The sequence below is a fragment of the Bradyrhizobium sp. AZCC 1610 genome (genome assembly GCF_036924515.1).
Taxonomy (GTDB): domain Bacteria; phylum Pseudomonadota; class Alphaproteobacteria; order Rhizobiales; family Xanthobacteraceae; genus Bradyrhizobium.
Genome location: NZ_JAZHRR010000001.1, coordinates 7,224,759 through 7,686,131, shown reverse-complemented (window position 1 = coordinate 7,686,131; position 461,373 = coordinate 7,224,759). Strand labels below are relative to the sequence as shown.

At 62.8% G+C, this 461,373-nt stretch carries 400 protein-coding genes, 4 tRNA genes and 11 pseudogenes (1 of these 415 cut by a window edge); 216 read left to right on the top strand and 199 right to left on the bottom strand.

Annotated elements, in window-relative coordinates:
- Positions 1-867 precede the first annotated feature (867 nt).
- The gene (locus V1279_RS37455; RefSeq protein WP_334446006.1) at positions 868-2,253 is read left to right on the top strand and encodes a hypothetical protein; all 1,386 of its coding nucleotides are present in this window, start codon (positions 868-870) and stop codon (positions 2,251-2,253) included.
- A gap of 411 nt (positions 2,254-2,664) precedes the next feature.
- Here V1279_RS37455 and V1279_RS37450 read toward each other — a convergent pair whose 3' ends face one another.
- Both V1279_RS37450 and V1279_RS37445 read right to left on the bottom strand, forming a co-directional pair.
- The gene (locus tag V1279_RS37450) at positions 2,665-2,871 is read right to left on the bottom strand and encodes a hypothetical protein (protein ID WP_057834369.1); all 207 of its coding nucleotides are present in this window, start codon (positions 2,869-2,871) and stop codon (positions 2,665-2,667) included.
- Positions 2,872-3,148: 277 nt separating this feature from the next.
- The gene (locus V1279_RS37445) at positions 3,149-3,631 is read right to left on the bottom strand and encodes a hypothetical protein (protein WP_247838526.1); all 483 of its coding nucleotides are present in this window, start codon (positions 3,629-3,631) and stop codon (positions 3,149-3,151) included.
- Between the two features lie 266 nt (positions 3,632-3,897).
- Here V1279_RS37445 and V1279_RS37440 point away from each other — a divergent pair.
- The 6 genes and pseudogenes from V1279_RS37440 to istB form a co-directional block, all read left to right on the top strand.
- Positions 3,898-4,212 (top strand): annotated as a pseudogene (locus tag V1279_RS37440) (IS481 family transposase); the annotation flags it as partial.
- A gap of 923 nt (positions 4,213-5,135) precedes the next feature.
- Positions 5,136-6,572 (top strand): hypothetical protein, encoded by a 1,437-nt coding sequence (locus tag V1279_RS37435; protein WP_334446004.1) that lies wholly within the window; start codon positions 5,136-5,138, stop codon positions 6,570-6,572.
- A pseudogene (locus V1279_RS37430) lies at positions 6,569-7,237 on the top strand (caspase family protein); the annotation flags it as partial. The gene V1279_RS37435 and the pseudogene V1279_RS37430, both read left to right, overlap by 4 nt.
- Positions 7,238-8,875: 1,638 nt before the next feature.
- A pseudogene (locus V1279_RS37425) lies at positions 8,876-9,988 on the top strand (30S ribosomal protein S1); the annotation flags it as partial.
- Between the two features lie 83 nt (positions 9,989-10,071).
- Positions 10,072-11,572 (top strand): annotated as a pseudogene (istA, locus tag V1279_RS37420) (IS21 family transposase).
- The gene (gene istB, locus V1279_RS37415) at positions 11,572-12,435 is read left to right on the top strand and encodes an IS21-like element helper ATPase IstB (RefSeq protein WP_334446002.1); all 864 of its coding nucleotides are present in this window, start codon (positions 11,572-11,574) and stop codon (positions 12,433-12,435) included. Before istA ends, istB begins: the two are co-directional and overlap by 1 nt.
- A 3-nt stretch (positions 12,436-12,438) precedes the next feature.
- Here istB and V1279_RS37410 read toward each other — a convergent pair whose 3' ends face one another.
- Together V1279_RS37410 and V1279_RS38070 are read right to left on the bottom strand one after the other, a co-directional pair.
- On the bottom strand, positions 12,439-12,582 hold the full coding sequence (locus V1279_RS37410) for a hypothetical protein (RefSeq protein WP_334446000.1): 144 nt from the start codon (positions 12,580-12,582) through the stop codon (positions 12,439-12,441).
- A gap of 435 nt (positions 12,583-13,017) precedes the next feature.
- Positions 13,018-13,389: an HNH endonuclease gene (locus V1279_RS38070; protein WP_442894864.1), complete on the bottom strand. Its 372-nt coding sequence runs from the start codon at positions 13,387-13,389 to the stop codon at positions 13,018-13,020.
- Positions 13,390-13,592: 203 nt separating this feature from the next.
- Here V1279_RS38070 and V1279_RS37405 point away from each other — a divergent pair, with 203 nt between their 5' ends.
- The 3 genes from V1279_RS37405 to V1279_RS37395 all read left to right on the top strand — a co-directional run bounded on the left by V1279_RS37405 (position 13,593) and on the right by V1279_RS37395 (position 15,977).
- Positions 13,593-14,798 (top strand): tyrosine-type recombinase/integrase, encoded by a 1,206-nt coding sequence (locus V1279_RS37405; RefSeq protein WP_334445998.1) that lies wholly within the window; start codon positions 13,593-13,595, stop codon positions 14,796-14,798.
- Positions 14,799-14,920: 122 nt separating this feature from the next.
- Positions 14,921-15,148, top strand: a complete 228-nt coding sequence (locus tag V1279_RS37400; protein ID WP_334445996.1) for a helix-turn-helix domain-containing protein — start codon at positions 14,921-14,923, stop codon at positions 15,146-15,148.
- A 496-nt stretch (positions 15,149-15,644) separates the two neighbouring features.
- Positions 15,645-15,977, top strand: a complete 333-nt coding sequence (locus V1279_RS37395) for a hypothetical protein (protein ID WP_334445994.1) — start codon at positions 15,645-15,647, stop codon at positions 15,975-15,977.
- Between the two features lie 390 nt (positions 15,978-16,367).
- On the opposite strand, the gene V1279_RS37390 is transcribed toward V1279_RS37395, so the two are convergent.
- Complete coding sequence (locus V1279_RS37390; protein WP_334445993.1) at positions 16,368-17,669, bottom strand: hypothetical protein; 1,302 nt, start codon at positions 17,667-17,669, stop codon at positions 16,368-16,370.
- Positions 17,670-17,817: 148 nt separating this feature from the next.
- The gene (locus tag V1279_RS37385) at positions 17,818-18,513 is read right to left on the bottom strand and encodes a hypothetical protein (protein ID WP_334445992.1); all 696 of its coding nucleotides are present in this window, start codon (positions 18,511-18,513) and stop codon (positions 17,818-17,820) included.
- A gap of 1,081 nt (positions 18,514-19,594) precedes the next feature.
- Here V1279_RS37385 and V1279_RS37380 point away from each other — a divergent pair.
- The 5 genes and pseudogenes from V1279_RS37380 to V1279_RS38065 all read left to right on the top strand — a co-directional run bounded on the left by V1279_RS37380 (position 19,595) and on the right by V1279_RS38065 (position 23,641).
- Positions 19,595-20,770, top strand: a complete 1,176-nt coding sequence (locus V1279_RS37380; protein WP_334445991.1) for a PGN_0703 family putative restriction endonuclease — start codon at positions 19,595-19,597, stop codon at positions 20,768-20,770.
- Positions 20,767-21,108 (top strand): DUF2958 domain-containing protein, encoded by a 342-nt coding sequence (locus V1279_RS37375; RefSeq protein ID WP_334445990.1) that lies wholly within the window; start codon positions 20,767-20,769, stop codon positions 21,106-21,108. Before V1279_RS37380 ends, V1279_RS37375 begins: the two co-directional genes overlap by 4 nt.
- 303 nt (positions 21,109-21,411) lie before the next feature.
- Positions 21,412-22,134 carry a hypothetical protein gene (locus V1279_RS37370; protein ID WP_334445989.1) on the top strand — a complete coding sequence of 241 codons (723 nt, stop codon included), beginning with the start codon at positions 21,412-21,414 and terminating at the stop codon, positions 22,132-22,134.
- A gap of 32 nt (positions 22,135-22,166) precedes the next feature.
- The gene (locus V1279_RS37365; RefSeq protein ID WP_334445988.1) at positions 22,167-23,192 is read left to right on the top strand and encodes a sigma-54 dependent transcriptional regulator; all 1,026 of its coding nucleotides are present in this window, start codon (positions 22,167-22,169) and stop codon (positions 23,190-23,192) included.
- Between the two features lie 165 nt (positions 23,193-23,357).
- Positions 23,358-23,641 (top strand): annotated as a pseudogene (locus V1279_RS38065) (sigma 54-interacting transcriptional regulator).
- Positions 23,642-23,806: 165 nt separating this feature from the next.
- On the opposite strand, the gene V1279_RS37355 reads toward V1279_RS38065, so the two are convergent.
- The 24 genes from V1279_RS37355 to V1279_RS37240 all read right to left on the bottom strand — a co-directional run bounded on the left by V1279_RS37355 (position 23,807) and on the right by V1279_RS37240 (position 57,927).
- Positions 23,807-25,405: a hypothetical protein gene (locus V1279_RS37355; protein WP_334445986.1), complete on the bottom strand. Its 1,599-nt coding sequence runs from the start codon at positions 25,403-25,405 to the stop codon at positions 23,807-23,809.
- 15 nt (positions 25,406-25,420) lie between these two features.
- A complete protein-coding gene (locus V1279_RS37350) occupies positions 25,421-26,218 on the bottom strand; it encodes a hypothetical protein (protein WP_334445984.1) in 798 nt (265 codons plus the stop codon).
- A gap of 10 nt (positions 26,219-26,228) precedes the next feature.
- Positions 26,229-33,254, bottom strand: coding sequence for a hypothetical protein (locus V1279_RS37345; RefSeq protein ID WP_334445982.1), 7,026 nt, complete (start codon positions 33,252-33,254; stop codon positions 26,229-26,231).
- Positions 33,255-33,730: 476 nt separating this feature from the next.
- A complete protein-coding gene (locus V1279_RS37340; RefSeq protein WP_334446753.1) occupies positions 33,731-34,891 on the bottom strand; it encodes an ATP-binding protein in 1,161 nt (386 codons plus the stop codon).
- Entirely contained in the window at positions 34,872-35,867 is a 996-nt protein-coding gene (locus V1279_RS37335; RefSeq protein ID WP_334445980.1) for a hypothetical protein, read from the bottom strand. The genes V1279_RS37340 and V1279_RS37335 overlap by 20 nt, the downstream gene beginning before the upstream one ends.
- Complete coding sequence (locus tag V1279_RS37330) at positions 35,868-37,778, bottom strand: hypothetical protein (RefSeq protein ID WP_334445978.1); 1,911 nt, start codon at positions 37,776-37,778, stop codon at positions 35,868-35,870.
- Positions 37,778-38,419, bottom strand: a complete 642-nt coding sequence (locus tag V1279_RS37325; protein WP_334445976.1) for a hypothetical protein — start codon at positions 38,417-38,419, stop codon at positions 37,778-37,780. The genes V1279_RS37330 and V1279_RS37325 overlap by 1 nt, the downstream gene beginning before the upstream one ends.
- Before the next feature lie 9 nt (positions 38,420-38,428).
- Positions 38,429-39,556 (bottom strand): hypothetical protein, encoded by a 1,128-nt coding sequence (locus V1279_RS37320; RefSeq protein WP_334445974.1) that lies wholly within the window; start codon positions 39,554-39,556, stop codon positions 38,429-38,431.
- Positions 39,553-41,085, bottom strand: a complete 1,533-nt coding sequence (locus V1279_RS37315) for a hypothetical protein (RefSeq protein WP_334445972.1) — start codon at positions 41,083-41,085, stop codon at positions 39,553-39,555. The genes V1279_RS37320 and V1279_RS37315 overlap by 4 nt, the downstream gene beginning before the upstream one ends.
- 3 nt (positions 41,086-41,088) lie before the next feature.
- On the bottom strand, positions 41,089-42,534 hold the full coding sequence (locus V1279_RS37310; RefSeq protein ID WP_334445970.1) for an ABC transporter C-terminal domain-containing protein: 1,446 nt from the start codon (positions 42,532-42,534) through the stop codon (positions 41,089-41,091).
- A 3-nt stretch (positions 42,535-42,537) separates the two neighbouring features.
- Entirely contained in the window at positions 42,538-44,556 is a 2,019-nt protein-coding gene (locus tag V1279_RS37305; RefSeq protein ID WP_334445969.1) for a phage tail protein, read from the bottom strand.
- Positions 44,553-46,580 carry a putative baseplate assembly protein gene (locus tag V1279_RS37300; RefSeq protein ID WP_334445967.1) on the bottom strand — a complete coding sequence of 676 codons (2,028 nt, stop codon included), beginning with the start codon at positions 46,578-46,580 and terminating at the stop codon, positions 44,553-44,555. Before V1279_RS37300 ends, V1279_RS37305 begins: the two co-directional genes overlap by 4 nt.
- A complete protein-coding gene (locus tag V1279_RS37295) occupies positions 46,577-48,577 on the bottom strand; it encodes a baseplate J/gp47 family protein (RefSeq protein ID WP_334445965.1) in 2,001 nt (666 codons plus the stop codon). Before V1279_RS37295 ends, V1279_RS37300 begins: the two co-directional genes overlap by 4 nt.
- Entirely contained in the window at positions 48,574-48,978 is a 405-nt protein-coding gene (locus V1279_RS37290; protein ID WP_334445963.1) for a GPW/gp25 family protein, read from the bottom strand. The genes V1279_RS37295 and V1279_RS37290 overlap by 4 nt, the downstream gene beginning before the upstream one ends.
- Positions 48,979-48,986: 8 nt before the next feature.
- Positions 48,987-49,751, bottom strand: coding sequence for a phage baseplate assembly protein V (locus V1279_RS37285; protein WP_334445961.1), 765 nt, complete (start codon positions 49,749-49,751; stop codon positions 48,987-48,989).
- Between the two features lies 1 nt (position 49,752).
- Positions 49,753-50,913, bottom strand: coding sequence for a phage late control D family protein (locus V1279_RS37280; protein ID WP_334445959.1), 1,161 nt, complete (start codon positions 50,911-50,913; stop codon positions 49,753-49,755).
- A gap of 8 nt (positions 50,914-50,921) precedes the next feature.
- The gene (locus V1279_RS37275; RefSeq protein WP_334445958.1) at positions 50,922-51,584 is read right to left on the bottom strand and encodes a CIS tube protein; all 663 of its coding nucleotides are present in this window, start codon (positions 51,582-51,584) and stop codon (positions 50,922-50,924) included.
- The gene (locus V1279_RS37270; RefSeq protein WP_334445956.1) at positions 51,581-51,769 is read right to left on the bottom strand and encodes a putative phage tail protein; all 189 of its coding nucleotides are present in this window, start codon (positions 51,767-51,769) and stop codon (positions 51,581-51,583) included. Before V1279_RS37270 ends, V1279_RS37275 begins: the two co-directional genes overlap by 4 nt.
- Complete coding sequence (locus V1279_RS37265; RefSeq protein ID WP_334445955.1) at positions 51,766-52,263, bottom strand: phage tail protein; 498 nt, start codon at positions 52,261-52,263, stop codon at positions 51,766-51,768. Before V1279_RS37265 ends, V1279_RS37270 begins: the two co-directional genes overlap by 4 nt.
- Positions 52,260-53,870 (bottom strand): hypothetical protein, encoded by a 1,611-nt coding sequence (locus tag V1279_RS37260; protein ID WP_334445954.1) that lies wholly within the window; start codon positions 53,868-53,870, stop codon positions 52,260-52,262. The genes V1279_RS37265 and V1279_RS37260 overlap by 4 nt, the downstream gene beginning before the upstream one ends.
- Positions 53,867-54,334 (bottom strand): phage tail protein, encoded by a 468-nt coding sequence (locus V1279_RS37255; RefSeq protein ID WP_334445952.1) that lies wholly within the window; start codon positions 54,332-54,334, stop codon positions 53,867-53,869. The genes V1279_RS37260 and V1279_RS37255 overlap by 4 nt, the downstream gene beginning before the upstream one ends.
- Before the next feature lie 12 nt (positions 54,335-54,346).
- The gene (locus tag V1279_RS37250; RefSeq protein ID WP_334445950.1) at positions 54,347-56,671 is read right to left on the bottom strand and encodes a phage tail sheath family protein; all 2,325 of its coding nucleotides are present in this window, start codon (positions 56,669-56,671) and stop codon (positions 54,347-54,349) included.
- Positions 56,672-56,680: 9 nt separating this feature from the next.
- The gene (locus V1279_RS37245; RefSeq protein WP_334445948.1) at positions 56,681-57,346 is read right to left on the bottom strand and encodes a hypothetical protein; all 666 of its coding nucleotides are present in this window, start codon (positions 57,344-57,346) and stop codon (positions 56,681-56,683) included.
- On the bottom strand, positions 57,343-57,927 hold the full coding sequence (locus V1279_RS37240; RefSeq protein WP_334445947.1) for a DUF4255 domain-containing protein: 585 nt from the start codon (positions 57,925-57,927) through the stop codon (positions 57,343-57,345). The genes V1279_RS37245 and V1279_RS37240 overlap by 4 nt, the downstream gene beginning before the upstream one ends.
- Before the next feature lie 270 nt (positions 57,928-58,197).
- Here V1279_RS37240 and V1279_RS37235 point away from each other — a divergent pair, with 270 nt between their 5' ends.
- From V1279_RS37235 to V1279_RS37215, 5 genes are all read left to right on the top strand, one after another.
- Positions 58,198-58,545, top strand: a complete 348-nt coding sequence (locus V1279_RS37235) for a hypothetical protein (RefSeq protein WP_334445945.1) — start codon at positions 58,198-58,200, stop codon at positions 58,543-58,545.
- A 335-nt stretch (positions 58,546-58,880) separates the two neighbouring features.
- On the top strand, positions 58,881-59,972 hold the full coding sequence (locus V1279_RS37230; RefSeq protein ID WP_334445943.1) for a hypothetical protein: 1,092 nt from the start codon (positions 58,881-58,883) through the stop codon (positions 59,970-59,972).
- A complete protein-coding gene (locus tag V1279_RS37225) occupies positions 59,972-60,976 on the top strand; it encodes an OmpA family protein (RefSeq protein ID WP_334445942.1) in 1,005 nt (334 codons plus the stop codon). The genes V1279_RS37230 and V1279_RS37225 overlap by 1 nt, the downstream gene beginning before the upstream one ends.
- Before the next feature lie 716 nt (positions 60,977-61,692).
- On the top strand, positions 61,693-62,397 hold the full coding sequence (locus V1279_RS37220; protein WP_334445941.1) for a recombinase family protein: 705 nt from the start codon (positions 61,693-61,695) through the stop codon (positions 62,395-62,397).
- A 112-nt stretch (positions 62,398-62,509) separates the two neighbouring features.
- The gene (locus V1279_RS37215) at positions 62,510-62,923 is read left to right on the top strand and encodes a hypothetical protein (RefSeq protein WP_334445939.1); all 414 of its coding nucleotides are present in this window, start codon (positions 62,510-62,512) and stop codon (positions 62,921-62,923) included.
- A gap of 166 nt (positions 62,924-63,089) precedes the next feature.
- On the opposite strand, the gene V1279_RS37210 is transcribed toward V1279_RS37215, so the two are convergent.
- From V1279_RS37210 to V1279_RS37160, 11 genes are all read right to left on the bottom strand, one after another.
- Positions 63,090-63,977: a hypothetical protein gene (locus tag V1279_RS37210; RefSeq protein WP_334445938.1), complete on the bottom strand. Its 888-nt coding sequence runs from the start codon at positions 63,975-63,977 to the stop codon at positions 63,090-63,092.
- A gap of 7 nt (positions 63,978-63,984) precedes the next feature.
- Positions 63,985-65,289: a hypothetical protein gene (locus V1279_RS37205; RefSeq protein ID WP_334445936.1), complete on the bottom strand. Its 1,305-nt coding sequence runs from the start codon at positions 65,287-65,289 to the stop codon at positions 63,985-63,987.
- Positions 65,290-66,033: 744 nt separating this feature from the next.
- Positions 66,034-68,961 carry a DEAD/DEAH box helicase gene (locus V1279_RS37200; protein WP_334445934.1) on the bottom strand — a complete coding sequence of 976 codons (2,928 nt, stop codon included), beginning with the start codon at positions 68,959-68,961 and terminating at the stop codon, positions 66,034-66,036.
- 86 nt (positions 68,962-69,047) lie between these two features.
- A complete protein-coding gene (locus V1279_RS37195) occupies positions 69,048-70,352 on the bottom strand; it encodes an EH signature domain-containing protein (protein WP_334445932.1) in 1,305 nt (434 codons plus the stop codon).
- Positions 70,349-71,251 carry an OmpA/MotB family protein gene (locus V1279_RS37190; RefSeq protein ID WP_334445931.1) on the bottom strand — a complete coding sequence of 301 codons (903 nt, stop codon included), beginning with the start codon at positions 71,249-71,251 and terminating at the stop codon, positions 70,349-70,351. Before V1279_RS37190 ends, V1279_RS37195 begins: the two co-directional genes overlap by 4 nt.
- Before the next feature lie 3 nt (positions 71,252-71,254).
- Positions 71,255-73,219: a hypothetical protein gene (locus V1279_RS37185; RefSeq protein ID WP_334445929.1), complete on the bottom strand. Its 1,965-nt coding sequence runs from the start codon at positions 73,217-73,219 to the stop codon at positions 71,255-71,257.
- 472 nt (positions 73,220-73,691) lie between these two features.
- Positions 73,692-74,072, bottom strand: coding sequence for a hypothetical protein (locus tag V1279_RS37180; RefSeq protein ID WP_334445927.1), 381 nt, complete (start codon positions 74,070-74,072; stop codon positions 73,692-73,694).
- 128 nt (positions 74,073-74,200) lie between these two features.
- A complete protein-coding gene (locus tag V1279_RS37175) occupies positions 74,201-75,379 on the bottom strand; it encodes a hypothetical protein (RefSeq protein ID WP_334445926.1) in 1,179 nt (392 codons plus the stop codon).
- 155 nt (positions 75,380-75,534) lie between these two features.
- Positions 75,535-76,056 (bottom strand): hypothetical protein, encoded by a 522-nt coding sequence (locus V1279_RS37170; RefSeq protein WP_334445924.1) that lies wholly within the window; start codon positions 76,054-76,056, stop codon positions 75,535-75,537.
- Entirely contained in the window at positions 76,004-76,501 is a 498-nt protein-coding gene (locus V1279_RS37165) for a DUF7665 family protein (RefSeq protein ID WP_334445923.1), read from the bottom strand. Before V1279_RS37165 ends, V1279_RS37170 begins: the two co-directional genes overlap by 53 nt.
- A complete protein-coding gene (locus V1279_RS37160) occupies positions 76,494-77,036 on the bottom strand; it encodes a hypothetical protein (protein ID WP_334445921.1) in 543 nt (180 codons plus the stop codon). Before V1279_RS37160 ends, V1279_RS37165 begins: the two co-directional genes overlap by 8 nt.
- 160 nt (positions 77,037-77,196) lie before the next feature.
- Here V1279_RS37160 and V1279_RS37155 point away from each other — a divergent pair, with 160 nt between their 5' ends.
- From V1279_RS37155 to V1279_RS37130, 6 genes are read left to right on the top strand one after another with little or no spacing between them, the layout of a single operon-like run.
- Complete coding sequence (locus tag V1279_RS37155) at positions 77,197-77,583, top strand: antitoxin Xre/MbcA/ParS toxin-binding domain-containing protein (RefSeq protein WP_334445919.1); 387 nt, start codon at positions 77,197-77,199, stop codon at positions 77,581-77,583.
- 5 nt (positions 77,584-77,588) lie between these two features.
- Positions 77,589-78,296: an RES family NAD+ phosphorylase gene (locus tag V1279_RS37150; RefSeq protein ID WP_334445917.1), complete on the top strand. Its 708-nt coding sequence runs from the start codon at positions 77,589-77,591 to the stop codon at positions 78,294-78,296.
- A 23-nt stretch (positions 78,297-78,319) separates the two neighbouring features.
- Positions 78,320-81,697, top strand: coding sequence for a TM0106 family RecB-like putative nuclease (locus V1279_RS37145; protein WP_334445915.1), 3,378 nt, complete (start codon positions 78,320-78,322; stop codon positions 81,695-81,697).
- A 5-nt stretch (positions 81,698-81,702) separates the two neighbouring features.
- Positions 81,703-82,152, top strand: coding sequence for a hypothetical protein (locus V1279_RS37140; RefSeq protein WP_334445914.1), 450 nt, complete (start codon positions 81,703-81,705; stop codon positions 82,150-82,152).
- Positions 82,153-82,186: 34 nt separating this feature from the next.
- The gene (locus V1279_RS37135; RefSeq protein ID WP_334445913.1) at positions 82,187-83,788 is read left to right on the top strand and encodes a hypothetical protein; all 1,602 of its coding nucleotides are present in this window, start codon (positions 82,187-82,189) and stop codon (positions 83,786-83,788) included.
- Positions 83,785-86,373 carry a hypothetical protein gene (locus tag V1279_RS37130; RefSeq protein WP_334445911.1) on the top strand — a complete coding sequence of 863 codons (2,589 nt, stop codon included), beginning with the start codon at positions 83,785-83,787 and terminating at the stop codon, positions 86,371-86,373. The genes V1279_RS37135 and V1279_RS37130 overlap by 4 nt, the downstream gene beginning before the upstream one ends.
- 244 nt (positions 86,374-86,617) lie before the next feature.
- Here the strand turns inward: V1279_RS37130 and V1279_RS37125 are convergent.
- Positions 86,618-86,707: transfer RNA gene (locus tag V1279_RS37125), tRNA-Ser, on the bottom strand.
- A gap of 197 nt (positions 86,708-86,904) precedes the next feature.
- Between V1279_RS37125 and V1279_RS37120 the strand changes: the two genes are divergently transcribed.
- Positions 86,905-87,252, top strand: coding sequence for a hypothetical protein (locus V1279_RS37120; protein ID WP_334445909.1), 348 nt, complete (start codon positions 86,905-86,907; stop codon positions 87,250-87,252).
- On the opposite strand, the gene V1279_RS37115 is transcribed toward V1279_RS37120, so the two are convergent.
- The 3 genes from V1279_RS37115 to V1279_RS37105 form a co-directional block, all read right to left on the bottom strand.
- On the bottom strand, positions 87,249-88,709 hold the full coding sequence (locus V1279_RS37115; protein ID WP_334445907.1) for a trehalose-6-phosphate synthase: 1,461 nt from the start codon (positions 88,707-88,709) through the stop codon (positions 87,249-87,251). The genes V1279_RS37120 and V1279_RS37115 overlap by 4 nt on opposite strands.
- A 196-nt stretch (positions 88,710-88,905) precedes the next feature.
- On the bottom strand, positions 88,906-89,721 hold the full coding sequence (gene otsB, locus V1279_RS37110) for a trehalose-phosphatase (protein WP_442894931.1): 816 nt from the start codon (positions 89,719-89,721) through the stop codon (positions 88,906-88,908).
- Between the two features lie 27 nt (positions 89,722-89,748).
- Positions 89,749-91,218, bottom strand: a complete 1,470-nt coding sequence (locus V1279_RS37105) for an MFS transporter (RefSeq protein ID WP_334445903.1) — start codon at positions 91,216-91,218, stop codon at positions 89,749-89,751.
- Positions 91,219-91,633: 415 nt separating this feature from the next.
- On the opposite strand from V1279_RS37105, the gene V1279_RS37100 reads away from it, so the two are divergent.
- Positions 91,634-91,987, top strand: coding sequence for a DUF3175 domain-containing protein (locus V1279_RS37100; protein WP_334445901.1), 354 nt, complete (start codon positions 91,634-91,636; stop codon positions 91,985-91,987).
- Positions 91,988-92,177: 190 nt separating this feature from the next.
- Here V1279_RS37100 and V1279_RS37095 read toward each other — a convergent pair.
- Positions 92,178-94,149 (bottom strand): annotated as a pseudogene (locus V1279_RS37095) (methyl-accepting chemotaxis protein).
- 552 nt (positions 94,150-94,701) lie between these two features.
- Between V1279_RS37095 and V1279_RS37090 the strand changes: the two are divergent.
- From V1279_RS37090 to V1279_RS37075, 4 genes are all read left to right on the top strand, one after another.
- Positions 94,702-95,187 carry a (2Fe-2S)-binding protein gene (locus V1279_RS37090; RefSeq protein ID WP_247833235.1) on the top strand — a complete coding sequence of 162 codons (486 nt, stop codon included), beginning with the start codon at positions 94,702-94,704 and terminating at the stop codon, positions 95,185-95,187.
- Between the two features lie 86 nt (positions 95,188-95,273).
- On the top strand, positions 95,274-97,619 hold the full coding sequence (locus V1279_RS37085; RefSeq protein WP_334445898.1) for a xanthine dehydrogenase family protein molybdopterin-binding subunit: 2,346 nt from the start codon (positions 95,274-95,276) through the stop codon (positions 97,617-97,619).
- A 14-nt stretch (positions 97,620-97,633) separates the two neighbouring features.
- Positions 97,634-98,434, top strand: coding sequence for an FAD binding domain-containing protein (locus V1279_RS37080; RefSeq protein ID WP_334445896.1), 801 nt, complete (start codon positions 97,634-97,636; stop codon positions 98,432-98,434).
- Positions 98,435-98,595: 161 nt separating this feature from the next.
- The gene (locus tag V1279_RS37075) at positions 98,596-99,708 is read left to right on the top strand and encodes a CaiB/BaiF CoA transferase family protein (protein ID WP_334445894.1); all 1,113 of its coding nucleotides are present in this window, start codon (positions 98,596-98,598) and stop codon (positions 99,706-99,708) included.
- 128 nt (positions 99,709-99,836) lie between these two features.
- Here V1279_RS37075 and hppD read toward each other — a convergent pair whose 3' ends face one another.
- A complete protein-coding gene (gene hppD / locus V1279_RS37070; RefSeq protein WP_334445892.1) occupies positions 99,837-100,955 on the bottom strand; it encodes a 4-hydroxyphenylpyruvate dioxygenase in 1,119 nt (372 codons plus the stop codon).
- 123 nt (positions 100,956-101,078) lie between these two features.
- Here hppD and V1279_RS37065 point away from each other — a divergent pair, with 123 nt between their 5' ends.
- Both V1279_RS37065 and V1279_RS37060 read left to right on the top strand, forming a co-directional pair.
- Positions 101,079-101,546 carry an Lrp/AsnC family transcriptional regulator gene (locus tag V1279_RS37065; RefSeq protein ID WP_334445890.1) on the top strand — a complete coding sequence of 156 codons (468 nt, stop codon included), beginning with the start codon at positions 101,079-101,081 and terminating at the stop codon, positions 101,544-101,546.
- Between the two features lie 85 nt (positions 101,547-101,631).
- Positions 101,632-101,943, top strand: a complete 312-nt coding sequence (locus tag V1279_RS37060; RefSeq protein ID WP_334445888.1) for a DUF1272 domain-containing protein — start codon at positions 101,632-101,634, stop codon at positions 101,941-101,943.
- A gap of 97 nt (positions 101,944-102,040) precedes the next feature.
- Here V1279_RS37060 and fahA read toward each other — a convergent pair whose 3' ends face one another.
- From fahA to V1279_RS37035, 5 genes are all read right to left on the bottom strand, one after another.
- Complete coding sequence (gene fahA / locus V1279_RS37055) at positions 102,041-103,312, bottom strand: fumarylacetoacetase (RefSeq protein WP_334445886.1); 1,272 nt, start codon at positions 103,310-103,312, stop codon at positions 102,041-102,043.
- Positions 103,313-103,419: 107 nt separating this feature from the next.
- The gene (gene hmgA, locus V1279_RS37050) at positions 103,420-104,766 is read right to left on the bottom strand and encodes a homogentisate 1,2-dioxygenase (RefSeq protein WP_334445884.1); all 1,347 of its coding nucleotides are present in this window, start codon (positions 104,764-104,766) and stop codon (positions 103,420-103,422) included.
- Positions 104,767-104,768: 2 nt separating this feature from the next.
- Entirely contained in the window at positions 104,769-105,725 is a 957-nt protein-coding gene (locus V1279_RS37045; RefSeq protein WP_334445882.1) for an MBL fold metallo-hydrolase, read from the bottom strand.
- 33 nt (positions 105,726-105,758) lie between these two features.
- Complete coding sequence (locus tag V1279_RS37040; RefSeq protein ID WP_334445880.1) at positions 105,759-105,983, bottom strand: DUF2783 domain-containing protein; 225 nt, start codon at positions 105,981-105,983, stop codon at positions 105,759-105,761.
- A gap of 9 nt (positions 105,984-105,992) precedes the next feature.
- A complete protein-coding gene (locus V1279_RS37035) occupies positions 105,993-107,606 on the bottom strand; it encodes an FAD-dependent oxidoreductase (protein WP_334445878.1) in 1,614 nt (537 codons plus the stop codon).
- A 238-nt stretch (positions 107,607-107,844) separates the two neighbouring features.
- Between V1279_RS37035 and V1279_RS37030 the strand changes: the two genes are divergently transcribed.
- On the top strand, positions 107,845-108,360 hold the full coding sequence (locus tag V1279_RS37030; RefSeq protein ID WP_334446752.1) for a MarR family winged helix-turn-helix transcriptional regulator: 516 nt from the start codon (positions 107,845-107,847) through the stop codon (positions 108,358-108,360).
- A 5-nt stretch (positions 108,361-108,365) separates the two neighbouring features.
- On the opposite strand, the gene V1279_RS37025 is transcribed toward V1279_RS37030, so the two are convergent.
- The 3 genes from V1279_RS37025 to V1279_RS37015 form a co-directional block, all read right to left on the bottom strand.
- Positions 108,366-108,605, bottom strand: a complete 240-nt coding sequence (locus tag V1279_RS37025) for a RidA family protein (protein WP_334445876.1) — start codon at positions 108,603-108,605, stop codon at positions 108,366-108,368.
- Between the two features lie 128 nt (positions 108,606-108,733).
- Positions 108,734-109,624, bottom strand: coding sequence for an NAD(P)-dependent oxidoreductase (locus V1279_RS37020; protein ID WP_334445874.1), 891 nt, complete (start codon positions 109,622-109,624; stop codon positions 108,734-108,736).
- Between the two features lie 14 nt (positions 109,625-109,638).
- The gene (locus V1279_RS37015; RefSeq protein ID WP_334445872.1) at positions 109,639-110,445 is read right to left on the bottom strand and encodes an N-acyl homoserine lactonase family protein; all 807 of its coding nucleotides are present in this window, start codon (positions 110,443-110,445) and stop codon (positions 109,639-109,641) included.
- Between the two features lie 534 nt (positions 110,446-110,979).
- On the opposite strand from V1279_RS37015, the gene V1279_RS37010 reads away from it, so the two are divergent.
- The 4 genes from V1279_RS37010 to V1279_RS36995 all read left to right on the top strand — a co-directional run bounded on the left by V1279_RS37010 (position 110,980) and on the right by V1279_RS36995 (position 117,512).
- Complete coding sequence (locus V1279_RS37010; RefSeq protein ID WP_334445870.1) at positions 110,980-112,434, top strand: caspase family protein; 1,455 nt, start codon at positions 110,980-110,982, stop codon at positions 112,432-112,434.
- Between the two features lie 153 nt (positions 112,435-112,587).
- Positions 112,588-113,265 carry an OmpA family protein gene (locus V1279_RS37005; protein ID WP_334445869.1) on the top strand — a complete coding sequence of 226 codons (678 nt, stop codon included), beginning with the start codon at positions 112,588-112,590 and terminating at the stop codon, positions 113,263-113,265.
- Between the two features lie 174 nt (positions 113,266-113,439).
- Complete coding sequence (locus tag V1279_RS37000; protein ID WP_334445867.1) at positions 113,440-114,363, top strand: efflux RND transporter periplasmic adaptor subunit; 924 nt, start codon at positions 113,440-113,442, stop codon at positions 114,361-114,363.
- A complete protein-coding gene (locus tag V1279_RS36995; protein WP_334445866.1) occupies positions 114,363-117,512 on the top strand; it encodes an efflux RND transporter permease subunit in 3,150 nt (1,049 codons plus the stop codon). The genes V1279_RS37000 and V1279_RS36995 overlap by 1 nt, the downstream gene beginning before the upstream one ends.
- A gap of 100 nt (positions 117,513-117,612) precedes the next feature.
- Here the strand turns inward: V1279_RS36995 and V1279_RS36990 are convergent, their stop codons facing one another.
- Positions 117,613-118,287, bottom strand: a complete 675-nt coding sequence (locus tag V1279_RS36990) for a Crp/Fnr family transcriptional regulator (RefSeq protein WP_334445865.1) — start codon at positions 118,285-118,287, stop codon at positions 117,613-117,615.
- Positions 118,288-118,505: 218 nt separating this feature from the next.
- Here V1279_RS36990 and V1279_RS36985 point away from each other — a divergent pair, with 218 nt between their 5' ends.
- From V1279_RS36985 to V1279_RS36975, 3 genes are all read left to right on the top strand, one after another.
- Positions 118,506-120,599 carry an AsmA family protein gene (locus V1279_RS36985; protein WP_334445863.1) on the top strand — a complete coding sequence of 698 codons (2,094 nt, stop codon included), beginning with the start codon at positions 118,506-118,508 and terminating at the stop codon, positions 120,597-120,599.
- A 282-nt stretch (positions 120,600-120,881) separates the two neighbouring features.
- Positions 120,882-123,332: an adenylate/guanylate cyclase domain-containing protein gene (locus tag V1279_RS36980; RefSeq protein ID WP_334445861.1), complete on the top strand. Its 2,451-nt coding sequence runs from the start codon at positions 120,882-120,884 to the stop codon at positions 123,330-123,332.
- Between the two features lie 967 nt (positions 123,333-124,299).
- Positions 124,300-127,845 (top strand): DUF3427 domain-containing protein, encoded by a 3,546-nt coding sequence (locus tag V1279_RS36975; protein ID WP_334445859.1) that lies wholly within the window; start codon positions 124,300-124,302, stop codon positions 127,843-127,845.
- A 113-nt stretch (positions 127,846-127,958) separates the two neighbouring features.
- Here the strand turns inward: V1279_RS36975 and V1279_RS36970 are convergent, their stop codons facing one another.
- A complete protein-coding gene (locus V1279_RS36970; RefSeq protein WP_334445857.1) occupies positions 127,959-129,539 on the bottom strand; it encodes a winged helix-turn-helix domain-containing protein in 1,581 nt (526 codons plus the stop codon).
- A gap of 239 nt (positions 129,540-129,778) precedes the next feature.
- On the opposite strand from V1279_RS36970, the gene V1279_RS36965 reads away from it, so the two are divergent.
- The 3 genes from V1279_RS36965 (at position 129,779) to V1279_RS36955 (ending at position 132,580) form a co-directional block, all read left to right on the top strand.
- Entirely contained in the window at positions 129,779-130,639 is an 861-nt protein-coding gene (locus V1279_RS36965; RefSeq protein WP_334445855.1) for a class I SAM-dependent methyltransferase, read from the top strand.
- 94 nt (positions 130,640-130,733) lie between these two features.
- Positions 130,734-131,606: an alpha/beta fold hydrolase gene (locus V1279_RS36960; protein WP_334445854.1), complete on the top strand. Its 873-nt coding sequence runs from the start codon at positions 130,734-130,736 to the stop codon at positions 131,604-131,606.
- 71 nt (positions 131,607-131,677) lie between these two features.
- Entirely contained in the window at positions 131,678-132,580 is a 903-nt protein-coding gene (locus V1279_RS36955; protein ID WP_334445852.1) for an efflux RND transporter periplasmic adaptor subunit, read from the top strand.
- 82 nt (positions 132,581-132,662) lie between these two features.
- Here the strand turns inward: V1279_RS36955 and V1279_RS36950 are convergent, their stop codons facing one another.
- On the bottom strand, positions 132,663-133,502 hold the full coding sequence (locus tag V1279_RS36950) for a caspase family protein (RefSeq protein ID WP_334445850.1): 840 nt from the start codon (positions 133,500-133,502) through the stop codon (positions 132,663-132,665).
- Between the two features lie 374 nt (positions 133,503-133,876).
- Here V1279_RS36950 and V1279_RS36945 point away from each other — a divergent pair.
- The 8 genes and pseudogenes from V1279_RS36945 to V1279_RS36910 form a co-directional block, all read left to right on the top strand.
- Positions 133,877-135,601: pseudogene (locus tag V1279_RS36945) on the top strand (hypothetical protein); the annotation flags it as partial.
- 204 nt (positions 135,602-135,805) lie between these two features.
- Positions 135,806-136,537, top strand: a complete 732-nt coding sequence (locus V1279_RS36940) for a thermonuclease family protein (RefSeq protein ID WP_334446750.1) — start codon at positions 135,806-135,808, stop codon at positions 136,535-136,537.
- 55 nt (positions 136,538-136,592) lie between these two features.
- On the top strand, positions 136,593-137,429 hold the full coding sequence (locus V1279_RS36935) for an LssY C-terminal domain-containing protein (RefSeq protein ID WP_442894863.1): 837 nt from the start codon (positions 136,593-136,595) through the stop codon (positions 137,427-137,429).
- 167 nt (positions 137,430-137,596) lie between these two features.
- Positions 137,597-138,781, top strand: coding sequence for a pyridoxal-phosphate-dependent aminotransferase family protein (locus tag V1279_RS36930; protein ID WP_334445848.1), 1,185 nt, complete (start codon positions 137,597-137,599; stop codon positions 138,779-138,781).
- 269 nt (positions 138,782-139,050) lie between these two features.
- Entirely contained in the window at positions 139,051-140,112 is a 1,062-nt protein-coding gene (locus tag V1279_RS36925) for an ABC transporter ATP-binding protein (protein ID WP_334445846.1), read from the top strand.
- Positions 140,113-140,136: 24 nt separating this feature from the next.
- Positions 140,137-141,204: an ABC transporter substrate-binding protein gene (locus tag V1279_RS36920; RefSeq protein ID WP_334445844.1), complete on the top strand. Its 1,068-nt coding sequence runs from the start codon at positions 140,137-140,139 to the stop codon at positions 141,202-141,204.
- Positions 141,205-141,286: 82 nt separating this feature from the next.
- Positions 141,287-142,996: an ABC transporter permease gene (locus V1279_RS36915; protein ID WP_334445843.1), complete on the top strand. Its 1,710-nt coding sequence runs from the start codon at positions 141,287-141,289 to the stop codon at positions 142,994-142,996.
- A 183-nt stretch (positions 142,997-143,179) separates the two neighbouring features.
- Positions 143,180-145,303, top strand: a complete 2,124-nt coding sequence (locus V1279_RS36910; RefSeq protein ID WP_334445842.1) for a S9 family peptidase — start codon at positions 143,180-143,182, stop codon at positions 145,301-145,303.
- Positions 145,304-145,648: 345 nt separating this feature from the next.
- On the opposite strand, the gene V1279_RS36905 is transcribed toward V1279_RS36910, so the two are convergent.
- The 6 genes from V1279_RS36905 to V1279_RS36880 form a co-directional block, all read right to left on the bottom strand.
- Positions 145,649-146,368 (bottom strand): ribonuclease activity regulator RraA, encoded by a 720-nt coding sequence (locus V1279_RS36905; protein WP_334445840.1) that lies wholly within the window; start codon positions 146,366-146,368, stop codon positions 145,649-145,651.
- Between the two features lie 68 nt (positions 146,369-146,436).
- Complete coding sequence (locus tag V1279_RS36900) at positions 146,437-147,528, bottom strand: SMP-30/gluconolactonase/LRE family protein (RefSeq protein ID WP_334445838.1); 1,092 nt, start codon at positions 147,526-147,528, stop codon at positions 146,437-146,439.
- A 187-nt stretch (positions 147,529-147,715) separates the two neighbouring features.
- Positions 147,716-149,452 (bottom strand): L-arabinonate dehydratase, encoded by a 1,737-nt coding sequence (araD, locus tag V1279_RS36895; RefSeq protein WP_334445836.1) that lies wholly within the window; start codon positions 149,450-149,452, stop codon positions 147,716-147,718.
- Positions 149,449-150,312: an ABC transporter permease gene (locus tag V1279_RS36890; protein WP_334445835.1), complete on the bottom strand. Its 864-nt coding sequence runs from the start codon at positions 150,310-150,312 to the stop codon at positions 149,449-149,451. The genes araD and V1279_RS36890 overlap by 4 nt, the downstream gene beginning before the upstream one ends.
- Positions 150,313-150,324: 12 nt before the next feature.
- Positions 150,325-151,089 carry an ABC transporter ATP-binding protein gene (locus V1279_RS36885; protein ID WP_334445833.1) on the bottom strand — a complete coding sequence of 255 codons (765 nt, stop codon included), beginning with the start codon at positions 151,087-151,089 and terminating at the stop codon, positions 150,325-150,327.
- Between the two features lie 5 nt (positions 151,090-151,094).
- Complete coding sequence (locus tag V1279_RS36880; protein WP_334446746.1) at positions 151,095-152,069, bottom strand: ABC transporter substrate-binding protein; 975 nt, start codon at positions 152,067-152,069, stop codon at positions 151,095-151,097.
- Between the two features lie 141 nt (positions 152,070-152,210).
- Here V1279_RS36880 and V1279_RS36875 point away from each other — a divergent pair, with 141 nt between their 5' ends.
- The 3 genes from V1279_RS36875 to V1279_RS36865 all read left to right on the top strand — a co-directional run bounded on the left by V1279_RS36875 (position 152,211) and on the right by V1279_RS36865 (position 157,156).
- A complete protein-coding gene (locus V1279_RS36875; protein WP_334445832.1) occupies positions 152,211-152,927 on the top strand; it encodes a GntR family transcriptional regulator in 717 nt (238 codons plus the stop codon).
- 224 nt (positions 152,928-153,151) lie between these two features.
- Positions 153,152-153,583, top strand: a complete 432-nt coding sequence (locus tag V1279_RS36870) for a response regulator (protein WP_334445830.1) — start codon at positions 153,152-153,154, stop codon at positions 153,581-153,583.
- A gap of 66 nt (positions 153,584-153,649) precedes the next feature.
- A complete protein-coding gene (locus V1279_RS36865; RefSeq protein ID WP_334445829.1) occupies positions 153,650-157,156 on the top strand; it encodes a PAS domain S-box protein in 3,507 nt (1,168 codons plus the stop codon).
- A gap of 60 nt (positions 157,157-157,216) precedes the next feature.
- Here the strand turns inward: V1279_RS36865 and V1279_RS36860 are convergent, their stop codons facing one another.
- Entirely contained in the window at positions 157,217-157,858 is a 642-nt protein-coding gene (locus V1279_RS36860; protein WP_334445827.1) for a response regulator transcription factor, read from the bottom strand.
- A 142-nt stretch (positions 157,859-158,000) separates the two neighbouring features.
- On the opposite strand from V1279_RS36860, the gene V1279_RS36855 reads away from it, so the two are divergent.
- Positions 158,001-158,291, top strand: a complete 291-nt coding sequence (locus V1279_RS36855; protein ID WP_334445826.1) for a hypothetical protein — start codon at positions 158,001-158,003, stop codon at positions 158,289-158,291.
- Between the two features lie 153 nt (positions 158,292-158,444).
- Complete coding sequence (locus tag V1279_RS36850) at positions 158,445-158,942, top strand: PAS-domain containing protein (RefSeq protein WP_334445824.1); 498 nt, start codon at positions 158,445-158,447, stop codon at positions 158,940-158,942.
- Between the two features lie 118 nt (positions 158,943-159,060).
- On the opposite strand, the gene V1279_RS36845 is transcribed toward V1279_RS36850, so the two are convergent.
- From V1279_RS36845 to V1279_RS36810, 8 genes are all read right to left on the bottom strand, one after another.
- Positions 159,061-159,384, bottom strand: a complete 324-nt coding sequence (locus tag V1279_RS36845) for a PilZ domain-containing protein (protein ID WP_334445823.1) — start codon at positions 159,382-159,384, stop codon at positions 159,061-159,063.
- A 3-nt stretch (positions 159,385-159,387) separates the two neighbouring features.
- Entirely contained in the window at positions 159,388-160,260 is an 873-nt protein-coding gene (locus tag V1279_RS36840) for a CheR family methyltransferase (RefSeq protein WP_334445821.1), read from the bottom strand.
- 31 nt (positions 160,261-160,291) lie between these two features.
- Complete coding sequence (locus tag V1279_RS36835) at positions 160,292-160,681, bottom strand: response regulator (protein WP_334445819.1); 390 nt, start codon at positions 160,679-160,681, stop codon at positions 160,292-160,294.
- A 28-nt stretch (positions 160,682-160,709) separates the two neighbouring features.
- Complete coding sequence (locus V1279_RS36830; RefSeq protein ID WP_334445817.1) at positions 160,710-161,183, bottom strand: chemotaxis protein CheW; 474 nt, start codon at positions 161,181-161,183, stop codon at positions 160,710-160,712.
- A 35-nt stretch (positions 161,184-161,218) separates the two neighbouring features.
- Positions 161,219-163,975: a hybrid sensor histidine kinase/response regulator gene (locus tag V1279_RS36825; RefSeq protein WP_334445815.1), complete on the bottom strand. Its 2,757-nt coding sequence runs from the start codon at positions 163,973-163,975 to the stop codon at positions 161,219-161,221.
- Between the two features lie 367 nt (positions 163,976-164,342).
- Entirely contained in the window at positions 164,343-164,723 is a 381-nt protein-coding gene (gene flbT, locus V1279_RS36820; RefSeq protein ID WP_334445813.1) for a flagellar biosynthesis repressor FlbT, read from the bottom strand.
- A 171-nt stretch (positions 164,724-164,894) separates the two neighbouring features.
- A complete protein-coding gene (locus V1279_RS36815) occupies positions 164,895-167,141 on the bottom strand; it encodes a DUF1522 domain-containing protein (protein WP_334445811.1) in 2,247 nt (748 codons plus the stop codon).
- 277 nt (positions 167,142-167,418) lie between these two features.
- Entirely contained in the window at positions 167,419-167,835 is a 417-nt protein-coding gene (locus tag V1279_RS36810) for a response regulator (RefSeq protein ID WP_334445809.1), read from the bottom strand.
- 807 nt (positions 167,836-168,642) lie between these two features.
- Here V1279_RS36810 and V1279_RS36805 point away from each other — a divergent pair.
- The 3 genes from V1279_RS36805 to V1279_RS36795 all read left to right on the top strand — a co-directional run bounded on the left by V1279_RS36805 (position 168,643) and on the right by V1279_RS36795 (position 170,530).
- Positions 168,643-169,368 (top strand): Crp/Fnr family transcriptional regulator, encoded by a 726-nt coding sequence (locus tag V1279_RS36805; protein WP_334445807.1) that lies wholly within the window; start codon positions 168,643-168,645, stop codon positions 169,366-169,368.
- A 284-nt stretch (positions 169,369-169,652) separates the two neighbouring features.
- Positions 169,653-170,036 carry a response regulator gene (locus V1279_RS36800; RefSeq protein WP_334445804.1) on the top strand — a complete coding sequence of 128 codons (384 nt, stop codon included), beginning with the start codon at positions 169,653-169,655 and terminating at the stop codon, positions 170,034-170,036.
- 233 nt (positions 170,037-170,269) lie between these two features.
- Positions 170,270-170,530 (top strand): hypothetical protein, encoded by a 261-nt coding sequence (locus V1279_RS36795; protein WP_442894862.1) that lies wholly within the window; start codon positions 170,270-170,272, stop codon positions 170,528-170,530.
- 45 nt (positions 170,531-170,575) lie between these two features.
- On the opposite strand, the gene V1279_RS36790 is transcribed toward V1279_RS36795, so the two are convergent.
- Positions 170,576-171,148, bottom strand: coding sequence for a helix-turn-helix transcriptional regulator (locus V1279_RS36790; protein ID WP_334446744.1), 573 nt, complete (start codon positions 171,146-171,148; stop codon positions 170,576-170,578).
- Positions 171,149-171,833: 685 nt separating this feature from the next.
- Between V1279_RS36790 and V1279_RS36785 the strand changes: the two genes are divergently transcribed.
- A complete protein-coding gene (locus V1279_RS36785; RefSeq protein WP_334445802.1) occupies positions 171,834-172,271 on the top strand; it encodes a hypothetical protein in 438 nt (145 codons plus the stop codon).
- Positions 172,272-172,310: 39 nt separating this feature from the next.
- Here the strand turns inward: V1279_RS36785 and V1279_RS36780 are convergent, their stop codons facing one another.
- Complete coding sequence (locus tag V1279_RS36780) at positions 172,311-172,517, bottom strand: hypothetical protein (RefSeq protein WP_247518766.1); 207 nt, start codon at positions 172,515-172,517, stop codon at positions 172,311-172,313.
- A 100-nt stretch (positions 172,518-172,617) separates the two neighbouring features.
- A complete protein-coding gene (locus V1279_RS36775; RefSeq protein ID WP_334445799.1) occupies positions 172,618-173,622 on the bottom strand; it encodes a glycoside hydrolase family 3 N-terminal domain-containing protein in 1,005 nt (334 codons plus the stop codon).
- Between the two features lie 213 nt (positions 173,623-173,835).
- Between V1279_RS36775 and V1279_RS36770 the strand changes: the two genes are divergently transcribed.
- The 6 genes from V1279_RS36770 to V1279_RS36745 all read left to right on the top strand — a co-directional run bounded on the left by V1279_RS36770 (position 173,836) and on the right by V1279_RS36745 (position 179,271).
- Complete coding sequence (locus V1279_RS36770; RefSeq protein WP_334445798.1) at positions 173,836-174,096, top strand: hypothetical protein; 261 nt, start codon at positions 173,836-173,838, stop codon at positions 174,094-174,096.
- A gap of 433 nt (positions 174,097-174,529) precedes the next feature.
- Positions 174,530-175,264, top strand: a complete 735-nt coding sequence (locus V1279_RS36765) for a tetratricopeptide repeat protein (protein WP_334445796.1) — start codon at positions 174,530-174,532, stop codon at positions 175,262-175,264.
- 15 nt (positions 175,265-175,279) lie between these two features.
- Positions 175,280-176,485 carry an efflux RND transporter periplasmic adaptor subunit gene (locus V1279_RS36760; RefSeq protein WP_334445795.1) on the top strand — a complete coding sequence of 402 codons (1,206 nt, stop codon included), beginning with the start codon at positions 175,280-175,282 and terminating at the stop codon, positions 176,483-176,485.
- 5 nt (positions 176,486-176,490) lie between these two features.
- Positions 176,491-177,729, top strand: coding sequence for an ABC transporter permease (locus tag V1279_RS36755; protein ID WP_334445793.1), 1,239 nt, complete (start codon positions 176,491-176,493; stop codon positions 177,727-177,729).
- Positions 177,726-178,445, top strand: coding sequence for an ABC transporter ATP-binding protein (locus tag V1279_RS36750; RefSeq protein ID WP_334445791.1), 720 nt, complete (start codon positions 177,726-177,728; stop codon positions 178,443-178,445). Before V1279_RS36755 ends, V1279_RS36750 begins: the two co-directional genes overlap by 4 nt.
- A gap of 340 nt (positions 178,446-178,785) precedes the next feature.
- Complete coding sequence (locus V1279_RS36745) at positions 178,786-179,271, top strand: hypothetical protein (protein ID WP_334445789.1); 486 nt, start codon at positions 178,786-178,788, stop codon at positions 179,269-179,271.
- Between the two features lie 83 nt (positions 179,272-179,354).
- Here the strand turns inward: V1279_RS36745 and V1279_RS36740 are convergent, their stop codons facing one another.
- Together V1279_RS36740 and V1279_RS36735 are read right to left on the bottom strand one after the other, a co-directional pair.
- On the bottom strand, positions 179,355-179,786 hold the full coding sequence (locus V1279_RS36740) for a hypothetical protein (protein WP_334445787.1): 432 nt from the start codon (positions 179,784-179,786) through the stop codon (positions 179,355-179,357).
- Between the two features lie 250 nt (positions 179,787-180,036).
- On the bottom strand, positions 180,037-180,396 hold the full coding sequence (locus tag V1279_RS36735) for a hypothetical protein (RefSeq protein ID WP_334445786.1): 360 nt from the start codon (positions 180,394-180,396) through the stop codon (positions 180,037-180,039).
- Between the two features lie 634 nt (positions 180,397-181,030).
- Here V1279_RS36735 and V1279_RS36730 point away from each other — a divergent pair.
- The 5 genes from V1279_RS36730 (at position 181,031) to V1279_RS36710 (ending at position 184,668) form a co-directional block, all read left to right on the top strand.
- Complete coding sequence (locus V1279_RS36730; RefSeq protein ID WP_334445785.1) at positions 181,031-181,291, top strand: DUF1127 domain-containing protein; 261 nt, start codon at positions 181,031-181,033, stop codon at positions 181,289-181,291.
- A 153-nt stretch (positions 181,292-181,444) separates the two neighbouring features.
- A complete protein-coding gene (locus V1279_RS36725; protein ID WP_334445783.1) occupies positions 181,445-181,681 on the top strand; it encodes a hypothetical protein in 237 nt (78 codons plus the stop codon).
- Entirely contained in the window at positions 181,678-182,856 is a 1,179-nt protein-coding gene (gene pobA, locus V1279_RS36720; protein ID WP_334445782.1) for a 4-hydroxybenzoate 3-monooxygenase, read from the top strand. Before V1279_RS36725 ends, pobA begins: the two co-directional genes overlap by 4 nt.
- A gap of 146 nt (positions 182,857-183,002) precedes the next feature.
- Entirely contained in the window at positions 183,003-184,085 is a 1,083-nt protein-coding gene (locus tag V1279_RS36715) for a methyltransferase (RefSeq protein WP_334445781.1), read from the top strand.
- A gap of 55 nt (positions 184,086-184,140) precedes the next feature.
- On the top strand, positions 184,141-184,668 hold the full coding sequence (locus V1279_RS36710) for a cytochrome c (protein ID WP_334445780.1): 528 nt from the start codon (positions 184,141-184,143) through the stop codon (positions 184,666-184,668).
- Positions 184,669-185,269: 601 nt separating this feature from the next.
- Here V1279_RS36710 and V1279_RS36705 read toward each other — a convergent pair.
- Entirely contained in the window at positions 185,270-186,475 is a 1,206-nt protein-coding gene (locus V1279_RS36705; protein WP_334445778.1) for an FAD-dependent monooxygenase, read from the bottom strand.
- Positions 186,476-186,597: 122 nt separating this feature from the next.
- The gene (locus tag V1279_RS36700; RefSeq protein ID WP_334445776.1) at positions 186,598-187,530 is read right to left on the bottom strand and encodes a Bug family tripartite tricarboxylate transporter substrate binding protein; all 933 of its coding nucleotides are present in this window, start codon (positions 187,528-187,530) and stop codon (positions 186,598-186,600) included.
- Positions 187,531-187,792: 262 nt separating this feature from the next.
- Here V1279_RS36700 and V1279_RS36695 point away from each other — a divergent pair, with 262 nt between their 5' ends.
- The 9 genes from V1279_RS36695 to V1279_RS36655 all read left to right on the top strand — a co-directional run bounded on the left by V1279_RS36695 (position 187,793) and on the right by V1279_RS36655 (position 204,109).
- Positions 187,793-188,563 (top strand): IclR family transcriptional regulator, encoded by a 771-nt coding sequence (locus V1279_RS36695; protein ID WP_334445775.1) that lies wholly within the window; start codon positions 187,793-187,795, stop codon positions 188,561-188,563.
- 110 nt (positions 188,564-188,673) lie between these two features.
- Complete coding sequence (locus V1279_RS36690; RefSeq protein WP_334445774.1) at positions 188,674-190,275, top strand: FAD-dependent monooxygenase; 1,602 nt, start codon at positions 188,674-188,676, stop codon at positions 190,273-190,275.
- 74 nt (positions 190,276-190,349) lie between these two features.
- Positions 190,350-192,083 carry a thiamine pyrophosphate-requiring protein gene (locus tag V1279_RS36685; RefSeq protein ID WP_334445773.1) on the top strand — a complete coding sequence of 578 codons (1,734 nt, stop codon included), beginning with the start codon at positions 190,350-190,352 and terminating at the stop codon, positions 192,081-192,083.
- A gap of 33 nt (positions 192,084-192,116) precedes the next feature.
- Positions 192,117-193,088, top strand: a complete 972-nt coding sequence (locus tag V1279_RS36680) for a Bug family tripartite tricarboxylate transporter substrate binding protein (RefSeq protein ID WP_334445771.1) — start codon at positions 192,117-192,119, stop codon at positions 193,086-193,088.
- 25 nt (positions 193,089-193,113) lie between these two features.
- Positions 193,114-194,772, top strand: a complete 1,659-nt coding sequence (locus V1279_RS36675; RefSeq protein ID WP_334445769.1) for an FAD-dependent oxidoreductase — start codon at positions 193,114-193,116, stop codon at positions 194,770-194,772.
- A gap of 1,733 nt (positions 194,773-196,505) precedes the next feature.
- Positions 196,506-197,033: an MbcA/ParS/Xre antitoxin family protein gene (locus tag V1279_RS36670; protein ID WP_334432888.1), complete on the top strand. Its 528-nt coding sequence runs from the start codon at positions 196,506-196,508 to the stop codon at positions 197,031-197,033.
- Positions 197,030-197,701 (top strand): RES family NAD+ phosphorylase, encoded by a 672-nt coding sequence (locus V1279_RS36665; protein ID WP_334432885.1) that lies wholly within the window; start codon positions 197,030-197,032, stop codon positions 197,699-197,701. The genes V1279_RS36670 and V1279_RS36665 overlap by 4 nt, the downstream gene beginning before the upstream one ends.
- 496 nt (positions 197,702-198,197) lie before the next feature.
- Positions 198,198-198,452: a class I SAM-dependent methyltransferase gene (locus V1279_RS36660; RefSeq protein ID WP_334432882.1), complete on the top strand. Its 255-nt coding sequence runs from the start codon at positions 198,198-198,200 to the stop codon at positions 198,450-198,452.
- 827 nt (positions 198,453-199,279) lie between these two features.
- Positions 199,280-204,109, top strand: coding sequence for an NAD-glutamate dehydrogenase (locus V1279_RS36655; protein WP_334445767.1), 4,830 nt, complete (start codon positions 199,280-199,282; stop codon positions 204,107-204,109).
- A gap of 159 nt (positions 204,110-204,268) precedes the next feature.
- On the opposite strand, the gene V1279_RS36650 is transcribed toward V1279_RS36655, so the two are convergent.
- Together V1279_RS36650 and V1279_RS36645 are read right to left on the bottom strand one after the other, a co-directional pair.
- Positions 204,269-204,358: transfer RNA gene (locus tag V1279_RS36650), tRNA-Ser, on the bottom strand.
- A 306-nt stretch (positions 204,359-204,664) separates the two neighbouring features.
- Positions 204,665-205,765: an ROK family protein gene (locus V1279_RS36645; protein WP_334445765.1), complete on the bottom strand. Its 1,101-nt coding sequence runs from the start codon at positions 205,763-205,765 to the stop codon at positions 204,665-204,667.
- A gap of 385 nt (positions 205,766-206,150) precedes the next feature.
- On the opposite strand from V1279_RS36645, the gene rplU reads away from it, so the two are divergent.
- From rplU to V1279_RS36630, 3 genes are all read left to right on the top strand, one after another.
- Positions 206,151-206,615: a 50S ribosomal protein L21 gene (rplU, locus tag V1279_RS36640; RefSeq protein WP_334445763.1), complete on the top strand. Its 465-nt coding sequence runs from the start codon at positions 206,151-206,153 to the stop codon at positions 206,613-206,615.
- A gap of 105 nt (positions 206,616-206,720) precedes the next feature.
- A complete protein-coding gene (gene rpmA, locus V1279_RS36635) occupies positions 206,721-206,990 on the top strand; it encodes a 50S ribosomal protein L27 (RefSeq protein WP_334445761.1) in 270 nt (89 codons plus the stop codon).
- A gap of 124 nt (positions 206,991-207,114) precedes the next feature.
- Positions 207,115-207,711: a GNAT family N-acetyltransferase gene (locus V1279_RS36630; RefSeq protein WP_334445759.1), complete on the top strand. Its 597-nt coding sequence runs from the start codon at positions 207,115-207,117 to the stop codon at positions 207,709-207,711.
- Positions 207,712-207,770: 59 nt separating this feature from the next.
- On the opposite strand, the gene V1279_RS36625 is transcribed toward V1279_RS36630, so the two are convergent.
- Entirely contained in the window at positions 207,771-208,685 is a 915-nt protein-coding gene (locus tag V1279_RS36625) for a DMT family transporter (RefSeq protein WP_334445757.1), read from the bottom strand.
- 189 nt (positions 208,686-208,874) lie between these two features.
- On the opposite strand from V1279_RS36625, the gene V1279_RS36620 reads away from it, so the two are divergent.
- The gene (locus tag V1279_RS36620; protein ID WP_334445756.1) at positions 208,875-209,354 is read left to right on the top strand and encodes a MaoC family dehydratase; all 480 of its coding nucleotides are present in this window, start codon (positions 208,875-208,877) and stop codon (positions 209,352-209,354) included.
- Positions 209,355-209,626: 272 nt separating this feature from the next.
- Entirely contained in the window at positions 209,627-212,986 is a 3,360-nt protein-coding gene (locus V1279_RS36615) for an AAA family ATPase (RefSeq protein ID WP_334445751.1), read from the top strand.
- Here V1279_RS36615 and V1279_RS36610 read toward each other — a convergent pair.
- The 4 genes from V1279_RS36610 to V1279_RS36595 all read right to left on the bottom strand — a co-directional run bounded on the left by V1279_RS36610 (position 212,983) and on the right by V1279_RS36595 (position 216,217).
- Positions 212,983-213,213, bottom strand: a complete 231-nt coding sequence (locus tag V1279_RS36610) for a hypothetical protein (RefSeq protein ID WP_334445749.1) — start codon at positions 213,211-213,213, stop codon at positions 212,983-212,985. The two genes, V1279_RS36615 and V1279_RS36610, sit on opposite strands and share 4 nt — an antisense overlap.
- Positions 213,210-213,443 carry a hypothetical protein gene (locus V1279_RS36605; protein WP_334445747.1) on the bottom strand — a complete coding sequence of 78 codons (234 nt, stop codon included), beginning with the start codon at positions 213,441-213,443 and terminating at the stop codon, positions 213,210-213,212. Before V1279_RS36605 ends, V1279_RS36610 begins: the two co-directional genes overlap by 4 nt.
- A gap of 113 nt (positions 213,444-213,556) precedes the next feature.
- Entirely contained in the window at positions 213,557-214,621 is a 1,065-nt protein-coding gene (locus tag V1279_RS36600) for a hypothetical protein (protein ID WP_334445745.1), read from the bottom strand.
- A 72-nt stretch (positions 214,622-214,693) separates the two neighbouring features.
- Entirely contained in the window at positions 214,694-216,217 is a 1,524-nt protein-coding gene (locus tag V1279_RS36595; protein WP_334445743.1) for a serine hydrolase domain-containing protein, read from the bottom strand.
- Positions 216,218-216,546: 329 nt separating this feature from the next.
- On the opposite strand from V1279_RS36595, the gene obgE reads away from it, so the two are divergent.
- From obgE to V1279_RS36515, 16 genes and pseudogenes are all read left to right on the top strand, one after another.
- Positions 216,547-217,599: a GTPase ObgE gene (gene obgE / locus V1279_RS36590; RefSeq protein ID WP_334445741.1), complete on the top strand. Its 1,053-nt coding sequence runs from the start codon at positions 216,547-216,549 to the stop codon at positions 217,597-217,599.
- Between the two features lie 93 nt (positions 217,600-217,692).
- Positions 217,693-218,835, top strand: a complete 1,143-nt coding sequence (gene proB, locus V1279_RS36585) for a glutamate 5-kinase (protein WP_334445739.1) — start codon at positions 217,693-217,695, stop codon at positions 218,833-218,835.
- A 115-nt stretch (positions 218,836-218,950) separates the two neighbouring features.
- Positions 218,951-220,243, top strand: coding sequence for a glutamate-5-semialdehyde dehydrogenase (locus V1279_RS36580; RefSeq protein ID WP_334445737.1), 1,293 nt, complete (start codon positions 218,951-218,953; stop codon positions 220,241-220,243).
- Positions 220,244-220,274: 31 nt separating this feature from the next.
- On the top strand, positions 220,275-220,904 hold the full coding sequence (locus V1279_RS36575) for a nicotinate-nucleotide adenylyltransferase (protein ID WP_334445736.1): 630 nt from the start codon (positions 220,275-220,277) through the stop codon (positions 220,902-220,904).
- A 218-nt stretch (positions 220,905-221,122) separates the two neighbouring features.
- Positions 221,123-221,476 (top strand): ribosome silencing factor, encoded by a 354-nt coding sequence (gene rsfS, locus V1279_RS36570; RefSeq protein ID WP_334391453.1) that lies wholly within the window; start codon positions 221,123-221,125, stop codon positions 221,474-221,476.
- 106 nt (positions 221,477-221,582) lie between these two features.
- Positions 221,583-222,065: a 23S rRNA (pseudouridine(1915)-N(3))-methyltransferase RlmH gene (gene rlmH / locus V1279_RS36565; RefSeq protein ID WP_334445734.1), complete on the top strand. Its 483-nt coding sequence runs from the start codon at positions 221,583-221,585 to the stop codon at positions 222,063-222,065.
- A gap of 40 nt (positions 222,066-222,105) precedes the next feature.
- On the top strand, positions 222,106-223,488 hold the full coding sequence (locus V1279_RS36560; RefSeq protein WP_334445733.1) for a murein hydrolase activator EnvC family protein: 1,383 nt from the start codon (positions 222,106-222,108) through the stop codon (positions 223,486-223,488).
- Positions 223,485-224,831 carry a S41 family peptidase gene (locus tag V1279_RS36555; protein WP_334445732.1) on the top strand — a complete coding sequence of 449 codons (1,347 nt, stop codon included), beginning with the start codon at positions 223,485-223,487 and terminating at the stop codon, positions 224,829-224,831. Before V1279_RS36560 ends, V1279_RS36555 begins: the two co-directional genes overlap by 4 nt.
- Positions 224,832-225,014: 183 nt before the next feature.
- Positions 225,015-226,214, top strand: coding sequence for a divergent polysaccharide deacetylase family protein (locus V1279_RS36550; protein WP_334445731.1), 1,200 nt, complete (start codon positions 225,015-225,017; stop codon positions 226,212-226,214).
- A 96-nt stretch (positions 226,215-226,310) separates the two neighbouring features.
- Positions 226,311-226,814, top strand: coding sequence for an RNA pyrophosphohydrolase (locus V1279_RS36545; RefSeq protein ID WP_212422681.1), 504 nt, complete (start codon positions 226,311-226,313; stop codon positions 226,812-226,814).
- A gap of 59 nt (positions 226,815-226,873) precedes the next feature.
- Positions 226,874-227,371, top strand: coding sequence for an RNA pyrophosphohydrolase (locus tag V1279_RS36540; protein WP_334445729.1), 498 nt, complete (start codon positions 226,874-226,876; stop codon positions 227,369-227,371).
- Positions 227,372-227,606: 235 nt separating this feature from the next.
- Positions 227,607-227,828 carry a hypothetical protein gene (locus V1279_RS36535; protein ID WP_334445727.1) on the top strand — a complete coding sequence of 74 codons (222 nt, stop codon included), beginning with the start codon at positions 227,607-227,609 and terminating at the stop codon, positions 227,826-227,828.
- Between the two features lie 191 nt (positions 227,829-228,019).
- A pseudogene (locus V1279_RS36530) lies at positions 228,020-228,184 on the top strand (heat-shock protein); the annotation flags it as partial.
- A gap of 156 nt (positions 228,185-228,340) precedes the next feature.
- A complete protein-coding gene (locus tag V1279_RS36525; RefSeq protein WP_334445726.1) occupies positions 228,341-228,841 on the top strand; it encodes an Hsp20/alpha crystallin family protein in 501 nt (166 codons plus the stop codon).
- Positions 228,842-228,924: 83 nt separating this feature from the next.
- Positions 228,925-229,254: a hypothetical protein gene (locus V1279_RS36520; protein ID WP_334445724.1), complete on the top strand. Its 330-nt coding sequence runs from the start codon at positions 228,925-228,927 to the stop codon at positions 229,252-229,254.
- A gap of 3 nt (positions 229,255-229,257) precedes the next feature.
- Complete coding sequence (locus tag V1279_RS36515) at positions 229,258-229,635, top strand: PDZ domain-containing protein (RefSeq protein WP_334446743.1); 378 nt, start codon at positions 229,258-229,260, stop codon at positions 229,633-229,635.
- 192 nt (positions 229,636-229,827) lie between these two features.
- Here V1279_RS36515 and V1279_RS36510 read toward each other — a convergent pair whose 3' ends face one another.
- From V1279_RS36510 to V1279_RS36490, 5 genes are all read right to left on the bottom strand, one after another.
- Positions 229,828-230,235 (bottom strand): F0F1 ATP synthase subunit epsilon, encoded by a 408-nt coding sequence (locus tag V1279_RS36510; RefSeq protein WP_334445722.1) that lies wholly within the window; start codon positions 230,233-230,235, stop codon positions 229,828-229,830.
- A 134-nt stretch (positions 230,236-230,369) separates the two neighbouring features.
- The gene (gene atpD / locus V1279_RS36505) at positions 230,370-231,812 is read right to left on the bottom strand and encodes a F0F1 ATP synthase subunit beta (protein WP_334445720.1); all 1,443 of its coding nucleotides are present in this window, start codon (positions 231,810-231,812) and stop codon (positions 230,370-230,372) included.
- Between the two features lie 61 nt (positions 231,813-231,873).
- A complete protein-coding gene (locus tag V1279_RS36500) occupies positions 231,874-232,752 on the bottom strand; it encodes a F0F1 ATP synthase subunit gamma (protein ID WP_334445718.1) in 879 nt (292 codons plus the stop codon).
- Between the two features lie 123 nt (positions 232,753-232,875).
- On the bottom strand, positions 232,876-234,405 hold the full coding sequence (gene atpA / locus V1279_RS36495; RefSeq protein WP_334445717.1) for a F0F1 ATP synthase subunit alpha: 1,530 nt from the start codon (positions 234,403-234,405) through the stop codon (positions 232,876-232,878).
- Entirely contained in the window at positions 234,405-234,965 is a 561-nt protein-coding gene (locus tag V1279_RS36490) for a F0F1 ATP synthase subunit delta (protein WP_334445716.1), read from the bottom strand. The genes atpA and V1279_RS36490 overlap by 1 nt, the downstream gene beginning before the upstream one ends.
- 652 nt (positions 234,966-235,617) lie before the next feature.
- On the opposite strand from V1279_RS36490, the gene V1279_RS36485 reads away from it, so the two are divergent.
- Complete coding sequence (locus V1279_RS36485; RefSeq protein ID WP_334445715.1) at positions 235,618-236,106, top strand: septal ring lytic transglycosylase RlpA family protein; 489 nt, start codon at positions 235,618-235,620, stop codon at positions 236,104-236,106.
- Positions 236,107-236,333: 227 nt separating this feature from the next.
- The gene (locus tag V1279_RS36480; protein ID WP_334445714.1) at positions 236,334-236,957 is read left to right on the top strand and encodes an MSMEG_1061 family FMN-dependent PPOX-type flavoprotein; all 624 of its coding nucleotides are present in this window, start codon (positions 236,334-236,336) and stop codon (positions 236,955-236,957) included.
- A 31-nt stretch (positions 236,958-236,988) separates the two neighbouring features.
- Here V1279_RS36480 and V1279_RS36475 read toward each other — a convergent pair whose 3' ends face one another.
- A complete protein-coding gene (locus tag V1279_RS36475; RefSeq protein WP_334445712.1) occupies positions 236,989-239,199 on the bottom strand; it encodes a primosomal protein N' in 2,211 nt (736 codons plus the stop codon).
- A 117-nt stretch (positions 239,200-239,316) separates the two neighbouring features.
- Here V1279_RS36475 and V1279_RS36470 point away from each other — a divergent pair, with 117 nt between their 5' ends.
- Together V1279_RS36470 and V1279_RS36465 are read left to right on the top strand one after the other, a co-directional pair.
- Positions 239,317-240,288 (top strand): tyrosine recombinase XerC, encoded by a 972-nt coding sequence (locus V1279_RS36470; RefSeq protein ID WP_334446741.1) that lies wholly within the window; start codon positions 239,317-239,319, stop codon positions 240,286-240,288.
- Between the two features lie 115 nt (positions 240,289-240,403).
- The gene (locus V1279_RS36465) at positions 240,404-240,994 is read left to right on the top strand and encodes a DUF4337 domain-containing protein (protein WP_334445710.1); all 591 of its coding nucleotides are present in this window, start codon (positions 240,404-240,406) and stop codon (positions 240,992-240,994) included.
- 151 nt (positions 240,995-241,145) lie between these two features.
- Here the strand turns inward: V1279_RS36465 and V1279_RS36460 are convergent, their stop codons facing one another.
- The 12 genes and pseudogenes from V1279_RS36460 to V1279_RS36405 all read right to left on the bottom strand — a co-directional run bounded on the left by V1279_RS36460 (position 241,146) and on the right by V1279_RS36405 (position 255,100).
- The gene (locus V1279_RS36460) at positions 241,146-241,676 is read right to left on the bottom strand and encodes a hypothetical protein (protein ID WP_334445709.1); all 531 of its coding nucleotides are present in this window, start codon (positions 241,674-241,676) and stop codon (positions 241,146-241,148) included.
- A 137-nt stretch (positions 241,677-241,813) separates the two neighbouring features.
- Positions 241,814-243,215: pseudogene (gene lpdA, locus V1279_RS36455) on the bottom strand (dihydrolipoyl dehydrogenase).
- Positions 243,216-243,249: 34 nt separating this feature from the next.
- Positions 243,250-243,996 carry an SDR family oxidoreductase gene (locus V1279_RS36450; protein WP_334445707.1) on the bottom strand — a complete coding sequence of 249 codons (747 nt, stop codon included), beginning with the start codon at positions 243,994-243,996 and terminating at the stop codon, positions 243,250-243,252.
- An 82-nt stretch (positions 243,997-244,078) separates the two neighbouring features.
- Positions 244,079-245,317 carry a 2-oxoglutarate dehydrogenase complex dihydrolipoyllysine-residue succinyltransferase gene (odhB, locus tag V1279_RS36445; RefSeq protein ID WP_334445706.1) on the bottom strand — a complete coding sequence of 413 codons (1,239 nt, stop codon included), beginning with the start codon at positions 245,315-245,317 and terminating at the stop codon, positions 244,079-244,081.
- Positions 245,318-245,476: 159 nt separating this feature from the next.
- Positions 245,477-248,434, bottom strand: a complete 2,958-nt coding sequence (locus V1279_RS36440; protein ID WP_334445705.1) for a 2-oxoglutarate dehydrogenase E1 component — start codon at positions 248,432-248,434, stop codon at positions 245,477-245,479.
- A 134-nt stretch (positions 248,435-248,568) separates the two neighbouring features.
- Positions 248,569-249,453: a succinate--CoA ligase subunit alpha gene (sucD, locus tag V1279_RS36435; protein WP_334445704.1), complete on the bottom strand. Its 885-nt coding sequence runs from the start codon at positions 249,451-249,453 to the stop codon at positions 248,569-248,571.
- Positions 249,454-249,490: 37 nt separating this feature from the next.
- Complete coding sequence (locus V1279_RS36430) at positions 249,491-249,967, bottom strand: DUF1579 family protein (protein ID WP_334445702.1); 477 nt, start codon at positions 249,965-249,967, stop codon at positions 249,491-249,493.
- A gap of 2 nt (positions 249,968-249,969) precedes the next feature.
- The gene (gene sucC / locus V1279_RS36425; RefSeq protein WP_334445701.1) at positions 249,970-251,166 is read right to left on the bottom strand and encodes an ADP-forming succinate--CoA ligase subunit beta; all 1,197 of its coding nucleotides are present in this window, start codon (positions 251,164-251,166) and stop codon (positions 249,970-249,972) included.
- A gap of 132 nt (positions 251,167-251,298) precedes the next feature.
- On the bottom strand, positions 251,299-252,267 hold the full coding sequence (gene mdh / locus V1279_RS36420; RefSeq protein ID WP_334445699.1) for a malate dehydrogenase: 969 nt from the start codon (positions 252,265-252,267) through the stop codon (positions 251,299-251,301).
- A 144-nt stretch (positions 252,268-252,411) separates the two neighbouring features.
- On the bottom strand, positions 252,412-253,596 hold the full coding sequence (gene zapE, locus V1279_RS36415; RefSeq protein ID WP_334445697.1) for a cell division protein ZapE: 1,185 nt from the start codon (positions 253,594-253,596) through the stop codon (positions 252,412-252,414).
- Positions 253,597-253,681: 85 nt separating this feature from the next.
- Positions 253,682-254,218 (bottom strand): RNA 2',3'-cyclic phosphodiesterase, encoded by a 537-nt coding sequence (gene thpR / locus V1279_RS36410; protein WP_247833799.1) that lies wholly within the window; start codon positions 254,216-254,218, stop codon positions 253,682-253,684.
- A gap of 177 nt (positions 254,219-254,395) precedes the next feature.
- Positions 254,396-255,100 carry an arylesterase gene (locus tag V1279_RS36405; RefSeq protein ID WP_442894930.1) on the bottom strand — a complete coding sequence of 235 codons (705 nt, stop codon included), beginning with the start codon at positions 255,098-255,100 and terminating at the stop codon, positions 254,396-254,398.
- Between V1279_RS36405 and V1279_RS36400 the strand changes: the two genes are divergently transcribed.
- The 4 genes from V1279_RS36400 to V1279_RS36385 all read left to right on the top strand — a co-directional run bounded on the left by V1279_RS36400 (position 255,099) and on the right by V1279_RS36385 (position 260,026).
- Entirely contained in the window at positions 255,099-255,812 is a 714-nt protein-coding gene (locus V1279_RS36400) for an ABC transporter ATP-binding protein (protein WP_334445695.1), read from the top strand. The genes V1279_RS36405 and V1279_RS36400 overlap by 2 nt on opposite strands.
- Positions 255,809-258,379, top strand: a complete 2,571-nt coding sequence (locus V1279_RS36395) for an ABC transporter permease (protein WP_334445693.1) — start codon at positions 255,809-255,811, stop codon at positions 258,377-258,379. Before V1279_RS36400 ends, V1279_RS36395 begins: the two co-directional genes overlap by 4 nt.
- A 241-nt stretch (positions 258,380-258,620) precedes the next feature.
- Positions 258,621-259,412 carry a Bax inhibitor-1/YccA family protein gene (locus V1279_RS36390; protein WP_334445691.1) on the top strand — a complete coding sequence of 264 codons (792 nt, stop codon included), beginning with the start codon at positions 258,621-258,623 and terminating at the stop codon, positions 259,410-259,412.
- Positions 259,413-259,495: 83 nt separating this feature from the next.
- On the top strand, positions 259,496-260,026 hold the full coding sequence (locus V1279_RS36385; protein WP_334445689.1) for a GNAT family N-acetyltransferase: 531 nt from the start codon (positions 259,496-259,498) through the stop codon (positions 260,024-260,026).
- A gap of 167 nt (positions 260,027-260,193) precedes the next feature.
- On the opposite strand, the gene V1279_RS36380 is transcribed toward V1279_RS36385, so the two are convergent.
- The 3 genes from V1279_RS36380 to acnA form a co-directional block, all read right to left on the bottom strand.
- A complete protein-coding gene (locus tag V1279_RS36380) occupies positions 260,194-260,568 on the bottom strand; it encodes a DUF2794 domain-containing protein (protein WP_334445687.1) in 375 nt (124 codons plus the stop codon).
- Between the two features lie 596 nt (positions 260,569-261,164).
- On the bottom strand, positions 261,165-261,926 hold the full coding sequence (locus V1279_RS36375; protein WP_334445685.1) for a DUF1223 domain-containing protein: 762 nt from the start codon (positions 261,924-261,926) through the stop codon (positions 261,165-261,167).
- A gap of 174 nt (positions 261,927-262,100) precedes the next feature.
- Complete coding sequence (gene acnA / locus V1279_RS36370) at positions 262,101-264,821, bottom strand: aconitate hydratase AcnA (protein ID WP_334445684.1); 2,721 nt, start codon at positions 264,819-264,821, stop codon at positions 262,101-262,103.
- Between the two features lie 226 nt (positions 264,822-265,047).
- Between acnA and ccmA the strand changes: the two genes are divergently transcribed.
- The 6 genes from ccmA (at position 265,048) to V1279_RS36340 (ending at position 268,375) form a co-directional block, all read left to right on the top strand.
- Complete coding sequence (gene ccmA, locus V1279_RS36365) at positions 265,048-265,650, top strand: heme ABC exporter ATP-binding protein CcmA (protein WP_334445683.1); 603 nt, start codon at positions 265,048-265,050, stop codon at positions 265,648-265,650.
- Positions 265,647-266,315 (top strand): heme exporter protein CcmB, encoded by a 669-nt coding sequence (ccmB, locus tag V1279_RS36360; protein ID WP_334445681.1) that lies wholly within the window; start codon positions 265,647-265,649, stop codon positions 266,313-266,315. Before ccmA ends, ccmB begins: the two co-directional genes overlap by 4 nt.
- Positions 266,316-266,407: 92 nt before the next feature.
- Positions 266,408-267,139, top strand: a complete 732-nt coding sequence (locus V1279_RS36355) for a heme ABC transporter permease (protein WP_334445679.1) — start codon at positions 266,408-266,410, stop codon at positions 267,137-267,139.
- 1 nt (position 267,140) lies between these two features.
- A complete protein-coding gene (gene ccmD, locus V1279_RS36350; protein ID WP_334445677.1) occupies positions 267,141-267,323 on the top strand; it encodes a heme exporter protein CcmD in 183 nt (60 codons plus the stop codon).
- Positions 267,320-267,913 carry a DsbE family thiol:disulfide interchange protein gene (locus V1279_RS36345; protein WP_334445675.1) on the top strand — a complete coding sequence of 198 codons (594 nt, stop codon included), beginning with the start codon at positions 267,320-267,322 and terminating at the stop codon, positions 267,911-267,913. Before ccmD ends, V1279_RS36345 begins: the two co-directional genes overlap by 4 nt.
- 102 nt (positions 267,914-268,015) lie before the next feature.
- Positions 268,016-268,375 (top strand): ComEA family DNA-binding protein, encoded by a 360-nt coding sequence (locus V1279_RS36340; RefSeq protein ID WP_334445674.1) that lies wholly within the window; start codon positions 268,016-268,018, stop codon positions 268,373-268,375.
- Positions 268,376-268,508: 133 nt separating this feature from the next.
- On the opposite strand, the gene V1279_RS36335 is transcribed toward V1279_RS36340, so the two are convergent.
- Complete coding sequence (locus V1279_RS36335; protein WP_334445672.1) at positions 268,509-269,111, bottom strand: septation protein A; 603 nt, start codon at positions 269,109-269,111, stop codon at positions 268,509-268,511.
- Between the two features lie 69 nt (positions 269,112-269,180).
- Entirely contained in the window at positions 269,181-270,125 is a 945-nt protein-coding gene (ftsY, locus tag V1279_RS36330) for a signal recognition particle-docking protein FtsY (protein ID WP_334445670.1), read from the bottom strand.
- Between the two features lie 157 nt (positions 270,126-270,282).
- Between ftsY and V1279_RS36325 the strand changes: the two genes are divergently transcribed.
- Together V1279_RS36325 and V1279_RS36320 are read left to right on the top strand one after the other, a co-directional pair.
- Positions 270,283-270,918, top strand: a complete 636-nt coding sequence (locus tag V1279_RS36325; RefSeq protein ID WP_334445669.1) for an RluA family pseudouridine synthase — start codon at positions 270,283-270,285, stop codon at positions 270,916-270,918.
- Between the two features lie 192 nt (positions 270,919-271,110).
- Complete coding sequence (locus tag V1279_RS36320) at positions 271,111-272,499, top strand: IS30 family transposase (RefSeq protein WP_334445668.1); 1,389 nt, start codon at positions 271,111-271,113, stop codon at positions 272,497-272,499.
- Positions 272,500-272,583: 84 nt separating this feature from the next.
- On the opposite strand, the gene mtaB is transcribed toward V1279_RS36320, so the two are convergent.
- Both mtaB and dapF read right to left on the bottom strand, forming a co-directional pair.
- Positions 272,584-273,849, bottom strand: a complete 1,266-nt coding sequence (gene mtaB, locus V1279_RS36315; protein ID WP_334445667.1) for a tRNA (N(6)-L-threonylcarbamoyladenosine(37)-C(2))-methylthiotransferase MtaB — start codon at positions 273,847-273,849, stop codon at positions 272,584-272,586.
- Positions 273,850-273,854: 5 nt separating this feature from the next.
- Entirely contained in the window at positions 273,855-274,739 is an 885-nt protein-coding gene (gene dapF / locus V1279_RS36310) for a diaminopimelate epimerase (protein WP_334445666.1), read from the bottom strand.
- Between the two features lie 193 nt (positions 274,740-274,932).
- On the opposite strand from dapF, the gene V1279_RS36305 reads away from it, so the two are divergent.
- The 3 genes from V1279_RS36305 to V1279_RS36295 all read left to right on the top strand — a co-directional run bounded on the left by V1279_RS36305 (position 274,933) and on the right by V1279_RS36295 (position 277,849).
- Positions 274,933-275,643 carry a GyrI-like domain-containing protein gene (locus V1279_RS36305; RefSeq protein ID WP_334445665.1) on the top strand — a complete coding sequence of 237 codons (711 nt, stop codon included), beginning with the start codon at positions 274,933-274,935 and terminating at the stop codon, positions 275,641-275,643.
- Positions 275,644-275,648: 5 nt separating this feature from the next.
- Positions 275,649-276,350, top strand: a complete 702-nt coding sequence (locus V1279_RS36300; RefSeq protein ID WP_334445663.1) for an SIMPL domain-containing protein — start codon at positions 275,649-275,651, stop codon at positions 276,348-276,350.
- 221 nt (positions 276,351-276,571) lie between these two features.
- Positions 276,572-277,849, top strand: coding sequence for an IS4 family transposase (locus tag V1279_RS36295; protein WP_334444809.1), 1,278 nt, complete (start codon positions 276,572-276,574; stop codon positions 277,847-277,849).
- 32 nt (positions 277,850-277,881) lie between these two features.
- On the opposite strand, the gene V1279_RS36290 is transcribed toward V1279_RS36295, so the two are convergent.
- Positions 277,882-278,946, bottom strand: coding sequence for an MBL fold metallo-hydrolase (locus V1279_RS36290; protein ID WP_334445662.1), 1,065 nt, complete (start codon positions 278,944-278,946; stop codon positions 277,882-277,884).
- 524 nt (positions 278,947-279,470) lie between these two features.
- On the opposite strand from V1279_RS36290, the gene ffh reads away from it, so the two are divergent.
- From ffh to V1279_RS36250, 8 genes are all read left to right on the top strand, one after another.
- On the top strand, positions 279,471-281,018 hold the full coding sequence (ffh, locus tag V1279_RS36285; protein ID WP_334445660.1) for a signal recognition particle protein: 1,548 nt from the start codon (positions 279,471-279,473) through the stop codon (positions 281,016-281,018).
- A gap of 179 nt (positions 281,019-281,197) precedes the next feature.
- Positions 281,198-281,530, top strand: coding sequence for a 30S ribosomal protein S16 (gene rpsP / locus V1279_RS36280; protein WP_212417378.1), 333 nt, complete (start codon positions 281,198-281,200; stop codon positions 281,528-281,530).
- Positions 281,531-281,549: 19 nt separating this feature from the next.
- The gene (gene rimM / locus V1279_RS36275) at positions 281,550-282,071 is read left to right on the top strand and encodes a ribosome maturation factor RimM (protein ID WP_334445657.1); all 522 of its coding nucleotides are present in this window, start codon (positions 281,550-281,552) and stop codon (positions 282,069-282,071) included.
- 104 nt (positions 282,072-282,175) lie between these two features.
- Complete coding sequence (trmD, locus tag V1279_RS36270) at positions 282,176-282,895, top strand: tRNA (guanosine(37)-N1)-methyltransferase TrmD (RefSeq protein WP_334445655.1); 720 nt, start codon at positions 282,176-282,178, stop codon at positions 282,893-282,895.
- A gap of 113 nt (positions 282,896-283,008) precedes the next feature.
- Positions 283,009-283,389 carry a 50S ribosomal protein L19 gene (rplS, locus tag V1279_RS36265; RefSeq protein ID WP_334445653.1) on the top strand — a complete coding sequence of 127 codons (381 nt, stop codon included), beginning with the start codon at positions 283,009-283,011 and terminating at the stop codon, positions 283,387-283,389.
- 444 nt (positions 283,390-283,833) lie between these two features.
- A complete protein-coding gene (gene leuC / locus V1279_RS36260; RefSeq protein WP_334445651.1) occupies positions 283,834-285,240 on the top strand; it encodes a 3-isopropylmalate dehydratase large subunit in 1,407 nt (468 codons plus the stop codon).
- A 99-nt stretch (positions 285,241-285,339) separates the two neighbouring features.
- Positions 285,340-285,546 carry a hypothetical protein gene (locus V1279_RS36255; RefSeq protein ID WP_334445650.1) on the top strand — a complete coding sequence of 69 codons (207 nt, stop codon included), beginning with the start codon at positions 285,340-285,342 and terminating at the stop codon, positions 285,544-285,546.
- Positions 285,547-285,763: 217 nt separating this feature from the next.
- Positions 285,764-286,162: a hypothetical protein gene (locus V1279_RS36250; protein ID WP_334445648.1), complete on the top strand. Its 399-nt coding sequence runs from the start codon at positions 285,764-285,766 to the stop codon at positions 286,160-286,162.
- A 329-nt stretch (positions 286,163-286,491) separates the two neighbouring features.
- Here V1279_RS36250 and V1279_RS36245 read toward each other — a convergent pair whose 3' ends face one another.
- The 3 genes from V1279_RS36245 to V1279_RS36235 all read right to left on the bottom strand — a co-directional run bounded on the left by V1279_RS36245 (position 286,492) and on the right by V1279_RS36235 (position 287,780).
- The gene (locus V1279_RS36245) at positions 286,492-286,785 is read right to left on the bottom strand and encodes a hypothetical protein (protein WP_334445647.1); all 294 of its coding nucleotides are present in this window, start codon (positions 286,783-286,785) and stop codon (positions 286,492-286,494) included.
- Between the two features lie 135 nt (positions 286,786-286,920).
- Positions 286,921-287,175, bottom strand: coding sequence for a hypothetical protein (locus V1279_RS36240; RefSeq protein WP_334445645.1), 255 nt, complete (start codon positions 287,173-287,175; stop codon positions 286,921-286,923).
- A 266-nt stretch (positions 287,176-287,441) separates the two neighbouring features.
- The gene (locus V1279_RS36235; RefSeq protein ID WP_442894861.1) at positions 287,442-287,780 is read right to left on the bottom strand and encodes a hypothetical protein; all 339 of its coding nucleotides are present in this window, start codon (positions 287,778-287,780) and stop codon (positions 287,442-287,444) included.
- 96 nt (positions 287,781-287,876) lie between these two features.
- Between V1279_RS36235 and V1279_RS36230 the strand changes: the two genes are divergently transcribed.
- The 3 genes from V1279_RS36230 to V1279_RS36220 all read left to right on the top strand — a co-directional run bounded on the left by V1279_RS36230 (position 287,877) and on the right by V1279_RS36220 (position 289,824).
- Complete coding sequence (locus V1279_RS36230) at positions 287,877-288,275, top strand: metallopeptidase family protein (protein ID WP_334445644.1); 399 nt, start codon at positions 287,877-287,879, stop codon at positions 288,273-288,275.
- An 83-nt stretch (positions 288,276-288,358) separates the two neighbouring features.
- Positions 288,359-288,964, top strand: coding sequence for a 3-isopropylmalate dehydratase small subunit (gene leuD, locus V1279_RS36225; protein ID WP_108520706.1), 606 nt, complete (start codon positions 288,359-288,361; stop codon positions 288,962-288,964).
- A gap of 71 nt (positions 288,965-289,035) precedes the next feature.
- Positions 289,036-289,824 (top strand): hypothetical protein, encoded by a 789-nt coding sequence (locus tag V1279_RS36220; RefSeq protein WP_334445642.1) that lies wholly within the window; start codon positions 289,036-289,038, stop codon positions 289,822-289,824.
- 9 nt (positions 289,825-289,833) lie between these two features.
- Here V1279_RS36220 and V1279_RS36215 read toward each other — a convergent pair whose 3' ends face one another.
- Complete coding sequence (locus tag V1279_RS36215; RefSeq protein WP_334445639.1) at positions 289,834-290,712, bottom strand: HpcH/HpaI aldolase/citrate lyase family protein; 879 nt, start codon at positions 290,710-290,712, stop codon at positions 289,834-289,836.
- A gap of 115 nt (positions 290,713-290,827) precedes the next feature.
- Here V1279_RS36215 and V1279_RS36210 point away from each other — a divergent pair, with 115 nt between their 5' ends.
- A complete protein-coding gene (locus tag V1279_RS36210; RefSeq protein WP_334445637.1) occupies positions 290,828-291,472 on the top strand; it encodes a carbonic anhydrase in 645 nt (214 codons plus the stop codon).
- Positions 291,473-291,521: 49 nt separating this feature from the next.
- Here the strand turns inward: V1279_RS36210 and V1279_RS36205 are convergent, their stop codons facing one another.
- Complete coding sequence (locus tag V1279_RS36205; RefSeq protein WP_334445634.1) at positions 291,522-292,556, bottom strand: aspartate-semialdehyde dehydrogenase; 1,035 nt, start codon at positions 292,554-292,556, stop codon at positions 291,522-291,524.
- A gap of 117 nt (positions 292,557-292,673) precedes the next feature.
- On the opposite strand from V1279_RS36205, the gene V1279_RS36200 reads away from it, so the two are divergent.
- From V1279_RS36200 to trxA, 5 genes are all read left to right on the top strand, one after another.
- Positions 292,674-293,477 carry a hypothetical protein gene (locus V1279_RS36200; protein WP_334445633.1) on the top strand — a complete coding sequence of 268 codons (804 nt, stop codon included), beginning with the start codon at positions 292,674-292,676 and terminating at the stop codon, positions 293,475-293,477.
- A 220-nt stretch (positions 293,478-293,697) separates the two neighbouring features.
- A complete protein-coding gene (locus V1279_RS36195) occupies positions 293,698-294,078 on the top strand; it encodes a hypothetical protein (protein ID WP_334445632.1) in 381 nt (126 codons plus the stop codon).
- 286 nt (positions 294,079-294,364) lie between these two features.
- Positions 294,365-297,511, top strand: coding sequence for a double-strand break repair protein AddB (addB, locus tag V1279_RS36190; protein ID WP_334445630.1), 3,147 nt, complete (start codon positions 294,365-294,367; stop codon positions 297,509-297,511).
- A complete protein-coding gene (addA, locus tag V1279_RS36185; protein ID WP_334445629.1) occupies positions 297,505-301,002 on the top strand; it encodes a double-strand break repair helicase AddA in 3,498 nt (1,165 codons plus the stop codon). Before addB ends, addA begins: the two co-directional genes overlap by 7 nt.
- A 105-nt stretch (positions 301,003-301,107) precedes the next feature.
- Positions 301,108-301,428: a thioredoxin gene (gene trxA / locus V1279_RS36180; RefSeq protein WP_016847387.1), complete on the top strand. Its 321-nt coding sequence runs from the start codon at positions 301,108-301,110 to the stop codon at positions 301,426-301,428.
- A 176-nt stretch (positions 301,429-301,604) separates the two neighbouring features.
- Here the strand turns inward: trxA and V1279_RS36175 are convergent, their stop codons facing one another.
- From V1279_RS36175 to aroA, 13 genes and pseudogenes are all read right to left on the bottom strand, one after another.
- A complete protein-coding gene (locus V1279_RS36175; protein ID WP_334445628.1) occupies positions 301,605-302,345 on the bottom strand; it encodes a metallophosphoesterase family protein in 741 nt (246 codons plus the stop codon).
- A gap of 269 nt (positions 302,346-302,614) precedes the next feature.
- A complete protein-coding gene (locus tag V1279_RS36170) occupies positions 302,615-303,955 on the bottom strand; it encodes a bifunctional folylpolyglutamate synthase/dihydrofolate synthase (RefSeq protein ID WP_334445626.1) in 1,341 nt (446 codons plus the stop codon).
- A complete protein-coding gene (accD, locus tag V1279_RS36165; RefSeq protein WP_334445624.1) occupies positions 303,952-304,893 on the bottom strand; it encodes an acetyl-CoA carboxylase, carboxyltransferase subunit beta in 942 nt (313 codons plus the stop codon). The genes V1279_RS36170 and accD overlap by 4 nt, the downstream gene beginning before the upstream one ends.
- Before the next feature lie 100 nt (positions 304,894-304,993).
- The gene (trpA, locus tag V1279_RS36160; RefSeq protein ID WP_334445622.1) at positions 304,994-305,830 is read right to left on the bottom strand and encodes a tryptophan synthase subunit alpha; all 837 of its coding nucleotides are present in this window, start codon (positions 305,828-305,830) and stop codon (positions 304,994-304,996) included.
- The gene (gene trpB / locus V1279_RS36155) at positions 305,827-307,044 is read right to left on the bottom strand and encodes a tryptophan synthase subunit beta (protein ID WP_334445620.1); all 1,218 of its coding nucleotides are present in this window, start codon (positions 307,042-307,044) and stop codon (positions 305,827-305,829) included. Before trpB ends, trpA begins: the two co-directional genes overlap by 4 nt.
- The gene (locus tag V1279_RS36150; RefSeq protein WP_334445618.1) at positions 307,041-307,700 is read right to left on the bottom strand and encodes a phosphoribosylanthranilate isomerase; all 660 of its coding nucleotides are present in this window, start codon (positions 307,698-307,700) and stop codon (positions 307,041-307,043) included. Before V1279_RS36150 ends, trpB begins: the two co-directional genes overlap by 4 nt.
- Positions 307,701-307,764: 64 nt before the next feature.
- Complete coding sequence (locus V1279_RS36145) at positions 307,765-308,157, bottom strand: LapA family protein (protein ID WP_334445616.1); 393 nt, start codon at positions 308,155-308,157, stop codon at positions 307,765-307,767.
- A gap of 79 nt (positions 308,158-308,236) precedes the next feature.
- Positions 308,237-308,542 carry an integration host factor subunit beta gene (locus tag V1279_RS36140; RefSeq protein WP_212417154.1) on the bottom strand — a complete coding sequence of 102 codons (306 nt, stop codon included), beginning with the start codon at positions 308,540-308,542 and terminating at the stop codon, positions 308,237-308,239.
- Between the two features lie 171 nt (positions 308,543-308,713).
- Positions 308,714-309,694 carry a signal peptide peptidase SppA gene (gene sppA / locus V1279_RS36135; protein ID WP_334445613.1) on the bottom strand — a complete coding sequence of 327 codons (981 nt, stop codon included), beginning with the start codon at positions 309,692-309,694 and terminating at the stop codon, positions 308,714-308,716.
- Between the two features lie 278 nt (positions 309,695-309,972).
- Positions 309,973-311,674, bottom strand: a pseudogene (rpsA, locus tag V1279_RS36130) (30S ribosomal protein S1).
- A 369-nt stretch (positions 311,675-312,043) separates the two neighbouring features.
- Complete coding sequence (gene cmk, locus V1279_RS36125; RefSeq protein ID WP_334445612.1) at positions 312,044-312,676, bottom strand: (d)CMP kinase; 633 nt, start codon at positions 312,674-312,676, stop codon at positions 312,044-312,046.
- Positions 312,677-312,682: 6 nt separating this feature from the next.
- Positions 312,683-313,081, bottom strand: coding sequence for a hypothetical protein (locus V1279_RS36120; RefSeq protein ID WP_334445611.1), 399 nt, complete (start codon positions 313,079-313,081; stop codon positions 312,683-312,685).
- Positions 313,082-313,117: 36 nt separating this feature from the next.
- Positions 313,118-314,455: a 3-phosphoshikimate 1-carboxyvinyltransferase gene (gene aroA / locus V1279_RS36115; protein ID WP_334445610.1), complete on the bottom strand. Its 1,338-nt coding sequence runs from the start codon at positions 314,453-314,455 to the stop codon at positions 313,118-313,120.
- 143 nt (positions 314,456-314,598) lie between these two features.
- On the opposite strand from aroA, the gene V1279_RS36110 reads away from it, so the two are divergent.
- From V1279_RS36110 to V1279_RS36100, 3 genes are all read left to right on the top strand, one after another.
- Positions 314,599-315,021 (top strand): TIGR02300 family protein, encoded by a 423-nt coding sequence (locus V1279_RS36110; protein ID WP_334445609.1) that lies wholly within the window; start codon positions 314,599-314,601, stop codon positions 315,019-315,021.
- A gap of 64 nt (positions 315,022-315,085) precedes the next feature.
- Positions 315,086-315,161 (top strand) — tRNA-Ala (locus V1279_RS36105).
- 190 nt (positions 315,162-315,351) lie between these two features.
- On the top strand, positions 315,352-315,588 hold the full coding sequence (locus V1279_RS36100) for a GIY-YIG nuclease family protein (RefSeq protein ID WP_334445607.1): 237 nt from the start codon (positions 315,352-315,354) through the stop codon (positions 315,586-315,588).
- 96 nt (positions 315,589-315,684) lie between these two features.
- Here the strand turns inward: V1279_RS36100 and V1279_RS36095 are convergent, their stop codons facing one another.
- Complete coding sequence (locus V1279_RS36095) at positions 315,685-316,143, bottom strand: MarR family winged helix-turn-helix transcriptional regulator (protein ID WP_334445605.1); 459 nt, start codon at positions 316,141-316,143, stop codon at positions 315,685-315,687.
- Between the two features lie 166 nt (positions 316,144-316,309).
- Between V1279_RS36095 and V1279_RS36090 the strand changes: the two genes are divergently transcribed.
- From V1279_RS36090 to V1279_RS36055, 8 genes are all read left to right on the top strand, one after another.
- The gene (locus V1279_RS36090; protein ID WP_334445603.1) at positions 316,310-316,735 is read left to right on the top strand and encodes an organic hydroperoxide resistance protein; all 426 of its coding nucleotides are present in this window, start codon (positions 316,310-316,312) and stop codon (positions 316,733-316,735) included.
- 177 nt (positions 316,736-316,912) lie between these two features.
- Positions 316,913-318,115, top strand: coding sequence for a CaiB/BaiF CoA transferase family protein (locus V1279_RS36085; RefSeq protein ID WP_334445601.1), 1,203 nt, complete (start codon positions 316,913-316,915; stop codon positions 318,113-318,115).
- Positions 318,116-318,306: 191 nt separating this feature from the next.
- Positions 318,307-319,620, top strand: coding sequence for a sn-glycerol-3-phosphate ABC transporter substrate-binding protein UgpB (gene ugpB, locus V1279_RS36080; protein WP_334445599.1), 1,314 nt, complete (start codon positions 318,307-318,309; stop codon positions 319,618-319,620).
- Between the two features lie 79 nt (positions 319,621-319,699).
- Positions 319,700-320,581, top strand: a complete 882-nt coding sequence (gene ugpA, locus V1279_RS36075) for a sn-glycerol-3-phosphate ABC transporter permease UgpA (RefSeq protein WP_334445597.1) — start codon at positions 319,700-319,702, stop codon at positions 320,579-320,581.
- Positions 320,581-321,429 carry a sn-glycerol-3-phosphate ABC transporter permease UgpE gene (ugpE, locus tag V1279_RS36070; protein WP_334445595.1) on the top strand — a complete coding sequence of 283 codons (849 nt, stop codon included), beginning with the start codon at positions 320,581-320,583 and terminating at the stop codon, positions 321,427-321,429. The genes ugpA and ugpE overlap by 1 nt, the downstream gene beginning before the upstream one ends.
- A 7-nt stretch (positions 321,430-321,436) precedes the next feature.
- Positions 321,437-322,528, top strand: coding sequence for a sn-glycerol-3-phosphate import ATP-binding protein UgpC (locus tag V1279_RS36065; RefSeq protein ID WP_334445593.1), 1,092 nt, complete (start codon positions 321,437-321,439; stop codon positions 322,526-322,528).
- A gap of 196 nt (positions 322,529-322,724) precedes the next feature.
- Complete coding sequence (locus tag V1279_RS36060) at positions 322,725-323,150, top strand: Hsp20 family protein (RefSeq protein ID WP_027538067.1); 426 nt, start codon at positions 322,725-322,727, stop codon at positions 323,148-323,150.
- A 49-nt stretch (positions 323,151-323,199) separates the two neighbouring features.
- The gene (locus V1279_RS36055; protein ID WP_057850486.1) at positions 323,200-323,466 is read left to right on the top strand and encodes a DUF1150 family protein; all 267 of its coding nucleotides are present in this window, start codon (positions 323,200-323,202) and stop codon (positions 323,464-323,466) included.
- A gap of 154 nt (positions 323,467-323,620) precedes the next feature.
- On the opposite strand, the gene V1279_RS36050 is transcribed toward V1279_RS36055, so the two are convergent.
- The 8 genes from V1279_RS36050 to V1279_RS36015 form a co-directional block, all read right to left on the bottom strand.
- Positions 323,621-325,309: a methyl-accepting chemotaxis protein gene (locus V1279_RS36050; protein ID WP_334445590.1), complete on the bottom strand. Its 1,689-nt coding sequence runs from the start codon at positions 325,307-325,309 to the stop codon at positions 323,621-323,623.
- 117 nt (positions 325,310-325,426) lie between these two features.
- Positions 325,427-325,888 carry a PTS IIA-like nitrogen regulatory protein PtsN gene (gene ptsN / locus V1279_RS36045; protein WP_212417171.1) on the bottom strand — a complete coding sequence of 154 codons (462 nt, stop codon included), beginning with the start codon at positions 325,886-325,888 and terminating at the stop codon, positions 325,427-325,429.
- Between the two features lie 235 nt (positions 325,889-326,123).
- A complete protein-coding gene (hpf, locus tag V1279_RS36040) occupies positions 326,124-326,726 on the bottom strand; it encodes a ribosome hibernation-promoting factor, HPF/YfiA family (RefSeq protein ID WP_334445587.1) in 603 nt (200 codons plus the stop codon).
- 130 nt (positions 326,727-326,856) lie between these two features.
- Positions 326,857-328,515 carry an RNA polymerase factor sigma-54 gene (gene rpoN / locus V1279_RS36035; protein ID WP_334445585.1) on the bottom strand — a complete coding sequence of 553 codons (1,659 nt, stop codon included), beginning with the start codon at positions 328,513-328,515 and terminating at the stop codon, positions 326,857-326,859.
- A 94-nt stretch (positions 328,516-328,609) separates the two neighbouring features.
- Positions 328,610-329,617: an LPS export ABC transporter ATP-binding protein gene (gene lptB / locus V1279_RS36030; RefSeq protein ID WP_334445583.1), complete on the bottom strand. Its 1,008-nt coding sequence runs from the start codon at positions 329,615-329,617 to the stop codon at positions 328,610-328,612.
- A gap of 195 nt (positions 329,618-329,812) precedes the next feature.
- On the bottom strand, positions 329,813-330,496 hold the full coding sequence (locus tag V1279_RS36025) for an LptA/OstA family protein (protein WP_442894860.1): 684 nt from the start codon (positions 330,494-330,496) through the stop codon (positions 329,813-329,815).
- 5 nt (positions 330,497-330,501) lie between these two features.
- Positions 330,502-331,233, bottom strand: coding sequence for an LPS export ABC transporter periplasmic protein LptC (gene lptC / locus V1279_RS36020; protein ID WP_334445581.1), 732 nt, complete (start codon positions 331,231-331,233; stop codon positions 330,502-330,504).
- Between the two features lie 266 nt (positions 331,234-331,499).
- Positions 331,500-332,114: a ribonuclease D gene (locus V1279_RS36015; protein WP_247782213.1), complete on the bottom strand. Its 615-nt coding sequence runs from the start codon at positions 332,112-332,114 to the stop codon at positions 331,500-331,502.
- On the opposite strand from V1279_RS36015, the gene V1279_RS36010 reads away from it, so the two are divergent.
- On the top strand, positions 332,113-332,283 hold the full coding sequence (locus V1279_RS36010; protein WP_334445577.1) for a hypothetical protein: 171 nt from the start codon (positions 332,113-332,115) through the stop codon (positions 332,281-332,283). The genes V1279_RS36015 and V1279_RS36010 overlap by 2 nt on opposite strands.
- A gap of 30 nt (positions 332,284-332,313) precedes the next feature.
- Here the strand turns inward: V1279_RS36010 and V1279_RS36005 are convergent, their stop codons facing one another.
- The 3 genes from V1279_RS36005 to V1279_RS35995 form a co-directional block, all read right to left on the bottom strand.
- A complete protein-coding gene (locus V1279_RS36005) occupies positions 332,314-332,472 on the bottom strand; it encodes a hypothetical protein (RefSeq protein ID WP_334445576.1) in 159 nt (52 codons plus the stop codon).
- Positions 332,473-332,677: 205 nt separating this feature from the next.
- Positions 332,678-334,429 carry a GNAT family N-acetyltransferase gene (locus tag V1279_RS36000; protein WP_334445575.1) on the bottom strand — a complete coding sequence of 584 codons (1,752 nt, stop codon included), beginning with the start codon at positions 334,427-334,429 and terminating at the stop codon, positions 332,678-332,680.
- A gap of 108 nt (positions 334,430-334,537) precedes the next feature.
- On the bottom strand, positions 334,538-335,755 hold the full coding sequence (locus V1279_RS35995) for a DUF2332 domain-containing protein (protein ID WP_334445574.1): 1,218 nt from the start codon (positions 335,753-335,755) through the stop codon (positions 334,538-334,540).
- Between the two features lie 22 nt (positions 335,756-335,777).
- Between V1279_RS35995 and V1279_RS35990 the strand changes: the two genes are divergently transcribed.
- Both V1279_RS35990 and V1279_RS35985 read left to right on the top strand, forming a co-directional pair.
- Positions 335,778-336,671 carry an alpha/beta hydrolase family protein gene (locus tag V1279_RS35990; RefSeq protein ID WP_334445573.1) on the top strand — a complete coding sequence of 298 codons (894 nt, stop codon included), beginning with the start codon at positions 335,778-335,780 and terminating at the stop codon, positions 336,669-336,671.
- Between the two features lie 274 nt (positions 336,672-336,945).
- Entirely contained in the window at positions 336,946-338,001 is a 1,056-nt protein-coding gene (locus V1279_RS35985; protein WP_334445572.1) for a hypothetical protein, read from the top strand.
- 1,112 nt (positions 338,002-339,113) lie between these two features.
- Here the strand turns inward: V1279_RS35985 and V1279_RS35975 are convergent.
- A complete protein-coding gene (locus V1279_RS35975; RefSeq protein ID WP_334445571.1) occupies positions 339,114-339,797 on the bottom strand; it encodes a TetR/AcrR family transcriptional regulator in 684 nt (227 codons plus the stop codon).
- 115 nt (positions 339,798-339,912) lie between these two features.
- Here V1279_RS35975 and V1279_RS35970 point away from each other — a divergent pair, with 115 nt between their 5' ends.
- The 7 genes and pseudogenes from V1279_RS35970 to V1279_RS35940 all read left to right on the top strand — a co-directional run bounded on the left by V1279_RS35970 (position 339,913) and on the right by V1279_RS35940 (position 347,682).
- Entirely contained in the window at positions 339,913-340,809 is an 897-nt protein-coding gene (locus V1279_RS35970; RefSeq protein WP_334445570.1) for an NAD(P)/FAD-dependent oxidoreductase, read from the top strand.
- A gap of 21 nt (positions 340,810-340,830) precedes the next feature.
- On the top strand, positions 340,831-341,304 hold the full coding sequence (locus V1279_RS35965; protein WP_334445569.1) for a methyltransferase family protein: 474 nt from the start codon (positions 340,831-340,833) through the stop codon (positions 341,302-341,304).
- A 144-nt stretch (positions 341,305-341,448) separates the two neighbouring features.
- Positions 341,449-341,907 (top strand): nuclear transport factor 2 family protein, encoded by a 459-nt coding sequence (locus tag V1279_RS35960; RefSeq protein WP_334445568.1) that lies wholly within the window; start codon positions 341,449-341,451, stop codon positions 341,905-341,907.
- A gap of 44 nt (positions 341,908-341,951) precedes the next feature.
- Positions 341,952-342,815 (top strand): class I SAM-dependent methyltransferase, encoded by an 864-nt coding sequence (locus tag V1279_RS35955; RefSeq protein WP_334445567.1) that lies wholly within the window; start codon positions 341,952-341,954, stop codon positions 342,813-342,815.
- Between the two features lie 137 nt (positions 342,816-342,952).
- Positions 342,953-344,155 carry a multidrug effflux MFS transporter gene (locus tag V1279_RS35950; protein WP_334445566.1) on the top strand — a complete coding sequence of 401 codons (1,203 nt, stop codon included), beginning with the start codon at positions 342,953-342,955 and terminating at the stop codon, positions 344,153-344,155.
- 41 nt (positions 344,156-344,196) lie between these two features.
- Positions 344,197-344,379, top strand: a pseudogene (locus V1279_RS35945) (efflux RND transporter periplasmic adaptor subunit); the annotation flags it as partial.
- A gap of 177 nt (positions 344,380-344,556) precedes the next feature.
- Complete coding sequence (locus V1279_RS35940; RefSeq protein ID WP_334445565.1) at positions 344,557-347,682, top strand: efflux RND transporter permease subunit; 3,126 nt, start codon at positions 344,557-344,559, stop codon at positions 347,680-347,682.
- Positions 347,683-348,041: 359 nt separating this feature from the next.
- On the opposite strand, the gene V1279_RS35930 is transcribed toward V1279_RS35940, so the two are convergent.
- Positions 348,042-348,128: transfer RNA gene (locus tag V1279_RS35930), tRNA-Leu, on the bottom strand.
- 148 nt (positions 348,129-348,276) lie between these two features.
- Between V1279_RS35930 and V1279_RS35925 the strand changes: the two genes are divergently transcribed.
- Positions 348,277-349,257, top strand: a complete 981-nt coding sequence (locus V1279_RS35925) for a complex I NDUFA9 subunit family protein (protein WP_334445564.1) — start codon at positions 348,277-348,279, stop codon at positions 349,255-349,257.
- Between the two features lie 16 nt (positions 349,258-349,273).
- Here the strand turns inward: V1279_RS35925 and V1279_RS35920 are convergent, their stop codons facing one another.
- Positions 349,274-350,080 carry an undecaprenyl-diphosphate phosphatase gene (locus V1279_RS35920; RefSeq protein ID WP_334445562.1) on the bottom strand — a complete coding sequence of 269 codons (807 nt, stop codon included), beginning with the start codon at positions 350,078-350,080 and terminating at the stop codon, positions 349,274-349,276.
- Positions 350,081-350,255: 175 nt separating this feature from the next.
- On the opposite strand from V1279_RS35920, the gene V1279_RS35915 reads away from it, so the two are divergent.
- The 3 genes from V1279_RS35915 to V1279_RS35905 all read left to right on the top strand — a co-directional run bounded on the left by V1279_RS35915 (position 350,256) and on the right by V1279_RS35905 (position 352,974).
- Complete coding sequence (locus tag V1279_RS35915) at positions 350,256-350,948, top strand: glutathione S-transferase family protein (RefSeq protein WP_334446735.1); 693 nt, start codon at positions 350,256-350,258, stop codon at positions 350,946-350,948.
- Positions 350,897-352,084, top strand: coding sequence for a tRNA epoxyqueuosine(34) reductase QueG (queG, locus tag V1279_RS35910; protein ID WP_334445561.1), 1,188 nt, complete (start codon positions 350,897-350,899; stop codon positions 352,082-352,084). Before V1279_RS35915 ends, queG begins: the two co-directional genes overlap by 52 nt.
- Before the next feature lie 83 nt (positions 352,085-352,167).
- Complete coding sequence (locus tag V1279_RS35905; RefSeq protein ID WP_334445559.1) at positions 352,168-352,974, top strand: acyl-CoA thioesterase domain-containing protein; 807 nt, start codon at positions 352,168-352,170, stop codon at positions 352,972-352,974.
- A gap of 146 nt (positions 352,975-353,120) precedes the next feature.
- Here V1279_RS35905 and V1279_RS35900 read toward each other — a convergent pair whose 3' ends face one another.
- The gene (locus tag V1279_RS35900; RefSeq protein WP_334445557.1) at positions 353,121-353,588 is read right to left on the bottom strand and encodes a nuclear transport factor 2 family protein; all 468 of its coding nucleotides are present in this window, start codon (positions 353,586-353,588) and stop codon (positions 353,121-353,123) included.
- Positions 353,589-353,658: 70 nt separating this feature from the next.
- Complete coding sequence (locus tag V1279_RS35895; protein ID WP_334445555.1) at positions 353,659-354,453, bottom strand: alpha/beta hydrolase; 795 nt, start codon at positions 354,451-354,453, stop codon at positions 353,659-353,661.
- Between the two features lie 222 nt (positions 354,454-354,675).
- On the opposite strand from V1279_RS35895, the gene infC reads away from it, so the two are divergent.
- Positions 354,676-355,215, top strand: coding sequence for a translation initiation factor IF-3 (infC, locus tag V1279_RS35890; protein WP_334446733.1), 540 nt, complete (start codon positions 354,676-354,678; stop codon positions 355,213-355,215).
- Positions 355,216-355,373: 158 nt separating this feature from the next.
- On the opposite strand, the gene V1279_RS35885 is transcribed toward infC, so the two are convergent.
- Positions 355,374-355,799 (bottom strand): hypothetical protein, encoded by a 426-nt coding sequence (locus tag V1279_RS35885; protein WP_334445554.1) that lies wholly within the window; start codon positions 355,797-355,799, stop codon positions 355,374-355,376.
- A gap of 264 nt (positions 355,800-356,063) precedes the next feature.
- Here V1279_RS35885 and rpmI point away from each other — a divergent pair, with 264 nt between their 5' ends.
- From rpmI to V1279_RS35860, 5 genes are all read left to right on the top strand, one after another.
- A complete protein-coding gene (gene rpmI, locus V1279_RS35880) occupies positions 356,064-356,264 on the top strand; it encodes a 50S ribosomal protein L35 (RefSeq protein WP_008539890.1) in 201 nt (66 codons plus the stop codon).
- A 77-nt stretch (positions 356,265-356,341) separates the two neighbouring features.
- Complete coding sequence (gene rplT, locus V1279_RS35875) at positions 356,342-356,701, top strand: 50S ribosomal protein L20 (protein ID WP_334445552.1); 360 nt, start codon at positions 356,342-356,344, stop codon at positions 356,699-356,701.
- Positions 356,702-356,900: 199 nt separating this feature from the next.
- The gene (gene pheS, locus V1279_RS35870) at positions 356,901-357,983 is read left to right on the top strand and encodes a phenylalanine--tRNA ligase subunit alpha (protein WP_334445551.1); all 1,083 of its coding nucleotides are present in this window, start codon (positions 356,901-356,903) and stop codon (positions 357,981-357,983) included.
- A gap of 103 nt (positions 357,984-358,086) precedes the next feature.
- On the top strand, positions 358,087-360,495 hold the full coding sequence (gene pheT / locus V1279_RS35865) for a phenylalanine--tRNA ligase subunit beta (RefSeq protein WP_334445549.1): 2,409 nt from the start codon (positions 358,087-358,089) through the stop codon (positions 360,493-360,495).
- Positions 360,496-360,501: 6 nt separating this feature from the next.
- A complete protein-coding gene (locus tag V1279_RS35860; RefSeq protein ID WP_334445548.1) occupies positions 360,502-361,272 on the top strand; it encodes a sulfite exporter TauE/SafE family protein in 771 nt (256 codons plus the stop codon).
- Here V1279_RS35860 and V1279_RS35855 read toward each other — a convergent pair.
- Both V1279_RS35855 and V1279_RS35850 read right to left on the bottom strand, forming a co-directional pair.
- Entirely contained in the window at positions 361,269-361,937 is a 669-nt protein-coding gene (locus V1279_RS35855; protein ID WP_334445547.1) for an ATP-binding protein, read from the bottom strand. The two genes, V1279_RS35860 and V1279_RS35855, sit on opposite strands and share 4 nt — an antisense overlap.
- Positions 361,937-363,337, bottom strand: coding sequence for a flavin monoamine oxidase family protein (locus tag V1279_RS35850; RefSeq protein WP_334445545.1), 1,401 nt, complete (start codon positions 363,335-363,337; stop codon positions 361,937-361,939). The genes V1279_RS35855 and V1279_RS35850 overlap by 1 nt, the downstream gene beginning before the upstream one ends.
- 189 nt (positions 363,338-363,526) lie before the next feature.
- On the opposite strand from V1279_RS35850, the gene V1279_RS35845 reads away from it, so the two are divergent.
- Positions 363,527-364,546, top strand: a complete 1,020-nt coding sequence (locus V1279_RS35845) for a YiiX/YebB-like N1pC/P60 family cysteine hydrolase (protein WP_334445544.1) — start codon at positions 363,527-363,529, stop codon at positions 364,544-364,546.
- Positions 364,547-364,752: 206 nt separating this feature from the next.
- Here V1279_RS35845 and V1279_RS35840 read toward each other — a convergent pair whose 3' ends face one another.
- Together V1279_RS35840 and V1279_RS35835 are read right to left on the bottom strand one after the other, a co-directional pair.
- Entirely contained in the window at positions 364,753-365,727 is a 975-nt protein-coding gene (locus V1279_RS35840; protein WP_334431405.1) for an IS110 family transposase, read from the bottom strand.
- A gap of 304 nt (positions 365,728-366,031) precedes the next feature.
- Positions 366,032-368,182, bottom strand: coding sequence for a TonB-dependent receptor (locus V1279_RS35835; RefSeq protein ID WP_334445542.1), 2,151 nt, complete (start codon positions 368,180-368,182; stop codon positions 366,032-366,034).
- 183 nt (positions 368,183-368,365) lie between these two features.
- Between V1279_RS35835 and nikR the strand changes: the two genes are divergently transcribed.
- Positions 368,366-368,812 carry a nickel-responsive transcriptional regulator NikR gene (nikR, locus tag V1279_RS35830; RefSeq protein WP_334445540.1) on the top strand — a complete coding sequence of 149 codons (447 nt, stop codon included), beginning with the start codon at positions 368,366-368,368 and terminating at the stop codon, positions 368,810-368,812.
- Between the two features lie 17 nt (positions 368,813-368,829).
- Here the strand turns inward: nikR and V1279_RS35825 are convergent, their stop codons facing one another.
- Entirely contained in the window at positions 368,830-369,105 is a 276-nt protein-coding gene (locus V1279_RS35825; RefSeq protein ID WP_334445538.1) for a metal-sensitive transcriptional regulator, read from the bottom strand.
- Between the two features lie 50 nt (positions 369,106-369,155).
- On the opposite strand from V1279_RS35825, the gene V1279_RS35820 reads away from it, so the two are divergent.
- The gene (locus V1279_RS35820) at positions 369,156-371,567 is read left to right on the top strand and encodes a heavy metal translocating P-type ATPase (protein WP_334445537.1); all 2,412 of its coding nucleotides are present in this window, start codon (positions 369,156-369,158) and stop codon (positions 371,565-371,567) included.
- A 196-nt stretch (positions 371,568-371,763) separates the two neighbouring features.
- On the opposite strand, the gene V1279_RS35815 is transcribed toward V1279_RS35820, so the two are convergent.
- Complete coding sequence (locus V1279_RS35815) at positions 371,764-372,711, bottom strand: hydroxymethylglutaryl-CoA lyase (protein ID WP_334445536.1); 948 nt, start codon at positions 372,709-372,711, stop codon at positions 371,764-371,766.
- A 116-nt stretch (positions 372,712-372,827) separates the two neighbouring features.
- Here V1279_RS35815 and V1279_RS35810 point away from each other — a divergent pair, with 116 nt between their 5' ends.
- Positions 372,828-373,580 carry a sulfate transporter family protein gene (locus V1279_RS35810; RefSeq protein WP_334445534.1) on the top strand — a complete coding sequence of 251 codons (753 nt, stop codon included), beginning with the start codon at positions 372,828-372,830 and terminating at the stop codon, positions 373,578-373,580.
- A 165-nt stretch (positions 373,581-373,745) separates the two neighbouring features.
- On the opposite strand, the gene nth is transcribed toward V1279_RS35810, so the two are convergent.
- Positions 373,746-374,534 (bottom strand): endonuclease III, encoded by a 789-nt coding sequence (nth, locus tag V1279_RS35805; RefSeq protein ID WP_334446732.1) that lies wholly within the window; start codon positions 374,532-374,534, stop codon positions 373,746-373,748.
- 22 nt (positions 374,535-374,556) lie between these two features.
- Between nth and V1279_RS35800 the strand changes: the two genes are divergently transcribed.
- The 3 genes from V1279_RS35800 (at position 374,557) to gpmI (ending at position 377,844) form a co-directional block, all read left to right on the top strand.
- Positions 374,557-375,078 carry a DUF2244 domain-containing protein gene (locus tag V1279_RS35800; protein ID WP_334445532.1) on the top strand — a complete coding sequence of 174 codons (522 nt, stop codon included), beginning with the start codon at positions 374,557-374,559 and terminating at the stop codon, positions 375,076-375,078.
- Between the two features lie 114 nt (positions 375,079-375,192).
- Positions 375,193-376,089, top strand: coding sequence for a bifunctional helix-turn-helix domain-containing protein/methylated-DNA--[protein]-cysteine S-methyltransferase (locus tag V1279_RS35795; RefSeq protein ID WP_334446730.1), 897 nt, complete (start codon positions 375,193-375,195; stop codon positions 376,087-376,089).
- A 222-nt stretch (positions 376,090-376,311) separates the two neighbouring features.
- Positions 376,312-377,844, top strand: a complete 1,533-nt coding sequence (gene gpmI, locus V1279_RS35790; protein WP_334445531.1) for a 2,3-bisphosphoglycerate-independent phosphoglycerate mutase — start codon at positions 376,312-376,314, stop codon at positions 377,842-377,844.
- A gap of 1 nt (position 377,845) precedes the next feature.
- Here the strand turns inward: gpmI and dapB are convergent, their stop codons facing one another.
- From dapB to dnaK, 13 genes are all read right to left on the bottom strand, one after another.
- Positions 377,846-378,661, bottom strand: a complete 816-nt coding sequence (gene dapB / locus V1279_RS35785; RefSeq protein ID WP_334445530.1) for a 4-hydroxy-tetrahydrodipicolinate reductase — start codon at positions 378,659-378,661, stop codon at positions 377,846-377,848.
- 173 nt (positions 378,662-378,834) lie between these two features.
- Entirely contained in the window at positions 378,835-379,863 is a 1,029-nt protein-coding gene (locus V1279_RS35780; RefSeq protein ID WP_334445528.1) for a M23 family metallopeptidase, read from the bottom strand.
- Complete coding sequence (locus V1279_RS35775) at positions 379,863-381,095, bottom strand: helix-turn-helix transcriptional regulator (protein ID WP_334445526.1); 1,233 nt, start codon at positions 381,093-381,095, stop codon at positions 379,863-379,865. Before V1279_RS35775 ends, V1279_RS35780 begins: the two co-directional genes overlap by 1 nt.
- 44 nt (positions 381,096-381,139) lie before the next feature.
- Positions 381,140-382,081: an HlyD family type I secretion periplasmic adaptor subunit gene (locus V1279_RS35770; RefSeq protein ID WP_334445525.1), complete on the bottom strand. Its 942-nt coding sequence runs from the start codon at positions 382,079-382,081 to the stop codon at positions 381,140-381,142.
- Positions 382,063-382,416, bottom strand: a complete 354-nt coding sequence (locus tag V1279_RS35765) for a biotin/lipoyl-binding protein (protein ID WP_334445524.1) — start codon at positions 382,414-382,416, stop codon at positions 382,063-382,065. Before V1279_RS35765 ends, V1279_RS35770 begins: the two co-directional genes overlap by 19 nt.
- Before the next feature lie 41 nt (positions 382,417-382,457).
- Positions 382,458-384,158, bottom strand: a complete 1,701-nt coding sequence (locus V1279_RS35760) for a type I secretion system permease/ATPase (protein WP_334445523.1) — start codon at positions 384,156-384,158, stop codon at positions 382,458-382,460.
- 158 nt (positions 384,159-384,316) lie between these two features.
- Complete coding sequence (locus V1279_RS35755; RefSeq protein ID WP_334445521.1) at positions 384,317-385,621, bottom strand: calcium-binding protein; 1,305 nt, start codon at positions 385,619-385,621, stop codon at positions 384,317-384,319.
- 399 nt (positions 385,622-386,020) lie between these two features.
- Positions 386,021-386,323, bottom strand: a complete 303-nt coding sequence (locus tag V1279_RS35750; protein WP_334445519.1) for a DUF1330 domain-containing protein — start codon at positions 386,321-386,323, stop codon at positions 386,021-386,023.
- A gap of 19 nt (positions 386,324-386,342) precedes the next feature.
- Positions 386,343-387,053 carry an orotidine-5'-phosphate decarboxylase gene (gene pyrF, locus V1279_RS35745; RefSeq protein ID WP_334445518.1) on the bottom strand — a complete coding sequence of 237 codons (711 nt, stop codon included), beginning with the start codon at positions 387,051-387,053 and terminating at the stop codon, positions 386,343-386,345.
- A gap of 6 nt (positions 387,054-387,059) precedes the next feature.
- Entirely contained in the window at positions 387,060-387,638 is a 579-nt protein-coding gene (locus tag V1279_RS35740) for an NADPH-dependent FMN reductase (protein ID WP_334445516.1), read from the bottom strand.
- Positions 387,639-387,773: 135 nt separating this feature from the next.
- Positions 387,774-388,373, bottom strand: coding sequence for a class I SAM-dependent methyltransferase (locus tag V1279_RS35735; protein ID WP_057862206.1), 600 nt, complete (start codon positions 388,371-388,373; stop codon positions 387,774-387,776).
- 210 nt (positions 388,374-388,583) lie between these two features.
- Entirely contained in the window at positions 388,584-389,714 is a 1,131-nt protein-coding gene (gene dnaJ, locus V1279_RS35730) for a molecular chaperone DnaJ (RefSeq protein ID WP_334445513.1), read from the bottom strand.
- Positions 389,715-389,847: 133 nt separating this feature from the next.
- Positions 389,848-391,749 carry a molecular chaperone DnaK gene (gene dnaK, locus V1279_RS35725; RefSeq protein ID WP_334445511.1) on the bottom strand — a complete coding sequence of 634 codons (1,902 nt, stop codon included), beginning with the start codon at positions 391,747-391,749 and terminating at the stop codon, positions 389,848-389,850.
- 584 nt (positions 391,750-392,333) lie between these two features.
- Between dnaK and V1279_RS35720 the strand changes: the two genes are divergently transcribed.
- The 4 genes from V1279_RS35720 (at position 392,334) to V1279_RS35705 (ending at position 395,472) form a co-directional block, all read left to right on the top strand.
- Positions 392,334-393,284: a hypothetical protein gene (locus V1279_RS35720; RefSeq protein ID WP_334445509.1), complete on the top strand. Its 951-nt coding sequence runs from the start codon at positions 392,334-392,336 to the stop codon at positions 393,282-393,284.
- Between the two features lie 154 nt (positions 393,285-393,438).
- The gene (gene pncA / locus V1279_RS35715) at positions 393,439-394,098 is read left to right on the top strand and encodes a bifunctional nicotinamidase/pyrazinamidase (protein WP_442894859.1); all 660 of its coding nucleotides are present in this window, start codon (positions 393,439-393,441) and stop codon (positions 394,096-394,098) included.
- Positions 394,099-394,125: 27 nt separating this feature from the next.
- Entirely contained in the window at positions 394,126-394,977 is an 852-nt protein-coding gene (locus V1279_RS35710) for a helix-turn-helix domain-containing protein (RefSeq protein WP_334445505.1), read from the top strand.
- Between the two features lie 114 nt (positions 394,978-395,091).
- On the top strand, positions 395,092-395,472 hold the full coding sequence (locus tag V1279_RS35705; protein WP_334446728.1) for a VOC family protein: 381 nt from the start codon (positions 395,092-395,094) through the stop codon (positions 395,470-395,472).
- A gap of 18 nt (positions 395,473-395,490) precedes the next feature.
- On the opposite strand, the gene grpE is transcribed toward V1279_RS35705, so the two are convergent.
- On the bottom strand, positions 395,491-396,096 hold the full coding sequence (gene grpE, locus V1279_RS35700; protein ID WP_334445504.1) for a nucleotide exchange factor GrpE: 606 nt from the start codon (positions 396,094-396,096) through the stop codon (positions 395,491-395,493).
- A gap of 178 nt (positions 396,097-396,274) precedes the next feature.
- Complete coding sequence (hrcA, locus tag V1279_RS35695) at positions 396,275-397,363, bottom strand: heat-inducible transcriptional repressor HrcA (protein WP_334445503.1); 1,089 nt, start codon at positions 397,361-397,363, stop codon at positions 396,275-396,277.
- Positions 397,364-397,521: 158 nt separating this feature from the next.
- Here hrcA and rph point away from each other — a divergent pair, with 158 nt between their 5' ends.
- The 3 genes from rph to hemW are packed head-to-tail and all read left to right on the top strand — an operon-like array spanning position 397,522 to position 400,041.
- Complete coding sequence (gene rph / locus V1279_RS35690) at positions 397,522-398,235, top strand: ribonuclease PH (protein ID WP_334445502.1); 714 nt, start codon at positions 397,522-397,524, stop codon at positions 398,233-398,235.
- An 11-nt stretch (positions 398,236-398,246) separates the two neighbouring features.
- Entirely contained in the window at positions 398,247-398,876 is a 630-nt protein-coding gene (rdgB, locus tag V1279_RS35685) for an RdgB/HAM1 family non-canonical purine NTP pyrophosphatase (protein ID WP_334445500.1), read from the top strand.
- Positions 398,869-400,041, top strand: coding sequence for a radical SAM family heme chaperone HemW (gene hemW, locus V1279_RS35680; protein WP_334445498.1), 1,173 nt, complete (start codon positions 398,869-398,871; stop codon positions 400,039-400,041). The genes rdgB and hemW overlap by 8 nt, the downstream gene beginning before the upstream one ends.
- A 106-nt stretch (positions 400,042-400,147) precedes the next feature.
- On the opposite strand, the gene V1279_RS35675 is transcribed toward hemW, so the two are convergent.
- Positions 400,148-401,359, bottom strand: coding sequence for a penicillin-binding protein activator (locus V1279_RS35675; RefSeq protein ID WP_334445497.1), 1,212 nt, complete (start codon positions 401,357-401,359; stop codon positions 400,148-400,150).
- A 234-nt stretch (positions 401,360-401,593) separates the two neighbouring features.
- Between V1279_RS35675 and rsmI the strand changes: the two genes are divergently transcribed.
- The 4 genes from rsmI to V1279_RS35655 all read left to right on the top strand — a co-directional run bounded on the left by rsmI (position 401,594) and on the right by V1279_RS35655 (position 405,119).
- A complete protein-coding gene (gene rsmI / locus V1279_RS35670) occupies positions 401,594-402,559 on the top strand; it encodes a 16S rRNA (cytidine(1402)-2'-O)-methyltransferase (protein WP_334445495.1) in 966 nt (321 codons plus the stop codon).
- On the top strand, positions 402,546-402,959 hold the full coding sequence (locus V1279_RS35665) for a YraN family protein (protein ID WP_334445494.1): 414 nt from the start codon (positions 402,546-402,548) through the stop codon (positions 402,957-402,959). The genes rsmI and V1279_RS35665 overlap by 14 nt, the downstream gene beginning before the upstream one ends.
- 29 nt (positions 402,960-402,988) lie before the next feature.
- On the top strand, positions 402,989-403,936 hold the full coding sequence (gene gshB, locus V1279_RS35660) for a glutathione synthase (protein ID WP_334445492.1): 948 nt from the start codon (positions 402,989-402,991) through the stop codon (positions 403,934-403,936).
- A 331-nt stretch (positions 403,937-404,267) separates the two neighbouring features.
- Positions 404,268-405,119, top strand: coding sequence for a hypothetical protein (locus V1279_RS35655; RefSeq protein WP_334445491.1), 852 nt, complete (start codon positions 404,268-404,270; stop codon positions 405,117-405,119).
- A 60-nt stretch (positions 405,120-405,179) separates the two neighbouring features.
- On the opposite strand, the gene V1279_RS35650 is transcribed toward V1279_RS35655, so the two are convergent.
- Positions 405,180-406,655 (bottom strand): AMP nucleosidase, encoded by a 1,476-nt coding sequence (locus tag V1279_RS35650; protein ID WP_334446726.1) that lies wholly within the window; start codon positions 406,653-406,655, stop codon positions 405,180-405,182.
- A gap of 272 nt (positions 406,656-406,927) precedes the next feature.
- On the opposite strand from V1279_RS35650, the gene V1279_RS35645 reads away from it, so the two are divergent.
- From V1279_RS35645 to V1279_RS35600, 11 genes are all read left to right on the top strand, one after another.
- Positions 406,928-407,911, top strand: a complete 984-nt coding sequence (locus tag V1279_RS35645; protein ID WP_334445489.1) for an MBL fold metallo-hydrolase — start codon at positions 406,928-406,930, stop codon at positions 407,909-407,911.
- A gap of 128 nt (positions 407,912-408,039) precedes the next feature.
- On the top strand, positions 408,040-408,351 hold the full coding sequence (locus tag V1279_RS35640) for a hypothetical protein (RefSeq protein ID WP_334445487.1): 312 nt from the start codon (positions 408,040-408,042) through the stop codon (positions 408,349-408,351).
- 77 nt (positions 408,352-408,428) lie between these two features.
- Positions 408,429-409,967 carry a YifB family Mg chelatase-like AAA ATPase gene (locus tag V1279_RS35635; protein WP_334445486.1) on the top strand — a complete coding sequence of 513 codons (1,539 nt, stop codon included), beginning with the start codon at positions 408,429-408,431 and terminating at the stop codon, positions 409,965-409,967.
- Between the two features lie 243 nt (positions 409,968-410,210).
- The gene (gene napE / locus V1279_RS35630) at positions 410,211-410,408 is read left to right on the top strand and encodes a periplasmic nitrate reductase, NapE protein (protein WP_334446724.1); all 198 of its coding nucleotides are present in this window, start codon (positions 410,211-410,213) and stop codon (positions 410,406-410,408) included.
- A 7-nt stretch (positions 410,409-410,415) separates the two neighbouring features.
- Positions 410,416-410,697 carry a 4Fe-4S binding protein gene (locus V1279_RS38060; protein WP_442894858.1) on the top strand — a complete coding sequence of 94 codons (282 nt, stop codon included), beginning with the start codon at positions 410,416-410,418 and terminating at the stop codon, positions 410,695-410,697.
- Positions 410,694-410,957, top strand: coding sequence for a chaperone NapD (locus V1279_RS35625; RefSeq protein ID WP_334445484.1), 264 nt, complete (start codon positions 410,694-410,696; stop codon positions 410,955-410,957). Before V1279_RS38060 ends, V1279_RS35625 begins: the two co-directional genes overlap by 4 nt.
- Before the next feature lie 3 nt (positions 410,958-410,960).
- Positions 410,961-413,456, top strand: coding sequence for a periplasmic nitrate reductase subunit alpha (napA, locus tag V1279_RS35620; RefSeq protein ID WP_334445482.1), 2,496 nt, complete (start codon positions 410,961-410,963; stop codon positions 413,454-413,456).
- Positions 413,429-413,926, top strand: coding sequence for a nitrate reductase cytochrome c-type subunit (locus V1279_RS35615; RefSeq protein WP_334445480.1), 498 nt, complete (start codon positions 413,429-413,431; stop codon positions 413,924-413,926). The genes napA and V1279_RS35615 overlap by 28 nt, the downstream gene beginning before the upstream one ends.
- A 9-nt stretch (positions 413,927-413,935) precedes the next feature.
- Positions 413,936-414,628: a cytochrome c3 family protein gene (locus tag V1279_RS35610; protein ID WP_334445479.1), complete on the top strand. Its 693-nt coding sequence runs from the start codon at positions 413,936-413,938 to the stop codon at positions 414,626-414,628.
- A gap of 907 nt (positions 414,629-415,535) precedes the next feature.
- Positions 415,536-416,003 (top strand): hypothetical protein, encoded by a 468-nt coding sequence (locus V1279_RS35605; protein WP_334445477.1) that lies wholly within the window; start codon positions 415,536-415,538, stop codon positions 416,001-416,003.
- A gap of 141 nt (positions 416,004-416,144) precedes the next feature.
- Positions 416,145-418,379, top strand: coding sequence for a PAS domain-containing hybrid sensor histidine kinase/response regulator (locus V1279_RS35600; RefSeq protein ID WP_334445475.1), 2,235 nt, complete (start codon positions 416,145-416,147; stop codon positions 418,377-418,379).
- A 66-nt stretch (positions 418,380-418,445) separates the two neighbouring features.
- Here the strand turns inward: V1279_RS35600 and coaA are convergent, their stop codons facing one another.
- The 7 genes from coaA to hisB all read right to left on the bottom strand — a co-directional run bounded on the left by coaA (position 418,446) and on the right by hisB (position 423,158).
- A complete protein-coding gene (gene coaA, locus V1279_RS35595) occupies positions 418,446-419,402 on the bottom strand; it encodes a type I pantothenate kinase (protein ID WP_334445474.1) in 957 nt (318 codons plus the stop codon).
- 15 nt (positions 419,403-419,417) lie between these two features.
- On the bottom strand, positions 419,418-419,741 hold the full coding sequence (locus V1279_RS35590; RefSeq protein WP_214488182.1) for a phosphoribosyl-ATP diphosphatase: 324 nt from the start codon (positions 419,739-419,741) through the stop codon (positions 419,418-419,420).
- Between the two features lie 83 nt (positions 419,742-419,824).
- Positions 419,825-420,598 carry an imidazole glycerol phosphate synthase subunit HisF gene (gene hisF, locus V1279_RS35585; protein WP_334445472.1) on the bottom strand — a complete coding sequence of 258 codons (774 nt, stop codon included), beginning with the start codon at positions 420,596-420,598 and terminating at the stop codon, positions 419,825-419,827.
- A 10-nt stretch (positions 420,599-420,608) separates the two neighbouring features.
- Complete coding sequence (hisA, locus tag V1279_RS35580) at positions 420,609-421,358, bottom strand: 1-(5-phosphoribosyl)-5-[(5-phosphoribosylamino)methylideneamino]imidazole-4-carboxamide isomerase (RefSeq protein WP_334445471.1); 750 nt, start codon at positions 421,356-421,358, stop codon at positions 420,609-420,611.
- A complete protein-coding gene (gene hisH, locus V1279_RS35575) occupies positions 421,346-421,996 on the bottom strand; it encodes an imidazole glycerol phosphate synthase subunit HisH (RefSeq protein ID WP_334445469.1) in 651 nt (216 codons plus the stop codon). The genes hisA and hisH overlap by 13 nt, the downstream gene beginning before the upstream one ends.
- A complete protein-coding gene (locus tag V1279_RS35570) occupies positions 421,993-422,526 on the bottom strand; it encodes a DUF2628 domain-containing protein (RefSeq protein WP_334445467.1) in 534 nt (177 codons plus the stop codon). The genes hisH and V1279_RS35570 overlap by 4 nt, the downstream gene beginning before the upstream one ends.
- A gap of 38 nt (positions 422,527-422,564) precedes the next feature.
- Positions 422,565-423,158 (bottom strand): imidazoleglycerol-phosphate dehydratase HisB, encoded by a 594-nt coding sequence (gene hisB / locus V1279_RS35565; protein WP_334445465.1) that lies wholly within the window; start codon positions 423,156-423,158, stop codon positions 422,565-422,567.
- A 193-nt stretch (positions 423,159-423,351) separates the two neighbouring features.
- Here hisB and hslV point away from each other — a divergent pair, with 193 nt between their 5' ends.
- The 6 genes from hslV to V1279_RS35535 all read left to right on the top strand — a co-directional run bounded on the left by hslV (position 423,352) and on the right by V1279_RS35535 (position 428,755).
- Complete coding sequence (hslV, locus tag V1279_RS35560; protein ID WP_334445464.1) at positions 423,352-423,903, top strand: ATP-dependent protease subunit HslV; 552 nt, start codon at positions 423,352-423,354, stop codon at positions 423,901-423,903.
- 15 nt (positions 423,904-423,918) lie between these two features.
- Positions 423,919-424,404: a GNAT family N-acetyltransferase gene (locus tag V1279_RS35555; protein ID WP_334445462.1), complete on the top strand. Its 486-nt coding sequence runs from the start codon at positions 423,919-423,921 to the stop codon at positions 424,402-424,404.
- Positions 424,401-425,009, top strand: coding sequence for a DUF2585 domain-containing protein (locus V1279_RS35550; RefSeq protein ID WP_334445460.1), 609 nt, complete (start codon positions 424,401-424,403; stop codon positions 425,007-425,009). Before V1279_RS35555 ends, V1279_RS35550 begins: the two co-directional genes overlap by 4 nt.
- A 67-nt stretch (positions 425,010-425,076) precedes the next feature.
- Positions 425,077-426,153 (top strand): hypothetical protein, encoded by a 1,077-nt coding sequence (locus tag V1279_RS35545; RefSeq protein ID WP_334446722.1) that lies wholly within the window; start codon positions 425,077-425,079, stop codon positions 426,151-426,153.
- Positions 426,154-426,161: 8 nt separating this feature from the next.
- Positions 426,162-427,463 (top strand): ATP-dependent protease ATPase subunit HslU, encoded by a 1,302-nt coding sequence (hslU, locus tag V1279_RS35540; RefSeq protein ID WP_334445459.1) that lies wholly within the window; start codon positions 426,162-426,164, stop codon positions 427,461-427,463.
- Positions 427,464-427,630: 167 nt separating this feature from the next.
- Positions 427,631-428,755 carry a hypothetical protein gene (locus tag V1279_RS35535; RefSeq protein ID WP_334445458.1) on the top strand — a complete coding sequence of 375 codons (1,125 nt, stop codon included), beginning with the start codon at positions 427,631-427,633 and terminating at the stop codon, positions 428,753-428,755.
- On the opposite strand, the gene V1279_RS35530 is transcribed toward V1279_RS35535, so the two are convergent.
- Genes V1279_RS35530 through V1279_RS35520 form a run of 3 tightly spaced genes read right to left on the bottom strand, consistent with a single transcriptional unit; the run spans position 428,752 to position 431,634 of the window.
- The gene (locus V1279_RS35530; RefSeq protein WP_334445456.1) at positions 428,752-429,348 is read right to left on the bottom strand and encodes a Smr/MutS family protein; all 597 of its coding nucleotides are present in this window, start codon (positions 429,346-429,348) and stop codon (positions 428,752-428,754) included. The genes V1279_RS35535 and V1279_RS35530 overlap by 4 nt on opposite strands.
- Positions 429,345-431,006 carry a murein transglycosylase A gene (gene mltA / locus V1279_RS35525; RefSeq protein WP_334445454.1) on the bottom strand — a complete coding sequence of 554 codons (1,662 nt, stop codon included), beginning with the start codon at positions 431,004-431,006 and terminating at the stop codon, positions 429,345-429,347. Before mltA ends, V1279_RS35530 begins: the two co-directional genes overlap by 4 nt.
- On the bottom strand, positions 430,930-431,634 hold the full coding sequence (locus V1279_RS35520) for a Tim44/TimA family putative adaptor protein (protein ID WP_334445452.1): 705 nt from the start codon (positions 431,632-431,634) through the stop codon (positions 430,930-430,932). The genes mltA and V1279_RS35520 overlap by 77 nt, the downstream gene beginning before the upstream one ends.
- Positions 431,635-432,089: 455 nt before the next feature.
- On the opposite strand from V1279_RS35520, the gene secB reads away from it, so the two are divergent.
- On the top strand, positions 432,090-432,578 hold the full coding sequence (gene secB / locus V1279_RS35515; protein ID WP_057853768.1) for a protein-export chaperone SecB: 489 nt from the start codon (positions 432,090-432,092) through the stop codon (positions 432,576-432,578).
- Positions 432,579-432,600: 22 nt separating this feature from the next.
- On the opposite strand, the gene dnaQ is transcribed toward secB, so the two are convergent.
- From dnaQ to V1279_RS35495, 4 genes are read right to left on the bottom strand one after another with little or no spacing between them, the layout of a single operon-like run.
- Positions 432,601-433,296, bottom strand: coding sequence for a DNA polymerase III subunit epsilon (dnaQ, locus tag V1279_RS35510; protein WP_334445450.1), 696 nt, complete (start codon positions 433,294-433,296; stop codon positions 432,601-432,603).
- Between the two features lie 29 nt (positions 433,297-433,325).
- The gene (coaE, locus tag V1279_RS35505) at positions 433,326-433,925 is read right to left on the bottom strand and encodes a dephospho-CoA kinase (RefSeq protein ID WP_334445448.1); all 600 of its coding nucleotides are present in this window, start codon (positions 433,923-433,925) and stop codon (positions 433,326-433,328) included.
- A gap of 25 nt (positions 433,926-433,950) precedes the next feature.
- On the bottom strand, positions 433,951-434,559 hold the full coding sequence (locus tag V1279_RS35500; RefSeq protein ID WP_334445446.1) for a Maf family protein: 609 nt from the start codon (positions 434,557-434,559) through the stop codon (positions 433,951-433,953).
- Between the two features lie 10 nt (positions 434,560-434,569).
- Positions 434,570-435,409 (bottom strand): pyruvate, water dikinase regulatory protein, encoded by an 840-nt coding sequence (locus V1279_RS35495; RefSeq protein WP_334445444.1) that lies wholly within the window; start codon positions 435,407-435,409, stop codon positions 434,570-434,572.
- 453 nt (positions 435,410-435,862) lie between these two features.
- On the opposite strand from V1279_RS35495, the gene hemJ reads away from it, so the two are divergent.
- The 7 genes from hemJ to V1279_RS35460 all read left to right on the top strand — a co-directional run bounded on the left by hemJ (position 435,863) and on the right by V1279_RS35460 (position 444,189).
- A complete protein-coding gene (gene hemJ, locus V1279_RS35490) occupies positions 435,863-436,309 on the top strand; it encodes a protoporphyrinogen oxidase HemJ (protein WP_334445442.1) in 447 nt (148 codons plus the stop codon).
- 259 nt (positions 436,310-436,568) lie between these two features.
- Positions 436,569-437,834 carry a transcription termination factor Rho gene (gene rho, locus V1279_RS35485; protein WP_108520089.1) on the top strand — a complete coding sequence of 422 codons (1,266 nt, stop codon included), beginning with the start codon at positions 436,569-436,571 and terminating at the stop codon, positions 437,832-437,834.
- A gap of 295 nt (positions 437,835-438,129) precedes the next feature.
- On the top strand, positions 438,130-439,467 hold the full coding sequence (mnmE, locus tag V1279_RS35480; RefSeq protein ID WP_334445440.1) for a tRNA uridine-5-carboxymethylaminomethyl(34) synthesis GTPase MnmE: 1,338 nt from the start codon (positions 438,130-438,132) through the stop codon (positions 439,465-439,467).
- Between the two features lie 130 nt (positions 439,468-439,597).
- The gene (gene mnmG, locus V1279_RS35475) at positions 439,598-441,484 is read left to right on the top strand and encodes a tRNA uridine-5-carboxymethylaminomethyl(34) synthesis enzyme MnmG (RefSeq protein ID WP_334445438.1); all 1,887 of its coding nucleotides are present in this window, start codon (positions 439,598-439,600) and stop codon (positions 441,482-441,484) included.
- Positions 441,485-441,623: 139 nt separating this feature from the next.
- Entirely contained in the window at positions 441,624-442,310 is a 687-nt protein-coding gene (rsmG, locus tag V1279_RS35470) for a 16S rRNA (guanine(527)-N(7))-methyltransferase RsmG (protein WP_334445436.1), read from the top strand.
- Positions 442,307-443,158 (top strand): ParA family protein, encoded by an 852-nt coding sequence (locus V1279_RS35465; protein WP_334445434.1) that lies wholly within the window; start codon positions 442,307-442,309, stop codon positions 443,156-443,158. Before rsmG ends, V1279_RS35465 begins: the two co-directional genes overlap by 4 nt.
- Positions 443,159-443,304: 146 nt before the next feature.
- Positions 443,305-444,189, top strand: a complete 885-nt coding sequence (locus tag V1279_RS35460; RefSeq protein WP_334445432.1) for a ParB/RepB/Spo0J family partition protein — start codon at positions 443,305-443,307, stop codon at positions 444,187-444,189.
- 157 nt (positions 444,190-444,346) lie between these two features.
- Here V1279_RS35460 and holA read toward each other — a convergent pair whose 3' ends face one another.
- From holA to V1279_RS35440, 4 genes are all read right to left on the bottom strand, one after another.
- On the bottom strand, positions 444,347-445,375 hold the full coding sequence (gene holA, locus V1279_RS35455; protein WP_334445430.1) for a DNA polymerase III subunit delta: 1,029 nt from the start codon (positions 445,373-445,375) through the stop codon (positions 444,347-444,349).
- Positions 445,376-445,380: 5 nt separating this feature from the next.
- Positions 445,381-445,932 carry an LPS assembly lipoprotein LptE gene (lptE, locus tag V1279_RS35450; protein WP_334445428.1) on the bottom strand — a complete coding sequence of 184 codons (552 nt, stop codon included), beginning with the start codon at positions 445,930-445,932 and terminating at the stop codon, positions 445,381-445,383.
- Complete coding sequence (gene leuS / locus V1279_RS35445; protein WP_334445426.1) at positions 445,919-448,543, bottom strand: leucine--tRNA ligase; 2,625 nt, start codon at positions 448,541-448,543, stop codon at positions 445,919-445,921. Before leuS ends, lptE begins: the two co-directional genes overlap by 14 nt.
- Before the next feature lie 131 nt (positions 448,544-448,674).
- Positions 448,675-450,366, bottom strand: coding sequence for a sensor domain-containing diguanylate cyclase (locus tag V1279_RS35440; protein WP_334445424.1), 1,692 nt, complete (start codon positions 450,364-450,366; stop codon positions 448,675-448,677).
- Positions 450,367-450,483: 117 nt separating this feature from the next.
- Here V1279_RS35440 and V1279_RS35435 point away from each other — a divergent pair, with 117 nt between their 5' ends.
- Positions 450,484-451,161 (top strand): YggS family pyridoxal phosphate-dependent enzyme, encoded by a 678-nt coding sequence (locus V1279_RS35435; RefSeq protein WP_334445422.1) that lies wholly within the window; start codon positions 450,484-450,486, stop codon positions 451,159-451,161.
- A gap of 44 nt (positions 451,162-451,205) precedes the next feature.
- On the opposite strand, the gene V1279_RS35430 is transcribed toward V1279_RS35435, so the two are convergent.
- Together V1279_RS35430 and V1279_RS35425 are read right to left on the bottom strand one after the other, a co-directional pair.
- Positions 451,206-451,991 (bottom strand): 2-keto-4-pentenoate hydratase, encoded by a 786-nt coding sequence (locus tag V1279_RS35430; RefSeq protein WP_334445420.1) that lies wholly within the window; start codon positions 451,989-451,991, stop codon positions 451,206-451,208.
- 15 nt (positions 451,992-452,006) lie between these two features.
- Complete coding sequence (locus V1279_RS35425) at positions 452,007-452,576, bottom strand: L,D-transpeptidase family protein (RefSeq protein ID WP_334446721.1); 570 nt, start codon at positions 452,574-452,576, stop codon at positions 452,007-452,009.
- Positions 452,577-452,845: 269 nt separating this feature from the next.
- On the opposite strand from V1279_RS35425, the gene V1279_RS35420 reads away from it, so the two are divergent.
- Positions 452,846-453,532 carry a response regulator transcription factor gene (locus V1279_RS35420; protein WP_028348340.1) on the top strand — a complete coding sequence of 229 codons (687 nt, stop codon included), beginning with the start codon at positions 452,846-452,848 and terminating at the stop codon, positions 453,530-453,532.
- A 51-nt stretch (positions 453,533-453,583) separates the two neighbouring features.
- Positions 453,584-454,024 carry a cyclic nucleotide-binding domain-containing protein gene (locus V1279_RS35415; RefSeq protein ID WP_334445418.1) on the top strand — a complete coding sequence of 147 codons (441 nt, stop codon included), beginning with the start codon at positions 453,584-453,586 and terminating at the stop codon, positions 454,022-454,024.
- Positions 454,025-454,027: 3 nt separating this feature from the next.
- Here the strand turns inward: V1279_RS35415 and V1279_RS35410 are convergent, their stop codons facing one another.
- The 6 genes from V1279_RS35410 to V1279_RS35385 form a co-directional block, all read right to left on the bottom strand.
- Positions 454,028-454,843 carry an exodeoxyribonuclease III gene (locus V1279_RS35410; protein ID WP_334445416.1) on the bottom strand — a complete coding sequence of 272 codons (816 nt, stop codon included), beginning with the start codon at positions 454,841-454,843 and terminating at the stop codon, positions 454,028-454,030.
- Positions 454,844-454,917: 74 nt separating this feature from the next.
- Complete coding sequence (locus V1279_RS35405) at positions 454,918-455,727, bottom strand: outer membrane lipoprotein carrier protein LolA (protein ID WP_334445414.1); 810 nt, start codon at positions 455,725-455,727, stop codon at positions 454,918-454,920.
- Positions 455,728-455,862: 135 nt separating this feature from the next.
- Positions 455,863-458,304: a DNA translocase FtsK gene (locus V1279_RS35400; protein ID WP_334445412.1), complete on the bottom strand. Its 2,442-nt coding sequence runs from the start codon at positions 458,302-458,304 to the stop codon at positions 455,863-455,865.
- A gap of 13 nt (positions 458,305-458,317) precedes the next feature.
- Positions 458,318-459,541: an aminotransferase class I/II-fold pyridoxal phosphate-dependent enzyme gene (locus V1279_RS35395; RefSeq protein WP_334445410.1), complete on the bottom strand. Its 1,224-nt coding sequence runs from the start codon at positions 459,539-459,541 to the stop codon at positions 458,318-458,320.
- A 173-nt stretch (positions 459,542-459,714) separates the two neighbouring features.
- Positions 459,715-460,122: a GFA family protein gene (locus V1279_RS35390; protein ID WP_334445408.1), complete on the bottom strand. Its 408-nt coding sequence runs from the start codon at positions 460,120-460,122 to the stop codon at positions 459,715-459,717.
- Between the two features lie 184 nt (positions 460,123-460,306).
- Positions 460,307-461,373: the 3' portion of an ammonium transporter gene (locus V1279_RS35385; protein ID WP_334445406.1), read on the bottom strand. Its footprint extends 376 nt past the window's final position; the window shows 1,067 of its 1,443 coding nt (coding positions 377-1,443); its start codon lies beyond the right edge, outside the window; it ends in the stop codon at positions 460,307-460,309.

The window sequence follows — 461,373 nt, the reverse complement described above, 5'->3', positions numbered from 1 at the left end:
GGAGCGCGCAGCGCGCAATTGACGCCGCTCCCGTGCCATTTCGCGGGCTGTCGAAGGCGTCCCGTCCAGCCACTTCCCGGAGCAGATGATGCAAAGACAAGGGTGAGTGCTAATACCCTAGCAAGCAAAAACCGGCCACGGGGCCGGTTGCGGGTATTACCGCTTGGATTTGCCCGTTTCGTCGGGATCGTTCTGGCCTGCTTTTCCCGCCTCACGCGGGGCCTTGGCCAAGCCTTTTACCGTTGCGTTGAAGCGTTCTTCTGAATTGTCCGTATCGGCCTCTTTGGCCGCTTCACGGAACTTCTCGATCTGGCATTACGGTGACAGTGCACTAAACCGGCGCTGCCAGCGGCCAATTAGTGCACTGTCACCGTAATAACGATTGAAGGCGCGACGATTGACGACGATATCGGGTCGTCACGCATAGTGTGGCACGAGCGGATTCAGGTGACTGCCGACGAAGCACTGACTCAGGGAGACGTGAAGAGCACTGTTAGGATACGGCGACCAAATTCCTTTCGAGCGCGCTGGCTGATGGGCCGGCCCTGGTATCTGAACTGAAGGAACGTGCGACGGATAAATTAATTTCGTGGCGCATCGTCGAACGGGCCAAGGAGTTTCTCGGTGTACAGCCGCAGAAGTTGGATTTCGGCCGAGGCTGGCAGTGGCGGACATGCGACATCGCGGAAGAATTGAATTTTGGCTAGCCGGACGTTCGGCTCACTTCTTCGGGGTTTTTAGACGTAGTGCGTACTTACTTTGCATGAAGCGAACTGTAGAATACACGCTATAATTGCTTTTAATAAGTCCTTTGGTTTTTTCCTAAGCTGTGGATTTCACGTTCATCGATTCTGCTGGAGGGCGCACATGCGCAAACCTGAAGGCAACAAAAGCGATTCAACGGAGCACGTTGTTGGCCGGACCCCTTCGGACGTCGTTTCCCAGTCATTACGTTTGCTGGGATCACTAGGTCCTTTGATTATTCTCGCCAGCTTGGGTTTCTACGCGATCTTAACATTTCAAGACAGTCTGCACCGGATGCACGTGGCCAACGAGGACCGATTCGCAAAACAATTCGAGGCGCACATCAAGTCTTATGACACAATGGGGAAAGTTAGTTCGTCCCAAGTTGATCAGCTATCTAAATTGTTTGACTTAACTGGCAAGGCCTCCGCTGAAGCTCGTGAGGCGGACAAAAAGGCGCAGGAACAGGTTGCTAAAGCTACTATCGCCGAAGCGCAGCAAAAGGTCGTCCAGAATGCGCTAGAAAAGGCGAAAGCTGAACTCGGTACAGCGGAGGCCGATTTGGTTAAAAGCCAAATACGATTGGCCGAACAGAACAAGGAGCTCGAAGGCATCAAAATTAATGTCTCAGAGATAGCAAAGCTCGTCTACGAGGAGAGCTGGGATAAGGTCATTGCAAAGCTCAATGACCTTCTAAAAAAGACGGGATCGTCAATCAACCTTCAGTTCGATTCGGAAGCTCTGTCGAGGCTGAAGGAGTTAAAGACGGAACGGGAATCGTCAGTAACTTTAGTGCCTGATGAAGAGCGGGAAACACTTACAGAGCAGATTCGCAAGTACGTCAGTGACAATTCGAAAAACCAAGCGGCAGCGAAGGCTTGGCTGACCAAGAACCGCGTTGATATGCCGATTGCAATCTTCCTGGAGTCGCCAAATGGCGCACTCAAACAAAGGATGGTTCGTGAGCTAAAAATTCCCCCTCTCCCGCGCATTACGCAAAGGGTAGACCCGCCCGAGCGTAGTTATGCCGCTCTCTTTGATCCCTATGTCCCAAGCAGGCACACCAATACGTACGTCATCCAGCTGCAGACCGCGCTCTGTGTGCCGGATAGTGAGATCAGACAGAGAGGCGCGCTCACCAACACGAAGGCTCTGATCCAGATCTACAAGAGGGCGGAGAGACAGGCTGGCGACAAACTGAGCGATGACGACGCCACGAGGATTCGCGAACAAGGGGGATGCAGGGCTGGGGGTGGCCAGAATTACTTCGAAAAAAGAACTTTTGATGATCCAAGCAATGGTGCTGCCGCGCTCAGGGAATTGATCGCGGGCCTTCGGAAGACGCAGGCCGGGGCAACTCTGTCTCCCGAGACGTCACTGGATGGCACTCGCACTACTGTTCAGGTGGTGAGAAATAGCGCGCCTCCGAGCGCCAAGTTAATGGCGTTGCCTCCCGCTCTGTCAGGTCAGGTTACGCCAGACTTCTGGTCAATGCTGCGGAGGCTGTAGCTGCGCCCCACCCCCAACCTACTCCTGTCCCGGATTTGGCATTACGGTGACAGTGCACTAAACCGGCGCTGCCAGCGGCCAATTAGTGCACTGTCACCGTAATCGCCGATGGGGGCGAGCACGGCAGCAAGAACAAGCGCTAGGACTGGGTGCTGCGCACCTATTATCGGACGCTGCATCGTGACAGCTTCAATGCATTGACACGATCATGTTCCGCTTAGGTACACCGTTGATGGCAAGCCGCCGACGTGATTCGGAAGCGATGACCAAGAAGGGAAAACTTTCGACGTGAAGCATGCTTCATCCATCCTGGCTCCGGAGGGGGAAAAATTTCGTCGATATGGTCACCCTGCGGATCAACTACAGCTTCGGGGGGGCGCGACCCGACTGAAACCAGCGCAGGGAAACTAGTCAGTCGATTGGCACGAGCCGTTCGTCCCACTGCGCCGCAAGGTTCTTGATCTGCTCGAAATTCAGGATCGCCGGTTCACCCTCGCGGACGATTGTTGTCCGCTTGCGTTCCTTGGGCAGCAACGTCATCGCGCGCAATACGGCCGCGCGCAGTTTCATCGAGCCGTGATCTGTCAGGGTGACGAACTCTTCGGGGTCAAGGGCCATGGGTCCATGCCTACACTACCGGCTGGCCCGCAAGCCAGCACACGCGCCCCGAATGCCCAACTCTCCAGATAATCCAACTTGGTTAATAGTCAGTTATCGTTCGGCTCTGTCATTTTGAATTGGCGCGCGCGGTACGCCTTGAAACCTCGACCCATGCGCCGCCCGATTTCAATGGTTGGCCTAAAGGAGCGGGCTGCCGTCAAGCTCACAGCAGGGGTGTTCGCTCGTGCCGCACCTGCCACGGTAGCACCCAGTAAGCCATGGCAGTCGCAATGGATCAGGCTACCGCCGCCAACCTGCCATCAGCATCCGGGTTTGCGCAAAGCAGACGCTTGCGAATGGCCTCTTCAACGAGCGCGAGCGCCTCCTTGGCTTGTCGTGCTTCGGCTTCAGCAACTTCGGCACGAAACTCTGCGGCCGTCAACTTATCCTTCTGAGCTTCAATACAGGACCGAGCTTGTTCCAGCGCTCGGCACGCATGTTGCAACTTACGTTCGGCGGTGACGATGAGTTCACGTTGTGCCCGTTCGGCGGCCTCCGCTCGCATTTCGGCAAGCCGCAATCCTTCTAAGGCGTTCGTGCAAAGTGACTGGGCACGGGCTTCCGTCTCGCGGGCATGCTTCTCCATACCGCGGAAAACATCGGCCGCTTGATTTACCAGATCGAGGGCTGTTGCTCCCTTGTCTGGTGCCAGCGGGGAGGGAAAGCTCAGGGCGTCCTCATCCCCTACAACTGACGCTCTGGAATTACGCTGCGCCATGTAGTTCAAGCTCGTCACGAACACACACGAGCAGCATCATGAATAGCTATGGTTAACGGATGGTTAAACAGTTGTATGCTGGAGGCGTCGCGACGGCGCCCGGCGGGGCAGTGGCACGCGAAGTCTATCAGCAACGTCGTCGAACGCACTTTGCGGACAGCCCCTCTGGAGGGGGAAAAAACTTCGACGTGAAGCATGCTTCTTGCGCTGCTCATCCGAGAAGGAATGGCGCCAACTCGCGAAGCCCAATCTGAAGGAATAGGGCCGAGGCCTTCGAGATGAAGTGCCCTGCCGAGCTCTATGCCACCTCAGCGCGTTGCTATGCCGGCCTGCCGGAGCTGACCTATCCGTTCCACGATCGGGAGGTGCTTGTTACCGCCTGCGGACGCCTCTGCCTGCATCGCAAGCGCATCAATGTCTCAACCGTGCTGGCTGGTCAGAAGCTCGGCATCAAGGAGGTCGACGACGGCATTTGGCTCACAAGCTTCATGCATTATGATCTGGGATACTTCGACCTGGAGCAGAAAACCCTGCAACCCCTCGACAACCCGTTCGGCACGAGGTTGTCACCCATGTCTTAGGTACAATCTGTTACCGATGTGTCCGGGCCGGACAAACAATGAGCTGGCGGAGAGAGTGTCAGAGTTACCGTAGATCGCCCGCCTTCGCAAACGTTCGCCGCCATTCAAGAAATGCCCGCGCCAAAGGCGCAAGGTGTGCGTCGCCCCTCACATACGTTCGCCCCCATTCGTGTGCGATTTTCGCGCAAGTATGGGCCGGAGTATGGGCGAAAACGTTCGACGGAAGATTGGGCTTGGTTGGAGATAGCTAGCGCGAACGACTAACGCAACGCGCTCTCCAACCTTGCCTTTCGATCCTCCCAGTCCGGCATCACGGTACTAAGAAGAGTGCGCCACTCCTTACTCTGATCAGGATAAAGGCGCGCGTCAGTTCATGACAGATGAGCTGCCACCCGTTCTTGGAACACCCGGCCGGCGTACCCGAAACCAAGCCTTTGCACCTTTTAGTTGTCTTCGCGTTAGGCCTCACGTTCTCGGCGCGCCCGATCGAGGCATTCCGCCCGGAACTTTCGAAGGATTTGAACGCAATCCGTCGGTTTGCCGCGCTGGTCGAGGTCGAGCGTAACGCCGCGCGTGTTTGCCCATAGGTCGCGATCGCGGGAGAGAACGCGCTTCCTGGTTGGCCCGGATCGACGCCGGAAATTCGACCTCGCCATACACTTAGCAACTCGACCTCATCTGGAGCCAAAAAGCTGTACCGCGGCACGACTGCCGGCGCTGCTTTGCCCTGTCGATCTGGTTACGACGAAGTTCACGGCCCAAACTTCGTTTGAGCAAGACGCCGCGCAGCGGCCTTCTCTCAGCCTCGCCTCCTACCGCTTGGAGACTTTGCCCCTGTATTTATCCCCGCAACTACTTGGTGTACAAACCTCCTGACGCTGTTTTGGCGCTATGACAATTCTCAGGCAGGAAACGGAGAGATCATGGCATCGCAATGTTGGATCAATCTTGGCGCCGACGGCACTTTCGCATCGAGCGGCAAGTTGTCGAGTACAGCCGCAGATGTCGACTATCTGCTAGGCGATGCCTTGAGCGGCGCATCACGACTGGTGCTCTTCTTCCACGGGGGCTTGGTTAACGAAGCGTCCGGTTTGTCCAGCGCGGAACGGATGGCTGGCAATTACGGAACGACCGCTGCCTCGATTGGCATCATCTGGGAAGCCGGGCTCCGCGAGACCTTTCGTGACAATCTTTTGGCGATCACGGACACTAAGATATTCAAGAAGGCCCTTTCGTGGGTGCTGGCGAAGGCGGGCGTGGGCGATGACAATGGTGCCAGGGGCCCGGGCGGGGGACCGCTCGATGCCGCCAAAATTGAAGCTATGCTTGAAACACCGACGGGTGCAGCAGAGCTTGATGGAGTCCTTTCGGCTCAGGCCAATGCGGCAGAATCCACCGCAAGTGCAAAAAGCAGCGGCCTGGACGATCGTGACCCTGAGGCCATCGCCCGTGATCTTGAGTATGATTTTGCGGAAGATTCCTCGCTGCCGGACCTCATTGACGCAGGGGCGCCGGGGGCCGGGCCAATCAAACGGAAGATCGACCTTGAGGAGGGAGCTAGAGGTCTGACAATTACAGGAGTCGCGCTGTTCATTGGCAAGGTCGTTTTTGCGGTGACCCGCCGCTATCGCAGCGGCACGGCGCATGACCCTCTCCCAACTGCGGTGGAGGAACTGCTGCGCGCCGCATACCTCGCCGATGTTGGTAAGTTTGCGTGGGACGCGATGAAGACCAAGGCCCAACGGATGTGGACCGATGATGGGACGGCGCCCGGCGTTACCGGCCACGGCGGAGGGTATATCCTGCGGCGGCTCGAAGCGCTGCAGGCAGCAAGGCCTGACATGATTATCGACGTCGTCGGCCACAGCGCCGGATCGATCGCGATCTGTGAAATGCTGGCTGCGATCGAAGCGGACCGGCGCAGGATCCGCCTGCGCAACGTTATCTTCCTCGCGCCCGCCGCCCGGCTCGATTTGTTCGCCCGCTGGATTCCGCGCGGCCCGCAGATATTTAAGCGATTCAGAATGTTCACGATGACCGATGCCTACGAAAAGATGGATCGCGTCGGCGGGCCGGTCTATCCCAGGTCGTTGCTCTACCTAGTATCTGGTTGCTTCGAGGATCGACCCGACGCGGCCATTGTCGGCATGGACCGATTTTTAAGACAAGCAGAGACCTCAGCCGGACGCGATTATGACGACGTGCGACGCTGGCTGCGGGAGGATACCCGTCTCGTTCATTCCCCCAGCGACGCCGGTGCGGTGCAGGGCCTTCGAACGAGCGCGCGTCACCACGGCGACTTTGACGATAACTCGGAAACCTTGGCGAGCCTTTTATACATGGCAGGAGCGATTCCATGACCCACGCTCCGGACGACTATGCCTTGGTCATTGGCGTCAACGACTATCCGAAGTGGAACAAGGGAGCCAAGTCGCTCAAGGGATCGGTCCAGGATGCGCAGGATTTTCGCAATTGGCTTGTCGACAAAAACGGTGGGGGGCTATCGCCCGAAAATGTAAAGCTCCTGGTGTCGACCGACAACCCGCCGGGTCCGCGGCAACATGTCATCGACGATGCTTTCCGCGAAATCCGCGAGCAGTCCGAGGGAAAAACACGTCGGCGCTTCTATTTCTATTTCTCGGGCCACGGCCATAGTCGTGCCGGTTCGTGGCAGCAGCAGTCGCTCTGTCTCGCCAATTGGTCACCCATCGACGCCGGCGCCGCTCTTCATCTGGAAAGCTACATTAAAGCCTCGGTCGGCTGTCTCAAATTCTCCGAAGGCGTCTTCTTCCTCGATTGTTGTCGCGTCCGCGCCGTCGTGCCGCTGGGGCAGGGAAGTGAGTTGGAATGCGGAGATCCGGACGTAAGGAACCGCCATACGGCCATTTTCTTTGGAAGCGATCAGTATGAGCCCACCTTTGAGGGGGAGGTCAACGAGGAGATTCGCGGCTATTTCACCGCCGGACTGCTAACGGTGCTCAAACAGGGGAGGATCGAACTTGGAGATCTTCTCGAGCGATTGAGGATCATCGTCCCGAACATAGCGAAACCCAAGGACCAGACGGTTCGCGCTGTGCCCGCGGACAAAAAAATCTATCTTGGCGCTCCCAATGGTAAGCCGCCGCCGGAGAATTATGCGGAAGCAGGAATAACGTCCGGCACGAGCGTTACAATCTCCCTAACAAGCAACCTGACCGGCCGCAATGCCTCTGATGACACTGCGCCCACGCCGCGGCCCGGCGACATCAGCGTCCTTCGCAACGATTTACTCGTTGCTCGCGGCATGGGTTTCGTCAGCAGGCAGCTTCCCCCCGGCCGTTATCAGATCCGTGTCGATCATGCGGAGGCATCGGCGACACACGAGATCGATGTCGGCGCCGAGCCTTTGGAGCGCGTGTTCGAACTTCCCCGACGTTCATCCGCAACATTACTTTCTAGCACGATCGGCAAACGCGAATGGCTGACCGACCCGGTGGTCGCTGCAAGTAAATACGATGCATCACGACACGGGGACCACGCTGCCTTTGTTTCGTTGCGCCCGCGGCAGCTGGACGAAGCATCCAAACCCGCGGGGCAGCTGTATTTGATCGACCGCCATGAGCAGCGCTACATCCATGAGTCGAATTCGCTGCATTTTCTGAATCCTGGAACGTGCGCATTGCGTTACTTTGATCCGGATGGAGGCACGTCAACCCTGCCTATTCCGATCGTCGAAGGTTGGGACACGCACATTTTTATCCTCACCGTCGAGGGCCGCGCGCAACTCGCTACTGCGTCAGTGTCGATGCGACCTGCCGGGGAGGGCTTCGATCCATCCGATGCGCTGATCGATGCCTACGAACGCGGTATAGCAGACCTGGTGACGGGCGGTCGTGGTCCCGACCAAACAACGCTCGATGATCTGCTCTGGGGCAAATTCCGGAACCCCTTGTTCGGTTTGCTAGGAGCGCATTTCCTGATCCGTAAGCTTCGGCGCGACTCCGAACCAGACCCCATCGAGCTCGGACGGCTGGCAATCGTGGCCAAAAATCTGGGAGCTCTGCTTGGTGTGAACGCCCCGGACGTCGTTGCCTTGCGGCTATGGAGACAGCTGATTTCTAGGGAGGAGCCGACGGAGCGCTTTGCTGGCGACCTGCCGCTCTTCAACGTGGGCTTCCAGGCATTTGTCGAGGCGACCGCCTTGTCCGGCGCCGCGAGGACCAACCTGCTGGACGAGATCGCGCTCGGCCTTCATGCCAATTCCCCATGGACGCTATGGAGGTCCGACCGGACGAAAAGCATTTCTTCAGGTTGGAGCCTCTATCCAACGCCGCATTCAACGTTCGAAGTGGAAAGCGAATCGATCGCTAGGCTAACGATAATAGAGAACGCCTGGCGTGAGGAAGGCTTTGCTGTCGAGTCGATGCAGGCTGGCAAACTTCGCAAGCTACGCGCGACGCGCAACGTTGATCACGGGCCCGGTATTTACGATGCCGCCGATCGGGCTGAAACGATTCTCCGCGTTCCCGATTGGTTGGTAAGTTACCTGCGTGATGCAATCGGCCAGAGCGAACGAAGGGACGAGCCTCTGGACCTCGTGCGGCTAGTTCGGCGCACCATGTTGCCGATGAACGTCCTTCGCGCGGCGATGGTCCTGGCGGGGCACGTTAGTAATGGGGCAAGTGAGGTGCTGGAAGACACCCGCGCCGAGCAGCGCCAGGAGCTGGTGCAGAACCTTGATGAGGGTCAGGTGATCGACGGCGTGGTCAAGATCATCACCGATTACGGTGCGTTCGTTGATCTCGGCGGCATCGACGGCCTGCTTCACGTCACCGATATCGCCTGGCGCCGGGTCAATCACCCGACCGAGGTGCTCACCATCGGCCAGACCGTGAAGGTCAAGATCATCAAGATCAACCACGAGACCCACCGCATTTCGCTCGGCATGAAGCAGCTGCTGGACGATCCGTGGCAGGGCATCGAGGCCAAGTATCCGCTGAACGCGCGCTTCACCGGCCGCGTCACCAACATCACCGACTACGGCGCGTTCGTCGAACTGGAGCCGGGCATCGAAGGCCTGATCCACGTCTCGGAAATGTCGTGGACCAAGAAGAACATGCACCCCGGCAAGATCGTTTCGACCTCGCAGGAAGTCGAAGTGCAGGTCCTGGAAGTCGATTCGGTCAAGCGCCGCATCTCGCTCGGTCTCAAGCAGACCATGCGCAATCCCTGGGAAGTCTTCGTCGAGAAGTTCCCGGTCGGCTCGACCGTCGAAGGCGAAGTCAAGAACAAGACCGAGTTCGGTCTGTTCCTCGGCCTCGACGGCGACGTCGACGGCATGGTGCATCTGTCCGACCTCGACTGGAAGCTTCCGGGCGAGCAGGTCATCGACAACTTCAAGAAGGGCGACATGGTCAAGGCCGTGGTGCTCGACGTCGATGTCGAAAAGGAGCGCATCTCGCTCGGCGTCAAGCAGCTCGAAGGCGATCCCTTCGCCGAGCCTGGCGACGTCAAGAAGGGCGCGGTCGTGACCTGCGAAGTGCTCGAGGTGAAGGAAGCCGGCATCGAGGTGAAGATCTCGGGCACCGACTTCACCACCTTCATCAAGCGCTCCGCACTCGCCCGTGACCGCAACGATCAGCGCGCCGAGCGGTTCGCCGTCGGCGAGAAGGTCGATGCGCGCGTGATCCAGTTCGACAAGAAGACCCGCAAGGTGCAGGTCTCGATCAAGGCGCTGGAAGTCGCCGAAGAGAAGGAGGCCATCGTGTCATTCGGCATGCAAAAATTGAGCCCCTAAGCCGGGGGATCGGCGTCCAAAATTGACCCCCCATAGGTTGGGCTGTTGCGCTGCCTGCTTTGGAACGAAGCAGGTGGTGGGGGATGCTGGTCGTGGAGACGATTGCGCGGATACGGCGCGAACACTTCATCAAGGGCAAGACGATCAAGGAGATTGCCCGTGACCTGAAGGTGTCGCGGAACACGGTTCGGAAGGTGCTGAGGTCGGGAGAGACCTCCTTTGAGTACGAGCGGTTGGTGCAGCCGCGGCCAAAGCTGGGGCGATGGGCATCGGAGCTCGACGGGTTGCTGGCGGCGAATGCGGGTAAATCGGCTCGTGAACAGCTGACGTTGATCCGGATCTTCGAAGAACTGCGCGGCCGCGGCTATGACGGCGGTTACGATGCCGTGCGTCGTTACGCCAGGCGGTGGAGCAAGGAGCGCGGGCAACTTGCGGCCGCAGCCTACGTCCCGCTGAGCTTTGCGCCGGGAGAAGCCTACCAGTTCGACTGGAGCCACGAGGTGGTCCTGTTGAGCGGGACCACGGTGATCGTGAAGGTCGCCCACGTCCGGCTCTGCCACAGCCGCATGCTGTTCGTGCGGGCCTATCCGCGCGAGACGCAGGAGATGGTGTTCGATGCCCACGACCGGGCGTTCGCCCTGTTCAAGGGCACCTGCAGCCGCGGCATCTACGACAACATGAAGACGGCGGTGGAGACGATCTTTGTCGGCAAGGATCGCCGCTACAATCGCCGCTTCATGCAGATGTGCAGCCACTACCTGGTCGACCCGGTTTGCCTGTACGCCGGCCTCGGGCTGGGAGAAGGGCCAGGTCGAGAACTAGGTTGGGCTGGTCCGAGAACGCTTCTTCACGCCACGGCTGCGCTTCAAAAACCTGGACGAGTTAAACGCCTGGCTGCTGGATAAGTGCATTGCCTACGCCAAGGCGCATCGCCATCCGGAGCTGTCCGAGCAGACGGTCTGGGAGGTGTTCGAAGCCGAACGCCCCAAGCTCGTCCCCTATGCCGGCCGCTTTGACGGCTTCCATGCGGTGCCGGCGTCGGTCTCGAAGACCTGTCTGGTGCGCTTCGACAACAACAAGTACTCCGTCGCAGCCAGCGCGGTCGGGCGCCCCGTCGAGGTCCAGGCCTATGCCGATCGCATCGTGATCCGTCAGGATGGCAGGATCGTTGCCGAGCATCCACGATCCTTCGGACGCGGCGAGACGACCTACGATCCCTGGCACTATGTGCCGGTGCTGGCTCGCAAACCCGGCGCCTTGCGCAATGGCGCTCCCTTCAAGGACTGGGTGCTGCCGGCCGCGATCGAGCGGATCCGGCGCAAGCTCGCCAGCACCGACGATGGCAACCGGCAGATGGTCGACATCCTCAACGCGGTGTTGACCGACGGTCTGCCGGCCGTCGAGGCGGCCTGCGCCGAAGCGGTCGGTCACGGTGTCCATTCTGCCGATGTCGTTCTCAACATCCTGGCCCGCCAGCGTGACCCGACGCCACCAGCCAACATCCTCACCCCGGCTGCGCTGATCTTACGTCATGCGCCGATCGCCGACTGTGCCCGTTACGACAACCTCAGGAGAACCAACTAATGGAGCGCACCCAACTGTTCGATCTCATGGGCGAACTCAAGCTCTACGGCATGAAGGCTGCCTTCGACGAGATCATGGCGACTGCCGTCAAGCGTCAGCACGAGCCCCAGCGCATTGTCGGCGACCTGCTCAACGCCGAGATCAACGAGAAGCAGGCCCGTTCGATCAAGTACCAGCTCACCATCGCCAAGCTGCCGTTGGCTAAGGACCTTGAGGACTTCCAGTTCGAAGGTACGCCCATCAACCGGACGCTGGTCAATGACCTTGCCGGCGGCGGCTTCATCGCCCAGCAACGCAACGTCGTGCTGGTCGGCGGCACCGGCACCGGCAAGACCCATCTGGCCATCGCAATCGCCAGGAGCTGCATCCGATCCGGTGCTCGTGGGCGCTTCTACAACGTGGTCGACCTCGTCAACCGGCTCGAGATCGAGACCCGCAACGGACGGCAGGGGCGGCTCGCCGAGCATTTGACCCGGATGGACTTCATCGTTCTGGACGAACTCGGATATCTGCCCTTTGCTCAGTCCGGCGGCCAGCTTCTGTTCCATCTCGTCAGCCGTCTCTACGAGCGCGCCTCCGTTATCGTCACCACCAACCTCGCCTTCGGAGAATGGCCCAGCGTGTTCGGCGACGCCAAGATGACCACCGCATTGCTCGACCGGTTGACCCATCACTGCGACATCGTCGAGACCGGCAATGACAGCTGGCGATTCAAAAGCCGCGACGACGATCACGCAACCCGCGCTCGTCTCGTCTCCGCAATCCCGGCCAGCTCCGACGAGACGAGCGCTACCGCCAAACCCCGCCGCTCAAAGGGGTCAAAATTGGAAGCCGATGAGGGGTCAAATTTGAACGCCGATTGACATTCAGCGTCGTAGCCCGAGGGTTTCGAGGGCGCGGCGCTCGAGATTCACAAGTTTCTCCTGCCGGTCCAAACCCTGCGTTACGAGGCGCATCAGCTTGTTGTTAGCCAGCGCCTGCGGAATGCGGATAACGGTCAATAGCCGCAAGCGAGCGCGCTCCTAAATTGGCGCCGCAGCGAGCGGCTTGCGGTCGGCAAAACCCAGACAGTCGCTGTCTGTCATGCCGCTGCCCTCGTGATCGTACGCGCCCGAGAGGTCTCGCCGCGGACAGGATCGCCCAGACAATCCGCGCCTCCTAGTTTGCGAGCGCCACCGAGACCAGGCGTCGCCGGTCGAAGCTTGAAAACGGACTTGCCTCGGTGGGCCAGGCTGGACAACCTGCCCGAAGTTGACCGTCAGCTTCCGAAGATTTCACCGCGCCAGTTGCCCGGCTTTACAACAGGCAGTTTCAACGATGGTTTCTTCTTCGGGTAAGACGGCATCGCCATTTTCCTCTAGTCAGCAAGGAGACAACGCTACGGCGAGATAGAGCGTATTGACCGACCTCCCCCGAAGCTGGAGGGGACAGCTTCGGTTGGCGTCTCAGCGTATGAGACCATATTTGCGACCTAGGTTCTCTGTGTCGAGCCCGACCCTTACCCTCCACTCCCAATGTTCGGGAAGCGTTTTGTTGTGTTTTTCCTTGTTGCACTGGGCATGTGCAATAAGGAGATTTGCTCTTTCGTCACGACCGCCCCTCTCGAGTGGGACGACATGATCTACCTCACCACTTTCAGGACTGTCGATCGGCTTGAAGCAGCACGCACAATGCCCATTCTGTTCACGGAACAAATCCTGCTTGGTCTTCGCGTCAAAGCCACGGCGAATTCCGCCAGCCGCTCTTGCCCGCTTTGCGTCGCGCTCGCGTCGAGCGTCCTTGTTGGTGGCTTCGTATACGGCAGAAGCCTTGTTCATACAGCTACGACAGTAACCACGCAGGCCGCCCGATGGCGTTGATCCGAAGAATTCTCGCGTCGCGGGCTTCTCCTCACCACAGCGGGTGCACTTTCTTCCGGACATCCAATCGCTTTCCTGAGGCCGCTCGGATGTGAAATATCTGCGCCTGCCAACTGAATCCAGCTTCTATATGGACTCGGACACGACGCGGAAGTTCTGGAATGGCTCGCATACGAGTGCTTACCGCACTTAAGGTCAAGCAAAATCTAAAATCGGGAATGTATGCTGATGGGCTTGGGCTTTACCTGAAAGTCCGCGACGGCAACTCCAAGAGTTGGATTTTCCGGTATCGCATCGGCGGCAAGTTGCGGGATATGGGCCTTGGCCCATTTCATACCGTGTCGCTCGCCGAGGCCCGTGAGAAGGCAGAGGTCTGCCGAGTCATGCGCCTCAAAGGCCTCGACCCGTTGGAGGAGCGCCTTAAGGAGCAGCAAACCAAGAAGGTCGAAGCGGCGGAGGCCATCACCTTCGAAAAGTGTGCTGAGACTTATATCGCCACCCACAAGGACGGCTGGAAGAACAGCAAGCATGCCGACCAGTGGACGACGACCCTCCAGACGTACGTCTATCCCATCTTCAAGGACCGGCCAGTCACCGCTGTCGATCACGACCTGGTTCTGAAGGTTTTGCAGCCGATCTGGAAGGAAAAGACCGAGACGGCTTCCCGCATCCGAGGCCGGATCGAACGCATTCTCGATTGGGCGCGCGTCATGAAGTACCGCACAGGTGACAACCCCGCGCGGTGGAAGGGTCATCTCGATCATCTTCTGGCGAAGCGCTCACGAGTGGCAACCGTTGTACATCACGCCGCCCTGCCGATCGACGAAACCCCTGGCTTCATCCAGGTTCTGCAGCGGGAAAAAGCCGTCGTCGCGCGTGCCTTCGAATTCTGCATCCTGAACGCTACGCGCACCAGCGAAACGCTCCGCATGCGCTGGGACGAGTATGACGAGAAGGCTCAGCACTGGACCGTGCCCGGCGCCCGCATGAAGGCGGGCCGCGATCACCGCATCCCGCTAGCTAAACGTTCGCAGCTAATTCTTGCCGAAATGCAGGAAATCCGCACCAACGACTTCGTCTTTCCCGGTGGCGTAAAAGAACGCCCCCTCAGTTCGATGGCCTTCCTGATGTTGTTGCGGCGCCTCGAACGCCGCGACATCACGGCCCATGGTTTCCGGTCTACCTTCCGCGACTGGGCGGCGGAACGAACTGACTTCCCGAACGAAGTCGTTGAAATGGCGCTGGCTCACAGCATCAGCAACAAGGTGGAAGCCGCCTACCGTCGCGGCGATCTGTTCGACAAACGCCGGCAACTTGCCGAGGCATGGGCCGCTTTTTGCGCGGGCCCGGCGACCTGCGAGTCCTGACCGTCAATCGCACCTAACGCTCTGACTTCCATGCACCAAAGTAGTGCGCAGGCGTCCGCTCCCGTCCGCCTCAAATCTATATCCGCTTGGAAGTTGAGACGCTTCCCAGACAGGAGAAACACATGTTGATACAACTTGAGAAACCCAAGGGCGCGATGTCGGTGAACGACTTCGCAAACTGGGCAGGCATTGGACGCACCACCGCTTGGAAGGAAATCCGAGAGGGCCATCTTCGCGCGGTCAAGGTCAGCGCCAGAACGATCATTCGCTTCGCAGACGCCGAGAAATGGCTCGCCACCCGACCGCAACTTGAAGTTCGCGGCCACGCCGAGCGATCGAACGTTCTATAGCGCGAATGCCGCTGACTGGCGCTTGGAGTGTCCGTGGCTAACAAGAGCATGCTCAACGCTCATTGAGCCAAAAAGCTATCGTTGGTAGATAGTCAATCCCTCTCATCACATAGCCAGCCCCCCATGGGCTCCGGCCTCACAGCTATCCAAGCGGGTGGGGAAAACCGGACTACGTCGAAGGGCATCGATAAAAGCTGACAGTCTGATGACTGACAGCAGGAGTGGGCTCCGGTGACTCCCGACCCACAGCAGCCGCGCGGTCGACGGATATGCCGCATGGTAGCCCCGCCAGTGAAGCGGCGCGTAAAGGCCGACCGGCTGACCCCGGCCTACCCGTTATAGGGTGCGCTTATCCGAAAGACTGACCGACGGCGTGGCTCCGTTTTCGAGCACTGCCTCACTCAGCAGCTTCGCTCTTGCAGGCGAAGCTGTGCCCTTACGGTCCCAGAAACATCCCTCCGACGTTCACCTATTTTCGAGACGACACGGATAAAGAATGAAATCGAAGAATTCTTCGCCTACAGATCTATCGTCCCGGTCCAAGGTGAGCAGTTATCAATATCAGCCTCTGGCCGGGCATGAAAAATCTGCAAGACGATCAATTCTCGTTGGCCAAGACTTTGACCAAGTGGAACAGCGCATTACCGACGCCCTTTGCAGTGGAAGCCTTCGTTTGAGGGAAGCGGAATTCCTACAACAAATCTCCCGCAAGATCGGGATTTACCGGGAGCGCACCCTGCTGAGCCATAGGCAAGCCGGCTGGTTATTCACCATCCTTACGAGCTTCGAGGATGGGTCGAGAAATCGTCGAACTGTTGAAGAAGCTTAAACATAATTGGCAACCAACTGCCCATCGCATGCGGCCCCCCCGAAGACTTTGGCCGCTTACCTGGTCCCGCTCAGGGGTAAATTCGTCAGAACAAAAGCCGTCGCCACTACACCAAATTTATCAATCATATCAGTCAGATATTCATTCCGCGAGATGCGCCATTTCGATTTTGGACCTTCTCGTATTTCGATTTAGGTGCTCTCTAGCCGTGCCCGAGCTTACGTGATCACCAGAGCGACCTCCAAGCCTGCCCCTGACTACGAGCGATATGATCGTTATGTCGGGCCTCAGCGTCGTAGCTCCACCCCCGCCCCGCTAATTAGTACGGAGGTGGGGTGCGGGTCGTGCCGATCGGCGGTCACATTCTTAGAAGTGCGATTTACTTCGCAGTCAGATCTGCAGGGTTTTCTGTAACTCTTCCCACGATGACGCTTGAGGATTGGCAGCCTGGCGCAAGTAGCGTTCGTAGTCCCACCAGGTGATCCAATCTCGACGCCATTGGCGCACGTCCTCGGCAAACCAGGCTTTTGCTTTCTTCTCTCGTAACTGGCTGAGAAGTTGCTTTTCAACTCCGATATGGTCCTGGGCTGACACCGAACCTTCGCCGCGATGCTGATCGATCCATTGAGCTGCTTCATCAGGGTCGAGCGGCCCTTGTATCTTCTGATATTCCGCCCGCCGACGAGTCCGCGCGTCGTACTCTTTGGCCTCCCAACCGAGCCAGTTCGAATCCAGCTTGAGATGAGACCAGGCCTTGTCCCCAAATGCCGACAGCTTGGGCATGCCTTCTTCTGCGGCCTTAGCTTGGGCCGTATGCCGAATCAGCTTTGACGCGTTAACACGGAGCTTGAAGGGAATAACGCCGCCCGCGCGACGGTAGTTAGGCCGCTGGCCAATAAGATCGAAGACAGACTTCATCTGACCCGACACTGGATCGCGCTCGATCAAGTTAGGATCTAGTCCCTTCGTCACGTACTGAATTCGATCCCATTGCCAACCCGCAGCTGACTCCGGCGTTCGGGGACGTTTGATCTGAATGTCAATCGCCTCCTTCGAGGCCACGCGACAGTGACGCCAGAAGAACGACCGATGAGAATCGCGGCACCAATCTACAAATGGCTTTTTGAGCTGTGGGGGAATGTAAGCCAAAATGTGAGTGTGCAGGCCTCGCTCCTCACTATTCTCATGCACATAAACGTAGTGCCACTCCTCGAAGCCCCATCGCTTCATTTGCTCGCCCGCCTCGTCTAAAAACGACGTCAATCGGCTCGTCATCAACCGTTCTTCATCGATGAGCAATGCCTTGTAAGCGATGGTAATAAAGGCGTTGAAGAAAAGGTTATATTCCTGCGTCAGAAACGACGCCGCGTCGTAAACCTCTCGCGCCTGATCCCGGCTCATAAGATGACGAGTTTCCGCCGCCCGCTTTTTCTCGACCTCCTTACGTCGAATGATTTCGATAGCATCATCTTTGACCAGCGCGTGCATGATTTGCTGTTCTTCCGTATGGCCCATGATCGCCTTGTTCAACTGGCTATGATAGCCGTTGCCAGCAATGTCTCGCGGGCACCGATGTCCAGAGTCGCCATACTCCAGCAGGCAGAACTCACGGCGAAACCGTTCTCGCTCATCCGGATCATCAATTTCTTTCAGGAAATCGAACACGTTCATTTCTTCTTTCGACTTACGCATTGATCTTTCCTCCGCTATTAGGTCTTCACGCCCACACGAATGGCAATCGGCCAATTGAGTTCTCGCCGCGTGCGCGGTGAGCCCCATGTGTTCTTGAGGGTATTGATGAAATTCCAAACGTCGATTTGAAAAATGGAGCCGCTGACTGTCAGTTGCCGCACCACGGGCCAGGTTTCAATAAACCGAACCAAGGTGAATAGATCCCATGAGCTTGCATAAACATCCGCGAGCGATAATCCTCGTTGGGATTTCCCATGGCGATTTCATCGAATGGAAAGTCGAGGCACCGATAAGCGTTCAACAGGTGGCGCTCGTCAGACGTAACAAGCGGGCACAGCGAGTGTTCGAATCCGTGCTCTAGCGCTCCGTTTACAATATTCGAAGTCGCTTTTTCGTTGACCGAATTTTTGCGTGAGACCACTTTCAGCGGAAGGTAACCCAACAGAACGATCAATCCACGCTTGCGCAGAACTCGTTTTGCTTCAGCTATAGCGGAGACCATTCCAAATTCGTGCCCTTGCTCGATGATCACCTTATCAAACGTTTCGGCCATAAACGATGTTTGCGGCAGTTCGGCCCATCGATAGTCGATGCCAGGGCGAATAACATTCTCCCGGAGAATTCGAGGATCTCGGTCCGAATTGGCGATATGGTTTGCGATCGATGCCTTGCTGCCCAGTACTCGCGCCTTCATCGCTTCAACCGCAATGGGTTCGTGATGGATCACCACTACATCGCGAAGATATTCAGCGAGCTGAACGGTGAACGCGCCGCCTCCGCCGGAAAGAAGCAAGGTCGTACCACCACCGCTCGCGGTCTTGAGGGAGCGAATGTGATCGAGCAACTCATCTGTGGCAGCAGGACCTGTGAGCCGGCTACTAAGCTCGCGCTCCCGGAGTTCCTCAGGGGAGAGGGCACCGCCGTCGGCCTGCCTTCGCTTGGGCGGGCGGGGCTACTGGCCGTATGCGGGACAACAAATCAGACCAGGCAGTTTGCGGATTGAACAGAGCTGACATCGGCGTTCTCCTCTAAAGTGAATGCAGAGGACGCCACCGCGATCGCAGCGCTTCTTGAGACGGACGGTACCGATCTCTGCGCCTATATATTCAGGTTAGTAGGCATGGAACTTGCGGGCAAAATGCACATGCGACAACTCGCCGCATTAGGTCCGGAATTAATACAATTAATTCAATTACTTAGCTCCAGCTGTTCCTGACAGACCGCGCTTCTAGTTTCGACAAAGCCGCCGTCGCCGACCAGCGCACCTACTACTAATAGAGGTCATTTTCGCCTACGACCATTCTGGCGTTCCCTGTTACGCAAGGGCCTTGAGGCGAACGGCGGACCTCTGCCGCCCTGCGACAGGAGCCTCCGGATGCCAGATCGCGTTCAACCGCTCGCGAATAACCGCGCGACTGCACGTTGGGTCGGCGGTCATCGAACTTGAGAGGTTCATGTTGCGGAAAATGTAGTCTCCGCAGGGATCGGGCGAAAAAGTGCAACTCCCGTTACGAGCAACGAGCAATTCATTGCAGCGAGAGATTCGAGGTTAGGTGGCGACGTCAACTTGCTGGTCGAGCGAGTTCCGAAACGCTCTGCCTCTCACGCTAAAATAGCGGCCCTGCAGATGTCCGTTTGCTGGTGAATGAGCAATATTCTTCATAGCCCCCTTGTTAACTGATGACTTCCAGCAACCTCTCTCTCTCTCTCTCTCTCTCTCTCTCTCTCTCTCTCTCTCTCTCTCTCTCTCTCTCTCTCTCTCTCTCTCTCTCTCTCTCTCTCTCTCTCTCTCTCTCTCTCTGCTTACCAGTTTACCTCTCGACCTGATTGAGTGCTCTCAAGCCAAGACTCGAAAGTCAGTCGAGCCGGTAAACATCGGTGCCCATCATTCGAATCTCGCGTGTCATCATCACTGCGAGATTTTCATGCAAACGTCGCCCATTGCCTTCACCAGCGCCGCGCACCTCCCGCGCGTACCGCTTGTTCCCGACGAACTACTTCGCCGCAACAACGTCTTCTTCGAAATCGACACGCGTTTCCGCCGCGCCGCTCGCCTTCTTCAATGCTTGTGGTTGAAAGATCGAGGTATCCCCACCGGCCACCACGTTCGCGGCGATGGCGACGACGCTATCACCATGGAGCTCCATTCATACCTCAGCCCCGACGCGGCCCGGGCCGGTCTCAATTTTCTTTCCCCCGAAATCCATGCCTTCGTTCGTCGCGAGCTGCTAATGCGCGAGGAAGGCGCCGCCATCGACGAAGACCGTCTCTTTGGTAACGCCCTCAGCTCCATGCCGCTGGTCTTCAATCTGTTCGGACCCATGGCCCTCGACCTCAACCTCGCCACGGCCGCCCTGCGTCAGCTGCTGCCGGGCTTCGTCCATCAGGTGACCGGTTTCATCTTCGAGCACTCACCGGGCCGCCGCCAGGACCGCTTTCTCAATGACGGCACCGCCTTCGACCTCGCCATCCGCGTCATTACCACTGATGGCGAGGAAGGAACGATCTTCGTAGAACAAAAATACTCCGAAGACATGACTGGGCCCGCGGCCAGGCTACGGGATCGCTACGACGAAGCGTCACGCGCCGCTGGCCTCTTCGCCGACCCCGATAGCCCCATGCTCCGTTCGCTGGCGCTGGAGCAGCTCTGGCGTGAACATATGCTGGCCCAGCTCGCCGTCGATCAAGGCCTCACTCCACGGGCCATGTTCATCGCAATCGGCCCTCGCCTCAATCGCCGGGTCATGGCCGCCTTTCGTGTTTACGAGAATGAACTGATTAGTGCCGACGACCAAGACGCCAACCGTGTTCCATTCCAGGCCTTTACGCTGGAGGCCTTCATCGATGCTCTTGCCGAGGCCGGCGCCGAAGGCATTGCCCGCGAGTTGTGGGGACGCTACGCGGATTTCGAACGCGTCTATCACCTCTCGTTGGGCGAGTACCTCGAAGCCCCGCCAAGCCCCGCCGTCATAGCACCGCTCGCAACGGCCTCCGCCAGAAACACGACGGCGTTGGTTCGAGGAACCACAACAAGAACGACGGCGGCTAAGCGCACGACAGAAAGCAAGCTGCAGAAGGTCCAGGAAGGAGTGTCCGAATGAAGGAAGACACTCTCTTGACGACAGCCGACCGCGTCGAACTTCTGGTGAACGGGCTTAATTCGGGCATCGACCATCGGCCCGTGGTCAAGCTATTCACGCCTGATGGCGCAGCGACTTGGCTTCTCACCGAATGCGATCCGGATGAACCGGATCGCCTTTTCGGACTATGCGACCTGGGCCTCGGCTGCCCCGAGCTTGGCTATGTCAGTCTCACTGAACTCACCGAACTGCGAGGCAAGTTAGGCTTGCCGGTCGAGCGCGACCGGCACTTCTCAGCGGACAGACCGCTATCCGCTTATGCCGCAGAGGCCAGAGCAGCGGGCCGTATCACCACTTAACGGGGACACGGCGGCATGAGCGTCATACCTGGCGCCAAGCCTGAGCAAGTCCCTCGTATCAATGCAAGGTGATGATGGAACGTGTCTTCGTCGCAAGGCGCATCGATGCGGCCCATGGGCGGGACTCTGCCGACGATAAGGTCCTGCCAACCTCAGAGCTTGCACTGTTCGCATTGATGTCCGCGGTTGCAGTCGGCTAATGGGCCTTGACATCTCCCGGTTGCATCTGACAGACTTAAGGCATCATGCGCACAGTCCGCTGCTTGACGCCCAGTAGATTTCGAGGGTCAAGGAGGCGTGATCATGAACGCGAAATCATTCGTAGTGATCGCCTTCGTCGGAACCGGCATCATTCTTGCGCGACTGGTGTTTGCCCAGACAGACAAACCGCTCGGTAAGGCATATATCGATACCTCGTGCAATCCCGAGACGCAGGAACTGTTCAACCGCACAATTCTGTACCAATGCTCGTTCTGGTATCGGGCGTCGCAAAAGACGTTCGAGCAGGTGCTGAAGAAGGATCCCGAGTGCGGCTTCGCCTACGGGGGCATCGCGCTTAGCCTGCGCGGGAACCAACATGTCCTGCCGCCTGGCAAGAATCTGGCTGATGGCGCGGCTGTCTTGACGAAGGAGAGGAGCGTCGGCGCCAAGACCCAGCGCAAGCGTGACTGCATGGATGCGCATTGGTTGATGTATGGGGACTACGACAAAATCGACCATCGCACGCGCAATCAAGCCTACGCCAAGCCGATGAAGCAACTTGCTCAGCGATTTTCCGAGGACGAGGAATCGCAGATTCGCTATGCATTTGTTCTCAACACCCTCGCTTTGCCTTCAGAAAATGCGTGCGCGAACCAGCGCAAGGGCGGCGCGTTGCGTGTTAAGCTGCCAGGGACTGGCGTCGCAGTTTGCCGCAGATCAACGAGAACCGCGCCGGGCGGCGTAGCCGGTACGAAGTCGATGCCGTTGCCAATCGCCTATGTTCCGGGCGGCGCATCAACTCACAATAGGAATTTCAGCGGATAGCATAGCGTTGGGAGTAAACCGGGGCAGAGCGCATGGTTCGACTCATCGGCCAAAGTCGACCGCACCTTGAGACACTTGACAAGCTGTCGCGGGTTGCCGGTACTGACGCTGAGGTGCTGATTAGCGGTCCAACCGGCGTCGGCAAGGAACTCTACGCCCTGTATGTTCATGAGAGGAGCAGGCGCGCGAGCTTTTCCTTCGTGCCGGTGAACTGTGGCGCGATTCCGCTGGAACTACTGGAGAATGAGTTGTTTGGACATAGAGGCGGGGCCTACACCAGCGCAGGCGCCAGCCAGGAAGGCTTGGTCGCTGAGGCAGAGAATGGCACGCTGTTCTTGGATGAGGTTGACACGTTGTCGCTGCCCAGCCAGGTAAAGTTGCTGCGGTTCATTCAGCAGAAGGAATATCGCCGCCTTGGGGATTCGCGCATACGCACAGCCAACGTTCGTTTTATTGCTGCAACAAACGCAGATCTTCCTTTATTGGTGGAGCAAGGACGCTTTCGCAGCGATTTGTACTATCGTCTTTGCGTCTTCCCTGTCGACGTACTTCCTCTCACGAGCCGGAAGGACGACGTGCCATTCTTGATTGACGAATATTCCGGCCAGTACTCGGAGCAATACCACCTACCGAAGATCGTGCTGTCAACGGGTGCCTTCCAGGCGATGCTCGACTACCCTTGGCCAGGCAACGTACGCGAGCTCGAGAACTGCGTGAAATACCTCACCTGCCTGCAGCTCGCGCGTCCGGTGGACAAATATGACCTGCCAATGCTCGCGAAATCGATCCCTGCGAGCGTAATGATCGATGACGAGTTACTTGGCAAACCGTTCACGAGCGCACGGAAGCATCTCGTCTCTCAGTTTGAGAAGCGCTATGTTTCAGAGGCCCTGCGCAGAACGAACGGCAACATCACACGCGCCGCGAGCGAGTGCGGCGAGTACCCGAAAAAGATTTCGCGGCTCATCAAGAAACACGGCCTCAGCAGGGAAGGTACGCCGGATCAATCAAGCGCAACCGATTGCCTACCCTGGGACGGCGAGAACCCCTCGTTGTAAGCGAGATCGCGCCCGCCATCGGCAGCCGCGTATTGCGCCGCTTGAGCTTGTGCTCCAGGCACAATGCCGGCGTGACCACGTCCTTCTTAGGCACGATGGCGGTTACGATAGCGTAGACGAGAAGGTTGAGCCAAACTCGACCGTGTCGGCTGCACCGACGCCGAAATCCTCGTCAGCGGCCCCACCGCGGGGGTCGGCAAGGAACTCTTTGCCCGCCATGCCCGTGACGTGAGCCGGTGCAGCAGCCGCTGCCTTCGTGCCCGGCAACTGCCGCGCCAACCCCCGATGTTCGAAAACGAGCTGTTCGGCCATCGCGACGCCGCTTACACCGGCGCGAGCGCCGTGCATGAGGGCACGCGGCCGAAGCGGAGGGAGGCACGCTATTTCTCGACGAGTTCGACGCGCTGTCGCTCGCCGGTCAGGTCAAGTTGCTGCGCTTCATCCAGTAAAAAGGAAAAAGGAATAACCGTCGCCTTCGGCGATTCACGCATCCGCTGGACGTCGATTCGTGGCGACCCGGACTTGGTTCGGCTGTTATAAAACGAGTCGACCGGTGCGGTACGCGTAAGCGCCGTTGGTGTCCCTCACGAAGTCATCCTGTTGAAGCAATGGCTCTAGCTGCCCACAAGCAGGACCACCGGACGAATGGCACAACGAACGCTAGCATTCTCGGTAGGAACTGTCGCCCGAAAGGCACACCGCGAATCATCTTTGCCGCCATAGGCAATGTGCTCGACCATTTCGGCCTCGGTTTTGGTCCACTCACTTTCCCTTACCAGCGCGATGTCGAGACCCCAAGGCGACGCAAGCCGAGAACGGCCGCTTTCAAGGCCGTTCCCCCATGGGTAACGTCTGCCGTCGGTACCGCGACCCGCCATTTCCCGCTGGTCCGTTTCGGGTAAATCGATGCGCGCACCTTCGAATTGGCCGAGCACTTCGCAAAGGCGCGCGGCCTCTCCATGATTGCATAGATACGACTCGTCATCTGCCGTTGCCCCAACCTGGGCCGCGAAAACGGGGGACACGAGGCTTCGTGCCTGCGAGCCGCTGAGCGGACGGCGGGCGATGAAGAACCCTGTGGAGGGGGCGACGCGGCGAATGGGGTTGCGCGCGGTCAAGTCGGGGTCGTCGGCTCCAAGCCAGTGCGGCAGCGCGGCCACCCAGCACACCTCGATCCCGGTGCGGCGCAACCTATAGCGCCCGTCCTCTTCGACGACGCAGTCGAGCGCGGGCGGCGCGTCGTATTCAATGTCGAGCGGCTCGCTGAGAGCGTTGATGAGGAGGAAGACGCGGTCGAGTCTTTCGGCCGGGAGGCCTGCTACGCAGCGCCAGAGATGCCGCGACATGATCGCGCGCAGTTCGTGCCGGCCGTCGCCGTGGTCGGGCGCGGCCGTGCGCTCCGGCCCGGGCTCGCCCGCGAGCTGGGCCAGGACGACCTTGCGCGCGGCGTAGAGAATGCTGCGGTCGGTCTCGTCAGGCCCTTCGCGGCTCGTGCGCGGAAGCTCGAGGCGCTCCACATCTTTTCCGAGCGCGCGCACGCCCAGGCGAGCTGCTGCCAGCATCGCCGTCGCGCGCACCTCCCAGTCCTTGTCGACGAGGCCCGAGCGCAGTACGGCCTCGATATGTTCGTTGGATTCCTTGCGGTCGCGGATCAGCCAGCGCAGCGTCTGCCGCCGCAGGTGCGCGTCGCCCAGCCGCGGGAAGAGGACAGAGCGGTCGGGGCGTTGTCTCTTGTCTTCGCGCAGGCGCTCCGCGGCGACCTCGACGGCTAACTGGACAAGCTCCGCATGCGCTTTCTGGGCGGCGCGCGCGACCGTCGCTTCGCGGTGGCTGCGCAGCGGTCCGAGCCGCTCGGTCAGCGCGAGAGCCCTGAGCTCGCGCAACGCGAGCACGCCCAGCAGGAGCTGGCGCGGATCGGTGGACTGCAGCAACGCTTCGAGCTCGGGGATGCCGAGCGCCGGCAGGGAGCTCTCGACCTCGGTCTTGAGCGCGCCGGCGCGGGCGCCGTAGAACACGAGCACGCGCAGCCTTACCACGGGGTTGAACGTATAGGAGATGCTTTCGTCATCATGGCGCGACCACGAAGCGAACTCGGGCTCGCCGGGGACGAGCGAGGGCGCGGCGGAAGTGTCGGGCGCGCGCTCCCAGCCGAGCTTCGAGAGCGCCCGGTCGAGCCGCGAAAAAGAAACCTCAGGTCCCAGCACCATGTTCAACGCAGGACTGCTCCTCTACAACCCCAGTGCTTCGCGCGGCACGCCCAGCGCGTCGGCGATTTCCGCGGGCGTTTTCTTGCCGCTGACCGCGTCGAGTCGCGGGGTGAGGCCATCGCCGGGACCGGGAGTGACGGGGTATTCGAACAAACCTGCATTCTGCCCGTCGCGCACAACCCAAGCGGAGAACCGACCGGGCAAAGGTCCCGTATTGAGCTTGTACACGTCGCGCCGTGGGAACGCTTCACTCAGGCGGTAGGCCGTCATCGTCAGGTCTCCGCCTGTTGGCCGGTACAGCACGACGCCCGTAGGTCCGTCGGTCAGCCGGATCGGGCTCTGCTGCTTCGACCGGTCTATCTTGAGCGCGCGCGCCGCGTCATCTGCCGACGCGCCTGCCACGACGATAGCGCTCTTGATCGTACCCTCAGGCTTGGCCGGCTTAGGCTCGCCCGGTAGCGGGCAGCCGAGCTTGCGCGCGAAGCCGTAAGGATCGCCCGCGAGGTTCTCCTTGTGCTGTCCGCGTTCATAGACTTCGATGACCTCCAGGCCGCCGTACGCCTTGTCGAGGTAGAGGACATAGACAGGGAGCGCGAGCTCGCTTGAGAGCAGCTCGGCAAAAGGCACTTCGAGCGTACGTTCACTTCCGGGGTTGCGGCTAAACACAGCCGAGTACTGGCCCTGGCAATTCTGTACTTCCCATTTCGGAAGGTATTTCTCGCCGGCGCCGAGACGGTCGCGGCGCAGGGCGGCCGCGCGCTCCTCAAGCTGGGCCGCGGGGGCCGGCGCAAGCAGCACCCAAACCAATGAATATGCCATGCCTGACCTCTCAAAAAGGCAGATCGAGGAGAATCTTCATCTCCTTCGTCAACTTCGTCACCGCATCATCACTCATAAAGATAATCCTTTCCAGACCAGTCCGCGACTTGATGAGTTGCTCGATGGCATTCCCGCGCCTCAGCTTCTTGAGCGTGTCCCCCACGACCAGGATGGGCGCGTGCCCGCTGGCGGCGGCCTTCTCGAGCTGTTCCATCAGATGCTCGAGAGCGGCGACCGCCTGCTTCTGTTCTTTCTTGAGGAGCAACTCTGCCTCCTTCCTAGTCAGCCCCTGGATTTGCGTGAGGTTTTCCAGCTCGTCGAGTCCCTTGAGCATGTTCCGCCAGAAGGTCTCGCTGAACGACTTCACCTCCAGGCCGCGGATCGCCTTGTCGCCCATCTCGACCAGAAAATCACTGATGGTGCCGGTTACCCACCGCTGCCTCTTGAACGATCTCACCCCGAGCATGACCAGTTCGTCCATCGCGTCGGCCTGGATGATCCTCGCCTCGACGATCATCTCTCCGGCTGCGCCCTTGAGGCTGCGCCACGCCTCCATCAGCTTGTTGCGCAGCTTGCCGTCTCTGAAGATTTCCTTGATCGTCTTGCCCTTGATTGCCGAAGCGTCCTTAAATGTGGCCCATTTGGTCGAATCGTCCAGAGCGAGGAAGTTTAGTATCTTGTTCGAGCGGGCCGAGTTGTCCGTGAACAGCCGGGTTTGCGCCAGCCAATCCAGGTCGAGCGTGCCGGCTCCGGCTTTCTTCGCGAGGATCTCGACGGCTTCATCGTCCAGGGCACCGGCGAAACGGCGCGCATTCAAGTCCTTGACAAACGATACGTAGCGGCCGGGATCGGCCGCCTTCGTCGAAGCCGCCAGAAACCCGTCGAGCTGCTTGAGATCGGCGGGCGCGCTTTTGAAGAGGTCGTGGATCGAATCGAAGTACGTGCCTGCCTTGTCGGGATCGAGTTTTCCGACGGTCTCGCCGATCTCGCGCAAGGTGCCGGCCTCGAACTCGATCTTCTTCAGTGTCTCGGAGAAGTCCTTGAGCTTGGCGACGAACGGTCCGGGTTCCTCCAGGCGAGCCGCCGCGATCATGAAGCCCGAAAGATCCGCGGCCTTCTTCGGGTATGTTTCAGCGACTTTCGCAAGCGAGGCGACGAAGCGGTGGCCCGCCTCCGGATGAAGGCTGGAAACTTTTTCCACGACCGTCTCCAAGGCTTCCGCCGAAATGCGCTCGGCGGCCTTGCCTTCCCCGGCCAGCTTGGCGGCGGCCGAGAGGAAAGCGCCCGGATCCCGCATTTTCGTCGAGGCCGTGACGAGGTCGAGCGCGGCTTTGGGAGCGTGCTCGCATGCGTCCATCGCTTTCCCTACGGTATCGAGGAAGGCTTTCGCCTCGGTAGGCGGCAGCTTGCCCGCATGATCTGCTACGGCGTCGAACGCGGCGGGCAATCCCTTGATATCCGCCTCTTTGCGCAGCTTCTCGAGCACGCGCTTGGCTTCTTCCGCGTCGAGCTCAGCCGCCTTGAGCGCTGCGACGAGCTTCTGCTTGACCTCTAGGCGCGGCATTTCCGGCGCTTTGGAGAACAATCGCGCCGGCTGCTGCAGATAATCGGGCTTCGGCACCCTGCCCCTCGCGATGTCCAGGCGACGCTGCGGCGTAATGTCCGCGACGTCGTCCAGACGCCGCGACAGGTTGTCGAGGGTGCGCTCGGCGTTCTCGATTTGCCCGAGGATCTGCTTGCGCGCGGCTGCGTCATCTCCGGCGGCGGCGAGCGCCTCGTTCAGGTTCTTCAGGAGGCGCTGCTGGCCGTCGATCTCGAGGTCGAGCTTCTTGCCGTAGAGGCTGAGTTGCTCGTCGAGCGGAAGGTCGTCCCATTTCGAAAGCACGCTCTCGTCAAGCTGGCGGAAGAGGTGAGCCTTCTCCGGATCGGCGCTCTGGAGGAGATGGATGCCCTCCTCGCGCAAGACCCTCGGATCGGCGCTCTCGCGCAGCAGTACCCGCGGCTTCCCATCCTCGATGACCACGACGGCCTGTCCCTTGGCGCTGCGCGTGAAGCCCTCGAACTCGGCGTCGCTCACCACGTGTATGGGCACGTCCTTGAACTGGCCGCGCTGAGCGTGCGGTATGTCCGTGAACAGCTCTTCGCGCATCTTCTTCTGTGCCTGGCGGACGGCTTCCTCGTCCGCCTGGCGCGCGAGGATGCCGGCGTCGAGATCGGCGAGGAACTCCTTGTATGACTTGCCGGGATTCGCCTCCTGGAAGAGTCGCCACCCCGCGAGCCGCTCGGTCGGAGTGCCACGGCGTGCCAGGATATCCGCGGTCTCAGCGATCTGGCCCGCCGCTTTCGCGGCCGGCTTCTTCAGGCCGCCTACCATCCCGAGACCGCCGCCAAGGGCCGCACCCATCGCTCCGGCCGTGAAGATCTCGGAGAAGTTGAGACCGTCGCGCTTCTTGTCCATCATCTGGGCGGCGATCGCCGACGGAACGGCGGAGATGAAGTTCTCGGCGCCCTCGGCCAGCCCGTGTGCGAGAAGCCGCGGGGCGAGCTTTGCGCTCTGGGCGAGCTTGGCGAGAGGCCGCAGCTTCAGGAGCTTGCCTCCCAGGCCCGCAGTCGCAGCCGAGACCGCCGCGTCGACGACGCCGACCACTATGTCGGTCATCAATTCGTCGGTCTCGTAGTAGGCCGAGCCCTTGAGGGCGATCTTGGTCGCGATCGAGGCTGCCGCTCCGGCGAGCGCCGCGGCGGCCGCGACGACCGGGGCCGCGGCGCCCAGTGTCGCGACGATGACGATGCCCGTGACGATGATGCCGACAATCATCGCGGCCCGGTCCGTCTCGAAGTCGATGGCGTCGCGGTAGTTCGTGGCCGCCTGGTCGACCGAGCCTGCATGAAGCTGGTAGCGCGTGTGGGCGACCTCGTACGCCTCGGTGCCGGGCGTGAGGGTCTCCATATGAGCTACCTGTTTCTCAAGAAGCGCGACCTCCTCCTCCATGTTCCTGAGCTCGATGTCGGTATCGCTTTCCTCGAAATCGGGAAACTGCTCCTTCATCCGTTTCAATTGCTCGGGAGACCGCCCCGCGGCCCAGCCATAGGCCCTCTTCTCGTATTCAAGCTTCTTGCGTTTCTGCGCCAGCATCTCTTGCGGGGTCTGCGGTTCGCCCTCGAGCGCGATCGCGATGTCGTTCTTCTCGCGCCCGCCGAACTCGCTGACGACGTAATCGTTGAAGGTCTTGCCCTTGTGGGCGGCCAGCCAGGCCTGTCCGTCTTTCGTTTTGGCCCAGGCTGCGGCCATCTTGTCGATGTCGGCTTTCTTCTTGCCGGCGAGAACGCTCTTGACGGCGTCCGCGTCCTCGTCCTCGACGGCGTAGTGCATCGCCTGCTCGGGCTCGAGGATCCCGCCGTGCGCGATCATGTCGCGCGCCTTTTCCCTGTGCGTTCCGGTCAGGTTCCGGTCGAGCATGGCGTCGAGACTGCCGATGCCGTTCTTCTCCTCGTATCCCGCCTTCAACGCGGACGTGTACGTTTGCGCGCGCTCTTTGGTCTTGATTTCGATCTGTTCCTTGACCTTGTCCCGCTCCGCCTTCCAATCCCATGTGCCGAAAGCCTCTATCTCTTCCCTGCTGCGGCCTCGCAGCATGGCCATCTCCTGCCGCAGCGCGAACGCCTTGTAGCGGTCCGTGAGCTCGACGCTCAGGTCCCTCTCGGTCTCGCGGCGGGCACGCTCGGCCTGCGACTTCAGGATCCCCTCTATCGCCTTGCGGTCGCCGCCGACGTAGCGTGGAGCACCCGTGATCGGGTCGTACATCAGGACGGCCTTGTCCTGCAGCTTGAGACGGGCGACGTCGGCGGCCTCTTGCTTGTTGTCGTGCAGGGCCAGGGCGAGGTCGAGCGATGCGCCCGAGAAGCTCTCCTTCAGGTCGTCCTGGTAGGTCCGCTCGGCCTTGCCTTCCTTGACGCGCCTCTCGTTGTAGATCCTCTCGACCTCGTCGCCGCGTTTCTTGACCTCGGCCTCGACCTGCTCGGTCTTCCAGTCGGCCTTCGCATCGCGCTCCACGTCCGCGCGGATCTGGGCGTACACCGCCTCGACTCCCTTGCGATCCTCCCCCGCCACCGATTTTTCCAGGGTGATGGCGTAAGCCGTCGTCGTCTGGCCGGCCACGAAGGCCTTCGCGCGCTCGAGGTCTTTTCCCTTCAGGGTGAGTTCCAGATATTTGTCGAGGTCGCCGTAGCCCGCGCTCTTGAAACCCTCCCGCAGATCCTTCGCTGGCGTCGTGCTGAGGACCTGCATGACGGTGTCAACATCGCCGCCGTATGCGCCTGGAAAGACCGCGAGGCGGATGGCGGACGCGCCGGCGAGCCCCTGGTTGCCTTCGATCAGGCCCTTGGCGCGCTTGTACTCCGCGCCGCTCAGCTCGTCGTCGAGCCTTGCGTCAAGATCCCCGTAACCCTTGTGGCGGTAGCACATGCGAGCGGCGAGCGTGAGCAGCGGAGTCAGAACGGCAAGGGCCCGGTAGATCCTGTCTTCGTCCGTGCCCGCGCCCTTCGCCGCCTTGTAGACTTCCGACGCGATCCAGTCGGCTCGCGGAAGGCCCGGGCGCTGTGCCAGCGCGACGCCTTCGACGTCGTGCCAGCGTGCGTCATCGTCGAGATGGTTCAGCTTGTAGTCGAACTGCTGGATCAACTCAGGCCGCCGTTCGACCGACAGACGCTCGCGCAGCCTGTTCGCCACCGTAAGGATTGAATCGCCCTTCGCCTCCCCCGCGTAGTAGGCGCCAATGACAGAGTTCTGTTGTTCTGTCAGCGCAGTGCCGCCGAAGGCGTGCCGCTGGTCGATCTTCCCCGCCTGGAGGTCCTTCAGATCTCTCAGGGTGTCGAGGTCGCGCACGACGGCGTCGCGCGCCTCGGACGTGCGCGCCGCCTCCCAGGCCGCCGCCGACTCCTGCGCCTCGATCTCCCAGTCGATGTCGCGCTCCCCCTGCTCGAACCATCCCCTCTCGCGCACGGCGCCCATCGCTTCGGCCCAGGTACCGATCATGTCGATCGCGCGGCCGCGCGCGCCTTTGACTCCTGCGTCGTAGGACGAAGCGATCGTCTTCGCATCCGACTTCATCTGCTCGACGATGCGGGCTAACTCGTCGAGCTTGACCTTCAGCCAATCGAACGTCGGCGTCGAGAGCAGCTCGGCTTCGGCCTTGGCGTCGGCCTCGGCCTTGGCCTTCGCCTCGGTCCTGGCCTTCGCGTCCGCGCCGGCTTTCGCCTCGGGCTTGTGCGTCTTCCTGGCTTCCCTGAGATAGTTCGCCTCCTCCTGGCGCGCCGCCTTCATGTAGGCCTCGCGCATGGCGGCGCCCGCATCGGTAAGGACCTTGCCCCGCCGGTCCCCGGCCTGGATGTAGCCGATCGAGAGCTGCGCCGTCTTGCGGGCGACCGCACGCACGAGCTTCTCGCGCAGCTGAAAGATCGGGGCGGGGTCGCCGTAGATATGCATGGCGGCCGCCTGCTCCTTGGCATACTGGTCCGCGGACCGGCGCTGACCGGCAGCTTGATCCGCATTTTTCTGCCATTCGGCCTTGAGCTTCGCCTTCTCTTCCTCAGTGATACCTATCAGCGAACCCGTGGATTTGAGGAAGTCATCCGCTAGCTGCGCTCTCCGCTCCGCAACGAAGCGATCGAGATCCTTCTGCTCGAATCCAACCGCTTTGCCGATCGCGTTGATCTTTCCGTAGAGGAATTTTTCAACCTCCGGCCGGACGCCGGTGCCGAAATCGTCGTACTGAGAATTGGTCAGTACTTTTTGAGGGTAAGCGTCGCGACGCGCGGCATCGACAATCTCCTGTGCACCGGGCTCGACCATCAGCGAGAGCGCGGCCAGCACATGGCCGACCTCGGTCTGCGTCTGCTTCGTCACAGGTGCGGGAGGAGGAGGCTCCGCGGTCTCGCCCCTGACCACCAGGGGCTCCGCGAGACCTTCGCGCCATTGGGCCTTGAACTTCTTCTGCCTCGCCTCCCGGCTCTTCCTGATTCGCCGGAGCTCCTTTTGGTTCCCGGCGGCGGTGGCCGCCGCTTCCTGCGCCTGCAGCTCCATTTCTGCGGCGGTCTCGACCTTCGTCCCGTATTCGGCAGAGACGGGCTTCACGGGCTCCGGCATGATCTTGCCTGGCGTCATGACCAGAGCGGGCAGGACCTGGTCCGGGAGCTTCCTGCCGGCGGTAGCGCGGACGAGATTCGAGGCAGCAGGAACGGGATCCTGCTCCGGAGGCAACAGGGGATCGGGAGCTTGCGGCGGAGGCGGAACGATCGTCATCGCCTCCTTGTCCGCCTTGCTCCTGGACCCGGTGGCGCGGCGCCTGGCGGAAGTCCCCGCCGCACGCACGACTCGCGAGCCCTCGACAGCCACGGGCTGCGTGCGAGGCGCGCTGATCGCGTGCGTGGCGCTCGTGGCCTTTTCTTCCCATTCTGCGAGTTCGGGCGCAGCTTCAGCGCCTGCGGGCGCTCCACCTTCAGCAGCCGCGGGCCCTTCGACGAGCGGTTCGGTCACTGCTGCACCGCTCGCTGCGCTGGCTGGTGATTTCGCCGTGGCGTCGGCTTTTCCTCCCTCCACCTCCGCTTTCGCCGACTGCTTCACGTCTTCAGCGCTTGCCGTCGCCGGCCGCATCGCCTCTTCCTTATTCGCCGCAGCTTCCATCAGTTTCCCGGCAACTTCCGACGGCGGCTCTGCTGCGGGCGCTTCGGCGCCGGGTGCCTCCTCTTTCAATTCGACCGGCTGCGGTGCGACGGCTTCGGCAGACGGCTCCTCGATCGGTCCGGGTTGTGGCGCCTCGTAGAAACCCAGGTCGGGCGGTTCTCCGGCCGCCTCTTCTTCATGCTCTCCTCTGACAAGCATCTCGGCAGGGACTGCCTGCGCTGCTCCGGCTTGCGAAGGAACTGCAGTGCGGGCGTCGACGTATCCCGTGGTCTGCGCCGCGGCGGCGAAGGCCATGACGCCATTGCCGAACCGCGCATGCAGATTGGAAATATCCCCGGATACTTCGGCCGCCATGAGGTCTCCGGATCCGCTGGCAGCGGCAGCGGCGAGGGCTGCGTTTCCGGCACCTGCCTGCAGCGCCGCCAAAGCAATGGACGGTTGCGGGGTGGCCACGGGTTGCGGTGCGGGACGCCGTAGCGGCGCGAGTTCCTGCGGCTCGCCCCTGAGTAGCTCAGCCTTGGCAGGTGAAGGGCTCATCAGGCCTCACGAAGAAAGCCCGCGTACCGGCCGAGCTCGGACGGCATCAGCACGCGCGCCTCGCGCCGCTACTGGCGTGCGATGGCACGAACCAACTTCTTGCTTCTTGATCGAGATTCCGAACGTAGACCAAACGTATCGCGTATACGCTTTTGAATCGGCTGTCCGCGACCCGACCATCGCTGCCATGCGGGTGCCCGGACTCGTCGCCGGCGTGGACCGCAGCCGGACTTCCAGGCCGATTGCTGGTAGATAGACCTTGCTGCCGGGTGCTCTGCGTGCTCATATTTTTGTCAGTGCCACGAGGCCGCGGCCGCCGCGCGCGGCTGAATCTCCGAGTCGAGCAGCATGCGCGCTTCGTTTCGATACTGCCGCTGCACGCCGGTGACAATGTGCGGAACGCCGATCTCGCTCGCGTCGGTCGACGCCGCCAGCAGCGCCGCCGTCCGCGCGGCGGCGACTATCGACGCACCCGTCATGTCGAGCCGCGCGAAGCCGTCGAGATCAACGTCAGGAGCGAGCCGTACATCCGGCGGCAGCGCCAGTCGCCAAATTTTGCGCCGGTCCAGTTCCGAGGGTCGCTGAAAGTGTAGCACGAACTGGAAGCGACGCATGAAAGCCTGGTCGATGTTGTCCTTGAGGTTGGTCGCAAACAGCACGAGCCCCGAGAAATTCGGATCTTCGAGCTTCTGGAGCAGGTAGCTCACTTCCATGTTGGCGTAACGGTCCACGCCGCTGTCGACTTCGCCCCGCTTGCCGAACAGCGCATCGGCCTCATCGAAGAACAGCACGGCGCGCATGTCGTGTGCCTCGCGGAACACGCAATCGAGCTGTTGCTCGGTCACGCCCACCCACTTGGAAACGACTTGGCTGAGCTCGACCTTCATGAGCGGCGCGTCGAGGCGCGATGCGATGACCTCCGCAGCGAGCGTCTTGCCGGTGCCCGAATCGCCGCTGAAGAGCGACTTGACGCCACCTCCGGTTGCCAGCTGCTCGAGTTTCCACTCTTCTCGCACGCGCGGCCACGCGCGATAGAAATCCGCGATCTGCAATACCTCGCGGTGCGCGGGCTCCGGAAGGACCAGATCGGACGGCTGTCGACGCGGTCGGATCACCGTCGCAAATGAGCTCGAACCGCGATGTGTCACCAGAGCAGCGGCGCGTGCAGCGGCTGTTGCGCTCCCGCCGTTGGCGCTTTCGGGATCTGACTTCAACAGGCTTGCGAATGCGGCGACCTCACCTGGCCCGAGGCGATAACGTCCCGCGAGATCCTCGGCGACGTTTTCGATTCCATCGATCTGCAAGTCAGAGAGCAGCGCGCGACGCGCGCTGAAATCGAGCTCGGCCAATTCGAGCTCCGCGTAACGGTGCGACTGCAACACCGCCAGAGGACGCCACGGATGGGCCGCCGTGATTGCCAGCGGAGTCCGCACCTCATTCGCTTCCGTGTCCATGGCGTCTTGCAACTCCGCCAGCAACGGCCCCTCCAAACCCTCGAGATCGAGCCAAAGCACGGCGTTTACTGCCGCGGAGCGCTCGATCGCACCCGCGAGCTCGACGCGCATTGTCGTCTGCATGGAGGCGACCGGCCGAAAGCGGCGCAAGCCGCGATCGGTTCTCTTCCCTAACAACTGCAGGGCGGCATGAAGTCCCCGGGCGCGGGGCCCCCCAAATCGAAATGCAATCGAGACCGCCCTGCCGCATCCGATCCGCGATTCGCTCGAGCCTGGAGCGCGTCTCCCCCGGCGGCAGAACTTGCAGCCCAGGCCAGCGGACTTCTTCCGGATCACGCAGGCTCTCGACAAACGCGGCATTTGAGCCGAGCAGGAACTCGACCAGAGCGGGCGAGCATTGCAATTGTTGACGAAGCGTGGTGGGCGCCTCGCCGTGGCATTTAACCAGCCCAAGCCTGCGCAGGCGGCTATTGGCGCCAATGAGCGAATGCAATTTCATGCGCATCAACCAATGGTTGGCACAAAGCTGGGTCAAGAGCTCCACACACGCATAGCGACGATTGAGATCGTCGAGCACATACGCGTAGATGCGTTCGTAGGCCCGGTCGATTTCCGGCGCAACGCACACCAGCAGCATGCGCATCTCGTGCTCCCTGAGATCGGCGCGCTCGCGCAGCAATTCGAGCGGCAGTCGCGTATTGAGCGATTCGGCTGCCGCGCGAAGCTCGTGCTCCGCGACACGCTCGGCATCACTCAATACCCACTCATCGGCGGAAGGCTCGACCTGCACGGAACCCTGGATCTCCGACAGCAGTTGCGTCACCTGCTCGTCCGTCACACACAGCGGCGTAGCGTCGGGGCGCAGCAACTTGCCAGCGAGCTGCGCCTGGCGTCCTACCGCCCGCTGCAGCACACGTGCCAGTGGTTGCATGCGCAGCGCGAGATGGCGGATTGCAAGCTCCGATGGAGTTAACATTCATCCCACTCCGAAAATGACCGTGCGCGCGCCGAGCCAAGGCACCTCGCGCACGTCGGCTAACAAGCCGTGGTCGCGCAGATCCCAGGCGCGGCGGCCCATGGGCAACCTCACGTGCACGCGATCCGGTGTCACACGTACACGTGCGTCGAGATCGGCGAAGTGTTCGATGGTGGCGAGCGCGGTGGTGCGCGATCGATGTCGCCACAAGGTCCACGCAATCGCGCTCAGCGCGAAACTCGCCGCCAGGGAAAGGCTGTTCTCGAAGCCGGGATCGACGCCGGGACGATGCGCCGGCCGCTCGTCCTGCACGGCGCTCCAGTTGGCGAGCGCTGTCTCGCACAGATCTGCACCGCGTTCGGCGAGCGCGCGTGCGCGACCCCGTTGCGAGCCGTGGATCGAAGTCCATAAGCGCGCGCCGTCCAGCGCGATGAAGCTCGCGGCGCTGGGGCGCGTCGCGAGGTTGACGTCGGTGGCATAGGGAATCTGCAATTCATCGAGCGTATCGAAGTGCTCGTTGCTGGCGGCTTTCGCGGGCAGGAACAGAACACCACCCGAAGGTGCCAGACGCATGGCCAGCAACTGGAGCGAACCAGTCGCAGTGGGTACGAGGCCATCCTCGTCGAACAGCATGAGTGCGCCCGAAGGGCCGCGAGCTAGCAACCATGCTGCCTCGGCGCGATGCTCGCGCAGCAGCTGGTCGGTCACGCAGGCGTCCAGCAGCACGAGCTGTGGCCGCAACGCGCGACCGGCGTTCAGAATGAGTTCGTTGTCGCAGCTCTGACGCCCTGCGAAAGCCGCCGCGGCCGCGAGCGCGCCGGGTTCACGCAACCAGCCACGCTGCGGCGCCGCCAGGCACTTGCGTGCCAATCCGATCGCCACACCGCCTGCGAAACTTCCCGCCTTGGCAGCTTCGAGAGCCGCCGCAAGCGTCGCCAAGTATCCGGAACGCGCCAATGGAGTGAGCAGCAAAAAGGGCAAGGCGCACGGTACATCTACTTCGAACACCGCGTCCGCGGGCGGGTCGGTGTGAGCGACGATCGACGCTGTCGCACTAGTTAGTGCGGTATCTGCAGCGGTCGCGGTTTCCGCATTTCCGCGCGCCTCCGCGGGCGACGCAGCTGCCGGTGGCGTCTCCACCAAAGAAGTGGCATCGTCAGAGCAGTACGTCGCGAGCAGCTCGTGGCTGTGCGTGCTGCTGGGCGCCCACCGCGTCTTGAGCTCTAGCGTGAAGATGATTCGGCGAGCGAGCCACCGCGCGGCACCGGAGGGCATGAGCAGCGGCAGCGCACATACGTCGCGCCACAACTCGGCCACCACCGCATCATCGATCGTGGAGGGCGCACTGGCCGCACCAGGGGCCACTTCAATCAGGCGGTCGAGCCACATCCTCAGCACGACCTCATTGAATGCAGCGAGCTGCGCGAGCAGCTTTCTTTCCGCGCGCCACTGGCACAACAGCTTCCACAGAGTCGAGGGCTGAGATCGTGCCGTCGCCAACGCGACCGAAGATGTGACGCGTGCCTCACCATCATGCGCCAAGGGCGAATCGGCTGCGGGCGAGACGGCATCGCGGGCGGGCCCCATTCGCGCTTCCGGCAGTGCCTGGGTCATTGCCGCATCGATGGCGGCTTCGAGGCGCGCACGCATTTGCTCGCCCGGCTCGCCGCTGCCGATCAGCTCGGCCCATTCCTGGCCTCGCAGCGCCGCGCGCAGGCACAGTGGCTGCACGATTTCCAGGTCATCGGGCAGAGTGTCCACGAGTTCGCCAAGTCGACGCTCAAGTAACGCAGGCAATCGCTCGATGGCTCTGCGCGTGAGTGTCTGAGCATCGGCACCCCACGACCAGCCACCCTGGCGCGTCACGTGCAGCGTGCAACGGCGGATCGTGATGTCGCGCGCGGGTTTCATCAGGGATTCGGGTCTCTGGTCAGCGAGAGCGCATGGCCCGCCACGGCGGCCATGACGTATACCGGCACGCCCTTGGGAATTGGATTCAGCGTGGGATTGCTTCCGGGCACGAGCGTGATCTGCACGTCGACGGCCTGGTTCTGGTTTGCGTCGATCTTGCCCTCGGTGATGCATCGGAATGGCGGCTGGTCGGGCGGTGGGTCTATCTGCTGAATCACCACGCTGAACGGCAGCCCCTGGCTGCCCGCATTGCTGGGGATGGTGATGGTGAACTTGGGCACCACGCTGCCGGTTGCCGTGAGCGCCACCGTTGCCACGGGCGCGCCCGAGGCAAGCGGCGCGGCTGAGCCATCGTCCGCGACCACGCAATTCAGTGGATCCGAGAAAACCTGGCGGCGCTGGGCGACAGTCGAGTTCTTCACGACGACGGCGTTGAGCAGCGAGACCGGCACCTGCATCTCGACCGGCGGACTGGGCGGAAAGACGTCGCTGGCGAATACGCGGCGACCGCGCACGGTTAGAAATTCGGGAGCGAGCAACGCAATATCGCCGCCGCCGTCCGAATCCGCATCCCGCGACAGCACGCCGAGAACGTGGTGGGTCTGCTTGAGCTCGATCGCGACGAAAGGCAAAGCGTTCATGCGCCACTCCTACTCTTGCTTGACGCTCGCGGTGATCAGATAAGAAAACGTCGCCGACCGGTCGACGATTGAGCCAGCGCCTGTGGGAGTCGAGAGGCGCAGCCAGCGCACGCGGCAATGCGCCTGCCGGTCTTCGTCGACCCGGCATTCGAGTACGAATCCCGCCCAGGTGTTAGCGGTGTCCGGTGCGTCGTTCTGATCGATCTGCGGCGACAACAGCACGCAGATCTGCACCTTCTTGTCGTCAACTTGCTTCTGTGTGACGCCAGCCGGCAGCGGGATCGTGACGCCATCGCTTACCACACCCGACTCGGTGACCACTGAGCCTCCCGCTAGGGTGCCCTTGAGCTTACCGGTGACTTCCAGATCCCCGCTGTCATTGAGGGTGAGCAGCGGCTCGATTTTTCCGTTCGGCTTGAGTTTGCCCACCTGGAACTGCCACGGGTCGTCCTGCAGCAGCATCGCTGGCTTGCCGGCCTCGATGGCAACGCGCGTACGCATGCTCAGTGACCCGCCGCGCGCCACGACGCTGTCGGCGTAGACACCGGCATATCGCGGCCGATGCTGGGCATCGGGCTCGGTCTTCGCATCCTTGAACTTGAGATCCGTGCGGCTCCACTGAACGAAACCGACAACTACGGGCCAGGCCTCCACTCCGGCCGCGCCGCTCGGCGTGGAATCCACCCTGGGCGGGGGGCGCTCGACAGCCTCCATCCCAGGGCGGCCGAAGGTCACCTCCCAGGATTCGTCCACCCGCGAAGTAGACAGGGTGTTGCACTGCTCGCGGCGGAACGGCGACGGACGCTGCGGCGTGTCGACGCCGGAGACGAACACCGGATACCAGGTGTCTTCCCGATCGCTTTGCGAGACCACGCCGAAGTTCTGGAATTCTTCGGCCGTGCGTATCGCGCCCTGGGGGAGCACCACCTGTCGCCCCGTACCGTCGACCAGCATTCCGGCCGCGACTACCAGCGCTTCGTTGGCGATGCTCACCTCGAGCCCGTACACCACGCCGTAGCTGTGCTGATGACGTTCGTGGCGCGCGAGTGCCGCGCGCGCGTATTGCAGCTGCGCCTCGAGATCGGCGGCGCCGAGAATCTGCGTCTCGTAGAAGGTGGGACGAACGATGACGTTCATTTGTTGCCTCCTCTCCTGCGCGACACCTTGCCCTTGGTCATCGTCGCGAGCTCGGCCTTGACCTTGGCAAGCTCGTTTCGCAGATCGGCGATTTCTTTGTGCAGCGTTTCGTCACGCACTGTCGCCTCGACCGACGCGCGAGTGACTTGCGCGCCGAAGGCCCTGGCCAGTTCGGGCAGCAGTGTAAAACGGGATTCCGGTGCGTCCGCATCGTCGATGCGCGCGAGACGCTCGGTGAGGAAATTTTCGAGGTCCTTGATCGACATCTCCGCGGGTGCTGCGCCCGGGGGACAGCAGGCCTTCGTGAGCAGGCAACGCCAGACATTGGTGAGGCCGAGCTGCGTGAAGTACGCCGGAGAAGGAACAGGCAGCCTTCGATGGACACACAGATTGCTCACTTTGCAGTCTTCGAAATCAAAGCAGGCGATGAGCACGCCGTCCTCGTCGCAGGGGGGACAGTCGGCCAGAAAAGAGTCGCAGTCGCCCTTGCGCAGCCAGCCGATGAGCAACCACGCCACGATTGAGTTGAAACGCGCCTGCCCATCGGGGTTGAGGTCGAGACCACGAGCCTCCGCTGCCAACTTCATGTTCTCGGACTGATATGGGTCAAACGACTCCGCCATGTCCTGCATGAGCAGGTCGAGCGTTTCCTTGCGACTCTGCAAGCTCACTTCCTTGTCAGCCTTTCTGAGCAGTTGGAACACGCGCCGCGCCTTTAGCGTGTTGCTGCCATAGAAGCCACGGCTGGGTTCGATGAGTTTGCGCGGCTCACACCCCGACGGCGTCCCGCATCGCAGCTCGAAGCGATAACCCTCGCGCACACGCGTGTGACGGCACTCGCCGCTGCCGCAGGTGTCCGCGCCGTCGTACGGCGCCACGGGATCCGCGGGCTGCTCGCAATACACTACGTACAGGCAATACGAGTTGCTCTTCTGGTCCGGCCGTTGCGTGTAGGGATCGCTGGGTCGCACCGGATCGACGACGACCGCCGCTCCGGTGGCGGCCGGCGCCGAGCCCGTTGCAGCCTCTGCCGGCTCGATGCCAGGCACTCGCTGGGGCGTTTGCCTTTCTGGGCAGTCGTATTCGTCGCGTTTGCGGCAGGGATCTCCGCAATCCTTGCCCAGCATCCTGGTGCGCAGGTCCCTCACCAATTGCACGACGTCAAGCCGCGCCTCGCATGGCACGACGATGTCGTTGCCGCAACAATCGATGGCGTAGCCGGGGCGCACGACGAGATGTCGCTCGGGCTCGCACACATCGACGTTCACGCGCAGTCCGCAGACCACGCCCTCGCCAAACAACATGCGGTTGTGCAGCCGGTTCTTCGCGACGGTGTAGTCCGCCAACGATTGCAGATCGTCCTCGGTGAGCAGCTGGCCGCTGAAGAATTGGGGCCGCGAATAGGCCTCGGGGGGCGATTCGCAGATACTACAACCCTTCCCGCCGCAGCCGCAAAATCCGCGCTTGCTCGCGCCGCCACCGCAACCACAGCCCGAACTCTCCTTACTGGTCATGGCGTTGGTTTGCATGACTCACTCTCCCTTGGGCAGGCCGTATTCGTCGTAGTGCGAGGGCGCGTGTCCACTCTCGCCGCGTCGCCGAACGTAGAACCAACTCTCGAAGCTGCCACCAGGCACGCCAATGCCAGAGCGCGGCGGTCCGTAGGGATCGCGGTCGCAGACTGGCGGTAGCATGTCCTTGTGAAATCGCCGGAACCTTTCGTCGGGCAATATCGGCACGAATCCGCCGACGTTCACGCCGTCGAGCGGCTGGCAGCAGCGATCGAGGATGAACGCGCCGCGCACCATGATGATCACGCGATCACCGTTGTCGAGTTTCTCGTCGCTCAGCGAACGTACTCGGAAGCGGCGCACGAAACCTTCCGCATCGGGGTTCACCGGGATGATCTTGGTGTCGAGGTTGTAGATCTCCGAGCGCGCGCCGCGGCCGCCACGGATCACCCAGACATCGACCACGCCGCGCCGCAGGGTGCGCGCATTGACCTTGTGCGACATCTGGAACACCAGGCCGCCGTCCTTCTCGTGGCCGGAGAATTCTCCGCCTAACAAGTCATCTACTTCTTCGATCTCGTAGGTAGCGCCGTGCGTCCAGTTGATACCCTCGATCCGTGTGGAGTCGTAGAGGTCGAAGCGACGGCGCACGTCGTTGTCGACCTGCTCCGGCTCGAGGTTGCCGGTCGCACCCGTGCAGTCGATGCGCGCCAGCAGGAGGCAGCAATCCTCGCAGCAGCTGCAGCAGTATTCGCAACGCCGGTCGCGCTCGGGCTGCGTCAACGACACCCGGAAGCGGTAGGAATCCTGAAGCTTGCCGTACACGCAGTCGGATCTTGGTTCGCAGGAATCTTCCTGCACGGGGCGCACCGGCGACACCGGCTTCTCGCAGAAGCAGATACTTACGTACACCTCGTGGTGGCCCTGTTCGAGTTGCACGCGCTCTTCGCGGCTTAGCCGCTCCCACAGGTCGAGCGTCTCGGTGCGCCGCACGATAATCTCGTTGCCCTGGCAATCGAGCGCGACGCCGCACTCCACCAGCACGCGCGGGCGAACCGGCGGCAGGGGACAGTGCTTTGGTAAGTGCTCGAGTTCCTGTTTCAGCTCTTCGATGCGCTTACTGGCGTCGTCCTTCTTGTCCTGCGGCCAGTTCTCACCCTCCTTCAGTTCCTTCTCGATGCGCGCGATTTCCGCTTCGAGCTTGGCGTGCACTTCGTCCTGCTCGCTCTTGCAGGGCTTTTCCGGCGGCGCCGGCTTCACCAGCAGACCGCACACCGTGCCGTATCCATGTAAGCAACGGTTGTGTAGCTTGTGTTTTTCGCGAAAGTAGTTCTGCTCGCTGCGGAAGTCGTCGACACCGAGCATCTGCCCGAAGAAGTAGTTCAGGCGCCGCATATCCGGCACCGGCGCGCAGGGCTTCGCTGTGTCCACCCCGGGTTCGTGACGTTGTTTGCTGTGCTGAGCCATGTGTCACTCCAGATGTGAATTGATGCCAACGCGCAAGTTTGAAGCCGTGGCGCCGCCTGGTCGCGCGGGCCTCGAACCCGCAGCAAGAATGGAATTGCGCCGCAAGCGGATGTTTCCGCCGCGGCCGAGCACCGGTTTCGGTATGCCGGTGAACGCGGTATCGACTCCGATGCTCGATCCCGTGCCGACCACCCATCCGGTGCGGCGGGTGCGTAGTGTCTCGACGGTGTGCGCTGGTTTCTGCGCGCTGACCAGTTCCGCGAGCCGGCGTTTGAGCGGCTCCGAACCGCCCATCGACGGTGACACCAGCACGCGAAAACGGAACGCATCCGCCGACAGCGCGTCCCGATCAGGGTTGCCGAAACTGCGCAGCTGCGCCCTGCCGAGCGCGGAGGTATCAAGCCGCATGCGCGCGGAGGCGCGGCCGAACACACGTAGCGAACCGAGGCGAGCACCGAACGCAAGCGCCGCGTAGGCGCGTTGCGGTCCGAGCTCTTCGATTTCGCAGTTCGCGCCGAACACGAGCTCGATGGCGCGGCGCAGTCCCTGGCGCGTACCGCGCTGCGCGTACAACGCGGGAATGGAATGCAGAACACGTCGGCGCACGCGCGCGCTCCAGCGCGGGTCGTACGCCACGTCGAGCAGCGTACCGATCCAGGGCAGCACTTCGTCCGGCGTGTTGTCGAGATCGAACAACGCCGGGAAGGATTCGATGGATGAATCGATGTCCGCCAGGATGGAATCAAATAGCGCGAGCAGGCGCTCGGTGAAATCTTCGGCTCTTCCGCTTTCGCGGAATACCGGCGGCAGATGCTCGATGCTGGTAGCCCGCGGAAATTCCAGGCGGACCCTGCGCAAGCGCGGTGTGACATTGCCGTCGCCGGCAAATTCGAACAGCAGGTGCAGAAATCTCCCTGGGGTCACCATCACGAGAAAATCGTTGGCGTCCGGATTGGCGGCTCTCGTCCACGTCAAACCACCGGCGGGTACCTTGCCGTCGGCCGTGGTCGCGAGGCTCACGCGGATCGACGCTCTCGGCGGCAGTTCGGCATCCAGCACCACGCGGTGCCAGCGGCATTCCTCGATGCCGCTGTCCAGCGCCTCGGCGAAGTATTTGCCGTCGGTGACGAAGCGCGGAGCGCACGACGGCAGGGCCCTCTCCAGATCGTCGCGTTCCGCGCAACGGCCGTACCAGGTGAAGCAGCTCACGCGTGGCGCCTCGTTGCGGCGCCCGCGCTCGATGCAGAATCCATCCGCTGTCACCAGCGCAATGGGCAGCGGTGACAGGCGGCGCACAAGCTCACGCGAAGTTGCCGTCGTGGCCGCGCCGCTCGTGACGTCGATGCGCAGCAGACGGAATTCCTGTGCGTCGTGCGCTGCCGGCGCACGCTCGATGGGAAGTTGCCGGTACAGCAGCCAAGCTTCATTGCCGAGCATGCGCATGCCCACCAGCCGGGATCCCGACGGCAGCGAAACAGCGAACACCCGTTCGACGCGCAGCCGCCGATCGATCACCGCGATTCGCACCGTGCCGTCAGGCTCGTCGCAGCACACCACTAGCTGGCCGTGCATTCCATAGGACAGCAGGCGCGGCGCCGACAGCCCGGTCGTGCCCAGGAACATCGCGCCGCGGCGAGCAAAGTGCAGCACCGCGCCGCGCGCGTGATCCGCGACCGCGAAGTGACCGTCGTACGCCGCGATGGCGTCCAGCGCGGAGCCTTCGAAGGGCTCGCAACGCGCGCTCCACATCGGCTGCCAGTCGCAGTCGCAGGGACCGAGCTTAATGACGCGCGAGGGCGCCGGGGTGACCAGCAGCCACTCGCAGCGGCACGCGTCCCAGGCGAGGCGCGGCGGCGGAATGCGCCTTTCATGCCCGCGGCATTCGATCGCGCCCGTGCCGGACAGGCACAGGCCACCGGGCGAGTTGAAGCCGGTGACGCCCTGGACCAGCGGCGTGAGCTCGAACCAGCCCGAGTCCATGTCGAGCAGGCGGTAGATAGTCCTGTCGGGGACGCAACTCATGCGCTGTTCCTCGCGTCAATCACCTGGAAGCCCGTGGCGCGCAGCAGGCTGTGCGGCTCGATGGCGAAGTTGCTGCATCCCACGACGGCGCGGCCGTCGACGCGATAGTCCAGCGTGCGCAGGCTGCGCACCGCCGGGCGGCCATCCACCTGCGCCGCCATGACCACGCGCACCAGGCCGTCGTAACGGATCTCGCCACCAAACGGCCAGCCCTGCCCATCCACTCCGCCGCGCAGCGGATGCAGGTAGTCGTCGAGCACGCGCACCACCGCGCGCACCGCGCGCGTGGAGTCCACGTCCGGATTCAAGTCGACCGCGACGCGCAGCGCGATCTGCTGGAAGCGCGGCACGGCGGCCGTCACCACCACTCCCGCGGGCGCGACATGGGCGGAGAGCTCGGTGGCCACGCTGCGCAGCGTCTCCGCATCGGCATCCGGCACCACGCCACCACGCTCCGGCGGCAGCACGAACACGCTCACTACTCCCGGTATACGTGCGCCGGGGAATTGCGCGTGATAGGCGGCAACCGCGTGCGCGCGCGCCACCTCGGCGCCGCGCACCTGCTTCGCGTACAGCGCGTAGTCGGCCACCGTGACCGCGCGCCCGCGCGCACGGATCTCCGCGGGTCCGCGCCGCAGGGCGGTCGACTGTAATTCGGGATCCGTGCCGCCGCTCGCTTCCTGCGCGTTGTTGACGCTGGTGACGCCGGGCGCAGCGCTGATCAGCGCGCTGATGTCTTTCGCGGCAAGATGCTCGGCCGCGCTGCCGCCCACGCGGTATTTCACGGCGCGCACATTGCCGAACCCTTCCGGCACGCTGCGGCCGTGGACGTCGTCGCCGAAGGAGACGATGCCGTTGATGGGGTCCAGCGCGAACACGCGGTCGTAGGATCCGGCGGCCGTGAGGTCGTCGACCTGCCGCCAGGCGCGGAAACGCCGGCCTTCACTGTCGGCCGCGATATCGTCCGCGGGCCCCTCTTCCACCTCGATGCTCAGCGAGCCCGCCAGCACCGGCACCTGCGAGAGCGTGAAGCGGCGGCGCTGCGAGCCGGGCACGGCCACGAGGTTTTCGCCGAACACCGTGCGGCCGGACGTGGCGCGTGCGGCGTTGATGGACACCTGTGCCAGGCGCGGCGCGCGCGAGTAAATACCGTCCATGAGACGCACGCGCAGCCAGCGCAATGGCTGGTCACGGCGAACGCCGGCGGGATCGCCAGCGCGCCAGCGCGCCGGCGCGCGCAGCTCGACCAGCCCGGTGACGCCGAGCGCCGCGGTTTCATCGCGCACCGGCTCGACGGTGACGAAGCTGCCGCTGTCGAGCACCGACCATTCCAGCGCGGGCACCGGCAGCAAGCGTTCCGGATCCGTGCCGCCCGCGCTCAGCGGCGCGGGCGCTTCGTCCACAGTGGAGACCTGGAACGAGAGCGTCAACGATTCGCGTACGGTGGCCGTGCCGGAAAATCCGATGAACAGCGCCGCGCCCGCCGCGGGCCGCGCACCGAAGGGTTCGAATGCCTTGCCGGGATCGGCGGGCGACTTGATCGACGAGAGATTGCCATCCACCAGCGTGGCCATCGCCTCGATGCGCAGCGGCACCGCGTAGAGCGTGTCGTGGGTTTCGAAGTACACTGTGTCGCCGTTGGCTCCCGTGCCGCCCACCTGAAAGCCGGCCGGGATCGCCACGGACTCGGTGAGGTTGTCGAGCACCTCGAAGCTCACCAGCGCGGACGCCGACCGGCCCGGCAGGGCCGACACGCCGGCGATGTCGAGGAATTCGGTAGTGGCCTTCTCGGGCAGGCGATTGACGCGCGTGATCAACGCGTCCTGCAACTCGAGCACCAGCTCGCGCAGCGCGATGCCGGCGTCGCGCGGGTCCTCGCGCGTCCACTCGGGCGTGTAGTTTGGCCGGCGGCGGCGCAGCCGCGCACGCAGTGCCTCGCGGCGCTCGACGATGGCCGGCTCGGCGTCCACGCCGCGCGCGGGCGGCGGCGCATGTCCTCCACGTTGCAGCCACCAGACGCTCATCGCAGCCCTCCGCTGAACGTTGCGGGCGTGAGCGTCGCGGTGAGCGAGCGCAGCCACGGCAGCGCGTGCGGACTCGGCGACACGTCGCCGCAGTCTTCCTCGTCCGCGCCGTCGAGCGAGATTGCTATGCGCGTGACGGTGAGCCCGGGAGCCAGCGCTTGCTGAGCGCGACGCAGCAGCATCGAAGGGCGCAGCGGCGCGCCGAATTCCCAGCCCGCGGCCGGATCGCCGTCGCCGCCGGTCAGGGGATCGAGGAACTCGCGCAGCGCCTCGAACAGCGCGGCTCGCACGGCAGCCGCCTCGCTGCGCTCGCCGGAAACATCGACGTGCAGGTCGACCGCACGATACCAGGCCGCGCGCACAAACACCTGCGTGCCGAGCAGACGCGCCCGCCCGAGGCGCTTGCGAACCGCGGCCAGCATGCCGACGTCGGCCACCGGCGTCGCCACGAATTCGTCCGTGGGAAGCAGCTCACCACGCGGCGCCCAGGGCACGATGAAGACCGACACGGCATCGGCCACCGGGCAGGCGTGCCGCGGATGCACGCCTACCGCGGCGTGCGCGCGCGCCACGTCCACGCCCGGGGTGGCGCGGGCCAGTTCCTCGAAGTCCGCCGCGGTCACCGCGCGGGTCACGCGGCGTGTCCAGGCACGCGCGCGGGTGCGCGCGGCATCGATGCTCTCGGCGTCGGCGCCGCCGATGCCGGGCACGACGTTTCGCGCGGTGGCACAGGGACGGGCCGGAGCCGCGGAGTCCACGGTCCACGTGCGGCCGGTGCCGACGTTGCCGCGTGTGCCCCCACCCATCCAGAAGCGCCATTGCACGTTGTCACCGGCTGCGAGCGCCGGTACGCGACCCTGGTAGCCGTTGCCGAATTCCAGCAGTTGCCGCTCGCGATCGATCACGAAGACCCGCGCATCGGAGCGGTGAAAGGTGAAGTCGTCGGTAGCCCGCCAGAGGCGCCAGCTGCCGTCGCGCTCGCGCAGGCGCAGCCGGGATTGTTTGCCGAGCGGACCGTCGCCGTCGTGATTGCCCCGCGCGTCCAGCAGCAGCGGCAGTTCGCGGGACGGCAGCGGCAGGAGCCCGGCGTTCATGGGGCCGCACGTCACGGGCCGGCGATGCTCGGCGACTACCACGTTCGGGACCACGCGCAGCAGGCGCGGCGAGTAGACGAAGGCGCAGCTCTCGACCGTCGCCCACAGCGAGTAGATGGAGCTGCCCGCCTCGCGCTCCGCCCAGCGAGGCGCGGCCGGCGGCCGGAAGCGCAGCAGCCCGGGCCGGCGCAGGCCCAGCGTGTCGTCGACGAGCTGGCCAGCATCGAGTTCGCGCCGGCCCGCCGCGGTGCTGTACCACCAGCGCAGCCGCTGGGGCGGCGGCGCGCTGCGCGCTTCGGAGGGATGCCAGGCCGGATGAATGCCCGGTGCCACGTCGAGATCCAGCAATACACCGAATGGCGCCGAGAAATTCGCGGGCGGCGCGGCGCGCAGGTGGAGGTCGAAGCGCACTTCGGCGGGCGCGCCGTCGGTGCCGAACAGCGGCAGCGCGCGCGTCGAGTCCAGCTGGCGCATGCGGCTGTGATGCAGCGTGGACACCGCGACGTCGTCGTCGACAGCCAGTCCCTGGGCGGCGTGCATCGTGGTGAAGCGTATGTCGGGACGCGACTCATCGAGCAGGAACTCGCTGTGCCGCGGAACGAGGAAGGCGCCGGGTGCGATGCCCGGCAGGCGGACACGCAGCAGCGTGCGCGCCGGCCGCGCGCCTTGCTGCCGCACGCCTAACAAACGCAGCGAGGCGCGAACCATGGAGTCCGGCACCTGGTCGACCCAGAAGATGCGCTGCTCGATGAGCCAGGCGTAGAGCTCGAGCAATGTAACGCCGGGGTCCACCGGCGAGTGCAGCGTCCAGTCGCCCGACGACGCCGCCGGAACGCGGCGGCGGATGCCGTCGACCATCGCGCGCCAGTCAAGATCGTCGAGCTTGACGGGTGCCAGACTCATTGCGGCGCTCCCGAATCACGCAGGTAGAACGGGAACACCAGGTTCTCGCGCGTATTGGAAGCGCGGATGCGGTAGTCGATGGCCACCAGCGCGATGGTCTCGTCGCGCGGGCTCAACTCGGCGCGTACGTCGTCGAGCTCCACGCGCGGTTCCCAGTCGCGCACGGCCTCGCGCACCGCGCGCTCGAGCTCACGCAGGAAGTGCTCACTGCCCGGCGCGAACACTAGGCGGCCCGCGGTGCAGCCGAAGTCCGGGCGCATCACGCGCTGACCGCGATCGGTCTGCAGGAGGATGCGCAGCGACTGCTCGATGTTCTGTTCCCCGCCGACATAGCCCAGGCCGCCGGACGCATCGGGCTCGATGGGGAAGCGCCAGCCGTTGCCGATGATGTCGCTGCCCATGTGCGCTCCTATGCCTGCACCGTGACGGTCTTGGACAGCACCGTGGCCAGCGCCGGATTCGGCATCGGCGGAGTGGTCGGGATCTGCCCGACCTGGTGCGTGTGCGTCGAGAACAGCTGCAGGAACGCGGTGCCCAGCACGGCGGGCTGGATCGCCGAGGAGCCGATCTCCACCTGCGCCGCATCGAGCTTGACCTTCATCTTGCCGGAAAGCGTGATGGTGCCGCTGCCGTCGAGCTTCACCTGTTGGCCGCCGCTGGTGCTGATGATGATCGCGCCGCCGTCTTTCTCCATCGTGATGCTCTGGCCGCCGCCGGTGTCGATCACGATCTTCTTGCCCTGGTCGTCGAGCGTGAGCGACTGGCCGTCGCTGGACTTCAGCGCTATCTTTTTCTTGTCCGGCGTGTCATCGAGCAGCACCTGGTGTTTGCCCTTGGTGCGGATCAGCTTCTGGTCGAGGCCGGGCGGCTTCTCGCGCTTGCTCGCGGGCTTGTCCTTGCCGTTGTACAGGCCACCGAGCACGATGACCTCGTTGAGATCGCCGTGCACGCAGGCCACCAGCACTTCGTCGTGCTCCTCGGGCACGAAGAACGAGCCATAGCCATTACCAGCGTACAACTGGCACACGCGGCACCACTCGGTCTCCATGCTCTGGTTGAGCCAGGGATAGCTGAGACGCACCCGGCCCTCGCCTAGCGGATCCTTGTTGTCGACCACCAGCGCCTGCATGACGCCGTAGTAGTACTGATCTGCCTGGTGTGCCGCGCTGTCCATTTCAACTCCCGCTGTACATGGTCTCGACGTCGAAGGTCGTGGTGTAACCGCCGTCGCCGATGGAATGCGTCACCTTGCGGACGCGATACGAGCCGCTGAAGCGATCGCCCACACCCTTGAGATCGATGTTGTCGTCGGGCTGCAGCTCCGGAATGCCGATGGTCGAGCCGTTGCCGGTGCCGAAACGCGTGGCGCGTTCGCGCAGGATGCTCACCGCCAGGTCGCGCGCCTCGCGCTCGCTGGCCACCGGCCGATCGACGACGAGGTTTTCGCGATCGGCGAATTTCTTGCTGGCGAGCTCCGGGCCGCTGGTGCTGTCCTTCTTTGTGGACGGCGGCAGATCCTTGTCCGTCGCCACGCCCACAATGGCCTTCTTCTCGCGCGGATCCCAGCCGCGCACCGTGACCTTGGACACCTGCCGGTCGCTCGACAAGGTCGGCGAAAAGCTCCGCAGGCTGCGGCCCCACTCCAGCTCGTAGGTGCGCGCGGTCTTGCCGTCGCGCCCGTCGCGCGGCGGCTGGAAGTACAGCGTGTTGCGCCCGGCCTTCGATCCCACCAACACGAAGCATTCGAAGTCGATGCGGCGCGCGCGCTGCAGCAAGAACTGCGCGTCGTCGAGGTTCTTCTGGTACACCACGTCGTGCGTGATCGGCGATTTCTCGCCGACGAAATCGAGGTGATTGCGGCGCGCGATGTCCTGCGCGATTTCCGTGTCCGTCTTCTTGACCCACTTCACGGTCTCGCCGGACTTGGGCTTGCGCGCCTTGAGGAACTCCAGGCTGTCCTTGCCGCTGATGCTCACGGTCAGCGCGCCGTTCTCGCTGAAGCGCGGACTGACGCTGGTGATGGGACCATGAATCACTTGGCGCGTGCGGTTCACGTAGCCTAGCTCGATGCGCACCATGTTGCCGATCATCAGCTCCGCGGAGTCGCTGTACTTGAACCTGAGGTGCTCGTCGTCCCAGTTGTTGAGCGTGACGTCGAAGCCGCCGAGCTCATCGGCGGCGAGATTCACCTTGAGGTCGATGACGTCGCCATGGGTGCTCGGCGAGAGTTGTTTGCCCTCCACCTCGATGCGGAAGTCCGGCACGTAGTAGTCTACGTTGAGGTCGCCACCGCCGCCGGGGGGCATGCCGAGCTGCTGTACTGCGCCGCCTGCCATGGCGCACCTCAGCGCAGCCGCGGCACGAGCAATTGCGTGCCGGGCTCAAGTGAACGGGGATCCTGGATGTCATTGGCCAGCGCCAGTGCCCGCCATTGCGCCGGATCGCGGTAGATCTGCGCCGCGATGCTCCACAGCTCGTCGCCGCGACGGACGGTGAAGCTCTTCTCGACGTCCGGGGAGTTGCGCGGACGCTCGGAGAACTGCACGTTCACTGGCCGGTATTCGCGCAGCGTGGTGGACAGCTTGGCGCGCAGCGGCACACCGGTGGAGCTAAACAGCGTGTACGTGACGTTGAGGCTCTCGAGCACGCCCTTGAAGATCTCGCGATCCCACTCGAAGGCCACCAGCGGCGGCGCGTGCAATTCGGTGTTGATGTTGAGCAGTCCGCGCACTGCATCGACGTACTTCTTGCGCACGTCTTCGAGCGTGTCCGAAGTATCGACGATGAGTTCCAGCGTTAGCTTTTCGGAGGCGCCGCGAACATACTGGATCGGCGGCGTCTCGAGCCCGGGGATGGAGATCTCCGCGAAATTGTTCTGCTTCTGCAGCTGATACTCGGTGGGATTGAAACGCAGTGGGATCACATCGGGCGTGACCTTGGGCGTGATGATGCGCAGTCGGGCCGGCACCGTGGCTTCGCGCACCGCGTCGACGGGGATGAGGCTCATGACTTGTTTCCGTACAGGTTGGGAACGATGGCGCGCTCATCGTCGAGTTTCTTCGCGTGCTGCTCGAGCTGTTTGGCGATCTCCTGCCAGCGCCGCATGTTCTTCTGGAACATGCGCGCGAACACGGCCTCGTCGCCCTCGCCCTCGACTTCGAACCGCACTTCTAGATTCTGGATGGTGATCATGATGTCAGCGGTGGTGATAGATAGATCTGTTGCAGGCCCTCGTGGGCGATCTCAAGCGTCTCGATAGCCACAGCGCTTTGTCCCGCGTTGAGCTCCGGCCCGGTCCATTTCGCGGCCAGTCCGCCGAAGAAACACCACGCCACGGCCGGCGTGCCGGCCGGGGTTAGCAGGATGATGGCGCCGTCGCGGCGCGCGCCCAGTGAGTTCGACAGACCCTGCTGGTACCACCACCAGAGCCCCATCTCGCGTACCACGCCGCGCTTGAGCGAGATGCGCGACCAGGTGTGCCGCAGCGGCAGCTGGTGCGCGTAGCTGTTGGCGCCACCCTCGGGATAGGCGGCGATCTCGAGATCCGCGCCGAGACCGCGCGCCTCCTGGAACGAGCCGTTCGGCACCAGCGGCAGCAACGCCGCCTGGGCCGGCGGCAGGTGCGCGTCCGCCGGATCCAGCGTGACGATGAAGCGATACGACGGCAGCGGATCTTCGATCATCATGATTCGAAGACCTCCAACCGGCCGTCACCTCCGAACGACAGACGCAGCAGGATGTATTCCATCGGCGCCGCGGGCGCGACCTCGATCTCGCACAACACCTGGCCGAGATCGATGACGTCGGGTGTGTTGAGCGTTGCGTCGCAGCGGATCTGGTATGCCTCCTCCGGGCGGCTGCCCTTGAGCGCGCCGTGCTGGAAGGCTTCGAACAACACGCTGTTGACACCGCGGTAGATAGTCAACCAGAGCTCCGGACCGTTGTTGTCGAAGACCAGCGGCTCGGCGACGCGGCGGATGGCGCGCACTAGTCGGTTGATGAGCCGGCGATGCGCGACGAAGCGGTTCTCGCGCTCGTCCGCCGTGCTGGAACGCGCCAGCGTCCCGCCGCCCCACACCATGAGTCCCGACCCGGGCGCGCAACGGATCATGTTGATCCCGAGGCGGTTGAATTCGATCTCCACGGGTTCAGCGAAGCTGCGCGACAGGTCGACCGCGTCGTACACGGGCAGGTTCGCGGGTGTGTACGAGGCGCCGCGCTCGCGATCCGAGCGGCTGACGATTCCCGCCACGTGGCCGCAGGGCGGCACGTCGCGCAGCGGCGTGACGACACCACCGAGCGGATCGCTCACACGCAGCCAGGGATGATAAAAGGCCGCGGAACGTGCGCCTCCCGGCAGGTCCTCATTGCGAAGCGCGTGCGACCATTGCACGGTCGCATCGAAATCCAGGGGCGGATGGCGGAACTCATCGCCATCCGCGGGCATCTCGGTGAGGACCATCCGGTCCTTGAGTTCCTCGCAGCGCAAGATGGCTTCGCGCAGGATGTCCGCGCGCTCCTGATCGCCCGCGATGTCGAGCCCGAGGTCGGGGAATGCGAGCAGCGCGGGCTCCACCTGGTCGCACAGCGCCGTCAGAGCGTCTAGGTACAGGGGCTGCGCGGCCTCACCGTCGACACCGCCGCCGAGTTCGACGTCCCAGTCGGTGCGCGGCTGTTGCGCCGCGCGCGTCTGCATGTCCTTGAGCGTGGTTTCGACGCGTATTCGATCGGAGCGGTTTGTGATGGCGCGTACCAATGGATCCAACTCCGAGTCGCCGGGCTCTTCGGCGAGCGCGCGGGCGTCGAGCTTGATCGGCCCGATGAACTCGTCGGGCTCATCATCCGTTTCCACGCGGATGGCGAGTCGCGGCACGCCCACTCCGGCACGCTTCAGCGAGAAGACTACGCGCGCGCGATTCGCCCAGGCTCCGGGGCTTGCGGCGAATACATTCACGGTGATGGCGCCCAGCATTATCGAGCGGCGCGCGCACACGAATGGCCGCGGCAATGCGCGGTCATCAGCATCGGCCACTCGGCCGACACGCAGTACATAGGCCACCTGGCCGCCATTCTCGAAGTAGCCCCGCACCGCATAAGAAAGATGTGTCGCCGTCCCGAGCCCGCCAAACACCCGCTCGAATTCCCGCCAACCTTCGATTCGCACGGGCACTCCCACCGGTCCCCGCCGCGCGCGGCCGGCGAACGCCGCGATATCCGAGCGCAGCGGCGCGAGCACTGGCGGTGCCGGCGTTCGCTCCACGTACAACCCGGGTCGGCGCGCTTCCAGCATCATGGCGCCTCACCGTCGATGTGCAACCCTTCGTGGCAGATCTCGAGCGTCTCCATCGCTACTTCGTTGTTCTTCGCGTTCATGCCCGGCCCGGTCCACTTGCAGGGCCAGCCGCGCACGAAGTTCCAGCGCATCACTTCCTTCTGGCCGGTCTCGTCCATGAGCACGACTGAGCCGTCGGCGCGCTGCACCTTCCCCTTTTGGCCCTCTAGGATCCAATTCCAGAACCCGAGGTCGCCGATGAGGCCGCGCTTGAGCGTGATGTTGGTGAATTTCTTGAGGCCCGGGAGCTTGCGCGCGCGAATGTCTTCGCTGCCATTGCGGTAGTCGATGGGATCGACGGCCACTTCCAGTCCCGCGACCTCAGAGAATGAGCCCTTCACCGCGGCGCCGTCGGCGCTCACGCCCGTCACCTCGATGCGAAAGCAGTAACTCGGGTAGGGATCGTCTCGATAAACAGCCGGCATGGTGCTCTCCTATCAATTCGTGTTGGCATCGAGCGTCTTCTGCTGAATGCGGAAGATGACGAACTCGGCGGGTTTCACGGGCGCAATGCCAATGACACAGATGAGCCGGCCGTTGTCGATGTCGTCCTGGGTCATCGTCGTGCGGTCGCACTTGACGAAGAACGCCTCGTTCGCAGCCGTGCCCTGCAGCGCGCCGTTGCGCCACTGGGTTGTCAGGAAGTTGGTGATGCTTAGCCGCACGCGCGCCCAGGTAGGCTCGTCATTGGGCTCGAACACCACCCACTGCGTGCCTTCGTCGATAGATTCTTCGATCATGATGAACAGGCGCCGCACGTTGATGTATTTCCACGCCGCGTCCGAGGTGACGCAGCGCGCGCCCCACACGCGGTTGCCGCGGCCGGGGAAGAAACGCAGCACGTTGATGTTGCGCGGGTTGAGCATGTCCTGCTCGCGCTTGGTCACGTCGGCGGCGATGCGCGTGATGCCGCGAATGACTTCGTTGGCGGGCGCCTTGTGTACGCCGCGGTCGACGTCGACGCGCGCGTAGATGCCCGCCATGTGCGCGGACGGCGCCATTTCGATCTCCCGGCGCAGCGATGGATCGCGCACTTCCAGCCACGGGTAGTAGAGCGCCGCGTACTTGGTGTCGATCGGCTCGCGGAAGGTGCGAACCCCCTCGATGTCGATACCCCCCGGCGGATCGAGGATGGCGAAGCGATCCTTGAGAGTTTCGCAGTGACTGATCAGCGCGTCGTGCACCCCCGTGGAGTGAATGCCCGGCACAAGGCAGATAGACACTTCGTCGATGTCCTCGAGCGACTGGATGCCGGTGCGATTGCCGCTGCCGCCGTCGACGCCGATGAAATCCTCCGGTGCCAACGTGTTCAGGTTGTCGCGGCCGCCGATGAGATCCACCCACAGCCGCTCCGGCGCCGGTGCCACTGCCGCCGGCACGCTCGGGAAGGTCGCGAGAGAACTCGGGGTCACAAAGGCCGCGCCAACCGTCAGCGTCGCGAGCACGGAGCGGTCGTTGACGGCGCGCGCAAAGTAGTTTGGCGTGCCGTCGTCGATGAAACGCAGGTTGGAGAAGGTCTCGGTCTGTTCGACCGCGAACCGGTTGCGGTAGCGCACCAGCACTTCCGCCTCGATGATGCGGATGCGATGGGCTTCGGTGTACCGGCCGTTGAGATTAGCGCCCACCGTGACCTGGTTGCCGTTGATGGCCGTGACGACCTGGATTTCCTTGGCCTGGCCATCGTCGAATTCGAGCAGCGCGCCCACGTAGGCCGACCCGGGACTGGACACGTTGAACGTCGTCGCGGTGTTGAGCGGCCCGGCGCGCGTGATCACAGCGTTCGCAGCGACCGGCGTGGGGGTGCCATTCCCATTCACGGTGATGGTCGCCGGTGGACCCGGCGCCACCGCGGCAACCGTGAACTGCTGCCCGCCGATCTCGACGATGTCGTTGGCGGCGAAGGTTCCGAGCGCCGCTACCTGGATGGCGGTCTGTCCGGCCGCGGCGATGTTAGCCGGAGCCGCGGCGGTCGTGGTAACCGGTACGCCCGGCGAGAAGCGCAGGCTGGCTCCAACCATCGGCCGGATCTGCGCACTCACGCCGGAGCCGGCGAGGATGCCGGTTTCCGGCGGGAGCGCGGTTTCATCGCCGCCCCAGGCGCCTTCCGATTTCGCCTGCACACGCAGACGCGGATCGGGGGTGGCGGCAGCCGGCGCGGCCGTGCGCACGGAAACCACTATCCAGTCTCGCCCTGCCACGAGGTCCTGGCCGACGGGCGCGGTAAGAGTCACGGTGCCGGAGCCGGCATAGGACTGCACAGTCACGGGAGCGGCAGCAGCCACGCCGTTGATGACCAACGTCAGATTGGTGCCGTTGTCGATGCCGATCAGGTGCCGCAAGCGCAGCGTCGTGTCGGCCGCGACGGCGTTCTGGACCAGTTCGCTGACCACGCCGGTGCCGAGCGTCGTCTCGGCACGCACCGCGTTTCCACTGACGACCCGCTTGACGTAAATGCGCTGGCCGCCGTTGTCGAAGAAGGCCTTGACGGCCAGCGGGAATTTCCACCAGTCGCCGAGCGTCGCCGTGGCTGTCGCCATGTTCGCGGCCGAAGGTTCGGGCAGATAACCACCGAACTTGCGGGTGAACTCCGCAAAGGAGGTGACCAGCTCGGGCTTGCCGCTGTACGGGCCTTGCCGGCCCTGCGTCGGGCCACGCATCGTCACGCCCACGGCGCCCGCCGTCGAGGTGCTCACTCCTTCGATCGGTTTGGGACCTGCGTCGATTTCTTCTACGTAGACTCCGGGACTCAGGTATTCGGCCATAGAGCTCTCCTAGACGAGCGTGAGGATTTGATTGGCCTGCAGCGCCGCGGGGAGCTGCAGGGTGAAACTTTGCGAACGCGCGCTGCGGTCGTGATGCACGTCAAGCACGATCGGTCCGCTCGCGGGCGCGCGGCGCAGGCCGAACGCGAACTCGCCGCGCTCGTCGGTCATGGCACGGTCGAGTCCCTGGAACTCGACCACGGCGTCGCGCACCGGCGAACGGTTGGTCTCGCGGACGCGCCCGTGGACGACCCGCACCGGGCCCCCGTAGGGGTAGTTTGGGGACGGATGCAGCGCGAGGATGCGTATGTTGGCATTCGGAATCGCCGGCGGATTGAGATCGTCGTACGGTGGCACCAGGAACCCGAAGCCGTCGGTGGTGCGCCGGTAGTCGGCGATGTATTCGGCGGATTCGATGCGCAGCCGATAGCGCTGCTGTGCGGAGTTGACCGTGGGATTGGCACGGCGCCCGAGTCCGGGAAGCGTCAGCATGCCGGACGGTGTGTGCGTGGGCCGCAGCAGTGTTTCTAGCCACGCCGTGCCCACCTGCACGTCCACGCGCGCACGGAATGGCGCGAGTGGCGCGGCGTTCGTGAACGAATCGATCACCTGCAGGCCGATGGGGCTGCAGAGCAGCGAATGCTCGGGGCTGCGCAAGGCCTGCAGCGGATTCACGGCGACACCTCTTCGACGCGCGTGCCTATGTGGCGGTGGTACTCGCGCACGGGCGGTCGCGTTTCGCGCCGGCTCGAGTCGAGATTGACCACGCGCACTTCGTATGCGGAAGAGAGCCGATAGGTCCGCTGCACCGCGAACCAGACCTTGGTGCGCTCATCCATCGACAGCGGCGTGATAGTGATCTTGAGCGTGTCGTTGGTGTTGGCTAGACTGCCCTGCAGCTGCGTGCCCTCTAGCACGGCGTTGTCGTACAGCACCTGCATCGCGCGGCCAAGAATTCGATGGTCCGTGGCGGCGTCACCACTCCACGGTGTGATGAGGTACTTGAGCAGCAATGCCATCGGCGCTCGCTCGAATTCGAATGCATTTGGCCCGATGAGTCGGCGTCTGTCTGGTCGGTTGCGCGAGGCGGCGTCTTCGATCACCTCATACAGGAAGATCGTGAGCATCGCCGGATTCGTCGGTACCGGCGTGCCGAGGTCGTGCAGTCGTGCCGAAACCCCTAGAGGAGTGAGCGCTGTATCTAGGAGGCGTTGTAACGTTGCAGACACATCTGCGATGACTGAAAAGCTGGCCATGGTTGGGCGATCGCCTTGTTCTCAGCTGCATGCAGTGCAATCGCGATGCCACAAGTCCAGAAAAAGTACGAGCCTCCACAAATCAACGACATAGGTGAGCTTGGTGCATGCGCTCAGGATCCAGCTCGGACATAGATGTCCCGGTCGGATTCGAGGAAGTGGACAGATTTGTCCGGAGACACTCAAGGCACGTGTGAACGTGTGGGTCGTTGAGCAGAATGCTGGACAAGAGTCGCCGCGCCGTTCGGCCCGGTTTGGCCCGGACCGGCAATGCGCCGCATCAGCTACGACACAAACTCGCGCTTGCGCGAAAGCCTCGGCACTACGCGCCGATCGACGTCAAGATCGAGGATGGTGCAATGGATGTCGCCGCGCTGGATCTCGGCGACCGAGGTCGCCGGACCTGCGACTCGATATCCGCTTATGCCGCAGAGGCCAGAGCAGCGGGCCGTATCACCGCTTAACGTGGTCGGCGACGACGACGTCACCGATTTTGTTGCCTTTTTCGAAGATGCTAGCTCAGTAGAAACCACCCACCTGAATCGCGCGTATCACATTGATCTGTCTAGCACTGATCTCCTTCCAAAAAGCGGTTATTGCGCCGCCACAAAACTCTGATGCTTGGAGCTTCGACCGCAAGAGCGGGTCTTTTGGGTGAGTCGAAAGGAATTCAGCCGTTTCTTTCTCAACAAATGCGCCTGACATAAATTCGGCAGCGTAAGCGTCGCGCAATGTCCACTTCGCTCCGAAAGAGGCGAAATGCTGCGGCGCCCGAAAATGACGTGATGGGCTAAGAGCCGCCGTCGCAGCTCCTTTCGGACTTGCGTGTCTATGGCCTACCCTAATCAACGGTAGGGGGACAAATCCGGCTCGCCCGCGGCACAGGCTTCTGCTATAGTTCAACCCCGGATTGTCGAGCGGTATCTTAGTCTTCGATGGGAGGGATCCCCGCGATGGCAACGGATGATCGCAGTGCGAGACAACGGCAGCGGACGGCTGCCGCGCACGAGAAAGCATTGGCCGAGATCGAGCGGCTGAGGGCGGAGATCGCCCAGCTGGACATGGAAGCATTGGCCGAGATCGAGCGGCTGAGGGAGCAGATCGCCTTGCTGGCGCAAGAGGTCACGTACTTGCGCGAGCGGCGGCAGGTCGAGGAAGAGAAACAGGATGCTGTCGGCGATGAGCAGGATCGAAAGATAGAGGATCGTGTAGTCGCGCGAGCTACGGATGATCGCAGTGAGAGCGATATCGCGCTAGCTCACGAACTTGGCGACAAGTACGGACCTCGGCTCCAGTATCCGCTGCAGTTCGAACGGGTTCGTGCCACCGGCCATTATACCTTCGCGCACGAGCTCCTGGCTGATCTCGTTTCCGATGTCAGCGACCAGCTCTACGCCGACGGGCGGCTCTCAAGACTGCCGGCTCTGGATGTATCTGCCCGCATTAAGCTTACCGCCGACCTCGAAGACGCGCTGCGGGTCTTGGCCTTTGGACGCGAGGCCAAGCTTGGCGGCGTGCTGGTGTCAGTCGCCGATGGCAAGGACGCACTACAAAACGGACTCGGAGTTGCCCCGTTATTCGACATTTTCAATCCGCGCGCTCGCTGGATGCTCGGACAAATGGACGCCCATGCTCCGAACGCCGATCTCGACGACTTTGCCAAGCTGCGTACTTGGGTAATGGGGGCGGTTAATACCGTTGGCGGCGTAGCGCTTGTGCCACAGCGGCAGGCCACCAAAGGATTCATGACACTGTTCGCAGATAGCGTACACTCCGTCCTGAACTGGTTCCAAAACTCCAACACGTCGTATGTGGACTACACATTCAACTCGCGCTCCCCCGGCGGTCTCCAGGTGCAATACCATCCACAACACTACACCTCACCGGAAGTATTCGGAACGACGCTGTCGACGCCGGCCACACAACGTGTGCGGATCGGTCACTACCATTTTCTTGGGAAGCCGCGGGAGGGCCCGGTAATCCGCGATCCTGCGGTGTTTTTTGCTTCTCCCAACACCAGCGTCGGCAATACATTGGCATTCTGATGGACTTGTTCAAAGAACTTTTCCAGGTCAGCGACGAAATCCGCCGCAACATGCTCGACAGTCTTGGGCCGTTGGCGCCGATGGTTACCGCTGGCGGTCAGATCCTCATGGCGGCTATCGCGTTCATTGCGCTTGCCTCCGGTTGGAGCTTCTGGGCGCCGCCCACCGAACTGAGGAATTATCCAGTGCGCATGGCTGGATTGATCGCCGGAGTCGGCCTGGTCGCGCTCTATGTCTGGAGCAAGAACGAGGGCACACCTATAGATTTCCTGCTGGTCGCGGGGGTAGCGATTATCATCGGAGCAATCGCAGGGACGGTTTACTTTTACCGCTGGACCTCGCTGTCATTCAAATGTGAGGACGATCCCGCGCGTTATGTGAGAGGGCTGCAGCTGACCGAAAATGCCAGCAAGGTTCTCGCCGGCAACATTAAAGACGTCCCGTCCGACTACATCTCCATTGGAGAAAGTCGACCGACTAACGAACGGGATTATTTCTGCAGATCCGGTAAAGTATCCGATCGTATATGGGAGCACGAATCACACGTCCGCGCTCAGATGCGGCTCGTCACCAGCTACGTGATTTTCATGGTGCCAATCGTTATTGGTCTTGCCAGCGCGGGAATTGCGTTGTCGCAGCCGGAAATCAAAGTCGGGGACAGGATCTTGTCTCTGCCTGGCGATGTCTTGTTCGACCTCGACAAGTATGACTTACGGCCCGGAGCTGTCGTCACGCTGGAAGAAGTGGCTAAGATTATGCGCAAGCGAAAGGTAACGGCCGCCCGGATTGAGGGGCACACTGACTCCACAGGCAAGGACGCCTACAATAAAGACCTATCGAAGCGCCGCGCGGAGGCTGTCAAGGATTGGCTCGCCCGGCAAGACGGGCTCAGCAACGTCAAGTTCACCACCGACGGTCGCGGTGCGACGCAACCGGTCGAGTCCAATGACACCCCGGAGGGTCGGGCCAAAAACCGCCGTGTCACAATTGTCCTGGATAAGTAACGCACCCGCCGTGAGGGCCGGTGGGCCCGGCCCGCGGACTGGCGTTGGACGGCACTGCCGTTCGGCAGCGTGTTCGTCATCGCTGCGGTGATCGCCACTTGCGCATCGGGGACCCGCTTTGCGGCGATGGCGGCGCAAGCGATTCAGTCGTTTTGGCTGCCGGTTCATATCCGCCTCGTCCCAAAAAGCGGACCTTAAACGGAGGACGAAAAGCATAACGCGTTGAGTTGGCCAGATGCATATGATTCCAATTCCCGTTCACGTAGGGCCGCACTGTTTGGACGTTTGATCGCGCACCCTCCCACATCGATCGATGTCATGTTGATGGAATAGTCGAACTTTGGTCGCCTCGGCGCGGATCACATCTTTCAACCGAGGCAGAAGTCGGACAGCGCTTCGTTGAGTTCTTTGAAAGCTCGGAGGGCCTGGGCTAGTCGCCGCTTCGGCCCAGAACATCGATCGGATGGTCAGCCTCTACCGCTCCTATAAGCGCACGGGCCGGACACTGATCATTCGCCTCAAAGCGCCTACGCGGAGTTCAGCCTTCCCTCAAGATTAGAGCGATCGGCAACCCCGTTCAGCATGAGATTTCTTCTGATAGGCCGCAGAAAGTAGCTTGAGAGTGGCACGCGATCTTTCTTCTCCCGCAATTTCTCGAGCCCTCATCTGAAGCTTAAGGGAGTGGATCAGCCGCTACGTGTCTTTTGGAATGAACGATGGATGTTATTGTCTATTACCGCACACGGCCGAGCGAACCTTCCCATTCAAATCAGGCTCTTGAGGAGCAGCGGGCTGCCGTCCACACCTGGCTGACCAGCCGTCCCGCCATCATCAAAGCTGAATACATCGAGCCGGAGACAGACGGCTTCTTTCGTCCGCACCTGCGTGACGCGATCGAAGCGTGCAAGCAGACTGGCGCCACGCTGCTCGTGGCCCGAACTGAAGCTGTCGGCCGCGGTGCACCGTTCTCGCCGCGCATCACAAGCGTTCCTACCGCATTCGCGCCGGAGACTCCGCGCGACAAAGGCTACGTTATCCCGGCCCCTGAGAACGCTCCTGCCGGACTGACGCTGTATTTTCCGGACCGCGGTAGCTGGCACATCATGCCAGTCTATCTGTGCAATAGGACCGACCAGGTGATGCGCGACATCAAAGCCAGTACGGTCGGGATCACCACCCATGTGTCCATGAGCACGCCAAGCGGGAGCGCTCCTTTCTCGACGACGCCTACCTCGCTGACTATCGAACAGCTTGCGTCAAATACCGCAGTCCTGATCGATCGCTATGACCCCATGATCGATGAGGACTTCATCACGTTCTACGACGTCGCATTCATAGATCAACAGGATCAAAAGCAACTCATCCGCACTGCGATCGGCCCAGGCGGTCCCTCCGCCAAGTTCGTCGCGGTGGTAACTTAGTAGACCACCTTTCCCTCACCCATCAATCGTATGCCAGTCGTCTGTCCACCCGGCACGGACCGGCCACGCATTGATCCAATTCAATACCTCACATTGCGCGAGACCAAGTACTATGAACACCACACGCTCGATAGCGCCTGTCGTTCTTCTGGCCTCTCTGCTTGCGGGCTGTGGTGAGCCAGCGGTCTGCAGCAAGCCGGACGTGCTGGCGACCGTCAGACAACTGTTCGAGGAACGGGAGTTCGGAAAATTCTTCCAGATGCCGGCCGGGGTAATTCTCCTCCAGGGGAAGACCGCAACCTACCTATCCTCGGACAAGCAGACCAATGCCGCCCGGTGCTCGGTCATCGTGACGGTAGACTTGCTTCAAATGATCAAAGCGACGCAACCGCTATCAGACGAGCAAGTCGCCCGGATCAAAGAGAACGCGGTCAAGACTGGACAGGAGACATCCAAGAATGATCTCGTCAATTATATGGTCCAGACTCTTGCATCGGGCGAGAGCTACATCACGATGCTGCCTTGAACGAGTAGTCATCGCCTCTCCGTTAGAGTGGTCTTCAGCAACGACGGACGCCGGGCCTATGGGCGGAGCGCAGCAGCGGTGGTCTCGTGTCTAGTTCCGCTGACGAGACGGAACACACCACCCCACACTGTCCAGGCATCGCGCAGTGAAAATGAAACGATATCCGTTATGCCCGGCTCCCTGCAGGAGCGGGAGTGTCGTCGATCGAAGGCGAATGAACAGACATTTTGTGTTGCGATCCGACTGGTACTGCGGAAGTCGCTAGAGTTCTTACGCTTGCTTCGATCGACACAAGCAGGAAGAGGAACATGATGAAGATGAAGTACAAAAAAGCTCCGCCGGCGACCGATAGCGCGAATGGAGTCGTCGCCCGAAGCGCGAAGCGCTGATTCCGCTCTTCTTGAAATTCCTGGGCGATAACGCGCAGTTCGCCCTGCAGCTTGTCGTAAAACCAGACGAGAAAGTATGGGGCTCGGGACGGGGGTGTAGCTGCGGTGAGCGCGTCCAGAGCGTTGCTATAGGGCTTCACCTTGCTCACTGCCTTCACCGCAGGAGCGCGGAACGCAAGCCTTTTCGCATAGTCGTACAGCAGGGACTTCGACAGCAGTTCGATATTGCTGTCATCCAGCCTTGCTTTGTTGTCGATCGCAGTTGGCCATCGGAACGGAATCGCGTCATTCCCATTCAACCAACTGGAAAATTGAGCCGCATTGTCAAAGCTAGCACCGAGCGCAAGATCGAGGAACTTGTTGAATTCCTGAAATGCGTCGCTCTCTGAGCGCCTTCCAATCTCGTATGGGATGCCGTCGGGTGTCGTCGTATCCTTGACGACGCTGGATTCCGGCGGAAACAGTTCCTTGAAGAGCTCGACCGGATCTGTCGCCTTCCTGAGACGCGCGATTTGACCGGGCACATTCGGAACTGGGTCAGGCGCATACCAGGCATAGCCTGCATAAAGCAGCGCCAACAGCGTGATCAGGAACGACACGGAGGCGGTAGCGATCACCGTTCCGCGGAGAAGACGGATAAAGAAATTTTCGACAGTCGAGAGCATCTAGTTCTTACCGGTGATTCAGGCGGATGCCCGATTTGCTGAGCTTGGCCTGGTTAGCCTTGAATTCTTCGTAGCTGTCCGTCGAATCGAAGCCCTGGCTCTTTGCTTCGGCCAGACGCGATAACTTCTCGGAATCGTAGGTCTGGTTGAGCTTCGTGAGGGCAGATCTCAACGAAACGACGTTCCCGCTGGACTGAGCGGCCTTCACCGCTTCGACGGAAGCTTTTATCTCCTGGATGAGTGGCGCGTCGAAAGACAGCTTCGAAAGCGCCGCTTCCACTGACTCCATCTTTCGCGAGGCGACAGCGGTCACTTCCCTGAAGTCCGTGGCCTCGTTGAACACCGTGAGCGCCGCGTCGCAGTCGCGCAGGAAGCCGCGGAGCGTCGCGATCTCCATCTTATCGCTGGCGGTCGCAAGTCGGGAGGCTATGTCGTCGAGGCGGGTCTTAAGCTGCGGGTTCGGCAGACTATCCCTCTGCTCGGCAATCCGTCTGAGGGTCTCCCTGATGCGCTGCATTATAGCCGACGTTTCCGTGACCTTCGGGGGTTCGGGCGGGGCCTGAGCAGGCGTGCTTTCGGGGACTGGCTTCGGGGTGGGATCGGTCGCTACCACGGGCGCCGACGCAGGAGCCTGCTCCGAGGGAACCTGACGGTCGATAGTTCCGGAGGCAGCGGCTAGCGCTGCGGCGTCGGTCGTCAGGAAGCGGAGCGTGCCCACTCCATTGGCGTTCCAGCTTGCCGCCCAGACGTACCCGGCGTCACCACCGATACGGTAGATAGGCAAGCCACGCTGAGCCGATCGCCGGAAATTGCCTATGTGGTCAATAAGTAGGCCGGCGCGAACGTCCTGACCAGCCGCGAGCTGGCTCACGGTGCTTCCGTCGAGCGGCTCAAGCACGATGTTGCCCCACACCGCGATTACTCCATTGGGAATGTCAGGCTGCCTGGGCATGGAAATGATACGTGCAGTTCCGAACTTCAGGGAAAGCCTGTTGATATCGTCGTTCGCTTCGCTTCCGGCGAAGAACGCCGGCTCCAGATATCTGTTGACGTAGAAAGCCGTGCCGTCAGCGGAGTGCAAGATAGAATTCGATGACGAATATTGTCCGCGCGGAGATGATTCCGTCTTCCGGCGCTGGCACCAGGTGAAGCCGGCGAACTGTTCGCTCGGACCGCACCGATACTCGTTGTAGTTCCCGCTTTCGAAGGCGACTTTCCCGCCCAGAGCCAATCCGTCCACCATGAAGACCGTCTTGGCGGGCAACGCGTTGCCGATCCTGGTCTCCGGTATCGCGACCGGAGCGCCGCGCAACTGATACTCCCGGATTGCGTTTCGCTGGGCCTGCCTTACGCAACCCAGGTTAGCTCCGCAGGATTGGCGTGCCTGCAGAAGAGGTGCGCCAACAGCCCTCGCAGTCTGCTCTCCGTATTTTCCTCTGACATATGCATAGCCGGACGCCATGGCGTTATCGAGCTGTGACGACTCATCGTCCGAGCAGATGGCGCGCTCATCGGGCATCGAGGCCCGCGCACAGTCGAAGCTTGGAGCCCGCCTGCCGGTGGCGACAGTGTCGCGACATTCTGAGCGGGCATCAAAGACACTCGGGTCGGTAGGGGCGACCCCCTGTTGAACGACCGCGGTTATTGAGGAGCCCTTCCGGACAAGATACCGGTTGACGCAAGCTATTTCGGAGGGGGGCAGCTTCTCCCAGGCCGCTCGCGTAGCTAATCCAACGCCCGATCTGATCAGCGAGCCGAATAGATCGATCATATCGGTCTGGCTGCGCGCCGGCGCGGTTCCGGCTGCGGTTAAGCAGACGAACAGCACCACTCCTACGATTGCTCGCATTCCGTGTTTTCTCCCCAGCAACACGTCTATATTCGATGGGAAATAGGGACGCAATTTCTGAAAGACGCGTTTGTTAGGAAAGAAGCCAATCCGCGGTACGGCGCCTGCCATCGAGGGCGCTACAGCTCGAGGGAGCCGTCCGGTTTCAAGGCCGGCATGGCCAATCCATCCCGTGCGAACATTGCCTCCATGGCGCCTTTCACGGGTTCATCGGACCTGACCGTCGAAGCGGCTCCTTCGGCTACCATGCGCTGAAGCTCCGCGGCATCGCCATCCGCTGTCTCCCATCGGCCACAGTGCGGACTCAGCCAACTTCCGCTTCCGCTGCATGAGGCTGTGCAGCAGGCAATCGAATGAATGCTCGCGATACGCCGGGTGCACAGCCATAGGAATGTGCACCGTGACTGGGTTAGTCTGCCCTATGCGGTGAACCCGATCGTTACATTGCTCTTCAACGGCTGGATTCCACCAGCGGGACAGGTGGAGGACATGGGTAGCCGCAGTCAACGTTAGTCCGGTCCCCGCTGCCTTGGGCCCAAGAACAAGCAGATCGAATCCCTGGATGTTTTGCTGCTGTTGGAACCGGTTGACGATCTCCTGTCGTTTATTGATCGGCGTATCGCCATTGATTAGCTCGACCCTCCCGAGGCCAAACTCCGCCTTCGCCAACTCGATGAAGCGGTATTGCATCCTGCGGTGCTCGATGAATACAAGCGCGCGCTCCCCTTTGTTTGCGATCGTCCTTAGCACATCAAAAGCGGCCTGGAGCCGCGCGGACGCGGAGATGAAATCGGCGTCCGGAAGCACCTCTTCCAGCAGGGGATGCACCGAGACGGTGCGGATGTGATGAAGCATCTTTAAAGCTGCGCCGGCTCCGCGTTGCGCCAGCTTTAGTTTCGCATCCTCATACGCCAGTGACTGGTGCTGCGGCATCGGTCTGGGATGTAACCGGCGAGATTTTTCGGGGAGGTCACTCACCACTGCCGATTTGAGCCTGCGGATGGCAAGCGCCGGAACAGAACCGCGTGGCTTGAACACGATCCGATGAAGGTCCGCCATGTTTTCCGTGGTCGGCGTGCCATAGCAGCGCTTGAACGCCTCCAACGAATCCAGGCTGCCCGGCGCGATCTGATCCATGATGGCCCATAGATCCGTAGCGCTGTTCTCGATCGGCGTTCCTGTCAAACCAATACGAAAGTTTGCCTTTACGCTCCGGGCCGCTTCGGCGCGCATGCTGAAGGGGTTTTTAAGAGCTTGAATTTCATCAAACACTGCGGCCGCGAACGGCACTTTGGCGAGGGAGTGCTGGTAGTTTACGAGTGTGGTGTATGTAGTCAGGACCCAGAAGCGGTGCGCGCGCTTTTCCCGAACGGCTTCATGCAAGAACTCGAGGTCCAGTTTGGCCTCGCCACCATCGATGTCGCGTCCTTGCCTGCCGGTCAGCTTGCGGGTGCCAGTCGCGCTTCCATACAACCTGATCAGGTGACCGAGCCCAGGCTCTTTCAGATGCCGTGCCACCTCTTGTTCCCAGTTTACCAGCAGTGAGGTCGGCGCAACGACCAGCAGAGGACCACGGTTCTCGCTTCTCCGGTCCATGTGCGCCTGCAGCCAGGAGAGAAAGGCGATCGTCTGCAGGGTTTTGCCGAGTCCTTGCTCGTCCGCATTGAGGACGCCCGGCAATCCCGCAACCCAGGCCGCAATCTGCCAGTCTAGACTTTCCGTTTGATGATGCTTGAGCACCGTCCGGATGGTGTCGGGACGGTCCGTTGATGCGGCTCCATCTCGCGGCTTCAAACTCGCTATCCAACGGAGCTCTGCCTCATTCGTCACCGTTTCAAGGACGATGGGACGCGTGGGTTTCTCCGGCCCGTCGGCGTCGTCGGACGCGACTTCACCGGCAGCAGCAATCCTGAGATCAATCGTTTTGAGCGCTTCAGGCCGAGCAGGAATCTCCAGGCCATCGACCACAATGGAAGGTTCCCTGGATTCAATTGCGTCCGACACCCGATCTCGGAGTGATTGCAGTTCTTGGCGTGATTGGCCGACCAGCAGCTCGGCAAAGCGTTTGCCGAAATCCTCCGGCAGCCAGGTTGTTGAACTGTTGCCTGTCGGACCCGTCTCCTGCTTCTGATAAGTCCTCACCCCGATGACGCGGTCTGAAAACTCTTGTGTTTCAACCAACACGGGGCCGGCGACCCTCTCAACCGCATCTTCCACGCCGACCTGGTCTAAACCGACTAGCTGGCCTCGATGGCGTAGTGCTTCTTCTACCGCCTGGCTGATTTTCGGTCGCGGGTTCCGGATAAACTCGGCGCGTTCTTCGGTTGAAGCATGCTGCATGGAGGCCATAACCTTCAAGGCAGACAGCGCTGCGCGCTCTACCACCACATAGTTGCCCGGGCCGATCCGGTATGCCGACAAGGCACCCCGCTCCCGCACACGTTGTTGGAAGACTTTCAGACTTGCGCCTTCTAGCTCCCCATGGCTCTCCCGGACGTTTCCATCCTCCGCCGCCAGCCCCTCTCTGGATATCCGCTCGGCGGAAAATGGCACAACCTCGAAGTCGGTCCCCTGCGAGTTCGGAGAGAGCGAAAAGCTGTCTGCCAGACGAACCTCGAGGCCGGAGAGGAAGTCGGTCATCGAGATGCGGGCGGCCGTATTCTCCAAACTCATATGGACGCCGGGCTCAAGTGCCTGCCTAAACTTAGCAAGTGCTTCCCATTGTTCTGCGTCATCTGACTCGGGCCTCAGCCGTTCCGAGATCTCGATAGCGTTCAACAAAAATTCCGGCAAACGGCGCGGGCCGTCCACAGTTTCAAGGATTGCACCAATGCGACGGGGGTACTGCCGCTGCCCATTCTTGGCCCACTCATACCGAAGCTTGAAGGATTTGGAGCCCAAGATCCCTTCTGCGTCGGTGCGGAACGTCAGGTCGGCAACGGGAGGAAGTCCAAGAACGCGCGCCGCTTCGCTATCCAGTCTGGCAGCAAGTCGATGCGACAGCCGGATCTCGTCAGCTGAGATTGTCAGCTCCTCCGGGACGTCGTCACTCACGCCCTTCAGGTCTCCGATCGCACAGAGCAGTTCCGAGTCTGCCAGGGAGAGTTTGGTGAGGTCTTTTGTTTGGTTCGACATCAAACGACCCAAAAGCCCGCCTTTACCCCGTGGTACCTTGAGGCTGATCACGGCCTCTGAATATGAACATTGCAAGTTCATCGGGCCTAGATCCTCTCGAGCACCCATCCCTCCCAATGGCCAAGATGCATCTTGGCCTGGGCGCCGGATATCCTGCGAATGACGTCGCAGTCGTAAGAATGTTGATAGAGCTTGGGAGCTCGCGGATTTCTCTCGTCGAAGATATGGATCTTGTAGTTGCTCGATCCCTCGACGACGATCTTTCCTCCGATCTTGAGGATGAGAAGGCACGTGCCTGAACGATTGCCGCCTGCAGTTTGGCGGCCAAATGGGATGGTCCTGTTGCCCGCCTTTCTTCGCGCCAGGGCGGCGCCGGCGTCGCTGAACGCTACCCACGCCGCATCGACCCGCTTCTGGTTGTATAGGGTAAGCCAGAATTTTTCGCGGGGAGCCCACATGTGACTGTCCTCGACCGCCGACACGACCTCAAGGAAGAACCTGATATTCGCACCAGTCAGCCATCGCAGGAGGATAGTAAGGAGTTCGTCGGATACCGAGGACCAGGCGCCCGCATGTCCTCTTACGCGTGGATCACCATAATAGCCAACGATCCTGGTGATGAGATCGTGCTGCAGATGCGGAGACGGGTCTCGATCCCGCCAGGGCATGAGTAGTGCCTCGATCGCCTCACCCGCACCTGAGGCCCGTGGCTCGTGTCCATCGGGCTTCAACCAGCGCAGCAGTCGGTCAATCTCGGCCGGCTGGTCGAGCCTAGGAGCCAAACGGTCGACGAAGGCAATGTGTGCGAAATCCATGATTCCAGGTGCTTGGGGGCTGAGAAGGTGTAGATCTCGCAAGCCCTGCCACGGATCATCCATCTGGCTCATCAGCGACCCGAGTGCCGCCGCTCCTTTGTGCGGGTCCAGCACCTCGGGCACCTCATCGACCAATAATCGCGATCGCGTATCCAGCCGCTGCCGAACCTTGGCAAGCGATCGCGCCAAAGCGACCGTGTGTGTCGCTCCCGGGTCGTAGCTTCCGAGATAGACCGACATCATTGCTGCAAGAAATGTCCGACTGTCGCTTGCCTCTATCTCCCCACAGTAAAACCGTCGCAGTGGTTCGAGAGCGGGTCGAGATCGCCGCTCTGCATCGAACAGAGCACGTGCGGCCGAAGTCACAAACGACATCCGGGCACCTTTCCAATCTCCAGTCGAGAGTCTGCGCAGCATCTCCATGACCAGGCGCTCGCGATCGTGCTCCGGAGGATCGGCAACGACATCAGGCCAGCGCGACAAGATGCGACGCGCTGCTGCGGCCAACCTGGTCGGAGCAGGAAGGCTGGGCGGCTGATAGAGGACGGGCTGGCTCAGCTTTGCGAAAAGACTCATCGCCCCTCGATGATCAGACCGGAGCGCAAAGCTTTCCGGATGTTGTCGATCTCTTCGGAACGGCTGGGCGTGTACATGATGATGCGCAAGTCGATGCGACGGTTCGTGGCCCGTCCTGCAGACGTATCGTTGCCGGCAACCGGCCGCATCTTCCCATAGCCGGCTACTGAAAGAACGGGCTGCCCCCTGAAGTTTAGGTGTGCGACCAACCCCGGCTCGCGCGCCGTCATGGCGACGAAGGTGGAATTGGCCCTTTCCGTCGAAAGACGAAGGTTGCTGATATCATCCCCGGTCGAGTCCGTATGTCCCTCTATCTGCACCGCCTCGATGATTGCGGCTCCATTGTTGCAGCCGTTGGACCACCTCGACTTGCTACCGAGCGCGTAGCAGGGCAGGATCGCCTCTAGCCTCTCGGCAATAGATTCGACAATCGCTCTTCGCTCCGGGCGCAGAATGCTCTGGGAGCTCTGGAACAAGCCGTCGCCCTGAAAACGAAGAGCGTCATTCTCTTCACTGATGACGACCTGGAGATCGGGAAAATCGACCTTGAGCTGATCACGCAAGCGCTGCAAGATTTGCCGGCGCTCGTTCGCCGTCTTTGTCAGGTATTCTTCGAGCGGATTCTTCTCCTGAAGCTTCGCCAGTAGGCGCTTTATCTCCGCCTCGAGTGAAGTAACTTTGGCATTTGCCGCGGCCAGCGCGACGGCCAAGTCGTCCCGTTCCCGGACGACATGATCATACTGCGCCTTTGGTACGCTTTCCTTCGGATTAAATCGGCTGGCAAAAAACGCCAAGAGGATCATGACGACGAATAGAAAGCTCACCGTCATGTCGGTCATCGACACGAAGGCAGATTCTTCCTCCTCCTCCCGTTGGCGCCGGCGGAATGCCCCACGCATCAGCTAACTCACAGACTGCGGAGCGAACTGCTCGGCCTGATCGACAATGATCTGCAGTGTGTCTAACGCTGGAGCGAGTCTTTCCTGCAACTCCTGGACATGGTGCCGCATACCGTCCACCGCACCGGCAACTTGCCTTGTATAGGCATCGAACGCCTTGCCGAGCTTCACATCAATGTCGTCGATCCGATCGCCTTGCCCTCTAAGGCGATCGAGCATGACGGAGACCCCGTCCAGGGTGGCATCGACTGCCGTTGCCTTACTCGCTAAGACAACCTGGGCGGCCGCAAGGGCGTCCGCAGCGCTTCTAGCCGTAACTTCCGCGGATTTCGTTATCGTACCTGCCACATTTCGGGTTACATCCGCCAACTGACGTAGGGAGCCTTCCATTCGCTCCGCCGTGCCCCGCACAGGCGATGAGGCGTCGACCAAATCCCGGGATGCCGACCGAAACGCTCCGGCTGCCTCGACCGTCGCGTCGGCTCCAGATCGAACCCCATCTGACAATATCCGGAGATCGGCGCTTGCTGCGGCGACCTGGTTTGCAACCTCTTGCATCTGGGCCGCAATTTCTCCAAGCGGAGACATCAGCTGCTGGCCGGCCTTTGATGTCAGTTCGTCGGTCAATCTGGCTATCCGGGCCCCCGTTGCTTCGATGCTTGCGCGGGCTACATTGCCGCCATCGCGGGCTGCCTCATCCATCTGCTGACGGAATGCCTCTCCCGCCTGCTTGAGATCGGCGGCGGCCGAGCTGAGTGCCTGGGCCCCGACCGACGTATTGTCCTGAATGCTTTCAAGCGTGCGGTTCATGACCGTCAACAGCTTCTCGGCCCCGTCGCTGAATACGCTGCCTGTACTTTCCGCCGACTGAGTCAGAGTGCTCTGGATAGCTTCCATCGACCTCGCGATTCGCGATACCGCGCCATCAAGCTCCTGCCCTACGCGAGTCGAGCTGCTGTCCATCCGTTCCGAGAGTTGGGAGATGCGGTCGCCAGCCTCCGAAAGGCGGTCACTCGCCGAGCTGAGGGCTCGGCTGACGTCGCTCGTGAAGCGTGAGGAAAGATCCTGTACCAGCGCCCCGACTCCCTCGGTGCCCGCCTTGCCTACTTGTGCAAGTAACGGCGCCATGGCCGTTTCGATGCCGCTCGCAATGGCGCGAGGAATATCCTCACGCAGCGGGCGGCCGAGTTCGGCAACCAACTCCATACCGATGCGACGAAAATGCTCACGCTGCTCGCGGACGGCGGACAACTGCTCGATTGCCAAGTATTCCAAGCTGATGAACGAGAGACGGCCTTCGATCTCGTTTGCGACCTGGTGGGATGCCGTCTCAGCCCGGGCAATGCCGATCCGCAGCACTAAAGTGAACAAGATCGAACAGAGCAGTCCCGTCAGGGACATGATGAACTTCGCCGATGCAACGGTAAGCAGGGTGCTGAGCTGGTCGCTGCCGATGACCTCGCCCCTGGCGGGCACGATTGATTCGAGGGCGGAGACGAGCCCCATGAACGTCAGTAACAATCCTACGGAAACGAACAGGCTCGGCACGTAACGCCAGAAGCCCGCGGAGAACCCCAAGTCTTCGATATTGAAGAAAGCGGAAGGCCGCACGGAGTTTCGCAGGATCACCTGCCCGGCCTCTTCGTGGGGAACCAGAGTTTCTCGGAATTCGCGCCAGGCGGCGGCAACCCGCCCTTTAGCTCCAGACGTCCCGAAGTGCGCAATATTCCTGTCCACATCTGTAATACGAGCGCTTAGCTCCGCCGCAGTTCTGTGACTTGTGATCTCTTTGGCGACGCGATTCAGCGCAACCACGCGGTTCCGCATGCCGACAGCAAACCGAAAGATGCAGAAGACAAGTACGAGCACCAGAGCAAGACTGACAAGTCCCGGCACGAATTCCTGGCGCAGCAAGCTTGCAGCAGCCAGCACGACATCCCGGACAGAAGTTCCGGTACCAACGACCAAGTCCAAATTCGCCCCCGTGGATACACGCCGAGTTTTTTGTGTCGTCCAAAATCGATCACACAACAGGATATGCGCCGCGTATATCAATCCCGTAGTAATACCGAGCCATCACGGCTCACGGCAACCTTCGTAAAGCAAGCAGCGGCGAGCCACTATTAAACGAACGACGAACCCGATCGCTCCTATATTGAAGTTCGGCCAGATCAACTGCTCAAGCCCGATCTGTTAGCGGGCGTGCCCGCAGCACCGGGCGTTTCTCGGGGCTATCTATCGTTGCGAAGGAAATCGCAGCGCAAATGCATTAAACACATAAAATCAGAGGCTTATTATTCACCCGCATAGGATGTGTGCACCCATATTGTGCCCAAGAGTTGGGGCGATATCGCCGCCGGCGCACACGTCCATGTGTCGCAGTCGGGGCACTTCCTTACGATCTACCTCATCCTGCAAAGTGTACCGCATGAACGCCGGACTAGATTCTGAATAGCCAGAAAGGCTTGTCCATTGCCTGGCCAAGCACGGTCTTGGCGCCACGCCGATAGGTTGCCTTGGCTCCGACAAAGTCCACGGGACCGAACTGTGAGAACCAGTTCCGTAGCCGTTTGCGCTGCGCGATGGGAACGCCTTCAAGCAACCGATCAACCATCCTGACATCGTTATGCTTGCCGATGTGGATTAGCACAGAGCATGCTGCGTGATGTATCAGGATATTCTCAGCGGTAGCCCCCGCAGGTCGCTTCTTGGCCACTGCGGAGAGTTTCGGTTTCGTCGTTGTTGCTGCCGCCGCTGCGCGCTGGCGCTTAATCTCGTCTATCAGCTTGAGGACCGGCCGCGTATGGTCCATCTTTGCCATGAAGTGCACCTGTTGGAACCCGAGATGGGCGGGGCCTTCCCCACTCCCCTTATTGGACAGCGAGATGTACCCGCATCCTGCTGACAATGAAGACGAGCGCGCGGCCGGACAGAAGCAAAACGTCGCCCTTATAGCCTCAACGCAACGCCGCCAAGATTGATCTCTGGCGTCGGCACGAACTCGGCCACGGACACCATCTCGGGTGCGCCCAACTGCATTTGTAGAAACCGCGCCGTGGCATTTAAGGATGCCAGACGGATCGCCTGTGCGATCACCAAGGCGCCGGCTGCGGCGCCGACGAAGGGCACAGATGTGCTCGCTTCCGCGAAGCTGACAATCCCGCATTGCCCGATGTGGGTTTCGAGATCCTTGTAAGCTGCACTTGATTGTCGACGTGACAGCGCGTCTTCAGGAACAGGATCGGGCGCATTCCACAAATCATCGTGTGATTTGCCTTTGGCAATCACACGCAGCTGAATGCCGTCAAAGTCGTGCGGACCATGGCCTAAGCCCGCATCGATCATGTAGTCGAAGCCGTGCTTGGCCATCGCGAGCCGCGGTTGGACACGATCAAGGCCGCTCAGGAGGTAGGGCGGGTCGTCGGGCAAAAGGGGAATGTCGCCGTGGTGACGCCGTTCGAGGATGCTCTCGGTCCAGCCCGCGGCGCCTAGCCACCGCGCAGCGATGCGCGTTTTTCTTTCCCCGACGTCGCCGTTCAACACCAGAAGGCTGGTCGCTTCGTTTTCTTCGCCGATGATCTGATCATCCTGCACGACGGCGCGGCCGCCACGGGCGCCAAGGAGACACAGATTCCAAATGAAACCCTGGCCGAGATGGCCGAGGCCGAGAAACCAGAGATGATCCGGCACATCGAAGCTCTCGGGCCCGGTCGTGTTGCGGTCGGCGGCCTCCCAGGGCGCCCATAACGAAACCGTGGCGTCCCGGGCCCGCAGCGTCTTACCGGCCAGCACGCAGGTGAAGATTTGGCGTATCGCAAGGGCCGCGGCAAACACCCCGGCCAGAGCCAGCCCGGCATCGCCCATGATTTCGTCGCGCACGCGCGTTCCCGAAAGCCAGCGGTCCCACCAGCAGCGGATGATCCATGGGGCGTCGCATCGTGCCTCGCCGATCATGATCGCATGCGTTGTCCGTGCCGATGGCGTTCGCGCGATCCATGCACCCAGTCGGCGCGCGGCAGCGTGCAACGACGGCCCCGCGGGCAGCCTTGCAATCAACGGCGCGTCGGCGTCGCTGACGAGCGTGACGCGCCCGAAGCATTTGCAGGCCGTGGCCACGGCGGTCAGCACCGCCGCCTGACCGGCGGAAGTTACGCACTGGTCGGCTGCAACGACGACCGCGACACGAACGGCATCGAGGCGCGCTTCCGCCTCCTGGAAAGAACCGGCGCGCGCGGCATCAGTCAGCGCCTTTGTGATGCGGGAACGCTTCCAGTGTTTTGTCATCACGACCAGCCGAGCTTAAGAAATCGCGTTCCGCTGCGGCTGTGGTCGTGCCACCGGCCTTCTCCCAGAAACTCATACATGCCGATGGCGCCGGGCTTAGGCGTGCCGCGGGCGAAGTTCGGCAGGATAAATGCGATGTGACCGGCGCGCGGCATGACGGGGCCCGCGCGATCGGACGCACTCTGACCGTAACCGCCGGGATGCACGTGCACGTCGGCGACAACGCCGTACCCGCGCGCGCGGCAAATCTCCCAGAGGCGCGGCAGCGCGGTTTCCCGGATGGTTACGATACCGGTGGCCAGCGCTTTGGGATCGACATCATCGTAAAACACGAACTCAAGAATGTCGTGCGTGCCGTTCTGCCGCCTACGGCCGAGGAGATAGGCGCCGCTTTCGCGCGTTCCATTGCGCGTACGCCTTGCAAGCTCATGGACGCCTGTCTGCCAGACACGCCGCGCACAGGTAATTCTAGGCGGCGCGAGCCCGACCCAGCCAAGCAGCGTGCTCAGAAACGAGTTCATACAAGCGCTCCATGATAAAGGTGATGTGGCGATCGCGCCGCCATACGAGATCGGGACGTTTGGCTGCCCAGCCGTTATGCAGCGCCGCAAGGCGCTGCCAGGGACGATAGATGCCGCCATACGTTCCCGGCCGGTCGGTCCATTCCTTCAGCGCATCGACAACGCTGGGTGAACTCTCGCTCAGCGGCGCGGGGCGTTTGCCGGTGGCGTGATCCCAGTGCTGGATAAAGGGACCCGCGGCCGGGAAATTGTCGCACACCAGTTGAAAGCCCATCGTTGCGGCATGGGCCGCGGGCGGATCGAAGCCGGTGACGCTGATCTCCAGCTTCGGAAAGGCGTAGCGCTCGATCCGCCAGCGCCCCAGTTCGACGCCGGCCAGAAAGCGCACCGAGCGAAGATGCGCTTCCAGCGTCTTTTGCGCGGCGGAAAGCGCGTCGTCAGCCATTGCTGAAATCCTTCAGCGTCAGGTCGACGACGAGCGTGCAATGACCGTGCTTGACGAATTTGCCGAGCGCGGCCTCGCGGGGCAGCGGTGCGTCGGCGCCGGGCAGGATCAGGTTGGCCTTGGCTGCCGCCACCGGATCGAGGTTGAAGCCCTTCTTGCCGACCGCCCATTGCAAGGCCTTGAACACCGTCTCCGAAGGAGCGAAGCGATGCTCGATCGTGCGATGCTCGTAGCGAACCTCCAGCATCACCACCGGGCAGCGGTGGCCCACCAGGCGAATGGCCTTGCGTCCATGCGGCGGGCAGGAAAGCGGCTGGTCGTGGCCGTGCTCGAAGAGATGCATCTCCTCGCTCACGCCGATGCGGGCGCGCAAGGTTTCATGAAAGCGCTCGTCGACAACCACCGAAAAGCCCATCAGCTCTTCGCGGTCCTCGATTTCCAGGTCGATCTCGACCACCTCAAGGACCGCGACGGTCGAATCAGGAGGCTTACCTTCCGTGCGCTTGGGATTCTCGGGATAATTGCTATGGTCCATGACATCGTCCTTTGGCTGTGGCCTTAGCCCCAGATCGGACGCTAGAGGGCCGGTTTAGTTCGGAAACAGACAAAATGTGCTATTTAGTTCGTTCTTGGACTATCTGTAATCGAACGAATATGCTACGTCAAGTTCGAATTTGGACTGTGATGGAGCCCACATGACGACCGCCGCGAAAAACGCCCCGATCCCCACACCCCCGTCCCCGCATCGAGCGCTGGATGTGTTTTTCAAAATCGCCGACGCCTGGAAGCTGACGATCGAGCAGCAGATCACGTTGCTCGGCGCGCCGGCGCGGTCCACGTTTTATAAATGGAAGAAGGAGGGCGGCCTGTTATCCGCCGATACCGAAGAGCGAATCTCGCACCTCGCCGCCATTTATAAAGCGCTGCAGATTGTCGTTCCCGATCCTCATGCCGCCGACGCGTGGATCGAGCGGCCTAACAAGTATTTTGGCGGCCGGTCGGCGCTCGACGTCATGCTCGATGGCAAGCTGACCGACATCTACGCGGTCCGCGTTTATCTGGATGCCCAGCGCGGAGGCTGACGGCGATGTATTCCAAGCGTTCGTTCGATCAGGATTGCTACCAGCTTATCCCCTCGCGGTTTCCCACCATCGAGGTCTATGAACGGCTGGGCGATGCCGAGCTTCAGGCCGCCGCCAAGGCGCTCGAAGCACGCACCAACCCGCGCCTGGCCGCCATCAATCAACTACCGAGCCTGCCCAAGCCGAACGACAAGGCGGCGAGCCAGTATCAAAACTGGAATCACGCGCCGTTCGCCTACAAGGACCCGCGCGGATCGTTTTTTCTCGGACCCACCCACGGCTGCCTCGAATTGGCCGGTGACATGGACACGGCCCTAGCGCTGGCGCTCCTGCGCCGCGAGGAATTTCTCGGCAGCACGAACGAAGCCGCCATGGGCCTCGACATGCGCGTGTTCAGCCGCCGCATCACCGGGTCTTTTCATGATTTGACGAAGCTTGATCCCGATCTTCCGAGCGCGGACCGCCGGAAGATCGGGCGCCAGCTTTATGAAAGCGGTTCATCCGGCGTTCTCTTCTGCCGGCCGGGCTTCGCCGAACACCGCTTCGTCGCCATCTTCGACGGCTCGTTGCTGCCGCGGGCCATCCAGGGTGCGCATTACCGCTTCGTCTGGGACGGTCAAAAGATCAAAAGCATCTACGATTTTTCCGACGGCAAGGAAATCCTGCGCGGGGCGCTGCTGGCGCCCGATATCGGCAGGGATGCCGCCGAATAAAAACCACGACACCCGGGGGAAGCATGAGGGAGGAAGATGGAAAGCGCTTTTATTCGGCAACCGATCTCGTCAACTACCTCGGCTGTTCGCACGCCACCGTCATGGACGTCCGGCAGCTTGTGCAGCCCGTAGCGCTGCCCGCCGACAATGAGCAGGCCAAGCTGCTTCAGGAAAAGGGTATCGAGCACGAAAAAGCCTATCTCGCGCGTTTGCGCAAGGAAGGCCGCACCGTCGCCGAAATCTCGAATCAGGGATCGCTCGATGGGCGGGTCGTCGCGACGCGCAAAGCGATGAAGGACGGCGCCGATGTCGTGTATCAGGGCGCACTCTACAATCCACCGTGGCACGGGTTCTCCGATTTTCTCCTGCGCGTGGACGGAATCGCCTCCGGGCTCGGTGACTACGCCTACGACGTAGCTGACACGAAATTGGCGCGCACCGCCAAGCCGAAACACGTGATCCAGCTTTGCGTTTACGCCGACCTGCTTGGTGCGGCGCAGGGCATCGAGCCGCCGCAGATGCACGTCGTCTTGGGCGACGGTAACCGCGTGTCGCTCCGCACCTCCGACGTGCGTCACTATTACGGCGTGGCGCGGGGGCGCTTCGAAGCCTTTGTCGTCGCGCCTGACGCAGCTTCAGCGGCGGAGCCCTGCGGCCATTGCACCTTCTGCCGCTGGGCAGAAACCTGCGCGGCCGAATGGGAGACCAGCGACCATCTCAGCCTAGTCGCGAATATCAATCGCAGCCAGATCGACAAGCTTCGGACCGGCGGATTCGAAACCGTGCGCCAGCTTGCGGCGATGCCCGCGGCAACGCGCATTCCAAACCTGCAGGCTAGGGTATTGGCGCGCTTGCGCGCCCAGGCCGCTTTGCAAGTGTCGCGCCGCGATACCGGGAAGAACCAGCACGAGATGCTTCCGTCCTCGCCGGGCCGGGGATTTGCACGGCTTGCCAGGCCCGACCCCGGCGATCTCTTTTTCGATATGGAAGGCGATCCGCTTTACGACATGGGGCTCGAATATCTCTTCGGCATTATTTATGCCGAAAAAGGCCAGGAACGGTTTGCGGTCTATTGGGCCCATAACCGCGCAGATGAAAAGAAGGCTTTCGAGGACACCATCGATTTCATGACGGCGCGGCTCGCCACGTACCCCGGCGCGCATATCTATCATTATGCGAGCTATGAAGAGTCGGCCCTGAAACGCCTGGCCATGTTTCACGGCACGCGGGAGACCGAAGTCGACAACATCCTGCGCCGTCACAAGCTCATCGACCTCTACAAGGTCGTGCGCGAAGCCGTGCGAATTTCGGAGCCGCGTTACTCCATCAAGAACGTCGAGGCCTTTTACCTTGACAGCGCGCGATCGGGCGCGGTGACGACGGCCGGTGACAGCATCATCATCTATGAGAGGTTCCGGCGTCTTGGCGACAATGCCTTGCTCGATGAAATCGAGGCCTACAACAAGCTCGACTGTCAATCGCTTGCCCAATGCCGCGATTGGCTCATCACGCTGCGACCCGCTGACCTCGCATGGCCCACCGTGATCGCGCCGGAGAATGCCGATCCCGTGCGCGAGCAGAAACGCATCGAGGCGGAGCAGCGCACCGCCGCGCATATCCAGGCACTCACCGGCGGCTGCCCGGCGGAAGAACTGCCGTGGCGGACGTTGCTCGCCTATCTGCTTGAATTTCACCGCCGCGAAGCCAAGCCGAAATACTGGGCGATGTTCACACGCCAAGACATGAGCGACGAGGAATTCATCGATGACGCCGAATGCCTCGGCGTCTTGAGCCCCGATCCCGCGAAGCCGCCCCGCGCGGAAAAAAGATCGACGGTGTATTCGTTCACTTTTCCGCCGCAGGACTTCAAGATGCGGGTCGGCGAGAACGTGTTGCGTTCGGGCACCCGCGAGGAGGCCGGCGAGATCGTCGCGCTCGACGAAGATGCGCGCACCATTTCGTTGAAAATGGGGCCGAGCCGTTCACGCCTCGCGGATGGCGCGTCGATCTTTCCCGAAGGCCCGCTCGACGACAAGATATTGCGCGGCGCCATTCTGCGCTACGCCGAAACCGTCGTCAGTGGTGACCGGAGCCGCTATCGCACATTGACCGATATCATGAAGAAGTCCGTGCCGCGCCTTGCAAACCAGAAGGCCGGTGCCCCCATCATCGAGCCCGGGCTCGACCTGCTCGCGGGCTCGGTTGCCGCGCTGAAGCGGCTCGATCAGAGCTACATGCTCATTCAAGGGCCGCCCGGCGCGGGCAAAACCTACACATCGTCACATGCCATCGTCGATCTTCTCGCCGACAAAAAGCGTATCGGCGTGGCCTCCAACTCGCATAAGGCCATCAACAATCTACTGAAGGACGTGGAGGCGGTGGCGAAGGAAAAAGGCGTTCGCTTCACCGGCATCAAGGGATCGAGCAAGGAAGACCAGTATTTCCAGGGGACGATGATCGTTAACGCGGACAACAACGGCGCGGCGGCGGCCCAGGCCAATCATCAGCTCATTGCCGGAACCGCGTGGCTGTTCGCGCGGCCCGATTTCGACCAGGCGCTGGACTACCTCTTCGTCGATGAAGCCGGGCAGGTTAGCCTCGCCAATGTCATCGCCATGGGCGTGTCGGCGAAAAACATTGTGCTGGTCGGCGACCAGATGCAATTGTCGCAGCCCATCCAGGGCGCGCATCCGGGCGGCTCCGGTATTTCTGGTCTCGATCACCTGCTGGCCGGACTGGCGACCGTTCCGCCGGATCGTGGAATCTTCCTTGCGACCACGTTCCGCATGAATCCGGATATCTGCCGCTTCATATCGGAGGCCGTTTACGACGGGCGCCTCGTTTCCGATCCATCCGCGCATCAACAACGCATCGATATCGGCACCAGCACGGACGAAGCCTTGGCGCCGACCGGATTACGCTTCGTCGCGGTGGACCATGCCGGTTACGCGCAACGCTGCCCGCCGGAAGCCGAGCGCCTCAAACAAACCTACGAGACGCTGCTTGGCAAGACCTGGATCGACCGCAAGGGCGCGAAGAAAGCGATCGGTACCGGGGATATTCTGGTCATCACGCCCTACAACATGCAGGTCAACCATTTGCGCGATGTCCTTCCCGCAGATGCCCGCGTCGGAACCGTGGACAAGCTGCAAGGGCAGGAAGCGGCGGTGGTGCTGATCTCCATGGCCACGTCTTCGGGGGATGACATGCCGCGGAATATCGAATTTCTTTACAGCCGCAACCGGCTCAATGTCGCCATCAGCCGCGCACGATGTCTCTCCGTCATCTTCGCGAGCCCCCGTCTCCTCGAAATTCCCTGCCACACCATCGAGCAGATGCAACTCGTCAATACCTTGTGCTGGGCCAAGCACTATTCCGGGCAGATCGGTGAGGTTGGATAGCGCGTATGGACACCAGTAATTTCCAGCGCATCGGCGCGGTCAGCAACACGCATGCCGGAAACGATTTCGAGGGAGCGGCGCGCGCGTTCTTTGCGAAACAGGGCATCACGCTGACGAAGAACTTCTCCGTTCTCGTCGGCGTCGGCGAGGCCAAGAAGCCGCATCGGTTCGATCTTGGCAGCGAAACCCCGCTGGTTCTCGTCGAATGCAAATCGCACACCTGGACGCAAGGCGGCAATATGCCGAGCGCAAAGATGACGGTGTGGAACGAGGCCATGTATTATTTTCAAGTCGCGCCGGCCGCCTATCGCAAAATCTTTTTCGTGTTGAAGCATTTCCGTAGGGAGCAGAGCCTCGCGGCTTATTACCTGAAAACGCACGGCCACCTCGTGCCGGCAGGTGTCGAACTTTGGGAATACGACCTGGAATCGTCCAGCGCGGAGAGGTTGCGATAGACCGGAGCGGCTTTGCGCGCTGCGGGGGGCAGGAATGGGCGTATCGGTACCCGATTGGGTTTCTTTCGAAGCCGACAAGACGGCGGGCCTCGATCTGCTGGGTCTTCGCGCGCCCGTGCAAGCGCTCGGCAACGCGTTGCTCGACGGCGTCACCACCGTCACGCCGAAGCTGCGTTACATGTCCGTGATTTCCTGGATCGTCTGGCGCTACGCCCTGGCGCGGCGTCCCGAAAAGCGATCCGATTTCTTCGAATTCGCGGCGGCACAAGAGTCGGCCTTCGTCATGGCCAATCGCCTGAACGGCCGGATCGTGACCCAGCTCGTCGGCGTCGAGGGCGCGGACGCCGCGCTCGATTCCGGCAAGAACACGCTGCCCCTGAAGCGGCTGACCAAGAATATCGCGTTCAACGCCTATGTCGCATCGAGCCGGCAATTGAATCTCACCAGGCCCATGGACAGCGGGCTCAACAAGCTGAGCGAAGAGCGCGGCGAGGCGCTCGCCAGGGAGTTCGACAAGGTCGTGCGCGATAGCGCTTACGGCGCGCGCCTAGCAAAAAATCCAGCCACGGCGAACATCTCGCGCAAGGAGCTCGACGAACTGGCGGGACCCTTGTCGATCGTTTCGATCCCACGCGGCGAGCGCGATATCCTGATCGAGGCGATCATCCCGTCGAGGCCCATCGATGCGGCGGAACGGCGGCGCTTGCGGAACTACACGCTGCTCTTGTGGCTGGCGCAGACGAACGAGCGCTTCATCGACGAAGCCGATGTCTTCGGCGTGGCACAGCATCCGCCCGAGAAACTGCCCGGTTGCCTGACGGCGACGGTCGATGGCTGGCTGGCCTACGTCGCGCGCGATTGTTTGGCTGTTTGCCATGAAGCCGTATTCGGCGCGGTGATGCGTCAGGTCGATCGCGATCACGCGGCCCGGAACGCGCCTGCCCTTGCGAACGGCGTCATTGCTGCTCTGGTCGCCGCTGCACCCGAGAAGGACGAAGCCTTGCGGGCATTCCGCATTCTGAAGAAAGGCGAGACTGCCGAGACTCTTTCGTTTCGTGCAGCCTTCGAGCGCGTCAACAACCTCTGCCGCAAGGGGCGGTCGGTAACCCCCGGTCTGGCGCGCTGGGAAGGCGGCTTGTCCGAGAGCGAGCTGTACGATCATGCCGGCTCCTCGGACGATGCAGCCGTCGCTTTGCTTCCTGTCGCGTGGTGCCTTGTCTCGGAGCGTGCGCCGCAGGAAAGCGCCGGCCAAACCGGAGGGTACGATTTGCCCGGCGCGGGCGGGATTTTTCAGGTGGGCATCGGCGCGGTCATCCGTCCCAAGATCGAGGAATTCCTTCAGCAGGATCGCAGCTATCGCGATGTCATGGCCGAGCTCGTTATGCGAAGCGTTCAGCAGCATCTTCGCGTGGCATGGAAGCGCTTTTCGGCGCCGCGCGGCAAGGACGTTTCCGTGCTCATCGCCGACACGGAAGCTTGGTCCCGCAACAACGGCTTCAGGCCGGGCCGCACGGCATCGCGCCTTTCGGTCGCGATCGATTGGCTCGCCCAGCTTCGTCTCACATCGGAGAACGGTTTGACGAAGGCCGGCGAGCAGACGCTTAAGCGCGCGCTCCAGGTGCTGGAGCGGTCATGATCAGCGCGCGGAAGTTCTGCCAGGAGCCGGGCTATCCGGTCACGATCTTCCTGACCTATTCATTCGATCCGCTGTTCTTCGAGCGCGTTCCGCTCGACGATTTGAGCGTAGGCGGTACCCGCCGCATCCTGATCCTCGCCGATGCCGGTGAAATCGGGGAAGCCATGAAGCGGTGCATCGGGCAGGTTTTTCATCTTGGCCGCAAATACACGCTGGCCGAAGCCAAGGCCTCGAATCTCTTTCATCCGAAAATGATCGTCCGCCTTTCTCCCGACGGCGGAAGGGTCTGGATCGGCTCCGGCAATCTCACCTATACCGGCTGGGGCGGAAACCACGAACTGGCGACGACCTGGTCGATCGGCCCGGGCACGGATGACGCTGGTGGATGGCTCCTGGAGATCTTGCGCTCGGTTGCGACCGTCACGAGCTCCGAGGCGTTTCGCGCCCAAATCGAGACTGTTCGTTCATCCATCCCGTGGCTCGGGGCGCCGGGTGGCGAGGCCGCGCCGAGCCCGGTCCTTCTCGGTATGCCCAATCGCCCGCTCGCACCGCAACTGGCGCGCCGCTGGGAGGGAAGGCGGTTCACGACCGTGAAGATTTACACCGGGTCGACCGACGTGGATGGCGCTTTCCTGCTATGGACCCACAAAACCTTCGGCGTGAAAACGGCGACGGTCTGTCTCACGCCATCATTTGCGTCGTTCGAAGCCAGGCAGTTGGCGAAGCTTCCCATGGAAGTGCGGTTCGTCGAACGCGATCCAAAACGCCGGGTGCATGCGAAGCTTTATTGGTTCTCAGGTCCCGATGGCCATGCCGCCATCATGGGCTCGGCCAATTGCTCGGCGGCGGCGTGGCTCGCGAACCACGACAACGGAAATGTCGAGCTGATCACCGTCTACGACACCGCGGAACGCGCGGACTTCGCGCCGATTCTCAGTGATTTCGATGGCGACGAGATGCTGGCGAAAGATGTCCTGGTCGCGCCGGTCAAGCCGATGGAGCAGCCCAGCAGCGAGAGCGCCGGTCCGGCCTATCGCATCACCAGCATACGGCTCAGAGCCTCGGGACGCACCATCGAAGCGCTGGTCGAGCCTGAACCCGGGCAGGAAGCCACTCTGGTGATTGAAACGAAAAAGCATGTGTTGCGCGTCCCTATGACGTTATCCGGTGCGCGCCTGGTTGGTCGCCTTTCGGAAGAGATGGCGTTGGCGGTCGAGCCCGTCTTCGCCACTATAGAGATTCCGTCAGACGCGGGTCTCGTTGTGACGCCGCCTCGTTGGATCGACAACGAGCGCGCAATTGAAAACGCCGCACGCGACCGTCATGTCGATCCGAACCACGAAGTGTTCTCAGGACGAGGGTTCGGCGGCGCGAGCGAGCAACGGATCATGGAGGCGATTTACGCCATCTCGTCGAGCCTCCTGAATTTCGAGACGCCGGACCTCTCATCCCTGCCAAAGGAACGTAGCGGCCAGAACAAATCCGAAACCGCCGACGAATCCGGTGATGCGCAGGTACGTCCGGTCGATCCCTCGACCTTAACCTACCGTTTGAACGAACAGGGCGGCACAAGCGGGGCGCACACGCCGGATCAGTTCGGCGCGCACGGCGTATCCTTGCAGGGCATCATGAGGATGCTGTTCGCCACCGAGGACGAACCGGAAATCGATCTTTCGCAAGAGCGCTGGAGCGCCGATGAGCCCGAGAAATACGCGCCAGACGATGAACCCGGCGGTGATCGCGGCAATTCGCCCCAACCGCCTGCACCGAGAAGCGATGCCGAAGCCCTCGCGGCCTTGCGCGAGCAGATCGATTACTTTCTTTCCGAGTTGGCCAAGCCCAGTTTTGCGGAAAGATGCCCGGCTTCGACGCTGGCGCAGGCGCTGGTCTTTCCCATTTTGCTCGGCGTCAAGGGAAACGACGAGGGATGGCTGCCGGACGACGTGCTGGCGTCGGTCGCATGCCGCGTTGTCCACGTCATGTTGGTCAAACGTTATGGCCGCGATAAACCGAAGGGGCTGTTCCGGCAGGTGCAGACCCGCTACGCCGCCGCCGGCAAGCGCGCCGAATTCTTGAAAGCGATCGGTGACGGGGCGCTGTACACGGTGCTGCTCGCGGCGCTCGCGAAGCCGGAGGCGCATTCCATCGCAAGTCTCGTCCAGCAGGCGGATGCGACCTATCATGTGATGAATTGCCCTGATCTCGTCGCCGTATCCCATCCCGATCAGCGCGCCACGCTCGCGCAGAATGTCATCATCCGGGACGCAGCCTTTGCCGTAGGCGAGCGATCTTTGGGACTTGCGGCAGCGATGAAGAAGCTGACCGCCTGCCTGCAGGAATGGGATCGCGTCAACCCAGAGCGGGCGGACCGGAGTAGCCTTCAGCGCGCAGGCTCGGTCCTGTGGTCGGCGGAGGGATGGGAAGTGGCGCCGCGAACGCCCGCGGAGACGTATCGCGGCGGTGTGAAGCTCGACACCGTTATGACGGACAATACCGACATCCAGTTTGCGATCGACGAGCTCTGGCGGGCGATGCGGGAGGGGAGAGCATCTCGCGACGCCACGCCGGTGGAAACAAAAGCGTGAAAATAGGCCAAGTGTGGGTGCGTGGTGCAGCTGGGTCGTATGGGGCTTTAACAATCCCTGACCCCGCGCATCGCTAAAGGCCTCTGCCTCTGGCGCCCGCGAGGGCGTGCCCTAGCGGGTTTTGGCTCTTCTCGTCCGCTCCGCTCCCAGTACCCCAAAAAAAGTCGGAAGTATGGGCCAGGATATGGGCTGCCAAATAGCTACCTTCACGAAGGGCTGAAAAGTAATGACTTTTCGGCCTCTATGGCGGAGAGAGTGGGATTCGAACCCACGGTACGGTTTCCCGCACACACGCTTTCCAAGCGTGCGCCTTAAGCCACTCGGCCATCTCTCCGGAGGCCCTCTCTTGAAGGGGCAGGACTGATTTTGCAAGGGACGCCGGGCGCGGCCGCCAAAATTTCCCCAATTCATTGAATTTATTTGGTAATTTTGGCCCACCCCACGTCAGATGATTGGCGCTTTATCGGGCCTTGAACCGAAATCCGGCCACGATCGACGACGATAAGTGGCAACCCATCGATGGAGGACGGCATGATGATCACGCGGGCGCTTCAATTCTCCATCCTGGTATCGGCGCTTGCGCTAGGCGCCGCCGGCCCGGCGATGGCGCAGTCCTGCACCCGCCAAGGGGTGGACGTCAGCTGCGACGACGGCAGGCGCGGGATTTTCGCCGGCGAATCCATCATCTGGGCGGACGGCTCGCGATCGAACCTGGTCTCACCGCATCCGAGCGTCATCATCGGCAACAAGTCGTCGGTCGTGATCGGCCCCGGCGTATTCGCCGGCACAGGCAAGGGCGGCATGGTGCCGATGGAAAATCCGAGCGCGCCAAACAAGGCGCGCTGCCCGGTGCTGGATGGCGTGTCGTATTGCTACTAGTGATACCGCGCGCCGCCATTGGTGGCGGAGCGAACCGGCCATAGCGCGGGCTCGGCGATCACAGGCGCCAATGCTTCCCGGTCGAGCTGGCATTCGCGCAACGCGTCGGTGAAGTCGGCGAACCATTGCTGGATCGTATGGCCGCGCAGCTTCGCCATCATCGCTTCCCAGCGCATCCGCCGTTCGGTCAGCGGCATCGACAGCGCAATCGCGATGGTGCGCGCCATGCTGTCAATATCGTGCGGATTGACCAGCAGCGCGGTGTCGAGTTCGTTGGCGGCGCCGGCGAATTTCGACAGCACGAGCACGCCGGGATCGACCGGGTTTTGCGCGGCGACATATTCCTTGGCGACGAGATTCATCCCGTCCTGCAACGGCGTCACCACGCCGACCTGCGCGGTGCGATAGAGCCCTGCGAGCACGGCCTGGCCGTAGCCCTTGTTGAGATAGCGGATCGGGGTCCAGTCGACCTCGCCATGAATGCCGTTGACGTCGCTGACGAGCCTGGCGACCTCGCTCTGCAGATTGCCGTAGGCCTCGATCGCGCCGCGCGACGGCGTTGCGATCTGCAGCAGCGATGCCGTGCGCGCCAGCGACGGATGCAGGGTCCACATCCGGTCGAAAGCCTTGATGCGGTTGATCAGGCCCTTGGAATAATCCAGCCGGTCGACGCCGATCGCGAGCTTCTCGCCGTTCAGGCTGCGCCGCAGCCGCGAGACATCCGGATGGGTCGACGCCTTCGTCGCCAACTGTGCGAATTGCTGAGGATCGATGCCGATCGGAAATACCGCGGCGCGCGTCCGGCCGTAGCGCGAAATGATGACGCCGTCATGCACGACGAGGCCGAGGTCGGACTGCGCGTAAGACAGGAAGTTCTCGCAATCTTCCTCGGTCTGAAAACCGATCAGGTCATAGGCCAGCATCGCCTCGATCAGCTCGCGATGATGCGGCACGCCTGATATCACCGAACGCGCCGGCCACGGCGTATGCAGGAAGAAGCCGATCGGCTCGGTGACGCCGAGATCGCGCAGTTCGGCGCCGAGCGCGAGGAAATGGTAGTCCTGAATCCAGAACGCGGAATCCGCTTTTCGGAATCGCAACAGCGCGCGCGCCATGAAGGCGTTCACTTCGCGATAGCTGAGATAGTCCTCTTGCGTGGCGCGGATCAGATCGGCGCGCGAATGCAGCGCCGGCCACAACGCGGAATTCGCAAACCCCTCGTAATAGCCGCCGTAATGCGCAGCCGGCAAGTCCAGCATCGCCAGCGCGCCGGCGCCAAGGGCCTCGATTTCGGCAAATGGTTCCTTCAAGTTCCCGTCGCGGACCCGTCCGCTGGAACCGACCCAGATTGCACCCGACTTCTCGACGATCGGCAGTAGCGCCGCGGCGAGGCCCCCCGTCATGGGTTCGTTGGGCTTTCCGCGGGAAACGCGGTTAGAAACGACGACGAGGTTCAAAGGTCCCCTCCCGTTGGTACGCTCGCGTTAACAACCGTTCATCAATATGGTTCCTGATCACCCTTTCAACGAATTGAAACCAAATTCGGGCTGCGGCGTGCCGGAACTCACCGGAACTCACGAAAAATAAAATTTGTCGCGAACCTCGGCATCAAGCGCGAGAATCTATGTTCGAAAGCCGGCGACACGAAAACATTTATGGCAGTGATGCGTCCATTTCGTCATCAAGCAGGTGCGCGAGAAATTCACGCACGTCGCTCGGCGCATCGAAGTGCCCGGCCACCCCCTTGGCGCGGCGACCGACCGAGAAGGCGAGGCCATCGAGATCAGGCATGATTGCAAACACGGTCTCGTCGGTGACGTCGTCGCCGATGAAGAACGGACGGCGGCCCTTGAAAGGTTCGCGTGTCATCAACTCGTGCACGCCACTCGCCTTGGTGAAGCCGGAATGCTTGATCTCGCAGACGCATTTGCCGGGCAGCACCTCGATCGGCGCGTTGGGAAGATCGGCCCTGATCAGCGACACCGCGGCATAGATCGCCTTCTCGGCGTGCGGCGCGAGGCGGTAATGCAGCGCCAGCGAATAGCCCTTGTCTTCCAGCAATATTCCCGGGCTGAGCTTTGCGATCGCGGCCAGCCGGCGCTTCAATTCCTTGTCCAGTGGCGGCGCATGGGCGTCTACCGACTCGCTGTCCGGCTCGATCCGCATCTCGGCGCCATGGCCGCCGACGGCCGGGAATTGATCCGGCGCGAAAATCAGGTCGATGTCGTTGAGCGAGCGGCCGCTGACCAGCGCCAGCGCGCCGTTGGTTCGCACCAGCAGACGATTCAGGGTCTTCACCAGGCCCGGCGGCACCCAGACTTCACGCGGCGTCGGCATCAGGTCGAGCAGCGTACCGTCGATGTCGAGCAGGATGGCGGTTTCGCTCAAGTGCGGCACCAGCGAGCGCGGTACCGGCACGGTCTCCGCCACGGCCTCTTCTTCACGGACGATATCATCTTCCAATGGCATTTCCAGCAGATCCTCATTCATCTCATCCTACTCCACAAATGCAAGCGGCCGTGCGACAGATTCGAGCGACTTGCGCTCGGCCGCGATGGCATATTTCCAGGCCACGACAGCGGCCACGATCATCAATGCGGACCCGAACAGGTAGCCGGCGAAGACGCTGTTGCGCGATCCGGTATCGATCAGGGCGCCGAACAGCGCCGGTCCCGCCACGCCGCCAATGCCCGTTCCGATCGCGTAGAACAATGCAATCGCGAGCGCGCGCACCTCCAGCGGAAACGTTTCGCTGACAGTAAGGTAGGCCGCACTCGCCGCCGGCGAGGCAAAGAAGAAGATCACCATCCAGGCGATGGTCTGGGTCTGCGCCGTCAGAACGCCGATCGAGAACAGATAGCCCGACAGTGCGAGCAGGACACCCGACACGCCATAGGTGGTCGCGATCATCGTGCGCCGGCCGAGGGTATCGAACAACCGTCCGAGCAGCAGCGGTCCGAGGAAATTGCCCGCCGCAAAGGGCAGGATGTACCAGCCGACGTCATTTGACGGGATGCCGAAGAAGTCGGTCAGCACCAGCGCGAAGGTGAAGAAGATGGCGTTGTAGAAAAACGCCTGCGACGCCATCAGCACCAAGCCCACCAGCGAACGCCGCCGGTACCTCGTGAACAATGTATGCGCCACTTCTCCCAGCGGCGTGTGGCTGCGCATCCTCAGCCTGATCTTCGGGAAGACCTCATCGGCCGGATGATCCGAATGTCTCGTCGACGCCCTCTCGATATCGTCGACGATTGCGTGCGCCTCCTCGGGGCGGCCATGGACCATCAGCCAGCGCGGGCTTTCCGGAATCCACATCCGCATCACGAAGACGATCAGGCCGAGCGCGGCGCCGATGAAATAGGCCAGCCGCCAGCCGATATCCGGAGCCAGCAGCTTGGGATCGAGCAGCACGATGGCGGCAACCGCGCCGACCGCAGCCCCGATCCAGAAGCTGCCGTTGATCACCAGGTCGGTCCAGCCGCGATAGCGCGCCGGCACCAGTTCCTGGATCGTCGAATTGATCGCAGTATATTCGCCGCCGATGCCCGCCCCGGTCAGGAAGCGAAACAGCGCGTAACTCGCCACGTTCCACGACAGCGCGGTGGCCGCGGTCGCGGAGAGATAAACGGCGAGTGTAATGAAGAACAGTTTCTTTCGCCCGATCCGGTCCGTCAGCCAACCGAAACCCAGCGCGCCCAGCACGGCACCCGCGAGATAGGCGCTGTTGGCGAGACCAACATCGAAATTCGAGAATTGAAGCGTCGGGCTTTCCTTCAGCGCACCCGACAGGGCGCCGGCCAGCGTCACTTCCAGCCCATCCAGAATCCAGGTGATACCGAGCGCGGCCACGACGCGGGTATGAAAGCCGCCCCACCGCAGGCAATCGAGCCGCGCAGGAATGCTGGTTTCGACAATCCCGTCGCTATCCTGCCTCAGCGGAGCGGAAGTGGAAGCACTCTCACCCACTGCCGCACCCTGCCGTATCACTTTCACAACCATCCGATTGGACCAATGAAAAAACACCCCGGAACGCCCCAGCCCCAGGGTTTTCACGTCAAATTGCGGCAAACATGATGCCCGACACCAAGATAACACCCTCGGAGGACTGGGGTTCCGGGAGTATTTGGGTGGCGAAATTGCATAGCTGTTGTCATGATCTGCGCATGTGTGGGAGTCACCGAGCATTCCCTCGCGTCATTGCGAGCGCGGCGAAGCAATCCATCGTGCGGCAAGTGGAGGCATGGATTGCTTCGCGGAGCCTGTCATCGGGCGCGCATTCGCGAGCGCAGCGGCTAAATGCACTGTTGCCGTCGTTCGAAGAACGGCAAGGAACAGAACGACCGAGCGACCGTTTTCGGCAAAACAGCAGATGGAGCTGAACATGGCCGAACGACGGAAGACCACACGCCCACGGAAGACCGCGGCCCGGAAAAGCAGCCGCATGATAACCGCGAAGAAATCATCACCGAAGCGATGGTCGCAACGGGTGACGCGGGAAAGCGATGCGCTCGATCTGAAACGCGGTGTCTTCAAGCTGACGAGTGCGAAGAAAATCGCGGCGTCGCTGAAGCGTTCCGCCGAGCATAGTTCGCGCCGCAAGGCCGGCGCCTATCGCTCGGCGCTATCGATGCTAACTTTCTATATCAACCGGGCTGGAAAGACCTTGCCGAAAACCCAGCGCACAAGGCTGGAGCGAGCGAAGGTCGAGCTGAAGCATCAGTTCGGAAGAGAGTAGTTTGATGTCGTCCCGGCCAAGGCCGTGACCCAAACGCCGCGGCCATTGCAGAGGACCGCGGATAATCCCTCAGTTCGTAGCCCGGATGGAGCGAAGCGAAATCCGGGAGCGGTGTCGCGGATGTACTGACCCCGGATTGCGCTTCGCTCCATCCGGGCTACGAGCGGGCGACGGTGAGAGCGGGCCGTCCTCACGCCGCCCTGATGTTCGCCATGAAGCGATCGAGCTCTTCGCGCAGGCGGGTGCTTTCGCTCGACAGCGTGCGTGCGGAATTGAGCACTTCCTCGGAAGCCGAGCCGGTTTCGGTGGCGCCGCGATTGACGTGCATGACGTTGGCGGCGGCCTCCTGCGTGCCTTGCGCGACGTTCTGGACGCTGCGCGCGATCTCCTGCGTCGCCGAGCTTTGCTGCTCGACGGCGCTCGCGATCGTCGCCGCGATGTCGGAGATTTTTCCGATGGTGCCGCCGATCTCCTTGATCGCGGCGACCGATTCCTGCGTCGCACCCTGCATGCCCGAGATGTGACTGGAAATCTCGTCGGTCGCTTTCGCGGTCTGGCTGGCGAGCGATTTGACTTCGGACGCAACTACGGCAAAGCCGCGGCCGGCATCGCCGGCGGCGGGCGGCCTCGATGGTGGCGTTCAGCGCCAGCAAATTGGTCTGCTCGGCAATCGCGGTGATCAGCTTGACGACGTCGCCGATCTCCTGCGCGGCACGCGACAGCTTGCCGATCCGGCCATCGGTCTGTTCGGCCTGACGGACGGCGGCTTCCGCAATCTGGCTGGATTCCTTGACGCGCCGCCCGATCTCGTCGACGGAGGCCGACAATTCCTCGGTCGCCGATGCCACCGACTGCATGTTGGTGGAGGCTTCTTCCGAGGCGCCGGCGACCTGGCTGGACAGGCTTTGAGTGGTCTCCGCGGTCCGCGTGAGTGTGCCTGCCGCCGTCTCGAGCTGCACGGCTGACGAGGACACGTTGGCAACGATCGCACCGACCGCAGCCTCGAATTCATCGGCGAAGCGAATGAGTTCGGCGCGTCGCGCGGCGCTCGCCGCCTTGTTCTGCGCTTCCTGGGTGGCAGCGTCATGCTCGGCCCGGGCGATGGCCTGGACCTTGAACTCCTCGACCGCACCCGCCATCTCGCCGAGCTCGTCCTTGCGGCCGAGGCCGGGCAGCACGACTTCGAAATTGCCGGCGGCGAGTTTGCGCATCGCGTTGCACATCGCCGTCATCGGCCTGGAAATACCCTTACCCAACAGGAACGCCCAGGCGCAGCCGAGCAGGAAGCCGCCGGCGGCGAGGATCAGGATCAGCCGCTCGGTCTCGCCGATGGTCGCATCCGATTCGGCTTCGAGCCGCTTCTGATCGGCGAGCAGGTCCGACTTCATCGCGCCTGAGCCCTTGTTGATGGCGGCGGCCGATTCCGTCATTTCCAGCGTCAGCTCATCGATCTCCTTGGCATTATCGACCAGCTTGGTGAGCGACTGCCGGTATTCCTCCAGCATTCCCCCGACTTCCTTGATCCCCTCGAGGATCTTTTCGTTGGTCGACGAAATCGCCTTCAGCGAGTTCTCGACGAATTTCAGGCGCGCCAGTGCACTGGTTGCAACCGCCTTGTCCGAATTGACGACGAACGTGTTGGCGAGCGCCGTCACCGCCTGAAACTGCTCGGTCACCTTCTTCGCCCCGAGCGTGATCACCGGCATCTCGTCATCCTCGGCATTGCTCGGCAGATCGTCGAGCTTGTAACGCAGCGAGTTGCCGGTGCGCGTGAGCTGGTTTTGCGCGATGCGCGCGCTCTCGTCCTTGACCTTGAGGATGTCGGCGAAAATCTTGGTGAAGGCGCGGAACTCCCGTTCCAGTTTCGCGACCTGCTCGAGCCGCGTCGAGTTGGTGGTTGCCTTCATCGAGGCAATGATGGCGTCCTTCAGGCCGGCTTCGGCCGCCAGCGCCGCCTTACCGTCCTCTTCCTTTCCCGTCGCCACGAAATAGCGGGCGAGCGAGCGATAGGAGATCAGTTCGCGATCGATGTCGCGCGACAGGTCGGCCTCCTGCACGCTGCGCCGGTAGGAGTCCACGCCGGCCGAAACACGCTCGAATCCGAGATAGGCAAAGCCCATGCTGGCGGCCGAAATCGCCAGCACGACCGCAAAGCCGAGCATGATCTTGGCGCGGAACCGCAGGGTTGGGAGCCTGAAAGACGAGCCGCTACGTTTCAAAAATCGCACGTCACACCCCGTTTTCGTTCTGAAAAACAGGCATCGGGAGGCCGAGCCCCCAATCCGGTGCGCAAAGTTAAGGCAGAATGGATAAGGGTGCGTAAATCCGGGCAAAATTAGCAAGGGTTGGAGGCGGCCCGCCCCGGCCCCGTCCGAGGGGCCGCCTATGCGCGAGGAAACTCGCGCCGGCGAGCAAAGCGGCAGGACGGGTGAGGCCGCAGCGCGGCCGATGCTCTCTCATGTCGGGCAGTGTCCTGGTTGAGTTATCCGGCATCTGGGTCGAGAGATCGGCCGCCCGCCACGCATCTCGCTGTCGTGACGACACCTCCGGAAGGAGTCCCTAAGGGAGCATGAAGAAAAGTAATTCTCCCGAAGAATCTGGGGCGCGTTCCTCGAATGTCATCACAATGACAGGCCCACCCAAAATCCTAGTTGCAAGTTCCCTCTCCCGTGTTTCTAATTGGAATAATTATAAAACATCGGGAGGTACCACGCGTGTCTACAGTCAAGCTGACGGTAAACGGCAAGGCCGTCTCGGCCGAGGTCGAGGACCGGACCCTTCTCGTCCATCTCCTGCGCGACCATTTGAACCTGACCGGCACCCATGTCGGCTGCGACACCAGCCAGTGCGGCGCCTGCGTCGTCCATATCGACGGCCGGGCGGTAAAATCCTGCACCGTGCTGGCCGGCCAGGCGGCGGGCTCGAACGTCACCACCATCGAAGGCATCGCAAAGGGCGACGAACTGCACCCCATGCAGGCGGCGTTCCGCGATAATCACGGCCTGCAGTGCGGGTACTGCACCCCGGGCATGATCATGTCGGCGATCGATATTGTGCACCGCCACAGCGGCCAGCTCGACGAGGCGACCGTCCGGCACGAGCTGGAAGGCAACATCTGCCGCTGCACCGGTTACCACAACATCGTCAAGGCGGTGCTCGACGCGGCCGGGCGCATGAAGGTCGCGCAGGCGGCAGAATAGCTGCCGCAGGCCAGCATTTTTCGAATTCAAGACCGCGTTTCCTTGGGAAACAGCGGAAACAATAATTCCGGTCGGGAGGACAGGACATGGGCGTTGAAGGCATTGGCGCAAGCGTGGTGCGCAAGGAAGACCGCCGTTTCATTACCGGCAAAGGCCGCTACGTCGACGATATCAAGCTGCTGGGCATGACCCACGCACACTTCATCCGCAGCCCGCACGCGCATGCAAAAATCAAGAGCATCGACACGTCAGAGGCGATGAAGATGCCCGGCGTGGTCGGCGTGCTGACCGGCCAGCAACTCGTGGACGACAAGATCGGTAACCTGATCTGCGGCTGGGCCATTACCTCCAAGGACGGCACGGGCATGAAGATGGGCGCATGGCCGGCGATGGCGCCGGAAACCGTGCGCTTCGTCGGCCAGGCCGTCGCGGTCGTGGTCGCCGAGACCAAGAACCAGGCCAAGGACGCGGCCGAGGCCGTGGTCGTCAATTACGAAGAGTTGCCCGCCGTTCCGGACATTCGCGCCGCGATCAAGCCGGGCGCGCCGCAATTGCACCCGGAGGCCCCGGGCAACGTGATCTACGACTGGACCATCGGCGACGAGGGCGCCACCGATGCCGCTTTCAAGGCGGCGGCCAATGTCATCTCCCTCGACATCACCAACAACCGCCTGGTTCCGAACGCGATGGAGCCGCGCGCGGCGATCGCCGAATACAACGAGCCGGAAGAGCATTTCACGCTCTACACGACCTCGCAGAATCCGCATGTCGCCCGCCTCGTGCTGTCGGCGTTCTACAACATCGCGCAAGAGCACAAGCTGCGGGTGGTGGCCCCCGACGTCGGCGGCGGCTTCGGCTCAAAAATCTTCATTTACCCTGAGGAGATGGTGGCGCTGTGGGCTTCCAAGAAGGTGGGACGTCCGGTGAAATGGACCGGCGACCGCAGCGAAGCCTTTTTGACCGATGCCCATGGCCGCGATCACCTCACCAAGGCGGAGATGGCGTTCGACAAGGACAACAAGGTCACCGGGCTGCGCGTCAAGACCTACGCCAATCTCGGCGCATACATGTCGCTGTTCTCCTCCTCGGTGCCGACTTATCTCTATGCGACGCTGCTGTCGGGCCAGTACAACATCCCGAACATCTTCGCCGAAGTGATCAGCGTCTACACCAACACCGTGCCGGTCGATGCCTATCGCGGCGCGGGCCGCCCCGAAGCCAGCTTCGTGGTGGAGCGGCTGATGGAGACGGCGGCGCGGCAGTTGAAGGTCGATCCGGCAGAGTTGCGCCGCAAGAACTTCATCACGCAATTCCCGCATCAGACACCGGTCATCATGGCCTATGACATCGGCGATTTCGGCGCCTCCCTCGACTCGGCGATGAAGGCGATCGATTATACGGGCTTCCCCGCGCGCAAGGCGAAAGCCAAATCCGAAGGCAAGCTCCGCGGCATCGGCGTCTCCTGCTACATCGAGGCCTGCGGCATCGCGCCCTCGAAAGCCGTCGGCAGTCTCGGCGCCGGCGTGGGTCTATGGGAATCCGCCGAAGTCCGCGTCAACCCGGTCGGTACGATCGAAGTCCTGACGGGATCGCACAGCCACGGCCAGGGTCATGAGACGACCTTCTGCCAGCTCATCGCCGAACGCCTGGGCATTCCGATCAGCCAGGTGCAGATCGTCCATGGCGATACCGACAAGGTGCAGTTCGGCATGGGCACCTATGGCTCGCGCTCGGCAGCCGTCGGCCTCACCGCCATCCTGAAGGCGATGGAGAAAGTCGAAGCCAAGGCCAAGAAAATCGCAGCCCATCAGCTCGAGGCATCCGAAAACGACATCGTCATCGAGAACGGCGAGTTCAAGGTCACCGGCACCGACAAGTCCATCGCGTTGCCGATGGTCGCGCTCGCCGCCTACACCGCGCATAACCTGCCTGACGGCATGGAGCCGGGCCTGAAGGAAGGCGCGTTCTACGACCCGACCAACTTCACCTTCCCGGCCGGCGCCTATATCTGCGAAATGGAAGTCGATGCCGGCACCGGCAAGACTTCCTTCGTCAACTTCGTGGCGGCGGATGATTTCGGGCGGCTGATCAACCCGATGATCGTCGAAGGCCAGGTGCACGGCGGTCTCGCCCAGGGCATCGGGCAGGCGCTGCTGGAAGGTGTGGTGTACGACGCTTCCGGCCAGCTCGTAACCGCGTCGTTCATGGATTACACCATGCCGCGCGCGGACGATCTGCCGTCGTTCAAGCTGTCGCACACCACGACGCTGTGTCCGGGCAATCCGCTCGGCGTCAAGGGCTGCGGCGAAGCCGGCGCGATCGGTGCATCGGCCGCCGTGATCAACGCCATCACGGATGCGATCGGCAACAACAATCTGGAAATGCCGGCGACGCCCGATCGCGTCTGGCATGCGATCCACGGCAACGCGTAAGAGGGAGCACAGTCATGTACCAGACAACCTATCATCGCCCCTCTTCGGTCGACGAAGCAACAAGCCTGTTCGCCAAGGGCTCGGACGCGAAATATCTGGCCGGCGGCCACACGCTGATCCCGGTCATGAAGCAGCGGCTGGCCTCGCCGTCCGACGTGATCGATCTCGGCAAGATCAAGGAACTGGTTGGCATCGAGCCGACCGGTGACGGCATCATGATCAAGGCGGCGACGACCCATCACGACGTCGCATCGAGCGATACTGTGAAGAAGGCCATCCCGGCGCTGGCCTACCTCGCCTCGCTGATCGGCGATCCGGCCGTGCGGCATCGCGGCACTATCGGCGGCTCGCTCGCCAACAACGATCCCGCGGCCGACTATCCGGCGGCGGTGCTGGCGCTCGGCGCCACCGTGAAAACCAACAAGCGTTCGATATCGGCAGATGATTTCTTCAAGGGCCTGTTCACGACGGCGCTTGAGGACGGCGAAATCATCACCGCCGTGTCGTTCCCGGTTCAAGCCAAGGCGGGATATTCCAAGTTCAACCATCCCGCGTCGCGCTTCGCCCTGACCGGCGTGTTCGTCGCCAAGACCCCGGCAGGTGACGTCCGCGTCGCAGCCACCGGCGCATCGCAAGACGGCGTGATGCGGGTGCCCGCGATCGAGGCCGTGCTGAAAGCCAACTGGTCGGCAGGTGCGATCGACGGCGTCAAGATTTCCGCCGACGGCCTGATGAGCGACATTCACGGCACGTCGGACTACCGCGCCAACCTGATCAAGGTGATGGCGCAGCGCGCGGTGACCGCCGCGGGCTGATAGCGCCTCACTATAACTTTCACGGCGAGCGGCGCGCAGCGATGCGCGCCGCTCTGTTTTTGACCAGATTTTCGGCAAAAGAAGCTTGCCACGCTCTCGCTTCGGCGGGACAATTTAGCTAATCAACTAATTAAGACGTTTGCCTTGGGAGAGAAAACAAAGTGCTCGACAAACCAGCCACCCAATCCGCCACCCGCACCTCCGGCCCCCTCGCCGGCTTCCGCATCGTCGAATTCGCCGGCATCGGCCCGGGCCCGTTCGCCTGCATGATGCTGGCCGACATGGGCGCCGAAGTCGTCACGCTCGATCGCGTCGGCGCGAAGAAGAATTTGAAATCGGTGGCGGGGCGCGGCCGGAAGGTGGTCGAGCTCGACCTCAAGGACAAGGCCGCGGTCGCGCAGGTGCTGGACCTGCTCGCCAATGCGGACGCGCTGATCGAAGGCTTTCGCCCCGGCGTGATGGAGCGGCTTGGCCTCGGACCCGACGTGGTGATGGCGCGCAATCCGCGCCTCGTATTCGGCCGCATGACCGGCTGGGGCCAGGAAGGCCCGCTGGCGCAGGCAGCCGGCCATGACATCAACTACATCTCGGTCACCGGGGCGCTTGCGGCGATCGGCACGAAGGAGAAGCCGGTGCCGCCGCTCAACCTCGTCGGCGATTTCGGCGGCGGCGCGCTCTACCTCGTGGTCGGCGTGCTGGCGGCGCTGCTGGAGGCATCGAAATCCGGCAAGGGTCAGGTGGTCGACGCCGCGATGTGCGACGGGGCGGCCTCGCTGATGTCGATGTTCTTCGACATGACCGCGATCGGCCGCTGGGTCGAAGGCCGCGAGCAAAATTTCCTCGACGGCGGCGCGCATTTCTACGGCGTCTATGAATGTTCCTGCGGCAACTTCATTTCGATCGGCTCGATCGAGCCGCAGTTCTATGCGCTGTTGCGCCAGCATGCCGGCCTCACTGAGGCCGATTTCGACGCGCAGATGGACCGCAAGGCTTGGCCCGCGCTGAAGGAAAAGCTGACAAAAGTGTTCAAGAGCAAGACCCGCGAGGACTGGTGCAAGGTCATGGAAGGCACCGACATCTGCTTCGCGCCGATCCTGACCATGACCGAAGCGCCGAAGCACCCGCACATGGCCGCGCGAAACATTTTTGTCGAGCGCCACGGCGTGACGCAGCCCGCGCCGGCGCCGCGATTCTCGCGCACCCCATCGGCGATCAGGGATGCGGAGACGGCGGAGCTCGCTGAATTAACCGATGCGTGGAAGGCGGGACGTTAAAGGTCTCGTGCCCCGGACGCAGTGCAGCGCGAAGCGATGCACTGCAGAGCCGGGGCCCACAGCCGCTGGGGTCCCGGCTCTGCGCAGCAGCGTTACACGCTGCAGCGCGTCCGGGACACGAGAGTTCGCTACGCCGCGTTCCCCACCTTCAGCACACCCCTGCGAATCTGATCCTCCTCGATCGATTCGAACAGCGCCTTGAAATTGCCTTCGCCAAAACCGTCGTCGCCCTTGCGCTGGATGAACTCGAAGAAAATCGGCCCGATCGCGTTCGCCGAGAAAATCTGCAGCAGCACCTTGGTGTGGCCGCCGTCGACCACGCCCTCGCCGTCAATGAGAATGCCATCGCGCCGCAGGCGAGCAACGTCTTCGCCATGCCGCGGCAGGCGCGCGTCGATCTTCTCGAAATAGGTCTCCGGCGGCGACGGCATGAACGGCAAACCATCTGCGCGCAACGTCTCGACGGTAGCGTAGATGTCCCGCGCGCCGCAGGCGATGTGCTGAATGCCCTCGCCGCGATAGATGTTAAGATACTCCTCGATCTGCCCGGAATCGCCGGCGTCCTCGTTGATCGGGATCCGGATCTTGCCGTCCGGGCTGGTCAGTGCACGGGAGAACAGGCCGGACGCGCGGCCCTCGATGTCGAAGAAGCGGATCTGGCGGAAGTTGAACAGCTTTTCGTAGAAGCCGGTCCAGACGTCCATGCGGCCGCGATGAACGTTGTGGGTGAGGTGATCGATGTAATAGAGCCCGGCACCTGCGGGCTGCGGATCCTGCGCGCCAAGCCATTCGAACTCGATGTCATAGGCTGAGCCCTTGGCGCCATAGCGGTCGACGAAATAGAGCAGGCTGCCGCCGATGCCCTTGATGGCGGGAACGTCGAGCGTCTTCTGCGCGGAAGGAATATCCGCGGCCTCCGCGCCCAGCGACAGTGCCCGCTCATAGGCCTGCTTCGCATCAACCACGCGGAACGCCATCGACGGCGCGCAGGGTCCATGCGCTGCGACGAAGCCATGACCGTGAGTGCCCGGCTCCTCGTTGACGAGATAATTGATGTCGCCCTGGCGATAGACCGTGATCTTCCTGGTCCTGTGGCGGGCAACCGGCGCATAGCCCATCAGCTTGAACAGCGCGTGCAGTTCCTCAGGGTTCGGGTGCGCGTATTCGACGAACTCAAAGCCGTCGGTGCCCATCGGGTTATCGGCGCTGATGGTGGCGGCAGGCGCGTCATGCGGAAACGGACCCATGGCGGAATCTCCTGAAAATTGATCTGGATCAATATCGATCGAAACGGGTGCAAAGTGTATGCAAACGGGCTCGTGTTCGGCTATTGTGATGCACAATCTATGCATTAGAATGGCAATTTGCGCATGATATCCGTAGACGCCTTCGACCTCAAAATGCTGGCCGCGTTGCAGGACGACGGCCGGCTGACCAACCAGCAGCTCGCCGACCTTGTCGGCCTGTCGGCCTCGCAATGCTCGCGACGGCGGATGCGGCTGGAGGAAGAGAAGGTGATCGCGGGCTACCACGCCGACCTCGCCGGCGAAGCGCTCGGCTTCAACCTGATCGCCTTCATCCACATCACCCTGGCGACGCATTCGCCCGACAACGCCAAGAAATTCCGTGCGCTGGTCAACCGCGTCGACGATATCCAGGAGGCCTATTCGCTGACCGGCGATGCCGATTATGTCTTGAAGGTGGTGCTACGCGACCTCAAAGACCTCTCCGGCCTCGTCAACGACGTGCTGATGCCGCACCAGAGCGTGGCGCATGTGCGCTCGTCGATCGTGCTGGACCGGCTCAAGGAAAGTGCGAGGCTGCCGCTGCGGTCGTAGCATGGCTCAAATCGAGGGAAATCTGTCATTCGCTTTCGCAGATCGATTTGCAATGATCGCTTTGGAAGCACATCACGAGACCACCATGGCACTGCAACTCCGCCCGAACTGCGAATATTGCGACAAGGACCTGCCTCCGAGCGCAACCGACGCGCGGATCTGTTCCTACGAATGCACGTTCTGCGCGGCTTGCGTGGACAACAAGCTGCATAATGTCTGCCCGAACTGCGGTGGCGGTTTTGCGCCGCGGCCGATCCGCCCCGCCACCGAGCGACGGCCCGGCGTGTGCGTGGCGAAGCATCCGCCGTCGGACAAGCGGGTGCATTTGAAATACAGCGTCGAGGATGTCGCCGCGCATTCAGCGCGGCTTCGGGATATTCCGCCGCGGGAGCGGTGACCCATCCGCGTCATTGCGAGCGAAGCGAAGCAATCCATATTTCCGCTTGCGGCGCCATGGATTGCTTCGCTTCGCTCGCAATGACGGGGAGAGAGCGTCACCCCGCCGCCAAAATCGTCCCCTCGACCTCGCCAAAGCCGACGCGATAGCCGTCGCCCTGGCACCAGCCGCGCATGACGAGCGAATCGCCGTCTTCCAGGAACGCGCGCTTCACGCCGGGAGCCAGCTCCACGGGCTCGGTGCCGTTCCAGCTTATTTCGAGCAGGCTGCCGCGCTGGTCCTTCTCCGGACCGGAGATGGTGCCGCTCCCCAAGAGATCGCCGACATTCATGGCGCAGCCGGAAGACGCATGGTGCACGAGCTGCTGCACCGACGACCAGTACATGTACTTGAAGTTCGTCCGGCTGATATTGACGGGCGCGTTCATTGGCGCCGCGCGCAGGCCGACCTCGAGCGCCATGTCGTAATTGTTCGGCTGCACTTGCTGCAGATAGGACAGCGGCTTCGGATCCTGCGCGGGGCCGTGAAGGCGAAATGGCTCCAACGCCTCGCGCGTCACCACCCACGGGCTGATCGAGGTCGCGAACACCTTGGCCTGGAACGGCCCGAGCGGCACGTACTCCCACTGCTGGATGTCACGCGCGCTCCAGTCGTTCAGGATCACGAAGCCGAAGATCATTTCTTCGGCCTGCTTCTCGGTGAGCATTTCGCCCATCACGGATGGCTGCCCGACTACCACACCCATTTCGAGCTCGAAATCGAGCCGCTTGCAGGGACCAAAGCTCGGCACCTCAGCGGTCGGCGGCTTCAACTGCCCGCGTGGCCGCCTAACCTTCGTGCCGCTGACCACGACGGTCGAAGCCCGGCCGTTGTAGCCGATCGGCATATGCAGCCAATTCGGTTGAAGCGCATTGTCCTTGCCCCGGAACATCACGCCGACATTGGTGGCGTGCTCCTTCGACGAATAGAAATCGGTGTAGCCGGAAACCGCGAACGGCAGATGCAGCTTGACGTCAGCCATCGGCACCAGCGCGCGCTTGCGCAGTTTTTCATTGTCGCGCAACTCGGGATGGTCATGCCGCAGAAGCTCGCTGATCCGCACCCGCGTGCTCGACCAGACTGTTGGCCCCAGCGCCATGAACGGATTGAGCTGCGATGCGGCGAACACCGCCGGCTCGACGACATCGAACCGGCAGTCCTGCGCGAGCTGCCAGAGATCGAGCACATAGTCGCCGATCGCAACGCCGACGCGCGGGGCAAGCCCGTCCTTGGCGGAGAACACGCCGTAGGGGAGATTCTGGATCGGGAAATGGGAATCAGGCGCGACGTCGATGAAGGAGCGGAGAGAGGGATCGTTGGGGTGGGCCACGTGATTCTCCAATCGGGAAACCGTCATGCCCGGGCTTGACCCGGGCATCCATCTACTCACAAGGGTGATGGATCGCCGGGTCAAGCCCGGCGATGACGAGTTGAGTGCTACGGCTTATTCGGATCGAACCGCTTCTCCAGGCCCTTCCAGCAATCGGCGTAGTCATCTTGCAAGGCCGCGGTCGTAGCCGCGTGCTGGGTCACACGCTGCGGGAAACGCGTTTCGAACATGAAGGCCATGGTGCCGGTCAGCTTCACCGGCTTCAACTCGCTATTGCTGGCGTGGTCGAAGGCCTCGCGGTCGGGACCGTGCGGCAGCATCATGTTGTGCAGCGAGATGCCGCCTGGGACAAACCCCTGCGGCTTGGCGTCGTAGACGCCGTAGATCAGTCCCATGAACTCCGACATGATGTTCATGTGATACCAGGGCGGACGGAAGGTGTTTTCAGCGACCGCCCAGCGCTCCGGGAAAATGACGAAGTCGATGTTCGCGGTACCCGCGGTCTCCGACGGCGAAGTCAGCACCGTGAAGATCGAGGGATCGGGATGGTCGAAGCCGATGGCGCCGACCGGCGAGAAGGTGCGCAGATCGTATTTGTACGGCGCGTAATTGCCGTGCCACGCCACCACGTCGATCGGCGAATGCGGCAGCGTGGTCTTGAACAGCGAGCCGCCCCATTTCACGAACAATTCGGTCGGCGTGTCCTTGTCCTCATAGCTGGCTACGGGGGTAAGGAAGTCGCGCGAATTGGCCAGGCAGTTGGCGCCGATCGGCCCGCGCTCCGGCAGCGTGAAGGCGCCGCCGTAATTTTCGCAGAGGTAGCCGCGCGCAGGGTCGCCCGGGATCTCGGCGCGGAATTTCACGCCGCGCGGGATCACGGCGATCTCGCCCGGCTCGATATCGATACGGCCGAACTCGGTGACGAGGCGCAGATTGCCCTGCTGGGCCACGAACATCATCTCGCCGTCGGCATTATAGAAATGCTGATCGACCATTGACTTGGTGATGAGATAGACGTGCGCGGCCATGCCGGCCTGGGTATTAGCGTCGCCCGCCGTGGTCATGGTCTGCACGCCCTGCAGGAACGTCATGTCCTCCTTCGGGATCGGCGCCGGATCCCAGCGCAGTTGCGCGATCGGCAGTTCATATTCGTGGCACGGCGCGGTGCGCCACAGCCCGGCATCGGCCTTGGCAAACCGGCCGGAATGCTTCACCGACGGACGGATGCGATAGAGCCAGGATCGCTCGTTGCTGCCGCGCGGCGCGGTGAAGGGCGAGCCGGAAAGCTGTTCGGCATAGAGCCCGTAGGCGCAGCGCTGCGGCGAATTGCGCCCCATCGGCAGCGCGCCGGGCAACGCCTCGGTCTCAAAACTGTTGCCGAAGCCGGACATGTAGCCCGGTGTCAATTGCGCGGTGCTGCGAACGATCTGATCGGGCGAGGTGTTGATATTCATGGTCATCCTCCTCCTTGCAGGGCGGCCCACATTTCCTGGTCGCGCTTGTCGGTCCAGATCACGGGATCGTCGATCCCGGATGCCTCGTCGAACGCGCGCGAGACGTTGAACGGCAGGCAGTGCTCGTAGATGGCGAAGCTGGAGAATTTCGGATCCATCACCTCGCGCGTCGCAGCCATGGTTTCCTTCAGCGTACGACCCTTGGCGACCGAGCTTTCTGCCGCACCATAAAGCGAGGTGACGAAGTCGCGCGTCATCGCAATCGCGTCGCGCCCGGTCGAAAGACCCTTCAGCGCATCGCCGCGCCCCGGCGCGATCGCCTTCGGATTGAAGGCGCGAATTTCGTTCAGCGTCATCGGCCATTCGCGTAAGTGCGCGTCGCCGCAATAGCAGGCCGAGTGATACTCGATCAGGTCGCCGGAGAACATCACCTCGGCATCCGGCACCCAGGCCACGATGTCGCCCGACGTATGCCCGGCGCCGAGCTGCATCAGCCGCACCTCGCGTTTTCCCAGGTAGATCGACATTTCGCCCTCGAAGGTCAGCGTCGGCCAGGTCAGGCCAGGAATGCTCTGCGCATCCTGGAACAGGCGCGGGAAACGGCCATATTCGGAATCCCAATCCTGCTGGCCGCGTTCCTCGATCAGCCGGTGGGTTTCGGCCGACGCCACGATGCCCTGCGCCTTGTAGGCGGAAGCGCCCAGCACGCGCACGGCGTGGTAATGCGACAGCACGACGTACTTGATCGGCTTGTCGGTGACCGTGCGCACGCGTTCGATCACTTTATTCGCCATCGCCGGTGTCGACTGCGCGTCGAACACCAGGCAGCCGTCGTCACCGACGATGATCGCGGAGTTCGGATCGCCCTCGGCGGTGAAAGCGTAGAGATCGGTGCCGATTTCGGAGAAGGTGATTTTCTTCTCCGCCAGATCGGTCGTGGACGCGAAACCCTTGGCCATCAATTCGATTCCTGACTTCGTTCGAGACGTGAATTATTGCTGCTGTTGTTGTTGCTGGCTCGCATCGAGCATCCGCCGCTTGGCGAGCGCGATGGCCTCGTGCAAAACGGCGATATCGCCAATATGGTTGGCGAGCACGAGAACCAGCGCCGCGTCGAGATCGGCGCTTTGCTCATCGCTTAACCCGCGATGCGCCTCGACGATGGCGCGGAACGCGTCGTCGGGCTTGGCAAAATTCGAAGCGGTCGATAGCGCCATGACGAAACCTCAGTTGTGGCCTGTGGCACGCGCCAGCGCGCCGTCGAGCCCCTCGCGGGTCGGATGCCGGAACCGCGCCGCAACATAACCGTCGGGGCGAAGCAGATAGGCGGTGCCCGGCTCGGCGTCGTAGCGTGCGGCGGCAAGACCCGTGGAATCGATCAGGCCGCTTTTCCCGCCTATCCGGATTGCGCCCAGCCCTTCGGGCGTTTCCGCCGTCGCGCCATTGCTAAACTCCAGCAGTGTGAACCGCGTTCCGGCCGAGATGAAGGTATCTGTCAGGAACGTCGGCTCGCCGCCTGGACCTGCAACCGGCGCATCCAGCATCGACGCGCCGGGACGCGGGCCGCCGCGCCACGCGTCGCCATCGGCGGTCGAGAGCGGCGTCGCATAGACCGACGGCGTCGAGAGACGCCCCGCATTCACCATGCGCTTGCCGAATTCGGTTTCCTTCGCGAGCGACAGCACCGCCTTGCGCAGCCGCGCCTCCTGGTGGGAGTTGGGCGCCATGAAGTCGGTCGAGCGGGTGGATTCGCGGATGTTCTCGTCGGCCGCGGCGCTTCGCTCGATGTGGTAGCTCTCCAGCAGCGCCTCGGGCGACGTTCCCCGCAGCACGCGATCGAGCTTCCACGCGATATTCTCGGCGTCCTCGAGCCCGGAATTGGCGCCGCGGGCGCCGAACGGCGAGACCTGATGCGCGGCGTCGCCGGCAAAGATCACCCGGCCATGGATGAACTTGTTCATCCGGCGGCACTGGAACTTGTACAGCGAGATCCACTCGAAATCGAACTTGTCATGGCCGAGCATGCGCGCGATCCGGGGCCGCACGTTCTCCGGCAGCTTTTCGATCGCCGGATCGGCAAAGCGATTGAGCTGCAGGTCGATCCGCCAGATGTCGTCGGGCTGCTTGTGCAACAGCGCGGAGCGTCCGGCATGGAATGGCGGATCGAACCAGAACCAGCGCTCGGTCGGAAACGCCGCCGTCATCTTGACGTCGGCGATCAGGAACTGATCCTCGAACACCTGCCCTGCGAATTCCGCACCCACCATTTGCCGCAGCGAGGATCGGGCGCCGTCGCAGGCGATGACATACTGCGCATTCAGCCGATACGGACCATCCGGCGTCTGGATCGTCAGCAGCACATAATCGTTGCGCGGCTCGAGCCCCGTCACCTTGTTGCGCCAGCGCAGGTCGATTGCGGGAAGCTCGCCGACGCGGTCGACCAGATAGGCCTCGGCATAGAATTGCTGCAGGTTGATGAAAGCCGGCCGCTTGTGCCCCGGCTCCGGCAGCAGATTGAACTGGTAGAGTTGCTGCTCGCCGTGAAAAATCTTGCCGACGCTCCACACCACGCCCTTGTCGACCATGCGCTGGCCGATGCCGAGCCGGTCCCAGAATTCGAGCGAGCGTTTGGAGAAGCAGATCGCCCGCGAGCCCTCGCCGATCCGGTCGGCGTCGTCGAGCAGCACCACCGATTGGCCGCGCTGTGCCAGATCGATCGCCAGCGACAACCCCACCGGGCCTGCACCGACCACGACGATCGCGTGTTCGGCCAGGTTCGCGCCTGCCCGATCCTGATCGGGATGGCGGCGATAGCCGAACTGGGTTTTAGTCTGCGCCATGCGGGCTCAACCCCGTGACTAGAGCTTATCGGCTCTGATTGAATCAGAACCGATAAGCTCAGATTCCTGTTTTGACGCGTTTTCTTGACGCGAACCGGTATCCACTTCGCTCGAAAACGCTAGCTAGTGGCGTGCGCCCCTGCTAAATTAGTCGCATCTGCAACTATCTTAAACCCCGGGCCTGCCCCGGCGTCAACTCAAATCGAGGCTACCTTTGCCGAAAGCATCTTCAAGCGAAGTGGCCGCCGATTCGCGCGATGAAGGCGCATCGAGGAAAGACGCCAGGCTGGATCTCTTCGGCTTCGTTCCGTTCCGCCTGAACCGGCTGGCCGCCGAGGTCAGTTCGGCACTTTCGGTGGAATATGCCGCCCGCTACGGGCTCGACATTCCGGAATGGCGCGTGCTGGCGACGCTCGGCTTCCGCCACGATGCCTGCAGCGCGCAATACATCGCCCACTGCACCCGCACCCACAAATCCACCATCAGCCGCGCCGTCACGTCGCTGATGAAGCGGCAGATCATCGAGCGCGTCGAAAATGAGGACGACCGCCGCGAATTCCGGCTGCGCCTGACGCGCAAGGGCGCAACGCTCTACGAGGAACTGATCCCGCGCCTGTTGCGCAAGGAGCAGGAAATCCTCTCATGCCTCTCCGCGCAGGAGCGGCGCGATTTCGCGCGGCTGCTCGGCAAGATCGAGGCGAGCCTCGAACTGGTGCAGACCAGCGAAGAGGCCGATGCGAAGGAAGCTTACTGACCGGCTCACTTCACTGCCGTCACCACGATCTCCACGATGTGCGGCGGTTCGAGATCGACGCCGATGCAGGCGCGCATCGGCGGATTTTTGGTATCGACCCATTCGTCCCAGGCGCGGTTCATCTCGGCCTTGCGCTTGATGTCGGTGATATAGACGATTGCCGAGAGGATCTTGCTCTTGTCCGTGCCACACAGCGCGAGGCTTTCGTCGATGCGGGCGAGCGCCTTTGCGCTCTGCTCATACATCCAATCGAGGGACTGACCGGATCGGGCGCGACCGCCACCGTGAAAACCAGATCGTTGTAAGCGACGGCGCGGCTGCGGGTAGGCGTGAGCCCGGCAAAGCGATGGATCATGGTTGTCTCCGGTTGGATCTAGGCTCCATTGCGATCACCAACATACTTCGCGATCACAGGAAAATAATTATTCCCCGAACCGGCATCGATGGCTTCCTGCAACACCTTGGCCATCAGCTCCGCGCCGCGAATTCTGATGCCGGCGTCGGACGCCAGCTCCAGCGCGTAAGACAAATCCTTCAGCGCATATTCGGTCGAGAACGCGCGTTCCGGAAAATTGCCCGGCACGATCGCCTTCATGCCGTGATTGCGTAGCGCAAAACTGTCGGCCGAGCCCTTTGAAAGCGTATCGAGCAGCAGTTTTGGATCGACGCCATTATGTTTGGCGACCGCGACCGCCTCCGCCAGCGCATTGACGGTCTCGAACAGCACCATGTTGTTGAGGATCTTGGTGACCTGTCCCGCGCCGACCTCGCCGCAATGGGTGACATCGGTCGCAAAGCAGCGGATCAGCGGCTCGATGTCGGCGTAAAGCGCAGGCGTCGCGCCAACCATCACGCTGAGCGTGCCGTCCTGCGCTGCCTGTCGCGTGCGCGCGATCGGCGCATCGGCCCAGGCGGCACCCTTGGCCTGCAACTGCCTGGCAAAATCGCGGGTCTGGCTGACCGAGGACGTGCCGAGATCGACGATGACCTGCCCGCTCCTGATGTTCTTGAGGATACCGTCGCCTTCGAAAACCGCGCGCACATGCTTGGCGCTGGGCAGGCACAGGAACTGTAAATCGCTTTGCTTGATCACGTCGGCAACGGAGCCCGCAATCTCGGCGCCCTCGGTACGCAGCCGCGCCAACGGCTCCGGCGACAGATCAAAGGCAAGGACACGCCTGCCGCTCTTCTTCACCAGATTGCGGCAGATCGGCTCGCCCATCACGCCGAGGCCGATGAACCCGATGGTCCTGTATTCCGACATCGCCCTTCTTGAACCTATTTCACGAACGATCGCGATGGCGCCAGGTGCAGCGCGAACGCATCGACCTTGTCGCTGGCGCGCGGATAGATCTCGCTCACGATCGGATCGTGGCCGGGGATGAACCGGTCGGGATGGCCGGCCAGCCGCTCGACGATTTCCCAGCCCTGCGCCATGTCGCCGACATTATAGACGATCGGAAACGGGCTGCGCTTGTGCAGATTGGCGTAGTAATGCGAAGCGTCCGACGCCAGCACCACCGGCCCGCGCGCGGTTTCCACGCGCACCACCTGCAACCCATCGGAATGGCCGCCGACGCGATGCACCGTCACGCCAGGCGCGACCTCGCCATCGCCGGAATGAAAGGTGACACGCTCGCCATAGACATGGCGCACCATCGTCGTGACGTGCTCGACCGAAAACGGATGTCGCAGCATACCATTGCACATGCAGCGCCCGGTCGCGTAGCTCATCTCGCGGTCCTGCAGATGAAACCGCGCGTTCGGGAAGCGATCGAGGTTGCCGGCGTGGTCGTAATGCAGATGGGTGACGATCACGTCGCGAATCGTGTCGGCGGCAACGCCGAAATCCGCCAGCGCGTCGACCGGATTGAGCGTGAGCTTGCGCGAGCGCGCCTTCGCCTCTTCGGCATTGAAGCCGGTATCGACCAGGATGTCGCGGCCGGCCCCACGGATCAGCCAGACGAAATAATCCAGGTCCTGCGCCGTGGTCTCGTGCGGGTCGGGGATCAGAAAATTCAAATGGGGGGTGCGCGGCGACATCGTCGCATAGCGCAGCGCGTAGATTTCGTAGGCATTTCCCATCGGTGTCACTTTTTTCTTGGATGTTTGGATTGGCCGATGCCGGCAACAAGCCATTGTCATCCGCAAAGGTCAAACCCCGGAAGGCCATGGCAGCCGCGTGACAGTGCAGAACGCTATGTGAGACGGATCACATTGCCGCCGGGGTGGAGCCGCCGGCGAAAACAGGTGACGAGCGGCAGCGATAGAGCTGACGGGCCGTAGCGCGCCGGATAGCCTGTTTTCGCTGGCCGTGACGGTCGTGCCGGGACGTGAAGCCGGATACATGCGCGAAGGATCGTCGGCCTGATCGGGAACCGCCGGCACCGACCAAAATCGCGCGCCGCGGTCGTGCCATGACGGACGCTTTTATTTTATTCCCTTCATCCGCCCAAGCCCTGTCGCGGTCAATTGTCGCAATTAGTGACGACATCGCAAGCCGTTGACTGACCGCGGGCGCGGTTTGATAATGCCGATAGCGTAGAGTAAGGTCGCCGCGGCGCGAGCTGGCATCGGCGCTATTTTGGCTGGACTGCCGTGATCTGGACTGCCGTCATTATGAAAATCCGCCTCGCATTGCTCCTCACATTGTTTTTTTCAGTCGCGTCGGTAGCCCCGTCGTTCGCCGCCGGTGAGCGCTATGCGCTGGTCATCGGCAACGCGAAATATCCGGACGCCGAGGCGCCGCTGAAGGAGCCGATCAACGATGCGCGCGACATCGCCGAAGAGCTCAAGCGCGACGGCTTCAATGTCGATATCGGCGAGAACCTGACCGGCGAGCAGATGCGCCGCGCCTTCGAGCGCCTGTATGGCAAGATCAAGCCGGGCTCCGTCGCGCTGATATTCTTCTCCGGCTTTGGCGTGCAATCGAGCCGCCAGAGCTACATGATCCCCGTCGATGCCCAGATCTGGACCGAGCCCGACGTCCGCCGTGACGGTTTCAGCCTCGAGACCGTGCTGGGGGAGATCAACAGCCGCGGCGCCGGCGTCAAGATCGCGCTGATCGATGCCAGCAGGCGCAATCCGTTCGAGCGCCGGTTCCGCAGCTTTTCCGCCGGCCTTGCGCCGGTGATTGCGCCGAACGGCACACTGGTGATGTATTCGGCCGCGCTCTCGTCCGTCGTTTCCGACAATGGCAGCGACCGCAGCCTGTTCGTAAAAGAGCTGCTGAAGGAAATCCGCACCCCCGATTTGATGGCGGAGGAAACGCTGAATCGCACCCGTGTCGGCGTGACCCGCGTCTCGCGCCAGGAACAGGTGCCGTGGATTTCGTCGTCGCTCGCCGAGGATTTCTCCTTCATCCCCAGCGGCTCAGGCCCGCGGCCAGCAACCCCACCAGTGGCCACGGCGCCTGCGGCGCCTCCTGCTCCAGCGCCAGCGCCCGCACCCCCATCGGTGGCCGCACCGGCACCACCGCCGCCGCCCGCTTCGCCAAAGCCGGTTGAAGCTGCGATTCCTCCGCCGCCACCGCCGGCCAAGCCGGCCGAGAGCCCCAGCCCGACCGTGGTCGCGCTTGCCGACGACCCGACCATCAAGAGCCTGACCACCAAGCTCAACGACAATCCGGACGATGCAGCCGCGCTGTACCGGCGCGGGCAGGTCTATGCGAGCAAAGGCGCCTACGAACTCGCCATCAAGGACTTCAACAATTCGCTTCGGCTGAACCCGAAGGATGTGGAAGCCTTCAACAACCGCTGCTGGGCGCGCACGGTGATCGGCGACCTGCAGGCGGCCTTGAAGGATTGCAATGAGGCGCTGCGGCTGCGACCGAATTTCGTCGACGCGCTCGACAGCCGCGGCCTCGTCAACCTGAAGAGCGGCCAGAACAAGAATGCAATTGCTGATTTCGATGCCGCCCTCAAGATCAACCCGAGATTGACGTCGTCGCTGTATGGTCGGGGTCTTGCCAAGAAACGCAACGGCTCGATTTCGGAAGGCGACCTGGATATTAACAACGCGAAGGCGATGGACCCCAATATCGTCAAGGAATTCGCTGATTACGGGGTGCAGTGACGAATTTTTTTGGATGAAGGCTGGCGGCCTCTCGAACCCTGTGGCGGGGCGCCCAGACTAAAGCAAAGCAGCCGGCCGCGATCCAAGGGTCCGGCAGCCCATTTTGAATGACGTTGGAACCGCGCGGGAAGCCCGCGCAGGAGGGGACTGGCAATGGCAACTATCTCGGCAGCGAAAACCTTTACCGCAATCGTCTCGGTTGCGGCGCTCGGCGCCGCAATTTCCTTCAGTACGGGAACCGCCCTCGCCCAGGAAAAGAACGTCACCGAGGATCAGATCGTCCGCGCGCTGGCGCCGGAAAAGAAGCCGCTGACCCGCGGCCTTTCTACCGGTCCGCAGACCGTCGTCGACCCGGCAGTAACCGCCGCCGAGGGCAAGTTCGTCCAGAAGATCCGCGGCCGCTCTACGCGTTCGCTTTCGATCGCCGAACGCGAAGAGATCGCCGCCATCGTCAAGGACAAGCCGAAGATCGATCTGGAGATCAACTTCGACTACAACTCGGCCGATATCAGCGCGAAGTCGCTGCCGTCGGTTCAGGCGCTCGGCCGCGCGCTCACCAACAATGATCTCAAAGGCTCGACCTTCGTGGTCGCAGGCCATACCGACGCGGCCGGCGGCGAAACCTATAACCAGGACCTCTCTGAGCGCCGCGCCGACGCGATCAAGCGCTATCTCGTCGACAAATATGGCATCAACGGCACCGATCTCGTCACCGTCGGATACGGCAAGAGCAAGCTCAAGGATCCGGGTCAGCCGATGGCGGAAGTGAACCGCCGCGTACAGGTCGTGAACATGGAAAACAAATCCACGGCGTCGAACGCATCCAAATAAGGCCTTGCAAATAAGGCGTTGCAAGTTAAGGGCGTGGCGCCGACCAATAGTTTCCGGCTACAATACGTCCCGCAGCACCCGTGCGGGACGTATTCGTTTTGGGCTCCATTGCAGGCCTTCGGCCGGCCAAATGCGCCCTGTTTGATTTGACTTCCAGTCTGGATCGATCCGGCGATGAAATTCTCCGAATATCTCAAACCTGCGCTCGGAGTGGCTTTCGTTGCCGCTCTCGCCGTCGGCTATTACTGGTTCGAGCACCGTCCGCGCGCGGAAGAAAAAGACGCGCCGGGCCAGGCGCTGGTGATCGTGACCAAGTCTACCAATGCCTGCTTCTCCGACATGGTGCGGGTCACCGGCTTTATCGTGCCGCGCCGCGAAGCGCAGGTCGGCGTCGATCAGGAGGGCTCCCGCGTCACCGACCTGTTCGTCAAGGAAGGCGACACGGTCACCGAAAATCAGGAACTGGCGCGCCTCACCGCGCCGCCGCAGCAGCCCGGAGCTCCCGGCGGCCGACAGGGGCCGATCTCGCTGCGCGCGCCCGCTGCCGGCCTCGTCACCGAAGCCAGGACCGCGGTCGGCGCGCCGGCCTCGCCACAGGCAGGCCCGATGTTCCGTATTTCAGTGAACAATGAAATCGAGCTCGAGGCCGAAGTGCCGAGCGTTCATCTGCTCAAGCTCAATCCGGGTGCTACGGTGCGCATCAGCCGTGACGACGCGCCCGATGTCGTCGGCAAGGTCCGGCAGATCTCGCCGCAGATCGACCGCACCACCCAGCTCGGCAAGGTCCGGATTTCGCTGAACAACAATCCGTCGCTCAAGGTCGGCATGTTTGCCCGCGCCAATATCGACGCCAAGCGCTCCTGCGGCGTCGCCGTCCCGCGTACCGCCATCGACCGCCTGACGCTACAGGTCGTGAAAGGCAACACCATCGAGACGCGACGAGTACGCGTCGGCCTGACCTCCGAAACCTCCACCGAAATTCTTGAAGGCCTCGACGTCGGCGAAACCGTCGTGGCCGATGCTGGCACCTCTTTGCATGACGGCGACCAGGTCAAGACCATGTTCGCCGATGAACTCGAGCGCACGCGGGCACGCTAATGGCTTTGAATATCTCGGCATGGTCGATCCGGAACCCGCTGCCTTCGATCGTCTTCTCGATCATTCTGCTGGTGCTGGGCTGGGTCAGCTTCACCAAGCTCGCGGTGACGCGGCTGCCGAGCGCCGACATCCCCGTGATTTCGGTCGCGGTCGCGCAATTCGGCGCCGCTCCCGCCGAGCTGGAATCGCAGGTCACCAAGACCATCGAGGACGGCGTATCCGGCGTCGAAGGCGTGCGGCATATTTCGTCGTCGATCACCGACGGCCTGTCGGTGACCACGATCCAGTTCGCGCTGGAGACCAACACCGACCGCGCTCTCAATGACGTCAAGGACGCCGTCACCCGCGTCCGCTCCAACCTGCCGCAAAACGTCAACGAGCCGCTGATCCAGCGCGTCGACGTGATCGGCCTGCCGATCGTCACCTATGCCGCGATCTCGCCCGGCAAGACGCCGGAGCAGCTTTCCTATTTCGTCGACGACGTCGTCAAGCGCGCGCTGCAGGGCGTGCGCGGCGTGGCGCAAGTCGAGCGCATCGGCGGCGTCGAGCGCGAAATTCTCGTCTCGCTCGATCCCGACCGGCTGCAGGCCGCCGGCCTCACCGCCGTCAATGTCAGCCAGATTCTGCGCGGCACCAATGTCGACGTCGCTGGCGGCCGCGCCCAAATAGGCAAGAACGACCAGGCGATCCGTACGCTGGCCGGTGCCAAGACGCTGAACGAGCTCGCCGGCACCATGATCCCGCTGTTCGGCGGCGGGGAAATGCGGCTCGACGATCTCGGCACCGTCACCGATACCATCGCCGATCGCAGCACCTTTGCCCGCTTCAACGGCGAGCCGGTGGTGGCGCTCGGCATCAAGCGCTCCAAGGGCGCCAGCGACGTCGTGGTTGCCGCCGCCGTGCAGAAGCGCATCGATGCGCTGAAAGTCGCCTATCCCGATGTCGATCTGAAGCTGATCGATACCTCGGTCGACTTCACCAAGGGCAATTACGATGCGGCGATCTCGACCTTGTTCGAGGGCGCAATCCTTGCGGTGATCGTCGTGCTGCTGTTCCTGCGCGATATCAGAGCCACCATCATCGCCGCGATCTCGCTGCCGCTGTCGATCTTCCCGGCGTTCTGGGCGATGGATCTTCTCGGCTTCTCGCTGAACCTGGTCTCTTTCCTCGCCATCACGCTGTCGACGGGTATTCTGGTCGACGACGCCATCGTCGAGATCGAGAACATCGTGCGCCATATGCGCATGGGCAAATCGCCCTATCGCGCGGCACTCGAAGCCGCCGACGAAATCGGCCTCGCGGTGATCGCGATCTCGCTGACGATCATCGCGATCTTCGCGCCCGCCAGCTTCATGTCCGGTATTGCCGGGCAGTTCTTCAAGCAGTTCGGCATCACCGTATCGGTGCAGGTGTTCTTCTCGCTGCTTGCCGCGCGCTTCGTCACGCCGGTGCTCGCGGCTTACTTCCTCAAGGATCACCCGCACGAGGATCCGCCGCCCGGACGTATCCTGCAGGTTTACACCCGGCTCGTGACCTGGTCGGTGAAGCACTATTTCATCACCGTCTTGATCGGCTTCGGCGTCTTCGCGGCTTCGATCTGGAGCATTACGCTGCTGCCGCAAGGCTTCCTGCCCGCGCAGGACACCGCGCGCTCGCTGCTGGCGATGGAGCTGCCGCCCGGCTCGCAGCTCGCCTATACCGAGAAGGTGACGGAGGAAATCGTCGCCCGCCTGCGCAAGCGCCCCGAGGTGAAGAGCATCTTCGTCGATGGCGGCCGCGTGCCGCCGGGAACGCAGGAAGTGCGCCGCGCTGCGCTGATCATCAATTACACGCCGAAGGCCGATCGCAAGATCACCCAGCGGCAACTCGAACTCGAGATCGGCCAGGAACTGGAGAACGTTCCGGACATCCGCTTCTGGTTCCTCGACGAGAATGGCCTGCGCGCGATTTCGCTCGTCGTGACCGGCGTCGACAGCAACATCGTCAACAACGTCGCCAGCGAGCTGGCGACGCAGATGAAGCGGATTCCGATTATCGCCAACGTGATTTCGGAAACCTCCCTCGACCGGCCCGAACTGCGTATCCGGCCGCGGGCCGAACTGGCGGCGCGGCTCGGCGTCTCCACCGAGAGCCTGTCGCAGACAATTCGTGTGGCGACCATTGGCGACGTCGGGCCGGCGCTGGCAAAATTCGATGCTGGCGACCGTCAGGTGCCGATCCGGGTCCAGCTCGAGGACAGTGCGCGCAGCGACCTGCAGATGCTGCAGCAATTGCGGGTGCCGCTCGGCCAGCGCGGCGAGCGCGGCGGCGTGCCGCTGTCGGTTGTCGCCGACATCCAGCTCGACCAGGGCCCGACCAGCATCAACCGCTACGACCGCGAACGGCAGGCGACCGTCGCGGCCGACCTCGTCGGCAACGCAGCGCTCGGCGACGCCACCAGGATGATCTACGACCTTCCGGTCATGAAGAGCCTGCCCAAGGGCGTGAAGGTCAGCCCGTCGGGCGACGCCGAGAGCCTCAACGAATTGTCGGAAGGCTTTGCCACCGCCATCACCGCCGGCCTGATGATGGTCTATGCTGTGCTGGTGCTGTTGTTCGGCACCTTCCTGCAGCCGATCACCATCCTGTTCTCGCTGCCGCTCTCGATCGGCGGCGCGATCGCAGCCTTGCTGCTGACCGGCAAGCAACTCACCACGCCGGTCTGGATCGGCATCCTGATGTTGATGGGCATCGTCACCAAGAACGCCATCATGCTGGTCGAATTCGCGACTACGGCGATCCGCGAAGGCAAGAAGCGCGACGAGGCGATCATCGACGCCGGCATGAAGCGGGCACGCCCGATCGTGATGACGACGATCGCGATGGCCGCGGGCATGATGCCGTCAGCGCTGGCGTTTGGCGCCGGCGGCGAATTCCGCTCGCCGATGGCGCTCGCCGTGATCGGCGGTCTCATATTCTCCACCATCCTGTCGCTGGTGTTCGTGCCGGCGATGTTCATGGTGATGGACGATATCGGCGCGCTGTGCTGGCGGCTGGGCAAGAAGCTGCTGGTGTCAAGCGGCGAGACGGAGGAAGCAGGCCACGGATCGGATCGTCACAACGATCCATCAGCCAAGGGCCCACCGGCGATGTCGCCTGCGGCGGAGTGAGAATGCAATGTAGCCCGGATAAGCGAAGCGAAATCCGGGAATGCACGAGTATCGGCCCCGGATTTCGCTGCGCTCCATCCGGGCTACGAAACTGCGCGCCCTACTCGTTCCGCGCCACCGCCGTCAGCTTGGTCATGTTCTGCAGCAATATCCGTCCGCGCTGCAGGTCGAGAATGCCGTCCTTGCGCCAGAGCTGGAGTTGACGGTTGACGCTTTCGCGGGCAGCCCCGACGAAAACGCCGAGCTGTTCCTGCGAGATGTGAACTTCCGAACCGAAATCGGAGGCAAGCGCAACGAGCCGTCGCGCCAGGCGAACCGGCAGCGGCTGCAGCACCGATTCCTCCATCCGCTCGCTCTGCCAACGGATGCGCTGGCACAACAGCATCATGATCTTGATCGCGACCTTGGGCTCGCGTTCCAGGAAGGCGAGGAAATCCTCGCGCCGCAGCACGAACAGTTCCGACGGCTCGCCGGCGGTGGCGTCCGCGGTGCGGCTCTCGCCATCAAGGACAGCGACCTCGCCGAACAGATCGCCGGGACCCATGAAATTTAGCGTCAGGCGGCTGCCGTCGGAGGCGCCGGTCTCGATCCGGATCTGGCCGCGTCGCACGCCATACAGCGCGTCGCCGGCATCGCCCTTCTGGAACAGCATTTGCCCGAGGCCGAGTTGCTCGGTGTGGCAAAGGCCGGAGATGCGCTGCAATTCATCGGCGCCCAAATCCGCAAACATCGGGTTCATTTTCAAAATGACCGCAAATTCGGCCTGTTTGCTCATTGTATTGCCTTCCAGATTGGTCCCGGCCACCCCACAGAGCCGTTAGCAAGATTCCCCGCCCCATGAGTGTGTCATAAGTCACATAACTTTGCAGTAGCCCCGGAATATTTTTGGCTTCTTTGGGCCCCACCCCTTTCCGGGGTAAGCTCATCTGACCGGTTGCGCCCGCGTCTTGCACCACCGAAATAAGTGCCGCTTGCGCGGTCTGGAATGTCGATATGAAAGCACTGAAAATTGCCGGCGCCGCCATTGGCGCCGTGGTCGTCGTCATCGCGCTGCTGCTGGTGATCGGCATCCCGTCAGGCTTCCTGACGGCGCAGATCCAGGAGCGGGTCGAGCGCGAGACCGGCTACAAGCTCGCCATCAATGGCGGCGCCAGGATCGGCCTGTGGCCATCGCTCAACATCACGCTGAACGATGTCACGCTGCAGGATCCGAAGGACCGCGACATCAACCATCGCTTCACGGCCTCAAGCATCGAGGCGGACGTGACGCTCGCGAGCCTGTGGGCCGGCAAGCCGCATATCACCGAGCTCGTCGTCATCCGCCCGGTGGTGAACTTGCCGCTGCGGCGCGAACGCGTGAGGGACGCCAGTTCGCCCTCGAAGCCCGCGGCCGGCAAGGCGGCTGATGCCTTTTCGATCGAGCATATCAGCGTCACCAGCGGCACCATCGTGTTCTCCAACCTGCGCGACCGCGTCGAGAACAGGATCGAGACCGTCAACGCCGACATATCAATCGATTCCGACCGCAAGGTCGTGCTGTCAGGCAGTGCCCGCAGCAGCGGCGGCCATCCGGTGAAATTCGAGATCAAGGCGGCGCCGCCCGCAGCCCCGATCGAGCGGCAGAATATCCCGGCCGAGATCAGGATCGACGCGCCCGGCCTGTTGCGCGCCCCGCTCACGGCCAAGGCGGAAGCCCGCCTCAACGGCTCGGTCGTGATGATCAACGGCGTCACCGGTGCGCTCGGCGACGGCGCGTTCAACGGCTGGGCCTCGTTCGATCTGTCGAGCAAGCCGCTGGTGAAGCTCGACCTCGATTTCCAGAAGCTCGCGGTCGCGATGACGCGCAGCACCGACAGTTCCGCAGGCCAGCCCTCCTCAGGCCAGCCCTGGAGCAGTGCTACGATCGACGTCAACGGCCTCAATTATATCGACCTGCAGGCGCGCATTTCCGCGGCCGAGCTCAAGATCGGCGACGCGCGTTTCACTCCCGCCGCGATCGACGCCACGCTCGCAAGCGGCGTCCTGAAGGCGCAGGTTTCCAACCTCGGCGCCTATGACGGCAACGCCAATGGCGATCTGACCGTCGACGTCTCCACCGCCAATCCCAGCTACACGATGCGGGCCGATCTCACCGGCGTGCGCGCGCTTCCACTGCTGCAGGGCCTCGCCGATTTCGACAGGATCGACGGCAAGATGCAGGCGAAGGTCAGCGTGCGCTCCTCCGGCACCAGCCAGCGCGCGATCATGTCGAACATGGCCGGCACCGCCTTCGTCGTATTCCAGGACGGCGCGATCAAGGGGCTCAACGTCGCGCAGATGATCCGCTCGCTGACGGCGAGCACCCTGTCCGGCTGGCAGGAGAGCGAGGAGAAGGCGACGGATCTCTCGCAATTGTCGGCATCGTTCAAGATCGACAAAGGCCAGGCGCAGACCACCGATCTCAATCTGGTCGGCCCGCTGGTCAAGATGACCGGTGCAGGCACCATCGACCTCGGCACCAAGCAGATCGGGTTCCGCGTCGAGCCGAAGCTCGTGATGACCACCGAAGGCCAGGGCCGCGCCGGCGATCCGGTCGGGCTCGGTATTCCCGTGATGATCGCGGGCCCGTGGGGAAGCCCACGGATCTATCCGGAGATGCAGGGTATCCTCGACAATCCCGACGCCGCCTATGCCAAGCTGAAGGAAATGGGCAAGGGCCTGTTCGGCCAGAACGGCGCGGGCCTCGGGGCTGCGCTCGGCAATCTGCTCGGCGGACAGCCGGGGGCGGCCGGCGGACAACAGGGCGGTGCCGGCGGACAGGGCGCGGCTGGCAGCCAGCAGCCGGCTGGTCCGCTCGGCGGCCAGCTCGGCGAGACCATCGGCAATCTCTTGCAGCAGGGCCTGGGCGGATTGAATCAGGGCGGTGGGCGGCCGAGCGGCCAACGCAGCATCCCGAGCCCCGCCTCGCCCGCACAGGCGCCGGCCGAGGCCGCGCCGACCGAGACCGGCCCGGCTGAGCCCGCTCCCCCCGCGGTGCCGAGCGATACGACCGCCCAGCAGGACAGTCAGCCAATGAACGAGGTCTTGCGGCAGTTGTTCAACCGGTGAACCGACCATCCAGAATTCGCTGACGCCGTCATGGCCGGCTTGTCCCGGCCATCCACGTTCTTGCCGTCAGCCAGCTCGAAGGACGTGGATGCCCGGGACAAGCCCGGGCACGACGGATCCCTCGCGATTCCTGCCTAATATCGGGGCTAACCATGTCGGCGGGCTCACAGCTCCGCCCTCCAATTCGTGCTAGACAGACCCTCATGCCGGGGCTGCCGAGACAGGCCGGCGCCAGTGACAAACCGATGCGCGCGCCCAGCGTGGGCCGGCACGAGGGTCCGGATGAACGAGGTCAAGGACAGAGCAGGGTTCCTGCGCGAAGGCCTGTTCGCCAAATACGTCGTCGCGCTGGTCGGCCTTGTCGTGTTCGTGCTGGCGGTCAACGGCGCGATGGAAATCTGGATCACCTATCGCGGCATCAAGAGCTCGCTGAACGACGGCATGAGCGAGAAGGCGGAAGCGACCGCCAAGCGAATCCAGCAATCCCTGTCCGACCTCGATCGGCAGATTTCCTGGGTGACGCGCGCCTCCTCCAACACCACCGACTTGCGCCGCGCCGACTACACCCAATTGCTGCGGCAGGTGCCGCAGGTCAGCCAGCTCTCGCTGCTCAATGCCCAGGGCCGCGAACAGCTCCGCATGACGCGCCAGACCGTCACGCTCGGCAGCAACGCCGATTTCTCCCGCGACGTGAGGCTGACCGAAACCGTCTCGCGCGGCACCAGCTTTGCGCCGGCCTACTTCCGCGGTGAGCGGCCGTTCATGTCGATCGCACTGTCGCATGCCGATGGCAGCATCACCGTCGCCGAGGTCGACCTTGATTTCCTGTCGGAGTTTTTGATCGATGCCCAGGTTGGCAAGGTGGCGTTTGCCTATGTCACCGATTCCAGGGGCGACGTGCTGGCCGCCTCCTCAACCGGGCCCGAGGTCGGCAAGAATCTGTCGGCGCTGCCGCAGGTCGCCGCCGTCAGCAAGCCCGGCGGCGTGGCGCCGGCGTCGGGCACCGATGCCAGGGGCAACGCCGTGCTGACCACATCGAGCGTGGTGCCGAAGCTCGGCTGGCACGTGTTCTTCGAACAGGAGACCGCGCAGGCGCTGACGCCGATCCGCGATCAACTGGCGCGGATCGCACTGCTGATCGCGCTCGGCCTCGTGGTCGCGATCATCGCCGGCACCATCATGGCGCGGCGCATGCTGGTGCCGATCACGGCGCTGCAGGCCGGCGCCAGGCGTCTCGGCGCCGGCGATTTCGGCCACCGCATCGAGGTGAAGACGTCGGACGAGCTGGAAGAGCTGGCGAACCAGTTCAACGGCATGGCCGGGCAGCTGGCCGCGACCTATTCCGGCCTCGAAGAGAAGGTGAAGGAACGGACGCGGGATCTGGCGCAATCGATCAACGAGCTCAAGGTGCTCGAGGAAGTCGGCCGCGCGGTCGCCTCCTCGCTCGACCTCAACGCCGTGCTGCCCACCGTCGCCGCGCGTGCGCTGGAAATCACCCATGCCGACGCCGTGCTGATCTACGGCTATGACGCCGGCAACCACCAGTTCAGCCTCGCCGAATCCATCGGCATCGACAAGGCGGCCGAAGGCAGCCACCGCGCCATCGACGCCGACAACTCCCCGCTCGGCGAAGCCGCCACCGCGGGCGAGCCGATCGCGATACCCCAGCTCGGCACGATGCCCGAGCATCCCTTGCGCGATGTCGCGATCGAAGCCGGCTTCAACTCGGTGCTGGTGGTGCCGCTGGTCGACCAGACCGGCATTCTGGGCTCGCTGGTGGTGCTGCGGCAGAACGCCGGTGAATTTTCCGCCAACCTGATCGGGCTGATGAAGACCTTTGCGCACCAGGCGGTGCTGGCGATGCGCAATGCGCGGCTGTTCACCGAGGTCGACCACAAGAGCCGCGAGCTGCTGGCCGCCAACGACATCGTGCGCGAGCAGGCCGACAAGCTGCAGGAACAGACCGACCAGCTCAGGGACTGGAATCGCTCGCTGGAGGAACGCGTCGAGACGCAGCTCGGCGAGATCGAACGTATCCGCCGGCTGGAGCGTTTCCTGGCGCCGCAGGTGGCGCAACTGATCGCCTCCTCCGACGGTCATGAGGGCCTGCTCGACAGCCACCGCCGCGAAGTCACCGTGGTGTTCTGCGATCTGCGCGGTTTTACGAGTTTCACCGAGACGACCGAGCCGGAAGAGGCGATGAACGTGCTGCGCGAATATCACGCAGCGCTCGGCGAACTTATTTTCAAGTATGAAGGCACGCTCGACCGCTATGCCGGCGACGGCGTGATGATCCTGTTCAACGCGCCGATCCAGTTCGACGACCATACCGCGCGCGCCGTTCGCATGGCTGTCGAGATGCGCGACACCATCGGGCAACTCACCGAGAAGTGGCGCAACCGCGGCCACAATCTCGGCTTCGGCATCGGCATCGCGCTGGGCTATGCGACGCTCGGCCAGATCGGTTTCGAGCAGCGGCTGGAATACGCCGCAATCGGCAGCGTCACCAATCTGGCGTCGCGGCTGTGCGACGAAGCCAAGGCCAACCAGATCGTGGTGTCCAGGCGCGTCTACGGCATGGTCGAGCCGTGGGTGGAAGGGCGGCCGATCGACGATTTGAATCTGAAGGGGTTCAATCATCCGATTCTTGCGGCGGAGATCATGAGCTGGCGCGAGGAAGTCGACAACGTCGTCGATGCGGCGGCGGCGGCAAGGCGGATGAAAAATTCGTAGGCAGTTTGTAGGGTGAGCAAAGCGCAGCGTGCCCGCCATGCAGCGCAGAACTGTAGGATGGGTGGAGCGAAGCGATACCCATCATCCGTGATGGATGGCACGCTCGATGGGTTTCGCTTCGCTCTACCCATCCTACTGGACTGCCCTTGATATCAAACAGCAGCAACCATCCCGCGGCGCCATGCGCCCGAGGATTTGCAATTTCGTTTCGCCCTCGAAAACTCAGAGGGCGCAGGGAAAGCCGGGTGCCCTCAGCACCCGCGATCGTGCGCAAAAATGCACACGGGTGACCGCAAGGTGCGCCGGAACACCCGGCCTTCCCTGCGCAATGGTTTTACGGCTTATAGCGCGCTCTCCCCGGCGACGAATTCCTCTTGCCACCGTCGCTGACGGATTGGCGACCAGCCGAAGCCCGGTTGGGCCCGACAAATCTCCATCAGCTTGACACCAGCCACGGGTGCCAGGACCACACGCCTTTGCCGTACGCAGCTTCCTCACGCCATACCTTCGACCGGCTCATGTGCTGCCGACCGAAATTCTGGCGAAGGCGTTTAAGCGCCGGTCGTCTGCGCGCCGGATGGTCGCTCACGGAAATCCGCCCTGCAACCCCTCGCACGCCCGACGCTGCCGCGTCCATCGCATCCCGCACCCAACGTCCGTGACGATCGCGATACGCCCCTCTTGATGGGACGGGATGGCCGGAGTTGTACGGGTGATTTGGGTCAATCACGACGCGAATTATTTTCGCACGAGCGGATTGACAGACTTTTGGTGATTTGCCCGACAAGCAAGTTGAGTGGGCAATCTGATCTTCCTAGTCTGCAGCGAGTGCTTCCAGCCGAACCTCCCTCTGACTAACCGTTGCCGACATCTTGCCAATCAGCTAAGTGACGCTTGTTTCATCTGGGCTCGATTTTGAAGCCGGACTCGTCGATTGCCGGGAACGCATTGTGGAGACAGACTGGCAATGCCAGCAAACGTTTTAAGCTTACCAAGTTGCCCGTTTTGTTCGATTGATCCAAGTCGCATCGCTTTCTCAAACGACCTCGTGACCGCAATCTGGGATGGTTTTCCCGCGAGTCCGGGTCACCTTCTCATCATTACCCGACGTCATGTGGCAACTTGGCCGGATCTAACCTCAGCCGAGAGGGCTGCCATTTGGTTAGCGATCGATCAGGGTCAGGGGATCATCTCTGAGCGATTCCGCCCAGATGGTTTCAACGTCGGCTTCAATCAAGCCACGGCCGCCGGTCAAACGGTCTTCCATTTTCATTTGCACATTATCCCGCGCTATGCCGGCGATGTAGCCGACCCTCGCGGTGGGGTGCGGCATGTGATTCCGGACAAAGCTAATTACCTTGCTGTCCACGAAACTCGTTCTGGAATTGCCATCTCCCAAAAGCTCGTGAAAGGCGGCACCGACCCTTTGTTGCCGCATCTACTACTCCACCTCGATGGGTCAACTATCTGCGATATTGCCGTCGCCTTTCTGCTCGACAGCGGCGCACGGATGATCGTCGCGCATCTTCGAGACTTTTTGGCGCGGGGAGGCAAAGCGCGGATTCTCGTCGGAGACTACCTCAACGTCACAGAGCCCGCGGCGCTAAGACGTCTCAACGACCTTACTGGTGACTTCACAGTCAGGGTCTTCGAAGCGCGGGATCGAGGTTTCCACCTAAAAACCTATATATTTCAGACCGACGTCGAAGGCATCGCCTTTGTCGGAAGCTCAAACATATCAGCCCCGGCGCTAACCGATTCCATCGAATGGAACTACCAGGTGGTCTCTCGCGATGAGCGAGCCGGATTCTCGGAAATCACAGCCGGATTCGAAAGTATCTTCAATTCGTATTCGGCCGTCTCTGCCAATGAAGCTTGGATACGCCGATACGAAGCGCAACGGACGTCTCCAGATTGGCGCGGAGCAGGAATTACTGAAGAAGCGCCCGCTCCTATGGCGATCCCGCACGCTATCCAGCAAGACGCGCTTAAGGCACTCGAAGACACTCGCCAAGAGGGCTTCTCCGCAGGGCTCGTTGTTTTGGCGACGGGGCTGGGGAAGACTTGGCTTTCCGCTTTCGACAGCGACAGGTCAGAGTTCCACCGCGTTCTTTTCGTCGCTCATCGAGAAGAGATCCTGAATCAGGCGATCGACAATTTTCGGCGCGTCAGGCCGAATGCGTCCATAGGAAGAATGATTGCATCGCAGAGAGAGGCCAGCGCGGATCTGCTTTTTGCCTCAGTGCAGACGCTAGGCCGCATAGAAAACCTAAGTGAATTCGCGCCTACGTCTTTTGACTATATCGTCATCGACGAGTTTCATCACGCCGCAGCCACGACCTATCGGCGGATAATTGATTATTTCCAACCAAAATTCTTACTCGGACTGACAGCGACGCCAGAGCGGATGGACGGTGGTGACCTGCTAGCACTGTGCCAAGAGAATGTCGTGTTTGAGGCCTCAGTACCCGATGGCGTTTCTGCTGGCCTACTCTGCGCTTTCCAGTATTTTGGCGTACCGGATGTGGTCGATTACGCCAATATTCCGTGGCGGAACGCGCGCTTTGACCCAACGGAGCTTACAGCGGCAGTTGCCACCGAGGCGCGCGCTCAAAACGCTCTTGAGCAATTGCGCAAGCACGGCGCGAAGCGGTGCATTGCGTTCTGTTGCTCGCAACGGCATGCCAACTTCATGGCGGAGTTCTTCAACGCTCGTGGCGTGCGCTCGGTTGCTGTTCATGCCGGCAATGAGAGTGCCCCCAGAACTACCTCGCTTCAGCAACTAGCAGGCGGCGAGATTGATGTTATCTTCTCAGTGGACATTTTTAACGAAGGGGTCGACGTTCCAAATATCGATACCGTTCTGATGCTGCGCCCCACCGAATCCACGGTGATCTGGATGCAGCAATTTGGCCGAGGTCTACGCAGAGCACCCGATAAGTCAGTTCTGAAAGTTATCGACTACATAGGAAATCACCGCTCCTTTCTCATGAAATTGCGTTCGGTTGCGGCTCTAGCTAACCGAAATGCAAACAGCCTCGGCGCCCTTAGGAGCATTCTCGATGAGATCGTTTCAGAAAAGTTGGATCTGCCGGAGGGATGTTCCGTTACTTACGAACTTGAAAGTATAGAGATTCTCGAAAGGCTATTGAAGCCAGCTCGGCCCGAAGCTGCACTCGAAGCGTTCTACAGAGACTTCGTCGAGCGTCACGGCGTCCGCCCAACCGCCGTTGAGGCTTTTCACGAAGGCTATAATCCGCGCAGCAACAGCGAACGTTCTTGGCTCGGATTCGTCTCTCGCATGAATGGGCTTGGCGAGGCCGAATCTACCGCCTTGTCCAAATCCCGCGCTTTTCTGGAGAGCATTGAGAAGACTGAGGTCTCACGTAGCTACAAGATCGTTTTGTTGCTTGCCATGATTTCAGGAGAGAAAATACCTGGCGACATTGGAATTGACGACCTAGTAGAAGGAGTTGCCAAGCTAGCCGGTCGATACCTGAAAATCCGAGACGACTTCTCTGTCGACATAGACGATGCGAAAGTCTTGGGCCGCTTACTCATTGAAAATCCGATCCGTGCTTTTGTGGATGGACACGGAACAGACAACGTCTCTTTCTTCCGCTTCGAAGGGAATCGCTTGTCCACCACCTTCGAGACTGGGGAGGCCGAGCTTTTTCGAGACCTTCTACGTGAGGTCTTAGACTGGCGGCTTGCGCAGTATCTGAGTCGACAAGTCTCAGGCAACACAACTGGCGATATTGTCTGCCGAGTATCCCGTGCTGGCGATGGTCCGACCTTGCTCTTTCAGGCTGCCGCTGCGGCTCTTCACCTGGAGCAAGGACGCGCTCCTATCCAAATAGACGAAGAAGCATACGAGGCCTTGATCGCAAAGAAAGGTATCGACGTCGTCCGAAAGCTGGATGATGAGACGAACCGGTTGCCGGATATTCTCCATCGTTGGTTTGGGGATGACGCTGGACTGCCAGGACGAGGCGAACGAGTAAGATTGAGGCGCGGCCCATCGGGCCTTGAAATGGAAGCGCTACGAATCCCGGTTTCTCAAAGACTGCAGGTTTGGGAACGTTATTCACGCGAAGCTATAGCGCCGGCATTTGGTCTCGCCTTTAGTCCAGCGATTTGGAACGCTGGTTTCGTCGTCCAAGACCCGGAGATCTTCCTTCTGGTCACCCTTGCCAAAGAAGACATGAACGAAAGTCATCGATACGTCGACCATTTTGTATCCGACCGAGAGTTCGCCTGGCAAAGTCAGAATCGGACAAAGCAAGACTCGAAGCATGGGCAGCTTCTCCGTAATCACGGTGTGCGGGGACAGCGAATTCATCTTTTCGTTCGACCAACCAAGAAGACGGGCTCAAAGCCAACGCCCTTCGTTTATTGCGGAGAGGTCGATTTCATCTCATGGGAAGGTGAGGCGCCAATCTCCATAAGATGGCAATTGCGGACACCCGTACCGGCCAACCTTCAAGGTGTGCTTAGCGTACCATCATCGTGAGAGACACCTGGGAAAATTGGAATACTCGATGGCTCGGGCCTGTGGCAGATGCTGCGGCCCGAAGACCGCTGACTTTCAGGCGCATACTGCTCGACCAGACCCGGCTTATTCCCCTATCCCAACCCCGCCCGTCTAAACCCCTCCACGTAATGCGCCTTGTCCGCCTCGTGCTCGAACGGCAGTTCGCTGGCCAGCCAGGCGAGCGTGATGTTGGGCTGGGCGCGGCGGAGTTCCTCCAGCGCGGCTTTGGCGGCGTCAGTGCCGCAGGCCATGCCCAATGAGGCCGTCAGCACGCGGTGGGCGCCGACAAAGTCGGTGCGCTGCCGCAGCGCCTCGCGCGACAGGCGGATCGCCTCCGCGTAATTGCGGCCGACATACTGGCAATAGGCGGCGACGCCGCAATAGATCGCGGCAAAGGGATCGCGGGGTGAGAATTTCAGCGCCTCGCGCGCGGCGCGATCGCCCTCCTCCCAGCGCCCGCGATAGGACAGCGCAACGCCATAGAGGCCGCGCGCGGGCGAGAAATTGGGATTGAGCCGCAGCGCCAGCTCGAATTCGGCGATGCAATCATCGAACCGCCGGTGGAACAGATAGACGCTGGCGAGCGCATAGTGCGCCCACGCGTCCTCACTGTCGGCCCGGATTGCCGCCAGCGCCGCACGTTCCGCCACCGGAACGGCCCTGGACATTTCCTGCCAGCCCATATGGGCGCTGAACGTATGGCATGAAGCCAGCAGGCTGAGCGCCTGGCCGTAAGCAGGATCGACACTGATCGCCTTTTCCAAAAGCGCCTGCGCGACCAGATTGTCCTGCCGCGTCACGCGCCAGTAATGCGATAGCGCGCGCATCACCAGGTCCCACGCGTCCATGTTGTCAGGCGTTTTGCGCCGGGCCCGGAAATCCTCGGCGGCGTAAAGTTGCGGCTCGATCGCCGCGACGACGGCCTGGGTGATTTCGTCCTGCACGGCGAACACGTCGGCGAGATTGCGGTCGTAGCGCTCCGCCCAGAGGTGACTGCCGGTCGCCACGTCGACGAGCTGGGCCGTGATGCGCACGTGGTCGCCGTCCTTGCGCACGCTGCCTTCGACGACGTAGCCGACGCCGAGCTCCTCGCCGATCTGCTGGTGGTGGACGGATTTTTGCTTGTAGATGAACGAGGAATTCCGCGCGATCACATAGAACCAGCGCAGCTTCGACAGCGCGGTGATGATGTCCTCGCTGATGCCTTCCGAAAAATACTCCTGCTCCGGCTCGCCAGAGAGATTGGCAAAGGGCAGCACGGCGATCGCGGTGCGATCGAGCGCCGGGAATTGCCGGTGCAGCGGTTCGGCGGCGGGGTGGCGGCGCAGGGGCGCATCGGTGCGCGCTTCGCCACCATGCGCGGCCTTCGGCTGCACGTCGCCGACGAAGCGAAAGCCTTTTCGCGGCAGGGTGCGGATCATGATTTGATCCTTGCCGCTGTCGCCGACCGCCTTGCGCGCGGCGTTGATCCGGCTCGTCAACGTGGATTCGGAGACGATGCGGCCATCCCACACTGTCTCGATCAGATCGTCCTTGGTGACGACGTGGTCGCGGTTTTCGACCAGGTGAACCAGCAGATCGAACACCTGCGGCTCGACCGCCACAGTCTCGCCGCCACGGGTCAGCTCGCGAAGGTCGACATCAAGCACATGGTTGGAAAAGTGAAATTGCACGGCTTCATCCCGGTTAAGTCATCATAGATCACTTCGTCCCGCACGCGGTCTGAGATAGAGCGAATTTCCCGGCGGGAACATGTGAGAAATCTCACAGAAAGAGACATCTCACTGAAAAATCAGGGTGGTCTCAAGGTAAAATCAGCCCGGCATCACAGTCTTTAGGTCCTGATAGGGCCATGTTTGGTTCATCGCGGCCCCCTCCCGTGGCCGCATGATCCCGATAAAAGGAGACACCGATGGCCGCTCAGAGCGCGATCGCAGCAACGCAAACTCAAGCCGATTCCGCCCCACCTGCCCCCGACCTTGCAGCCCTCAAGACGCGTCAACAGGCCGCATGGTCGTCAGGCAATTATGCCATTGTCGGCTCGACGCTGCAGATCGTCGGCGAAGAGCTCTGCGAGGCGCTCGATCTCAAGGCGGGCTCAAAGGTACTCGATGTCGCCGCCGGCAACGGCATGGCGAGCCTCGCCGCGGCACGGCGGTGGTGCGACGTCACCTCCACCGACTACGTGCCGGCGTTGCTGGAGCGCGGCCAGGCGCGCGCGGCGGCGGAAGGCATGGCAATCGAATTCAGGGAAGCCGACGCGGAAAACCTGCCGTTCGACGATAACAGTTTTGACACGGTGCTCTCCACCTTCGGCGTCATGTTCACGCCGAACCAGGACCGCGCGGCGGCCGAGCTGATGCGGGTCTGCAAGCCCAAGGGCCAGATCGGCCTGGCGAACTGGACGCCGGAAGGCTTTATCGGACAGGTCTTCAAGACGCTCGGCAAATACCTGCCGCCTCCTGCCGGCGCCAAATCGCCGGCGCTGTGGGGCACGCGCGCGCGGCTGACCGAAATGTTCGACGCCGAGGCGCGCTCGATCAAAGCGGAATCACGCCTGTTCAAGTTTCGCTATCGCTCGCCGGCGCACTTCCTCGACATCTTCAAGACCTATTACGGCCCGGTGCTGAAGGCGTTCGCCGCCCTCGAGCCGGCGAAACAGGAAGAGCTGCATAACGATCTGCATGCCCTGATCGTTCGCATGAACCGCTCCGGCGACAGCACCATGGTTGTGCCCAGCGAATATCTCGAGGTCGTCATCACCAAGCGGTGAAACGTCCGCTCCCGCAAGACCTCAGCGGAGCCATCGGCGTGGCTCCGCTGGTGGCGCCTCCATAAAAATCAGGAGCATTTCCAGGAGCATTTCAATGACCAATGTGATTCCAATCTCGCGTGCAGAGCGCGAAAAGGCTTGCGTCGTGGCGCTGCATTGCTCGCTGGGCTCCGGCCGCCAATGGAAGACGCTCGCCGATGAACTCGGGCGCGAGCATCCATTCTTCGCCCCTGACATCTCGGGCTATGGCACCAATAGCTGCTGCGCGGCGGATCTGCCGCTGACGCTCGCGGAGGAAGTTCGATGCCTGAGCGGCCAGCTCAACGACGCGGAGGGCCCGATCCATCTCGTCGGCCATTCCTACGGCGGCGCGATTGCGTTCAAGATTGCGACCTGCTCGGCGTTCGCGCACCGTGTGCGCAGCCTGACGCTGATCGAGCCGGTGCTGCCGACGCTGCTGTGCGAGAGCGATGCGGACCGGCGGCTTTACACGCGTTTCGCGCAGGTCGCACGTGACGTTTCCGAGGACCTCTGGAACGGATCGGCGCTCGAGGCGATCGACATGTTCGTCGAATTCTGGAACGGATCCGGTCCGCAGGATCCGCTGCCGGCCAGCGCACGCCTGCGCATGATCGAGTGCGCTGACAAGCTTGCGTTCGATTTCACGGCGGCGTTCGCCGAAGAGAGTGTCGCGATCGCGGCGGCCTCACTTCGCGTTCCGACGCTGCTGTTTTCAGGCGGGCTGTCGCCCTATCTCACCCAACGCATCGTGCAGCGGCTCGGCGCGATCATGGACGGCGCGGAAATCCGGCATTTGCCGGCCGCCGGCCATATGCTCCCGCTCACCCATGCCTCGTCAGTCAATCCCGCGATCGTGCGGCACATCGCCCGCGCGGACGAACTGGCCGGCGTTCCGCTGGCGGGAGAGGCAGCGCCGGCAGAGGCCGTCAGCATGGCGGAGGGGTGAGATTCTTGGCGCTTGGCTCCGCTATCGGCCTTCTGGTATCGGTTAAGACCGAAACCGGGAACGAAATGCCGATGACCATCCTCCGCGCGCGCGACCTTACGCCGAAACTCACTGCCTTGATTGCCGCGGGCCTGCTCTGCCTTTCCACCTCCGCCACGCTCGCCGCCGAGGACCCCGACTCCGCCGCCCCAAAGGGCGCCGCCGTCACCGTTCTCAAAGCCGCGAAATTCTGTTTCGCCAATATCGTCGAGGTGTCCGGCAACATCATTGCGCGCGAGGAGACGCAAGTCCGGCCCGAGCGGATGGGGCTGAAGGTCGCCGAGGTGATGGTGGATGCGGGCGACAGCGTTACCGCGGGGCAGGTGCTGGCGCGGCTGACCCTGCCCGAAGGCGGGCAGATCACGGTGCAGGCGCCGGTGGCAGGCGTCATCTCGGCCTCGACGGCTTCCGTCGGCGCGATGGCTTCGGCTAAGGGCGAAGCGCTGTTCTCGATCATCGCGCGCAGCGAGTTCGACCTGGTCGGCATGGTGCCGACGCGCGATATCCAAAAGCTTCAGGTCAACCAGACCGCGCGGATCAAGGTGATCGGCGCCGGCGAGGTCGACGGGCGGGTGCGGCGGCTGTCGACCACCGTCGAGCCGAACAGCCAGCTCGCGCAGGTGTTCATCGGCGTCACCACCAACCGCCGCCTGCTCGTCAATTCGTCCGGCCGCGCGCAGATCAGGACCGGGCAGAGCTGCGGCGTCTCGGTGCCGCTCACCGCCATCCTCTATGGCACCGCCGGCACCGTGGTGCAGGTGGTGCGGCGCGCGCGCGTCGAAACGCGGCGGGTGGAGACGGGATTGATGTCGGCCGGCCAGGTCGAGATCACCTCGGGGATCCAGGAGGGCGACATCGTGGTGGCGCGCGCAGGCGCGCTGCTCCGCGAAGGCGATCCGGTGCGGGCGGTGACGGCGAGCGCGGATACGAAGTAGGCGTTGGCTACAATTCCGCTGTCGCCCCTGCGAACGCAGTCCCTGCGTTCCGCAGGGGACGACGGTGGGGAAAGGTCTCGCCCTACCCGCCGATACGGACATCTTCCAGCAGCGACGACGACACCTGCGGCACCTGCTCGCCGTCGGAGGCGCGGGAGATGGAGATGCGGGTCTTGTTGAAGGCGCTTGCCGCGCCGGACTGCGAATTCAAATTGTTCAAGAGCTCGGTCACCAGCACGCTGTACTGACCCTTGCCGTCATCGGCCACCTTGCCCGGCGTCGCCGAGGTCAGGATCAGCGCGTTTTCCGGCGCGGAGATCGGGGCCAGCCCATGGGAATAGGAGCGGAAGCGGCGCTCATAGGGATTGCGGCGGGAGGCGTCGACGACGACGAGCTTGGCCTTGGCGCCCTTCTCGGTCATCGCGTCCAGCACTTGCTCAATGCTGACGCCGTCGCGGCGGACGTCGGCTTCCTTCCAGATCGCGGCATCGACCGGGATCATGAAACTCTCGCGGCCGACCTGGACGCCATAGCCGCCGAAGAACAGCATCGCCACGGTGTCCGGCTTGATCTTGGCCTTCAGGCGGACAATGGCGCGAGCCATGTCGTCCTTGGTGGCGTCCTCGACCACGTCGACGTCAAAACCCTTGGCGCGCAGGGCTGCGGTGAGGCCGCGGGCATCGTTGATGGGCTGGGCGAGCGGCGCCGACGCATCCGGGTAATGGCCGTTGCCGATCACGAGCGCAACGCGGCTGGCTGACGTGCCGATCGAGCCGGTCTGCTCGGTTCCGATCGCCTTGGCGGCATCGAGCGAGCGCTTGTTCAACGCCGCATGGGCGCCGATCGCCAGCGACACCAGGCCTACGAAGGCAACGGCAATGGTGAGGCTGCGGCGGGAGATGCGGAGCTGACCGAGGTTCATTGCGTTACCATTCCCAAGTTTGTCCAAAGGGCACCAAACAAGACCGCGCCAGTTAGTCGCGTGAGGACCGTTCAGGTTTGAAGGGGTTGCAGGGTGTGTGCCGTCCAATTGCGCGCAATTTGCGGCACCGCAACAACCGGGCTTTTAGCCTGCCAGGCCCTCCCGAACAACCTCATTTGGCGCATGGAGCCAGATGCCGGACATACTGGCGGAAGGTTAATTCCAGTTAAGTGATCTACATCACATTGTGTTTTTTACGGATTTGTATAGTTTTCAAGGGCTTGCAGGCCCGATCCGGCCGGCGGTGGCCGCCTTAAGCAATATGCCATGCTTAATGCGGCCCTCCCTTCACCGTTCCGGCGGAAAGAAACTGCATGGGCCTCCACACCATCGCCGGCGCCGCATTTCGGGCGCTGACCGCGCGGAAAGACGGCCCGTCGCTGTACGACGTCTGCGATCCCGTGCTGCTGAGATACCGCGGCGGCGACCCCCATCTCGGCAAGTTCTATCGGACCGCGCTCGGCAATCCGGCGTTGCGGCCGCTGCTGCGGCGGACCGGGCTGCCCGCGCTGCGGGACGAGAAGCGGCTCGGCGCCTTGCAGGAGGCGCTCCGGCAGGCGCGCGACGAGGCCGAGCCGGACTGGGCCGCGGTCGGCGCCCCGATCGCCGAGCTGATGGCCGATATCGACCTGCACCATCCCTCCCCGCAGCCGGTGGCGGCGGCGGGCCCGGCGCCCGGCCTCGCCGAGATCGATCGGGTCATCCGCCGCTGCGGCGCCCATCTCTTGGGCTCGTTTGCCAAAAACGGCTTCATCCCGACCTATGCGGCCTTCAACCTGATCGGCGACCCCGACATGGGCGGGCGCGAAATGCTGATGGCGCTGACGGGGCTGAACTCGCGTGGCTACAAGAACTCGACACTGCTGTTCAGCCTGGCGCGGATCTTCATCGCGCATTCGCCGGCCCGCGCACTGATCAACCCGCCCTGGACGGGGATCGCCGAGCCGATGTGGGAGCCGATGCAGATCCGCCACCGCTCGGCCTATTACGACGCCTTCTTCACCGAGGCGCTGCTGAGCTATGTCGAGACCGGGCTGGCGTCTGCGGACGAGGCCGCGGCGTCGCGGCGCGCCATTTCGGAGATGGTGGATTTCTGCCTGAAGACCTCAGCCGAGGAAGTGTCCTCGCATGACGGCTCGACGGTGCGCGTGATTACCGCGCTGGCACCGCTGCCGCATCCGCGCTTCTCGCGCTTCTTCGCCCAGATCAAGCAGGACCTCGGCTTCGGAATCTACGTGCCTGACTGTGACACCACCGCGTGCTCGTTCTCGGCGGCTACCCAAGCCGGTTCGACCGATCCGATCCTCGACCAGCCGCTGCTGGACTTCTACCGCGGCTACCAGGTGCGCGAGGGCGCCAACGAGCCGCGCGTCACCGTGCCGCTCAACGACAACATCGATTACGAGGGCGGCGTCGTTACCTGGATCGACAATCTCGCGGGCGACCGACCCTACGGCAACGACCTCGACCCGACGCTCAATCTCGATATTCTCGAAGTCTCTTTCCGTAACCTTTCGCGCTGGAAGATCCTGGAGACGCCTTCGCGGCTGGAGACGGTGCATCGCATCCTGGGCTTCCAGCGGCGTCTGGTCGAAAGCGGCGCGTTCAGAAATCCGCGCTCGCACATCTATTATCTGCCGGAACTCTACTCCGCCTATTTCGGCCGCTGCCATGCCGCGTTCATGGCGTTGCCATCAGCGGCGCGGCAGGCGATCGATCCGGACGGCACGTTCGATTTCATCCGTGGCAAAGTGCTGGCCTATGTCGAGCATGAGCTGATCGCCCGCGAGATGAACCCGTTCGACGCCGCGCTGGCGCTGATGGCGCTGGCACATCTCGGCGCCGACGTTGCGACCTTCGCGCCGGCGCTTAACTGCATCATAGCCCAGCTCGGCGAAGGCGGCAGACACGGGCCGTACAAGGCCTATGAGTGGAACAAGATGAAGACGCCGACACGGATTCTGGTCGGCGGACCCGAGGTGACGTCGGCGTTTGTGCTGATGGGGCTTTCGCTGGCGAGAGGGGCGATGGTGAAGGGTGGACGGAAAGCCGTAGCCCGGATGCAGCGAAGCGAAATCCGGGACAGTTTCGCGAGCGGACGCAGTTTCCCCGGATTGCGCTTCGCTGCATCCGGGCTACGATTCCGCAATGACGGGAAGTTGAAAGCGATGCGACGCTACGGCTCTGGCAAGGCGGCCCCATTGTCCGCACTATCCGCATCCATTTTGCTGCCGGGACTACCGATGAATTTACGGAGATTGCTGTCCGCCCTTTTGCTTCTGTCACTCCCCGCCATGGCGCAGGCGGCCGACATCACCGGCGTCCCGAAAATCCGCGAAGGCGATCAGCTCCAGATCGGCAACCACCGCATCCGTTTGGGCGGCATCGACGCGCCGGCGGTCGATCAGCTCTGCCTCAATACCAAGGGCGAGCGCTGGGCCTGCGGCGCCGCCGCGCGCGACGAACTGATCAAACGCTTCGGGGGAAAGAGCTGGAGCTGTCATACCAGGGCCGTCACCGACCGCCGCGGCCGCACGGTGGCGCGCTGCGAGGCCGACGGCGAGGACATCCAGAAATGGCTGGTGTCGAACGGCTGGGCGCTGGCGCAGACGCGGCTCTCGCGCGACTACGAGGGCGACGAGAAGGCTGCGCGCGAGGCCAAGGCCGGGATGTGGCAGGGCGCGTTCATCGCGCCGTGGGACTGGCGCGTCCGCAACAAGAAGACCGCCATTCTCGGCGCCATCACCCCGCCGGAGAATGCCAGGGCGATCCTGTTGGCGTCGGCATCCGGATCGATGGCGCCCTCGCCCGACTGTACCATCAAGGGCAACGTCAACCGGTCCGGCGAATGCATCTATCACCAGCCGACGAGCCGCTGGTATGCGAAGATCGAGATGAAGATCTCAAAGGGCACGCGCTGGTTCTGCTCGGTCGAGGAAGCCGAAGCCGCCGGCTGCCGCGAGACGAGGCGGTAGCACCACAGCTCAGACGTGCTACCCTTTGGGGGCCTGACATCGCGGAGCGCTGGATGTGACCGACACCGATGGCGCGCAATCCCCGGTCAAACCGAAGCGTTCGCTGTGGAAGCGCGCGGCCTGGATCCTGCTGCTCGTTGTCATCGTCTACGGCGCCGTCGCCTATCTGATACTGCCGTTTTTCTGGACCCATTACGAGCATCAGCGCGGGCTCGCCGACATGCCGATGGTGACGCGGACCGGTCAAGGTATTCCCGGCGATCCCATGAATGTCGGGCTGATCGGTTACATCGGCGACATAGTCTGCGCAATGCACGCGGCCGGTTGGTATCCCGCCGACCGGATCACGCTGAAATCCTCGATCGAGATCGTCGGCAGCGTGCTGCTGGATCGTCCCTACAAGGACGCGCCGGTCAGCAATCTCTATTATCTCGGCCGCCGCGAGGATCTCGCCTATGAAAAGCCGATCGGGACCAGCGCCGACCGGCGCAACCATGTGCGCTACTGGAAGGTGCTGGAAAGCGGCGCAGAGAAGCGACCGGTCTGGCTCGGGGCGGCGACCGAGGATCGCGGCGTCGGTATCAGCAAATACACTGCAGCCGTCACGCACCACATCAGTCCCGATCTCGACGCCGAGCGCGCGCTTCTTGCGACTGATCTGGAAAACGCCGGCATGATCGAGGCGAAATATCAGATCACCGGCATCGGGCCGACGATCGCGGGCCACAATGGCGGCGGCGACCTCTATTACACCGACGGCGAAATCTGGGTGCTGCGGCTGGTCGAGGCCTGCAGAAAGCGCGAGGGACCTGCGGTGACAATCCCGAGCCCGCCGGCGACCGAATTGAAGGATCAGATCTGGCGCGCGATCGCCAATGCGGTGGGGAAATAGCTTGCGCGGTTTGCCGTCATTGTGAAGAGCAATGAGAACAATTTGATCTGTTTTTGCAGCTCTGGATTGCTTCGCTGCGCTCGCAATGACGGTCGCGATCGAATATTATCCCGACCGAACCTCACGCGTCTCGATTCCGCGTACTTGCCCATAAGGAAAACCAACAAATGACCGTTCGCGCGGGCCGGGAATTTCTGGCCATCCCCGGACCCACCACCATGCCCGACGAAGTGCTGCAGGCGATGCATCGCCCGGCGCTCGATATCTATTCCGAGCAGATGCTGGAATTGACCGACAGCCTGCTTGCCGATCTGTCAAAACTGTTCGCCACCAAGGGCCAATCCTACATCTACATCGCCAACGGCCATGGCGCGTGGGAAGCCACGCTGTCCAACGTGTTGTCGCGCGGCGACAAGCTCCTGGTGCTGGAAAGCGGACGCTTTGCGATCGGCTGGGGTCAGGCCGCAGCCGCAATGGGCGTCGAGGTCGAGGTGCTCAGGGGCGACTGGCGCCGCGCGATCCGTCCCGCCGAGGTCGAGGCGCGGCTGAAACAGGACAGGGATCACAGCATCAAGGCGATCGTCGCGGTGCAGGTCGATACTGCGTCAGGCGCCTATAACGACATCGAAGCGATCGGCAAGGCAATCAAATCGACCGGCCATCCGGCGCTGTTCATGGTCGACACTGTGGCCTCGCTCGGCTGCATGCCGTTCGAGATGGACAAATGGGGCATCGACGTCGCGATGTCCGGTTCGCAGAAGGGCCTGATGACGCCGCCCGGCCTCGGCTTCGTCGCCGCCAACGACCGCGCCCGCGAGGTGCATAAGAAAGCCAATCTGCGCACGCCCTATTGGGACTGGACCGAGCGCGAAGGAGCTGAGCACTACCGCAAATATGCCGGTACCGCGCCGGTGCATTTGCTGTTCGCGCTGCGCAAGGCGATCGACATGCTACATGCCGAGGGGCTGGAGAACGCCTTTCTGCGTCATCGCCTGCTCGGCGAAGCAGTGCGCTGCGCGGTGGCGGTCTGGGGCGAAGGCCAAGTGCTCGGCTTCAACATCGCGGAGGCCAATGAGCGCTCCAACACGGTGACGACCGTGACGATGAACGGCTTTGATCCGGCCGCGCTGCAGCGTTACTGCAAGGAAAAATGCGGCGTGGTGCTGGGCACCGGAATCGGCGACCTCTCCGGCCAGGCGTTCCGCATCGCCCATATGGGCCATGTCAATGCGCCGATGGTTCTGGGCACGCTGGGCGTCATCGAGGTCGGCCTCAACGCGCTGAATATTCCCCACGGCAAGGGCGGAACCGAGGCCGCGATCGAATATCTCGGCGAGAACGTCGGGGCGTGAGCCCCGACCTGCATCTCTTGTAGGATGGGTGGAGCGAAGCGATACCCATCAATGCCGGTGCACATGGCGATGGGTATCGCTGCGCTCCACCCATCCTACGGACCGCGTCTCTCACAATGTGAAATCGTGCTGACGGCCCGCGCGCGATTGCGCACGAGGCGACGACATCGTTTCCCACTCAACTCCCTTTCCCAACCCGTTTTTGTCCGTATACTGGCATACCAAGCCGGGCGCTGATCCGTGCAAGAACAAGAGTGGGAGTGAGGCGATTGGCGTCCGTTGATTTGCGCGGCCTGACCAAGCGATTTGGCTCGCTTGCGGTGGTCGATAGCGTCTCATTGAAAATCGATCATGGACAACTGGTCTGCCTGCTCGGGCCGTCCGGATGCGGCAAGACCACGACGCTGCGGCTGCTCGCGGGTTTCCTGGAGCCTTCCGACGGCGAGATCCATGTCGGCGAGCGGCTGGTGTCGTCGAAGGCGCGCACGCTGCCGCCCGAGCAGCGCAACATGTCGATGATCTTCCAGAGCTACGCGCTGTGGCCGCACATGACGGTGACCGAAAACATCGTCTATGGCCTGCGCCTGCGCAAAATGGACCGCGACACCATTGCGAAGAAGCTGGCGGCGATTTTGGCCACGACCAAGCTCGAGGCGCTGGCGCAGCGCTACCCCGGCGAACTCTCCGGCGGGCAGCAGCAACGCGTGGCGCTGGCGCGCGCACTGATCGTCGAGCCGCAGACGCTGCTGCTCGACGAGCCGCTCTCCAATCTCGATGCCAATTTGCGCGAGGAGATGCGGTTCGAAATCCGCCGCCTGCATGACGAATATCGCTACACCACTGTCTACGTTACCCACGACCAGTCCGAGGCCATGACCACGGCCGACCTGATCGCGGTCATGAACGGCGGGCGGATCGACCAGCTCGGTACGCCCGAGGACATCTACGCGCGGCCCGAATCCGAATTCGTCGCCCGCTTCATCGGCGCCAGCAACGTCATCAAGGGCACCGCGCGCGATGCCAACCACATTTCCTTTGCGGGCGCGACGTTGAAGGTGGTCGGTGCGCCGCTCGCGGCAGACCAGGACGCCGTGGTTGCAATCCGCCAGCACGATATCGGGCTATCCACGCACGCGCCGGCTTCATCAGAGAATGCGCTCAGGGCAGTCGTCACACGGCAGGTCTATCTCGGCGTCGCGCGCGACTACATGGTCGAGGTGGCCGACGGCACCAGTTTGCGCGCCACCACGCCGACAGAAACCAACGTGCCTAAAGGCAGTGAGGTCTGGTTGACGCTGCCGCCCGAGCGCTGCCGGGCGCTCGGGCGTTAAAGAAGAAAAACATGGGAGGACGCGATGGAGCGGCGAAAACTTTCGAGACGCGACATCCTGCATGGTTCGGCGGCGCTCATCACTGGCGCCGTATTCGCCTCCCCGGTTCGCGCCCAGGCGCCGGAGCCGGTCGCGATCACGCCGGCGCTGGTGGAGGCGGCGAAGACGGAAGGCAAGCTGATCTTCTATTCTTCGATGGACCTGCCGGTCGGCGAAAAGCTCGGCAAGGCGTTCGAGGCCGCCTATCCCGGCATAACCATTCAGATCGAGCGTTCCGGCTCGGAGCGGCTGTTCCAGCGGATCGACCAGGAATTTGCGAGCAACATTCGCGCCGCCGACATCGTCAACTCCTCCGACGCCTCGCACTTCATCGTCTGGAAGAAAAACGGCTGGCTGATGCCGTTCGTGCCCGAGGATGTCGCGAAACATTTTCCGGAAAGCTATCGCGATCCCGGCGGCATGTTTGCGACCTCCCGCGTGTGGCTGTCGTCGATCGCCTACAACACCAACCTCGTCAAGCCGGAGGATGCGCCGAAGGGCTTTGCCGACCTGCTCGATCCCAAATGGGCGGGCAAGATGGTGAAGGGACACCCCGCCTATAGCGGCACCATCATGACCGCGACGTTCCAGATGGTGCGCGAACTCGGCTGGGAGTACATTGAAAAGCTCGCCAAGCAGCGCGTGATGCAGGTGCAGTCGTCGACCGATCCGCCGAAGAAGCTGTCGCTCGGCGAGCGCGCTGTGATGGCCGACGGCAACGAATACGGCATCGTGCTGCTGAAGGAAGCCGGACAGCCGGTCGAGCCGGTCTACCCTGTCGAGGGCACACCGACGATTTCGGGGCCGACCGGCATCTTCAAGACCGCACAGCATCCCAACGCCGCAAAACTGTTCCAGGTCTGGCTGCATACGCGCGAGACTCAGCAGTTCTTTTGCGATTTCACCGCGCAGCATTCCGTTCACCCGCAGGTGCAATCGAAGCCGGGACGGCGGAAGATTTCCGACATCAAGCTGATGAAGGAGGATGCGGAGGGCGTCGAGAGGATGACCGAAGAGATCAAGACGCGCTATGCGCGGCTGTTCAGGGTTTGAGGATGGATGTGGCGGCGATCTCCGTTTTGCCTCTCCCCGCAAACGCGGGGCGAGGGAGCCTGAGCGCGCTTGTGGAAATAGCATGACCACCACCACCGACACCCCAAAATCCCGCATCGACCTCACGCGCCCCATCCTGTGGCTGTTCGCCGCCTTCATGATCGTGCTGATCGTGCTACCGATGTCGTGGCTGATGCTCTACGCCTTCACGGACAAGGCACGGCATCCGACGCTGCAGAATTTCGTCACGCTGTTCACCGACCCCGCCTTTCTCGATCCGCTGCTGACGACCGCGATCATCGCCACCACCTCGGCGGTGGCCTGCTGCCTTGTCGCAGCTCCGATCGGCTGGCTGGTGTCGCGCACCGACATGCCGGGGCGGCAGACCATCCGCGCGCTGGTGACGGCTTCCTTTGTCACCCCGCCTTTCCTCGGCGCGGTCGCCTGGGAATTGCTGGCGGCGCCCAACAGTGGCCTGCTGAACCAGCTCTATCGCTATCTCACCGGCGCCGAAGATCCTCTGTTCGACATCTATTCGCTGACCGGGCTGATCTTCGTGATCTCCTGCTACACGTTTCCGTTCGTGTTCGTGCTGGTCGCCAACGCGCTCGACAACATGCCGGGCGAACTGGAGGACGCCTCCGCCATTCTCGGCGGCAAGGCGTGGACCACGGCGCGGCGGGTCACGATTCCCTTGGCGCTGCCGGCGCTGATCGCCGGCGCGCTGATCGCGTTCCTGCAGGCGATGACGCTGTTCGGATCGCCCGCGATCCTGGCGCTGCCGGCCGGCTTCCACACCATGACGACGAAAATCTGGAGCCTGTTCCAGTATCCACCAAAACTAGAATTGGCCGCAGCCGCCGCCGTGCCGCTGCTTCTGCTGACGATCCTGCTGCTGCAGGGCCAGAAATCTCTGCTCGGCCGCCGCGGCTTTTCGATCGTCGGCGGTAAATACGGCGCGCCGCGCCCGATCGAGATGAAGGGGTGGCGCTGGGCGGCGCTGGCGTTCTGCCTCGTCGTGCTGCTCAATCCGGTATTCCTGCCCTATTTAGCGCTGCTCAATGCAGCGTTTTCGCCGAACGCGACCACGCTGGTGACGCCGTCGACGGCGACCCTGCACAACATCGTGTTCGTATTCACCGAATTGTCGTCGACTCAGCTCGCGCTCAAAAACACGGTGATCCTGGGCGCATCGACGGCCACCATCGGCACGATCCTCGCGCTGGTGGTCGCTTATGTCACGACCCGCCGCGTGATCGCGAGCCACCGCATGCTCGGCTTTCTCGCCACCGCCCCGGTCGCCGTGCCCGGCATCGTGCTCGGCGTAGGATTGTTCCTGAGCTACACGCGGCCGCCCTTCGTGCTCTACGGCACGCTGTGGATCCTGCTGCTGGCATTCCTCACCATCAATCTCCCTTCGGCCTATCAGCAACTGCAGGCGGCGTTCGCGACCATTCATCCCGAGCTGGAAGACGCCAGCCGCATCCTCGGCGCGACCCGGCTGCAGGCGCTGCGCCAGATCACCGCGCCCTTGCTGCGCACCGGCGTGATCGCGACCTGGTGCTTCATCTTCATCGGTGTGATGCGCGAATTATCCGCGGCGATCGTGCTGTTCACCTCGCAGACCAAGGTGCTGTCGGTCCTGATCTACGACCTCAACGAAAGCGGAGACCTAGCCGCCATTTCGGTGCTCGGCATCGCGATGCTGGTGATTACCTTTGCGGTGGTGCTGGCGGTGAACCGGATCCCGGTGTTCGGCGGCGGCGCCGCGGCGAGGTTGAGGAATAGTTAGTTCCGGTATCCCCCGTCATTGCGAGGAGCGAAGCGACGAAGCAATCCATCTATCCCCGCGCGGAGAGGTGGATTGCTTCGCTCCGCTCGCAATGACGGGGGAGAGACCGTAGGGTGGGCGCATCTGGTAATCCGTCCATTCGCACCGATATAAGACAGAACCCCAAGACCCAACGAGGATTGAGTGACCCAGCCTTTAGCTAAAAAGCCTGCCCTGTCGCCACCTTCAGCCCCGCGCCACCCGCATACCTTCACCACGCACGGCATCACGGTGACCGACGACTATGCGTGGCTGAAGGACGCCAGGTGGCAGGAAGTGCTGCGCGATCCCTCGATCCTGGATCCGGATATCCGAAGATACCTCGAAGCGGAAAACGACTACACCGAGAGCCTGCTTGGCCATACCGCGCCCTTGCAGAAGAAGCTGGTCGCGGAGATGCGCGGGCGGATCAAGGAAGACGATTCCAGCGTGCCTGCGCCTGACGGCCCGTTTGCCTATTTGCGAAAATTCCGCGAGGGCGGGCAGCATGAAATGTTCGGCCGCACGCCGCGCGACGGCGGCGACGTCCAGATCGTGCTCGATGGCGACGCACTCGCCGCGAATCACGAATACTTCAAATTCGGCAGCGCGCGGCATTCGCATGACCACAAACTCCAGGCGTGGAGCGCCGACACCAAGGGCTCGGAATATTTCTCGATTCGCGTACGCGACTGGAGCACCGGGGCCGATCGCGACGATTTGGTCGAGGAGACCGATGGCGGTATCGTCTGGAGCAAGGATTGCAACAGCTTCTTCTACGTCAAGCTCGACGACAACCATCGTCCGATGCAGGTCTGGCGGCATCGACTTGGAACGAGGCAAGCTGACGACACGCTTGTTTATGAAGAGCAGGACTCCGGGTGGTTCACCCATCTGCATGAGAGCTCGTCGGGGCGCTTCTGCGTCATCGCCGGCGGCGACCACGAGACCTCGGAGCAAAGGCTGATCGACCTCGAACATCCCGAAGCGCCGCCGCGGCTGGTCGCGGCGCGCGAGGAAGGCGTGCAGTATTCGCTCGCCGACCGCGGCGATGAATTGTTCATTCTCACCAATGCGGACGATGCGATCGACTTCAAGGTCGTCACCGCCCCCCTCGCCGCGCCCGAACGCGCCAACTGGCGCGATCTCATTCCCTATCGGGAAGGCGTCTATGTGCTCGACGTCGAACTCTATGCCGGCCACATGGTGCGGCTGGAGCGTGCCAATGCGCTGCCTGCGATCATCATCCGTGACCTCAAGACGGGCGGAGAGCACGCCATCGCCTTCGACGAGGCCGCCTACTCGCTCGACACCATGGGCAGCTACGAATTCGAGACCACAAATTTGCGGTTCTCCTATTCGTCGATGACGACGCCGGCGGAAGTCTACGACTACGACATGGCGACGCGAGCGCGGGTGTTGCGCAAGCGGCAGGAGATTCCATCCGGCCACAACCCCGCCGACTACGTCACCACGCGGATCATGGCGACGTCGCATGACGGCGCGTTAGTGCCGGTCTCGATCCTGCACCGCAAGGACCTGGTGCGCGACGGCCAGGCGCCTCTGCTGCTCTACGGCTACGGCTCCTACGGCATGGCGATGCCGGCCTCGTTTGCGGCCAACCGGCTGTCGCTGGTCGATCGCGGTTTTGTCTATGCGATCGCGCATATCCGCGGTGGCGCCGACAAGGGCTGGGGCTGGTATCTCGACGGCAAGCGTGAGAAGAAGACGAATTCGTTCGATGATTTCGCGGCGACCGGGCGCGCACTGATCGAAGAAAAGTACACCAGCGCCAAACGCATCGTGGGCCATGGCGGCTCAGCCGGCGGCATGCTGATGGGCGCGGTCGCCAACCGATCGGGCGAACTATTCGCCGGCATCGTCGCCGAAGTGCCGTTCGTCGACGTGCTCAACACCATGCTCGACGACACGCTGCCGCTGACGCCGCCGGAATGGCCGGAATGGGGCAACCCGATCGACAGCGAAAAGGACTTTCGCACCATCCTGTCCTATTCGCCCTACGACAACCTCGCGGCGAAGGACTACCCGGCGATCCTGGCGATGGGCGGGCTGACCGATCCGCGCGTCACCTATTGGGAGCCCGCGAAATGGATCGCACGCCTGCGCGCGACCATGAGTGGCGGCGGCCCGGTGCTGCTGCGCACCAACATGGGCGCCGGCCACGGCGGCGCGTCGGGGCGCTTCAACCGGCTCGATGAGGTGGCGATTGCGTACGCGTTCGCGCTGTGGGCGGTGGGGATGGCGGGGAGAGCGGAAGCGGTTTCGTAATTCGTAGCCCGGGTGCAGCGAAGCGAAACCCGGGTCTGCTGCGCGAGCTGCCCCGGATTGCGCTGCGCTCCATCCGGGCTACGAGTTATCAGGATTCGTCGTCCCTGCGAACGCATCCGTTCGCAGGGACCATACCGCGGAATCTATCCGTATTGCTCGATGGTCGTCGACCTTCGTAACAACACAGCCCTGTGGTTATGGGTCCCGGGTCGCGCTTCGCTTGCCCGGGACGACAGTGGAGTCGGTAGCCCGGGTGCAGCGAAGCGAAACCCGGGTCTGCTGCGCGAGCTGCCCCGGATTGCGCTGCGCTCCATCCGGGCTACGGAAGGATGCGGCGCGCGCGTGCTACCGCCCGTTCTTCTTCCGCCATTCCGCAAAATCGGTCAGCGTCTGCGGGTCCGTCGCCGGATAAAGCCCCAAAATACTGCGGCCGCCGCGGACCTGCTCGGTGACGAAGTCCTCGAACGCGGTCATCTCGACCGCCTCGTCGGCGATCTCGTCGGCGAGGTGCGCGGGGATCACGATGACGCCGTCGCTGTCGCCGAGGATGACGTCGCCGGGAAACACCGGCGCGTCGCCGCAGCCGATCGGGACGTTGATCTCGATCGCCTGATGCAGCGTCAGATTGGTCGGCGCGCTCGGCCGATGGTGATAGGCGGGAAAGCCGAGAGCCGCGATTTCGGCGGAGTCGCGAAAACCGCCATCGGTGATCACGCCGGCGCAGCCGCGCTGCATCAGTCGCGTCACCAGAATGGCGCCGGCGGACGCGGCGCGGGCATCCTTGCGGCTGTCCATGACCAGCACCGCGCCAACAGGGCAATCCTCGATCGCCTTGCGCTGCGGGTGGCTGCGGTCGCGGAACACATCGATCTTGTTGAGGTCCTCACGCGCCGGCATGTAGCGCAGCGTAAAGGCCTCGCCGACCAGCACCGGCTGATCGGCACCGAGCGGGTGCACGTCCTGGATCATCTGGATGCGGAAGCCGCGCTTGAACAGCGCGGTGGCGACGGTGGCGGTGGAGACCGTCTTCAGCTTGTTGCGGGTGGCGTCGCTCAGTTTTGTCATCTTTTCTATCCGGTTATCCGTCATTCCGGGATGATGCGTCAGCACCAGGCCCGGAATGACGGTGTTACTCAAACCGCCCCATGCGACTCCACATAGAGCGCGTAGACCGAGTGGCAGCTTGTCATATAGAGGCGGTTGTTCTTCGGGCCGCCGAAGGTGAGATTGGCGCAGCGCTCCGGCAGGCGGATATGGGCGAGCGGCTTGCCGGCGGGGCTGAACACCATCACGCCGTCGAGATCTTCCGGCTTGCCCTTAAGCTGGAACACTCTGCGGCCACCGACATCCGTCGGCTCACCTTGCAGCGCGCCGTTGGAGCCCCAGCCGCACCACAGATTGCCGTCGCGGTCGACCCTGAAGCCGTCCAGCGCGCCCTGATCCGCGGCGTCGATCAGCTTGGTCTTGCCGCCGAGCGTGCCGTCGGCGTTGACGTCAAAACTCCAGATGCTGCGGTTGGGCGCGCCCTTCCATTCCACGACATAGAGTTTCTTCTCGTCCGGCGAGAACGCGAGCCCGTTGGGATTGACGATATCGGTAATGATGGCGGTGAGCTTGCCGTCCTTGGTCAGGCGATAGACGTTGGTGGTGGCCTGCTCGGGCTTTTCCTTCTTGCCTTCCCATTCGCCATTGATGCCGAACAAGGGATCGGTGAACCAGATGGTGTCGTCGGACTTCACCACGATGTCGTTCGGCGCGTTCAGCCGCTTGCCCTCGAACTTGTCGGCCAGCACCGTGATCTTGCCGTCCTTCTCGGTGCGGGTGACGCGGCGGGTGACCGAATGCTCGCAGGTGACGAGCCGGCCCTGACGGTCGCGCGCATTGCCGTTGGCATAGTTGGCATTGGCGCGGAAGACGCTGATCTGGTTGGTCTTCTCGTCGAACTTCATGATGCGGTTGTTGGGGATGTCGGAGAACAAGAGATAGCCGCCTTCGGGGAAGTACGCCGGCCCTTCGGTCCACCGCATACCGGTTGCGACCTGTTCGACAGTCGAGGAGTAGATCCGGTACTTTGCAAAACTCGGATCGAGAATCTGCACGGCCGGATCGGGATAGCGCTGGTTCGGCATGAACGGGAATGATTGCGCAGCCGCGCTGCGGGCGAGAAGCGTGGAAGCAGCGGCAGCACCTGCCCCAGCGAGCAGGTTGCGTCGAGATATGGTCATTGGTTGGTCCTTCCCCAGTGATGCTTTTGCTTGGTCTCGGCTCTATCCACGTCATTGCGAGGAGCAAAGCGACGAAGCAATCCATCTTTCTTTGTGCCGTGAGATGGATTGCTTCGCTTCGCTCGCAATGACGTCCTGAGTGGTTGTGAATTCCGGGCTCACGCTTCTCGCGCCCCCGGAATGACGGCTAATAAATCGAAGGCTCCTCCACCGGCGCCCCAAATCCGGTCTCCAGAAAATCGAAGTCGCAGCCTTCATTGGCTTGCTTGATGTGCTTGGTGAACATCCAGCCATAGCCGCGCTCGTAGCGCGGCCCCGGCGCCTTCCATTCGGCGCGGCGCTTTGCCAGTTCGGCCTCAGGGACATCGAGGTTGATGGTGCGTGCGTTGACATCAAGCGTGATCTTGTCGCCGGTTCGCACCAAGGCCAGCGGGCCACCGACATAGGATTCCGGAGAGACGTGCAGGATGCACGCGCCGTAGCTGGTGCCGCTCATGCGCGCATCCGACAGCCGCACCATGTCGCGCACGCCCTGTTTCACCAGTTTTGTGGGAATCGGCAGCATTCCCCATTCCGGCATGCCCGGCCCGCCTTGCGGTCCGGCGTTGCGCAGGATCAGCACATGATCGGGGGTGACGTCGAGGTTGGGATCGTCGATCGCCGTTTTCATCGAGGGATAATCGTCGAACACCAGCGCCGGCCCGGTATGATTGAGGAAACGCGGCTCGCAGGCGCTCGGCTTGATCACGCAGCCGTCGGGCGCGAGATTGCCCTTGAGCACGGCAAGCGCGCCTTCGGCATAGATCGGATCCTTCACCGTGCGAATGACGTCGTCATTATAGACTTCGGCGCGCGCGATGTTGTCGCCGAGCGTCTGGCCGGTCACCGTCAAGACGTCGAGATGCAGATGCTCCCTGATGCGGCTCATCAGGCCCGGCAGGCCGCCGGCGTAGAAGAAATCCTCCATCAGATATTTGTCGCCGCTCGGCCGCACATTGGCGATCACGGGCACCTTGCGGCTGGCCTTTTCGAAATCGTCGAGCCCGATGTCTTGCCCGGCGCGGCGGGCCTGCGCGATCAGATGGATGATCGCGTTGGTCGAGCAGCCCATCGCCATCGCCACCGTGATCGCGTTCTCGAAGGCTTTTCGGGTCTGGATCTTGTCCGGCGTCAGGTCCTCCCATACCATCTCCACAATCCTTCGGCCGCATTCCGACGCCATGCGGATATGACCGGCATCGGCGGCGGGAATCGAGGACGCGCCCGGCAAGGTCATGCCGATCGATTCCGCAATCGCCGTCATGGTGGACGCCGTGCCCATGGTCATGCAGGTGCCGTAGCTGCGGGCGATGCCCGCTTCCACGTCGACCCAGTCCTTGTCGGAGATTTTGCCGGCGCGCCGCTCGTCCCAGTATTTCCAGGCATCGGAGCCGGAACCCAGCGTCTTGCCCTTCCAGTTGCCGCGCAGCATCGGCCCGGCCGGCAGATAGATCGTCGGCAGGTTCATGCTCGTGGCCCCGAGCAGCAGGCCCGGCGTGGTCTTGTCGCAGCCGCCCATCAGCACGACGCCGTCGACCGGGTGGCCCCGCAGCAATTCCTCGGCATCCATCGCCAGCATGTTGCGATAGAGCATGGTGGTCGGCTTCAGGAACGATTCCGACAGCGACAGCGCCGGCAACTCCATCGGAAAGCCGCCCGCCATCAGGATGCCACGCTTGACGTCGTCGACGCGGCTTTTGAAATGCATGTGGCAGGGCTGCGCATCCGACCAGGTGTTGAGGATCGCGATCACAGGCCGACCCTTCCACTCCTCCGGCGCGTAGCCCATCTGCATCGCGCGCGAGCGATGGCCGAAGGCGCGCAGATCGTCGGGCGCGAACCAGCGCGCGCTGCGGAGGTCGGCGGGGTTCCTGTTTTTGCTCATGACTGCGTGCCCCATTTCTGGACGGTGTTGCGCTCGATCGTGCGGAAGATCAAGTTCTCCACGATCAGGCCAATGACGATCACCGTCAACAGGCCGGCGAACACGGCAGGTATATCGAGCAGGTTGCGGTTTTCGAAAATAAACCAGCCGAGGCCGCCCTGCCCCGACGACACGCCGAACACCAGCTCGGCGGCGATCAGCGTACGCCAGGCAAATGCCCAGCCGATCTTCAGGCCGGTCAGGATCGAGCCGAACGCCGCCGGGATCAGAATGCGCGCGACGTAAGGCAGGCCGCGCAGGCCGTAATTGCGGCCGACCATCCGCAGCGTATTCGACACGCTCTTGAATCCGGAATGGGTATTGAGCGCGACCGGCCACAGCACCGAATGTATCAGCACGAAAACAAGACTGCCATTGCCGAGACCGAACCAGATCAGCGCCAGCGGCAGTAGCGCGATCGCCGGCAAGGGATTGAACATCGCCGTGATGGTTTCGAGAAAATCCGTGCCGATCCGGGTCGAGATCGCGAGAATGGTGAAGATAGCCGCGAGGATGATGCCGGCGGCATAGCCCATGAACAGCACTTTTAGCGACGCCCAGGCGCGCAAGGGAATGGTTCCGTCGCGCACCCGGTCGAACATCGTCAGAATCGTGTCGTGAAAGGTCGGGAACAGCAGCGGATTGTCGAGGATGGTGCCGTAGACTTCCCACGCGGCGGCAAGGAAGATGATGATCGCGGATTTGCGGACGAAGCCATCGTTCCACAACAGCTCCAGCACCGTCAGCTTGCGCTCGACTTCCGCCGGAACCACCGCCGCCAAATCTGCGGCATCGCGCAGCAGGATTTTTGCTTCGCCCATCGCGCGCTCCCCTCAGTGTGCCGTCACGACGTCGGCGAACAAGAGATCGTGGATCTGCTTCTCCAGCCGCGCGGCGCTGCCGTCCTCGCCGGAGACCTTGTCGACATCGACGACCTCGGCCTTGACCCGGCCGGGATGCGGCGACAGCAGTAGGATGCGGTTGCCGATCTTGATCGCTTCCGCGATCGAATGGGTGACGAACAGCACGGTGAATTTGGTTTCCGCCCAGAGCTGCAGCAGCTCGTCCTGGCAGGTGCGTCGCGTCAGCGCATCAAGGGCGGCGAACGGCTCATCCATAAGCAGGATATCCGGCTCCATCGCCATGCCGCGTGCGATCGCCACGCGCTGCTTCATGCCGCCGGACAGCGTGTGCGGATAGGCATCGACGACACGGGTGAGGCTGACTTTCTCGATATAGGCGCGCGCCCGCATCTCCGCGTCCTTGCGCGGCAGGCGCCGCGTCATCAGCAGCGGAAACATCACGTTTTCCAGCACCGTCTTCCACGGCAACAACTGGTCGAACTCCTGGAAGATCATCATCCGGTCGGCGCCGGGCTCGGATATTTCGCGGCCCGAGATCCGCATCTTGCCCTCGCTCGGCTTCATGTAGCCGCCGACGGCCTTCAACAGCGTCGACTTGCCGCAACCGGAGGGGCCGAGCAGCACGAAGCGATCGGAACGATCGACCGTGAAACTGACCCGCTCGGTTGCGGTCACGACCGCGCTCGAAGTCTTGTAGCGCAGCGTTACGTCACTGACATCGAGAAGCGCGGCCATGTCGATCAGTTACCCTTCAGGTCGTGCGCGACCGGCAGGTAGTAATCGGTGAAGGCTTTTGGCATGGTCTTCAGCGTGCCGACCTTGAACAGATGGGCGGCGAATTTCATGGTGCCCTGCGGCTGCAGGTTCCATTCCATCATGCCGGGCTCCTTGAGCCATGCCAGCAGATCCTCGACGCTGGTCTTGTCGCCGGTGACTTCCTTGTAGATCTCCACCGCAGCCTTGGTGTCGCTGCGGATCAGGTCCTGCGCCTCCTTGGTGGCGTCGCGCACCGCCTGCACGATCTTCGGATTGGCGTCGGCGAATTTGGTTGTGGTGAAGAACTGCGCCTGGCTGAGCGGGCCGCCCATCACGTCGGGCGACGACAGCACCACATGCGCACCGGAAACGTTCTTCAGTTCGAGGAACGTGAACGGCGGGATCGAAAAATGGTTGCGCACCTCGTGCTGCGTGTTGGTCAACGCCACGTAGGCGTCGGGATGGCCGAGCTGCACGGTGTTGGGATCGAGCTTGGACCACTGGTCGGCGCCGAAGGCTTCGGCCGCCGCGATCTGCAGCACGATCGCCTGCGTCGAGACCTTGACGGTGGGCACCGCGATCTTGTCGTTCGGGCCGAAATCCTTGATCGACTTGATATTCGGATCGCGGCTGATCAGCGTCATCGGTTGCGCCGAGGTGGCGACGATGCCCTTGACGCCGCCGCGGGTGCGATCCCACAGCAGCAGGAGATTGCCGGTTCCGGTATTGAGGATGTCGACGCTGCCGGCCAGCAATGCATCGGTCTGCGCGCCGCCGCCGCTCAAGTTCACCCATTTGGTGGTGACGCCTGATACGCCGAGGGAAGCCGCGTGCTTCTCAATCAGCTTGTTCTTTTCCATGATATGCGAGGGCATGTAGAAAATGCCCGGCTGCCGCGACAGCGTGATCTCCGACTTCTGCTGGGCCGATGCCTGAGAGCCCGGCAGCAGCATCAGCATCGCAACGGCGCCCGCGCAGGCGCTCCACTTCCTGTTTTTCATTGTGCATCTCCTCCGGCGTCTCGTTGACGCTTGCGGGGAGATGCACTAATGTATTAGTGCATCTGAAGCAAGCCCCTTCTGAAAACGGCCGGTCGCCCGATGGCTCCCCTGCAAGTCTCCCGCCGCGCAGCCCCGCGCTCCGCCGACCGGCTCGATCGCGACCGCCAGGCCGCGCCGCAGGTGTTCGAGCGCCTGCGCGGCATGATCATCTCGCTGGAGCTGCCGCCAGGATCGCCGCTATCGCGCGCCGCGCTCGCCGGACAGTTCGGGGTCAGTTCAACGCCGATCCGCGATGCGCTGATGCGGCTCGAGGAGGAAGGCCTCGTCGACGTCTTCCCGCAATATGCAACCGTGGTCAGCCGGGTCGACGTGCGGCTGGCGCAGCAGGCGCATTTCCTGCGGCAGGCGGTCGAACTCGAAATCGTGCGTGGGCTCGCGATCCAGCACGACGAAACGCTCGTCGCCGAACTTCACGCGACGATTGCCCGCCAGCAGCAATATGCAAGGGCCGGCGACTTCGAAAAATTCATGGCAGCCGATAACGAGTTCCACAGCCAACTCTATACGGCTGCCGACAAGCAGGACATCTGGGCGCTGGTGCGCAGCCGCAGCGGGCATATCGACCGGCTGCGCCGGATGCATCTGCCCTCGCCCGGCAAGGCGCAGGATATCGTGCGGCATCACAAGCTGATCGCGAAGGCGATCGATGCCGGGGAGCCCGACGAGGCGCAGAAGCTCCTGCGCACCCATCTGTCGGGCACACTCAGCGAACTCGCCCGGATTCGATCGCGCTATCCGGAATATCTCAGCAATTGATCCCGGCGACCTCGCTTCGTACGCCAAGTCGAATCACGCTCGCTTGCGCAAGCTGTTCCGTCTTTGTCTGCCCGGCAACATACGCATGACGGCGTTTTGTGCGGGCTTTTGACCGTCCAGCCGGGACGTTCCCGCCGGGGAAGCAGTTGCGGCTACACAAGGTTTCGGCATAACTCTCAACCTGCCATTGACTTGATTCCAGCGGGCCCGGAGAACTTTTTACTTTGGCAAGAATACTTGTCGTGGATGACGATGTGGCGGTCCAGATGACCGTCCGCCTGTTGCTGGAGCGCGCCGGCCATAGCGTGGTCACTGCCGATGACGGGCGAAAGGGCCTGGCATTGTGTCAGACCGGAGATTTCGATCTGTTGTTCCTCGACATCTTCATGCCGGGAATGGATGGATTTGAAACCATGCGGATGGTTCGCCAGCAGCGGCCGCAGATTCCGATCATCGTGATCTCCGGCCGGCCGATCTCTTCGGAACCAGACACCGCCCCTGACTTCCTGACCATGGCAACCAAGCTCGGAGCGATCTCCAGCCTGCAGAAACCGTTCCGGCCCGCCGACCTTCTGGCAGCCGTCATGGGCTGCCTGGAAGCCGCCAAGCGGGACTTGCCTCCGCGCGCCACCGGCGGTGTTGCTTCCTCCCCGTAATGCGCCATAGCATCCGATTTGTCCGGCGGCTCGCCGGGCAGAGCGAGAGGGCGGGCGAACACGAACATGACGCTCACAACCAGGCTTGCCATCGCGATGATTGCGCTGGTCGCGATCGCGGTTTCCGCGGTCGGATGGCTGAACTATCGCAACCTGGAACAGGCGCTTCTGCTGCGGGCCCGCGACCGCATCGAGACTCATTCGCGACAGCTCGCGACCGACCTCGAATACTACGCGGCCAGCGCTAACGGAGATGTCGCGAGCTTTCGTTCCGCAGCGGCGCTGCACGGATTGATCCGCGCCCGCAGATCGGGAGGGCTGGATCCGCTCGATGGCGTCTCCGAAAAGACGTGGCGCGACCGGCTGGCTTCACGTTTCGCGGCCGAACTCGAAGCCAAGCCTGCCTATGCGATGCTTCGGATCATCGGCATTGACGACGATGGCCGTGAGCTTGTCCGCGTCGATCGCGCGGGACCGAACGACACGGTTCGGATCGTGCCTGAAGAGGGATTGCTGAAGAGAAACAATCGCAGCTACTTCCCGGAAACGATCCGGCTAGGCCCCGGACAAATCTATGTCTCGCCGCTCGATCTCGGTCGCCGCAACGGACTGATCGAGGAGGTGCACAGGCCGACGCTTCGCATCGCGACGCCAATATTCGCACACGACGGCAAGCTGTTCGGCATTTTCATGATTAACGTTGACATGCGGCGCGCGTTCGACCGTGTCCGGTCATCGGTGTTGCCTGGCGAGACCATCTACGTCGTCAACAAGCAGGGCGACTATCTCATTCACCCGGATCGGTCGCGCGAGTTCGGCGCGCTGCTCGGCAAGCCGAACAACTGGAAAGCCGACTTCCCGCATCTGGCCTCGCAGGCCGGGGCAACGCAAAACAGCGCGGATATAGTGCCGGATCGAGCCGCACGGCCGGGCGGAATAGCGCTGGCACCCGCTGTCCTGGCGGGCGTCGAATGGGTTGGCGTCATCGAAACCGCCCCCAACGCGGTCATCATGGCGCCGGCCGCGAGCATCAGAAATACTTCACTTCTCGTTGGCGGAATCGCCGTGTTGTGCGCGGCGGTGCTGGCCCTGCTGATCGCGAGGTCGCTGACCCGACCGATCGTGCAGTTGACCGAAGCCGTGCAGGGGGTGGCTGGTAACAAGAAGATCGCCATTCCGGTCGACGCACGCGGCGAGACCGGCGTACTCGCACGCGCGTTTGCGCAGGCAATCGGCGAAGTGAATGCAAAGACCGCCGCCCTCGAACGGGAGGTACAGGAGCATCGCCGCACCGAGGCGGCGCGCGATCATCACGCCGAGCGGGAGCGGCTGTTCAGCGCGGCGGTCGAATCTTCCAACGAAGCCATCATCACGACGTCGCTCGATGGAACCATCACCGGCTGGAACTCGGCGGCGGAGCGGCTGTTCGGATACAGCGCGGCGGAAGCCACGGGCAAGAACATCACGCTGCTTGTACCCGAAGATCGACTGCCGGAGCTGCAGGACGCGCTGCGCCGGATCGGCTGGGGCGAAAGCATCGAGCACAGTGAAACGGAGCGGCTGCGAAAAAGTGGCCAGCGGATCGAAGTCTCGCTCAGCATCTCCCCGATCAAGTCCCCCTCGGGCGCGACCATCGGCATCTCGAAGGTCGCACGCGACATCACCGAAGCCAACAAGACCAGGCAGGTGCTGCGGCGGCAGACCGAAGAGCTTCGCCGCATCTTCGAGACCTCGCAGGATCTGATCATGGTGATGGATTCACGGGGGTTCCTGGTTCAGATCAGCCCGAGCTGCGAGGCCATATTGGGCTATCGGCCGGAGGAAATGATCGGCCGCAGCGGCGTCGACTTCATTCATCCCGACCATCTCGAGACCTCGCGCCAGGAAATGCGCGCGGCACGGCGCGGGCTGCGTCCGAAGATGTCCGATACGCGCTGCATTCACAAGAGCGGGCGGGAGGTGTGGCTGTCATGGCTCGGAACATGGTCCGAGCCGGCCAGGCGCTTCTTCTTCGTCGGCCGCGACATGACCGAGAGCCGGCTGGCGCAGGAGACGTTGCGCGAAAGCGAGCAGCTCGCGCGCGGCATCATCGACACCGCGCTGGATGCCTTCGTCCAGGTCGACGAGAAGGGCGTTATCCGGGACTGGAATGCGCAGGCCGAAAATATCTTCGGCTGGCCGCGCGATGAAGCGCTCGGCAGGAGTGTGTTCGATCTGATGGGCCAACCGGACGGGCAAGGACCTCTCAAGAAAGCCCTGCAATCCTTCCTGCTTTCCGGCGACGAGGTAGTCCGTCAGCCCCGCCGCGAACTCCAGGTCAGGCGGCGGGACGGAAAGGAAATCACGGTTGAGCTGAGCATCGCCGCGCTGCGCACGCGTGGGGGCTTCTTGTTCAACGGATTCGCCCGCGACCTCACCGATCGGATCGCGGCCGAGGACAGGATCCGGCAGGCCGAGAAGATGGAGGCGATGGGCCAGCTCACCGGCGGCATCGCGCACGACTTCAACAATATCCTGACCGTGATCACGGGAACCATCGAAATTCTGGCCGATGCCGTCAAGGGCGAACCGCAGCTTGCCGCCATCACGCGAATGATCGACGAGGCCGCGTCGCGCGGCGCCGACCTCACCCAGCACCTGCTCGCTTTCGCGCGCAAGCAGCCGCTCGAACCAAAGGTAACCGACGTCAACACGCTGATCATCGACACCGCGAAACTGCTGCAGCGGACGCTCGGCGAGCATGTCGAAATCGAATCCGTGTTCGAAGACGAAACCTGTCCGGCGATCGTCGATCCTAATCAACTCGCCACCGCGATTCTCAATCTGGCCCTCAACGCCCGCGACGCCATGCCGGACGGCGGCAAGCTGATCATCGAGACCGGCTTCGTCATTCTCGATGAAAATTATGCGAGGATGCACAGCGACGTCCGGCCCGGCCGCTACGCCATGATCGCGGTGAGCGATACCGGAACCGGCATCCCGGCCGCGATGCTCGACAAGGTATTCAATCCGTTCTTCACCTCGAAGGGCCCCGGCAAGGGCACCGGCCTGGGGCTGAGCATGGTCTACGGCTTTATCAAGCAATCGGCCGGGCACATCATGATCTACAGCGAGGAGGGCCATGGCACGACGATCAAGATGTATCTGCCGCCGGCCACGGATGCCTTGCCGGCGGCCGAGCCGGCGCTGACGCCGGCCGTCGAAGGCGGCCATGAAACAATTCTGGTCGTGGAAGACGACGCGCTGGTGCGCAACTATGTGCTGGCGCAACTGCATTCACTCGGTTACGTCACCCTGGATGCGGCGAACGCGACCGAGGCTCTCGCGCTCGTCCATACCGGCCACTCGTTCGACCTGCTGTTCACCGACGTAATCATGCCCGGCATGAACGGCCGCCAGCTCGCCGACGAGATCTTGAAGGTCAGGTCCGGCTCAAGGGTACTGTTCACCTCCGGCTATACCGAGAATGCCATCATTCATCACGGCCGGCTCGACGAAGGCGTATTGCTGCTCGCCAAGCCCTATCGGAAATCGGATATGGCGATCATGATCCGCAAAGCGCTCGCCGATTGATCGCCGCCGCGGCGAGGCATCCGGCTTGCCTTCCGATCAGGCCTGCGATCGGACCTATAATCAGATCTGGCCCTGACGCTGTGTGGTCATCACGATCCGGACCAGGTCAGCCGCATTCCGTGCGCCGAGCTTCTTCATGATATTGGCGCGGTGATCCTCGATCGTGCGCGGGCTGATCCCGAGATGCCGTCCGGCTTCCTTGTTGGACGCGCCGGCGGTGAACTGTTCCAGCACCTCGCGTTCGCGCCGCGTGAGCGGTTCGCGTCCCGGAAAATGCAGGCTCCCGATGCGCGATGGCGCATTTTGCGCCTGCCGGCGCGCGTAAGCCTCGATCGCTTCATCGAGTCTTGCTACGATTTCACTGCCGCGAAACGGCTTTTCGATGAAGTCCAGCGCGCCGTTCTTGATGGCGCTGACCGCCATGGCGATATCGCCCTGCCCCGAGATCATGAAGATCGGCGCAGGGTAGTCCTCACCATGCAGCTCTTTCAGAATATCGAGACCGGACTTACCGGGGATATGCACATCGAGCAGGATGCAGGCTGGCGTCCGCGTTCGTGCAATCGCCAGCAAAGCGGCGCCGTCGGCGAAACAGATGACCTGATAGCCGCCTGCCGACAGCACTATCGAAAGCGTGTCGCGAACGGCAGGGTCGTCATCGACTACGAAAATCTCCCCACGGGAGGGGGCCTTTTCAGTCATGTTCCATCGTCCATGCGTGGTTGAATGTGACGCACACTCGGATAACGGTATCGAACTTCATACCGGACCGTATTTGTACGGGACCACAGCTTAACGCACAAGTAGCAACGCACGCAGAAAAAAGTAACTAAGGAGTGCACCCATGCAGAATGCAGCAGGCGACGGCGTCGCACAGGCGCCCCATGACCAGAAGAGCCTGCGGCTGATCGAACAGACGATCGCAAGGGAAACTTCGCCGAAAACTTCGCTCGTTCCCGAGAGTTCCACCAATGTTATTGTGCTCGACGACGTATCTCCCCGCTACATGAAGGCTGCCGCCGCGCTGCAAGCCTGCAACGTCAATCTTGGCATCGCCCTGCGCTCGCTGCCGGATTGCAGCGATAGCGATCCCTGTGCCGCGAACCCGCCGGCGCTTTCGGTCATTGGGGCGTAAGGCCGACACGGCGCCGTCCCGCTGGAGCGTACGATGTTCCTCCGCCGCAAATTTTCCCCCGGATTTTCTCGCGCGGTCAACCGTCTGCAGTGATCGCTGCCCGGCATCCGGCATGCCACAGGCATATCGCCGACCCCGGATGCCGCCACGACGATGGAGAAGCTCGACGCGGCGCTCAACAATATGAGCCACGGCCTTTGCATGTTCGGGCCGGACGATCGCCTGCTGCTGTGGAACGATCGCTACGTCAAAATGTACAAATTGGCGCCCGACCGCCTGCGCGTCGGGTGCACGCTCGACGAAATGCTCGAGGCGCGCAAGGCGGCGGGCACGGCCTATCGTGACCTCGGGCAATACGGTTCGAAACTGCTGAGGGCGATGACGACGCGCAGTCCCGACAACCTCGTCGCCCAACTCGACGACGGCCGCATCGTCAACGTTTCGTACCGGCCGACGCAAACGGCTGCTGGGTTTCGACCCACGAGGACATCACCGAGCGCGCGCAAAACGAAGCAAGGATCGCGCATCTGGCATTTCACGACCAGCTCACCGGCCTGCCGAACCGGGCGGCGTTCAACGAGCGCATCGCAAACACTCTCCAGTTGGCGGCCGGCAATGCCTCGTTTGCGTGCCAGGTTCAGGGCTATTTGATCGGCCGGCCGGAGCCGATCGCGCATTACCGGCATCTGGTGGCGGGTCTTGCCGGCGCGCGCGAGAACATCGTCAGCGCCCGTTGAGTTGGCCTGATCGCCCCGCGGTGCGATCGGCCTCAGTGCATCGCCTCTTCGGCCTTTGACGAGGCGCTCGGCCGCTTCTTGGCTTGCTTGCCTCTCAGGAAGCGAATGTCCATTTCCGTGCCGTTGACGCGAACGAGCTCGCACCGGCGATAGGCAAGGCCGGTCGAGGAAAGCAACAGGAAGAACTCCTTGAGATTGAGGCCTTGAATGGAACCTTCCACGGTCAGCTCGGCATCAGTGTCCGAGATTGCGTTGAGCTGGCAGTCCCTGCGCCAGGTCCCGTCGATCGCCATGATGCAGACGTCATATCCCCGACTGAACGTGACCCTCTCTGCGCTCTTGCCGTCCTCTGTCATCGCTCACCGTCCTGCCATCGCCGCGATTTTTAGCATCGACGTTGCGGTCTGCGGAGATGCTGCACGCACCCCGCTCGGCCGATAGAGGCCGCGCCTGTCCGGGAACGGCTTGAAGACATCAGTCAGGCCGACGACCGTTTCCGCCGCGCCCAGCACCAGGAAGCCATCGCCTTCCATCGCCTTGGCGAGACGGCCGAAGATACTGACCTTGGTGTCCTGATCGAAATAGATCAGGACGTTGCGGCAGAAGATGATGTCAAAGGTGCCAAGCTGGGAGAAATCGTGCAACAGATTCAGTTGCCGGTGCTGAACCATGGCGCGCAGCTCCGGGCCGATCTGCCAGAGCTCGCCGTTCTGCTTGAAATATTTGACGAGCAATTGAATCGGAAGGCCACGCTGGACCTCGAACTGGCTGTAGACGCCCGATTTCGATTTCTCGAGCACTTCCGTGGACAGGTCGGTCGCGATGATTTCGACACGCCATCCGGCAAGCGCCGCGCCCATTTCCTTCAGCGACATGGCAAGCGAATACGGCTCCTGGCCGGTCGAGCCGGCGGCGCACCATATCCTGATGCTCCTTCGGCTGGCGCGCGCCTTCAACATCTCCGGCATGATGGTATCGCGAAAGTGCTCGAACGGCACCTTGTCACGGAAGAAGAAGGTTTCGTTGGTGGTCATGGCTTCGACCACCTGGGCGATGATCGAAGACGACCCGCCCTTCATTTTCTGCACGAGTTCGCCGATGCCCGACACACCGCATTTGCGCGATAGCGGAAGCAGGCGGCTTTCGATCAGATATTGCTTGTCTGCGGACAGGTCGAGACCGGAATGATCCTTCAGGAGTTTACGCAGATACTCATAGTCTGGCGGGGTCACGGGGGGCCTCTCAAGGGCAAGCGGACAAGATTTAGACCGGGCTCTGTTCCGTGAGCGCGACCAGACCGACTTCCTGGAATTTTGCTGCGACGATGTCCTTGTCGAACGGCTTCATGATGTATTCGTTGGCGCCGGCCTGCAGCGCACGCGAGATATGATCCATGCCGTTTTCGGTGGTGCAGAACACCACCTTGGGCGCGTCACCGCCAGGCATGCGGCGCAGATTGCCGAGGAATTCGTAGCCGTCCATGACAGGCATGTTCCAGTCGAGCAGAACCGCGTCAGGCATGGCCTCCTTGCAGGACGCAAGCGCCTGCTCGCCGTCCTCGGCCTCGACGATCTGGAAGTCCAATTCTTCCAGGATGCGGCGTGCGATCTTTCGGATGACGCTCGAGTCATCGACCACAAGACAGGTTTTCATTTGAGGCCTCCTTGCTTGACGGGCGGCGCTACGCTGCGAGGGTTGTTTTCGGCACGATTTCGAGAACGCGATCGATGTCGAGTACGACCATGAGCTGGCCGTCGAGACGGTGGACGCCGCCGGCGAGCCTGGCCATGCGGGGATCGAGGTTGACGGGGTTTTCCTCGCGGCCGTTATCGTGGAGTTTCAAGACCTCGCCGATCTGGTCGATCAGCAGGCCGTAGGACTCGCCGCGCAGATCGACGCCGACCGCCATCGGCGGCTTGCCGTCGTCGTTCTTGGGCAAACCCAACCGGGCGCGCATGTCGACCACGGTGACGATGCGGCCGCGCAGATTGAGCACGCCGGCGATCTCGGCCGACGACAACGGCACCCGCGTCAGCCGTTCCGGCATGAACACGTCCTGCACCCGCGAGATCGGCAGGCCGAACAATTGCCCGCCGATCACGGCGGTGACGTATTCGGCCACGGTGCCCTCGATGGTCTCGGTCTTGGTTGTCATGTGCATTATTCCTTAGGCCGTCCGGCTGAACTTGTTCATGCCGCGTTCCTGGTCTCGGCGGTCTGTTCCTTCAGCGCCGCGATCAGGCCGGGACGGTCGAACTTGGCGACGTAATCGTGGAAGCCGGCCTGCCGGCCGCGCTCGATCGCCGCCGGCGACACCAGCGAGGACAGCGCGATGATCGGCATCGTGCTCAGATTGTTGTCGGCGCGGATCACTTCGGCAAACTCGAAGCCGTTCATGTCGGGCATCTCGATGTCGGTCAGCACCACGTCGAAGGTGTGGCCCGAGCGCAGCGCGGACAGCCCCTCCTGCGCGTTGACGGCGACCCGCACCTTGTAGCCGGCGGCCTTCAGCACCGGGGCCAGCATGTTGCGGAAGAAGGCGCTGTCGTCGACCAGCAGCACCGATTGCGCCGTCGACGACGCCCGCATCTCCTTGCGCGAGAACCAGTCGGCAAACGCCATCGGCAGGAAGTGGCCGACGTCGATCACTTCCGTCGCCTGGCCCTTGATCACGGCCGAACCCAGGATGCCGTCCTGCTGGCCGGCGACCTCGATGTGCAGCCGCTCCTCGACGATGTCGATGATCTCGTCGACCACCAGCCCCATCGAGCGGCCGTCGTCGGCGAACACCAGGATCGGCTGCGAGCCTGAGGTCTGGACGGTGACCCCGTTCATCTGCACCAGCGGCATCAGCTGCTCGCGGTACTGCACCATGTAGCGGCCGTTAGAGAGCTCGATCTTGTCGGTGGCGATCTCCTCCAGCCGGGTGACGAGGCCGAGCGGCACCGCCTTGGGCTGGCTGGAACCTGCGCGGAACACCAGCAGCGAGGTCAGCTGTTCGCTGCCGAAGCCATGCGCCGCCGCCGCCTCGTCGGCCATCTCATGGGCCGAGGAGCCGGAGGCGCCGAGCGCTTTGGCAATGCCGTTGGGGTCGATGATCATGATCACGGCGCCATCGCCCAGAATGGTGTTGCCGGAGAACATCTCGATGTGCCGCAGCTTGGTCGACATCGGCTTGACCACGATTTCTTCGGTGTGGAACACGCCGTCGACCACGATGCCGAAGGTCTGGCTGCCGACCTGCGTGACCACGATGAAGCCGTTCTCGGGGTCGCTTGACGAGCCGTCGTCGATCTTGAGCAGCTTCTTCAGGTGCATCAGCGGCAACAGCTTGTTGCGCAGCCGCAGCACCGCGGTGTCCTTGATGCGCTCGATGCGGTGTTCGGAGTTGGCGCGTGCCCGCACCAATTCCACGACGGAGAGCTGCGGAATGGCAAAGCGGTCGCCGGCGGCTTCCACGATCAGGGCCGAGACGATGGCCAGCGTCAGCGGGATCTTGATGGTGACGCTTGAGCCCTCACCCGCCACGCTCTTGATATCGATGGTGCCGCCGATCTGGTCGATATTGGTGCGCACCACGTCCATGCCGACGCCGCGGCCGGAGACCGAGGTGACGGTGGCGGCGGTGGAGAAGCCCGGCGCAAAGATGAACTTGTGGATCTGGGCTTCGGTCATCTTCTCCAGCTCGGCCTCGCTGACGAGCCCGTTGGAGACGGCCTTGGCCTTGATCCGCTCGGTGTTGAGCCCGCGGCCATTGTCGGCGATGCAGATGATGATGTGGCCGCCCTCGTGATAGGCCGAAAGCCGGATCGTGCCCTGCTCGCCCTTGCCGCTGGCGACGCGCTCGGCCGGGGTCTCCAGGCCGTGGTCGGCGGAGTTGCGCACCATGTGGGTCAACGGATCCTTGATCAGGTCGAGCACCTGGCGGTCGAGCTCGGTGTCGGCGCCGTGCATCTCGAGCTCGATCTGCTTGCCGAGTTCGCCGCTTAGGTCGCGCACGATCCGCGGCAGCTTCTGCCAGGCATTGCCGATCGGCTGCATCCGCGTCTTCATGACGCCTTCCTGCAGCTCGGCGGTGACGTTGGAGAGCCGCTGCAGCGGCACCTTGAACTCGGTGTCCTCGTTGCGGCGGGAGATTTCCAGAAGCTGGTTGCGGGTCAGCACCAGCTCGGAGACCATGGTCATCAGGTGTTCCAGCGTGTCGACGTTGACGCGGATCGACTGGTTGGCGATCTTGTCGGCTTCCTGGACGTCGGCGTCGATGGCGACCGGCTTCCTCGCCGGCTTGGCCTTTACTTCCTTGGCGGCCGGCGGCGCGGGGGCGGTTTCCGGCGCGGGCGCAGGTGCGGCCTGCTTGACGGCGGGGGCCGGCGCGGGTTTGGGCGCGGGGGCGGCTTCGGTGGCGGTCTCGCGGAAGGCGCGTTCGAGGTCGTCGAGCGAGACCTCGCCGGGACGCAACGGGCGTTCCAGCACCTGGTCCACCAGCGTGCCCGCCGTCATTGCGGGCTGCACCGGCGGCGCGGCGACCACCGGGACGGGCGCGGCCGCGGGCGCTTCGGCCTCGGCATGGTGGCCGCCTTCGGCCATCGCATGCAGCTTCTCGATCAGGTCTTCGTCGGTACCCTCGGGCTCGGTCTCGGTGGCCTCGAGGCCCGCGAGGATTTCCTTGATGCGGTCGATCGAGGACAGGATCAGCGTCACGGCCTCGGCCTTGACCGGCATGCCGTCGCGGAATTTGCCCATCAACGTCTCGCCGGCATGGGCCAGCGCTTCCAGCCGCGGCAACCCCAGGAAGCCGCAAGTGCCCTTGATGGTGTGGACCAGCCGGAAAATGTTATCCAGAATCTTGGCGTCGCTCGGGTCCTGCTCGAACCGCACCAACTGATTGTCGACCGTATCCAGGCTCTCGCTGGTCTCCGTCAGGAACTCCCGCAACAGGTCGTCCATATGCGCATGCCTTCCAAAAAATCAGATATCGGCCTCCTGCAGACTAACCCTCCGGATTTCACGGCTACGTTAATTTCACCGTCCGTGCTAATACGGATATGGTGAATAATGTGGTCAGCAGCCGTTCGTAGCGGCGCGGTCGACGACACTTGCGCGGTCGACGACGATGAAGCCGTAGCCTTGTAGCCCGGGCGAGCGAAGCGACCCCGGGAGCGGTGCCGGACGAATAGAATGCGGGAAGTTGTTACCACCGTTCCCCGGGGTCGCGGAGCCTGTCATCGGGCGCGCATTCGCGCGACCCGTTGGCTCGCCCGGGCTACAGCAGCCGGATATAACGATTTGGGGACGGGCGCGCGGCGAAAGTCGATCAGGCTGCGAGCAGCTCATCTTCGCGCTTCACCAGCTTCCTGATTTCCTTGAGCGCCTTGTAGAGCGCGCCAGCGGCAACATGGGCATTGGCGGCGTCGATCGTGACGCGGGCGCCCGGATTGGTCTCGCGCAGCTCGCGCAGGAAGCCTTGATAGGCGGTCCGGTAACGCGGAATGTCGTTCTTCAGATACATGGTCTGAAGGCAGAGATAGAGCCGCTTGGCGGGCGTATTGGCTGTCTCGGCGTTGATGGTGTCTCGTTCGCGCAGTATCGGCGCGTCACCGTCGATCAGGAACGAGGTGCGCGTGCCGGAATTAATGAGGACGGTTTCGCCGATCACGATCCGTTCAAACGGCTTCAGTTCAACACGTAATGGCACAATCGTCCCCCGTTCGAAGACGCGCGCGAGCGCGGCGGCTCACGACGTTTGCGAAACATCGTTCGTGCAAATGCGCGGCGGATATGCCGCAATAAAGTATTCAGGGATTTTGGATCGATGGTGGCGGCGGGGTTTCCCCCGCCGCCTTGATCGTTGACGTTGCCGTCCCGCTTAGCGCAGGAGCTGCAGCACGCTCTGCTGGCTCTGGTTGGCCAGCGCCAGCGCGGACACCGCGATCGACTGGCGGGTCGACAGCGCCTGGCTGTTCGCCGCTTCCTCGTTGGTGTCGGCCAGCGTCAGGTTCGACGAGCCGGTCTGCAGCACGTTGATCAGGTTCTTCGAGAAGTCCTGACGGATCTGCACGATCGACAGGTTCGAACCCAAGGCGGAAGCCTGCGTGCGCAGCAGCGTAGAGGCGCTGCTCAGGTTGCCAATAACCTTGTTGGTGGCGGAGTTGTCGATGAAATCGGTACCGCTCGTCAGGTTCGCCAGACCGAGGCCCGCCGCGTTGAACGTCACGCCGGTGATGTTCAAGGTCGACTTGCCGGTCTCGTTGAACGTCAGCTTGAGCTGATCGCCGCCGAGCAGGTTGACGCCGTTGAACGACGCGTCCTGCGCGGTGGTAGTGATCTGCGACAGGATGCCGTTGAACTGGCTCACCAGGTTGCTGCGAACGGTCTGCGCCGAAGCGTCGACCACCGGAGCGGACGGAGTGGTGAACGTGATCGAGGTCGTCAGCGTGCCGCCGATCGCACCGCCTGCCACTGCCGAACCGAGGGTCGACGAAGCATAGTCGTTGGTGGCGGAGATCGTCAGCTTGCCGGTCGAGTCAACCGTCGAGGTCAGGTTGTTGGCCAGCAACGCGGCATTGAGCTGGTCGAGCGTCTTGACCGTGCCATTGGAACCGTCGCCGAAGGTGACGTTGACCGCGGCGCCGCCGTTGAAGGAGGTAAAGGTCAAGGTCTTGCCGGAGAGGCTGCCAGCCGCCGCGGTGCGACCCGCGGTGAAGTTGGTGCCCGTTCCGGTGTTGCCGGTGAGACCGAGCGAGGAGAGCGCGTTGCCGGTGCCGACGATCGACAGATCGGCGTTCGTGCCGGTCGAGATCTGCAGCGCGCCGCTCGAGTTGATCGAGGAGTTGGTCTGGCCGGAGGCGGTGGCCACCGTCGCCGTACCGCTAGCGTTGGTCGCGGTCCGAACGCCAGTCGCGAGATCGATGGCCTTCAGCACGTCGTCCGTGGTCGCCGCCTGCAAGTAGACCGTCGAGTTGCCGCTGCCGTCGGTGACAACGTTGCCGCTGACACCGGAGCCGGCCGCAACCGCCGCCGCGCCGGGCGTCGGCGCGTTCTTGAACGAGATGGTCTTGCCATTGACGTTCAACGTTGAGCCGTCCTGGATCAGGTTACCGAGGGTGGCTGCAGCGGTGGTACGGGCAGCGCCGACAGTGGCATCGCCAGCGCCGACCGAAGCCGTAAGCTTCAGCGCCGCCAGGGTGTCAGCCTTGCCCGTGATGGACAGATCGGCACCGGTTGAGCTCTTGACGGCCAGGACGCCGCCAGCGAGGGTAGAGGCGGTCTGGCCGGCATTCAAGGTCAAAACTCCGGCCACGTTGCTCTGTGCACCGCTGGCAATATCAATCGCAGCCATAAGGTCGCCGATGGAGGCCTCGGTGCCCGATCCGCCCAGATAGACGACCGAATTGCCGTCCGCATCGCTGAAGACGTTGCCGGTGGTCGTGCCGCCAAGCGTGTCCAGCTGGGTAAATCCCGCTGGCTCGGTAGCCGGAGCGACGCCTGCGGCAAAGGTGATCGTCTTGCCGTTGACGGTGAGGGTTTCGCCCGCATTGATCAGAGCGTTGGCGTCGCCCGCCGTTGCCGTGCCGTTCAGCAGCGAGTCCTTCGTCGACGACGCGTGGATAGTAACGGAGCCGGTCAAAGTGCCGACCACGCCGCCCAGCTTCGAGCCAGAAACCGCAGCGGTCGTGCCGCCGGCGGCACCGGAGTACAGCACGTTCGAGGCTGCGGTGGCGCTGGTGTAGCTCGTGGTGCCGCGCAGGTCGGTCGCCGTGGCGCCGGTGATGGTGGCGGAGACGTTCGACTTGGTGGAGTAGCCGACCGCGCTCTGCAGCGCCTGGTTGGCGATCGACTTCGCGGTGTCGACCAGCTTCTGCAGCGATGTGATGCCGGTGTTGGCGGCCTGCAGCACCTGCACGCCGTTGCCGATGCCGTCGAGGAGATTATTGATGTCACCGGCGCGCGAATCGAGCGACTGCGCGGTGAAGAAATTGGTGGGGTTATCGAGGGCCGTGTTGACCTTCTTGCCGGTGGCAAGGCGGTTCTGCGTGGTCGCGAGCAGGTCGGCGGTCGACTGCAGCGAGAGGAGGTTCTGGCGAACCGACGACGAGAGAACAATACCTGACATAACTCATATCCTTCTGGATGAACACGATTGACGCAACGCCGCAACTTCATTGGGCGACCGTGCCACACTCGTCCGCGAGCCCTACCCGCAGGTTAACGCGCCGATCCGTACAAATACGAAAGGCCAAAAAAACTTCATCGATGTCATTTATGGTAAACAGAGTCTTACCGATGCAGGACCCGGTCCCTGCGCGCCAACGCCGCCGATCGCGGAAGGCTCTGAGCGGCGCATCGACCGTCGAGCAATCGATCGCCGGCGGCGGAATATCAGCGAGTCGCTAGTTCGATTGGACGATGCCGCTGAAACGGGACCGGGCTTCGGCAAGACATTCGTTAACGAGCGCCAGCAGCGCCCCCGGCGTGAACGGTTTGCGCAGGCAGCGCGCGGCTCCGAGCTCGATCGCCATGCGCAGGAAGTCCGGCGCCGGCGAGGCGAGGTTGGCAAAGGCGTATCCCGACATCGCAATCAGGGGAACCGTCGGCGCGCGCTCGTGGAATATCCTGATCGATTCGAAGCCGCGCATGTGCGGCATGAAGATGTCGACGAGCATCAGGTCGAAGCGCGAGTCTTCCAGCGCACGAAGCCCGGCATCGCCGCCGTCGGCTATCGTCACATCAAAGCCGTGACGTTCGAGATAGATCTCGATGGCCGCGCAGACCATGGGATCGTCATCGACGATGAGAATGCGTGTCATGTCAGCCCCCGGGAAGCAGGTAGCGTACTTTCAGTTCAATCATTCCTCAGTCGCAATCATCGTGGGGCTGTCTGGTTTTGGACCCTGCAAAAGGGACGACCTTTCACACGATCGCGCGGGCAGTTTGCCTTGCGAATCAGTGCAGTACCGAATTTCTGCCGCAAACCGCCGGCCTGTCTGCCCTCTACAGTGTATAAGGCCGGTTCCACAACCCGCGCCATCGGGCCGGGAATTTATGCTCGCTCCCGGCATGCGACGCGTCGTGCCATCGATGACGCGAGACGTTCGATCTGCCGCATTCGATGCAAGCGGCATTGTACCCTCTCGATTGTTGCGGGTTCTGCGTCGCCCTGCCCGCATCTCGAAGCAGCCTCGGCGATGCTCGAGCCGCCGCCGAGCAGAGCAGCGCATTTCGAAAAAACTGGCACGGCATGAGCAGGCCCGGTTGATGCAACGCCCGGCGATCTGCTGCGTGCAAATGCGTCTCACCCGGTCGAGCCGCGCTTGTCGCACCTGTTGTTGCCCTCATGGGATTTGTGCGACGGCAAAGCACGGCCGCCGATCCAGGAATTCCTCGCACGGATGACCGACGTGCGGCGCATGCATTTCGCTGAATGCGACGAAAAGCTGCCGCCCGCGAGGTACCCGGCCGAGGGCCTTGCGTCTCGGGGAGGCCTCGAGCGCCGACTGCGTGCGTCTATTTTGCCAATTCTTCTTGCCAACAAAATGTGCAAGGATCATCCTGCAGTTCGGATTGTACGTATTGGATGCCAGAGACCGGCTTGGCCCGTAAGGCAGGAGACTGCTTTGGATTCAGCCCCTCGTTCTCCGAATGGATTTTTGTCCTCGCTGACGGCGGACGACTTCGAACTGGTTCGCCCGCATCTGCGTGCCGCCGATCTCAGCCAGGATATGGTGCTGGTCGAAGTCGACGAAACGCTCAAGCGTGCGTACCTCCCCCACAAAGGCGTCATCTCGCTGGTCGTCAAGCTCGCGCGCGGCGAGCATGTCCAGATCGCGATGATCGGCCGCGACAGCATTTTCGGTGCATTCGCCGCGCTCGGCGACGCCGTCGCGCTGAACACCGCCGTGGTGCTGGTGCCCGGCGCCGCCTCGACGATCGATCTCGATCAGCTTCGTATGGCCGCAGACCAGAGCGCCACATTGCGTACCGCGCTGGCGCGGCACGGCCTCGCGGTCTATGCGCAAATCCAGCAGACTGCCGGCTGCAACGCCTCGCACACGGTGGAGTCCAGGTTGGCGCGATGCCTGTTGCATACGCGCGACCTCTCCGGCAGCGACAAGCTCGTCCTGACCCAGGAAGCGATGGCCCAGATGATCGGCGCGCGCCGCAACAGCGTTTCGCTGGTGGCCAACACGCTGCAGCACGCAAACTTCATCCACTACAGCCGCGGCCATATCGAAATCACCAACGTGGACGGCCTGATCAAGACTTCCTGCGAGTGCTACGCGACGGTCAAGTCGCAGTACACGAGGCTGCTGCATCCGCGCATCCACTGCGCGGCCGCATGATCGGTTCCCGCGACCCGGCGGCGGCGCGGCCCGATCTGTGATATGCATCGCGCCGTCGTTGCGCGCGAGGATTGCGCAATCCTCTACACCTTACCGTATTATTACGGCCAATCGCGGCGATTGCGGCGTTTCGACCAGAACCGAGTTAACGCGCTGTTCAATGAGCCCTGATACTTGTCACGGTGCTGACGGGTGCGGGTTCGAGAAACGGCAATCGAGACTCTTCGCGTGCAACGCGCATTCACCTGTGTTCGGCGGCTTGCTGTTTGCGCGGAGTTAAGGACATGGCTTTTGACTTGTCGATGCCGATCCTGGTGGTCGATGACTACAGCACCATGATCCGCATCATCCGCAACCTTCTCAAGCAACTCGGATTCGAGAATGTCGACGAGGCCAGCGACGGATCGGCCGCGCTCGCCAAGCTGCAGACCAAGCGATACGGCCTCGTGATCTCCGACTGGAACATGGAGCCGATGACCGGCTACGACCTGCTCAAGGAAGTCCGCGCCAGCCCGGAATTCTCCAAGACGCCCTTCATCATGATCACGGCTGAATCCAAGACCGAGAACGTCATCGCCGCGAAGAAGGCCGGCGTCAACAACTACATCGTCAAGCCGTTCAACGCCGCCACGCTGAAGACCAAGATGGAAGCGGTGTTTCCCGGATAGCCGACTGACATCCGCCGGGAGCGCATCGCCGCCTCCAGGGCCACGCCGCACATCCGTCGCCGCTGCCGCTGCCAATGCAACGACCTGCGAGCGGCGCACCTCGCAAGATGTCTTTTCGAGAGCCGGTTCGCTCCGCGCCGCCGACGGCGGGTTAGCCGTACTACTACGGTTTGAGATTTTCACCTCCGGATAACGTTGACTGAGGATAGTTGCGGGGACCAAGGAGTCCCCTCATGTTCACGTTTGAAACGAGCGATCAGAAGGAAGTGCGGCGTTTCCGTATCGCCCAGTTCAATGGCAGGACCGCAACCGTGCGTTCGGATGGACCGGCGGTCACCGGCCACGTTCGATCGATCGTGGAAAGCAAGTCGAGCGTTCCGGCGGCGTGGACCATCACGATCATCCCGGAAGAGCCCAAGCCCTCTCGCCGCGACCCGCGCCGCGCGCTCGCTCCTTCATGGAAGATTTCTGCTGAACGGCAGAACGCGCCTTGAAGCCGCACGCTCAGCCGCGCATCGCAGGCATCATTTTCGGGAAAATCAGGCGGGCTGCAGCAGCGCCTTGCGAACCAGATCCGCGGTGTTGCGGGCGCCAAGCTTGCGCATGGCCTCGGCGCGATGGCTCTCGAATGTCCTTGGGCTGATCTTCATCCGCAAGGCGCCTTGCTTGTTGGAGCAACCTTCGCTGATCAGGCTCAGCACCTCGCGCTCGCGCCTGGTCAGCGGCTTCTGGCCGGTCTCCGCGGCGAACATCAGGCCCGGCCTGCGGGCGCCATCCGCGGGGTGGCGGGCCTGGGCCTCGCTTGCCTGCTTGCCAACGGCATCGGAGGCCGGCGCCGGATGATTGTCCGACATCTGCTTCACCAGAGCGCAGACGCGCTCGGTTTGCTGAAGCGCGTTCTCCACCACCTGTTGCAGGTAGAGCCGGTTGCCGGGCACCTGCGAAAACTGGTGGCTGTGCTGCTTGATCTCATTCATGTAGAGCAGCAACGCCGTCAGGGGCCCGTTCAACTGCCGGGCAATCGCCGCGCTCGCCTCTTCCGCGACACGCGCGCGCGCGGCGGACAGTTGGACGATCTCAGGATTCTCTTCGAGAGGTGTGATGCGTTCCATCAACTTCGTGAAGTGCGAATCGGCGGCGCGCTGGTCTTGTCCTGACATATAACTATTTTATCGGTCTCACCCTTTTTTCATGGTTAATTTCCCAACTCGTATGAATACGGAGAAGCGATCAGCTCGCCCTGATGGCAGGCCGAAATCGGCTGAAAACACCGCTAAATCGGTCGACATCGAGGAAACTGCATGACCCAAAGGTAAACAGCGCAGCCTGCTGGCCCCGTATTTCCACGGCAACCTCATTTACTTTGTTAATAGACCTCAACCGACCCCCGGTTTTTTCGACCTTCCCCGCATCCGGGCGGCGTCCCTGCTGCAACGCTCTGCGGCCGGCGTACTTCGGCGCCGCCGGCGAATGACGCCAGGCCGAGATCGTTTGGTTGAACGGGGTGAGACCAGGGGTCGGCTGTCGTCGCGGCGGTGGATCAGGGGCGACGCAGCTTGAGGAACTTTTCCAGGAATCGTCCCGAGACGACAACCACCAATAGGCCATCCGCCGCACTTTCATCGGTTCGGTCCTTGCTGACTGGGGCGGCCGCGGACGCAAAGCGCCGTCACGTGCGTATGATTTGCTTCACAACCAGCCGCGAAAACGCACCGATTCCGATTTATAGACCCCGGCAACCTCGCAATGATCGAGGCCCAAAATCATCCCGCAACGAATCCAAAAAAGGAGACGGCGATGTCGCAAGCAAAGGGATCATGGATGAGAATGGCCGTGCTGGCCGGCGCCCTGGCGTTCAGTTCGGGCGCCGCGGCACAAACCGCACCGCCACAAATCGCATCGCCACCGGCGGAGAACGCGGCGCCGACGGCCGACAATGCCGTGATGCTGACCGTGTTCCTGAAGCACGACCAGTCGCGGCCGTTGAGCGAGCTCAACGCGCAGCTCCAGCGCCAGGGATATTACAAGGCTTTCCCGCCTGAAGGCGTCGAGGTCGTGAGCTGGTATATAATGATGGGAATCGGGCAGGTGGTGACGCTGCGGCTGCCGGCGTCGCGGTTGCGCGAAGTCAACCGCATCATCGAGAACACCGCCTGGGGCAGCTACCGCACCGAGTTCTATCCGACCTATGATTACAAGGCGATCGGCATCGCGGCGCACGAGAAGGCGCAGTAGGGCGGCGCTGAACGGTTCCGATGGGAATGCCCCGAGGGATCAGCCGAGCCTGGAGATCTGTTCCTCGGTCACGACGCGCTCGACGTTCTCGGTCTTGCTCTTGATACGATAGCGCGGGCGGCCGTCGGACTCGATCGGCAGGCAGGTGACGATGGTGTAGATGCTGCGTTCCTTCGCCGTGGCGCGGCCCTGCGGGCCCTGCTGCTGGTGAAGAACGTCGTCATTGATCGCGAAATTATGGGCCATCGTCGGTCTTTCCGTTGAAAAACGGCTTGTAGTCTCAACGGCCTCGCAACGCAACAGATCGTTCGGCGGATTTGACCTGGATGACCACGGGTTCCACCCGTCAGGCCATCAAGAGCGCCTTTCGCTTAGCCACCCGCGCGATCGATTTCTCTATTGCCGAACCGGACAAGGTCTTGTCGCGCAGGCTCTGTTCGACGTATTCGGCGATGGCGGCCATTTCATGTTCCTGATCGAATAAGTTGTTGCCGATGCAGAGCATGTCCATGCCTGCTTTCAGCGACTGCAGGCTGGCCTCCCCGGTGCCCAGTGCCTTCTGCAATCCCTGCATCTGCATATCGTCGGTGATCAGCAGCGTGTCCGGAAGTCGCTTGCGCAAACGGCCAAGCCCCGCCGCAGACAGCGTCATCGGGCTATCCCGGTCCCATTGCCTGACGATGGCGTGGCTGACCAGCACTGCATCGCCGAACATCTTTGGCGCGAGCGAATAGAACAACTCTTCCTGTTCGCCCCGGAGCGCATCGGAGATATCCATGAATTCCTGATGCGAATCCACTACCGCGCCGCCGATGCCGGGGAAATGCTTCAGACACAGGCCGATGCGCTGCGCCCGCGCCACCTCGCTTGCCAGCAGCGCATTGGCTTCCACCTCGGCGATGTCGGCGGAAAAGGAACGCTTGATCCTGCCGATATTGGGATTATCCGGGTTGTAATCGACGTCGATCACCGGCGCGAAATCATAGTGGATGCCGAGCCGCCGCAGCTCGGCAAAGCTCGCGGCGAGGATCGCGCGCTTGCGATCCGGCGCGAGATGGTTGAATTCCTTCGCGCTCGGCAAGGGCGCAAAGCCGCGGCTTTCCTTCAGCCGCCGCACCAGGCCGCCCTCCTGATCGATGAACACCATCGGGCCTGACGGCAGCGCGGCAATCTCCCCGCATAGGCGCTGCACCTGTTCGGGTGATTCGATGTTGTTGTCGTATTCGCGCGTCCGGCAGGAATAGTCGAACAGGATGACGCCGCCGAGGCCGTAGCGGGCGGCGAATTCCTTTAGCCACACCGGGACGGTCTTGCCGAAGAAGCCGAGGATGAAGAGTTCGCCGATGGGCATGTGATAGCCTTAAGAATAGCCCTTGGAGTCCGGACCACGCCAAGTTCAGCAAGTAATCGCGCCACGCATCAGGAAGATACCTGACTCCCCAAGTCATACCAATTGGGTGATCCTGCCAATTGAGTGATTCTGATCACATCGCATCGCAGCCAGCGCCTCTAGGGGTGGATCATCGCAGAGCGATCTTCGCTCTGCCCAACCCAGGAGACGTCCATGACGAAGACCAAGAAGATCATTACGGCCGCGTTCGCTGCTCTCGCGTTGACCACTGCTTCCTTGGCCATCCCGAGCCAGGCTTTCGCTGGAGGTCACGGTGGGCATGGCGGGCACGGCGGAGGCCACAGGCACCACGGGTTTGGTCATGGTCACTTTGGGCATGGTCATCACCACCATCGCCATCATTTCCACGTTTATAACAGCTGCTGGAAATGGAGCCCCTACGGCCCGGTCAACGTCTGCTACCGCTATTATTGATTAGAGACCAAGAAAAGAAGCTCGCCCGGGCCGAGAGGCTCGGGCGAGTTTTTCGATTCCATGATGATCACCGTGATCGCCTGCCTGGGCACGGCGGCCAATCTGGCTGCAAGCTAATCGGTTGGCTTCGCGTTCAATGCGCGTCGAACGGAACTGACAAAAGAAAGCCCGAGTTCCGCGGCGGCAAACTGGATGTGTGATGGGTCGCACATTTGTCGGCACGCAAGTGGGCTAGGCTTCAGTTCGCGAGAGGCGCTGTGGGGAGACTTCGTCCATCAGCCACTCGCAACAAGCAGGCGATCGTCGACTCCGGCTGAGAACCCAAGCTGAAAGCGTGGACAAACAAATGCGGCGCATCCCAAATTCCCGATCGATCAACCCGATCTCAAACCGATCACTGCGGCCAGCCTTTCGCTACGCGATTTCGCAGGCCATGAAGCGGGCAGTTGTAGTAATTGCTTGCTGCCTCGCTGTGCTGATCGACCTCCGCACGGCTGTTGCCGACTCCGCGTCCGACCAGAAAATGGCCAATCACTACGAGCAGGCGGCGCAATCGGGCGATGACGATGCCCAATTCTATCTTGGGGCACTTCATTCAGCAGGCACCGGCCGTACGCGTAGCGACTCGGAGGCGTTTCGCTGGTTCTCGCGCGCTGCCGATCAGGGGCACGCCCATGCGATGTTGATCGTCGCCGGCCTCTACGCGAGCGGGCGCGGCGCAACGAAAGACAATGTGAAGGCCTATAGCTGGGCCTACATCGTCGCTTCGGCGAGCAAGGCCGACGAGGACCGCAACGGTGCGCGGCAACTGATGTCGCTGCTCATGAAGAAGATGACGAGCGACGAGATCGGTCGTGCCGTGGTGGCCGCGAGAGCCTGGCGCGCCGTTCGGACTGCTGGCGCGGGCAAGGCTCCGCATATCGAAAGAGCTTTGGACTCGGACCAGCCCGCGGCGGCTGCGCCTTCACCTACGCCCGCGGCCGTGCAGCCAGCGCCCGCAGCCGCGCCGTCATCCGTGGTCTCGCAGCCGACGCCATCCAACATCACGGTATTGCCGGCATCCCCCAAGGCCACGTCGGCACCGCTAACGAAGAATGCAAAGAGAGATGATGCCCGTGATCTGCTCGACCAGGTTCCGTCGGGCCTGCGCAAGCGATTTGGCTTCTAATCCAGGGGACGCACCATGAAATTGCAGCATCTCGTCGCAACCGGCATTCTGGCCATCGCCGCAACAGGGGCCGGCTATTACGCCTACTCCCATTTGCTTCATCCGCCGTTGGTGACCACCAGCATTGCGAGCCTCGCGCCGGTTTCCGAAGCCGTTTACGGAACGGGCACCGTCGAGCCCGAGCGCTGGGCCAAGGTGGTGCCGCTGCAGCGCCGCCGGCTGGTCGAGCTTTGCCGATGCGAGGGACAGGTGGTCAAGAGCGGCCAGATCCTCGGCCGCCAGGACGACGCCGAGGAGCGCAGCGCGCTGGAGCAGATGGACATCAATCGAGGCCAGCTCGAACGCGATCTGGCGCGCGCCGACAAGGATCGTGACAAGAACGACGCCACGCGTACCGAGTACGAACAGCGCTGGACCAAGCTCGAGGAAGCCAAATCGCGGATCGCCGCGCAGAAGGTGCGGCTCGACTCGATGCTGCTGAGAGCGCCGCTCGACGGCATGGTATTGCGGCGCGACAGCGAGGTCGGCGAGATCGCCGGTCCAACCGATGTCTTGTTCTGGGTGGGGCCGCCTGCTCCGATGCAGGTCGTTGCCGAAATCAATGAGGAGGAGATCAATCGCATCGCGGCCGGCCAGAAGGCTCTTCTGCGAAGCGAGGCTTTCCCCGGAAGGGCCCTGCGGGCCACGGTCTCCCAGATCACGCCCAAGGGCGACCCGACCCGAAAGACCTTTCGCGTCTATTTGCGGCTGCCGCAGGATACGCCGCTGCGGATCGGCATGTCGGTCGAGACCAATATCATCTTCCGCGAGAAGCAGGCGGCCATCGTCGTGCCGGCAGAAGCCGTCGCGGGCGATTCGGTCCAGATGGTCGATGACGGCCGGGTCAGACGCGTGCCCGTGAAAGTCGGCATCCGTGGCAGCCGCAACATCGAGATCATCGGCGACGTATCCAAGGGCACCCCTGTGCTTTCACCCGTACGCACCGATCTCGCTGACGGCGCCAGGATTCGCATCGACAACAGCTTGACCAGAGCTGTGGAACCGGCGGCCGCGAGTGAACCGACCGATCAGCCAGCCGCAACACCTGAAGCTACCGTGGTAGCCTCGGCCACCACAGCTCCATCGGATCCCGATGATGCGGTGATTTCGGCAGCCATGACCGCCCACATCGATTCCGTCGTCAATGACGCGCGTCGCAACTTCATCAGCAACAGCCGGTAGTCGCCGTGAAGCTTATATTCAACATCGCATGGACCCATGTCAGCACCCGGGTGCGGCAGACCCTTGTGGGCATGGCTGGCGTGTCCATGGGCGTAGGCTTCACCATCATGATGGCGGGCCTGATGCAGGGTTCGCAGATCGACTTCCTGCGGCAGCTCGTCGACACCATGCCGCATATCACGGTCGAGGATGAGCGGCGCTCCGTGCCGACGCAACCCGCAGAGCAGGAATATGCGGCAGTCCAGATGTCCGACATCGCCAATGTCGGCAAACGTCCCGGAATCAAATATTCGGAATCGGTGATGAGCTCACTGCGCTCCTGGATACCAGGAGACGTGGCTCCCTCGGCGAAGACCACCGCGATCATCAATCACGGCGGCGCGCGCATCGGCATCACCTTGACCGGCATCGACACCCGCCGCGAGGTTCAGGTCTCGAAACTCGCCACGCAGATGCGTGAGGGAAAGCTCGACGACCTTTCACGCGCGCCGAACGGCATCATCATCGGTGAGGCCCTGGCCGAAAAACTCGGCGTGAAAACCGGCAACACCGTCCTCTTGATCGGCGGCCAGGGCGTCCAACTGAATTCGACGGTGGCCGGGCTGTATCGCTCCGGCCTGAAGCGCGTCGATGAGAGCCAGATCTATTCGCTGATGGGCCCCGCGCAGGTCATGATGGGGCAAAGCGGGGTCGTCAACCAGCTCCGACTGCGGTTGAACGATCCCATGTTGGCGCAAAAGGTCGCAGCCCAGGTCGAAGTGCAGACCGGCTACAGATCGGTGTCCTGGCAGGAAGCCAATGCCGACTTGCTGTCATCCTTTACCGTGCGCGATTTCATCGTGCTCACCGTGATGGGCGCGATGTTGCTGACATCGTCCTTTGCTACCTACAACATCATCTCGACGATCACGCACGAGAAGCGCCAGGACATCGCGATCATGAAATCGCTGGGCATGCGCGAGTATGCGGTGCGGTGGATTTTCATCATCGAAGCCGCCATCATCGGCGTGGTCGGCATCCTGTTCGGGTGGATCCTCGGTTACCTGCTCTGCTACGGCTGGTCGAAGATCACGATCTTCAATCCGCTGACGGGCGCAACCGTTCCGCTGCAGATCTATTACTCGCTGACGCACTATGTGATCGTCGGCGGCATATCCCTTGTTTGCTGCGCAGGGGCGGCCTATTTCCCGGCGCGCAAGGCGACGAGTGTGCATCCAGTTGAAATCATCCGGGGAGCATCATGACCGAGGTCGCTTTGCAGGCGGTGGAGCTGGTTCGCCGCATCGAGGGCGCTGTTTCGCACACCCTCGTCAACGGGATTGATCTTGCGGTGAACAAGGGCGAATTCGTCGCCATTACCGGGCCGTCGGGATCGGGCAAATCGTCGCTGCTCTATCTCTTGGGCCTGCTCGATGCACCCAGCGAAGGCGAGGTCATCATCTGCGGTCAGCCAACCTCGAAATTGTCGGAATCGGACCGGGCTGACGTTCGCCTGACCAAATGCGGCTTCGTGTTCCAGTTTCATTTCCTGCTGCCGGAATTCACCTCGCTCGACAATGTGCTGCTGCCGATGCGTGCCGCGGGCACGATGGCTGAAGGCGAGATGCGCGAGCGCGGCCTTGCTCTCTTGGGCTCACTTGGGCTTGGCGAGCACGCCAACAAGCGTCCCAACCAGCTCTCCGGCGGCCAGCGCCAGCGGGTCGCCATCGCCCGCGCGCTTGCCAACCGCCCCGAGATCATCGTGGCCGATGAGCCGACGGGCGCGCTCGATACGGCATCGACGGAACAGGTGTTTTCGATCCTCCGCGACATCGCGGACCGGGGCCAGACCGTGGTCGTGGTGACCCACGACCCAGCGCTCGCCGCCCGCGCCGACCGCCGCATCCACATCGTCGACGGCAAGATCGCCGAGATCACCGAACGGGGTGCAGGGGAGTTGGTTTGTGAGATGGGGAGTTAGAAGCTGGCGGAGCTTGTTCGGGTCGCCGCAGTCTCGAAACCCGCGCTCACGAGGATTTTCCCTGACGAGACGTCAATCCTCGCACGAGGAGCCTTAACGGCATGAGGATTATCGAGATAGACGGGCAATGGCTTCAGCCGGCGCTGGATGGCACCGATCAAGCTTAGATCTTCTGCGTTTGTTGCCGAGCTTTCCGTGCGGTCATTCAGGGACCAACTACACGCTGCCCCTGAGCGCGATGAGCGGCACACTGGAGCCGGCTCACTTGACGTCACGCACGTCTCGTTCAGAATCCGCTGCAGTTAGCACCCGCTCGAAACCGGCAGACCGAGGATCCGAAATGTTCGAAAAGCTTTTCAAACGTAGGGGCGTTGGTCCCGTTCCGGGTGCAATTGCGAATTTACAGGCGGACGTCGTTCGCGCCGTGGCAAGCGACGTCACAAGTCTCCATGACGGCGAGTGGGGCGATCGCGAATGGAAGAGGATCGGCGTCAACCTCGAACTGCTGATCGAGCACGGCAAGCGGATGAGCGTTCAGGCGATCGCGATCGCCCATCGGCCCGGCGGCCCGCTTGAGGACCTCAGCTTCCGCCTGAGTCCAGCCACCAAGCAGAAGTTCATCGACTTGGCCAAGGCGATGGGACAGGAGGGGAAGGACCGGTGGGCGGTCTGCGACCTCAAGATCGAGCGCGACGGTCGGTACGACTTTCGGTTCAGCTATGATCCGCCCCCGCGCCTCAACGGCAATCTTCTACATTCGCCGCTCGACACCATGCTCGCGCAATGTGTGGCTGAATGCGGGAAGAACGAAGGCCAGAGCAAGTAGGGGCGCTTGACGTCCTTTGCAACAGCGTTCCGGGACGATCATCATGAAGACAGTCCCGGATGTCGGCAGCGACGTGGGATGGTTCAGCGCCCGCCCTTCTCGACCTTGTAGCGGTGGAGATAGTCGACGTAGCGCCTATCGTTGAGGTTGCCGGAGAGGCGGTAGGGCGGACCGTAATCGAACTGGAAGTCGTAGCGGCCGTCCGGTTCGACAGTCAGCCGGCACGTTGTCCACCACTTGCCATCGCGGCCGTGCATGATTTCACCGATCCGCTGCAGGCAGGCTTCCGCTTCGGGCGACAGGTCGAACGCGACCTTTTCCAGCGGCGCCTGCGGGTAGCGCGCCAAGGCAAAGGCGATGGTGCTGGTCACCGGATCTCGCTCGTGCAGGAGAGATTCGTAATCGACCAGGAGCCGCTCCCAACTGCGAGCGCCCCATTCGCTGTCATAGACGTTGACGACGCTGCCGACGACCGCCTTGACAGCGTCCGCATAAGCTTGGTTCAGGTCATCCACCATCAGTCTCCCGAACACGAGAAATCCTTGAGCCTCCTTGCCACGCAAGCGCGGCAGCGTCCATAACAGCGCAGGCGGGGAGCAATTTTCCGACCCGAACGTTGTCGGGACGCGCTTGGGCCGTTCCCAAAGAGCTGTTGCCCGGGTGGATCTCAGCAATCATCGGCGATGTGCCGCACGACTAGCGTGTGCTTGTCGAACCGGCCATGGATCAGCAAACAAAGGCCGAGATGAAATAGCTTGCAGCTTACTACCTCACGCTGGGCAGGCTGGCCTTCGTCAAGGCGGTGATCTGCGCCATCCGGATACTCTTCAATCGTTCCATGAAAACCTTGGCATTGTCATTTCCGTAAGCCCGGTGGCTGATGGCGAAAAGCAGCACTCCGGACTTGTCGGCCACGCCCCTCAGGGGAGCATAGCGGTAGGCATTCCATTCGACGATGTATTCGCCTTTCGGATTCTTCGAGCTTACGATGAAGTCGAGCAAGGCTTCTCCGGCATCGGAGTTCTGGATCACTTTCATGTTCACCAGCGGATCGGTGCCCTTCCGCTTGTTCAGCATGTCGACCTGGACGCGCACGGCGCTCATCACGGTCAGGTCGCCGGTCACTCTCTCGATCATCAGCATCTGCGTATAGCTGTTGGAGTTCTGGTCGGGTGGCAGATATTCCTGCTTCGTATAGCCGGGCGAGGGTCTCGAACTCCAGGCCAGTCTGTAGGACGTCCCATCGAACTGGAGCGTCCAAAGGATGTCGGTCTTCCGGGTGGACGGAAGGCCTCCGGCCGGCTTCGTCCTCGGATATGGCGCGATCGAGACGGCGCGGATTACCGAAGGGCTGAGGCGGCTGCGCAGATGCTTCGACGAACGCGTGCCTCGACGCAAAGCGGCGTGACCAACGTCGCCAGAGGCGCCGTCGCGCGCCCGAATTGGACTGATTGATTATCCGCAAATTGGACCTTCCGTCATACCGCTTCGCCTTCTAGTGTCGGGCCGTTGAAAAGGTCGACGGACCGATGCAGGGCGGGCGCGTTCCATCTCGCACCCGCACGCACTTTCCAAATCGCGGATCAATCATCACCGCAAATCGCATTAAAGCGGACTTCCGCCGACTTGCAAAAATCGCGAACTCACAACTTGGAGACACGAGCGTGTGAGTTGTGAAGCAATTCACGGCCGCGGGTCGCAGGTCGACCTAATCAAGCTGCTGCAAGCTGACCTATCGAAATCGAACAGGAAGTTTCACATGAAGCATCCGATGATTTTTGCAATCGCAGGCGTCAATTCGCTCACGAGTCGGAAAGCAGCCGCGGCGTCCAGCCATCACGACGGCGCCGAGACATGTCGACCTGGATGGGGAACACGGTTCTTGAGCTGGTGGATCCAGTGTTCAGAGCGGTCGCGGCAGCGGCAAGCCCTGGCGGAGCTCGATGACCACCATCTCAAGGACATCGGCAAGACGCGGCAAGAGGCAATGGCCGAAGCATCCAAGCCGTTCTGGGAATGACGCCGTTCATCGCGCACTTGCTGCCGCCGATGTCCATGCCTCGAGCGGAAATTCGCGTCTATCACTCGTCGAGAGTGCGACTACGTGGATTTGTGCTGAAGACCACCGCGCGGCTTAAGTGCGAATTAACCGTCAACACCTGAGGAGAGCACTATGCCCAACCATCAGCGCGCTGCTGCGTACAGGACAACGCTTGCCCGCCAGCCCGGTTCGATCTCGGGCGAGACAAGGCTGCGCGCGGCCGATCAACCGATCGTCACCACGCAGGACCTTCCTTCCGCCGTCCCGCTAATGGCGCTTTCGACCGGCTTCTGGGCTTTCAAGACCCTGGCTGCAGCACACGAGGAGGGCCTGTTCAGTCACCTTGCAGGCGGCCTCATGCGGCGATGACGCAAACGCAGGTTGCCATCATCGGCGGCGGTCCCGCCGGTCTACTGCTCTCCCACATGCTCGCCCGCAACGGCGTCGACAGCATCGTGCTGGAGCGGCAGAGCCGCGGCCATGTGCTCGAGCGCATCCGCGCCGGGGTGCTGGAAGCGGGCACGATCGAACTCTTGCGCGAGGTCGGCCTCGGCGCGCGCATGGATCGGGAGGGACGTGTCCATGACGGCTCGGGCATCGCGTGGGAAGGCAAGCCGCACTTCTTCATCGACACCCGCAAGTTCACCGGCCGACCGATGATGTCCTATGGCCAGACCGCGATCACCGAGGATCTCTATGCCGCGCGCGACGCGGCTGGCGGCGTCGTGATCGATGACGCGGCAAACGTCGCGCTGCACGAGCTGACGTCGGACCGCCCGCACGTGACCTACGAAAAGGGCGGGCAGACCCGCCGGATCGATTGCGACTATGTCGCTGGCTGCGACGGCCACCATGGCGTGAGCCGGCAATCGATCCCGGCGTCGGTGCTGCGCACGTTCGAGCGCGGCTATCCGTTCGGCTGGCTCGGCATCATGTCGGAGACGCCGCCCTATCCGGAGATCTGCTATTGCTATCATTCGCGCGGCTTCGCGCTCGCCTCGCAGCGCAGCCCGATGCTGAGCCGCTACTACATCCAGTGCGATCTCGACGCCCGCATCGAGGACTGGCCGGACGATCGCTTCTGGGAGGAATTGAAGGCGCGCTGCCCGAAGGACATGGCCGACAGCATCGTGACCGGTCCCTCGATCGAGAAATCGATCGCGCCGCTACGGAGCTTTGTCGCCGAGCCGATGCGCTATGGTCGCCTGTTTCTGGCGGGCGACGCAGCGCACATTGTCCCTCCCACAGGAGCGAAAGGTCTCAACCTCGCGGTCTCCGACGTGTTCTACCTCTCGCGCGCGTTGACCGAGGGCTTGAAGGCCGGCCGCACCCACTATCTCGACGGCTATTCCGATATGGCGCTGCGCCGGGTGTGGAGCGCCGAGCGCATGTCGTGGTGGCTGACCACGTTGATCCACCAGTTCCCTAATGAAGCGCCGTTCGACCGGCGCATGCGCGAGAACCAGTTCGATTACCTTCTTGCGTCGGAGCGTGCGCAGGCATCGCTCGCCGAGCAGTATGTCGGCCTGCCATTTGAGAGCTGATGCCGCGTCCGCTGACTTGAATTACGCCGGAGTGGAACGCGGCGATAAACCAGAATTGGACTGGCCGAGAATCCATGAACTGGCACTTATACCAGGTTTGTAGTTCCTTACGATCGGCGGAGGCTCGCTCTGAAAGGGAGATGATTATGGCCAGTCAGCTTTCGCGGACAGCGCCTCCGGCCAAGCATGCAAACGTCCGGCCGGTTGCCGCCACGCCGGAGCTTCCTTCCGCCGTCCCGTTGATGGCGCTTTCGACCGGTTTCTGGGCCTTCAAGACTCTGGCCGCTGCGCACGAGTTGGACCTCTTCAGCCGCCTTGCGGGCGGCGCCGGCATCACGGTTGCCGGACTGGCGGAAACGGTCGGTATGCATCCACGACCGGCCGAGATGCTGTTGACCGGCTGCGCTGCACTTGGGCTTCTGGAGAAAACGGACGGCCGTTATCGCAATACGCCGTTGAGCGAAGCCTATCTCGTGCGCGGGAAGCCGTATTACTTCGGTGGCTTCGTGCAGATGGCCGACAAGCGACTCTACGCGGGCTGGGGCAAACTTACCGAAGCGCTGCGGACGAACCGGCCAACCACGTGGGACCCGGCAGTGCAATCCTCGATGTTCGACGGCGAGGATCCGACGATGCTGGCACTCTTCTGGGAGGCGATGCATTCGCTCTCCACGATGACCGCGCGCAAGCTCGGCGAAGCCGTGGATCTCAATCATTTCCGCCGCCTTCTGGACATCGGCGGCGGATCGGGCGCGTACGACATCGAGCTTTGCAAACTGTATGGGGAGTTGCGCGCGACCGTATTTGATCTGCCGCATGTGGCCGCAATCGCCGCGGGAAAAATTACCGAGGCCGGCTTGACCGACCGCATCGAGACCGCCGGCGGCAACTTCTTCGAACAGCTTCCCGAGGATCACGACGTGCATCTCCTGTCGATGATCATGCACGATTGGGATGAGGCGAAGAACCGCGCGCTGCTGCGCCGGTCCTTCGAGGCTTTGCCGAGCGGCGGCGCAGTCGTCATCAGCGAGCTTCTCGTCAATGACGAAAAGACCGGGCCGGCGCCGGCCGCGCTGATGAGCCTCAACATGCTGATCGAGACGGAAGGACGAAACTACACGCCGGCCGAATATTCGGCGTGGCTCGAGGAAGCCGGCTTCCGGCACATCGAGACGGTCTGGTTCGACGCACCCGCCGCGAACGGTGCCGTGATCGGCCGCAAACCATAAGGCGCAAAGCTGAGTGCAAAGGGGGACCAGGCAATCGAAGCCAGGGAGGCAAATCATGTTGCGGATTTCAGTTCGTCTTGCATTCGTGACCGCGTCAGTTATCGCGCTTGCAGCGTTCGCGGCCAAAGCTGACGATTCACAGATCACGCGCGGCAAGTATCTCGTCACGCTCGGCGGCTGCAACGACTGCCACACGCCGGGATACTTCTTCGGGAATCCCGACATGTCACGCTTTCTCGGCGGCTCGGACGTGGGCTTCGAGATTCCGGGTCAAGGTGTCTTTGTGGGCCCAAACATCACGCCCGACAAAAAGACCGGCATCGGTAGTTGGACCCCAGAGCAGATCGTGAAGGCGATACAGGTCGGTGAACGGCCGGACGGCCGCATGCTGGCGCCGATCATGCCTTGGCACGCTTATGCGACACTCACAGCGGATGACGCCATGGCGATCGCGGCTTTTCTCCAAAGTCTGAACCCGGTCAGCAACCAGACTCCCGGTCCGTTCAAACCCGGGGAAAAGGTTTCGACCTTCATGTTCCGGATTGTGCCACCGGGCGAAACCGCAGCGGCTGCGGCCAAGTAGTCTGGGTCTGATCCAAAAAATACTCCGCGTTTGTCAAGCGCAAGCGGACGTCGCGGGTTCGTGCGCCAATGTCTGAGAATGACGCCGCACCAGTTTCGCACCAGAAACAACCTCATCAGAACGCAACGAACGCGATCGAAATCGAACAAAAACGCAGCAAAATCAACGAAGCTGATCGATATCCCGTCGTTCATAACGGTCTGGTTGCAGGTTCGAGTCCTGCCGGGCCCACCAGTGAATCAATCACTTACCAGGTTTTCATTTCGCCGCCGTCGGCGTACCGCACCAGAAATGCCTCGCTTCGTTGCGCCGAGTGGTGCTTCAGCTGTCCTCAAGCTACTTCTCTGGCTTGGATCTGACTGTGATCTCTCCACGCGATCGTAGATTCGAAATGAGTGTTTACGATGCGGCCGATTGGATCGGATTGTCCTCCGGCCGCGAACGGACTGACGACCGTCGCGGAGTGGGCGGGGTAACGGTCTCGGCGGCGGCCCACGCCGCGCGGGCGAGAACGCCGGCAGCCAGAGCCGAGCGCATCCTGCCAGGTTGTCCGCCCGCGAGTCGTCCTCGCATTTTGTCGGACCGAATTCGCTCGACGTCGTCACATGGCAACGCCGGTAGCATCGTATCTGTACATCCAGTCATATCGCTCCCGCAGACGGTCTTCCGCCCACTCGCGCTCCACATAGGCCTGCGCCGTCGCCGGATCTCCCAGCAACGAGTTGTGAAAGCGTTTCGTGTTGTCGGCTGATCCGTTGATGACGCGGGATGTGCGTTCGTACCTCGCCGATTCATAGGCGCGGAATGCCGCGGCAACGTCCATGCCGTGCGCCTCGAGCGCTCGAGACAGGATGTAGCCGTCCTCGATCGCCATGACGGCGCCTTGTGCGAGGAACGGCAGTGTCGGATGGCAGGCGTCGCCGAGCAGCGTGACGCGACCCACCGACCACGACGGAAGAGGACGGCGCAGTTTCAATGCCCAGAGATACGGCTGGGGAATGGCTGCGATGAGCGTCTGTACGTCTTCATGCCATCCAGCGAAGTCGGCGAGCATGTCCGCATGCGAACCCGGCGTCGTCCAGGACTCTTCGTGCCAGTCCTCGCGTTCGACCACGCCCACGAAGTTCATCAGCGTTCCGCGCCGCAAGGGATACTGCACGACGTGTCGGCCAGGCCCGACCCAGTTCGACGAGACCGAACGTGCTAGGCGGGGCGGCAGGTCCGCCATCGGGATGACGCCGCGCCATGCAACTAGACCCGTGAATTCGGCGTTGTCCGAGCCATGCAGTCCTGCACGGATCACGGAGTGGATCCCGTCGGCGCCAATCAGCGCGTCGCCTTCGGCGGTGCTGCCGTCATCGAACCGCAGGATTACGCGCGCTCCTACAGTCTCGCATCCGACAGCCCTACGTCCCAGACGAAGCGCGCCGGGGACAGCCGTCGTCACCGCATCCGACAGGATACCCAGCAGGTCTGGCCGGAACATCGTGACGTAGGGGTGACCATAGGTTTGCACCGAAACGGCGCCGAGATCGAAAGCGGTCCATGCTTGGCCGGTATTCCACATCCGAATTTCACGCCGCTCCGGGTGCGCGGCCTCTTCCATGACGCGGGTAGCGAGGCCGAGTTCGTGAAAGACAAGCATGCCGTTGGCGCTGATCTGCACACCAGCCCCGATCTCCTGAAGGATCGGGGCCTGCTCGTAAATCTCGACCTCGAAGCCGCGCTTGATGAGGGAAAGCGCCGCCGTCAGCCCGCCTATGCCGCCGCCGGCTACGATGATTTTGGGTTTTCCGGCATTTTTCACAGCTTGCTACCCTTTCTTATGGATGCCAGCAGGACCGTCGCCAAAAACAGCCGTTCCTCCTAAGCCAGCTTTTGACTCAAGGTCGACATGGGCAAGAAAGGCCCCGGAGAGTCTCGTTCAAGCTATTCCGAAGTGATCTGGGCATCCTTGACTACTTTGGCCCAGCGCAGGCGATCCCTGGCGATCAGTTCTGCGAGGCGTTCAGGCGCGCCGCCTTGAGCGATCAAGCCTTGCTTGTCGAGTACGGCCCGAACGCCAGGCTGCGCCAGTATCTCATTGAAAACCGCATTGTAGCGGTCAACGATGGCTTTCGGTGTATCGACCGGGGCAAGAACGCCATACCACAGATCGACGTCGAAATCGGTTACGCCAAGTTCGGCCAGCGTCGGCACATGCGTTGCCTGCGGCGCCCGAGCCTGGCTCCCGACGGCCAGGATACGGATTTGTCCCGCTTGCGCGAGAGGAAGCGCGGTATGGATCGGCAAGAACATGGCTGAGACGTGTCCGCCCGCGAGATCTTTCACGGCGCCCGCAGAACCCGGATAGGGAATGTGTGTCAGGTTGATTTTCGCTGTCAGCTTCAGCAGCTCCATGGCGAGATGCTGCGGTGTTCCCCGGCCCGGGGAAGCATAGTTGATCTCACCCGGCTTGCTGCGGGCAACCGCGAGTAGCTCTGCGAACGTGTTGGCGTTGAGCGAAGGATGCACGACGAGCGCAAGGACGCCGGTCGCGATTTCCACGATCGGCGCAAAACTCTTCTCCGGATCGTAGGGGATCGAGCGATAGAGGCTCGCATTCATCACAAAAGTATTGACGGTCACCAGAAGTGTGTGGCCATCGGGAGCTGCGCGCGCCGCTGCATCCGTGCCGATGTTGCCGCTCGCGCCGGGCTTGTTCTCGACGATGACGGGCTGATTCCAGCGTTGCCGCAGTTCCTCACTGAGGATACGCGCGAGTAGATCGGGTCCCGTGCCTGGCGAGAACGGAACGTTGAGCCGAATTGTTTGCTGCGACAGCCCCTGAGCCAGGCTTGGCTTCATGGGTGCAAGGGCCATGGCCAAGATCCCCAGCACCGTGCGGCGCGTGCAACTTGCGTAATCGATCGCCACGCGATCCCCCAATCATGCCAGGCGGGTGGTCAGCCTGCGGGTCACAACTAACAAAATCTCTCATTATGAGATTTTGATGTATTATGCGCTGATCGCGCGCCAGTTCAAGGTTGATTCTGTCGGACCGGGAAAAGTATCTGCCGGTAAGCAGGGGCCAGGCGGGCCGCGAGCCGAAAGCGGAGCGATGTCAGACCATGCGGCCTGAGGCATGAAGCCGACGAACAGCCTGGAACGGGTGTTAGCGGTTCTCGAAGTTTTTTCCGAGGAGCGGCTGGAATGGACGCCCGAGGATTTGATGCGCGAGCTCGGCTATAGCCGGCCGACGCTGTACCGCTATCTGAAGATCCTGAAAGACGCCGGTTTTCTGATGTCGACCCGCAATTCCGGCGTCACGCTGGGGCCCAAGGTCGTCGAGATGGATTACCTGACGCGCCGCTCCGATCCCTTGGTGCTGCACGGCGTGCCCTATCTGAAAGAGCTGACTGCGGCCTATTCCTGCACCGCCATGGTTTTGCGCTGGTACGGCAACAAGATCCTCTGTGTGGCCTCTGAATCCTCCGCCAAAAACCCGATCAGCTCCTATCCGCGCGGACGGCCGATGCCACTGGGGCGCGGCGCGATCGCTCGCTCGATCATGGCGCTGCTGCCGCGGCCGCGGCTGGTGCCGCTGGTCGAGCGCAACCTCGCCGACCTGCGCTCGGTCGGCCTCGGCGACACCGCCGCCGATGTCTTGAAAAGCCTGAAGAAGGTTCGGAAAGCCGGATTTGCCGTCGCCTATGGCGAGGTCACGCCCGGCGCGGTCGGCATCGCCGCGCCGATCATCGACGACCGGCATTACCCGATCGCCAGTGTCTGCGTCACCATTGCCGGCAACCTCGTGACCGGCGCCCAGATCGACGAGATCGGCGCCGAGGTCCGGCGCGTGGCGCTGCAGATCTCGGCCGATCAGGCCACGGTGAGGCAGAAATCCGACGCATAATCTTACATTGTGAGATTATACTTGACTTGGCCGCAGTCCTATTCTCATTTGGCCGCGCCCTGCGGGCAGCCCGCCGGGCGGATAACTCACGCCAATCGCAAGAAGCCAAGATGAGCACGCCCACCGAATCCCCAGCGCAAGTCGTCATCGTCGGAGGCGGGCCGGTTGGTCTCGGCCTTGCGATCGACCTCGGCCAGCGAGGCGTCAGGTGCGTCCTGGTCGAGCGCTACAGCAGTCCGCAACCGATCCCGAAGGGTCAGAACCTGACCCAGCGTACCCTTGAGCACTTTTACTTCTGGGGTGCGGAGGCGGAGCTTCGCGCGGCGCGGACCATCCCGCGCGACTACGGCATCGGCGGCATGACGTCGTACGGCACGCTGCTGAGCGGCTACAGATATGACTGGCTGCAGCGCGAGCTGGTGCGGCACTATTACTTCACCGACAACGAACGGCTGCCGCAATATGCCACCGAAGCGGTGCTGCGGCAGCGCCTGAGCCAGTTGCAAGGTGTCGAGACAATATACGGCTGGAGCGCTTCCGGCATCGAGCAGGACACGGATGGCGTGCAGGTGACAGTGGCCGAGCGCAACAGCGACCGTCGTCGCACATTGCGGGCGGATTATGTGGTCGGCTGTGACGGCAGTCGCTCCCTGGTGCGCGACGCCGCCGGCATCACACAGACCCTGACCGACCACGACCGGCTGATGGTGCTGCTGGTGTTCCGCTCGACCGGCCTGCATAAGCTGCTCGAACGCTTCCCCAACAAGTCATTCTACAATGTGCTGCATCCCGACCTCAGGGGTTACTGGCAGTTCTTCGGCCGCGTCGATCTCGGCACCACCTGGTTTTTCCATGCGCCGGTGCCGCTCGGCACCACCAGGGACAATTTCGATTTCCGTCGCTGTCTGTATTCGGCGGTCGGTGAGGAATTCGACGTCGAATTCGAGCACATCGGCTTCTGGGATCTGCGCGTCGCGATATCAGATCAATATCGCATCGGGCGCGTCTTCATCGCCGGCGACGCTGCGCATAGCCATCCGCCCTATGGCGGCTACGGCATCAACACCGGCCTCGAAGACGCCGCCAATCTCGGCTGGAAGCTTGCCGCGGCGCTGCAAGGCTGGGCCGGAGCACATCTCCTGGATTCCTACGGCGAGGAACGGCGGCCGGTGTTCGCCTCGACCGCGCGGGACTTTATCGAGAAGGCGATCCAGAGCGACAGGGCGTTTTTGGCCAAATTCGATCCCGCGATCGACAAGGCTGCATTTGAAGCCGAATGGCTGGCGCGCTCGTCCGGTGCGCGTTCCGAGGTCAATTCGTTCGAGCCGAATTACGAGGGCTCGTCCATCGTCGCGGGTCAGCCAGGTGCCACCTGCAGCGCGATCGGGTCGCATGAATTCGCAGCCCGGGCCGGACATCACTTGGCGCCGCGCCAGCTCGCATCTAGCCGCAATGTCTTCGAGGAACTGGGCGCCGGTTTTACGCTGCTCGATCTCGGCGCGCCGGACGCTGTTGTCACTGAAATCAGGTGCGCGGCCGAAGCGAGCGGAGTGCCGCTCACGCTGATCAGCGACGACAGCGCGGACGTGCGAAAATTCTACCAGGCGACGCTGATTCTGGTCCGGCCCGATCAGTTTGTCGCCTGGGTGTCGGACGGCGATGTGACAGATGCCGCAGCTATCATCCGTCGCGTGGTCGGCGGCCACCCCTGACGGTATACGCGCCAACTCCGTCGAATAAGAAAACAAGCCGAAAGCTGGCAAAGGAAACACAGGGAATCAAGGGTATGAGCCGTCATAGCGCCGCGCATTATTTTCTCGAGGGTCTGGTCGATCTCGGCGTTGAATATATCTTCGCCAATCTCGGCACCGACCACGTCTCGCTGATCGAGGAGATCGCCCGCTGGGACCGCGAAGGCCGCAAGCATCCGGAAGTTATCCTCTGCCCGCATGAGATCGTCGCCGTGCACATGGCCGGCGGTTATGCGCTGGCGACCGGCAGGGGACAGGCGGTGTTCGTGCATGTCGATGCTGGGACGGCCAATGCCTGCATGGCGATCCAGAACCTGTTTCGTTATCGGCTGCCGGTGATGCTGTTCGCCGGGCGCGCGCCCTACACGCTGCATGGCGAATTGACCGGATCGCGCGACACCTATGTGCACTTCGTGCAAGATCCCTTCGACATCGCCAGCATCGTGCGGCCCTATGTCAAATGGGAATATTCACTGCCATCGGGCATCGTCGTGAAGGAAGCGCTGGCCCGCGCCGGTGCCTTCATGCACAGCGATCCACCGGGGCCCGTCTACATGATGCTGCCGCGCGAGACGCTGGCCGAGGAATGGGACGAAGCGCAGATGCCGGCCTATAACCCTGCGCGCTATGGCGGCGTAGCGGTCGGCGGTATCGACCAGGCCCGCGTCGAAGCCATTGCCGTCAAATTGATGGCGGCGGAAAATCCGATCGCGCTGACGGCCTATCTCGGTCGCAATGCGGACGCTGTCGCGGCGCTGGAGCGCCTCGCGCTGGCCTGCGGCATCCGGATCGCAGAATTCAACTCGATCGATCTCAACGTCTCGCAGGATTCGCCCTGCTTCGCCGGTTTCGATCCGCTGCCTCTGCTGGAACAGGCCGATGTCGGGCTGCTGCTCGATACCGACGTGCCTTTTGTGCCGCAATACGCTAGGCGCGTCGAATCCATCGACTGGATCCAGATCGACATCGATCCGTTGAAGTCGGATTTCCCGATGTGGGGATTCCCGACCGACATCAGGGTCCAGGCCGATTGCGCGACTGTTCTGCGGCAGGTGCTCGAGGTGGTCGAGGCGCGCGCGGATGATCTTTATCGCAAGCGCGTCACTGAGCGCACCGCCGGCTGGAGCGGTGCGCGCGATGCCGCGGCCAGGCGCCGCGCCGCTGCTGCCGAGAACAAGGGCACGTCAGGCGCGCTTAGCGCGGCCTATCTGTTCGCAACCTTGAACCGTGCATTGTCGCAGGACGATATCGTCGTCAACGAAGCGATCCGCAATGGGCCGCTGCTGCAGGAGCAGATCCGTCGCACGCAGCCGCACAGCTACGTCGGCCTCGCCGGCGGCGGGCTCGGCTTCAGCGGCGGCATGGCGCTGGGCTTGAAGTTGGCGCAGCCGGAGCGGCGCATCGTGCAGATCATCGGCGACGGCGCCTATCATTTTTCTTCGCCGGACTCCGTATTCGCCGTCGCCCAGCAATATCAAATTCCGATTCTGACAGTCGTGCTCGACAATGGCGGCTGGCAGGCGGTCAAGTCGTCGGTACAGAGGGTCTATCCGAAGGGCGTCGCCGCCGAGACCGATTCCTTTCAATCGCAACTGCGCTCGGGCCGGCAGGGCGAAAAACGACGCTTCTCCGATATCGGCCGCGCCTTTGGCGCGCATGGTGAATTCGTCAGCGAGCCGGATGAACTCGCCGCTGCGGTCGAGCGCTGCCTCGCCGCTGTCGACGGCGGGATCGCTGCCGTCCTGCATGTCCAGATCACGCCGCTCTAGTGCGCCAATCCAGTCCAGAGAGGGATCGAAATCATGAAAACCTTTAGCCGCGTGGCGCTGGCCGCCCTCTGTTTGAGCTCTTTCGGCCTCGCGCCTGCTGCCGCCGAGGTCAAATATCCGACCCGGGCGATTCACATCATCGTCGGCTTCACGCCGGGAGGTGGCAACGACATCATCGCCCGCATCTTCGGGCAGAAACTATCCGAAAGTCTCGGCCAGCCGGTCGTCATTGAAAACAAGCCCGGCGCGGGGGCGATCCTTGCCACCGAATACGTCGCGCGGTCTGCACCTGATGGCTACACGCTGCTGGTCGGTGCCAGCGGCGCGATGGTGATCAATCCGGCAGTCTATGAGAAGCTGAGCTACGACACGATGCGGGATTTCAAGCCGGTGTCCGAGCTTGGATCGTTTCCACTGATCCTGATCGTCAACGCGGCGTCGCCGTTCAAGTCGTTGGCCGATCTCGTCGCCTACGCAAAAAGCAATCCAGACAAGGCGAACTATTCCAGTTCCTCCGCCGCCTTCCAGCTCGCGACCGAGCTGTTCAAGCAGAAGACCGGCGTTCCGATGCAGATGATCCCCTACAAGGGAGCCAACGATTCCGTCACCGCGGTGATCTCGGGCGAGGTGACCGCGACCATCGCCGACGCCGGACCGGTGACCAGCCAGGTCAACGGCGGTCGGGCGCGCGCGTTGGCAGTTGCTGCTCCGAAGCGGATGGACAGTTTGCCCGATGTGCCAACCATGAAGGAGGCGGGCGTTGACGTCGAAGCAGTGTTGTGGAGCGGCATATTCGTGCCCGCGGCGACGCCGCCCGAAATTGTCAGGAAGCTCGAGGCTGAATTCGTCCGTATCGCGCGGTTGCCGGACGTGATCTCCCGCCTAAAATTGCTCAACATCGAGTCCGTCGGCAATTCGTCGGAGGAGTTTTCGCGCATCATCGCGGCGGATCTCGAACGCTGGAGAGCGGTGGCCCGCGCCGGCAATATCAAGATAGCCCAGTAGAACAGTCGTGCGCGGAGACGGGGAAATGGCCGAGCACCTGCAGGCTGACGTCGTGGTGGTTGGCGCAGGTCCGGTCGGGCTGACTTTGGCAATGGATCTGGCCTGGCGCGGCGTCGACGTCATCGTGCTGGAATCCCGCGCGCGAGGCGAGCCGCCCAGCGTCAAATCGAACCACGTCTCGGCGCGCTCGATGGAAATCTTCCGCCGGCTCGGCGTCGCGCAAAAGGTGCGCAACGCCGGATTGCCGGCGGATTATCCCAACGACGTGGTCTATCGTACCGCGTTTCTTGGCCGCGAAATCACGCGTATCAAAATTCCGTGCCGTGCCGAGCGCTACACGGCCAAGGACGGCCCTGATACCTGGTGGCCGACGCCGGAGCCGCCGCACCGGATCAACCAGATCTATCTCGAACCGGTGTTGTTCGCCCATTTGTCGGCGATGCCGAGCGCGCGCATTTTCAACGGCACGACACTGGTCGATTTTACGCAAGGCGCCGAACGAGTTACTGGCTTCGCTACCGCGAACGGCAAGGAGATCAATATCTCCTGTAGATTCCTGATCGGCTGCGACGGCGGCCGCTCGCTGGTGCGCAAGAAAATCGGCGCGACGCTGAGCGGCGACGTTGCGTTACAGTATGTTCAGTCGAGTTACATTCGCGCGCCGAAGTTGCTCGGATTGCTGCTGGAGCAAGGTGGCACTCCGGCATGGGCATCTTTCGCACTGAATGCGCGGCAATCCGGCAACGTCTACGCTATCGACGGCAAGCAGAACTGGCTGGTTCATGTCTATCTCAAGCCGGGAATAACGGACTTTGAGGCCGTCGACCGCGACGCCGCGATCCGCACCGTGCTCGGCGTCGACCAGGATTTCGAATACGAACTAATCAGCAAGGAAGACTGGGTCGGGCGCCGCCTGATCGCCGACAAGGTGCGCGACGACAAGGTGTTCATCTGCGGCGATGCCTGTCATCTCTGGGTGCCCTATGCCGGCTACGGCATGAATGCCGGCATTGCCGACGCCGCCAACCTGGCGTGGCTACTGGCGGCGCGGCTCGAAGGCTGGGGCGCGGAGGGACTTTTAGCAGCCTATGCCGCCGAGCGCCTGCCGATCACCGATCAGGTTTCGCATTTCGCGATGGACCATGCGCATGCAATGACCAAGGCGCGAAAATCCGTAAGCGACGAAATCGAGGCAGAGGGACCGGAGGCCGACGCCTATCGCGCCGCGCTTGGCAAGACGACTTATGACCTCAATGTGCAGCAGTATTGCTGCGCGGGATTGAATTTCGGCTATTTCTATCAAGGCTCGCCGATCATCGTGTATGATGGTGAACCTGCGCCCCCTTATACGATGGGGGAGTTCACGCCATCGACAGTTCCGGGCGCCCGCCTACCCCACATCTGGCTCGCAGATCGACGTTCGATTTATGACGCGATAGGACCGTACTATACGCTGCTGCGACTCGACCCGGACATAGAGGTATCCAGCCTGACAAATGCCGCAGCGGCTGCCTGCGTCCCGTTGACGGTACTTGATGTATCCAGCCCTGAAGCGACGGAGTTGTTTGCGTACGACCTCATATTGGTCCGGCCAGACCAGCATGTCGCTTGGCGGGGAAATGGCACCTCAGCCGATCCCGGTCGGCTCGTGGATATCGTCCGTGGCGCGGGATCCGCAAAGTAGATTGGCTAACCGCATTGCTGGAGTCATAAGGCGACCTTATCAATTCAAGAGTATTTTGTGGCTAACCCGAAGCGTCAGGATTCTGCAAGATGATCTGAGGCGTGTGTGTGGGTGTCAACCCACAGCGCGAGGCGAACGATCATGAGAAAATTGCTGTTGGCGTTCGTTCTATTGACGATCCTGCCAGCTCACCTTCCTCGTGACCAAGGCGACCAGGGTTGGAGCATCAAGCATTTCCACTCGTCCTGGCTGCCGGCACAATGACGATCTGCAATTGCTACCAGTGCACCGACAATACCGGCCGGCATCCCTAGAAATCCAAATCTGTTGGCTGGTGCGCGGGCCTCACAAGAAACACCGGGAGGGATCATGAGAAGCGCTTCAAGAGCCGTGATAGCAATCGTGCTCGCGTGCCAGTGGACAACAGTTGGGAGTGGTACGGCTGCGGGCGCCTACCCCGAACGTGCGATCCGCCTCGTCGTTGGGTTTCCCGCCGGCGGCAGTTCCGATGCAAGCGCACGCATCGTACAGCCGACCGACCGTATGCCGGGGGTCAGAGCCGAGAACTGGATCTGACTGAGGCCTGGATGTTTCAACACGAAATTCCGAATAGCCGAAAAAACGAAATCCCGTCGGGGATGACGTGAAAAAGCGAGATCGGGCCTTCGTGGCACTGTGCTGTCGGCGATTTGTGTGGCATCGGCGGCGTCAAGCTCGCAAGAGATCTACAGAGCTCGACGCGGAGCCCCGACTTCAGCAATTCGCATCGCCCGCGCAGTAACTCAAGGCATGGCTTAAACTGTCCGGGCCCAAAGCGGCCAGTGCCGCCGACCCTGCCACCAGCCCGGCGTTAACCTCTACGGCGAACATTGCGGCGCCGGTCGGCGATCCCACACGACGGGGCCAACAAGGTCGCCGAAAAGAGGCACGAGGAGCTGGCGGATGTGTTGCCGCGGCCATCTATATGACAATTGTCGTTGCGGTGGCCATTAAACTCCGCGTTGCATCCAATTTTAGAGATCTCTCGAAGCGACTTTTCAAGCATTCGCGCTATCAATTGAAGCACGAGCACACCATCCATACCCCGCTCGCGCGCCTTAAGAGCGCTGCGGGTAGTCTCACTGAAACTTAGACCTTCGCCCCATCTCAGGAAATAATTCTCGCAGGCCAACTCGTCTGCGAACGGCGCAGCTTTGCCTGCGGACAGGACCAGCGATGACCGTCTCTTACTTGAGCTTCCGCGTGCCCTACGCTGCTAATCGGGACTGCATGATCGTCATCCAGCCGCAGAGCTCGGCATACCGCGCGGTCTGCGTCGACGCAGCGACCAGATGGACAATCGGCTGCCCGTCAGTTCCGCGTGAGCCAGATGGCGCGCGGCCGGCAATCTCGGCCACAGATGTCATTGGCATGATAGGCGGGTATCGCCTGGCGTCGGCCGCCGTCGATATCGAGGCCGACGAGCTGGCAAGGCGTATCCGTCGGATGTCCGGCGAGTTGCGGTTGCGCCGGCGCTTGTGGCGTCGGCGGCGCGGGTATCGGATCGGGAATTTTGCTCCGAGCGACGCCCCTTGAGACTCGCGCTGACTTACAGCGCCTGCACCTATTCTAGCACCCTTGGCAGGATCCGCAGAACGGAGGTCAACGACCTGAATCCCCATCCATTCCTCCAGACGGGGAGTTGCATTTTGTCTAGATTTGGACTATGTCTATATCTAACACAAGGTGCACCCATGTCGAGCAATCCCAAAAGACGCCCGTCTGAAGCGGCAAATGGGCCTCAGCGCCTCGACAATTCACGCTTTGCCCCGGCCAATCGAAGGCGGCTCAGCGCTCCCGCTTTGCGGACTTTCCTGGCCATTGCGGATCTATGGGGATTGACCGAAGAGCAGCGTCTCCTGATCCTCGGCTATCCCTCTCGATCCACGTACCACAACTGGTGCAAGCAAGCTCGCGAGCACGGCGCTTTCACCCTCGACGTTGATGTGCTCACACGCATCTCGGCGGTGCTCGGCATCCATCAGGCTCTCGGAGTTCTGTTTCCGACGGAGCAGCTTGGCGTCGAGTGGTTGCGAACCCCGCACAACGCTGTCGTGTTCGGCGGGCGGCCGCCCGTCGACTTGGTGACCAGCGGCTCCCAGGATGGATTGCTCTCGGTGCGCCGTTTCCTCGACGGCGCGCGAGGCGGTCTCTACATGCAGCCGAACACCATTGACGAGGCGTTCGCGCCTTACGACGACGCGGAAATTGTCTTCCGGTGACGGACGCTTTCGCACCCTCGCCACGGCCCGCCTATCGTCTGATCCCGTCGCAGTTCCCTCCCGTCGGTCTGTTTGATACCGTTGCAACCGCAGCTGATCTTGCGGCCGTAATGGAGCTGGTCGGCTGGACCAACGATCGGCTTGTCGCTGAGCGTATCGCCCGACTACCGCAGGCAGAATGGGTGTATGGCGTCCCCAACGCCAGCATCGTCATGGCGGCTTTTCTACACGTTGCGCCTGGTGGGATGCGATTCAATGGTCCCGAGCTCGGGGCCTGGTACGCAGCCGACGATATCCGGACAGCAGCTGCCGAGGTCGGTCATCACCTGCGGCGCGAGACGGTCGCCCGCAATGTAACCACGATGACCCGGACCTACAGGGCGTATGCCGCAACTCTGTTAGGCGACTATCTCGACATCCGAGGCCAGCAGACCAGGCGCCCCGACGTATACGCAAGCGACCGCTATGGCGCCTCGCAGAAGCTTGGCGAGGAGGTTCGCGCGTCAGGCGGCGCGGGACTGCTCTATGACAGCCTGCGGCGTCGGACCGGTGTCAACGTTGTCGCGCACCGCCCCCGCAATATCACGGACATCGTACAGACGGATCATTTCGAAATCACGATCCTGGCAACATCGCGTACGATCGACGTCCGCAAGCTGTCGCTTTGATCAAACTGCTGACCGCCGGCACCGTCGCGCCCGGCGAATGGCCGTTAGCATACGGTTTTCGCACCGCTTGCTGGCCTATCGGACGCTACTAAATTGAAGGTTCATCCCTTGGGAGGAAGAACCGTGAGGAGCTCTATGATGGCGGTCGCACACCACGACTTTATTCCAGCGGCGGGGCGCCGCTGGCTGCTGCCGCTTTATGACCCGATGATCGCTCTGCTGACACGCGAGCGGCGCTGGCGCGGCGAAATTCTCAAGTCGCTGGACCTCGAGCCCGGCGACATCGTTGTCGATGTCGGCTGCGGTACCGGCACGCTTGCGATCATGGCGAAGGAACAGGTGCCGCAGGCGCGCAGGTCGTCGGCGTCGATCCCGATCCTAACGCCCTGGGGCGCGCGCAGAAGAAGGCGGCTCGCAGGGAATCGGCGTCACCTTTTATCGCGGATTCGGCAACGAGACCGCGAAACTCATAGGCGCCGCGCGCGCGACAAAGCTGGTGTCCTCGCTTGCCTTCCACCATATGCCGCGCGAGATGCAGGCCGAGACGCTGGCTTCCATGCATGCGGCGCTGGCGCCCGGCGGAGCGTTGCGGATCGCGGATTTCGTCGGCGGACATTTCGGCGGACCCGGCGAAGGAATGTTGGTCGGTGACTTGACGGCGGCGGGCTTCGAGAATGCGCGCACGATTGGTCAGTTTCGCTTGGCCTTCGGCAAGGTCACGCTTGTCGGCGGGGAAAGGCCCCGCGCCTGATGGTGCGGCCCAAATTTCATGGAGCGGGAACGCGCGTCGTTCGTCCTGCCGTTCGCCCCGCGGTACGTCCTACCGTGCGCTGGGCGCGGCCCGGCTGGTACCGCTGGCCGACATCAGAGATGCTATGGGCTAAGATCGCGCACGTTGCCGATCGGTCGACGATTTCCGGATATCGCAGGCGGCCTGCGAGTTTTCCCGGAATCGATTGTGAGGTGCCGCACGACAACGATTTGAGCGGACGCTTCCATCCCCATTAACTGCATGGCCAGCCCATCGCCGGGCCGCTGACGGCCGCAGCGCCAAGCCCTGCGCCGTGCTTCGGCGCGATGCCAGCGACGTCAACTCGGCACGTTCCACTTCATCCAGCTCCAGCGAAGCAAACCGTCGACCCATGACCAATCCTCCCCCCAAAATAAGGAGAGTCCGCAATCTTCGAGTCGATTTGGAGTCCGCTGAACTTCAGATTCAGGACACTAGACACTAACTGGATACCCACATCGGACAGCTCATCAAGTCTTTGATTTTGTGGCGCGCCGTTCAGAATAAAATTACGAACTCATACACAATTGAAATTGCTTGTGATTTTTCCTGGCCGCGATAGTTCGACGATCGTCGGCGCCGACTTCAGCCTCACGCGCTGTTGTAGGACATTTCAGCACGCCTCATGACAGCGCCGCCTTTCGCTCTGGGATCGTAGTATTGTCGTCGGGAGCTGTCGAAGCTTCGAGACCGAGGATTTCGCGAACGCGGTCAAGGCAATGGCGCTCGAAGAGATGCACTCCAGAATCAAGCTGACGATCGCAGACTGCGGTCGGACGGCGCGGCAAATGGAGGACATTATGGCGCGTGACGACAAAGCCCGGGCAACTCTGATCCGGGATGCAGCGGGCAACGTTCAGCCGGGCAAGAGCCCCCGGGCCTTTGCCGAGCCTTTGTTCGGCTACACCAATACTGAGGACCTTGCCAATTACGATGCCGCCTCGCTTGCCCTCCTGGCGGAACAAGCCTGGGAACACGTGCAGCGGCGCACGGCAGGCAGCGCCGATATCCGCGTCGTCAATCCGATGATGCCGGACGGGCGCGAGATTTCCGTGCTCGAAATTCTCAACGACGACATGCCTTTCTTATTCGATTCCACCATGGCGGAGCTCGCCGAGCAGGGCATCGAAGTCATCCTCGTCGCGCACCCGATCATCGCCGTGGAGCGCGATGACCAGGGCAAGCTGCTGCGCTTTTACGGCGAAGCACTGCCCGAGGGAGCAAAGGGCACGCGCGAAAGCCTGATTCACCTCCACATCACCCGCCTGGACGCCGATGCCGATCGCCAGAAGCTGATCGACGGCCTCACCGGGACGTTGAACGACGTCCGCGCCTGCGTCACCGACTGGCGCGCCATGCGTGACCGTGTCGAGGAAGCGATCAAGACTTTCTCTTCCAATCCTCCGCCGCTACCGATCGACGAGGTCGCCGAAGCCAACCAGTTCCTGCAATGGCTCTGCGCGGACAATTTCACTTTCCTCGGCGTGCGCGAATATCGCTTCTCGCCCGACAGCGATGCGTCCCGCGACATTACAACTGGCGAAGGCCTCGGCATCTTGCGCGATCCCGACGTGAAGGTCCTGCGCCGCGGCAGCGAAATGGTGGTGATGACGCCGGAAATTCGCGACTTCATGCGCGAGCCGACTCTGCTGATCGTCATCAAGGCCAATGTCTCCAGCCGCGTCCATCGCCGCATCCGGATGGATTATGTGGGCATCAAGCTCTATACGCCCGACGGCCAGCTCGAGGGCGAGTTACGCGTCGTCGGCCTTTTCACGTCAGGCGCTTATACCCGCTCGGTACGACAGATCCCTTATGTCCGCCACAAGGTTTCGGGGGTGCTCCAGCGCGCGGGCTTCGACCCGAGCGGCCACTCCGGCAAAGCGCTCATGCATATTCTCGAAGAATATCCGCGTGACGAACTGTTCCAGATCGACATCGACACTCTCAACAATTTCGTCATTGAGATCCTAATCCTCTACGAGCGCCCCCGCGTCCGGGCGCTGGCGCGGGTGGACAAGTTCGATCGCTTCGTGTCCATCCTCACCTTCATTCCGCGCGAGAAATACGACACCGACGTCCGCACACGCGTCGGTGCCTTCCTGGCGCAGACCTACAAGGGTACCTTGGCCGCCTCCTACGTATCATTCCCTGAAGGGGCGCTTGCGCGCGTTCACTACATTATCGGGCGCTACGAAGGTAAAACTCCCGTCGTCGAGCGCGCCACGCTCGAAGCCGGGATCAGCGCCATTGCCGCCACCTGGGCCGACAGGCTGAAGGCCGCGCTCACTGCGTCGACCGATGGCATGCGGGCGCGCATGCTCACCAACCGATACGCCCAGGCCTTTAGCGGCGGCTATACCGAAGTATTCGGCGCGGAACAGGCGATCACCGATATCGCCACCATCGAAAAGCTCACGCCAATGCGTGCGGTGGCGATTTCGGTTCACCGCGACGAAAGCGAGGGCGATCCCCGGCGCTTTGGACTGAGGGTATTCTCGCACGGCGCCCCCCTGTCACTATCCTATCGCGTGCCCGTGATCGAAAATCACGGCCTGCGCGTGGTCAATGAACGCACCTATCAGATCGCGCCCCGCGCCACGCCGGCACCTCTGCCGGTCTGGCTCCACGACATGACGATCGAGACCAGCGACGGCCAGCCGATTGCGATCAGTCCGGAATTCAGCCATCGCCTGGAAGCCTCGATCATGGCGGTGGTCCGCGATCGCGCCGAATCCGATGGATATAACGCCCTGATCCTGCGCACCGCCCTGGGCTGGCGGGAAGTCTCGGCCATCCGGGCGCTGTCGCGCTACCTGCACCAGATCCGCGCTCCATTTACCCAGGACTATATGTGGGAGACGTTGCGCAAGAACGCCGCGATCACGGCCAGCCTCGTCGCGCTGTTCCAGACCCGCTTCGATCCACGCTTCACCTCAACGGATGCCGAGCGCTCGGCGCGCGAGGCGGCCCTCCTTGCCGAGATCGAGGAGCAACTCAAATCCGTCGCCTCGCTCGATGAAGACCGCATCCTGCGCCGCTTCACCAATCTGGTGCAGGCAACCATTCGCACCAATCTGTGGCAGATCGGCGAGGATGGACACCCGCGTCCGGTGATCTCCTTCAAGTTCGACGCGCGCCGGATCGACGACCTGCCCGCTCCACGACCTCTCTACGAGATCTTCGTCTATTCACCTCGTGTCGAAGGTATTCACCTGCGCTTCGGCAAGGTTGCGCGCGGTGGCTTGCGCTGGTCCGACCGACCGCAGGATTTCCGCACCGAGATCCTCGGCCTGGTGAAAGCGCAGCAGGTCAAGAACGCCGTGATCGTACCGGTCGGCGCCAAGGGCGGGTTCGTTCCCAAACGCCTGCCGCAGCTTTCCAATCGCGACGCCTGGCTCGCGGAAGGCACCGAAGCCTATCGCATCTTCATTCGCTCGCTGCTCGAACTCACCGACAATCTCGACGGCGACATTGTTGTGCCGCCCGAATCGACCGTGCGCCACGACGGCGACGACCCTTACCTCGTCGTCGCAGCCGACAAGGGCACCGCCACCTTCTCCGATACCGCCAACGCGATCTCGGCTGAGAAGAACCATTGGCTCGGCGATGCCTTCGCTTCCGGCGGCAGCCAGGGCTACGACCACAAGAAGATGGGGATCACGGCGCGCGGCGCCTGGGAGGCGGTCAAGCGTCACTTCCGCGAGTTCGGCACCGACATCCAGACCATGCCCTTCACCGCGGTCGGCGTGGGCGACATGTCCGGCGACGTTTTCGGCAATGGCATGCTGCTCTCGCCGGCGACAAAGCTTGTGGCGGCTTTCGATCATCGCGACATCTTCATCGACCCCTCGCCTGATCCTTCGACCAGCTTTGCCGAGCGCAAGCGCCTGTTCGACCTGCCGCGATCGAGCTGGCAGGACTACAACAAGTCGCTGGTCTCGCAGGGCGGCGGCGTGTTCTCGCGCCAACTCAAGGCGATCCCGCTCGCTCCGGAAGTGCGCACCCTGCTCGATCTCGACAAGCCGCAAGCCACGCCTTCCGAGGTGATGACGGCGATCCTGAAGGCGCGCGCGGACCTCTTGTGGTTTGGCGGCATCGGCACCTATGTTCGCTCCTCCGCGGAAAGCGACGATCAGGTCGGCGACCGCGCCAACGATCCGATCCGCGTCACGGGCGGCGACGTACGCGCCCGGGTAATCGGCGAAGGCGCCAATCTCGGCGTTACCCAGCGCGGCCGCATCGAAGCAGCGCAGAAGGGCGTCAAGCTCAACACCGACGCCATCGACAATTCTGCTGGCGTGAACACGTCCGACGTCGAGGTGAATATCAAGATCGCGATGGCGCGCCTCGAGCGCGAAGGACGCCTCAGCCGCACTGACCGCAACAGCCTGCTTGCCGCGATGACCGACCAGGTCGGCACGCTGGTGCTGCGCAACAACTATCTGCAGACGCTGGCGCTCTCGCTCGCCGAGCGCAAGCGGATGGCCGAGACCGGCTTCCTCACCCGCCTGATGCAGTCGCTCGAGCAGCGCGGCTTGCTCAGCCGCGCGGTGGAGTTCTTGCCCGACGACGCAGCGCTCACCGAGCGCACCCGGCGCGGCCAGTTCCTGACGCGACCCGAGCTTGCCGTGTTGCTCGCCTACGCCAAGTTGACCCTCTACGATGACCTGCTCGTCACCAGCGTACCCAATGATCCCTATCTTGCTCGCGAACTATCCCAATATTTTCCGCGCGAAGTTCAGGACAAATTCCCGACAGCGGTCGAATTCCATCGCCTGCGGCGGGAGATCATCGCGACTAGCCTCGCCAATGCGGTGATCAACCGCGGCGGCCCCGCCTGTGTCGTGCGCCTGATCGACGACACGGACGCCGATATCCCGACCATCGTCATGGCCTACGTGGCGGTCGATGAATGCTACGGACTGAAGTGGCTCAATGACGCGATCGATGCACTCGATACCTGCATTGACGGGCAGGTGCAGCTATCCCTCTACGCTTCTGTGCAGGACCTCCTGCTCTCCCGCATGGTCTGGTACGTGCGCAATGTCGACTTCAAGGACGGGTTGGAGGCCGTCGTCGCGCGCTTCGGTCCTGCTATCCGCCAGATCGTTGCCGGGCTCGATACAACCCTGCCGCCGGACTTGCAGGCCGCGCGCGGCAAGCGGCGGCACGAACTCAGCGACGCCGGTGTCCCGGCCGGCCTCGCCGGCGAGCTCGCCGATCTCGACGCTCTGATCTCGGCCCCCGACATCGTGACGGTTTCCGAACGCACCACCCGCCCTATCGGCGAAGCCGCCGCGACCTTCTTCGCCGCCGAGGCGAATTTCCGTCTCGACCGCATCATCGCTGCCGCGCGCAGCGTGCCGGCAAACGATCATTTCGAACGTATGGCCATCGATCGCGCCGTTGAACAGATCGGCGGCGCCGAAAGAAGACTGGCCGCAGATATGATGGCAACCGGCCAGTCCGGCCAGCAGGCCGTCGAGACCTGGCTCGCGGCTCACCCCGAAGCGACGCGCATCCGCCGCTCGGTCGAGGAGATTGCTGCTAGCGGCCTGACGCTCGCCAAGTTGACGGTAGCGGCGAACCTGCTGGGGGACTTGGTCAAAGCCTGAGGAACGCTTGGCCTCGTTGAGTATGCGGCGAGCGACTGCACCCGAAGCCGTGGCCTGGCTCGAGAAAAATCGGCCCGACGTTGTGGCAAGGGTCCCGTAGGCCACTAGCTAGAAGCGCAGCAACGGCGATGATTGATTGGCGCATCGCAAACGATCAGCTGGCGGAGAGGGAGGGATTCGAACCCCCGATAGGCTTGCACCTATGCCGCATTTCGAGTGCGGTGCATTCGACCACTCTGCCACCTCTCCAGGCGCCATGACGGGCAGATTCGGCCCGCGGTCGGGGCGAGTTCTAGGCGAGGAAGACGGGGCAGACAAGGCGCGGGGCGGAGAAATTCGCGCCAAAACGGGCCGGAACGGCTTTCGGAAAAGGGGTGGGACCGCCAGACGCGACAAAAAACTGACGGTCCCGTGCCGCTGCTTTGAAATTCCGGCCGGGAAGTGCGGCTTCGCCGGCCAGCCGGAGCGACGAAATGACGGTAGCAAGGCCGAGCGAAACGGCAACGCGAACCCGGTTTTAACCTAACCAGTCAACCTTACCCGCGCGGGACGGCGTTAATCCCTGCCCTTTTTCGTCTTCTTGTCGTCCCTGCCATTCTCTTTCCGGCGGTTGGTGAAGCGCGCATTGCCGAGGCCGGTGCCGATGGTCAATACGCCCCAATGCTCGACGTCCTGCATGAAGGGAACTTCGGAGAGGCCCTGCACCACGCCGTCATTGTGCATCAGTACGGCGGTGTCGTGATCGCCGATCTGCGGGATCGCCTCCACCAGGCTGGCCGGCAGGTTGAACTTGCTGCTCTCCCAATTGCCCGGCAGGTTCTGCGCGCCCTTTTCGATCGAACCGTCCTCGTTGATCACGCCGGGACAGGCGATGCCGATGAAGGGCGCGAGCTTCAGGCCTTCGGCCTCCGTGGCCGCGATCAGATCCTTCAACATCTTGACCAGCCGCTTCACCGCGCCTTCACGCGTCGGCTCTTCATCGGCGTGCCGCCACAGTTCGGACTTCCAGACGTCAGCCTTGGAAAGATCGGGCGCCTTTTTCCAGCGCGTCTCCACCACGCCGCAGCGGATGTTGGTGCCGCCGATATCCACCGCAAGGATGCTGTCATGGCCCTCGAAGATCCATGACGGCGCCAGGTGCAGCGTGCCGATCAGGCCGGCGTCATCGGGATGAAAGCGGATCGGCACCAGATCGACCTCGAAGTCCTCGGCCTTGAGGATGATGTCGGTGCGGGCGATGGCGATCTCGCCGACCCGGCTCTGCCTGAAGCCACCGCCGACCACGATGCGCTCGGTATCCGCCCACGCCTTGGTTTTCAGGAACCGCCGCGTCACATAGGCCAGCTCCTGGGCAAACTCTTCGATTGCGCCATGCACCAAGGCTGCGGCGCCGACATCGTCGCCGACCAGCGCCTGGTCGAGATCGTCCTTGGGAATCTCGCCGGCAGACTTTTTACCCAAGGGATCGTCGCCGTTTTTCCTGAGCGGCTTGCGTAAGCCGTCCAGGATCTCGCGGAAGGCTCCCTTGCTCGCGCGGTCGCCGAGGAAGCCTTCGTCGTCCTTCAGTTCGACATTGAAGCTGTCGACCTCGACCGACGGCAGCCGGGTGGCGCCGTGGCGGGCGATGCCCGTGGTCGTTATGGTGTCTTCTGCCATGCGCCCAAGCCCCTGCCGGATCTCGCTGGTGACAACGGGCGGGGAACCCATTGGTTTCATGGGGGAGTGGCGAGTAGCGAATGGCGAATAGCGATGGGCGTGTCCCTATTCGCCCTTTTCGACCCAAATCCTTCATTTTTGGCCGGTTTTTGGGGCTCTTTGCCTTGACTCACGGCGTTCTGCGGCTATAAGTCCCCGCATCCGGCGCGGGATTTCTCGCGCCGCTTGTTTTTGCGCGAATTCTTAAGGGGCTCGCCCTTGTTCTATGGGGGCTCGCCCTTGGCCGCGCGAAAATCGTACCCATAACGACTGACCAAAAAGCCGACCCGGGCAGCCCTGTTGGGAATATGTCCGAGGCCGGGATCGAACACGAAGGAAAAAAACGATGTTCGCAGTCATCAAAACCGGCGGCAGGCAATACCGCGTCGTTCCGGATGATGTGCTCGAGATAGGCAAGATCGCCGGCGATGTCGGCACGATCGTGCAGCTTGGTGAAGTTCTGGTGGTCGGCGGTGACACGCCGGTGCTGGGCACGCCGACGGTGGCAGGCGCTTCCGTTGCGGCCGAAGTGCTGGATCACAAGCGCGGCCCCAAGGTGATCGCGTTCAAGAAGCGTCGCCGCAAGAATTCGCGCCGCAAGCGCGGCTATCGCGACGAGATCACGGTGCTTCGCATCACCGAGGTCCTGACCGATAACGCCAAACCTTCGATCGGCCCGCGGCCGAAGAGGGAAAAGGTTGTGGCACCCGCCGCCGAGGGCGACGAGGAGCCGAAGGCCGCCAGGAAGAAGGCGCCTGCGAAAAAGACTGCGGCAAAGCCCGCCGCAAAGAAGGCCGCCGCGAAGGGCTAGCGCGACAAAAAGTGATGCGCTTCGGCGAAAAGTTGAAGCGCGACAAAAAGTGAAATGATTCCGTCAAGGAATTGATCTAAATACTAGCGAAGTCGGAGACGGGCCATGGCTCACAAAAAAGCAGGCGGTTCATCGCGAAACGGGCGCGATTCAGCGGGCAAGCGCCTGGGCATCAAGGCTTATGGCGGCGAGCACGTGATTCCCGGCAACATTATCGCGCGTCAGCGCGGCACCACCTGGCATCCCGGCCTTAATGTCGGCATGGGCACCGACCATACTCTCTTCGCCAAGATCGAAGGTCATGTCGAGTTCCGTGCAAAAGCCAATGGCCGCACTTTCGTATCGGTAGTTCCGATGGTGGAGGCGGCCGAATAGACGGTGGACACATCTGAGTCCGCCGGGTCCTGTTGAACCGGCGGAGTCGAAAAGGGCTCCAAGGGGAGGCGGGAAACCGGCCTCCCCTTTTCATTTTGCGCATACTCGCATTCTGGAGCCCGACATGTTGCAGGACATTCCGATCCCGACCTCGACGTTGCGTGAACCGAGTAGCTGCGTCCTCGAGACCGAACGGCTGACGCTGCGCCGGCCGACGCTCGCGGACGTAAAAGCGATTGCGCATCTCGCCAACGATCGCCGCATTGCGGAAAACACCCGCCGCCTGCCGCATCCCTATCTGCAGGACCACGCGGTCGAATTCGTGCGCGCGACATCCACCGATAACACCGTGTTTCTGATCGAGCAGAACTATTCGGCCATCGGCATGGTCGGCATCGACCGCAGCGAGCCGGACGCGCCGGAACTCGGCTACTGGCTCGGCGTCGCGCATTGGGGCCAGGGTTTCGGCACCGAAGCCGCACGCGCGGTGATCGATTTCTTCTTCGAGGAATTCGATGCCGAGCACCTGATTTCAGGCGCCCGCGTCGCCAACCCGGCGTCGCGCAACATCCTGGAGAAATGCGGCTTCCAGTGGAGCGGCGTCGAACTGCACCGCTTCGAGGCGCTGGGATCCTCGACCCCGGTCGACCGCTTCCGCCTGACGCGCGGTGTCTGGTGGTCGCTGAAGAACTGGGGCAGTTCGACGAGGAGAGAGCGGTAGCTAGCCGCCACCACCGCAACACAGCCGTCGTCCCTGAACGCAGGGACGACAATGATTATCTACGCCGGCGGATTGACCACCGTTTCCTCACGGCCGAGCTGCTGTTCGCGCATGAAGATATAGAAGCCCGCGCCGATGATGATGACTGCACCGATCAGGGTCGAGATCGACGGCACGTCACCCCATACGACAAAGCCGAAGATCACCGCCCATACGATCATCGAATATTGATAGGGAACCACAACGCTGGCCGGCGCCAGTTTCAGCGAACGGTTGATGCACAGCAGCGCGACGACCGAAGTAACTCCCGCTACGGCAAACAGGCCGAGACTGCCGATAGTCGGAGTCACCCAGCCAATCGGTGACATCAGCGCGCCGAGCAGAAACGTGCCGCCGAATTGCGTTGTGGTCAGCACAATATCCGGCGTCGCCCGCAGCGAGCGCGTGATCAGCATCAGGAACGCAAACGACAGGCTGCCGCCGAGCGCGATCATCGCAGGCCAGCTCACGGTTTGCGTGGACGGGCGCAATGCAATCAAGACCCCGCAGAATCCGATCAGGATCGCGGTCCAGCGCCGCCAGCCGACGTGCTCGCCGAGCACGATACCCGACAACGCGGTGACGAAGATCGGCGAGGCCAGATAATAGGTGATGACGTCCGCGAGCGGCAGATAGACGGTGGCGAGGAAGAAGGCTGCGACTTCGAGCGTCGAGAGCACGACGCGAAGCAGTTGCAGCCACGGCCGTTCGATGCGGGAAAATTCGGCGCGCTGCTTCCAGATCACCGGCAACAGCACGAGCAGGGCCGCGCAGGCGCGCAGCCACAGCAACTGCCCGACCGAATAGGTCGCGACCATGAATTTTCCGAGCGCATCACCGAACGAGAACATGAAGATCGACAGCAGCATCAAGCCGATGCCGGCCAGCCGCGCGGAACGCTCGTCATAGGTGGAGATCTTGGCGAACAGGCTCATTGGGAGATTGGGGACCGCCTATTGTTCTTGCGCGGCTGTTTTGAAGACGCGGCTGTCCGGGACATCTAGCGCGAAGACGCGCTTCGCGCTATCGCCCGGGCACGACGAATTGAACCGATTGTCGCAGCCATATCGGTGAGATACCGGCACGCCGTGGACTAACGGCAAGACATCGCAGGGAAATCAGGCATGACCGGCTTCGATCCCGCCGCGCACCGCATGGTGCCGCAACAACGCTGGTTCGAGGATTTCGTGCTCGGCGAACGCTTCGTGATCCCGAGCCGGACCCAGACCTCGGCAGTGTTCGCTGCGTTCCAGACCGCGAGCGGCGACACCCATCCGATCCACTACGACGTCGAATATTGCCGTGCCCGCGGCATGCCGGACCTGCTCGCGCATGGGTTCCAGACCCTGGTGCACACCGCTCCTGGCGCCGGGCTATTCCCCTACATCGTCGAGGAATCGCTGGTCGGATTCCTCGAGCAGTCGAGCAAGTTCCTGAAGCCGGTCTATGCCGGCGACACCATCTATCCCGCGCTCGAAGTGACCGAACTCGTCCCCGGCCGCACGACCGGCGTGGTGACGTTGCGCTCGACCGTGTTCAACCAGCGCCGCGAGCTGGTGCTGGAGGGGACGCAGAAGTTCTTGATTCGGAAGCGGCCGGAATAGACGAACAAGCCGTCCCAGTCGCGTGGCGCCCGATCTCTCGGCACCCCCGCGCTTTGCCGGACCATCCCTACGCATCATACTATCTGAGGCGGCACTTCATTCGTGAAGTGGTTCACAAACCACGCGGAAATATCTTCGTGGGCGGATGCAACAGGACCGTCGGTTGCATGGTATTCTTCGGGTGAACAACCGTTGCTCGCCCTGTGTAGGAGTCTTGGCCAGCAACGCCTCCGCCCATATTCGGGGCGGCCCGTCCTGCTGAAGGTCTATGCATGCAGTGTCCACGATGCCAGCAAGAGAATCGCGACGAGGCAAAGTTCTGCCGGGAGTGCGGCATGGCGTTCGGCATCGCCTGCGCGACTTGCGGCAGCCATTTGCGCCCCGAAAGCAAGTTTTGCGATAATTGCGGCGCGTCCATTCCTGTCGTCGCGCCGAGACATGCAGCCCCCCTCATTTCGGCATCGCCATTCTTTCACGCGCCCAGTCACCTGGCCCAGAGCATCTTCGGATCCGAAACGTCTCAGGAGGGCGAGCGGAAGCAGGTGACCGTGCTGTGCTCGGACATGAAGGGATCGACCGAGTATATCGCCGAGCTTGATCCCGAGGATGCCCGCTCGCTGCTTGACCCCGTTCTCGAACGGATGATGGAAGCTGTCGGACGCTACGAGGGCACGATCAACCAGGTGATGGGCGACGGAATCCAGGCGCTTTTCGGGGCCCCGATCGCTTATGAGGACCACGCCGTCCGGGCCTGTTTTGCCGCGCTCAAAATGCAGGAGTTGATCCGGAAGTACGCGGAGGAGGTGCGCCGGACCAGAGGAGTCCCGCTGCTCGTACGCGTCGGACTGAACTCGGGCGAAGTCGTCGTGCGTTCGCTGGGCAGCGAGTTGCACATGAACTACTCCGCTCACGGCCAGGCCGTACATCTGGCCGCGCGCATGGAGCAGATGGCCGTTCCGGGCACGATTCTGATGTCGTCACAGACGCTGCATTTGGCGCAAGGCTATGTCATGACCAGGTCGCTCGGCCCGATGCTCGTCAAGGGGCTGAGCGCGCCCGTGCTGTCTTACGAATTGCTGGGTGCCGTTGCCGTTTCGAGACTTCAGGCGCTGGCGCGGCACGGATTGACGCGCTTCGTCGGACGCGACGACGAGATCAAGCAGTTGCGGCATGCGCTTGACCTCGCTTATGCGCGTCATGGCCAGATCGTGGCACTGGTTGGCGAGCCGGGTGTCGGCAAGTCTCGTCTCATCCACGAATTCACACGCGCGCCCTACCTGGATTCCTGGCACGTCCTCGAAGCCGGCGCGCGCTCCTACGGCTCGGCCACCAGCTACCTGCCGGTTACGGAATTCCTCAGGAGCTATTTCCAGCTCACCACGTCCGACGATTCGCAGACCATTCGCGAGAAAGTCACCACCAAGCTCATGAGCCTGGATGAAGCGCTGCTGCCGGGGCTGCCGGCACTGCTCCTGTTGCTCGATCCTTCGCCCGACGACGCGCAGTCGTCCCCCTCGGACCGGCCGCAGCGCGGGCAGCGAATCCTCGAAGCCGTCAAACGGCTGTTGTTCCGCGAGAGCGAAGTACGGCCGCTCCTGCTCGTTCTCGAGGACCTGCACTCGATCGACCAGGAAACGATGGCCCTTATCGACGGCCTCGTCGACGGTCTTCCGGGTGCGCGGATCATGCTCCTGGTCAGCTTCAGGCCCGAATTTCATCACGGTTGGACCGGCAAGTCCTATTTCACCCAGGTCCGGGTCAACCCCCTCCAGCACGACATCGCGAGCGAATTGCTCGACGCGCTGATCGGCCTCGACGAGGCGCTGGGACAGCTCAAGGAAATCCTCATCGAGAAAACGGGCGGGACACCGTTGTTCCTGGAGGAGAGCGTGCGGTCTCTCGTCGAGACCGGCGTGCTCAACGGCAAGCGCGCCGACTATCACACCACAACGTCGATCGTCGAGCTCAAGATACCCCAGACGATCGAAGCCCTGCTGACCTCGCGCATCGACAGGCTATCTCTCGTTGACAAGCGCCTGCTGCAGGCCGCGGCCGTCATTGGATATGAAGTGCCTCTCAGCATCCTGCAGGCCGTGGCACACTTGCGCCCGGATCAGCTGCGCGAGGCGCTAAAGCGACTCCAGGATGCCGAATTTCTCTACGAGACAAACCTGTTTCCGGACATCGAATACAGGTTCAAGCACGCGCTGGTTCACGATGCAGCCTACCGGATGCTTTCGGCGGACCGGCGCCGCACGCTCCATACCGCGAGCCTGATTGCCGGTGAGCAGGTATATGCCGATCGGCTGATCGAAAAATCCGACTGGCTGGCCTTCCATGCCGTTCGCGCCCAGGCATGGGACCGGGCGGTCGTTCATCTCCAGGTCGCCGCCGCGCGGGAAGTCGCCCGTGCAGCAAACCGCGCTGCGGTTCAGCATCTCGAAGGTGCGCTTATCGCCGTCGAGCATTTGCCGTCGGACGAGCGGCCCACGCTGGCGATCGATTTGCGCATCGACTTGCGGCATGCGTTGACGCCGTTGGGGCGCGTCCAGCAAACGCTTGATTGCCTCAATGCGGCTGAACAGATTGCCGCACAGCTCGAGGACAGCGCCAGGCTCGGACGGATTCATTCCTTTACCGCCAATTGTCTTGTCCTGAAGGCTCGGTACGCAGAGGCGCTGGCGACGGGCGAGCGGGCCTTGAGCCTCGCCGGGGACAACGAGCGGCTGCAGCTCGCGACGAAGATGTACATGGCGCGCGCCAGACAGGCCCGCGGCGAATTCCGTGCGGCCATCGAATCGTTCGAAGGGATTCTGGCCATGCTCGACGGCAAGCCGTCGGACGACTTTCACGGCCTCCCCGTCCTGCCCGCTGCATTTGCCCGAAGCCACCTTTCGATCTGTCTCGCCGTCGTCGGCGAATTCGATAAGGCGGAAGCCTGTGCTGCCGAGGCGGCGCGCCGGGCGGACGCCGTCGGGCAGCCGGATTCGGTCATGTGGGCCTATTGGAGCATCGGATCTATCGCCCTCCACAAGGGAGACGGCGGAGCCGCCATCCTGGTTTTCAACCGCCTGCTCGACGTCTGTGCCACCCATGACCTGGACGCCTATGCCTCGCGAATCATGGCCGGCCTTGGCCGGACGATGGCCCGGCTCGGGCAGGTCCGGGAGGGGATTGCGTTACTGGAGAAAGCCGTCTCGCTCGACGAGATTGCCGAACCCCAGATCACGCGATCGCTTACGCTCATCGCCTATGTCGAAGCGCTGGTGCTTGCCGGCGAATTCGACAAGGCGCTGAAGACGCTGACCGACCTGCTGGAGCGGACGAGGAGCCTCGGCGAACGCGCGGCAGAAGCCCACGCCTGCTGGCTGGCGGCGACGATCCACGCCGCGCGCGCTGACGATCTTGAAGCCGGCGAGAGAATGATCGAGAACGCGAGCGCCATTTCCGGCGAACTCGATCTGTTGCCGCTGCTGGCGCACTGTCACCTCACCCGTGCGGACCTCTACGGCCGGCACGGGCTGCAGGCGGAGGCGAACGAGTTCCGCGATCGCGGCGAGAAGCTTCTTAGCCAGCTCGGCATGAAGCCGTGGTTCCCGCCATCCGGCGGCGCCGTGGCGGAAACAGCCTAGCGGGACTTGCGCTTCGCAATCCGCTTTGGACCGACCCTCGGCTTGCGCAAGACCTGTACATCGGGAGCTGCGAGCCCGAGACGGCGGGCTGCAGCGAGCACCTCGACGATCACGTTCTCGGTCAACTGCTTGTCGCCCTTGAGGGCAACGCGCAATTCAAATGGGACGGGAGATTTTGCTTTGGCCGCTCGACGCGACGGAGACTGCTTCGTTTTCGAAGCGGTCATTTCTTCTTCTTTTTCTTCTTCGAGGGAAGCAGTTCTTCCGGTGTCCGTTCACCCTTGACGGTGACACCCGCCAAATAGCTACGTACTTTCCTATTCACAAACATGTTCTTGAGCTCGAGCACCCGTTTATTCCACTGCGTGGCCTGCTCGGGGGTAACCGGGCCGATAAAAGTGAAAATAACGACCTGGTGCTCGCCTTCCTCTTGAGGATAGATATATCCACCACTCATCGATGCACTTCCATGATTTTGGGCTCAATGAACGCGAGTATGGAACCAACTTTACATCAAATCGCGACTGCGACAAGTCCGGCTTTAACGTCCCGCAGAACCCCCTGCACGGCCTATTCCAGAAGCTCTTCCGCAGGAAAGACCGCTGGAACCGCATCGATATCGCGCACCATGTAGTATTCGGCAGCCGATCCATGGGGTTCGGCAGCCACGCTGACCTTTTCGCCGGCCGCGGCCGCGGCAAACGACGCCACCATGTTGTCCCTGCCGACCGCCAGCAGCGCCGTCACGCCTGAGGGAAAGCGCCCGGCGTTGATCTCGGTAATCGCAGGCACGCCGTCTGCGTCCTCTTTCAGCTCGACGAAAAAGGCGCCCGTAGGCGCCTTTTCCAGTGCCTCGACCGCCCTCAGGGTAACCTTGACGGCCTCCGGCGCTGCAACGGTCTTGGCCAGCGAGCACATCGAGAAGATGCCGCTCGGGTTGTTGCCGGCCGCGAAATAGCTGAGCACCTCGACCGCCTGGGTTCGCAGCATGGTGCCCTTGTACCACAGGCTGTGAACCATGAAGTGCCGCCCGGGCAGGTACTCGGCCAGCGTAAAGTCGGAAACCTTCACACCCCGCAAGTCCCGCCATTGCGTAATCCAGGACCGCGCCTGCGCGATATTGGCGACGGGCGTGGCGCCGAGCGACCGCGAGCCGCGGCGGGTGCGGCACCAGAGCAGGCCTTCATTCGAGAACCTCGCAAAGATGCCATTCAGGCTACGAAGCGACTTGAGCTCAAATGTGCGCGGGACCGGAACATTCCTGCGCCGCAGAAACTCGGTCAGCGCATACTTGTCCTGGCACAGGTCGATCGTCTCGCGGCGGGGGAGCAGCAGATCGATCTTGTAGCGGCGGCGGTGATCGGAAAGCACTTTGACGACGTTGTCGTTGGTCGCCATGACGACGTCGATCCGCTCCCGCCTGATGATCTCCAGGAGCGCGTCGGTGAATTCGCCCCCGTCGGGGTCCGGGGTGAGATAGTTGGCGTCGGCGATCGACAATCTCAGAAAAAACCGATCGTGGTTCACGCCGACCACATGCGGTTTGGGCGACATGGCCCGAAGCGCACGGATCAGGTTTGCGCTTGAACCTGTGCCCGCGCCGGTAACCAGCGCGCGAACGACGCGTTTTTTCATCCAGTCCCCCCGTGAGCGAAGCGGCGCGTCCGCCGACCCCGGCGTGGCGGCCCCCGCCGTGCTGGATCCACTCTAAGGCATCTTCCTGAATTTGAAGTTGCTGAGTTGATCTTGTCCCGAGATGTCATCCATGAAGAAACCGGCGATCTGTCCCTGCTCGCGATAAAACGTGAACTTCACCTTGGGAAGCACGTTGCTGAATGCCGGCATCGGCGGCGGCATCGTCTTGAACGTGTCGGCGTCGATGAGCGGGGACAGAGTGACCGTAGCGTATTTTTCGCGTGTGACCTGGACAGCCGTTCCGTTCAGGCTCAGGGTGTAGGTGACGTCGAGTTCGTCACTGTGGAATTGGCCAGTGAATTCGTCCGGATTTGACGGCGTGGGCCCGGGCGTGGCGCCCGGGAGCGGCGCTTGCGGCGGCAGGGGCAACAACGTTGCACCGAGATAGAGTGCGGCCACGTCACGCACCAGAGTCCATGTCTGGGCTGCTGGTGTCCGCACGTTCGGCAAAGCCACATTGCAGAGCAGCGCAATCGAGAGATTTTGGTTCGGAACGCGAATTAGGTGCGAGCGATATCCGGCATCCCGGCCATTGTGTTCGACGACCTTGATGCTGCCCTGCTGCGAAATGAACAATCCGAGCCCGTAGCCCCCGAGCCCCGGCGTTTGCATCTCCGTCAGCGCGGCTGCGCCGCCGACGGTCATTGTGTCGAAGTTGGCGTCCCAGCGCATGAGGTCGTCAACGGTGGTCTGCAGGTTGGTCGGACCGCTGAGATCATAGTTCGGCATCCGTATCTCCCAACCCAATGGGGGCGTCGGGACCCGATAGCCATAGGCGCGATCGTCGACGATCGTGCCGTGGGTTTCGATGATCTGCGTCTTGGTCATGCCGAGCGGGTCGAAGATATGTTGTTTGCAAAAGGCCGACAGCGAGAGCCCGGAGACCTTTTTGACGATCTCCCCGGCGATCGTATAGTTGGTGTTGCTGTACGAATACTTGCTGCCGGGCGGGAAGTTCAGCGATGTCGACAATCCTACGAACCGGTTCATGACGTCGTCCCGGGTCACCACGTCGTCCGACAGGCGCCAACCCGCCATCGTGGCGAGCACCCACTGGTCCCTGATCCCGCTGGTGTGATGAAGCAGCTGCCCGATAGTGATCGGCTGGGTTATGCCGGCAAGTTCGGGAATGAGTGGGTTCGTACCCGTGTTCACGTTGGTGTTGAGGGTAATCGGCGTGATCGCCGGGTTCCCAAGGCTCGGGTCGTTGATCAGCATCATGATCGCCATCGCCGTGAATTGCTTGGTTAGCGACGCAGCGTGGAAGACGGTGTCGTGTGAGTTATCAATTTGGTGGTCGAAATCCGCCCTGCCGTAGCCACGGCGGTGAACGACGGTGCCATTGTGGCGCACGGCGATCGCCATGCCGGGAGAATCGTTTCTATTCCAGACCTCGAAGATGTCGTCGACCTGACTACTGAGGGAAGATTTCTTCGAGCTGATGGAAGGTTTCTTCCTGATGAGAGCTTTGAGCTTTGTCTTCTTGACAGGCTTCTTGACGGTCTTCTTGGGGGGCTTTTTTTTCGCAGTTTTCATTGCACATACTCCTCGTGATGAAGGGTTGCGCCGCGCCTATCTGCGGGGAGGACCTGCCTCGATGAGATACCAGCGATGCAGGGGTCAGGTCCCGGCCGAAATCTAGACCGTCTGAAGGGGCGTGCCAACGCTGCCATGCATTCTGCAGCGGCGGCTGCGGACCGGTTGTGAAGCAGCCCACAGTTGAAGCGCAAACGAGCCGTCCGTCTTGTTGCGAAGCGGCGATCTGCAGCCGCGGTCGATCATGGCGGGGCCAAAGTTAATCCTTTTCGCCCATTTCGGCCCCTGGGAGGGTTGCCGCAGCGGGCTTGCTGCCTTACCTGTCAGCCATGAAATTCCTTGACGAGGCAAAGGTCTATATTCGCTCCGGCGACGGCGGTAACGGCTGCGTGGCGTTCCGCCGCGAGAAGTTCATCGAGTTCGGCGGGCCCTCCGGCGGCAATGGAGGCCGTGGCGGCGATGTCATCGTCGAGGTCGTCGACGGGCTGAACACGCTGATCGACTATCGCTACCAGCAGCACTTCAAGGCGCCGAAGGGCACCAATGGCATGGGCAAGGACCGCCACGGCGCCAACGGCAAATCGATCGTGCTGAAGGTGCCGGTCGGCACCCAGATTTTCGATGAGGATCGCGAAACGCTGATCCATGACTTCACCGAGCTCGGCGAAAAATTCGTGCTCGCCGAGGGTGGCAATGGCGGCTTCGGCAACGCGCATTTCAAATCCTCCACCAACCGCACGCCGCGCAACGCCAATCCCGGCCAGGAAGGCGAGGAGCGCTGGATCTGGCTCAGGCTGAAGCTGATCGCCGACGCCGGCCTCGTCGGCCTGCCCAATGCCGGCAAGTCGACCTTCCTCTCCGTCGTCAGCGCGGCGAAGCCGAAGATCGCCGACTATCCCTTCACGACGCTGCATCCGCAGCTCGGCGTTGTGAACGCGCAGGGCCGCGAATTCGTGCTCGCCGACATTCCCGGCCTGATCGAGGGCGCGCATGAAGGCGCCGGTCTTGGCGATCGATTCCTCGGCCATGTCGAGCGCTGCCGCGTGCTGCTGCACCTGATCGATGCGACCTGCGAACACGCCGGCAAGGCCTACAAGACGGTGCGGACCGAGCTCGAGGCCTATGAGGGTCACCTCACCGACAAGATCGAGATCGTCGCGCTGAACAAGATCGACGCGGTTGCGCCGGATGAATTGAAGAAGCAGAAGGACCGGCTGAAACGCGCCGCGAAAAAGACGCCGCTGCTGGTCTCGGCTGCGACCGGCGAAGGCGTGCCGGAAGCGCTCAAGGCGCTGGTCGAAGTGATCGGCGAGGCCCCGGTTTCGCTCAAGGCCAAGGGCAGCCAGGACCCGTGGACGCCGGCGACGCCGCCGCAGGGCTGATGCAAACTTAAGCGCTCCCGCGGCCGCGCCACTTCCAAATCAGGGAGCTGGCGCGTATTGCTTCCCGACAATCCCGATCATTCGACCGCATCCATGAAACGCCCCGCGCTCAAAAACTTTCGCCGCATCGTCGTCAAGGTCGGCTCCTCGCTCCTGATCGACTCCAATGCGGGCGAGGTCCGCTCGGCGTGGCTGTCGGCGCTGGCAGCCGATATCGCCAAGCTGCACGACGAAGGCCGCGACGTTCTGGTGGTCTCATCCGGTTCGATTGCGCTCGGCCGCAGCCGTCTGAAATTGCCGCGCGGCCCGCTGAAGCTCGAGGAAAGCCAGGGCGCCGCCGCCGTCGGACAGATCGCGCTGGCGCGAATCTGGTCGGAAGTTCTTGGGGCTCACGGCATTGGCGCCGGGCAGATTTTGGTGACACTGCAGGACACCGAGGAGCGCCGCCGCTATCTCAACGCCCGCTCGACCATCGCCAAGCTTTTGGAATGGCGCGCAGTGCCCGTGATCAACGAGAACGACACGGTAGCCACCAACGAAATCCGCTATGGCGACAATGATCGCCTCGCCGCGCGCGTCGCCACCATGGCGAGCGCCGATCTGCTGATCCTGTTGTCCGATATCGACGGGCTTTATGACGCGCCACCCGGCGCCAATCCCAACGCAAAGCTGATTCCGATCGTCGAGTCCGTTACCTCGGAGATCGAAGGCATGGCGGGCGCGGCCGGATCCGAATTGTCGCGCGGCGGCATGTTCACCAAGATCGAGGCGGCGAAGATCGCGACGACGTCAGGCACGCATATGCTGATCGCCTCCGGCAAGATCGAGCATCCATTGCAGGCGATCGCCGATGGCGGGCGCTGCACCTGGTTCCTGACGCCGGCCAATCCCGTCACCGCACGAAAGCGCTGGATCGCAGGCTCGCTGGAGCCGAAGGGCACGCTAACCATCGATGCCGGCGCGGTCGCGGCGCTGCGCGCCGGCAAAAGCCTGCTGCCGGCCGGCGTGATCCGGATCGACGGCCAGTTCGCCCGTGGCGACGCGGTGGTGGTGCGCGGCCCCGACACCCACGAGATCGGCCGTGGCCTCGTCGCCTACGACGCCGAGGATGCCGAAAAGATCAAGGGGCGCTCATCGCCGGACGTGATGGCAATCCTCGGCATCTCGGGCCGGGCGGAGATGATCCACCGGGATGATCTGGTGGTGGGCCCGGCCGGGGCCATTCCGGCCAAGTAGGCCATTGGCCGAGCTGCCTGTTTCCGATATCGCCAGCCAGCCATGTTGGTTCCGGACCTCGCAAAAGCGGGATTTCCGTGCTAGGACATGGCCTTAATCAAGACACGAGCCTCCCATGACCGCGCCGCTCAAGGCAATCGACGGCACTGCCGATCTGCCCGCTTTGATGACCGACCTCGCTACCCAAGCGCGCGCCGCCGCGCGGGTGCTGGCGCTGGCGCCGCCGGAGCAGAAGGATCGCGCGCTGGAGGCGATCGAGCGGGCGATCCGCGCCAACGCTGCAAAGATCCTCACGGCCAATGCCGAGGACGTTGCGGAAGTACGCGCCGGTGGGGCGACGTCGGCCTTCATCGACCGCCTGGCGCTGACGCCAGCCCGGATCGATTCCATGGCTGACGGCGTAGCCACGGTGCGCGCCATTCCCGATCCGGTCGGCACCGTTACCGAAAGCTGGCAGCGGCCGAACGGCATGACCATCGAGCGCGTGCGCGTGCCGCTCGGGGTGATCGGCGTGATCTTCGAAAGCCGTCCCAACGTCGCCGCTGATGCCGGCGTGCTGTGCCTGAAGTCCGGCAATGCCGTGATCCTGCGCGGCGGCTCCGACAGCTTCCGCTCCTGCCGCGCGATCCATGACTGCCTGGTGCAAGGCCTGCGCGAGGCGGGTCTTCCCGAGGCCGCAATCACGCTGGTGCCGACGCGCGACCGTGCGGCCGTCGGACTGATGCTTGGAGGACTAGGTGGCGGTATCGACGTGATCGTGCCGCGCGGCGGCAAGAGCCTGGTCGCGCGCGTCGAGGCGGAGGCGCGGGTGCCGGTGTTTGCGCATCTCGAAGGCGTCAACCACATCTATGTCGACGGCAGCGCCAAGCTCGACATGGCCAAGTCGATCGTGCTGAACGCCAAGATGCGCCGTACCGGCGTCTGCGGTGCTGCCGAGACCCTGCTGGTCGATCGTGCTGCTGCGGCGACGAATTTGAAGCCGCTGGTCGAGATGCTGATCGAATCCGGCTGCGAGGTGCGCGGCGATGACGCCGTGCAGAAGATCGACGCGCGGGTGAAGCCGGCAACCGACGACGACTGGGACACCGAGTATCTCGACGCCATCATCGCCGCGCGTGTCGTCGACGGCGTGGATGCTGCGATCGCGCATATCCAGAATCACGGCTCGCGCCACACCGATGCGATCGTGGCCGAGGATATAAAGGCCGCCGAGAAATTCCTCAGCGAGGTGGATTCGGCGATCGTGCTGCACAACGCATCGACGCAGTTCGCCGACGGCGGCGAGTTCGGCTTTGGCGCGGAGATCGGGATTGCCACCGGCAAATTCCACGCCCGCGGCCCTGTTGGCGCCGAGCAACTGACGAGCTTCAAATATCGCGTTCGCGGCACCGGGCAGACGCGGCCGTGAACGCTAGCCCGTGCACGCGGTGACCCGGCTGATGCAATTGCAATCCGCCGCGCAAGCCATCCCCTTCCATACCAAGGGCATGCGCATAGGCCTGCTCGGCGGCTCGTTCAATCCGCCGCACGCGGCGCATCGCGCCATCAGCCTGTTTGCGCTGAAGCGCCTGAAGCTTGATCGCGTCTGGTGGCTGCTGACGCCGGGCAATCCGCTGAAGGATACCGGCCGGCTGCACGGAATTTCCGAACGCGCGGGCGCCGCGCTCGATGTCGCCGACGATCCGCGCATCGATATCAGCTGTCTCGAAGCTGTCATCGGCACCAAGTACACTGTCGATACGATCATTCATTTGCGCCGCCGCGTTCCCGGCGTGCGTTTCGTCTGGATCATGGGCGCTGACAATCTCGCGCAGTTCCATCGCTGGAAGGACTGGCGGCGCATCGCCTCCGAGGTGCCGATCGCCGTGATCGACCGTCCGCCGCAGAGTTTCCGGGCGCTTGCAGCCCCCGCCGCCCAGGCGCTGGCGCGCTACCGCGTGCCTGAGAACCAGGCGGCCCGGCTAGCCGATCAGCAGGCGCCCGCCTGGGTTTTCCTCACCGGCATGAAGCTGAACCTGTCGTCGACGGGCCTTCGGAACTCCGACGGGAGCTGGAAGGTAAAGAAGTGACAGTTTGGTTCGAACCGGCACGTGGGCTCACTGGAATATTGAAACCATTAACCCCACATGCCTAATATGGTCCGCGACGCCGGGATTCGGCGTTCGCGATACAGTGAAAGGAATGGTCCCTGGCCACATCTGTATTGTCCAAGTCCAAGTCTGTTTTACCCAAGGTTTCCAGCAAATCTGCCAAGACCGCGCGTAAAACATCGACACAAGCTGCGGCCTTGAAGGCGCAACCCGACGCCGACAAGACGCTGAATATGATCCTCTCCCGCCTCGACGATATGAAGGCGGAAGAAACGATCACCATCGACCTTCGCGGCAAATCCGCCTTTTCCGACTACATGATCGTCACCACGGGCCGGGCCAACCGGCATGTCGGCGCGATCGCGGAAAACGTCACGAAAGCCCTGAAGGAAAACGGCATCAAGAACATCCATGTCGAGGGCTTGCCCAATTGCGACTGGGTGCTGATCGATTCCGGCGATGTGGTCGTGCACGTGTTCAGGCCCGAGGTCCGCGAATTCTACAATCTCGAAAGGTTGTGGGCGCAAAACCCGGCGGCGGCAGCGATCTGAACTCTCGGCCGATGCGAATCGGCTAAAGCGCATGTAACCTGCTTGCGCGCGCTTAAAAGCGCGCGTGCCGGAAAGTGCACGCCGGAACACGCCAGAAACAGCATTCATGCGCCTTGTCGTGGTTTCAATCGGCCGGCTGAAACAGGGCCCGGAGCAGGAACTGGCCGAACGCTATCGCGAGCGCTTCGAGGACATCGGCCGCAAGCTCGGCTTTCGCGGCCTCACGATCCATGAAATTCCCGAAAGCCGCGCGCGCGACACCGCGACCCGGATATCGGAGGAAGCCGCGGCGATTGCGGCGGCGATACCGGAGAAATCCGTGCTGGTGGCGCTGGACGAGCACGGCAAGAGCATCGATAGCGCGACCTTCGCCCGGCATCTCGGCCAGTGGCGGGATGAGGGGATGGCCAATACTATTTTCGCAATCGGCGGCGCGGACGGACTTTCGCCTGATTTGCAGCGCAAGGCTAAAATGCGCATTGCATTCGGCTCGGCGACCTGGCCGCATCAAATGGTGCGTATCATGCTCCTTGAACAGATTTATCGGGCCGCGACCATTCTGGCCGGCCACCCCTACCATCGTGTGTAGGCACGGTGGCGTGAATACAGAGAAACGCTGAATAGGCCGAATGCATTCAACGCGGAACATTCATTCGTACCTTGGCACCGCCCGTCGCGGCGCGCCGCTGTCGTCAGCCGTCTCGCTTACCCTGCTCCTACTTTCCGTAAGCTTCGCCGCAGCATCGCTTTCACCGGCGGTAGCGCAACCCGCAGCCCCCGCACAGCAAGCGACGGCCGTTTCCCCCGATGCCATCAAGCAGCGCGCGGAAGAACTGGAAGCCACGCGTGAGCAGCAGCGCAAGGCAGCCGAACTTCAGCAAAAACTAAAGGCCGATATCGCGGCGATCGGACAGGACCGCTCCAAGCTCAACCAGCAACTGATCGATATTGCTACCCAGGTCCGCACCGTCGAGACCCGCATCGGCGAGACCGAGGCGCGGCTGCGTCCGCTCGACAGCCGTGAACAGGCGGTCAGGGCTTCGCTCGATTCACGCCGCGCCGAAATCGTCGAGGTGCTGGCGGCGCTGCAACGCGCCGGCCGACGCACGCCGCCGGCGCTATTTGTCCGGCCGGAAGACGCGCTGGAATCGCTGCGCACCGCCATGCTGCTCGGATCGGTCGTCCCCGAACTGCGCGGACGCGCGGAGAAACTTGCCACCGATCTCGGCGAGCTGGTGAGCTTGCGCCAACGCATCGCCAGCGAGCGCGATGTGCTGGCGCGGGACCGCGACAGGCTGAAGGACGATTCTGTCAGGCTGGCTGCGCTGGTGGAAGAGCGGCAGCGCAAGCAGAGCGCGATCGAAAAGGACATGGAAGCCGAAGGCGCCCGCGCCATCAACCTGTCCAGGCAGGTGGACGGCCTGCAGGGCCTGATCACGAAAATGGAGCAGGATTTGAAGAGCGCCGCCAAGGCGGCCGCAACCGCCAGCCTGCAGGGCGCCCCGGCCGCCCCGGGGGGCAAGCCCAATCTGGGGGCATTGAAGGACCCCACGCGGTTAAGCCCGGCGATCGCCTTTGCCTCCGCCAAGGGACTGTTCGCTTTTCCGGTCAATGGCCGCAAGATTCGCGATTTTGGTGGTTCCGACGGCGCGGGCGGCGCGGAAAAAGGCATTTCCTTGGCAACCCGGGCCGGGGCTCAGGTCACAACACCGTGTGACGGCTGGGTTGTTTACGCCGGGCCATTCCGCAGCTACGGACAACTCTTGATCCTTAATGCCGGGGGCGGGTATCATGTCCTGATCGCCGGGATGGAACGCATTTCGGTAAACATCGGCCAGTTTGTACTTACGGGAGAGCCGGTCGCGACCATGGGTTCGACATCCCAGGTCGCATCCATTCTCGCCACGACCGCGAGCCAGCCGGTGTTGTATGTCGAGTTCCGTAAGGACGGCACTCCAATCGATTCAGGCCCATGGTGGGCCGCTAACGAAGGCGAAAAGGTTCGCGGATGATGCGCAAGACTTCTGTAATTCTTCTTAGCGCCGCCACCGGTGCGGCTTTGACGCTCTTCGTCACGCAGCCTCGTTCCATGCTGATGGGATCGAGTGCACGCGCTGCGACCTCGGACACCTATCGCCAGCTCAATCTGTTCGGCGACGTGTTCGAACGCGTGCGCAGCGACTATGTCGAGAAGCCTGATGACGGCAAGCTGGTCGAATCGGCGATCTCGGGCATGCTGGCCGGCCTCGATCCGCATTCCAGCTACATGGACGCGAAGAGTTTTCGCGACATGCAGGTGCAGACCCGCGGTGAGTTCGGCGGGCTCGGCATCGAGGTCACGATGGAAGACGGTCTGATCAAGGTCGTCTCCCCGATCGACGACACGCCGGCGTCGAAGGCCGGCATCATGGCCAACGACATCATCACCAATCTCGACGACGAAGCCGTGCAGGGTCTCACCCTCAATCAGGCGGTCGAGAAAATGCGCGGCCCGGTCAACACCAAGATCCGGCTCAAGATCATCCGCAAGGGCCAGGAAAATCCGATCGAAGTCACGCTGATGCGCGACAATATCCGCGTCCGCTCGGTGCGCGCGCGCGTCGAACAGGACGACATCGGCTATATCCGCGTCACGACCTTCAACGAGCAGACCACCGAAGGCCTGAAGCGCGAGATCGGCAATCTGTCGAACCAGATCGGCGACAAGCTGAAGGGCTTCATCATCGACATGCGCAACAATCCCGGCGGCTTGCTGGAGGAAGCGGTGACAGTTTCCGATTCCTTCCTCGATAAAGGCGAGATCGTCTCGACCCGCGGCCGCAACGCCGAGGAAACCCAGCGCCGCGCCGCCCATACCGGCGACCTGACCAAGGGCAAGCCGGTCATCGTGCTGATCAATGGCGGCTCGGCCTCGGCCTCCGAAATCGTTGCCGGCGCGCTGCAGGACCACAAGCGCGCCACGCTGGTCGGCACGCGCTCGTTCGGCAAGGGCTCAGTGCAGACCATCATCCCGCTCGGCAGCGGCAACGGCGCGCTGCGGCTCACCACCGCGCGCTATTACACGCCGTCGGGCAAATCGATCCAGGCCAGAGGCATCGTGCCCGACATCGAGGTGCTGCAGGACGTGCCGGATGAATTGAAGTCGCGCACCGACACCAAGGGCGAGGCTTCGCTGCGCGGCCACCTGAAGACAAACGACGGTGACGAGAAGACCGGCTCGCAGTCCTACGTGCCGCCGGACGCCAAGGACGACAAGGCGCTGAAGACCGCGGCCGACCTGCTGCACGGCATCAAGTCGACCGCAACCGCAGCACCCACAACCGGTGACAAGGCGGCTAGCAAGGCCGCGAACTGATCGGCTCCACCGGCTAGCATTCGAAAAAAGGGGCGGCCTTCGGGTCGCCCTTTTTGCTGGACGGCGGAATAGTCAGGCGCCTGCGATTCGGCCAAGGATTCCGGCCGGGACAAGGACCGAGCCCTGGCTGCCGTGGCCCTGCCCCGCCGTGGTATCGTCGGCCCCAGTGATTCGGGGAGGTCCATGACGGAAATGACCGACGATCTGAGCACGCCGCTCGGACAGAAGACAGAGCGCCAGAAGCGCCGGTTCCGGCTGCCGTTCACTGCGGTGCAGGCGCTGGCTGTGCTGCTCGGCCTGTTCCTGGTCGCCTTCCTCACCGTCGCGCTTTTCACTGACAACCCGTTCGGCGGCGAGCCGGTCGCCCGTATCGCGCTGCACAAGCCGGCCGCGGACGAAAAGCTGCCCGAATCCGCCTCCGGCCACTCCCAACAGGCTGCGAAACCTGCCCAGCAGGCGCCAACCGGCGACAACAAGACCGTCACCATCATCGACGGCTCCAGCGGCAAGCGCCAGGATGTCGTGATCGGCAGCGACGCCGCCGACAAGACCGGCGCCGAGCCAGCGCCGGCGATGGCAATGGCCGGCATCGACCAGCGGCTCCTGGAAAAGTCCCGTTACGGCATGATCCCGGTGGTTGCCGACGGCCTGAAGCCCTTCACGGTCTATGCGGCCGACGCCGACCGCACCAAGGCGGCCAAGATGCCTGTCGTCGCCATCGTCGTCGGCGGGCTCGGCGTCGGCGCCGCCAAGACGGCCGATGCCATCATGAAGCTGCCGCCGGCCGTGACGCTGGCATTCACCCCTTACGGAGCGGACCCCGCCAAGCTCGCCGAGCGGGCCCGTGCGCAGCGCCACGAGATCCTGCTTCAGGTTCCGATGGAGCCGTTCGACTATCCCGATAATGACCCCGGCCCGCAGACCCTGCTCACGACGCTGACGCCAGAGCAGAACATCGACCGGCTGTACTGGCACCTCAGCCGGTTCCAGGGCTATGCGGGGATCGCCAATTTCATGGGTGCACGTTTCACGGCGACCGACACCGTGATGCAGCCGATCATTCGCGAAGCGGCCAAGCGCGGCCTCGGCTATCTCGACGACGGCTCCTCGCCGCGCAGCGCCGCGCCGTCCCTGACGGCGGCCCAATCGATGCCCTTCGCCAAGGCCGATTTCACCATCGATGCCGTGCCGACCTCGGCCGAGATCGACCGAACACTGGTCAAGCTGGAGACGCTCGCCAAGGAGCGCGGGCTGGCCGTGGGCGTCGCCTCGGCGCTCCCGATTTCAATCGAGCGGCTTGCCGTCTGGATCAAGACGCTCGACAGCCGCGGCATCATGCTTGTGCCATTGACAACGGCGATGCTGAAATCAAAATCAGGCTAGAGATCAAGCTGATGGCGGCGATCCGGACTTTCCCGGACTGCGCCGGACCGACCGATTGCGGGTGGATTTGATGCAGGCAAAGGAATCGTGAGGGACATGGCGCGCTACGAGGACCTGCCTTACCGGACCTGCGTCGGCATGATGCTGATCAATGCGGCCGGGCTGGTCTTCATTGGCCGCCGCGCCGGCGGCATCGAACATGTCGATGAAACCCACGTCTGGCAGATGCCGCAGGGCGGCGTCGATCCCGGCGAGGACACCTGGGAGGCCGCCAAGCGCGAGCTTTACGAGGAAACCAGCGTCCGCTCGGTGGAGAAGCTCGGCGAAGTCCCGGACTGGCTGATCTACGACATTCCACGCACGGTAGCCGGCCGCGCCTGGAAGGGCCGCTATCGCGGGCAACGGCAGAAATGGTACGCGGTGCGCTTTACCGGCAAGGACGCCGAAATCAACGTCTCAAGCCCCGGCGGCGGACACAAAGCCGAATTCGTGAACTGGCGCTGGGAGCCGATGAAGAATCTCCCGAACCTGATCGTTCCGTTCAAGCGGCCGGTCTATGAACGCGTGGTCAAGGAATTCTCCAGCCTCGCGGGCGGCTAGCTCTTTTCATATTGTCATATTGTGCTGTCGCGGCGCTCCTCGGTAACTCCTCAAACGCCATGTCCGAAAAACCTTATCGCCCCAACGTGGGAATCGCGCTGTTCAACGCCTCCGGCGCGGTGCTGATCGGGCGGCGCTTCCGGGACGACGGACCGGAAATCATTCTTCCCGGGTTGGAATGGCAGATGCCGCAGGGCGGCATCGACGCCGGCGAGAACCCGCGCGATGCCGTCATGCGCGAACTCTGGGAGGAGACCGGGGCGGTCAGCGCCGAATATCTCGGCGAGACCGATTGGATAAAATATGACTTTCCGTCCTATGACGGACCGTCCACGCATCGTCTCGCGCAATTCCGCGGCCAGCGGCAGAAATGGTTCGCGCTGCGGTTCACCGGCCGCGACGACGAGATCGACCCGCTGACGCCGCGCAACGGCCAGCCGGCCGAATTCGATTCCTGGCGCTGGGAGCGGCTCGACCGCGTCGCCGACCTCGTGGTGCCGTTCCGGCGCGACGTGTACCGGATGGTGGCGCAGGTATTTGCGGAATTCGCCCGTTAGATGGTCTCGCCACAGACGCGGGACGCGAGGCGCTTGACAGCGTTTTGTCGCTCAATATTTTTCGGCCGAGCTCGCAGAAAGCGCCCGATGTCGTCGGTGATTTGGCGTCAGCGAACCTTTTGGTATCGAGCGCAGACTAACGGGCTCAGCTTTGAAATAACCCCGCAGCGTTCGGTATCTTGCCTCCATGATGGAAGTGACTGTAGCCAAGCGTCGCCGGAGTTGGGAGTGGCGGGTGCACGATCATAATGGCACGCTGATCATGCACGGACGCGAACGTACCCGTCCGGCTGCCCGCTACCAGGGCTACCGGACCCTCTTCATGATGCTGGCCGTCGGTCGCAGGCCGGTCGATCCACGGACGTCCAAGGTTCACCCGGAGCCGGAAACCGGCCGCAAAGCCGCGGCCGATCTGGCACACCTTCGGCGCCCGGCCCGCCCGTTAACTCCGGATTGAGCCTGCCGCAGCCGCGAACGGCGCATCGATAATTTTGAATGCGGCCCCTTGAAATTTTTCCGCGATTTTCTAATTCGATTCCTGCCGCCGACAGCGGTGCCGGATGCCAGATCGGGTCCGGCGAGTTGAGCGGGCGCCGGACGGTGTCCGACGCTCCTTCGTATCCATCTTGCTCTTTGGAGGACTTGGTTATGAGGACGTTTGACTTCTCGCCCCTGTGGCGCTCCACGATCGGCTTCGATCATCTGGCCGATCTGCTCGACAGCAACTTGCAGCAGTCGGCCGACGACAATTATCCGCCCTACAATATCGAACGCTGTGGCGAAGACGCCTATCGGATTTCGTTGGCGGAAGCCGCGGCGTATCCCGATCGGGAACGCCGGCGCTTCCCGCCAGATCGAACAGAAGGCGGCCTAACGCCGCTTCGGCAATGAAGGCGCGGCGCACGGATTACGGACCGCGTGCGAGCCTATGAACGATCGACATGCAGAAATCTCTATGAGGAGGACACTATGACTTTTCGTGATCTGATCCCATGGTCGAGAAATCAGGAGCTTGCGCCTTCGCGCGACAGCTTCGATCCTTTCTTCACCCTGCACCGGGAGATGAACCGGTTGTTCGATGATGTCTTCCGCGGCTTTGGGGCGCCCGCCCGTTTCGGCAGCCCGCTGATGGAAGGCCGCTTCGGCTGGCCGAGCATCGAGCTCAGCGAAACCGACAAGACCCTGACCATTTCCGCGGAACTGCCGGGTCTTTCGGAGAAAGACGTTCAGGTCGAGATCGCCAACGGGGTTCTGACCCTGCGCGGCGAGAAGAAGTCCGAGCGAACCGGTAATGGCGGCAGATACTTCTCCGAGCGCTATTACGGTTCGTTCGAGCGGCAGATTCCGCTCGACGGAGTCGAGGAAGACAAGGCCGAAGCCAAATTCCATGACGGCGTCTTGACGATCACGTTGCCGAAATCCGAACAGGCTCGTTCGGCCGTCAAGCGCATCCCGATCAGCAGCCAATGACGACAATGGCGGCGGCGTCAAACGACGCCGCCCCGATAATCGCCCAAACGTCTCACTGGAAAGGAGAGTAAGGAGACAGATCGATGAGCAAGGCCAGATTGAACGCCCCAGAACTCGCGCTATTTTATCCTGCCGCACATTACGATTCCCCCGACGAAGTCCTGAGCGACCCGCAACTTTCCGACGCCGAGAAACGAATCATCCTGTCGTCCTGGGCGTCTGACATATTTGCGGTCGAGTCCTGCCCGAGCCTGCGTGACATTCCTGGCATGGGCCACACGCTTTGTCTCGCCGACATTCTCACCGCCTTGTGCCAGCTCGATGGCGACGATGATCCGCCGCGCGAGGGAATCGACAGGCGATGGCGACAATCGCGCCGCGCAACCGAAACGCGGAGGCTTTCGTCATGCTGACTCCTGCCGTTCTGGTCGTCGCGTGGATCAACCAGGCAACCGCATGGTGGACCGCTCCCTGGCTCGCCCTGCAGCGAAGCGAGGCCCTGCAAGGCAGCTCCTGATCTGCATGGCGGACATCGCGAGGGGGCGCGGATTGCCGAAGTCAGCCCCGGTTCGCCTGCGGAAATAGCCGGCCTGTGCAAGGGTGACATCGTGCTGAAAGCCGATGACCGCCCAATTCACTCTGCCGCGCAACTGCGAAACCGGATTGGCCTCGCCCGCATCGGCGAACAGGTCCGTTTGATCGTCGAACGTTCCGGCGCGCCGCAGACCGTCATCGTGGCGGTGGGGCCGGCCTCGGAGGCAAACACCGATCAGAGCTCAAATCAACGACGGTAGCACTGCGAACAGACACCTGTTCACGCGCCGCATTCATGCGGCCTGGTTCGGCCCGGTGCAATTGTAGCGTTCCAGACGATGTCGGGGGCCAGTTTGGAAAGATACCGCGACAAAAAGCTCAGCGCCCGCCACGATGTGACGAGCGCTGGTTTATTCGAGGCTTCGTTGCGCCCCGGAGCGGTGCCCCGGGGCTTAGTGCATAGCGGTTGCGTTGAGTTCGTGCTGGATGCTCTTGAAGTGGTCGAGCCGCTCGATGGCGTGATCGAGTTCGGTACCTTCCTTCTCGGCCAGCTTGGCTTCCATTTCGGCAATGGTCTCGGCGAACTGCGCGCGATCGACATCGGCGATCGAGGTGGCGACGTCGGCGAGCACGGTGAGGCCGTTGTCCGACATCTCGGCAAGGCCGCCGAGCACGATGACCTTCTGGTGCTCGCTGCCGGTGGTGATGGTCAGAATGCCCGGGCGGACCGCGGCCACGACCGGCGCATGTCCGGCCAGCACGCCGAAATCGCCCTCCACGCCGGGGACGTCAACCTGATCGACCTCGCCGGAGAAGGCGAGCTTTTCGGGCGAAACGAGATCGAAGTTGAAGGTGGCCATGGTCTTTCCGTTCTTTCCGCTGTCACCCGCGGGCTTGACCCGCGGGTCCATCAAGAAAACTTCTTGTCGATGGATTGCCGGGTCTCTTGTCTGAAGACGCGCTTCGCGCTTTTGCCCGGCAATGACCCGATAACTTACGCTGCTTCAGCCGCGAGCTTCTTGCCCTTCTCGACGGCTTCTTCGATGGTGCCGACCATGTAGAAGGCCGCTTCCGGCAGGTGATCGTACTTGCCTTCGCAGATCGCACGGAAGCCCTTGATGGTGTCGGCGAGATCGACGAACTTGCCGGGCGAGCCGGTGAAGACTTCGGCGACGTGGAACGGCTGCGACAGGAAGCGCTCGATCTTGCGGGCGCGCGCCACAGCGATCTTGTCCTCTTCCGACAACTCGTCCATGCCGAGAATGGCGATGATGTCCTGCAGCGATTTGTACTTCTGAAGCACCTGCTGAACCATGCGCGCGGTCTCGTAGTGCAGCTCACCGACGACGAGCGGAGAGAGCATGCGCGAGGTGGAGTCGAGCGGATCCACGGCGGGATAAATGCCCTTTTCCGAGATCGCGCGGTTCAGCACCGTGGTCGCGTCCAGATGGGCGAACGAGGTTGCGGGCGCCGGGTCGGTCAAGTCGTCGGCGGGCACGTAGATCGCCTGCACCGAAGTGATCGAACCCTTGTGCGTCGTGGTGATGCGCTCCTGCAGCGCGCCCATGTCGGTGGCGAGCGTCGGCTGATAACCCACCGCCGAAGGAATACGTCCCAGGAGCGCCGACACTTCGGAGCCCGCCTGCGTGAAGCGGAAGATGTTGTCGACGAAGAACAGCACGTCCTGGCCCTGGTCGCGGAAGTGCTCGGCGACCGTTAGGCCGGTGAGGCCGACGCGGGCGCGGGCGCCCGGGGGCTCGTTCATCTGGCCGAACACCAGCGCGCATTTGGACTTCACGCTCGGATCGGGATTTTTCGGATCGGCGTTGACCTTGGATTCGATGAACTCGTGATAGAGGTCGTTGCCTTCACGGGTGCGCTCGCCGACGCCGGCGAACACGGAGTAGCCACCGTGGGCCTTGGCGACGTTGTTGATCAGCTCCTGAATCAGCACGGTCTTGCCGACGCCGGCGCCGCCGAACAGGCCGATCTTGCCGCCCTTGGCGTAAGGCGCCAGCAGGTCGACGACCTTGATGCCGGTGACGAGAATTTCAGCTTCGGTGGACTGGTCTGTATAGGTCGGCGCTTCCTGATGGATGGCGCGCATGCCTTCCGAAACCACGGGGCCGGCTTCATCGATCGGCTCGCCGATGACGTTGATGATGCGGCCGAGCGTGCCGGCGCCGACCGGCACCATGATCGGGTTGCCGGTGTCGGTGACTTCCTGACCGCGGACCAGACCCTCAGTGGTGTCCATCGCGATGGTACGCACCGTGGATTCGCCGAGATGCTGAGCCACTTCGAGCACCAGACGGTTGCCGCCGTTCTTGGTCTCGATCGCGTTCAGAATGGCGGGCAGGTGCCCCTCGAACTGCACGTCGACGACGGCGCCGATGACCTGCGTGATGCGTCCGGTCTGGTTGGCGGGTGTGGCCATAAACTCTCTCCTTCGAATTCGTATCTCTAGACAACCGTCAGTTTGATCGTGCCTGTCGCCGTTACATCGCCTCGGCGCCGGAGATGATTTCAATCAGCTCCTTGGTGATCATGGCCTGACGGGTTCGGTTGTAAATCAGGGTCTGCTTGCGGATCATGTCGCCGGCGTTACGGGTGGCGTTGTCCATCGCGCTCATCTGCGCGCCGTAGAACGAGGCATTGTTTTCGAGCAACGCACGGAAGATCTGCACCGCGAGATTGCGCGGCAGCAGGCGCGCCAGGATCTCGTCTTCTTCCGGCTCATATTCGTAAGACGTGGGCGGACCAGCATTCGCCGCCGGCGCTTCCACCACCAGCGGAACAATCTGCTGGGCGGTCGGGATCTGCGAGATCACGGATTTGAAGCGCGAATAGAACAGCGTGCAGACGTCGAAATCGCCGGCATCGAAGCGCGCCAGAACCTTTTTGGCAATGTCTTCGGCATTGACGAAGCCGAGCTGGCGAACCGAGCGCAGGTCGACGTGCTCGACGATCTGCTTCTCGAAGTTTCGGCGGAGCTGCTCGTAACCCTTGCGGCCGACGCAGAAAATCTTGACCTCTTTGCCCTGGTTCATCAGCGACAGCGCGCGTTCACGGGCCAAGCGCACGATCGACGAGTTGAAGGCGCCGGAAAGTCCGCGCTCGCCGGTGCACACCAGCAGCAGATGCACCTGATCCCTGCCGGTGCCGGCCAGCAGCGCCGGGGCGCCGGGCGAACCCGCGGCAGCATTGGCGATATTGGAAATCACCGCGTCCATCTTCTCGGCGTAGGGCCGCGCCGCTTCGGCGGCGGTTTGCGCGCGGCGCAGCTTTGACGCCGCAACCATCTGCATGGCCTTGGTGATCTTCTGCGTCGCCTTGGTGGAGGCGATGCGGACCCGCATATCTTTCAGTGAAGCCATTCTTAGTTCACCCCGGCGACCAGGTCCTTGATGACCCGACCGCAAGCCACTCTTTCGTCAGTCCCGGCCAAAAGCGCGAAGCGCGTCTTCGGGCTAAATGTGCCGGGCCTCAACGGCAAATCATCAAGCAAACGTCTTGGTGAAACCTTCGACCACGCTCTTCAGCTTGCCTGCGGTGTCGTCGCTGAGATCGCGGCTTTCGCGGATGCTGTTGAGGATCTCGAGGTGTTTGCCGCGCAACAGCGACAGCAGGCCGTCCTCGAACCCGCGCACCTTGGCGACCGGCAGCGGATCGAGGTAACCGTTGGTGCCGGCCCAGATCACGCAGACCTGCTCTTCCATCTTCAGCGGCGAGAACTGCGGCTGCTTCAGAAGTTCGGTCAGGCGCGAGCCGCGGTTGAGCAGGCGCTGGGTCGAGGCGTCGAGGTCGGAGCCGAACTGCGCGAACGCCGCCATTTCGCGGTACTGCGCGAGCTCACCCTTGATCTTGCCGGCGACCTTTTTCATCGCCTTGGTCTGCGCCGATGATCCGACGCGCGACACCGACAGACCGACGTTCACCGCGGGGCGGATGCCCTGGAAGAACAGATCGGTTTCCAGGAAGATCTGGCCGTCGGTAATCGAAATCACGTTGGTCGGGATGTAGGCCGACACGTCGTTGGCCTGGGTTTCGATGACCGGCAGCGCCGTCAGCGAACCCGAACCGTGCTCGTCGTTCAGCTTCGCCGCGCGCTCGAGCAGGCGGGAATGCAGATAGAACACGTCGCCGGGATAGGCTTCGCGGCCCGGCGGGCGGCGCAGCAGCAGTGACATCTGGCGATAGGAGACGGCTTGCTTGGACAAATCGTCATAGATGATGACGGCGTGCATGCCGTTGTCGCGGAAATATTCGCCCATGGTGCAGCCAGTGAACGGCGCGATGTACTGCATCGGCGCCGGATCGGACGCGGTGGCGGCGACGATGATCGAATATTCCAGCGCGCCCTGCTCTTCCAGCACCTTCACGAACTGCGCAACCGTCGATCGCTTCTGGCCGATCGCGACGTAGACGCAATACAGCTTGATCTTCTCATCGCCGGTCGCGTTGAGCGGCTTCTGGTTCAGGATGGCATCAAGCGCGATCGCGGTCTTGCCCGTCTGGCGGTCGCCGATGATCAGCTCACGCTGGCCGCGGCCGATCGGGATCAGCGCATCGATCGCCTTGAGGCCGGTCGCCATCGGCTCGTTGACCGATTTGCGCGGAATGATGCCGGGCGCCTTGACGTCGATGCGCATGCGCTTGTCGGCCTGGATCGGGCCCTTGCCGTCGATCGGATTGCCGAGCGCGTCGACCACGCGGCCGAGCAGGCCCTTGCCGACGGGCGTATCGACGATGGCGCGGGTGCGCTTGACGGTCTGGCCTTCCTTGATCTCGCGGTCGGCGCCGAAGATCACGATACCGACGTTGTCGGTTTCGAGGTTCAGCGCCATGCCGCGGGTGCCGTTCTCGAACTCGACCATTTCACCGGCCTGGACGTTGTCCAGACCGTAGACGCGGGCGATACCGTCACCGACGGACAGCACCTGTCCGACTTCGGTAACCTCAGCCTCCTGGCCGAAATTCTTGATCTGGTCCTTGAGGATCGCGGAAATTTCCGCGGCGCGGATGTCCATCAGCCTGCCTCTTTCATCGCGTGCTTGATCGAATTGAGTTTGGTGCGAAGCGAACTATCCACCATGCGGCTGCCGAGCTTGACCACAAGGCCGCCAATGATGGAGGGATCGACTTTCACGTTGAGCGCGACGTCCTTGCCCGTCACCGATTTCAGTGCGGTCTTCAGCGCGTCGAGATTCTTTTCATTGAGCTGCTCGGCGACGGTGACGTCGGCGGTCGCCTCGCCCTTGAACTGCGCCACCAGCGCGCGGAAGGCGCGGATCACATCGGCGACGGCGAACAGCCGGCGGTTGGCGGTCAGGACTCTAAGGAATTTGGCGGAGGTGCCGGAAATTCCGGCTTTGTCGAGCACGGCATTGAGCGCCTTTGCCTGCGCATCTGCCGAGAAAACCGGGCTGCGAACGAGGCGCTTGAGATCGGCGCTTTCGTTCAGCATGGCCTCGAATTTCTCGAGGTCGGCCTTGACCGCGTCGAGCGATTTCTCGTCGCGCGCCAACTCGAACAAGGCCGTAGCATAACGGCCGGACACTCCCGAAACGGACGGATCTTCAGCAGCCACAGACTCGCTCTTTATTTGCTGTCAAACTCGCAAGGGAAAAACCGTCGCCACAAGCAGCGGCGCCTAGCGATCCAAGCCCTTGGAATTCAAGCGGGACTTCGATTTTCGACCGGCACGAGAGATGCCGGGGTCGTTAAAATCGCGGCTTTGCTAACATAGCGAGCGCGCAGGTGCAACATGACCGCGCGCGCGGGCGATGCCTTGTTGCACGTCAATTTTCAGGCCCGGCAGAACGCTGTTTTGACGGAGTTCGGTGCGCCGAATTTTCGGCCCTGGCACCGGCCAGCGATCCGCGCTCCCCAACGAGCGCATCGGTTCCCGTCGTATTTGCATGGCGGCTATGAGGCGGCGCGGCGGAACGAACGAGGCCGATCCGCTCCATTTGCGCATTACTTGCCTAAATCTTCTCGCACCAAAATATAACTGTATTCGTAAGTAATGATGAGTATTGAATTGGTTAAAAGTTCGTTAACGGGCAAGATTACGGAATATCTTTGATTAGTCGACCTCGGTAACAAGATATGTCAGCCCGAGACATTCCCGATCTACTGCCCAATTCATGCCTTATTGCCTGATCAAACGGCACCCACCGAAGTTGGGACGGGGGTCCATTTGCCATGCATGTGGCAATACTATCTGAGGGACTAGTTTAATGTTGAATACCAATAATGTGGCGCCGGGAACTCTAACCCGGTCGCGTACGGCGCTCGCCCTGATCGCCGCAACTCTTCTGGTCGGCGCCAGCATCTCCGAGGCTTCCGCCAAATCCAGGCATCATCGCCACCACGCCAGCCATGCCCACAAAGCCAAGAGCAATTGGATGAACGCCAATGCCTCGATGGGTCCGTCGGGCTCCGGGCACGGCTTCTCGGGAAGGGCCTCCTTTTACGGCAATGAATCCGGCAGCAAGACCGCCTCCGGACAGCGCTTCAATCAGAACTCGATGACTGCGGCCCACCGCTCGCTGCCGTTCGGCACCAAGCTCCGGGTGACTCATCGCGGCCAGAGCGTCGTCGTCACGATCAATGACCGTGGTCCCTTCATCAAGGGACGCGTGCTCGACCTGTCCAAGGGTGCTGCGCGCGCCATCGGCCTGACCGGCGCCGGCGTCGGCCACGTCACCGCCGAGGTCGTCTCTTAAAGCGCGCGCGCCTCACGCGCCGTTTTCCGGTCCGTCAGTTCGAGTAAGCGTTGCGTTGCGTAACCGTCGCGGAACTTTCCGCGGCAACATAGGCCTGCCGTCGCAAATGACGGCAGGCCTTTTTTGTTTTGGCGCCGCCGCTCTGGCCACGACGGTGGCGGGAGGACCGTGTTAGGTTCCGCCGGAATACAAGTGGCCTTCCACACTTCACTGACGAGATCGCAATCATGAGCCAGGTCAAAACCGTGGAGCAACTGAGAACCGTTCTCCCCGAACCCCGGGAGACCACCAAGGCCAAGATACTTCCCTTCCTGGACGAGCAGGCGATCGACTTCCTCCGGACCTGCCCGTTTGGGCTGATGGCGACGGCCGGCCGCGACGGGCCGATTGAAGTGTCTCCAAAGGGCGACGAGCCCGGGTTCGTCCAAGTCGAAAACGAAAGAACGGTTCTGCTTCCCGAACGGGCCGGCAACAACCTCGCGTTCGGCCTGCAGAACATCATCGAAACCGGCCGGATCGGCATGATCTTCCTGCGGCCCCGGACCGGCGAAACGTTGCGGCTGTCGGGCCGGGCAGAGATCTTTGACGATGCCGAATTGTTGGCCGCACTTGGCAAGTCAGGCCGCCCGGCGCTGCTTGCCATCCGGATCCACATCGAACGGTGCTATTTCCATTGCGCGCGTTCGGTGCTCCGATCGCACCTCTGGGAACCGGAGCACTGGCCGGAAGCCAAGCGCATCTCGTTCGGAAAGATTTTTGCGGCCCGGACCGGTGGCGACGAGGATCAGGCGGCGAAAATCGACGCCTTTGTCGAGACGGGATACACGACCAATCTGTGGTCGAATGGTTGACCGGCACCGCCCTGATTGAACGGTATGGCGCTTACAAAAAGCTCTGCGGATCGACGTCGACTTCGAGCTTGAGATTGCCCTTGGTCTTCGGCCCGGCGGCGAGCCATTCGCGAAGATATTCCGACAGATCGACATTGCGCAGCGACTTCACCAGCAGGCGGAACCGGTAGCGGCCCTTGATGACCGCAAGCGGCGCTTCGGCGGGCCCCAGCACCTGGATGCGCTCGTCGATCGGCGCGATCGCGGCGAGCCTTCGCGCAAAACCTTCCGCGGTCGGGCGGTCGCCGGCGGAAATGATCAGGCTGGCGAGCCGGCCGAACGGCGGATAGCCGGCGCGTTCCCGCGCTTCGATCTCGCTGGCATAGAACGCCTCGCGGTCGCTTGCGATCAGCGCCTTCATCACGGGATGTTCGGGCTGATGGGTCTGCAAATACCCGACGCCGCGGCCTTGATCGCGCCCGGCACGCCCGATCACCTGGTTGAGCAACTGGAACGTCCGCTCGGCGGCGCGCGGGTCGCCATTGCCGAGGCCCAAATCCGCGTCGACCACGCCGACCAGATTGAGCCGTGGAAAGTTATGTCCCTTCGCTACCAGCTGCGTGCCGACGATGATGTCGACGCGGCCTTCGGCGATTTCGTTCAGCTCGCTGCGCATGCTCTCGATCGAGGTGATGAGATCGCTCGACAGCACCATGGTGCGCGCATTCGGAAACAGCGCGGCCGCCTCCTCCTGCAGCCGCTCGACGCCGGGGCCGACCGCGACGAGGGATTCCTCGGCCTGGCAATGCGGGCAGATGTTCGGACGCGGCATCGAGAAGCCGCAATGGTGACAGACCAGGCGCTGACGAAAACGATGGTCCACCAGCCAGGCGTCGCAGATCGTGCAGGCAAAGCGATGGCCGCAAGCCCGGCATAGCGTCAGCGGCGCGTAGCCGCGGCGGTTGAGGAACAATAGCGCCTGTTCACGTTTCTCGATCGCGAACTGAATCTGTTCGGCGAGCGGCGGCGAGATGAAGCGGCCGCGCGGTGGCGGGGCGCGGCGCAGATCGATCGCCTCGATATGCGGCATGTGCTGGCCGCCGAACCGCGACGGCAGCGCGACGCGCTGATAACGGCCCTTGCGCGCGTTGACTTCGGTTTCGACCGATGGCGTCGCGGACGCCAGCACGATTGGAATTTTGGCGATATGCGCCCGCACCACCGCCATGTCGCGGGCGTGGTAATGCGCGCCATCATCCTGCTTGTAGGCCTGGTCGTGCTCCTCATCGACGATGATCAAGCCCAGATCGGCATAGGGCAGAAACAGTGCCGAGCGCGCGCCGACCACGACCGGCGCTTCGCCGGCTGCAATCGCGGCCCAATTGCGCTGCCGCGTCCGCGGCGTCAGTTCGGAATGCCACTCGATCGGACGCACGCCGAAACGTTGCGCAAAGCGGTCGAGGAACTGTCCGGTCAGCGCGATCTCCGGCATCAGGATCAGCGTCTGCTTGCCGCGCCGAATGACTTCCGCAATCGCCTCGAAATAGACCTCGGTCTTGCCCGAACCGGTGACGCCGTCGAGCAGCGCGACGTGAAAGCTGCCATTGGCCGCGAGCGCACGCATCGCATCCACCGCGGTGCGCTGCTGACTTGAAAATTCCGGCTGCGCGAAGGATGGATCGGGCGCCGGCGGCGCCAGCGGCGGCGGCATCGCCTCGACGACAAGCGTCCCCTCGTCGACCAGACCTTCGATCACGCCGGCGCTGACGCCGGCTTCCCGCGCGGCTTCGGACTTGCCGTGCAGCAGGCCGTCCGACAGCACTTCGATCAGCCGGCGCCGCGCCGGCGTCAAGCGCCGTGGCGGCTCGCCCACCAGCCGCACGCCGAGCCGCATTCGCTCGGGCCCGAGATTTTCGCCCATCCGCAGGGACATGCGCAGCACCATGCCGCGCGCCGACAGGGTGTAATTGGCGACCCAATCGACGAGGCTGCGCAGCTCCTCCTTTAACGGCGGCACGTCGAGCTTTTCGCCGACATCCTTCAGGCGGTTGTGCAGGCGCGGATCGGGATTGGCGTTCTCCGCCCATACCACCGCCACCACCTCGCGCGGCCCCAGCGGCACGCAGACGACGTCGCCGGGCTTCAGCGCCATGCCGCGCGGCACCCGGTAGGAATAGTTCTGATTGAGCGCGACCGGCACCAGCACGTCGACGACGCGGGTCGCGGATACGGATGAGGGGGTTTCGCGGGTGGCGTGGTCCATCAGGGAATCGGGCTTGAGGTGTCCGGGGCAAGCTAGCGCCGCGCCGCCAAGTTAGCGAACGGTAAACGAAAGAGGTGCGATATAATGGATGGAATCACCGCCTCCAAGGCAGAGGTCATGGTCAAGCAAGTTCCGGCACCTCAACCGATCGAGCTCGACTGCGCCGACGAAGGCTTCGCGCTGGAGATGGCGCGCTGGCTGACGCATCTGCGCGCCGAGCGGCGGCTCTCGCCAAAGACACTCGAAGCCTACGCCCGCGACCTCCGCCAATGCCTCATTTTCCTCACCGAGCACTGGGGGACCCGGGTCACGCTGAAGCGGTTTGCGGCGCTGGAAGCCACCGACATCAGGGCCTTCATGGCGATGCGCCGCGCCGACGACATTGCCGGGCGCTCGCTGATGCGGGCGCTGGCGGGCTTGCGTTCATTCGGCCGTTATCTCGAACGCGAGGGCAAAGGCAAGGTCGGCGCCCTGTCCGCCATCCGCGCGCCCAAGGTGGCAAAGAGCCTGCCGAAGCCGATCCAGATGGCCGCCGCCAAGCGTTTTGCGGATGCCGACGAGCGCGCCGGCGAGGAGCGCGACCCCTGGATCTGGGCGCGCGACGCCGCTGTGATGGCGCTGCTCTATGGTTCGGGCCTGCGCATCTCGGAGGCGCTGGGGCTGAAACGGCGCGACGTGCCCAAACCGGGCGAAGGCGATGTCATCATCGTCACCGGCAAGGGCAACAAGACGCGGATGGTGCCGGTGCTGCAAAACGTACTGGCCCTGATCGCCGATTACGTTGCGATGTGCCCGCATTCGCTTCCCCCGGCCGGTCCAATTTTTGTCGGCGCGCGCGGCGGACCGCTTTCGCCGCGCATCATCCAGCTCACCATGGAGCGGCTCCGCGGCGCGCTCGGCCTGCCCGACAGCGCCACCCCGCATGCGCTGCGGCATTCCTTCGCGACCCATCTGCTCAGCCGCGGCGGCGATTTGCGCGCGATCCAGGAACTGCTCGGCCACGCCTCGCTCTCGACCACGCAGATCTATACCGGCATCGACAGCGAACGGCTGCTGGAAGTGTACAAGAGCGCGCACCCGCGGAGATGAACGCCCGCACACTCCGCCGACACACTCCCGTCACATCGATAGCCTCTTAAGCTAACCTCTTGCGCTCGCATTGCGGTTCGGCAATCGTGCGCCGTCAATTTGCAGGAGGGGAATCATGGGCGCACATGAAAGCATGGAGCATGCGGAGCATGCCGAGCACGCTTCAGGCTCGAACAAGAAGATCGCGTTGCTGATCGCCGTGATCGCCTTGTTTCTGGCGCTGTCGGAAACGCTGGGCAAGGGCGCGCAAACCGAAGCCATCAGCAAGAATGTCGAGGCCTCGAACCTGTGGGCGTTCTTCCAGGCCAAGAGCATCCGCCGCACCACGGTTCAAGCCACGGCGGAGCACGCCAAGCTCAGCTTGGGCACCATCGGCGATGATGCTGCGAAAGCGGCCTTGCAAAAGCAGATCGACGACTGGAACAAGACCGCGGCGCGCTACCGTTCGGAGCCGGAGACCGGGGAGGGTTCAGAACAGCTCGCCGCACGCGCCAAGCATGCCGAGCACGAGCGCGACCTCGCTACCGCAAAGTATCACCACTACGAAATCGCCTCGGCCGCCTTCCAGATCGGCATCGTGCTGGCGTCCGCCACCATCATCACCGGCATGATCGTGCTGGCCTGGGTATCAGGCGCACTGGCGGTCGCAGGCATCGCGATCACCGCGCTTGGCCTCTACGCGCCGCATCTCTTGCATCTGCATTGAACTTTCGCGGAGCGGTTAGCAACGCGCTCTCCTGTCATGCCCCGCTTTAAGCGGGGCATCCAGTACGCCGCGGCTTCTCGACTCAAGCACTACTGTCTCTGGGATACTGGATCGGCCCGTCTTCGAGCCGGGCGATGACAAGAGAGGAGCGTCACCGCGCTTCGTGCACGCTCTTGCGAAAGCGCGCAATCAGCCGCAGCGTGCGTGACGACCAGCCCTCGCCGTCGCCACGCAGCATTTCCCGGATGCGCTGCTTGACCGGCTGGACCAGGGCCGCCGCCTTGGCGCGCATCGCCATGATGAATTCATAGGTCTTCCTGAACCACGCCATTTGCAGGAGCTTCGCGCGCGTCACGTCGAAGATGAACGCGGTGACGCCGACGCCGACGAGTTTGCCGAACACGATGACGACGACGGCGCTCAGCCAATATTCATGCGCCAGCAGCCAGAGGCCGACCAGCTTGAGCGGAAACAGCGGAATCACCGGCACCGCGAACACGATCAGCGTCATCGCCGGCGACAGCGTATCGACGCGACCGGACAGCCATTGCTTGAAGGCGCGCAGCGGGATCAGCGCAACGATGCGCTCGACGATCGGCTCGAGATGATCCCACAGCCAGGCTTCGATCAGGAAGATGACCGCAAGCAGGACCCAGAACGGCTGTAACAGGCGGCGCATCATCGATCGTAATCGCTGGAGCGGAATGACGTCATTGATTGGTCGCTTCGCTCCATCTGTTTGTTCAAAGCATGATCTTTCTGGGAAACCGGATACCCGCTTCTTCATTCATGCTCTACCCGGCAGGCTCCGGGTTCCGATCACATATGGATGGCGCGTTTGCCGGCCGCAAGCGCGGCTTCCTTGATGGCTTCCGAGCGCGTCGGATGGGCATGGCACGTGCGCGCCAGATCTTCGGCAGAACCGCCAAACTCCATCAGAACGCAGGCTTCATGGATCATTTCGCCGGCTTCGCGGCCGACGATGTGCACGCCGAGCACGCGGTCAGTTTTCGCATCCGCGAGAATCTTCACGAAACCGTCAGTGGTCTGGTTGACCTTGGAGCGGCCGTTGGCGGTGAACGGAAATTTGCCTGACGTGTATGCCACGCCCGCCTGCTTCAGCTCTTCCTCGGTCTTGCCGACCGACGCCACTTCCGGCGTGGTATACACGACGCCCGGGATAACATCGTAGTTCACGTGGCCCGCCTGTCCCGCAATGATCTCGGCGCAGGCAACGCCCTCGTCCTCCGCCTTGTGTGCGAGCATCGGGCCCGCCACCACATCGCCGATCGCGTAGACGCCCTTCACGCTGGTCGAGAAATGTGCGTCGATCTGCACGCGCCCGCGATTGTCGAGCGCGATGCCGGCTTCCTTGAGGCCGAGCCCTTCGGTGTACGGCACGCGGCCGATACAGACCAGCACCACGTCGGTTTCGAGCGTCTCTGCCGGTCCGCCGGCGGCCGGCTCGACACTGGCCTTCAACATCTTGCCCGACGTATCAACGCCGGTCACCTTGGCGCCGAGCTTGAACGCAAAGCCCTGCTTTTCGAGCATGCGCTGGAATTGTTTCGCCACTTCGCCATCCATGCCGGGCAGGATGCGGTCGAGGAATTGCGACGACCATGACCTCTGCCCCGAGCCGGCGCCACACCGAGCCGAGTTCGAGGCCGATCACACCGGCGCCGATGATCAGCATTTTTTCCGGCACTTTTTCCAGCGACAGCGCGCCGGTCGACGACACGACGCGCCTCTCGTCGATCTCGATGCCCTTCAGCCGCGCGATATCGGAGCCGGTGGCGATGACAATATTTTTGGTTTCGACCGTCTGCGCCTTGCCGTCACCGCTGACCTCGACCTTGCCGGCGCCGACAATCCTGCCGGTGCCGTAAAGGACGTCGATCTTGTTCTTCTTCATCAGGAACTCGACGCCCTTGACGTTGCCGTCGATGCCCTGCTGTTTGAAGTTCATCATCGCGGGCAGATCGAGCTTTGGCGCGGAGACGCTGACGCCCATCTTGGCAAAGGAGTGCGTGGCCTCCTCGAACATTTCGGACGCGTGCAGCAGGGCCTTGGACGGCATGCAGCCGACATTGAGACAGGTGCCGCCGAGCGTCGCATCCTTCTCGACCACGGCGACCTTCATGCCGAGTTGCGCCGCGCGCACCGCGCAGACATATCCGCCCGGGCCGGTGCCGATAACGACGAGATCGTAGGTAGCCATGATGAAGTCCTGTAGCTGAGAAACGTGTCAGGTATTACCGTCCACCCGAGACATCAAGGATGGCGCTGGTGACGTAGGACGCCTCGTCCGAGATCAGCCAGACGATGGCGTTGGCGATTTCATCCGCGGTGCCGACGCGCTGCATCGGCACCATGTGCGCCAGCCGGTGCGCGCGGTCGGGTTCGCCGCCGGAAGCATGAATCTCGGTATCGATCAGCCCGGGCCGGATCGCGGCCACGCGAATGCCCTCGCCGGCGACTTCATGGCCAAGGCCGACGGTGAAGGAGTCCACCGCGCCCTTGGACGCCGCATAATCGACATAGGTGTTGGGAGAGCCGAGTTTCGCCGCGACCGAGGAAAGATTGACGATGACGCCGCCCTCGCCGCCCTTGCGGGTCGACATCCGCTTCACCGCCTCGCGCGCGCACAGGATGCTGCCGGTGACGTTGACCGCCATCATGCGCTGGATGCGCTCAGCCGACATGTCCTCGACCCGCGCCGAGGGCCCGACGATGCCGGCATTGTTGACGAGCGCGCCGAGCGTTCCGAATTCGTCGGCAGCGGCAAACAGCGCGAGAATGTCCGCCTCGCTGCCGACGTCGCATTTCACGGCAATCGCCTTGCCGTTCTTGCGCTCGATCAGCGAGACGACTTCCTTCGCCGCCGCCTCATTGCTGGCATAGCCGACCACGACGCGAAAGCCGCGCGCGGCCGCGGCGAGCGCGGTGGCGCGGCCGATGCCGCGGCTACCGCCGGTGATCACAACAACCTTGTCCGTCACATCAGCCCCCACAAGTCGGCGCGCATCGATCCATGGCTCGCAGCGCCGGCCTTTCGCACCGGCGCGGGCAAAGCCGGTGGCGTTAGAGATCCAGCACCAGGCGTGCTGGGTCTTCCAGGCTTTCCTTGACACGCACCAGGAAGGTCACCGCCTCCTTGCCGTCGATCACGCGGTGATCGTAGGACAGCGCCAGATACATCATCGGGCGCACCTCGATCTTGCCGCCGACCACCATCGGCCGCTCCTGGATCTTGTGCATGCCGAGGATGGCGGACTGCGGTGCGTTCAGGATCGGCGTCGACATCAGCGAACCGTAGATGCCGCCATTGGTGATGGTGAAGGTGCCGCCCTGCATCTCGTCGATCTTGAGCTGGCCATCGCGGGCTCGGCGGCCGAAATCGGCGATCGACTTTTCGATGTCGGAGATCGACTTGTGGTCGCAGTCGCGCACCACGGGCACGACCAGGCCCTTGTCGGTGCCGACGGCGACGCCGATGTGGTAGTAGTTCTTGTAGATCAAATCGGTGCCGTCGATCTCGGCATTGACGGCCGGGATGTCCTTCAGCGCCTGCACGACGGCCTTGGTGAAGAAGCCCATGAAGCCGAGCTTGCTGCCATGCTTCTTCTCAAACACATCCTTGTATTGTGTGCGCATCGCCATGATGTGGGTCATGTCGACCTCGTTGAAGGTTGTCAGCATCGCCGCCGTGTTCTGCACGTCCTTCAGCCGCCGCGCGATGGTCTGGCGCAGCCGCGTCATCTTCACGCGCTCCTCCCGCGCCGCGTCGTCGGCCGGCGAAGGCGCCCGCACCTGCACCGATGCCGCCGGCTGATTGACCGGGGTCGGCGCGGACGCCGCCTTCTCGATCGCTGCCAGCATGTCGCCCTTGGTGACGCGGCCGTCCTTGCCGGAGCCCGGAACGGTCGCGGTATCGATGCCGCTCTCAGTGGAGAGTTTTCGAACCGACGGCGCCAGCGGCGCATCCGATGCCGCAGCCTTCGGAGCCGCAGCAGGCGCGGCGGCTGCGGGCGCTGCAGCCGGGGCGGCGGCCCTGGCGGGCGCGGCCGACTTGGCGCCACCGGCCGCACCGACATTGATCTGCCCAAGCAGCGCGCCGACGGCGACGGTCTCGCCGTCCTTGGCTGCGATCTCGCCGAGCACGCCGGCAGACGGCGCCGGCACCTCGATGGTGACCTTGTCGGTCTCAAGCTCGACCAGGGGCTCGTCCACCGCGACGGCGTCGCCGGCTTTCTTGAACCAGCGGCCGATGGTGGCTTCCGTCACGGACTCGCCGAGCGTCGGAACACGAATTTCAGTCATGGTATGGTTTCCTCAGTAACCTTTAGCAGTCTCAAATTCCAAGGCTGTCATCGCCCGCGAATGCGGGCGATCCAGTACGCCGGGACGGTCGTGATCGAACTTTAGTGGCGCGGCGTACTGGATGCCCCGCCTTCGCGGGGCATGACGAATGGTGATTTCCTAGTTCAGCGCCTCATCCAGCATCGCCTTGAGCTGCGCCTGGTGCTTCGACATCAAACCGGTGGCGGTTGCGGCCGAGGCGGCGCGGCCGGCGTAACGCGGACGCCTGTTCGGCGCATGGATCTGGTTCAGCACCCATTCGAGATAGGGCTCGATGAAGTGCCACGCGCCCATGTTGCGCGGCTCTTCCTGGCACCAAACCACTTCGGCGTTCTTGAAGCGGGCGAGCTCGTGCACCAGCGCCTTCAGCGGCACCGGATAAAGCTGCTCGACGCGCATGATGTAGATGTCGTCGATGCCGCGCTTTTCGCGCTCCTCATAGAGATCGTAATAGACCTTGCCCGAGCACAGCACGACGCGGCGGATACTGTCGTCCGGCGTGAGCTTGATCTTCTCGTCGGGCAGCATCTGGGCGTCATCGTACAGGATGCGGTGGAAGGTGGTGTCCGCCGCCAGCTCGTCGAGCTGCGAGACCGCGCGCTTGTGCCGCAACAGCGACTTCGGCGTCATCAGGATCAGGGGTTTACGGATTTCGCGATGCAGCTGGCGCCGCAGCACGTGGAAGTAATTCGCAGGCGTAGTGGGATATACCACCTGCATGTTGTCTTCGGCGCACATCTGCAGGAAACGCTCGAGCCGCGCCGAAGAATGCTCCGGTCCCTGCCCTTCATAGCCATGCGGCAGCAAGCAGACGAGGCCGGACATGCGCAGCCATTTGCGCTCGCCCGACGAGATGAACTGGTCGAACAGCACCTGCGCGCCGTTGGCGAAGTCGCCGAACTGCGCTTCCCACATCGCCAGCGCCTTCGGCTCGGCCAGCGAATAGCCGTACTCGAAGCCGAGCACCGCCTCTTCGGACAATAGCGAGTTGATGACCTCGTAATGACCCTGGTCGTGGCCGAGATGGTTGAACGGCGTGTAGCGGCTCTCGTCTTCCTGGTCGATCAGCACCGAATGGCGCTGCGAGAAGGTGCCGCGCTCGGAATCCTGTCCCGACAGCCGGACGTGACGGCCTTCCTGCAGCAGCGTGCAGAACGCCAGCGCCTCGCCGGTCGCCCAGTCGATGCCGACGCCGTTGTCGATCGCTTTGGCGCGGTTTTCCAGGAAGCGCTGGATGGTGCGGTGAACCCGGAAGCCGTCCGGCACCTTGGTGATCTTGCGCCCGATATCCTTGAGGATGTTGACATCGACGCCGGTGACGCCGCGGCGGGCCTCCTCTTCCTGATCGGCCGACTTGAAGCCGGCCCACTTGCCATCGAGCCAGTCAGCCTTGTTGGGCTTGTAGCCGGAGCCCGCCTCGAGCTCGGCATCGAGCCGCGCGCGCCAGTCGGCCTTGGCCTTCTCGACCTCGCCCTCGGTCATCACGCCGTCGGCGATCAGCCGCCTGGCGTAGATTTCCAGCGTCGACGGGTGCGAAGCGATGCGCTTGTACATCACCGGCTGGGTGAACGCGGGCTCGTCGCCCTCGTTGTGGCCATGGCGGCGATAGCAGAACATGTCGATCACGACAGGCTTGTGGAATTTCTGCCGGAACTCGATCGCGACCTTGGCGGCGAACACCACCGCCTCCGGATCGTCGCCGTTCACATGGAAGATCGGCGCGTCGATCATCTTCGCCACGTCGGACGGATAGGGCGACGAGCGCGAATAGCGCGGATAGGTGGTGAAGCCGATCTGGTTGTTGACGATGAAATGCAGCGAGCCGCCGGTGCGGTAGCCCTTCAGGTCGGACAAGCTGAAGCATTCCGCCACCACGCCCTGGCCGGCGAACGCCGCGTCGCCATGCATCAGCATGGGCAGCACGGAGATGCGCATGTCCGGCGGATCGCCGTGCTGGTCCTGCTTGGCGCGAACCTTGCCGAGCACGACGGGATCGACGATTTCGAGATGCGACGGGTTCGCGGTCAGCGACAGATGGATCTTGTTGTTGTCGAACTCGCGGTCGGACGACGCACCGAGATGGTATTTGACGTCGCCGGAGCCTTCGACCGCGTCCGGGTTGGCCGAGCCACCCTTGAATTCGTGAAACAGCGCGCGATGCGGCTTGCCCATGACCTGGGTCAGCACGTTGAGGCGGCCGCGATGCGGCATGCCGAGCACGATCTCCTTCACGCCGAGATTGCCGCCGCGCTTGATGATCTGTTCGAGCGCCGGAATCAGCGATTCAGCGCCGTCGAGGCCGAAACGCTTGGTGCCCGTGAACTTGAGATCGCAGAACTTTTCAAAACCCTCGGCTTCAACCAGCTTGTTCAGGATCGCGCGGCGTCCCTCGCGCGTAAAACTGATTTCCTTGTCCGGACCCTCGATGCGCTCCTGGATCCAGGCCTTCTGCGCAGCGTTGGAGATGTGCATGAACTCGACGCCGAGCGTCTGGCAGTAGGTGCGCTCGCAGATCGCGACGATTTCGCGAAGCGTGCCGTATTCGAGGCCGAGCACATGATCGAGGAAGATCTTGCGGTCGAAGTCGGCTTCGGTGAAGCTATAGGTGCGCGGATCGAGCTCTTCGCGATCGCGCTGCGCTTCGATGCCGAGCGGATCGAGCTTGGCGTGAAAATGACCGCGCATGCGGTAGGCGCGGATCAACATCAAGGCGCGGACCGAATCGCGGGTCGCCTGGTTGACGTCGGCGGCCGACAGCTCGGCGCCCTTCGCCTGCGCCTTGGCGGCGAGCTTGGCGCCGACCGCCTTCTCGACGGTGACCCAGTTACCATCCAGCGCCGAGGTCAGCTCGTCGCGCGGGGTGAGTGGCCAGTTGTCGCGTCCCCAGGAGGGGCCCTCGGCGTGCTTCTGGACGTCGGCGGGGGTGTCTTTCAGGCTCTTGAAGAATTCCTGCCATTCGGCGTCGACGGACGCCGGGTCCTGCTCGTAGCGGGCATAGAGGTCGTCGATGTAGGTGGCGTTGGTGCCTTGCAAAAATGAGGAGAGAGCAAATGCTGCGTTCGCGTCCTGGCGAGACATGATGGCGTCCTGGTGATTTTCGGTTTGCGCGTAGAAGACGGCGCATCGCCGATCCGGAAACCGGATCAGCGGGATAAAGTACCCCTTACCCTATTTAGTGCGAAACTTCGCCCCGAAAAGAACCAAGAATTGAATTAGGACTTCAACTTTTCGGCAAGGGTATGTCCGAGCCGTGCCGGCGACGGAGAGACCGTAATTCCGGCCGCTTCCATGGCCGTGGTCTTGGATCCGGCGTCGCCCTTGCCGCCAGAGATGATCGCGCCGGCATGACCCATGCGGCGGCCGGGAGGGGCGGTGACGCCGGCGATGAAGCCGACCATCGGCTTCTTGCGGCCGCGCTTGGCTTCGTCCTTGATGAACTGGGCGGCGTCTTCCTCGGCCGAGCCGCCGATTTCACCGATCATGATGATCGAGGTGGTCTTGGGGTCGGACAGGAACATTTCCAGTACGTCGATGAATTCGGTGCCCTTGACCGGGTCGCCGCCGATGCCGACCGCGGTGGTCTGGCCGAGGCCCTCCTGGGTGGTCTGAAACACGGCTTCATAGGTCAACGTGCCCGAGCGGGAAACGATCCCGACGCTGCCGGGCTTGAAGATGTTGGCCGGCATGATGCCGATCTTGCACTCGCCCGCGGTCATCACACCCGGGCAGTTCGGCCCGATCAGGCGCGACTTCGATCCCGACAACGAGCGCTTCACGCGCACCATGTCGAGCACCGGAATGCCCTCGGTGATGCAGACGATCAGCGGAATCTCCGCATCGATCGCTTCGCAGATCGCGTCCGCCGCGCCCGGCGGCGGGACGTAGATCACGGAAGCATCCGCGCCGGTCTTCTCGCGCGCCTCGGCGACGGTGTCGAACACAGGCAGGTTGAGATGCTTCGAGCCGCCCTTACCCGGCGAGGTGCCGCCAACCATCTGGGTGCCGTAAGCGATCGCGGCCTCCGAATGGAACGTGCCGTTCTTGCCAGTAAAGCCCTGGCAGATGACTTTGGTGTTTTTGTCGATCAGAACGGACATGATTGATGACGCTTTCGTGGATGATCGGGAAGGGCTCTTAGTGAATCCGCCGGTAGACGCCGGTGAGCACGTCGGCCCACCCTTCGGCGTCGGGCGAAAACTGGATCTTCATGGTGTAGTTGTCGTTGTCGACGACTTCGTAGACGTGGCGTGCATTGCCGCGCAGCGAGCCGCGCACCAGAATCAATGTCTTGCCGGTCCAGCCGCCGGAGGCCGGTGCCGGCGAATAGTAGCCGAGCGAATCGTGCCAGAACAATTTGTAGTGCCGGTCGTCGCGGTCGTAGGTGAACACGCCATGGGTGGCGAAGCTCTCCTTGCCGTCCCGCATCTGGCGGGAGTCCTGGATCAGATAGAAGCCGTTGAGGTCGATGCGCGCCACCACATGCGAGGTCGCGGGGCCACCTTCGGTCCAGCGCGACGGATAGACCATTTCTTCGCCGGCCCATTCGCCAGCAAACACCTCGAGCCTGCGGTGTTCCTCCAGCGGTGTCGGTGCGGCGAGATGGTCAGCCATCGCTAGCCTCCCTTGACAGCTTTCACGATTTTCTGTGCGGCATCGTCGAGATTGTCAGCCGGCACCACGTTGAGGCCGGATTCGCGGATGATCTTCTTGCCGGCGTCGACATTGGTGCCTTCGAGCCGCACCACCAACGGCACTTTCAGGCCGACTTCCTTGACGGCCGCGACCACGCCTTCGGCGATGATATCGCATTTCATGATGCCGCCGAAGATGTTGACCAGGATGCCCTTCACGTTGGGATCGGCGGTGATGATCTTAAACGCTGCCGCGACCTTCTCCTTGCTGGCGCCGCCGCCAACGTCGAGGAAGTTGGCGGGCTCCATGCCGTAGAGCTTGATGATGTCCATGGTCGCCATGGCAAGACCGGCGCCGTTGACCATGCAGCCGATGGTGCCGTCGAGCGTGACGTAATTGAGGTCGTATTTCGACGCCTCGATTTCCTTGGCGTCCTCTTCGGTCTCGTCACGAAGTGCTGCGACTTCGGGATGGCGATACATGGCGTTGTCGTCGAACGACACCTTGGCGTCGAGCACGCGCAACAGGCCCTGCTTGGTGACGACAAGCGGATTGATTTCCAGCATCGCCATGTCCTTGGCGGTGAAGGCGTTATAGAGCTGCACCACCAGCTTCTCGGCCTGCTTGGCGAGATCGCCGGAGAGATTGAGTGCCTTCGCCACCGTCCGGCCGTGGTGGCCCATGATGCCGGTCGCCGGATCGACCGAGAAGGTCACGATCTTTTCCGGGTTGTTGTGCGCGACTTCCTCGATGTTGACGCCGCCTTCGGTCGAGACCACGAACGCCACTTTGGAAGTTTCGCGGTCGACCAGGATCGAGAGATAGAACTCCTTGTCGATGTCGGAGCCTTCCTCGATGTAGAGGCGGTTGACCTGCTTGCCGTGCGCGCCGGTCTGGATCGTGACCAGGGTCGCACCCAGCATCTGCTTGGCGAATTCGTTGACTTCGGCGACGGATTTCGCGATGCGGACGCCGCCCTTGTCGCCGGCGGAGGCTTCCTTGAACTTGCCCTTGCCGCGGCCGCCGGCATGGATCTGGCTCTTCACCACCCAGATCGGGCCGGGAAGCGTCTTGGCGGCGGCTTCAGAATCCGAGGCCTTCAGAACCGGCACGCCGCGCGAAATCGGCACGCCGAATTCATGCAGCAGAGCCTTGGCCTGGTATTCATGGATATTCATCTGGACGCTCCCCAAAACCCGATGCGGCGAGTTCTACAGTTCACCTACATTGGTAGTTGGCATACCATATACCAATAGAACTGCAACTCGAAAAGGACTTCCGCCCGTTTCCGGGCGGAAAACTTAGCAAGATCAACGTCCGAGCAGATCGGGCGCTATCTTCTTGCAGGCATCGACGAGGCCCTGAACAGCGCCCACCGACTTGTCAAAAGCTTCGCGATCCTTGCCGGCCAGTTCGATCTCGACGATGCGTTCGACGCCCTTCGAGCCGATCACCACGGGCACGCCGACATACATGTCCTTCACGCCATATTCGCCGTTGAGATAGGCGGCGCAGGGCAGCACGCGCTTCTTGTCCTTCAGGTAGCTCTCGGCCATCGCGATTGCGGAGGCGGCGGGCGCATAGAACGCGGAACCGGTCTTCAGCAGGTTGACGATCTCGGCGCCGCCGTTGCGGGTACGGTCGACGATCTCGTCGATGCGCGCCTGCGAGGTCCAACCCATCTTGACGAGGTCGGGCAGCGGAATGCCGGCGACGGTGGAGTAGCGCGTCAGCGGCACCATGGTGTCGCCGTGGCCGCCGAGCACGAAGGCGGTGACGTCTTCGACCGAGACGTTGAATTCGTCGGCCAGGAAGTGACGAAAACGCGCGGAGTCGAGCACGCCAGCCATGCCGACCACCTTCTTGTGCGGCATGCCGGAAGCCTTCTGCAGCGCCCACACCATCGCATCCAGCGGATTGGTGATGCAGATGACGAAGGCGTCAGGGGCGTATTTCTTGATGCCGGCGCCGACCTGCTCCATGACCTTGAGATTGATGCTCAGGAGATCGTCGCGGCTCATGCCGGGCTTGCGTGGCACGCCGGCGGTGACGATACAGACCTTGGCGCCATCGAGCGCCTCGTAGGAATTGGCGCCGGTGAAATGCGCGTCGAAGCCGTCGACCGGCGAAGACTGCGCGATGTCGAGCGCCTTGCCCTGCGGTACGCCCTCGGCGATGTCGAACATCACGACGTCGCCGAGCTCCTTCAGGCCAACGAGGTGAGCCAGCGTTCCGCCGATCTGACCGGAGCCAATCAAAGCAATCTTGTCGCGCGCCATGGGAAAGTTGTCCTTCTGAGACGAAGATGAGGGTGGATAGTCAGCCGGATGGCTGGTTATCCCTTTCGAATGACCGGTTCAAGCCGGAGCGTGCCCGATTCTAGACCCTGCCTCGATTTCGGTCAGGTATGCCAGCGACCGCTGTTAGGTCTCCACCAGCCCCGTGCTCGACCCGCTCGCCGCGGAATCCTTCCGGCCGTGCGGCAGGGCCAGGTAGGATTCCGAACTCATCTCGATCAGCCGCGACGAGGTCCGCTTGAACTCGTTGGCCTCGATGCCCTCGGTCGCCAGGTACAGCGACAGCGGATCGGCCTCGGCCGAGGCCATCAGCTTCACGGCGTTGTCATAGAGCGTATCGATCAACGAGATGAAACGCTTGGCGGCGTTGCGCTCGGCGTAGTCCATGACAGGAATGCGGTCGATCAGGATGGTGTGATAATCATGCGCCAGCCGCAGGTAGTCCGACGCGGCCAGCGGCTTCTCGCAGATGTCGGCAAACGCAAACCGCGCGACGCCGTGCGCCGAACAGGGCACGCGCAGAATGCGGCCCTTGATCGCAATATCGCGCGGCTTGCAGGGCGCGTTGCCGGTCATCTTGCGCCAGGCCCGGTCGAGCGCGGCGCCGGCCTCATCGTCGGGCGGCACCAGCCACATCTTCACGCCGGCGAGCTTTTCCAGACGGAAATCCGTGCGCGCATCGAGCCGCAGCACGTCCATGCGATCTGCGATCTGCGAGATGAAGGGCAGGAACAGCGCGCGGTTGAGGCCGCCCTTGTAGAGGTCTTCGGGCGCGACGTTCGAGGTCGCTACAACGACGGTGCCGAGTTCGAACAGTTTTGAGAACAGCCGCCCCAGGATCATGGCGTCGGCAATATCGGTGACGTGAAATTCGTCGAAGCACAATAGCCAGGCCTCGTCGAAGATTGCGTTGGCTGTCAGCTCGATCACGTCGCCGTCGGCGATTTCACCGCGCGCGATGTTCTGGCGATAGGCGTAGATCTTCTCGTGCACCTCGGCCATGAATTCGTGGAAATGGGCGCGACGCTTGTGCTGGACCGGTGAGTGCTGAAAGAACAGATCCATCAACATGGTCTTGCCGCGGCCGACCTCGCCGTGAACGTAAAGCCCGCGCGGCGGCAGCTCACTCTTGTCGCCGAACAGCCGTCCAAGCAGGCTTAGCTTGCGCACCGGCTTGTAGCTCGACAGCCGTTCCTCAAGCGCAGCGAACACCTCGGCGGCATCCGCTTGCGCAGGGTCGGCTTCGATCGCTCCGGAGGAAACCAGCGCCTGATACTGCGCGTGGAACGAGGTGGGGTCGGTCGACAGCATGGCCCCCTTTCGGCCTCAAGCGTTCGGAAATTGCAAGCCTTGAATCGTGCCAGGGCTATGCAAATGAAGCTGCGGGGTAATGCCCTCACGCGCTCAGCGCGTAGGAATCCTCGACCACATACGGCCCGCCGCCGGTGGAGGCGCGGGACGAAAACAGCACGAAACGGGACGCCATGAACGTCCGGCTCGGAAAATAGCCGCGCACCGAAAGATAGTCGGCAACGTCCTGGCTCGACGCATCGTGCAGCCGCGCCAGCGTCACATGCGGCGTGAATTTTCGCCCTTCCGGATCCAGCCCGAGCCGCTGCATCAGCCGCTCAAGCTCAGCCTGCAACTCGATCAGTGGCCTGCTCGGCTCGACGGAAGCGACCACCGCGCGCGGTTTCTTGCCGCCAAAACTCTGCAGGCCCTGCACTTTGACCTCGAACGGCTTGCGGTTGATCCGAAACAGCATGGAAGCGATTTCGTTCGCCGACATGCCGTCGATATCGCCGATGAAGCGCAAGGTGACGTGATAATTTTCGGGATCGATCCAGCGTGCGCCAGGAAGGCCGCCACGCAAATTGGAAAGGCTCTGGCCGATCTCGGCCGGAATTTCGAGTCCAGCGAACAAACGTGGCATCGCAAAATCCTCGATGCGAAGGCGCCAGCTTGAGGCTCACGCCTGACAGCAAACCCGGTGACGAATCACCGATCACTAATTCCTACCCGACTTATATGACCCTGCGAAGCACGCGGCGCGAGCAGGCCGGTAAGCTACGGGGAAAACCTGGGGTAACGTTATTCGTTGCCACTTTTTTCAACTCCGTTGCCCGGAGATCGTGCCCAGAAATGCCTCCACCGTGGGCAGAATATTTTTCACGATGAGATCGACGCCCTCGGCGGTCGGATGCAATCCGTCGGGCTGATTGAGCTTGGCCTCGGCCGCAACCCCCTCCAGGAAGAACGGATAAAGCGGCACGCCGAAAGATTTCGAAAGCTCCGGATAGATCGCGTTGAAGCGGGCCGCATACTCGCTGCCGTAATTGGGCGGGGCGAGCATTCCGCACAGCAGAACGGCGATCTTGCGCGCCTTCAGCCGCGCCAGGATATCGGTCAAGGCGGCGCGGGTGACAGCGGGATCGATTCCGCGCAGGGCATCGTTGGCGCCGAGTTCAAGGATCACCGCCTCGGTTCCCTCAGGGATAGACCAATCCAGGCGGTCGCGGCCGCCGGAAGAAGTGTCGCCGGACACCCCGGCATTGATCATCTCGACCTTTATCCCCTTGTCCTCCAAGGCTTTTTGCAGGCGGGCGGGAAACGCCGCCGGGGCCTGCAGGCCGAGACCGGCGCTTAGGGAATCGCCCAGCACGACCATTTTGATGGGTTTGGCCGGTGCTGCGGCCGGGGATTGGGCGAAAACCGGTCCGGCCGTCATCAAAGCCATAATCAACACGCGTATGTGCGCAAACATCTGCTTCAAGCCCTCGACCCGAGCGGCGGAAGTGCCATATGACCGAGCCATGGACAGTCTCATCGAATCCTCTTCGCTGGTCGGCCTCGGGCCGGACACCATTTCCATTTCCAACGTCAACCTCTCGCTCGGCTCAGGTGCCGCTCGCGTTCATATCCTGAAAGATATCAGCCTTCGTGTGGCATCGGGCGAAGCGATCGGCCTGATCGGGCCTTCCGGCTCCGGCAAATCGACCTTGCTGATGGTGATGGCGGGGTTGGAGCGTCCTGACAGCGGAGAGGTGGTGGTCAGCGGCACGCCGTTCAATGCCCTCGACGAGGACGCGCTGGCGCGCTTCCGCGGCCGCCAGGTCGGCATCGTGTTCCAGTCGTTTCACCTGATCCCGACCATGACGGCGCTGGAGAACGTCGCGGTGCCGCTGGAGCTCGCCGGCAATCCCGATGCGGCAGCGCGGGCGGCGCAGGAACTGACGTCCGTCGGGCTCGGCGATCGCCTGCACCATTATCCGACCCAATTGTCCGGCGGCGAGCAGCAGCGCGTGGCGCTTGCCCGCGCGCTGGCGCCCGATCCTGCAATACTTGTGGCGGACGAGCCGACCGGCAATCTCGACGAGGCGACCGGCCGGCAGATCGTCGACCTGCTGTTCACCAAGCATACCGAGCGCGGTATGACGCTGGTGCTGGTGACGCACGATACCTCGCTGGCGCAACGCTGCGACCGCGTCGTGCGGCTGCGTTCGGGCCGGATCGACGGACATTCATGACCATCGTTTTCGAACCCGTCTATCGCAGCCGCGCGTCATCCCTCGCCCTGCGCTACGCGTTGCGCGAACTGCGCAGCGGCCTGCGCGGTTTTTACGTCTTCATCGCCTGCATCGCGCTCGGCGTGATGGCGATTGCCGGCGTCGGCTCGGTCGCAGCCAGCCTCAGCGAAGGTTTGACGCGCGAGGGTCGCACGCTATTGGGCGGCGACGTTGCTTTTTCCCTGATCCAGCGCGAAGCCAAGCCGGAGGAACTCGCCTTCCTGCGCGCGCGCGGCCAGGTTTCGGTCGCGGCCGCGCTGCGGGTCATGGCCCGCAGCGGCGACGGCAAACTGGCGCTGGTCGAGCTCAAGGCCGTGGACGGCAACTACCCGATGCTCGGGCAGGTAACGCTCGATCCCAAAATGCCGATGGCGGATCTGTTTGCCGAGCGCGACGGCGCGTTCGGTGCCGCGGTCGATTCCATCCTGCTGGCGCGGCTCGATCTCAAGCTCGGCGACCGCATCACGATCGGCAACGCCACATACCAGATCCGCAGCGTGGTTGCGGCCGAACCGGACAAGCTCGCCGGCAATGTCGGATTGGGCCCGCGCGTTCTGGTCAGCGAGGCGAGCCTGCGCGCCACCGCATTGTTGCAGCCCGGCAGTCTGGTGCGCTGGATCTACCGCGTGAAGCTGCCGGACAATGCGGCCGACGATCGCGCCGCGACCCAGTTGATCGACAGCGCGCGGAGCGCCCTGCCGGAGGCCGGCTGGTGGATCCGCAGCAGCAGCAATGCCTCGCCGCAGCTCGAACGCACCATCAACCGCTTCACCCAGTTCCTGACGCTGGTTGGCCTCGCCGCACTTCTGGTCGGCGGCGTCGGCGTCGCCAACGCGGTCAAGAGCCATATCGATCGCCGCCGCGACGTCATCGCCTCGTTCAAGGCGCTCGGCGCCACCGGCCGCGACGTCTTCACGATCTATCTGACGCAGGTGACCCTGCTCGCCGGGGTCGGTTCGGTGATCGGGCTGGCGGCCGGCGCGGCGTTGCCGTTCGTCATCGTCGGCGTGTTCGGCAAGCTGCTGCCGCTGCCTGTCATCCCGGCCTTGCATCTCGATGAACTGGCGCTGTCGTTCATCTACGGCCTGCTCACCGCGCTCGCCTTCGGATTGTGGCCGCTCGGCCGGGTGCACGACGTGCCGGTCGCGGCGCTATTTCGTGAAGAAGTCGCTCCCGAATGGCATCGCCCGCGCTGGAGCTATCTCGCGCTGATGGCCGTGGTGATTGCGCTGCTGGTCGCCGTCGCCATCGGGCTTGCCTATGACAAGCGGGTCGCGGCCGTGTTCGTCGGCTCCTCGGTCGCGGTGTTCGCGCTGCTGCGCGGCGTCGCCGCCGGCCTGATGGCGCTGGCGCGCCGGCTGCCCCGCAGCCGCATCACCATGCTGCGGCTGGCGATCGCCAATATCTACCGGCCCGGCGCGCTGACGCCCTCGGTCGTGATGTCGCTCGGACTTGGGCTCGCGGTGCTCGTCACCATCACCCAGATCGACGGCAATCTGCGCCGGCAATTCCTGGCGGCGCTGCCGGAGAAAGCACCCTCGTTCTACTTCATCGACATTCCGACCGCCGATGCCGACCGCTTCGGCGCCTTCCTCAAGAAAGTGGCGCCGGAATCGACGATAGAGGACGTGCCGATGCTGCGCGGGCGCATCGTCGGCGCCCGCGGCGTCAAGGCCGACGAACTCAAGCCGTCACAGGATTCCGAATGGGTGCTGCAGAGCGACCGCGGCCTGACCTATACCAGTGAAGTTCCCAGGGGCTCCAAGGTCGTCGAGGGCGAATGGTGGAGCGCGGGCTATAGCGGCCCGCCGCTGGTCTCGATCGAGAAGAAGATCGCCGACGGGCTGAAACTCAAAATAGGCGACGAGATCGTCGTCAACGTGCTCGGCCGCGACATCCCGGCAAAAATCAGCAATCTGCGTAACGTCGATTGGCAGGGTCTCGGGATCAATTTCGTGCTGGTGTTCTCGCCCAACGCCTTCAAGGGCGCGCCGCACAGCCACGTCGCGACCCTGTCGGAGGTCCATCCGAACCCGGGCGGCGACGCCCGAATCATCAAGCAGGTGGCGGAGGCGTTTCCGACCGTGACCAGCGTGCGGGTCCGTGAGGCGCTGGAAACCATCGGCACCGTCGTCACCAACCTCGTGCTCGCGATCCGCGGCGCCAGCGCGGTGACGCTGATCTCGGCGATACTGGTGCTGGGCGGCGCGCTGGCCGCCGGCCACCGCCACCGCGTCTACGACGCGGTGATCCTGAAGACGCTGGGTGCAACCCGGGCGCGCCTGCTCGGCGCCTATGCGCTGGAATACCTGATGATCGGCCTCGCCACGGCGGTTTTCGGCGTGATCGCCGGCTCGATCGCGGCCTGGCTGATCGTGACCCGGCTGATGACGCTCAGTTTCATCTGGCAGGCCGGCAGCGCCGCAGGCGTGGTCGCCGCCGCCCTGGTCGTCACGGTAGGGCTGGGGCTCGCCGGGACGTTGCTGGCCCTGAACCAGAAGCCGGCTAGCGTGTTACGGAATTTGTGACAATTTGTAGCGGCGGAAAGGCGGGATTAACGCCGCTTTTGCTTGGAATGACGGCAGAAGCGACATTCAGCCGCGCGTGGAAGCTTGCGTCGAATGTGTTAGTTTCCCACATACCAGCCAAGATCAGAGGCCGGCTTGATGACGTGAAGTTAATGTCAGCAAATCAGGGCACCTGAGATCGAAATCTAACCGGCGCCGCAAACCCCTTGCGCTCCGCCGGGCAACCAACGGGAATTCGACCATGTCGGACCTAGACCGTAACTACGTATCTCCTTTCGGCCGGGCCGCCGGACGCGTTGACGCTGCGGCCGTCGATGCCGGTCTGCGCGCCTACATGCTGCGCATCTACAACTACATGAGCATCGGCCTGGCGATCACCGGCCTTGCCGCGCTCGGCGTCTACATGGCCGCGGTGACCCCTGATCAGGCCGGCGCCGCCGCCAAGTTCGGCAACGCCTACCTGACGCCGTTCGGTTACGCGATGTATGTCAGCCCCCTGAAGTGGCTGTTCATCCTCGCGCCGCTGGCCATGGTGTTTGCGATTTCGGCCGGCATCAACCGGCTGCGTCCTGCGACCGCCCAGATGCTGTTCTGGGTGTTCTCGGCGCTGATGGGCATTTCGCTGTCGTCGATCTTCCTGGTGTATACGCACACCTCGATCGTGCGGGTGTTCTTCATCACCGCGGCCACCTTCGGCGCACTGAGCCTCTACGGCTACACCACCAAGCGTGACATGAGCGGCATGGGGTCGTTCCTGTTCATGGGCCTGATCGGCGTCATCATCGCGAGCCTGGTCAATCTGTTCCTGGCAAGCTCGATGCTGCAGTTCATCGTCTCGGTGGTCGGCGTGCTGGTGTTCGCGGGCCTCACCGCCTGGGATACCCAGCGGCTGAAGAACGACTACATCTACGGCTACGCCTCTGAAGGCGGCGAGATTGCAGAGAAAGCGGCGATTACCGGTGCATTGTCGCTCTACCTGAACTTCATCAACCTGTTCACGCTGCTGTTGCAGCTGCTCGGCCAGCGCGACTAGTCGCTACCGACCAGGTACGAGTTGAAGCCCCGGCCTCGCGGCCGGGGCTTTTCTTTTGCGCGCGGCGAAAATACTCTACCCGCATGTCCGCTCCCGAAATCCGGCCCGCCACCGAGGCCGACCTTCCCGCCATCACCGAAATCTACGAGCACGCGGTGCGCTATGGCACCGCGACATTCGAGCTGATATCGCCCGATCTCGCTGAGATGACGAGGCGATTTAGGGCGCTGTCGGATGGCGGCTTTCCCTATCTCGTTGCCGTGGTCGAGGGTCGCGTGATCGGCTACGCCTATGCTGGGCCCTATCGCCCGCGGCCGGCCTACCGCTTCACGGTGGAGAATTCAGTCTACCTGCAACCCTCGACCCACCGCCGCGGCATCGGCCTGCAGTTGATGCAGCGGCTGATCGCCGAATGCGAGGCGCGCGGCTACCGGCAGATGATCGCCGTGATCGGCGATTCCGCCAATGCCGGCTCGATCGGGGTTCACACCAAGACTGGCTTCCAGATGATCGGGACCCATCCGAGCGTCGGCCTCAAGTTCGGCCGCTGGCTGGACACGGTCATGATGCAGCGTGCGCTCGGTGAAGGCGGCATGACCGTGCCGAAGGATTGAGGAGCAGCTTCGTAGCCCGGATGGAGCGCGGCGCAATCCGGGACAGTCTCGCAAGCGGATGCAGTCTTCCCGGATTTCGCTGCGCTCCATCCGGGCTACGAACTCAAAATCGCGAAAACAACCCCATGCAAAGTAGAGTGGGCCCCGGCTCGCGGTAGCCCGGCCGATTAAACCACCGCCAGCTTGCGGTCGATCACCAGCAGCACGCGTTCGAGCTCGTGGCCGCGGCGCAGGATCAGCCCGGTCGCCGAGATCACGCTGTACATGCCCTGCTTGCGCGCGAGCCGCGGATCTTTCTCGATGCGATAGATCGGAACCTCGGAGGCGCGGCGGAATACCGAGAACACCGCGCGGTCTTTCAGAAAGTCGATGGCGTAGTCGCGCCATTCGCCATCGGCGACCATGCGTCCATACAGATTGAGGATACGGTTGAGTTCGAGACGATTGAATGTGACGCGATTCGGCGGCGGGACTGCAGTGGTGGCGGGGCGCGCCACCGCGTGGCTCCCGCTTGGATCGGTATCCTCCGATATCGAGCTCATGGAGCGCCTCCTGTCATCTCAGGCATGCTCTCGTTCCCGAAAACCGGTCCCCACTTTTCGGGAGCATGCCGAGATTTACATGATCGCGCTAACCGCAGGACGCCGCAAGGGGGTGCAAACACGAAGGAAACCGCCCCGGGCGACCCGACATCCCGGGAAACATCGATTCACGGGATCGTTAGCGGAATCTTATTGCTGCCCCACTTCCGCCAACCGCCCGCCCCGCTAGATTGCGACAAGATAATCCTGCGTTGGCCCGGTCCTTTCGGTTCCGGATTCCTCAGCCCCCAGCCCCCCGGGGCCGTCGGGATCGGGCCTGTTCGCAGAGGGAGTTAATCCCGATACTGGGCCAACGAAAGTTGGTCCTTTTTCGTTTGTGGGGTTCTTTCGTTTGTGGGGTTCGCTTCGCTGCCATCGCGCTTCAGCGCGTATCAGCCCTCGCGGCTGCAGCGACATCCGTTCAGGAAATTCCGAAAGAACTAGCATCGTAGCCCGGATGGAGCGAAGCGAAATCCGGGAATCACACGGGCGGAGTTCGTCGACGTATGCAGTTTCCCCGGATTGCGCTTCGCTCCATCCGGGCTACACGAGTGCCACTACCGCAGCGACGTGTAGGCTGCGCCGAGCATGGCGCCCGGCTTTTCGCGATTGCCGTCCTGGACATAGACGACTGCGGCGTCGACGCCATCGCGGGAAATATTTTCAAGCGGCACGGTCCAGCTTTCCGGACTGCCGTTCCAGTCACCGACCTTCACGAGGTTGCGCACGACGTTGTAGTAGGTGACTTCCTGGCCGCGATTCTCGCCGCGCCCGATCATGATCGGGATGGCCTTCGAGATCGAACAGATCCAGACTTCGCCACGCGCCACGGTCGGCACCTTGCTGGCGGCCACCGAGACATTGAGCAATTTGCCGGACAAGCTCATCGTCACCGGCACCGACATCACGCCATCGGCCTTGCCTGTATTTTTGATCGCGCCCTCGATGCTGCCGCGATCGCTGCCGATCACTTGCGTCGAACCATTGACGATCATCTGCGGCGTATAGAGATTGCGATCGCCGCGTGCCTGCGAATAGGCTTTCTGACGCGCGCTGAACCGCTTGTCCGCCAGCGTGTCCTTCCAGCCGAGATAATCCCAATAGTCGATCGGCATGCTCAGCGCGATCACGGACGGGTCCTTGGCGAGTTCACCAATGATCTGGTCGGCCGGAGGACATGACGAGCAGCCTTGCGAGGTGAACAATTCAACCACCGCGCGCGGCTCGGCATGGGCTGGGCGGATGACAGCAATGATTGCGCAAACGCCGAGCGCACCGGACCATCGCGAGATACAATTATAAGCTATCATCGCTGTCATAGTGCGGACCGATGGTTGTGGTTGTGTTTTCCATCCGTATTTGTACGGGGCATGATTTGATCCCAAGTGAGTGCCTCAAAGCGTACCCCAGACGCGCGAAAGCGGCCTTGTCATAGGCCGCCTTCTTCCTGCTCGCTACTCACTTCGCAGTGAGGCACTGATCACAAATCCGCGTCAGGCCGCGAGTTTGCGCAGCACATAATGCAGAATTCCGCCGTTTCGGTAGTACTCGAGTTCGTCAAGGGTATCGATGCGGCACAGCAGCGGCACGCGCTGCAGCGAGCCGTCGCCGGAGACGATCTCCGCCGTCAGCGTCTGACGCGGCTTCAGGTCGCCCTGCAGCCCGCGGATCGTCACCTTTTCGTCGCCCTTCAGGCCCAGTGACGTCCACGACGTGCCGTCCTCGAAGGTGAGCGGCAACACGCCCATGCCGACCAGGTTGGAGCGATGGATGCGCTCAAAGCTCTGGCAGATCACGGCGCGAACGCCGAGCAGGCGGGTACCCTTCGCAGCCCAGTCGCGCGACGAGCCGTTGCCGTATTCGGCGCCGGCGAACACCACCAGCGGCACGCTCTCCGCCTGGTACTGCATCGCCGCGTCGTAGATCGACATCTGCTCGCCGTCGGGCCAGTGCTTGGTAAGTCCGCCTTCCGGAATATTGCCGTCGGCGCCCTTCAGCATGAAGTTCTTGATGCGGATGTTGGCAAAGGTGCCGCGCATCATGATCTCGTGATTGCCGCGCCGCGTGCCGTACTGGTTGAAGTCGGCCGGGCGCACCTGATGCTCCGAGAGGAATTTTCCTGCCGGAGAGGTCAGCTTGATCGCGCCGGCCGGCGAGATGTGGTCGGTGGTGATCTTGTCGCCGAACATCGCCAGAATCCGCGCATCGACGACGTCGACGATCGCTTCCGGCTCTTTCTTCATGCCCTCGAAGTAGGGCGGGTTCTGCACATAGGTCGAGCTCATGTTCCAGCGGTAGGTCTCGCTCTCGACGGTCTTGATCTTGCGCCAGTTGGCGTCGCCCTTGAACACGTCGGCGTAACGCTTCTTGAAGATCGTGGCGGTCACGAACTTCTTCATGTAGGCGTTGATTTCCTTGGTCGTCGGCCAGATGTCCTTCAGGTACACCGGCTTGCCGTCCTTGCCCTCGCCGATCGGCTCGACCGCGAGGTCCTTTGTCACCGTTCCCGCCAGCGCATAAGCCACGACCAGCGGCGGCGATGCCAGATAATTGGCCTGCACGTCGGGGCTGACGCGGCCCTCAAAATTGCGGTTACCCGACAGCACCGCGGCAGCGACGATGCCGTTGTCATTGATCGATTTCGAAATCTCCTCCGGCAGCGGACCCGAATTGCCGATGCAGGTGGTGCAGCCGAAGCCGATCAGGTTGAAGCCGACCTTGTCGAGATCCTTCTGCAGGCCGGAATTGGCGAGATATTCCGCGACCACCTGGCTTCCGGGCGCAAGCGAGGTCTTGACCCACGGCTTTGCCTTCAAGCCCTTGGCGGCAGCGTTGCGCGCCAGCAGGCCGGCGCCGATCAACACGCTGGGGTTGGAAGTGTTGGTGCAGGAGGTGATCGCCGCGATCACGACGTCACCATGGCCGAGATCGAAATCGCGGTTCTCGACCGAATAGCGGTTCTCGGCGCCTTCCGGCTTCTTGTACTCGCCGGCGAGCGCGGTGGCGAAGCCGGCGGCAACGGCCGGCAGTGCGACGCGCCCCTCAGGGCGCTTCGGGCCGGCCATCGACGGCACGACATCCTTGAGATCGAGCGTCAGCGTTTCCGTGAACACGGGGTCGGCCGATTTCGCGGTGCGGAACAAACCTTGCGCCTTGGCGTAAGCCGAAACCAGCGCAACGCGATCAGCCTTGCGGCCGGAGGTCTTGAGATAATCGATGGTTGCGGCATCGACCGGGAAGAAGCCGCAGGTCGCGCCATATTCCGGCGCCATGTTGCCGATGGTCGCCTTGTCCGCGACCGAGAGAAAATCGAGGCCGGGGCCGAAGAACTCAACGAACTTGCCGACCACGCCCTGCTTGCGCAGCATCTGCGTCACGGTCAGCACGAGGTCGGTCGCGGTAACGCCCTCCTTGAGCTGGCCCTTGAGCTTGAAGCCGACCACTTCGGGCAGCAGCATCGACAGCGGCTGGCCAAGCATGCAGGCTTCCGCCTCGATGCCGCCGACGCCCCAGCCGAGCACGGCGAGGCCATTGACCATGGTGGTGTGCGAATCGGTGCCGACAAGCGAGTCCGGATAGGCGACTTCGAAGGTGCCGGTCTTCTTGCCGACCGTCATCTTCTGCTTCTTGGTCCACACCGTCTGCGCGAGATATTCGAGATTGACCTGGTGGCAGATGCCGGTGCCGGGCGGGACCACGGAGAAGTTCGAGAACGCCTTCTGGCCCCATTTCAGGAATTCGTAGCGCTCCTGATTCTGCTTGTATTCCTCGACCACGTTCTTGCCGAACGCCTTGTTGTCACCGAAGAAGTTGACGATCACGGAGTGGTCGATGACCAGATCGACGGGCACCAGCGGGTTGATCTTCTCGGCGTCGCCGCCGAGCGCCTGCATCGCGTTGCGCATCGCGGCGAGATCGACCACCGCCGGCACGCCGGTAAAATCCTGCATCAGGACGCGCGCCGGGCGGAACGCGACTTCATGCTCGAGCTTGCGCTTCCTGAGCCATTTCGACACCGCGACGATGTCGGCCTTCTTGACCGTGCGGTCGTCCTCGTTGCGCAGCAGGTTTTCCAGCAGCACCTTCATCGAATAGGGCAGCTTGGAAATTCCCTTCAGACCGTTCTTCTCGGCGGCGGGCAGGCTGTAATAAACGTAGGTCTTGCTGCCGACCTTGAGGGTCTTGCGGCATTTGAAGCTGTCGAGCGAGGTCATGTCAGGAAATCCTAAATTCTAGCTATACCCGGCAAGGGTATTTAAACACCATCGGCGTTAGGCTGGCCCTATCGGCTTGCAGCCGCCGATTGTGTGCTGCATCAAGTTCCGGGCTTATAGAATCTTTCTAGAAGCGCCGCCACACTGACAAGCGTGCTGCAGCAATGCGGTACCCACAAATTCTGACGCGGTACCCATTAATTTCAGAGGGCTGTGAAGAGGCAAAATGCGGCTCTCGGGGCGTCACATCGACTGTATCAGGGGCGGCCGGGAGGTGTTCTCCGGCCTCGATTTCGAAGCCTCATCCGGTGAGGTGCTGGCCGTGGTCGGCCCGAACGGCTCCGGCAAGACCTCGCTGCTGCGCCTGATCGCGGGCCTTCTGGTGCCGGCGGGCGGATCGGTCGACCTGGAGGGCGGCGAGGCCGAGCTGACCTTGCCGGAACAATCCCATTATCTCGGCCATCGCGATGCGCTGAAGCCTGCGCTCAGCGTGCACGAGAACCTCGCGTTCTGGCGGGATTTTCTGGGCGGCAAGATCGGCGACCTCAGCCAAAGCCTCGCCGCCGTGGGCCTCGGCCATGCCACGCATCTGCCGGCGGCATACCTGTCGGCCGGCCAGCGGCGGCGGCTGTCGGTCGCGCGCCTGCTGGTGATGCGGCGGCCGGTCTGGCTGCTGGACGAGCCGACCTCGGCGCTCGATACCGCCGGGCAGGGCTTGTTCGTCGGCGTCATGCGCGACCACCTCGCAGGCGGCGGCATCATCATCGCCGCGACGCATACCCCGCTCGGGATCGGGGCGAGGGAACTGCGGATGGGGGAAACCAAGTGAGCGCCCTCGCCGCACTGATTCGCCGGGACATCAAGATCGCCGTTCGCGTCGGCGGCGGGGCGCTGATCGGGGTGCTGTTTTTCCTCACGGTCACGGTGCTGATGCCGTTCGCCATCGGGCCGGATCTGGCGCTGCTGACCCGGCTCGGACCCGCGATCCTCTGGCTCGGCGCGCTGCTGGCGAGCCTGCTCACGCTCGACCGCCTGTTCACGGCCGACCACGAGGATGGCTCGCTCGACCTGATCGTGATGGGCCGGGCGCCGCTGGAACTTGCCTGCGCCGCAAAAGCGCTGGCCCACTGGCTTGCCGCCGGCGTGCCGCTGATCGTGGCATCCCCTGTGCTGGGGCTGCTGCTCAATCTCGACGCCACCGCAACCTCGGCGGTGGCGCTGACGCTGCTGGTGGGAACACCGGCGCTGACCTTCACGGGGATGATCGGCGCGGCGCTCGCCGTGACACTCCACCGCGGCGGCTTGCTGCTGGCGGTACTGGTGCTGCCGCTGTCGATCCCGGTACTGATCTTCGGCGTCGCGGCGTCGCAGGCCGCGATCACCGGCCCGCTGTCATTCGGAACGCCGTTTTCGATCTTGTGCGCGCTGTCGCTGGTCAGCCTGGTGGTCGGACCGTTCGCGGCCGCGGCAAGCCTGCGCCATGGTCTGGATTAACAATGACTTAACGCCGATCAACTCTCGCGGAGGCAATATGAAACAAACCAAGCCGCATTGCCTGCCCCGCCACTGACGACTATCAGGATGCCATGACGCTGATTGACCTCGCCAATCCCACCAAATTCCTGTCGCTGACGGCGCGCGTGCTGCCGTGGCTGGCGGGCGCGACCGCGCTCCTGCTGCTGATCGGCTTCTACCAGGCGGCGATGGCACCCGACGACTATCAGCAAGGCGCCACCGTCAAGATCATGTTCATCCACGTGCCGAATGCGTGGCTGGCGATGTTCGTGTGGGGCGTCATGAGCATTGCCGCGCTGGGCACGCTGGTCTGGCGACATCCGCTTGCCGACGTCGCCGCCAAGGCCGCAGCCCCGATCGGCGCGGCATTCACGTTTCTCGCGCTGGTCACCGGCTCGCTGTGGGGGCGGCCGATGTGGGGCACCTATTGGGAATGGGATGCGCGGCTGACTTCGGTCTTGATCCTGTTCCTGATGTATCTCGGCCTGATGGCGCTGTGGCGCGCGGTGGACGACCCGTCGCGGGCGGCGCGGGCGGCCGCCGTCCTGACGCTGGTCGGCGCGCTCAACCTGCCGATCATCAAATTCTCGGTCGACTGGTGGAACACGCTGCATCAGCCGGCGGCCGTGATCCGAATGGGCGGACCTTCGCTCGACAAGGCGTTCCTGATTCCCTTGCTGGTGATGGCGGTCGGCTTCTCGCTATTGTTCGTCACGCTGCACCTGGCGGCGATGCGCAACGAGATCCTGCGCCGGCGGGTGCGCAGCTTGCAGATGATGCAAGCCAGCCAGCAGGCGGCGTGACGTGACGTCGCTCGGTCCCTACGCTTCGTTTATCGTGACGTCCTACACGCTGGTGGCAGCGGTCGTTGTGCTTCTCATCGCCTGGATCGCCATCGATTATCGCCGCCAGAAGGAACGCCTGCGCGAACTCGAGGCCAACGGCATAACCCGGCGCTCCGGCCGCAATGCATCGGACATCCGATGACCGCGCCGCCCACAACATCGGAGGGGCCGCCGCGCCGCTGGCGCTGGCTGGTGGCGCTGCCGCTGATCGGTTTCATGGCGGTCGCCGGGCTGTTCCTGCTGCGGCTCTACGGCGGCGATCCCTCCAAAATCCCCTCCGCCCTGATCGGCCGCCCGGCGCCGCAAACCGCGCTGCCGGCGCTGGAGGGCCTTGTCCATAACGGGGCGCCGGTGCCCGGGCTCGACCCCGCGGTGTTCAAGGGCAAGGTCTCCGTCGTCAATGTCTGGGCGTCCTGGTGCGTGCCGTGCCACGACGAAGCGCCGCTGTTGACCGCGCTGGCCAAGGACACGCGGCTGCAGATCGTCGGCATCAACTACAAGGATTCGCCCGACAACGCCCGCCGCTTCCTCGGCCGCTACGGCAATCCGTTTACCGCCGTCGGCGTCGACGGCAACGGCCGCGGCGCGATCGAATGGGGCGTCTACGGCGTGCCCGAAACCTTCGTGGTCGGCCGCGACGGCACGATTCTCTACAAGCTGGTCGGGCCGGTGACGCCGGCCAATCTCGACAGCGTGCTCAAGGTCGAGATCGAGAAGGCGTTGAGCAAATAATCTTTGGCTTTTATCTATCGTTCATTTTGCAGCCATGGCGCCGCCATGAAATCGCAGCTAGCTTTACCGCGTTACATGAACCGTCCTTGGAGGGACACCCATATGCGTCATTTCACGCTCGCTTCTCTTCTCGCCACCGCGCTGACCTTGGGGCTGCTGACGGCAACACCGTCGATGGCCCAGACCGCGCAGCCCGCGCCCAAATCCGACAGCAAGATGGCTCCTGCGCCGAAGGCCTCGGAGTCGAAGATGGCGCCGGCGCCAAAGGCCGAGCTGCTCGACATCAATTCCGCGACCGCCGATCAACTCGACGCGCTGCCGGGCGTCGGCAAGGCCTATTCCGCTAAAATCATCGCGGGCCGGCCGTACAGGGGCAAGGATGATCTGGTGCAGAAGAGCATCGTTCCGCAGGCGACCTACGACAAGATCAAGGACAAGATCATCGCCAAGCAGAAGAGCTGAGATCTCTTGCCCCGGACGCGGCGCAGCGCGCAAGCGGTGCGCCGCAGAGCCGGGGCCCACGACCGCGGACATGGGTCCCGGCTCTGCGGTGCATCGTGAAGAACGCTGCACCGCGTCCGGGACACCACCAACCCTAGCCCTTGCTCACGTCGCCTGCTTCCGCCTCGCTGACCTCCAGCGAAGCCGGCTCCAGATGATAGCGCTTGATCAGTGGCATCTGGGTGATCGCAAACAGCATCGTCAGCGGCACCATGCCGAACACCTTGAAGGCGACCCAAAAGTCAGTGCTTTGCGTGCGCCAGATAATCTCGTTCAGCACCGCCATCGCAAAGAACCACAACGCCCAGCGCATGGTCAGGATGCGCCAGCCGTGCGGGGTGAGATTGAACATCTGGTCGAACATGATGGCGATGAAGGAGCGGTTGAACAGCAAACCGCCAGCGAGAATGGCGGCGAACAGCGTGTAGACGATGGTCGGCTTCATCTTGATGAAGGTCTCGTCATGCAGGATCAGCGTCAGCGCGCCGAACACTATGACGACCACCGCCGTGACGATCGCCATCATCGGCACATGCCGCGTCACCATGTATGACGCAACCATTGCAGCCAGCACCGCCACCATGAACACGCCGGTGGCGATGAACAAATTGGACTTGGCGTTGGCGACGAAAAAGATGAGAAGGGGCCCAAGCTCGGTCGCAAGCTTGAACAGCGGATGCGGCACTTTCTTGTCCATCGTTTCACTTCTTTTTTGTTTGGGCATGATCTTGTCCGAAAACCGGTACCCACTTTTCGGGATCATGCCCTATTCGATTCCTGCTATCGCTTGCGCAAAATCGCGCGCCGTGAACGGCGCGAGATCGTCGATGCCTTCGCCGACGCCGATGAAGTGCACCGGCAGTTTGAACTTCTCGGCCAGCGCCACCAGGATGCCGCCGCGCGCGGTGCCGTCGAGCTTCGTCATCACGAGGCCCGTGACCCCTGCGGTACGATGAAATGCCTCGACCTGCGACAGCGCATTTTGTCCCACCGTGGCGTCGAGCACCAGCAGCACCGCATGCGGGGCCGACGCATCGACCTTCTTGATGACGCGAACCACCTTTTCGAGCTCGTTCATCAGCTCGGCCTTGTTCTGCAGCCGCCCGGCGGTGTCGACCAGCAGCACGTCGATATTCTGTTCCTTCGCCGCGGTCAGCGCGTTGAAGGCGAGGCTTGCCGAATCCGAGCCCTGCGCGCCTGATATCACCGGCGACCTGGTGCGCTCGCCCCAGATCTTGAGCTGTTCGATCGCGGCGGCACGAAAGGTATCGCCGGCCGCCATCATGACCTTGCGGCCCTCGGCGCTGAGCTTTGCGGCGAGCTTGCCGATGGTGGTGGTCTTGCCGGAACCGTTGACGCCGACCACGAGAATGACGAACGGCTTTTGCGCCGCGTCGATCTCCAGCGGCTTCGCCACCGGCGCCAGCACCTTCTCCACCTCGGTGGCGACCACCGTCTTCACTTCGTCGGCCGAAATTGCCTTGTCGTAGCGGCCGGCGCCGACGGCGTCCGCGATCCGAACCGCCACGGCCGTGCCGAGATCGGCGCGCAGCAGCACATCCTCGATTTCGTCGAGCATGGCGCGGTCGAGCTTGCGCTTGGTGACGAGATCGGCAACGGCCGTGCCGAGCGCACCAGAGGTCCGCTTCAGGCCGCTCGAAAGCCGCCGCCACCAGCTCAGTTTGGGGGTTCCGGGAGTGGTATCGCTCATGTCGGGGACGTGTTAGCGGTTTCGCGCCATGAGCGAAAGTCACAACCAATCCATTGCTGTTCCCGGGTCATCCTTTGATATCCCCCGGACATCGCTTGATGTCCGTGAGCTAACGGCAGATGAAATCCAGGCTCGCGTCCTCCACCGCGACGGGCTGATGCTGGTCATCGACAAGCCCGCCGGACTTCCGGTGCATCGCGGCCCCAAGGGCGGCGCCAATCTGGAAGCGTCCTTTGACGGCCTGCGATTCGGCCTGCCGCGGCCGCCGGTGCTGGCCCACCGGCTCGACAAGGACACCTCGGGCTGTCTCGTGCTGGGACGCCATCGCAAGGCCACCGCCTCGCTCGGCCTGCTGTTCAAGCACGGCAAGATCGGAAAAACCTATTGGGCGGTGATCGAGGGCGGACCTGCCGAAGATGAAGGCACCATCGACATGCCGCTGGGGCGGCTCAACGTCGAGCGCGGCTGGTGGCAGAAGCCGGATCCAGACGGGCAGAAGGCCGTCACGAACTGGAAAGTATGCGGCCGCGGCGACGGCCTTTGTTGGCTCGCACTGGAACCGGTAACCGGCCGCACCCATCAATTGCGCGTGCACACGTCAGCCATGGGCTGGCCGATCGTCGGCGACAACATTTATGGCAACGGCCCGCGCTTCGGCGAGCCGATCCTGCATCTGCATTCCCGCGAGATCGTGATTCCGATTTCGAAGAACAAGGAACCGGTGCGCGTGGCGGCGCCTGCGCCGGAGCATATGCGGGAGCGGCTCAGGGCGTGCGGATGGAACGGGGAGTAGCGGCTTGTAGGCGAGACCGGTGCCCCAGCCACCACTGCCATCATCCGCCAACGGGTCGGCGCGAAGCGCCGCCCGATGACAGGCTCCGGCGGATGATCCAGAATTCCAGAGAAGCCAAAGATTAACCGAGAGGCCGCGGCGTACTGGGCGGATTCAATCGGTCGTCGCAACACTCGAGCAAAAGAGGTTGCGATGAAGAGATACAGGCGGCGTTCGGATCGGTGTGTGCGGGCAGCTTTGCGATCGCCAGGCCGACCTCCAGAGGCACAGCGAGAGAGTTGTAGACAGTTCTGGAGGGCGATTGCCTCGGGACGCTCGAGCGAGGATGCTGGGATTGACGCCGGGGTGTCGCCGGCTGTCGGAGTACGTTGGTTCCGGAGGGCGGGCGGCGTGCCACCAACACATTTCTCGCAGTCGTCAAAACCGCCATCGGAGCGCTACCTTTCGTTCGCCGAACGGGAGGAGATCGCCATCTTGCGCGCGCAGGGGCACGGTATACGAGCCATCGCTCGTCAGCTCGATCGTCCTCCATGCACGATCTCTCGTGAACTCCGGCGCAATGCGGCGGCCCGCCACGGCGCTCCAGAATATCGAGCGACCACGGCACAATGGCACGCCGATCGGTCCGCCCGACGCCCAAAGCCGGCCAAGTTGGCGGTTAATCCGACCCTGCGAGATTATGTCCAAGACAGGCTTGCCGGTTTGATTGCTACCCCGGACGGGGCACCCATCTTAGGCCCGAAGGTCGTGTGGAAGGGGCGCCGGGCCGTACATCGACAGAACAGACGTTGGGCGACGGCATGGAGCCCGGAACAGATTGCTCGTCGCCTTCGCCTCGACTTCCCCGAGGATGAGACGATGCGCATCAGTCACGAGGCGATCTATCAGGCACTGTATGTGCAAGGTCGAGGAGCGTTGCGCCGCGAACTGACGGCCTGCTTGCGCACCGGGCGGGCGCTGCGGATGCCGAGGGCGCGCACACGCAGGCAAGGCAGGACCTTCGTCTCTCCCGAGGTCATGATCAGTCAACGTCCGGGGGAGGCAGCCGATCGAGCCGTACCGGGCCACTGGGGAGGGGACCTCATCTTGGGTCTTGGAAGTTCCGCGATCGGTACCTTGGTGGAGCGCACGACACGTTTCACCATGCTGCTGCACCTGCCGCGCATGACAGGCCATGGCCACGACGCTCGCGTGAAGAACGGACCCGCACTCGCCGGACATGGTGCTGAGGCAGTGCGCGACGCCATCACCCGCACGATCATCACCTTGCCTGAGCAACTGCGTCGGTCGCTGACTTGGGATCAAGGAGCTGAGTTGGCTCAACACGCACGCCTCAAGATCGACGCGGGCGTGCAGGTCTACTTCTGCGATCCTCACAGCCCATGGCAGCGCGGCACCAACGAGAACACTAATGGGTTGCTACGCCAATACTTTCCAAAGGGCACCGATCTCAGCGCACACAATGCCGATGACCTTGAGGCCGTGGCCATTGCACTCAACACCAGGCCCCGAAAAACCCTTGGCTGGAAGACACCGGCGGAAACTCTCGACGAATTCCTCCGAGTGAGCCATACAAAGTGAGCCATACAAAGAGTGTTGCGACGATCGATTGAATCCGCCCTGGATCGCCCGGTCAAGCCGGGCGACGACGGCGGAGTTTGTGACTCACACCGTCAGCCGTGCGCCATCATGGCCCTTGATCGCAAGCGTCATCACCGCGCCCGGCGTCTCGCCTGATATCGCCACCGGCAGGAAATGTTCCGTCCGCCCCTGCGTCGCGCTCTCGATCAACACCTGACGCGTTGCGCCGACCTCTGCCGCCAGCCGTCGCTGCAACGCAACCTCACCCACCGCCCGCAACCGCTTCGCGCGCTCCTTGATCTTTCCGCCTGCGACCTGCGGCATCCGTGCTGCTGGCGTACCCGGTCGCGGCGAGTAGGGAAACACATGCAGGAAGGTGAGATCGCATTCCTCCACCAGGGCCGCCGAGCGCGCGAACATGTCTTCGGTCTCGGTCGGAAAGCCCGCGATGATATCGGCGCCGAGCGTGATGTCGGGGCGCAGCCGCCGCACCTGCGCGCAGAACTCGATCGCATCTTGCCGCGAATGCCGGCGCTTCATCCGCTTCAAAATCATGTCGTCGCCGGACTGCAGCGACAGGTGCAGATGCGGCATCAGCCGCTCATCCCTGGCGATGACGTCGAGCAGATCACGGTCGGCTTCGATGGAATCGATCGACGAAATCCGCAACCGCTTCAATTCCGGCACGTGCCGCAAAATCTGTTTTGTCAGGTGCCCCAGTTTCGGCGCACCCGGCAGATCGGCGCCGTAGCTCGTCAGGTCCACGCCGGTGAGCACGATCTCGGCATGGCCGCGTTCGGCCAGCGTACGAACCTGTTCGACGACGGCACCCATCGGCACCGAGCGTGAATTGCCGCGGCCGTAAGGGATGATGCAGAAGGTGCAGCGGTGATCGCAGCCGTTCTGCACCTGGACGAACACGCGCGGCAGGCCGGCCTTGAAACCGTCAAGCAGATGCGGCGCCATCTCGCGCACCGCCATGATGTCGGCAACGGCGATCTTCTCGCTTGCCTCGATACCAAACCCGCCATCGAATGCCGCGCGCGCGTCACGCCAGGCCTCGCCGCGCATCTTGTCGTCATTGCCGACGACGCGGTCGACCTCGGCCATTTCGGCAAACATTTCCGGCTGGGTCTGCGCCGCGCAGCCGGTGACGACGATGCGCACATCCGGCCGCTCGCGCTTCAGCCGCCGGATCGATTGCCGCGCCTGCGCCACCGCCTCGTTGGTGACCGCGCAGCTATTGATGACGACGGTATCGGAAAGTCCGGCGCGCTCCGCCTCGCGGGCGATCACTTCGGATTCGAAGGCGTTGAGGCGGCAACCGAAGGTGAGGACGTCGACGCTCATGGCTCTCAGGCGACGCTGGCGAACAGCGCCGGGTCGAATCGCCCTTCATATTCGAAATCGGCGGTGCCGGTCATCAGCACATGGTCATCGCGCTCGCGCCATTCGATCCCAAGCTTGCCGCCGGGCAGCGTGATCTCGACCGAGCGATCGGCACGCTTCAGCCGCGCCGCCGCGACCGCGGTCGCACACGCGGCCGAGCCGCAGGCCCTGGTCAATCCGGCGCCGCGTTCCCAGGTACGGATCGTGATGTGATCGCGATCGACAATATGCGCGAGCGTGATGTTGGCGCGGTCCGGGAAAATCGGGTGGTTCTCCAGCAGCGGCCCGAATCGTTCGAGATCGTAGGCGTTGACGTCATCGACCCAGAAGATCGCGTGCGGATTGCCCATCGAGACAACCGAGGGCGAATGCAGCACCGGCGCGTCGATCGGCCCGACCTGCAGTTCGATATAGCGGGTGTCGCGAAACTCTTCGGCGAGCGGAATATCCTGCCAGTCGAACTTCGGCGCGCCCATGTCGACCGTATAGAGATCGGGCGCCGGGCCCTGCCAGCAGTTCAATAGCCCCGCGCGGGTCTCGAAGGTCACGGCGGTTTGGCCGGTCTTCTCGAACAGGCGGCGCACCACGCAGCGCATGCCGTTGCCGCAGGCGCCGGCTTCCGAGCCGTCATTGTTGTAGATGCGGATGAAGGCCTCGGTGCCCTGCAGCCGTGGCGGCTGCAATACCATCAACTGGTCATAGGGCACGCCCGCAGGCGAGGCGACCGCCCGCGCCTCCTCGGCCGTCACGGCGGCCTTTGAACCAGCTTTGGAATCGCGCAAATCCACCACAACGATTTCGTTGCCGATGCCGCTCATCTTGGCAAATGCGTGGTTGGCCAGCGCGCTCATGGAATTTCCCAATTTATGCCTGCCTTATATGGCGAATGATGGCCAATTGCCTAGTACGCAGGGGCAGCAGGGGCATATGACGCATCTGTCATGGGACGAAAGCGGACCTTGCGTGTTAGAAAATGGCACCATTCTGGCGGGCGCGGACCGGGACATGCCGCCGCCAGATGGGGTGGGATGGAGAATACCTGAAATGAACCGTATCAGCACTTTCCGTGCGGCCATGGTCGCGCTCTCCATGGTTGCGTTTGGCGGGGCCGCGCTGGCGCAATCGCCGGCGCCCTCAGCCCCTCCAGCCGCGAGCCCGTCGGCTGCGCCCAGCCCGGCCCCGTCGGCGGTACCGGTCCCGCCGCCGGCCGAAACCAAGTCGCCCGCGGACGCCCCCACGGCGGAAAAAGCCCCGGCGCCCGCGCCGCCTCCGCCCGCCGCCAATGTTCAGAACGCCGACCCGTTCGGCGAGGAGTTCGCGCTCGAGCCCAGGAAAGTGGTTGTCATGAAGGGCACCGCGAATTGGGATGCGGCGTTCGATACCCTGATCGAGGCGTTCAAGGCGCTGACCACCCTGCTCGACAAGCAGGGCATCAAGGCCACGGGCAATTCGATGATCGTCTACACCTCGACCGACGATACCGGCTTTACATTCCTGGCCCAGATTCCGGTCGATCAGGACGTCAAGAACCTGACCAAGGACATTAGCATGGGCAAGTCGCCCGAGGGCAAGGCGCTGAAGTTCGTCCATCGCGGCTCCTACGACAACATGGACAACACCTATGAGGCGATCACCAACCACCTCGACGACAAGAAGCTCGAAGCGAAAGACACCTTCATCGAAGAATACATCACCGATCCCCTGAAGACGGCGGAAGACAAGCTGGTCATCAACGTCTACGTGCCGCTGAGGTGATCGGCATGAAATGTCCGCTCGTCCTTGCCGTTGCCGCCACGCTGCTCGCCGCACCCGCGCTGGCGCAGACCATGCCGCCGCCTGCGATTTCCGTGACCGGCGAAGCGAACGTGTCGGTGGCGCCCGATCAGGCCCAGATCGACGGCGGTGTGACGTCGGACGCCAAGACCGCGCGCGAGGCGTCGGACACCAATAACGCGGCGATGGGCAAGGTACTTCTGGCGCTGAAGGGCGCCGGCATCGAGGAAAAGGACTACCAGACCTCGCGGCTGTCGCTGCAGCCGCAATTTGCGACGTCGTCCAAAGCCTCGGAGCGCGCAGCAGGCATCGTCAGTTTCCGCGCCAGCAACCGTGTCACGGTCAAGATCCGCGATGTGACCAAGGTCGCGAACGTGATCGACGTGCTGGCGGGCGCCGGCGCCAACGAGATCGGCGGCATCAATTTCACAGTAACGCAGGCCTCGAAGCATCTGGACGAGGCCCGCGAAAAGGCGATCGCGGACGCCCGCCGCAAGGCCGAGATCTACGCCAAGGCCGCCGGCGTGACGCTCGGCGAGCCCATCAGCATTTCCGAGGAAGGCGCGCCCGTGCCGCTACATCGCGGCAAGGTGGCTTCCCCCATGGCCGCTGGCGCACCGGTCGCGCAAGGCGAAGAGACGCTTTCGGTGACGGTGAACGTATCCTGGGCGATCAAGCCGGCGCAGTAATTGCTGTCGTCCCTGCGTTCGCACTAGGGCATCTACACACCTTGGGGACGCGACAGATTGACTCGGAGCGGCATGATGTGCTGTCGCCGCAGCGTTTGTATGATTCTCTCTCTGGCGCTTTGATTCGAAGGAGCGCCAGAGATGCAGCAGGAACCGGGTTTGTCCCTGGGTAAGTTTGGAGACGTTCGCCTCGATAAAAGGGGGCGGCGCTTCTCCGGGCTATGCTTTGCACGCGCAGCGTCTGTTTGCGCCAGATGGCGCAGGGCGACTGGGCTGCGAACATGGCGTTCTGGCGGTTTGTGAACAATCCACAGGTCACGATCGACAAGCTGATTGAAGGCTGGAGCCTGCAGACGTCGATCGCGGTCAGCGGGCGTCATGTGCTGTCAATCCAGGATACCAGCGAGATTAAGTTCCACACCTGTCCTGGACATCGGCGCGGCTTGGGCAAGGTCGGCAAAGGCAATGCTCGCGGCGTGTTGCTGCATGCCATGATGGCGGTCGATGCCGACAGCGGGGTCTGTCTCGGGCTCACCGGCGGTGAGGTGTGGACGCGCAAGCGCAAGGCCAAGATCGCTCACGAGAAGCGCGCCTTGGCCGACAAGGAGTCGGCGCGCTGGGTGACGACCGCTGAGCAAGGCCGCGATGTTCTGGCCGCTGCTCGTATGATCACCGTTGTCAACGACCGCGAGGGGGATTTCTTTGCTCACTGGGCGCTGACACCCGCTGACAATGTCCACCTCCTGTCGCGCGCCATGCACGACCATGCGCTGGTCGACGGCGGCACGCTTTATCAGGCAGTCGAACGGGCCCGCTTCTGCGACAAGGCGGTGATCGATCTGCCAAAGCGAATGGATCGCCGCGGTCGCCAGGCCCACCTCTCCATGCGCTTCGGAACCGTTGTGCTCAAACGGCCGCCGCGCCCCGGCGTGAAAGACCTGCCGGAGGGCGTCAAAGTCAGCTTCGTGGAAGTCGTCGAGTTGCGCCCCCCGAAGGGCGCCAAGCCCATTCATTGGTTGCTCTTGACCACGCATCCGATTGCCGCTGCCGCCGATGCCTGGCGGATCGTCTCCTGGTACAAGCAGCGCTGGATCATCGAACAGCTCTTTCGCTCGCTGAAGAGCCAGGGTCTGCGCATCGAGGATAGTCAGCTCGACAGCGCTGAAGGCCTGATCAAACTCGCGGCGATCGCTACCAGAGTGGCATGTATCGTCATCCAGCTGGTTCAAGCCCGCAATGGCGGCGAAGAATTGCCGGCAGATTTTGCGTTCACACCGGACGAGATCGAAGCGCTCAAGGCCATCAACAAAACCCTGAAAGGCCGGACCGAGCTTCAGAAGAACCACCATCGCCCCAACACTATCGCCTGGGCCGCATGGATCATCGCAAAGCTCGGCGGATGGACCGGCTACGCCTCGCATCGCCCACCTGGACCAATCACCTTCCACATCGGAATGGCTCGCTTCCAAATCCTCGTATATGGCCCGGCAAACGTGTAGATGCCCTAGTGCGTTCGCAGGGACGACAGCGGTTAGATCTCGCAAACCTGCCCCGGCTTGAGCGCCGCGAACCGCTCGGGCGCTATTTTCGCTTCCTTGAGCGCATCGGCTAGCGCATTGACCGGCGCGTCGATCGCCTCATCCGTCAGCTGGAACGTGCCGTGGTGATGCGCCAGCGCTTGCCCGGCGCCGCAATCGGCCAGCGCCTTCACGGCATCAGACGGATTCATGTGCTGGTCCTTCATGAACCAGCGCGGCTCATAGGCGCCAATGGGGAGGATCGCCAGCCGCAGCGGCCCGTGCTTCTCGGCCACGCGGCGGAAATGCTTGCCCTCGCCGTAGCCGGAATCGCAGACGATGTAGATTTTCCCCGCCGGCGTCTCCAAGACAAAGCTCGCCCACAGCGCCTTGTTGCGGTCGGACAGCCCGCGCGCCGACCAGTGCTGCGTCGGCACCAGCGTCACCGCGGTGCCGTTGCCGAGTTCGACACGGTCCTGCCAGTCGAACCCTTCGGCCTTTATCGCCGCATCCGCATCGCGCATGGTGACGTCGTTGCCGAGCGGCGTGATCACCCTCGGCGAGAACTTTTCCGTAAGCTTCGACAGCGTCGCGATGTCGAGATGATCGTAATGGCCGTGCGACACCAGCACGACATCGATCTTGGGCAGTGCGTCGAAGGCGATGCCGGGATCGTTGTGCCGCTGCGGCCCGGCGAAGGAGACGGGCGAAGCGCGCATCGACCACACGGGATCGACGAGAATGTTGAGATCCCGGGTCTGGATCAGCCAGGTGACGTGGCCGACAAACGACAGCCGCACCTTGTCACCGCTGACGCGGGCCGGCGGCGTATCGCTGTGGGCGTTCGGCACCCAATCCGGCCAGCTCGCACGCTTGCGGTCGGTGCCGAACTGCCAACGCAGTACCTCCGCCAATGATTTTGGCGGCACCCCGTCGGGATCGAAGAAGCGTGTGCCGTCGAAATGATCGGAGACGGGGCCGTCATAGGTTTTCATATTGCTGATCCAGATCGAGGGCACACCGACAGCCGCGGCGGCGCCGGCGAATACTCCAAAAACATGGCGACGGGTGATAGGCACGGGAGATCACGAAGGGCGGGAGAGAGCTGACGACATGGGGCGTTATATGGCGTGCGCTGGCTCAACTTGGACCTGCGGCGAAAGGAAGCTTGCCTGTAGACCATCCCGTTCGCTGAAACGATAATTATATCAGTGACTTACACCACATCCAGCGACTAGCGCAGCCTAGTTCCTCCTTGACTTTCGCCCCTTCCGGGCGTTTAACCCGCGCACTTTCTCGGAAAGACGTTCTTTTCGACCCGCCGCCCGGCCCATGAGACCGGAGGCCAACGCCCGACAGCGCGATGCGCCCTCGGGCGTGAAAGTGTTTGGTTTATCGTCTTGGCGTGTTCCGCCGGGACATATCTAGGTCGTCATACCCCGCCTTGTGCGCGATTGCGCACTGGGGCGGGGTATCCAGTACGCTGCAGCTTCTCGGTTCAAACGAGGTGCTCTGGATACTGGATCACCCGCCTTCGCGGGTGATGACAGTAGTGAATGGATCGACGTAGCGCCTGCAAACGGCAGGACAGAGGACAACGGCATTGTTCGACAATCTGTCGGAAAAGCTTGGTGGGATACTCGATCGGCTGACGGGCCGCGGTTCGCTGTCGGAGGCCGATGTCGATGCCGCGATGCGCGAGGTGCGCCGCGCGCTGCTGGAAGCCGACGTCTCGCTCGACGTGGTCAGAAGCTTCATCGAGCGCGTCCGCGAGCAGGCGGTCGGCGCCACCGTCGTCAAGTCGGTCACCCCCGGCCAGATGGTGGTCAAGATCGTCCATGACGAACTGGTCGCCACGCTTGGCGCCGACGGCCAGACCATCGATCTCAATGCGGTGCCGCCAGTTGCGATCATGATGGTCGGTCTGCAAGGCTCCGGCAAAACCACCACCACCGCAAAGCTCGCCCGCCGCATGACCCAGCGCGACAAGCGCAAGGTGCTGATGGCCTCGCTCGACATCTACCGCCCGGCGGCGATGGAGCAATTGGCCGTGCTCGGCCGCGACCTCGACATCCCGACGCTGCCGATCGTGGCTGGGCAAAAGCCGGCGCAGATCGCGAAGCGCGCGCTGGAAGCCGGCAAGCTCGGCGGCTACGACGTGGTGCTGCTCGACACCGCCGGCCGCACCACGCTCGACGAAGAAATGATGAGCGAGGCGGCCGAGATCAAAACCGCGGCCAATCCGCATGAAGTGCTGCTGGTTGCAGACTCGCTGACCGGTCAAGACGCGGTCAATCTCGCGCGCGCCTTCGACCAGCGCGTCGGCCTCACCGGCATCGTGCTGACGCGGGTGGACGGCGACGGCCGCGGCGGCGCGGCGCTATCGATGCGCGCGGTGACCGGCAAGCCGATCAAGCTGATCGGCACCGGCGAAAAGACCGATGCGCTGGAAGATTTTCACCCGAGCCGGATCGCCGGCCGCATCCTCGGTATGGGCGACGTGGTGTCGCTGGTCGAGCGGGCAGCGGCGAATATCGACGCGGAAAAAGCCGCGCGCACCGCCGAGCGGATGCGCAAGGGCCAGTTCGACCTCACGGATATGCGCGAGCAATTGCTGCAGATGGCGAATATGGGCGGCATCAGCGGGTTGATGGGCATGATGCCCGGTGTTGCCAAGATGAAGAACCAGATCGCGAATGCCGGGATCGACGACAAGATCATCAAGCGCCAGGTCGCGATCATCGATTCGATGACGCGGCAGGAGCGCAAGAGTCCCGACATTCTCAAGGCCAGCCGCAAGAAGCGCGTCGCCGCCGGCGCCGGCCTGGAGGTTCAGGAAGTCAACAAGCTCTTGAAGATGCACCGGAACATGGCCGACATGATGAAGGCCATGGGCTCGGGCAAGCGCGGCCCGATGGCCGGCATCGCGCAGGCGATGGGCTTTGGCGGCGGCATGAAGCCGCCCTCGCCGGAAGAAATGAAGGCGCTGGCGGACAAGATGCAGGGCGGTGCCGAAGGCGGCCTGCCGAGTTTGCCGAAGGATCTTCCGGTCGGCCTGCGCCAGGGCCTGCCGAACGTGCCGGGCCTTACGGGCCTCAGCGGCAAGCCGACCTTGCCCGGCCTCGGCGGCTTTCCGGGGAAGAAGAAATGACCCCTTCCGTCATTGCGAGCCAACGGGTCCGGCCTCTGGCCGGCCCGATGACAGGCTCCGCGAAGCAATCTATCGATCCGCGAAAAGAAAGAATGGATTGTTCGTCGCTACGCTCCTCGCAATGACGCGAATTCAGACCAAGCCACTCACTTAAGTTTTGTATTTAACAGGAGAACCAAATGTCAGTCGTTATCCGCCTCGCTCGCGCAGGCACCAAGAAGCGTCCGGTCTATCACGTCGTCGTCGCCGACTCGCGCTTTCCCCGCGATGGCCGCTTCATCGAGCGTCTCGGCCATTTCAATCCGCTGCTGCCGAAGGACAATGAGTCGCGGCTGAAGCTCGACATGGACAAGGTCAAGGCCTGGCTCGCCAAGGGCGCGCAGCCGTCGGACCGCGTGACGCGCTTCCTGGATGCCGCCGGCATCGTCAAGCGTCCCGCCCGCAGCAACCCGGAAAAGGCCGTGCCGCGCAAGGAGCGCAAGGCGCGCGCCGAAGCCGCCGCGAAGGCGTAAAGCGTAGCGGCGCACGACGGTGGCAGCACCGATTTGTGTCGCCCGCATCGGCGCTGCGCATGGCGTGCGCGGCGCGGTGAAACTGTGGACGTTCACCGAAGATCCGCTGGCCGTAAAGCACTACGGTCCGCTGATGACCAAGGACGGCGCGCGCCAGTTCGAGGTGACGCACGTCCGCGAGGCCAAGGACCATCTGGTGGCGACGCTGAAGGGCATCGCCACCCGCGAGGACGCCGAACGGCTCAACGGCATCGAGCTCTACATCGCGCGCGAAAAACTGCCCGAGACCGATGAGGACGAATATTACCACGCCGACCTGATCGGGCTTGCCGCCGTCAACGCCGCCAACGAGCCGCTTGGCCGCGTCACTGCGATCCATAATTTCGGCGCCGGCGACATCATCGAGATCGCGCCGCCGCAAGGCCCGACCATGCTGCTGCCGTTCACCAATGCGGTGGTGCCGACGGTCGATCTCGCCGGCGGTCGCGTGGTGATCGAACTGCCGCAGGAAATCGAAGGCGATGACGCCACCACCCCCTGACTCGTCATCGCCGGGCTTGACCCGGCGATCCATCCTTCAAAGAAGATGGATACGCGGGTCAAGCCCGCGTATGACGACCTGAGTTCAACCGCGATCCCTCAACTATGACCTGGCGCACGACCGTCCTGACTCTGTTCCCCGAGATGTTTCCCGGGCCGCTCGGCGTCAGCCTGGCGGGCAAGGCGCTGACATCAGGCCTGTGGGAACTGGAGGCGCGCGACATCAGGGACTCCGCGACCGACCGCCACCGCAGCGTTGATGACACCCCGGCCGGCGGCGGCCCCGGCATGGTGCTGCGGGCCGACGTGCTGGCGGCGGCGATCGATGCCGCATATGCCGGCGGAGGGCGGCCGCGCCTCTTGATGAGCCCGCGGGGTCGGCCATTGACCCAGTCGCAGGTCAAGGAACTTGCGGCCGGGCCCGGCCCCCTGATCGTCTGCGGGCGGTTTGAGGGGATCGATCAGCGGGTCATCGAGGCCCGGCACCTCGAAGAGATATCGATCGGAGACTATGTGTTGTCAGGTGGCGAGATCGCCGCGATGGCCCTGATCGATGCCTGCGTGCGGCTTTTGCCGGGCGTCATGGGCAAACAGGCCTCGGGCGCGGACGAAAGCTTTTCCGAAGGACTACTGGAATACCCCCAATTCACGCGCCCGCAGGAGTTCGAGGGCCGCGCTATCCCCGAAATCCTGATCTCCGGCGATCATGCCAAAGTGGCGGCCTGGCGAAAGGCCGAAGCCGAGGCCCTGACCCGGGCGCGGCGGCCGGATTTATGGGCCGCGAGGCCCGGCCAAAAAGGCACAAAAAGCACGACGGACGGGTGACAAGCACCCGACGATGCCTTATACGAGCGCCAAATCCGTGCAAATGGCAGGATAGTAGGACGTTCGCGCAGCCCGCGCCGGACTGGCTGGGCGCGCCGCCGATGGAGATTTCAATGAACCTCATTCAACAGCTCGAAAAAGAGCAATTCGATAAATTGGCGGCGACGAAGTTGATCCCGGAATTCGGGCCCGGCGACACCGTGATCGTCAACGTCAAGGTGGTCGAAGGCGAGCGCACCCGCGTGCAGGCCTATGAAGGCGTCTGCATCGGCCGTTCCGGCGGCGGGCTCAACGAGAGCTTTACCGTACGCAAGATTTCCTACGGCGAAGGCGTCGAGCGCGTGTTCCCGGTGATGTCGCCGATGATCGACTCGATCAAGGTGGTGCGCCGCGGCAAGGTGCGTCGCGCCAAGCTGTATTACCTGCGCCAACTGCGCGGCAAGTCGGCCCGCATCGTCGAGAGGCAGGACCGCCCGACCGCCGTCGGCGAGTAATTTTTCCCGAACGGGATGTGACGAAAAGCGCGGGTTTTGCCCCGCGCTTTTTTGTTGCGGAGTGCCTATCTAATAGCTCGACTCGTCATGCCCGGGCTTGACCCGGGCATCCATCGGAACAACAGGCCTCTTGCTCAAGAATGATGGATTGCCGGGTCAAGCCCGGCAATGACAGACCGGCCCACCCATCGATCGATTGTCGCGGCCGTGGGCCATGTGTTAGAAATTCAGAATGGTTCTAGATCGCACCAGCGCCGCCTTCGGCACCGCCCGGCTCGTCGTCATCGACGACCGCTCGCGGCTGCCCGGTCGGTTCTTCGGACGGTTCGCGACGTCGGCGACGTCTGAGCTTACGCGCGCAGCTTGATGCTGCGTCGACGTCCGTTGCTTGCGCGTATCCGCGCTTGACCGCTCACACGGAATTTCATTTTGGAGCTTGCGCTCATGTCCAAACCGACCACGCTGTACGACAAAATCTGGAACGATCATCTGGTGCACGAAGCCGATGACGGCACCTGCCTGCTCTATATCGATCGCCATCTGGTGCACGAGGTGACCTCGCCGCAGGCGTTCGAAGGCCTGCGCGCCACGGGCCGCAGGGTGCGCGCGCCGGAGAAGACGCTGGCCGTGGTCGATCACAACGTGCCGACGACCGATCGCAGCAAGCCCAATCCCGATCCCGAAAGCACCGAGCAGATCAAGGCGCTGGCTGAGAACGCCAAGGAATTCGGCGTCGAATATTTCAACGAATACGACAAGCGCCAGGGCATCGTCCACGTGATCGGCCCGGAGCAGGGCTTTACGCTGCCCGGCACCACCATCGTCTGCGGTGACAGCCACACCTCCACCCATGGCGCGTTCGGGGCGCTGGCGCACGGCATCGGCACATCCGAGGTCGAGCACGTGCTGGCGACGCAGACACTGATCCAGAAGAAGGCCAAGAACATGCGCGCGGTGGTCGACGGCAAATTGCCGGACGGCGTCACCGGCAAGGACATCATCCTGGCGATCATCGGCGAGATCGGCACCGCCGGCGGCACCGGCTATGTGCTGGAATATGCCGGCGACGCCATACGCGCGCTGTCGATGGAAGGCCGCATGACGGTCTGCAACATGTCGATCGAAGGCGGTGCCCGCGCCGGCCTGATCGCGCCGGACGAAAAAGCGTTCGAGTTCCTCAAAGGACGCCCGAAATCGCCGAAGGGCGCCGACTGGGACGCCGCGATGCGCTATTGGGAAAAGCTGCGCTCGGACGAAGGTGCGCATTTCGACCACGAGATCCGGCTGGACGCAGCAAAACTGCCGCCGATCGTCACCTGGGGCACCTCGCCCGAGGACGTGGTGTCGATCTCGGGCTTCGTGCCGGATCCCGACCAGATCGCGGACGAGGCCAAGCGGCTGTCGAAGCACCGCGCGCTGAAGTATATGGGGCTTTCAGCGGGAACGAAGATCACCGACATCAAGCTCGACCGAGTCTTCATCGGCTCCTGCACCAACGGCCGCATCGAGGATCTGCGCGCCGCCGCGAAAGTCGCCGAGGGCAAGACCGTCAACGCCCACGTCAACGCGATGATCGTGCCGGGCTCGGGCATCGTGAAGGAACAGGCCGAAGCCGAAGGTCTCGACAAGATCTTCATCAAGGCCGGCTTCGAATGGCGCGAGCCGGGCTGCTCGATGTGCCTGGCCATGAACCCCGACAAGCTGTCGCCGGAAGAGCGCTGCGCTTCGACCTCGAACCGCAATTTCGAGGGCCGCCAGGGCTTCAAGGGCCGCACCCATCTGGTGTCGCCCGCCATGGCGGCGGCGGCGGCCATCGCCGGGCATTTTGTCGACATCAGGGAGTGGCGTTAACGTTCCCTTTGTCTAGATAGCGAGGCGTTCCGGAAACGCCGCGTTAACAGGCAAAGCGCAGAGTGATCCCTTGCGAAGACCTTCGCGAGGGAGCCTGCCGTGGCGGACAAGCCTGAATTTGTCGATATGATCAGCGAGGCGACGCGGCAGGTGCGGCGGCGCATGGCGCCGCGCATCGTCGACCTTCAGCCTGTCGCCAAGGAAACCTCGCGCCTCAGTCACTGGCCGCCGGAACATTGGGCGCAGTGGCGGCTGGCGAAGCTGACCCCTTGGAAGATCAAGCCTTGGGAAGGCAAGGATTGGTGAGCCGGCCGGATTCTTTCACGCTCGAAAAAACAGGCGCCGAACCGGGCGCCTGTTTCGTTTCAGCCTGATCTTACCAATACCGGTATGCATAATAGCGGTGGCGCCACCACGGACGGCAGATCTTGCGCGGTCCGTAGTAGGTCAAGATGATCCGGCATCGGCGCGGATAATAGTAGGCCGGGTATGTGTAGTAGGCCGGCGCGTAGTAGAAGCGGCTGTGGAAGTGACGCCGGTGGTGGAAGTGCGGCCGATGATGGAAGTGCGGCCGGTAGAACGCGTGACGATGTACGAAGCGGTGTCCGCCGCCATGAAAGGCGGGCCCCCCACGAAAACCGCCACGGTGGATCGCCATCCCACCGCCTCTGAACCCACCGCCGTGAAAGGCCGCGCCGCCACCACGGAAGCCGCCGCCATGAAATGCCGCCCCGCCGCCGCGGAAGCCGCCACCATGGAGCCCGCCGCCGCCGAAACCACCGCCGCCACCACCGCGGAAACCACCACCGCCGCCGAAACCACCGCCGCCACCGCCGCGGAAACCGCCGCCGCCCATCCCACCGCCAGGCGCTCCGCGATGTTGAACCTCGGTCGTCAGACCGTCGGTTGCGTATTTTGCTGACGGCGCCGTAGCTGGACTCGCTAGCGAGAGTGCCTCGGCGCGGTGATGAGATGCCGCTGCGAGCGCGAATACCGCCGCAGCCGTAACGCCCAGACCGCGGATCAGGCCGCGTCCGGGATCCGATATCGACATGGATGAATCCTCCCTAACCGGCGACGGCGCGCCCTCAACCGCTCTGCGGCTGGTCCCCGTCGCGTTTCTTTGCGATCGCTCCCAACGTGACGTTAGAGACAGGCACGTGAACGCGCCATGAATGCGCCGACCTAAAAGATGAATGCGCAGGAAAGGAGCGCTGAAGAGATTTTTGCGGCTGACAGATTTGTGCACGCTCACCACCAGAGCGGCCCAAACCCGATGCCGAAGGTGAACGGCGCCGGTGCGGAATAGGGATACGGCCGATAGGAGACAGGGCGTCCATAATAATAGGGACGGTAATACGGACGATAATAACCGGAGTGACGATAGTAGCGCCTGACATAGCGGTGCGCGCTGAAATCGGTGGCGTCGGATGTGCCGGCACGCTGCGCATTCGCCTGCGACGCCGCGGCGACCGGACTGATCGCGGCCAGTCCGGCAACCACGAGCGCGCTTGCGACAAGGGCTGCCGTGATCAAACTCTTCATGACGACTCCTCTCGTTGATCCCGATGTCAGGAATAACGGGCAGAAATCTCGCCAGATTCAAGGCAACCTTTCGAATCGAAACAGGCCCGCAATGAAGCGGGCCTGTTTGATAGCTGCGCCAAGCTGTCGCAGCACTTACCAGCGGTGCCAGTGACGATGATGATGGTGGCGATGGTGGTGGTGATGCCAGCGGTGCCAACGATGATGGTGGTGGTAATGATGGCGGTGGTGTCGCCAGTGCACTTCCGTCGTCGCTGGCTTGGTATCTTCCTGAACCGCCGTGGCGGAGCCGGGATTGCTGAGCGATAGCGCATTCGCACGCTCGGCCGGGGCTGTGAGCGCGAGCAATGCGCCAACGGCCGCAAGCCCTAGAATTTTCGTCACCTGCATATGTGGTCTCCTTGGGTCGCCGGGATCACGCCTGCGCCGAATGGCTCGATCGAGTAAGCCGCATCGCCGCGACGTTGTTCACAGACTGACGTAGGCGACTTGAATAGGGTGTGAATGACTGCGCCACGGACATGAACGAATGAAGGCCGTCATTCGTCGCGCGCGCAAACTCGGCGCAGACTGCCATCATGATTTCAGCGGCGCATGCCCCGCGAAGCTGGCGCGGTTCGCGGCAAGAAATGCGTTGAACAATAAAGCGGGAAGATTTAGCCCGGCCGCCAGTAGCAGTTCATGCGCGGGGTGATCACCGTGCCGCTCGGCCGGTACTCCTGCACGTAATGGGCGGTGCAATCGCGCACGGCGTTGGGGCCGGGGTTGTAGCGCGGGTAGACGTCAGGCGCCCATTCCTGCCGATAGATCGGCACGCGCCGCAGCGGCCGCCGCTGCTGTGCGGACATATCCGTGATGACCGCCTTCGGCGCCGTCGCGACCTGCAACTTCGGCGATGCCGTCTCTGCCTGCGCCATCGCCCCGGGAAGCAGGAGCCCGGCAAAAGCCGCCCAAATCGCGACCGTCACAATCCGCTTCATCTTAAGTCCACCCACGCCTGATATCCCCCGTACGGTCCCCGATTGGCGCGCCGAGGTCAACTCCGCAAAACCTGTATGCACCCGGGCACAACACACGCTAAATACGTCCTGATGTGGACCGAAGCAAAAGCCCCCTCGCTCGCCGAAATGGAAGCCATGGCGCATGAGGTGTTCGAGCGCCTGCCAAAGACGTTTCGAACCCTGTGCCAGGGCGTGATCATCCGCGTCGAGGACTTTCCGACCGACGAGGTCCTGGACGAGATGCAGGCGCAAACCGAGTTCGACCTGCTCGGCCTGTTCCAGGGCATAGGCCTGCCGCACCAGAGCAACAACGATGTCGCCCGCCTGCCCAACATGATCTGGCTCTACCGGCGGCCGATCCTCGATTACTGGGCCGAACATGAGGAAACGCTGGGCCATATCGTCCGCCACGTCCTGATCCACGAGATCGGGCACCATTTCGGGCTGTCGGACGCCGATATGGAGGCGATCGAGGCTTCCGCAGGATAGGATTGTGCAAATTGGCCTTTTGCCGGGGCCATATTCGCGATAAATCAGCGGCCTTGTCCCCCTTCAACCGGGAAGTGCGATCGATGGAAAAGTTCACCACACTGGAAGGCGTCGCGGCGCCCCTGAAGATCATCAATGTCGACACCGACATGATCATCCCGAAGCAGTATTTGAAGACCATCAAGCGCACCGGCCTCGGCAAGGGCCTGTTCTCGGAGCAGCGCTACAAGGATGACGGCAGCGAGAACCCGGACTTCGTGCTCAACCAGCCGGCCTATCGCAACGCCAAGGTGCTGGTCGCCGGCGACAATTTCGGCTGCGGTTCCAGCCGCGAGCACGCGCCGTGGGCGCTGTTGGATTTCGGCATCCGCTGCGTGATCTCGACCTCGTTCGGCGACATCTTCTATAACAACTGCTTCAAGAACGGCATCCTGCCGATCCGCGTCACCCAGGACGACCTCGACAAGCTGTTCGACGACGCCGAGCGCGGCGCCAACGCCACGCTGACCATCGATCTCGCCAACCAGGAGATCCGCGGCCCCGACGGCGGCAAGGTGAAGTTCGAGATCGATCCGTTCCGCAAGCATTGCCTGATGAACGGCCTCGACGACATCGGCCTGACCATGGAGAAGAAATCGTCGATCGACGATTACGAGGCGAAGCTGAAGAAAGAGCGCGCCTGGGCGTGATCGTGTTACCTGATCGTGTTACGAGAGCCCCGATCCCATCGGGGCTTTTTCGTTAAGCGGAGGCGACGCGGATGCGGCCTGACGTCGTCACCTTCTGGCACGGCCCGCTCGACGGGCTGCGGCTGACCTGCTTGCGGTCGCAGGTCGCCGCCGGCCACAAGGTGACGGTCTATAGTTTCGAGCCGCTTCCCGGCCTGCCCGATGGCGTCAGTAACGCCGAGGCGGAAGCGATCCTGCCGCATTCCTTTTCCGAACGGCTGCGCCCGCCCGAGCCGGATGGAAGCTGGCGCGACTGGACCATCCTGCAATTCAGCGATTTTTTCCGCATGCGGCTGATGACCGAGCGCGCCGGATTGTGGCTCGACGCCGACGTGCTGTTGCTGAAGCCGATCGAGATCGATCCGGCAAAGCCTTACTTCGCGTGGGAGCGCCGGCGCCAGCTCGGCAACTCGGTCTTGTACCTGCCTGCGAATGATCCAATCGTGCGGGCGTTCGAGGAGCTGATGGAGCAGGAGGATCTGACGCCGGACTGGCTGGCGCTGCGTCATCGCCTCACCTTCATGCTGCGCCAGTTTCGACGCCGATCGAGCCGTCTCTCCGACATCCGCGTCGCAATCTACGGCCCGGCCGCGCTGACCGCGCTCGCGCGCCGCTCGGATGAATTGCAGCATGCGCTGTCGAAGCAATCCTTCTACGCTGTCCATGCCGAGCCGAAACTGTTCTTCGAGCCGACGGATTTTTCAGGCCTGCTCGCCGATCCCGAAATCATCGGCCTTCACATCTCGCCAAAGGGCCGCGGCAGCCAGGCCCCAATTCCAGGCAGCCTTTACGCCTGGGCGGCGGAGAAGTTCGGCAAGTAGCCATGGATACTAGTGCCCCATCGCCGCGATCGCGTCTGCAATCGCGATGGTGCGCTTGGCCATGTCGGCGTGCAGCCGCTCCACCATCCGCCCGTCGAGCTGGATGGCGCCGCGGGAGGCGTTTTCCGGCTTCTCGAAAGCTGCGATGATCTTGCGCGCCTGCTCGACCTCCTCGGCCGGCGGCGTGAAGATCGCGTTGCAGGCCTCGATATGGCTCGGATGGATCAGCGTCTTGCCGTCGAAGCCGAGATCGCGGCCCTGCGCGCATTCGGTCGCAAAGCCGTCGATATTGCTGATGTCGCTGTAGGGGCCGTCGAGAATTTCCAGCCCGTGCGCGCGCGTCGCCAGGATGCAATGCGTAATCATCGGGATCATCGCCGCGCGGCCCGGCTGCATGCGGATCCGCGTCTCCCGCGAGATATCATTGGGTCCGAACACGAATCCCGCGAGCCGGGTTTCGGAATCCCTCGATGCCGCCGCGAGCTTGTCGGCATCGAGCACCGCGCGTGCGGTTTCGATCATCGCCCAGACCCGGATGGACATGTCGGCGTTGATGTCGCTCAGGCGGTTCGCGATGGCGTTGAGATCGGCCACGGTTGAAATCTTGGGAACCAGGATACCGTCGGGCCGCGCCTTGCCGGCCATGGTGACGTCGTCGACCCACCAGGGCGTATCAAGGCTGTTGACGCGGATCAGCACCTCGCGCTTGCCAAACCCGCCGGCCGCAATCGCCTTGGCGATCTGGTCGCGCGCCATCGCCTTGGCGTCCGGCGCCACCGAATCCTCGAGGTCGAGAATGATGCCGTCGGCGGGCAGGTTGCGCGCCTTTTCCAGCGCCCGCGCGTTCGATCCCGGCATGAACAACAGGCTGCGGCGCGGTCGGATCATGGGCTGGTTCCTCTGGAGGCTTGAACCCAACGCCCTAACATTTCAAACCGGGGTCCGAAAGCCTTGTTCCCGTCATCGGCTTATGGTTAGCCATGCCCGATACAAACAGGACACCATGGCTCCATTCCCGCAACATCTGCTCGACGGCTACCGGGCCTTTACCTCGCAGCGGCTGCCGACCGAACAGACGCGCTACCGGGAACTGTCCGAGCGCGGCCAGTCGCCGGCTGTGATGGTGATCGGCTGCTGCGATTCGCGCGTCTCGCCGGAAGTGATTTTCGACGCCGGCCCCGGTGAACTTTTCGTGGTGCGCAACGTCGCCAATCTGGTGCCGGTTTTCCAGCCGGACGGCGGCGCTCATGGTGTCTCCGCGGCACTGGAATACGCGGTGCAGGTGCTGCGCATAAAGCACATCGTGGTGCTCGGCCACGCGCAATGCGGCGGCATCCGCGCCTTCATCGACGATATCGACCCGCTGTCGCCGGGCGACTTCATCGGCCGCTGGATGGCGATGTTCATCAAGCCGGGCGAAAAGGTCGGCCAGCGCGAGCACGAGACCCGGCAGGATTTCACTACGCGGATCGAGAAGGCCGCGGTATTCCGCAGCCTCGAAAACCTGATGACGTTTCCGTTCGTGCGCAGCCGCGTCGAGCGCGGCGAGATGGAATTGCACGGCGCCTATTTCGGCGTCGCCGAAGGCTCGCTGTTCGTGCTCGACCCGGAAGCGAAGGAATTCCGCAGCGTGACGGGTGGCGAATAGCGAATAAGAATGAATCCACTCGCTATTCGCTACTCCCTATTCGCCAAGCTTACGCCGCCTTCTTCTTCGCGCTGATCAGCTTGCGGTTGATCAGGCATTCGGCGATCTGGATCGCATTCAGCGCAGCGCCTTTGCGCAGATTGTCCGACACGCACCACAGCGACAGGCCGTTCTCGACGGTGTTGTCCTCGCGGATGCGGCTGATATAGGTCGCGTCTTCGCCTGCCGCCTCATACGGCGTGACGTAGCCGCCGGGCTCATGCTTGTCGATGACGAGGCAACCCGGCGCGTTGCGCAGGATGTTGCGCGCTTCATCGGCGGTGATCGGATTCTCGAATTCGATGTTGACCGCCTCGGAGTGGCCGACGAACACCGGCACCCGCACGCAGGTCGCGGTCAGCCTGATTTTGGGATCAAGAATCTTCTTGGTCTCCATCATCATCTTCCACTCTTCCTTGGTGTAGCCGTCCTCCATGAACACGTCGATCTCGGGGATGACGTTGAAGGCGATACGCTTCGGGAATTTCTTGTTGATGAGCTCGCTGTTGGTGTAGACGGCCTTGGTCTGCGAAAACAGTTCGTCCATCGCATCCTTGCCGGCGCCCGAGACCGATTGATAGGTTGCGACCACGACGCGCTTGATGGTCGCCTTGTCATGCAGCGGCTTCAGCGCCACCACGAGCTGCGCGGTCGAGCAGTTCGGATTGGCGATGATGTTCTTCTTCGCGAAACCACCGACCGCGTCCGCGTTCACTTCCGGCACGATCAGCGGCACGTCCGGGTCCATCCGCCAGGCCGACGAATTGTCGATCACAACCGCCCCGGCGGCGCCGATCTTCGGCGACCATTCCTTCGACACCGCGCCGCCGGCCGACATCAGGCAGATATCGACATCGGAGAAGTCGTAGTGCTCGAGCGCTTTGACCTTCAGGGTGCGGTCGCCATAGGACACTTCGACGCCGACGCTGCGGCGCGAGGCCAGCACCACGACCTCGTCGGCGGGGAATTTGCGCTCGTCGAGAATGTTGAGCATTTCGCGCCCGACATTGCCGGTCGCACCGACGACAGCGACTTTGTAACCCATCGTTCACTCTCCGAGGAAAAATGCCGCCCTGCCGCGTCAAGCGGAAAGGGAGAAGGCAGCGCTTCTATGCGAGAAACGCCGATATGACAACGTTTGACGGCTGTGTTTGGGCGTTTGATGCATTCGTTTCCGGCCGGTTCGGCCAATTCCTACTATACGCTGAGCATCCGGCCAGTACTGGCAAGCTTCGTGGACGAGGTCTGCGGCACGCTGGCACGGCTCTGCGCCTATCTGATGACGCTGGCGCTGATGGCCGTTTGCGGTATCGCGCTATGGCAGCATTTACCCGATGTTACGGCGATGGAGACGTCGCCCAAAACCTGGAGCCAGGCCGGACGCATCACGCCCGCGCTCGCGGTAGGCCAGCTCATTTTTCCAGGTAAGACAGAGACTTACGAGGTTTTTCGGCATCCGGAGGGCGGTCGCAAGGACGTGTTCCGCTGGAGCGGCATCGGCGGCACGCCGGTCGCCGAACTCGAAATCTATCGTCCAGGTGAAGAAATCGATCAGGTCGGCTCGGCGGCCGGCTACCTTGCCGCAAGGATGGACCCGGCAGGCCCGCGCGAGTTGGAGGCGGCAGGCATCATCGACAGCAAGTTCGGCGCCGTGACCCTGTTTCGCCGGGTCGGCGGCACCGAGGCCGCCCGCTCCTGCCTCCGATTTTTCAAGCACGTCGACGAGCCGAAATTCCGTCTCTCCGGCTGGTCATGCCTGGGCGAGGATTTGCCGGCCCGCCGCACGGCGATCGGCTGCGTGCTGAACCGGCTGATCCTGCTGACGGCCGGAAGCGATACAAAACTGACGGAATTGTTCGCCCATGCCGAAGTCAGGCGCAGCGATTGCGCGACATCGGGCGCGCCGGTCTTGTCAGCGGATTGGGTGACGGGTGCCGATAACCCGCGCCTGCGCGGCGCGTTGTGACTCCGGTTTTACCGGGCTGATTTTTCGCTGGCCTACGTAATTGTGGCAACAACCGGCCAAGACACTGGTTTTCATGAAACTTTTTCGCTTCGCACGGCATTATTGCAGCACGGTGTGGCGCAATTGACCTAGCGACGAGGGTCCCACCATGGCTACAATGCCGGCAATCAGATTTGGCGATCGGCCAGCCCCCGCAAGGGCGGACAATGACGAGGATGCAATGACCCGAAAATTCCCCGCTGCGAGCAAGCTCGCGATGTTGCTTGCTGCGGCCGCCCTCGTCGCTGCCGGTACAACCTCCGCCAGCGCTCAGTCCAGGCAGCAATACGACCGGGACGGCCGCCCCTATTACGGGACGAACGGTCCCAACCGCTCATACCAGCAGGGTCCGCGCACCCGCGTTTACGTCACCACGCGCTCGTGGCTCGATGCCGGCACGGAAGTGCTGCCGGGCGATCGCAAGTTCCAGGACTACGCGTTTCCATCGCCGTACGGGTACCCAACGTTCGCGCGCGAAAACCTGAACCGGCCGATCGACCGCCAGCCGCTCAACCCGCCGTCAGATTTGGGCGGCCAGCCGACCCAGTTCCCGCTGTATTGAGCAGCGCTCGCCAGACAAGAAAATGCCCGGTCAAGACCGGGCATTTTTGTTTTGTGATGGCGAGATAGGAGTAGTCGCCAAGCGAAGCATATTCGATGGGTGCGCTGCACAGGACTTCGCAACGCCGGCCGATCTGCGCCTCGCGCAGGCGCACCGTTTCATGGACGACGTTTGCTCAACCTACGCAGCTTAGCCGGGACGACGGAGAGGTGGGCATCCTCGCTCTCGCCCATGACCTTCCCTTATTACCTCCCTATATTGCGCCTGACCTCGAATCAGGAAACCCATGCACGTTTTCAGCGTTCCCGTCTCCGTGCCGTTCCTGCGCACCGTCATCGCGGCGCTGGTCGACGGCCGGCTGGTCGAGGGATTCGAGGCGCGCAGGGATCCTCTCAATCTCGCAACGGCGACGCTCTATCTGCCGACCCGGCGCGCCGGGCGGCTGGCGCGGGAAATCTTTCTCGATGAATTGAAGACGGATGCCGCGATCCTGCCGCGCATCGTGGCGCTTGGCGACATCGACGAGGACGAGCTGGCGTTTTCGGAAGGCTCCGAACAATTCAGCGGCGTGGCGCCGCTCGACATTCCGCCGAGGCTCGGCGAACTGGAGCGCCGGCTGACGCTGGCGCATCTGGTTGCAGCTTGGGCGAAAAGCCCGGTGTCGGCGCCGCTCGTGGTCGGTGGCCCGGCCTCGACACTGGCGCTGGCCGGCGATCTGGCGCGGCTGATGGACGACATGGTGACGCGCGGCGTCGCCTGGGAAGCGCTGGACAAACTGGTGCCCGACCAGTTCGACAAATATTGGCAGCACTCGCTGGATTTCCTGCGCATCGCGCGAAAAGCCTGGCCGGAGCATCTGAAGGAAATCGGCAGGATCGAACCCGCCGAACGGCGCGACCGCCTGATCGACGCGGAAGCCGCGCGCCTGACCGCGCATCATGAGGGACCGGTGGTAGCAACCGGTTCGACCGGTTCGATGCCGGCGACTGCGAAATTCCTCCATGCCGTGGCCGGCCTGAAGCTGGGCGCGGTGGTGCTGCCGGGGCTCGACACCGACCTCGACGAGGAAGCCTGGCAGACCATCGGCGGCGTCAGGGACGCGCAGGGCAAATTCACCACGCAGCCCTCCTCGAACCATCCGCAATTCGCAATGCACGGGCTGCTGAATCGCTTCGGCATCAAACGCGGCGATGTCGAAATTCTGGGGACGCCTGCACCGCAGGGACGCGACGTGCTGGTGTCCGAGACGATGCGGCCGTCGAGCGCGACCGAACAATGGCACGACCGTCTGGTCCAGCCGGAAGTCTCGCTAAGGATTGCAGGCGGCATGACGAAGCTTGCCGTTGTCGAGGCGCCTAACTCGGAGATGGAGGCGCTGGCGATCGCGGTGGCGATGCGCGAAGCGCGGCACCTGAACAAATCGGCGGCGCTGGTAACGCCGGATCGCGCGCTGGCGCGGCGGGTGATGGCGGCGCTGACACGCTGGAATCTCGAATTCGACGATTCCGGCGGCGACGCGCTGATGGATACGCCAGGCGGCATTTTCGCCCGCCTCGCCGCGGAAGCAGCCAGCAAGGGGTTGGAGCCACCGACCTTGCTCGCGCTGCTGAAGCATCCGCTGTTTCGGCTCGGCGGCGCATCCGGCGCGTTCAGGCACGCCATCGAGATCCTCGAACTGGCGCTATTGCGCGGCACCCGGCCGCAAGCAGGAACAGCCGGATTAGCGCGCGACTTCGATCGTTTCCGCGTCGAACTCAGGAAGCTCCGGAGCCATGAGACATCCTCGCTGCACGCCTCCGAGCCGCGCGCGAAATTAAGGGATAACGAGCTCGACCAGGCCCAATCGCTGATCGGGGCGTTGCAGAAGGCGCTGTCGCCACTTGAAGTGATGGGCTCGTCAAAACCGTTCGATTTCGCCGAACTGGCGCAGCGCCATCGCGAAACGCTGATCGCGCTGTCGTCGGATCAAAACGGCGTTGCCGTCGTTTTCGAGGAAGCGCAAGGCGCTGCATTGTCAGCGGCGTTCGACGAACTGCTCGCCGAGCAAAAGCCGAGCGGCCTGATGGTCCAGCTCGGCGATTACCCCGATGTGTTCCAGACCGCCTATGCCGACCGCATGGTGCGGCGGCCGGAATCGGCAACTGCTCACTTACACATCTACGGCCAACTCGAAGCGCGGTTGACCGAATCCGATCGCGTCATTCTTGGCGGGCTGGTCGAAGGCGTATGGCCGCCGGTGCCGCGGGTCGATCCCTGGCTGAGCCGGCCGATGCGTCATGAACTCGGCCTCGATCTACCGGAGCGGCGCATCGGTCTTTCCGCGCACGATTTCGCGCAACTATTGGGAACGGACGACGTGATCCTAACCCATTCGGCCAAGGCCGGCGGCGCGCCCGCTGTCGCCTCGCGCTTTCTGCACCGCTTGGAGGCGGTCGCCGGCCAAGCGCGCTGGGACGCGGCCAAAAGTACTGGTGAAAATTACGTCCGCTTCGCCGCCGAACTGGACCAGCCCGACGCGGTCGAGCCGATCGAGCAGCCCACGCCGAGGCCGCCGGTCGCGACGCGGCCGCTCAAACTGTCGGTCACGGCGATCGAGGACTGGCTGCGCGATCCCTATACGATCTACGCGAAATATATTCTGCGGCTCGATCCGCTCGATCCCGTCGACATGCCGCTGTCGGCGGCCGACCGCGGCTCGGCGATCCATGACGCGCTCGGCGAATTCACGCAGAAATTCGCCGACGCCCTTCCCCCACAGCCAGCGCTGGTGCTGCGCGGCATCGGTGAAAAATATTTCGCGCCGCTGATGGAGCGTCCCGAGGCAAGGGCGCTGTGGTGGCCGAGGTTTCAGCGCATCGCCGCCTGGTTTGCCGATTGGGAGCTGGCACGGCGCGACGAGATCGAGAAGATTGCCGCCGAGATCAGGGGCGAGATCAAGATTCCACTCGGCAACGAACGCATCTTTACGCTGTCGGCGCGCGCCGACCGGATCGAGCAGCGCCATGACGGCAGCTTTGCGATCCTCGATTACAAGACCGGCCAGCCGCCGACCGGCAAGCAGGTACGCATGGGCCTGTCGCCGCAACTGACGCTGGAGGCCGCGATCCTGCGCGAGGGCGGCTTTGAGAATATCCACGCCGGTTCATCCGTCGGCGAACTCGTCTATGTCAGGCTCAGCGGCAACAATCCGCCCGGCGAGCAGCGGTCGCTGGAGCTGAAGATCAGGAACAACGATACACCGCAACCGCCGGACGAGGCGGCCGATTACGCCCGCGAGCAGCTTGAAGCGCTGATCCGCAAATTCGAGAACGAGGAGACGGCCTACACTTCGCTGAACCTGTCGATGTGGTCGAACCGCTACGGCGCCTATGACGATCTCGCGCGCATCAAGGAATGGTCGGCGGCCGGCGGCCTGGGGATCGAGGAATGGTGAAGGCTGCCCGCATCATTCCCGATGCCGTTCGCGCGACGCAGGCGCGCGCGTCCGATCCGGCGGCTTCCGCCTTTGTCTCGGCGAACGCAGGCTCGGGCAAGACCCATGTGCTGGTGCAGCGGGTGATCCGGCTGCTGCTCGACGGCGTGGCGCCGGAAAAGATCCTCTGCATCACCTTCACCAAGGCAGCCGCCGCCAACATGGCGGAGCGGGTGTTCACCACCCTCGGCCATTGGGTGACGCTCGACGACGATGCCCTGGATTCGGCGATCCGCGAGGCCGGCATTCCGCATCCCAACGCACGGCTGCGCAAATCGGCACGCAAACTGTTCGCCTGCGCGCTGGAAACACCGGGCGGGCTGAAGGTGCAGACCATCCACGCGCTGTGCACGCGGCTGCTGCAGCAATTCCCGTTCGAGGCCAATGTGCCGGCGCGGTTTGCCGTGCTCGACGACCGCGACCAGAACGAGATGATGGAGCGCGCCAATCTCGGGGTTTTCCTCGAGGCGTCGCGCAACCCCGAAAGCGCCACCGGGCGCGCGCTGATGACGGCGATGGCGAGTGCCGCCGACGTCACCTTCAAGGACGTCGTGCGCGAGGCCTGCCTCAGCCGCGATCATTTCATGGCCTGGACGGACGTCGCCGGCAGCGCGCAGGCCGCCGCTGCGCAGATCTCCGCGGCACTCGGCGTAAACCCCGACGATCGGATCGAGGATGTCGAGCGTGACATCGTCGACGGACCCAACCTGCCGCGATCGCAATGGCAGGACATCGCCCTGGTTCTGGATACCGGAAGCAAGACCGATCAGGACCAGGCGGCGCGGCTGCGCGGTGCGCTGGTGTTCACCGGCGCCGCCCAGGTCGATGAGTATCTCGGCGTATTCCTCACCGACGCCGATCGCACGCCCCGCAAATCGGTGGTGACGAAGAAATTCTCTGACAACAACCCGGCCAATGGCCGGCTGTTCGAGCAGGAAGCGCTCCGCCTCGCACCTCTGATCGAACGCCGCCGCGCGGTGGTGGCGCGCGACCGCACCGAGGCGCTTCTTTATATCGCCACAGCGGCAGCGGCCAATTACCGCCGCGAGAAGCAGGAACGCGGCCTGCTCGACTATGACGATCTGATCGACAAGACATTGGAGATGCTCGACCGCGTCTCCTCGGGCTGGGTGCATTACAAGCTCGACCGCGGCGTCGACCATGTGCTGATCGACGAGGCGCAGGACACCAGCCCGCGGCAATGGGACATCGTCGCGCACATCATCTCCGAATTCACCTCGGGCGCAGGCGCGCGCGATGGCGTGCTGCGAACGGTGTTTGCGGTCGGCGACGAGAAGCAGTCGATCTTTTCGTTTCAGGGCGCGGCCCCACGCGAATTCGATCTGCGGCGCCGGGCGTTACAGCGGAAGTTCGAGGGCGCCGGACTGAAGTTCGATCCGGTGTCCTTTACCTATTCGTTCCGCTCGGGGCCGGCGATCCTTCACGCGGTCGACCAGGTGTTTCGCGAGCGGGATATCTTTCGCAGCATTCACGCGGTCGATATCGGCAATCCGATCCATCACTCGCTGGCCGACGCAGGGCCCAGCCAGATTGACCTCTGGGAACTCGCCGAGACCGACGACCGGCAGGACATCGAAGGCTGGCGTGCGCCGTTCGACGGCGTCGCCGCGACCAGCCCCGAAGTGAAGCTTGCCCGGCGCATTCAGGCCGAGATCAAGACGCTGGTCGGCAGCGGTGTGATGACCGGCAGCAAGAATGACCGCCGGCCGCTGCGCTATGGCGACATGCTGGTGCTGGTACGGCGGCGCGGCAACGCGTTCGATGCCGTGATCCAGGCGCTAAAGCACGCCGGGATCCCGGTCGCTGGCGCCGACCGTCTCAAGCTGACCGAGCATATCGCGATCATCGACCTGATGAACCTGGCTGACGCGCTCTTGCTGCCGCAGGACGATCTGGCACTCGCGGTGGCGCTGAAGAGCCCGCTGTTCGGGCTATCCGATGACGACCTGTTCAAGATCGCCTGGCAGCGCAAGGGATCGTTGCGCGCGGCGCTGGCTGAGCGCGCCCCAACCGACGGCCGGCTGCGGGATGCGCTGTGGCGGCTCGAGCAGTGCGAGCGCCGTTTTGCCCGCGAGACGCCGTTTGCGTTCTATGCCTGGCTGCTCGGCGGCGACGGCGGCCGCGCGCGAATCCTGCGGCGGCTCGGACACGAGGCGAACGACGCGCTGGACGAATTTCTGGAGCTGGCGCTGAATTACGAACGCAAGGCGCCCGCTTCGTTGCAGGGCTTTATGGCGTGGCTGCGCACGGCTGACCTCGAGGTGAAGCGCGACATGGAAATTTCGCGCGACGAGGTCCGCGTCATGACCGTGCACGGCGCCAAGGGGCTGGAGGCTTCCGTCGTGTTCCTGGTGGACACCACGACCTCGCCCTCGGATACGCAACGGCTAAAACTCATCAACCTGCCGCAGGGCAATGCCGGTCCGCATGCGCCGGGTGTGGTGGTCTGGGCCGGCCGCAAGGCCGAGGATCCCCCGGCCGTCGTCGCCGCCCGCGCGGCGATGATCGGGGATACCGAGGATGAATACCGCCGCCTGCTCTATGTCGCGATGACGCGCGCGGCAGACCGCCTGATCGTCGGCGGCTGCCTGCCCGGCAACATGAAGAGTGTCCGGCTGCTGTCCTGGTACGATCTGATCACCAAGGGGCTCGCCGGCTCCACCTTGCAGCTTCAGGAGATCGAGACCGCCATAGGCCGGGTGAAACGTTATACGCGCCCCGAGGAGGCCGCGCCGTTGGCCGCTCCCGCTGCTGCGCCGCCCCCGCCGGCGCCGACGGTGCTGCCCACCTGGCTGCTGACCCCAGCACAGCCCGAGGTCTCCCCGGAGAGCCTGTTGCGGCCCTCAGACCCCGCAGACAGCGAGCGTCATCCGGTACGGACGGCCGAATCGATGACACAGCGCGCCCGCGCCCTGCAGCGCGGCACGCTGGTGCACCGGCTGCTGCAATCGCTGCCCGATATCGCCGCCGAGCGCCGCCGCGAGGCCGCGCTGGCCTATCTGGCCCGCAATGCCGATGGCTGGACTGACGAGGAACGGCAGGCGCTGGCCGAAAGCACGCTGGCTCTGATTGCGGATGCGCGGTTCGCGCCGGTGTTCGCCCCCGGCAGCCGGGCCGAAGTCTCGATCGTCGGACGGCTGGAGCGGTCGGGAGAGCGGCCGGCGCTGGTATCCGGGCAGATCGACCGCCTCGTGGTCACCGACAGCGAGGTCCTGATCGTCGATTTCAAGACCAACCATGCCCCGCCGGGCCGGCCTGACGAGGCGCCGAGGGGCTATGTCCGCCAGCTCGCGCTGTACCGGGCGGTGCTGGCCAAGCTTTATCCCCAGCGGGCGGTTCGAACCGCGCTGCTCTGGACCGAAATCTCTGAATTGATGGAGATTTCAGCCTCCGCGCTGGAGGCCGAGCTGGCATCCATCATCTCGGCGTGACCCGCGCTTGACCCGGCCGGATCGCGTTCATAGGTTTGCCATATCATACCCGGGGCGCGATTCTTGACCGCGCCCCTTAATTTCTAACCGAACGAGGTAATTCCCATGGCCGTTGGCAAGGTTTCTGACGCCGATTTCGAAGCCGAAGTGCTCAAGGCGACCGGGCCGGTGGTCGTCGATTTCTGGGCCGAATGGTGCGGCCCCTGCCGCATGATCGCGCCTGCGCTCGACGAGATTTCCGGCGCCATGGGCGACAAGGTCAAGATCGTGAAGCTGAACGTCGACGAGAGCCCGAAGACGGCCTCGAAATACGGCGTGATGTCGATCCCGACCCTGATGATCTTCAAGGGCGGCGAAATGGCCTCCCGCCAGGTCGGCGCCGCGCCGAAGGCGAAGCTGCAACAGTGGATCACCGCTGCGGTCTGATCGGCTTTCAATTTGCTGATTGTGAAACGGCCGGCGAATTGCCGGCCGTTTTTGTTTTTGCGGCGAATGATCTCGTAGCCCGGGTGGAGCGCAGCGAAACCCGGGGCTTTCTCGCAAGCGGCTGAAGCTATCCCGGGTTACGCTGCGCTCCACCCGGGCTACGGGCTACGAATTCTTCAGCGTATCCATCCCGTCGAAAGTGCGGATGCAAATTCAGCGTCGCCATTGCGGCGCGCCAATGCCGCCATCGCATCGTTATCGTATGGCACATGCCGGAAGGTCACGCGCCAGCTTCCCGATGCCAGCTCGAGAACCGCATAGCGGGCGTCGGGCGTGCCCGCCTCTATCAGGTGCGGGAACGGGACGTTGTAGGAAAAGCCGGGAACGCCGACGCTACCGGGATTGACCACCAGGCGTCCGTCGCCGAGTCGCACCGCGCGCGCGATGTGGGTGTGCGCGCACAGAATCAGCGACTGCGAAATTCCATCCGCTTCTTTCTCGATCGCCTCCCGCGGCGACATCCTGACCGAGCCATCAGGCGTCACTGTCTCAAGCCAGTAAACGTTATCGTCGGCAGGTGTGGCGTGGCAGAGAAATACCTGATCGCGAAATATCTGCGTTGATGGCACCGTGCGCAGCCAGTCGAGATGCTCGATGCCGAGTTGCGCATAGGCGGGCCGATCCCACGAACCCATCTTCTCGACCGGCCGGTCGATCAGCCAGCGATCATGATTGCCGAGCACGTGAACAGCATCGAGCGCCATCAGCGCGTCCATGGTTCGCCGCGCGTCGAGCGGGCCGCTCGCCATGTCGCCGAGATTGACGATCTCGCCAATGCCCTGCGCGCGGATGTCAGCCAGCACGGCTTCGAGCGCGAGATAGTTTCCGTGCACATCGGCAATCGCGGCAAACCGCATGTTAATTCCAGCTTTCGACAGTTATGGTTGTACGACGTTGCAAGAACGATGTTAGGTCATCTAACTCATTTGGGTGAAACCAGCCTGCAACATCCTCCTTGGTTCTAGGATGGAACCCGGGTTCCGACTCGCAGTGTGGCGGCATCTTGGCTAGAGTTTGCAAAGACCGGGGCTGGTTAATTCATAAATAATCGATATTTCTACCCGGGCGGCCGCTGGAAGCAATTTCAGCGGCCATTTAATTTTCTTCGGACTAATTTCTTCGGACGTTATCCCGGCAGCGTGCCGTTGATCGCAAGCACATGGCCGGCGAGATAAAGTGAGCCGGTGATCAGGATGCGCGGCGGCACCTCATAAGCCAGCCGCGACAGCGCATGTAACGCGGCTTCGACACTTGCAGCATTTTCCACGCGCATGCCGAGCGCGCGCGCCGCATCCGCCAGCCGGTCCGGCGGCATCACGTTATCGCGGCCGGGAATCGCCACCGAAACGATGTGCCGCGTCAGGCCGGCGAAATTGGCGAGGAACGCGCCTGCATCCTTGTTCGCCATCATGCCCGCGATCACCACCAGCGGGCGCGACACCCGCTCTTCGAGATCGCCGAGCGCCGCGGCAGCGACGCGGCCGCCTTCGGCATTGTGCCCGCCATCGAGCCAGATCTCGCACCCCTTCGGCCCCTGATCGGCCAGCGCGCCCGCGACCAGCCGCTGCATCCGCGCCGGCCATTCGGCGCCAACGATGCCGGCCTCGAATGCTGGCATTCCGATTTTGAACGCCTCGATCGCCCGCAACGTTGCGATCGCAAGGCCGGCATTATCGAACTGATGCCGGCCGAACAGCTTTGGCGCCGCGAGATCCATCAGGCCGCGCTCGTCCTGATAGACCAGCCGTCCGCGCTCGACGCCGACATGCCATTGCTGTCCCGCCGCATGCAGCGGCGCACGCACGCGCTTCGCCTGCGCCTCGATCACCGACATTGCCTCCGGCGCCTGCTCGGCGCAAATCACCGGCGCGCCGCGCTTGATGATGGCGGCCTTTTCGCCGGCGATCGCGGTCAGCGAATTACCGAGAAACTCGGTATGGTCCATACTGACCGGCGCGATAACAACAGCGATCGGCCGGTCGATGACATTGGTGGCGTCAAGCCGCCCGCCAAGTCCGGTCTCCAGCAGCACGACATCGGCCTCATGCTCCGCGAACAGGCAAAACGCCGCCGCGGTCTCCATCTCGAAAATCGTGATCGGCTCGCCCGCATTGACCTGTTCGCAATGCTCCAGCACCCGGCGCAACTCGGCATCATCAGCCAGCCGGCCGCCGCCCTTCTCGCCGATGCGGAAGCATTCGTTGATCCGCACCAGGTAGGGCGAGGTGTAGACGTGCACGCGCAGGCCTGCGGCCTCGAGGATCGCGCGCAGATAGGCGATCGTGGAGCCCTTGCCATTGGTGCCGGCGACATGAATCACCGGCGGCAACAGGGCCTCCGGATGATCGAGCCGCGCCAGCAGGCGGTGCATGCGATCGAGGCTGAGATCGATGCGCTTCGGATGCAAGGCAGACAGCCGCGCGATTAGTTCACCGAGCGGCTGGGGTTTGGCGGCAGGCAGGTTCACGCGTGGGGCGCAGCCGGCACGGCTTCCGGCGCCGAGACGATCTGGGCCGGGTCCGTGACCTGCGGCAAAGGCCTTGAAGCGACATCAAGCGCCGGGGATTTGGTCAAGAGCCGGCAGATCCGCGCCAGCGTGGCACGCATGTCGTGGCGATGCACGACCATGTCGATCATGCCGTGGTCGAGAAGATATTCAGCGCGCTGGAATCCTTCCGGCAGTTTCTCGCGGATGGTCTGCTCGATCACGCGCGCGCCGGCGAAGCCGATGAGAGCGCCGGGCTCGGCGATCTGCACGTCGCCCAGCATGGCGTAGGACGCGGTGACGCCGCCGGTGGTCGGATTGGTCAACACCACGATGTAAGGCAGCTTCGCTTCCCGCAGCATCTGCACGCCGACGGTGGTGCGCGGCATCTGCATCAGCGACAGGATGCCCTCCTGCATCCGCGCGCCGCCCGAGGCCGCGAACATGATGAACGGCGACTTCTTCTCCACCGCAAGCTCGAGCCCGCGCACGATCGCCTCACCCGCGGCCATGCCGAGCGAACCGCCCATGAAATCGAAATCCTGCACCGCGACCACGACGCCGGCGCCCTCTAACTTGCCGTAGCCGACCTTGATGGCGTCGTTCAGCCCGGTCTTGGCGCGCGCGTCCTTGATGCGGTCGACATATTTGCGCTCGTCGCGAAACTTCAGCGGATCGGGCGTCACTTCCGGCAGCGCGATGTCGTACCAGGTCTCGTTGTCGAAGATCGATTTCAGCCGCGCCACCGCGCCCATGCGCATGTGGTAGTTCGAGCCGGGAATGACGAACTGGTTGGCCTCGACGTCCTTGTAGAACACGAGCTGCCCGGAATCCGGGCACTTGATCCACAAATTCTCCGGCGTCTCGCGGCGCAGGATGTTGCGGATTTTCGGCCGGACGACATTGGTGAGCCAATTCATGGTTCGCTCCGAAATGCGGTTAACGCATCAAGTGGAATATATGGCGGCCTGGGCTGAACCCAACAAGCCGCTGACGACGCCTATTCCACGCAATTATGGCTTATTCTGCGGCCTGTTTTGCTCCCCGGACGCCCTGCGCCAGGGCGGACACCAGATCGGCGACAGCGCCAACGGTCTTGGGGGTCGCGCGCCCCTCGGTATCGAGGCTGGCGCGGAGCGCATCGACCAGCGCGGTGCCGACTACGGCCCCATTGGCATTCTCCGCAATCGCCCGCGCCGCATCCGGCGTGCGGATGCCGAAGCCGACACAGACCGGCAGTTTGGTATGCCGCTTGATACGGGCCACCGCTTCGCCGACCGCCGTGGAATCGGCGCTGATGCCTCCGGTGATGCCGGTGATCGAGACGTAATAGACGAAGCCCGACGTGTTCGCGAGCACCGCGGGCAGGCGCTTGTCGTCGGTGGTCGGCGTCGCCAGGCGGATGAAGTTAAGCCCCGCCTTCATCGCCGGCAGGCACAGTTCGGTGTCTTCCTCCGGCGGCAGGTCGACGATGATTAGCCCGTCGACACCGGCGATTTTCGCGTCGGTGAGGAATTTGTCGACCCCGTAGATGTAGATCGGATTGTAGTAGCCCATCAGCACCAGCGGCGTGGTCTCGTCGTCCTTGCGGAAGCCGCGGACCATCTCCAGCGTCTTCTTCAGGGTCATGCCGGCCTTCAGCGCGCGCAAGCCCGCCGCCTGGATCGACGGCCCGTCCGCCATCGGATCGGTAAACGGCATGCCGATCTCGATGATGTCGGCGCCGGCCTTCGGCAGCGCCTTGATGATGTCGAGCGACGTCGCAGGGTCCGGATCGCCGGCCATCAGGAAGGTGACGAACGCCGAGCGGCCCTGCCTGGCGAGTTCGGCAAATCTTGCGTCGATACGGGTGGTCACTTCTTCCTGCCCTTCAGAATTTCCGTGATCTGCGGAATGTCCTTGTCGCCGCGGCCGGAAAGGTTGACAACCATCAGATGATCTCGCGGGCGTTTTGGCGCGAGCTCCATCACCTTGGCGATCGCGTGCGCCGGCTCCAGTGCCGGAGGAATCCCTTCAAGCCGCGTCAGCAACTGAAACGCCGCGAGCGCTTCCTCGTCGGTCGCGGAGAGATAATTGACCCGGCCGGTTTCGTGCAACCAGGAATGCTCCGGGCCGATGCCGGGATAATCCAGCCCTGCCGAAATCGAATGCGCGTCCTGGATCTGGCCATCCTCGTCCATCAAGAGATAGGTGCGGTTGCCGTGCAGGACGCCGGGACGGCCTCCGGCGATCGAGGCGGCGTGGAGCTGTGTCAGCCCGTGGCCGGCGGCCTCGACACCGAAAATCTCGACAGAGGGATCATCGAGGAACGGATGAAACAGGCCCATCGCGTTGGAGCCGCCGCCGATGCAGGCGACCAGCGAATCCGGCAGGCGGCCCTCGGCCTCCTGCATCTGCTTGCGCGTCTCGTCGCCGATAACAGATTGGAAGTCGCGCACCATCATCGGATAGGGATGCGGACCCGCCACCGTGCCGATGCAGTAGAACGTGTTGTGCACATTGGTGACCCAGTCACGCAGCGCGTCGTTCATCGCGTCCTTCAGGGTACGCGCGCCGGACTGGACCGGAACCACCTTGGCGCCCAGCATTTCCATGCGGATCACGTTGGGCTGCTGCCGCTCGACATCGACGGCGCCCATATAGACCACGCATTCGAGCCCGAACCGCGCACAAAGGGTTGCGGTGGCGACGCCGTGCTGGCCGGCGCCGGTCTCGGCGATGATGCGCTGCTTGCCCATGCGGCGCGCGACCATGATCTGGCCGAGCACATTGTTGACCTTGTGCGAGCCGGTGTGATTGAGCTCCTCGCGCTTGAAATAGATTTTTGCCCCGCCGAGATGCTCGGTCAGCCGCTCGGCGAAATAAAGCGGCGACGGCCGGCCGACATAGGTCTTGAGGTAGCCGTTCATCTCCGCCTGAAACGCCGGATCGGCCTTGGCGTCGGCATAGGCCTTCTCCAGATCGAGGATCAGCGGCATCAGTGTCTCGGCGACGAAGCGTCCGCCGAAAATGCCGAAATGCCCGCGCTCGTCGGGGCCGGTGCGGAATGAGTTGGGCAGGTTTGGATTCATCGGACCATCAATTCTTCGGAGGCGCGCGCGGCGCGAATAAAGGCGCGGATCATCTCGGGATCCTTGACACCGGGCGCGCTTTCCACGCCGGAGGATACATCGACGCCGCCGGCGCGGGTGACGCGGACCGCCTCCGCGACGTTGTCGGCGGAAAGCCCGCCCGAGACCATAAACGGCAGTTGAAGATCGAGCTTTTCCAAAACGTGCCAGTCGAACACGGCCCCCAGCCCGCCGGGGCGGGTGGCGCCCTTGGGCGCGCGGGCGTCGAACAGGATGCGGTCGGCGACGCTGGCATAGCCCGGCAGCACGGCGAGATCGGCCGACGTCTCGACCGCAATTACCTTCATGACCGGAAGTGCGAACTTCGCCTTGATGTCGCGTACGCGCGCGATGGTTTCCTTGCCGTGCAATTGCAAGAGATCCGGCCGCAGCGTCTCGACGATGTTTTCAAGCGTCGCGTCGTCGGCATCGACGGTCAATGCCGCTTTGACGGCTCGGCCCTTGGCCTGCCGGCCCAACTCGCGCGCCGCCTCGAGGCCGAGATGGCGCGGCGACGGGGAGAAGAACACGAATCCCACCATGTCGGCGCCCGCCTCAAGCGCTGTGTCGAGCGTCTCGGGCGTGGACAGGCCGCAAATTTTGACGAGCAGGGGCATGGTCTCTCAGGGGGCGGGATCCAGCGCCGCCGCGGCAAATTGGAACAAGCTGACGGGGCGGGTTCTACAACGTCGCGCCCTGCTTGTCTCGCCCTGTAGCCCCATAGATACCGTACTGCGACGGCGCCGGAAGCCGCTGCTGATCGGCCCGGGAAACCGCCGCCGCAGCCCGCAAATCGGCCGCCTCCGCCCTCGCCCGGCGGGCATCCGCCTCATGCTGGCGCGCCGCGCGGCGCCAGTGGCGCTGGCGGAACCAGGTCGCCACACCGCCCGCCGCCACCCCCAGAATGGCCACCGCAATGATCACGGCAAACAGCGGCATCGACACCGCGATCGCCGGATCGGTCGAATTGAAGGGATCGAACGACACCGTCACGAAATGGCGGTTGGCGACCGCGAAGACGATGAAGACGAGGCCTAAGGGAATGACGACCAGCGCCGTGAAGAACTTTCGCATGACCATTTCTCGCGCAGTGATGGAGAAAGGCGGGCACCAAGCCCGCAACACGGCTACATCCGGTCTAACCGAAAAGCGCCTACGCGCCGGCCTCGGGCGAGCCGTTTTCGCGGTTGAGCCGCTCGCGCATTTCCTTGCCGGTCTTGAAGAACGGCACGCTCTTCTGATCGACCGGCACATGCGCGCCGGTGCGTGGATTGCGGCCTGCGCGGGCGGGGCGATGCTTGACCGAGAAAGCGCCGAAGCCGCGCAGCTCGACACGGTCGCCGCGCGCCAGGGCTGCCACGATCTCATCGAGGATCGCGTTCACAATGTTCTCCACATCCCGCTGATAGAGGTGCGGGTTGTGCTCGGCGATGCGCTGAACAAGTTCGGATTTGATCATCGAGGTTGGGATCCGGGGTCGGGCGGATATCCATTTCCGTGAAAATACCTTGAACTGTCAAGACGCTAAATCACTTTTGGGCAACGCGAAATGGCGTGACAAACCGCCCGGAGGGGGTTTGTGACGACAGCCGCCGTGCGGGAGAATGTGACGAAGGACAGCCGGTGCGGCTCAATTCGCGGCTGCGGGGCGCCACAGCGCCAGCATGCCGTCGAGCGAGAGCTGATCGACCGCCTGTGCCACGCCGGCCTGCTCGATCTGGCGCGCGATGGAACTCAGGCCGAGGGCATCGAACGCGATGGAAGCCGCCGCGCGCAGGAACGTCAGGTCCCCGAACTGCGGTGTCAGCTTGTAATCGCGCACCGGCAGATCGCGCTTGATCTTCTTTTCGGCAACCAGCCAGGCCACGGCTGCTTTTTCATCGCCGAGCTGATCGACCAGCTTCAGTTCGACCGCCTGACGGCCGGTGAAGACGCGGCCATCCGCGACCTTTTCGAGTAGCGCGTCATCCATGGCGCGCCGCTCCTTCACCAGGCCGCGGAACCAGGCATAAGAATCCTTCACCAGCGCGTCGAGCGCGGCGCGCGCCTCCGGGCTGGTCGGCTCGAAACCGTTGGGCGCGGCCTTCAACGGCGAGGATTTCACTTCCTCGACCTTGACGCCCACGGTCTTCATAAGCTCGCTGAAATTCGGAAACTGGAACAGCACGCCGATCGAACCGACCAGCGAGCTCTGCCGGGCAACGATGTGATCGGCGGCGAGCGCCGAGATGTAACCGCCCGACGCAGCCAGCCCCTCGACCACCACGACCAGCGGCTTCTTGGCCTTCAGGCGCACCAGCGCGTCATAGAGTTGCTCGGAGCCGGCCGTGGTGCCGCCAGGCGAATTGATGTGCACGATGACGGCGGCATGGCTCGTTTTCTCCAGCCGCTCCAGCGCCTCGACGCGTTGCTGGTCGCTGCGGATCAGCCCGTCGATATTGACACGCGCGATCGATCCCGATGCCGTCAGCGCAGCCGGCCCGCTCCTTGTCGCGATCGCGCCGACGGTGACGATCGCCGCGATGGCAACCAGGCCAGCCACGACGCGCCAGAAGGTCAGCTTGCGGCGGATTCTGCGGCGATCGACGATCACGTCCGAATCGAGCGACATCGAATTTCTCCTGAAATAATCAGCGCGTTTTGCACTCGCAGCGCTAGCGAAGCGTTATCTGATTACATCAATTGCGATGCAATATGAAGAAAGCAAGGCCCAGGGCAATTGTAGCCCGGATGGAGCGAAGCGAAATCCGGGGCAGCCCCACAAGCGGGTTGAGTTATCCCGGATTGCGCTTCGCTCCATCCGGGCTACGGGTCCGGCCGGGGATGACGATACAAAAAAGGCCCCGGTCGAGACCGGGGCCTGATGTCGCACACAAATAAGCTAAGCGCTTACTTCTCGCGATTCTTGAGCGCGGTGCCGAGAATATCGCCCAGCGTCGCTCCCGAATCGGAGGAGCCGTACTGCGCGATGGCTTCCTTCTCTTCGGCAACTTCCAGCGCCTTGATCGAGACCTGCACCTTGCGGCGCCTTCTTGTCGAACTGGATCACGCGGGCGTCGACCTTCTCGCCGACGGCGAACCGTTCGGCGCGCTGATCGTTGCGGTCACGGGCGAGTTCCGAACGCTTGATGAAGGTGGTGAAGTCGGTGCCCGAGATCTTCACCTCGATGCCGGCTTCCTTCACTTCGAGCACTTCGCAGGTCACGACCGCACCCTTCTTGACGTCGCCAGGCTCTGCGAAGGGGTCGCCTTCGAGCTGCTTGACGCCGAGCGAGATGCGCTCCTTTTCGACATCGACGTCGAGCACCACGGCCTTGACCATGTCGCCCTTCTTGAAGTTGTCGATGACCTGCTCGCCCGGAAGCTTCCAGTCGAGGTCGGACAGATGCACCATGCCGTCGACGTCGCCGTCGAGACCGAGAAACAGACCGAACTCGGTCTTGTTCTTGACCTCGCCTTCGACCGTCGAACCGACCGGGAACTTCTCGACGAAGACTTCCCAGGGGTTGCGCATGGTCTGCTTGAGGCCGAGCGAGATGCGGCGCTTGACCGAATCGACTTCCAGGACCTGCACTTCGACTTCCTGCGAGGTCGAAACGATCTTGCCGGGGTGCATGTTCTTTTTGGTCCACGACATTTCCGAGACGTGGATCAGGCCTTCGATGCCCGGCTCCAGTTCGACGAACGCGCCGTAGTCGGTGATGTTGGTGACGCGGCCGGTGAAGCGCGCGTTCAGCGGGTACTTGGCCTCGATGCCCTGCCACGGATCGTCCAGCAGCTGCTTCATGCCGAGCGAAATGCGGTGGGTCTCGTGGTTGATCTTGATGATCTTGACTTTCACGGTCTGGCCGATGGTGAGCACTTCGGTCGGGTGGTTAACCCGGCGCCAGGCGATATCGGTGACGTGCAGCAGGCCGTCGATGCCGCCGAGATCAACGAACGCACCGTAATCGGTGATGTTCTTGACCACGCCGTCGATCACCTGACCCTCTTCGAGGTTCTGCACCAGCTCCTGGCGCTGCTCGGCGCGGGTCTCTTCGAGAACCGTGCGGCGCGACACCACGATGTTGCCGCGGCGGCGATCCATCTTGAGGATCTGGAACGGCTGCGAGTTGTTCATCAGCGGAGCGACGTCGCGGATCGGGCGGATATCGACCTGCGAGCGCGGCAGGAAGGCGACAGCACCGTCGAGGTCGACGGTGAAGCCGCCCTTGACCTGGTTGAAGATGACGCCGTGAACCTTCTCGTTGTTGTTGAAGGCCTTCTCGAGCTTGCCCCAGCTTTCCTCGCGGCGCGCCTTGTCGCGCGACAGCACGGCTTCGCCGAGCGCATTCTCGATCCTGTCGAGGAACACCTCGACCTCGTCGCCAACCTTGAGATCGCTTTCGCGGCCGGGGCCGGCGAATTCGCGCAGCGCCACGCGGCCTTCGGTCTTCAGGCCGACGTCGATGACGGCCATGTCCTTTTCAATTGCAACTACCTTGCCCTTGATGACGGAACTTTCCTGCAGATTGCCGCCGGCGAAGGACTCGTCCAGCATCGCAGCGAAATCGTCGCGGGTAGGATTATAAGAAGCAGCAGTCGAAGCCATTTGTTCTCCAATGCGGGATATCGCCGGCCGTTCGGGTTAAAGGGCGCATCGGGCGTGAAGTGTCAGGGGTCCGCAAACCCTGACGACCGCTGTTTGCGGGAGGCGCAACAGCGGGCCGGCAGCATGCCTGCACGTTCGATACGTTGATTTATCCGGAGCCTGAAACGAGCGTATCGACTTCAAGAACCTGGAGCGGGCTTTCCTCCAATGACGGCGGGGGTTCAAACCTCCAGCCGGCCCGCTCGGACAGCCCTGATCTCATCGATGGCGGCCCGGATGGGCGTGGATATAGCCCCAAGGGCCATTTTCGGCAAGCCGGAAATGCCCGATTTCAGGGCCGTTTTGCCAAAAACGGGGCTGCAAACCGGCTCATGCCCGCTTGGCGCGGACGGCTTCCACGATGGCGATGGCAGCCTGAACGCCGCCTTCGATGTCGAGATTGGAATTATCGAGGATATGGGCGTCCGCCGCCGCCTTGAGGGGCGCGGCGGCGCGGTTCTTGTCCCGTTCATCACGCTTGAGGATGTCGGCCAGCACCGCCGCCTCGTCGGCGGCTTCGCCACGCGCCAGCGCTTCCAGCGTCCGGCGACGGGCGCGCACATGCGGGTCGGCTACGACAAAGATTTTCACATCGGCGTTCGGGCAGATCACGGTTCCGATGTCGCGCCCGTCGAGCACGGCGCCCGGCGGATCGGCCGCGAACTGGCGCTGAAAATTGACCAGCGCCTCGCGCACGCTTGGAATCGCCGACACGACCGAAGCCGCATCGCCGATGCGCTGCGTCTTCAACTCGGGATGTCCGAACTTTTCGGGATCGAGCTCCATGGCAACCGCCACCGCCCGCGCCTCGTCGGTGAGATCGTAGCCCTCATCCAGCAGCGCCTTCGCCACAGCGCGATAGATGACGCCGGTGTCAAGGTGGCGATAGCCGTAATGGTGGGCGAGACGTTTGCCGAGCGTGCCCTTGCCGGAAGCCGCCGGCCCGTCGATGGCGATGATCATGATACCCTATTGCTTGGGGCCGCGCGCGCGACGCAGCGGCCGTTCTTCGGTGAAAATGTTGCGGGAAGCAAACTCTGCGGGGCTGCTGAAGGTCAGGAATTCGCGCATGGCGTCCGATGGGGCGGCCGCCGTAAACCAGGGATGATCCAGACGGCGTGCGGGATCGCAAACCCAGTGTGGAACGCGCCCCAACCGGCGCTGCTTTGCCAGATATTCGGCGATTGCGCCCACGAGGGCGTCAAGCCGGCTATCACCTGTCAATTTCGGCTCACGCTCAATCGACGCGTAGCGATCCCCGTCGGTTTTCGCCAAATCAAAAGTGTCTACAAACTGCGCGAGCATCGCATCCTGCGGCTCACCGCTCTGGATCCTCTCGACGGCCTCAGCAAGCGTTTGTGGGCGCATTGAAGTTCTCACTTTGCTCAATGTAACCCGTTCGCCTCATGAAAACTCAGCTCCGAGCGAGCGCATCATCGGGATGAAATCCGGAAAGCTGGTGGCGATGAAGGCGGTGTCGTCGACCTTGACCGGCTTGTCGGCGGCCAGTCCCATCACCAGCGCGGACATCGCGATGCGGTGATCCATGTGGGTGGCGACGAGGCCGCCACCGGGCACGTGGCCCCTGCCCTCGACGATCAAATCGTCGCTTGCGACCTCGACCCTGACGCCGTTGACGCGCAGCATGGCGGCGGTCGCCTCGAGCCGGTCGGATTCCTTGACGCGCAATTCCTGCAGGCCGCGCAGGATGGTGGTGCCTTCGGCAAAGGAGGCAGCGACCGCGAGCACCAGATATTCGTCGATCATCGAGGGCGCGCGCTCCGGCGGCACCTCGACGCCGCGCAGTTTCGATGCGCGCACGCGCAAGGTCGCCATCGGTTCGCCGGCATCGCCGCGGAGTTCGCTCTCCTCGATGGAGGCGCCCATCTCGCGCAGCGTCGTGAACAGGCCGGTCCGCAGCGGATTGGTCATGACGTCGGCGAAGATCACGTCGGAGCCTTCGACGACCAGCGCCGCCACGATCGGGAATGCGGCCGAGGACGGATCGGCAGGCACCACGACGTCGGCGCCATGCAGTTCGCCCTGGCCCGTCAGCGTGATCTTGCGGCCGTGGCTGCCTTCACGAACCGAGGCGATCTCGGCGCCGAAATGTTTCAGCATCAGCTCGGTGTGATCGCGGCTTGCTTCCTGCTCGATGACCGTGGTGATACCAGGCGCGGCAAGTCCCGCCAGCAGCACCGCCGACTTGATCTGGGCCGAGGCCACCGGGGTGCGGTAGAGGATCGGCACGGGATCGCGGGCACCGTGCAGCGTCAGCGGCAGGCGGCCGCCTTCCTTGGTCTCACCGGCTTTGGCACCCATCAATTCCAAGGGATCAAGGATCCGGCGCATCGGGCGGGACCGCAGCGAGGCGTCGCCGTCGAACACGGCGGTGATCGGGCACCCCGCCACCGCCCCCATCACCAGCCGGCAGCCGGTGCCGGAATTACCGAAATCGAGTGGGGAAGCCGGCTGGGCAAAGCCCGCCACGCCCACACCGTCGACCTGCCACGCAAAGGGCCCGGTCCGCTCGACCCTGGCGCCCAGCGCCTGCATGGATTTGGCGGTATTGAGCACATCTTCGCCCTCGAGCAGGCCGGAAATCCTGGTTTCGCCGACCGAAAGCGCCCCCAGGATGAGGGCGCGGTGCGAAATCGACTTGTCGCCGGGAACGCGGACTTTGCCGCTCAAAGGGCCGCTTGCGCGGGATTCCAGCGGGGTTTGGGTGGTTGAATGGCTCAAGATTGGGGTCCTCTGCGGGGGCGGCAGTACCACATGGGCCACACGGCGTCACGCGGCCGTCAAATGCGACAAACTGCTATTGACACCAGCCCCTTAACTAGCCAAGTGAAGCACCGTTTTTCAGAAATTCCCAGGATCCACACGTGGCCAAGTCCGATCTCGGAACTAAACGCATTTGCCCGACGACGGGTAAGAAATTCTACGACCTGAACAAGAGCCCGGTGATTTCGCCCTACACCGGCGAGGTGGTCCCGATTGCGCCGGTTGCGCCGCCGCGGGCCGCCCGTGGCGATGCCGCACGCGCTGCCGCTGCCGCTTCGGCCACCGCCGCTGCCGAACCGGAGGCCGCCGAGGCCGAAGAGTTGGTCTCGCTCGAGGAGGCCGACGCCGAGGAAAATACCGGCAAGGTCAAGGCCGTGGTTCCCGAATCGGAAGACGACATCGAGATCGACGAGACCATCGAGGGCGATGACGACGACGATTCCACCTTCATCCCCGACGAGGAAGAGGGCGATGAGGACGTCACCGACATCATCGGTGATGTCGGAGGCGACGAAGAGACTTGAGATCGGCCCAGAACTGTGGTTCAGGGTCATGCCCGCACGCTGATTTGAGGCGCTGCGATTCTACGGGGCCATAGCTCAGCTGGGAGAGCGCTTGCATGGCATGCAAGAGGTCGGCGGTTCGATCCCGCCTGGCTCCACCAGCCTTCGCTCGCTTCGCGAGCTACGGCTGGGCAAGCCACGCCGCGCTCCATCGTAGCGAAGCAAGCGAAGGCTGCCGCGGCGTAGCCCGAAGGGCGAAGCCGGGCTCTATCCGACCATCCCCTTTTGCCTGCCTCCAAGCGCGATATCCTGCGAACACGTCGACGGCGCGCGCCGACAGCAGGGTGGCCCATGAAATATGTCTACATTCTCGAAAGTCTCGATTCCCAGCACTTCTATGTCGGCATCACAGACGACTTGCGCGCCCGACTGGCAAAGCACAATGCCGGCGAAGTCCCGCACACTTCGAAGTACGGGCCATGGCGGATCAAGACTTACGTCGCGTTTAGCGATGAGGCCCAGGCGGTCGCGTTCGAAAAATACCTGAAGTCCGCCTCCGGCCGCGCCTTCGCCAAAAAACGCCTCTAGCAGCTGCCCCAGCCTTCGCTGGCTTCGCCAGCTTCAGTTCGGCAAACCCTTTCCTAGAGAAGGCTGCCGGGGCGTAGCCCGTAGGGCGAAGCCGGGCTACTCCCCCAACACCGCATTCAACCGATCGCGTAGCGCGACGATCTCGTTCTTCATCGCTACGAGTTCGCCGACCGAGCAAGCTGAGGCCGCGAGAATCGATTGCGGCACAGCCCGGGCCTTTTCCCGCAGCGCCTCGCCCTTTGGCGTTAGCGCGATCAGCACCTGGCGCTCGTCCTCAGTGCTACGCGTGCGCCTGACGAGTTCGGCCGTCTCCAGCCGCTTGAGCAGTGGGGTCAGCGTGCCGGAATCCAGCAGCAGCCGCTCGCCGATGTCCTTGACCGGCACGCCGTCGCGCTCCCACAGCACCAGCATCACCAGATATTGCGGATAGGTCAGGCTGAGTTTGTCGAGCAGCGGCTTGTAGACGCGGTTGAACGCATGCGCGGTGGAATACACCGCAAAGCAGAGCTGATTATCGAGCCTGAGCGGCAGGTCGGCCGCGTGTTTCCTGGCCATCACAACCTCGTCAACGGACAGCGCCCCTGCCCCCGATCCGGAACCGTAAGCGCTTGATTTCAATTGTATACGATTAGATCGCGGACCTCGCAATAATTTATATTGTGCACAATCAAATCGTGTGCAATATAAATCCCATCGAAACGGCAAACCCAGGGAGAACCACATGTCCGTGAACGTGCTCTACAAGACTAGCGCCAAGGCCACCGGCGGCCGTGACGGCACCGCCGCCACCCTCGACGGCGCGCTCGACGTCAAGCTCGCGACCCCGAAGGAGCTCGGCGGCGGCGGTGGCGCCGGCAACAATCCCGAGCAGCTGTTTGCGGCCGGCTATGCCGCCTGCTTCATCGGCGCGATGAAGTTCGTCGCCTCGCAAGGCGGCCCGAAGGTGCCCGCGGACGCCTCCGTGACCTCCACCGTCGGCATCGGCCCGCGTTCCGCCGGCGGCTTTGGCCTTGATGTCGAACTCGCCGTCTCGCTGCCCGGCGTTCCCAAGGCGGAAGCCGAAGCCCTGGTGGCGAAGGCGCATCAGGTGTGCCCGTATTCCAACGCCACCCGCGGCAACATCGATGTCCGCCTGACCGTCGTCTGACGACGAGATTCGAACGGCCCGCTCGCGAACGCCGGCCGACCGTTCGCCCACAGAATTTGCCGAAAGCTTTGCTACGGCGGCGGCGTCATGCGCCTGTGCGCGAGACGCCATTGCCGCCGCGCCTGAAGACCGCTAGCTCAAGACTTCGATTTTCTCCTTGAGCGAAGGTTCTTATCCATGAGTTCTGTAGCCGCTCCGGGCGCAATGACCGGCCTGCGCGTGATCGATCTCACGCGCGTGCTCGGCGGCCCCTATTGCACGCAAATTCTCGCCGACCACGGCGCCGACGTCATCAAGGTCGAACCGCCGGCCGGCGACGAGCGCGACTGGGGCCCTCCGTTCCACGAGGAAGACGCGGCCTATTTCGTCGGCATCAATCGCAACAAGCGCTCGATCGGGCTCGACCTCGCCGCCGAAGGCGGGCGCGCCGTGCTGATGAAGATGCTGGAGACCGCCGACGTCCTGATCGAGAATTTCAAGCCGGGCACGCTCGACAAATGGGGCATCGGCAACGACGTGCTGCGCGCCAAATTCCCAAAGCTGGTGCATTGCCGGATTTCCGGCTTCGGCGCCGACGGCCCGCGCGGCGGCAATCCCGGCTATGACGCCATCATCCAGGCCATGACCGGCATGATCGCGGCAACGGGCTCGCCGGAAAGCGGCCCGATGCGGATCGGCGTTCCCCTGGTCGACATCACCACCGGGCTTTATGCGGCGATCGGCATTCTGATGGCGCTGTCGGAGCGGCAGCGCTCGGGCCTCGGCCAGTTTCTCGAAACCACACTGTATGAAACCGGCCTTGCGATCATGCATCCGCACACCGCTAATTATTTCATGCACGGCAAGCCGCCGGGGCTGACCGGCAACGAGCACCCGAACCTTGTGCCGTACGCGATCTTCCCGACCAAAACCGACAATATTTTCATCGGCGTCGGCAATGACGGCACCTTCCGCAAGCTCGCCAAGGAAATCGGCAAGCCCGAACTCGGCACCGACCCGCGCTTTGCCCGCAACAAGGACCGCATCGCCAACCGCGACGCGTTGCGTGCCGAGCTTGCCGCCGTGTTCAGCCAGCACGAGGCCGAACCGCTCTGCGATCGCCTGCTGGGAGCCGGCCTGCCGGCGGGTCCGGTGCAGAAGATCGACCAGGCGCTGACCAACCCGCATACGCTGCATCGCGGCGATATCATTACCAAGGATTGGTACAAGGGCGTCGCCTCCCCGATCCGGCTCGAGCGCACCAAGCCCAGCCTGCGCCGCACGCCGCCGAAATTCAGCCAGCACACAGCCGAGGTGCTGGGCGAGTTCGGCTTCTCGGAGGGCGAGATCGAAGCACTGGTCGCCAAGGGCGCGGTCTGCGGCTCCGAGCGCAAGCGCTAGCTACTGGTCGCCCCTGCGAAAGTTCGCAGGGGCGACGGCGCTGATTGAGCTCACTGGCCTTCGCCTATTTTCCCGCTTCCCTCGGCGCACGCTTTCCCCCTACCATCCTTTCGCTTATACGGTCATTTGCACGTCATCCGGCGCTGTTATCGCGCGAAACGAAGATGACGACCCCAACCCGGAGGAATTCCATGGTACTTCGACAATTCGGCGCAGCGGCGGCAGTCACTGCTGCGCTGGCGCTCGCAACGCCTGCTTACGCTGCGACCGAGATCCAGTGGTGGCACGCCATGACCGGCGGCAACAACGACATCGTCAACAAGCTCGCCGAAGAATTCAACGCCAGCCAGTCCGACTACAAGGTCGTCCCGACCTTCAAGGGCAGCTATCCCGACACCATGAATGCCGGCATTGCCGCCTTCCGCGCCGGCACCGCGCCGCACATCATTCAGGTGTTCGAGGTCGGCACCGCCACGATGATGAGCGCCACCGGCGCCATCAAGCCGGTTTACCAGCTGATGAAGGATGCCGGCGAACCGTTCGACCCCAAGGCCTATCTGCCGGCCATCACCGGCTACTACTCGACCTCGAAGGGCGACATGCTGTCATTCCCCTTCAATTCCTCGTCGACGGTGATGTGGATCAATAAGGACGAATTGAAGAAGGCCGGCATCGCCGAGATTCCGAAGACCTGGCCGGAAGTGTTCGACGCCGCCAAGAAGCTGAAGGCGGCCGGGCACACGACCTGCGGATTCTCCAACGCCTGGGCGAGCTGGGTGCATATCGAGCAGTTTTCGGCCTGGCATAACGTGCCGATCGGCACCAAGGCGAATGGCCTCGACGGTTTCGACACCGTATTGACATTCAACTCGCCGCTGCATGTGAAGCATCTGGAGAACCTGATCGAGCTTCAGAAGGACAAGACCTATGACTATGCCGGCCGCGCCAACGCCAGCGAGAACCGCTTTGCTTCGGGCGAATGCGCGATCTTCCTGACTTCCTCGGGTTACTACGCGACAGCCAAGAGCACCGCCAAGTTCGACTTCACCTCGGCGCCGATGCCCTACTATCCCGACGTCAAGGGCGCGCCGCAGAACTCGATCATCGGCGGCGCCTCGCTGTGGGTGATGGGCGGCAAGAAGCCCGAAGAATACAAGGGCGTCGCCAAGTTCTTCACCTTCCTGTCCGCGACCGACCGCCAGGCCGATCTGCACCAGAAGTCCGGCTACCTGCCGATCACCAAGGCCGCCTATGAAAAGACGGTCAAGGACGGCTTCTACGAGAAGAACCCGACGCTGCAGACGCCGCTGAAGGAACTGACCAACAAGGAGCCGACCGAAAACTCCCGCGGCCTGCGCTTCGGCAACATGGTGCAGATGCGCGACCTCTGGGCCGAAGAACTGGAAGGAGCCCTTGCCGGCAAGAAGACCGCCAAGGAAGCGCTGGATGCCGCGGTCGCGCGCGGCAATGCGATGTTGCGGACATTCGAAAAGACGGCAAAATAACGCCAACCAAAATAACACCGACCAGGGCTCCCTCTCCGTCCCGGGGAGGGAGCCTCTCTCGCATCACACAGCGGCTTGAATGGAAAAGTCTGTCGTCTTCAGCAACAAGCTGCTTCCATACCTGCTGCTGATTCCGCAGCTCATCATCACATTCGTATTCTTCTACTGGCCGGCGAGCCAGGCGGTCTGGCAATCCTTCCTGCGCGAGGATGCGTTCGGGCTGACCTCGGAATTTGTCGGGCTGGAAAATTACCAGTCGCTGTTCGCCCAGCCTGAATATTACGCGTCGATGCTGACGACGATAATTTTCTCCTCGCTGGTCGCGGCGCTCTCGCTTTCCATCGCGCTGCTGTTTGCGACCCAGGCCGACAAGAATCTCAAAGCCGCCGGCGCCTACAAGACCCTGATGATCTGGCCCTATGCGGTGGCGCCCGCGGTCGCCGGCGTGTTGTGGATCTTCATGTTTCATCCCTCGCTCGGCACGCTAGCGCGGCCGCTGCGCTGGATGAATTTCGACTGGAATCCGCTGCTGAACGGCAACCACGCCATGGCCCTCGTGGTGATGGCCGCGGTGTGGAAGCAGATCTCCTACAATTTCCTGTTCTTCCTGGCGGGCCTGCAGTCGATCCCCAAGAGCGTGCTGGAAGCCAGCGCGATTGACGGTGCGGGTCCGCTGCGCCGGTTCTGGACCATTACCTTTCCGCTGCTGTCGCCGACCACGTTCTTCCTCCTGGTTGTCAATGTCGTCTACGTCTTCTTCGACACCTTCGGCATCATCGACGCGGTCACCGGCGGCGGCCCGGCCGGCGCGACCACCACCATGGTCTACAAGGTGTTTGCCGACGGGCGGCTCGGCGGCGATCTCGGCGGCTCGGCCGCGCAATCGGTGGTGCTGATGGTGATCGTGATCGCGCTGACCGCGATCCAGTTCAAATACGTCGAGCGCAAGGTGCAGTACTGATGGTCGAGCACCGCCCGCTCAGCGACATCATCGCCTATGCGATCCTCACGCTCGGCGTCTTCATCGTCGCCTTTCCGGTTTATCTGGCGCTGATTGCCTCCACCCACGACGCCGCCACCGTGGTCGGCGGCAGAATGCCGCTGTCGCCCGGCGACCAAATGCTGGAAAATTACTACCGCGCGGTATTCGTCGGCGGCGCCCGCACCAGCCGCGAGCCGGTCGCGCAGATGCTGATTAACTCGTTCATCTCCGCTTTCGGCATTGCGCTCGGCAAAATCTTCATTTCGATGCTGTCCGCCTATGCGGTGGTGTACTTCCGCTTTCCGTTCCGCAAGACCGCGTTCTGGATCATCTTCGTCACGCTGATGCTCCCCGTAGAGGTCCGCATCTATCCGACCTACAAGGTGGTGGCCGACCTCAAGATGCTCGACACCTATGCCGGACTGATCCTTCCGTTGATTGCGTCCGCCACGGGAACGCTGCTGTTCCGGCAGTTCTTCATGACCATCCCTGAGGAATTGCTGGAGGCGTCGCGGATCGACGGCGCAGGCCCGTTCCGGTTCTTCTGGGATACGCTGCTGCCGCTGTCGGTGACGACGATCGCAGCCCTGTTCGTGATCCAGTTCATCTATGGCTGGAATCAATATTTGTGGCCGCTTCTGATCACCACGCAGGATTCGATGCAAACCATCGTCATCGGCATCAAGAAGATGCTGTATACGACCGACGAACTCGCCGAATGGCAACTCGCGATGGCGACCGCGATCCTCGCGATGCTGCCGCCGGTCGCGGTCGTCGTGTTCATGCAGCGGCTGTTCGTGCGCGGCCTGGTCGAGACGGAGAAGTAGGGTAGTCATGGCCAACGTCACCCTTCGTAACGTCAGAAAAACCTATGCCGGTGGCTTCGAAGCCATCAAGGGCATCGATTTCGATGTCGGAGACGGCCAGTTCTGCGTGCTGGTCGGCCCGTCCGGCTGCGGCAAATCCACGCTGTTGCGCATGGTCGCAGGGCTGGAGACCATCACGGGCGGCGAGATCGACATCGGCGGCCGCGTCGTTAACCAGATCGAGCCGGCCGACCGCGATATCGCGATGGTGTTCCAGAACTACGCGCTCTACCCGCATATGAGCGTCTACAACAACATGGCCTACGGCCTGCGCAACCGCGGCATGGCCGAACCCGAGATCAAGACCCGCGTGGAGGAAGCCGCGCGGATTCTCGAACTCGGCGCGATGCTCGAGCGCAAGCCGCGGCAATTGTCAGGCGGCCAGCGCCAGCGCGTGGCGATGGGACGCGCGATCGTGCGGCAGCCGAAGGTGTTTCTGTTCGACGAACCCTTGTCGAACCTCGACGCCAAGCTGCGCATCGCCATGCGCGTCGAAATCCGCAAACTGCAGCGCCGCCTCTCCACGACCTCGATCTACGTCACCCACGACCAGCTTGAGGCGATGACGCTGGCCGATATTCTCGTGGTCATGAACGGCGGCCAGGTCGAGCAGATCGGCAATCCGCTCGACATCTACCAGAAGCCCGCGACCACCTTCGTCGCCTCCTTCATCGGCGCGCCGCCGATGAATCTGATGCCGCTGCGCTCAGACGAGATCAAATCGCAATTGGCCGGCGATATCCGCATCACCGAGGCCGGCATTCTCGGCATTCGCCCTGAGGATTTCGTCATCACGAACGAAACGGTTTCCGGCGGCGTGGCGCTTGGCCTCACGGTGGAAGCGATCGAGCGGGTCGGCGCCGAAACCTTCGTCTACGGTACGAGGCAGCAGGAAATCCAGGGCGTCGCCGCCACCCCCGGCGAGCTGCCGCCGGGCGAGGTGATCGTGCGGATTCCCGGCGCCATCGGTCCCGCCATCGGCGAGCGAATCAGGGCGGTGGCCGCCAGCGACAAGCTGCATTTGTTTACCGCCGACGGCCGCAAGCGCGTGGGTTCCTGACCCTTATTCCGGGGATGCGAAACCAGCTCCAACTGACGTGAAAAACCCCGCCGCGGCCGATTTACACAGCTTTCAGAGGCGCTTGAACCGTTCCCAAATCACCCCCATATTCCCTGGTGACCGGACGGCAAGTCGGCCGGCCGGTTGAATGGGGCGCCGCAAGGGCCCCTCAAAGTCGCTTCGAGAGGACTTTGTAATGTCTCGTGTTCCTTCGTTATCCAGTCCGTTCCTGCTTGGGTTCGACGAAATCGAGCGTGCGCTTGATCGCGTCGTCAAAGGCGCCGACGGTTATCCTCCCTACAACATCGAGCGGTGTGACCGTGCCAACGGCCAGCCCGAGCGTTTACGCATCACGCTTGCGGTGGCGGGTTTTACCCGTGACCAACTCGATGTGACCATTGAGGAAAACCAGCTCGTGATCCGGGGCCGCCAGCAGGACGACAAGGCCCGGCAATACATCCATCGCGGCATCGCCGCGCGCCACTTCCAGCGCACCTTCGTGCTGGCGGAGGGGATGCACGTGCTGGGCGCGGATCTGAAAAACGGGCTGTTGTCGATCGACCTCGCCAGGCCGGAGCCTGAAAGGGTCGTTAAGACAATTGCTATCAATGAGCACGAATAATGGAACAAGTAGCGGACTCGACCGCTTAGACCCAGAAGGAGTCGAGACCATGAGTGACGTGAGTGTGACCTTCGAACCCGAAAAAGTTTCCGTTGAGGCGCTGGCCCATCTTGGTGAAGGCCATATCGCCTACGTGAAACAAGTCCGTTCCGAGGATGTGCCGGGACTGTTTCCGCAGGCGCCGAAAATCGCGCCCGGACTGAAACTGTTCGCGCTGCATGCCGCCGACGGCACCCCGATCATGCTGACCGACAGCCGCGAAGCTGCGATCGCCAACGCATGGAGCAACGAGCTTCAGGCCGTCAGCGTGCACTGACGCGGCCTTCCGCAGTCACTGACGCAGCGCTTGCTGCTGTCACTGACGAAGCTTCGCCGGTGTCGCTGGTCTGATGCCGGGCGAATGTGATAAGAGGGTTTCGGATACGCGGGCGTCGCCCGCGTATCGTCCTTCATAATAATTTTTGATCAGCTCACGCCGCGCGCACGGTCGAGAGGAATTTCTCCACCTCACCTTTGAGATGATTGCTCTGTCCCAGCAGGGACTGGGCCAGCCCGTGCACATGCGTCGATGCCGCGCCGGTATCGGTCGCGCCGCGGTTGACATCGGTGATGCTGCCCGCGACCTGCGTGGCTCCCTGCGCCGCCTGCTGCACGTTGCGCGAGATTTCCTGCGTCGCGGCGCCCTGCTCTTCCACGGCTGCCGCGATCGCCTGCGAGATTTCCGCGATGCGGCCGATCGTGCCGCCGATTTCCTGAATGGCAGATACCGACTGATTGGTCGCCGATTGCATCTGCCCGATCTGCTCGCTGATTTCCTCGGTCGCCTTCGCAGTCTGCGCGGCAAGCGCCTTGACTTCGGATGCGACGACGGCAAATCCCCGTCCCGCCTCGCCGGCGCGCGCCGCTTCGATCGTGGCGTTCAGCGCCAGGAGGTTGGTCTGCTCGGCCACCGCGCTGATCATTTTGACCACTTCGCCGATCCGGCTGGCGGACTGGGCGAGATCGGCGATCCGCGCATTGGTCTGCTCGACCTGACTCACCGCCTCACGCGAGATCTTGTGCGAATCCTGGACCTGGCGGCCGATCTCCGACACCGATGAAGCCATCTGGTCCGCCGCCGCAGCCGCGGACTGCGCGTTGGCCGAGGACTGCTCCGAGGCGGCGGCGACCGTCGCCGAGAGCACCTGGGTCACTTCGGCGGTCTTGGTCAGTTGTCCGGCCGATGATTCGAGTTCGGACGAGGCGGTCGATACGGTCTGGATGATTTTTCCGATCGCGGAATCAAAGCCGTCCGCCATCTGCTGCATCGCGGCCTTGCGGTCGCCTTCCGCCTTCAGCTTCAGGCCGGCCTGCTCCTGTTCCATCGACTGAACGCGCAGCGCGTTATCCTTGAAGACCTGGACCGCGCGCGCCATGGCGCCCACTTCATCGCCGCGGCTGAGCGCCGGGACCGAGACGTTGAGGTCGCCGCCGGCAAGGCCCTTCATCACCTCGGTCATTTCCGCGATGGGACGAATGACGCCGAATGCCACGCCGAAAATGCCTGCGCCGATGACGAGAAACACTGCGGCCGAAACGCCCCACAATAGCAACGTGAACGTGCTGACGCGCCCCGTCGCCGCGACTTCCGTCGCTGCGTTCTGGTCGTTGGTTTGCTTGACGATGTCGTCGATGATGGCGCGGTGCGCGGTATAACGTGCGGTGATTTCAGCGTAGGATTTCGCGGCGGCTGCGCCGTCGCCCCTGGCGAGCGCGGGCAACAGACCTTGCTGGATCGCGGTCCAGAAGCGGCGTACCTCGCTATCGGATTTCTCCACCAGCTTGGTCTTGAGCGTCGGGTCGAGGTCGGACTTGACCCAGAAATCGTGCCGCTCGTCATATTCCTTCTTGAGCTGCGCAATCCGGTCGCGATGCGCCGAAAGCTGCGCCGGATCGTGCAGCACGAGGGTGGCCTCGAGATAGGCTTCGATGACGTATTCCGGCGGTGGCAGGATGTCGGCGATCAGGTCGTTGCCGAGCTTGATCTGGTTGTACAGCGGGCCGCCGACCTTGAGCTGCGACAGCCCATAAACACTGGTGGCAATCACGGCACCGAGACCCAATGCGGTAACCAATCCAAAAATCAATATTGCGCGCGAAATTGTCAGCCGCAGCGTCATGGCAATGTTCTCCGGGTGAGAAAAAAATCCCAGCGAACGAAATAGCTGCCAATTAGTTTAAAATTGCGTTTATCCGGTGCACTACCGACCGTAGAAACCCTGTTCCGCCTAAAGAAACTAGGCCGCGCTTGCCGGCGGCAGGGCGAGCACCGAATAGATCGCCTGGGCATCGCGCGAGGCGCGCAGCTTCTTGGCGACGTCCTGGTCACGCAGCAACCGCGCGATTCGCGCCAGCGCCTTCAGATGATCGGCGCCTGCGCCTTCCGGGGCCAGCAGCAGGAAGATCAGGTCGACCGGCTGGCCGTCCATTGCCTCAAAATCGATCGGGCGTTCGAGGCGCGCAAAGAACCCGAACAGCTTTTCAAGTTTCGGCAGCTTGCCGTGCGGAATGGCGACGCCGTAGCCGACAGCGGTAGTACCCAATTTCTCGCGCTGCAACAGCACCTCGAACACCGAGCGCTCGTTCTGGCCGGTCAGCGCAGCAGCGCGGGCCGCAAGCTCCTGCAGCGCCTGTTTCTTGCTGATGACCTTCAAAGCCGGGAGAATCGCCTCGGGTGCGACCAGATCGGTAATCGTCATTGGGCGTTCCGAGGTGAATTGAACCGTCTGGTTGCGAAGTAGGTTCTAGAACTAGGGCGTCAAGAAGATGGGGCGGGAGGCGGGCTCAAGCACGGGTCCCGATCTGGGGGGCTTCTACTCCAACGCATGCGCGGTGCCAACTCCCGAAGGGCCAGTTCCTGCGCTCTATGCATAAGGGCGGCGGACCATAGGGAGGGCAAATGGGGGCGTCAATGCCATCGGACATATATCTATCTCAGGGGGTAACCGAGGGGGGATCGACCCAGCCGACATTGCCGTCGGTACGGCGGTAAATGATGTTCACCCGGCCGCTGGAGCCGTGTTGGAACACAATGCAGGCAGCCCCGGTCAGATCCAGTTCCATGACCGCCTCGCTGACCGACAGCCGCTTCAGCGACGTGGTCGCCTCGGCAATGATGACCGGGCTATAGGACGTGACCTCCTCGTCGCCCTCCGCCAGCGCCTCGATCACATAGCTCGGCGCATCGAGCGACGGCCCGCCCATCTCCGCCAGCGCCGCGGAAGCCGCATAGGCCTTGCGGGCCGAGCGGTCCTTCAGCCGGCTCTTGTAGCGGCGCAGACGCTTTTCGATCATCAGCAGCGCCTGATCGGCGCTGGCATAGGCATCGGTGGCGTTGGAATCGGCCTCCAGCGTAATCCCGGAATCCAGATGCAGCGCGCAATCGGTACGGAAGCCGAAGCCGTCCTTGCTCAGCGTGATGTGGCCGGAATAATTGCCGTCGAAATATTTTCTCAAGACCTCATCGGTGCGCTCGCTGACGCGCGAACGAAGGGCGTCGCCGACACTGATGCTTTTTCCGGAGATTCGGAGGGTCATTGGATGCCTCGCTGATGCCTCGACTACTCTGGTGTTGCCGGAGCATGATCCTTTCGGGAAACCGGAGCCGCTTTTTCCGGATCACGCTCTGTCGGGGAACCGACACTATCCCGATTTGACGCGAACGCAATCAGGCCGGAGCCGTATCGCGGGACCGGTCGGAGGAAGTGGCGGGAGCGGAAAGTGCGTTACCGAGCATACTCTGTTTATCGCGGCGGCGCTGGACCGAGGAAGGAATGCGCATCGCTTCGCGGTATTTCGCGACCGTGCGGCGGGCAATATCAATGCCGGATTCGCGCAATCGTTCCACGATGGTATCGTCGGAGAGGATCGCGCTCGCCGCTTCCGCATCGATCAGTTGCTTGATGTGGTGGCGGACCGCCTCCGCCGAATGCGCCTCGCCGCCGTCGGCCGACGCAATCGAGGCGGTAAAGAAATATTTCAGCTCGAAGCTGCCGCGATTGGTCGCCATATATTTGTTGGCGGTGACGCGTGACACCGTCGATTCGTGCATCTGGATCGCATCCGCCACCGCCTTCAGATTCAGCGGCCGCAGATGCGCAACGCCATACGTGAAGAAACCGTCCTGCTGGCGGACGATTTCGGTGGCGACCTTCAGGATGGTGCGGGCGCGTTGATCGAGCGCGCGGACCAGCCAGGTCGCGTTCTGCAGACAGTCGCTGAAATAGGATTTGTCGCCGTCCTTGCGGATCGTCTTCGAAAGCTGCGTGTAATAGACCTGATTGACCAGCACGCGCGGCAAGGTGTCGCTGTTGAGTTCGACATGCCAGCCGCCATCCGGGCCGGGCCGCACATAGACGTCGGGCACCATGGTCTGCGTGCGCGCCGAACCGAACTTGAGGCCGGGCTTCGGATCGAGCCGGCGGATCTCGCCGATCATGTCGGTGATGTCTTCGTCGTCGACGCCGCACAATTTGCGCAACGAGGCTATATCGCGTCTCGCGAGCAGATCGAGATTTTCCACCAGCGCCTGCATGGCGGGGTCGTAGCGGTTGAGTTCGCGGAGCTGGTTTGCGAGGCACTCGCTCAAATTCCGCGCACAGACGCCGGGCGGATCGAATTTCTGCAGCACTGACAGCACCGCATCGACATCCCCTTGCGAGGCGCCCAGCCGTTCGGCGGCCTGCCCAAGATCCGGCGGCAGGTAGCCGGCATCGTCGACGAGATCGATCAGATATTGTCCGATCATCCGCTGCGCCGGCCCGCTGAACGCCACCGCGAGCTGCTCGGCAAGGTGGCCGCCGAGCGTCACCTCGGCGGCGACGAAGGCCTCCAGATTGTAATCGTCGTCGTTGGAGGCGCCGCCGCCCCATTCGGTGTAGGCGGTCGGCGCCGCATCCTGCGCCACGCGGGCGGCGGCTTCGGCGGGTTCTTCGGAAAAGACGTTGTCGAGCGGGGTGTCCAGCGTCTGCTCGATCTCGGAACGGGTGCCGAGATCGCGGTTCAGCCAGTCCTCCTGACCGGGCTCGAAGGCGTCGCTTCCTGGGCTGGTGCCCATATCGGAGGCGTCGCCGCCGCCTTCCTCGCCATAGCTGCCGGAATCGGCCGAATCGGAGAACTCGGCACGTTCGGCGGCCGGCTCGCCGGCCACCGGGGCTTCGGGACCGTCGCTGGCACGCTCCAGCAGCGGATTGCGCTCCAGCTCCTCCTCGACGAAAGCCGACAGGTCGAGATTCGACAGTTGCAGCAGCTTGATCGCCTGCATCAATTGCGGCGTCATCACCAGCGACTGCGACTGGCGGAACTCTAATCTCTGCGTCAGCGCCATGAGGCCAAGAACCGATCCACTGAAAAGTTGGTCCGATTCTTGCTTATATTAGTCCAGAGCCCTTGTACACGCCTTGACGCGCGCGAAAAAAGGGCTAGAGGCGGAATTCCTCGCCAAGGTAAAGGCGGCGTACATCCGGATCGTTGACGATTTCTTCCGGACTGCCCTCGGTCAGGATCTGCCCGGCATAGACGATATAGGCGCGGTCGGTCAGGCCGAGTGTTTCGCGCACATTATGGTCGGTGATCAGGACGCCGATGCCGCGGTTGGTCAGGTGGCGGACGAGGTCCTGAATGTCGCCCACCGCGATCGGATCGATGCCGGCAAAGGGTTCGTCGAGCAGCATGTAGTTCGGACGCGTCGCCAGCGCGCGCGCGATTTCGACGCGGCGGCGCTCGCCGCCGGATAGCGCGATCGAGGGTGATTTGCGCAAGCGCGTAATGTTGAATTCATCGAGCAGCGAGTTGAGCTCGGCCTCGCGCTTCTTGCGGCTGGGCTCGACGACCTCGAGCACGGCGCGAATATTCTGTTCCACGGTGAGGCCGCGAAAGATCGAGGCTTCCTGCGGCAGATAGCCGATGCCGAGCCGCGCGCGCTGATACATCGGCAGCTTGGTCACGTCGTGGCCGTCGAGTTCGATGGCGCCGCGATCGGCCTTGATCAGTCCGGTGATCATGTAGAACACCGTGGTCTTGCCGGCGCCGTTCGGGCCGAGCAGGCCGACCGCCTCGCCGCGGCGGACATAGATGCTGACGCCGCGCACCACCTGACGGGTGCCGAAGCTCTTTTCCACGCTGTGCACCGCGAGGAAGCCGGGCCGCTTGATCAGGCGCGGCGCTTCGCCGCCATTGGCCTTGGGGCGGGCTTGCGCACGGGGACGCGGCCTCTCCTCGCGCGGCGGGTCTACATCGGGCTGCGGCTGCGGCAAATCCAGCCCGGACAAAGAAGCGGAGCGCGCCCTCGGCGGCGCATCGCGCACCGGGCTTGTCAGCATGTCGCCGAAGGAATCGCCGAGCGCGGTGATGTCGTCGCGCGAACGCGCAAACCCAGGGGCGCCGCGTTTCGCGGGGCGTCGACGGAACATGCCGAATAAATCCACCATCCCGCTTCGCTTACGCCTTTCACGGTGATTCCGTGATGCGTCCGCCGGCGAATCGCTTCGCTAGCGAACCATGAATGAATGGATGTCCCCTGCCCAGCGAAACACCCCGCCGTGCGCCCTGCCCAGTAGATACAGGCTCGCGCCACCGGCTTCAACCGCACGAGCCCCAAATAATCTTTAAGTCGCTGATCTATATTATTTTTTGCCGGGGATCAGCGACGGTATCTGTACCGGAGCCGGCGCCGACTTCGACCCGCCCGATCCCGACCCGCAATCCTGGCCCTGTAGGAACATGCCCTGGACCTTGCCGCTGTCGGATTCGACCCGTGACACGCCGGTGGTCATGTCGACCTTGAGGCGGTCGCCGCGGAGCACGTTCTTGCACTGGGTCAGCACAACCCCACCCACCATGGTGATGAGGTTGGCTCGCGTGTCGAAGATCGCAGTCTCGCCCGTCACGACCTGGTCCTTTTGCGTGACCACGACCGAGCCCTTGGCTTCCAGCCGGCGGATCGACGAACTGCCGCCGGGCCCCGGCGTCGCGGACTGCATCGGCGCGGATTTCGATCCCTTCGGCGCGGCGGGTGCAGGCGTCGCCGGCGCCGGGCCGGAATCGTAGAACACCACCAGCGACTTCGAGGTCATGGTGGTGTCGCCCTGCACGACCTTCACGTTTCCGGAGAAGGTCGCTTCCTTCTTCTTGTCGCGCATTTCGAGCGACGCCGCCTCGATCTGAATCGGTTGATCGCGGTTTTGCGAAAAGCCCTGCATCGCATTGGGTACGCCCGACATGGCGCCCTGGGCATGGGCGTCGCCGGACGCGACCAGCGCGAGCGCAAGCGCTGCGGCCGCAAAACTGCGCGAGAAGAACTGCATCATGAAGATCATTTCGTGTTGGCGGACTTGCCGGTGACGGACCGCGTCCTCGGTAGTGGCGCTGGTTCAGGCTCGGGCTCAGGCGCCGGAGGGCTTTCCATGACCAGGTTCATCACGACATTGCCTTCGAAGCGCACCACTTCGCCGCTGTTGATGATCCTGAGCCGGTCGGCGGTGAGCGTCCCGTTCAGCAATTTGACGTCGACATGCTCGTCCGACGTCACCGTTCCCTTGTTGATGTCGACATAGGCCTGCGAGAGCCTCGCTTCATAACCGGTGGAGGATTGCAGGAAGATGTCTTTGCGCAGGTCCAGCATCTGCTGCTTGCTGTCGAAGAATCCCGTGCGCGCATCCATCGTCACCGTGCTCTTGTCCTCCATCATGACCTTGGCCCGCAGCGTTCTGAGCTCGACGTGATCGGGGTCGGCCAGATCCTGGATCGCGGCCTTGGCCCACAATTCGTATGGACGCTGGTCGGTCGAGAAGCCGGCAAGGTGCGGCGTTTCCATGGTGATCTTGGTGCCTGACACCACGAGATTGCTCATGTCGACGGGCAGCTTTGCCAGTCCCGTGATGCGGAACGGGTTGAAGACCGAGATCGCGACGATAACAGCCATGGCCAGCAGCACGGCCGCCGGGACCGCGACGCGCAGCGCCCGCACCATCCGGCTGTGGCGGGCCGCCGCGGCAAAGCGGGCCTCCAGGCCGGTGGAATAGGCTGGGCTCTGTATCGAGTTCACCGCGGCTCCAAGGGGCGACGCCAGGATAGCGTCACTCTACCCGCAATCGCGGGATTATGCAGCCCGGACACTCGCGATGAGTGTGACCGAAACGGGGCGGAAGCGGATTATTTAACCGTGTCCGGACGCGGTGCAGCCTAGGCGATGCGAAGCATCGTCCGGCCTCACGCTGCTCCGCAGAGCCGGGACCCAGCGCTCGACGCGTGGAAACATGGCCCCGACTCAGCAGCGCATCACTGCGTGCTGCGCTGCGTCCGGGGCACGCATCACGAATGCGCGAAGATGTCCTCGGCCTCCCAGCCGCCGAGATCGAGCTTTGCCCGGGTCGGCAGGAAGTCGAAACAGGCCTGCGCCAGCGCCGTGCGGCCCTCGCGCGCCAGCATGGCATCGAGCCGCTCGCGCAGGGCATGCAAATGCAGCACGTCGGAAGCGGCATAGGCGAGCTGCGCCTCGCTGAGGCTCGCTGAGCCCCAGTCGCTCGACTGCTGCTGCTTCGACAGGTCGATGTTTAGGACTTCGCGCACGAGGTCTTTCAGGCCGTGCCGGTCGGTATAGGTGCGCGTCAGCCGCGAGGCGATCTTGGTGCAATAGACCGGCTGCGGCATCACGCCGAAGGTGTTGTAAAGCGCGGCCAGATCGAACCGTGCGAAGTGAAAGATCTTCGTGATGGCAGGATTGGCCAGCAGCGCCTTCAGGTTCGGCGCGTCGGTGTGGCCCTTGGGGATCTGGATGACATCGGCGCTGCCGTCGCCGTTCGACATCTGCACCACGCAGAGCCGGTCGCGATGCGGGTTGAGCCCCATGGTTTCGGTATCGATCGCCACCGAATCCTTGTAGCGGGACAAATCGGGCAGATCGCCGCGATGCAGGCGGATGGTCATGAAGGAAGGCCTCGTGTCTCAGGTCGATTCGACGGAAACACTAGCGCCCGAAGCCGCGGGAGGCGAGCGGCTGGGCATGGCTTATAGGGCGGGAAATGGCGGCTTCGTGGCGATTTTATTCGCTTATCCAGCGCTCGGCTGCTTTGCGCGCCGTCGGATGTTGCCGTGACGCCGCCGGTTGCGACCGGCTTCGAGACGTTCAGGCCGTCTTCTCTTCGGGTGATTTCGGCGGCTGAAGCTCCGGGCTGTTGGCCCAGCGGTCGAGATTCTCGATGACGTCCGCATGGCTCGGCCGGCGCGGGGGCGGCGGCTTCTGCTCTTCGGACAGCTTGCGCGGTAGTTTGATGTTTTCGGTCATGGGTATGCTCCACGGCCAGATTATACACCCGGGTAGACCCGCAAATCAACCATTAACTTATTGTTTTTGTTATTGTATTTATCAAATTGACGCATGAATCTCGCTTGACGGAACCGCCACCAAGGACAAGCGTCGAGTAGGACTACTCAATGATCTCAACTTGGGTGTTTCGATGTCCGACATGCGCGGTGAGCCACTGCAGGTGTCATCCGGGAAGTCTGCTCGCTTCAGAGGCCCTGACGATATTATCCCGTTGCGTGATGGCGAGATCATAGTCGGGCCTGAGCTTGATGGCCGAGTTGAAGCTGGCGAGCGCTTCCTCCCGTCGGTTCAGGTACATCAGGGCAAGGCCGCGATTATAGTGAGCCGCAGCAATATTGGGCTGAAGGCCAATGGCCCGGCCAATCTGCCGCTCTGCCGATTCAAATTTGCGCTGCTGCAGGAAAACCACGCCCAGCAGATATGCAGCTTCGACGTGGTTCGGATCTGCCTTCAGGATTGCGCGATACGCATTCTCCGCCTCGGACGTTTGCCCGCGTTGATGAAATCCTTTGGCCTCGATCAGACCGGCAGGCACTCTGCGCTGCTGCTCGGCCTCAAGCTCTTTCAGCAGCCGCCGCGCATCGGCGTGGCCCGGATCGACCTCCAGAATCTGACGGCAAGCCTGAGCAGCTTCGGCAAGTTTGCCCTCCCGCCGCAGTTCTAGAGCACGCTTCGCCGCGGCGGTCTCTACCTGCCGCAGGAGAGCCTCGGCCTCGGCGTTATCAGGCGCTGCCGCGAGGACCTGCTTGCACCCTGTTGCAGCGAGATCGAACCTGCCCTCCGACAGCAACCTCCGCGTCCAGGAAAGCGCGGCTGGCAAGGATCGCCGATCGAGTCGCCCGCCCAGATTGGTTCCATTCTTCGTGAGAACGCGCACTCCCTCGACCAACCGCTCCTCGGAGCCGAAACTGTACTTGTAGGAGAAGTCCCCAGTACCGAGGTCGTAAGTTCTGAAGCCGTTCTCGATTGCCCACCGAATGCTGAAGGCATGCAAAACGAAGCCGGGCGGCGGCTTTCTCACTGAGGTGTCGCGACCGACCAGGAAGCAGACAAGCGAGCGCTTTTCCCGGTCTATGAAGGCGACATGCACGCCAATGGGAGCATCGCCCTGCCAGAGAACGGGGACAAAAAGCCGGCCGGCCTGAAAGCAAGGGGGCAGCATATCCCGGCAGTTGGCGAGCATGGAGCGAGCGTACGCTGGCGACCTGGCTTCCCACTGAGCGGTCCAGAAACGGACGAACGCATTGAGAGCGTGCTCTATGGTCGAGGGATCGGCGACGGTGATCCGGAAATCGTCAGCCGTGTCCGTTTTGCGCAAGAAGTAGCGCACATCCCGTCGCGTCCTGGGGCCCAGCCGGCTGTCGAGGTATGCTTCCCAGCTGTCCGGGAGGTCGACGTAAATATAAACGTCGTGATCTATGTCTTCTCCGAGGGACGTGACGTGCCTACGCCTGACGATCTTCTCGGCAACGAAGCCATCAGTTGCAAATGCATCAAGAAATAGCTTTCGTCGACGCTCCGATGCAAACAGATCATCGAGATGCAGCTGGGTCCAATTCAACGTTTCTTGTATTCGGCTGGCAAAAGCAGGCAGTGCCTCTGCCTCGTTCTCCGGTAGGCAGAGAAACCCCGTGTACACGGCGAAATAGGAGGCGCCCATGCGAATGGTGTTGTACAAGCCTCTCTTTTTGTCGAGCTCGGTTCGCAGCTGCAGCGGCAGAAAGGCCACGAAGGGACCGTCCTCGCCCTTCCTGGCCGCCAGCACCACCCAGGGAAAGCGAGCCTGCTGCAGCCAGTTCGATATCCAGATCCAACTCAGAAAGAACTGCCCTTCAGGGTCAGCGCCATATACGCGCTCCCAGTCGTCCTTGAGCCGCGACAGGTCTTCGCGACGTTCGATGACATCGACTTGCATAGGTGCTCGTTCCAGAGACACTTGTTGCACACGGGACCCACCATACCGGGGCCGGCTTACCTTGGCGCCGCCGTATCCCGCCCGCGCGCTGTCCTATCGCCGCCCGAGTTAACCCTTCCACTCCATCGAAAGTCCGTGAGGGTCGCAAACGGCTAGCGTTTTTACCTGACGCTCACCCTTGAAGTACCTGCTGACCTTCAGAGGGTTGAATGTTTCGGTCGGGTTGGGATGCGCGACTTCGCCTTCCACCGTTACGCGCCAGACAGGCGCTGTCTTGCTCGCCTCAAACAATATCTCGTGGATACGCTTGTGGTGCTCGCCGGAGAGTTGATAGGCCATTACCGTGTGATACACGCACCGCTCGTGGCCGGACGGAATCTCTGCGAGAGCCGCGGCCAAATTCGACACGGCGTCACCACCCCTGACGGGCGGCGGGTGTAGGGCGGCGACCTTCAGCGCACCATCCAGTTTTGCAAGTCGATCAAGGCGCTCGGGCCAAACAAGTGCCTTGAGCCAACGCTGCTCGTTCGGATCGCTGACATCGGTTGGATACAGTTCGAGACCAATTCGTGATCCAATGGGAGGCGGCAGCTCTCCCAATTGGGGAACGCCCGATCCCTCCAGGACGCAGGAGAGGATAAAGGGGGCATCGGTCCACCGCTCGAGCTTAGCGGCACCCTGCTCGTCCGTGTATCGATAGCCGTAACGATCGAAATTCAGATTGAGGCCGGCGCTGGATCCGATCTCCACGATACCAAGCGGGGCGCCGGTCCCCCGCGCGAGGAAGTCGAATGCCGGTAGCAGCAGTGCGCTGCGGCCAACCTCGTTGGTGTTGGTGGCACGCCGCGAGATTATGTCCACGATTTCCGCTTCGTGGGCCGCGCAGAAAGCGGCGAAGCGCCCAAACGCCCTATCGTCGGCCGGCCGTGTGCCACCAAGGCTCGGATAGTAATCCTTGAGGGGATCATCGATACCGCCAAGCAGGAGATATTGTACCGCGCCGAAAATGAGATTGGCCGACGGTTGACCTCTCCTGCGTCCCGCCGTCAGGCGCTGAAGCGCCGGACTGTCCGCGATCCCAAGCGATAGCGCTTCATAGAGAGGCGATCCGCCCCGACGAGATTCGTTGGCAAAAAACCGGTAATAGTGAGCGTTTGTCTCAAACACCACCACAGCACGAATCCCGCAAACTACAAAAATGCCTTGGCAATCGCTCGCAGTATTGGTTTTTTTGTAGAGCTTGCCGCGTGTCCGGTCAAGGAAGCAGGTGAGGCGGGTTCTTTCAAAGGCGAATTTGTCTCTGACCGACGGACGAAGTGAAGTCATGGATCGAGCCTCAGGATATACTATGACCGAGGGCGTGCTGCGCGACGAAAATCGCGACCGCACAGTGCCTTACCGGATTTATGCCCCTGCTCCTGTCGAACGGGCCTGCCCGGTAATTGTCGTCTCGCACGGAGTCGGCGGATCGCGCGAGTCGATGCCCTACCTTGGGCGACGCCTGGCCGAAAGCGGATACGTGGCGCTGCACTTGCAGCATCCGGGCACGGACAGCTCAGTCTGGGAAGGCATGACTTCCCTCTCCGAGGTCTACCGCGCGCTTCGGGAAGCCATGTGGAATGCCGAGGCGGCGCGGCTGCGGGTTCAAGATGTACCTTTCGCGCTGGACGAGATCGCACGCATGAACCGCGAAGGCCCACTGGCCGGGCGTCTTGATCTGACCCGGATCGGAATGGCCGGGCACTCTTATGGCGGCGTTTCAACGATGGTTGCCGCAGGTCAAAGGATGGGGCCGGGGGGACGGTGGTCGTTCAGGGAGCCCAGAATCAAGGCTGGCTTGGTGATGAGCCCGAACGTGCCCATTCAGGGAGGCGACCTGGTTTCGCTTTATCGCGATATCGAGATCCCGCTTTTTCACATCACCGGCACGGCGGACGGCAACGCCGTGCCCGGCAACAAGGAGTTCGATCCCATACAAAGAACCGTTCCTTACGAAACCCTGACGATCTCGCATCAGTACCTGCTGGTGCTTGATGGCGCCGGCCATAACGCATTTTCGGGCCTGGAGCACGGACCACACGCGCATGGTCCTGAGAGGCTGACCCGTTACACGCGCGTGGTGGAGGAGGGAGCAGTGTTGTTTTTCGACGCTTATCTGAAGGGCAAGGAGGAGGCCCTGGCGGCCCTGCGCGGAGAGTTTCGGTCCAAGCTGGAGTCAGCTGATCGATTTGAGTGGAAGTAGCACCCGGCGAAGGGTGCGGCCCGCGCTTTATACGCGGAACCGGCGGCCTGTCGCTCCGTCCGCGGGCCTCGAGGCCGAGAGTATGCGGATGTGATGTGATGCCGCAGTAACCGCTATGGCACTTCAGCGGAGGATGGCGCGAGGCATCTATCGGTGGTAACCTGTTTTTATTGGAGAGGGGCAATTGGCTGCAAACGGCTATTACCTGAGCCGATGCCCCCGGAATGAATGATCACATTGCTTTTCTGATGGCCGAACCAGGCAGGGGGCCGAAATGCAAATCTCGAATTACCTGCTGAGCCCTAATCGAGAAGAACGGGCCAGCACGCATATTCTGTTTCTCGCGAAGCATGCTCTCGACTCCAGCCCGGAACGCCGGGCGAAATATGGCTATCACGTCGTTTATCATGCCTTGCTGCTCCAGGCTCTCCGTGGCCTTGGCTTCAGGGTTACGCCGGCGGCTGAGCATCAGGTGCTGTTTAGACCGCTCGACTTCGATTTCCTCTACGCGATCCATTCTCACGCGATATTCGACGGGCACGAACTCCTCGCGCCCGCGATTGCGGCCCATCATGGCGTCGCCTGCCTTGGAGCATCGGCGACAGCGCGGGCCTTGTCTGAAGACAAGGTGCTCGCCAAGCACGTGGCTGCTTCACTCGGCATCCAGGTCGCCAAACACAGGGTGATAAGCCGCTCCGACCTTGAGAACAGAGATTTCAGCCTGCCTGGCTCATGGATCGTCAAGCCGAGAGGCGGCATCGCCTCCGATGCGGTCATGAAAGTAGACAATGACGCCGACTGGCGGAACGCGCTCACAGCGATTGCGGATCCGCGCCATGAAGGGCGCCAGTTCATCGCCGAAGAGTTCGTGCCGGGCCTCAATCTGACGGTTCCGGTTGTGGAGGGCTTTCCCACAGGCTCGTTTGTTGCCTTCGAGGAGCGCGGGCGCCCGGGCGACAACGTGCTGACCAATGAGGGGAAACGGGGTCTCGACAATACCTACAAATCCGGCCCCTATCAGGGACCCGGCGCCCAAGAGGTCCTGGAGGCTACAGCTCGGATGGCGGCGGAGATCTCTCCGTTCGACTATGGGCGGTTCGATTTCCGCTTTGATCCCGAAACTCGCCGGGCAGTCTTCATCGAGGTCAATATCGCCTGCAACATGGCTCCGGCGTCAGCGATCTACCGTTCGGCCGCATTGCACGGGATCAAATATGAAGAGCTGGTGGGGCATGTTTTGACGTACAGCCTGAGGCGACAGAATGTAAATCGGCGCGGAATGGGCACCCCGGATCGGCGTCCAAAAGGGGCTCTGACGCACTCTCGATGAAGGTTGGGTTCATCATCTGAGAAAGGTCCAAACCCTTCGACACCCTCGTCGAGGCGATCGGCGACTTTTGCGGACATCCTGTTCCTGGACGAGTGTGCGCCGGCTGCCTTGGATGCTTCGATCCCGCGCGGGCTGGCAGCTGCGATTACGGGTCGCGCGAAGCCGAGCTCTGAGGTGTTTCGCCGCCTGGAATCGAAATTCGCAACCAAGACCCGCCGCAGTTGATCGCTGCCCAAACGGCGACCTCGTCGCTGCTCGCGAATAGGGGATTTGGGCAAGGGCAAATGGTGCCCAGGAAAGGACTGGATCGCCACCATCAAGAAAGCCCGAATTTGCTAGGATTTTCGGCCGGCCGGTAGGGATCCGTGTATCGTGTACCGTTTTCAAGCTGTCGCATCACCGCCGCGCCCTTTGGATTGGCGTTGCCAGTGCAGACCCGCAGATTGTACCCTCTGGCCGCTGGGGGTCTGCGATGGACGAGAAGAAGTGTGCGGACACCGAAAGAGTGACTCGATTCCTCTATAAGACTGACTCGATTGCCGCCTTTAAGAGTGACTCGACTTCGTAATCCGCTGATTTGATTCGCCAAATCCGCCCGGATTTTTTCCGTACCGATTCTGAGCACGAAAGAGCCGAGGGGGGTCTTTTTCGATCCTAGCGTCGCTTCGCGAGCTCCGGCTGGGCAAGCCCGTGCCACGAACTCCCAGCGAAGCGAACGAAGGCTGTCAAGCCGAAGCCCGCAGGGCGAAGGCGGACTGGATTCGGGGAAATGCGCTGCCGAGGGTTCGCCGCTTCCGCTTGATGGGATGTTTTGTGCACTGTCACCGTAATGCCGAAACGCGCGTCCGAAGCTGCCAGCGTGTTTGTACGCAAGACAGATCGATTCCCGCTGAGTGGCGCCGGCGACGTGAACACATACGCATTATTTGCGGAGCTATTTTCCCAACTGACAAGAGCGGGTGGGCGCGCGGGAATCATCGTGCGGACTGGTATCGCAACCGATAGTTCAACGAGCGTATTTTTCCGCGATCTTGTCGCCAATCGAAAGCTCTTCAGCCTCCATGATTTTCAAACCGGTCTCGGTTATTTTGACAACATCGGTCACGCACGATTCAAATTTTGTTTTTTGACCTTGGGGCAGGCAAATATCCGCCCATGTGGTCGTTGCCACCGTGCGCGGCGATGAACATGGCGACGGCCGACCGGCAATAGGATTCGATTTCGTTGTCGTCCTCTGCTCTCGCCTCATCGAAGCGTGCGATAATCAGGAGATCGGATCCTTTGAAAAGCGCGGCAAACAAGCGGGCGGACCGGAGAGGATCGGGCACGTTCAGAACCGCCTTCGCGTGCAACTGACGCAACAGGGCCTCGATTTGGGCGATGACATGGGCGGGGCCGGCTTCGAAATGGAGCTTGCTTAACGAGTTTTGACTCGTCTTGTCGGCCATGACCATGGCTTCGACACTGCGGACGTCCGGTCTCAACAGCGTGCGAAGCAGTAATGATCCCACCGCCATGAGCTGATCTTCGACCGAACCGTCGACGCCTTCAAGAAGGGCCTGTGGTGCAAACAACTGATGGCAGCCGGCCGCGATGGCCGCGCCGAACAGCGCCTCCTTGTTCTCGAAGTGCCGATAGATGCTGAGCTTGGATATCTTCGCCCGCCGGGCGACCTTGTCCAATGTCGTCGCTTGAAAACCCAATTCCAAAAAGAGTTCGCGCGCGGCGTCGACGATCGTTTGGCCAAGCGCCTCGTTGGCGGGCCGGCCGCGCCGGCGCTGGCTGTTTTCGGTCACGACAATTCCAGTCCTTGACAGTATCCTAATTCTTGCATTACGATACCATGCAGTGTCTGAAATGTGCAAGCCAATGGGTAGGTTTCAACCTGTCCTCCAAACGGAGCCCATCACCATGGATGACGTCATCATCATCGGCGGCAGCTTTGCCGGTCTCGCCGGCGCCCTGCAGCTCGGCCGTGCCCGCCGCAAGGTCACCGTTCTCGACACCGGCCTGCCGCGCAACCGCTTCGCCGGCCACTCGCATGGCCTGCTCGGCCACGATCACAAGCCGCCGCTGGACATCCTGGCCGAGGCGCGCCAGCAGCTGGCGCGCTATCCCACGATCAGGCTGGTCAATGCCCGGGCCGACAGCATCTCCGGTGCCATCGACGATTTCTCCGTCCTCACTTCCGATGGCGAAAGCTTTGGGGCGCGTCGTCTGATCCTGAGCTATGGCATCACCGACCAGATGCCTGATGTTCCGGGCTTTGCCGAAGGCTGGGGCACGTCCATCGTGCCTTGCCCCTATTGCGACGGCTTTGAAGTCGCCGGCCAGCATTGGGGCCTCGTCTGGTCCGGCCCGCAGTCGCACAATCAGGTCAGGCTGTTCCGCGATTGGACCGACAGGTTGACGCTCTTCGCCGATGGTCACGATATTCCGCCCGATATCCGGGCCGATCTGGCGCGACGCAACATACCCGTCGTCGATGGCCGGATCACTGGGATCGCCCAACACGGGGCCCATAACGCCACCGTCAAGCTCGATACCGGCCCCGATGTCGCGGTCGACATCCTGTTCGCGCATCCGCGCAACAAGCCGTCCGCAAGCCTGCATGAATCACTGGGCCTCGCCACGGTCAATACACCCCTCGGCATCATCCTCAAGGTCGACGAGCGCCGCGAAACCAGCATGCCCGGCATCTACGCCGCCGGCGACCTCGCCAACCCCCTCACGCCGCCATCGGTCACCCTGGCATCATCGCACGGCGCGATGGCGGGTATCTTCGCCCAGCAATCGATGCTGGTTTGAGAGCACAGATGCAGGATGAGCATGGGCGTCGAACCGAACAGCGCGGGTGTACGCTTCCCTCCGCCCTTCGTCTATCTGGGAGCGCTGCTGTTGGGGCTGGCGGCGGAGCGGTTCGTCATTCTGCGCTCGTTCGGCATCCACTGGTGGTTGCTGGTTGCGACGGGCGCGCTGCTGTTCGTTGCCGGCGCGGCGATGATGCTTGCGGCGGCGTGGCTGTTCCGGCGGCTGGGCACCAACGTTCCGCCGTCGCAGCCAACGACTCTCATCGCAACGACCGGTCCCTATCGGTGGACCCGCAATCCCATGTATCTCGGCATGGCGCTTATCTATGCCGGCCTTGCGATCGGCTTCGACGGGCCGATCGCCTTCGCCTTGCTCCCGTTGGTGCTGATCGCGATCCAGACGCAGGTGATCGCCCGCGAGGAGCGCTATCTCGAAGCGAAGTTCGGCGACGACTACGGCCGCTACAAGGCCGAGGTTCGCCGCTGGCTCTGACTATTGCGCCGCTGCCGTCTGCGTGGCCGCCCGTCAGCCAGCTTTCCCACCAGATCGCCGTCGTTACCCGGAGCAGCTTTCAGTCTCTGGAAAGTATCCATCCGTTTTGCAGAGCCGTCGGCCATCCAACAACAGGGGGCATCAATGGTCTACAGTCTAATTGTCAAAAAAGAGATCCGCAGGAGCTTCGATCATGTCAACAACCAGCGTTGGGATGATGCTGCGCAGGGCCTAACACCAAACGCGTATCACTGGGTTGCCGGAGATCATGCGTTGGGGGGTGAGCGACATGGAAAGCAATCGGTGAAGCAGTGGTTCGAGCGCATGGGCCGTGTTTTCCCGAAGCTTCAGATTGATATTGAGCAGGTCGAGGTGACGGGTTGGCCATGGAATACCACAGTGTTCGTCAAGTGGCGGGCCAACGCGAGCCTACTTGACGGCCAAAGCTCGTATGTGAACAGGGGCGTCCACGTCTTCAAGTTGCGATGGGGCAAGGTTTATTCGATTGAGGAATACTTCGACTCGCAGGCTGCAGAACGAAGCCTCGCTATCCAAGCTCGTGCCGGTTTGGATGAAGCTGCGGCTGGACCAATCGTGAGCTAACGCGGATCATCCGTGTGATGCCGCCATCAGAACAAGGATATGTCATGGCACAGCACAATTCGGATCAGGTCGCCGACTGGAATGCCCAAAGCGCGGAGCGCTGGCTAGCCCACCAGGCCCGGCTCGACGCCAGGCTGGCGATATTCGGCCAGGCCGCGATCGAAGCCGCCGCGCCCGGGACGGGCGAGCGCGTGCTGGACATCGGCTGCGGCGCGGGCGCGTCGAGTCTGGCTCTGGCCGCCTGCGTCGGCGCGGGGGGCCAAGTGCTGGGCGTGGACATATCCGAACCGCTGATCGACCGAGCGCGCGCGCTTGCGCCACAGGATACGCCGGTCCTGTTCCGGGTGGCCGACGCCAGCAGCGCCGAGCTGCCCGAGGGGGCGTTCGACCTCCTGTTCTCGCGTTTCGGGGTGATGTTCTTCGACGATCCGACAGGGGCGTTCGCCCATATGCGCCGCGCGCTCAAGCCGGGCGGGCGAGTCGCTTTCGTCTGCTGGCGCGGCGTGGCCGAGAACGATTGGATGCGCCTGCCGATGGGCGCGATCATGGGCATCGTCCCGCCGACGGCGCCGCCCGATCCCGAAGCGCCCGGTCCATTCTCGTTCGGCGACCGGGGGCGGGTGGCTCGCATCCTGACGGCGGCCGGCTTCATTGATATCGCTATCGCGCCCTTCGATGCTTCCCTCCCGTTTGGCGAGGGCGCGACGCGGGACGCGGCGATCGACGACGCGGTGAAGATGACGGTCGAGGTCGGCCCGCTGTCGCGCGTGCTCGCTGATCAGCCCGACGACATCCGCGCCCGCGCCTCGGCCGCGGTTCGTGCCGCCTTCGCGGGCCGCCCCGGCGAGCGGTCGGTGATGCTCGACAGCGCGACGTGGATCGTCACGGCGCGCAAACCGGCAAGCTGACGATTACGGACGATTACGGTGACAGTGCACTCAATATGCCACCCTCTTCACGGGACGAACGATAGTCACAACGACAGTTAAGTGCACTGTCACCGTAATCCTTAATCTACCTGTCAACCTAACACGCGAAGGATCCCATGGCTGACCTGATCAACACCGCGCCGCGGGACATTCCCACCTCCAGCGCCCTGCCCATCGCCGTCCTTTCCGTCCTAACCGCGTTGGGAACGCTGGCGACCAACATCTTGTTGCCGTCTCTGCCGCACATTGCGATCTCATTGAATGTCACGAGTGCGGCGGTCACGTCCGCCATCACCGTCTTTCTTGCGGTGTTCGGATTGGGCCAGCTCCTGGTCGGACCGCTTTCGGATCGCTACGGAAGACGTTGGCCGGTCCTGATCGGATTTGCCGTGTTCTTCGCGGGCAGCGTCTGGTGCGGTCTGGCAACCGACCTGCCTAGTCTCCTTGTCGGCCGCGTCGTGCAGGCAACTGGCGCTTGCGCGACGGCAGTGCTGGCTCGCGCCATCGCCCGCGACATGTTTAGCGGCGCAGCGCTGGCCCGCGCGATGGCGCTCATCATGATCGTGATGTCCGCTGCTGCCGGGTTCTCGCCACTGCTTGGCGGCGCAGTCGACCACAGTCTGGGCTGGCGCGCCGAATTCGCGCTGGTCGCGGCCTTTGCTGCCGTCAGCGCCGTTGCCTACGGCATCGTTCTCGGAGAAACCCACAATTCGATCCGCACGCCGCTCAACCCAGTTGCCATCGGCAGGACCTATGCCGGCTTGATTGGCGACCGTCGCTTCGCTATCCCCGCGACCACCTCGAGCCTCATCATAGGTTGCATGTTCTCAATGTTTTCCGCTGCACCGCGCCTATTCATCGAAGCGCTGCACTTCACGCCGATCCAGCTAGGCCTCTTTTTCGTCGGCACCGTCTTCATCGTATCCGCCGGGGGTATGCTTGCAACAAGATTGACAGCACGCTACGGGCTCGATGGCCCGATCCGGGCCGGCTTGTGCGCGACGGCCGCCAGCAACCTTGCGATCCTGCTCATCTCGATGATCAGCCCGACTTTCCTGCCTTTTCTGGGCGCGATGTGCGTTTTTCTTCTCGGCGTGGGTGTTGTCATTCCACTGGCCACTGCGCGGGCGCTTTCTCCATTCGGAGAGAAGGCCGGCGCCGCCTCGGCGCTGCTGGGTTTCTTGCAGATGATGATCGCCGCGATCGGCGTATGGCTTGCTGCCACAGTGTCACATGAAGCAATGTTGGCGCTGGGCGTCGTGATGAGCGCGTTTTCCCTGCTCGCTCTTGGCCTGTACGCGCGGGGCCCAGGATCTTGATTGGCGCATGACTCCGCGCGTTTCTTTTCAGTCGCTTGTCAGCTTTCTACGTCGTGGAGCACAACGGCGCGCTCACGCTGCAACCGGTGACGGTGAAGTCTTACGAGAGCGGCGACGTCGTCATCACCAGCGGCGTGGAAGAGGGCGCCAAGATCGTCGCCCTCGGTGTGCAGAAGCTCGATCCCGGCCAGCGGGTGCGGATCGTGTCGTCACTGTCCTTCTAAGTTTCTTACCAGTCACGTCGTGCGAGGAGAGTTTCGGCCGTTGCCCCTGAGCAAAGGCTGAAGCGGCGAAGCGATCCAGAATCTGCCAGCCCCCTGGGTTGCTTCGCTGCCTTGCGACGACGGTTTGAACTGAGCGGCTGTCGTTTTTTGCAACCGGATCGTCTTTCGGAGAGAGCGATGAAGCGCTTCAACCTTTCGGCCTGGGCCGTCAGCCATCCGACGCTGGTCCTGTTCCTGATGCTGATGCTCGGCGTCGCCGGCTTCTTCTCCTATGAGAAGCTCGGCCGGGCCGAGGATCCATTCTTCACGGTGAAGGTGGTCAACGTCTCCGTGCTGTGGCCGGGCGCGACCGCGCAGGAGATGCAGGCCCAGGTCGCGGATCCCATCGAGAAGAAGATCCAGGAGCTGCCCTATTTCGAGAAGGTGCAGACCTATTCCAAGCCCGGCTTCGCCGCGCTCCAGGTGACCTTCCGCGACGATACGCCGCCGAAGGAGGTGCCCCATCTCTTCTATCTGCTGCGCAAGAAGGTGATTGACGTACAGGGCCAGTTGCCCCCGGGGATTCTGGGACCGGTCGTCAACGACGAGTTCTCCGACGTCGATTCCATCCTCTACATGATGACCGGCGACGGCGCCGATTATGCCCAGCTCAAGAAGGTCTCGGAGGGCTTTCGCCAGCGCCTGCTGAAGGTGCAGGGGGTGACCAAGGTCGACGTTTACGGCAATCAGGACGAGCGCATCTTCGTCGAATTCAGCCACGCCAAGCTCGCCACCCTCGGCATCACGCCGCAGGCGCTGTTCGATTCGCTCGCCAAGCAGAACAACGTGACGCCGGCCGGCACGGTCGAGACCTCGTCGCAGCGCGTGCCGCTGCGCGTCACGGGCGCGCTCGACGGCGCCAACGCCGTCGCCGAGACCCCGGTCGAGAGCAACGGTCGCGTGTTCCGCCTCGGCGATATCGCCACCATCACCCACGGCTATGTCGATCCTCCGAGCTTCGTCGTCCGCCAGGAAGGCAAGGCCGCGATCGGCATCGGTGTCGTCACCGCCAAGGGCGCCAACATCCTCGAGCTCGGCAAGGAGGTCGAGAAGGCCACCGCCGAGTTCATGAAGGCGGTGCCGCAGGGCATCGATGTCAAGCTGATCGCCGACCAGCCCAAGGTGGTCGAGCACGCCGTCGGCGAATTCGTGCATTCCTTCATGGAAGCGCTCGTCATCGTGCTGTTCGTGTCGTTCCTGGCGCTCGGCTGGCGCACCGGAATCGTGGTCGCCATGTCGGTCCCGCTCGTGCTCGGCATCGTCTTCATCGTCATGAACGTGATGTCGCTCGACCTGCACCGCATCACGCTCGGCGCGCTGATCATCGCGCTCGGCCTGCTGGTGGATGATGCCATCATCGCGGTCGAGATGATGGTGGTGAAAATGGAACAGGGCTGGGACCGCATGAAGGCGGCGTCCTTTGCCTGGGAATCAACTGCGTTTCCGATGCTCACGGGTACGTTGGTCACGGCCGCTGGCTTCCTCCCCATCGGCTTTGCCAATTCGGCGGTCGGCGAATATGCCGGCGGCATCTTCTGGATCGTGGCGATCGCGCTGGTCGCCTCCTGGTTTGTGGCGGTGATCTTCACGCCCTATATTGGTGTCAAGCTGCTGCCCGACATAAAGGTGCACCACAATCACGATCCGCATGCGGTCTATGAGACCCGGATGTACCGCGGGCTGCGCGCCATCGTGCAATGGTGCGTCGATCACCGCATCACCGTGGTGGCCGTGACCGTCGGCGTCTTCATCGCCTCGGTCGTCGGCTTCGGCCATGTCCAGCAGCAGTTCTTTCCGCTGTCGGAGCGGCCCGAGCTGTTCCTCCAGCTGCGCCTGCCGGAGGGCACCGCTTTCAATGTTACCGAAAAGGCCGTCAAGCAGGCCGAGACGCTGCTCAGGGACGACAAGGACATCGAGACCTATACCGCCTATGTCGGCCAGGGCTCGCCGCGCTTCTGGCTCGGCCTCAACCCGCAGCTTCCGAACGAGGCCTTTGCCGAGATCGTCATCGTCACCAAGGGCGTCGAGGCGCGCGAGCGGGTCAAGGCCAAGATCGAGAACGCGGTCGCCGACGGCATGCTGACCGAGGCGCGCGTCCGTGTCGACCGTTTCAATTTCGGTCCCCCCGTCGGCTTCCCCGTCCAGTTCCGCGTAATCGGTCCCGACGCGAACAAGGTGCGTGAGATCGCCTATCAGGTCCGCGACGTCATGCGCGAGAACAAGAACGTCAAGGACGTCCAGCTCGACTGGAACGAGCAGTCGCCGTACCTGAAGCTGGTCGTCGACCAGGATCGCGCCCGTGCCATGGGCCTGACCCCGCAGGACGTCTCGCAAGCGCTGTCCATGCTGATCTCCGGCGCGCAGGTCACGACCGTGCGCGACGGCATCGAGAAGGTCGGCGTGGTTGCCCGTGCGATCCCGTCCGAGCGTCTCGACCTCGGGGGAGTCGGCGATCTCACCATCACCTCGCGTAACGGCGTGGCCGTGCCGCTGCAGCAGGTCGCCAGGATCGAGTACTCCCACGAGGACCCGATTATGTGGCGACGCAACCGCGACATGGCCATCACCGTGCGCTCGGACGTCGCCGACGGCGTGCAGGCGCCCGATGTCACTAGCCAGATCACGCCGAAGCTCAAGCCGATCATTGACCACCTCGAGCCGGCCTACCGCATCGAGCCGGGCGGCGCGTTCGAGGAATCCGCCAAGGGCAACGCCTCGATCTTCATCCTCTTCCCGCTGATGGTCATGGTGATGCTGATGCTGCTGATGATCCAGCTTCAGAGCTTCTCGCGCCTGATCCTGGTGTTCCTGACCGCACCGCTCGGCATCGTCGGCGCTTCCTTCGGCCTCAACGTCGCCAACGCCCCGTTCGGCTTCGTGGCGCTGCTCGGCCTGATCGCGCTCGCCGGCATGATCATGCGCAACACAATCATCCTGGTCGATCAGATCGAGACCGACGTCAGCCATGGCCTGACCCGCCGCGAGGCGATCGTGGAGGCCACCGTCCGCCGCGCCCGTCCGGTGGTGCTGACTGCGCTCGCCGCCATCCTCGCCATGATCCCGCTGTCGCGCTCCGCGTTCTGGGGCCCGATGGCGATCACCATCATGGGCGGCCTGTTCGTCGCGACCTTCCTGACGCTCTTGTACCTGCCCGGCCTCTACGCCCTGTGGTTCCGGAAGAGCCTGGACGAGGCGGGCACCCCCGAGCAGCCTGCCGCGCCGCAGCATGGGAGCAATGACCCGCGTGCTGAAGCGGCTGAATAAGTGAGATGAAGTACTGATTGACAAGTCCTGACAGATGACACTGATTGCGGAACATATCGAAGGCGACACCCGGGATCGTATTCTGGAGGTGGCTGAGCGGCTGTTTACGCTGGACCAATATCTCGAAGCTTTCGCAGCTGTGCTGCGAGACCGTCAAGGGCCGAGCCCCCTTGGCCAAAGCCGCCGCCTCCTGGACGGGCATGAGCGGGAAAGCATGCCTTACGCTGCTGTCCTTCTCGACTGCTGCATGCGGCCAGCATCTACGAGTAGCCCCGACGCGCCTTCGGTAAGCCGGGGGCAGCCTGAAAGCGGCTTCTCTTGAGCCGCCCATAAGCTGGCAATTTTTGGGCAAGGGCAAATGGTGCCCAGGAAAGGACTCGAACCTTCACGGCCGTTAAGCCACTGGCACCTGAAGCCAGCGCGTCTACCAATTCCGCCACCTGGGCCCGGGCGGGTTAGTAAGGATCGGTCACGCGCTTGTCAAATAGCTTCGATGGCGACCAAATACGCTGTACAGCGGAGCCGGGTTGGCGTATCGCGAATCCGCTAAATCCGACCGATATCTCTCGAATTTGACGGCAGGACTTGACCCCGATGACATCGAACCCGGCATCGAACCTGGATACCCTCGTCACGATTTTCGGCGGATCGGGCTTTCTGGGACGAAACGTGGTTCGGACGCTTTGCAAGCGCGATTACCGTATCCGCGTGGCGGTACGGCGGCCCGAACTGGCCGTCCATTTGCAGCCGGCCGGCAAGGTCGGCCAGATCCACGCCGTGCAGGCCAATGTTCGCCATCCGGCCTCGGTCGAGGCCGCGATGCGCGGTTCGCACATCGTCATCAATCTGGTCGGAATCCTGGCCGAGGGCGGCGCGCAGACCTTCGACGCCGTGCAGACCAGGGGCGCCGAAACCATCGCCAAGGCCGCCAGCGCCATCGGCGCGCGGATGGTGCATGTCTCGGCGATCGGCGCCGACGAGAATTCCGCATCGCACTATTCCCGCGCCAAGGCCGCCGGCGAGCAGGCGGTGCTGACCGCGGCCCCCTCGGCCACGATCCTGCGGCCCTCTTTGATGTTCGGCCCCGAGGATCAATTCACCAACCGTTTTGCCGCGCTGGCGCGGATATCGCCCTTCCTGCCGCTGATCGGCGGCGGCGTGACGCGGGTGCAGCCGGCCTATGTCGGTGACGTCGCCACCGCGGTCGCCGACGCCGTCGACGGCAAAACGAAGCCCGGCGCAGCTTACGAGCTTGGCGGACCCGAGGTGCTGACCATGCGTGAGATCATGGAGATCATTCTTTCGATCACCGAGCGCAAGCGCATGCTGGTTTCGCTGCCGTTCGGGCTGGCACGGCTGCAGGCGATGTTCCTGCAATTTGCGCCGGGACCGTTGAAGCTGACGCCGGACCAGGTGGCGATGCTGCAATCGGACAATGTGGTGTCGGACGCCGCCAAAGCCGCGGGGCTGACCCTGGAAGGGCTCGGCATCACGCCCGGCTCGATGCAGGCGATCGCCCCGCAATATCTCTGGCGCTTCCGCGCCGCCGGGCAGTTTCAGCGCAAGAGCGCGTAAAGGTTTGTAGCGGTAACTACTTCCCCAGCGCCAGCGCGATCAGGCCGAGCGTTCCGGCGGCGACGCGCCACCACGCGAAGAACGTGAAGCCATGGCGGGTGACATAGGTGAGGAACGTCTTCACCACGATCGCCGCGGTGATGAACGACACCACGAATCCGATCGCGATGACGCCGATGTGATCGATCGTCATCTCGCCGCGGTTCTTGTAGAAATCATAGGCGAACGCGCCGATCATGGTCGGGATCGCGAGAAAGAACGAGAACTCCGCCGCCGAACGCTTGTCGCCGCCGAGCAGCATCGCCGCCACGATGCTGGCGCCGGAACGCGATACGCCCGGAATCATCGCCACGCATTGCGCAATGCCGATCCACAGATACATCATAAGCGGATAGCGCGTGGCGTCGTCCTCGGTTGGCTTGAGATCGAGCTGATCGACCCACAAAAGGATCGCGCCGCCAGCGATCAGCGTGAAACACACCACCCACGGATTGAACAGCAGCTCCTTGATGTATTTGCCGGCAATCAGGCCGATGATCACCGCAGGCAGGAATGCCAACAGCACGCCGATCACAAATCGACGGTCGTCGGGATTTGTGAACATGCCGAGCGCGACGCGCGACAGCTTGACGAAATACAGCATGACGATGGCGAGGATCGCGCCGAGCTGAATCAGGATCACAAAGCTCTGCCAGAAGGCACCCTCGCCAAGGCCGAAATAGCGTTGCGCCAGCAGCATATGGCCGGTGGAGGAAACGGGCAGAAATTCCGTGATACCCTCGATGATGCCGAGAATTACCGCCTTCACTGCTTCCGACATCATGTTGTGGTCCGTTTGGCTGGAAAAAGCGCGTTCTTCTCGCCTATTCCTCCCCATGCTGCAATCGCAAAAAAAACGCCAAACATAGGTTGCCTCATGCGCCTGCTTGGCTAGTGTCCCGATTCGCCTGACGCGGTTCGAGGGTTCCGAAGCCGCCGCGATTTACCCCAAGGGTTTCATGTACACGCTCTACCATCACCCGTTCTGTCCGCATTCGCGCTTCATACGCCTGGTGCTGGGCGAACACGGCCTCGACCTGCGCCTGGTGGAAGAGCGGGCCTGGGAGCGGCGCGAAGGGTTTCTCGTGCTCAATCCCGCGGCCGCCACGCCGGTATTGATGGCTGACGGCTTTCCGCCGATTCCCGGCGCAGGCGTCATTGCCGAATATCTCGACGAGACGCACGGCCTGGAGGCGGGCGATCGGCGGCTGTTGCCGGCCTCGATGGCCGAGCGTGTCGAGGTGCGCCGGCTGATGGCGTGGTTCAACGAAAAATTCTTCGAGGAGGCCTCGAACCCGCTGGTGACCGAGCGTATCTACAAGCGCTTCATGAGCGAGGAGAATGGCGGCGGGGCGCCGGCGGCCGACGTGATCCGCGCGGCAAAGGTCAATGTGCGCTATCATCTGGCCTATATCGGCTGGCTGGCGCAGACGCGGAATTTCCTCGCCGGCGACCGGCTGACCTACGCGGATCTCGCCGCCGCGGCCCATCTTTCGGCGATCGACTATCTGGGCGACGTGCCATGGAGCGAGGACGACGCAGCAAAGGCGTGGTACGCGCGGGTAAAATCCCGCCCGTCGTTCCGCCCGCTGCTGAGCGAATGGCTGGCGGGCGTACCGGCGTCGCGCACCTACGTGGACCTCGACTTCTGAACAAGGGCGCTAAACTCTCCGCCGCCGATCTGAAGGCCGCGCTTGTGCGCGAAGCGGAGACGCTCGGCTTCGATTGCATCGGCGTGACCGATCCCGATGCGATCGGCAGCGCCGGAGAATATTTTCGCGAATTTCTCGATGCCGGCGCGCATGGCGACATGGACTGGCTCGCGACCCATCCCGAGCGGCGGATGGACCCGCGCGTGCTGTGGCGAGGGGTGCGCTCGATCATCATGCTCGGCGTCAATTACGGCCCCGATCAGAATCCGCTCGCGCTTCTCGCCAAGCGCACGCGCGGCGCGATCTCCGCCTACGCCCAGGGCGACGACTATCACGACGTCATCAAGAAACGGCTGAAGATGCTGGCGCGGTGGCTGGTGGCGGCGTCTGGTGAAGAGGTGAAAGTTTTCATCGATACCGCAGCCGTGATGGAGAAGCCGCTGGCGCAGGCCGCTGGATTGGGCTGGCAGGGCAAGCACACCAACCTCGTCTCGCGCGAATTCGGCTCATGGCTGTTTCTCGGCGCGATCTTTTCCGCATCCGACCTGCCGCGCGACGACGCCGACAGCGATCATTGCGGCTCCTGCAACGCGTGCCAGGAGATCTGTCCGACCGCGGCGTTCCCCGCGCCCTACAAGCTCGATGCGCGGCGCTGCATTTCGTATCTCACCATCGAGAACAAGGGCCCGATCCCGCACGAATTCCGCAAGAGCATCGGCAACCGCATCTATGGCTGCGACGATTGCCTCGCGGTGTGCCCGTGGAACAAGTTTGCGCAAGAGGGCCGCGAAGCGAAACTGGCCGCGCGCGCGGAATTGCGGGCGCCTTCGCTTTCCGAGCTTGCGCGGCTGGACGACGCCGCGTTCCGCACACTGTTTACGAAATCGCCGGTCAAGCGCATCGGCCGCGACCGCTTTATCCGCAACGTGCTGATCGCGATCGGCAACACCGGTGATGCATCGCTCGCGCCCGAGGCTGAACGCTTGCTGGATGATGCAAGCCCACTGGTTCGCGGCGCCGCCGTATGGGCACTGTCGCAGTTGGTCGAGCGGGAGAGATTCGAAGCGCTGGCGGCGAAGGCATCAAAGAGCGAAGCCGACGAAAGTGTGCAGCAGGAATGGCTGCGAGCCTCGTAAACCCGTCGTCATGCCCCGCCACCGGGTCTCGCCTTTGGCGAGCCCGATGACAGACGGAGCGAAATCCGCCATGGTCGCCCGCCATGACAAAAAATCAGCCTTTCTTCACGCATAATCGCGACAGCGACACCTTCATGCCCACGCCGGTTGCGAACGGCCCGTGGGACCCCAATTCCCTGCACGGCCGCGTCGTTGTCGGTCTGCTCGCCCATGTGATCGAGCAGCGCCACGGCTCCGAGGATTTCGTGCCGGCGCGGCTCACCGTCGACATGTTCCGCCTGCCGAACACCACGACGCCGATCGAGGTCACGACCAAACTCGTGCGCGACGGCATGCGGATCAAGGTGGTGGAAGCCGAGTTCTTCAGTGGCGGCACCAGCATGGCGCGCGCGTCCTGCCAGTTATTGCGCAAGACGGAAAACGCGCCGGGTAATGTCTGGTCACCGCCGAACTGGGGCGTGCCGAAGCCGTCGGACATTCCAAGGCCCACCGATCCCAGGCTCGGCATGAACGGCAAATGGACCACGCGGCCGATCATGGGCCACATGGGTTCGCTCGGGCCGCGACGGTTGTGGATGAGCGAGGTGCGCGAACTGGTCGAGGGCGTGCCGATGTCGCCCTTCGTCCACGTCGCTACAGGAGCGGATTTTGCCAGCCCCTTCGCCAACGCCGGCGACCAGGGGCTCGGCTACATCAACAGCGACGTCACGCTGTATCTGCACCGGCTTCCGGTCACGCCATGGGTTGGCTTCGAGGTGGTCAACCACCACGCCACCGATGGCATCGCGATCGGCGAATGCTGGCTCTATGACGAGCAGGGACCGATCGGGACGTCCACGGTGGCAGCGCTCGCGCAGCGCAAATCGATGACCAACGTGCCGCCGCCGTAGACCTCCCCCGTCATTGCGAGGAGCGAAGCGAGGAAGTAATCCATCGTCCCGCATATGCCGAACCATGGATTGCTTCGCGGAGCCTGTCATCGGGCGGCGCTTCGCGCCGACCCGTTGGCTCGCAATGACGGTGGAGCGATGGGCGCTTAGGCCAGATGCCGCTTCATCTCCGGCCGCGCCTTGAGCGCCGCGCCCTGTTTCGCAACAATCTTGGCGATGCGTTCCGACGCAAATTTGAGATCGACGAAAGCCGGCGCGGTATTGGCGACCTCGTGGTACTCCGCGATCTTGCCGTCGCGCAGCTGCATGATCGCGACGCCCTCGAACATCGCCCGCGCGCCCTCGGCCTCCGGCAGCGTCGATCGATAGCTGAAAGTATAGCGCGCATAGAGCGTGTGGCCGTCGGTTACGGGCGCGTGCATGTCCCAGCGGAAATCGGTGGCCGTGCGGTAGAACCAGTCGTCGATCAATTCGGCGATTTTGGCGCGGCCTGTGAAGGTGCCGTAGAACACGTCGTGATAGACGCCGTCTTCCGTGAACAGTTCCGCGAAAGCCTTACCGTTGCGCTGCTCGACGGCGTCGCAGAACGCGCGGAGCATGGTGGATGGGTTCATGACGGCTTCTCCCTTCACGACGGCCTGCCCTCTTCCTTCCCTTCTCCCCGGGGAGAAGGGAAGAAAGGACTCACCCAATCTCCGCCACGGCCGCGATGATCCTTGCGATGTCCTGCGGGCGCGACAGGCGGTGGTCGCCGTCCTGGATCATGGTCAGCACCACGTCCTCGGCCGGCAGCCGGTGCGCCAGCGCAAAGGCGTGCTGCCAGGGCACGTCGGGATCCTGCGCGCCCTGCAGGATGCGCACAGGACATCCGACGTCGATGGCGCTACCGAGCAGGAGATGGTTGCGGCCCTCCTCGATCAGCGCGCGCGTGATCGGATAGGGCGTGCAGTCGTCATACTCCGACGGCCGCATCCACACGCCATTGGTCCTGATCTCCTCGCGGATCTCGTCGGAGAAACTGTTCCACATCAATTGCTCCGTGAAATCAGGCGCCGGTGCGATCAGCACCAGCCCGGCGAGCGTCGCCTGCTTCGCCTCGCGCTGTGCGATCGCGCGCGCCAGTAGCAGCGCCATCCAGCCGCCCATCGACGAGCCGATCACGACCTGCGGTCCCCGGCAGAACTGCTCGAACACCGCCTCGCTCTCTTCGAGCCAGCGTCCGATGGTGCCATCGATGAAAGCGCCGCCTGATTCGCCATGGCCGGAATAATCGAACCTAATACAGGCGCGGCCATGTTCCGCGGCCCAGGCGTCCAGCGCCAGCGCCTTGGTGCCCCGCATGTCGGAATTGAAGCCACTGAGCCACAACAGCCCGGGCCCGCTGCCGGCACGGGCGCGGATGGCGATCCGGCGGCCGCCACTGCCCTCCCCCACCTCGATAAAGGCCGGTTCCTGGTCGATTGTCGCTGAATTGGTCATGGATCTGTCACTCTTGCCCACCGCTTTGTCCGTGAGCACGCTTCATCGGTCAAGCGCGACCGCCCAGCGCTTGCGGATCGGGCCGCCGCTCTATATTTGCCGGACGTGACCGAAATGCCTCGCATTTGACGGTTTTCGGGCGCAGACCGCGAGTTCGCTTGCTGTCTTCAGCGTATTGCTTCAAACTACGGCCCTTCCTTTCACAACTTTGGAGAGTTACCCATTCGCCGTCCCAACAGAGCCCCGCCCGCTGCAACCAAAGACGGGCCGCGCACCAATGATGAAATCCGCAACGCACAGATCCAGCTGATCGATCAGACCGGCCTCAACCATGGAACGGTCGAGACCGTGCTCGCCGTCAAGATGGCCCTCGAAGCGGGCATGGATCTCGTCGAGATTTCGCCGAACAACAATCCTCCCGTTTGCAAGATCATGGACTACGGGAAGTTCAAGTATTCGGCGCAGAAGAAGGCCGCCGAAGCTCGCAAGAAACAGAAGGTCGTCGAGATCAAGGAGATCAAGCTGCGGCCGATGATCGACGATCACGATTACGACGTGAAGATGCGCGCGATGCAGCGGTTCTTCGAAGAAGGCGACAAGGTCAAGATCACCTTGCGCTACCGTGGCCGCGAAATGGCGCACCAGGAGATCGGCACCAAGCTTTTGGACAAGGTCAAGGCCGACGTCGCCGAGTTCGCCAAGGTCGAACAGGACGCGCGGTTCGAGGGACGCCAGGTCGTGATGGTGCTGGCGCCGCGCTGATTTGAAATACAGAAATTAAGAGCGGCCCGTCGGACAATCCGGCGGGCCGCTTCTCTTTTCGTAGCCCGGATGGAGCGCAGCGCAATCCGGGACTGCTCGACCCGCGTACACCGCCCCGGATTTCGCTTCGTTACATCCGGGCTACGGGCTCACGCGAACTAGCTCCGCGTAGCCTGCCAGGTGCCGCTGCAGCGGTCGCCGGTGATGATGCCGCGCCAGGCGCCGGCGCCACTGGCGCCGACGAGCCGGCCGCCGCCACTCGCCTTGGAAGCCCCAACCGAAACTTTGACCGCAACCGCCCCGGCACGATTGACCGATCCCGAAACCCTGCCGCCGCCGGCCGACAAGACGCGATTCCCGACGACCGTGAAGGGCACGCTATAGCCGGAACTGCAATTACCCCGCGCGGTGGCGAAGACCACGTTCCAGGTGCCGTCATAGGCCCCGGCCCTGCGGCGGGTCGCAGCGTCGGCGGAAGGCGGCACCGCTATCGCGGCGAATACGGCAAGGATCGGGAGCCAGCTCAGGGTACGCCGGCTGGGAAGAGCGGAAGAACGAGCAATCGGTCGATGAAAACGGGTCATTTTCTTCCTGTTCCGGGCTCAGATATTAACGACATCAGCGATTAGGTAGCAGCACGGCCTTCCGCGGTTCATCATTGCCAATGGGCGCTTCCTCTGCCATAAGCCCGACCTTCATCGCCCGGCTGATCAAGGGCTGCCGTGTCGATGTCCGTGCGGGTTGATTCCTTTTCGAAGAAACCTGAGCACTTTCAACGCTCTAACGAGCATTTTAAGCCGCAAAAGCGCCTTTCGGGCGCATTTTTCTGTGGCCGATAGGAGAGCCAAATGCCCAAGCTGAAGACCAAGTCAGGCGCTAAAAAGCGCTTCAAGGTGACTGCCACCGGCAAAGTAATGCACGCCCAGCGCGGCAAGCGCCACGGCATGATCAAGCGGACCAAGAAGCAGATTCGTCAGCTCCGCGGCACCCGCGTGCTGTTCAAGACCGACGGCGACAACGTCAAGAAGTACTTCTTGCCGAACGCCTGATCGCGCTCGCATTCCGCTAAAGCCGGCCGCGTCCGCGCGGCGATCCATCACCGATTTAAAATTCAAGGATAGCAGTCATGTCTCGCGTCAAACGCGGTGTGACCTCTCACGCCAGGCACAAGAAAGTCTACAAGGCCGCCAAGGGTTTCCGCGGCCGCCGCAAGAACACCATCCGCGCTGCGAAAGCCGCCGTCGAGAAGGCCGGGCAATACGCCTTCCGCGACCGCAAGCGCAAGAAGCGCACCTTCCGCGCGCTCTGGATCCAGCGCATCAATGCCGCGGTGCGTCCGTTCGGCATGACCTACAGCGTCTTCATCAACGGTCTCGCCAAGTCGGGCATCACGGTCGACCGCAAGGTGCTGTCGGATCTCGCCATCACCGAGCCGGTGGCGTTCCAGGCGATCGCCGAGAAGGCCAAGGCCGCGCTCGCGGCGTGAGCCGTCGCCCCTCGACCCTACTGCGAAGTTTTTGAGGGCGTCATGGCCGGGTAAAAGCGCGAAGCGCGTCTTCGCGCTAGATGTCCCGGCCATCCACGTCTTCCCTCTCGCGAACGCTGTAAGACGTGGATGCCCGGGACAAGCCCGGGCATGACGGGCTAGGAGCGCCGGCTTAGCATCCTAGTCAGCAAGGATTGCCATGACCGACCTCGCCACACTTGAACAAACCATTCTCGCCGATATCGCAGCCGCCGGCGACGAAGCCGCGCTTGAAGCCGTGCGCGTCGCAGCGCTTGGCAAGAAGGGCTCGATCTCCGCATTGCTCGCCACCCTCGGCAAGATGTCGCCCGACGAACGGAAGACGCAGGGCGCCGCGATCAATCTCGCCAAGGACAAGGTTACGCAGGCGCTCACCGCCCGCCGCGACATCCTGAAATCAGACGCGCTTGACGCCCGCCTTGCCTCCGAGACCATCGACGTCACGCTGCCGCTGCGCGAGGCGCCCGCGGAAGCCGGCCGCATCCATCCGCTGAGCCAGGTCTTCGAGGAGGTCAACACGATCTTCGCCGACATGGGATTTGCGATCGCCGAAGGTCCCGACGTCGAGACCGACGATTACAACTTCACCAAGCTGAACTTCCCCGAGGGACATCCGGCGCGGGAGATGCACGACACGTTCTTCTTCAACCCGAAGGAAGATGGTTCGCGCATGCTGTTGCGCACGCATACGTCGCCGGTACAGGTGCGCACGATGTTGTCGCAGAAGCCGCCGATCCGCGTGGTCTGCCCGGGCCGCACCTATCGCATCGATTCCGATGCGACGCACACGCCGCAGTTCCATCAGGTCGAGGGCCTCGTCATCGACAAGGGCTCGCATCTCGGCCACCTCAAATGGATCCTGCACGAGTTCTGCAAGGCGTTCTTCGAGGTCGACCACATCAACATGCGGTTCCGTCCGTCGTTCTTCCCGTTCACCGAGCCCTCGCTCGAAGTCGACATCCAGTGCCGGCGCGACAAGGGCGAGATCCGTTTCGGCGAAGGCGAGGACTGGCTGGAGATTCTCGGCTGCGGCATGGTGCATCCGAACGTGCTGCGCGCCTGCGGCATCGATCCTGATGTCTACCAGGGCTTTGCCTGGGGCATGGGTATCGACCGCATTGCGATGCTGAAATACGGCATGTCAGACCTGCGCCAACTGTTCGACAGCGATGTGCGCTGGCTCTCGCATTACGGCTTCAAGCCGCTCGATGTCCCGACGCTCGCGGGGGGATTGAGCACGTGAGCCTCGCCGAGACTGCCGTCGCGAAGAGAGCCCCCACCCTGACCCGCTTTCGCCGAGGTTTCGGCGGACAAGCGCGGGAGAGCGGACAAGAGAAGCAGAGACCATGAAATTCACGCTCTCCTGGCTGAAGGAACATCTCGATACCGACGAGCCGCTGGAAAAGCTGGCCGACAAGCTCACCATGATCGGGCTCGAGGTCGAGAACATCGAGGACAAGGCAAAGGCGCTGGCGCCGTTTTCCATCGCGCGGGTGATCTCGGCCGAGCAGCATCCGAATGCGGATCGCCTGCGGGTGTGCATGGTCGACACCGGCAACGGGGCTGCGCCGGTGCAGGTGGTCTGCGGGGCGCCGAATGCGCGCGCTGGCCTCGTCAGCGTGTTCTCAGCCCCCGGCACCTTCATCCCCGGCAAGAACATCACGCTCGGCGTCGGCACCATCCGGGGCGTCGAGAGCCGCGGCATGCTGTGCTCGGCGGCCGAACTGCAGATTTCCGAAGACCATGACGGCATCATGGAGCTGCCGGCGGACGCCCCGATCGGCAAGGGCTATGCCGAATGGGCAGGCCTCGGCGATCCCGTGCTCGAAATCAATTTGACGCCGAACCGCCAGGATTGCACCGGCGTGCACGGCATCGCGCGCGACCTTTCCGCTGCCGATATGGGCAAGCTGATCGATCCCGGCATCAAACCGATCAAGGGTGAATTCCCCTGCCCGGTGAAGGTGACGGTGGAAGACGCGACGCTCTGTCCGGGCTTCGCGCTGCGGCTGGTGCGCGGCGTCAAGAACGGCCCGTCGCCGGAGTGGCTGCAGAAGCGGCTGACCTCGATCGGCTTGCGGCCGATCAACGCGCTGGTCGACATCACCAACTTCATGACCTACGACCGCGCCCGGCCCTTGCACGTGTTCGACGCGAAGAAGGTGAACGGCAATCTCACGGTACGGCGCGCGAAGGACGGCGAGAGCCTGCTGGCGCTCGACGGGCGCACCTACACGCTTGATTCCGCGATCTGCGTGATCGCGGACGAGCACGGCGTCGAATCGCTGGCCGGCATCATGGGCGGCGAGACTTCCGGCTGCGACGAGAACACGTCAGACGTGCTGATCGAATCGGCGCTGTGGAACGAGATCAACATCGCGCAGACCGGCCGCAAGCTCGGCATCAATTCGGATGCGCGCTACCGCTTCGAGCGCGGCGTCGATCCGGCCTTCATGGTGCCGGGGCTGGAGCTTGCGACGAAACTGGTGATGGAGCTTTGTGGCGGCACGCCGTCGGAGACCGTGGTGGTCGGCAAGGCCTTCGGCGACGACCGCATCATCGATTTCCCGCTGAGCGAGGTCAAACGCCTGGCGGGAATCGAGGTGCCGCTGGTCGAGATGCGGCGCATCCTCAGCCATCTCGGCTTCATGGTCGCCGGCAGCGGCCCGGTGGTGAAGGTCGCTGTCCCCTCATGGCGCACCGATGTGCACGGCAAGGCCGACATCGTCGAGGAGATCGTGCGCATCGTCGGCGTCGACAAGGTGCCGATGACGCCGTTCGAGCGCGGCGACGACGCCCGCAAGCCGGTCCTGACCACGATCCAGCTCCGCAACCGCCGCGCCAAGCGCGCGCTGGCTGCGCGCGGCATGGTGGAAGCCGTGACCTGGTCGTTCATTTCCAAACCGCATGCCGAACTGTTCGGCGGCGGCCAGGCCGAACTCGCGCTCGCCAACCCGATCGCCGCCGACCTCTCCGACATGCGGCCGAGCCTGTTGCCGGGCCTCGTCGCGGCGGCGCAGGCCAACGCCAACCGCGGCTATCAGGACGTCGCACTGTTCGAGGTCGGGCAGATATTCAAGGGCGACAAGCCCGAGAACCAGTTCGTCGCGGCCTCAGGCGTGCGCCACGGCTTTGCGTCCTCGAACGGCATGGGACGGCACTGGTCCGGGTCCATCCAGACGAATGCGCTCGACGCCAAGGCCGACGCATTCGCCGTGCTCGCGGCCGCCGGCGCACCGATGCAGGCACTGCAGGTCGTGCCGGGCGGCGCGAGCTGGCTGCATCCGGGCCGCTCCGGCACCATCCAGATCGGCCCGCAGAACGTGCTGGGCTATTTCGGCGAGCTGCATCCGCGCACGCTGGAAGCGCTCGGCGCCGACGGCCCCTTGGTGGCGTTCGAAGTCGTCCTCGACCGCATTCCCGACGCCAAGAAGAAGCCGACCCGCGCCAGGCCGCTGCTCGAACTCTCCGCATTCCAGCCGGTGTCGCGCGACTTTGCCTTCATCGTCGATCGCGGCGTGAAGGCCGGCGACATCGTGCGATCGGCGCAGAACGTCGACAAGAAGCTGATATCAGACGTGACGGTGTTCGACGTCTACGAAGGCAAGGGCATCGACCCCGACAAGAAGTCGGTCGCGATTGCCGTGACGATCCAGCCGCACGAGAAGACGCTGACCGATCAGGAGATCGACGCAGTGGCGGCGAAGATCGTGGCCGAGGTGACGAAGAAGACCGGTGGCACGTTGCGGGGATGATGCCGCATGAACCCTGCGGCGCTCATTCCGGCTGAAATCGGCATCAACGCAGCAATCGCGATCTGCGCGGTCGCTTTCGTTTCCGGAACGGCGCGGGGTTTTTCCGGGTTCGGCTCGGCACTAATCTTCATGCCACTCGCCAGTTCGATCGCTGACCCGCGGCTGGTGGCCGCGCTGCTCCTGATCATCGATTTCGTCGCCGCCGCACCGTTGCTGCCGAATGCGTGGCAAAAGGCCGACCGCAGGGCGACCGCCATTATGGTGTTCGGCGCGCTGATCGGCGTCCCGATCGGCACCTATTTCCTCAGCCGCCTCGAACCGGTGACGACGCGCTGGATCATTTCCGCCTTCGTCTTCGCGCTGCTGCTGTTGTTGCTGTCGGGCTGGCGCTACCGCGGCAAGGACCACGCGGCGGTCTCGGTCGGCATCGGCGGACTGTCAGGCTTTTGCAGCGGCCTGGCCCAGACCGGCGGGCCGCCGATCGTCGGCTACTGGCTTGGCCGGCCCATCGCCTCCGTCATTGCGCGCGCCAATATCGTGCTGTTCTTCGGCGCGTCGGATATCTTTTCCGCCATCAGCTACACCGCGACCGGACTGATCACGCTGGACGCGATCAAGTTCGCGCTCGTCGTCGGCCCGGTCTATGGCATCGGCGTCTGGTTCGGCGCCTCGCTATTCGGCAAGGCCAGTGAAACCGTATTCCGCGCGATCTGCTACGCGCTGATCGCCGCGGCGGTCATCTTCGGATTGCCGGCGCTGGATGGCGTGCTGCGCTAACCCATCATCAGATCGCAATACGCATAACCATCGCGCTCGACGCGTTCACCGGTCTTCACCGCAAGCCGCCGCGAAAACATCGGCCCGGCCACCACGCAGGTGTGAAACTCACCGTTCTCGCCGCAGGCGTCGACGCCCTCGGGCAAATCGGCCAACAGCGTCGCATCGAATTTTCGGCCTGCAAATTCCGCTGACAGCCTTTTCAGATCGACAGTGGCGAGATGCGCTTCGAGTCCGCTCGCAATCATCGCCTGCGCCAGCTCTGCCGTCGGCCGCTCCCACAGTGGAAACACCGGCGCGATGCCGGTGCCTGCCAGCTTCTGTTCGCGATAGGCGCGGATATCAGCGAGAAACAAATCGCCGAAGATCATGTGCGTGATGCCGCAGGCCACGGCCTGCGCGACCGCCTCGCCCATCCGCGCCTCATAAATCTCGTTCGGACAGGGATAGGGAATCGGCACGATCCGCTGCGGCAGGCCGGCGGCTTCGCATTGCGCCCGCAGTATTTCCTGCCGCACGCCATGGATCGAGACCCGGCCGAACGTCTCGGTCACCGTGGTCAGCGCGCCGACCACATCGAATTCGCCCGCGCGCATCACCTCATGCAATGCGAAGGCAGAATCCTTGCCGCTCGACCAGGAGATCAGTGCTTTCGGACGCGGCATCAGTCGATCGGGGATGCCGACGTGCGCCGCCGTGTTTTCGCGGGCCGCGGCGGCGGCTCAGGATCCTTCAGCGCACCGATCCTCCGCAACGCCGCCTCGGCGGCACGCTCACCGCTTTCCCAGGCGCCGTCGACCGTGCCCCACAGCGTTTCATGGGTCGCCTCGCCGGCGAGATACATGCAGCCGATCGGATCGGTCAAAACCTTGCGCGACGACTGTCCGCCGGGACCGGCCGCCGACATCGCGCCGAGCGCGAACGGAGCGGCGTTCCAGCGCGTCGCGCTCGATTTCTTCACGGCCGCTGCCGCCTCGCTGCCGAACAGTTTCGTCAACCATTCCACCGCGAACGCCAGCATGGCCTTCTCGCCCTGCGCGGAAAGATCGCGGCCGAACGAGCCGGCGACGTCGACCGTGCAGAGCGACGAGCCGCCCATGTTGGCGAATATCAGCGCCGTCTTGGTCGAATTGCTCTGCTCGATGATGACGTCGTCGCGGGCGAGGCCGAGCGGATTGCCCGGCATCTGCAGCGCGATCCGGTCGTAGCTGCCGAGGCTCAGTTTCGAAGCTGCGTCGAGCATGCGCTTCGGAATATCCGGTGCGAACTTGATATTGCCTGCGGCCAGCACGTTGCTCGACACCGTGATCACGGCAGCGCGCGCGGCGATCTTGCCCGCTGGCGTTTCCACGCTGACGTCGCGGTTGCTCCAGACAATGCGATTGGCCGGCGTCGACAGTGACACCGGCACCTGCTCCCCCAGCTTCGCAATTAGCGTGCCGAGCCCCTCGCGGCAGGCGATCGCGGAGTTGCGATCCTGCGCGCGGGACTTGTCGCCGACGGAGAGGTCTTTCAAGTCCTTGCCCGAGAAGCCGGCGCCCAGCACGAACTCGGCCGTGCCGGCCCAGTCGCCGAGATCCTTCGGCAGCACAGAGGCGCAGGAGACATCGAACCGCCGCGCGGCTTCGTCGATGGCGCGGTTGGCACGCACCAGGGCTGCGAGAAATTCCTCGGTCTCGCCGGCGCGGGCGTTGCGGCGGCCGATGCGGATCTTCTGGCCCGACGGCGCCGTCGTGATCTCGAGGCCCGCGGCGCGCGCCAGCTTGATCATCGGATTGGTCTCGGGATTGTGCATCCAGCGCGCGCCGCGATCGAACGGCACCTCGAAGCTCGAGGTGTCGGTCTGGCAGCGGCCGCCGATCTGGTTTGCCGCATCCACCACGATCACCTTGCGGTTCGCCGCCATGATCCGCCGCGCCGCAGCAATGCCGGCCGCGCCTGCACCGATCACGACGATGTCGGCTTCCCGCGGCAAGGGCGCTGCTGCCGCACGCAGCCCGGAAAAAGCCGGAACAGCCGCCAGGCCTGCGGACGCCGACAGGAAGGTGCGGCGAGTCATTGTCATGTCATGGTTTCCGGGGCCTGAAAGAACCGAGAACAGCTAGCGAACTGTGCCGCATCTCACGTGACGCAGCAACACTCATGGTAAATCAATCATGATTGATCCGTTTGGCGCATGAACTAAATTGAAACGGCTTGCGACCATGATAAGGAAACAAAAAAAGCGGAAGAAAAGCCGCCCTGGGGGAGTTTTATGGGCGTAATGCTCGACACCATCGGCCAGTTGATTGCGGGCTACCTGCAGAAGGAAGTCCCGGGCTATGAGCCGTTCACCCCCAGCGACCCCGAGCATCTGCGCGGTGTCATCGAGCCCGGCGATGTCCTGCTTGTCGAGGGCAACAACCGCATCTCCGGCATCATCAAATACCTCACGCAATCCACCTGGTCGCACGGCGCGCTCTATGTCGGCCCGGTCGATGGCGCTTGCGAGCCCGACGGCGAGCCGCATGTGCTGATCGAGGCCAATATCGGCGAAGGCGTGACCTCGGCGCCGCTATCGAAATATTTTCCCTATCACACCCGCGTCTGCCGCCCGATCGGCCTGTCCTACGAGGACCGCACCACGGTGTGCCGCTACGCCATCAACCGGATCGGCTTCGGCTACGACACCAAGAATATCGTCGACCTGATGCGCTTTCTGATCCCGCTGCCGGTGCCACAGCGCTGGCGCCGACGCATGATCGCGTTCGGGTCCGGCGATCCCACAAAAATCATCTGCTCGGCATTGATCGCGCAGGCGTTCGACGCGGTACGCTATCCGATCCTGCCCAAGATTACCCGCGCCGCCTCGCGAAAGGCCCGGCGCGAAATCCTGCATATCCGCGATTCCTCACTCTACATGCCGCGCGATTTCGACATCTCGCCCTATTTCGAAATCGTCAAACCCACCATCGTGCACGGCTTCGACTACACGGCCCTGCACTGGGCCGACAAGCAGAAGCCGCTCCAGGAGGTAGCGGGCGAATTCGGTGTGTTTCCAGAGGTCAAGTCGCCGCCGCTTGTTCCTGAAGAGATTGACGAAGAGACGCCGCTTCCGGCTGCGGCTGAAGAAGTGACCGTTGAAAAAGTGACAATTGAAGAAGTGACTTGCGAAACGACGATGATCGAACGCGTCACCGTGTCGGAACATTATCTCGCCGTCGAATACGTCCCGGTCCGCCCGCCCGAGCGCCGCATGAAGCCGCGCAACACGACGCCGGAAATGGTGGCGTAGAAGCGGATCGTAGCAACCATTAAAGCTTCACCCGATCGCCGGTGAGGCTGACGCCGTGCTCACCGCCGTCAAGGCGTGGCCTGACGACAGCGTGGCGGTGGAGGGAGCAGAGCGACGGCCATCCTTGACGGCGTCTGCGCGCGACGTCGTCGGAGCGGCAGGTCGGGACGAAGAAACGGTGCTGCGGTCGAACCAAGAAACCGAATTCATCCGGTCCGGGCGATTACGGCGGTTGGAGGCGGTTCATCTTGCCACAGCGTGCCGCGGGCCACGACGGTGTTGACGAAGATGAGCAGCTTCCTGGCGCAGGCGATGAGGCAGCGCTTGTGTTCTTTTCCGGCGGCCTTCAGCCGCTTGTAAAGAGCGATAAGCTGCGGGTTCCAGCGAAAGGATGCCGGCAGCGCGGCGGTATAGAGCGCCCGGCGCAGCCTCTTGCGCCCGCCGTCGATGTGACGAGCGCCGACTTGCTCGCCGCTGTCATCGTCATAGGGCGCGAGCCCGGCGAGGGCTGCGGCTTGCTCGCGGCTGAGCTGGCCGATCTCGGGCATGCGCACCAGGATCGCGACTGCGGTCGGCAGCCCGGCGCCGCCGACGCTGTAGATCAGGTCGAGCCGCTGGGCGAGGTCGCGATGCTCGCGGATCGCGGCCACCAGAGCCTTGAGTTCGACCCTCGCCCGCTTGGCCAGGCGGGCGATCTCTTCCTTCCAGACCTTCTGGATACGCGGATCTCGGCAGGTCTCGAGCCGGTTCTTGTACAGTTTAATATCCTCGCCGATCTGCTCGATCAACGTCAGGTGTTCGGCAAAAGGCTGCAGCCGGGGATCGGGGGCGGGATGGATCTTCTTGACCGCAGCAGTGCAGGCCGCGATCAGCGCGGCATCGATCTTGTCGTTCTTGGCTCGCTGCAAGTGGAACTTGGCGTAGGCACGCACCTGCGCCGGCTGAAACACCACCACGACAAACCGCTTGCGTCGCAACTCGACGACGACCGCTTGTTCATAGCCGCCGCTCGCCTCGATCCCAATGCGCTTGACCTTGTGGCGCCGCAGCCACTCCAATAGCACCTTGTGACCTTCCGCCGTGTTCTCGACCTGCAACTGCTCGCAGTTGCCATCGATTGCCACGTCGAGCTTCCGTTTGCCGGTATCGATCCCGGCACAGACTGTGATACGCTTAGCCATCTTCGTCGACCCTCCCTTGTGAATGCGAACCTAAAGTTCGTTCAACCATCCGGGTCCCGATGAAGTGCCGACCGCGATCTTGCTACGACAGACAGCCCTCAAGGCTTCGGTGGGCATCGATCCGATCGATCGGCGGCCCAGCCCGGGTGGCCACCCAGGCTGGGCCATTCCTCACGGAACGACGCAAGTATAATCTGGTGCGCTAATACAAGGGTGGGCAAAGCGAAGCGTGCCCACCATTTCAAGCCAACAATCCGGATAAATGGTGGGCACGGCGCAAGCGCGCACCTTTGCCCATCCTACTTCAGAACCTCCCCGCTAGCGTCAGCCTCACCGCCAGCGGCTCTGCCGGATGGATATGGCGGTCGGCAACGCCGCCGATCGGCTCGCCTGGCAACCGCGACAGATAGTAATATTCAATCTGGTTGGTTTTCGCGTTGAAGAGATTGAGCACGTCGAGTTGCAGCCGCAAGCCGTTGTCGAATTTGTAACCCGCGCGCGCATTGAAGATCAGCGATGACTGCGAGCGGACGCTGTCGTCCCCGATCAGGGGACGTGGGCCGAAATAGCGGCCACGCAAGGCGCCGAACCAGCCGGTCTCACGGCCGAACGTCACGCCACCGCTCGCCACCCACGCCGGCGCGCCGGGGATGAAATTGCCTGCGGGGTCAAAATCGGTGAAGCGGGCGCGCGTATAGGCGACGTCGAGATCAAGCCGCATCCATGGCAGCACCTGGTACTGGTTGGTCCACTCGACACCGACGCGCCGGCTCGGCCGGCTGGCTTCGGTGGTGCCGGCGTCGCCGACGAACAGCAATTCCGAGTCGAAATTCAGCACGAACACCGCGAGCGAACTGGTGAGACCTTCGATCGCCTTGGTGCGAACGCCAATCTCGGCGCCCTTCGATCGAACCAGCAGCGGCACGCGATCCTGCGGCGTTACCTTGTCGATCGGATCGACCGTGATCGTCGCGCCTCTGATGTCGTTGGAGTGCAGGCCGTAGCCGGCATTGCCGTAGAATTCGGTCCGGTACCACGGCCCCAGCACAAATCCGGCCTTGGGGCTCGTCAGCGACGCCTGTGCGTTGCCGGAATTCTCGGGCGTGTCGCTGAGAACCTTTCCCGCAAAATAGTCCTCGCGGATGCCGACCGTGGTGCGCAGCCAGTCGGTCCAGCGTGCCGTCGTGTCGGCCCACAGGCCGACATTGCCTTCCCTGACGCTGTCTTCGCGCACGGTCGAGAGCGTCTCGCGCTGCAACGTCTTCAACAAGCCGACACGGATATCGTCGCCGCGGGTCTGCAACCCGACGCGGGTCTGGGTTTCGATGCCGCCCACGCGCACATCGAAAGCGTGGCTGGCGTTGAGACCATAGACCGTGCGCCGGTCCATCTGGCTGAACTGATCGCCATTGACGGGATCGTCGAGAAAATAGGTGAAATTATTGTAGAGCCGCAGCGACGAGTTGATCACGTAGGTGTTGATCTTGCTCTGTCCGTATTTGCTCGATTGCGCCCAGTTGCTCGACAGCGAGAACCGGCTCGCGACGCCGCCATCGGTCGGATCGAGCGACCCGAACCGGCCGATCAGGCCCTGGTCGATGGCGCGCTGCGCCACCTGATCGGTCGAATTCCAGCCGCTGGAATAGGCCATCGCCGACAGCGTGTATCCGTCGGTGGCGGTGCCCTGGCTATAGCGCAGCACGCCGTTGAGCTTGCGCACATTGTCAGGCACGTCCCACGGACCGTTATACCCAACGCCCTCGAAGGCAGCGAGCAGCGTGCCCGCGCCAACCGCTGTCGAACCCGCCGCCAGCGCGCGGCGATAGCCAAAGCTGCCGAACGTCAGTTCGGCAATGTTCTTCGGCAGTCTGTTGACATAGTCGATGGCAACCGCACCTGCGGACGCGAAGTCGCCCTGGTCGGCGAAGTACGGTCCTTTACGAACATTGATCGATTGCACCAGCTCCGGAATCAGGAAGTTGATATCGGCATAGCCCTGCCCGTGGCCGTGGGTCGGCATGTTGACCGGCATGCCGTCAACGCTGATGGCCAGATCAGTGCCGTGGTCCAGGTTGAAGCCGCGCAGAAAATACTGGTTGGCTTTGCCCTCGCCGGAATGCTGGGTGACGATCAACCCCGGCACCACCTCCAACGCTTCGCCGACGCGCGAGAAAGGCCGGGCGTTCACCTCCGCGCCGCTGATGGTCATGGCGCTGGCGGCGGTCGGCTGGAGATATGCCGGCCCTGCGGTCGCGGACGCCGACGTCACACCGTCGCTGACTTGCGGCGGAACCGACGCGTCCGGTTGAACCGCGGATGGATTTCGCACGATTCGCTCACGGCGCGGCGGCTTGGTCCGGTTGCGCGGCCGCGTTTCGGGAGGGCTCACCGTCACAGCGGGGAGCTGGCCGGGCGCGACAGCCGCGACACTCTGGGCGTCGGCTGATGGCGCCATGACAATCAGCGATGCGGTGGCGGAAAATATTCGCCAAACGACCCTACGCAACGCCATGCCCCCGCACGATAATTGCTACAGTCGACGTGCGACCGTATCGACTTAACCCCGGCGCTTCACGCTAGCAAGCGCAGTATGATGATACAATCGAAATATCATACTGCGTCAGGACGGAAATTTGGGATGCAACGGATCACCATCACCATCGAAGACGAGTTGCTCGCCGAGATCGACGCGGCAGCGGAAGCCCGCGGCTATCAGAACCGCTCCGAGATCATCCGCGATCTCGCCCGCGCCGGGCTGCAGCAGAGCGCGGAGGATACAGCTCCGTCAGGGCAATGCGTGGCCGCACTGGTCTATGTCTACGATCACGCCGCGCGGGATCTATCAAAACGGCTGGTGCAGAATTTTCACGGCCACCACGATCTGTCGCTGGCGACGCTGCACGTCCATCTCGACGATGACAGTTGCATGGAGGTCACGGCGCTGAAGGGCGCCAGCGGCGAGGTCCGGCACTTTGCCGACCACATCATCGCCGAGCGCGGCGTGCGCTATGGCCGCGTGGTGATGATCCCGACGGGATCCGACAAGAAGCCGAAGGCGCGCAAGCACGGCCACCGGCACGATTAGGATCACGCAGCAGGCGGCTACCTGTCGGAGCGGCCGATCACGGCCATCAGTTCCGCGATCTTTTCGCGTTGGTCGGCCTTGCTACCGCTGGAGATCGCATGTTCGACGCAATGCGACACGTGATCCCGCAGCACTTCCTCCTCGACGCGCCGCAGCGCGGCCCGCACAGCTGAAATCTGCGTGACGATATCGATGCAGTAGCGGTCCTCTTCCACCATCTTGGACAGGCCGCGGACCTGGCCCTCGATCCGGCTGAGACGTTTCTGACAGGATGCCTTGATGTCTTTTCGCATGGGTCTTATATACCCCTACAGGGTATATGTTACAAGCGCCGGAGCGAACGATGAACAAGAATGAAAACGCCGACCGAAACGGCGCGTCAAGGGGTGCCTGCTGCGACGGCGATAGCCACGCCGGCCACGACCACACCAGTCACAGCCATCACGATCGTCACGCCCACACCGCTGCAACCGTCCGCGACCCCGTCTGCGGCATGACCGTGAACCCCACGACCAGCAAGCACCGCTTCGACTATCGCGGCGAGACCTTCCATTTCTGCTCGGCCGGCTGCCGGACCAAATTCGCCGCCGATCCCGCCTCATACCTGGAAAAGGACAGCAAGCCGAAGGCCGCGGTGCCGGAAGGCACGATCTACACTTGCCCGATGCATCCGGAGATTCGCCAGGTCGGTGCGGGAAGCTGCCCGATCTGCGGCATGGCGCTGGAGCCGGAGGTCGCGAGCCTCGATGCGCCGCCCAATCCGGAACTCGCCGACATGACGCGCCGGTTCTGGGTCGGCCTCGTGCTCGCGCTGCCCGCGGTCGTCCTCGAAATGGGCGGCCATCTTGTCGGCGGCCATGGCTGGGTTGATCCGACGCTGTCGAACTGGATCCAGTTCGCCTTCGCCACACCCGTCGTGCTCTGGGCCGGCTGGCCGTTCTTCGTGCGCGGCTGGCAATCGCTCGTCGCGCGCAACCTCAACATGTTCACGCTGATCGCGATGGGCACCGGTGTGGCGTATGCCTACAGCGCCATCGGCACGGTGGCGCCAGGAATCTTTCCGGCAACCTTCCGCAGCCATGGCGGCGCGGTTTCAGTGTACTTCGAGGCGGCCGCGATGATCACCGTACTCGTGCTGCTCGGTCAGGTGCTCGAACTCCGCGCACGCGAAGCAACCTCGGGCGCGATCAAGGCGCTGCTCCAGCTCGCGCCAAAGACCGCGCGCCGCATCGGCGACGATGGCGCCGATCACGAGGTGGAAATTGACACGCTCGCGGTCGGCGACAGACTGCGGGTGCGGCCGGGCGAGAAAGTGCCGGTCGATGGCATCATTCTCGAAGGCCGCTCCTCGCTCGATGAATCGCTGGTAACAGGCGAATCCATGCCCGTCACCAGGGAGTCAGGCAGCAAGGTCATATCAGGTACGCTCAACCAGTCCGGCGGGTTCGTGATGCGCGCCGAGAAGGTCGGGCGCGACACGCTGCTTTCGCAGATCGTCAAGATGGTGGCGGATGCCCAGCGTTCTCGCGCGCCGATCCAGCGGCTGGCCGATCAGGTTTCCGGCTGGTTCGTGCCAGTCGTTATCGTCGTGGCGCTGATCGCGTTCGGCGCCTGGGCCTGGTTTGGGCCGGAGCCGCGCATGGCGTTCGGCATGGTCGCTGCCGTCGGCGTGCTCATCATCGCCTGTCCTTGTGCGCTCGGCCTCGCCACGCCGATGTCGATCATGGTCGGCGTCGGGCGCGGCGCGCAGGCCGGCGTGCTGATCAAGAACGCCGAAGCGCTCGAGCGCATGGAGAAGGTCGACACCCTGGTAGTCGACAAGACTGGCACGCTCACCGAAGGCAAGCCGAAGGTGATCGCTATCGTTCCGGCAGACGGATTTGAGGAAGGCGACATTCTGCGGCTGGCGGCCAGCGTCGAGCGCGCCAGCGAACATCCGCTGGCGGACGCCGTCGTGCGGGCGGCCGGGGAGCGCAATCTCGATCTCGGCAAGGTCGACGAATTCGACTCGCCGACCGGCAAGGGCGCCACCGGCAAGGTCGACGGTAAGACCATCGCGCTCGGTAATGCGAACTTCCTGCAATCGCTCGGCATCGAAACCGGCGCGCTCGACGAACAGGGCGAGCGCCTGCGCGGCGATGGCGCCACCGTCATCAACATCGCCATCGACGGCAAGCTCGCAGGGTTGTTCGCGATTGCCGATCCCGTGAAGCCATCGACACCGGATGCGCTGAAGGCGCTGGCGGCGGAAGGCATCAAGGTCATCATGCTCACGGGTGACAACAGGACCACGGCGAACGCCGTCGCGCGCAGCCTTGGCATTGCGGACGTCGAGGCGGAAGTGCTGCCCGATCAGAAGAGTGCGGTGGTGGCAAAACTGCAGAAGGCCGGAAGGATCGTCGCGATGGCCGGTGACGGCGTCAACGACGCACCGGCGCTCGCCGCCGCCGAAGTCGGCATCGCCATGGGCACCGGCACGGATGTCGCGATGGAAAGCGCCGGCATCACCCTCTTGAAGGGCGATCTCGTCGGCATCGTCCGCGCGCGCCGCCTGTCGCAGGCAACCATGAGCAATATCCGGCAGAACCTGTTCTTCGCCTTCATCTACAACGCTGCCGGCATCCCGATCGCCGCGGGCATTCTCTATCCGGCATTCGGCCTGCTGCTGTCGCCGATCATCGCTGCCGCGGCGATGGCACTGTCGTCCGTGAGCGTTGTCGGCAATGCGCTGCGGTTGCGGGTGACGCGGCTGTAGGTCGCCGCCCCGCGTTCCCCGGATGCTGCGCAGCGCCATCAGCGCGTTCACGCGCGTCTTCGACGCACTATGGTTTGCGGCGTGATGCGCTGCTGATCCGGGGTCCATCCACCTTGCATGTGGGTCCCGGCTCTGCGGCGCATCGCCGAAGAGGCGCTGCACCGCGTCCGGGACACGAAAGGGCATGAGACGCCCATCACGCGGCCCTGGCCGCCGTGCCGCGCGGTAATCCGGCGCGCGCCAGCCCGCCATAGAGCGCTTCTCCAGGCATTTCCGATTTCAGGATCTTGCGCACCGCGATCAGTTTCTCGATATCGATGCCCGTCTTGAACCCCTTGCTCCCGCACAGAAACACCAGATCCTCGAACACGACATTGCCGGTGGCGCCCGGCGCGAACGGGCAGCCGCCGAGACCGCCGAGCGATCCATCCAGCACGCGCGCGCCGGCATCGAGCGCGGCGGAGGCGTTGGCGATGCCCATGCCCCTTGTATCGTGCAGATGAATGCAGATCGGCTTTGAACCTGCTATCTTCACCGCCGCCGCAGTCAATTCCCCGACCTGCTTCGGCCCGGCGTACCCGACCGTGTCGGCAATTGCGACCATGTCGACGCCGGCCTCGAACAGCTTTTCCGTCAGCCGCAACACTTCCTTCGGATCGACTGCCCCAACGATCGAACAGCCCAGCGCCATCGAGATCGCGGAGTTCACCACCGGTCTGTGTGCGCTGGCGTCACGCAACTCGCAGAGCCGCTTGACGTTGGCGATGGCCGACTCGCGCGAGCGGTTGGCGTTGGCCTGGCTGTGCTCCTCGGTGGCCGAGACCACCGCCGCCACCTCGGCGACACCGGAGGCCAACGCTTCGTTGACGCCGCGTTCGTTCAGCGTCAGCGCGATGCCGTAGGCACCGGGCAGCGAGGCCACGGTCCCAATGATGTCGCGCACGTCGGCGAATTGCGGAAACGTCTTTGCCGGCAGAAACGAGCCGACCTCGAAGTGCCGCACGCCGGCGGCATATTCGTCACGGATCCAGCGCTGCTTCGCTTCCGTCGACGGAAATTTCTTCACGAGCTGCAGGCCGTCGCGCAAGCCGACCTCGCGCAGAACGATTTTGTTGTCGGGATAGAGCTCCTGGACACGGGTCATGGCAGCCTCTTGTTTTTAACGGCAGTCTTGTTTCCCCGGGGGCCGGCAGGCTCTTGTCGAAACCCTTGGGGGTATCTACCTCTCGCAAGGGCTTTTTCACAAGAGGCAAGACCGCCATGTTGGACGCCGCCGTCAAGGCGATTTCGCAGATCCTGTCGCCGCCGATGCGGACCATACTGTGGCGCTCGATCGCCCTGGCGCTGGTGCTGGTTGCGGTGCTGGCCATCGGCTTGCAGCGCGCGTTGAGCTGGTTCGCCGAGTACGGCGAAGTCTGGGCCGAGGCGATGCTGGGGCCGGGCTTCCACACGACGCTCAACATCCTTTCCTGGATCATCTCGATCGCGGCCGGGCTCGGCGTTGTCCTCGGCGGCATTTTCCTGATGCCGGCGGTCACCTCGCTGATCGCGAGCGTGTTCGTCGACGACGTCGCCGAGCACGTCGAGCGCAAACATTATCCGGCTGAGCGTCCCGGGGATGCGCTGCCGCTCGGTGTCGCGATTCCGGAAGGAATCAAGACGGCGCTGCTGACGATCCTGGTCTATTTGATCGCGCTGCCCTTCGTGCTGTTCGCGGGCGCGGGCTTTCTGATTTTCTTCGTCGCCACCGCGTGGCTCCTGGGTCGCGAATATTTCGAACTCGCCGCGATGCGTTTCCGCTCGCCGGCGGAAGCCAAAACGATGCGCAAGGACAATGCGGCCACTGTCTTCACCGCGGGCCTGTTCATCGCAGCCTTCGTGTCGATTCCGATCGTCAACCTGGCGACACCCTTGTTCGGCATGGCCTTCATGGTCCACATGCACAAACGGCTGTCCGGCCCGAGGCCGGAGCTGATTGAGCCGGCGCGGAAAACGGGAATGCCGGTGGTGTGATGGGGTTGGCGTTCCCCGGATGCTGCGCAGCGCACTCGGGATCGCGCTTCGCGCGACTCCGGCGGTGCGCTGCTGATCCGGGGTCCACGATTGCCGTCCGTGGGTCCCGGCTCTGCGGTGCACCGTGAAGACACGCTGCATCGCGTCCGGGACACACCGCGCCCGCTAAACCGTCTTTTCCGGCCAGCGGCAGAGATCGTTGATCAGGCACACCTCACAGCGCGGCGTGCGGGCGAGGCAGGTGTAGCGCCCGTGCAGGATCAGCCAGTGATGGGCGTGCAGCATGAATTCCGGCGGAATCACCTTCTCCAGCCCCAGTTCGACCTCGATCGGGGTGTTGCCGGGCGCCAGCCCCGTGCGGTTGCCGACGCGGAACACATGGGTGTCCACCGCCATGGTGTGCTCGCCATAGGCCATGTTGAGCACGACGTTGGCGGTCTTGCGCCCGGCGCCGGGCAGCGTCTCGATCTCGGCCCGCGTGCGCGGCACCTCGCCGCCGAATTCGGCGATCAGTTTTTCCGACAGTGCTATGACGTTCCTGGCCTTGTTGCGATAGAGCCCGATGGTCTTGATGTACTCGCGCACTTTCTCTTCGCCGAGCTCAAGCATCCTCTCCGGCGTATCGGCGACCGCAAACAGAGCGCGCGTCGCCTTGTTGACGCCGGCATCCGTTGCCTGCGCCGACAGCACCACGGCGACCAGCAGCGTATAGGGGTTGAGATGTTCGAGCTCGCCCTTCGGCTCCGGATTGGCTTTGCGAAACCGGCTGAACACCTCGTGGACCTCGGCCGGTGTCCAAGGTTTCGGATTTAGAGGTTTTGGCTTTGGGGACTTTGGCCTGGTTGATTTCTTCGCAGGCTTCGGCAGCGCCTTGGCGGCCTTCTTTGCCGGCTTCTTCGGCGCGGATGGAACGCTGGGCTTTTTGGCTCTGAGAGAGCGGATGATTTTGGCCATGATCGGGATATACTGATACGCGATGACCGCAGGCAACGACTTTGATCCGGCGCTTGACCAGCCGACGCTGTTTTCGGCGCGGGTGACGCCGCATCGCTCACTCAATCGAACCGGCTTTTTGGTGCTGATGGCGTTCATCAGCGCGGTGAGCTTTGTCGCCGGCATCGCATTTTTGCTGATGGGTGCCTGGCCGGTGCTCGGCTTGTTCGGCCTCGATGTGCTGGTGATCTACTGGGCGTTCCGGATCAATTTCCGCAGCGCTGCAGCCACCGAGGACATCGTGATGACGCCTTCGGAATTGCGCGTGCGCCGGGTCAGCCATCGCGGCGACGTCATGGAATGGACGCTCAATCCGCTCTGGGTGCAGCTCGAGCAGACAGGCGACCCTGAATTTGGCATCGAGCGGCTCTATCTGGTCTCCCGGGGCCGGCGCGTCTCGATCGGCTACTTTCTGGGACCTGACGAAAAGGCTAGTTTTGCCAAAGCCTTATTGGCCGCGTTGCAAATCGCCAAGCGCGGTATCACGTACAATCCGGTCGCGTAGGCTCTCTTTCTTGACGCGTTTTCTTCACGCGAACCGGTTCCCACTTCGCTCGAAAACGCTACGTTGTCGGAAATCGGGTGGTTTGGACCGCGCATGAGCCCTAAATCAGACCCCATGATGATATCAGCCATACATGACCAGCGCCTGGCCAAGCCGGGCCATCAGGCCGCCGCGCTGCGCGATTACGACTCGGTGCGCCGCGCCATCGCTTTCATCTCCGAGCACTGGCGCACGCAGCCGACCATCGAGGCGATGGCGGATGCCGCCGCCGTGACGCCGGATGAACTGCACCATCTGTTCCGCCGCTGGGCCTCGCTGACGCCGAAGGCTTTCATGCAGGCGCTGACGCTCGATCACGCCAAGGGCCTGCTGCGCGATTCCGCCAGCGTGCTCGATGCCGCGCTCGACTCAGGCCTGTCGGGCCCGGGCCGGCTGCATGATCTGTTCGTCACCCATGAAGCGATGTCGCCGGGCGAATGGAAGAACGGCGGCGCCGGCATGACGCTGCGCTACGGTTTCCACGCTTGCCCATTCGGCACCGCGATCGTGATCGCGAGCGACCGCGGGCTGGCAGGGCTTGCCTTCGCCGATCCCGGCGAGGAGCCGATGGCGTTTGCCGACATGAAGCGGCGCTCGCCGAACGCGACCTATGTCGAGGACCACGACGGCACGACAGCTCTCGCGCAACGCATCTTCGATACGCGGCTGTGGCGGCCGGACCAGCCCCTCCGCGTGGTCCTGATCGGCACCGATTTCGAGGTGCGGGTGTGGGAGACGCTGCTGAAGATCCCGATGGGCCGCGCGGTCTGCTATTCCGACATCGCCAACAAGATCAAAAACCCGAAGGCATCGCGCGCCGTCGGCGCCGCGGTCGGCCGCAACCCGGTGTCATTCGTGGTGCCCTGCCACCGCGCGCTCGGCAAGGGCGGCGCGCTGACCGGCTACCACTGGGGCATCACGCGCAAGCAGGCGATGCTGGGCTGGGAAGCAGGGCAGGTCGGGCTTCACTGACAGCGCTCGCCGCGCAGTCGGGATTCCACTTGGCATCGGAACATCTCCCGCGAGCAGGCGGTGCTTTCCCGGGAAGCAAGCAGGCAGCCTAACTCATTGCCTTTGAATGGCAATTCCGGCAAGCCGGCGCCGTTGTCATATCCCGGAATACCCAAGAGTGACGATTGACGATCGCAAATTGATCGCTCAAAACCACTTGTCTCAACAGCGGAAGGTGAATCTATGCAAGAACGTCGTCCGGTGATGCTGGCTATATTGGATGGCTGGGGCTGGCGCGAAGATCTGGCCGACAATGCTGTTCGTCAGGCTCACACACCGAATTTCGATCGTCTGTGGGCCACAGGTCCGCACGCATTCTTGAAGACGTCGGGACGCGATGTCGGTCTGCCCGATGGTCAGATGGGCAATTCCGAGGTTGGACATTTCAATATCGGCGCAGGCCGCATTGTGATGCAGGACTTGCCGCGGATCAACGATGCGATTGCGTCCGGCAATATCAAATCCACCGAAGCGCTCCGCTCCCTGATCCAAACGCTAAAACAGAGCGGCGGTACTTGCCATCTTGTCGGCCTGGTTTCTCCGGGCGGGGTACATTCGCATGAGGACCACGTCGCGGCGCTGGCCGTCATCCTTACCGACAATGGCGTGCCATCAGTCGTACACGCTCTCACGGATGGACGCGATACGCCGCCGAAATCTGCGGTCGATAGTTTGATGCGGCTGGAAGCCGCGCTTCCGTCGTCGGTTCCGGTTGCCACAGTGATTGGGAGATACTACGCGATGGACCGCGACAAACGCTGGGATCGCGTAGCCAAGGCCTATAATGCAATCGTTGAGGCCGAAGGCCCACGATTCGCCGACGCGCAATCAGCGATCGCTGACGCGTATGCACACGACATCACTGACGAGTTCGTTGAACCATCGGTGATCGGCAGTTACGCCGGCATCAGGGACGGCGACGGCGTGCTGTGCTTCAACTTTCGCGCCGATCGCGTGCGTGAGATTCTTGGCGCGATGCTTGATCCGTCGTTTGCTGCTTTGCCGCGCAGGCGCAACCTCCACTTCGCCGCCGCAGTCGGAATGACGCAATACAGCGACGATCTGGACAAACTGATGCAGACGATATTTCCGGCGCAGACGTTTCCGAACATTTTGGGGGAGATCACTTCTACCGCGAATCGCACACAATTGCGCCTCGCCGAAACGGAGAAATATCCCCACGTCACCTATTTTCTCAACGGTGGACGAGAAGAACCTTTTCCTGGCGAAGACCGCATCATGGTGCCTTCGCCCAAGGTCACAACCTACGACCTGCAACCGGAAATGTCGGCACCAGAGTTGACGGCAAAAACCGTGGAGGCAATCGACTCGGGCAAGTACGACCTGATCGTCCTAAATTATGCCAATCCAGACATGGTGGGCCACTCGGGGAACCTGGCGGCCGCGATCAAAGCGGTCGAAGCGGTGGATGCCGGACTCGGGAGAATCGCAGATGCGATCCAAAGAGCTGGTGGCGCGCTGCTGGTTACTGCCGACCACGGCAACTGCGAAATGATGCGTGACCCCGCGACTGGCGGCCCGCATACTTCACATACAACGGGGCCGGTGCCGCTGTTGCTCCAGGGCGGCGGCGACGTGTCATTGGCGGATGGCCGACTGGCAGATATTGCCCCGACCTTGCTCGACCTGATGCAATTGCCGAAGCCGGCAGACATGACCGGCGTGTCATTGCTGCGCCCGCACAGACGAAACTAGTCTAGAAGTCGGTCAGCCCGAGCACATCGGCCATCGTATAGAAGCCGGGCTTCCTGCCGTGTGCCCATAGCGCGGCCTTGACGGCGCCCTGCGCGAACATCGTCCGGTCCTCGGCGCGATGGGTCAGTTCAATGCGCTCCATGGGTCCGGCGAAGATCACGCTGTGATCGCCGGTGACAGTGCCGCCGCGCAGCGCTGCAAAACCGATGTCACCCGGCCGGCGCGCGCCGGTATGCCCGTCGCGGCCACGGTCCGAATGGGTGTGCAGGTCGACGCCGCGGCCGGCGGCGGCGGCTTCACCGAGCAGGAAGGCGGTGCCCGACGGCGCGTCGATCTTGGCCTTGTGATGCATTTCGACGATTTCGATGTCGAAGCTTTCGTCCAGCGACTGTGCAACGCGCTTGACCAGCGCGGCGAGCAGATTGATGCCGAGGCTCATATTGCCTGATTGCACCACCACTGCACGCGAGGTAACGCTCTTGATCACGGCCATGTCGGACACCGACAGACCGGTGGTTCCGACAATGTGCACGAGGCTACGTTCGGCGGCGATCGCGACGTTAGCGATGGTAGCGGCCGGCACGGTGAAATCCAGAATGCCGTCGGCATTGGCCGATAGTTTCCAGAGGTCGGCGGAGAGCTCAATACCGTTGGCAGGCAGGCCGGCAAGAACGCCGGCATCCTTGCCCAAAAGTTCCGAGCCCGGCGCTTCCAGCGCGCCGGTCAAAGCCGCGCCCGGCGTTTCCGAAATGACGCGCACCAGCGCACGGCCCATCCGGCCGCCGGCCCCCGCAACGATCAATCGCATATCGGCCATGGCTACACCTCTCCACGCCCTATAGCGGTCGCGGGCCGGTCCGGCAACCGATCAGGCGCTCGGGAGCTTCCGGCCGGCCAGGCGAATCCGGCCCCGGATGGAGGGAAGAGGGCAATCAAGGATGGTGACCCTGCCCTGCGTCGGAAATCGGATGCCTCGAAAGACCGGCGCCCCTAGAGGGTGAGTTCCAGCTCCTTCTTCAGAACGACCCGGCCATCGCGCTCTACAACATACGTGGCCTTGTACGTGCCGCGGTCCCAGCCGTTCGCCGGACGCTTTCTGCCGGTGAACAACATGTACTGTGCCTTGTTCGTCTGAAGTTGTGGGGCTCGATTTTCGGCGATAACGTTTCCGAGTGGGTCTTTGATGGCGAACTGTTGTGCGTCGCCTATCTTCAGGCCGATGACACGAACAAAAGCAACAATCGCTGCCGCGCTGGCAGACGGCAATTCCTTGCCCGCGCTTCCGTCCTCGATGAGCTCCATCGTCACCGGACCGTTCGCGAAGCCGGCGTTCAGAACGGTTCGTTCCTGATAAGCAAGTTGCGCGTGATGTGCAGGATGCCACAGCAGTTCGCCGCCCCCGCAGGAGCCGGAAGCGGCACCATATGCGAAGGGATCTACTATCGCTCCCTTATGCCTGACCGTGAAATGCAAATGAGGATATTCGGTCAGCCCCGAGAGACCGACCCGGCCAAGCGCCTGCCCAGCTTTGACTGACTCACCGGGTCTTACCACCAGGCTGCCGCTGGCCATGTGGCAATATTGGGTTTCCCAGTGCTCCGGGTGTTCGATCACAACACCGTTGCCACATTCGACGTCGCGAACTGCTTCGCGCGCAGACTTGCCAACGGCGCCGTCCGGCGCGCCATCTCGTGTGCGAAGAACGCGACCACTTGCGGCAGCGAGAACTTCCACGCCGGCCTTCTGCGACGCCAGCGTCGGCAAGCGGAAGTCCGTCCCGTTATGACCGTCATAGGTCCGGGTGCCGCATTTGTAGTCCTGCGTTGACGCTGACGGGTCGACATCAACGTAATTCTGGATGTAGCAGGTCCGACCAGGCTCGCACGCGATTGGCATGCCCAATTGAATGCTCTGGGCAATCACCTCGGAAGAAAAGCCAAGTGCCGCCGCGAAGGCAAAGGCCCGGGAAAAAGTCACACCGCGCATGAAGTCCCGGGCCATCGCAAGCAGCTTGCGCATCAGGTCGGTGGCCGCTTGCCGGCCGTATCAAGGTCCAGCTCACTGTCGCCGTTCAACCGGCAATCCGATGACACCGGACCGACGGCCTTCTCGCGACCGCCGGCGCCGAACGGGGATTGCGTGAGATGATAGAGCAGAAAGAACTCGGCCTGCCGATTAATGCCCAATTTGAGCATGATGCGCTTGGTGTAGGTTCTTACGGTTGCCTCGGTCAACCGCAGATCGGCGCCGATATCGCGCGGACTTTGGAATTGAAGAATCCGGGCGATGATTCTCTCCTCGGCCCAGTTCAAGCTGAAGGCGGATGCAATACGGTTTGCCCCCAGCACTTCATCGAATTGCGGCACGATGACCAACGCTTTCCCCGCGCCGCCATGCACTGGCACGGCCCCGATCTTGGCAAAGGCAAACTGCTGGCGCTCGGTCGAGAGAGGCACAGTTGTGTTCAGCCAGACCTGACCGGGCCGCGGCATCAACGCCTCCCGGATTGCCTCCCGCAAACCCTCGGTTATCGGTCCACTAGACCCCGCCAGCCTGCCACCATCCACCTTGAGAAGTTCGCTTTTTGCCAGCAGCACTCGTCCGTCGCGATTGACATCGTGAATATGCAGATCTTCGTCCACGATGAGAGCAGGAAAAGCCAGTTTCTCCAGCCAGATTGCTGCGTCTGGATGTTGAACAGGTGACCGCTGCGCAAGGGAATGCGCCGTCTCCCAAACCGTGCGCACCGCGCGCGCGAGACAGGGAATTTCAGCCCGGGCGAGCGCAGCCTGCCGCCATCCCGCCACAAACACCACGGTCGACCTGTCGCGAGAGGCAAACCTGCCTATCACGGAATGACTGTTCGTTCCCGGCTCGGAGCCGATCAATTTCCGCACAAAAGCGGTGCGCGCGTTGACCGGTTCGAGGAGAGCGCAATCTGCTCCAGCGCCCTTGCGGGCAATTCGCGCGACGGTCATGGTGCACGACGGATCGATTGTGGCGTGTCCGATCCGGACCTCTTGAAGCTCCGACCCGCTCGTGCGCGACATGACCGCGACGTAGCAACTACTGCAATCGAAAAGCTCGGCAACAGCCTTGCCAAAATACTCCATCGCACTCTGGTTTGGACCTTGCTCCGTAGGCTGTCCTATCTGCGGCTCGTCGGCGTTCTGAAAAGGTTCGCCGCGCTCAGCGTGATTGACGCGAAATCGACTCTGCCTGAAAGGCAATGCTTTGCTGCTCTCATGCACGGGCGCCTCCCGCAATGGTATCCCGGCGGACCTCTGCCGACAACTTAGTGCTCCCTAAACGCGCGGTTGATGCGAAGTTCCATCGGCTGCAATAAATATTGCGCAAAAGTTCGTTCTCCCGTTTCAACAAATATTTCAACGGGCATTCCGGGCAGCAATGATGAGACATACGAGGAAGTCGGCGAGTCGATATCGAGCTCCACTTCCGCCATGTAAGACGTAACGCCAGTCTTGGCGTCGGTCAGTGCATCTCCCGCCACGGCGATGACTTTTCCATCGAGCATGGGCCGCCGACGAATATTCAGCGCGTGAACACGCACGCGCGCGGTCTGTCCGGCATGAACTTCTTCCCGATCCATTGGTTTCAAAGCTGCCTCGATGACAAGCCGATCTTCCGTCGGAACGATTTCCAGGAGGGTTTCGCGGGGTGCAAGCACGGCGCTGAGATCTCTGCTGTTGAGGCCGACGATCTTTCCACTCTCTGGGGCGCGCAATTCAGACCGGCCAAGCTGATCGCGCAACGCGGCAATTCGATGACGAAGATCGCCAATCTCTTCGCTCGTCGCATGCCGCTGCTTCGCGATTTCCTGATTCTGATTGAAGCCGAGCTGTCGACGCCTGTCCTCCAGCTCCGCCATTTTGCCTCTCATCTCCGCCGCCGATGACGAGTTGCGGGCAATCTGTCCGCTGGCCTCGGCTTCGGCTCGCTTCAAGGCCAACAAGCGTGGCTTTCGGGCGAGGCCCTTTGCCAGGAGGTAGCTCGTATCAGCTATCTCTTCCTGCAATAACTTGAGTTGTTGCTCGACACCTTTGGTGTTGCTTTCGAGGCCTCGGATCGAGTCCGTCAATTGCAGCATCTGCTGATCGATCATCCTGCGCTCATTCCCGATCGCGGCCAGTCGCGCTGCAAACTCGGCTTCCTGAGATTGCATGGCAATCCGCGCGGACGCATGGCTCTCGTTCTTCTTCAGTTCGTCGGGAAACAAAATCGATTCGGCGCGGGTCTGTTCCGCGCCGCCAGCCGCGCCTCCATCGCAAGATCCGCAAAATATTTTGTCACGAGCGAGCCGAGGGTTGCTTCGATCTGCGTGGTGTCCAGCCGCGCGATCAACTGACCGGTCTCGACCTGATCGTTTTCCCTGACGTAAATCGACTTTATTATCCCTCCCTCGAGATGCTGGACTGCCTTGCGCTTCGAATGGACCTTTATGACACCTGGTGCCACAACCGCGCCGCGAAGCGGAACCGTCGTGGCCCACACGCCGAAACCGCAAAATTGCAGAATGAGCAATACACATCCCCATACGATGATCCGCCGCATATCGGATCGCGGTCGTTCCTTGCGGGAATCCGGACCTTGGGTCATCGGCCAGTTCCCCCCACGGTCAATTTCTGAGGTTCCGTAGTATGCCGGACGACATGCGGCTTCGGGACGGATGAAACGGATGAAGTGCCAGACAGGCGAAGAACTTCAGCAGGCGGCCCGAAAGCGAGCTGCGCGCCATCCCTCAAAAAAAGCACTACGTCGGCAATGGTCAATAGTCGGGGCCGATGGGTGACAATCATCAGCGTCGCGCCACGCGCTTTCGCCAGCTCGATGGCGGAGCACAGCGCTTGCTCGCCGTCCGGGTCGAGATTGGCATTCGGCTCATCCAGCAGGATCAATTTGCGGTTGCCAAATAACGCACGGGCAAGACCAATACGCTGGCGCTGTCCACCGGAAAGCCTGTTGCCATCGCGCCCTATTTCGGTCTGGTAGCCGGCTGGCAGAGACAGGATCATCTCATGCGCCTGCGCGAGCTTGGCCGCAGCAACGATGTCCTCGTCCCGCGCATGTTCGTCAAAGCCGGCGATGGCTTCGGCCACGGTGCCGCCCAGAAGCTGCACTTCCTGAGGAAGATAGCCGACAAACTGCCCAAGTTGATCGGGGTCCCAGTCATGCAGCGCTGCGCCGTCCAGCCGGATCGTGCCGGCACTCGGTCGTTCCAGCCCCGCCATCAGGCGCAGCAAGGTCGATTTTCCAGCGCCGGTCGGGCCGATAACGACAATAATCCTGGAGGGCAGGCATCCGAACGTGATGCCTGCGAGGATCGGGCGCTGCGCCGTGGCCATCCGATAAGTCACCCGCATCACTTCAATCCTGCCGGATGGGGACGGCAGCAGCGTACGCCGCTCTCGAACAAGCATCGGAGCTGCGGCCGCCTGAACTTGCTGCCAGGCCTCGTGCGCGGATGCAAGGGCGCGCCACGCCGAGATCAGACCCTCCATCGGCTGCAGTGTGCGGGCGATCAGGATCGAGCTCGCAATCAAACTGCCCGCCAGCACTTCATTCTGAAGCACGAGCCAGGCACCTGCGGCGATCGCGGCAACCTGCAATATCGTTCTTACCATGCGGGCCACCGCGCCGATGACATACACGCGTTCGCTTGCTCGAACCACAGGCGACAAGGCCTGGTCGTTGAGGTCCATGAACTCGCGGATCGCACCTCTGGTCCAGCCCATAGCGCGCACCAGGCTGGAATGTCGGACGATTCCGTCAAGGGTAGCCTGGGTCTTTTGTGCGGCCTGGTACGCCTGCGCGATTTCGGCCCGGGCGATCCAGCGACTCGCGATGCCCATGGTAAGCAGGATTGCCGTTCCGATCAAAGCAATCACGCCGTACCAGGGGTGCAGGAAGAAGAGAATGAGAATAAATCCCGGAAGAAAGGGAGCATCGAGCAACGCTGCAACAGTCGCGCTGGAGAGGAACGTCCTCAACTCGCGCACCTTCGCAAGATCGTGCGTCCTGCCGTCGCCATGATTGGCGGCATCAACGATCGTGCTTTCAAGCACGATGGGAACGAGGTACCGCTCGAATCTGACTGCGAAGCGGCTGAGCAGCCGGCTGCGCAGGGTTTCGAACGCAGCGCTGAAGGCAAGGGCCATTACAGCAATGATGGTGAGGCCGACAAGGGTTTCGACGCTGCCGCTGCTGAGTACCCGATCGAACACTTCAATGGAATAGAAGGGCAAGACCAGAAGCAGCACGTTGATCGACACGCTAAAGGCGACGATCCACACCAACGCGGATCGTCCCGGAAGCAATCCAAGCAGCGACCGTCGACCAGACGCTGTTATTTCACCACGATTACGCGAATACATGAGCGGCCGGCACTATCACTAACTGAGTACAGCAGAAGGCAGGACGGGGCGGCCCGGCAGCCGCCCCGCCGAAGTGGGAGTTAGGCGACTTCGATCGCCGTATAACCTGCGGCAGTGTTGATGTCGTCGATCGACTCGAATTCCGTTCCGACGCCACCGGTAACGCCATCGAGCGTGATGGTGCCGAAGCCGAAGTCGAGCGTCGTGTCGGCGCCGTCGTCGACCACCACGATGGTGGTCGGATCGAACGCCGGATCGGCGTCGACGTTAACTTCATCGCCGTCGGCAAAGCTCAGGTCGGTGACTTCATCGTCGCCGAAGTTGGTAGCAGTGTTGTCGCCGAAATTGTGCATGTCGGTGCCTGCACCGCCTGTCTGCACATCGTCGCCGAGACCGCCGTTAAGTTCGTCGGCACCGTTGCCGCCGTCCAACTCGTCGTCGCCCGCGCCGCCGTTCAGGACGTCGTTGCCTGCGTCGCCTGAGAGTATATCGGCGCCGTCGCCGCCATTGAGCAAATCGACACCGTCACCGCCGGCGAGCGTGTCGTCTCCGGCATCGCCCTCCAGCAGATCGTCGCCGACGCCACCGCTGAGTTCGTCCGCGCCGTCGCCGCCGGACATCGCGTCGTCGCCGTCACCGCCGTCCATGGTGTCATCGCCGGCGTTGCCGAACATGATGTCGTTGCCGGCGCCGCCGTTCAGGATATCGTCACCGGCGCCGCCATTGAGCGTGTCGTCGCCGTCATCGCCGTTCAGCGTATCGTTGCCGACACCGCCGTTCAGGACATCGTCATCCGCGCCGCCATTGAGCGTGTCGTTGTCGAGACCGCCGTTCAGCGTGTCCATTCCTGCACCGCCGTTCAGGGTATCATCGCCAACGTTGCCGTTGAGCGTGTCATCGCCGTCGCCGCCGTCCAATGTGTCGTCGCCGGCATTACCGCTTATCGTGTCGTTTCCGGCCTCACCTGAGAGGATATCGACACCCGCTCCGCCGCTTATCTCGTCATCGCCATCGCCGCCGACGATGGTGTCGTCACCCGCGTCGCCAAAGAGTTCATCATTGTCGGCTCCGCCGTCGATAGTGTCGTTGCCCTGGTCGCCGTGGATCGTGTCGAGGCCGGCGTTTCCAGACAGCAAATCGTCTCCCGCGCCGCCGTTGATCTCGTCATCGCCATCGCCGCCGACGATGGTATCGATGCCGGCATTGCCGTTCAGGATGTCGTCGTCGGCGCCGCCATCGATATTGTCATCACCTGCGCCACCATTGACAAGGTCCATGCCGGCCAAAGCGGTTATGGTGTCATTGCCTTGCAGACCGTTGATCTCATCGTCCATGTCCGTGCCGGGTAATACGTCGTTGCCAGCCGTTCCGTTGATGAGTGCCATGAATCTACCTCCTTACGCATAGCCCTCCGCGAGGCGGGTCGGCTTGCGGCCCGTCATGCACGTCGGATTTGTGTTTGTGTTGGCTCGACTTCCATCACGATCGATGTGGGTTTCCACGATCGATGTGCCGTACGATCGATGTGCCGTACGATGGAGGCAACCTTGGATGAATACGAGGCAGCGTCGCAATCCCCATTTGGGGACAAAAGAAATGCGCGTTAGCGAACACATGGCCCGCAGGCCACGCGCTCACTGCAGGCGTTCACTGCAGGAATGACAGTCAGTTATTCGTTTTTTCAACCGGATCCAATTGGCGAAGCACGATCGGAAACATTCGCACATATTTCTTGATGCTGAGGTTCCGCGAGCCGGCCCGACAGCGCGGCTTCTAGCCTCCGCTTAGGGCTGCGGGCCGTCATAGCCTTCGATGACGATGAGTTCGGCGATCGAATGCGGCTGCCGCACCTTGATATTGGCCTGGTATTCGGGCGACTGATAGCAGGCGAGCGCGGTTTCGTAATCGGGGAACTCGATCACGACGTTGCGCGAGCGGCTTTGGCCCTCGACCGCGGTGAACTTGCCGCCGCGCACGATGAAGCGCCCACCGAATTTCGAGAAGATCGCGGCGTTGGCTGCGATATAGGGTTTGTAGCCGTCCTCGTTATGAACGTCGACGCGTCCGATCCAGTATGCTTTTGGCATTCTTGCTCTCCCTTTTTCTTTAGCCCAACGCCTGCTTGATTTCCGCCTGAATGGCGTCCGCCGCCGCCTTGGGATCGGCGGCTTCCGTCACCGGACGTCCGACCACCAGATAGTCCGCGCCGGCGGCGATCGCGCGCTCCGGCGTCATGATGCGTTTCTGGTCGCCGGTCGCCGCTCCCGCAGGCCGGATGCCGGGTGTCACCAGGTTCATCTGGTGACCGACGATCTTGCGCAGCGCCGCCGCCTCTTCCGGCGAGCTGACGAGCCCGTCGACGCCGAGCACCTGCGCCTGCTGCGCCCGCGCTTCGACGAGATCCGAGACGTTGAGGCGATAGCCCGCGGCATGGAGATCGCCGTCGTCATACGAAGTCAGCACGGTGACGGCGAGAATCTTCAGGCCCGATCCGGCGCGCGCCTCGACCGCGGCCTTCATGGTCTGCGGATAGGCATGCACGGTGAGGAAAGTCGCGCCGAGCTTTGCCACGCTCTCGACGCCGCGCGCCACCGTGTTGCTGATATCGTGCAACTTGAGATCGACGAAAACCTTCTTGCCGGACTTGGCCAATTGCTGCGCCAGCGGCAATCCGCCGGCGTAAGCCAGTTGATAGCCGATCTTGTAGAAGCTCACGCTGTCGCCGAGCCGCGCAACCATCGCTTCCGCCTCGGCCACCCCGGGCAGGTCGAGCGCGACGATCAGGCGGTCCTTCGGCGCGATATCGGCTGGCTGCATGTCACCTCACATCATGCGTTGGGAAACGTCGATCAACTGCCGCACCAGCGCTTTGAGCGCTTCGGCATCAGCGGAGTTCTTCAGCCGGTCCGTCTCGTCATAGGCATCGTCGGCAAACGACAGCGCGAACTGGTTCGGGATTACCTGGGCATGGCAGGCCGAGAGGATCAGCCGCAGCGCGGCAAGCGCGCGGGCGCCGCCGAGCCGCCCGCCGGAAGCCGACGCAATTGCAAACACCCGCTCGCGAAATACTTGCCCGCGGGTCTCGTGCACATCCTGAACCCGGCTCACCCAGTCGATGGTGTTTTTCACCAGCGCCGGCACCGAGGAATTGTACTCCGGCGTCACGATCAGCACGCCATGATGGGCCGTCATCATGCGCTTCAAATTGACCGCGTGCTTCGGCACGCCGGATTTCGCCTGCAGGTCGCCGTCATAGATCGGCAGCGGAAAATCAGCGAGCGAGATCCGGGTGATTTCGGCGCCTTCCTGCGCCAGCGCATGCGCGGCAACGGCGGCCAACTTCGCATTGAGCGAGCCTGATCGTAGCGATCCCGGAATCACGAGGATTTTCAGCGCGGACATATTTGAATTCGTATTCGGAGCAGAACCGCCGCGCGAATACGCGGCGAGCATTTTTCTACAAAAATGCTCTTAACTGATAAGTTGCGCGTATTCCATTCGCAAAAACCGGTATCCACTTTTGCGGAATACGCGATATCAGCCCTTGCGATACACCCAGACCCGGGCGGGCGGAAGGTTCATCCAGATCCGCTCGGAGGCTTCTGTGGACACGCCGGGCAGCGATTTCGGGATCGGCGGCGCGACCGAATAGGTGAATTGCACGAAGGGGGCACCGGGCGCGAGCGCCACGAAGGCGTCGCGGATCAGTTTCAGGCGCGTCAGCATCGGTTTGGTGACCAGCGGCAGGCCGGAAACCACGGCCGAGGCCGGCGCGTCCAGCACGTCCTTGAGCGAGGAGCGTAGCGCGTAGGCGTCGCCCTGCACCACCTTGGCCTGCGGATAGCGGTCGCGCAGCAGTGCGCAGAAGCCCGGATTATACTCGACCAGCACGAGCCGCTTTTGATCGACGCCGTGTTCGATCAGCGCGTTGGTGATCGCACCGGTCCCGGGCCCAAGTTCGACGACCGGCCCTTGCGCTTCGACGTCGACATATTCCGCCATGGTCCGGGCAAGCAATTTGCTCGACGGCATCACCGCGCCCATGTGCAGCGGCTTTTCGATCCATGAACGAAGGAAGCGGACCTCATCATCGAGACGAGGCTTCTTCAACGCACGCACGGACGATTGCAAAGGCATGTCGCTACCAGGCGGGGCCCCGCAAGAAGGCAGGGGATGTCAGAAAACGGTCATAAACACGTATAGATCGACGGGGATGCGGTCAAGCCAAACGGTAACGCGTCAGGCGTGCCAAAGTGCCCGCGGTCCGACGATAAGACCCTGTGCAAGCTGAATGAATCATGACTGCGAGGCGAGAACTGCGCTTCGCCCAGCTCGCGTTCGCGCGGGTCAGGAGCCCGCGCGGGTGCCGAAGAAGTCCTTGACCTTGGTGAAGAAGCCCTGCGCTTCCGGCTGGGTGGCGCCGGAGGACAGTTTTTCGAACTCGGCCAGCAGTTCCTGCTGCTTCTTGGTCAGATTCTGCGGCGTTTCGACCATGACCTGGACATACATGTCGCCGGTCTGGCGCGAGCGGAGCACCGGCATGCCCTTTGATGCAATGCGGAAACGGCGGCCGGACTGCGTACCCGCCGGCACTTTCACCTTGGTCTTGCCCTTGTCGATGGTCGGGACCTCGAATTCGCCGCCGAGCGCGGCTGCGACCATCGAGATCGGAACCCGGCAATGCAGATCGGCGCCGTCGCGCTGGAAGAATTCGTGGGTGGCCAGCGACAGGAAAATATAGAGATCGCCGGGCGGCCCGCCGCGGACGCCGGCCTCGCCTTCGCCGGCTAGACGAATGCGTGTGCCGTCCTCGACGCCCTGGGGGATGTTGACCGACAGCGTGCGGTCGCGCGTCACGCGTCCCGAGCCAGAGCAATTCGGGCAGGCATCCTCGATCATCTGGCCGCGGCCCTGACAGCCCGGGCAGGTCCGCTCCAGCGTGAAGAAGCCCTGGGCCTGGCGGACCCGGCCGGCGCCGCCGCACATCGAGCAGGTCTTCGGCTTGGTGCCGGCCTTGGCGCCGGTGCCCGAGCAGGACTCGCAGGTGACCGAGACCGGAATCTCGATCTGCGCGGTCTTGCCGAGGTAGGCTTCCTCCAGCGTGATTTCCATGTTGTAGCGCAGGTCGGCGCCGCGCTCGCGTCCACCGCTGCGCCGCTGCCCGGCCATCCCGAACAGGTCTTCGAAAATATCGGAGAATGACGAGGCGAAGCCGGCGCCGAAACCGGGGCCGCCGCCGCCCATGCCCTGCTCGAACGCGGCATGGCCATAGCGGTCATAGGCGGCGCGCTTGTCGCCGTCCTTGAGGACTTCGTAGGCTTCGTTGATTTCCTTGAACTTCACTTCGCTGGTGGCGTCGCCCGGATTCTTGTCCGGATGCCATTTCATCGCGAGCTTGCGGAACGCCGCCTTGAGCTTCGACTCGTCCGCGTTCCGATCGACTTCCAGGGTTTCGTAATAGCAGCGCTTGGTGGACATCAGTCAGACCCGCCCGAACTTCACGCCGAAGGCACACTCAAAGATGCCGCCTTCAGCTTAAAGAAAAATGACCCCCACCCATCGAACGCCAGCCGCGCGCTCTTTTGGATGAGGGTCATGATCGAAAGCCCGCTTATGCCGACTTCTTGTTGTTCTTGTCGTCGTCGACCTCGGTGAACTCCGCGTCGACCACGTCATCCTTGGCCGCATCCTTCTTGGCGTCGGCTTCGGCCTGCTGCTTGTACATGGCCTCGCCCAGCTTCATCGAAGTCTGCGCCAGCGTGTTGGTCTTGGCCTTGATCGCCTCGGCGTCGTCGCCCTTCAGCGCTTCCTTCAAATCGCTGACGGCGTCCTCGATGGCGCGGCGCTCGCTTTCCTCGACCTTCGAACCGTGCTCGGCCAGCGCCTTCTCGGTGGAATGCACCAGCGCGTCGGCATGGTTCTTGGCGTCGACCGCCTCGCGGCGCTTCTTGTCCTCGGCCGCATTGGCCTCGGCGTCCTTGACCATCTTCTGGATGTCGGCTTCCGACAGGCCGCCCGATGCCTGGATCCGGATCTGCTGCTCCTTGCCGGTCGCCTTGTCCCTGGCCGAGACGTTGACGATGCCGTTGGCGTCGATGTCGAACGTCACCTCGATCTGCGGCATGCCGCGCGGCGACGGCGGAATGCCCATCAGGTCGAACTGCCCGAGCACCTTGTTGTCGGCCGCCATTTCGCGCTCGCCCTGGAAGACGCGGATGGTGACGGCGTTCTGGTTGTCCTCGGCGGTCGAGAACACCTGGCTCTTCTTGGTCGGGATCGTGGTGTTGCGGTCGATGATGCGGGTGAACACGCCGCCCAGCGTCTCGATGCCGAGTGAAAGCGGGGTGACGTCGAGCAGCAGCACGTCCTTGACGTCGCCCTGCAGCACGCCGGCCTGGATCGCCGCACCGATGGCGACGACTTCGTCCGGGTTGACGCCCTTGTGCGGCTCCTTGCCGAACAACTGCTTCACGACTTCCTGAACCTTCGGCATGCGGGTCATGCCGCCGACCAGCACCACTTCGCCGATTTCTGCGGCGGTGAGGCCCGCATCCTTCAACGCCTTGCGGCAGGGCTCGATGGTCTTCTGGACGAGATCGTCGACCAATGCCTCGAACTTGGCGCGGGTCAGCTTCATCGTCAGATGCTTCGGCCCGGTCTGGTCGGCCGTGATGAAGGGCAGGTTGATTTCGGTCTGCGTCGTCGAGGACAATTCGATCTTGGCCTTTTCGGCGGCCTCCTTCAGGCGCTGCAAGGCAAGCTTGTCGCTACGCAGGTTGATGCCCTGCTCCTTCTGGAACTCATCGGCCAGATAGCTGACGAGCCGCATGTCGAAGTCTTCACCGCCGAGGAAGGTGTCGCCGTTGGTGGACTTCACCTCGAACACGCCGTCGCCGATCTCGAGGATCGAGATATCGAAGGTGCCGCCACCGAGGTCGTAGACCGCGATGGTGCCTACCTTCGTCTTGTCGAGACCATAGGCGAGCGCTGCCGCCGTCGGCTCGTTGATGATGCGCAGCACTTCGAGCCCGGCGATCTTGCCGGCGTCCTTGGTGGCCTGGCGCTGGGCGTCATTGAAATAGGCGGGGACGGTGATGACCGCCTGCTCGACCTTCTGGCCGAGATGGGCTTCCGCGGTCTCTTTCATCTTCTGCAGGATGAAAGCGGAGACCTGCGAAGGCGAGTAGGTCTTGCCGTCGGCTTCGACCCACGCGTCGCCGTTCGATGCCTTGACGATCTTGTAGGGAACGAGCTTCTTGTCCTTCTCGACCATCGGGTCGTCGTAGCGGCGGCCGATCAGGCGCTTTACCGCAAAGAACGTACGCTCGGGATTGGTCACCGCCTGACGCTTGGCGGGCTGGCCGACGAGGCGCTCGCCGTCATCGGTGACGGCAACGATCGAAGGCGTCGTGCGCATGCCTTCGGCGTTCTCGATGACTCTTGCAGTCTTGCCATCCATTACGGCGACGCACGAATTCGTGGTGCCGAGATCGATCCCAATGACCTTTCCCATGGTCCTCATATCCTTCTTGTTGCGGCAGGTTGGCTGGGCCCTGGACGGCGCACCTAACCGAACCCCCAACGATCAAATACTCGCGATATTGCGACGGTGAGCCTCATATAGGAGGGGGGGTCGGGCCCGCAAGGACCGAACGCAAGCTTAGGGCCTGAAAAGGCTGACGTTTGAAAGATTGTGTCAGGGGCGCATCAGTGCCTGGAGTGGCGTTAAGAAATCGGCAAGGCCGCTGATCGAAGGCCGCTCCGCGCGCGCACCGCCAGAGCGCTGCGCAGCAATGCGGCATCCTCTCCATCGAGGCGGCTCGGCCGCCGCGGAAAGGGGAGCGGTATTTGGCCGCTGAGAGCGCCTCAAAAAGAGCCCGGATACCGGGCAAAATCCCGCAAAAAAGTCGACATATCGGAACGTAACGGTGGAACGGACGCCTGCCCTGCCCTGTTGCAGGGACATCAAAACCGCTAAAAGCGGGCCGACTGGAACGACCCCCGTCGTGCCCCGAGGCTCCAAGATTCCACTAGAAGATTGCTAGCTGCATCGTCGGACGACTGAACGGCCCCATATGTAAACCCGGTAGACCCTCCATGAAGCCACTTCGATACTTTGCTGCGGTTGCCCTGATCGTTGCCGCCAATTCTACCGTATTCTCTTCCGCGTTCGCCGCCGACCCGGTCTTCCCGCCGGGCGCCAGGGTCGGCATGACGCCGCTGGTCGGCCTCAACAAGGCCAGAACATTCATAGGGTTCGAGACCGAGGACCGCGGCGTCAAGGTGCTGGTCACCGACCTGCCCGCCGAGGCCTATGGCGAGGTCGCCAATGCCTTCAAGGCCAACCCGGGCGGCACCGGCGGCATCAAGCCGGAGAGCATCGAGACCGCAGCGGGGCTCGCCTACTACACCGTCGAAAATGCCAAGGACGGCGCCGCCAATGTACGCCGCTATTCGATGATCCTGCCCGGCCCCACCTTCTCCGGCTATGTCGCCGTGCAGGTGCCCGAGAACGCTTCCAAGATCTACACCGACGACGCCGTGCGCCAGATGTTTGCCTCCGCCGTGATCCGTACCGAGGTGCCACTCGAGGAGCAACTCGGGTTGATGCCGTTCAAGATGAGCGAGCTCTCGAGCTTCAAGAACATCCGAACGCTGGCGCCGGGCGCGGCCCTCATTCTTTCCGACAGCGACGAAAAGAAAGGTTTTGAAATCGCGCCTTTCATGATCATCGGCCTGATCGGCTCGACGGCAGCCTCGCCCGACGATCGCGGCCGCTTTGCCCAGCAGATCGCGACCACCATTCCCGGTGTGCGCGACGGCAGGATCACGATGTCGGAGCCGGTCCGCATCGACGGTCAGCCCGGCTACGAGACCCGGATCGACGCCACCAGCGGCAAGGACAATACCCCTGTCACCATCGTGCAATGGCTGCGGTTCGGCTCCCAGACCTCGATGCGCATCATCGGCTCTTCGCCGCGAACCGACTGGGCCAAGGCGTTTCCCCGCTTCCGCGCCGTGCGCGACGGAATTGCGCCGCGGACCTGATCGGCAAATTCGCAAAGCCCGCCAAAATTTCGGGCTTTCGTTCGTACACGAATGGAACTAGCTTTTGTCCTCGTCGGGTTCATAACCGGGGAGATGCACCGTGGTTACTCGCAGGCGGGCTCTGAAAGGTCTAGGCGCGACGTCGATAGCGGCCATGGTCCCAGGTGCGCTGCGCGCCGCACCGGTCAAGCCGGACGACGCATCTGCGCTGCTTGTCATCGACGTCCAGAACTGTTTCCTGCCCGGCGGCAGTCTCGCCGTCAAAGACGGCGACCAAGTCGTGCCCGTCATCAACCGCCTCGCCAAGGGCTTTGCCAATGTGGTGATGACGCAGGACTGGCACACCGCGGGCCATGTCTCGTTCGCCTCCACTCATTCCGGCAAGAAGCCGTTCGAAACCGTCGATCTCTCCTACGGCAAGCAGGTGCTGTGGCCCGACCACTGCGTGCAGGGGACCGAGGGCGCGTCGCTATCGAAGGACCTCGCGATCCCGCATGCCGGGCTCGTCATCCGCAAGGGTTTCAACAAGAACGTCGACAGCTATTCGGCCTTCACCGAGGCCGACGGCAAGACCACGACGGGGCTCGCCGCCTACCTGAAGGCGCGCAAGGTGAAGCGGGTGTTCCTCGCCGGCCTCGCCACCGACTTCTGCGTGGCATGGTCAGCGCTCGACGCGCGCAAGGCCGGCTTCGAAACCTATGTGATCGAGGACGCCTGCCGCGGCATCGACACCCAGGGCTCGCTCGCAAAAGCCTGGGCCGACATGACCAAGGCCGGCGTCAAGCGCATCCAGTCGAGCGATATCGCGGCTTAACGCCGTACCCTCTCGCGGAGGTCAGGGATGTCCGATGTGACGGCACCGGTCGCGTTTGAGTTGGCGCGTCGTCCGCCTTCACAGCGCATGGCTGGTCTCATCTCCGGAATGACCGGTTACCGTGAAACGGCGCGTGGCCGGTTTTCCCAGCGCGAGACCGCATCGCTGGTGATACCCCTGATCATCAGCTTCGGCACGCCGTTCCTGATCGCGCTCGGGCGCGAGCCTGATGCCGCCGACCGGCAGCCGAGCTTCGCCGCCGGGCTTTACGCCGGCCCGGTCCTGATCGAGTCCGACGGCGGCGCCGAATGCGTGCAGGTGGATTTCACGCCGCTCGGCGCCTACCGATTCTTTGGCAACGCCGTCGTCGATCTCGCCGCGCGTATGGTCGACATGTCAGACGTGCTGGGCCGTGAAGGCCGGCAACTGCGCGAACGGCTTGGCGCGACGCCCCTTTGGCAAAACCGTTTCGACCTGGTCGAGGATTTTGTTGCTGATCGCGCCAACCACCTGCCGTCCCCGGAGATCGAATTCGCCTATCGACGATTGGCGCGCACGGCGGGCGGCACGCGGATCACCGCGCTCGCGAAAGAGATAGGCTGGAGCCGCAAGCACCTGGTGTACCGTTTTCGATCCGAACTCGGTCTCGCACCGAAGCCGGTTGCCCGCATCATGCGTTTCCATCGAGCCTGTCGGCTCGCACATGCAGGAGAGGCGCACGGCTGGGCCGGGATTGCGGCCGAGAGCGGTTATGCCGATCAGGCGCATCTCGCCCGCGAATTTTCAACCCTTGCCGGCGAAACGCCAACGTCGTGGGCCCAACGGCTGGCCCTGACCGACAGCCGCCTGATGCGCCCGCTGGACGAACTGGCCCGGTAACAAATCTTCAAGCCGGCGCTGCCGCGCTTGGGCATATTGGCGCGGGAGCCATCAGCAAGGAGGTTTTCCGTGACCAACCAAAGCGAAATCGAAGCGCCGCGCATCTATCCGACGATGCGCTGCCGGGATACCGAGGCCATGATCGGCTGGCTGAAGGACGTGGTCGGCTTCACCGAGCGCGTCGTCTACCGCAACGGCGACACGGTGCAGCATGCCGAACTTGCCTACGGCGCCTCGCTTCTGATGCTGGGCCAGTCCCGCGACGACGAATACGGCAAACTCGTCGGCGATATCGGCGGCCGCCGCACCGACGCGCTCTACGTCGCCGTCGACGATCCCGACGCGCTGCATGCCAGGGTCAAGGCATCAGGCGCAAAGATCGAGATGGAACTGCACGACACGGATTATGGCAGCCGCGACTTCGCCTGCCGGGATCCAGAAGGCAATCTCTGGAGTTTTGGCACGTACCGGCCGAAGGCGGACGAGAAGCCGTAGAGCGTTTTCGAGTCCGGCTCAGTTCGTGACGTCGGCGGCCGGCGCGGCCTTGGCGCCGCCCTTGGAGACGGCGACCAGCGCCGGGCGCAGCACGCGCTCGCCGATCATGAAGCCGGCCTGCACGACCTGAACCACCGTCCCGGACGGAACGGATGGGTCGGGCACTTCGTACATCGCCTGCTGGAAGTTGGGATCGAACTTCTCGCCCGATGGATCGAACTTCCTGACGCCGTTCTTCTCCAGCGTGTTGAGCAGCGAGCGCTCGGTCAGTTCCACGCCCTCGATGAAGGCCTTGATGCCAGGGTCGGCGGTCTCCCTGGCCTCGGCCGGAATCGCGTCGAGCGCGCGCTGCAGATTGTCGGCGATATCGAGAATGTCGCGCGCGAAGCCCGTGATGCCGTACATCTTGGAATCGGCAACCTCGCGCCTGGTGCGCTGGCGCAGGTTCTCCATTTCCGCCAGCGTGCGCAGCATCTTGTCGCGCGTCTCGGCCAGTTCCTTGGTCAGTGCCTCATTCGATCCTTCCTCGGGATCGTCGGGCATGATGTAGGGTTTTGAGACCACGGGCTCGCCGGTCTGGGCCGGTTTCACCGCATCATCACTCGGCCGGTTCGGATCGGTCATAAGGCTGCCTTCTCAAAAAACGTATCTGGTTCGATGGGGATTTGCTGAGCGGGATATCGTGCTTTGGGGGTCGAAAATCAAGCTTTCCATAGCGTTTTCGAGCGAAGTGGGCACCGGTTCGCGTGAAGAAAATGCGTCAAACCAAAAAAGTCCGGGATTGAGGTCCTATTCGGGCAGATTAGCCACGCAGCATCCGGCTGACGATCCGGGCGGCGTAATCCACCGTCGGAATCACCCTTGCATAGTTCAGCCGCGTCGGCCCGATCACGCCGAGAACGCCGACGATGCGGCCCGCGGCATCGCCATAGGGGGCGATGATGGTGGAGGAACCGGACAGCGAAAACAGCTTGTTCTCCGATCCGATGAAAATCCTGACACCTTCGGCGCGCTCGGCCCGGCCCAACAGATCGATCACGCCGCGCTTGGTCTCGAGATCGTCGAACAGCGACTTGACGCGTTCGAGATCCTCCAGCGCGTGCAGGTCTTCCAGCAAATTGGCATGGCCGCGCACGATCAATTGCCGGTCGTCGTTGTCGCCGCCGGACCAGCTTGCGATGCCGGCCGCGATCACCTTCTGCGTCAATTGATCGAGTTCGGCGCGGCTCTGCGTCAGCGCGGTTTCGAGCTCAAGGCGCGCTTCCGCAAGCGTCCGCCCGCGAATCCGCGAATTGAGGAAGTTGGTCGCTTCGGTCAGCGCCGACGAGGGCACGCCGGGCGGCAGCGCCAGCACGCGGTTTTCGACCTGGCCGTCTTCGCCGACCAGCACCACCAGCGCGCGCTCCGGCTCCAGCCGCACGAATTCGATGTGCTTCAGCCGCGAATTCGATTTGGCGGTCAGCACCACGGCGGCGGCCCGGGTCAGGCCGGACAGCCGCGTCAGCGCTTCGCCGAGCGCCGCCTCGACTGATTGCGCGCGCCCGACGGATGCGAGCTGGCTCTGGATCGATTCCCGTTCCGGTTCGGTGAGGTCGCCGACCTGCATCAAGGCGTCGACGAAGAAGCGCAGGCCAAGCTCGGTCGGCAACCGCCCTGCCGAGGTATGCGGCGCATAGATCAGGCCGAGCGCTTCGAGGTCCGACATCACGTTGCGGACGGAGGCCGGCGACAGCGGCACCGCGATCAGGCGCGAAATGTTGCGCGAGCCGACGGGGTCGCCGGTGGCGAGATAGCTCTCGACAATTTGACGAAAAATGTCGCGCGAGCGCTCGTTGAGCTGGGCGAGCCCGGCGTGCGGCGCGATCAGGCCAATCGGATCGTGGTGGGCCACGGGCTTAACTCCTTGGACAGCCCCTAATTTGTCGCTCCGGCGGGCCAATGACAAGCGTCCCTTTCCTCCAAACAGGGCCAAAGGCCCTTGCCGCTGCGCACGCCCCCACCTACAAGCACCGCAAACGCATTTTCGCTCGATCTTCGAAAGGATTTCCCATGCGGCCAAGCCGCCGTGCGCCCGATCAGCTGCGCCCCGTGTCGCTGGAACGCGGCGTCGTCAAATACGCCGAAGGTTCTTGCATGGTGAAGTTCGGCGACACCCATGTGCTGGTCACGGCCACGCTGGAAGAACGGCTGCCGCCATGGCTGAAGGGCCAGGGCCGCGGCTGGGTCACCGCCGAATACGGCATGCTGCCGCGCGCCACGCTGGAGCGCACCCGCCGCGAGGCCGCCGCCGGCAAGCAGGGCGGCCGCACGGTCGAGATTCAGCGGCTGATCGGTCGTTCCTTGCGGGCAGCAGTCGACCTCGAAGCGCTCGGCGAGCGCCAGATCACGGTCGACTGCGACGTGATCCAGGCCGATGGCGGCACTCGCACCGCCTCGATCACGGGCGCCTGGGTGGCCCTTGCCGACTGCATCTCGTGGATGAAAAACCGCAACATGCTGAAGGCCAACGTGCTGCGCGACAATGTCGCGGCGATCTCCTGCGGCATCTACAACGGCACGCCGGTGCTCGACCTCGATTATGCCGAGGATTCCGAGGCCGAAACTGACGCCAATTTCGTCATGACCGGCGACGGCCGCATCATCGAGGTGCAGGGCACCGCCGAGAAGACGCCGTTCTCGCAGGACGAGTTCCTGGCGCTGATGGAACTGGCGCGCAAGGGTGTCGCGCGTCTGGTGGACTTGCAGAAGCTGGCCGTCGCGTAGTCTGATCGCACATGCACCGTCGAATCACCGGCGCCCTCGTGATCGCGACCCACAATCCCGGCAAGCTCGCCGAGATGCGGGAATTGCTGGCGCCGCATGGCGTCGAGGCCGTTTCCGCGGGCGACCTGGGCCTCGGCGAGCCCGAGGAAGGCGGCGAGACGTTTCGCGCCAATGCCGCAATCAAGGCAATCGCGGCGGCGAAAGCCGCGCAACTGCCGGCCTTTGCCGACGATTCCGGCCTCGTGGTCGATGCGCTGGACGGCGCCCCCGGCATCTACTCGGCGCGTTGGGCCGGCGAGGGCAAGGATTTCATGGCGGCAATGACGCGAATCGAGCGCCTGCTGCAGGAACGTGGCGCCACCACGCCCGACAAGCGAAAGGCGCATTTCGTGTCCGCGCTGTGCGTTGCCTGGCCGGACGGCCATATCGAGGAGGTCGAGGCCCGCACCGATGGAACTCTGGTCTGGCCGCCGCGCGGCACCGCCGGATTCGGCTATGATCCGGCGTTCCTGCCCGACGGGCACACGCGGACGTTTGGCGAGATGACCTCGATCGAGAAACACGGCCTGCCGCCGCTCGGCCTCGGCCTGTCGCACCGGGCGCGTGCCTTCGTCAAACTGGCGGAGATCTGCCTTGGCTAGCGCCGAACGCCACTACCCGAAGCGAACCGCCTTCGGTGTCTACGTGCACTGGCCGTTCTGCCTGTCGAAATGCCCGTATTGCGACTTCAACAGCCACGTCCGCCACGCGCCGATCGACGAAGAAAGATTTGCCCGTGCGTTTGCGCGCGAGATCGAAACCACAGCGGCGCGCGCGCCGGGACGCACCGTCACGTCGATCTTTCTCGGCGGCGGCACGCCGTCGCTGATGCAGCCGCAAACCGTAGGCTCAATCCTCGATGCAATCGGCAAGCACTGGCGCGTCGCGCCCAACGTGGAAGTGACGCTTGAAGCCAATCCCACCAGTGTCGAGGCAACGCGGTTTCGCGGCTATCGCACCGCCGGCGTCAACCGCGTCTCGCTCGGCGTACAGGCGCTGGATGATGCCTCGCTGAAAGCATTGGGCCGGCTGCACAGCGCACGCGAAGCTCTGGACGCGGTCGCGATCGCGCGCACCGCGTTCGACCGTTACTCGTTCGACCTGATCTACGCCCGCCCCGACCAGACGCCGCAGATGTGGGCCGACGAATTGAAGCTCGCGATTTCGGAAGCGGCCGAACATCTCTCGCTGTACCAGCTCACGATCGAGGAAGGCACGCCGTTCTACGGCCTGCACGCGGCAGGCAAACTGAAGACACCGGACGAGGCGGTTGCCCGCGCGCTCTACGATGTGACGCAGGAAGTCTGCGCGCATCATGGCTTGCCGGCCTACGAGATTTCCAACCACGCGCGCGCAGGCGCCGAATGCCAGCACAATCTGGTCTACTGGCGCGGCGACGAATATGCCGGCATCGGTCCGGGCGCGCATGGCCGCCTCGACATCGATGGCACGAGGCACGCGATCGCGACCGAAAAACGTCCCGAGGCCTGGCTGATGCGCGTCGAGGCCAACGGCCATGGCGTCGTGACCGACGATTTTCTCAACAGCGAAGAGCGTGCCGACGAATTCCTGCTGATGGGATTGCGGCTTGCCGAGGGCATCGACCCCAAACGCTACGCGGCCCTGTCCGGCCGCATGCTCGATCCGAGCCGGATCGCCGTGCTCCGGGAGGAAGGCGCCATCATTGTCGACGCCGACGGCAGGCTGCGCGTAACGAAAGACGGTTTCCCCGTGCTCGATGCCGTGGTCGCGGATCTGGCAGCGTAGACGCAGGCCTTGTAGCCCGGATGGAGCGCAGCGAAATCCGGGGGCCACTCGCAAGTGGATGCGCCTATCCCGGATTACGCTGCGCTCCATCCGGGCTACGAAAAGATCACGCCCCAAAGCTCTTCGGAGATCCCGCAACCGGCGTGCTGCCGCCGCTGGCGACCTTCATCACCGCAAGCCCGCGCTCGTTGCTGCCATCGGAGCGGAAGCGGAACAGGCCGTCGATGCCGGCAAAGCCCGACGGGTTGGTCAGCGTTTCAGGCGCAAAACGTTGGCTGCCCTGCTTCGATAGCGCGGCGACGAGCGCGACCGCGTCATAGGCGAGCGTTGCGGTGCGCACGGGGTCGGCGCCGTATTTGGCGCGGTAGCGGCCGGAGAAGGCACGGAAGCCCGAGGGATCCGGCGCGGCATAGAGCCCGCCCTGCAGCGGAGCGCTCGCATAGACGCGCGGATTGTCCCAAAGCCCGGTGCCGAGCAACTGGATGTTGCGCAGATTCGCGCCCGCAGCCGTCAAGGCATCCGCCGTCGCCACGACCGATTCGCCGTCGTCGGCGATGAACAGCGCATCCGCCGAGCCCAGCGACTGCGCTACCGTCCGCGCCGCACCGGAACGATCGACGCTATATTTCTCGAAAGCGACGATGCGCCCCTTGCGGCCGACCGCCTGCTTGAAGGCTGCTTCCACCACATTGCCATAGGCATTGTCCGGCAACAGCGCCGCGAAAGATTTCTTTCCGATGCTGGCGGAATAATCAACGATCCGGTTGACGTCGGATTCGGGCAGGAAGCTCAGGAGATAAACACCGCGTCCGGCCACGCTGGAATCGGTCGAGAATGCGATCACCGAAATGCCCCGCGCGCGCGTCAGTTGTGCGGTCGCCGGCACCGAGGCCGCAAACAGCGGGCCCAAAATGATTTCCGCGCCCTCGCCGAGCGCCTGCTGGGTGACCTGCTGGGCGCCTTGCGGGCTGCCGCCGTCGTCCTTGATCAGAAGCTGGATATTCGGATCCTGGAATTCCGCCAGCGCCATCTCGGCCGCGTTCTTCATCGATTGCGCGGCGATGCCGGCATTGCCGGCGGCCGAGAGCGGCAGGATCAGGCCGACCTTGACCTGCCCGGTGCCGACCGCAAGCGGCTGTTGCTGCGGGCCCGCGGGTCCCTCGGGCTGGGGAGAAGCGAACGGGTTCGAAATCGGACCGCCGCCGGCGCAGGCGCCGAGCAGGGGCGCGCCGAGAATAAGGCCGACTGCCGTCCGCCGGGTCGGTCCTGACGGCCGAAGATCCGGAGATCCAGGCTTGCGATTGAGGGGGCCTACCATCTTGTCTCTATCTCTTGACCGACCGCCGTCGGCCAGGATTCCGGCTTTCTGGGCCGAGGCACCTGAACCGCTACTGAACCCGAACGCGGGATTCTGCAATATTGTCGAGAATTAGTTAACCAAAACAAAAGCATTACGGCCCCGCCGCACGTTGCAAGTCGCGAGGAACTTCAGCCTCGCCTCCCTTCCCGCCAGATATGGCGCTTGCACCAAGACCCCTTTAGATTGCCCATTATGCGCGCAAAACCCAGTTCCAACTACGGGTCTGATACCGAGCCGGGTTCGGCCAACAGAACATTTTCGATTGGCAGCCACGTCCTGAATGCCCCGAAGCCGGTTCCCGGCCTCTATCTGGTGGCAACCCCAATCGGCCATCTCGGCGACATTACCTTGCGCGCGCTGGAGACATTGGCCGGCGTCGACATCATCGCCTGCGAGGACACCCGAATCACCCGCCGCCTGACCGAGCGCTATGCGATCTCGGCGGAGCTCAAGCCGTATCACGAGCACAACGCGGCGATGGCGCGGCCGAAAATCCTGGAAAAGCTGGCGCAAGGCGCCTCGATCGCGCTGGTATCGGACGCCGGCACGCCCCTGATATCGGACCCCGGCTTCAAGCTGGTGCGCGAGGTCTGTGCCGCCGGCCATGCCGTGATCGCGGTGCCGGGCGCCTCCTCGGTGTTGACGGCGCTTTCGGTCGCGGCACTGCCCACCGACCGGTTTTTCTTCGAGGGATTTTTGCCGGCCAAGGAAGTCGCACGGCGGACGCGGCTCACGGAGCTTGCCCGGATCGACGCCACGATCGTGATGTTCGAATCCGGTAACCGCGTCCAGGACACCCTGGCTGATCTTTCGGGCATCATGGGCGGGCGTGACGCCGCGATCTGCCGTGAGCTGACGAAGCTGCACGAGGACATCAAGCGCGCGCCCATCGCGGAGCTGGCGAAGGCCGCCGATACGCTGGAAACCCGCGGCGAATTCGTCCTGGTGGTCGGTCCGCCGCGCGCCGATGAACAAATCATGACGCAGCACGATCTCGACGACCTTCTGCGCGCCTCGCTTGCGCGCGACAGCGTCAAGGACAGCGTCGCGCATGCTGTCGAACTCTCGGGGTGGCCGCGCCGCGAGGTCTATGCCCGCGCGCTGGAGCTTGCCAAAGAAGCTAACAAGGAAGCCAGAGGCGAGCATGGCGAAGACTGACGGCACGTCACCGCCGGATACTGCGGCAAAGCTCGCCGCGCCCGCGCGGGTCGCGGCCTTCCGCACCGGACTTTCGGCCGAAAGCCGCGCCGCCGCCTTTCTGATGGCCAAGGGCTATCGCATCCTGGCGAAGCGCTTCCGCACTCCCCATGGCGAGATCGATCTGGTGGCGAAGAAGCGCAATCTCGTCGCCTTCGTCGAGGTCAAGGCCCGCGCCAGCCTCGACGATGCCGCCTACGCGGTGACACCGCGCCAGCAGGCCCGCATCATCGATGCCGCGCAAGGGTGGCTGATGGCGCATCCCGAGCATGCCGAATTTGAACTGCGATTTGACGCCGTCCTGATTGCGCCCAGACGTCTTCCACGCCATCTGTTAGCGGCATTCGACGCCAGCACCTGAAGATTCCTCCTGACCCTGCGGACCTCCCCATGAAACTGAATGTCGCCGTCCAGATGGACCCCATCGCGCGTATCAACATCCGCGGCGATTCGACCTTTGCGCTATTGCTCGAAGCGCAAAAGCGCGGCCACAGCATTTCCTACTACACGCCGGACAAGCTCTCGCTACACGGCGAGGAGCTGGTGGCGCCGGTGCAAAAGCTCACCGTGCGCGACGAGATTGGCGACCATTTTACGTTGGGCGAAGCAAAGCGCGAGCCGCTGACCAATTTCGACGTCATCCTGCTCCGGCAGGAGCCGCCCTTCGACATCGCCTACATCACCTCGACGTATTTTCTCGAGCGCATCCACCCTCAGACGCTGGTGGTGAACGACCCGGCCTCGGTGCGCAACGCGCCGGAAAAACTGTTCGTGATGAACTTTCCGCAGCTGATGCCGCCGACGCTGATTTCGCGCGATCTGGACGAGATCAATGCATTCAGGGATCAGCACGGCGCCGTTGTCATGAAGCCGCTGCACGGCCATGGCGGCGCCGCGGTGTTTCGCGTGATGCCGCAGGACATGAATTTCGGCTCGCTGTTCGACATGTTCCTGGTCACCTTCCGCGAGCCCTGGGTGATCCAGCGCTTCCTGCCCGAGGTGAAGCACGGCGACAAGCGCATCATCCTGGTCGACGGCGAGTTCGCCGGCGCCGTCAACCGCGTGCCGGCCCCCGACGACCTGCGCTCCAACATGGTCCGCGGCGGCGCAGCCCAAGCCACCGAGCTTTCCCCGCGTGAACGCGAGATCTGCGACACGCTGGGTCCCGCGCTGCGCGAGCGCGGGCTGTTGTTCGTCGGCATCGATGTGATCGACGGCAATCTCACCGAGATCAACGTCACCTGCCCCACCGGCATCCGCGCGATTGCCAAGCTCGGCGGGCCGGATGTGGCGGCAAGGACTTGGGACACCATCGAGAAGAAGCGCGCCGGAAAATAGCTACCCTCGCGCCCCTGTCGTGCACATGAACTGACGTCTTCTGCCAACTGATTCGCAGCGCGTCCTTACGTGACCTGACCTGACCTTGGCCGCATGAATTTGCGTGCGCGCCGGCCAAATGGAACCGAGGAGGAGCCGCCGCGCCGTTTCGGCTTCGCCGCCGGCAGTGGCCCGCCGGATTCCACGCCCGTATTCTTCCGTCATACGGCCATTCTCTCCATCATACGGCCATTCTTTGGACAAAGCTGGACAACGTGCGGGCGGCCGGTCAACCTGACGGATGATCGACCGGCCACCTTCGGATGACATTGGACGGAAAAGGGAAACGCCAATGAACTCCACACCTGATCCGAAAGAAATTAAACCCCACGATGCCCCCGTCGCGCGCGCCGATGAAGGGCTCGCGCACGCCCACGAACAGATCAAGCGCGCGGATGAACAGCTCACGCGTCTGACCGAGCAGCTTGCAAGAATGGAACGCGACGACGCGCGTCCACCTTCGGCCGGATCTGGCCCGCAAGGACCTGGTCCGCAAGGATCTGGCTCGCGCGAACCTGGCCCACAACCACCAACAGGACGAAGGCCGGCGCTCCTGACCCTCGTCGGCTTGTCTCTGGCGGCGTGCATCACTGTCGCTGCCCTTCTGGTCTTGCTGTTATCCTATGGCGACGGGCCCACGCTGATTGTCGCCCGTTGGGCGCCGCAGCCCGTTTCAACTCCGTCGTTGTCGCCGGAGAATCCGCCGTCTCCCGCGCAACCCGCGCCATCTACCTTTCAAGTGGCCGCGGCGGAGTCAGCACCGGCGCAGGCGACACCACCGCAACCAACAACCCTGGCTCAGACCGCAGCGCAAGACACCGCGCCGACAGCACCCGCAGCGCTTCCCGATCACACACAGTTGCTGCAAACGATGGCGCGCGACCTCGCGAATCTGGAGCGAAACATCGAACAGCTCAAGGCGAACCAGCTACAAATGGCCAGCGACAATTCAAAAGCCATTGCGGAGTTCAAGGCGAGCCAGGAAGAGATAAAACGCGTGCTCGCGAAGGTTTCCGAGCAGAGCCAGGCCAAGGCGCCGCCGCCTCCGACGCAGCAGGCTCCGACCTTGCGCAAGCCCGAGCGGACGCCGCAGGCGCGTGCGCGGCCTCGATACCCAAGGGAGTGGATGTACGACGATTGGTAGCCGTCGCGCAGGCGAGCCACCGTTCATGAATGACGCCGGCAGAAATCCGGGTCCCGTCGCTTACTGGAACGCAACCTCGGCAAAGCTCCTCAGCTTGCGTGAATGCAGCCGTTCCCGTTCCTGGGACTTGAGTTTTTCCAGCGCTCGAAGGCCGATCTCAAGATGCTGGCCGACGCGGTGGCGGTAGAAGTCTCCGGCCATGCCGGCCAATTTGATCTCGCCATGCAGCGGCTTGTCCGATACGCAAAGCAGGGTGCCGTAGGGTACGCGGAAGCGGAACCCGTTGGCGGCCACAGCAGCCGACTCCATGTCGAGGGCAACGGCACGTGACTGCGACAGGCGGCGGATGGTCGCCACGTGGTCACCGAGCTCCCAGTTCCGGTTGTCGACGCTGGCTACCGTGCCGGTCCTCATCACCCGTTTGAGCTCAAACCCGCTCAACCCCGTCACTTCGCCGACGGCCTGCTCGAGCGCGACTTGCATCTCGGCCAGCGCCGGAACCGGCACCCACAGCGGCAATTCCTCATCCAGCACGTGATCCTCGCGGACGTATCCGTGAGCGAGGACGTAATCGCCGAGCTTCTGCGTGTTGCGCAGCCCGGCACAATGGCCGAGCATCAACCAGGCATGGGGACGAAGCACTGCGACGTGGTCGGTGATGTTGCGCGCGTTCGACGGGCCGGTGCCAATGTTGATCATGGTGATGCCGCGGGTGGCCTGTTGGACCAGATGAAAAGCCGGCATCTGCGGCAGGCGCTCCGGCGGCGCCTGCGCGGGACCTGGGACGCCGAAGCCCGCTCTGGCCGTGATGACGTTACCCGGCTCGACGAAGGCATCCGCCACCGGATCGCCGGCCGCCATGCGCTCGCGGCAGATGCGCGCGAAGGCGTCGACGTAGAATTGGTAATTGGTAAAGATCACGAAGTTCTGGAAGTGCTCGGGATCCGTTCCGGTATAGTGGTAGAGCCGGTGCAGTGAATAATCCACGCGCGCAGCACGGAACATGGCGAGCGGCTGTCGCGGGCCGGCAGGCAGCGTGCCGTTGACGATCGCGTCGTCGATGCTAGCGAGATCTGGCGTGTCGAACAGATCACGCAGCGGCCGGTCGCGAGTTGGTACACTCGCTGCGATGTTGATGTCGCGTCGATAGGCAAAGTGAATCGGGATCGCTTCGTCTGACTCGCCGATCTCGACCGGCACACCATGGTTCTGCACGAGAAGCCCGATCTGCTCGGTGAAGTACCCGCGAAAAAGATCCGGCCGCGTCACCGTCGTCTCGTACGTGCCAGGACCCGAGACAAAGCCATAAGAGAGGCGCGAGTCGAGGCGGGCGTGAGTTCCTGTGGTGATCCTGACAAATGGATAGACGGCACGCACGCGGGCGGCGAGCGCTTCGCCGCGAACATACGCTTCAAAAGCGGCGCGCAGGAAGCTGACATTGCGTTCGTAGATTTCGGCGAGACGGGCGACCGCCGCGGCCGCGTCGGTGAAGGCTTCGGTGGCGATCCGCTTTGGCGACAGAATGGTGTCTGGCATCGGCCTGACCTCGTGGGTTGCCGATACATATAATCCAGCCGGGCGACGGAAGGAATGGCCCACCGACCGGCATGATTTCAGGATACGATTGGTTGCTTCGCGCAAAAGGAAGCGCGGCGCAAAATAGCGCCGCGTCGTCATCGCGTTTTCACATCTCTGCTCTGTCGTCTCCTCCCACTTGCCAATTTCGGGAAGCGGGAGCAGCCTGTAGCCACGGATGAATCCGTCCGGGCACGTAATGCAATTCATGAAAATTGGTGGGAGGAAGACGCATGACGACGAACCTTTCGCGACGGTCTTTGCTTGCGCTCGGCGCAGGACTCGGTGTGGGTCTTGGCGCCTCAACGATGCTCGGCGGCAGCGCGCTGGCCAAGGCGCCGAAGCTCGGCACGCAGACGCCCTACTGGCACCGCTTCGTTCTCGGCGACGCCGAAGTGACCGTGGTCTCCGACGGTCCGCTGCCGCTCGGCGATCCCTCCGGTACCTTCACCGGCGTGCCGAAGGAGGAAGTGAAGAAGATGCTGTCGGACAACTTCCTCAACCCCGACAATGTCGTGCTGGAGCAGAACTCGCCGATCGTGAACACTGGCGACAAGCTGATCCTGTTCGACACCGGCATGGGAACGTTAAAGGCGTTCGGCCCGACCACCGGCCGCCAGCAGAAGAGCATGGCGGAAGCCGGCATCAAGGCGTCCGACATCGACGCAGTGGTGTGCTCGCACGCGCATATCGATCACATCGGCGGCCTCGTCGGCGCCGACGACAAGCCGCTATTCCCCAACGCGCAGGTCTACATCGCCCAGAGCGATTTCGATTTCTGGACCGATGAAGGCAAGCTCGGCAGCCCGCTCAAGGATTTCATCACCCACGCCCGCAAGAACCTGATGCCGGTGCGCGACCGCATCGTGTTCATCAAGGACAACCAGGAATTTTTGCCCGGCGTCACCGCACTCTCAGCCCCCGGCCATACCGTGGGCCACACCATCTTCATGGTGAGCTCGAAGGGAAAATCCTTCTGCTTCCTCGGCGACCTCTCGCACCACGCCGTGCTGCTGCTGGAAAAACCGCGGATGGAGTTCGCCTACGACAGCGACCCGAAGCAGGCAGCTAGCTCACGCGTGAAGATGCTGGACATGCTCGCTGCGCAAAAGATCCCGGTCATGTCCTATCACTTCGCCTGGCCGGGCTACGGCCACGTCGCCAAGAACGGCGACGGCTTCAGGTACTATCCGGAGCCGATGAACATGCAGCTCTGAGGGGAATCAAGATTCGGGGCCGGTGGACACGACCGGCCCCGAATCTCCCATCTCGCATTAGGGATCGGATGCCGACTAGCTTAAGTCTCGATCCGCGAATCCCGACCTAACGATCTCGGAGAAAGCCATTGGCCGACCAACCGCCCGCCAAGCCGTCCGATCTGATTTACGAGGACACCGGGGCCGCGGCCCCGCTGGTCTATTTCGACATCGTCGGCGCCTACGGCACCATGAACGGTACGGTCGAGGTCGAGCTGGCGACCCGCATCCTCGTGCCGAAGCCGGACGGATCGACCGAGGTGAAATTCATCTCTTCCGGCCGCATCCGCTGCAGCGCCAACGCCGCCATCAATCTGCGCAACGGCCTCGATGCGGCCCTGAAGATGCTAGAGCAACCGCAAGGCAGCGCGGCGGCGATTGCGGCGGGGAAGCTGAATTGAGCGGCGTTATGTTCCCTTAATGTTCTTGACACGTCCTCAGGTTCCCCGCTACCTTCGATTGCGAAACGAGGGGCGGCATGGTTGCGCGGGTTTCTACCGTAGCCTTTGAGGGGATCGAGGCCCGCGCGGTCGACGTGCAGGTGCAGGTCGCAGCTGGCTTGCCGGCGTTTGCGATCGTCGGTCTCCCCGACAAGGCGGTGTCCGAGGCGCGCGAGCGGGTGCGTTCGGCGCTGATCGCCTCTGGGCTGGCGCTGCCGGCGCGGCGGATCACCGTCAACCTCGCGCCGGCCGATCTGCCGAAGGAAGGCAGCCATTACGATCTGCCGATCGCGCTCGGGCTGATGGCTGCGATCGGCGCGATCCCGCCGGACGCGCTCAACGGCTTTACCGTGCTCGGCGAGCTCGGGCTCGACGGCTCGATCGCCCCCGTGGCGGGCGTCTTGCCGGCCGCGATCGGCGCGAATGCGCGCGAGGAAGGCCTGATCTGTCCCGCGGCGTGCGGAACGGAAGCCGCCTGGGCAAGCCCCGATATCCAGATCATCGCGGCAAAATCGCTGATCCAGATCGCCAACCATTTTAAAGGCACGCAGGTGCTGTCGCGCCCGCAGCCGAAAGTGCACGAGCCGGAAGCGACGCATCTCGACCTGCGCGACATCAAGGGTCAGGAAAGCGCCAAGCGTGCGCTGGAGATCGCCGCGGCCGGCGGGCATCATCTCCTGATGATCGGCTCGCCCGGCGCGGGCAAATCGATGCTGGCGGCGCGGCTGCCTTCGATCCTGCCGCCGCTGTCGCCGTCGGAGTTGCTGGAAGTCTCGATGATCGCCTCCGTCGCCGGCGAAATCCGCGACGGCGCCTTGACGGCGCGGCGGCCGTTCCGCAGCCCCCATCATTCCGCCAGCATGGCGGCGCTGACCGGCGGCGGCATGCGCGCCAAACCCGGCGAGATTTCGCTTTCGCATCAGGGCGTGCTGTTCCTCGACGAACTGCCGGAGTTCGATCCGCGCGTTCTGGATTCGCTGCGTCAGCCGCTGGAGAACGGCGAGGTCTCGGTATCCCGCGCCAACCATCGCGTCACCTATCCCGCCCGTTTCATGCTGGTCGCGGCGATGAACCCGTGCCGCTGCGGCCGTGCCTATGAGCCCGGCTATTCCTGCAAGCGCGCGCAGCTCGACCGCTGCACGGCGGACTATCAGATGCGCATCTCCGGCCCATTGATGGATCGCATCGATCTGCGCATCGAGGTGCCGGCGGTGACCGCCGCCGACCTGATCCTGCCGCCGCCTTCCGAAGGTTCCGCGGAAGTCGCAGCCCGCGTTGCGGCCGCCCGCGACCTCCAGCTCGCGCGCTATGCCGCCGCCGGCATGCCGCATGTCCGCACCAACGCCGAAGCGCCGGCTTCGTTGTTGGAAACGATCGCGCAGCCCGATGCGCAAGGGCAAAAGCTGCTGCGCGATGCCGCCGAGACCATGAAGCTGACCGCGCGCGGCTATCACCGCGTGCTCCGCGTCGCGCGCACGCTCGCCGACCTCGACGGCGCGGAAAAGATCGGCCGGCTGCATCTGGCGGAGGCGCTGTCGTACCGTGCGCTGGCCGAGGACTTGCGGCGGGCGGCCTAGTGCATCGCACAATCGCTGCTTCGCCCAGCGACCGCAGAGATCTACAAACTTGAGCGTTTGCCGCCTTCGTTTGATCTGGATCGATGAGGGACGCTTGAGCCCCGGCACTTTGCCGCTCGTACGCGCGTGATTGCATCATTGCGTTCCGTCCGACGACGATCTGCAGGCGCTAAAACATTCGGCCTCGCGGGGAACGTGTGGCAGGCTCAAGAATTGTTCGATTTCGACGGCGGTGATCGTTTCATGTCCGACACCCTAGACAAAAATGATGCGCGGCCGGATGGTGCGCATCGCATCGGTCGGCGCGCGGAATTGATCGTGTTCGCCGTCATCGCCGCCTTCATCTGGCCGGTGGTCGCCGTTGGCGTGGTCGGCGGATACGGTTTTCTGGTCTGGATGTCTCAATTGATTCTCGGGCCACCCGGCCCTCCGGGGGCATGAGGTCGCCATGGCAACCCAGGGACCTTCGCGCCGGGCCTTCTTCCGCGGTCAGTTCCTCTCCAAACCGGTCGCGGTGATCGGCGGCGACTGCCTCGCTGAGGCCGGCATCGTATGCCGCTCCTGCGGCGATGCATGTCCCGAAGCCGCCATTCGTTTCTGTCCCAGAATTGGACTGCCGCCCCAGGCGATCGTCAATGAGGCCGCCTGTACGGGCTGCAGCGAATGTGTCGGTGTATGCCCGAGGACCGCCATCACGCTGGGCGCCGCGCATCGGGAAAACGCTTCATGACGGAGGAAGCGACCATCCATATTTCGAGCGCAGTGGTATCGGTGCTGCCGCAGCGCCGGGACGAAGTTTTGCGCGCGCTCGCTACGCTGCCCGACGTCGAAATCCATCATGTCGACGCCTCGAAGATCGTCATCGTCATGGAAGCGGCCGAGAGCGGAATCCTCGGAAGCCGCCTCGCCGAGATCGCATCCTGGCAGGGCGTCCTGTCGGCCAACATGGTGTTCGAGCAGGTCGAGCGGCTCGCCGATATCGGAGGCTAGAACATGTCACTCTCGCGACGAGAACTATTGAAGGCGCAGGCCGCTGCCGTCGCCGCTGCGGCCGCCGGCATGACCGTTCCCGCGGTGGCGCAGCCGGTGGCAGGCGGCATCGGATCGCTGGAGATCAGATGGTCGAAGGCTCCCTGTCGCTTCTGCGGCACCGGGTGCGGGGTCATGGTCGGCGTCAAGGCAGGCAAGGTGGTCGCAACCCACGGCGATACGCTCGCCGAAGTCAATCGCGGGCTGAATTGCATCAAGGGGTATTTCCTCTCCAAGATCATGTATGGCGGCGACCGCCTGACGACGCCGCTCCTGCGCAAGAAGGGTGGCGTCTTCGCGAAGGACGGCGAACTGACGCCGGTGACTTGGGATGAGGCCTTCGATGTGATGGCCGCCCGCGCCAAGTCGGCGCTGAAGGAGAAGGGTCCGACCGCGCTCGGCATGCTCGGCTCGGGGCAATGGACGGCCTATGAAGGATATGCCGCCACCAAGTTGATGCGGGCCGGCTTTCGCTCGAACAATCTGGATCCGAACGCCCGCCACTGCATGGCGTCGGCGGCCTACGCCTTCATGCGCACGTTTGGCATGGACGAGCCGATGGGTTGCTATGACGACTTCGAAGCGGCGGATGCGTTCGTGTTGTGGGGCTCGAACATGGCCGAGATGCACCCGATTCTCTGGACGCGGCTCACCGACCGGCGATTGAGCCATCCGCATGTGAAGGTGGCGGTTCTTTCCACGTTCACCCACCGGAGCTCTGACCTCGCCGATATCCCGATCGTGTTCAAGCCGGGGACGGATCTGGCGATCCTGAACTACATCGCCAACCACATCATCTCGACGGGACGGGTCAACCAGGATTTCGTCAAGAACCACACGGTCTTCGTGAAGGGCACGGTCGATATCGGATACGGGTTGCGCGCGGATCATCCGCTCGAAATCAAAGCCAAGGGCGCGGCGGACCCCGGCGCCACCCAGCCGATCGACTTTGACGCCTACGCAGCCTTCGTGAAGGATTACACGCTCGACAAGGTATCGGAGCTTACGGGAGTCGAACGCGGCTTCCTGCAGGAGCTCGCCGAGCTCTATGCCGATCCGAAGCGCAAGGTGATGTCGCTCTGGACTATGGGATTCAACCAGCATGTTCGCGGCGTATGGGCCAATCAGCTCGTCTACAATCTGCATCTGCTGACGGGAAAGATCTCCGAGCCCGGCAATTCGCCGTTCTCGCTGACGGGGCAGCCATCCGCCTGCGGCACAGCCCGCGAAGTCGGCACGTTCGCGCATCGCTTGCCTGCTGACATGACTGTCACCAATCCGGAGCACCGCAAGCGCACCGAGGAAATCTGGCGCGTCCCGCACGGCATCATTCCGGACAAGCCGGGTTACCACGCGGTCGAACAGGACCGGATGCTGCGCGACGGCAAGCTGAACTTTTACTGGATCCAGGTGAACAACAACCTGCAGGCCGCCCCGAACAGTTCGCGCGAGACCTATCCCGGTTACCGGAATCCGGACAACTTCATCGTGGTTTCGGACGCCTACCCGACCGTCACCGCGATGGCCGCCGATCTCGTTCTTCCGGCCGCCATGTGGGTCGAAAAGGAAGGCATGTACGGCAACGCGGAGCGCCGCACCCATGTGTGGCGGCAACTCGTCAACGCGCCGGGGGAGGCGCGCTCCGACCTCTGGCAGATGATGGAGTTTTCGAAATACTTCACCACCGACGAGGTGTGGCCGGCGCAGGTCCTGGCTGACAACCCCAATTATCGCGGCAAGACGCTGTTCGACGCGTTGTTCCGGAACGGTATGGTCGACAAGTTCGCAACCACCGAAATCCCCGCCGAGTACGAAAACAGCGAGGCCAAGGCTTTCGGATTCTACGTGCAGAAGGGTCTGTTCGAGGAATACGCCGAATTCGGCCGCGGCCATGGCCACGACCTCGCGCCCTTCGATACCTATCACGAAGTACGGGGATTGCGATGGCCCGTCGTCAACGGCAAGGAAACGAAGTGGCGCTATCGGGAAGGCCTCGATCCCTACGTCAAGCCGGGCAAGGGCGTTGACTTCTACGGCCAGCCAGACGGACGCGCCAGGATCATTGCGGTGCCCTACGAGCCGCCCGCGGAATCTCCCGACAAGGAATACGATATCTGGCTGGTCACGGGCCGCGTGCTCGAACATTGGCACTCGGGGTCCATGACCATGCGGGTGCCGGAGCTCTACAAGGCGTTTCCCGGCGCACGGGTATTCATGCACGCGCAGGACGCGCGCTCCAGAGGCATCAATCAGGGCGCCGAGGTCCGGGTAATTTCGCGGCGCGGCGAAATCCGAACCCGGGTGGATACCAGGGGACGCAACCGGATGCCGCGCGGCGTCGTCTTCGTTCCCTGGTTCGACGCCAGCCAACTCATCAACAAGGCGACGCTCGACGCAACCGATCCCATTTCCAAGCAGGCGGACTTCAAGAAATGCGCGGTCAAGATCATCCCGGTCTGAAGAGATTTCGCCTGTCGCTGGCGGGCGCGCTGCTCGGCGGCATGCTGGTGTTCGTCTGCGGTGCAATCTACGCGCAGAACGCGCCCCAGATCGTGCCGCGGGTTACCGGAGCCGCAGCGCCGATGGGAGATGTGCGGACACCGCCCTTGGCGCGGCCGATCGTCGATGACAAGCGGCTGATGCGCAATTATCCGGAGCAGCCGCCGATCATCCCGCACTCCATCGAGAACTATCAGCTCACGCTCAAGACCAATCGTTGCCTCGACTGTCACCGCCGACAGTATACTGAAGGCTCGGGTGCGCCGATGATCAGCGTCACCCACTTCATGGACCGCGACGGACAGGTTCTCGCCGATGTAACGCCTCGGCGATACTTTTGCACCGCGTGCCACGTCCAGCAAACAGATGCACGGCCGCTCGTTCCAAGCACGTTCAAGGATATGCTTCTCGTCGGTCCCGAGAAGAAGTGAGAACCTGCGATGCAGCGGCTCAAGTCACTCATGATTTGGTTCTGGCACATCGCCAGCCGCCCCAGCGCGCATCTGAGCCTCGGTTTCCTCGCGTTGGGCGGCTTCGTCTGCGGCGTACTGTTCTGGGGCGCCTTCAACACCGCGCTCGAAGTCACCAACACCGAAAAGTTTTGCACCTCGTGCCACGAAATGCGCAACAACGTGTTCGAGGAGCTGCAGCACACTCCGCACTTCACGAACCGTTCGGGGGTCCGCGCCAGTTGTCCGGACTGCCATGTTCCGCACAACTGGACCGACAAGATCGCCCGCAAGATGCAGGCCTCGAAGGAAGTCTGGGGCAAGATCTTCGGCACGATCGATACCAGGCAGAAGTTTCAGGATCATCGGCTTGAGCTCGCCAAGCATGAATGGGCGCGGCTGAAGGCCAATGATTCCCTGGAGTGCCGCAACTGCCATTCCGCCGTCGCCATGGATTTCACCAAACAAACCCGACGGGCCGCGGAAATCCACGGCAAGTTTCTCGTCCCCGGCGAAAAGACCTGCATCGACTGCCACAAAGGCATCGCGCACGAACTACCCGACATGACCGGCATCGAGCCGGGCTGGCGCGCGCCGCCCGAATTGAGGGACCGCCAGAGCTTTCGCGACAATCCGCGCGACGAACTGGTGCGATATCTCGCGGCCACCGGATCGGAGCGGTAACGCACGTACAGGCATTGTCGGCTGCGCGCCTTTGCCCACCCTGCCACTGCTGATTTGCTTCGCGCGCAAGCGCAATTTCATGAAGCGACTGCGACCAATTGGCACGACGGGCAAATCAGCAAAAACCTGTCCAGCCCTTCTCGCAAAAATATTCCGCTTAACTTCCAAAGCAAATCATCGGCATAACTCCGCTTGTCTCACGGCAGATGAGGGGCGTTGGCCATCGTCACGAACGTGCGGTGAGATGCGATGGACGCGAGAGCTGCGACTGACGTGTGTGGCTCGAGCGTACGGCGAAGTCGTGTGGTCCTGACGCCGCGGTGCTGGCGCTAAGTCCAAGAGAAGCGAAGCTTCTCGGGGGCGACGGTGGCAAAAGAGCCGTTCACCGGGGAGAGCTCGAAGTAAGCCGTAAAGCCATTGCGCAGGGAAGGCCGGAATGCTCCCGCTGCCCTGTATGCTCGTGTGCATTTTTGTTTGCGCAAATCGCACGCGAGACCGCGGGTGCAGCAAGCACCCGGTCTTCCCTGCGCCCTCTGACAAAGAGGGCGGGAAGTTATCCAGCAAAGCTCGGGCGCAATGCGCCGCGAGATCGTGATTTTATGTCCGATGTTTGATGCCGTCATTGCGAGCGAAGCGAAGCAATCCATCTCACCGCAAAAAGGAAGAATGGATTGCTTCGCTGCGCTCGCAATGACGCGGATAGGCCGCAACTCGCCGGATATCCTGCCTGCGCGGGGCATAACGGCCTTCCGTGCGGCTACAGCCTCGGCTCACATTGACGCACTCGCGACGAGGATGCCGAGCCGCACAAAAACAACCGGCGTCAACACAGCGGTAACTAGTTTCCTTTACCCTCTACCAACCATAAGCCCCACATCACGGGCTTATGGTGAGCGAGTAGCGTGTCATGTTGCGTTTGAAGACCCTGGCCTCGGCTGTTCCGCTGGCGATTGCCGCCCTGTTCGCGCGCGGCGAGTTTTTGGCCGGGCCTCGGGCCTGCATCGAGATAGCAGGCACCTCTGTCCAGATCGCTGCTCTCTCCTGGCAGGCGCACCGGCACGTCAGCTTCACCAACGATCCCTCCCGCGCGACGGTGCGGGTCCAGATTTCCGACAACGCGGAAGCGGCCGACTTCACCGTGATCGACGACATCGATACGACGGAGGCCGGCGTTTGCGAGAGCAACGCGCCACCGCGGCTGGTCGCGATCTCCCGCAATCCCGCAGGTTCCGATCCCGTGATCTATCTTTCCCGGGATGGACCGGCCGACTACCGGATCTTCGTGTCCTCGAACAGCTTTTCGCTGCTGGATGCCGCCGCGTTGATCGTCGGCGCCCGCGGCGAGCGCCACCGCGTCGAAGCGGCGTCGCTTTAACACTTCATTCACCATGTTCTCATCGCGAGCCCTAACGCGCCGAGAGCCTCAAGCACTTTGCAATATCGGCGACGCATCGTCTGTCCAAGACAGACGGCGACACGCCGGCCTGGTTCAACAGCAATCTCAGGGTCATTGGCGATGGGACGGACCTTCCGGATCAAACTTCGCTTTCGCCGTTTCGGCCGCCGGCATCCCTGGCTGACCTTCGCGCTTCGCTCCTTCATGATCTTCTCGGCCGTGTTCGGCGGCGCCTATGGATTCATTGCCGGAGCCAAGGCGGAAAATTCCGGCTATGACCCGCACACCTTTGCGATCGGCGTCGCCTTCCTGTTTGCGATCGCCTGCGTCGCGCTCGCCACTTTCAGCGTCCGGCTCCGCCTGATGCGCAAGAAAATGCGCAAGGTCGCGCTGCATAATGAAGCGCTGGCCGACCGGAACTGGGAACTGCAGGAAGCCGAGCAGCGCGCCCGCCGCTTGTTCGAATCGCAGGGCGATCTGATCGTGCTGCGTGACGCCGAGGGCCGCATCACCTATGCCAACGATGCCTATTGCGAACTCGCGCAAATGCCGTGCGACGCGCTGATCGGCACTCACTTTGCGCTTGAAGTTCTCGAACAAGGCGACACCGCGCTCGAACCGAACGGTACCCGCGTTCACGACCAGCAGGTCGCGGGTCCGCTCGGTCCGCGCTGGATCGCGTGGCGCGAGGGCCTGGTCCGCAACGACGCCGGGGGCCCGGCGGAAATGCAGAGCGTCGGCCGCGATGTCACCGATCGCACCGAAAGCGAGCGCGCGCTGGCCGAGGCCCGCGACCAGGCCGATGCGGCAAGCCGCGCCAAGTCGCGCTTCCTCGCGATGGCGAGCCATGAAATCCGCACGCCGCTCAACGGCATCATCGGCATGAGCGGGCTGTTGATGGATACCCCGCTGTCGCCGGAACAGGCGACTTATGTCAAGGCGGTGAAGACTTCCGGCGACGCGCTGCTCTCGCTGATCGAGGAGCTGCTGGACTATTCCAAGATCGAGGCCGGCAAGATCGATCTCGAACATCGCCCGTTCGCGCTGTCAGGCATGATCGAGGACATCACCGAATTGCTGGCGCCGCGCGCGGAGGCCAAGAAAATCGAGATCGCCGCCTATGTCGACGAGCGGCTGCCGATGCACGTGATCGGCGACGCGGCGCGGTTGCGGCAGGTGCTGCTCAATCTGGCCGGCAACGCTATCAAGTTCACCTCGGCCGGCGGCGTCGCCCTGATCGTCGAGCCCGGCATCTGGCCCAATGAAGTCAGTTTTCTGGTCCGCGACACCGGCATCGGCATCGCGCCTGAGGCGCGTGAGCGGATCTTCCGCGAGTTCGAACAGGCCGACGACAAGATCGCCCGCAGCTATGGCGGCACCGGGCTCGGCCTGAGCATCTCCGACCGCATCGTCAAGCGCATGGGCGGCCGCATCACGCTGGAAAGCCAGCCGGGCGCCGGCTCGACATTCGAAGTGTCGATCCCGCTCGCCGCCGCCGACGGCGAACAAATCTCCTTCGCCACGCCGGATCTCTCCGGCCAGTCGATCATGCTGGTCTCGCCACAGAGCATCGAAGCCTCGCTGACCGCGCGGCGGCTGCAGCGCTGGGGCGGGCAGACCTGCATGGTATCGGACGCCGACGTCGCCGAGGCCCTGCTGCCGGAACGGTCCTGGCATGCCGTGCTGATCGATCACGCGCTGGGGCTGGCCGACATCGAACGGCTCGGCGAAACCGCGCGCCTGCATGCCACGCAGCGCATCGTGATGTTCACGCCGGCGACGCGGCACGAATTGCAGCCCTCCGCCACCTCCGCCTTCACCGGCTATCTGGTCAAGCCGCTGCGCACGGCTTCGCTCGCGGCCCGCCTGACGACCGCGCCGGAAGTGGCCGCGCCGAGCCTCGAGCCGGCCCTCGACACTCTCGAGACATCAGCCGCGCCGTCGGCCAAGGGCCTGTCGATCCTGGTTGCCGAGGACAATCAGATCAATGCGTTGTTGATCCGCTCCCTGCTCGGCCGGCTCGGCCATCACGCCGTCATCACCACCAACGGCGCCGAGGCGCTGGAGTCCTGGCTGTCGGCGAAATCCGCTGGCACCCCCTATGATCTCGTGCTGATGGACATCCAGATGCCGCAGCTCAACGGCATCGAAACCACCAAGCGGATTCGCGCCCTCGAGGCCGGAGAGCCGGGAGGCCGGACGCCGATCCTCGCGCTCACCGCCAACACGCTGGTGGAAGACCGTTACGCCTGCTTCGAGGCCGGCATGGACGGATTTTTGATCAAGCCGCTCGATCGCGAGAAACTCGCCGAAGCGCTCGCCGGCCTCGTCGCGTCGCGACACATCGCGGCGTGAGGTATTGGAGGATTTGTGGGTGGGCAAAGCGCAAGCATGCCCGCCATTCAAGAGCGCGTTGAAAGATTACAGCCGCCGCAGCGCCACCGTCTCGACCAGGTGATCGGCGCGCTTTTTCAGGATCAGCGTCGCGCGCGGACGGGTCGGCAGGATGTTGTCCTCAAGATTGGCGAGGTTGGTGCGCTCCCAGATCGCGATCGCAGTAGCGGTGGCCTCCTCGTCCGAAAGCACCGCGTAGCGATGGAAGTACGATTTTGGATCGTGGAACGCGGTATCCCTGAGCGCAAGGAAGCGCCGCACATACCATTCGCGCAGCACCGGCTCGTCGGCATCGATATAGACGGAGAAGTCGAAGAAGTCGGACACCACGGGCACCGCCTTGCCGTCGCGCGGCAGGCGGCCGGTTTGCAGCACGTTGACGCCTTCGACGATCAGAATGTCCGGGCGGTCGACCTCGATCCACTCGTTCGGCACGATATCGTAGACCAGATGCGAATAAACCGGCGCACGCACGGGCCGGCGGCCGGCCTTGATGTCGGAGAGAAACGACAGCAGCATCGGCAGATCGTAGCTCTCGGGAAAGCCTTTTTTCTGCATCAGGCCCTGCCGCTCGAGCACCGCGTTGGGAAACAGAAAACCGTCTGTCGTCACCAGGTCGACCTTGGGCCGCGGCGACCAGCGCGCCAGCAATGCCTGCAGCACGCGCGCAGTGGTCGATTTGCCGACCGCGACCGAGCCGGCGACGCCGATGATATAGGGCACCTTGCGGTCGCGGATACCGAGGAACTGGCGCTGCGCCTGGTAGAGCCGATGCATGGCGTCGACATAGATCGACAGCAGCCGCGACAGCGGCAGGTAGATGTCCTCGACCTCCTGCATGTCGAGGCGGTCGTGCATCGAACGCAGCCGCTCGAATTCGCCCGGCTCCAGCGTCATCGGCGTATCGTCGCGCAACCGCGCCCACTGCTCGCGCGTGAAGATGCGGTAGGGATTGTATTGCTGGTCGGGGGTGCGGATGTCCATGAACTGCCCTCTCGGTCAGTCGCGCTTGCGCGACGCCTTTTCCTCAAGCCCGGACATCGACGTCCGTTGCGCCAGCGCGGCCTCGACCTCGTCGAGCTTCACGCCGCGCGCCTTCAACAGCACCAGCAGGTGAAACAGCAGGTCGGCGCTTTCGGCGATCAAGTGGTCCCGATCGTTCTCGACGGCCGCGATCACGGTCTCGACCGCCTCCTCGCCCAGCTTCTTGGCGCAGTGCTCCGCGCCCTTGTCGAGCAATTTGCGGGTGTAGGACGCCTCTCCTCCCGATGCGGCCCGTGCATCGATGGTGGCGGCCAGATCATGGATCGTGAAACGCGACATCAACCGAACTCAACACTCGCGCCCGGCCCAAGGCCGGGTCGCCGTCCCAAGTCAGGACTTAGCACTTTTGTGAAAGGGAGTCGTCAGGGATCGAGCCGCATCGGCAGCCCGGCCCGCACCATGTGCTCCTTGGCTTGGCGTATGGTAAATTCGCCGAAGTGGAATATCGAGGCCGCCAGCACCGCGGTGGCGTGGCCCTGGCGGATGCCGTCGACCAGGTGGTCGAGATTGCCGACGCCGCCGGAGGCGATGACCGGTACGGGGACACTGTCGGCGATGGCCTGCGTCAGCGGCAGGTCGAACCCCTGCCGGGTGCCGTCGCGGTCCATTGACGTCAGCAGGATCTCACCGGCGCCGAGCGATACCACTTCCTGCGCGTATTCGATGGCGTCGATCCCGGTGGAGTTGCGCCCGCCATGGGTGAAGATCTCCCAGCGGTCCGAGCCGCCGCGCTTGACCCGCTTGGCGTCGATCGCGACCACGATGCACTGCTCGCCGAATTTTTCGGCGGCCTGCTTGACGAATTCGCGGTTAGAGACGGCAGCCGAGTTAATCGAGACTTTGTCGGCGCCGTACCGCAGCAGGGTCTTGATATCATCGATGGTGCGGACCCCGCCGCCGACCGTCAGCGGCATAAAACAGGCCTCCGCCGTGCGGCGGACGACGTCCAGCATGGTGCCGCGGTTTTCATGGGTCGCGGTAATGTCGAGGAAGCACAATTCGTCTGCGCCGGCCGCGTCATACGCAATCGCCGCTTCGACAGGATCGCCGGCATCGCGCAAATCGACGAAATTGACGCCCTTGACCACCCTTCCGTCCTTGACGTCGAGGCAGGGGATCACGCGAACCTTGAACATGACAATACTCCTACGCCGCGGCGCGCGCGTTGCGGATCAGCGTCAGCGCGGCGGCGGGATCGAGCCGGCCGTCATAGAGCGCGCGGCCGGCAATGGCGCCGGCGAGTTTTTGGGCACGCGGCTCCAGCAACGCCTTGACGTCATCGATCGAGGCGAAACCGCCGGAGGCGATCACGGGAATCGAGATGCGATCGGCCAGCGCGATCGTCGCATCGAGGTTGAGACCCTTCAGCAGGCCGTCGCGCGCGATGTCGGTGAAGATAATGGCGGCGACGCCGGCATCCTCGAAGCGCTCTGCGATTTCGAGCGCGGTCACCTGCGAGGTCTCGGCCCAGCCTTCGACGGCGACCTTGCCGTCGCGCGCGTCGAGGCCGACGGCGACGCGGCCAGGGAACTTTTTCGCGGCGCTCTTCACGAGCTCCGGATCGCGCACCGCAGCCGTGCCGATGATGACGCGCGCAATGCCCTTGTCGAGCCAGGCTTCCACCGTCTTGAGATCGCGAATGCCGCCGCCGAGCTGCACCGGCATGGTGACCGCTTTCAGCATCGCCTCGACCGCCAGCGCATTCATCGGCTTGCCGGCAAAGGCGCCGTCGAGATCGACGACGTGCAGATATTCGAATCCCTGCTCGGCGAAGGATTGCGCCTGCGCCGCGGGATCGAGATTGAACACGGTCGCGCGCGCCATGTCGCCCTGTTCGAGGCGCACGCACTGGCCATTCTTCAAGTCAACCGCGGGAAAGAGAATCACGGCTTCCACTTCAAAAAGTTCGAGATCAGGGCCAATCCAAAACGCTGGCTCTTCTCGGGGTGAAACTGCGTACCGATCGCGGTGTCCTTGCCCACGATCGCCGTCACCGGCCCGCCGTAATCCGCGCATGCCAGCACATCGGCCTCATTGGAGGCATTGAGATGATAGGAGTGCACGAAATAGGCGTGGCGGCCCTTCGGCCCGAGCGGTAACCGCTCCAGCACCGGATGCTCGCGGATCATGTCGAGCGTATTCCAGCCCATGTGCGGGATCTTCAAATTTTCCTCGCGCGGCGCGATCTTCTCGACGTCGCCCTCGATCCAGTTGAAGCCCTCGGTTACGACATGCTCCTTGCCGCGCGTCGCCATCAACTGCATGCCGACGCAGATGCCGAAGAACGGCCGCGCCTTGACGCGCACCGCTTCGGTCATCGCTTCCAGCATGCCGTCCACCGCGTCGAGCCCCCGGCGGCAATCGGCGAAGGCGCCGACCCCGGGCAGCACAATGCGATCGGCGCGAAACACCGCCTCGGGATCGCGCGTCACCATGACCTTTTGCGGATCTTCCATGCTCCGCGCGGCGCGCTCAAACGCCTTCGCCGCCGAGTGAAGGTTACCGGAGCCGTAGTCGACAATCGCAACGCTCATCGCGGCCCTCCCGGCTCCGGAAACAGGCCGATGATCCCGCCTTGCGGCAATGGCGGCGGCGGTTTGGAGAACGGCTGGCCCGGAATGTGGCGTGTCGGCGGCGGTGCGCCGCGATCGACCGCCCATTGGTCGTTGGTCAGGCCGCGCTGCCGGGCAGTCCAGCGCTCGAAGAAGCGGCGTTCGGCAGTTTCCTCGTCGTCGGCGACCACGATATCGAGCTGGCGCCATTTGCGCCGCGACAGCGTCCAGCGCCGCAGGCTGGCCGCTTCGAGGCCCATCAGGATCGCAATCAGGACGTCAACAGCGAAGATCGCGCCGCGGCTGGCGCCCAGCGCCGACATCCCGAACTGGACAGCTATCATCAGAACGATCCAGCCGATCAGCGCCAGCCACAGCCGATGCCACAACAGCCAGATCACACTCGCGACCGCAGCCCAGAAATGGAAGCCGTCACGGACAAAGACGAACTTGTCGGTCGCCGTGAGATCGGCGCCGTTGGCTACGGGAGCATGCACTGTGTAGACCGGCATCGAACCTCTCCGCCGCGAGCGAAAACGCAAACAAGAAATCAGCCGCCGAGCTGACCCTTGGTGGAAGGCACTTCGCCCGCGGCGCGCGGATCGATCGCGACAGCGGCGCGGAGCGCCCTCGCCAGACCCTTGAAACAGGATTCGGCGATATGATGGCTGTTCTCGCCATATAAGGTCTCGACGTGCAAAGTCACGCCGGCGTTGATGGTGAAGGCGTTGAACCATTCGCGCACCAGCTCGGTATCGAACTGACCCACCTTGTCGCGCGGAAAATCGACCTTGAACACCAGCACCGGCCGGCCCGAAATGTCGATCACGACGCGCGACAGCGTCTCATCCATCGGCATGTGGATCGAGGCATAGCGGGTGATGCCGGCCATGGTGCCGAGCGCCTGCTTTACGGCCTGTCCCAGCGCGATGCCGACGTCCTCGGTGGTGTGGTGGTGGTCGACATGGAGGTCGCCATCGGCCTTCACGGTGATGTCGATGCGCGAATGCCGGGCCAGCAGGTCGAGCATATGGTCGAAAAAGCCGATCCCGGTCGAAACCTTGGATACGCCCGTGCCATCGAGGCTTACGGCGACCTCGATGTCGGTTTCCTTGGTCTTGCGCTTGATGGACGCTGTGCGCATGAAAACTGCTTCCCTTGGGCCGCCTGGGGGCCGAAAACGCGGCCCTTTTAACAGGCCGATCCAGCCTTCGCTACTGCGGGATGACACTTTTGGAGGCTGAACTTCGGCCTATGGTGACTGGAATCCCGGCTGAAATGCCGCGATTGTATCCCTCCCCGCCAGCCCCTAAATCTGATGGGAACGAGGGCAATTCATGCAAGCATCTGAAAACAACCTGCCGATATGGCACGGCACCACGATTTTGACGGTCCGCAAGGGCGGCAAGGTGGTGATCGGCGGCGACGGCCAGGTCTCGATCGGCCAGACCGTCATCAAGGCCAACGCCAAAAAGGTCCGCAAAATCGGCAAGGGCGACGTGATCGGCGGCTTTGCCGGGGCAACTGCCGACGCCTTCACCCTGTTCGAGCGGTTGGAAAGCAAGCTCGAGCAATATCCGGGGCAATTGACCCGGGCAGCCGTCGAACTCGCCAAGGACTGGCGGACCGACCGCTATCTGCGCCGGCTGGAGGCCATGATGATCGTCGCCGACAAGGACGTCTCGCTGGTCCTGACCGGGACCGGCGACGTGCTGGAGCCCGAAGCGGGCGTGATGGCGATCGGCTCCGGCGGCAATTATGCGCTGGCTGCCGCCCGCGCGCTGGTCGACACCGACAAGGACGCCGAAACCATCGTGCGCCGCTCGCTCGATATCGCCGCCGACATCTGCGTCTACACCAACCGCAACGTCACGATCGAAACGCTCTGAGGGAAGCCCCCGATCATGGCGCCGGACTATGTCTTCCGCCCGATGACATCTGACGATTTGCCGGTGATCCGGCAGTGGTTGGCGCAGCCGCATGTCCGGGAATGGTGGGGTGATCCATCCGAGCAGTATGATTTGGTCAGCGGCGATCTCGACGAACCGGCGATGGATCAATTCATCGTCTCGGCAGGGAGCAACGATTTCGCCTATCTGCAATGCTACGACCTGACCGCCTGGAATTCAGGTTTTGGTGAACATCCGCGCGGCACCCGCGGCATCGACCTGTTCATCGGCGAGCCCGACATGATCGAACGCGCCCATGGTTCGGCGTTCATTCGCGCCTTCGTCGACGAGCGCCTGCGGAATGGTGCGCCGCGCATTGTCACCGATCCCGATCCGGCCAATACCCGGGCCGTTCGTGCCTATGAGAAGGCGGGATTTGAAAAAGCTGGTATGGTCGATACACCTGATGGTCCCGCTCTGTTGATGGTGCGCAACGCATGACCGCCGAGAACATCGCCGGAAAATCTCCGACTACTGGCGTCGCAACCTGGCACTGGATGCTGATCGCGACCGGCATCCTCGTCCTCCAGGCCGCCATCCTGTATGTGATGGGCCGTCTGCCGATCTGCGCCTGCGGCTATGTCAAACTCTGGCACGGCGTCGTGCAGAGTTCGGAGAATTCGCAGCACATCGCCGACTGGTACACGCTATCGCACATACTGCACGGCTTCCTGTTCTACGGCGCCGCGTTCCTCGCCTTCCCCCGCCTCGCCTGGCAGGGCCGCCTGATCCTTGCCATGCTGGTGGAAGGCGGCTGGGAACTGGTCGAGAATTCCGACTGGATCATCGACCGCTACCGCGCCGGCACGATCTCGCTGGATTATTTCGGCGATACCATCGTCAACTCGATCTCCGACTCGGTTGCGATGATCGGCGGCTTCCTGCTGGCAAAAAGGCTTCCGGTCGCCGTCACGGTGGCGCTAGCACTGCTGTCCGAGCTCATGATGGCGCTCCACATTCGCGACAATCTGACGCTCAACATCATCATGCTGATTCACCCCTTCGAGGCGATCAAGCTATGGCAGAGCGGGCCGCCGATCATTTAGAGACGATGGGATAGGCTGCTTGCGACGGCCCTGATCCGGCTTACTTAACTCCAGAGGTCCAGTGTTGATGATTGCAAGCGAGATTTTGGCGAAAGGCGTTGAGCGCGGCATTATTACGGCCGAACAGGCCGAACGCCTGTGCGCGCTGGAAAATGCCGGCGAGCCGCCTGAATTGCCCGTCTCGCCCGACGACGAACAGCTTCGCTTCATCAGCGGCTTCAGCGACATCTTTGTCACGATCGGACTTGCCATGTTCATTGGGGCGGTCGGCTATTTTGCCCTGTCATCCAACGGGCCCGTTGGTATGTGGATAGCGGTCGCCGTTACAGCGTGGTTGCTCGCCGAATTCTTCACCCGGCTGCGGCGCATGGCGTTACCAAGCATTGTTCTCCTGATCGTATTTGCCTGGGCCGCTTTCGCCGCCAGCGCCGTCTTTCTCGGGGCGGGCGCTCGGCTATACAGCTTTCCGCTGTCTGCATGGGGGCTTTCCGGACTTGGTGGGATCGAACCAGCGATGTTGGCCGGTGCCGCATTTCTAACCGTGCTGCTGACAGCACTGCACTACTGGCGCTTTCGGGTACCCATAACTATAGCGGCAGGGTGCGGCGCGCTGCTGCTCACGGTCATGGGGTTAGCTTATGGGCTTTTTCCGCAGCTTCCGCACGGCGCGTACAGCGCCGTAATTCTTGTTTGCGGCCTCGCGATTTTTGGCCTGGCCATGCGGTTTGATATGACAGATCCGGAACGGTTGACCCGCCGAACCGATATCGCCTTCTGGCTGCATCTGCTTGCAGCGCCTCTCATCGTCCACTCGCTAATTGGCGGCGTGTTCGACGTAGGCTCGAAACTCGAACCCGAACCGGCTATTGCCGTAGTGGCGGTGTTTCTGGCACTCAGCCTTGTCGCGGTCTTGATCGACCGCCGCGCTCTGCTCGTATCAGGCCTTGCCTACGCCGGAGCTGCATTCTGGACTCTGATCCGGCAGGTCGACCTTTCCGACATAACGACCCCACTCACAATCCTGACCCTCGGCGCTTTCGTGTTGTTGCTCAGTGCCGGATGGAAGCCGCTCCGTGCCGGGATACTGAGATTGACACCGCCGGCGCTCACGCGTCGCCTCCCGCAACCAACCCTATCCGTATAAGATGTAGAATGACCGACTTTTCTCCCCGTGAAATCGTCTCCGAACTCGACCGCTTCATTGTCGGCCAGGCCGACGCCAAGCGCGCCGTATCGATCGCGCTGCGCAACCGCTGGAGGCGGCTTCAGCTCACCGGCAGCTTGCGCGAAGAGGTGCTGCCGAAAAACATCCTGATGATCGGTCCGACCGGCGTCGGCAAGACCGAGATCGCGCGGCGGCTGGCGAAGCTTGCCAACGCGCCCTTTATCAAGGTCGAAGCCACCAAGTTCACCGAAGTCGGCTATGTCGGCCGCGATGTCGAGCAGATCATCCGCGACCTCGTCGAGGTCGCGATCGTGCAGGTCCGCGAGCGCAAGCGCAAGGACGTGCAGGCCCGCGCGCAGCAGGCCGCCGAAGACCGTGTGCTGGACGCGCTGGTCGGACCGGCGTCGAGCCCCGCCACCCGCGATTCGTTTCGCAAGAAGCTGCGCGCCGGCGAGCTCAACGAAAAGGAAATCGAGATCGAGACGCAATCGTCCGGCGGTATGCCGATGTTCGAAATCCCGGGCATGCCCGGCGCGCAGATGGGCGCGATTTCGATCGGCGATATCTTCGGAAAGATGGGCGGGCGAACCAAGACCCGTCGCCTGACGGTCGAAAGCTCGCACGAGATTCTCGTCAACGAGGAATCCGACAAATTGCTGGACAGCGACCAGCTGGTGCTGGAAGCCATCAACGCGGTCGAAAACAACGGCATCGTGTTCCTCGACGAGATCGACAAGATCTGCGTGCGCGACGGCCGTACCGGTGGCGACGTTTCGCGCGAGGGCGTGCAGCGCGATCTGTTGCCGCTAATCGAAGGCACCACGGTCTCGACCAAGCACGGCGCGGTCAAGACCGACCATATCCTGTTCATCGCCTCCGGCGCGTTCCATATCTCAAAGCCTTCGGACCTGTTGCCGGAATTGCAGGGGCGGCTACCGATCCGCGTCGAGCTGGAAGCGCTGACGCGCGACGACATGCGCCGGATCCTGACCGAGCCGGAAGCCTCGCTGATCAAGCAATATGTCGCGCTGCTGCAGACCGAAGGCGTCACCCTCGACATTACCGACAGCGCCATCGACGCGCTGGCGGATATCGCCGTCGCCGTCAATTCGACGGTGGAGAATATCGGCGCGCGGCGGCTGCAGACGGTGATGGAGCGGGTGCTCGACGAGATTTCATTTGCCGCGCCGGACCGTCATGGCGAGACGGTCAAGGTCGATGCCGATTACGTGCAGAAGCACGTCGGCGATCTCGCCAAGAACGCCGATTTGAGTCGGTTTATTTTGTAGGCCAAGGCGCAGTCGTCGTCCCCACGAAAAGCGGGGACCCATAGCCACAAATGTTCGTTGTGCGCTCGCGCTCGGGCCGCTATCCCGTTGACGACCACGGCCGGTGGTTATGGGTCCCTGCTCCCGTGCGCAATTGTGCACTGGGCAGGGACGACGGATGGTGTCGAATGAATTTTCGGCTACGGGAAAACCCCTGGCGCTTGATGCTTGCCGTCAATGCCGCCGTGCTGATCGGGGTCTTCTGGCACAAGATCACGCTGCCGCCTTACGTCCCCTACATCCATCTGCTGGTCGACTATCATTTCGGCTTCACCAAGCGCGCCCTGATCGGCGCGGTCGTCTCGCTGTTTACCGCCAAGGTACCGGTGTGGCTGGTGTTCGCGCTCGGGGGCACGGTCTGGCTGATCACGGCGGGGCTGTTCGTCCAGCTATTTCGGCGAACGTTCGGTTTCGAGCACAAGCATCTGCCGCTGTTCGTGTTGATGGCGGGCTCGCCGTTCTTCCTGAAGAATTTCATGCACACGCTCGGGCATTTCGATATCTACGGATGCCTGTTTGCGATCTGCCTGCTGCTGATTCCGGCGCGCTCACTTGCCTATGTGTTTCTTGCCGCGCTGTTCTCGATCGTGCTCGTTCTGATCCACCACATTCATCTCCTGATGTATGTGCCGACGATCGCCGTCATCGTGGTGTTGCGCCATTATCTCGTTCACGGAACCGGCCGACAGAACGTCGCCGTTGGCATCGCATCGCTCGGGGCTGTGGCCGCGCTTTTCGTCACCGCGCAGTTCTACGGCACCGTTCCGGTGCCGGAGATGGCGTTTGTCGCGCATTTGCACAGCCGGATGGCCGACCCGTCGCAAACGAAACTGCTGAACTTTGGCTATATCTGGTACCAGCCGCTCTCGAAGGAAATTTGGGATACCTGGCAACGCCTGCCGCACAACCTTCTCGGCGTGCCGGTGTTTGCGCTCCTGATCTGGCTGCACACGCCGCTCTGGCGATACTTTCGCAATCTGATCGCCGCGCTTTCCATTGACGCGCATCGCCACATCGTCACCGCCGCGATCATCATCGTCAGCCTTGGCTATCTCGTCATGTTTGCGATCGTGTTCGACTATTCCCGCTGGATTTCGAATTGGGCGGTGTGCCTGTTCCTGATCCTGCACGCGGTGAAGATGCTTCCGGCTTTAAAGGACACCCCATCGATATCAGCGGACGACCGGAAGACTATTGTGTTCGGCTGGATCGTGACGCTGATCCCGCGCGTCGGGATCGTGAGGGCGTTTTAGACCCGCGCCCGCCGCACCCGTACATACAAGGCGCCCTCGCCGCCATGGCCGACATGGGCTTCCTCGAAGCCGACCACCAGCGAGCGGAATTCCGGCAGGCCGAGCCATTGCGGCACCTGACGGCGCAACACGCCGCGCTCGGACTCGGCGCCGATCTTGCCCTTGCCGGTGATGATGAGCACGAAGGTGAGCCCGTCATGATGGGCGCGCTGCAGGAAACCGAACAGCGCGCGATGCGCCCTCGTCTGCGTCATGCCGTGCAGGTCGAGCCGGGCATCGATCTCCTTCCGCCCGCGCGACAGATGCGACCGCTCGCGGCGGCCGATCGGCGCCAGCGGTGGTGGCTCCGGTTTTGAGGGAGCAACGATTCGTTGCGGCGCAGCGCGCCTTGGCAAGGCGGCGGGTTTCGGCGCGACTTTGGTTTCCGTCTCCGGCGAAGTGGCCAACGGCTTCGAGGCGCGGTGTCGTTTACGCAGCGGCTTGACCTGCTTGGCGACGCTTTCCCACAGCGCGCGGTCCTCCTCGCTCAGGCCGCGCTTGCGTCGCGGCGGCTCCGGCAATTCGGGAATCAAACTCGGCGGCCGGCGTTTCATTGACGATGGCGATATCGGCGCAGCTGACCCTGATGCGGCTTTGCGGAAACCGCTTCCTCAACCTTCGGCCGCGGCTCGGGAAGCGGTACCGGCTTTGCCACGGCAGCCTGGACGGCCGGGGCTCGCGAAGGCACCGCTGCTGTTGTCGGCGGTGCTGCCTGCGCCGCGGGCCTGATGTTGGTCGCCGCGGTGGTCACCTCGGGCGGTTTCGCCGCGCCCTTCTGTTCCCCGGACGGATTTTTCAACGGATCGGCTTGCGGGAACAGTTTTGCGATCGTCTCCGACGGCCGCGCATCGGGCACCGGCATCTTGCGGCCGCGCGCCACCGGATCGAGATTCTTCGGCACCAGAATGACGAAGCGCGCATTGTGGCGGAGGCGACCGGCAACCTTGCCGGCTTCGAGACCGGCGCCGAAATAGAGATCGGCGCGCGCGGGACCGACGATGGCGGAGCCGGTGTCCTGCGCAATCATCAGACGGCGGAACGGCATCTTTGACAGCTCCGATTCGATCGGCAGTTCGCCTTCGATGAAGAACGGCGTGCCATAGACATGCAGCGATTTGTCGACCGCGATCGAGCGGCCCGGCGTCAGCGGCACGCCCTGGGCGCCAACCGCCTCGTCTTTGTCGGAAAGCTGCACCTCGCGGAAGAAAACGTAGGACTTGTTCTGCCGTCGAAGCTCGTCGGCCTCATTAGGATTCTGCTCCATCCATTCCCGGATCTTCTGCATCGACATCTGATCCTTGGGGATGATGTTGCGCTCGATCAGGATGCGGCCGACCGCCGTATAGGGATAGCCATTATGGGCATCGTAATTGATACGAAGGGTCGAGCCGTCGTCGAGGCTGACGCGTGCCGAACCCTGGATCTGCGAGAACAGCAGGTCGGTCTGCTCCTTCAGCCAGCAGATTTCGAGCCCGCGGCCGGCAATCGCGCCGTCCTCGATCTCGGCGCGATCGTAATAGGGCACCAGCTTGCGGCGGCCGATCTTGCGGAACACCTGGCCCTTGTTGGGCAGGCCGGCCGAGCTCTGCGTGGTGCCGCGGACGAACAGATTGGACGGCCGCCGATAGACCGGCACCTTGTAGACCTCGTTCTCCGTCCGCGAGCCGTCGACGATCGGCTCGTAATAGCCGGTGACAAAGCCCTCGCCTTCGCCAAGCCGCGAAATGCGCAAGGGGAGAAAATGCTCCTCAAAGAAAGCTTTTGCCTTCAGGCCGTCGGATAGTTCCAGGCCTCGCGCGATTTGGCAGGGATCGTGTAGCGAGGTGCCGAGCGCTTTCGGATCGGCCGGCGGCGTTCGTTGCGCCGATATCGGCCTGCAGCTTACGCGAAACGCCTTGTAGGCGGCGAGATGATCGTCCTCGCTCCAGCCCGCGATCTCGGACCAGGCGAGCGGCGCATACTGGCCGCCGTTAATCTGAAACGGGAATTCAAGCTGTGGATATGGCAGGTGACGGACGGACGGCGGATGCGCAGGCTTTTGCGAACGCGCATGACGTCCCGCAAGGGCATCCACCGGAGCTAGCGAACACGCCAAAGCGATCACGCCAAACGCGAGCCTCGCAAGGCGTCGCGCGTTAGGCCGCGCTTCCGGTGCCAACCAGCTTCCAGTTCGGATCGCGAGAGCTCGTGTCGCGGGCGAATGTCCAGACATCGGTGATATCGGCGACCTTATCGGGGTTGCCATCGACAATGGCGCCGGTCTTGTCGCGGGTGACCGAGATCATCTGCGACACGAAGCGAACGGTCAGTTGCGCCGCGCGGTCGCGGGCTTCCGCACCCACCAACTCGGCCTTGTCGATCGAAACAAACCGCGTTTCGGTTTTCTGCTCGTGCTTCTCGCGATCCTTGATCACGGCCTCGAAGCTTTCGTAGACCTCGCTGGACAAGAGATCCTTCAGCGCGCGCCGGTCGCCATTGGCGAAAGCCAGCACGATCATCTCGTAGGCGCTGCGGGCGCCGGAGATGAAATGCCGGGGATCGAACGAGGAGTCATGGGCGACAATGGCATCGAGGCCCGCAGCCAGCGGCGTGTCCGGCTCGGCAAGCCCCTTCCAGCGGTCGGCTGGCGCTACATCGGCGCTCGGCGCCAGCGGCGCCTGATCGATCACCGCACCCGGCATCGGAACGACATTATTGTTATCCTGCGTACGCTGCACGACGTTGGGCGCGGCGCGATCGTAGGGCGGCCGCTCGCTTCCGGTGCGCTGTCCGAGGACGCTGCGTAGGCGCAGGAAGATAAAGACCGCCAGCGCCAGGAAGATGATGGTGTAAATATCCACGTCGTATTCGCTTTCTGGTTCTAGCGCCGGCAACGGGCCCGGCGGTCGAGCGTTCCCTGATGAGAAGCTCTCTTACGAGTTTTCCCTGAGAACGGCAGAGATTACATCATCGTTGAGACTGCAGCATGTAGGCATGAAACTACGCCCGGCCAATGGCGCGTTTTGGCGCGGGTGAATTGTAGCGCTTTTTGGCGGCGAGGGGAAACCCGATCGTGTCCGGAAATCACGCATATTCAATTATTTAGGGTACGTACTTGTTTAGGGTAGTATTGGGCGGTCGGCGGGGCCGTATTAGGCATATCTGCCATATTTCGCCGTGGGTCCAGTCGACCTGCCCGTCGTCCTTGTGGAACGAGGCGGGGCTATGATAGCCACTCGCCCGGAAAAGGCATCCCGCCCATCGAGCGAATTCAGACGAAAACGGGCTCCGCTCGCCAGCTTCAGGAGAGAGTTTCATGACCAACGGCAACGGCGCACCTCCCGAGCAGGCCCCTCCCCAGCTCAACGTGCTGGCCCAGTACACCAAGGATCTGTCGTTCGAGAATCCGAACGCCCCCTCCTCCCTGGCACCGCAACAGCAGCAGCCGGCGATCAACATCCAGATCAACGTTTCCGCGAACAATCTCTCGGAAAACGAGTTCGAAGTGACGCTCTCGATCGAGGGCAAGGCTGAAAACGCCGGCAAGGTGATGTTCAGCTTCGAGCTGGCCTATGCCGGCGTGTTCCGCATCGTCAATGTGCCGAAGGAAAACCTGCATCCGCTGGTCATGATCGAATGCCCGCGATTGTTGTTCCCGTTCGCGCGCGAAATCATCGCCACCGCAGTCCGCGACGGTGGTTTCCCGCCGCTGATGCTCGATCCCGTCGATTTCGTCGGCCTGTACCGCCAGAATATGGAGCGGCAGGCTGCGGCACAGGCCGCTTCGGGCGCAAAGCCGAGCTAAACAAGCCAGCGGCTAAACGCCGCTAGGCTCCCAGAAAGTCGTTCCAGATCGGCTTGTCGCCCAAAGTGGCGATGAAGGCGCGATGAGCTTCGCGGTCTGTCTCGGTGATTCGCGGCACCAGCGGCACCTCGCGCTGCCGGCGCGGCGTTTCGCCAAATCCGTTGCTGACAGTGACGCGGGTTTCCGACGCCAGGATCAATTGCGACTGCCGCGCCCCGATCAGGTCGATATAAACTTCGGCCAATAGCTCGGCGTCGAGCAGCGCACCGTGCTTGGTGCGGCGGGAATTGTCGATCGCATAGCGCGAGCAGAGATCGTCCAGCCGATTCGACACGCCGGGATGCTTGCGACGGGCCAAGAGCAGCGTATCCACCAGCCGGTCGCGCAAAATCGGCTGCCGCTTGATGCGATCAAGCTCGGCATTGATGAAGCTGATGTCGAACGAGGCATTGTGGATGACGAGCGGTGCGTCGCCGATGAATTCCAGAAATTCCTCGACCACCTCGGTGAACAGCGGCTTGCTGGCGAGGAACTCGGTGGACAGGCCGTGCACGTTAAATGCTTCCGCTGGCATGTCGCGCTCGGGATTGATGTAGCGGTGGAACGTCTGTCCTGTCGGCATGCGGTTGTAGATCTCAATGCAGCCGATCTCGACCAGCCGGTCGCCGCGCAGCGGATCGAGGCCAGTGGTTTCGGTATCGAGAACGATTTCGCGCATGGATTTCAGGAACCGGAGCTACAGGCGAATCACGTTCGCCGCTGCGGCATCTTAACGACCTCGGCCAGAATGTCGCGGATCGCTGCGCGCACCGGGTCCAATCCATGCGACGTATCCACGACGAAATCCGCACGCTTGCGCTTTTCGGCATCGGGCAATTGCCGCGCCAGAATGGCGTCGAGCGCCTCATTGGTCATGGTGCCGCGCGCCAGAATGCGCTCGCGCTGGGTCGCCGGATCGGTGCTGACCACGACCACGGCATCGACGCGTTTCTCGCCGCCGGTTTCGAACAGCAACGGAATATCCATCACCACGACCGGCGCGCCGGAACGTTCGGCCTCTTCGAGGAATTTCTGGCGGGAGGCGCCGAGCATCGGGTGAACGATCTGCTCAAGCTGCTTGATCGCGGCCGGATCATGCACCACCTTGGCCGACAGTTTGGCGCGATCGACCTTGCCGCCGACGGTCGTGCCGGGAAATGCCGCCTCGATCGCGGGCGCCGCCTCGCCTTCATAGATGTTGTGGACGGCCGCATCGGCGTCGTAAACCGGCACCCCCGCCTCAGTGAACAGCTTTGCGGTGGTGGATTTTCCCATCCCGATCGAGCCGGTCAGTCCGAGAATCCGCATAGGGTCCGTTACTCTCAAGAGGATATCAAATTCCCAGCAGTCGCACGCGGCGCAGGAATGCAAGCAGCGGCAGCAGCGGCAGGCCGAGAATCGTGAAGTGATCGCCTTCGAAGCGATCGAATAGATGTACGCCCAGTCCTTCGAGTTGATAGGCACCGACGCTGGATGTCACGGCCTCGCCGGCCTCGTCCAGATACGCTCTGATCTCCGCCCCGCTTAGAGCACGCATGGTCAAGCGCGCGACCGAAACATCCGAAAACAATACCTTGCCGTCGCAGGCGACCGCAACGGCGGCGTGCAGTTCATGCATGCAGCCAGCAAGCAGCCGTAGCTGCTCTGCGGCCTGCGCGCGGCCCGCCGGTTTGCTGAACAGCCGGTTTCCCAAAGCCAGCGTCTGATCGGCGCCGATAACAAAACGCCCGGGATTCCCTGACGATACGAAGCACGCCTTCTCGCGCGCCAGCAGGCTAGCGATCTCGCCGGGCGCGGAAAGGCCGGAATTCTTCTGCACGGATCGTTCGTCGATATCGGCGGGAACGGCTTCGAAGGCAATGCCGGCGTTGGCAAGCAGCATCTGCCGCGCGCGGCTCTGCGAGGCCAGTATCAGCGGATGTTGTCCACGCCAGATGGTCATCGCAACAGCGTCATTCCGGAAGCCGCTGCCGCTGCCGATCGGTGAACAGTTTCAGCACGGCCGCGGCGGTTTCCTCGATCGAGCGGCGCGTCACGTCGAGCTGCGCCCAGCTGAATTTGGCACTCAGTTTCCGGGCGTAGGCGACTTCATCGGTTACCGCCTGACGATCGATGTACTCATCGTTGGGGATATCGGCTCCCATGCTCAGCAACCGGTTTTGCCGGACCTGGATCAACCGCTCCGGCGTCGCATGAAGGCTGACGACCAATGGCTTTTTCAACGTCTCCAGCTGGTGCGGCAGCGGAATGCCAGGCACCAGCGGCACGTTCGCGGTGCGGACGCCGCGGTTGGCGAGATAGATCGAGGTCGGCGTCTTCGATGTGCGGGACACGCCGACCAGAACCACGTCGGCATCTTCCAGACCTTCGACGTGCTGGCCGTCGTCATGTATCATGGTGTAGTTCAAGGCGTCGATGCGCTTGAAATATTCCGCATTCAGAACGTGCTGGGCGCCCACCCTCCCCGTCGTCGCCGCGCCGAGATAGGCCTCGAACATTTGCATCACCGGGCCAATAATCGACAGGCTCGGGATGTTGATATCCCTGCACTTGGCCTCCAGCCGGCCGACCAGATCCTTTTCCAGCAGCGTGAAGAGCACGATGCCCGGCGCCTCCTCGATCTCGTCGAGCACGCGGTCGAGCTGCTTCTGGCTGCGCACCAGCGGATAGACATGTTCGACCGCGGTCACATTGGCGTATTGCGCAGCCACCGCGCGCGCCACCGTGATCAGTGTCTCGCCGGTCGAGTCGGAGACCAGATGAAGATGAAAATAATTGCCGGTCGTGGGCACCAGAACCCCTGTGTAACCTGTGAATCCCTGTGGAGCTTAACCGAGATATTTAGCCCTGGGTCGTCACGTCAGGGATAACCCGGACTTTTCTTCACAGGGCCCCGCGAGAGGACAAGTCCGCCGGCTCATCGCCATGATAGTGGGAAGGTGTGGATTTGTCTCTTCATAAGCTGGCCACGAAACGGCGCAAGCAATTGATGCGCGTGGCGTTATCAGGATGATGCAATGTCCGGCCGAAATTGGGGACGGGTGTGAACAAGCCTCGCAAACATGCGGGATCGTTTTGTGTGAGTCATAATCACCGTCACTTAGACTCAAACTTAAGATTCTAAAATAATTAGTTTAGAGAAGCGGTGCTTTGCGGATATGTCTTGCGTCCCCTGGCTGGCAGCGCTTCTTCGCAACGCTGCGAGCGTCGGAAGTTCCAGGGACGAGCAAGGTCAGGCGACTGCAATGTACGAGTGGATCACGATCACCGCGTATCCGTGGATCAAGGCGCTGCACGTGATTGCGATCATCTCGTGGATGGCTGGCATGCTCTATCTGCCGCGGCTGTTCGTCTATCACTGCGAGGCCGAGGTCGGATCTAAGCAGTCCGAGATTTTCAAGGTGATGGAATGGCGACTGCTGAAGGCGATCATCAATCCGGCGATGATCGTCACTTGGCTGGCCGGGCTTTATCTGGCTTGGAGCGGGCATTGGTACACGTCCGGCTGGTTTCACGCCAAACTGACGCTGGTGCTCATCCTGTCGGGTGTCCACGGCTTTTTTTCCCGCTGGGTCAAGGATTTCGCCGCCGACCGGAATACCAGAAGCCAAAAATTCTATCGTATTATCAATGAGGTACCGACTGTTCTGATGATCCTCATCGTTATCATGGTGATCGTGAAGCCGTTCTAGACCTGAGCTTTCGACGTGACCCGGTTTTCCAGCTGCTTGCGAAGCGCCGGATGATTTTCTATATTGTCGAAATCCCACCCCACGCAGGCGGATGTGGTTGCGTTCCGGCTCCTTCATTGGACCGGCCGCCGCATCAGGTTTGAAGCCTCACCGGCGCTTTCCTTGCTTAGACCTGCGGACCTTCCATTTTTCGTGTCCGCTTTTTCCTTAAGCCACCTCGCACCCCTTCCCTAAAGAAACACTCCACAGGACCACCCCAATGCGGGAAATGAAACTCCAGGACCTCAAATCGAAAACGCCGGCCGAGCTCGTCTCGTTCGCGGAAGAGAACGGGGTCGAAAATGCCAGCACCATGCGCAAGCAGGAGCTGATGTTCGCTATCCTCAAGCAGCTCGCGATCCAGGAAATCGACATTATCGGCGAAGGCGTCGTTGAGGTTCTCTCCGACGGCTTCGGCTTTCTGCGCTCGCCCGACGCCAACTATCTGCCCGGCCCAGACGACATCTACGTCTCGCCGTCGCAGATCCGCCGCTTCGGCCTTCGCACCGGCGACACCATCGAAGGCCACATCCGCAGCCCGAAAGAAGGCGAACGCTATTTTGCGCTGCTGAAGGTCAACACCCTCAATTTCGAGGATCCGGAAAAGTCCAAGCACAAGGTCAATTTCGACAATTTGACGCCGCTGTTTCCGGACCAGCGCTTCCGCCTCGAGCTCGAAGACCCGACGCGCAAAGACCTTTCTGCAAGGGTGATCGACATCGTCGCCCCGATCGGCAAAGGCCAGCGTGCGCTGATCGTGGCGCCGCCGCGCACCGGCAAGACCGTGCTGATGCAGAACATCGCGCATTCGATCACCGCCAATCATCCGGAATGCTATCTGATCGTGCTGCTGATCGACGAGCGTCCGGAAGAAGTCACGGACATGCAGCGTTCGGTGAAGGGCGAGGTGGTGTCGTCCACCTTTGACGAACCCGCCGTGCGTCACGTCCAGGTCGCCGAGATGGTGATCGAGAAGGCCAAGCGGCTCGTCGAGCACGGCCGCGACGTGGTCATCCTTCTCGACTCGATCACACGTCTGGGCCGCGCTTACAACACCGTGGTGCCGTCATCCGGCAAGGTGTTGACCGGCGGTGTCGATGCCAACGCGCTGCAGCGGCCGAAACGATTCTTCGGCGCCGCGCGAAACATCGAGGAGGGCGGTTCGCTCACGATCATCGCGACCGCGCTGGTCGATACCGGCAGCCGTATGGACGAAGTCATCTTCGAAGAATTCAAGGGCACCGGTAACTCCGAACTGATCCTCGACCGCAAGGTCTCGGACAAGCGGACCTTCCCGGCGATCGACATCTCGCGCTCCGGCACCCGCAAGGAAGAGTTGATCACCGATCCGCAGCTTCTGAAGAAAATGTACGTGCTGCGCCGGATCCTCAATCCGATGGGCACCATGGACGCGATCGACTTCCTGCTCGACAAGCTCCGGAACACCAAGAACAACTCGGAGTTCTTCGATTCCATGAATACCTGAGCCATCAGGCCGGGTTTGGAGGAGGGCGCCTCGCACACTACGAGGCGCCTTTTTTCATGCCGCGGGCGTCGCTGCGATGCGAATGCAGCATTGGAAAATCGGTCTTGGCGATTGGTTAACCATTTAAGATATTGAATTTTATACTATTTGTTTGGATCTAGGTATCAGGAGGAGGGCGCTTCTCCGGGGTTTTGCAGCATTATTGCCGCCCTGTCCGCGGTAGACCCGCTGTATCGCCTGCGCATTCAGGCCCCGAATCGCGTTGCCTTTTCAAAACCGCCCGCACAAATAGGCCATGCATCCGCGGGATCAGACCATCTTTGCACTGTCGTCGGGCCGGCCACCAAGCGCGATCGCGTTGGTGCGCGTGTCGGGTCCGCAGGCTGGAAAGATCGTGATGGCGCTTGCCGGTAAACTGCCGTCGCCGCGAATGGCCGCCCGCGTGCTGCTTGGGGATGTCGGCCAGCGGCCGATCGACGATGCCGTGATGCTGTGGTTTCCGGGTCCGGCCAGCGCGACCGGGGAAGACGTCGCGGAATTTCACGTCCATGGCGGGCGTGCGGTGCTGGCCGCCTTGTTCGCGGCGCTGTCCGCATTCGAAGATGTTCGCCCGGCCGAGCCCGGGGAATTTACCCGACGGGCTTTCGAGAACGGCAAGCTCGATCTGACCGAGGCCGAAGGTCTCGATGATCTCATCCATGCCGACACCGATCGGCAGCGGCGCCAGGCGCTGCGCCAATTGAAGGGACTGCTTGGCGACAGAGCGCGCGATTGGCGCGCGCGTATCATCGAAGCGTCTGCCTTGATCGAGGCTGGGATTGATTTTTCGGACGAGGGCGACGTGCCGGCGGAATTGATCGCGCCGGCCTTGGCGAAGGTCAAAGCGCTGCTGGCCGAGATCGAGGAAGTCCTTGCCGGGCAGGGGCGGAGTGAGCGGCTCCGCGATGGTCTCGTCGTCGCAATCGCCGGCCCGCCGAATGTCGGCAAGTCGACGCTGATGAATCAACTCGCGCGCCGTGAGGTCGCGATCGTATCGCCGCACGCTGGCACCACGCGCGATGTCATCGAGGTGCAGCTCGATCTCGACGGCTATCCGGTGACCGTGATCGACACCGCCGGGATTCGGGAGACCGACGATCCGGTCGAGCAGGAGGGCGTCCGTCGTGCCCGGGCGCGTGCGGCGGATGCGGACCTCGTGCTGTGGCTTTCCGACTCGCCGCAGGTCGCGATTGATCACGATGGGGCCGCGCCGATCTGGAAGGTGCGAAACAAGATCGATCTCAAAGGAGCGGGTCGGCCATTGGCCGAGGCAGCGGCGCCGGGGCAGGGAAGCTTCCAGATTTCGGCGAGCCGCGGCGACGGCGTGCCGGAGCTGATCGCGGCATTGGTCGATTTCACCCAGCACTATTTTGGCGGCACCGAGGGCGGACTGATCAGCCGAAGCCGGCAACGGAAACTCTTGCAAGAGACGGCGACTTCGCTTCGACGCAGTGTCGCAGTGGTCGGGCAGGGAGAGGAGCTGGCGGCGGAAGAACTTCGATTGGCGGCGTACTCGCTGGGAAGGCTGCTCGGGCGTGTGGACGTCGAGGACATTCTCGACGTCATCTTCCGCGAGTTCTGCGTAGGTAAGTAATACTTCCTTAACTATGGGGGCCTGTTTCACGTGAAACATTCGGCCGGTTCCAGGAGCCGTTGTTTCACGTGAAACAACTTCGGCAATTTCTTCCTTCCGCGTTTTTCAACTCCGGGATAGAAGTCGCGCCATGATTTCCTTGGCGGACTCTTACGATATCATCGTCATCGGCGGCGGCCACGCCGGCTGTGAGGCCGCGAGCGCGGCGGCGCGGATGGGTGCGAAGACTACCCTGGTGACCCATCGTTTCGCGACCATCGGAGCGATGTCCTGCAATCCCGCCATCGGCGGTCTCGGCAAGGGTCACCTGGTCCGCGAGGTCGATGCCCTGGATGGTTTGATGGGCCGCGTGGCCGATGCTGGTGGGATCCAGTTTCGAATGCTGAACCGCCGCAAGGGTCCGGCGGTCCGCGGACCACGGGCCCAGGCGGACCGCAAGCTATACGCTGCCGCCATGCAGGCCGCGATCCGGGAGACCGCCAATCTCAGCGTGATCGAAGGCGAGGCGGATGAGCTGATCGTCTCGAACGGCCGGGTCACCGGAATTCGCTTGGGCGATGGCCGTAAGCTGAGCGCCGGGGCCGTGGTCATCACCACCGGGACCTTCCTGCGGGGCCTGATCCACCTCGGCGAAAAGAATTGGCCGGCCGGACGGGTCGGGGAGGAGCCGGCAATGGGGCTCTCGGCCTCGTTCGAAAGGGTTGGCTTTACGCTCGGTCGATTGAAGACCGGCACGCCGCCGCGGCTCGATGGCACGACCATCGACTGGACGGCGGTCGAAATGCAGCCCGGCGATGACCCGCCGGAGCCGTTCTCGGTCATGACCGACCGGATTACGACCCCACAGATCCAGTGCGGGATCACGCGGACAACGCCGGCGACCCATGAAGTCATCCGGGCCAATGTGCATCGCTCGCCGATGTATTCCGGCCAGATCAAGAGCAGCGGTCCGCGCTATTGTCCCTCGATCGAAGACAAGATCGTCCGGTTCGGGGACCGCGACGGCCATCAGATCTTTCTGGAGCCGGAAGGGCTCGACGACTCCACGGTCTATCCCAACGGCATCTCGACCTCGCTGCCGGAAGAAGTTCAACTCGCGATCCTCGCGACGATTCCCGGGCTCGAACAAGTGAAGATGGTTCGGCCGGGCTATGCCATCGAGTACGACCACGTCGATCCTCGCGAACTCGAGCCGACGCTGCAGACCAAGCGTCTGCCGGGTCTCTTCCTGGCCGGACAGATCAACGGCACGACCGGATATGAGGAGGCGGCGGCGCAAGGAATCGTTGCTGGCCTCAACGCTGCCTTGGCGGCGGCGGGTGGCGCCGACCCTATGGTGTTCGATCGGGCAGACGGCTATCTCGGTGTGATGATCGATGATCTCGTAACCCGCGGGATCACCGAGCCGTACCGGATGTTCACCTCGCGGGCCGAATACCGTCTGACTTTGCGGGCCGACAACGCCGACCAACGTTTGACCAACAAGGGAATTGCCTTGGGCTGCGTAGGGCAGGCGCGTTCGCTGCGGCATCGCGAAAAGATGGCCGCTTTGGAAGCGGCCAAGTCGCTTGCCAAGTCGCTGGCGATCACTCCCAACGAGGCCGCCAAGTACGGCCTGGCCTTGAACCGGGACGGCCATCGGCGCTCGGCGTTTGAGCTGCTGGCTTATCCGGAGGTCGAGTGGGCGAGCCTGCGCGGTATCTGGCCGGAGCTCTCTGCCATCGATCCGACGATTGCCATGCACCTGGAGATCGACGCCAAATACGATGTCTATCTCAAACGCCAGACTGCCGACGTCGATGCCTTCCGGCGGGACGAGGGTCTGGTCCTGACCGAGATCGATTACGCCGACGTGCCCGGGCTTTCCAATGAGGCGCGCTCCAAGCTTGAGGCGTCCCGGCCGCGGACGGTGGGGCAGGCGGGCCGGCTCGATGGTTTGACGCCGGCGGCGCTGGGTATTCTGGCGGCCTATTTGCGCCGCGAAGCCCGGCGGAAGACTTCGAGGGCGACGGCTTAAGAATCTGTTTCACGTGAAACATTGCTGTAGGATGGGTGGAGCGAAGCGACACCCATGAGCCAAGCATGGGGCGTTGATGGGTATCGCTTCGCGCCACCCATTCTGCGACTGCCCGAAGATGACACTCAGCGAGACGCCCATGGCGAAAGTCGCCTCTCCGATCTTGCCCTCCGATAAATCGGCGGCCTTGGCCCTCACACCCGTTTCATGTGAAACAGAAGCGCGGCTGGATCGCTACACAGCGTTGCTGGTGGAGTGGCAGGCCAAGACAAATCTCGTGGCGCCGTCGACGCTCCCAAATTTGTGGACCCGCCATATCTCGGATTCGCTACAACTACTGGATCTAGCCCCGACGGCGAAGATCTGGGTCGACCTCGGCAGCGGCGGTGGCTTTCCAGGCGTGGTTCTCGCTTGCGCCTTGGCGGAAACGCCGGACGCCAATGTTCACCTGGTCGAGCGCAACGCCAAGAAGGCAGCCTTCCTGCGCGAAGCTGCCCGCGTAACTTCTGCGGCTGCGACCGTGCATTTGGCTGGAATCGGGGATATTGTGGATAGAATCGGCAGTCGTGTCGATTGCGTCACTGCACGTGCCCTGGCTCCGTTACATCAGCTTGTCGGTTTTGCGGAACCGTTTGTGAAAGAAGGCGCAAAAGCTTTGTTTCTCAAGGGTCAAGATGTAGAGGCCGAATTGACCGAGGCCACTAAATATTGGAATATTGAACCGCGACTCCATTCCAGCCGCACGGGCGGGCACGGCTGGATCGTCGAACTCGATCGGATCGAGCGGCGCAACCCCTCCGCGATCACATATGGCGATCGGGCATGACCGAATTAGATGAATTATATCAAGCGGATAGGGAGCCAACTCCGCCACCCCATCCGCGCATCCTGTCGCTGGCCAATCAAAAGGGCGGCGTCGGCAAGACCACCACAGCGATCAATCTGGGCACCGCACTCGCCGCGATTGGCGAGCGTGTGCTGATCGTCGATCTCGACCCGCAGGGCAATGCCTCTACCGGTCTCGGCATTGATCGCCGCAACCGCAACTGCTCGACCTATGACGTGCTGATCGGCGAAGCGCCGCTACGTGAAGCAGTCGTCGCCACCGCGGTGCCGCGGCTGCACATCGCCTCGTCGACGATGGATCTGTCGGGGCTCGAGCTCGAACTCGGCACGACGCCCGGCCGTGCATTCCGCCTGCGCGACGCGATCGCCGCGCTGAACAAGAACGCGGCGCCGGACACCGAATACACCTATGTGCTGATCGATTGCCCGCCGTCGCTCAACCTCCTCACCGTCAACGCGATGGCGGCGTCGGACGCGATCCTGGTGCCGCTGCAATGCGAGTTCTTCGCGCTCGAAGGTTTGTCGCAATTGCTGCAGACGGTGGAGCAGGTGCGCTCGACGCTCAATCCGAACCTGTCGATCCACGGCATCGTGCTGACCATGTTCGACTCCCGCAACAATCTGTCGAACCAGGTTGTCGCCGACGTGCGGCAGTTCATGGGCGGCAAGGTCTACGACACCATGATCCCGCGCAATGTGCGCATCTCCGAGGCGCCGTCCTACGGCAAGCCAGTGCTGGTCTACGACCTCAAATGCGTCGGCAGCGAAGCGTACCTCAAGCTTGCAACGGAAGTGATCCAGCGCGAGCGCGAGCTGCGGGCGCACTAGTCGGGCGTAGGGTGGGCAAAGGCGTCTTCGCCGTGCCCACCATTATCTGTCGCGAAAATCGGTGGGCATGCTTCGCTTTGCCCACCCTACGGTCAACCGAATTCTAGTTCCGGAGTAGCGAAGTGAATCCTAGGGAGTTGGCGGCGATGGCCGACGAAACGCGTTCGCGACTGGGTCGTGGTCTCGCAAGCCTGATCGGAGATGTCGGCGGCGAGGCCGCACATGTCGACCGGCCGCGCAACCAGCGCAAGGTTCCGATCGAATTTTTGAAGCCGAATCCGCGCAACCCGCGCCGGACGTTTTCCGAGGCCGAACTCGGCGAGCTTGCCAGCTCCGTCAAGCAGCACGGCGTGATCCAGCCGATCGTGGTGCGGCCGGTGAAGGGTTCACAGGACCGCTATGAGATCATCGCAGGCGAGCGCCGCTGGCGCGCGGCGCAACTCGCCAGCCTGCACGAGGTGCCGATCGTCCCCATCGACGTCAGCGACAGCGACGCGCTCGAGATCATGATCATCGAGAACGTGCAGCGCGAAGACCTCAATGCGATGGAAGAGGCGCAGGGCTATCACGCGCTGGCCGACGAATTCAAACGCAGCCAGGAAGACATCGCCAAGGAAGTAGGCAAGAGCCGCAGCCACGTCGCCAACATGATGCGGCTGACGAAATTGCCGGCGGAGGTGCAGGCCTATATCGCCAACGGCCAATTGTCGGCGGGACACGCCCGCGCCCTGATCGGCGTGCCCGATCCGCTGGCTGCGGCGAAACGCATTGTCGAGGAAGGGTTGAACGTACGCCAGACCGAGGCGTTGGCGCATGAGGAGGGCGTCCCGGAGCGCAAGCCGCAAAAGGCGCGGGCCGGCGGCAAGGCGAAAGATCCCGACACGATCGCGCTGGAAAAGCGTGTCAGCGATGCACTCGGTCTTACCGTGACCGTCAACCACCGTGACCCCGGCGGCTCCGTCCATATCAGCTATCGCAACCTCGAACAGCTCGATGAGGTGATGCGGCGGCTGGAGAGGGGCGCTTCTTAATCCGTTGTTGTGGCGGTAGCTACGGAACTACGTTCCCCGGATGCAGCGCAGCGCGTAGCGGTGCGCTGCTGTTCCGGGGTCCATCTAATTCAATGGGTCCCGGCTCTGCGGTGCATCGTGAAGAACGCTGCACCGCGTCCGGGACACGTGCCGGAACTCACCCTCGCCGCTTCGCATTGGCCGCGATCGAGAGCAGCGCGCGCTGGGCGATCGCTGACGCCAGCGAGGCCTGCTTGCGCATGTCGAGGGCGGCCGTTCCGAGCTGATCGATGATGGCGGCCAGCCGCGCTGCGTTGAAACTGCGCAGCGCGATTTCGACGGCGCCTTTGCGCGAGAAATGCAGGCGCGGATAGCCGCTTTCGAGCAAGGTCGAGACCGGCGTCCCTTCGGCCATCGCAAGCGCCGATTTGTGCAGCCATGCCGCCTGGCGCTGTGCGGCGGAGATGATGACACCGGGATAGGTGCCGGCGACCATCGCTTTGGCAAATTCGCTTTCGACCATGTCTGGCTTGCCGGCAAAGGCGCCATCCACGATCGGGTCGAGCTTCAGCTCGGACGCATCGGACACGACGGTCATGACATCGTCGAGCGCGATCTCGCCCTTGCCGTGGGAATAGAGCGCCAGCTTGCGAAGCTCGTTGCGCGAGGCCTGACGGTCGCCGCCGAGCAACGACATCAGCACGGCGCGCGCGTCAGCGGCGATGCGCAAATTGGAAGATCGCAATTCCTCGTCGATCAATCTGGCAAGGTCGCGCTCGGTGTCGGGATAGCAGGCAATGGCGACGGCGGTCTTGGCGCGCTCGCAGGCCTTGCGCAGCGGCGATTCCGGTCGCAGCTCGCCGGCCTCGATCACGATGCGGCAGTCCTTCACCGGCGAATCGGCCAGCGTATCGACTCCGCTGGCAAAACTGCGGGAGCCGGCGCGCACGCGAATGGCGCGGCGGCCGCCGAACATCGGTATCGTCATGGCTTCATCGACCAGCCGCGACGGTTCGGCCGACAGCTCGTCGCCGTCCAATCGCACTAGCGAGAAGGGATCGTTGGGGTCGTCGACGGCGGAGGCGATCAGCGCGTCAGCGCGCTCGCGGACCAGGCCGGCATCCGGACCGTAAAGCAGGATGATAGGCCGGCCGGGATCGGGCCGGGCGAGAAAAGCGTCGATATCTTTTCCGCGGAGCGCTACCAACGGGATCAGGTGCCGGCGTAGAAGAACGACGCCAGCCGGGTCTGGATGTTTTCCGCAATTTCGTTGGCGGCGCGATCCTCGGCGTCGCGGAAGGCGCGGGCACGGGCGAAGCGCTGCAACTGGCCGGGAATGTCATAAGACACGCGCGAGAAGGTCGTGCCCGTCATGACCGACTTGTTGGTGGTGAGGTCGATCAGATTGTACTGTGCGTCGATCCCGTAATTCTCGCTCGATGGCAGCGCCGTGGCCGGATCGAGTATCAGCGAGGAACGCGAGGTGGTGAAGCGCAGCACCAGCCGATGCGTCGGCGGCATGCCGGTGGCGCTGCCGTAAAGCTTGAACGCCAGCGCGTTGCGGATCTCCACCTGGATCCGGGCCTCGCGGGAGGCATTGGGCTTGTCCACCGGCGGGACTTCCACGCCCATCAGCTTTTCGCGCAGGCCGGGCTTGCCATCATTACGTTCGGCATACATCGGCTGGAAACAGCCGGCCGTGAGCGCCGCCAGAGCGGCGACGGCGATGAGCCGAACGGCGATCCGGGTCCTAGCCAACGACATTCACGATCCTCATGGGAACTACGATTACCTTGCGGACGGCCTTGCCGCCGAGAGCGACTTTTACCGCATCGAGCGCCAAAACGGCAGCCTCAATTTCCGGATTTTGGGCGACCCGTGGCACGGTAACATCACCCCGTTTCTTGCCGTTGACCTGGACCACCAGCGTCACCGTGTCTTCAACCAGCAAATCGCGTTCGATTTGGGGCCAGTTGGCCTCCGAAATCAGCCCGGATTGCCCCAGGACCTGCCAGCACTCCTCGGCCAGATGCGGCATCATCGGCGCGAACAGTTGAACGAGGATGACGGCTGCCTCCCGGACCGACCAGGCCAGGTCCGGCGCCGGTTTGCCTTCGCGGCCCAGCACCTCGGCCAGCGCATTGGCGAATTCCCGGATATGGGCGAGGCAGACGTTGAAATGCAGCCGTTCGATCCCGGACGACACCTTGTCCAGTGCGCCATGGGCGGCCTTGCGCAAGCCGAGCGCGTCCTCGCCGAAGGAGGCCGGCCGGTCGGCCGGAGCCGCCTTGGCGATTTCGGCGGATTCGTTGACCAGCCGCCACAGCCGCTGCACGAAGCGTGAGGCGCCCTGCACGCGCTCGTCACTCCAGATCACGTCGCGGTCGGGCGGGGAGTCCGACAGCATGAACCAGCGCGCGACGTCGGCGCCGTACGTCGCGATGATATCGTCGGGGTCGACGGTGTTCTTCTTCGACTTCGACATCTTCTCGATCGCGCCGATGCTGATTTCTTCGCCGGTCTCCATCAGGACCGCGCGGCGGCCGTTGCCGCCGGTCTCGATCTTGACCTCGGCCGGCGTGACATAACCGCCGTCAGCTTTTTGATAGGTCTCGTGTACCACCATGCCCTGCGTATACTGGCCGGCGAACGGCTCGTCATAGGCGATGTGACCGGTGGCCTTCATGGCGCGTGTGAAGAAGCGCGCGTAGAGCAGATGCAGGATCGCGTGCTCGACGCCGCCGATATACTGATCGACCGGCATCAACCGATCGACGATGGCGCGTGTGGTTGGAGCCGTCTCGTTCCACGGATCCGTGAAGCGCGCGAAGTACCATGCCGAGTCGACAAAGGTATCCATCGTGTCGGTTTCGCGTTGCGCTTTGCCGCCGCATTTCGGGCAGCTGACGTGTTTCCAGGTCGGGTGATGGTCGAGCGCATTGCCGGGCTTGTCGAAGGTCACATCCTCCGGCAGCACCACCGGCAGGTCCGCATCGGGCACCGGTACGACGTCACACTTCGGGCAGTGGATAACCGGGATCGGACACCCCCAATAGCGCTGGCGTGAAACGCCCCAGTCGCGCAGACGGAAATTTACCTTGCGTTCGCCGACCGGCAGGTTGCCGCGAACTTCAGCTTCCAGTCGTTTCGCGACGTCTTCCTTGGCCTCTTCGATGGTCATGCCATCGAGAAAGCGTGAATTGATCATACGGCCGTCGCCGTCATAGGCGGTATCGGTGATGAAGAAGGTCTTCGGATCCTGGCCTTCCGGGCAAACCACCGGCGTGTTGCCGAGCCCGTATTTGTTCACAAAATCGAGGTCGCGCTGGTCGTGCGCCGGACAGCCGAAGATCGCGCCGGTGCCGTATTCCATCAGCACGAAGTTGGCGACATAGACCGGCAGCTTCCAACTCGGATCGAAGGGGTGGACGGCTTTGATACCGGTGTCAAAACCCTGCTTCTCCTGGGTATCGATGATTTCCTGCGCGGTGCCGTGACGCTTTGCTTCTGCAATGAACTCCGCGAGCTTTGGATTCTTCGCAGCCGCGGCCTGCGCCAGCGGGTGATCCGGTGCGATCGCCATGAACTTGGCGCCGAACAGGGTGTCGTGTCGCGTGGTGAAGACTTTCAGATCGTTATCGCCATTCGGCGCGGTCGCAGGATCGAGCGCGAAGCGGATCAGCATGCCTTCGCTGCGGCCGATCCAGTTGCGCTGCATGACGCGCACCCGATCGGGCCAGCGGTCGAGCGTGTCAAGTGCGTCGAGCAGCTCTTGCGAGTACTTCGTGATCTTGAAGACCCACTGATTCATCTCGCGCTGCTCAACAACAGCGCCGGAGCGCCAGCCGCGGCCGTCGATCACCTGCTCGTTGGCGAGCACGGTCATGTCGACCGGATCCCAGTTGATCTTGCGCTTCTCGCGCTCGGCGAGACCGGCGCGCAGGAAGTCGTTGAACAGTTTTTGCTGATGCTTGTAGTAGCCGGGGTCGCAGGTTGCGAATTCGCGCGACCAGTCCAGCGACAGTCCGATCGACTGCAGCTGCTTCTTCATCGCGGCGATGTTGTCGTAGGTCCAGGCCTTGGGCGCGACCTTGCGCTCGATCGCGGCATTTTCCGCCGGCAGCCCGAACGCATCCCAACCCATCGGGTGCATCACATTGTGGCCCTTCGCCCGCATGTAGCGGGCCAGCACGTCACCCAGCGTATAATTGCGGACATGCCCGATATGGATGCGCCCGGACGGGTAGGGGAACATCTCGAGCACGTAATATTTCGGCCGCGGATCGTCGTTTTTGCAGACGAAAATCGACTTTTCTGCCCACTGGCGTTGCCAGCGCGGCTCGGATTCACGGGCGTTATAGCGTTCGGAGGTCATGGAATCGTAAGCGCTTTTTGTGGATTCGGGTCCCGTCCAGAGGACGGCGGACTAGGCCACAAAAGCGGCTGCGGGGTCAACGGGTTGGGGAGGCGGGAAGGGCCACTTGACCGGAGGCGTGGAGCGTCCGCTCACCCCGCCATCGCGATGCCGGTCTCATCCACCAGCTTGGCAAAACCGTGCTCGACCACGGTGTTGCGGCCGCGATGTTTGGCGGCGTAGAGCGCAGCGTCGGCGGCCTCGATCAGGTCGCCGGGGGTTTGGGCGTCGTTCGGAAGCGTCGCGGCCACGCCGACGCTGACGGTGACGGTGCGGTGGCTGGAGGTGATATGCGGCAGGCCGAGGCCCTGAACGGTCGCGCGCACCGTTTCGCCGATCTCCAGCGCTCTCTGGGGACTCGTGTTCGGAAGCAGGAGGCAGAATTCCTCGCCGCCATAGCGGCCGGCGAAGCCCAGCGTGTCGCCGGCGACGCCGGCCAGCGCTTCGCCGATCCGGGTGAGGCAGGCGTCGCCCTCGGGGTGGCCATAGGTGTCGTTGTAAAGCTTGAAGTGATCGACATCGATCATCAACAGCGACAGCTCGCAATGGTACTGCTGCGCCTTCATCCATTCGAAATCGAGCCGGCTCTGGAAGCCACGGCGATTGGCGAGACCCGACAGCATGTCGATCGAGGCCATCACGGTGAGCCGGTCGTTGGTGGCGACCAATTCACGCTCGCGCTGACTGAGTTGCGCCGCCATCGCGTTGAAGGCGCGGGCCAGCGGCATGAATTCCGACGGCAGCCGGCTGCGCGAGACGCGGGCCGACCAGTCGCCTTCGCCGAACCGCTTGGCCATGCCGGTCATGACTTCGATCGGATTGATGATGAGCTTCTCCGCCCCGATCAGCGCGCCGAGCAGCACGAACAGGCAGACGAATCCCAGTTGAAGATAGGCGGTGCGGATGTCGCGATTGATCGCGGCCGTCACCTTGTCCTCGTCGATGCTGACGATCAGGCGTGATTGCGTCCCGGGAATGCGCGCGAAACTGATGGTGCGCTTGGAGCCGTCGGTGACGGCAAAGGAAAGCGAGCCCGTATCGGAATTGGAGCTGAGCGCCTTGTACGTGATGGCCGACAGCAGCGGCACATTGTCGAGCGGCCGGCCGATCATGCTGGCCTGGTCGGGTGGTGCCGCCAGCACGACGCCGGTGCTATCGATCAGCAGAGATGAAATGCCCGGCCGTCCGCCGAGGTTGGCCATGATCTTCGACAGCCAGTCGAGATTGATGCCGGCGACCGCTACCGAATCTTCTTCCGGATTGATCGCCGAGACCGGATAGGCCGCCATCATGATTGGCCGGTTGTTGGTCTTGCCGAACAGGTAGTCGCTGACGACGAAATCGCGGGTTTCCTGCGCCTTCCTGAAATAGTCGCGATCGCCGATGTTGAGGCCGACCTGAATGTTCAGTGTGGAACACTGCACCACGCCTTCCTTGCTTACGAGCATGATGCTGCGGATCCAGGGCAGGTTGGCGGGCAGGCTGGCGCGCAGGATTTCGCAACTGCGTCCGATGCCGCTGGAGGCGCGGATATAGGCGGCGGACTTCAGCATCGTCTCGACGGAGGAGATCACCTCGCGCTGGGTCTCGGCGCTGTGATGGGTGATATTGGCGTATTCTTCCGACGCAATCGTGATCTGCTTGGCGCGCGTGTCTTCCAGCGAGCGGACGCGATCCAGCATCAAGGGCGCCACCAGCATTACGGCCAGCATCGCAAGCCGCGCCCGGATTCCCAGAAGCTTCTTGAGTTTGACCCGTTTGCGGTTGAATGTAACGCCAGACATCCCTGCCCCCACACCGGAAGGTAGAGCGAAGGATTCAAAAAGCCTTTCCCGAACTTGGTAAAATTCGAGGAAATGCCGTAGAATTTCCGGCCGAAATCAGGACAAGATGCGAGAGAGATGGCGACGCCGCTAACCAAGTCTTTACCAAACGGTCTGGCTCAGGTGGAGCAGGACATCGCGCGCGCGTGCAAGGAAGCGCGCCGCGAGCGAGCATCGGTGACGCTGATCGCGGTGTCGAAGACGTTCGACGCTGCGGCCATTTCGCCTGTTATCGATGCCGGACAGCGCGTGTTCGGTGAAAATCGCGTGCAGGAAGCCAAGGCGAAATGGCCGGCCTTGGTGTCGGCCTGCCCCGGAATTGCGTTGCATCTGATCGGGCCGCTGCAGTCCAACAAGGCGAAGGAAGCGGTCGCGCTGTTCGACGCCATCCATTCGGTCGACCGTCCCAGCATTTGCGAAGCGTTAGCCAAGGAAGTTAATTCCCAGAACAAGCGGCCGGAATTGTTCGTTCAACTCAATACCGGCGAGGAACCGCAGAAGGCCGGGGTCGCGCCCGGCGAGGCCGACGCCTTCATTGCGAGCTGCCGCGACAAATACGGTCTGGTCATTTCCGGCTTGATGTGCATTCCGCCGGTCAACGAGGCGCCGGCGCCGCATTTCGCGTTGACGGCCAAGATCGCCGCGCGCAACGGACTGAAGAATCTGTCGATGGGTATGAGCGCCGATTTCGCGGTAGCAATCCAGCTTGGCGCCACGCATGTGCGCGTGGGCTCGGCGATTTTCGGGGCGCGGTAAGATCGTCGTCCCTGCGAACCAGGGACGACATCGAGGTGACCCGCTTAGGCGAACCCCACCGATACCTTTCCGAGCGAACCGAAATCGGCGGCGCAAACATCACCCGATTGAATCGGCAGCGGGGCGTGGCAGGTGCCGGTCGTTACGACACGGCCGGCCTTCAGCGTCACGCCAAGCTGGCGCAGTTCGTTGGCGAGCCAGGTCAGTGCGATCCGGGGATCGCCGAGCACATTCTTGCCGTGACCGATGAATTGCTGGCCGCGCATCGTGATGATGGGTCGCTCCTCGACGAGATCGCGCGTGCGCCAGTCTGCAACCGCTGCCGGGCCGAGCACGAACAGATGCGCGCAGGCGTTGTCGGCAATGATCTGGGCGGCACCGGCGCTGACGAAATCGGCAAACCGCGAATCCGGAATCTCGATGGCCGGATGTAGTGTGTCGACCGCATCGAGGACCTGCTGCATTGTATAGGGCGTGGTCCGCGCCGGCAGATCGACGCGCATGCGAAAGGCGAATTCCGGTTCGGCAACGCGCATTTCATTGCCCGCCATCGAAGCCGTTCCGCCATCGGGAATTACGGTCTCGGCCAGGATGCGCCCCGCCATCGGGCCGTCGACGTTGATGTGCTTTTGGCCGGCCTCGCTGGTGGCCGCGATCTTCCAGCCGAACAGACTATCGGACGAATATTTTTCGATTCCGGCCTGGATCGCATAGGCCTCGATGCGGTCGCGCGGCCGCAGTCTATCGTCGAGGCCGGAGAATTTGGTGCCGGCGCGCCAGTGATCGTGCAGCGTCTTTGACGCGGCTGTTATCGCGTTTTTGTCGAGCATTGTTTTGATTCCCCATCAGCCGATCATGATTTTCGTCTGCGGGCCCATTCGCCGCAACAGCCGCAGCATGGCGGATTTCGTCATCGAAACGCACCCCGCCGTCGGCGCGAAATTGGGGCGCGCCAGATGCAGGAACACGGCACTGCCGCGACCTGCGATTCGTGGGCCGGCGTTGTGATCGATTTCGACGATGAAATCGTAGAGGTGGTCCTCGCGCGTCAACCGGTCGCCGGCCTGATCCCGGACCAGGCGAATGGGCTGATTGTAACGGCGGTCCCGCGGGTCCTCGCACCAGGCGTCTTCGGGCCGGATCGGCCGGACCGGCAGATAGGTCCGCGGCCGAGGATGGCGGTCGGCGCGCCACCACAATTGCAGCGGACGGTACGTGCCCCTCGGGGTGCCGCCGTCGCCCTCCCGTTTGTTGGCGAGGATGCCGCCGCGGCCAAGTGCCACCGGCACGGTCCAGCCGTCCGCTGTCAGCCAGCCACGGCGCGGGTTGCCGGCAGCCCTGTGGACCCGAATTGCCGTCAGCGCCCGATCACGCGCATCTGTCCTATAAGTGATTGAAATAGCGTTGCTTTCCATGCCAATGCCCGAATCCGGGATTGCCTGCCCGGCCGCAATTGTTCTATTTGACGCCATTACAGGACATTCATCCAAACGGGCCTCAAATTTGGGATAGACTGCGGTTCGGCTTGTGAATCTGTAACAATTTCTTACCTCAATGCGAATCAGTGCCTGACGACCTGGCTTGCTTGCGAAGTTCGCCCGCGAATCAGGTTTGTCATCGACCAAGACCCGGCTTGAGACGCTTTCACTCGTGTCCGCCGCCTGCCTCAAGAGGATCGTATCCTATGCCCAATGCCCGCAAGATCCTGATCGTGGATGACGACACCGATCTGCGCGACACTCTGGTCGAGCAACTATCGCTGCACGAGGAGTTCGAAGCTTCCGCGGTCGATACCGGGGCCAAGGGCGCCAGCGCCGCCAAAGCCAATTCCCCCGATCTGGTGCTGATGGATGTCGGTTTGCCGGATACCGACGGAAGGGAAGTCGTGCGCAGCCTCCGCAAGGGCGGCTTCAAGGCACCGATCATCATGCTGACCGGCCACGACACCGATTCGGACACCATTTTGGGGCTCGAATCGGGCGCCAATGATTACGTCGCAAAGCCGTTCCGGTTCGCCGTCCTGCTCGCCCGGATCAGGGCACAGCTCCGCCAGCACGAGGCCAGCGAGGACGCGGTGTTTTCCGTCGGCCCCTACAGCTTCAGGCCCGGCTCCAAGATGCTGACCGCCGCCAATGCCAGGAAAGTGCGGCTGACCGAGAAGGAAACCGCGATCCTGCGTTTCCTGTATCGCGCCGGCCAGTTGCCGGTGTCGCGCGAGACGTTGCTGCAGGAAGTCTGGGGCTACAATTCGGGCGTCACCACGCACACGCTGGAAACCCATATCTACCGTCTCAGGCAGAAGATCGAGAAGGATGCGGCCAATCCGGAAATCCTGGTGACGGAAGCCGGTGGCTACAAGCTGGTGCCGTGATACGATTCGCAGCCACGATTCGTAATTTTCGCGCATCCCGGTCACAGATCCATGTCGATCGAAGATGATGTAGCCCTGCTCGAGCGGGTCCCGACATTGCGCCTGTTGGGAACGACGGCGCTGCGCATGCTGGCGATCGGCTCGGAGCAGCGCGATTTCTCGCCCGGCGATTATCTGTTCAACGCCGGCGACGAGGCGGATGCCGGCTATATCGTTCAACGCGGCACGATCCGCGTCGAGGACGGCGGCGCCGAAGTCGTTGCGGGCCCCGGTGCCCTGATCGGCGAACTGGCGCTGATCGTTGCGATGAAGCGGCCGTCCAGCGCGGTCGCGCTTGATCATTCCTCGGTCATCCGGGTGGCGCGCAGCCTGTTTCAACGCGTGCTCGAAAGCGATCCCGGCGCAGCGCGCCGCCTGCGCGACGAACTCGCCACCCGCACCAGCCAGCTCGCCAGCGATATTCTGATGGCCGGCGCCAAGCTTAGTATTTGATCGCTACACTTCCAGCGTCACCGTCACCGGCACGTGGTCGGACGGACGCTCCCAGCCGCGGGCGTCGCGGGCAATCTTGAAATCGCTGACGCTGTCCTTCAGCGCGCGCGAGACCCAGATGTGGTCGAGCCGCCGGCCGCGATCGCCCACCGTCCAGTCGGCGGCGCGGTAGCTCCACCACGTATAGACCTTTTCCGAAAGCGGAATCCGCTCGCGCGCGACGTCGAACCATTCGCCATGGGTCTGCGCCGCCAGCAGCTTCTCGCATTCGATCGGCGTGTGCGAGACGACCTTCAGGAGCTGCTTGTGCGACCACACGTCGTTCTCATATGGAGCGACATTGAGGTCGCCGACCAGGATATGCCGGTCGTCGCCGCGCGGATGCAGTGGTTCGCACGCCTTCATCTCGTCGAGAAATTTCAGCTTGTGATCGAACTTCGGATTGAGTGCGGGATCGGGAATGTCGCCGCCGGCCGGAACGTAGAAATTGTGCAGCACGAGCGGTTTTGCGAGTTGCGCCTTCTCGCCGAACGCCACCGAGATGTGGCGCGAATCGATCTTGTCGCAGAAGGTTCTGATATCGGTGGCCTCGAAGGGCAGTTTCGAGACGATGGCGACGCCGTGATAACCCTTCTGCCCGTTCAGCGCGACATGCTCATAGCCGAGACGCTTGAATCGCTTCAGCGGGAAAGCGTCGTCGATGCATTTTGTTTCCTGCAGGCACAGCACGTCCGGGCGTGCCGATTTGAGGAATTTGGCGACGATGTCGATGCGCAGGCGCACCGAATTGATATTCCACGTTGTCAGGGAAAAACGCATGAGGACCGTGTATTACCACGGTTGCCGGCGCGGATTTCCGCCTCTCCACAGAAACAATGGAGAAGGCGCGCCGTTCAGTTCGCCGGGTTAGTGTAGTTGGTGAAGTCGATCTTGAAGAGGCCGGGGTCGACCTTCCTGGTCGAGTCCAGATTGTAGACCGCAACCGTGGTGTCGTAGCCCTGCGGATCGGTCACGGTCCATTGCTTGAGCTGGCCGTCCTTCGTGCCGACCATCAGCATCAGCCGGCTGGTGCCGATCAGGGCCTGCTTCTCCTCGATGGTGACGCTGATGTAGACGTCATCGGCCATGACGTTGACGACGTTGGTGTCCTTTAGCAGATCGATCCGGTCCGACAGCAGGAAGCGCAGCGGCGTCTGCGACAGCGGATAGATGTCCTGGGTCGCAAGCTTTGTGTCGCGGACCGCCAGCGACGATCCGTCGGCGATGATCGCGATCGGGCTGGGCGCATCGTACTCGAATCGCACCTTGCCGGGCTTCTGGATGTAGAAATCTCCCTTGGTCTTGCTGCCGTCGGGACCGACCTGGACGAAATTTCCGACCAGCGTCTGCAGGGAGGACAAATAGGAGCTCACCCGGGCAGCCTGCGCCTTCTGGCTGGCGTCGAAGGTTGCAAAAATATTGGCGGGCACATTGCGGTGCGGATCGGGAATCACCGGGTTCGGCGGCGCCTGGGTGGCGCCGGTGGTCATCGGCCCCTTGTTGTCCTGCGCGCTCATCTGCACGCCGCCGTCGCGGGTCTTGGGCGCGGGCTTCGGAACCGGCACGGTCTGCGAGAGAGCCGGCGTCGCGAAGGCTGCGATGGACGTGGCGATCAAAAGGGCCAGTCCGGAGCGCAGCCCGCGATGGGTGGATTGTTGTGTCATCAGGTATTTCGGATCTCTATTCGACGAGGCATCCCGCTGCCAGCCATTTTATCGTGCTTTCGACCAAAGGAGATATCGTTTTTCCGTGAAAATCGTTACGCCGAATCCACCTTTGGCGCCCTTTGGCGCCGCAATCTAGAAGCCGCCCTCTTCCTCCGCGACCAGAATTTCGCGCTTGCCGGCGTGATTCGCCTGCCCGACGATGCCTTCGAGTTCCATCCGCTCCATCAACGAGGCGGCACGGTTATAGCCGATTTGCAGCCGGCGCTGAATGTAGGAAGTCGAGGCCTTGCGGTCGCGCTTGACGATCGCAACCGCCTGCGAGAACAGGTCGCCGCCGCCATCGCCGCCCATGCCGGTGGAATCGAACACCGCGCCGTCCTCGTCGGTCGGCTCTTCGGCCGTGACCGCTTCCAGATATTCCGGCTGGCCTTGCGTCTTGAGATGGCGCACGACCTTTTCGACTTCCTCGTCGGAGACGAACGGTCCGTGCACGCGGCTGATGCGTCCGCCGCCGGCCATATAAAGCATGTCGCCCTGCCCGAGCAGTTGCTCGGCGCCCATTTCGCCGAGGATGGTGCGGCTGTCGATTTTCGAGGTGACCTGAAACGAGATGCGGGTCGGGAAGTTCGCCTTGATGGTGCCGGTGATGACGTCGACCGAGGGCCGCTGGGTTGCGAGGATGACGTGCAGACCGGCGGCGCGCGCCATCTGGGCGAGGCGCTGCACCGCGCCTTCGATATCCTTGCCGGCCACCATCATCAGGTCGGCCATTTCGTCGACGATGATGACGATATAGGGCAGCGGTTCGAGGTCGAGCTTCTCTTCCTCGTAGATCGCCTTGCCGGTTTCCTTGTCGAAGCCGGTATGCACCGTGCGCGTCAGATCTTCGCCCTTGCCCTTGGCTTCGACGAGGCGCTGGTTGTAGCCGTCGATGTTGCGCACGCCGAGCTTGGCCATTTTCTTGTAGCGCTCTTCCATCTCGCGGACGGCCCATTTCAGCGCGACCACCGCTTTTTTCGGATCGGTCACGACCGGCGTCAGCAGATGAGGGATGCCGTCGTAGACGGAGAGTTCGAGCATTTTCGGATCGACCATGATCAGGCGGCACTGATCCGGCCGCAAGCGGTAGACCAGGCTCAGGATCATGGTGTTGATCGCGACCGATTTGCCGGAGCCGGTGGTACCGGCGATCAGCATATGCGGCGTGCGCGCGAGGTCGATGATGATGGATTCGCCGCCGATGTTCTTGCCAAGGCAGAGCGGCAGCTTCGCGTGCGACTCGTCCTTCGTGGTCAGCAATTCGCGCAAGTAAACTTTTTCGCGATGCGCATTCGGCAGTTCGATACCGATGGCGTTGCGGCCGGCGACCACGGCGACGCGCGCTGAGAGCGCGCTCATCGAGCGGGCGATATCGTCGGCAAGGCCGATCACGCGCGAAGACTTGATGCCCGGTGCGGGTTCGAGTTCGTAGAGCGTCACGACCGGGCCGGGATTGGCCTTGACGATCTCGCCGCGGACGCCGAAATCGCCGAGCACGCCTTCCAGCGCGCGTGAATTGGCCTCCAGTTCGGCCTTGTTGAGCGGCTGCCGGTCCGACGCCTTGGGCGCCGTGAGCACCGAGACCGAAGGCAGTTCGAATCTCTCGGATTTGCGCGCCGCCGCACGCGGCGCGGCCTTCTTGCGCGGAGCGCGAGCGGCCGGGACTTCCTCGTCCTCGTCTTCCTCTTCTTCCTCGTCCTCGAATTCCGCTTCCCGCGGGGCCAGTGCCGGCGCAGCGCGGCCGCGGAGGCTCGGTTCCTGCCGCTCGAACGAGGCCGTGCGAGGCGGCGGCGAACTCGACACCAGCGATCGATAGGCCGCGCTCATCAGCCAGGCGACCCGCGCCTTCGCGCTCATCAGCGCGTGATAAACCCATCCGAGCGAAACCGAACTGCTATCCCCTTCTTCCTCGAAGGGCGTATCATCGTCCTCGATCGGTGTCAGCTCTTCATCTCTCGGGCGCGAGCCCCAGCCGCTGGCAAACAGGAAGGCCGCGCACATCGCCGCGAACAGGATGATACCGAGCACGAGACGATAGGTGAAGCCGGCCGGACCGAACACCACGGCCGGCGCCCGCACCAGCGCGTCGCCGACGACGCCGCCAAGGCCGGTCGGCAGCGCCCACGCGCCGCCATGCGGCCAGCAGCTTGCAAAACCCGCTGCGATCACCGTGCAGAGAATCCAGCATCCAAGCCGGAGCGCTTCGCGGTCGAAGGTGCGATGGGTCAGCATACGCCAGCCCCACACCGCGACGGGGAGGATCAGCATGATCGCGCCGAGGCCGAGGATCTGCATCAGGAGGTCGGCGCCGATCGCGCCGGGGTAGCCGAGAACATTACGGATCGGACGCGAAGTCGCGTGGCTCAGGCTCGGGTCCTGTACCGACCACGTCATCAACGCCGCCGCCGCCACGCCGGACAGCGCGATCAGGCTCAAGCCGGCAAGCTCGCGCAGGCGCCGTGCGAGGGCGTCGCGGATTGAGACCGGCAGATGGCCGACCAGGGGAATGACACGTTCGATCGCTGGCATGCTCATGGGGGCCCTGCGATTAATCCAGAATTTCGACCAGCCGGTGCAGTGCCTCGGCCGTTGATTCACTGTCGGAGACCAGCGCGAGGCGGATGTAGCCCGCGCCGGGGTTGAAGCCATCGTTCTGCGGCCGCGACAGATAGCTGCCGGGGATCACGCGGACGCCCGCATCCCGATAGAGTTTCACCGCCGTCGCCTCGTCGCCGCCTTGCTCGGAGACGTCGAGCCAGACGCAGAAGCCGCCGGCGGGCCGCACATAGCCGTAACGGCTGCCGAGAATCTGGTCGGCGAGATCGAACTTGATGCGGTAAAGCCTGCGGTTTTCTTCGACATGCGCCTCGTCGCTATAGGCGGCGACCGCGACGTGCTGCAGCGGCACCGGCACCTGGGGGGCCGCGACGTTGCGCAATTCGTGAAAGGCCGCGAGAAACTTGCGATCGCCGGCGGCAAAGCCGACGCGCATGCCGGGCAGGTTCGAGCGCTTCGACAGCGACTGGAACGCAACGACATTGGCGAAGTCAGGCCCGGCACATTCGAGCGCGCTGCCCGGCGCTTGCCTGGTGTAGATTTCCGAATAGCACTCGTCGCTCAGGATCATGAAGCCATGGCGGTCGGCGAGTTTTTTCAGCCGCGTGAAGTAGTCGTGCGAGGCGACGGCGCCTTGCGGATTGGCGGGCGAGGCGATGAAAATCGCAACGGTCCGGGCCAGCGTCGCATCGTCGAGTGCATCGAGATCCGGCAAAAATCCGTTGGCGAGCGTGGTCGGCAGGTAGACCAGTTCGCAACCGGCGGCGCGGGCGCCCGCGCCATAGGCCGGATAAAACGGGTTGGGCATCAGGATCGCGGGCCTGCCCTTGCGCGGGCCAACATAACGGGCGGCGGTGATCGCCGCGAAAAACAGCCCCTCGCGGCTGCCGCTCAGCACCAGGATTTCGCTCTCGGGATCGATCGGCCGCGGCAGTTGGAACCGGGTCGACAGCCAGTTCGCTGCCGCGCGCCGGAACGGCTCGATGCCCCTGGCGAGGGGATAGCGGCCGAAATCAGCAATGTGCTTCGCCAGAACCGGCCCGACAAAATCCGGCACAGGGTGCTGCGGCTCGCCCAATGACAGCGTAATCAATGGCTTGGCGGGCTGGTAAGGAGCCAGCAACTCGGTCGTGCGTAGAAAAGGCGAACGCTCGGCCTGACCGGCAGGTACGCTGCCGGCGCCCTGCGCCACGCCGGAAGAAGCAGTCATCGCCATGTCTGAAACGCCAGCACTTTCAATAGCGGTCGAGGGACCAAACCTCCGACCGGAAACACATCAAACCACCATAGATACGGCGAGGTTAAGACGCGATTAACCATCGGCGCCGGCGGCGATTTTGATCGATTTGTGGGTTTCGACCGCTCGGATGGCGAGGGTTCGGAACTGCGCTACCGCTGCGGAAGCCGCTCGAAAGCCGGCATGCCCTCGGGCACGTGGTGGTAGGGCTGCTTGTCGATGGTGTAGATCGCAATCTGCGGTTCGCCGAACAGGCTGGGATCATCGAGCGTGCCAACCTTGACGACCACGGCGGGCAGTCCCGGCGGGCGCGTTACAACGTGCGTGCCGCATTCGGCGCAGAATTCCCGCGTCACCGCGCGTTCCAGGTCGGCGCGGGTGAATTGCTTGGGAGCTTGCCCGGTATACTTGAAGCCGGCGACCGGCATCAGCAGGAACATGTTGGTCGAGCCGCCCGAGATGTACTGGCACTCCCGGCAGTGGCACTGCGCCTTCATCATCGGCTCGCCCTCAGCGACATAGCGCACCTTGCCGCAATAACATCCGCCTTCGAGTTTCATGGCGCTTCTCCCTGTGCTGTTGCCGGCATTTCGACGGATCGCGCCCGGTTTGGCAAACCCTTTTCGCCAAAAAGAAAGGGGCTCCAACTTGCGCTGGAGCCCCTCAACGGTCAGGGCATTGCCGGGTATGTGCCCGAACCGGAGTTGTGGGTGCGACCCCTTGGGGATCGCGCCCCGGGAGAACCTACATGTTGTAAGCGCGCTCCGTGTGCTCGGTGACGTCGAGGCCTTCACGCTCGGTTTCGACGTTGACGCGCAGGCCGACGATGACGTCGACGACCTTGAACAGGATCGCCGAACCGATGCCCGACCACACCAGCGTGGTGCAGACGCCCCAGAACTGCGAGGTCATCTGCGCAACGAAGTCGTAGTCGGCGATCTTGCCGGCGGCGTAGTCCATGACGCCGGTGCCGCCAAGCGCCGGATTCACCAGGATGCCGGTGCCGAGTGCGCCGACGATGCCGCCGACGCAGTGCACGCCGAACACGTCGAGCGAGTCGTCATAGCCGAGCGAGTTCTTCACCACGGTGCAGAAGAACAGGCAGACGACGCCGACCACGAGACCGAGCACGATCGCGCCCATCGGACCGGAATAGCCGGCCGCAGGCGTGACCGCCACGAGGCCTGCCACCGCACCCGACAACGCGCCGAGCACGGAAGGATGACCCTTGACGATCCATTCCGCGAACATCCAGGCCAGCGCCGCGGCTGCGGTTGCAACGAAGGAGTTGGTCATGGCGAGCGCGGCGCCGCCGGAGGCCTCGAGGTTCGATCCGGCGTTGAAGCCGAACCAGCCGACCCAGAGCAGCGAAGCGCCGATCATGGTCATGGTCAGCGAGTGCGGAGCCATCAGCTCCTTGCCGTAACCGACGCGCTTGCCGATCAGCAGCGCACCGACCAGACCGGCGATACCGGCGTTGATGTGCACCACGGTGCCGCCGGCGAAGTCGATCGCGCCCTTCTTGAAGATCCAGCCGGCGTCGGCATTGATCTCGTCGAGCTTGGCCTGCGCCGCGGTCTTCGCCGCACCATCAGCCGCCGCGGCAAGCGCCTTGGCTGCATCCGTGATCAAGTCCGGTCCTGGCCAATACCAAACCATATGCGCGATCGGGAGATAGATCAGCGTGACCCAGAGCGGGACGAACAGCGCGACCGCCGCGAACTTCATGCGTTCGGCGAAGGCGCCGACGATGAGGGCGGGGGTGATCGCCGCGAAGGTCATCTGGAAGCAGATGTAGATGAGCTCGGTGA

Excerpts from the sequence above, each read along its gene's own strand:
- V1279_RS37455 (WP_334446006.1), top strand. The coding sequence starts at position 868 with ATGCGCAAACCTGAAGGCAACAAAAGCGATTCAACGGAGCACGTTGTT.
- V1279_RS37450 (WP_057834369.1), bottom strand. The coding sequence starts at position 2,871 with ATGGCCCTTGACCCCGAAGAGTTCGTCACCCTGACAGATCACGGCTCG.
- V1279_RS37445 (WP_247838526.1), bottom strand. The coding sequence starts at position 3,631 with ATGGCGCAGCGTAATTCCAGAGCGTCAGTTGTAGGGGATGAGGACGCC.
- V1279_RS37435 (WP_334446004.1), top strand. The coding sequence starts at position 5,136 with ATGGCATCGCAATGTTGGATCAATCTTGGCGCCGACGGCACTTTCGCA.
- istB (WP_334446002.1), top strand. The coding sequence starts at position 11,572 with ATGGAGCGCACCCAACTGTTCGATCTCATGGGCGAACTCAAGCTCTAC.
- V1279_RS38070 (WP_442894864.1), bottom strand. The coding sequence starts at position 13,389 with ATGAACAAGGCTTCTGCCGTATACGAAGCCACCAACAAGGACGCTCGA.
- V1279_RS37405 (WP_334445998.1), top strand. The coding sequence starts at position 13,593 with ATGGCTCGCATACGAGTGCTTACCGCACTTAAGGTCAAGCAAAATCTA.
- V1279_RS37400 (WP_334445996.1), top strand. The coding sequence starts at position 14,921 with ATGTTGATACAACTTGAGAAACCCAAGGGCGCGATGTCGGTGAACGAC.
- V1279_RS37395 (WP_334445994.1), top strand. The coding sequence starts at position 15,645 with ATGAAATCGAAGAATTCTTCGCCTACAGATCTATCGTCCCGGTCCAAG.
- V1279_RS37390 (WP_334445993.1), bottom strand. The coding sequence starts at position 17,669 with ATGCGTAAGTCGAAAGAAGAAATGAACGTGTTCGATTTCCTGAAAGAA.
- V1279_RS37380 (WP_334445991.1), top strand. The coding sequence starts at position 19,595 with ATGCAAACGTCGCCCATTGCCTTCACCAGCGCCGCGCACCTCCCGCGC.
- V1279_RS37375 (WP_334445990.1), top strand. The coding sequence starts at position 20,767 with ATGAAGGAAGACACTCTCTTGACGACAGCCGACCGCGTCGAACTTCTG.
- V1279_RS37370 (WP_334445989.1), top strand. The coding sequence starts at position 21,412 with ATGAACGCGAAATCATTCGTAGTGATCGCCTTCGTCGGAACCGGCATC.
- V1279_RS37365 (WP_334445988.1), top strand. The coding sequence starts at position 22,167 with ATGGTTCGACTCATCGGCCAAAGTCGACCGCACCTTGAGACACTTGAC.
- V1279_RS37350 (WP_334445984.1), bottom strand. The coding sequence starts at position 26,218 with ATGGCATATTCATTGGTTTGGGTGCTGCTTGCGCCGGCCCCCGCGGCC.
- V1279_RS37345 (WP_334445982.1), bottom strand. The coding sequence starts at position 33,254 with ATGGCGGCCGAAGTATCCGGGGATATTTCCAATCTGCATGCGCGGTTC.
- V1279_RS37340 (WP_334446753.1), bottom strand. The coding sequence starts at position 34,891 with ATGGACACGGAAGCGAATGAGGTGCGGACTCCGCTGGCAATCACGGCG.
- V1279_RS37335 (WP_334445980.1), bottom strand. The coding sequence starts at position 35,867 with ATGTTAACTCCATCGGAGCTTGCAATCCGCCATCTCGCGCTGCGCATG.
- V1279_RS37330 (WP_334445978.1), bottom strand. The coding sequence starts at position 37,778 with ATGAAACCCGCGCGCGACATCACGATCCGCCGTTGCACGCTGCACGTG.
- V1279_RS37325 (WP_334445976.1), bottom strand. The coding sequence starts at position 38,419 with ATGAACGCTTTGCCTTTCGTCGCGATCGAGCTCAAGCAGACCCACCAC.
- V1279_RS37320 (WP_334445974.1), bottom strand. The coding sequence starts at position 39,556 with ATGAACGTCATCGTTCGTCCCACCTTCTACGAGACGCAGATTCTCGGC.
- V1279_RS37315 (WP_334445972.1), bottom strand. The coding sequence starts at position 41,085 with ATGCAAACCAACGCCATGACCAGTAAGGAGAGTTCGGGCTGTGGTTGC.
- V1279_RS37310 (WP_334445970.1), bottom strand. The coding sequence starts at position 42,534 with ATGGCTCAGCACAGCAAACAACGTCACGAACCCGGGGTGGACACAGCG.
- V1279_RS37305 (WP_334445969.1), bottom strand. The coding sequence starts at position 44,556 with ATGAGTTGCGTCCCCGACAGGACTATCTACCGCCTGCTCGACATGGAC.
- V1279_RS37300 (WP_334445967.1), bottom strand. The coding sequence starts at position 46,580 with ATGAGCGTCTGGTGGCTGCAACGTGGAGGACATGCGCCGCCGCCCGCG.
- V1279_RS37295 (WP_334445965.1), bottom strand. The coding sequence starts at position 48,577 with ATGAGTCTGGCACCCGTCAAGCTCGACGATCTTGACTGGCGCGCGATG.
- V1279_RS37290 (WP_334445963.1), bottom strand. The coding sequence starts at position 48,978 with ATGGGCAGCGACATCATCGGCAACGGCTGGCGCTTCCCCATCGAGCCC.
- V1279_RS37285 (WP_334445961.1), bottom strand. The coding sequence starts at position 49,751 with ATGGACAGCGCGGCACACCAGGCAGATCAGTACTACTACGGCGTCATG.
- V1279_RS37280 (WP_334445959.1), bottom strand. The coding sequence starts at position 50,913 with ATGGCAGGCGGCGCAGTACAGCAGCTCGGCATGCCCCCCGGCGGCGGT.
- V1279_RS37275 (WP_334445958.1), bottom strand. The coding sequence starts at position 51,584 with ATGAGCCTCATCCCCGTCGACGCGGTGCGCGAAGCCACGGTGCCGGCC.
- V1279_RS37270 (WP_334445956.1), bottom strand. The coding sequence starts at position 51,769 with ATGATCACCATCCAGAATCTAGAAGTGCGGTTCGAAGTCGAGGGCGAG.
- V1279_RS37265 (WP_334445955.1), bottom strand. The coding sequence starts at position 52,263 with ATGATGATCGAAGATCCGCTGCCGTCGTATCGCTTCATCGTCACGCTG.
- V1279_RS37260 (WP_334445954.1), bottom strand. The coding sequence starts at position 53,870 with ATGATGCTGGAAGCGCGCCGACCCGGGTTGTACGTGGAGCGAACGCCG.
- V1279_RS37255 (WP_334445952.1), bottom strand. The coding sequence starts at position 54,334 with ATGCCGGCTGTTTATCGAGACGATCCCTACCCGAGTTACTGCTTTCGC.
- V1279_RS37250 (WP_334445950.1), bottom strand. The coding sequence starts at position 56,671 with ATGGCCGAATACCTGAGTCCCGGAGTCTACGTAGAAGAAATCGACGCA.
- V1279_RS37240 (WP_334445947.1), bottom strand. The coding sequence starts at position 57,927 with ATGGCCAGCTTTTCAGTCATCGCAGATGTGTCTGCAACGTTACAACGC.
- V1279_RS37235 (WP_334445945.1), top strand. The coding sequence starts at position 58,198 with ATGCGCCGCATCAGCTACGACACAAACTCGCGCTTGCGCGAAAGCCTC.
- V1279_RS37230 (WP_334445943.1), top strand. The coding sequence starts at position 58,881 with ATGGCAACGGATGATCGCAGTGCGAGACAACGGCAGCGGACGGCTGCC.
- V1279_RS37225 (WP_334445942.1), top strand. The coding sequence starts at position 59,972 with ATGGACTTGTTCAAAGAACTTTTCCAGGTCAGCGACGAAATCCGCCGC.
- V1279_RS37220 (WP_334445941.1), top strand. The coding sequence starts at position 61,693 with ATGGATGTTATTGTCTATTACCGCACACGGCCGAGCGAACCTTCCCAT.
- V1279_RS37215 (WP_334445939.1), top strand. The coding sequence starts at position 62,510 with ATGAACACCACACGCTCGATAGCGCCTGTCGTTCTTCTGGCCTCTCTG.
- V1279_RS37210 (WP_334445938.1), bottom strand. The coding sequence starts at position 63,977 with ATGCTCTCGACTGTCGAAAATTTCTTTATCCGTCTTCTCCGCGGAACG.
- V1279_RS37200 (WP_334445934.1), bottom strand. The coding sequence starts at position 68,961 with ATGTCGAACCAAACAAAAGACCTCACCAAACTCTCCCTGGCAGACTCG.
- V1279_RS37195 (WP_334445932.1), bottom strand. The coding sequence starts at position 70,352 with ATGAGTCTTTTCGCAAAGCTGAGCCAGCCCGTCCTCTATCAGCCGCCC.
- V1279_RS37190 (WP_334445931.1), bottom strand. The coding sequence starts at position 71,251 with ATGCGTGGGGCATTCCGCCGGCGCCAACGGGAGGAGGAGGAAGAATCT.
- V1279_RS37180 (WP_334445927.1), bottom strand. The coding sequence starts at position 74,072 with ATGGCAAAGATGGACCATACGCGGCCGGTCCTCAAGCTGATAGACGAG.
- V1279_RS37170 (WP_334445924.1), bottom strand. The coding sequence starts at position 76,056 with ATGAACTCGTTTCTGAGCACGCTGCTTGGCTGGGTCGGGCTCGCGCCG.
- V1279_RS37165 (WP_334445923.1), bottom strand. The coding sequence starts at position 76,501 with ATGGCTGACGACGCGCTTTCCGCCGCGCAAAAGACGCTGGAAGCGCAT.
- V1279_RS37160 (WP_334445921.1), bottom strand. The coding sequence starts at position 77,036 with ATGGACCATAGCAATTATCCCGAGAATCCCAAGCGCACGGAAGGTAAG.
- V1279_RS37155 (WP_334445919.1), top strand. The coding sequence starts at position 77,197 with ATGACGACCGCCGCGAAAAACGCCCCGATCCCCACACCCCCGTCCCCG.
- V1279_RS37150 (WP_334445917.1), top strand. The coding sequence starts at position 77,589 with ATGTATTCCAAGCGTTCGTTCGATCAGGATTGCTACCAGCTTATCCCC.
- V1279_RS37145 (WP_334445915.1), top strand. The coding sequence starts at position 78,320 with ATGAGGGAGGAAGATGGAAAGCGCTTTTATTCGGCAACCGATCTCGTC.
- V1279_RS37140 (WP_334445914.1), top strand. The coding sequence starts at position 81,703 with ATGGACACCAGTAATTTCCAGCGCATCGGCGCGGTCAGCAACACGCAT.
- V1279_RS37135 (WP_334445913.1), top strand. The coding sequence starts at position 82,187 with ATGGGCGTATCGGTACCCGATTGGGTTTCTTTCGAAGCCGACAAGACG.
- V1279_RS37130 (WP_334445911.1), top strand. The coding sequence starts at position 83,785 with ATGATCAGCGCGCGGAAGTTCTGCCAGGAGCCGGGCTATCCGGTCACG.
- V1279_RS37120 (WP_334445909.1), top strand. The coding sequence starts at position 86,905 with ATGATGATCACGCGGGCGCTTCAATTCTCCATCCTGGTATCGGCGCTT.
- otsB (WP_442894931.1), bottom strand. The coding sequence starts at position 89,721 with ATGCCATTGGAAGATGATATCGTCCGTGAAGAAGAGGCCGTGGCGGAG.
- V1279_RS37100 (WP_334445901.1), top strand. The coding sequence starts at position 91,634 with ATGGCCGAACGACGGAAGACCACACGCCCACGGAAGACCGCGGCCCGG.
- V1279_RS37085 (WP_334445898.1), top strand. The coding sequence starts at position 95,274 with ATGGGCGTTGAAGGCATTGGCGCAAGCGTGGTGCGCAAGGAAGACCGC.
- V1279_RS37080 (WP_334445896.1), top strand. The coding sequence starts at position 97,634 with ATGTACCAGACAACCTATCATCGCCCCTCTTCGGTCGACGAAGCAACA.
- hppD (WP_334445892.1), bottom strand. The coding sequence starts at position 100,955 with ATGGGTCCGTTTCCGCATGACGCGCCTGCCGCCACCATCAGCGCCGAT.
- V1279_RS37065 (WP_334445890.1), top strand. The coding sequence starts at position 101,079 with ATGATATCCGTAGACGCCTTCGACCTCAAAATGCTGGCCGCGTTGCAG.
- V1279_RS37060 (WP_334445888.1), top strand. The coding sequence starts at position 101,632 with ATGGCACTGCAACTCCGCCCGAACTGCGAATATTGCGACAAGGACCTG.
- hmgA (WP_334445884.1), bottom strand. The coding sequence starts at position 104,766 with ATGAATATCAACACCTCGCCCGATCAGATCGTTCGCAGCACCGCGCAA.
- V1279_RS37045 (WP_334445882.1), bottom strand. The coding sequence starts at position 105,725 with ATGGCCAAGGGTTTCGCGTCCACGACCGATCTGGCGGAGAAGAAAATC.
- V1279_RS37040 (WP_334445880.1), bottom strand. The coding sequence starts at position 105,983 with ATGGCGCTATCGACCGCTTCGAATTTTGCCAAGCCCGACGACGCGTTC.
- V1279_RS37035 (WP_334445878.1), bottom strand. The coding sequence starts at position 107,606 with ATGGCGCAGACTAAAACCCAGTTCGGCTATCGCCGCCATCCCGATCAG.
- V1279_RS37025 (WP_334445876.1), bottom strand. The coding sequence starts at position 108,605 with ATGTATGAGCAGAGCGCAAAGGCGCTCGCCCGCATCGACGAAAGCCTC.
- V1279_RS37020 (WP_334445874.1), bottom strand. The coding sequence starts at position 109,624 with ATGTCGGAATACAGGACCATCGGGTTCATCGGCCTCGGCGTGATGGGC.
- V1279_RS37015 (WP_334445872.1), bottom strand. The coding sequence starts at position 110,445 with ATGGGAAATGCCTACGAAATCTACGCGCTGCGCTATGCGACGATGTCG.
- V1279_RS37010 (WP_334445870.1), top strand. The coding sequence starts at position 110,980 with ATGAAAATCCGCCTCGCATTGCTCCTCACATTGTTTTTTTCAGTCGCG.
- V1279_RS37005 (WP_334445869.1), top strand. The coding sequence starts at position 112,588 with ATGGCAACTATCTCGGCAGCGAAAACCTTTACCGCAATCGTCTCGGTT.
- V1279_RS37000 (WP_334445867.1), top strand. The coding sequence starts at position 113,440 with ATGAAATTCTCCGAATATCTCAAACCTGCGCTCGGAGTGGCTTTCGTT.
- V1279_RS36995 (WP_334445866.1), top strand. The coding sequence starts at position 114,363 with ATGGCTTTGAATATCTCGGCATGGTCGATCCGGAACCCGCTGCCTTCG.
- V1279_RS36990 (WP_334445865.1), bottom strand. The coding sequence starts at position 118,287 with ATGAGCAAACAGGCCGAATTTGCGGTCATTTTGAAAATGAACCCGATG.
- V1279_RS36985 (WP_334445863.1), top strand. The coding sequence starts at position 118,506 with ATGAAAGCACTGAAAATTGCCGGCGCCGCCATTGGCGCCGTGGTCGTC.
- V1279_RS36980 (WP_334445861.1), top strand. The coding sequence starts at position 120,882 with ATGAACGAGGTCAAGGACAGAGCAGGGTTCCTGCGCGAAGGCCTGTTC.
- V1279_RS36975 (WP_334445859.1), top strand. The coding sequence starts at position 124,300 with ATGCCAGCAAACGTTTTAAGCTTACCAAGTTGCCCGTTTTGTTCGATT.
- V1279_RS36965 (WP_334445855.1), top strand. The coding sequence starts at position 129,779 with ATGGCCGCTCAGAGCGCGATCGCAGCAACGCAAACTCAAGCCGATTCC.
- V1279_RS36960 (WP_334445854.1), top strand. The coding sequence starts at position 130,734 with ATGACCAATGTGATTCCAATCTCGCGTGCAGAGCGCGAAAAGGCTTGC.
- V1279_RS36955 (WP_334445852.1), top strand. The coding sequence starts at position 131,678 with ATGACCATCCTCCGCGCGCGCGACCTTACGCCGAAACTCACTGCCTTG.
- V1279_RS36950 (WP_334445850.1), bottom strand. The coding sequence starts at position 133,502 with ATGAACCTCGGTCAGCTCCGCATCTCCCGCCGCAGCCTCACCATTGCC.
- V1279_RS36940 (WP_334446750.1), top strand. The coding sequence starts at position 135,806 with ATGAATTTACGGAGATTGCTGTCCGCCCTTTTGCTTCTGTCACTCCCC.
- V1279_RS36930 (WP_334445848.1), top strand. The coding sequence starts at position 137,597 with ATGACCGTTCGCGCGGGCCGGGAATTTCTGGCCATCCCCGGACCCACC.
- V1279_RS36920 (WP_334445844.1), top strand. The coding sequence starts at position 140,137 with ATGGAGCGGCGAAAACTTTCGAGACGCGACATCCTGCATGGTTCGGCG.
- V1279_RS36915 (WP_334445843.1), top strand. The coding sequence starts at position 141,287 with ATGACCACCACCACCGACACCCCAAAATCCCGCATCGACCTCACGCGC.
- V1279_RS36905 (WP_334445840.1), bottom strand. The coding sequence starts at position 146,368 with ATGACAAAACTGAGCGACGCCACCCGCAACAAGCTGAAGACGGTCTCC.
- V1279_RS36900 (WP_334445838.1), bottom strand. The coding sequence starts at position 147,528 with ATGACCATATCTCGACGCAACCTGCTCGCTGGGGCAGGTGCTGCCGCT.
- araD (WP_334445836.1), bottom strand. The coding sequence starts at position 149,452 with ATGAGCAAAAACAGGAACCCCGCCGACCTCCGCAGCGCGCGCTGGTTC.
- V1279_RS36890 (WP_334445835.1), bottom strand. The coding sequence starts at position 150,312 with ATGGGCGAAGCAAAAATCCTGCTGCGCGATGCCGCAGATTTGGCGGCG.
- V1279_RS36885 (WP_334445833.1), bottom strand. The coding sequence starts at position 151,089 with ATGGCCGCGCTTCTCGATGTCAGTGACGTAACGCTGCGCTACAAGACT.
- V1279_RS36880 (WP_334446746.1), bottom strand. The coding sequence starts at position 152,069 with ATGCTGATGCTGCTGCCGGGCTCTCAGGCATCGGCCCAGCAGAAGTCG.
- V1279_RS36875 (WP_334445832.1), top strand. The coding sequence starts at position 152,211 with ATGGCTCCCCTGCAAGTCTCCCGCCGCGCAGCCCCGCGCTCCGCCGAC.
- V1279_RS36865 (WP_334445829.1), top strand. The coding sequence starts at position 153,650 with ATGACGCTCACAACCAGGCTTGCCATCGCGATGATTGCGCTGGTCGCG.
- V1279_RS36860 (WP_334445827.1), bottom strand. The coding sequence starts at position 157,858 with ATGACTGAAAAGGCCCCCTCCCGTGGGGAGATTTTCGTAGTCGATGAC.
- V1279_RS36855 (WP_334445826.1), top strand. The coding sequence starts at position 158,001 with ATGCAGAATGCAGCAGGCGACGGCGTCGCACAGGCGCCCCATGACCAG.
- V1279_RS36850 (WP_334445824.1), top strand. The coding sequence starts at position 158,445 with ATGGAGAAGCTCGACGCGGCGCTCAACAATATGAGCCACGGCCTTTGC.
- V1279_RS36845 (WP_334445823.1), bottom strand. The coding sequence starts at position 159,384 with ATGACAGAGGACGGCAAGAGCGCAGAGAGGGTCACGTTCAGTCGGGGA.
- V1279_RS36835 (WP_334445819.1), bottom strand. The coding sequence starts at position 160,681 with ATGAAAACCTGTCTTGTGGTCGATGACTCGAGCGTCATCCGAAAGATC.
- V1279_RS36830 (WP_334445817.1), bottom strand. The coding sequence starts at position 161,183 with ATGACAACCAAGACCGAGACCATCGAGGGCACCGTGGCCGAATACGTC.
- V1279_RS36825 (WP_334445815.1), bottom strand. The coding sequence starts at position 163,975 with ATGGACGACCTGTTGCGGGAGTTCCTGACGGAGACCAGCGAGAGCCTG.
- V1279_RS36815 (WP_334445811.1), bottom strand. The coding sequence starts at position 167,141 with ATGTCAGGTATTGTTCTCTCGTCGTCGGTTCGCCAGAACCTCCTCTCG.
- V1279_RS36810 (WP_334445809.1), bottom strand. The coding sequence starts at position 167,835 with ATGACACGCATTCTCATCGTCGATGACGATCCCATGGTCTGCGCGGCC.
- V1279_RS36800 (WP_334445804.1), top strand. The coding sequence starts at position 169,653 with ATGGCTTTTGACTTGTCGATGCCGATCCTGGTGGTCGATGACTACAGC.
- V1279_RS36795 (WP_442894862.1), top strand. The coding sequence starts at position 170,270 with ATGTTCACGTTTGAAACGAGCGATCAGAAGGAAGTGCGGCGTTTCCGT.
- V1279_RS36790 (WP_334446744.1), bottom strand. The coding sequence starts at position 171,148 with ATGGAACGCATCACACCTCTCGAAGAGAATCCTGAGATCGTCCAACTG.
- V1279_RS36785 (WP_334445802.1), top strand. The coding sequence starts at position 171,834 with ATGTCGCAAGCAAAGGGATCATGGATGAGAATGGCCGTGCTGGCCGGC.
- V1279_RS36780 (WP_247518766.1), bottom strand. The coding sequence starts at position 172,517 with ATGGCCCATAATTTCGCGATCAATGACGACGTTCTTCACCAGCAGCAG.
- V1279_RS36775 (WP_334445799.1), bottom strand. The coding sequence starts at position 173,622 with ATGCCCATCGGCGAACTCTTCATCCTCGGCTTCTTCGGCAAGACCGTC.
- V1279_RS36770 (WP_334445798.1), top strand. The coding sequence starts at position 173,836 with ATGACGAAGACCAAGAAGATCATTACGGCCGCGTTCGCTGCTCTCGCG.
- V1279_RS36765 (WP_334445796.1), top strand. The coding sequence starts at position 174,530 with ATGAAGCGGGCAGTTGTAGTAATTGCTTGCTGCCTCGCTGTGCTGATC.
- V1279_RS36760 (WP_334445795.1), top strand. The coding sequence starts at position 175,280 with ATGAAATTGCAGCATCTCGTCGCAACCGGCATTCTGGCCATCGCCGCA.
- V1279_RS36750 (WP_334445791.1), top strand. The coding sequence starts at position 177,726 with ATGACCGAGGTCGCTTTGCAGGCGGTGGAGCTGGTTCGCCGCATCGAG.
- V1279_RS36745 (WP_334445789.1), top strand. The coding sequence starts at position 178,786 with ATGTTCGAAAAGCTTTTCAAACGTAGGGGCGTTGGTCCCGTTCCGGGT.
- V1279_RS36730 (WP_334445785.1), top strand. The coding sequence starts at position 181,031 with ATGAAGCATCCGATGATTTTTGCAATCGCAGGCGTCAATTCGCTCACG.
- V1279_RS36725 (WP_334445783.1), top strand. The coding sequence starts at position 181,445 with ATGCCCAACCATCAGCGCGCTGCTGCGTACAGGACAACGCTTGCCCGC.
- pobA (WP_334445782.1), top strand. The coding sequence starts at position 181,678 with ATGACGCAAACGCAGGTTGCCATCATCGGCGGCGGTCCCGCCGGTCTA.
- V1279_RS36715 (WP_334445781.1), top strand. The coding sequence starts at position 183,003 with ATGGCCAGTCAGCTTTCGCGGACAGCGCCTCCGGCCAAGCATGCAAAC.
- V1279_RS36710 (WP_334445780.1), top strand. The coding sequence starts at position 184,141 with ATGTTGCGGATTTCAGTTCGTCTTGCATTCGTGACCGCGTCAGTTATC.
- V1279_RS36700 (WP_334445776.1), bottom strand. The coding sequence starts at position 187,530 with ATGGCCCTTGCACCCATGAAGCCAAGCCTGGCTCAGGGGCTGTCGCAG.
- V1279_RS36695 (WP_334445775.1), top strand. The coding sequence starts at position 187,793 with ATGAAGCCGACGAACAGCCTGGAACGGGTGTTAGCGGTTCTCGAAGTT.
- V1279_RS36690 (WP_334445774.1), top strand. The coding sequence starts at position 188,674 with ATGAGCACGCCCACCGAATCCCCAGCGCAAGTCGTCATCGTCGGAGGC.
- V1279_RS36685 (WP_334445773.1), top strand. The coding sequence starts at position 190,350 with ATGAGCCGTCATAGCGCCGCGCATTATTTTCTCGAGGGTCTGGTCGAT.
- V1279_RS36680 (WP_334445771.1), top strand. The coding sequence starts at position 192,117 with ATGAAAACCTTTAGCCGCGTGGCGCTGGCCGCCCTCTGTTTGAGCTCT.
- V1279_RS36675 (WP_334445769.1), top strand. The coding sequence starts at position 193,114 with ATGGCCGAGCACCTGCAGGCTGACGTCGTGGTGGTTGGCGCAGGTCCG.
- V1279_RS36670 (WP_334432888.1), top strand. The coding sequence starts at position 196,506 with ATGTCGAGCAATCCCAAAAGACGCCCGTCTGAAGCGGCAAATGGGCCT.
- V1279_RS36655 (WP_334445767.1), top strand. The coding sequence starts at position 199,280 with ATGGAGGACATTATGGCGCGTGACGACAAAGCCCGGGCAACTCTGATC.
- V1279_RS36645 (WP_334445765.1), bottom strand. The coding sequence starts at position 205,765 with ATGGCAGAAGACACCATAACGACCACGGGCATCGCCCGCCACGGCGCC.
- rplU (WP_334445763.1), top strand. The coding sequence starts at position 206,151 with ATGTTCGCAGTCATCAAAACCGGCGGCAGGCAATACCGCGTCGTTCCG.
- rpmA (WP_334445761.1), top strand. The coding sequence starts at position 206,721 with ATGGCTCACAAAAAAGCAGGCGGTTCATCGCGAAACGGGCGCGATTCA.
- V1279_RS36630 (WP_334445759.1), top strand. The coding sequence starts at position 207,115 with ATGTTGCAGGACATTCCGATCCCGACCTCGACGTTGCGTGAACCGAGT.
- V1279_RS36625 (WP_334445757.1), bottom strand. The coding sequence starts at position 208,685 with ATGAGCCTGTTCGCCAAGATCTCCACCTATGACGAGCGTTCCGCGCGG.
- V1279_RS36620 (WP_334445756.1), top strand. The coding sequence starts at position 208,875 with ATGACCGGCTTCGATCCCGCCGCGCACCGCATGGTGCCGCAACAACGC.
- V1279_RS36615 (WP_334445751.1), top strand. The coding sequence starts at position 209,627 with ATGCAGTGTCCACGATGCCAGCAAGAGAATCGCGACGAGGCAAAGTTC.
- V1279_RS36610 (WP_334445749.1), bottom strand. The coding sequence starts at position 213,213 with ATGACCGCTTCGAAAACGAAGCAGTCTCCGTCGCGTCGAGCGGCCAAA.
- V1279_RS36605 (WP_334445747.1), bottom strand. The coding sequence starts at position 213,443 with ATGAGTGGTGGATATATCTATCCTCAAGAGGAAGGCGAGCACCAGGTC.
- V1279_RS36600 (WP_334445745.1), bottom strand. The coding sequence starts at position 214,621 with ATGAAAAAACGCGTCGTTCGCGCGCTGGTTACCGGCGCGGGCACAGGT.
- V1279_RS36595 (WP_334445743.1), bottom strand. The coding sequence starts at position 216,217 with ATGAAAACTGCGAAAAAAAAGCCCCCCAAGAAGACCGTCAAGAAGCCT.
- obgE (WP_334445741.1), top strand. The coding sequence starts at position 216,547 with ATGAAATTCCTTGACGAGGCAAAGGTCTATATTCGCTCCGGCGACGGC.
- proB (WP_334445739.1), top strand. The coding sequence starts at position 217,693 with ATGAAACGCCCCGCGCTCAAAAACTTTCGCCGCATCGTCGTCAAGGTC.
- V1279_RS36580 (WP_334445737.1), top strand. The coding sequence starts at position 218,951 with ATGACCGCGCCGCTCAAGGCAATCGACGGCACTGCCGATCTGCCCGCT.
- V1279_RS36575 (WP_334445736.1), top strand. The coding sequence starts at position 220,275 with ATGCAATTGCAATCCGCCGCGCAAGCCATCCCCTTCCATACCAAGGGC.
- rlmH (WP_334445734.1), top strand. The coding sequence starts at position 221,583 with ATGCGCCTTGTCGTGGTTTCAATCGGCCGGCTGAAACAGGGCCCGGAG.
- V1279_RS36560 (WP_334445733.1), top strand. The coding sequence starts at position 222,106 with ATGCATTCAACGCGGAACATTCATTCGTACCTTGGCACCGCCCGTCGC.
- V1279_RS36555 (WP_334445732.1), top strand. The coding sequence starts at position 223,485 with ATGATGCGCAAGACTTCTGTAATTCTTCTTAGCGCCGCCACCGGTGCG.
- V1279_RS36550 (WP_334445731.1), top strand. The coding sequence starts at position 225,015 with ATGACGGAAATGACCGACGATCTGAGCACGCCGCTCGGACAGAAGACA.
- V1279_RS36545 (WP_212422681.1), top strand. The coding sequence starts at position 226,311 with ATGGCGCGCTACGAGGACCTGCCTTACCGGACCTGCGTCGGCATGATG.
- V1279_RS36540 (WP_334445729.1), top strand. The coding sequence starts at position 226,874 with ATGTCCGAAAAACCTTATCGCCCCAACGTGGGAATCGCGCTGTTCAAC.
- V1279_RS36525 (WP_334445726.1), top strand. The coding sequence starts at position 228,341 with ATGACTTTTCGTGATCTGATCCCATGGTCGAGAAATCAGGAGCTTGCG.
- V1279_RS36520 (WP_334445724.1), top strand. The coding sequence starts at position 228,925 with ATGAGCAAGGCCAGATTGAACGCCCCAGAACTCGCGCTATTTTATCCT.
- V1279_RS36510 (WP_334445722.1), bottom strand. The coding sequence starts at position 230,235 with ATGGCCACCTTCAACTTCGATCTCGTTTCGCCCGAAAAGCTCGCCTTC.
- atpD (WP_334445720.1), bottom strand. The coding sequence starts at position 231,812 with ATGGCCACACCCGCCAACCAGACCGGACGCATCACGCAGGTCATCGGC.
- V1279_RS36500 (WP_334445718.1), bottom strand. The coding sequence starts at position 232,752 with ATGGCTTCACTGAAAGATATGCGGGTCCGCATCGCCTCCACCAAGGCG.
- atpA (WP_334445717.1), bottom strand. The coding sequence starts at position 234,405 with ATGGACATCCGCGCCGCGGAAATTTCCGCGATCCTCAAGGACCAGATC.
- V1279_RS36485 (WP_334445715.1), top strand. The coding sequence starts at position 235,618 with ATGTTGAATACCAATAATGTGGCGCCGGGAACTCTAACCCGGTCGCGT.
- V1279_RS36480 (WP_334445714.1), top strand. The coding sequence starts at position 236,334 with ATGAGCCAGGTCAAAACCGTGGAGCAACTGAGAACCGTTCTCCCCGAA.
- V1279_RS36475 (WP_334445712.1), bottom strand. The coding sequence starts at position 239,199 with ATGGACCACGCCACCCGCGAAACCCCCTCATCCGTATCCGCGACCCGC.
- V1279_RS36470 (WP_334446741.1), top strand. The coding sequence starts at position 239,317 with ATGGTCAAGCAAGTTCCGGCACCTCAACCGATCGAGCTCGACTGCGCC.
- V1279_RS36465 (WP_334445710.1), top strand. The coding sequence starts at position 240,404 with ATGGGCGCACATGAAAGCATGGAGCATGCGGAGCATGCCGAGCACGCT.
- V1279_RS36460 (WP_334445709.1), bottom strand. The coding sequence starts at position 241,676 with ATGATGCGCCGCCTGTTACAGCCGTTCTGGGTCCTGCTTGCGGTCATC.
- odhB (WP_334445706.1), bottom strand. The coding sequence starts at position 245,317 with ATGACTGAAATTCGTGTTCCGACGCTCGGCGAGTCCGTGACGGAAGCC.
- V1279_RS36440 (WP_334445705.1), bottom strand. The coding sequence starts at position 248,434 with ATGTCTCGCCAGGACGCGAACGCAGCATTTGCTCTCTCCTCATTTTTG.
- sucD (WP_334445704.1), bottom strand. The coding sequence starts at position 249,453 with ATGTCCGTTCTGATCGACAAAAACACCAAAGTCATCTGCCAGGGCTTT.
- V1279_RS36430 (WP_334445702.1), bottom strand. The coding sequence starts at position 249,967 with ATGGCTGACCATCTCGCCGCACCGACACCGCTGGAGGAACACCGCAGG.
- sucC (WP_334445701.1), bottom strand. The coding sequence starts at position 251,166 with ATGAATATCCATGAATACCAGGCCAAGGCTCTGCTGCATGAATTCGGC.
- mdh (WP_334445699.1), bottom strand. The coding sequence starts at position 252,267 with ATGGCGCGCGACAAGATTGCTTTGATTGGCTCCGGTCAGATCGGCGGA.
- zapE (WP_334445697.1), bottom strand. The coding sequence starts at position 253,596 with ATGCTGTCGACCGACCCCACCTCGTTCCACGCGCAGTATCAGGCGCTG.
- thpR (WP_247833799.1), bottom strand. The coding sequence starts at position 254,218 with ATGCCACGTTTGTTCGCTGGACTCGAAATTCCGGCCGAGATCGGCCAG.
- V1279_RS36400 (WP_334445695.1), top strand. The coding sequence starts at position 255,099 with ATGGACAGTCTCATCGAATCCTCTTCGCTGGTCGGCCTCGGGCCGGAC.
- V1279_RS36405 (WP_442894930.1), bottom strand. The coding sequence starts at position 255,100 with ATGGCTCGGTCATATGGCACTTCCGCCGCTCGGGTCGAGGGCTTGAAG.
- V1279_RS36395 (WP_334445693.1), top strand. The coding sequence starts at position 255,809 with ATGACCATCGTTTTCGAACCCGTCTATCGCAGCCGCGCGTCATCCCTC.
- V1279_RS36390 (WP_334445691.1), top strand. The coding sequence starts at position 258,621 with ATGTCGGACCTAGACCGTAACTACGTATCTCCTTTCGGCCGGGCCGCC.
- V1279_RS36385 (WP_334445689.1), top strand. The coding sequence starts at position 259,496 with ATGTCCGCTCCCGAAATCCGGCCCGCCACCGAGGCCGACCTTCCCGCC.
- V1279_RS36380 (WP_334445687.1), bottom strand. The coding sequence starts at position 260,568 with ATGAGCTCGATATCGGAGGATACCGATCCAAGCGGGAGCCACGCGGTG.
- V1279_RS36375 (WP_334445685.1), bottom strand. The coding sequence starts at position 261,926 with ATGACAGCGATGATAGCTTATAATTGTATCTCGCGATGGTCCGGTGCG.
- acnA (WP_334445684.1), bottom strand. The coding sequence starts at position 264,821 with ATGACCTCGCTCGACAGCTTCAAATGCCGCAAGACCCTCAAGGTCGGC.
- ccmA (WP_334445683.1), top strand. The coding sequence starts at position 265,048 with ATGCGGCTCTCGGGGCGTCACATCGACTGTATCAGGGGCGGCCGGGAG.
- V1279_RS36355 (WP_334445679.1), top strand. The coding sequence starts at position 266,408 with ATGACGCTGATTGACCTCGCCAATCCCACCAAATTCCTGTCGCTGACG.
- V1279_RS36345 (WP_334445675.1), top strand. The coding sequence starts at position 267,320 with ATGACCGCGCCGCCCACAACATCGGAGGGGCCGCCGCGCCGCTGGCGC.
- V1279_RS36340 (WP_334445674.1), top strand. The coding sequence starts at position 268,016 with ATGCGTCATTTCACGCTCGCTTCTCTTCTCGCCACCGCGCTGACCTTG.
- V1279_RS36335 (WP_334445672.1), bottom strand. The coding sequence starts at position 269,111 with ATGGACAAGAAAGTGCCGCATCCGCTGTTCAAGCTTGCGACCGAGCTT.
- ftsY (WP_334445670.1), bottom strand. The coding sequence starts at position 270,125 with ATGAGCGATACCACTCCCGGAACCCCCAAACTGAGCTGGTGGCGGCGG.
- V1279_RS36325 (WP_334445669.1), top strand. The coding sequence starts at position 270,283 with ATGCTGGTCATCGACAAGCCCGCCGGACTTCCGGTGCATCGCGGCCCC.
- V1279_RS36320 (WP_334445668.1), top strand. The coding sequence starts at position 271,111 with ATGAAGAGATACAGGCGGCGTTCGGATCGGTGTGTGCGGGCAGCTTTG.
- mtaB (WP_334445667.1), bottom strand. The coding sequence starts at position 273,849 with ATGAGCGTCGACGTCCTCACCTTCGGTTGCCGCCTCAACGCCTTCGAA.
- dapF (WP_334445666.1), bottom strand. The coding sequence starts at position 274,739 with ATGAGCGCGCTGGCCAACCACGCATTTGCCAAGATGAGCGGCATCGGC.
- V1279_RS36305 (WP_334445665.1), top strand. The coding sequence starts at position 274,933 with ATGAACCGTATCAGCACTTTCCGTGCGGCCATGGTCGCGCTCTCCATG.
- V1279_RS36300 (WP_334445663.1), top strand. The coding sequence starts at position 275,649 with ATGAAATGTCCGCTCGTCCTTGCCGTTGCCGCCACGCTGCTCGCCGCA.
- V1279_RS36295 (WP_334444809.1), top strand. The coding sequence starts at position 276,572 with ATGCTTTGCACGCGCAGCGTCTGTTTGCGCCAGATGGCGCAGGGCGAC.
- rpsP (WP_212417378.1), top strand. The coding sequence starts at position 281,198 with ATGTCAGTCGTTATCCGCCTCGCTCGCGCAGGCACCAAGAAGCGTCCG.
- trmD (WP_334445655.1), top strand. The coding sequence starts at position 282,176 with ATGACCTGGCGCACGACCGTCCTGACTCTGTTCCCCGAGATGTTTCCC.
- rplS (WP_334445653.1), top strand. The coding sequence starts at position 283,009 with ATGAACCTCATTCAACAGCTCGAAAAAGAGCAATTCGATAAATTGGCG.
- leuC (WP_334445651.1), top strand. The coding sequence starts at position 283,834 with ATGTCCAAACCGACCACGCTGTACGACAAAATCTGGAACGATCATCTG.
- V1279_RS36245 (WP_334445647.1), bottom strand. The coding sequence starts at position 286,785 with ATGAAGAGTTTGATCACGGCAGCCCTTGTCGCAAGCGCGCTCGTGGTT.
- V1279_RS36240 (WP_334445645.1), bottom strand. The coding sequence starts at position 287,175 with ATGCAGGTGACGAAAATTCTAGGGCTTGCGGCCGTTGGCGCATTGCTC.
- V1279_RS36230 (WP_334445644.1), top strand. The coding sequence starts at position 287,877 with ATGTGGACCGAAGCAAAAGCCCCCTCGCTCGCCGAAATGGAAGCCATG.
- leuD (WP_108520706.1), top strand. The coding sequence starts at position 288,359 with ATGGAAAAGTTCACCACACTGGAAGGCGTCGCGGCGCCCCTGAAGATC.
- V1279_RS36220 (WP_334445642.1), top strand. The coding sequence starts at position 289,036 with ATGCGGCCTGACGTCGTCACCTTCTGGCACGGCCCGCTCGACGGGCTG.
- V1279_RS36215 (WP_334445639.1), bottom strand. The coding sequence starts at position 290,712 with ATGATCCGACCGCGCCGCAGCCTGTTGTTCATGCCGGGATCGAACGCG.
- V1279_RS36210 (WP_334445637.1), top strand. The coding sequence starts at position 290,828 with ATGGCTCCATTCCCGCAACATCTGCTCGACGGCTACCGGGCCTTTACC.
- V1279_RS36205 (WP_334445634.1), bottom strand. The coding sequence starts at position 292,556 with ATGGGTTACAAAGTCGCTGTCGTCGGTGCGACCGGCAATGTCGGGCGC.
- V1279_RS36200 (WP_334445633.1), top strand. The coding sequence starts at position 292,674 with ATGCATTCGTTTCCGGCCGGTTCGGCCAATTCCTACTATACGCTGAGC.
- V1279_RS36195 (WP_334445632.1), top strand. The coding sequence starts at position 293,698 with ATGACCCGAAAATTCCCCGCTGCGAGCAAGCTCGCGATGTTGCTTGCT.
- addB (WP_334445630.1), top strand. The coding sequence starts at position 294,365 with ATGCACGTTTTCAGCGTTCCCGTCTCCGTGCCGTTCCTGCGCACCGTC.
- addA (WP_334445629.1), top strand. The coding sequence starts at position 297,505 with ATGGTGAAGGCTGCCCGCATCATTCCCGATGCCGTTCGCGCGACGCAG.
- trxA (WP_016847387.1), top strand. The coding sequence starts at position 301,108 with ATGGCCGTTGGCAAGGTTTCTGACGCCGATTTCGAAGCCGAAGTGCTC.
- V1279_RS36175 (WP_334445628.1), bottom strand. The coding sequence starts at position 302,345 with ATGCGGTTTGCCGCGATTGCCGATGTGCACGGAAACTATCTCGCGCTC.
- accD (WP_334445624.1), bottom strand. The coding sequence starts at position 304,893 with ATGAATTGGCTCACCAATGTCGTCCGGCCGAAAATCCGCAACATCCTG.
- trpB (WP_334445620.1), bottom strand. The coding sequence starts at position 307,044 with ATGAATCCAAACCTGCCCAACTCATTCCGCACCGGCCCCGACGAGCGC.
- V1279_RS36150 (WP_334445618.1), bottom strand. The coding sequence starts at position 307,700 with ATGCCCCTGCTCGTCAAAATTTGCGGCCTGTCCACGCCCGAGACGCTC.
- V1279_RS36145 (WP_334445616.1), bottom strand. The coding sequence starts at position 308,157 with ATGCGAAAGTTCTTCACGGCGCTGGTCGTCATTCCCTTAGGCCTCGTC.
- V1279_RS36140 (WP_212417154.1), bottom strand. The coding sequence starts at position 308,542 with ATGATCAAATCCGAACTTGTTCAGCGCATCGCCGAGCACAACCCGCAC.
- sppA (WP_334445613.1), bottom strand. The coding sequence starts at position 309,694 with ATGTCGCTCGATTCGGACGTGATCGTCGATCGCCGCAGAATCCGCCGC.
- cmk (WP_334445612.1), bottom strand. The coding sequence starts at position 312,676 with ATGATCATCGCCATCGACGGGCCGGCGGCTTCCGGCAAGGGCACGCTC.
- V1279_RS36120 (WP_334445611.1), bottom strand. The coding sequence starts at position 313,081 with ATGCGCCCACAAACGCTTGCTGAGGCCGTCGAGAGGATCCAGAGCGGT.
- V1279_RS36100 (WP_334445607.1), top strand. The coding sequence starts at position 315,352 with ATGAAATATGTCTACATTCTCGAAAGTCTCGATTCCCAGCACTTCTAT.
- V1279_RS36095 (WP_334445605.1), bottom strand. The coding sequence starts at position 316,143 with ATGGCCAGGAAACACGCGGCCGACCTGCCGCTCAGGCTCGATAATCAG.
- V1279_RS36090 (WP_334445603.1), top strand. The coding sequence starts at position 316,310 with ATGTCCGTGAACGTGCTCTACAAGACTAGCGCCAAGGCCACCGGCGGC.
- V1279_RS36085 (WP_334445601.1), top strand. The coding sequence starts at position 316,913 with ATGAGTTCTGTAGCCGCTCCGGGCGCAATGACCGGCCTGCGCGTGATC.
- ugpB (WP_334445599.1), top strand. The coding sequence starts at position 318,307 with ATGGTACTTCGACAATTCGGCGCAGCGGCGGCAGTCACTGCTGCGCTG.
- ugpA (WP_334445597.1), top strand. The coding sequence starts at position 319,700 with ATGGAAAAGTCTGTCGTCTTCAGCAACAAGCTGCTTCCATACCTGCTG.
- ugpE (WP_334445595.1), top strand. The coding sequence starts at position 320,581 with ATGGTCGAGCACCGCCCGCTCAGCGACATCATCGCCTATGCGATCCTC.
- V1279_RS36065 (WP_334445593.1), top strand. The coding sequence starts at position 321,437 with ATGGCCAACGTCACCCTTCGTAACGTCAGAAAAACCTATGCCGGTGGC.
- V1279_RS36060 (WP_027538067.1), top strand. The coding sequence starts at position 322,725 with ATGTCTCGTGTTCCTTCGTTATCCAGTCCGTTCCTGCTTGGGTTCGAC.
- V1279_RS36055 (WP_057850486.1), top strand. The coding sequence starts at position 323,200 with ATGAGTGACGTGAGTGTGACCTTCGAACCCGAAAAAGTTTCCGTTGAG.
- V1279_RS36050 (WP_334445590.1), bottom strand. The coding sequence starts at position 325,309 with ATGACGCTGCGGCTGACAATTTCGCGCGCAATATTGATTTTTGGATTG.
- ptsN (WP_212417171.1), bottom strand. The coding sequence starts at position 325,888 with ATGACGATTACCGATCTGGTCGCACCCGAGGCGATTCTCCCGGCTTTG.
- hpf (WP_334445587.1), bottom strand. The coding sequence starts at position 326,726 with ATGACCCTCCGAATCTCCGGAAAAAGCATCAGTGTCGGCGACGCCCTT.
- rpoN (WP_334445585.1), bottom strand. The coding sequence starts at position 328,515 with ATGGCGCTGACGCAGAGATTAGAGTTCCGCCAGTCGCAGTCGCTGGTG.
- lptB (WP_334445583.1), bottom strand. The coding sequence starts at position 329,617 with ATGGTGGATTTATTCGGCATGTTCCGTCGACGCCCCGCGAAACGCGGC.
- V1279_RS36025 (WP_442894860.1), bottom strand. The coding sequence starts at position 330,496 with ATGATGCAGTTCTTCTCGCGCAGTTTTGCGGCCGCAGCGCTTGCGCTC.
- V1279_RS36010 (WP_334445577.1), top strand. The coding sequence starts at position 332,113 with ATGAAGGAAGGCCTCGTGTCTCAGGTCGATTCGACGGAAACACTAGCG.
- V1279_RS36015 (WP_247782213.1), bottom strand. The coding sequence starts at position 332,114 with ATGACCATCCGCCTGCATCGCGGCGATCTGCCCGATTTGTCCCGCTAC.
- V1279_RS36005 (WP_334445576.1), bottom strand. The coding sequence starts at position 332,472 with ATGACCGAAAACATCAAACTACCGCGCAAGCTGTCCGAAGAGCAGAAG.
- V1279_RS36000 (WP_334445575.1), bottom strand. The coding sequence starts at position 334,429 with ATGCAAGTCGATGTCATCGAACGTCGCGAAGACCTGTCGCGGCTCAAG.
- V1279_RS35995 (WP_334445574.1), bottom strand. The coding sequence starts at position 335,755 with ATGACTTCACTTCGTCCGTCGGTCAGAGACAAATTCGCCTTTGAAAGA.
- V1279_RS35990 (WP_334445573.1), top strand. The coding sequence starts at position 335,778 with ATGACCGAGGGCGTGCTGCGCGACGAAAATCGCGACCGCACAGTGCCT.
- V1279_RS35985 (WP_334445572.1), top strand. The coding sequence starts at position 336,946 with ATGCAAATCTCGAATTACCTGCTGAGCCCTAATCGAGAAGAACGGGCC.
- V1279_RS35970 (WP_334445570.1), top strand. The coding sequence starts at position 339,913 with ATGGATGACGTCATCATCATCGGCGGCAGCTTTGCCGGTCTCGCCGGC.
- V1279_RS35965 (WP_334445569.1), top strand. The coding sequence starts at position 340,831 with ATGGGCGTCGAACCGAACAGCGCGGGTGTACGCTTCCCTCCGCCCTTC.
- V1279_RS35960 (WP_334445568.1), top strand. The coding sequence starts at position 341,449 with ATGGTCTACAGTCTAATTGTCAAAAAAGAGATCCGCAGGAGCTTCGAT.
- V1279_RS35955 (WP_334445567.1), top strand. The coding sequence starts at position 341,952 with ATGGCACAGCACAATTCGGATCAGGTCGCCGACTGGAATGCCCAAAGC.
- V1279_RS35950 (WP_334445566.1), top strand. The coding sequence starts at position 342,953 with ATGGCTGACCTGATCAACACCGCGCCGCGGGACATTCCCACCTCCAGC.
- V1279_RS35940 (WP_334445565.1), top strand. The coding sequence starts at position 344,557 with ATGAAGCGCTTCAACCTTTCGGCCTGGGCCGTCAGCCATCCGACGCTG.
- V1279_RS35925 (WP_334445564.1), top strand. The coding sequence starts at position 348,277 with ATGACATCGAACCCGGCATCGAACCTGGATACCCTCGTCACGATTTTC.
- V1279_RS35920 (WP_334445562.1), bottom strand. The coding sequence starts at position 350,080 with ATGATGTCGGAAGCAGTGAAGGCGGTAATTCTCGGCATCATCGAGGGT.
- V1279_RS35915 (WP_334446735.1), top strand. The coding sequence starts at position 350,256 with ATGTACACGCTCTACCATCACCCGTTCTGTCCGCATTCGCGCTTCATA.
- queG (WP_334445561.1), top strand. The coding sequence starts at position 350,897 with ATGGCTGGCGGGCGTACCGGCGTCGCGCACCTACGTGGACCTCGACTT.
- V1279_RS35905 (WP_334445559.1), top strand. The coding sequence starts at position 352,168 with ATGACAAAAAATCAGCCTTTCTTCACGCATAATCGCGACAGCGACACC.
- V1279_RS35900 (WP_334445557.1), bottom strand. The coding sequence starts at position 353,588 with ATGAACCCATCCACCATGCTCCGCGCGTTCTGCGACGCCGTCGAGCAG.
- V1279_RS35895 (WP_334445555.1), bottom strand. The coding sequence starts at position 354,453 with ATGACCAATTCAGCGACAATCGACCAGGAACCGGCCTTTATCGAGGTG.
- V1279_RS35885 (WP_334445554.1), bottom strand. The coding sequence starts at position 355,799 with ATGACCCGTTTTCATCGACCGATTGCTCGTTCTTCCGCTCTTCCCAGC.
- rpmI (WP_008539890.1), top strand. The coding sequence starts at position 356,064 with ATGCCCAAGCTGAAGACCAAGTCAGGCGCTAAAAAGCGCTTCAAGGTG.
- rplT (WP_334445552.1), top strand. The coding sequence starts at position 356,342 with ATGTCTCGCGTCAAACGCGGTGTGACCTCTCACGCCAGGCACAAGAAA.
- pheS (WP_334445551.1), top strand. The coding sequence starts at position 356,901 with ATGACCGACCTCGCCACACTTGAACAAACCATTCTCGCCGATATCGCA.
- pheT (WP_334445549.1), top strand. The coding sequence starts at position 358,087 with ATGAAATTCACGCTCTCCTGGCTGAAGGAACATCTCGATACCGACGAG.
- V1279_RS35860 (WP_334445548.1), top strand. The coding sequence starts at position 360,502 with ATGAACCCTGCGGCGCTCATTCCGGCTGAAATCGGCATCAACGCAGCA.
- V1279_RS35855 (WP_334445547.1), bottom strand. The coding sequence starts at position 361,937 with ATGCCGCGTCCGAAAGCACTGATCTCCTGGTCGAGCGGCAAGGATTCT.
- V1279_RS35850 (WP_334445545.1), bottom strand. The coding sequence starts at position 363,337 with ATGACAATGACTCGCCGCACCTTCCTGTCGGCGTCCGCAGGCCTGGCG.
- V1279_RS35845 (WP_334445544.1), top strand. The coding sequence starts at position 363,527 with ATGGGCGTAATGCTCGACACCATCGGCCAGTTGATTGCGGGCTACCTG.
- V1279_RS35840 (WP_334431405.1), bottom strand. The coding sequence starts at position 365,727 with ATGGCTAAGCGTATCACAGTCTGTGCCGGGATCGATACCGGCAAACGG.
- V1279_RS35835 (WP_334445542.1), bottom strand. The coding sequence starts at position 368,182 with ATGGCGCCATCAGCCGACGCCCAGAGTGTCGCGGCTGTCGCGCCCGGC.
- nikR (WP_334445540.1), top strand. The coding sequence starts at position 368,366 with ATGCAACGGATCACCATCACCATCGAAGACGAGTTGCTCGCCGAGATC.
- V1279_RS35825 (WP_334445538.1), bottom strand. The coding sequence starts at position 369,105 with ATGCGAAAAGACATCAAGGCATCCTGTCAGAAACGTCTCAGCCGGATC.
- V1279_RS35820 (WP_334445537.1), top strand. The coding sequence starts at position 369,156 with ATGAACAAGAATGAAAACGCCGACCGAAACGGCGCGTCAAGGGGTGCC.
- V1279_RS35815 (WP_334445536.1), bottom strand. The coding sequence starts at position 372,711 with ATGACCCGTGTCCAGGAGCTCTATCCCGACAACAAAATCGTTCTGCGC.
- V1279_RS35810 (WP_334445534.1), top strand. The coding sequence starts at position 372,828 with ATGTTGGACGCCGCCGTCAAGGCGATTTCGCAGATCCTGTCGCCGCCG.
- nth (WP_334446732.1), bottom strand. The coding sequence starts at position 374,534 with ATGGCCAAAATCATCCGCTCTCTCAGAGCCAAAAAGCCCAGCGTTCCA.
- V1279_RS35800 (WP_334445532.1), top strand. The coding sequence starts at position 374,557 with ATGACCGCAGGCAACGACTTTGATCCGGCGCTTGACCAGCCGACGCTG.
- V1279_RS35795 (WP_334446730.1), top strand. The coding sequence starts at position 375,193 with ATGATGATATCAGCCATACATGACCAGCGCCTGGCCAAGCCGGGCCAT.
- gpmI (WP_334445531.1), top strand. The coding sequence starts at position 376,312 with ATGCAAGAACGTCGTCCGGTGATGCTGGCTATATTGGATGGCTGGGGC.
- dapB (WP_334445530.1), bottom strand. The coding sequence starts at position 378,661 with ATGGCCGATATGCGATTGATCGTTGCGGGGGCCGGCGGCCGGATGGGC.
- V1279_RS35780 (WP_334445528.1), bottom strand. The coding sequence starts at position 379,863 with ATGCGCAAGCTGCTTGCGATGGCCCGGGACTTCATGCGCGGTGTGACT.
- V1279_RS35765 (WP_334445524.1), bottom strand. The coding sequence starts at position 382,416 with ATGCGGCGGATCATCGTATGGGGATGTGTATTGCTCATTCTGCAATTT.
- V1279_RS35755 (WP_334445521.1), bottom strand. The coding sequence starts at position 385,621 with ATGGCACTCATCAACGGAACGGCTGGCAACGACGTATTACCCGGCACG.
- V1279_RS35750 (WP_334445519.1), bottom strand. The coding sequence starts at position 386,323 with ATGCCAAAAGCATACTGGATCGGACGCGTCGACGTTCATAACGAGGAC.
- pyrF (WP_334445518.1), bottom strand. The coding sequence starts at position 387,053 with ATGCAGCCAGCCGATATCGCGCCGAAGGACCGCCTGATCGTCGCGCTC.
- V1279_RS35740 (WP_334445516.1), bottom strand. The coding sequence starts at position 387,638 with ATGTCCGCGCTGAAAATCCTCGTGATTCCGGGATCGCTACGATCAGGC.
- V1279_RS35735 (WP_057862206.1), bottom strand. The coding sequence starts at position 388,373 with ATGCCTTTGCAATCGTCCGTGCGTGCGTTGAAGAAGCCTCGTCTCGAT.
- dnaJ (WP_334445513.1), bottom strand. The coding sequence starts at position 389,714 with ATGTCCACCAAGCGCTGCTATTACGAAACCCTGGAAGTCGATCGGAAC.
- dnaK (WP_334445511.1), bottom strand. The coding sequence starts at position 391,749 with ATGGGAAAGGTCATTGGGATCGATCTCGGCACCACGAATTCGTGCGTC.
- V1279_RS35720 (WP_334445509.1), top strand. The coding sequence starts at position 392,334 with ATGAAGCCACTTCGATACTTTGCTGCGGTTGCCCTGATCGTTGCCGCC.
- pncA (WP_442894859.1), top strand. The coding sequence starts at position 393,439 with ATGGTCCCAGGTGCGCTGCGCGCCGCACCGGTCAAGCCGGACGACGCA.
- V1279_RS35710 (WP_334445505.1), top strand. The coding sequence starts at position 394,126 with ATGTCCGATGTGACGGCACCGGTCGCGTTTGAGTTGGCGCGTCGTCCG.
- V1279_RS35705 (WP_334446728.1), top strand. The coding sequence starts at position 395,092 with ATGCGCTGCCGGGATACCGAGGCCATGATCGGCTGGCTGAAGGACGTG.
- grpE (WP_334445504.1), bottom strand. The coding sequence starts at position 396,096 with ATGACCGATCCGAACCGGCCGAGTGATGATGCGGTGAAACCGGCCCAG.
- rph (WP_334445502.1), top strand. The coding sequence starts at position 397,522 with ATGCGGCCAAGCCGCCGTGCGCCCGATCAGCTGCGCCCCGTGTCGCTG.
- rdgB (WP_334445500.1), top strand. The coding sequence starts at position 398,247 with ATGCACCGTCGAATCACCGGCGCCCTCGTGATCGCGACCCACAATCCC.
- V1279_RS35675 (WP_334445497.1), bottom strand. The coding sequence starts at position 401,359 with ATGGTAGGCCCCCTCAATCGCAAGCCTGGATCTCCGGATCTTCGGCCG.
- rsmI (WP_334445495.1), top strand. The coding sequence starts at position 401,594 with ATGCGCGCAAAACCCAGTTCCAACTACGGGTCTGATACCGAGCCGGGT.
- V1279_RS35665 (WP_334445494.1), top strand. The coding sequence starts at position 402,546 with ATGGCGAAGACTGACGGCACGTCACCGCCGGATACTGCGGCAAAGCTC.
- gshB (WP_334445492.1), top strand. The coding sequence starts at position 402,989 with ATGAAACTGAATGTCGCCGTCCAGATGGACCCCATCGCGCGTATCAAC.
- V1279_RS35655 (WP_334445491.1), top strand. The coding sequence starts at position 404,268 with ATGAACTCCACACCTGATCCGAAAGAAATTAAACCCCACGATGCCCCC.
- V1279_RS35650 (WP_334446726.1), bottom strand. The coding sequence starts at position 406,655 with ATGCCAGACACCATTCTGTCGCCAAAGCGGATCGCCACCGAAGCCTTC.
- V1279_RS35645 (WP_334445489.1), top strand. The coding sequence starts at position 406,928 with ATGACGACGAACCTTTCGCGACGGTCTTTGCTTGCGCTCGGCGCAGGA.
- V1279_RS35635 (WP_334445486.1), top strand. The coding sequence starts at position 408,429 with ATGGTTGCGCGGGTTTCTACCGTAGCCTTTGAGGGGATCGAGGCCCGC.
- napE (WP_334446724.1), top strand. The coding sequence starts at position 410,211 with ATGTCCGACACCCTAGACAAAAATGATGCGCGGCCGGATGGTGCGCAT.
- V1279_RS38060 (WP_442894858.1), top strand. The coding sequence starts at position 410,416 with ATGGCAACCCAGGGACCTTCGCGCCGGGCCTTCTTCCGCGGTCAGTTC.
- V1279_RS35625 (WP_334445484.1), top strand. The coding sequence starts at position 410,694 with ATGACGGAGGAAGCGACCATCCATATTTCGAGCGCAGTGGTATCGGTG.
- napA (WP_334445482.1), top strand. The coding sequence starts at position 410,961 with ATGTCACTCTCGCGACGAGAACTATTGAAGGCGCAGGCCGCTGCCGTC.
- V1279_RS35615 (WP_334445480.1), top strand. The coding sequence starts at position 413,429 with ATGCGCGGTCAAGATCATCCCGGTCTGAAGAGATTTCGCCTGTCGCTG.
- V1279_RS35610 (WP_334445479.1), top strand. The coding sequence starts at position 413,936 with ATGCAGCGGCTCAAGTCACTCATGATTTGGTTCTGGCACATCGCCAGC.
- V1279_RS35605 (WP_334445477.1), top strand. The coding sequence starts at position 415,536 with ATGTTGCGTTTGAAGACCCTGGCCTCGGCTGTTCCGCTGGCGATTGCC.
- V1279_RS35600 (WP_334445475.1), top strand. The coding sequence starts at position 416,145 with ATGGGACGGACCTTCCGGATCAAACTTCGCTTTCGCCGTTTCGGCCGC.
- coaA (WP_334445474.1), bottom strand. The coding sequence starts at position 419,402 with ATGGACATCCGCACCCCCGACCAGCAATACAATCCCTACCGCATCTTC.
- V1279_RS35590 (WP_214488182.1), bottom strand. The coding sequence starts at position 419,741 with ATGTCGCGTTTCACGATCCATGATCTGGCCGCCACCATCGATGCACGG.
- hisF (WP_334445472.1), bottom strand. The coding sequence starts at position 420,598 with ATGTTCAAGGTTCGCGTGATCCCCTGCCTCGACGTCAAGGACGGAAGG.
- hisH (WP_334445469.1), bottom strand. The coding sequence starts at position 421,996 with ATGAGCGTTGCGATTGTCGACTACGGCTCCGGTAACCTTCACTCGGCG.
- V1279_RS35570 (WP_334445467.1), bottom strand. The coding sequence starts at position 422,526 with ATGCCGGTCTACACAGTGCATGCTCCCGTAGCCAACGGCGCCGATCTC.
- hisB (WP_334445465.1), bottom strand. The coding sequence starts at position 423,158 with ATGCGCACAGCGTCCATCAAGCGCAAGACCAAGGAAACCGACATCGAG.
- hslV (WP_334445464.1), top strand. The coding sequence starts at position 423,352 with ATGCAAGCATCTGAAAACAACCTGCCGATATGGCACGGCACCACGATT.
- V1279_RS35555 (WP_334445462.1), top strand. The coding sequence starts at position 423,919 with ATGGCGCCGGACTATGTCTTCCGCCCGATGACATCTGACGATTTGCCG.
- V1279_RS35550 (WP_334445460.1), top strand. The coding sequence starts at position 424,401 with ATGACCGCCGAGAACATCGCCGGAAAATCTCCGACTACTGGCGTCGCA.
- V1279_RS35545 (WP_334446722.1), top strand. The coding sequence starts at position 425,077 with ATGATTGCAAGCGAGATTTTGGCGAAAGGCGTTGAGCGCGGCATTATT.
- hslU (WP_334445459.1), top strand. The coding sequence starts at position 426,162 with ATGACCGACTTTTCTCCCCGTGAAATCGTCTCCGAACTCGACCGCTTC.
- V1279_RS35535 (WP_334445458.1), top strand. The coding sequence starts at position 427,631 with ATGAATTTTCGGCTACGGGAAAACCCCTGGCGCTTGATGCTTGCCGTC.
- V1279_RS35530 (WP_334445456.1), bottom strand. The coding sequence starts at position 429,348 with ATGAAACGCCGGCCGCCGAGTTTGATTCCCGAATTGCCGGAGCCGCCG.
- mltA (WP_334445454.1), bottom strand. The coding sequence starts at position 431,006 with ATGTCTGGACATTCGCCCGCGACACGAGCTCTCGCGATCCGAACTGGA.
- secB (WP_057853768.1), top strand. The coding sequence starts at position 432,090 with ATGACCAACGGCAACGGCGCACCTCCCGAGCAGGCCCCTCCCCAGCTC.
- dnaQ (WP_334445450.1), bottom strand. The coding sequence starts at position 433,296 with ATGCGCGAAATCGTTCTCGATACCGAAACCACTGGCCTCGATCCGCTG.
- coaE (WP_334445448.1), bottom strand. The coding sequence starts at position 433,925 with ATGCGGATTCTCGGACTGACCGGCTCGATCGGGATGGGAAAATCCACC.
- V1279_RS35500 (WP_334445446.1), bottom strand. The coding sequence starts at position 434,559 with ATGACCATCTGGCGTGGACAACATCCGCTGATACTGGCCTCGCAGAGC.
- hemJ (WP_334445442.1), top strand. The coding sequence starts at position 435,863 with ATGTACGAGTGGATCACGATCACCGCGTATCCGTGGATCAAGGCGCTG.
- rho (WP_108520089.1), top strand. The coding sequence starts at position 436,569 with ATGCGGGAAATGAAACTCCAGGACCTCAAATCGAAAACGCCGGCCGAG.
- mnmE (WP_334445440.1), top strand. The coding sequence starts at position 438,130 with ATGCATCCGCGGGATCAGACCATCTTTGCACTGTCGTCGGGCCGGCCA.
- mnmG (WP_334445438.1), top strand. The coding sequence starts at position 439,598 with ATGATTTCCTTGGCGGACTCTTACGATATCATCGTCATCGGCGGCGGC.
- rsmG (WP_334445436.1), top strand. The coding sequence starts at position 441,624 with ATGGCGAAAGTCGCCTCTCCGATCTTGCCCTCCGATAAATCGGCGGCC.
- V1279_RS35465 (WP_334445434.1), top strand. The coding sequence starts at position 442,307 with ATGACCGAATTAGATGAATTATATCAAGCGGATAGGGAGCCAACTCCG.
- V1279_RS35460 (WP_334445432.1), top strand. The coding sequence starts at position 443,305 with ATGGCCGACGAAACGCGTTCGCGACTGGGTCGTGGTCTCGCAAGCCTG.
- lptE (WP_334445428.1), bottom strand. The coding sequence starts at position 445,932 with ATGTCGTTGGCTAGGACCCGGATCGCCGTTCGGCTCATCGCCGTCGCC.
- leuS (WP_334445426.1), bottom strand. The coding sequence starts at position 448,543 with ATGACCTCCGAACGCTATAACGCCCGTGAATCCGAGCCGCGCTGGCAA.
- V1279_RS35440 (WP_334445424.1), bottom strand. The coding sequence starts at position 450,366 with ATGTCTGGCGTTACATTCAACCGCAAACGGGTCAAACTCAAGAAGCTT.
- V1279_RS35435 (WP_334445422.1), top strand. The coding sequence starts at position 450,484 with ATGGCGACGCCGCTAACCAAGTCTTTACCAAACGGTCTGGCTCAGGTG.
- V1279_RS35430 (WP_334445420.1), bottom strand. The coding sequence starts at position 451,991 with ATGCTCGACAAAAACGCGATAACAGCCGCGTCAAAGACGCTGCACGAT.
- V1279_RS35425 (WP_334446721.1), bottom strand. The coding sequence starts at position 452,576 with ATGGAAAGCAACGCTATTTCAATCACTTATAGGACAGATGCGCGTGAT.
- V1279_RS35420 (WP_028348340.1), top strand. The coding sequence starts at position 452,846 with ATGCCCAATGCCCGCAAGATCCTGATCGTGGATGACGACACCGATCTG.
- V1279_RS35415 (WP_334445418.1), top strand. The coding sequence starts at position 453,584 with ATGTCGATCGAAGATGATGTAGCCCTGCTCGAGCGGGTCCCGACATTG.
- V1279_RS35410 (WP_334445416.1), bottom strand. The coding sequence starts at position 454,843 with ATGCGTTTTTCCCTGACAACGTGGAATATCAATTCGGTGCGCCTGCGC.
- V1279_RS35405 (WP_334445414.1), bottom strand. The coding sequence starts at position 455,727 with ATGACACAACAATCCACCCATCGCGGGCTGCGCTCCGGACTGGCCCTT.
- V1279_RS35400 (WP_334445412.1), bottom strand. The coding sequence starts at position 458,304 with ATGAGCATGCCAGCGATCGAACGTGTCATTCCCCTGGTCGGCCATCTG.
- V1279_RS35395 (WP_334445410.1), bottom strand. The coding sequence starts at position 459,541 with ATGGCGATGACTGCTTCTTCCGGCGTGGCGCAGGGCGCCGGCAGCGTA.
- V1279_RS35390 (WP_334445408.1), bottom strand. The coding sequence starts at position 460,122 with ATGAAACTCGAAGGCGGATGTTATTGCGGCAAGGTGCGCTATGTCGCT.